At 35.6% G+C, this 425,859-nt stretch carries 363 protein-coding genes, 3 tRNA genes and 1 riboswitch; of the genes, 197 read left to right on the top strand and 169 right to left on the bottom strand.

Going from position 1 to position 425,859, the window contains the following annotated elements; translation table 11 throughout:
• The first annotated feature begins 326 nt into the window (after positions 1-326).
• The gene (locus tag M0051_RS01785) at positions 327-599 is read left to right on the top strand and encodes a hypothetical protein (RefSeq protein ID WP_306739835.1); all 273 of its coding nucleotides are present in this window, start codon (positions 327-329) and stop codon (positions 597-599) included.
• A gap of 538 nt (positions 600-1,137) precedes the next feature.
• Here M0051_RS01785 and M0051_RS01790 read toward each other — a convergent pair.
• Positions 1,138-1,836, bottom strand: coding sequence for a Crp/Fnr family transcriptional regulator (locus M0051_RS01790; protein ID WP_306739836.1), 699 nt, complete (start codon positions 1,834-1,836; stop codon positions 1,138-1,140).
• Positions 1,837-1,969: 133 nt separating this feature from the next.
• Between M0051_RS01790 and M0051_RS01795 the strand changes: the two genes are divergently transcribed.
• Positions 1,970-2,425 (top strand): OsmC family protein, encoded by a 456-nt coding sequence (locus M0051_RS01795; RefSeq protein WP_306739837.1) that lies wholly within the window; start codon positions 1,970-1,972, stop codon positions 2,423-2,425.
• A 36-nt stretch (positions 2,426-2,461) separates the two neighbouring features.
• Here the strand turns inward: M0051_RS01795 and M0051_RS01800 are convergent, their stop codons facing one another.
• The 6 genes from M0051_RS01800 to M0051_RS01825 all read right to left on the bottom strand — a co-directional run bounded on the left by M0051_RS01800 (position 2,462) and on the right by M0051_RS01825 (position 9,763).
• Positions 2,462-3,868: a TlpA disulfide reductase family protein gene (locus M0051_RS01800; protein WP_306739838.1), complete on the bottom strand. Its 1,407-nt coding sequence runs from the start codon at positions 3,866-3,868 to the stop codon at positions 2,462-2,464.
• 21 nt (positions 3,869-3,889) lie between these two features.
• Positions 3,890-5,026, bottom strand: a complete 1,137-nt coding sequence (locus tag M0051_RS01805; RefSeq protein WP_306739839.1) for a serine hydrolase — start codon at positions 5,024-5,026, stop codon at positions 3,890-3,892.
• 3 nt (positions 5,027-5,029) lie between these two features.
• The gene (gene coaD, locus M0051_RS01810) at positions 5,030-5,509 is read right to left on the bottom strand and encodes a pantetheine-phosphate adenylyltransferase (RefSeq protein WP_306739840.1); all 480 of its coding nucleotides are present in this window, start codon (positions 5,507-5,509) and stop codon (positions 5,030-5,032) included.
• 31 nt (positions 5,510-5,540) lie between these two features.
• Positions 5,541-6,344: an ABC transporter substrate-binding protein gene (locus M0051_RS01815; RefSeq protein ID WP_306739841.1), complete on the bottom strand. Its 804-nt coding sequence runs from the start codon at positions 6,342-6,344 to the stop codon at positions 5,541-5,543.
• Positions 6,344-8,566, bottom strand: coding sequence for an amino acid permease (locus tag M0051_RS01820; RefSeq protein WP_306739842.1), 2,223 nt, complete (start codon positions 8,564-8,566; stop codon positions 6,344-6,346). Before M0051_RS01820 ends, M0051_RS01815 begins: the two co-directional genes overlap by 1 nt.
• Positions 8,567-8,632: 66 nt before the next feature.
• A complete protein-coding gene (locus tag M0051_RS01825) occupies positions 8,633-9,763 on the bottom strand; it encodes a DUF4369 domain-containing protein (protein WP_306739843.1) in 1,131 nt (376 codons plus the stop codon).
• A gap of 310 nt (positions 9,764-10,073) precedes the next feature.
• Between M0051_RS01825 and M0051_RS01830 the strand changes: the two genes are divergently transcribed.
• Both M0051_RS01830 and M0051_RS01835 read left to right on the top strand, forming a co-directional pair.
• A complete protein-coding gene (locus M0051_RS01830; RefSeq protein WP_306739844.1) occupies positions 10,074-11,015 on the top strand; it encodes a hypothetical protein in 942 nt (313 codons plus the stop codon).
• Positions 11,016-11,126: 111 nt separating this feature from the next.
• Positions 11,127-12,248 carry a saccharopine dehydrogenase family protein gene (locus M0051_RS01835; RefSeq protein ID WP_306739845.1) on the top strand — a complete coding sequence of 374 codons (1,122 nt, stop codon included), beginning with the start codon at positions 11,127-11,129 and terminating at the stop codon, positions 12,246-12,248.
• A 430-nt stretch (positions 12,249-12,678) separates the two neighbouring features.
• Here M0051_RS01835 and hydF read toward each other — a convergent pair whose 3' ends face one another.
• The 8 genes from hydF to M0051_RS01875 form a co-directional block, all read right to left on the bottom strand.
• A complete protein-coding gene (hydF, locus tag M0051_RS01840; RefSeq protein WP_306739846.1) occupies positions 12,679-13,899 on the bottom strand; it encodes a [FeFe] hydrogenase H-cluster maturation GTPase HydF in 1,221 nt (406 codons plus the stop codon).
• 74 nt (positions 13,900-13,973) lie between these two features.
• The gene (locus M0051_RS01845; RefSeq protein WP_306739847.1) at positions 13,974-15,419 is read right to left on the bottom strand and encodes a lyase family protein; all 1,446 of its coding nucleotides are present in this window, start codon (positions 15,417-15,419) and stop codon (positions 13,974-13,976) included.
• Between the two features lie 2 nt (positions 15,420-15,421).
• Positions 15,422-16,585: a sigma-54 dependent transcriptional regulator gene (locus M0051_RS01850; protein ID WP_306739848.1), complete on the bottom strand. Its 1,164-nt coding sequence runs from the start codon at positions 16,583-16,585 to the stop codon at positions 15,422-15,424.
• A 26-nt stretch (positions 16,586-16,611) separates the two neighbouring features.
• The gene (locus M0051_RS01855; protein WP_306739849.1) at positions 16,612-17,553 is read right to left on the bottom strand and encodes a phosphatase; all 942 of its coding nucleotides are present in this window, start codon (positions 17,551-17,553) and stop codon (positions 16,612-16,614) included.
• Between the two features lie 223 nt (positions 17,554-17,776).
• Complete coding sequence (locus M0051_RS01860; RefSeq protein ID WP_306739850.1) at positions 17,777-19,117, bottom strand: ABC transporter permease; 1,341 nt, start codon at positions 19,115-19,117, stop codon at positions 17,777-17,779.
• Between the two features lie 16 nt (positions 19,118-19,133).
• A complete protein-coding gene (locus tag M0051_RS01865) occupies positions 19,134-20,057 on the bottom strand; it encodes an ABC transporter ATP-binding protein (RefSeq protein ID WP_110361042.1) in 924 nt (307 codons plus the stop codon).
• Between the two features lie 188 nt (positions 20,058-20,245).
• A complete protein-coding gene (gene dnaJ, locus M0051_RS01870) occupies positions 20,246-21,394 on the bottom strand; it encodes a molecular chaperone DnaJ (RefSeq protein WP_306739851.1) in 1,149 nt (382 codons plus the stop codon).
• 32 nt (positions 21,395-21,426) lie between these two features.
• Positions 21,427-22,029 carry a nucleotide exchange factor GrpE gene (locus M0051_RS01875; protein WP_306739853.1) on the bottom strand — a complete coding sequence of 201 codons (603 nt, stop codon included), beginning with the start codon at positions 22,027-22,029 and terminating at the stop codon, positions 21,427-21,429.
• Between the two features lie 443 nt (positions 22,030-22,472).
• On the opposite strand from M0051_RS01875, the gene M0051_RS01880 reads away from it, so the two are divergent.
• Both M0051_RS01880 and M0051_RS01885 read left to right on the top strand, forming a co-directional pair.
• Positions 22,473-22,727, top strand: a complete 255-nt coding sequence (locus M0051_RS01880) for a hypothetical protein (protein ID WP_306739854.1) — start codon at positions 22,473-22,475, stop codon at positions 22,725-22,727.
• Positions 22,720-22,842, top strand: coding sequence for a hypothetical protein (locus tag M0051_RS01885; protein ID WP_306739856.1), 123 nt, complete (start codon positions 22,720-22,722; stop codon positions 22,840-22,842). Before M0051_RS01880 ends, M0051_RS01885 begins: the two co-directional genes overlap by 8 nt.
• A 76-nt stretch (positions 22,843-22,918) precedes the next feature.
• Here M0051_RS01885 and M0051_RS01890 read toward each other — a convergent pair whose 3' ends face one another.
• The 4 genes from M0051_RS01890 to M0051_RS01905 form a co-directional block, all read right to left on the bottom strand.
• On the bottom strand, positions 22,919-23,455 hold the full coding sequence (locus M0051_RS01890; RefSeq protein ID WP_306739857.1) for a TlpA disulfide reductase family protein: 537 nt from the start codon (positions 23,453-23,455) through the stop codon (positions 22,919-22,921).
• Between the two features lie 85 nt (positions 23,456-23,540).
• On the bottom strand, positions 23,541-24,851 hold the full coding sequence (gene murA / locus M0051_RS01895) for a UDP-N-acetylglucosamine 1-carboxyvinyltransferase (RefSeq protein ID WP_306739858.1): 1,311 nt from the start codon (positions 24,849-24,851) through the stop codon (positions 23,541-23,543).
• A 115-nt stretch (positions 24,852-24,966) separates the two neighbouring features.
• The gene (locus M0051_RS01900) at positions 24,967-25,596 is read right to left on the bottom strand and encodes a DUF4290 domain-containing protein (protein WP_306739859.1); all 630 of its coding nucleotides are present in this window, start codon (positions 25,594-25,596) and stop codon (positions 24,967-24,969) included.
• Positions 25,597-25,856: 260 nt separating this feature from the next.
• The gene (locus tag M0051_RS01905) at positions 25,857-28,175 is read right to left on the bottom strand and encodes an ATP-dependent helicase (protein ID WP_306739860.1); all 2,319 of its coding nucleotides are present in this window, start codon (positions 28,173-28,175) and stop codon (positions 25,857-25,859) included.
• 280 nt (positions 28,176-28,455) lie between these two features.
• Here M0051_RS01905 and M0051_RS01910 point away from each other — a divergent pair, with 280 nt between their 5' ends.
• Positions 28,456-29,790: a gliding motility-associated C-terminal domain-containing protein gene (locus M0051_RS01910; protein WP_306739861.1), complete on the top strand. Its 1,335-nt coding sequence runs from the start codon at positions 28,456-28,458 to the stop codon at positions 29,788-29,790.
• 435 nt (positions 29,791-30,225) lie between these two features.
• Here the strand turns inward: M0051_RS01910 and M0051_RS01915 are convergent, their stop codons facing one another.
• Positions 30,226-32,382 carry a translation factor GTPase family protein gene (locus tag M0051_RS01915; protein WP_306739862.1) on the bottom strand — a complete coding sequence of 719 codons (2,157 nt, stop codon included), beginning with the start codon at positions 32,380-32,382 and terminating at the stop codon, positions 30,226-30,228.
• A 409-nt stretch (positions 32,383-32,791) separates the two neighbouring features.
• On the opposite strand from M0051_RS01915, the gene rpsL reads away from it, so the two are divergent.
• The 34 genes from rpsL to eno all read left to right on the top strand — a co-directional run bounded on the left by rpsL (position 32,792) and on the right by eno (position 52,266).
• The gene (gene rpsL, locus M0051_RS01920; RefSeq protein WP_054714004.1) at positions 32,792-33,169 is read left to right on the top strand and encodes a 30S ribosomal protein S12; all 378 of its coding nucleotides are present in this window, start codon (positions 32,792-32,794) and stop codon (positions 33,167-33,169) included.
• A gap of 126 nt (positions 33,170-33,295) precedes the next feature.
• Positions 33,296-33,772, top strand: a complete 477-nt coding sequence (rpsG, locus tag M0051_RS01925; protein ID WP_306739863.1) for a 30S ribosomal protein S7 — start codon at positions 33,296-33,298, stop codon at positions 33,770-33,772.
• Between the two features lie 36 nt (positions 33,773-33,808).
• On the top strand, positions 33,809-35,923 hold the full coding sequence (gene fusA / locus M0051_RS01930) for an elongation factor G (RefSeq protein WP_306739864.1): 2,115 nt from the start codon (positions 33,809-33,811) through the stop codon (positions 35,921-35,923).
• Positions 35,924-35,951: 28 nt separating this feature from the next.
• Complete coding sequence (rpsJ, locus tag M0051_RS01935; protein ID WP_110361030.1) at positions 35,952-36,257, top strand: 30S ribosomal protein S10; 306 nt, start codon at positions 35,952-35,954, stop codon at positions 36,255-36,257.
• A gap of 37 nt (positions 36,258-36,294) precedes the next feature.
• A complete protein-coding gene (gene rplC, locus M0051_RS01940; RefSeq protein WP_306739865.1) occupies positions 36,295-36,912 on the top strand; it encodes a 50S ribosomal protein L3 in 618 nt (205 codons plus the stop codon).
• Positions 36,912-37,544, top strand: a complete 633-nt coding sequence (gene rplD / locus M0051_RS01945) for a 50S ribosomal protein L4 (RefSeq protein WP_306739866.1) — start codon at positions 36,912-36,914, stop codon at positions 37,542-37,544. The genes rplC and rplD overlap by 1 nt, the downstream gene beginning before the upstream one ends.
• Before the next feature lie 10 nt (positions 37,545-37,554).
• On the top strand, positions 37,555-37,845 hold the full coding sequence (gene rplW / locus M0051_RS01950; RefSeq protein WP_120238562.1) for a 50S ribosomal protein L23: 291 nt from the start codon (positions 37,555-37,557) through the stop codon (positions 37,843-37,845).
• Positions 37,846-37,852: 7 nt separating this feature from the next.
• Positions 37,853-38,677, top strand: a complete 825-nt coding sequence (gene rplB, locus M0051_RS01955) for a 50S ribosomal protein L2 (protein WP_110361026.1) — start codon at positions 37,853-37,855, stop codon at positions 38,675-38,677.
• A 19-nt stretch (positions 38,678-38,696) separates the two neighbouring features.
• A complete protein-coding gene (gene rpsS, locus M0051_RS01960) occupies positions 38,697-38,966 on the top strand; it encodes a 30S ribosomal protein S19 (RefSeq protein WP_110361025.1) in 270 nt (89 codons plus the stop codon).
• Positions 38,967-39,003: 37 nt separating this feature from the next.
• The gene (gene rplV, locus M0051_RS01965; RefSeq protein ID WP_110361024.1) at positions 39,004-39,417 is read left to right on the top strand and encodes a 50S ribosomal protein L22; all 414 of its coding nucleotides are present in this window, start codon (positions 39,004-39,006) and stop codon (positions 39,415-39,417) included.
• Between the two features lie 5 nt (positions 39,418-39,422).
• Positions 39,423-40,133: a 30S ribosomal protein S3 gene (rpsC, locus tag M0051_RS01970; protein ID WP_110361023.1), complete on the top strand. Its 711-nt coding sequence runs from the start codon at positions 39,423-39,425 to the stop codon at positions 40,131-40,133.
• A 26-nt stretch (positions 40,134-40,159) separates the two neighbouring features.
• Entirely contained in the window at positions 40,160-40,591 is a 432-nt protein-coding gene (rplP, locus tag M0051_RS01975) for a 50S ribosomal protein L16 (protein WP_110361022.1), read from the top strand.
• Between the two features lie 2 nt (positions 40,592-40,593).
• Positions 40,594-40,791 carry a 50S ribosomal protein L29 gene (gene rpmC / locus M0051_RS01980; RefSeq protein WP_054714037.1) on the top strand — a complete coding sequence of 66 codons (198 nt, stop codon included), beginning with the start codon at positions 40,594-40,596 and terminating at the stop codon, positions 40,789-40,791.
• 4 nt (positions 40,792-40,795) lie between these two features.
• Complete coding sequence (gene rpsQ / locus M0051_RS01985) at positions 40,796-41,053, top strand: 30S ribosomal protein S17 (RefSeq protein WP_369073411.1); 258 nt, start codon at positions 40,796-40,798, stop codon at positions 41,051-41,053.
• Positions 41,054-41,055: 2 nt separating this feature from the next.
• Positions 41,056-41,421, top strand: a complete 366-nt coding sequence (gene rplN / locus M0051_RS01990) for a 50S ribosomal protein L14 (RefSeq protein WP_110361021.1) — start codon at positions 41,056-41,058, stop codon at positions 41,419-41,421.
• Positions 41,422-41,440: 19 nt separating this feature from the next.
• A complete protein-coding gene (gene rplX / locus M0051_RS01995) occupies positions 41,441-41,758 on the top strand; it encodes a 50S ribosomal protein L24 (RefSeq protein ID WP_110361020.1) in 318 nt (105 codons plus the stop codon).
• Positions 41,758-42,312, top strand: a complete 555-nt coding sequence (gene rplE, locus M0051_RS02000; protein ID WP_110361019.1) for a 50S ribosomal protein L5 — start codon at positions 41,758-41,760, stop codon at positions 42,310-42,312. Before rplX ends, rplE begins: the two co-directional genes overlap by 1 nt.
• A 4-nt stretch (positions 42,313-42,316) precedes the next feature.
• The gene (rpsN, locus tag M0051_RS02005) at positions 42,317-42,586 is read left to right on the top strand and encodes a 30S ribosomal protein S14 (RefSeq protein ID WP_110361018.1); all 270 of its coding nucleotides are present in this window, start codon (positions 42,317-42,319) and stop codon (positions 42,584-42,586) included.
• Positions 42,587-42,657: 71 nt separating this feature from the next.
• Positions 42,658-43,053: a 30S ribosomal protein S8 gene (gene rpsH, locus M0051_RS02010; protein ID WP_306739867.1), complete on the top strand. Its 396-nt coding sequence runs from the start codon at positions 42,658-42,660 to the stop codon at positions 43,051-43,053.
• A 16-nt stretch (positions 43,054-43,069) separates the two neighbouring features.
• A complete protein-coding gene (gene rplF / locus M0051_RS02015) occupies positions 43,070-43,624 on the top strand; it encodes a 50S ribosomal protein L6 (protein ID WP_306739868.1) in 555 nt (184 codons plus the stop codon).
• 18 nt (positions 43,625-43,642) lie between these two features.
• Positions 43,643-43,999 (top strand): 50S ribosomal protein L18, encoded by a 357-nt coding sequence (gene rplR / locus M0051_RS02020; RefSeq protein ID WP_171595782.1) that lies wholly within the window; start codon positions 43,643-43,645, stop codon positions 43,997-43,999.
• Between the two features lie 5 nt (positions 44,000-44,004).
• Positions 44,005-44,517 carry a 30S ribosomal protein S5 gene (gene rpsE, locus M0051_RS02025; protein ID WP_054714068.1) on the top strand — a complete coding sequence of 171 codons (513 nt, stop codon included), beginning with the start codon at positions 44,005-44,007 and terminating at the stop codon, positions 44,515-44,517.
• 10 nt (positions 44,518-44,527) lie between these two features.
• Positions 44,528-44,704 carry a 50S ribosomal protein L30 gene (rpmD, locus tag M0051_RS02030; protein WP_054714072.1) on the top strand — a complete coding sequence of 59 codons (177 nt, stop codon included), beginning with the start codon at positions 44,528-44,530 and terminating at the stop codon, positions 44,702-44,704.
• 29 nt (positions 44,705-44,733) lie between these two features.
• Positions 44,734-45,180, top strand: a complete 447-nt coding sequence (gene rplO / locus M0051_RS02035; protein WP_120238568.1) for a 50S ribosomal protein L15 — start codon at positions 44,734-44,736, stop codon at positions 45,178-45,180.
• 8 nt (positions 45,181-45,188) lie between these two features.
• The gene (gene secY, locus M0051_RS02040) at positions 45,189-46,532 is read left to right on the top strand and encodes a preprotein translocase subunit SecY (protein ID WP_110361013.1); all 1,344 of its coding nucleotides are present in this window, start codon (positions 45,189-45,191) and stop codon (positions 46,530-46,532) included.
• A 21-nt stretch (positions 46,533-46,553) separates the two neighbouring features.
• Complete coding sequence (map, locus tag M0051_RS02045; RefSeq protein ID WP_306739869.1) at positions 46,554-47,315, top strand: type I methionyl aminopeptidase; 762 nt, start codon at positions 46,554-46,556, stop codon at positions 47,313-47,315.
• 22 nt (positions 47,316-47,337) lie between these two features.
• Positions 47,338-47,559: a translation initiation factor IF-1 gene (infA, locus tag M0051_RS02050; RefSeq protein WP_054714084.1), complete on the top strand. Its 222-nt coding sequence runs from the start codon at positions 47,338-47,340 to the stop codon at positions 47,557-47,559.
• An 11-nt stretch (positions 47,560-47,570) separates the two neighbouring features.
• The gene (ykgO, locus tag M0051_RS02055; protein ID WP_054714088.1) at positions 47,571-47,687 is read left to right on the top strand and encodes a type B 50S ribosomal protein L36; all 117 of its coding nucleotides are present in this window, start codon (positions 47,571-47,573) and stop codon (positions 47,685-47,687) included.
• A 36-nt stretch (positions 47,688-47,723) separates the two neighbouring features.
• Positions 47,724-48,101, top strand: a complete 378-nt coding sequence (gene rpsM, locus M0051_RS02060) for a 30S ribosomal protein S13 (RefSeq protein ID WP_306739870.1) — start codon at positions 47,724-47,726, stop codon at positions 48,099-48,101.
• Between the two features lie 10 nt (positions 48,102-48,111).
• Positions 48,112-48,501, top strand: coding sequence for a 30S ribosomal protein S11 (gene rpsK / locus M0051_RS02065; protein ID WP_110361010.1), 390 nt, complete (start codon positions 48,112-48,114; stop codon positions 48,499-48,501).
• 143 nt (positions 48,502-48,644) lie between these two features.
• A complete protein-coding gene (gene rpsD / locus M0051_RS02070; RefSeq protein ID WP_110361009.1) occupies positions 48,645-49,253 on the top strand; it encodes a 30S ribosomal protein S4 in 609 nt (202 codons plus the stop codon).
• A gap of 21 nt (positions 49,254-49,274) precedes the next feature.
• Positions 49,275-50,267, top strand: a complete 993-nt coding sequence (locus tag M0051_RS02075) for a DNA-directed RNA polymerase subunit alpha (RefSeq protein ID WP_306739871.1) — start codon at positions 49,275-49,277, stop codon at positions 50,265-50,267.
• A gap of 6 nt (positions 50,268-50,273) precedes the next feature.
• Positions 50,274-50,780 (top strand): 50S ribosomal protein L17, encoded by a 507-nt coding sequence (gene rplQ / locus M0051_RS02080; protein WP_306739872.1) that lies wholly within the window; start codon positions 50,274-50,276, stop codon positions 50,778-50,780.
• Positions 50,781-50,982: 202 nt separating this feature from the next.
• Positions 50,983-52,266 carry a phosphopyruvate hydratase gene (eno, locus tag M0051_RS02085; RefSeq protein WP_306739873.1) on the top strand — a complete coding sequence of 428 codons (1,284 nt, stop codon included), beginning with the start codon at positions 50,983-50,985 and terminating at the stop codon, positions 52,264-52,266.
• A gap of 64 nt (positions 52,267-52,330) precedes the next feature.
• On the opposite strand, the gene M0051_RS02090 is transcribed toward eno, so the two are convergent.
• Positions 52,331-52,837 carry a response regulator gene (locus tag M0051_RS02090; protein ID WP_306739874.1) on the bottom strand — a complete coding sequence of 169 codons (507 nt, stop codon included), beginning with the start codon at positions 52,835-52,837 and terminating at the stop codon, positions 52,331-52,333.
• 219 nt (positions 52,838-53,056) lie between these two features.
• On the opposite strand from M0051_RS02090, the gene ettA reads away from it, so the two are divergent.
• The 4 genes from ettA to hisS all read left to right on the top strand — a co-directional run bounded on the left by ettA (position 53,057) and on the right by hisS (position 57,544).
• Positions 53,057-54,745: an energy-dependent translational throttle protein EttA gene (ettA, locus tag M0051_RS02095; protein WP_306739875.1), complete on the top strand. Its 1,689-nt coding sequence runs from the start codon at positions 53,057-53,059 to the stop codon at positions 54,743-54,745.
• 82 nt (positions 54,746-54,827) lie between these two features.
• Entirely contained in the window at positions 54,828-55,178 is a 351-nt protein-coding gene (locus M0051_RS02100; RefSeq protein ID WP_306739876.1) for a DUF4870 domain-containing protein, read from the top strand.
• A 4-nt stretch (positions 55,179-55,182) separates the two neighbouring features.
• Entirely contained in the window at positions 55,183-55,524 is a 342-nt protein-coding gene (locus M0051_RS02105) for a hypothetical protein (RefSeq protein ID WP_306739877.1), read from the top strand.
• A 658-nt stretch (positions 55,525-56,182) separates the two neighbouring features.
• On the top strand, positions 56,183-57,544 hold the full coding sequence (hisS, locus tag M0051_RS02110; protein WP_306739878.1) for a histidine--tRNA ligase: 1,362 nt from the start codon (positions 56,183-56,185) through the stop codon (positions 57,542-57,544).
• A 57-nt stretch (positions 57,545-57,601) separates the two neighbouring features.
• Here the strand turns inward: hisS and M0051_RS02115 are convergent, their stop codons facing one another.
• From M0051_RS02115 to M0051_RS02135, 5 genes are all read right to left on the bottom strand, one after another.
• On the bottom strand, positions 57,602-58,087 hold the full coding sequence (locus M0051_RS02115) for a hypothetical protein (RefSeq protein ID WP_306739879.1): 486 nt from the start codon (positions 58,085-58,087) through the stop codon (positions 57,602-57,604).
• A gap of 10 nt (positions 58,088-58,097) precedes the next feature.
• Positions 58,098-58,487 (bottom strand): hypothetical protein, encoded by a 390-nt coding sequence (locus M0051_RS02120; RefSeq protein WP_306739880.1) that lies wholly within the window; start codon positions 58,485-58,487, stop codon positions 58,098-58,100.
• 66 nt (positions 58,488-58,553) lie between these two features.
• Positions 58,554-59,108 (bottom strand): RNA polymerase sigma factor, encoded by a 555-nt coding sequence (locus tag M0051_RS02125; RefSeq protein ID WP_306739881.1) that lies wholly within the window; start codon positions 59,106-59,108, stop codon positions 58,554-58,556.
• 162 nt (positions 59,109-59,270) lie between these two features.
• Positions 59,271-61,334 (bottom strand): transketolase, encoded by a 2,064-nt coding sequence (locus M0051_RS02130; protein WP_306739882.1) that lies wholly within the window; start codon positions 61,332-61,334, stop codon positions 59,271-59,273.
• Positions 61,335-61,491: 157 nt separating this feature from the next.
• Positions 61,492-62,868, bottom strand: a complete 1,377-nt coding sequence (locus M0051_RS02135) for a VWA domain-containing protein (RefSeq protein WP_306739883.1) — start codon at positions 62,866-62,868, stop codon at positions 61,492-61,494.
• Between the two features lie 129 nt (positions 62,869-62,997).
• On the opposite strand from M0051_RS02135, the gene M0051_RS02140 reads away from it, so the two are divergent.
• Positions 62,998-63,801 (top strand): DUF4412 domain-containing protein, encoded by an 804-nt coding sequence (locus tag M0051_RS02140; protein ID WP_306739884.1) that lies wholly within the window; start codon positions 62,998-63,000, stop codon positions 63,799-63,801.
• Here M0051_RS02140 and M0051_RS02145 read toward each other — a convergent pair.
• The gene (locus M0051_RS02145) at positions 63,785-64,828 is read right to left on the bottom strand and encodes a transglutaminase domain-containing protein (RefSeq protein WP_306739885.1); all 1,044 of its coding nucleotides are present in this window, start codon (positions 64,826-64,828) and stop codon (positions 63,785-63,787) included. The two genes, M0051_RS02140 and M0051_RS02145, sit on opposite strands and share 17 nt — an antisense overlap.
• Positions 64,829-65,010: 182 nt before the next feature.
• On the opposite strand from M0051_RS02145, the gene ychF reads away from it, so the two are divergent.
• The 4 genes from ychF to M0051_RS02165 all read left to right on the top strand — a co-directional run bounded on the left by ychF (position 65,011) and on the right by M0051_RS02165 (position 68,880).
• A complete protein-coding gene (gene ychF, locus M0051_RS02150; protein ID WP_306739886.1) occupies positions 65,011-66,111 on the top strand; it encodes a redox-regulated ATPase YchF in 1,101 nt (366 codons plus the stop codon).
• 159 nt (positions 66,112-66,270) lie between these two features.
• Positions 66,271-66,648: a fluoride efflux transporter CrcB gene (gene crcB / locus M0051_RS02155; RefSeq protein ID WP_306739887.1), complete on the top strand. Its 378-nt coding sequence runs from the start codon at positions 66,271-66,273 to the stop codon at positions 66,646-66,648.
• Between the two features lie 57 nt (positions 66,649-66,705).
• On the top strand, positions 66,706-67,056 hold the full coding sequence (locus M0051_RS02160; protein ID WP_306739888.1) for a DUF190 domain-containing protein: 351 nt from the start codon (positions 66,706-66,708) through the stop codon (positions 67,054-67,056).
• Positions 67,057-67,254: 198 nt separating this feature from the next.
• Positions 67,255-68,880, top strand: coding sequence for an alkaline phosphatase family protein (locus tag M0051_RS02165; protein WP_306739890.1), 1,626 nt, complete (start codon positions 67,255-67,257; stop codon positions 68,878-68,880).
• A 290-nt stretch (positions 68,881-69,170) separates the two neighbouring features.
• Here the strand turns inward: M0051_RS02165 and M0051_RS02170 are convergent, their stop codons facing one another.
• The 5 genes from M0051_RS02170 to mutY form a co-directional block, all read right to left on the bottom strand.
• The gene (locus M0051_RS02170) at positions 69,171-69,800 is read right to left on the bottom strand and encodes a 4'-phosphopantetheinyl transferase superfamily protein (protein ID WP_306739891.1); all 630 of its coding nucleotides are present in this window, start codon (positions 69,798-69,800) and stop codon (positions 69,171-69,173) included.
• Between the two features lie 13 nt (positions 69,801-69,813).
• Positions 69,814-70,398 carry a gliding motility lipoprotein GldD gene (gene gldD, locus M0051_RS02175; protein WP_306739892.1) on the bottom strand — a complete coding sequence of 195 codons (585 nt, stop codon included), beginning with the start codon at positions 70,396-70,398 and terminating at the stop codon, positions 69,814-69,816.
• A 28-nt stretch (positions 70,399-70,426) separates the two neighbouring features.
• Positions 70,427-71,665: a gliding motility-associated protein GldE gene (gene gldE, locus M0051_RS02180; RefSeq protein ID WP_306739893.1), complete on the bottom strand. Its 1,239-nt coding sequence runs from the start codon at positions 71,663-71,665 to the stop codon at positions 70,427-70,429.
• Between the two features lie 125 nt (positions 71,666-71,790).
• The gene (locus M0051_RS02185; protein ID WP_120238592.1) at positions 71,791-72,216 is read right to left on the bottom strand and encodes a single-stranded DNA-binding protein; all 426 of its coding nucleotides are present in this window, start codon (positions 72,214-72,216) and stop codon (positions 71,791-71,793) included.
• Positions 72,217-72,292: 76 nt separating this feature from the next.
• Positions 72,293-73,342, bottom strand: coding sequence for an A/G-specific adenine glycosylase (gene mutY, locus M0051_RS02190; RefSeq protein WP_306739894.1), 1,050 nt, complete (start codon positions 73,340-73,342; stop codon positions 72,293-72,295).
• A 150-nt stretch (positions 73,343-73,492) separates the two neighbouring features.
• Between mutY and M0051_RS02195 the strand changes: the two genes are divergently transcribed.
• The 4 genes from M0051_RS02195 (at position 73,493) to M0051_RS02210 (ending at position 79,264) form a co-directional block, all read left to right on the top strand.
• Positions 73,493-73,777, top strand: a complete 285-nt coding sequence (locus M0051_RS02195) for an HU family DNA-binding protein (RefSeq protein WP_054714163.1) — start codon at positions 73,493-73,495, stop codon at positions 73,775-73,777.
• A 248-nt stretch (positions 73,778-74,025) separates the two neighbouring features.
• Positions 74,026-75,576: an Rne/Rng family ribonuclease gene (locus M0051_RS02200; protein WP_306739895.1), complete on the top strand. Its 1,551-nt coding sequence runs from the start codon at positions 74,026-74,028 to the stop codon at positions 75,574-75,576.
• Between the two features lie 120 nt (positions 75,577-75,696).
• A complete protein-coding gene (locus M0051_RS02205; protein WP_306739896.1) occupies positions 75,697-77,694 on the top strand; it encodes a cytochrome c biogenesis protein CcdA in 1,998 nt (665 codons plus the stop codon).
• 178 nt (positions 77,695-77,872) lie between these two features.
• The gene (locus M0051_RS02210; RefSeq protein ID WP_306739897.1) at positions 77,873-79,264 is read left to right on the top strand and encodes an NAD(P)/FAD-dependent oxidoreductase; all 1,392 of its coding nucleotides are present in this window, start codon (positions 77,873-77,875) and stop codon (positions 79,262-79,264) included.
• A 154-nt stretch (positions 79,265-79,418) separates the two neighbouring features.
• Here the strand turns inward: M0051_RS02210 and M0051_RS02215 are convergent, their stop codons facing one another.
• The 14 genes from M0051_RS02215 to M0051_RS02280 form a co-directional block, all read right to left on the bottom strand.
• Entirely contained in the window at positions 79,419-79,715 is a 297-nt protein-coding gene (locus tag M0051_RS02215; RefSeq protein ID WP_306739898.1) for a two-CW domain-containing protein, read from the bottom strand.
• A 113-nt stretch (positions 79,716-79,828) separates the two neighbouring features.
• On the bottom strand, positions 79,829-80,788 hold the full coding sequence (locus M0051_RS02220) for a DUF4269 domain-containing protein (RefSeq protein WP_306739900.1): 960 nt from the start codon (positions 80,786-80,788) through the stop codon (positions 79,829-79,831).
• 148 nt (positions 80,789-80,936) lie between these two features.
• Positions 80,937-81,506: a hypothetical protein gene (locus M0051_RS02225; RefSeq protein WP_306739901.1), complete on the bottom strand. Its 570-nt coding sequence runs from the start codon at positions 81,504-81,506 to the stop codon at positions 80,937-80,939.
• A 415-nt stretch (positions 81,507-81,921) separates the two neighbouring features.
• The gene (locus M0051_RS02230) at positions 81,922-82,965 is read right to left on the bottom strand and encodes a hypothetical protein (protein WP_306739902.1); all 1,044 of its coding nucleotides are present in this window, start codon (positions 82,963-82,965) and stop codon (positions 81,922-81,924) included.
• A 48-nt stretch (positions 82,966-83,013) separates the two neighbouring features.
• Positions 83,014-84,537 carry an apolipoprotein N-acyltransferase gene (gene lnt / locus M0051_RS02235; protein ID WP_306739903.1) on the bottom strand — a complete coding sequence of 508 codons (1,524 nt, stop codon included), beginning with the start codon at positions 84,535-84,537 and terminating at the stop codon, positions 83,014-83,016.
• A 2-nt stretch (positions 84,538-84,539) separates the two neighbouring features.
• Complete coding sequence (locus tag M0051_RS02240) at positions 84,540-85,406, bottom strand: DMT family transporter (RefSeq protein WP_306739904.1); 867 nt, start codon at positions 85,404-85,406, stop codon at positions 84,540-84,542.
• A 21-nt stretch (positions 85,407-85,427) separates the two neighbouring features.
• Positions 85,428-85,967: a DUF4924 family protein gene (locus tag M0051_RS02245; RefSeq protein WP_306739905.1), complete on the bottom strand. Its 540-nt coding sequence runs from the start codon at positions 85,965-85,967 to the stop codon at positions 85,428-85,430.
• 70 nt (positions 85,968-86,037) lie between these two features.
• Entirely contained in the window at positions 86,038-86,415 is a 378-nt protein-coding gene (locus M0051_RS02250) for an RNA-binding S4 domain-containing protein (protein WP_306739906.1), read from the bottom strand.
• 10 nt (positions 86,416-86,425) lie between these two features.
• A complete protein-coding gene (gene pth / locus M0051_RS02255; RefSeq protein ID WP_306739907.1) occupies positions 86,426-87,001 on the bottom strand; it encodes an aminoacyl-tRNA hydrolase in 576 nt (191 codons plus the stop codon).
• Between the two features lie 460 nt (positions 87,002-87,461).
• Entirely contained in the window at positions 87,462-88,040 is a 579-nt protein-coding gene (locus M0051_RS02260) for a 50S ribosomal protein L25/general stress protein Ctc (protein ID WP_306739908.1), read from the bottom strand.
• A 116-nt stretch (positions 88,041-88,156) separates the two neighbouring features.
• Positions 88,157-89,077 (bottom strand): ribose-phosphate pyrophosphokinase, encoded by a 921-nt coding sequence (locus M0051_RS02265; protein WP_373568298.1) that lies wholly within the window; start codon positions 89,075-89,077, stop codon positions 88,157-88,159.
• Positions 89,078-89,278: 201 nt separating this feature from the next.
• The gene (gene yihA, locus M0051_RS02270) at positions 89,279-89,881 is read right to left on the bottom strand and encodes a ribosome biogenesis GTP-binding protein YihA/YsxC (protein WP_306739911.1); all 603 of its coding nucleotides are present in this window, start codon (positions 89,879-89,881) and stop codon (positions 89,279-89,281) included.
• Between the two features lie 131 nt (positions 89,882-90,012).
• Positions 90,013-90,993, bottom strand: coding sequence for a type I phosphomannose isomerase catalytic subunit (locus tag M0051_RS02275; protein WP_306739912.1), 981 nt, complete (start codon positions 90,991-90,993; stop codon positions 90,013-90,015).
• 50 nt (positions 90,994-91,043) lie between these two features.
• A complete protein-coding gene (locus tag M0051_RS02280; protein ID WP_306739913.1) occupies positions 91,044-91,346 on the bottom strand; it encodes a Dabb family protein in 303 nt (100 codons plus the stop codon).
• 89 nt (positions 91,347-91,435) lie between these two features.
• On the opposite strand from M0051_RS02280, the gene udk reads away from it, so the two are divergent.
• The 3 genes from udk (at position 91,436) to M0051_RS02295 (ending at position 94,058) form a co-directional block, all read left to right on the top strand.
• On the top strand, positions 91,436-92,053 hold the full coding sequence (gene udk / locus M0051_RS02285) for a uridine kinase (protein ID WP_306739914.1): 618 nt from the start codon (positions 91,436-91,438) through the stop codon (positions 92,051-92,053).
• An 83-nt stretch (positions 92,054-92,136) separates the two neighbouring features.
• Positions 92,137-92,859 (top strand): 3'-5' exonuclease, encoded by a 723-nt coding sequence (locus M0051_RS02290; RefSeq protein ID WP_306739915.1) that lies wholly within the window; start codon positions 92,137-92,139, stop codon positions 92,857-92,859.
• 89 nt (positions 92,860-92,948) lie between these two features.
• A complete protein-coding gene (locus tag M0051_RS02295; RefSeq protein ID WP_306739916.1) occupies positions 92,949-94,058 on the top strand; it encodes a hypothetical protein in 1,110 nt (369 codons plus the stop codon).
• A 155-nt stretch (positions 94,059-94,213) separates the two neighbouring features.
• On the opposite strand, the gene M0051_RS02300 is transcribed toward M0051_RS02295, so the two are convergent.
• Both M0051_RS02300 and M0051_RS02305 read right to left on the bottom strand, forming a co-directional pair.
• Positions 94,214-95,023: an alpha/beta fold hydrolase gene (locus M0051_RS02300; RefSeq protein ID WP_306739917.1), complete on the bottom strand. Its 810-nt coding sequence runs from the start codon at positions 95,021-95,023 to the stop codon at positions 94,214-94,216.
• Between the two features lie 83 nt (positions 95,024-95,106).
• Positions 95,107-95,820, bottom strand: coding sequence for a pyridoxine 5'-phosphate synthase (locus M0051_RS02305; protein ID WP_306739918.1), 714 nt, complete (start codon positions 95,818-95,820; stop codon positions 95,107-95,109).
• A 106-nt stretch (positions 95,821-95,926) separates the two neighbouring features.
• Between M0051_RS02305 and M0051_RS02310 the strand changes: the two genes are divergently transcribed.
• The 8 genes from M0051_RS02310 (at position 95,927) to murI (ending at position 103,820) form a co-directional block, all read left to right on the top strand.
• Entirely contained in the window at positions 95,927-96,592 is a 666-nt protein-coding gene (locus M0051_RS02310; RefSeq protein WP_306739919.1) for a CBS domain-containing protein, read from the top strand.
• Between the two features lie 121 nt (positions 96,593-96,713).
• Positions 96,714-97,598, top strand: a complete 885-nt coding sequence (locus M0051_RS02315) for an NAD kinase (protein WP_306739920.1) — start codon at positions 96,714-96,716, stop codon at positions 97,596-97,598.
• A 208-nt stretch (positions 97,599-97,806) separates the two neighbouring features.
• Positions 97,807-98,472 (top strand): DUF6089 family protein, encoded by a 666-nt coding sequence (locus tag M0051_RS02320; RefSeq protein WP_306739921.1) that lies wholly within the window; start codon positions 97,807-97,809, stop codon positions 98,470-98,472.
• A 3-nt stretch (positions 98,473-98,475) separates the two neighbouring features.
• Entirely contained in the window at positions 98,476-99,222 is a 747-nt protein-coding gene (locus M0051_RS02325; protein WP_306739922.1) for an isoprenyl transferase, read from the top strand.
• 24 nt (positions 99,223-99,246) lie between these two features.
• Entirely contained in the window at positions 99,247-101,760 is a 2,514-nt protein-coding gene (gene bamA, locus M0051_RS02330) for an outer membrane protein assembly factor BamA (protein WP_306739923.1), read from the top strand.
• A 75-nt stretch (positions 101,761-101,835) separates the two neighbouring features.
• A complete protein-coding gene (locus M0051_RS02335; protein WP_306739924.1) occupies positions 101,836-102,357 on the top strand; it encodes an OmpH family outer membrane protein in 522 nt (173 codons plus the stop codon).
• A 29-nt stretch (positions 102,358-102,386) separates the two neighbouring features.
• Positions 102,387-102,902: an OmpH family outer membrane protein gene (locus M0051_RS02340; RefSeq protein WP_306739925.1), complete on the top strand. Its 516-nt coding sequence runs from the start codon at positions 102,387-102,389 to the stop codon at positions 102,900-102,902.
• Between the two features lie 90 nt (positions 102,903-102,992).
• A complete protein-coding gene (murI, locus tag M0051_RS02345) occupies positions 102,993-103,820 on the top strand; it encodes a glutamate racemase (protein ID WP_306739926.1) in 828 nt (275 codons plus the stop codon).
• 49 nt (positions 103,821-103,869) lie between these two features.
• Here murI and M0051_RS02350 read toward each other — a convergent pair whose 3' ends face one another.
• A complete protein-coding gene (locus tag M0051_RS02350) occupies positions 103,870-104,403 on the bottom strand; it encodes a gamma carbonic anhydrase family protein (protein ID WP_306739927.1) in 534 nt (177 codons plus the stop codon).
• 448 nt (positions 104,404-104,851) lie between these two features.
• Here M0051_RS02350 and M0051_RS02355 point away from each other — a divergent pair, with 448 nt between their 5' ends.
• The 6 genes from M0051_RS02355 to M0051_RS02380 all read left to right on the top strand — a co-directional run bounded on the left by M0051_RS02355 (position 104,852) and on the right by M0051_RS02380 (position 117,262).
• Positions 104,852-107,911, top strand: coding sequence for a TonB-dependent receptor (locus tag M0051_RS02355; protein ID WP_306739928.1), 3,060 nt, complete (start codon positions 104,852-104,854; stop codon positions 107,909-107,911).
• 59 nt (positions 107,912-107,970) lie between these two features.
• Positions 107,971-109,416, top strand: coding sequence for a RagB/SusD family nutrient uptake outer membrane protein (locus M0051_RS02360; RefSeq protein ID WP_306739929.1), 1,446 nt, complete (start codon positions 107,971-107,973; stop codon positions 109,414-109,416).
• Positions 109,417-109,918: 502 nt separating this feature from the next.
• On the top strand, positions 109,919-110,662 hold the full coding sequence (locus M0051_RS02365) for a DUF6261 family protein (protein WP_306739930.1): 744 nt from the start codon (positions 109,919-109,921) through the stop codon (positions 110,660-110,662).
• Positions 110,663-111,010: 348 nt separating this feature from the next.
• Positions 111,011-112,855 (top strand): 2-oxoacid:acceptor oxidoreductase subunit alpha, encoded by a 1,845-nt coding sequence (locus tag M0051_RS02370; RefSeq protein ID WP_306739931.1) that lies wholly within the window; start codon positions 111,011-111,013, stop codon positions 112,853-112,855.
• Positions 112,856-112,857: 2 nt separating this feature from the next.
• Complete coding sequence (locus M0051_RS02375) at positions 112,858-113,898, top strand: 2-oxoacid:ferredoxin oxidoreductase subunit beta (protein ID WP_306739932.1); 1,041 nt, start codon at positions 112,858-112,860, stop codon at positions 113,896-113,898.
• A gap of 388 nt (positions 113,899-114,286) precedes the next feature.
• A complete protein-coding gene (locus M0051_RS02380) occupies positions 114,287-117,262 on the top strand; it encodes a PEP/pyruvate-binding domain-containing protein (protein ID WP_306739934.1) in 2,976 nt (991 codons plus the stop codon).
• Between the two features lie 82 nt (positions 117,263-117,344).
• Here M0051_RS02380 and fabD read toward each other — a convergent pair whose 3' ends face one another.
• Positions 117,345-118,235 carry an ACP S-malonyltransferase gene (gene fabD, locus M0051_RS02385; protein WP_306739935.1) on the bottom strand — a complete coding sequence of 297 codons (891 nt, stop codon included), beginning with the start codon at positions 118,233-118,235 and terminating at the stop codon, positions 117,345-117,347.
• Positions 118,236-118,507: 272 nt separating this feature from the next.
• Entirely contained in the window at positions 118,508-119,134 is a 627-nt protein-coding gene (gene folE / locus M0051_RS02390; protein WP_306739936.1) for a GTP cyclohydrolase I FolE, read from the bottom strand.
• Positions 119,135-119,243: 109 nt separating this feature from the next.
• On the opposite strand from folE, the gene M0051_RS02395 reads away from it, so the two are divergent.
• Entirely contained in the window at positions 119,244-119,933 is a 690-nt protein-coding gene (locus M0051_RS02395; RefSeq protein WP_306739937.1) for a hypothetical protein, read from the top strand.
• Here the strand turns inward: M0051_RS02395 and M0051_RS02400 are convergent.
• Positions 119,926-121,230 (bottom strand): MATE family efflux transporter, encoded by a 1,305-nt coding sequence (locus M0051_RS02400; RefSeq protein ID WP_306739938.1) that lies wholly within the window; start codon positions 121,228-121,230, stop codon positions 119,926-119,928. The two genes, M0051_RS02395 and M0051_RS02400, sit on opposite strands and share 8 nt — an antisense overlap.
• Positions 121,231-121,413: 183 nt before the next feature.
• On the opposite strand from M0051_RS02400, the gene M0051_RS02405 reads away from it, so the two are divergent.
• The gene (locus M0051_RS02405) at positions 121,414-122,016 is read left to right on the top strand and encodes a superoxide dismutase (RefSeq protein WP_306739939.1); all 603 of its coding nucleotides are present in this window, start codon (positions 121,414-121,416) and stop codon (positions 122,014-122,016) included.
• Positions 122,017-122,145: 129 nt separating this feature from the next.
• On the top strand, positions 122,146-122,727 hold the full coding sequence (locus M0051_RS02410) for a superoxide dismutase (protein WP_306739940.1): 582 nt from the start codon (positions 122,146-122,148) through the stop codon (positions 122,725-122,727).
• 31 nt (positions 122,728-122,758) lie between these two features.
• Here the strand turns inward: M0051_RS02410 and M0051_RS02415 are convergent, their stop codons facing one another.
• Together M0051_RS02415 and M0051_RS02420 are read right to left on the bottom strand one after the other, a co-directional pair.
• Positions 122,759-123,640 (bottom strand): DUF6268 family outer membrane beta-barrel protein, encoded by an 882-nt coding sequence (locus M0051_RS02415; RefSeq protein WP_306739941.1) that lies wholly within the window; start codon positions 123,638-123,640, stop codon positions 122,759-122,761.
• Positions 123,641-123,681: 41 nt separating this feature from the next.
• Positions 123,682-124,791 carry an adenylate/guanylate cyclase domain-containing protein gene (locus M0051_RS02420; RefSeq protein ID WP_306739942.1) on the bottom strand — a complete coding sequence of 370 codons (1,110 nt, stop codon included), beginning with the start codon at positions 124,789-124,791 and terminating at the stop codon, positions 123,682-123,684.
• A gap of 151 nt (positions 124,792-124,942) precedes the next feature.
• Between M0051_RS02420 and M0051_RS02425 the strand changes: the two genes are divergently transcribed.
• The gene (locus M0051_RS02425) at positions 124,943-125,515 is read left to right on the top strand and encodes a nitroreductase family protein (RefSeq protein ID WP_306739943.1); all 573 of its coding nucleotides are present in this window, start codon (positions 124,943-124,945) and stop codon (positions 125,513-125,515) included.
• Between the two features lie 35 nt (positions 125,516-125,550).
• Entirely contained in the window at positions 125,551-126,264 is a 714-nt protein-coding gene (locus tag M0051_RS02430) for a carboxypeptidase-like regulatory domain-containing protein (RefSeq protein WP_306739945.1), read from the top strand.
• Positions 126,265-126,313: 49 nt separating this feature from the next.
• On the opposite strand, the gene M0051_RS02435 is transcribed toward M0051_RS02430, so the two are convergent.
• Positions 126,314-127,225, bottom strand: a complete 912-nt coding sequence (locus M0051_RS02435) for a proline dehydrogenase family protein (protein WP_306739946.1) — start codon at positions 127,223-127,225, stop codon at positions 126,314-126,316.
• 260 nt (positions 127,226-127,485) lie between these two features.
• Between M0051_RS02435 and M0051_RS02440 the strand changes: the two genes are divergently transcribed.
• Positions 127,486-128,073, top strand: a complete 588-nt coding sequence (locus M0051_RS02440) for an OmpH family outer membrane protein (protein WP_306739947.1) — start codon at positions 127,486-127,488, stop codon at positions 128,071-128,073.
• A 220-nt stretch (positions 128,074-128,293) separates the two neighbouring features.
• Positions 128,294-129,562 (top strand): glycosyltransferase family 2 protein, encoded by a 1,269-nt coding sequence (locus tag M0051_RS02445; RefSeq protein WP_306739949.1) that lies wholly within the window; start codon positions 128,294-128,296, stop codon positions 129,560-129,562.
• Positions 129,563-130,059: 497 nt separating this feature from the next.
• On the opposite strand, the gene M0051_RS02450 is transcribed toward M0051_RS02445, so the two are convergent.
• The 3 genes from M0051_RS02450 to nhaC form a co-directional block, all read right to left on the bottom strand.
• On the bottom strand, positions 130,060-130,365 hold the full coding sequence (locus M0051_RS02450) for a septum formation initiator family protein (protein WP_306739950.1): 306 nt from the start codon (positions 130,363-130,365) through the stop codon (positions 130,060-130,062).
• Between the two features lie 236 nt (positions 130,366-130,601).
• The gene (gene pruA / locus M0051_RS02455; RefSeq protein WP_306739951.1) at positions 130,602-132,233 is read right to left on the bottom strand and encodes an L-glutamate gamma-semialdehyde dehydrogenase; all 1,632 of its coding nucleotides are present in this window, start codon (positions 132,231-132,233) and stop codon (positions 130,602-130,604) included.
• A gap of 251 nt (positions 132,234-132,484) precedes the next feature.
• Entirely contained in the window at positions 132,485-133,924 is a 1,440-nt protein-coding gene (gene nhaC, locus M0051_RS02460) for a Na+/H+ antiporter NhaC (protein ID WP_306739952.1), read from the bottom strand.
• A gap of 234 nt (positions 133,925-134,158) precedes the next feature.
• On the opposite strand from nhaC, the gene M0051_RS02465 reads away from it, so the two are divergent.
• Genes M0051_RS02465 through M0051_RS02475 form a run of 3 tightly spaced genes read left to right on the top strand, consistent with a single transcriptional unit; the run spans position 134,159 to position 136,651 of the window.
• On the top strand, positions 134,159-134,890 hold the full coding sequence (locus tag M0051_RS02465; protein ID WP_306739953.1) for a hypothetical protein: 732 nt from the start codon (positions 134,159-134,161) through the stop codon (positions 134,888-134,890).
• Positions 134,887-135,948 carry a sensor histidine kinase gene (locus M0051_RS02470; protein ID WP_306739954.1) on the top strand — a complete coding sequence of 354 codons (1,062 nt, stop codon included), beginning with the start codon at positions 134,887-134,889 and terminating at the stop codon, positions 135,946-135,948. The genes M0051_RS02465 and M0051_RS02470 overlap by 4 nt, the downstream gene beginning before the upstream one ends.
• A complete protein-coding gene (locus M0051_RS02475; protein ID WP_306739955.1) occupies positions 135,941-136,651 on the top strand; it encodes a LytTR family DNA-binding domain-containing protein in 711 nt (236 codons plus the stop codon). The genes M0051_RS02470 and M0051_RS02475 overlap by 8 nt, the downstream gene beginning before the upstream one ends.
• Before the next feature lie 211 nt (positions 136,652-136,862).
• Here M0051_RS02475 and bioB read toward each other — a convergent pair whose 3' ends face one another.
• The 3 genes from bioB to M0051_RS02490 form a co-directional block, all read right to left on the bottom strand.
• The gene (gene bioB / locus M0051_RS02480) at positions 136,863-137,837 is read right to left on the bottom strand and encodes a biotin synthase BioB (RefSeq protein WP_306739956.1); all 975 of its coding nucleotides are present in this window, start codon (positions 137,835-137,837) and stop codon (positions 136,863-136,865) included.
• A 12-nt stretch (positions 137,838-137,849) separates the two neighbouring features.
• A complete protein-coding gene (locus M0051_RS02485) occupies positions 137,850-138,215 on the bottom strand; it encodes a hypothetical protein (protein WP_306739957.1) in 366 nt (121 codons plus the stop codon).
• Between the two features lie 133 nt (positions 138,216-138,348).
• Positions 138,349-139,638, bottom strand: a complete 1,290-nt coding sequence (locus M0051_RS02490; RefSeq protein WP_306739959.1) for a DUF5103 domain-containing protein — start codon at positions 139,636-139,638, stop codon at positions 138,349-138,351.
• Positions 139,639-139,844: 206 nt separating this feature from the next.
• On the opposite strand from M0051_RS02490, the gene M0051_RS02495 reads away from it, so the two are divergent.
• The 7 genes from M0051_RS02495 to M0051_RS02525 all read left to right on the top strand — a co-directional run bounded on the left by M0051_RS02495 (position 139,845) and on the right by M0051_RS02525 (position 146,953).
• Complete coding sequence (locus tag M0051_RS02495) at positions 139,845-141,200, top strand: Na(+)-translocating NADH-quinone reductase subunit A (protein WP_306739960.1); 1,356 nt, start codon at positions 139,845-139,847, stop codon at positions 141,198-141,200.
• Positions 141,201-141,330: 130 nt separating this feature from the next.
• Entirely contained in the window at positions 141,331-142,509 is a 1,179-nt protein-coding gene (locus M0051_RS02500; protein ID WP_306739961.1) for an NADH:ubiquinone reductase (Na(+)-transporting) subunit B, read from the top strand.
• A 20-nt stretch (positions 142,510-142,529) separates the two neighbouring features.
• Positions 142,530-143,234 carry an NADH:ubiquinone reductase (Na(+)-transporting) subunit C gene (gene nqrC, locus M0051_RS02505; protein ID WP_306739962.1) on the top strand — a complete coding sequence of 235 codons (705 nt, stop codon included), beginning with the start codon at positions 142,530-142,532 and terminating at the stop codon, positions 143,232-143,234.
• Positions 143,235-143,241: 7 nt separating this feature from the next.
• Positions 143,242-143,886 carry an NADH:ubiquinone reductase (Na(+)-transporting) subunit D gene (locus M0051_RS02510; RefSeq protein WP_306739963.1) on the top strand — a complete coding sequence of 215 codons (645 nt, stop codon included), beginning with the start codon at positions 143,242-143,244 and terminating at the stop codon, positions 143,884-143,886.
• A gap of 18 nt (positions 143,887-143,904) precedes the next feature.
• Positions 143,905-144,522: an NADH:ubiquinone reductase (Na(+)-transporting) subunit E gene (nqrE, locus tag M0051_RS02515; RefSeq protein WP_306739964.1), complete on the top strand. Its 618-nt coding sequence runs from the start codon at positions 143,905-143,907 to the stop codon at positions 144,520-144,522.
• 54 nt (positions 144,523-144,576) lie between these two features.
• Complete coding sequence (gene nqrF, locus M0051_RS02520) at positions 144,577-145,836, top strand: NADH:ubiquinone reductase (Na(+)-transporting) subunit F (protein WP_306739965.1); 1,260 nt, start codon at positions 144,577-144,579, stop codon at positions 145,834-145,836.
• 112 nt (positions 145,837-145,948) lie between these two features.
• Positions 145,949-146,953, top strand: coding sequence for an FAD:protein FMN transferase (locus M0051_RS02525; protein ID WP_306739966.1), 1,005 nt, complete (start codon positions 145,949-145,951; stop codon positions 146,951-146,953).
• Positions 146,954-147,087: 134 nt separating this feature from the next.
• On the opposite strand, the gene M0051_RS02530 is transcribed toward M0051_RS02525, so the two are convergent.
• A complete protein-coding gene (locus tag M0051_RS02530; protein WP_306739967.1) occupies positions 147,088-147,249 on the bottom strand; it encodes a hypothetical protein in 162 nt (53 codons plus the stop codon).
• 115 nt (positions 147,250-147,364) lie between these two features.
• Positions 147,365-147,610, bottom strand: a complete 246-nt coding sequence (locus tag M0051_RS02535; protein ID WP_268188575.1) for a hypothetical protein — start codon at positions 147,608-147,610, stop codon at positions 147,365-147,367.
• A gap of 231 nt (positions 147,611-147,841) precedes the next feature.
• Here M0051_RS02535 and M0051_RS02540 point away from each other — a divergent pair, with 231 nt between their 5' ends.
• On the top strand, positions 147,842-150,286 hold the full coding sequence (locus tag M0051_RS02540; RefSeq protein WP_306739968.1) for a thiamine pyrophosphate-dependent enzyme: 2,445 nt from the start codon (positions 147,842-147,844) through the stop codon (positions 150,284-150,286).
• Between the two features lie 736 nt (positions 150,287-151,022).
• Here the strand turns inward: M0051_RS02540 and M0051_RS02545 are convergent.
• Positions 151,023-152,948, bottom strand: a complete 1,926-nt coding sequence (locus M0051_RS02545; protein ID WP_306739969.1) for a Na+/H+ antiporter NhaC family protein — start codon at positions 152,946-152,948, stop codon at positions 151,023-151,025.
• 181 nt (positions 152,949-153,129) lie between these two features.
• Between M0051_RS02545 and M0051_RS02550 the strand changes: the two genes are divergently transcribed.
• On the top strand, positions 153,130-153,693 hold the full coding sequence (locus M0051_RS02550) for a YqgE/AlgH family protein (RefSeq protein ID WP_306739970.1): 564 nt from the start codon (positions 153,130-153,132) through the stop codon (positions 153,691-153,693).
• On the opposite strand, the gene M0051_RS02555 is transcribed toward M0051_RS02550, so the two are convergent.
• From M0051_RS02555 to M0051_RS02590, 8 genes are all read right to left on the bottom strand, one after another.
• A complete protein-coding gene (locus M0051_RS02555; RefSeq protein ID WP_306739971.1) occupies positions 153,690-154,544 on the bottom strand; it encodes an aminotransferase class IV in 855 nt (284 codons plus the stop codon). The two genes, M0051_RS02550 and M0051_RS02555, sit on opposite strands and share 4 nt — an antisense overlap.
• 1 nt (position 154,545) lies before the next feature.
• Positions 154,546-155,043: an HAD family hydrolase gene (locus tag M0051_RS02560; RefSeq protein WP_306739972.1), complete on the bottom strand. Its 498-nt coding sequence runs from the start codon at positions 155,041-155,043 to the stop codon at positions 154,546-154,548.
• Between the two features lie 3 nt (positions 155,044-155,046).
• Entirely contained in the window at positions 155,047-155,652 is a 606-nt protein-coding gene (locus M0051_RS02565) for a rhomboid family intramembrane serine protease (protein WP_306739973.1), read from the bottom strand.
• 11 nt (positions 155,653-155,663) lie between these two features.
• The gene (locus M0051_RS02570) at positions 155,664-157,745 is read right to left on the bottom strand and encodes a carboxypeptidase regulatory-like domain-containing protein (protein ID WP_306739974.1); all 2,082 of its coding nucleotides are present in this window, start codon (positions 157,743-157,745) and stop codon (positions 155,664-155,666) included.
• Positions 157,746-157,750: 5 nt separating this feature from the next.
• On the bottom strand, positions 157,751-158,704 hold the full coding sequence (locus M0051_RS02575) for a type IX secretion system membrane protein PorP/SprF (RefSeq protein ID WP_306739975.1): 954 nt from the start codon (positions 158,702-158,704) through the stop codon (positions 157,751-157,753).
• Between the two features lie 2 nt (positions 158,705-158,706).
• A complete protein-coding gene (locus tag M0051_RS02580) occupies positions 158,707-159,324 on the bottom strand; it encodes a gliding motility-associated C-terminal domain-containing protein (RefSeq protein ID WP_306739976.1) in 618 nt (205 codons plus the stop codon).
• A 104-nt stretch (positions 159,325-159,428) separates the two neighbouring features.
• Entirely contained in the window at positions 159,429-160,430 is a 1,002-nt protein-coding gene (holA, locus tag M0051_RS02585) for a DNA polymerase III subunit delta (RefSeq protein ID WP_306739977.1), read from the bottom strand.
• Positions 160,431-160,439: 9 nt separating this feature from the next.
• On the bottom strand, positions 160,440-161,210 hold the full coding sequence (locus M0051_RS02590; protein WP_306739978.1) for an AMP nucleosidase: 771 nt from the start codon (positions 161,208-161,210) through the stop codon (positions 160,440-160,442).
• Positions 161,211-161,270: 60 nt separating this feature from the next.
• Here M0051_RS02590 and M0051_RS02595 point away from each other — a divergent pair, with 60 nt between their 5' ends.
• Positions 161,271-161,729, top strand: coding sequence for a type I restriction enzyme HsdR N-terminal domain-containing protein (locus M0051_RS02595; protein ID WP_306739979.1), 459 nt, complete (start codon positions 161,271-161,273; stop codon positions 161,727-161,729).
• On the opposite strand, the gene M0051_RS02600 is transcribed toward M0051_RS02595, so the two are convergent.
• The 4 genes from M0051_RS02600 to recR all read right to left on the bottom strand — a co-directional run bounded on the left by M0051_RS02600 (position 161,716) and on the right by recR (position 167,944).
• Positions 161,716-162,252, bottom strand: coding sequence for a GNAT family N-acetyltransferase (locus M0051_RS02600; RefSeq protein WP_306739980.1), 537 nt, complete (start codon positions 162,250-162,252; stop codon positions 161,716-161,718). The two genes, M0051_RS02595 and M0051_RS02600, sit on opposite strands and share 14 nt — an antisense overlap.
• Positions 162,253-162,290: 38 nt before the next feature.
• Positions 162,291-165,398, bottom strand: a complete 3,108-nt coding sequence (locus tag M0051_RS02605; RefSeq protein WP_306739981.1) for a hypothetical protein — start codon at positions 165,396-165,398, stop codon at positions 162,291-162,293.
• 326 nt (positions 165,399-165,724) lie between these two features.
• The gene (locus M0051_RS02610; protein WP_306739982.1) at positions 165,725-167,035 is read right to left on the bottom strand and encodes a dihydrolipoamide acetyltransferase family protein; all 1,311 of its coding nucleotides are present in this window, start codon (positions 167,033-167,035) and stop codon (positions 165,725-165,727) included.
• Positions 167,036-167,323: 288 nt separating this feature from the next.
• Positions 167,324-167,944, bottom strand: coding sequence for a recombination mediator RecR (gene recR, locus M0051_RS02615; RefSeq protein WP_306739983.1), 621 nt, complete (start codon positions 167,942-167,944; stop codon positions 167,324-167,326).
• A 108-nt stretch (positions 167,945-168,052) separates the two neighbouring features.
• Between recR and M0051_RS02620 the strand changes: the two genes are divergently transcribed.
• The 3 genes from M0051_RS02620 to M0051_RS02630 all read left to right on the top strand — a co-directional run bounded on the left by M0051_RS02620 (position 168,053) and on the right by M0051_RS02630 (position 173,299).
• Positions 168,053-169,492 (top strand): sodium:solute symporter, encoded by a 1,440-nt coding sequence (locus M0051_RS02620; RefSeq protein ID WP_306739984.1) that lies wholly within the window; start codon positions 168,053-168,055, stop codon positions 169,490-169,492.
• Positions 169,493-169,700: 208 nt separating this feature from the next.
• Positions 169,701-170,558, top strand: a complete 858-nt coding sequence (locus M0051_RS02625; protein WP_306739985.1) for a ChaN family lipoprotein — start codon at positions 169,701-169,703, stop codon at positions 170,556-170,558.
• A gap of 311 nt (positions 170,559-170,869) precedes the next feature.
• Positions 170,870-173,299: a PAS domain-containing hybrid sensor histidine kinase/response regulator gene (locus M0051_RS02630; RefSeq protein WP_306739986.1), complete on the top strand. Its 2,430-nt coding sequence runs from the start codon at positions 170,870-170,872 to the stop codon at positions 173,297-173,299.
• A 123-nt stretch (positions 173,300-173,422) separates the two neighbouring features.
• Here the strand turns inward: M0051_RS02630 and M0051_RS02635 are convergent, their stop codons facing one another.
• Positions 173,423-174,166: a DUF6261 family protein gene (locus M0051_RS02635; protein WP_306739987.1), complete on the bottom strand. Its 744-nt coding sequence runs from the start codon at positions 174,164-174,166 to the stop codon at positions 173,423-173,425.
• A gap of 871 nt (positions 174,167-175,037) precedes the next feature.
• Here M0051_RS02635 and M0051_RS02640 point away from each other — a divergent pair.
• The 3 genes from M0051_RS02640 (at position 175,038) to M0051_RS02650 (ending at position 177,951) form a co-directional block, all read left to right on the top strand.
• Complete coding sequence (locus tag M0051_RS02640; protein WP_306739988.1) at positions 175,038-175,769, top strand: TlpA disulfide reductase family protein; 732 nt, start codon at positions 175,038-175,040, stop codon at positions 175,767-175,769.
• Between the two features lie 360 nt (positions 175,770-176,129).
• Positions 176,130-176,951: a DUF4412 domain-containing protein gene (locus M0051_RS02645; RefSeq protein ID WP_306739989.1), complete on the top strand. Its 822-nt coding sequence runs from the start codon at positions 176,130-176,132 to the stop codon at positions 176,949-176,951.
• A 166-nt stretch (positions 176,952-177,117) separates the two neighbouring features.
• The gene (locus tag M0051_RS02650; RefSeq protein WP_306739990.1) at positions 177,118-177,951 is read left to right on the top strand and encodes an FKBP-type peptidyl-prolyl cis-trans isomerase; all 834 of its coding nucleotides are present in this window, start codon (positions 177,118-177,120) and stop codon (positions 177,949-177,951) included.
• 67 nt (positions 177,952-178,018) lie between these two features.
• Here the strand turns inward: M0051_RS02650 and ccsA (M0051_RS02655) are convergent, their stop codons facing one another.
• Entirely contained in the window at positions 178,019-181,084 is a 3,066-nt protein-coding gene (gene ccsA, locus M0051_RS02655) for a cytochrome c biogenesis protein (RefSeq protein ID WP_306739991.1), read from the bottom strand.
• A 498-nt stretch (positions 181,085-181,582) separates the two neighbouring features.
• Here ccsA (M0051_RS02655) and M0051_RS02660 point away from each other — a divergent pair, with 498 nt between their 5' ends.
• The 5 genes from M0051_RS02660 to ccsA (M0051_RS02680) all read left to right on the top strand — a co-directional run bounded on the left by M0051_RS02660 (position 181,583) and on the right by ccsA (M0051_RS02680) (position 187,188).
• Positions 181,583-182,842 (top strand): alginate export family protein, encoded by a 1,260-nt coding sequence (locus M0051_RS02660; RefSeq protein WP_306739992.1) that lies wholly within the window; start codon positions 181,583-181,585, stop codon positions 182,840-182,842.
• A gap of 30 nt (positions 182,843-182,872) precedes the next feature.
• The gene (nrfH, locus tag M0051_RS02665; RefSeq protein ID WP_306739993.1) at positions 182,873-183,472 is read left to right on the top strand and encodes a cytochrome c nitrite reductase small subunit; all 600 of its coding nucleotides are present in this window, start codon (positions 182,873-182,875) and stop codon (positions 183,470-183,472) included.
• 18 nt (positions 183,473-183,490) lie between these two features.
• Positions 183,491-185,008, top strand: a complete 1,518-nt coding sequence (gene nrfA / locus M0051_RS02670; RefSeq protein WP_306739994.1) for an ammonia-forming cytochrome c nitrite reductase — start codon at positions 183,491-183,493, stop codon at positions 185,006-185,008.
• Between the two features lie 110 nt (positions 185,009-185,118).
• Positions 185,119-186,360 (top strand): cytochrome c biogenesis protein ResB, encoded by a 1,242-nt coding sequence (locus M0051_RS02675; RefSeq protein ID WP_306739995.1) that lies wholly within the window; start codon positions 185,119-185,121, stop codon positions 186,358-186,360.
• A gap of 42 nt (positions 186,361-186,402) precedes the next feature.
• Positions 186,403-187,188: a cytochrome c biogenesis protein CcsA gene (gene ccsA / locus M0051_RS02680; RefSeq protein WP_306739996.1), complete on the top strand. Its 786-nt coding sequence runs from the start codon at positions 186,403-186,405 to the stop codon at positions 187,186-187,188.
• Between the two features lie 226 nt (positions 187,189-187,414).
• Here the strand turns inward: ccsA (M0051_RS02680) and M0051_RS02685 are convergent, their stop codons facing one another.
• Positions 187,415-187,765: a DUF5684 domain-containing protein gene (locus M0051_RS02685; RefSeq protein WP_306739997.1), complete on the bottom strand. Its 351-nt coding sequence runs from the start codon at positions 187,763-187,765 to the stop codon at positions 187,415-187,417.
• A 282-nt stretch (positions 187,766-188,047) separates the two neighbouring features.
• Entirely contained in the window at positions 188,048-190,681 is a 2,634-nt protein-coding gene (alaS, locus tag M0051_RS02690) for an alanine--tRNA ligase (protein WP_306739998.1), read from the bottom strand.
• A gap of 131 nt (positions 190,682-190,812) precedes the next feature.
• Here alaS and M0051_RS02695 point away from each other — a divergent pair, with 131 nt between their 5' ends.
• The 5 genes from M0051_RS02695 (at position 190,813) to M0051_RS02715 (ending at position 194,621) form a co-directional block, all read left to right on the top strand.
• The gene (locus tag M0051_RS02695) at positions 190,813-191,781 is read left to right on the top strand and encodes a M23 family metallopeptidase (protein ID WP_306739999.1); all 969 of its coding nucleotides are present in this window, start codon (positions 190,813-190,815) and stop codon (positions 191,779-191,781) included.
• A 148-nt stretch (positions 191,782-191,929) separates the two neighbouring features.
• Positions 191,930-192,265 (top strand): MerR family transcriptional regulator, encoded by a 336-nt coding sequence (locus tag M0051_RS02700; RefSeq protein ID WP_306740000.1) that lies wholly within the window; start codon positions 191,930-191,932, stop codon positions 192,263-192,265.
• Between the two features lie 19 nt (positions 192,266-192,284).
• Positions 192,285-193,379 carry a Nif3-like dinuclear metal center hexameric protein gene (locus M0051_RS02705; protein WP_306740001.1) on the top strand — a complete coding sequence of 365 codons (1,095 nt, stop codon included), beginning with the start codon at positions 192,285-192,287 and terminating at the stop codon, positions 193,377-193,379.
• 4 nt (positions 193,380-193,383) lie between these two features.
• Positions 193,384-194,220 (top strand): zinc ribbon domain-containing protein, encoded by an 837-nt coding sequence (locus M0051_RS02710; protein ID WP_120238699.1) that lies wholly within the window; start codon positions 193,384-193,386, stop codon positions 194,218-194,220.
• Between the two features lie 71 nt (positions 194,221-194,291).
• On the top strand, positions 194,292-194,621 hold the full coding sequence (locus M0051_RS02715) for a co-chaperone YbbN (RefSeq protein ID WP_306740002.1): 330 nt from the start codon (positions 194,292-194,294) through the stop codon (positions 194,619-194,621).
• Between the two features lie 46 nt (positions 194,622-194,667).
• Here the strand turns inward: M0051_RS02715 and M0051_RS02720 are convergent, their stop codons facing one another.
• The 4 genes from M0051_RS02720 to porU form a co-directional block, all read right to left on the bottom strand.
• A complete protein-coding gene (locus M0051_RS02720) occupies positions 194,668-195,036 on the bottom strand; it encodes a CoA-binding protein (protein ID WP_306740003.1) in 369 nt (122 codons plus the stop codon).
• Between the two features lie 123 nt (positions 195,037-195,159).
• A complete protein-coding gene (ispF, locus tag M0051_RS02725) occupies positions 195,160-195,636 on the bottom strand; it encodes a 2-C-methyl-D-erythritol 2,4-cyclodiphosphate synthase (protein WP_054714467.1) in 477 nt (158 codons plus the stop codon).
• A complete protein-coding gene (gene porV, locus M0051_RS02730) occupies positions 195,636-196,811 on the bottom strand; it encodes a type IX secretion system outer membrane channel protein PorV (RefSeq protein ID WP_306740004.1) in 1,176 nt (391 codons plus the stop codon). The genes ispF and porV overlap by 1 nt, the downstream gene beginning before the upstream one ends.
• A 59-nt stretch (positions 196,812-196,870) precedes the next feature.
• The gene (porU, locus tag M0051_RS02735) at positions 196,871-200,650 is read right to left on the bottom strand and encodes a type IX secretion system sortase PorU (RefSeq protein ID WP_306740005.1); all 3,780 of its coding nucleotides are present in this window, start codon (positions 200,648-200,650) and stop codon (positions 196,871-196,873) included.
• A gap of 338 nt (positions 200,651-200,988) precedes the next feature.
• On the opposite strand from porU, the gene gldJ reads away from it, so the two are divergent.
• From gldJ to M0051_RS02755, 4 genes are all read left to right on the top strand, one after another.
• Positions 200,989-202,503 carry a gliding motility lipoprotein GldJ gene (gene gldJ / locus M0051_RS02740; RefSeq protein ID WP_306740006.1) on the top strand — a complete coding sequence of 505 codons (1,515 nt, stop codon included), beginning with the start codon at positions 200,989-200,991 and terminating at the stop codon, positions 202,501-202,503.
• 93 nt (positions 202,504-202,596) lie between these two features.
• Positions 202,597-203,886 carry a UDP-N-acetylmuramoyl-tripeptide--D-alanyl-D-alanine ligase gene (gene murF / locus M0051_RS02745; protein ID WP_306740007.1) on the top strand — a complete coding sequence of 430 codons (1,290 nt, stop codon included), beginning with the start codon at positions 202,597-202,599 and terminating at the stop codon, positions 203,884-203,886.
• An 8-nt stretch (positions 203,887-203,894) separates the two neighbouring features.
• Complete coding sequence (sugE, locus tag M0051_RS02750) at positions 203,895-204,215, top strand: quaternary ammonium compound efflux SMR transporter SugE (RefSeq protein WP_120239751.1); 321 nt, start codon at positions 203,895-203,897, stop codon at positions 204,213-204,215.
• A gap of 340 nt (positions 204,216-204,555) precedes the next feature.
• Positions 204,556-204,711 (top strand): hypothetical protein, encoded by a 156-nt coding sequence (locus M0051_RS02755; protein WP_306740008.1) that lies wholly within the window; start codon positions 204,556-204,558, stop codon positions 204,709-204,711.
• A gap of 118 nt (positions 204,712-204,829) precedes the next feature.
• Here M0051_RS02755 and M0051_RS02760 read toward each other — a convergent pair whose 3' ends face one another.
• The 6 genes from M0051_RS02760 to M0051_RS02785 form a co-directional block, all read right to left on the bottom strand.
• Positions 204,830-205,864, bottom strand: coding sequence for a glycosyltransferase family 2 protein (locus M0051_RS02760; protein ID WP_306740009.1), 1,035 nt, complete (start codon positions 205,862-205,864; stop codon positions 204,830-204,832).
• A 91-nt stretch (positions 205,865-205,955) separates the two neighbouring features.
• On the bottom strand, positions 205,956-206,831 hold the full coding sequence (locus M0051_RS02765) for a lysophospholipid acyltransferase family protein (protein WP_306740010.1): 876 nt from the start codon (positions 206,829-206,831) through the stop codon (positions 205,956-205,958).
• Between the two features lie 25 nt (positions 206,832-206,856).
• Positions 206,857-207,657 (bottom strand): inositol monophosphatase family protein, encoded by an 801-nt coding sequence (locus M0051_RS02770; protein ID WP_306740011.1) that lies wholly within the window; start codon positions 207,655-207,657, stop codon positions 206,857-206,859.
• A gap of 219 nt (positions 207,658-207,876) precedes the next feature.
• Positions 207,877-209,208, bottom strand: a complete 1,332-nt coding sequence (mtaB, locus tag M0051_RS02775; protein ID WP_306740012.1) for a tRNA (N(6)-L-threonylcarbamoyladenosine(37)-C(2))-methylthiotransferase MtaB — start codon at positions 209,206-209,208, stop codon at positions 207,877-207,879.
• Positions 209,209-209,343: 135 nt separating this feature from the next.
• Entirely contained in the window at positions 209,344-210,249 is a 906-nt protein-coding gene (locus M0051_RS02780; RefSeq protein ID WP_306740013.1) for a phosphatase, read from the bottom strand.
• Positions 210,250-210,350: 101 nt separating this feature from the next.
• Positions 210,351-211,682: a PhoH family protein gene (locus tag M0051_RS02785; protein ID WP_306740014.1), complete on the bottom strand. Its 1,332-nt coding sequence runs from the start codon at positions 211,680-211,682 to the stop codon at positions 210,351-210,353.
• Positions 211,683-211,951: 269 nt separating this feature from the next.
• Between M0051_RS02785 and M0051_RS02790 the strand changes: the two genes are divergently transcribed.
• The 3 genes from M0051_RS02790 to M0051_RS02800 all read left to right on the top strand — a co-directional run bounded on the left by M0051_RS02790 (position 211,952) and on the right by M0051_RS02800 (position 214,176).
• Entirely contained in the window at positions 211,952-213,238 is a 1,287-nt protein-coding gene (locus tag M0051_RS02790) for a folylpolyglutamate synthase/dihydrofolate synthase family protein (RefSeq protein ID WP_306740015.1), read from the top strand.
• A 59-nt stretch (positions 213,239-213,297) separates the two neighbouring features.
• Positions 213,298-213,372, top strand: a tRNA-Val gene (locus M0051_RS02795).
• Between the two features lie 150 nt (positions 213,373-213,522).
• On the top strand, positions 213,523-214,176 hold the full coding sequence (locus M0051_RS02800; protein WP_306740016.1) for a redox-sensing transcriptional repressor Rex: 654 nt from the start codon (positions 213,523-213,525) through the stop codon (positions 214,174-214,176).
• 77 nt (positions 214,177-214,253) lie between these two features.
• Here M0051_RS02800 and M0051_RS02805 read toward each other — a convergent pair whose 3' ends face one another.
• The 3 genes from M0051_RS02805 to M0051_RS02815 all read right to left on the bottom strand — a co-directional run bounded on the left by M0051_RS02805 (position 214,254) and on the right by M0051_RS02815 (position 217,334).
• Positions 214,254-214,502: a DNA-binding protein gene (locus M0051_RS02805; protein WP_306740017.1), complete on the bottom strand. Its 249-nt coding sequence runs from the start codon at positions 214,500-214,502 to the stop codon at positions 214,254-214,256.
• A 104-nt stretch (positions 214,503-214,606) separates the two neighbouring features.
• Positions 214,607-215,785, bottom strand: coding sequence for a PAS domain-containing sensor histidine kinase (locus tag M0051_RS02810; RefSeq protein ID WP_306740018.1), 1,179 nt, complete (start codon positions 215,783-215,785; stop codon positions 214,607-214,609).
• Between the two features lie 169 nt (positions 215,786-215,954).
• Entirely contained in the window at positions 215,955-217,334 is a 1,380-nt protein-coding gene (locus M0051_RS02815) for a sigma-54 dependent transcriptional regulator (protein WP_306740019.1), read from the bottom strand.
• Positions 217,335-217,583: 249 nt separating this feature from the next.
• On the opposite strand from M0051_RS02815, the gene M0051_RS02820 reads away from it, so the two are divergent.
• The 10 genes from M0051_RS02820 (at position 217,584) to M0051_RS02865 (ending at position 239,497) form a co-directional block, all read left to right on the top strand.
• A complete protein-coding gene (locus M0051_RS02820; RefSeq protein ID WP_306740020.1) occupies positions 217,584-218,834 on the top strand; it encodes an efflux RND transporter periplasmic adaptor subunit in 1,251 nt (416 codons plus the stop codon).
• Positions 218,835-218,838: 4 nt separating this feature from the next.
• On the top strand, positions 218,839-221,187 hold the full coding sequence (locus M0051_RS02825; protein WP_306740021.1) for an ABC transporter permease: 2,349 nt from the start codon (positions 218,839-218,841) through the stop codon (positions 221,185-221,187).
• An 18-nt stretch (positions 221,188-221,205) separates the two neighbouring features.
• A complete protein-coding gene (locus M0051_RS02830) occupies positions 221,206-221,889 on the top strand; it encodes an ABC transporter ATP-binding protein (protein ID WP_306740022.1) in 684 nt (227 codons plus the stop codon).
• A gap of 52 nt (positions 221,890-221,941) precedes the next feature.
• On the top strand, positions 221,942-224,380 hold the full coding sequence (locus M0051_RS02835; RefSeq protein WP_306740023.1) for an ABC transporter permease: 2,439 nt from the start codon (positions 221,942-221,944) through the stop codon (positions 224,378-224,380).
• A gap of 26 nt (positions 224,381-224,406) precedes the next feature.
• On the top strand, positions 224,407-224,697 hold the full coding sequence (locus M0051_RS02840) for a hypothetical protein (protein WP_120238719.1): 291 nt from the start codon (positions 224,407-224,409) through the stop codon (positions 224,695-224,697).
• A gap of 74 nt (positions 224,698-224,771) precedes the next feature.
• Positions 224,772-226,016, top strand: a complete 1,245-nt coding sequence (locus M0051_RS02845) for a hypothetical protein (RefSeq protein ID WP_306740024.1) — start codon at positions 224,772-224,774, stop codon at positions 226,014-226,016.
• Positions 226,017-226,360: 344 nt separating this feature from the next.
• Positions 226,361-235,918 carry a gliding motility-associated C-terminal domain-containing protein gene (locus M0051_RS02850; RefSeq protein WP_306740025.1) on the top strand — a complete coding sequence of 3,186 codons (9,558 nt, stop codon included), beginning with the start codon at positions 226,361-226,363 and terminating at the stop codon, positions 235,916-235,918.
• A gap of 36 nt (positions 235,919-235,954) precedes the next feature.
• Complete coding sequence (locus tag M0051_RS02855) at positions 235,955-237,016, top strand: type IX secretion system membrane protein PorP/SprF (RefSeq protein WP_306740026.1); 1,062 nt, start codon at positions 235,955-235,957, stop codon at positions 237,014-237,016.
• Positions 237,017-237,095: 79 nt separating this feature from the next.
• A complete protein-coding gene (locus tag M0051_RS02860) occupies positions 237,096-238,448 on the top strand; it encodes a hypothetical protein (protein ID WP_306740027.1) in 1,353 nt (450 codons plus the stop codon).
• Positions 238,445-239,497 carry a hypothetical protein gene (locus M0051_RS02865; protein ID WP_306740028.1) on the top strand — a complete coding sequence of 351 codons (1,053 nt, stop codon included), beginning with the start codon at positions 238,445-238,447 and terminating at the stop codon, positions 239,495-239,497. The genes M0051_RS02860 and M0051_RS02865 overlap by 4 nt, the downstream gene beginning before the upstream one ends.
• Positions 239,498-239,689: 192 nt before the next feature.
• On the opposite strand, the gene M0051_RS02870 is transcribed toward M0051_RS02865, so the two are convergent.
• Both M0051_RS02870 and M0051_RS02875 read right to left on the bottom strand, forming a co-directional pair.
• Positions 239,690-241,144, bottom strand: a complete 1,455-nt coding sequence (locus tag M0051_RS02870; RefSeq protein ID WP_306740029.1) for a monomeric [FeFe] hydrogenase — start codon at positions 241,142-241,144, stop codon at positions 239,690-239,692.
• A 134-nt stretch (positions 241,145-241,278) separates the two neighbouring features.
• A complete protein-coding gene (locus M0051_RS02875) occupies positions 241,279-242,700 on the bottom strand; it encodes a CCA tRNA nucleotidyltransferase (protein ID WP_306740030.1) in 1,422 nt (473 codons plus the stop codon).
• Positions 242,701-242,910: 210 nt separating this feature from the next.
• Between M0051_RS02875 and trxA (M0051_RS02880) the strand changes: the two genes are divergently transcribed.
• The 6 genes from trxA (M0051_RS02880) to M0051_RS02905 all read left to right on the top strand — a co-directional run bounded on the left by trxA (M0051_RS02880) (position 242,911) and on the right by M0051_RS02905 (position 249,527).
• Positions 242,911-243,273, top strand: a complete 363-nt coding sequence (gene trxA / locus M0051_RS02880) for a thioredoxin (RefSeq protein WP_054714541.1) — start codon at positions 242,911-242,913, stop codon at positions 243,271-243,273.
• A 186-nt stretch (positions 243,274-243,459) separates the two neighbouring features.
• A complete protein-coding gene (gene trxA, locus M0051_RS02885; protein WP_306740031.1) occupies positions 243,460-243,900 on the top strand; it encodes a thioredoxin in 441 nt (146 codons plus the stop codon).
• Between the two features lie 95 nt (positions 243,901-243,995).
• Positions 243,996-244,113: riboswitch (TPP riboswitch) on the top strand.
• A gap of 64 nt (positions 244,114-244,177) precedes the next feature.
• Entirely contained in the window at positions 244,178-246,643 is a 2,466-nt protein-coding gene (locus tag M0051_RS02890) for a TonB-dependent receptor (RefSeq protein ID WP_306740032.1), read from the top strand.
• A 53-nt stretch (positions 246,644-246,696) separates the two neighbouring features.
• Positions 246,697-247,290: a nicotinamide riboside transporter PnuC gene (gene pnuC, locus M0051_RS02895; RefSeq protein ID WP_306740033.1), complete on the top strand. Its 594-nt coding sequence runs from the start codon at positions 246,697-246,699 to the stop codon at positions 247,288-247,290.
• 40 nt (positions 247,291-247,330) lie between these two features.
• On the top strand, positions 247,331-247,954 hold the full coding sequence (locus M0051_RS02900) for a thiamine diphosphokinase (RefSeq protein ID WP_306740034.1): 624 nt from the start codon (positions 247,331-247,333) through the stop codon (positions 247,952-247,954).
• A 304-nt stretch (positions 247,955-248,258) separates the two neighbouring features.
• Positions 248,259-249,527: a DcaP family trimeric outer membrane transporter gene (locus M0051_RS02905; protein WP_306740035.1), complete on the top strand. Its 1,269-nt coding sequence runs from the start codon at positions 248,259-248,261 to the stop codon at positions 249,525-249,527.
• A 154-nt stretch (positions 249,528-249,681) separates the two neighbouring features.
• Here M0051_RS02905 and M0051_RS02910 read toward each other — a convergent pair whose 3' ends face one another.
• Genes M0051_RS02910 through M0051_RS02930 form a run of 5 tightly spaced genes read right to left on the bottom strand, consistent with a single transcriptional unit; the run spans position 249,682 to position 255,421 of the window.
• Positions 249,682-251,544 (bottom strand): sensor histidine kinase, encoded by a 1,863-nt coding sequence (locus M0051_RS02910; RefSeq protein WP_306740036.1) that lies wholly within the window; start codon positions 251,542-251,544, stop codon positions 249,682-249,684.
• Positions 251,545-251,584: 40 nt separating this feature from the next.
• A complete protein-coding gene (dacB, locus tag M0051_RS02915; RefSeq protein WP_306740037.1) occupies positions 251,585-253,009 on the bottom strand; it encodes a D-alanyl-D-alanine carboxypeptidase/D-alanyl-D-alanine-endopeptidase in 1,425 nt (474 codons plus the stop codon).
• Complete coding sequence (gene xseB / locus M0051_RS02920) at positions 253,002-253,202, bottom strand: exodeoxyribonuclease VII small subunit (protein ID WP_054714562.1); 201 nt, start codon at positions 253,200-253,202, stop codon at positions 253,002-253,004. Before xseB ends, dacB begins: the two co-directional genes overlap by 8 nt.
• A complete protein-coding gene (gene xseA, locus M0051_RS02925) occupies positions 253,203-254,594 on the bottom strand; it encodes an exodeoxyribonuclease VII large subunit (RefSeq protein WP_306740039.1) in 1,392 nt (463 codons plus the stop codon).
• A gap of 17 nt (positions 254,595-254,611) precedes the next feature.
• A complete protein-coding gene (locus M0051_RS02930) occupies positions 254,612-255,421 on the bottom strand; it encodes a toxin-antitoxin system YwqK family antitoxin (RefSeq protein ID WP_306740040.1) in 810 nt (269 codons plus the stop codon).
• A 305-nt stretch (positions 255,422-255,726) separates the two neighbouring features.
• On the opposite strand from M0051_RS02930, the gene M0051_RS02935 reads away from it, so the two are divergent.
• Positions 255,727-256,473 (top strand): hypothetical protein, encoded by a 747-nt coding sequence (locus M0051_RS02935; RefSeq protein WP_306740041.1) that lies wholly within the window; start codon positions 255,727-255,729, stop codon positions 256,471-256,473.
• 89 nt (positions 256,474-256,562) lie between these two features.
• Here M0051_RS02935 and dnaK read toward each other — a convergent pair whose 3' ends face one another.
• A complete protein-coding gene (gene dnaK / locus M0051_RS02940; protein WP_306740042.1) occupies positions 256,563-258,476 on the bottom strand; it encodes a molecular chaperone DnaK in 1,914 nt (637 codons plus the stop codon).
• 426 nt (positions 258,477-258,902) lie between these two features.
• Between dnaK and panB the strand changes: the two genes are divergently transcribed.
• Complete coding sequence (gene panB, locus M0051_RS02945; protein ID WP_306740043.1) at positions 258,903-259,721, top strand: 3-methyl-2-oxobutanoate hydroxymethyltransferase; 819 nt, start codon at positions 258,903-258,905, stop codon at positions 259,719-259,721.
• A gap of 150 nt (positions 259,722-259,871) precedes the next feature.
• Positions 259,872-260,573 (top strand): RluA family pseudouridine synthase, encoded by a 702-nt coding sequence (locus M0051_RS02950; RefSeq protein ID WP_306740044.1) that lies wholly within the window; start codon positions 259,872-259,874, stop codon positions 260,571-260,573.
• 38 nt (positions 260,574-260,611) lie between these two features.
• Here M0051_RS02950 and M0051_RS02955 read toward each other — a convergent pair whose 3' ends face one another.
• Positions 260,612-261,097 carry a cytidine deaminase gene (locus M0051_RS02955; protein WP_306740045.1) on the bottom strand — a complete coding sequence of 162 codons (486 nt, stop codon included), beginning with the start codon at positions 261,095-261,097 and terminating at the stop codon, positions 260,612-260,614.
• A 258-nt stretch (positions 261,098-261,355) separates the two neighbouring features.
• Here M0051_RS02955 and M0051_RS02960 point away from each other — a divergent pair, with 258 nt between their 5' ends.
• On the top strand, positions 261,356-262,291 hold the full coding sequence (locus M0051_RS02960; protein WP_306740046.1) for a glucosaminidase domain-containing protein: 936 nt from the start codon (positions 261,356-261,358) through the stop codon (positions 262,289-262,291).
• Positions 262,292-262,351: 60 nt separating this feature from the next.
• Here M0051_RS02960 and M0051_RS02965 read toward each other — a convergent pair whose 3' ends face one another.
• Entirely contained in the window at positions 262,352-262,801 is a 450-nt protein-coding gene (locus M0051_RS02965) for a hypothetical protein (protein WP_306740047.1), read from the bottom strand.
• Positions 262,802-263,094: 293 nt separating this feature from the next.
• On the opposite strand from M0051_RS02965, the gene M0051_RS02970 reads away from it, so the two are divergent.
• On the top strand, positions 263,095-266,385 hold the full coding sequence (locus M0051_RS02970; RefSeq protein WP_306740048.1) for a hypothetical protein: 3,291 nt from the start codon (positions 263,095-263,097) through the stop codon (positions 266,383-266,385).
• Between the two features lie 195 nt (positions 266,386-266,580).
• Positions 266,581-266,928, top strand: a complete 348-nt coding sequence (locus M0051_RS02975; RefSeq protein ID WP_306740049.1) for a hypothetical protein — start codon at positions 266,581-266,583, stop codon at positions 266,926-266,928.
• 117 nt (positions 266,929-267,045) lie between these two features.
• Here the strand turns inward: M0051_RS02975 and M0051_RS02980 are convergent, their stop codons facing one another.
• Both M0051_RS02980 and M0051_RS02985 read right to left on the bottom strand, forming a co-directional pair.
• Positions 267,046-267,426 (bottom strand): hypothetical protein, encoded by a 381-nt coding sequence (locus M0051_RS02980; protein WP_306740050.1) that lies wholly within the window; start codon positions 267,424-267,426, stop codon positions 267,046-267,048.
• Positions 267,426-267,989 (bottom strand): RNA polymerase sigma factor, encoded by a 564-nt coding sequence (locus M0051_RS02985; RefSeq protein ID WP_306740051.1) that lies wholly within the window; start codon positions 267,987-267,989, stop codon positions 267,426-267,428. The genes M0051_RS02980 and M0051_RS02985 overlap by 1 nt, the downstream gene beginning before the upstream one ends.
• A 662-nt stretch (positions 267,990-268,651) precedes the next feature.
• Here M0051_RS02985 and M0051_RS02990 point away from each other — a divergent pair.
• The gene (locus M0051_RS02990; protein ID WP_306740052.1) at positions 268,652-269,023 is read left to right on the top strand and encodes a hypothetical protein; all 372 of its coding nucleotides are present in this window, start codon (positions 268,652-268,654) and stop codon (positions 269,021-269,023) included.
• A gap of 842 nt (positions 269,024-269,865) precedes the next feature.
• On the top strand, positions 269,866-270,945 hold the full coding sequence (locus M0051_RS02995) for a hypothetical protein (protein ID WP_306740053.1): 1,080 nt from the start codon (positions 269,866-269,868) through the stop codon (positions 270,943-270,945).
• 274 nt (positions 270,946-271,219) lie between these two features.
• Here the strand turns inward: M0051_RS02995 and M0051_RS03000 are convergent, their stop codons facing one another.
• The 9 genes from M0051_RS03000 to M0051_RS03040 all read right to left on the bottom strand — a co-directional run bounded on the left by M0051_RS03000 (position 271,220) and on the right by M0051_RS03040 (position 282,481).
• Positions 271,220-273,004 (bottom strand): acyl-CoA dehydrogenase family protein, encoded by a 1,785-nt coding sequence (locus tag M0051_RS03000; protein ID WP_306740054.1) that lies wholly within the window; start codon positions 273,002-273,004, stop codon positions 271,220-271,222.
• Positions 273,005-273,109: 105 nt separating this feature from the next.
• The gene (locus tag M0051_RS03005; protein WP_306740055.1) at positions 273,110-274,294 is read right to left on the bottom strand and encodes an acetyl-CoA C-acyltransferase; all 1,185 of its coding nucleotides are present in this window, start codon (positions 274,292-274,294) and stop codon (positions 273,110-273,112) included.
• A gap of 103 nt (positions 274,295-274,397) precedes the next feature.
• Complete coding sequence (locus tag M0051_RS03010) at positions 274,398-276,797, bottom strand: 3-hydroxyacyl-CoA dehydrogenase/enoyl-CoA hydratase family protein (RefSeq protein ID WP_306740056.1); 2,400 nt, start codon at positions 276,795-276,797, stop codon at positions 274,398-274,400.
• Positions 276,798-276,829: 32 nt separating this feature from the next.
• Positions 276,830-278,614: a long-chain fatty acid--CoA ligase gene (locus M0051_RS03015; protein ID WP_306740057.1), complete on the bottom strand. Its 1,785-nt coding sequence runs from the start codon at positions 278,612-278,614 to the stop codon at positions 276,830-276,832.
• 286 nt (positions 278,615-278,900) lie between these two features.
• Positions 278,901-279,857 carry a methionyl-tRNA formyltransferase gene (gene fmt / locus M0051_RS03020; RefSeq protein ID WP_306740058.1) on the bottom strand — a complete coding sequence of 319 codons (957 nt, stop codon included), beginning with the start codon at positions 279,855-279,857 and terminating at the stop codon, positions 278,901-278,903.
• A 2-nt stretch (positions 279,858-279,859) separates the two neighbouring features.
• Complete coding sequence (locus tag M0051_RS03025; RefSeq protein ID WP_165836038.1) at positions 279,860-280,027, bottom strand: DUF5522 domain-containing protein; 168 nt, start codon at positions 280,025-280,027, stop codon at positions 279,860-279,862.
• A 1-nt stretch (position 280,028) separates the two neighbouring features.
• A complete protein-coding gene (locus M0051_RS03030; protein ID WP_306740059.1) occupies positions 280,029-280,499 on the bottom strand; it encodes a nuclear transport factor 2 family protein in 471 nt (156 codons plus the stop codon).
• Positions 280,492-281,949 (bottom strand): LptF/LptG family permease, encoded by a 1,458-nt coding sequence (locus tag M0051_RS03035; protein WP_306740060.1) that lies wholly within the window; start codon positions 281,947-281,949, stop codon positions 280,492-280,494. Before M0051_RS03035 ends, M0051_RS03030 begins: the two co-directional genes overlap by 8 nt.
• Before the next feature lie 157 nt (positions 281,950-282,106).
• Positions 282,107-282,481, bottom strand: coding sequence for an START-like domain-containing protein (locus tag M0051_RS03040; protein ID WP_306740061.1), 375 nt, complete (start codon positions 282,479-282,481; stop codon positions 282,107-282,109).
• Between the two features lie 348 nt (positions 282,482-282,829).
• Between M0051_RS03040 and M0051_RS03045 the strand changes: the two genes are divergently transcribed.
• From M0051_RS03045 to tsaA, 5 genes are all read left to right on the top strand, one after another.
• Positions 282,830-282,903 (top strand) — tRNA-Met (locus M0051_RS03045).
• A 358-nt stretch (positions 282,904-283,261) separates the two neighbouring features.
• A tRNA-Met gene (locus M0051_RS03050) sits at positions 283,262-283,335 on the top strand.
• Between the two features lie 172 nt (positions 283,336-283,507).
• Positions 283,508-284,014 (top strand): DUF4494 domain-containing protein, encoded by a 507-nt coding sequence (locus tag M0051_RS03055; protein WP_306740062.1) that lies wholly within the window; start codon positions 283,508-283,510, stop codon positions 284,012-284,014.
• A 295-nt stretch (positions 284,015-284,309) separates the two neighbouring features.
• Positions 284,310-285,716, top strand: a complete 1,407-nt coding sequence (gene aspA, locus M0051_RS03060) for an aspartate ammonia-lyase (RefSeq protein WP_306740063.1) — start codon at positions 284,310-284,312, stop codon at positions 285,714-285,716.
• Positions 285,717-285,952: 236 nt separating this feature from the next.
• A complete protein-coding gene (gene tsaA / locus M0051_RS03065) occupies positions 285,953-286,441 on the top strand; it encodes a tRNA (N6-threonylcarbamoyladenosine(37)-N6)-methyltransferase TrmO (RefSeq protein ID WP_306740064.1) in 489 nt (162 codons plus the stop codon).
• A 168-nt stretch (positions 286,442-286,609) separates the two neighbouring features.
• On the opposite strand, the gene hemH is transcribed toward tsaA, so the two are convergent.
• The 3 genes from hemH to M0051_RS03080 all read right to left on the bottom strand — a co-directional run bounded on the left by hemH (position 286,610) and on the right by M0051_RS03080 (position 288,949).
• On the bottom strand, positions 286,610-287,620 hold the full coding sequence (gene hemH, locus M0051_RS03070; RefSeq protein ID WP_306740066.1) for a ferrochelatase: 1,011 nt from the start codon (positions 287,618-287,620) through the stop codon (positions 286,610-286,612).
• Between the two features lie 89 nt (positions 287,621-287,709).
• Positions 287,710-288,615 carry an oxygen-dependent coproporphyrinogen oxidase gene (gene hemF, locus M0051_RS03075; protein ID WP_306740067.1) on the bottom strand — a complete coding sequence of 302 codons (906 nt, stop codon included), beginning with the start codon at positions 288,613-288,615 and terminating at the stop codon, positions 287,710-287,712.
• 16 nt (positions 288,616-288,631) lie between these two features.
• The gene (locus tag M0051_RS03080) at positions 288,632-288,949 is read right to left on the bottom strand and encodes a DUF6787 family protein (protein WP_306740068.1); all 318 of its coding nucleotides are present in this window, start codon (positions 288,947-288,949) and stop codon (positions 288,632-288,634) included.
• Positions 288,950-289,228: 279 nt separating this feature from the next.
• On the opposite strand from M0051_RS03080, the gene M0051_RS03085 reads away from it, so the two are divergent.
• The gene (locus M0051_RS03085; protein ID WP_306740069.1) at positions 289,229-289,435 is read left to right on the top strand and encodes a hypothetical protein; all 207 of its coding nucleotides are present in this window, start codon (positions 289,229-289,231) and stop codon (positions 289,433-289,435) included.
• 139 nt (positions 289,436-289,574) lie between these two features.
• Here the strand turns inward: M0051_RS03085 and M0051_RS03090 are convergent, their stop codons facing one another.
• Positions 289,575-291,113 (bottom strand): peptide MFS transporter, encoded by a 1,539-nt coding sequence (locus M0051_RS03090; RefSeq protein WP_306740070.1) that lies wholly within the window; start codon positions 291,111-291,113, stop codon positions 289,575-289,577.
• A gap of 311 nt (positions 291,114-291,424) precedes the next feature.
• Here M0051_RS03090 and M0051_RS03095 point away from each other — a divergent pair, with 311 nt between their 5' ends.
• From M0051_RS03095 to M0051_RS03105, 3 genes are all read left to right on the top strand, one after another.
• Complete coding sequence (locus M0051_RS03095; RefSeq protein WP_306740071.1) at positions 291,425-292,936, top strand: NAD(P)H-hydrate dehydratase; 1,512 nt, start codon at positions 291,425-291,427, stop codon at positions 292,934-292,936.
• Between the two features lie 52 nt (positions 292,937-292,988).
• A complete protein-coding gene (locus M0051_RS03100) occupies positions 292,989-294,131 on the top strand; it encodes a DUF4831 family protein (RefSeq protein ID WP_306740072.1) in 1,143 nt (380 codons plus the stop codon).
• A 267-nt stretch (positions 294,132-294,398) separates the two neighbouring features.
• On the top strand, positions 294,399-295,874 hold the full coding sequence (locus M0051_RS03105; RefSeq protein ID WP_306740073.1) for an aminoacyl-histidine dipeptidase: 1,476 nt from the start codon (positions 294,399-294,401) through the stop codon (positions 295,872-295,874).
• 90 nt (positions 295,875-295,964) lie between these two features.
• Here M0051_RS03105 and M0051_RS03110 read toward each other — a convergent pair whose 3' ends face one another.
• The 3 genes from M0051_RS03110 to M0051_RS03120 form a co-directional block, all read right to left on the bottom strand.
• Positions 295,965-296,414 (bottom strand): DUF2062 domain-containing protein, encoded by a 450-nt coding sequence (locus tag M0051_RS03110; RefSeq protein ID WP_306740074.1) that lies wholly within the window; start codon positions 296,412-296,414, stop codon positions 295,965-295,967.
• A 133-nt stretch (positions 296,415-296,547) separates the two neighbouring features.
• Positions 296,548-297,666 (bottom strand): alanine racemase, encoded by a 1,119-nt coding sequence (locus M0051_RS03115; RefSeq protein ID WP_306740075.1) that lies wholly within the window; start codon positions 297,664-297,666, stop codon positions 296,548-296,550.
• Between the two features lie 38 nt (positions 297,667-297,704).
• A complete protein-coding gene (locus M0051_RS03120; protein WP_306740076.1) occupies positions 297,705-299,123 on the bottom strand; it encodes a nicotinate phosphoribosyltransferase in 1,419 nt (472 codons plus the stop codon).
• Positions 299,124-299,391: 268 nt separating this feature from the next.
• Between M0051_RS03120 and M0051_RS03125 the strand changes: the two genes are divergently transcribed.
• The 4 genes from M0051_RS03125 to M0051_RS03140 all read left to right on the top strand — a co-directional run bounded on the left by M0051_RS03125 (position 299,392) and on the right by M0051_RS03140 (position 304,895).
• Positions 299,392-300,777 carry an MFS transporter gene (locus M0051_RS03125; protein WP_306740077.1) on the top strand — a complete coding sequence of 462 codons (1,386 nt, stop codon included), beginning with the start codon at positions 299,392-299,394 and terminating at the stop codon, positions 300,775-300,777.
• 260 nt (positions 300,778-301,037) lie between these two features.
• Complete coding sequence (locus M0051_RS03130) at positions 301,038-302,477, top strand: MFS transporter (protein WP_306740078.1); 1,440 nt, start codon at positions 301,038-301,040, stop codon at positions 302,475-302,477.
• Positions 302,478-302,689: 212 nt separating this feature from the next.
• Positions 302,690-304,054 (top strand): MFS transporter, encoded by a 1,365-nt coding sequence (locus tag M0051_RS03135; protein ID WP_306740079.1) that lies wholly within the window; start codon positions 302,690-302,692, stop codon positions 304,052-304,054.
• Positions 304,055-304,262: 208 nt separating this feature from the next.
• Complete coding sequence (locus M0051_RS03140) at positions 304,263-304,895, top strand: hypothetical protein (RefSeq protein WP_306740081.1); 633 nt, start codon at positions 304,263-304,265, stop codon at positions 304,893-304,895.
• Between the two features lie 114 nt (positions 304,896-305,009).
• Here M0051_RS03140 and M0051_RS03145 read toward each other — a convergent pair whose 3' ends face one another.
• The 6 genes from M0051_RS03145 to M0051_RS03170 form a co-directional block, all read right to left on the bottom strand.
• On the bottom strand, positions 305,010-306,281 hold the full coding sequence (locus M0051_RS03145) for an adenylosuccinate synthase (protein WP_306740083.1): 1,272 nt from the start codon (positions 306,279-306,281) through the stop codon (positions 305,010-305,012).
• A gap of 248 nt (positions 306,282-306,529) precedes the next feature.
• Positions 306,530-306,988: a Fur family transcriptional regulator gene (locus M0051_RS03150; RefSeq protein ID WP_054714678.1), complete on the bottom strand. Its 459-nt coding sequence runs from the start codon at positions 306,986-306,988 to the stop codon at positions 306,530-306,532.
• Between the two features lie 101 nt (positions 306,989-307,089).
• On the bottom strand, positions 307,090-309,351 hold the full coding sequence (locus M0051_RS03155) for a bifunctional (p)ppGpp synthetase/guanosine-3',5'-bis(diphosphate) 3'-pyrophosphohydrolase (RefSeq protein ID WP_306740085.1): 2,262 nt from the start codon (positions 309,349-309,351) through the stop codon (positions 307,090-307,092).
• 195 nt (positions 309,352-309,546) lie between these two features.
• Complete coding sequence (locus M0051_RS03160; protein ID WP_306740086.1) at positions 309,547-310,851, bottom strand: pitrilysin family protein; 1,305 nt, start codon at positions 310,849-310,851, stop codon at positions 309,547-309,549.
• A gap of 2 nt (positions 310,852-310,853) precedes the next feature.
• Positions 310,854-312,092 (bottom strand): pitrilysin family protein, encoded by a 1,239-nt coding sequence (locus M0051_RS03165; RefSeq protein ID WP_306740087.1) that lies wholly within the window; start codon positions 312,090-312,092, stop codon positions 310,854-310,856.
• A complete protein-coding gene (locus M0051_RS03170) occupies positions 312,093-313,040 on the bottom strand; it encodes a nitronate monooxygenase family protein (RefSeq protein WP_306740089.1) in 948 nt (315 codons plus the stop codon).
• Positions 313,041-313,381: 341 nt separating this feature from the next.
• Between M0051_RS03170 and M0051_RS03175 the strand changes: the two genes are divergently transcribed.
• The 4 genes from M0051_RS03175 to M0051_RS03190 all read left to right on the top strand — a co-directional run bounded on the left by M0051_RS03175 (position 313,382) and on the right by M0051_RS03190 (position 320,597).
• A complete protein-coding gene (locus M0051_RS03175) occupies positions 313,382-315,157 on the top strand; it encodes a chloride channel protein (protein WP_306740090.1) in 1,776 nt (591 codons plus the stop codon).
• 343 nt (positions 315,158-315,500) lie between these two features.
• Positions 315,501-317,276: a chloride channel protein gene (locus M0051_RS03180; RefSeq protein ID WP_306740091.1), complete on the top strand. Its 1,776-nt coding sequence runs from the start codon at positions 315,501-315,503 to the stop codon at positions 317,274-317,276.
• Positions 317,277-317,412: 136 nt separating this feature from the next.
• Entirely contained in the window at positions 317,413-318,423 is a 1,011-nt protein-coding gene (hutG, locus tag M0051_RS03185; RefSeq protein WP_306740092.1) for a formimidoylglutamase, read from the top strand.
• 398 nt (positions 318,424-318,821) lie between these two features.
• The gene (locus M0051_RS03190) at positions 318,822-320,597 is read left to right on the top strand and encodes a chloride channel protein (protein WP_306740093.1); all 1,776 of its coding nucleotides are present in this window, start codon (positions 318,822-318,824) and stop codon (positions 320,595-320,597) included.
• Between the two features lie 72 nt (positions 320,598-320,669).
• Here the strand turns inward: M0051_RS03190 and M0051_RS03195 are convergent, their stop codons facing one another.
• Together M0051_RS03195 and M0051_RS03200 are read right to left on the bottom strand one after the other, a co-directional pair.
• Positions 320,670-321,266, bottom strand: a complete 597-nt coding sequence (locus M0051_RS03195; protein WP_306740094.1) for a hypothetical protein — start codon at positions 321,264-321,266, stop codon at positions 320,670-320,672.
• 136 nt (positions 321,267-321,402) lie between these two features.
• Positions 321,403-321,951: a hypothetical protein gene (locus tag M0051_RS03200; RefSeq protein ID WP_306740095.1), complete on the bottom strand. Its 549-nt coding sequence runs from the start codon at positions 321,949-321,951 to the stop codon at positions 321,403-321,405.
• A gap of 246 nt (positions 321,952-322,197) precedes the next feature.
• Here M0051_RS03200 and glyA point away from each other — a divergent pair, with 246 nt between their 5' ends.
• Both glyA and M0051_RS03210 read left to right on the top strand, forming a co-directional pair.
• On the top strand, positions 322,198-323,478 hold the full coding sequence (glyA, locus tag M0051_RS03205) for a serine hydroxymethyltransferase (protein WP_306740096.1): 1,281 nt from the start codon (positions 322,198-322,200) through the stop codon (positions 323,476-323,478).
• Between the two features lie 202 nt (positions 323,479-323,680).
• A complete protein-coding gene (locus tag M0051_RS03210; protein ID WP_306740097.1) occupies positions 323,681-324,451 on the top strand; it encodes a sulfite exporter TauE/SafE family protein in 771 nt (256 codons plus the stop codon).
• Positions 324,452-324,493: 42 nt separating this feature from the next.
• On the opposite strand, the gene M0051_RS03215 is transcribed toward M0051_RS03210, so the two are convergent.
• From M0051_RS03215 to M0051_RS03235, 5 genes are all read right to left on the bottom strand, one after another.
• Positions 324,494-325,438: a cell envelope integrity protein TolA gene (locus tag M0051_RS03215; protein WP_306740098.1), complete on the bottom strand. Its 945-nt coding sequence runs from the start codon at positions 325,436-325,438 to the stop codon at positions 324,494-324,496.
• 2 nt (positions 325,439-325,440) lie between these two features.
• Positions 325,441-325,833, bottom strand: coding sequence for a biopolymer transporter ExbD (locus tag M0051_RS03220; RefSeq protein ID WP_268189746.1), 393 nt, complete (start codon positions 325,831-325,833; stop codon positions 325,441-325,443).
• A 5-nt stretch (positions 325,834-325,838) separates the two neighbouring features.
• Positions 325,839-326,549 (bottom strand): MotA/TolQ/ExbB proton channel family protein, encoded by a 711-nt coding sequence (locus M0051_RS03225; RefSeq protein ID WP_306740099.1) that lies wholly within the window; start codon positions 326,547-326,549, stop codon positions 325,839-325,841.
• A gap of 127 nt (positions 326,550-326,676) precedes the next feature.
• A complete protein-coding gene (gene nhaD, locus M0051_RS03230; RefSeq protein WP_306740100.1) occupies positions 326,677-328,065 on the bottom strand; it encodes a sodium:proton antiporter NhaD in 1,389 nt (462 codons plus the stop codon).
• Between the two features lie 151 nt (positions 328,066-328,216).
• Complete coding sequence (locus tag M0051_RS03235) at positions 328,217-332,629, bottom strand: translocation/assembly module TamB domain-containing protein (protein ID WP_306740101.1); 4,413 nt, start codon at positions 332,627-332,629, stop codon at positions 328,217-328,219.
• Positions 332,630-332,821: 192 nt separating this feature from the next.
• Here M0051_RS03235 and tsaD point away from each other — a divergent pair, with 192 nt between their 5' ends.
• Positions 332,822-333,844 carry a tRNA (adenosine(37)-N6)-threonylcarbamoyltransferase complex transferase subunit TsaD gene (gene tsaD, locus M0051_RS03240; RefSeq protein ID WP_306740102.1) on the top strand — a complete coding sequence of 341 codons (1,023 nt, stop codon included), beginning with the start codon at positions 332,822-332,824 and terminating at the stop codon, positions 333,842-333,844.
• Positions 333,845-333,897: 53 nt separating this feature from the next.
• On the opposite strand, the gene M0051_RS03245 is transcribed toward tsaD, so the two are convergent.
• On the bottom strand, positions 333,898-334,341 hold the full coding sequence (locus M0051_RS03245) for a hypothetical protein (protein WP_306740103.1): 444 nt from the start codon (positions 334,339-334,341) through the stop codon (positions 333,898-333,900).
• Positions 334,342-334,406: 65 nt separating this feature from the next.
• Positions 334,407-334,949: a class IV adenylate cyclase gene (locus M0051_RS03250; RefSeq protein ID WP_306740104.1), complete on the bottom strand. Its 543-nt coding sequence runs from the start codon at positions 334,947-334,949 to the stop codon at positions 334,407-334,409.
• Between the two features lie 43 nt (positions 334,950-334,992).
• Here M0051_RS03250 and M0051_RS03255 point away from each other — a divergent pair, with 43 nt between their 5' ends.
• A complete protein-coding gene (locus M0051_RS03255) occupies positions 334,993-335,127 on the top strand; it encodes a hypothetical protein (protein ID WP_306740105.1) in 135 nt (44 codons plus the stop codon).
• Positions 335,128-335,215: 88 nt separating this feature from the next.
• Here M0051_RS03255 and M0051_RS03260 read toward each other — a convergent pair whose 3' ends face one another.
• The 4 genes from M0051_RS03260 to M0051_RS03275 are packed head-to-tail and all read right to left on the bottom strand — an operon-like array spanning position 335,216 to position 341,988.
• Positions 335,216-335,782 carry a chemotaxis protein CheB gene (locus M0051_RS03260; protein ID WP_306740106.1) on the bottom strand — a complete coding sequence of 189 codons (567 nt, stop codon included), beginning with the start codon at positions 335,780-335,782 and terminating at the stop codon, positions 335,216-335,218.
• Complete coding sequence (locus tag M0051_RS03265) at positions 335,782-336,624, bottom strand: protein-glutamate O-methyltransferase CheR (protein ID WP_306740107.1); 843 nt, start codon at positions 336,622-336,624, stop codon at positions 335,782-335,784. Before M0051_RS03265 ends, M0051_RS03260 begins: the two co-directional genes overlap by 1 nt.
• A gap of 3 nt (positions 336,625-336,627) precedes the next feature.
• Positions 336,628-338,220, bottom strand: coding sequence for a response regulator (locus M0051_RS03270; RefSeq protein ID WP_306740108.1), 1,593 nt, complete (start codon positions 338,218-338,220; stop codon positions 336,628-336,630).
• 18 nt (positions 338,221-338,238) lie between these two features.
• Positions 338,239-341,988: a response regulator gene (locus M0051_RS03275; protein WP_306740109.1), complete on the bottom strand. Its 3,750-nt coding sequence runs from the start codon at positions 341,986-341,988 to the stop codon at positions 338,239-338,241.
• 302 nt (positions 341,989-342,290) lie between these two features.
• Between M0051_RS03275 and M0051_RS03280 the strand changes: the two genes are divergently transcribed.
• The 3 genes from M0051_RS03280 to M0051_RS03290 all read left to right on the top strand — a co-directional run bounded on the left by M0051_RS03280 (position 342,291) and on the right by M0051_RS03290 (position 344,555).
• The gene (locus M0051_RS03280) at positions 342,291-342,818 is read left to right on the top strand and encodes a hypothetical protein (RefSeq protein WP_306740110.1); all 528 of its coding nucleotides are present in this window, start codon (positions 342,291-342,293) and stop codon (positions 342,816-342,818) included.
• Positions 342,802-343,347 carry a PepSY-associated TM helix domain-containing protein gene (locus M0051_RS03285; RefSeq protein ID WP_306740111.1) on the top strand — a complete coding sequence of 182 codons (546 nt, stop codon included), beginning with the start codon at positions 342,802-342,804 and terminating at the stop codon, positions 343,345-343,347. Before M0051_RS03280 ends, M0051_RS03285 begins: the two co-directional genes overlap by 17 nt.
• Before the next feature lie 164 nt (positions 343,348-343,511).
• Positions 343,512-344,555 (top strand): hypothetical protein, encoded by a 1,044-nt coding sequence (locus tag M0051_RS03290; RefSeq protein WP_306740112.1) that lies wholly within the window; start codon positions 343,512-343,514, stop codon positions 344,553-344,555.
• A gap of 380 nt (positions 344,556-344,935) precedes the next feature.
• On the opposite strand, the gene M0051_RS03295 is transcribed toward M0051_RS03290, so the two are convergent.
• Both M0051_RS03295 and M0051_RS03300 read right to left on the bottom strand, forming a co-directional pair.
• Positions 344,936-347,284, bottom strand: a complete 2,349-nt coding sequence (locus M0051_RS03295; protein WP_306740113.1) for an ABC transporter permease — start codon at positions 347,282-347,284, stop codon at positions 344,936-344,938.
• Positions 347,285-347,295: 11 nt separating this feature from the next.
• Complete coding sequence (locus tag M0051_RS03300) at positions 347,296-348,006, bottom strand: ABC transporter ATP-binding protein (protein WP_306740114.1); 711 nt, start codon at positions 348,004-348,006, stop codon at positions 347,296-347,298.
• Between the two features lie 227 nt (positions 348,007-348,233).
• Between M0051_RS03300 and M0051_RS03305 the strand changes: the two genes are divergently transcribed.
• From M0051_RS03305 to M0051_RS03335, 7 genes are all read left to right on the top strand, one after another.
• Positions 348,234-349,610 (top strand): sigma-54 dependent transcriptional regulator, encoded by a 1,377-nt coding sequence (locus tag M0051_RS03305; RefSeq protein ID WP_306740115.1) that lies wholly within the window; start codon positions 348,234-348,236, stop codon positions 349,608-349,610.
• Positions 349,611-349,614: 4 nt separating this feature from the next.
• Positions 349,615-350,958, top strand: coding sequence for a PAS domain-containing sensor histidine kinase (locus M0051_RS03310; protein WP_306740117.1), 1,344 nt, complete (start codon positions 349,615-349,617; stop codon positions 350,956-350,958).
• Positions 350,959-351,040: 82 nt separating this feature from the next.
• On the top strand, positions 351,041-351,616 hold the full coding sequence (locus tag M0051_RS03315; RefSeq protein ID WP_268189725.1) for a TetR/AcrR family transcriptional regulator: 576 nt from the start codon (positions 351,041-351,043) through the stop codon (positions 351,614-351,616).
• A gap of 183 nt (positions 351,617-351,799) precedes the next feature.
• Positions 351,800-352,879 carry an efflux RND transporter periplasmic adaptor subunit gene (locus tag M0051_RS03320; RefSeq protein ID WP_170150579.1) on the top strand — a complete coding sequence of 360 codons (1,080 nt, stop codon included), beginning with the start codon at positions 351,800-351,802 and terminating at the stop codon, positions 352,877-352,879.
• On the top strand, positions 352,876-355,938 hold the full coding sequence (locus tag M0051_RS03325; protein WP_306740118.1) for an efflux RND transporter permease subunit: 3,063 nt from the start codon (positions 352,876-352,878) through the stop codon (positions 355,936-355,938). The genes M0051_RS03320 and M0051_RS03325 overlap by 4 nt, the downstream gene beginning before the upstream one ends.
• A 10-nt stretch (positions 355,939-355,948) precedes the next feature.
• Positions 355,949-357,325 (top strand): TolC family protein, encoded by a 1,377-nt coding sequence (locus M0051_RS03330; protein WP_282014468.1) that lies wholly within the window; start codon positions 355,949-355,951, stop codon positions 357,323-357,325.
• A 245-nt stretch (positions 357,326-357,570) separates the two neighbouring features.
• Entirely contained in the window at positions 357,571-358,671 is a 1,101-nt protein-coding gene (locus tag M0051_RS03335; RefSeq protein ID WP_306740119.1) for an adenylate/guanylate cyclase domain-containing protein, read from the top strand.
• Between the two features lie 25 nt (positions 358,672-358,696).
• Here the strand turns inward: M0051_RS03335 and proC are convergent, their stop codons facing one another.
• The 12 genes from proC to recG form a co-directional block, all read right to left on the bottom strand.
• Positions 358,697-359,566, bottom strand: coding sequence for a pyrroline-5-carboxylate reductase (proC, locus tag M0051_RS03340; protein WP_306740120.1), 870 nt, complete (start codon positions 359,564-359,566; stop codon positions 358,697-358,699).
• A 551-nt stretch (positions 359,567-360,117) separates the two neighbouring features.
• Positions 360,118-362,952: an ATP-binding protein gene (locus M0051_RS03345; protein ID WP_306740121.1), complete on the bottom strand. Its 2,835-nt coding sequence runs from the start codon at positions 362,950-362,952 to the stop codon at positions 360,118-360,120.
• A gap of 205 nt (positions 362,953-363,157) precedes the next feature.
• On the bottom strand, positions 363,158-363,730 hold the full coding sequence (rsxA, locus tag M0051_RS03350; protein ID WP_054714787.1) for an electron transport complex subunit RsxA: 573 nt from the start codon (positions 363,728-363,730) through the stop codon (positions 363,158-363,160).
• Positions 363,731-363,741: 11 nt separating this feature from the next.
• Positions 363,742-364,326, bottom strand: coding sequence for an electron transport complex subunit RsxE (gene rsxE / locus M0051_RS03355; RefSeq protein ID WP_306740123.1), 585 nt, complete (start codon positions 364,324-364,326; stop codon positions 363,742-363,744).
• Positions 364,326-364,934, bottom strand: a complete 609-nt coding sequence (locus tag M0051_RS03360) for an RnfABCDGE type electron transport complex subunit G (protein WP_306740124.1) — start codon at positions 364,932-364,934, stop codon at positions 364,326-364,328. Before M0051_RS03360 ends, rsxE begins: the two co-directional genes overlap by 1 nt.
• A gap of 2 nt (positions 364,935-364,936) precedes the next feature.
• Positions 364,937-365,932: an RnfABCDGE type electron transport complex subunit D gene (locus tag M0051_RS03365; RefSeq protein WP_306740125.1), complete on the bottom strand. Its 996-nt coding sequence runs from the start codon at positions 365,930-365,932 to the stop codon at positions 364,937-364,939.
• Between the two features lie 73 nt (positions 365,933-366,005).
• Complete coding sequence (locus M0051_RS03370) at positions 366,006-366,365, bottom strand: four helix bundle protein (RefSeq protein WP_306740126.1); 360 nt, start codon at positions 366,363-366,365, stop codon at positions 366,006-366,008.
• Positions 366,366-366,419: 54 nt separating this feature from the next.
• A complete protein-coding gene (gene rsxC, locus M0051_RS03375) occupies positions 366,420-367,748 on the bottom strand; it encodes an electron transport complex subunit RsxC (protein ID WP_306740127.1) in 1,329 nt (442 codons plus the stop codon).
• A gap of 15 nt (positions 367,749-367,763) precedes the next feature.
• Positions 367,764-368,714: a Fe-S cluster domain-containing protein gene (locus M0051_RS03380; protein WP_306740128.1), complete on the bottom strand. Its 951-nt coding sequence runs from the start codon at positions 368,712-368,714 to the stop codon at positions 367,764-367,766.
• A gap of 4 nt (positions 368,715-368,718) precedes the next feature.
• Positions 368,719-369,147 (bottom strand): SoxR reducing system RseC family protein, encoded by a 429-nt coding sequence (locus M0051_RS03385; protein WP_110361561.1) that lies wholly within the window; start codon positions 369,145-369,147, stop codon positions 368,719-368,721.
• Positions 369,148-369,954: 807 nt separating this feature from the next.
• A complete protein-coding gene (locus tag M0051_RS03390) occupies positions 369,955-371,340 on the bottom strand; it encodes a hypothetical protein (protein ID WP_306740129.1) in 1,386 nt (461 codons plus the stop codon).
• 151 nt (positions 371,341-371,491) lie between these two features.
• The gene (gene recG, locus M0051_RS03395; RefSeq protein ID WP_306740130.1) at positions 371,492-373,597 is read right to left on the bottom strand and encodes an ATP-dependent DNA helicase RecG; all 2,106 of its coding nucleotides are present in this window, start codon (positions 373,595-373,597) and stop codon (positions 371,492-371,494) included.
• Positions 373,598-373,689: 92 nt separating this feature from the next.
• On the opposite strand from recG, the gene M0051_RS03400 reads away from it, so the two are divergent.
• The 3 genes from M0051_RS03400 to M0051_RS03410 all read left to right on the top strand — a co-directional run bounded on the left by M0051_RS03400 (position 373,690) and on the right by M0051_RS03410 (position 375,356).
• Positions 373,690-374,427: a hypothetical protein gene (locus M0051_RS03400; protein ID WP_306740131.1), complete on the top strand. Its 738-nt coding sequence runs from the start codon at positions 373,690-373,692 to the stop codon at positions 374,425-374,427.
• 89 nt (positions 374,428-374,516) lie between these two features.
• On the top strand, positions 374,517-375,077 hold the full coding sequence (locus tag M0051_RS03405) for a cob(I)yrinic acid a,c-diamide adenosyltransferase (protein WP_306740132.1): 561 nt from the start codon (positions 374,517-374,519) through the stop codon (positions 375,075-375,077).
• A 57-nt stretch (positions 375,078-375,134) separates the two neighbouring features.
• Positions 375,135-375,356 carry a DUF2795 domain-containing protein gene (locus M0051_RS03410; RefSeq protein WP_054714819.1) on the top strand — a complete coding sequence of 74 codons (222 nt, stop codon included), beginning with the start codon at positions 375,135-375,137 and terminating at the stop codon, positions 375,354-375,356.
• Positions 375,357-375,415: 59 nt separating this feature from the next.
• On the opposite strand, the gene M0051_RS03415 is transcribed toward M0051_RS03410, so the two are convergent.
• From M0051_RS03415 to guaB, 6 genes are all read right to left on the bottom strand, one after another.
• Positions 375,416-376,990 (bottom strand): OstA-like protein, encoded by a 1,575-nt coding sequence (locus M0051_RS03415; RefSeq protein ID WP_306740133.1) that lies wholly within the window; start codon positions 376,988-376,990, stop codon positions 375,416-375,418.
• 5 nt (positions 376,991-376,995) lie between these two features.
• Positions 376,996-377,961 (bottom strand): MoxR family ATPase, encoded by a 966-nt coding sequence (locus M0051_RS03420; RefSeq protein ID WP_306740134.1) that lies wholly within the window; start codon positions 377,959-377,961, stop codon positions 376,996-376,998.
• Between the two features lie 79 nt (positions 377,962-378,040).
• A complete protein-coding gene (locus M0051_RS03425) occupies positions 378,041-379,393 on the bottom strand; it encodes a peptidylprolyl isomerase (RefSeq protein WP_306740135.1) in 1,353 nt (450 codons plus the stop codon).
• 10 nt (positions 379,394-379,403) lie between these two features.
• Positions 379,404-380,243, bottom strand: coding sequence for a hypothetical protein (locus M0051_RS03430; RefSeq protein ID WP_306740136.1), 840 nt, complete (start codon positions 380,241-380,243; stop codon positions 379,404-379,406).
• A complete protein-coding gene (locus tag M0051_RS03435) occupies positions 380,236-381,882 on the bottom strand; it encodes a peptidylprolyl isomerase (RefSeq protein WP_306740137.1) in 1,647 nt (548 codons plus the stop codon). Before M0051_RS03435 ends, M0051_RS03430 begins: the two co-directional genes overlap by 8 nt.
• 82 nt (positions 381,883-381,964) lie before the next feature.
• On the bottom strand, positions 381,965-383,434 hold the full coding sequence (gene guaB / locus M0051_RS03440; protein ID WP_306740139.1) for an IMP dehydrogenase: 1,470 nt from the start codon (positions 383,432-383,434) through the stop codon (positions 381,965-381,967).
• Positions 383,435-383,615: 181 nt separating this feature from the next.
• Between guaB and M0051_RS03445 the strand changes: the two genes are divergently transcribed.
• The 8 genes from M0051_RS03445 to M0051_RS03480 all read left to right on the top strand — a co-directional run bounded on the left by M0051_RS03445 (position 383,616) and on the right by M0051_RS03480 (position 393,510).
• Entirely contained in the window at positions 383,616-385,523 is a 1,908-nt protein-coding gene (locus M0051_RS03445; RefSeq protein WP_306740140.1) for an ATP-dependent DNA helicase RecQ, read from the top strand.
• A 131-nt stretch (positions 385,524-385,654) separates the two neighbouring features.
• Positions 385,655-386,284: a DUF5063 domain-containing protein gene (locus M0051_RS03450; protein ID WP_306740141.1), complete on the top strand. Its 630-nt coding sequence runs from the start codon at positions 385,655-385,657 to the stop codon at positions 386,282-386,284.
• Between the two features lie 33 nt (positions 386,285-386,317).
• A complete protein-coding gene (locus M0051_RS03455; protein WP_306740142.1) occupies positions 386,318-386,908 on the top strand; it encodes a 3'-5' exonuclease in 591 nt (196 codons plus the stop codon).
• A gap of 92 nt (positions 386,909-387,000) precedes the next feature.
• The gene (locus M0051_RS03460; RefSeq protein WP_306740143.1) at positions 387,001-388,188 is read left to right on the top strand and encodes a class I SAM-dependent rRNA methyltransferase; all 1,188 of its coding nucleotides are present in this window, start codon (positions 387,001-387,003) and stop codon (positions 388,186-388,188) included.
• A gap of 76 nt (positions 388,189-388,264) precedes the next feature.
• Positions 388,265-389,488 (top strand): DEAD/DEAH box helicase, encoded by a 1,224-nt coding sequence (locus M0051_RS03465; RefSeq protein ID WP_306740144.1) that lies wholly within the window; start codon positions 388,265-388,267, stop codon positions 389,486-389,488.
• A 19-nt stretch (positions 389,489-389,507) separates the two neighbouring features.
• Entirely contained in the window at positions 389,508-390,704 is a 1,197-nt protein-coding gene (locus tag M0051_RS03470; RefSeq protein WP_306740145.1) for an NAD(P)/FAD-dependent oxidoreductase, read from the top strand.
• Positions 390,705-390,831: 127 nt separating this feature from the next.
• Positions 390,832-392,961 (top strand): Tex family protein, encoded by a 2,130-nt coding sequence (locus M0051_RS03475; protein ID WP_306740146.1) that lies wholly within the window; start codon positions 390,832-390,834, stop codon positions 392,959-392,961.
• A gap of 315 nt (positions 392,962-393,276) precedes the next feature.
• On the top strand, positions 393,277-393,510 hold the full coding sequence (locus M0051_RS03480) for a hypothetical protein (RefSeq protein ID WP_306740147.1): 234 nt from the start codon (positions 393,277-393,279) through the stop codon (positions 393,508-393,510).
• 44 nt (positions 393,511-393,554) lie between these two features.
• Here M0051_RS03480 and M0051_RS03485 read toward each other — a convergent pair whose 3' ends face one another.
• The 6 genes from M0051_RS03485 to M0051_RS03510 all read right to left on the bottom strand — a co-directional run bounded on the left by M0051_RS03485 (position 393,555) and on the right by M0051_RS03510 (position 399,514).
• Complete coding sequence (locus M0051_RS03485) at positions 393,555-394,280, bottom strand: head GIN domain-containing protein (RefSeq protein ID WP_306740149.1); 726 nt, start codon at positions 394,278-394,280, stop codon at positions 393,555-393,557.
• A gap of 183 nt (positions 394,281-394,463) precedes the next feature.
• Positions 394,464-395,282, bottom strand: coding sequence for a uroporphyrinogen-III C-methyltransferase (gene cobA, locus M0051_RS03490; protein WP_306740150.1), 819 nt, complete (start codon positions 395,280-395,282; stop codon positions 394,464-394,466).
• Positions 395,283-395,292: 10 nt separating this feature from the next.
• Positions 395,293-396,999 carry an NADPH-dependent assimilatory sulfite reductase hemoprotein subunit gene (locus M0051_RS03495; RefSeq protein ID WP_306740151.1) on the bottom strand — a complete coding sequence of 569 codons (1,707 nt, stop codon included), beginning with the start codon at positions 396,997-396,999 and terminating at the stop codon, positions 395,293-395,295.
• A gap of 16 nt (positions 397,000-397,015) precedes the next feature.
• On the bottom strand, positions 397,016-398,791 hold the full coding sequence (locus tag M0051_RS03500; RefSeq protein ID WP_306740152.1) for an assimilatory sulfite reductase (NADPH) flavoprotein subunit: 1,776 nt from the start codon (positions 398,789-398,791) through the stop codon (positions 397,016-397,018).
• 3 nt (positions 398,792-398,794) lie between these two features.
• Positions 398,795-399,271, bottom strand: coding sequence for a bifunctional precorrin-2 dehydrogenase/sirohydrochlorin ferrochelatase (locus tag M0051_RS03505; protein ID WP_306740154.1), 477 nt, complete (start codon positions 399,269-399,271; stop codon positions 398,795-398,797).
• Positions 399,272-399,283: 12 nt separating this feature from the next.
• Positions 399,284-399,514, bottom strand: a complete 231-nt coding sequence (locus M0051_RS03510) for a DUF2061 domain-containing protein (protein ID WP_306740156.1) — start codon at positions 399,512-399,514, stop codon at positions 399,284-399,286.
• Positions 399,515-400,247: 733 nt separating this feature from the next.
• On the opposite strand from M0051_RS03510, the gene M0051_RS03515 reads away from it, so the two are divergent.
• The 8 genes from M0051_RS03515 (at position 400,248) to M0051_RS03550 (ending at position 405,290) form a co-directional block, all read left to right on the top strand.
• Positions 400,248-400,493: a hypothetical protein gene (locus M0051_RS03515; protein ID WP_306740157.1), complete on the top strand. Its 246-nt coding sequence runs from the start codon at positions 400,248-400,250 to the stop codon at positions 400,491-400,493.
• Between the two features lie 105 nt (positions 400,494-400,598).
• A complete protein-coding gene (locus M0051_RS03520; RefSeq protein WP_306740158.1) occupies positions 400,599-400,853 on the top strand; it encodes a hypothetical protein in 255 nt (84 codons plus the stop codon).
• Positions 400,854-400,864: 11 nt separating this feature from the next.
• Positions 400,865-401,062 (top strand): PspC domain-containing protein, encoded by a 198-nt coding sequence (locus M0051_RS03525; protein ID WP_211334406.1) that lies wholly within the window; start codon positions 400,865-400,867, stop codon positions 401,060-401,062.
• A 270-nt stretch (positions 401,063-401,332) separates the two neighbouring features.
• Complete coding sequence (locus M0051_RS03530; protein ID WP_306740159.1) at positions 401,333-402,049, top strand: hypothetical protein; 717 nt, start codon at positions 401,333-401,335, stop codon at positions 402,047-402,049.
• Positions 402,050-402,145: 96 nt separating this feature from the next.
• Positions 402,146-402,526, top strand: coding sequence for a nucleoside triphosphate pyrophosphohydrolase family protein (locus M0051_RS03535; RefSeq protein WP_306740160.1), 381 nt, complete (start codon positions 402,146-402,148; stop codon positions 402,524-402,526).
• Entirely contained in the window at positions 402,523-403,311 is a 789-nt protein-coding gene (locus M0051_RS03540) for a PhzF family phenazine biosynthesis protein (RefSeq protein ID WP_306740162.1), read from the top strand. Before M0051_RS03535 ends, M0051_RS03540 begins: the two co-directional genes overlap by 4 nt.
• A gap of 84 nt (positions 403,312-403,395) precedes the next feature.
• Positions 403,396-404,721: a hypothetical protein gene (locus M0051_RS03545; RefSeq protein WP_306740163.1), complete on the top strand. Its 1,326-nt coding sequence runs from the start codon at positions 403,396-403,398 to the stop codon at positions 404,719-404,721.
• Between the two features lie 2 nt (positions 404,722-404,723).
• Positions 404,724-405,290, top strand: a complete 567-nt coding sequence (locus tag M0051_RS03550; protein WP_306740164.1) for a pentapeptide repeat-containing protein — start codon at positions 404,724-404,726, stop codon at positions 405,288-405,290.
• A gap of 52 nt (positions 405,291-405,342) precedes the next feature.
• Here M0051_RS03550 and M0051_RS03555 read toward each other — a convergent pair whose 3' ends face one another.
• Positions 405,343-407,013: a sodium:alanine symporter family protein gene (locus M0051_RS03555; protein ID WP_306740165.1), complete on the bottom strand. Its 1,671-nt coding sequence runs from the start codon at positions 407,011-407,013 to the stop codon at positions 405,343-405,345.
• Between the two features lie 258 nt (positions 407,014-407,271).
• Here M0051_RS03555 and M0051_RS03560 point away from each other — a divergent pair, with 258 nt between their 5' ends.
• The 4 genes from M0051_RS03560 to M0051_RS03575 all read left to right on the top strand — a co-directional run bounded on the left by M0051_RS03560 (position 407,272) and on the right by M0051_RS03575 (position 413,998).
• Positions 407,272-409,704: a S9 family peptidase gene (locus M0051_RS03560; RefSeq protein ID WP_306740166.1), complete on the top strand. Its 2,433-nt coding sequence runs from the start codon at positions 407,272-407,274 to the stop codon at positions 409,702-409,704.
• 192 nt (positions 409,705-409,896) lie between these two features.
• Positions 409,897-410,490 carry a hypothetical protein gene (locus M0051_RS03565; protein WP_306740167.1) on the top strand — a complete coding sequence of 198 codons (594 nt, stop codon included), beginning with the start codon at positions 409,897-409,899 and terminating at the stop codon, positions 410,488-410,490.
• 212 nt (positions 410,491-410,702) lie between these two features.
• Complete coding sequence (locus tag M0051_RS03570; protein ID WP_306740169.1) at positions 410,703-411,371, top strand: tetratricopeptide repeat protein; 669 nt, start codon at positions 410,703-410,705, stop codon at positions 411,369-411,371.
• A 119-nt stretch (positions 411,372-411,490) separates the two neighbouring features.
• Positions 411,491-413,998, top strand: a complete 2,508-nt coding sequence (locus tag M0051_RS03575) for an endonuclease MutS2 (protein WP_306740170.1) — start codon at positions 411,491-411,493, stop codon at positions 413,996-413,998.
• 480 nt (positions 413,999-414,478) lie between these two features.
• On the opposite strand, the gene M0051_RS03580 is transcribed toward M0051_RS03575, so the two are convergent.
• Positions 414,479-415,420, bottom strand: coding sequence for a hypothetical protein (locus M0051_RS03580; protein WP_306740171.1), 942 nt, complete (start codon positions 415,418-415,420; stop codon positions 414,479-414,481).
• Positions 415,421-415,569: 149 nt separating this feature from the next.
• A complete protein-coding gene (locus M0051_RS03585) occupies positions 415,570-416,751 on the bottom strand; it encodes a hypothetical protein (RefSeq protein ID WP_306740172.1) in 1,182 nt (393 codons plus the stop codon).
• 231 nt (positions 416,752-416,982) lie between these two features.
• On the opposite strand from M0051_RS03585, the gene recQ reads away from it, so the two are divergent.
• The 5 genes from recQ to M0051_RS03610 all read left to right on the top strand — a co-directional run.
• Positions 416,983-419,097, top strand: coding sequence for a DNA helicase RecQ (gene recQ, locus M0051_RS03590; RefSeq protein WP_306740173.1), 2,115 nt, complete (start codon positions 416,983-416,985; stop codon positions 419,095-419,097).
• A gap of 97 nt (positions 419,098-419,194) precedes the next feature.
• Positions 419,195-421,312, top strand: coding sequence for a S9 family peptidase (locus M0051_RS03595; protein WP_306740174.1), 2,118 nt, complete (start codon positions 419,195-419,197; stop codon positions 421,310-421,312).
• A 93-nt stretch (positions 421,313-421,405) separates the two neighbouring features.
• Complete coding sequence (locus tag M0051_RS03600; RefSeq protein ID WP_306740175.1) at positions 421,406-422,173, top strand: LytTR family DNA-binding domain-containing protein; 768 nt, start codon at positions 421,406-421,408, stop codon at positions 422,171-422,173.
• A gap of 121 nt (positions 422,174-422,294) precedes the next feature.
• Positions 422,295-424,847, top strand: a complete 2,553-nt coding sequence (locus M0051_RS03605; RefSeq protein ID WP_306740176.1) for an NACHT domain-containing NTPase — start codon at positions 422,295-422,297, stop codon at positions 424,845-424,847.
• A gap of 232 nt (positions 424,848-425,079) precedes the next feature.
• Positions 425,080-425,859: hypothetical protein (locus tag M0051_RS03610; RefSeq protein ID WP_306740177.1), on the top strand; the 780-nt coding region annotated here is incomplete at its 3' end.

A 425,859-nucleotide genomic window follows, 5' to 3' on the forward strand; every position in this document is an offset into this window, starting at 1 on the left:
TACATTGGTTTTCCGTTTGATGTGTAACTTACTTCCCGGCTCCAGTGTGGTGTGCCAAGTAGCTTCTCCTGTAATGCATCAAATTGTTCCGGCGTGTTTTTTAAATAATCATACATTAGCTTTACATGCTCATTGTCAGGCTGGATGGTAAAAAACTTATTTTTCCGATTCCCGATCAACAAATGATTCGCTTGCGTCATCTTTACTACACGACCATATAAACAGCAAAGCTGCTGTAATAAATAATACTTTTCTCATAATTTTTTGTGATTTAATTAATATTACATCTCTTTATTCCGGTTATGATTAAAAGGTAACCCATAAGTATGTGTGTTATAAAACATTTTCATTTAAGATTTGCAAATAGTTTGAGGCCATTGCTTATTGCTATTAATAGTGAGAGAGACGAGAATGATAAGCCAAGCAAAGAGATTAGACATCGTGCTTACGCGTATCTTAAAGAGGCAGTTGACCAGATATGTGAATACGGTAAATATGTATTGCGGGAAAACGAAGAAAGATTGGAGAAATACTCCTCGGTATATTTCCGCAAATTAAGAGAAGAGCGAGAGGAGCAAGAAGGAAATATTACAGAATAGTTTAAATGGTGTCTTCTTACAAATAACCTTTTGTACCCCCGGTTGCATGAAAGTGCAGCCGGGTTTTTTGTAATACCATTTGCAGATTGAATAGCACGAGTATTATGCCGATGCATAATTAAAGAACTTTTAGAAATGAAATGTACTAAACATTCTAATTCGTAATCGGTATAAAACCTTCTGAAAGCCCCGCGCAGGCTAGGGAAAAATGCGCAGCGCACCAAAATTTGGCGCAGCGCAGCATAGAAATCCGCAGCGTGGCAACTTTTGACGAAGCGCGGCTTAAAAGTGCGCAGGTTTGGCATATTTTGCCGCAGCGGATCATAAAAACGCGCAGCGCGATGAGAAAAGTGCGCAGCGGAGCATATTTTTGCGCAGCGTGGCTTCAAAATGAGTAGGCATGGCTTCAAAATGTCAATGCTTGGCTTAAAAATTCAAAGATTTGAGAATTTTTTCCGCAGCGGAGCTTATTTTTGAGAAGCATCTTCTAAAAATGCGAAGGCTGATGTGATTTTTGCGCAGCACACCTGAAAATCAACTATCCATTCTTCACGATCAAATCCAATAGATCTGGTTTTAGTATTGATACTTTTTTATCTGCAAGATCAATAATACCATCGTTATGAAACCTGGTGAGTGAATTGATAACACTTTCTTTAGAGCATCCGGCCAATGAGGCAAGTCCTATACGGGTTACTGGTAATGTGAAAGTGGAGCTCGCATAAATATTGCTTAACTCCTGAAGGATTAAAGCCAACGATCCTTCTACATTTTTCCCTGAAATTCGACAAGTTCGATGCAACATTGTACTTGTGCTTAATGACATATGGCGTACGAGTTTAAGGGCAAATTCTCCATTCTCCTTTAACAAGCTTTGGAAAACATCCATATTTATCATTCGAATGCTTGCGTCTTCCAATGCAACGGCTGAAAAATCAAAACTTTTACAAGCAAAGCTGCAGGGTAAGCCTATAAAAGAACCACTTCCCAATAGTCCTACTGTCGAAATTTTTGAATCGTTGCTTACATCTACTTTGGTAATTCCTTTTTCCAAAAAAAGGATGTGTGAAGCTACATATCCTTGTTTGATAATGGTCTCACCTTTGGCAAATTGAAGCAGCGTGGTGGAATTTTCCACCAATATTTTTTGATCAGGAGTTAAAGCATTAAAGCAATCTTTAGCGCTAATTGACTCTTGCTTACATTGTTGCCCTTCGGTTAGAAATTCGATATTCATTTTCTCAAGGAATTTACTGGCTAAAATTGATATTAAATTGCACCAAATATAGTGAAACTATACATGGGCTAATAATTTTCTGTATTGCAGAGATGGGGCATTTTTGAGGAACAATTTAGATAAGTAGAATAAGATGTCAGATTTAAAATTTAGAGTTAATGCTCATAGTGAAAACCCTACCAAAACAGTTGTAAAGGCACGAGGGTTTGAGATTGTTATTGATGAACCGGCAGAATTAGGTGGAACCAATGAGGGAGCCAATCCAGTGGAGTATATCCTGGCAGCTTTTTGTGGATGTATTAATGTAATGGCTCACGTTATTGCCAATGAAATGAATATTAAACTTCGTTCGGTGAAAATTAAAATGGCAGGAGAGTTAAATCCTAATCGATTATTTGGTAAATCTTTTGAAGATCGAGCAGGTTATAAGGCAATAGAGGTGTCAATTGAGCCAGATTGTGATGCTAGTGAAGAAGAGTTGACAAAATGGATGGAAGCAATCGAGGACAGATGCCCGGTCTCAGATAATCTAAGAAATATAACTCCTGTTGAGTTGAAATTAAAAACCAAAAAGTTGGTTAAAGCTTAAAGGATATCGACCACCACTTTTTAAAGCGGTGGTTTTTTAATTCTTTTTTTGTGATTTTCTGGCAGCATCCCTGGCAATTTTAATGAACTCCAAATGGATGTATTCTTTTGGTGCCTGTGCAGGAGCTTTAACAATGTTTCCTTTCGGATCGATTAGTATATAGCTAGGAAAAGCCTTCACTTTGTACTCATGAATTAACTGATGTTGATTACCAATGGGTACAAATTTCCAGCTGTACGTGTTGTTTTTAGAGAATTCCAGCCATTTTTTCACATCCCAATCGCAAACAATGCTTAAGAACTCAATGTGTTGTCCGAATTTTTGCTTAAGTTTCTCAATCTCTTTAAAATCTTGCAAACAAGGGTAAGATTGAGTGTTGCAGAAATTCAGGTAAAGGTATTTTCCTTTAAAATCTGCCAACTGAACTCCGCCAAGATTAAAATCAGGAGCAGGGTAGTTTTTCTGCAGATGAGTAATTTTAGCAATGAAGTTGCGGCAAAGGTTTTTGTTGTAATTGTTGTTCGATGCCTTAATGATATCTTGTAGGATAGAAAGTGTTTTTTCTTTTCCAATAAATTTTCTGGTGTAGGAATCAAATGTGGATGTTGCAATGATCATATCCAGCAATTGAGCATTTGCATAGGCAGGATATTTTTGCATTAATTCCTTGATTTCGGCATAGGTATTTTCCGATTTGTAAGCATTGCCCAATGCCAGGCTTTCTTTCTGCTTAAAATATCCGTTAAAAAAGTTCCCATACTGCTTTTTGTACAGACTCATATAGGCTGGATTATTCAGCTGAATGTTCTGATTCTTGAAAAAATCATTTTCAATTTTTAGGAAATCATTTGGGTTGGATAAGAACTTCAAAAACCCCAATCGATAGCGAAAATATTCGCTAAAAAACTCATTTTTTATGCTGCCAAATTCATGTTTTAGCTGTTCGGAGAATTGAATTCCTTCCGATTTCTCTTTTTTTCTGTAAATCTTGTAAAAGTTCTGATTGATAAAGGAATCCATTTTGTCATCCAGTGTACGAATCATTCTATTCAATTCGTTTGGTTCGGCGTTCGCAATTCCAATCATCAATTCATCGGCTTCGAAAAAAGGATTTAGCTTTTGCGCTGGACTTAACTCTTGTTTGGGAGGCAATCTTAGCTCATATTTTTTACCTGGCTCAACATACAAGAAACCTTTGTACACATCTAAAGGAAGATAAATTAGTTGAGTGTTGTCTACATCAAGCTCGACAGAATATTCGCCATTTTCATCCACTTTAAAATCGGTAATTTTCTCGCTTGTGTAGGTAAATGAATCAGTATGATACATGATACTGATAGTGCTTCCTGCATAAGATTTTGCTGTTCCTGATAGAACTACTTTTTCAGCATTAGCAGCAAAGGAAAACAACAAGAATAAAGTAAGAAAAAACAGATTTTTCATGGTGAAACTTTCAAAGGTTTTCTAATTCAGAATTTTTAAGGCGATGTCGACATACTTTGGTATATCCATTGTAATCTGGCCTTGTTTAATTTCATCTTTGGCTTTACCAAAACGAACCACAACTGCATTTTTTTCTGCAATTGCGTAAATGTATTGTCCTCGATGACCTCGCATGTAAGGAATATGCATACCCTTGTATGGAAGAATCCAGTACTGGTATCCGTAATGATCGAGCGGTGCGGTTTTTTCTTCGTTTAACAAATATGCTGCAGTTGTGGTAGCATCTGTCAGGTATTGCTCAGAAATTAATTGCTTGCCATTCCATGAACCTTTGTTCAATACCAATTGACCAAAACGAGCTGCATCTCGAGCATTGGTATTAAAACAGCAGAACGATTTTTCGTCGCCATCTTTTTTATCCAAACTCCAAAGTGCGGTATTTACTGCATGCATTGGTTTCCACAATGTTCTTTCAGCATATTTCGAAATGGTTTCACCGGTAGCTTCTTCCACAATAAAAGACAACAGCTGTGTGTTTCCACTTTGGTATCTAAAACGAACTCCAGGCTTCTCGATTAACTCCTGATCGGTACTAACTTCTCTTAATTTTTTGCCATAATAGGCTTTGGTGGTAATTGATGTTGGGCTACTGTATGCTTCATCCCAATCTAAACCTGAACTCATGGTAAGCAGGTTTTTAATGGTTATTTTACCACGTTCATCATTGGCAAATTCTTCAAGGTAATTTCCAATAGGCTCATCTACCGATTTAATTTTGCCCTCGTCAATTGCGATACCAATTAACAGACTAACGATACTTTTGGTAGCAGAAAAAATATTGGAATGAGAATCTGCATCATAGCCATCCCAATATTCTTCGTATAATACTTTTCCGTCTTGTATGATCAAATAAGCAACTGTTTCATGATCTTCCAGATATTCACGATCTGAAGTTTCCAATTCATATTTGTTGTATGAATCAGATTCTTTCCATTCTCTGCCATCGGCAACATTGACCTCGGTATTTTCGAAAATCTTATAATCATCGATATTGGCATACCAATAAATAAGACTTGTTCGCAAATAATTAGGTGCTAAAAGCATCCAAAGTGCCGTTAATAAAGCGAGAATTAAAACAGTTTTGCTTATTCTTGACATATCTTATGGATTTAATTTGTATGCATCAGGATCAATTACTTCAGGTAAAAACTGAGAAGCATCGCCACCATGACGAATGATATCGCGAACAATGGTTGAGGTGATCATAGTATGCTCAGGAGTAGTTAAAAGGAAAATTGACTCCAACTCGTAAGCCATCTTTTTATTGATCTGAGCAATTGCACGTTCGTACTCAAAGTCGGCAGCAGTTCTTAAACCTCTTAAAATAAAATGTGCTTTTTTCGATTTGCAATATTCAACGGTAAGTCCTTCGAAAGTTTCTACCTCAATTTTCGGATTGTTTTTAAATGCTTCTTTAATCCATTGAATGCGCTTTTCGATTGGGAAAAACTGTCTCTTTTCTGAGTTATATCCTATTGCAATAATAATTTTATCGAATAGTGGTAATGCCCGGGTCACAATTGATTCGTGTCCGATAGTAAAAGGATCGAATGATCCGGGAAAAATAGCTATGCGTTCCATTTAGTTGTAATTTTTAAAGCAAAAATAGACATTATTCTGCTTTAATTTTTTTAATCAAGTTTATAAAATAATCTGCTGCTTGCAGCATGTGCGATTCATACCATGAGAACATCTCTCCATCTACCAATTCAATTTTAGCATTGGGAAGAATGTCTTTAATTTCTTTGATGTTGGCTTCCTCAAAAGGATATGGTTCCGAAGATAACAGCACCAAATCAGGGTTTAACTCCTTTATTTTTTCAGCACTCAGGTTTGGATACCTTTCTTGTGGATCTGGTAGAATGTTTTCAAATCCACAAATTTCCAGCATCGAATTAATAAACGAGTTTTTGCCAACTCCCATGAAAGGATTTCTCCAAATCAGGTACAAAACTTTTATTGGTTCATCCCTTTTAGGAATTTTAGCAAAACCAGCTCGTATCGTATTTGTGATTTCGAAAGCCTTAGGCTCTGTACCCGTTATTTTTCCTGTGTTTAAAATATTTTGAAGAGCGTCCTCGTAATTTCGAACCTTGCTTACATACACTGGAAAATCTTCCATTAAGGCCTCCACCTGTGCTTTGTTGTTTTCCTCTTCGTTAACAAGAATTAAATCTGGATTTAAGAGATTGATTTTATCCACATACAAGTTTTTAGGACCTCCTATATTAGGCAGCTTTTCAATCTTTCCTTTTGGATACCGACAAAACTTGGTGCGTGAAATTACTTTACCTTCCAATCCCAAATCGAATAGAAATTCAGTTGTTGATGGAACTGCAGGAATGATTCTTTTGGGAGGAAAGGGAATGCTTACCTCTCGACCCAAATCATCGGTAACTTTAATAAAATCAGCCATTACTTAATTTTAATTTCTTTGTAAGAACTCACAAAAAGTATGTTACCCATATCTTCAAAGCCAGTAAACAAATCAACACCTTCTTCAACTACATCTTCATGGTTAAAACCAAGAATACTTAAATCGGCATCCATCGATTTTGACATGATTACTTGTTTCTTGTTGGCGTAGTTTGCATTAATTAACTGAATATTGCTTGGAGATATTGGTAATCGACCAGATTTGATCAAAGCCAATAGTTTTTCTTTCTGGCTTTCCAGCTGGTCGCCTGGATAGATTGCAAAGATCTTAATGGTTCCTTTTTTCCAGTCAGGATGTCCTTGAATGATGTAGGCCAATAGAATCATCAAGTTAGCATTTTCCAAATCGTTGGCGCCAATCCAAACATGAATTTCTTTCTGATATCCAAATCCTTTATAGGATGTATTCAAAATACAAACATCGAAATGGGTTGATTCGAGTAATTTGTAATTGTCAATCACATAATTCAACCTTTCTGATTCTGTTCTCGAAAATTCGAACAGTATGGTGTTATAACCATGTCCTGATATTCCTGACAATTGCATTACCTGGGCAATTGCCGAAGTCATGGATGGAGAAATTATTGTATCGAGATAAACCCGGTTTTTACTTCCCGAAGCCAGGTTAATCAACTTGTTCATTACCTGTTTCGACTCTTCGTTGGTTTCCTCGTTTAAGAATCCTTCCAAGAAATGAATATAGGTTCCAAAACCATATTTGTAAGAAATCCATCTTAACAGATCGAATGCCGATCTCCGTTTAAATGAATCTTGTGAAATGCAAATGGCAAAAGGTCTCCAGCTTAGTTCGCGATCCCCTTTTTCGGCTCGTTGTGCAAAAATTTGCAAGTGGCGACTCAACTGGAATACTACACCACGGAAGAGTTTTGCCAAGCCTCTGTTTTCTTTCGCGGTTACATTTATTCCATAGTAAATACCACCCATTATCATTAATGACAATATGGCATAAGTCATATTCATTTGGAACATGATCCAAACCGAAAGAACTGCTCCCATTAAGGATAAATACCACTTGGAACGGAAGGTTGGACGGTATGAAGGATCGGCCGCAAAATGTTCAAGGAACGAAATGATACAAATTGCCCCATAGGTTACCATGAAGAACATGGAAATAATCTGGGCAACAAAATCAACATCACCAATAAAAACAAAAACGAATGCAATGACAATGGAAATCACTGAAGCATTAATGGGTTCATTATTTTTCTTGCTTTCAGATTTTAACCATTTATTCAATCCCTTTTGAGGGAAAATGTCATCCAAACCAATTGCCTGCAGGGTTCTTGGAGCAACCATGATTGAACCCAATGCTGAAGATAGAGAAGCTGCAGCCAAACCAATTGGAATGATTGGTCCCCAAATGGCAATCTTTCTCATGATTAGCTGATTGCTGGCCAAATCTTCAGGACTGGCAGAAACAGTAAATTTGTAAGCGGCCCAAATGTAGATCACTAATCCACCAATGGTTGCCCAAATGGTTCCTCTTGGTATCGATTTTCTTGGGTTTTTTAAATCACCGGATAAACCTAAACCAGCAGCCAAACCGGTAAATGCCGGGAAGACAATGGTGAATACATAAAAGAAACCCTTTGGATTTTCAATAGTAGCATCCAAAACCATTTCTGTTGGTGCATTTTCTGGTGTTCCTATAAAAAACATGAATAAGGAAAGACCTAAAGTTGCTACCACAACATACAAGGCTTTCATTCCCATGTTCGCTCCACGATAAAGAAATAAGCCAGCCAAAATGGTCATGGTCGGAATACTAATGGCTCTTTTGTCGTAAATTAAAATTCCGTAGTTATCAGCGAGCCATTGAATTGCCGGATCAAAAGCCTCGGCAAAAGCAATAACATAAAAGGCCACCGAAATTGCCTGCGAAAGGTAGAGTGTGATTCCAATTGCAGCACCAATGTTTAATCCAAAAGATCTGGAAATGATATAGTAGGCTCCTCCACCTAACACTTTTTGGTTGGTTGCAATCTCAGCTACAGCCATTGCTGTAGGAATGGTAATTAAATGACCTAAGATAATGATTCCAATTACTCCAATAAATCCAACATTACCAACAGCCCAACCAAAACGAAGGAACAAAATTGCTCCTAAAATGGTTGAAATGGCAGTTAGGAAAACCGGCATGGTGCCAAAATTGGCTTTGTTTTTCAGTAAATTATCGGGCATAGTTAAATTTCTTTAGTCTCTTTTATCAAAGTGCTAAATATAGTTAATCGAAATTGATAATGAATACTACAGGTTTGAAAGATGTTTGGAGATTTGAGATTTTAACAATTCCGTGTTCAGCTCATCTTGGTGATAAATGATTTTACCATTCTTATCAAGTAGGTATGCATTGAATCCTCTATCCAAGTATCGCACAACTTCAACGCTTTGGTTTAGACTTCCAATTTCTATGCAATTTAATTCTGGTCTAGGCTCTGGATGCCAAGCTTTGCTTTTAGTGGTTCCAGGAATTCTTACTCTAGCAAATGATGAATATCGAATAATGTTAACAGCATCTAATGATGGAAAAGTGTTTGTAATATCTTTAATTCCATCATAATATTCTTGAGCTCGATCAGGGAACCAGCATCTCCAAATGTACAACAATATGGGTTTTCCTTTATGTTGTGATAGTTGGTATTCTTTACCGTCCAGGGTTTTAGCCTTAATTTCAGGAAACTGTCCTTTATTTTGAAGTGTTTCAATAATATCAACTCTTTTTTGCAAATTATTAACGTACAAACCATTCGGATTAGCCAGTTTTAAGGTTTTCAATTGCTCTTTTACATACTCCAAACTACGTTTTGAAGCAAAGTATTCCTGATAGATCAGATAGGCAACAACCGGGGAAGATGCATATTTGTAGTAATACTCATCTCTGAATTGATTTAGTCTGGAATATTCCTTCAGGAATTGATTTTTTTTAACCGAATCAGATTGTATTTCCGGAATTTCCAGATTTTCAGCAATTTTTAATTTTTGTTTGTTGTTTTCGGCTAGTTTTGCTTGAAAATCTTCATATCTGTCTTGGGCAGGAGATCCTTTTAGTTTGCCAATCAAAAATTTGTGGTTCATATCTTTTTTGTGAACAAATAGACTCATTTTCGTTGGAGACAGGAATGCCTTGCCAGCTTTTCGGCCTGCTACCTTGAATTCAGCAATAAATGCCTGCTCACAAGCTGCTTCGAATTTAAACTCTCCGTTTTTGGTTTTAACAGAATCAATTAATTCCTTGGTCTCACCATCATACTGGTAGAGGTAAATATATTCTTCCTGTAGCCCACCAATCATTCCTTTAAGGGTGAAGGATTTTTGTTGAGCATGGATAGGAATTATTAAAGTGATAGAAAGCAGAAAAAGACAAATTACTTTGTTCATTGTATTAGTATTAAGGTGTTTGAGATATTCTTTATAATCTAGATCTAATTAAAGTTAGATTTTTTTATGAAAATTTAAAATCAAATATACCAATTTGAATTATGTAACGGCTTACCTGTAATGGAGAATATTCAATTTTGAATGAAATATGTAGTCTAATACTATGGAAATTTAAGATTTAAATAGTGATTGTTTACAGTAAATATTCAAGATTTTTGTTCACCTATTCTAAAATCTTTGTAAATTATTATTGAAAAGTGCTACTGTAAAAGGAGATTAGGTGATGAATACAAGAAGAAATTATTTAAATATGAAGAATGCAATCATGGTTGTTTGTCTTGTAATATTAGTTCTATTGAGCATTTTTTCTCTTGAAATTGCTGAGGCATCCTTTTATTTCGTAGAAATATATTTATCACCCGATGGTTATATACATACCGGATTGTTAGGGTTGAATAATATCATTCAGGCATATTTAAATATTTGTTTTGGTTTGTGGCTTGGTGTTTTTGTATTTATGTATACGAAATTGGGATCCCGGTTAGAATGTATTTTTTTGCCTACAAGGGTAAGGATTTTTTTTCTAGGGGATAATTACGAAAAAAATGTACTCACAAAATACCATCGAAACTTAATAATAGCATCTGCAATTATTGGATTCCCAGTATTAATGATGACACATCTGGAGAAAAGTTATTTGATTAATCTTTTGTTAGATGAAGATGGATTTTTTGAGTATTTTTCTTTTTTTCTACTGTTTTTTTCCGGACTGATTCTTATTCTTGTCTTTTTCTTAAGAAGAATCAAGTACAAGCTTCCTATAGGAGCTACTAATACTCTTTTTGCGGTCTTTTCTGTTTTAATTTTATTTATAGCTTTTGAAGAAATAAGCTGGGGACAGAGGATTTTCAATGTTGAGACTCCAATGGCAATTAAAGAGGTAAATTATCAATCTGAATTGAATTTGCATAACATATTCAATCTATATTTTCCTGTAATTTATCCTTTATCAGCAATTGTATTATTCACATTGTGTTTATTGGGATGGATTCCACGTCGTAGTTATCGAACACCAAGATTTCAACTCATATTTCCATATCCAAGTCTTTTTTCACTTGCTTTTTTTCTCCTAATTTCTTCTATGTTTGGTGGGTTTGAAATTTTTGAAATCTTTTTTTCTCTATTTGCTTTTTTCTATAGCCTTACCTTGTATCTCACATATATTAATAATTTGGATCCTAAATCAGTATGAAAAATGAAATAGACAACAATTATATCATATGATATTGATTTGTTTCCAAGTTTATTAGATGATATTTAATTTTTTAAATAATAGCTTCATTGGTAATTAAATAATCATAGCATGAAAAAAATAACTGTATTAGGAGCTGGATTGGTTGGAAAACTAATTGCTATTGATTTAAGTGAATCTTTTGCTGTAACCACCGTTGATCATGATGCAAAAGTATTGGAACAATTGGCCAGACATTCTAAAATTAAGACCAAGAAAGCCGATTTGTCGGTTGCAGGAACGGTTCGGAAGTTGGTTGCAGATTCTGATTTGGTGGTTGGTGCTGTTCCTGGAAATATGGGGTTTAATGTAGTTCGGGAAGTAATTGAGGCCGGGAAAAATATGGTGGATATTTCCTTTTTCCCTGAAGATCCTTTTGAGTTGGATGGCCTCGCTAAAAATAATGGCTGTTGTATTGTTACGGATTGTGGTGTAGCTCCTGGAATGGGGAATTTGATATTAGGTTACCACAATGAAAAAATGAGGGTGCAAAGCTTTAAATGTCTTGTTGGTGGCTTGCCATTCAAAAGAGAGTGGCCATGGGAGTATCGGGCTGTTTTTTCTCCAATAGATGTGATTGAAGAGTATACCAGACCTGCTAGATACGTTCAAAACGGTGATATTGTTATCCGGGAAGCATTGTCTGATCCGGAATTGATCTACTTTGAAAATATTGGAACATTGGAGGCATGGAATTCTGATGGATTGCGCAGTTTGATTAAAACCATGAATGTTCCCAATATGATTGAAAAAACCTTACGCTATCCAGGAACCATTGAGTATTTAAGGGTATTGAGAGATACCGGTTATTTTTCTCATGAGAAGATAAATATTGATGGTGTGAAAATCAAGCCAATTGATTTGACTTCAAAGTTGCTATTTTCAAAATGGAAATTAAAACCTGATGAGAAAGAGTTTACGGTGATGAGGGTAGAGTTAGAAGGATTTCAAAATGGCTTAAATAAAAGCATTGTATATGATTTGTTCGATCAGTTTGATGAAGAAAAAGGATTTACATCCATGGCGCGAACTACAGGATATACCTGTACTGCAGTTGCCAATATCTTGCTGAAAGGCAAATACTCTCGCAAAGGAATCAATCCTCCTGAACTTCTGGGGAAAGATCCGGCTTGCTTTCATTTTGTTTTTGAGTATTTGAAAGAAAGAGGAGTTGTTTACAAAAAGTCAATATGAATGAATGAGTTTGAATGGCTCCGTTGAAAATTCAGCATTGCACTTTTTTAATTGAACTTTTACTGTAGAATCTTGTGTTTTTAATGTTGTGGGTTGACATTCCAAAGTGAGAAGTTCATGTTTTAACATCGTAAGCTAAGCTTTCAGCGTTGAAACCTGAACTTGTAATGTTGACAGTTGAAGTTTTAACGTTAAAACTTCAACTTTTAATGAAAAATGATGTCCCGTCGAGATAAAATGGTAGCAAAAAACGTTGAAAGCTCAACTTTCAATATCGAAACTTCATGTTTCATCATTAAAACATCAGCTGCCAATGTTGAAACCTCAAGTTTTAACCTTAAAACCTCAGCTTTTAATACTGAAACTTCATGTTAAGACGCAGAAAGCTTAATCTTTAATATTAAAAGTTGATGTTGAAACGGTTCTAATACTACAGATAATCCAATGAAGAATCTTCAATTTTTGCAAATGGAGCAACTGCTCGGTTGTAGATTCCTTGCACATAGGCAATGGCCATACCGTAGTTGGTAACCGGAATTCCGGCATCTATGGCGGGTTGTAATCGATTGCCCAATTGTTTAGGTGTAATCATACATCCACCACACTGAATGAGCAATGCATAATCCGACATTTTGCCAGGAATTTCATCCAAACCTGCAATGACAACAAATTCAAGTTGTTTGCCCGTGTAATTTGAGATCCAGCGAGGAATTTTAACTCTTCCAATATCATCGCAAGAAGTATGGTGAGTACAACTTTCAAGAAGTAGAATTTTGTCTCCATCTTTCAGTTCCGATATTTTTGGCGTTCCCTGAAGGTAAGCAGAAAAATTGCCTTTAAAATGTGCCAGCATAATACTAAAACTGGTCAATGCAATGTCAGATGGGATAGAAGCTCCAGCTTTTAGGAATACCTGGCTATCGGTAACAACCAACTTTGGTTTAATTCCGGTTTTTCGAAGAAATGCATCCACTTCACGTTCTTTCAGTACGATACAGATGGCATCATTGTCCAGAATATCACGAATGGCTTGCACTTGAGGTAGAATCAATCTTCCCTCAGGAGCTTCAATGTCAATAGGAGTGATCAGTAACACAATATCACCATAAGAAATTAAATCGCCAAGCAGAGATGGAGTTGTAAATGCTGACTCGGGAATGGTTTTCTTGATACTTTTTACGATAGGTTCAATGTCACCGTTAAGCGAATTAAAATGCAGAACTTCCTTTGCGCCTGCTTCACTTAGTTTCTCTAAAGTTTCCTGATGCAATAGTTCCAAATCCTCCTTATTGTGGATGGCGATAAAAGGAACATCCTGTTTCTTGAACTTTTCAATCAAGCCTTTTTCAAAATCGCCAAATGTATTTTTGGTAATGACCAAAATGGCCAAATCGATGGTTTTTATGGCCTGGTTGGTTTTAAGGATTCGCTTTTTCCCCAATTCACCAGTATCATCAATCCCAGCTGTATCAATCAAAATAACAGGCCCGAAGCCAGTTATTTCAAAAGATTTTTTAACTGGATCAGTGGTAGTTCCTGCTACATCAGAAACAATGGCAATATCCTGACCAGCAAGGAAGTTGATTAATGTACTTTTCCCGTTATTTCTTCTACCAAAAATTCCAATATGTGGACGACGTTCTCTTCCCATGTTTTTACAGTGATCAGTTATCAGTAAGCTGTTACCAGTTATCAATGAACAGCTAGCAGGTTAACTGCTATTGTCTATTTGTTAATTGTATCAGCAAGTGTGAATCCTAGTTTCAACAATTCTTCAGGTTCAATTAAACTTTTAAGTTTTGAAGGGTCAATTGTATTGATATTCTGATTTGCTTCAATAATCGAGGTGTTTTTACTTTTCATCTCCTTTGCCAGTTTTGCAGCTTCATGATATCCTATGTAAGGAGAAAGAGCTGTGGCTACCGAAGGATTGTAAAGTACATTTTTTTCAGTCATATTCGACTGTATCTCTAGTTCTTTAAATAGATTCTCGGCAAGTGTATTGTTTGCTGCAATCAGCAGTTTGATACTATCCAATAATGCATGACCAATGGAAGGCAAATACGCATTTAGTTCCAAACAGCCTTGTCCCGATAAATTGCTAATCATTACATCGTTGGCATACACTTTATGAGCGGTACTTATTACAAATTCTGGAATGACCGGATTTACTTTACCCGGCATAATGGAACTGCCCACTTGTTTTTGAGGCAAGTGAAGTTCTCGGTTTTGAAAAAGGTCCGATGCTAAAAGGCGAAGATCGGCAACCATTTTTTCCAGGTTTACCGCATGTGCTTTTAATGTTGCATGTACTTCAACAAATCCATCCTGGTTGGCAGTTACATCTGATAAGTTTTCGGAGCGTGTAATAGGTAAGCCAGTTAGCTTTCGCAGATTTGGAACCACTTCCATAATAAAAAATCTCGGGATGGATAAACCTGTTCCTATGGCACCACCACCAAGATTCACCTCCTTAATTCTTTCGAAACACTTGGAAACTCTCCACCAATCTCGTGATAAGGCATTGTTGTATGTGCTGAATAGTTTATCGTATGAGGTTGGCACAGCAGCCTGCATTTGAGTGTATCCAATTCGCAAAACATTTCTGTAATTGCTTTCTGTTTTTTCAACCTGTAAACGCAAATTGTTTATAGACTCTTCCAGTTCCTGAAGCAGACGAATTGCAGCTACTTTTAGTGATGTTGGAATTACATCATTAGTAGATTGGAATACATTGGCATGCTCGAAAGGATCCACTTTATTGTAATTGCCACAATTTTCGCCAGCTTGTAGCAAAGCTCTATTGGCGATAATTTCATTCACATTCATGTTGATGCTGGTGCCAGCACCACCTTGTATGGCGGGCACAATGAAATGATCAAAATGCTTTCCCAGATTTACTTCATCCGCAGCATCATTTAAGTTTTCAATCAGATTTTTATCCAACAGTTGAAAAGGAAATTCCTGATTTGGAAACTTACGATCGATTCCCTTCAGAAAATCAAGGTAAGTTCTATAACAGGCTTGTTTCACTACTCCAACAGCCATATACCATTCTTTATGAAATTGGGTGTTGTCCGGAAAATTCTCCTTCGCACGAAGAGAATGAACTCCCCAAAGTGCATCTTTAGGAATCTCTCTATTACTAATAAAATCTGATTCAATTCTCATGATTAATTTGCTGATTTGGTATATGCATTTACATCCTCAACACTAATGCTATCTTGCCCCAGGATGATTAATCGTTCGATGATGTTTCGAAACTCTCGAATATTTCCGGTGTAATTGATCTTTTTTAGCTCTTCAATTGCAGCTTCATCAATTCCTTTAACAGGCAATCCCATTTCACCACAAATCATATCAATAAAATGATTTGCAAGCAGAGGGATGTCATCAATTCGGTCGTTCAAAGAAGGAACTTCAATCAAAATTACACTTAAGCGATGATACAAATCCTCACGGAAATTATTGTTTTCAATTTCCTCTTGTAAATTTTTATTGGTTGCGGCAATTACACGAACATTTACTTTAATCTCTTTATCGCCACCAACACGGGTAATTCTATTTTCCTGCAAAGCTCTTAGTACTTTTGCTTGCGCAGATAAACTCATATCACCAATTTCATCAAGGAAAAGAGTTCCTCCATCGGCCAATTCGAACTTACCTTTGCGCTGTTTATGTGCCGAAGTAAAAGATCCTTTCTCGTGGCCAAACAATTCACTTTCGATCAGTTCTGAAGGAATTGCAGCACAATTTACTTCGATAAATGGACTTTTACAGCGATTGCTTTGTTCGTGGATACGATGTGCAACCAACTCTTTACCGGTTCCATTAGGTCCGGTGATTAGAACTCTTGCATCGGTTGGGGCTACTTTATCAATCATCTGATTTACATCCTGAATTGCATTAGCCTCACCAATCATTTCATATTTTTTACTGACCTTTCTTTTCAGAACTTTGGTTTCTGTAATCAGCTTCGATTTATCCATCGCATTGCGAATGGTAATCAAAATTCTATTCAGATCAAGAGGCTTTTCAATGAAATCGAATGCTCCTTTCTTAATTGCATCAACAGCAGTATCGATGTTTCCATGGCCCGAAATCATGATGACCGGAGTGTCAATTGCCAATTCCTGAATTTTATCCAGCACTTCAATGCCATCCATCTGTGGCATTTTAATGTCGCACAGAATTACATCAAATTCATCATTTTGTGCCATTTCCAATCCAGCAATACCATCTTCGGCAAGGCTGATGTCGTAGCTTTCATAGCTCAGAATTTCTTTTAGAGTATTTCGAATACTTCTTTCGTCATCAATGATAAGAATTTTAGACATAGCTATTTTTTTAAATTCTACAGCTGTTAATTAATGTTTTTTTCAATGTACTCAAACAAAGCACCTTCTTTTAAAGCATATGATGATTGGTACAATTTACTAAAACCGGCTTCTTTTACCAGATGATTAATAAAAATACTAGCCATCACCATTAACTCAACTCGAACAGGATCCATACCTTTCATACTTTTTCTTTCTTCCAGGCTTGAGTTTAAAAAGATTTGATGCAAACGGAAGAAGTCTTTCAGTTTGATCTCGAATTGAGATTCCGGCAATCCATTTGTTGAATAGCCATCAGACAAAAGGATTTGCTTGAAAGTATCAAATGATCCGGATGAACCGATTAAGGTTTTTACATTGTGAAGATCCAAGGCCTCAAATAAATCAGGCAATTGCTCTTTTAAATATTCATTAACCTTAGTGATATCTCCTTTTGTCATTGGATCCGAAGGCATAAACATTTCAAGCAAACGAGTCATTCCCAGTGGGTAACTTTTTTTCCAAAATACTTTTTCATTGTTGGCAATAATAATTTCATTACTACCACCACCAATATCAAGAATAGCAACAGCTTCATGATTTAACTCAACAGCATTTTTTGTTCCTGAATAGATTAAATCAGCCTCGCGTTCCCCGGAAATGATTTCAATGTTTACCTGATAATTCTCTTCAATTAGTCGGACGAATTCTTCGCCATTCTCTGCAGATCTAATAGCTGAAGTAGCGAATGCAATTTTCTCGTTAGCATTATATTCTTTTGATATGCGATTCATTTCTTCAAATGCATTTTTAGCTCTTTGAATCGCCTCGTCGGTTATTTTATTTTGATTAATTCCGCCCTTGCCAATTTTGGTAGGGTACTTCGAACGGTGTAGGATGTTAGGGTGCTTCCCTTCACTCCACTCTGCAACCAATAAATTAAATGTATTGGTTCCTAAATCAATTACAGAAATCCGTTTCTTTTGCATATATAAAGGTTAAAAAAATAGGTAAACTCGATCGAATCTAGGTTTTAGAAATAGATTCATTATCGAAGATAGTAAAATCTTTGTTTAAGAATAATAACTTTTGTCAATGTCTTGTAAATACTGATGAAAGACATTTTCAAGCCAATCAAAAACTATGCCTAATTTAAGGTTTATGAAAAATGCCTCGAGAAGAGGCATTTTGATATAATTCATAAAACGTTTATTAGTTATGATATCTTAACCACTTCCAAATTTCTTTGTAGGAAACTTTTTTACCATACATCAATATACCTGTTCGATATATTTTGGCTGCTATCCAAGTGATTAATAGGAATGTTCCGATTAATAAAGACATGGAAAGGAGTAATTCCCAAATAGGAACACCAAAAGGAATTCGTACCAACATTACAATTGGTGAGGTAAATGGTATAATAGAACCCCAGAAGGCCAAACTACTTTCAGGATTTTTTGCCACGGCAAAACCAATGTACAAAGCAAGGATCAATGGAATTGTAATTGGAAGCATAAACTGTTGGGTTTCCGTTTCATTGTCAACAGCACTACCCACTGCGGCAAATAGTGCTGAGTACAATAGATATCCACCCAAAAAGAAGAAAATAAATGCACCAATAATACCAGCAACATAGGCAAGATCGAAAGTGCCTAGAATATCCTGAGCAATTTTTAACTGACCTGCATCTAAAGAAGCAGCACCTGCTGGTAGTTCAGCTACCGACTTTGCTTGTTGTAGGGTTTCCATGTCAACGCCTGGTAGAACTAATGCAGAACCAATTGTAATAATGATGCCGGTTAATACAATCCACATAATGAATTGAGTCAATCCAACCATTGCCACGCCAACAATTTTCCCCATCATTAGTTGGAATGGCTTAACTGATGAAATAATTACCTCAACAATACGATTGCTTTTTTCTTCGATTACACCTCTCATTACCTGCACACCATACATGAAAATGAACATGTAAATAATGAAGCTGGCAGCGAAACCAATTCCCATTGCAATTTCGGTAGAACTTTGTTTAATTTCTCCATCTTCTCCGAACTTAATGGTTCGCATAGCAATAGGTGTTTTAGTTGCAGCTAATTTTTCTTCCAAATTGGGCATATTAGCTTCAGCAATAATTTTTGCTCGTTTCAGCTTTTCAATGTGTTGCCTTATTTGACTGCCAACATTTGACTTGACCTCAATAGTTACCTGTTTGTGCGAAAATAATTCAGCGGTCTTTGTTTGTAGAATGTTCTTAGGGATGACCAAAATGGCATAATATCCATTTTTCTCCATACTGCTTTTTACATCCTCAAAAGTGGTGTTTTGTAAGTAGTTGTATGTGGTGAATTCGCTACTTTGAACAGGTTCAACCAATTCCGATTCGTTTAAAACCGCAATGGTTCTTTTTTCAGTATCATCTTTCAACATCATCCAAATCATGAAAGCATAAATTCCGGCAATCAATAATGGAGTAAGAAAGGTAAGAATCAGGAACGACCTTTTCTTTACGCGAGAAAGGTATTCTCTTTGTATAATGATAAATATCTTATTCATTTTATAAATCTTGTGGTTAGATGGTTTTGCTTTCTTTTACTACTCTAATGAAAATATCATTCATGTTAGGAATGATTTCTCGGAATGAAACAATGTTTAAATAGGGAAGTAGCTGTTCTAACAATTCATTAGAAGTAGATCCGTTATTTAGTTTGATCTTAAGCGTATTAAATTCAATTCCCTTTGCCTGATCAATAATTTCAAAATCAGCTTTCAGCACCTGATCCAACTTGTCGAATTCACCTATGTAGTTAATTTCGTAGGTGTTGGTCCTGTATTTCTTCTTGATTTGCTCCACCGGACCATCAAGAATTTTTTCTGATTTGTTGATTAAAGCTATATGATCGCAGATCTCTTCAACCGAACCCATATTGTGAGTTGAAAATATGATGGTAGCTCCCTTATCTCTCAATTCAAGGATTTCTTTTTTCAATAAATTGGCATTAATCGGGTCAAAGCCACTGAAAGGCTCATCAAAAATTAATAATTCAGGCTCATGAAGAATGGTAACAATAAACTGTACCTTTTGAGCCATCCCTTTTGATAGCTCTTCTACCTTTTTATCCCACCAAGGTAAAATGTCAAACTTATCGAACCATGCTTTCAATTTTTTGGTGGCTTCTTTTTGGCTCATGCCCTTTAACTGAGCAAGATAAACAGCTTGCTCGCCAACTTTCATTTTTTTATATAATCCTCTTTCTTCAGGAAGGTAACCAATGCGTTTTACATCTTCAGGTTTTAAAGGCTGGCCATTAAAAAATACCTCTCCAGCATCGGGACCTGTAATTTGGTTGATGATACGAATCAATGTTGTTTTACCAGCTCCATTTGGACCAAGTAAACCAAATATACTGCCTTTCGGAACAGATATACTTACCTTGTTAAGCGCTTTATGTCCAGCATACTGCTTAACAACGTCTTTTGCTTCGAAAAATGTCATGAATTATAGTTTAGGTTTGTGACACTCTATTAAACTAAAATCTAAAATACACAATTTATAATGATGTCTTCATAAAAAATCGATATAAAGAAGATGGTACAAGTTTTAACTAGTTTTTTTATCGATATAAAATTTAGACAAAAAGAAACCCCGACATTTTTGCCGGGGTTGTTTGTTATTTTTTACATCTATTCGAAGAAGTTTCTTACTTTTTTGAAGAAGCTTTTCTCTTGCGATGTTGGTTTTGGCTGGAATGATTCAGAGTTTTGAAGTTTCTCCAAAATCTTCTTCTCTTCCTTGCTCACATTGTTTGGAACCCAAACGTTAATCTTAACCAATAAATCGCCTCTGCCATATCCATTTACATCAGGAAGACCTTTTCCTCTTAAACGTAAAATTTTACCAGGCTGAGTGCCTCCATCAATTTTCACTTTCACCTTGTTTTCAATAGTAGGAATCTCTACTGCCGTTCCTAAAATCGAATCAGGAATACTAATGAACAGGTTGTAAAGTAAGTCATTTTCGTCGCGAATCAACTCCGGATGTTCTTCTTCCTGGATCAGGATTAACAAGTCACCATTAATTCCACCACGACGAGCTGCATTACCTTTTCCGCTAACTGAAAGCTGCATGCCTTCAGCAACACCAGCAGGAATATTTATTGAGATTACCTCCTCGTCACGAACAATTCCTTCACCAGAACAGCTAGTACACTTGTTGGTAATCATTTTACCTTCGCCGTTACATGAAGGACATGTTGATGCGGTTTGCATTTGCCCTAAAATGGTATTCTGTACTCTGGTAACTTGTCCGGAACCATTACAGGTGGAACAAGTTGAGAAAGAAGAACCATCTTTGGCTCCTGAACCGTTACATGAGTTACACTCAACGTATTTTTTAACTTTAATTTTCTTCTCAACTCCTTCGGCAATTTCCTTTAAAGTAAGTTTAACCTTTACTCTAAGGTTGCTACCACGGTTTACTCTGCGCGAACTGCGACCACCGCCACCAAATCCGCCACCAAAGAAAGATCCGCCACCGAAAATATCTCCAAAGTGAGAGAAAATATCTTCCATGTTCATTCCGCCGCCGAAACCACCACCGGTAGCTCCGCCCATTCCGGCATGACCAAATTGATCGTAGCGTTGACGTTTTTCAGGATTACTTAAAACTTCATAAGCTTCGGCAGCTTCCTTGAAATTTTCTTCGGCTTCTTTATCACCCGGATTTTTGTCTGGGTGAAACTGAATTGCTTTTTTGCGATATGCTTTTTTTAATTCGGCTTCCGAGGCAGATTTTGATACCCCTAATACCTCATAATAATCTCTTTTCGACATCTTTTTTCAACTTAGAATTAGGAATCAGAGAATTATTCTCCTACAACAACTTTTGAGAAACGGATTACTTTTTCATTCAAAGTATATCCTTTTTCAACGCAATCAACAACTTTACCTTTCATGTCCTCTGAAGGGGCAGGAATTTTTGTAATTGCTTCGTGAATATCGGTATCAAATTCTTTATTAATAGCTTCAATTTCTTTAACTCCATTTTGCAAAATGAAGTCTTTGAAATTGTTGTAAATTAGATGAACACCTTCTTTTACAGCTTCTACATCTTTTGCTTCGTCAATAGACTGGAGAGCTCTTTCGAAGTTATCCATTACAGGAAGAACATTAACAAGGATTTTTTCGCCTGCCGACTTGGTAAGCTCCATTTTCTCTTTTAAAGTTCTTTTTCTATAGTTATCGAACTCAGCGGATAAACGCATGTACTTGTCGTTGATATCCTGAAGTTTTGCACCAAGCTCTTCTATTTCGTCAGCCTTTTTTTCTTTAGCCGATTTCTTTTTTTCTTTCTTTTCAGCCTTTGGTTCTTCTTTTACCTCTTTCTCCTCAACAGGCTGTTCTACCTTAGTTTCCAAATCCTTTTCTTCCAATTCTTCTTTTTTTGATTTGCTTGTATCTTTTGTCATTTTTCAATGATTTTTAGCGTTCTAAATTCACAAGGCAGTAGTAAACAAATAACCTGCCAATTTGTGCCTTTACGACAAATTGGCACAAAGATAGAATTTGAATCTGTAATAATTTCCTTTTTCATGTCTTTTCATGCAGATAATTATACAATTAGATAATATGTCGCAGTCAATATCTCCACTTTTCTAGAAAAACAGCTTGAAGGAAGCTCATTTTTTTTAGTTGTGACGTTTAAAATTGAATCTATTTTTACCTAATTGGATCAAAATCTTGACTATAGCAGCCAATCCATAAAGGAAGTTTAGTCATAATGAATTTTCATAAAAAATATCTTTTAATTATATTTAGTAGAGTTATTTTGTACTTATAAAAATTAAAATTGATACCAACGATTTTTGCATTCGGTTATACAAAGATGTTGCATACCTTAAGGTTAAAAGGGATGCAAGATCAGGATGCCGTTGATTTTTTTATCAAAACAATTGATGAAATGCTTGTAGAATACCCATATAACCACTTTTCATCAATTTGTGATCTTACCGAATTAATTCTTTCTAGTCCAAAACTTGCCCGACAGGTTAATGAAGCAATCAAAAAAATAAGTAGTTCCCGTAACTATGAGTTCAATGCGGTAATTGTTCAACCTAAATTTTTGCAAATTATTCAAGCCTATATCTTTTCATTATTATATGAATAACACCAATGTGAAAACGAAAGTGTTCAGAGACGTCCCTAATGCCATTGAATGTTTAGATGAGAAAGGATATCAAACTGATGAGTTGAAGGAGTTTTTAATGATTCAATCGAAATAGGTTAAAATACAAGAGATTAAAAAAAGCCGATAATCAATTTGTGATTACCAGCTTTAGTTTGTGTGTTTTTTTGTTATTATTTTTTCATGTATTGATGCAGAAAATTGTCCAAGTTTGCTCCTCTAAGGTTTTTCGCAAGAATAATTCCATTGCCATCAATCAAAAAATTGGCTGGAATTGAATTAATTCCAAACTTGTTTGAAGTAGGAGAATGCCATCCCTTCAATTCACTAACGTGATATTTCCAATTCAATTTATCTTTAGAAATGGCTGCTTTCCAGCTAGCTAATTTTTTATCCAAAGAAAAGCTATAGATTTCGAATCCACTGCCATTTTTAAACTTGGTGTTTTTAAATTGATTGTATGCATTTACAAGAGTTGGATTTTCTGCTCTACATGGAGGACACCACGATGCCCAAAAATCAACCAAAACAACTTTGCCTTTTAAATCACTTAATTTTAAGTCTTTTCCATCAATTGACTTCGCAACTATATCAGGAAGTTTATCTCCAACATTGAAGCCTTCTTTGGCTCCTTTCGATTTGTCGCCTGCATAGGCTGAGACTGAGAATAAAAATGCTAACAGTAGAAATGTATATTTAAACTTTTTCATATGTGTTTTAATTAACTATTAATAATCTTTCTAATTTGTAGAACCAAAATAGGTATATCCAATTATTTAAACTGTTAAGGAATAGTTAATTAACAATTCTTTTGATGTTTGCTCCAATGGCATTCAATCTTAAATCAATGTTTTCGTAACCTCTGTCAATCTGATCGATATTGTGAATAGTACTCTTTCCTTCAGCTGATAAGGCGGCAATTAATAAGGCAACTCCTGCGCGAATATCAGGTGATACCATGGTGGTTGGGCGCAATTGGTTTTCCTGATTTAAACCAATTACAGTGGCACGGTGTGGATCACAAAGAATGATTTGTGCACCCATATCAATTAACTTATCCGTAAAGAACAAACGACTTTCGAACATTTTTTGATGAATCAATACGCTTCCTTTGGCTTGAGTAGCTACGACTAAAAATACACTCAATAAATCTGGGGTTAATCCTGGCCAAGGAGCATCGGCAATGGTTAGAATTGAACCGTCAATAAAGGTTTCTATTTCGTAGTTTTCTTGCTTAGGAATAAATATATCATCGCCTCTAAGCTCCATTTTTATTCCTAGTCGTTTAAAGGCATCAGGAATCATTCCCAACTCTTTATAGGCAACATTTTTAATGGTGATTTCAGATTTTGTCATGGCAGCTAAACCAATAAAACTACCAATTTCAATCATATCTGGTAGAATTTTGTGTTCACAACCTCCTAGTTTTTCAACACCTTCAATTTCAAGTAAGTTTGATCCAACTCCAGTTATTTTTGCTCCCATTGAAATTAACATCCTGCATAATTGCTGAATGTATGGTTCGCAGGCTGCATTGTAAATGGTAGTAGTTCCTTCGGCCAAAACTGCAGCCATAATGATATTGGCTGTTCCGGTTACCGATGCTTCATCAAGAAGCATATAGGTTCCTTTTAGCTTTTTTGCTTCAACTCGATAAAAGTTTTCACCTTGATTAAAATTGAATTCTGCACCCAGTTTTTGAAATCCAATAAAGTGAGTGTCTAATCTTCTTCGACCAATTTTATCACCTCCTGGTCGAGGAATGTATCCTTTTCCAAATCGAGCTAAAAGTGGACCGATAATCATGATGGAACCACGAAGAGAAGATCCTTTTTTAACAAATTCAGGCGAATTTAGATATTCTAAATCTACATTTTCGGCTTTAAAAGAATAGCTGTTCTTTGATTCTTGAGAAACCTGAACTCCTAAATCTGATAAAAGTTCTATTAATTTATTTACATCAAGAATGTTGGGTATGTTATGGATTGTAACTTTTTCGTCGGTTAATAATGTTGCACAAAGAATTTGTAAAGCTTCATTCTTTGCTCCTTGTGGAGTTAGTTCACCTTTTAGTGATTGACCTCCAATTATTTCGAAAGTGCTCATTTGGTCTGTGTTTTGGTGTGAATGATAGCTTAAAGATAACCATAAAAGCGAAGGAAAAAACGGAAATATTAAGCTTGTGAATAAAAAAGCCGGTTAAAAAACCGGCCTTTTGTAATTATCTATTTTTGTTGTGTTTGCGATGATCGTTTCGATGTCCACCACTATGCTTTTTACGCGGCTTATTTTTCTGTGAGAAATCTTTATCTCTGGCTTCGCGTAACTTTAGTTCTTCAGGAATAACCAACTGTCCATTTGAAAGTTCCACAATATCTTGAAAAATTTTATCATCAGGAACACTGTCCTTGTTCCAGTTGATGAAAGATTTTTTCATATGATTTGCAATCATTAAGATCAAAGCATCTTTTTCTTTTTGCTCTTCAATCTCGATTGCCTTGGCAATTAAAGATTCAATTGTTTTACCGTAGTGACGATACTTAATTCGTTCGTTTTTATATGGAACTTTTTCTGGTTTTTCAGACAGTTTCTCTTTAGTGGGAGTTTCAAAAGGAGAATCAATATCCAATTTAAAATCCGACATCAAAGCAAGGTGATCCCAAAGTTTATGTCTGAAATCGCTAACATCTCTTAGGTGTGGATACATGTTACCCATAACAGCGATAATACTTTTGGCTACTTTATTTCTTTCGTCTTTGTCTTCCACAGTAAGAGCAAAGTCAACCATTTTCTGAACGTTTCGCCCATATTCAGGAAGTACAAGGTGTTTCCTGTTCGAATTGTAATCCATTTATTCAGTTGTGTTAATTACGGTAATCAATCTCTATTATATAAAAGGTAAGCTGCGTTGATTCAACACAATACGTACCAAAATAAAATTGAAGTCTGTTTCTTAATAATTCGTAGTGACTAATTCTGATTTGTCGCTTATTTTATTGAAGTAAATAAGAATTTTAAACGATTCGTTTTTGGTAATCGACAAACTTAGAAAGTCTTAGAACTCATTGCAAATGTATATGTTTTCTTTAATCATTACAAATTGTGAGAGAATTATCCTACAATTTTAAGTTTCGCAAATTTAAGTAGCAGTTGCTTTTGTCCAACGGTTTTAAAGAAGACAGTTGCTTTAATATTCGGTTTGCTTCCTTCCAATTGCAACACTTTACCTTTCCCAAATCGTTGGTGTTCAACTACCATTCCAGGTTGAATTGAATCAGGATCCGAAGGCGTAAAGTTTGGATCGACATTTTGATTTCTACTTTGCTTGATACGTGAAACCGGCTGATTTAGTTTAGGTTTAGCCGAAAAACTTCTTTTTTGTTGAAATCTACTTGGTGAATTAGGAACTTCGAATTCGGTGGTGCTTTGGTAATTGTCACGACCATTTCCAGAGAACTCTGGTTCTTGTTCATATGTATACTCCACAAACCTTTCGTCAATTTCTCGAATAAATCTACTTGGTCGGGGATAACTCATATTTCCCCATTTGTATCTCGATTTTGCGAACGAAAGAGTTGCTTTTTTCTCTGCACGAGTTAAGGCAACATAGAATAGTCTTCGTTCTTCCTCAAGTTCTTGTTGTGTGCTTGTTGCCATTTGCGAAGGAAACAATTCCTCTTCCAAGCCTACAATGTACAAATGTTTAAATTCCAATCCTTTTGCTGAGTGAATGGTCATCAAGGTCACCTTATCTCGATCTTCATCTTTTTCGTTATCCTGATCCGTTAGCAAGGCCACATCTTCCAAAAAGTTTGGCAAATGCAATTCGCGCCCTTCTTCCAATGCATTCTGAGTAAATTCCTGGATACCATTCAGTAATTCTTGGATGTTTTCATGTCGTGAAACTCCTTCAGGAGATCGGTCGTTGTACAATTCTTTAATGATTCCGGTTGAGTTAGCTATGTTATTGGCCAAATCGAAAGCGGTTTCGGTTTCCAATTGAGCTTGAAAGCCTTTAATTAGATTGATAAACCTCGCAATTTTTGAGATTGTACCTGCATTTAATCCATAAGGGCGCTCATGTAAACCGCATATAATATCCCACATGCTAACCACATTTTGAGCTGCAGCATCTTGCAGTTTTGCAATGGTGGTGGCACCAATTCCACGTTTCGGATAATTAATTACCCTTTTTATAGCCTCTTCGTCGTGTGGATTTACAGCCATTCTACAATAGGCCAAAAGGTCTTTAATTTCTTTGCGTTGATAGAAAGACAATCCACCATAAATTTTATAAGGAAGATTCAGTTTTCGTAAGGACTCCTCGAAAATTCTCGATTGAGCATTGGTACGATATAGAATTGCAAAATCTTGATAAGCACAATGCGATCGCATTCTGGTTTCGAAAATGTCATTCGTAATCAAGTAACCTTCTTCATGGTCGGTTAAGGCTTTTATAATTCTAATTTTATCACCTTCTTCATTATCCGAAAATGATTCTTTCTGAATCTGACCTTTGTTCTTATGAATAATGCTATTGGCAGCATTTACAATATTCTGAGTAGAACGGTAGTTCTGTTCCAGTTTGTATAGCTGATAATTTGGATAATCGTTTCTAAAGTTCAGAATGTTTTCAATTTTTGCACCACGAAAAGAGTAAATACTTTGAGCATCGTCGCCCACAACACATATATTCTTGTGTTGCTCTGCCAATTTTTTCACGATTAAGTATTGTGCGTAATTGGTATCCTGGTACTCATCTACCAACACGTATTTGAACTTATCTTGATATTTGGCTAATATTTCCGGAAAATCTCTGAATAAGATATTGGTTTGCATAAGCAAATCATCAAAATCCATAGCATTAGCTTGTTTACACCTTTGTGCATACCTACTGTATATTTCTGAGATACGTGGTTTTCTTGCTTCTGCATCAGCTTTTTGAGCTTTCGCATTGTTGGCATAGGCTGCAGCGGTCACCAAATTATTTTTAGCCGATGAAATCCGATTCTGTACTTCGTTAGGTTTATATACTTTATCATCTAGCTGCATTTCTTTGATGATGGCGCGATAAAGATTACGCGAATCCTGCGTGTCGTAAATGGTAAAGTTCGAATCGAAACCTAAATGTTCAGCTTCGTATCTTAAAATTTTAGAAAAAATAGAGTGGAATGTTCCCATCCATAAGCTTTGTGCCTGCTCCTGTCCAACCACATTGGCAATTCTGTCTTTCATTTCGCGAGCTGCCTTGTTGGTAAACGTTAAGGCCAAAATCGAATAAGGACGAACACCCTGATTCAACAAGTGAGCAATTCTGTATGTAAGTACTCTGGTTTTTCCCGATCCGGCACCAGCAATTACAAGCGATGGTCCGGTGTAATTTTCAACAGCTTCTTTCTGAACAGGATTTAACTCATTCAAATATTCCATTCTAACAATTCTTTATCTGTAAATTTTGAGTGTCAAAAATAACACTTGTATATTAATATTGAATTCTTTTTGAGAATTAAGACTTAAGTTATACCAATTATCGAGGAAATACAGTCTTGGTATAATGCCGATAGATATTTAAAACTCAATAATAAACCTAGTGAAATTATAAAGAAATCTTAAATACTTATCGGTATTAATTCATTAATATGGAAAAAACGGCTTAATTTTTTTTAATATTGTAAATCAAGATAAGCTAAATTAAATGTCCCAAATAAAGATGATAATCAAATCCGATTTTAGATATTCCGTTAAGTTTCTTTTTGCTTTTGTTGTAATTTTTTCTGCGATATTAATGGAGAAAGCAAATGCCCAGATATCTGCCGATAAGGCTAGTTACAGAACGCTAACTGAGTATACAAGTACAGCAAACGATTCAATTTTTGTGTTTTGTGATAATATAGGAACTGGCATTGGAGAATTGAGAGCTGATTCTCCGGATGGTACAAATGGTTGGACTTTTGCTTGGACCAAGTGGGATGCAACTGCAAATGATTTTGTAACCAATCTGGTTACGGAAGCAAATCAGAGTTTCTCCATATTGTCAAATCTAACAGATGGAAGATATCGGGTAGTAATGACTAAAAGTGGTGAAACCGATGTTACAAGTATTGCATGGGTTTTAAATAATAGCAATGCAGACCCGGTTCTAACTTTTAGCCGAATGAATTGTGATGGGGTATATTTTGCAGGTTCATTTTCAAAGAAAGATTTGCAATATCAGGATGTTCCAAATGCAAACCAGATAAATGTAAAGGTTGATGATAGAGTGAGATTTTCTCTACAAAGAAATGGAGAGGAGAAGCAAGGGACTCCATTTGTAGCTTATGACGGATCTGAGAAGGACCTTTTCGATAATGAAGCCTATGAAGGAGATGAAACTTACCAGTTGGTTGTAACAGATCAATATGCTTGTGAATTTACATCCAGTTCAATAATATCTAATACCTATGTGGTTAAAGCTGATTTTTCTGTTGCCCCGGATTCTGGTGAAGCTCCACTTGAGGATGTGATATTTACGAATAACTCTATTAATGCTACTGATTATAAATGGTATTTGTATCAGGATTACGACAGATTGCCTGAGGAATTGACAAGTGTTGAAGATAGTTTGTTGACTGATACGATTTTACTAGATAAAGATTTGGCTCCTTATACATATCAATATTCGGGAAAGTATCAGGTTAAACTAATTGTTACATCGGACAAAGGACCTGAGGTTTGTATGGATGAAATGATGCTAAGTACTCCAATTGTGGTAGATACTTCTTTGGTTCAAGTTCCGAATGTATTTACGCCAAATGGCGATGGTAGGAATGACATTTGGAAAGTTAAGACTCAATCCTTGTTTTTGGAAAGCTTTCATGCAATTGTTTTTAACCGATGGGGAAGAGTTGTGTATGAATGGAGAAATCCAGAAGATGGTTGGAATGGAAAAGTAAATGGGAAAATGGCTACACCAGGAACCTATTTTTATGTGATTACGGCTGTAGGAAGAGAAGAACCTCAAAAAAAATATACCAAGAAAGGTTCCTTTATGCTGATAAGGAAATAATAAATATTTGACTTATACTTAAAAATAAAAGTCTAGACTTGTGATGAAAAAGGTCTGGACTTTATTTTTATCAGGTCTTGATGTTTTTCAAAAAAGTCTTTATTTTTTTGCTCTGTATGATTTGGAGTGGGTAGTTTAAAAAGTCATATAGTCTAGAAGTTAAAAGATGCTTTCTGCTTTCTTCGAACGGGATTGGTGAGCATTGAAAGTACAAACCTTCACACTTACCTGTGAAGACCATCTCATATTATTTGGTAAGATTCTGAGCGCAGGTAGGATAATTGTGTTCATTAAATGTACTCACTATATTCCATATAGAAAGATTTTTTTATAAGGTCAAGACCTTTTTTGTTCCAATATTTTATTGGATAATCATTCTCACAAAAAAACCGCCTCGAAAGTGAGACGGTTCTAGGTATATACTTAAAAATACAATTATGCTTCAGCTGTTTCTTCTTCGTAAGCAGCTAGTAATTCTTCCTGAACATCTCCTGGAACTTTTTCGTAACCATCAAATTTCATAGAGAACTGAGCACGACCACCAGTTAATGAACTCAAAGAAGTTGAATAACGGTTCATTTCCTTCAATGGAACTTTAGCAAGAATCTTCTGGAATCCTTTTTCAGCTTCCATACCCATAATCATAGCTCTACGAGTTTGAAGATCACTCATTACATCACCCATTCTGTCTTCAGGAACCAATACTTCTACATCATAAATTGGCTCAAGAATTTTAGGACCAGCATTTTTAAATGCAGTGCTAAATGCGTGGCGACCAGCTAATTTAAACGAAATTTCATTCGAGTCTACTGCGTGCATTTTACCATCGTAAACCACAACACGAATATCACGTGCATATGAACCGGTTAATGGACCTTCATCCATTTTTTCCATTACACCTTTAAGAATAGCAGGCAAGAATCTGGTATCGATAGCACCACCAACAATACAGTTGCAGAAAACTAATTTTCCACCCCAATCTAGTTCATGCTCTTCCGTACCTCTTAAATTTACTTTAAGTTCTTTGCCATTTACATTGTACATTGCTGGATCTGGCATCCCTTCAGTGTAAGGCTCTATAATCATATGAACTTCACCAAACTGTCCAGAACCACCAGATTGTTTCTTGTGTCTGTAATCTGCCTGAGCAAGTTTGGTAATGGTTTCACGATAAGGGATCTTAGGATCAAGGAATTCAATTTCCATCTTATCGTTGTTCAGCAATCTCCACCTTAGAGTATTCATGTGGAATTCACCTTGTCCGTGAAGGATGATTTGTTTTAACTCTTTCGAATACTCAATAATAATGGTAGGATCTTCTTCGTGAATGCGATGTAATAATTCTCCTAATCTTTCTTCATCACCATCTTCCTTAGCTTTAACAGCAGTTCGGTATTTTGGTTCTGGGAATTCAATTTCTTTATATGTGAAATCACAATCTTTACCATTTAAGGTATGATTGTTTTTAGTGTTTTTCAATTTAACGGTTGCTCCGATATCTCCGGCAACAAGTTCAGAAACTCTTTCCCTGTTTCGTCCTGCTACCAAATACAATTGAGATAATCTTTCTTTAGTGCCATTGTTGATGTTGTTTAAATCATCACCTTCCTTAACACTACCAGAAATTACTTTAAAATAACTCACTTCACCAATATGAGGTTCCATTGATGTTTTAAATACAAATAGCGATGTAGGAGCATTAACATCACATTTAGCTTCTCGGCCACTTATAGTTGGAATAGCAGGCATTTCTGTAACGAATGGAACGATATTGCCAATGAATTCCATTAAGCGGCGTACACCCATGTCTTTTTTAGCTGAAATGCAGAATACAGGGAAAAGATCACCAGCGATCATTCCTTTTTTCATTCCTTCACGCATTTCATCTTCAGTAAGAGTTCCCTTATCGAAATACAATTCCATAAGAGCTTCATCATTCTCAGCAGCCGATTCTACCAATTCATTGTGTAGTTCATCAGCCTTTTCTTTTTCCGAATCAGGAATGTCTAGAATTTGTGGCTCTCCACCGTCTGGTCCCCATTGGTACATTTTCATTTTAAGTACATCCACAACCGCGTTAAAGTTTACGCCAACGTTTACGGGATACTGTACAATTGAAACTTTGTTGCCAAAATTAGTCTTTGCTGATTCTATTGATTGTTCAAAATTAGCTTTGTCGTGGTCTAACTGATTCACTACAAAGATTAGAGGCGTATTTAATGCGGCTGCTCTTCTACCAATAATTTCGGTACCAACCTCAACACCATGCTGGGCATTGATAAGCATTAAACCAGTGTCGGTTACATTTAAAGCGGAAATTACACCTCCAGAAAAGTCGTCAGCACCTGGAGTATCAATAAAGTTGATTTTCTTTCCCAACCATTCTGTATACAATATTGTTGAGAATACAGAGTTGCCATATTCGTGTTCTACAGGATTATAATCAGAAACGGTGTTATTATCTTCCACGTTTCCGCGTCTTGTAATAACACCGCCTTCAAACAACATAGATTCGGCAAGGGTAGTTTTACCCGAGCCGGCGTTGCCAATGAGGGCGATGTTCTTAATTTCGTTTGATTGATACACTTTCATAATCGTATTTTTTTGGGTTTATATAAAATAAGTATCAAAAACCGGGAGTTAGGTTAGTGCCCGGCTTTAGGTTTTAAGGCTTACCAAATTAATTAACTTTTTAATAAGATACAATATACATTGTGTCTATTTGTGGAAAATAATTGACATGCAGGAATTTTGGTCGTATTTTTGTCTTTATCCCACGATTTTTCGATGGAGTGTAGGGGTGAGTCGGAACTTATTTAAAATCAGTTGATTTTTTTATTTGATCACTATTTGACTTTTAAAAGGGTTTTCTTACCTTTGTGCGCTGATTTCAAGGGGATTTTTGCAAAAATCAACATAACGATTGTTGTTTTTAGTAAATAAATAATACCTTTGCAAACCAATTTGTTAAAATATATTTAATTAAAAAGTAATTGTTAATATGCCTACAATTCAACAGTTAGTTCGAAAAGGAAGAACCAAGCTTCAAGAGAAGAGCAAGGCTCCAGCGTTGGATTCTTGTCCTCAAAGAAGAGGGGTTTGCGTGCGTGTGTATACCACTACACCTAAGAAGCCTAACTCAGCAATGCGTAAAGTTGCTCGTGTTAGATTGACTAACGGAAAAGAAGTGAATGCTTACATTCCAGGTGAAGGACACAATTTGCAAGAACACTCTATCGTATTGATCAGAGGTGGTCGTGTAAAGGACCTTCCAGGGGTAAGATATCACCTTGTTCGTGGTGCTCTTGATGCTTCAGGGGTAGAAGGTCGTATGCAACGTCGTTCTAAGTATGGTACTAAGAGACCAAAGAAAAAGTAAAATCTAGTTTGTAACTGTAGGAGTTATAGTTTATGTGTTGTTCCCACTTGGTTGAGTAAATAGTCGAGAGATTGTTGAAGACGCACTTGGGCAGCTAACATACGAATAGCTCGTAAACTAAAAGAAATGAGAAAATCAAGACCTAAAAAAAGAATCTTGTTGCCAGATCCAAAATTTAATGATGTTTTGGTTACAAGATTTGTAAATGACTTGATGATGGACGGTAAGAAAAATCTTGCGTTCAAAATTTTCTACGATTCATTAGAGATCGTTAAGTCTAAAACTGAAAAGCTTGAAAAATCTCCACTTGAGATTTGGAAAAAAGCTTTGGAAAACATTACTCCAGCTGTAGAGGTTAAATCTCGCCGTGTAGGTGGTGCTACCTTCCAGGTTCCAATGGAAATTCGTCCAGAAAGAAAAATGTCTATTTCTATTAAGAATATGATTCTTTTTGCTCGTAAGAGATCTGGTAAGTCTATGGCTGAAAAATTGTCTGCAGAAATTATTGCTGCTTTCAATGAAGAAGGTGGAGCTTTCAAGAAGAAGGAAGATACTCACAGAATGGCTGAAGCTAACCGTGCTTTCGCTCACTTTAGATTTTAATAAAATTGTTTAAGCAATTTGTAGAGGACAAAGAAAATGGCTAAGAGAGATTTAAAATTTACCAGAAACATTGGTATCATGGCACACATCGACGCCGGTAAGACAACAACTACCGAGCGTATTTTGTATTATACTGGTGTATCTCACAAAATTGGTGAGGTTCATGATGGTGCTGCTACAATGGACTGGATGGAGCAAGAGCAAGAAAGAGGTATTACAATTACTTCTGCTGCTACTACTTGTTTTTGGAACTACGATAGCAAGAAGTATCAAATTAACATTATTGATACCCCAGGTCACGTTGACTTTACTGTAGAGGTAGAGCGTTCTTTGCGTGTTCTTGATGGTGCTGTTGCATGTTTCTGTGCAGTAGGAGGTGTTGAAGCGCAGTCTGAAACAGTTTGGAGACAAGCTGATAAATACAAAGTGCCTCGTATGGGTTTTGTGAACAAGATGGACCGTTCTGGTGCTGACTTTTTCAAAGCTGTACGTGAGGTAAAAGAAAAATTAGGAGCTAATCCTGTACCTATTCAAATTCCAATCGGATCAGAAGAGAACTTCAAAGGTGTAATCGATTTGATTACAATGAAGGCTATTGTATGGTACGATGATGAAAATGGTACTAACTATACTTTAGAAGAGATTCCAGATCACTTGGTAGCTGATGCTAACGAGTGGAGAGAGAAGCTTGTTGAAGCTGTTGCTGAGCAAGACGAGGAGTTGTTGGAGCGTTTCTTCGAAGATCCAGATTCAATTACTGAAGAGGAGATGTTGGCTGTTATCCGTAAGGCAACTATTGCTATGGATATCGTTCCAATGTTGTGTGGTTCTGCATTTAAGAATAAAGGTGTTCAGCGTTTGTTGGATGCAATTATTACTTATATGCCATCGCCACTTGATATTGATGCAATCGTAGGTACCGTTCCTGGTTCAGACGAGGAGGTTGTTCGTCAGCCAGATGTTGAAGAGCCACTTGCTGCTTTAGCATTTAAAATTGCTACTGACCCATTCGTAGGTCGTTTGGCATTTACTCGTGTATACTCTGGTTTCATTGATGCTGGTTCATACGTGTTCAATACTCGTTCAGGTAATAAAGAACGTATTTCTCGTATTTACCAAATGCACTCAAACAAGCAAAACGCTATCGATCGTGTAGAAGCTGGTGATATTTGTGCTTGTGTTGGTTTTAAAGATGTTCGTACTGGTGATACTCTTTGTCAAAAAGAAAATCCAATCGAGCTAGAATCTATGGATTTCCCAGATCCGGTAATCGGTATCGCTGTTGAGCCATTGACTCAAAAAGATGTTGATAAATTGGGTATGGCTCTTGGTAAATTGGCTGAAGAGGATCCAACATTCCAGGTTAAAACTGACGAAGATTCAGGTCAAACTGTAATCTCAGGTATGGGTGAGCTTCACTTGGATATTATTATCGACCGTTTGAAGCGTGAGTTTAAAGTAGAATGTAACCAAGGTGCACCTCAGGTAGCTTACAAAGAAGCTATTACTGGTACTGTTGAACACCGTGAGGTATTCAAGAAGCAGTCTGGTGGACGTGGTAAGTTTGCTGATATTCAATTCCACATTGGCCCAGCTGATGAAGAATTCGAAGGTGAAGGATTACAATTCATCGATCAAATTAAAGGTGGTAACATTCCTAAGGAATACGTTCCTTCTGTTCAGAAAGGTTTCGAAGAAGCTATGAAGAATGGTGTGTTGGCAGGTTACTCTGTTGATCGTTTGAAAGTTACTTTGTTTGACGGATCTTTCCACCCAGTTGACTCGGATCAATTATCATTTGAGATGGCTGCTAAAATGGGATTCAAGGCTGCATGTGCTAAAGCATCTCCAGTATTACTTGAGCCTGTTATGAAGCTTGAGGTAATTACTCCAGAAGAATACATGGGTGACATCATCGGTGACTTGAATAAGCGTCGTGGTCAGGTTGAAGGAATGGAGTCGAAGCATGGTGCTCGTGTTGTAAATGCTAAAGTACCTTTGGCAGAGCAATTCGGTTATGTTACTGTGTTGAGAACCTTATCTTCAGGTCGTGCAAACTCTTCTATGGAATTCTCTCACTTCGAGGAAGTACCTAAAGGTATCGCTAAAGAAGTTGTTGAGAATGCAAAGGGTAAAGTTGAATTATTATAATTATATCATCGTATAATATCTAAATAAGATGAGCCAAAAAATTAGAATTAAACTGAAATCTTACGATCACAACTTGGTTGACAAGTCGGCTGAGAAAATCGTAAAAACAGTTAAGGCTACAGGTGCGGTTGTTAGTGGTCCAATTCCACTTCCAACTCACAAAAGAATTTTTACTGTTCTTCGTTCTACTTTCGTGAACAAGAAATCAAGAGAACAGTTTCAACTTTCTTCTTTCAAGCGTTTGATTGATATTTACAGTTCTACTGCGAATACAATTGATGCTTTGATGAAGCTAGAGTTGCCTAGCGGTGTAGAAGTTGAAATTAAAGTTTGATAATCTAGTAAGATTTATTTTTAAAAAGTAAAGAGAAATGCCAGGATTAATTGGAAAAAAAATCGGAATGACTTCCGTTTACAGTGCCGAGGGAAAAAATATTCCATGCACTGTCATTGAGGCAGGTCCATGTGTTGTAACTCAGATCAAAACTGTTGAGACTGATGGTTACGAAGCACTTCAGTTGGCTTTTGATGAAAAGAAAGAAAAGCGAACAACTAAGGCGCTAGATGGGCACTTTAAAAAGGCAAACACAACTCCTAAGAAAAAACTAGTGGAGTTTTCAGATTTTGAAAACGAATACCAGTTAGGAGACGTTATCGACGTTGAATTATTCGAAGACACTCCATATGTGGATGTTAGCGGAGTTTCAAAAGGTAAAGGTTTTCAAGGGGTAGTAAAACGTCATGGTTTTGGCGGAGTAGGTGGACAAACACACGGTCAGCATAACCGTTTACGTGCGCCTGGTTCTATTGGTGCTGCATCTTACCCAGCTCGCGTATTTAAAGGCATGAGAATGGCCGGTCGTACGGGTGGGGACAACGTGAAGGTTCAAAACCTTCAGGTACTTAAGGTTATTAAAGAGAATAACCTATTGTTAGTTAAAGGATCTCTTCCAGGGTCTAAAGGTTCATACGTAATTATTGAGAAGTAATGGAATTAGCGATTTTAAACACAGCTGGAGAAGATACTGGTAGAAAAATTGAATTAAATGATTCAGTTTTTGGCATCGAACCAAATGAGCATGCTATTTACCTAGACGTTAAACAATTTTTGGCGAACCAACGTCAGGGAACTCACAAATCGAAAGAAAGAGCTGAGATCTCTGGTAGTACTGCCAAAATAAAGAAACAAAAAGGTACCGGTACTGCACGTGCTGGTAGCATCAAGTCACCTATCTTCAGAGGGGGTGGACGCGTATTCGGTCCTCGTCCAAGAAACTACGGTTTCAAATTGAATAAAAAACTGAAGCAGTTGGCTCGTAAATCTGCTTTAACGATCAAAGCTCAAAACGATGCTTTAATGGTAGTTGAAGACTTCAATTTCGAAGCTCCTAAGACAAAAGAATTTGTTAATATTCAGAATAGCCTAAAAGTAGCTGATAAAAAAGTACTTTTAGTTTTATCTGAAGATAATAAAAACATATATTTGTCTTCTCGTAATTTGAAGAATGTTAACGTTGTTCGTGTTTCGGACCTTGCAACTTACGACATTATGAAAGCTTCAACTTTGGTGTTTGTAGAAAGTTCTGTAAAAGGACTTGATGAAATGTTTAAACTAAACTAAGTTTAAAAAAATGGATATTTTAATTAAGCCAATCGTTACTGAGAAAATGACTGAGCAAAGCGAAAAATTTAATCGCTTTGGTTTTGTTGTTAATCGTAGAGCGACAAAGATCGATATTAAGGCAGCAGTAGAATCAATGTACAATGTTAAAGTGGCATCTGTTAATACCATGAATTATCAGGGTAAAAAGAAAAGCCGTTTTACGAAAGCAGGTGCTATTGAGGGAAGAACTGCGTCTTTTAAAAAGGCGATCGTTACTTTAGTTGAAGGTGATAATATAGATTTTTATAGCAATATTTAATTAGAAAATGGCTGTACGTAAATTAAAACCTGTAACTCCTGGTCAAAGAAATAAGATTCTAAATACCTTTGAGCAGGTAACTACAGACAAACCTGAGAAATCATTGTTAAGACCAATGAAGAAAACCGGTGGTAGAAATAACACTGGTAAGATGACAATGAGATATATAGGTGGTGGTCACAAGAGAAGATATCGAGTTATTGATTTCAAAAGAGACAAGGACAATGTTCCTGCAAAAGTTGTTTCGATTGAGTACGATCCAAACCGTACTGCACGCATCGCATTGCTTGTGTATGCTGACGGTGAGAAACGTTACATCATCGCTCCAAACGGACTTGAGGTAGGACAAACTTTGCTTTCTGGTGAAAAAGTAGCTCCAGAAATCGGAAACTCAATGCCATTATCTGATATCCCATTAGGTACAATAATTCACAATATTGAATTAAGACCCTCTCAAGGTGCTGTGATGGCTCGTAGCGCTGGTGCATATGCTCAACTTGTTTCAAGAGAAGGCAAATATGCAATGATCAAATTACCTTCTGGAGAAGTTAGAATGATCCTAGTAACTTGTAAAGCAACTATCGGAACTGTTTCTAATACTGACCATGCGTTAGAAAGAAGCGGTAAAGCTGGTCGTACTCGTTGGTTAGGAAGAAGACCTCGTGTTCGTGGTGTGGTAATGAATCCAGTTGATCACCCAATGGGTGGTGGTGAAGGTAAATCTTCAGGTGGACATCCACGATCTAGAACCGGTGTATTAGCTAAAGGGTTCAAAACTCGAGCTAAGAAAAACGCTTCTAATAAGTATATTGTAGAAAGAAGGAAAAAGTAATTTGATTAATTAGATTGTTATGAGTCGTTCATTAAAAAAAGGCCCTTTTATCGATTTCAAATTGGAGAAACGAGTATTGGAGCAAAATGAGTCAGGAAAAAAATCTGTGATTAAAACCTGGTCAAGACGTTCTATGATCTCTCCGGATTTCGTAGGTCACACAGTTGCCGTTCACAACGGAAACAAATTCATTCCAGTTTATGTTACTGAAAATATGGTAGGTCATAAATTAGGTGAATTTGCGCCAACTCGTACTTTTAGAGGTCACGCTGACAAGAAGAAAAAATAGCGTGAAGCGTTTTAATTAACATTTTGAATTTGTAAAAATGGGTGCAAGAAAAAGAATAAGAGCAAACCAAATAAAGGAGGAAAAAAAGAGCAAAGCATTTGCTAGCTTGAAAAATGTTCCTACTTCGCCTCGTAAAATGAGACTTGTTGCCGATATGGTAAGAGGTATGGAGGTGAACCGAGCTTTAGATGTACTTCGTTTCAGTCCGAAAGAAGCATCGATTCGCGTAGAGAAACTATTGCTTTCTGCGATTGCCAACTGGCAAGCAAAGAACGAAGGTCAAAGAATTGAGGAAAATGAATTATTCATCAAAGAAATTTGTGTTGATTCAGCAAGAATTCTTAAACGTCTTAGACCAGCTCCACAAGGGAGAGCACATAGAATTAGAAAAAGATCAAATCATGTAACTATATTGTTGGCAAGTAAAACTGCTGAGAATACTAAAGAATAGTTAGAATGGGACAAAAAGTAAATCCAATTGGAAATAGACTAGGAATCATCAGAGGATGGGATTCTAACTGGTTTGGCGGAAAAAACTACGGCGATAAGCTTGTTGAAGATACCAAAATTAGAAAGTACCTAAATGCTCGTTTAGCTAAAGCAAGTATTTCTAAAATCATTATCGAAAGAACTCTTAAATTAATCACTATCACTATCAACACTGCTCGTCCTGGTATCATTATCGGGAAAGGTGGTCAAGAAGTTGACAAGTTGAAAGAAGAGTTAAAGAAGATTACAGACAAAGAAGTACAAATTAATATCTTCGAAATTAAACGTCCAGAAATGGATGCTGTAATCGTTGCTAATAACATCGCTCGTCAGATTGAAGGCCGTATCGCCTACAGAAGAGCAATTAAGATGGCTATTGCTTCTACTATGAGAATGGGTGCTGAAGGAATCAAAATTCAGATTTCTGGTCGTTTGAATGGAGCAGAAATGGCACGTTCTGAAATGTACAAAGAAGGACGTACCCCACTTCATACCTTAAGAGCTGATATCGATTACTGTCAAGCGGAAGCTTTGACTACTTACGGTTTGATCGGTATCAAAGTTTGGATCTGTAAAGGTGAAGTTTACGGTAAACGTGATCTTACTCCTAACGCTGGCATGAAAGATAGCCGTGGTCCAAAAGGAAAAGGTGGTTTTAATAGAAGAAAAAAGAAGTAGTCTTTAAATTTTAAAGAATTAGTACGATGTTACAACCAAAAAGGACAAAATTTAGAAGACAACAAAAGGGAAGAATGAAAGGTAACGCTGGTCGCGGTACTGAATTAGCATTCGGATCTTTTGGGATCAAGTCACTTGAAGAAAAGTGGATTACTGGTCGTCAAATTGAAGCTGCTCGTGTGGCAGTAACCCGATATATGCAGAGACAAGGTCAAATCTGGATTCGTATTTTCCCAGATAAGCCGATCACTAAGAAGCCTGCAGAGGTACGTATGGGTAAGGGTAAGGGTTCTCCAGAAGGATTCGTTGCTCCTGTTTCACCAGGAAGAATGTTATTCGAATGTGAGGGTGTTCCTTACGAAGTAGCTAAAGAGGCATTACGTCTTGCAGCTCAAAAATTACCTGTTACTACAAAGTTTGTCGTAAGACGTGATTATGTTGAAAGTTCAAATGATTAATCATGAAGAATTCAGAAATTAAAGAGTTAACAACACAGGAAATAGTAGAAAAGTTGGATGCTGAAAGAGCATCATTAACTCGCTTCAGACTAAATCACGCTATTTCACCTTTGGAAAATCCTTTGCAAATTAAGGAAACGAGACGCAACATTGCCAAATTGATGACAGAGTTACGTCAGAGACAATTAACTGAAAAGTAAAAAAGTGATGGAAAGAAATCTTAGAAAAGAGCGTATCGGGGTTGTGGTTAGCAACAAAATGGAAAAATCCATTACTGTTGCAGTTCACACAAAGGAAAAACACCCGATTTACGGTAAATTTGTGAACAAAACCAAAAAATTCACTGCTCACGATGAGGAAAACACCTGTAACGAAGGTGATACCGTAAAAATCATGGAAACCCGACCTTTAAGTAAAAATAAGAGTTGGAGATTAGTGGAAATTATTGAAAGAGCTAAGTAATCATGATACAAACAGAAAGTAGACTATTAGTAGCTGATAACAGTGGAGCAAAGGAAGTACTTTGTATCCGCGTGTTAGGCGGTACCAAAAAACGTTATGCTTCAATTGGAGATAAAATTGTGGTTACCGTGAAGAACGCTATCGCCGGTTCCGATATGAAAAAAGGAACAGTAACAAAAGCCGTTGTTGTTCGCACCAAAAAAGAGATTAGAAGACAAGACGGATCTTATATTCGCTTCGATGATAACGCATGTGTTTTATTGAACACTGCTGGTGAAATGAGAGGAACCCGTATTTTTGGACCTGTTGCAAGAGAGTTACGTGACACTGATATGAAGATCGTTTCTTTAGCACCAGAAGTTTTATAATCTTTGTAAACCTAGAACAATGAAGTTACATATTAAAAAGGGTGATACCGTTATTGTAAACGCTGGGGAATCAAAAGGACAGGAAGGTAAAGTATTAGAAGTTCTTGTTGACAAGCAACGTGCGATCGTTGAAGGTGTTAACATGATTTCTAAACACACCAAGCCAAACGCTGAGAATCCTCAAGGTGGTATCGTTAAAAAAGAAGCCTCAATTCACATTTCAAACTTAAATGTGAAAGATCCTTCAACAGGAAAAGCTACCCGTATTGGTAGAAAAGAGGGCGACAACAATAAATTAGTTAGATACTCTAAAAAGTCAGGGGAGGAGATTAAGTAATGAGCTATACACCGACTCTTAAAAAACAGTATGCAGAAGAAATCGTTCCTGCTTTAATGAAGGAATTCGATTACAAAACTGTAATGCAAGCACCTAAATTAACGAAGATAGTAATTAACCAAGGTGTTGGTTCGGCGATTGCTGATAAAAAAATACTTGAATTCTCTGTAAACGAGCTTACTGCAATTACTGGTCAGAAAGCTGTTCAGACCTTGTCTTCTAAAGATATCTCGAACTTTAAGTTACGTAAAGGTATGCCAATTGGTACTACTGTAACTTTACGTCGTGAGCGTATGTACGAATTTCTTGAAAAATTAGTTCGTGTTGCTTTACCACGTATCCGTGACTTTAAAGGTATCAAGAGTAAATTAGACGGTAGAGGTAACTATACTTTAGGTATCGAAGAACAAATCATTTTCCCTGAGATTGTTTTGGATAACGTAAACAAAATCATGGGTATGAACATTACCTTCGTTACTACTGCGAATACCGACGAAGAAGCTTATGCTCTTTTGAGAGAATTTGGATTACCATTTAAAAATCTAAAAAAATAAGACGATGGCTAAAGAATCAATGAAAGCTCGCGAAGTTAAGCGTCAGAAATTAGTTGAAAAATACGCAGCTAAAAGAGCTAAACTTAAAGAGGAAGGCGATTACATCGCTCTTAGTCGTTTGCCAAAAAACTCTTCACCTGTTCGTTTGCACAACAGATGTAAGTTAACCGGTCGTCCGAAAGGTTATATGAGACAATTCGGAGTTAGTCGTATCACTTTCCGTGAAATGGCTTCAGCTGGTTTAATCCCAGGAGTTAAGAAGGCAAGTTGGTAATCAAAATTTGTTTATCAGATTATTGTTAAATATTGTCCCGAGAAATCGGGATCAATTTAATTTTTTATTATATGACAGATCCAATAGCAGATTTTCTTACACGTTTAAGAAATGCGATCATGGCAAACCACAAAGTTGTTGAGGTGCCAGCATCGAACGTGAAAAAAGAAATGACAAAGATTCTTAAGGATAAAGGTTATATCCTTAACTACAAATTTGTAGACGATGGACTTCAAGGAGTAATTAAGATTGCTTTGAAATACCATCCTGAAACCAAAACTCCAGCAATCAAAGATCTTAAGCGTGTGTCAAAACCAGGTTTGAGAAAATATTGTGGAGCTTTAGAATTACCTCGCGTACTTAACGGTTTAGGTATTGCGATTCTTTCTACCTCTCAGGGAGTTATGACTGACAAAGAAGCTCGTCAGAAGCATGTTGGTGGTGAAATATTGTGTTACGTTTATTAATTAAGGAGGATTAGAAATGTCACGAATTGGAAAATTACCTATCAATTTGCCTGCCGGAGTAAGCGTAACGGTAAATAAAGATAATTCAGTAGTTGTTAAAGGACCTAAAGGTGAATTGACACAACAAATTGATACCGAAATCAAAGTTTCTGTTGAAGAAAATAAAGTTGTTCTTGAACGTCCTTCTGATCAGAAGAGACACAAAGCTATGCACGGTTTATACCGTTCATTAGTGAATAACGCGATTATCGGTGTTTCTGAAGGTTATAAAATTGAGCAAGAATTAGTGGGTGTTGGTTACCGTGCAACTTCAAAAGGTCAACTTTTGGAATTGGCTCTTGGTTACTCTCACTTAATCCACATGGAGATTGCTCCTGAGGTTAAAGTAACTGCTGTAACAGAAAAGCGTGCTAACCCAATTATCACTCTTGAGAGTTGCGATAAGCACTTAGTAGGTCAAGTAGCTGCTAAAATCAGATCATTCAGAAAACCTGAACCATATAAAGGTAAAGGTATTAAATTTGTTGGAGAACAGCTTAGAAGAAAAGCTGGTAAATCTGCAGGTAAATAATTTCTAAAACAGTAAATTATGGCTTTAACTAAGCAAGAAAGAAGACTAAGAATTAAAAGAAGAATTCGTAAGTCTGTTTCTGGAACTGCTGAAAGACCAAGAATGTCAGTTTTTCGTTCAAATAAGCAGATTTCAGTACAATTGATCGACGATCTTTCAGGTAAAACTTTAATGGCGACTAGCTCACTAATTAAAGAAATCGCTGAAAAATCAGTAAATAAAATTGAACAAGCTGAACTAGTAGGACAAGCAATTGCTGAAAAAGCAAGCGCTGCAGGTATCACTAGTGTTGTTTTCGATAGAAATGGTTACTTATACCATGGTAGAGTTAAATCATTAGCGGACGCTGCTCGTAAAGGTGGCCTTAAATTTTAATAATTATGGCAGATATCAAAAACGTTAAGACCAGCGACGCAGAATTGAAAGACAGACTGGTTGCTATTAATCGTGTTACTAAAGTAACAAAAGGTGGTAGAACTTTTAGTTTCTCTGCAATTGTTGTTGTAGGAAACGAGAATGGATTAGTAGGATGGGGACTTGGTAAAGCAAACGAGGTTACCACTGCTATTGCAAAAGGAGTAGAAGCTGCTAAGAAAAATTTGATTAAAGTACCTGTTTACAAAGGAACTATTCCTCACGAACAACTATCTAGATATGGTGGAGCACAGGTTTTCATTAAGCCTGCTTCTCACGGTACCGGGGTTAAAGCCGGTGGTGCGATGCGTGCCGTATTAGAGAGTGTTGGGGTAACCGACGTACTTGCTAAATCAAAAGGTTCATCAAACCCTCACAACCTTGTAAAAGCTACTTTCAATGCACTAGCTGAATTGAGAGATGCTCATACAGTTGCTGAGCACAGAGGTGTTTCATTAGATAAAGTGTTTAACGGATAATTTAGGGAAAATGGCTAAGATTAAAATTACTCAAATCAAGAGCAAAATCGGTAGTACCGATCGCCAGAAAAAAACCTTGGAAGCATTAGGTTTGAATAAAATCAATGCTACTGTTGAACATGAAGCTACACCTCAAATTAAAGGTATGGTGGCTAAAGTACAACACTTGGTTTCCGTAGAAGAATAATCATTGTAAATATTTAGTAATAAATAGATATGGACTTAAGTAACTTAAAACCCGCTGCAGGATCGATTAAATCTAACAAGAGAATCGGTCGCGGTCAAGGATCAGGTAGAGGCGGTACCTCAACAAGAGGACATAAAGGTGCGAAGTCAAGATCTGGATACTCTAAAAAAGTTGGTTTCGAAGGGGGTCAAATGCCTTTGCAACGAAGAGTTCCTAAGTTTGGATTTAAGAACATCAACAGAAAAGAATATAAAGCTATTAATGTTGAAGTTTTACAAGCCTTAGCAGAGAAGAATAACATTACAGTTATCGACGTAGAAGTTCTTGTAAATGCTGGTTTAGCATCAAAGAACGATAACGTTAAGATTTTAGGTAATGGTACAATTACTGCTAAGTTAGAAGTAAAAGCTCATGCATTCTCGAAATCTGCTCAAGCAGCGATTGAAGCAGTAGAAGGAACAGTTGTTAAATTGTAAGATTAAATATGAAAGGTTTAATAGAAACATTGAAGAACATCTGGAAGATTGAAGATTTAAGATCTCGTATCTTAACTACAATTGGTCTTCTTTTAGTGTACCGTTTAGGTGCTAAGGTGGTTTTGCCAGGTATTGACCCGGCACATTTGGACGCGTTAAAATCTCAAACAGCGGATGGGGTTTTAGGATTGTTGAACATGTTTTCGGGAGGTGCGTTTGCTAACGCCTCGATATTTGCTCTCGGTATCATGCCATACATTTCTGCCTCTATTGTAATTCAGTTAATGGGAATTGCGGTTCCTTATTTCCAAAGATTACAACGTGAAGGAGAAAGTGGACGTAGAAAAATCAATCAGATCACACGTTACCTAACCGTTATTATCCTTGTTCTTCAAGCACCAGGATATTTATTAAACTTACATACAACATTGCCTGAAGCTGCCTTTATTTTAAAAGGTACATTCTTTACGGTATCTTCTGTGGTAATTCTTGCGGCAGGATCAATGTTCATTATGTGGTTGGGTGAAAAAATTACTGATAAAGGAATCGGTAATGGTATCTCAATTATCATCATGATCGGTATTATTGCAAGATTACCATTCTCGTTCATTGCTGAATTGGGGTCAAGAATTGAAGGACACGGCGGTGGTTTAATCGTTTTGGTTCTTGAAATTGTTGTTCTATTCATCATTTTTGCACTAACAATTTTGTTGGTACAAGGAACAAGAAAGATACCTGTACAATATGCTAAAAGAATTGTAGGTAACAAACAATATGGTGGGGTACGTCAGTATATTCCTTTGAAAGTGAATGCTGCGGGTGTTATGCCAATCATTTTTGCTCAAGCAATTATGTTCTTGCCAATGGCGTTTGTTAACTATGCTAGTTCCGATGCATTAACAGGAGTAGCTGCAGCCTTATCTAACTTTACCGGATTTTGGTACAACGCACTGTTCTTTGTAATGATTGTTTTATTCACATATTTCTATACTGCAATTACAGTAAATCCAACGCAAATGGCTGAGGATATGAAGAAAAATGGTGGTTTTATCCCAGGTATTAAACCAGGAAAGAAAACTATCGACTTCCTTGATACTGTAATGTCACGTATAACTTTACCAGGATCTATCTTCTTAGGTTTAGTAGCAATCTTACCTGCTTTTGCAATGATTGCTGGAGTGAATAACGAGTTTGCACAATTTTATGGTGGTACTTCATTGTTGATTTTGGTTGGTGTAGTACTTGATACACTACAGCAAATTGAGTCTCACTTATTAATGCGTCATTACGACGGATTGATGAAGTCTGGTAGAATAAAAGGTAAAACTCCGGGAGGAGCTGCTGCTTATTAAAATATTTTTGCTTTCTTTGCAGTGATTTTTTATAAGACAGAGGAAGAAATAGACTTAATGTCTAAAAGTAATAATCTGGTGGCTAGGACCTTAGGTGAGATATCTAAGGCCATAGCTCCAGGTATTTCAACCTTAAGCTTAGATAAAATTGCAGAGGAGTACATAAGAGACAATGGTGCAAAGCCTGCGTTTCTTGGTTATGATGGATTCCCAAATACCCTGTGTATTTCAATTAATAATCAGGTAGTTCATGGAGTTCCATCTTCCTATGAGTTGAAAGAAGGCGATATTGTATCCTGTGATTGTGGTGTTTTGTTGAATGGCTTTTATGGCGATTCGGCATACACTTTTTCTGTTGGAACAGTGAAGCCGGAAATTCAACAATTGTTGAGGGTTACCAAAGAAGCTCTTTATAAAGGAATAGAAAAAGCTGTCGAAGGTAATCATCTAAGAGATATCGGTTTTGCCATTCAAAAGCATGCTGAGAAGAATGATTACTCGGTTGTTCGAGAAATGGTGGGGCACGGAATAGGAAAAAGTCTTCATGAAGATCCTCAGGTTCCGAATTATGGACGACAAGGTCGAGGATTAAAATTGAGAGACGGATTAGTACTTGCAATTGAACCCATGATTAATCTTGGTAAAAGAGATATTTATCAGGAAGATGATGGATGGACAATTGTGACGGCCGATGGACAAGCATCCGCACATTTCGAACATACAATAGTTGTTCGTAAGGGAAAGGCTCAAATTCTGTCCGGTTTTGAATTTATTGAAGAATAAACTAATAAAATATAAAGAGCTTATGGCTAAACAGCCTTCAATAGAACAAGACGGTACTATTACCGAAGCATTATCAAATGCTATGTTTCGTGTAGAACTTGAAAACGGTCATGTGATTACAGCGCACATATCCGGTAAAATGAGAATGCACTACATTAAGATCTTACCAGGTGATAAAGTAAAAGTAGAAATGTCACCTTATGATCTTACTAAAGGGCGCATTACTTTTAGATACAAAAATTAAACTCGATAAAAATGAAAGTAAGAGCATCTGTAAAGAAACGTTCTGAAGATTGTAAAATCGTAAGAAGAAAAGGACGTTTGTATGTGATTAATAAAAAGAATCCTAAGTTCAAGCAACGTCAGGGATAATTTGATTAATTTTATAATAAGATAAATATTTAATTTATGGCTAGAATTGTTGGAGTTGATCTGCCTCAAAACAAAAGAGGTGTAATTAGCTTGACTTATATCTTCGGTATCGGTCGTAGTGCTGCTCGTCAAATTTTGGACGAAGCTGGTGTAGCGCATGATACTAAGGTAAAAGACTGGACAGATGATGAATCTGCTAAGATTCGTCAGGCGATTAATGCAAGCTTTAAGGTTGAAGGGGAGTTGCGTTCTTTAACTCAACTGAATATTAAGCGTTTGATGGATATTGGTTGTTATCGTGGTGTTCGTCACCGTATTGGTTTACCATTGCGTGGACAAAAAACCAAAAACAACTCACGTACCAGAAAAGGTAAAAGAAAAACAGTTGCAAACAAAAAGAAAGCGACTAAATAATTGTTAAGTTATGGCAAAGAAGTCAACATCAGTAAAGAAAAAAGTTGTGAAGATTGAGGCTGTAGGACAGGCTCATATCCATTCATCGTTTAACAATATTATTATCTCTTTAACCAATAATAACGGACAAGTTATTTCATGGTCTTCAGCTGGTAAAATGGGCTTTAGAGGTTCTAAAAAGAACACTCCTTACGCTGCTCAGCAAGCTGCAACTGATTGTGGAAAAGTAGCTCACGATTTAGGGTTAAGAAAAGTAAAAGTATTTGTTAAAGGTCCAGGTAACGGACGTGAATCTGCAATTCGTGCAATCAATGCATGTGGAATCGATATTTCTGAAATTGTAGATGTTACTCCACTTCCACACAACGGATGTCGTCCTCCTAAGAGACGTAGAGTTTAATAAGTATAAGGTTTAATAAAAAATGCAAGCTGGGTGATTGGATTATTTTTTTTGAATCCTCTCAAAAAAATCGCGGCACTTTTGTAATTCAAAACCGAGTAAGCAAAGTTTCTATTATTAGAAAAATTTAAATTTTAAATAACATGGCTAGATATATAGGACCAAAGTCAAAAATTGCTAGAAAATTTGGTGAGCCAATTTTTGGACCTGATAAAGCATTTGAAAATAAAAATTACCCTCCAGGACAGCACGGTAACAGCCGTCGAAGAAAAAAGATGTCTGAGTACGGGGTTCAATTGAAAGAAAAGCAAAAAGCGAAATACACTTACGGTGTATTGGAGAAACAATTCTCGAACTTATTTAAAAAGGCCGCAAGAAGTAAGGGTATTACCGGTGAAGTTTTGTTACAACTTCTTGAATGTCGTTTAGATAATGTAGTTTACAGATTAGGTGTTGCTCCAACAAGATCAGCTGCACGTCAGTTGGTTAGCCATAAGCACGTAACAGTAAACGGACAGATCTGTAACATTCCTTCATACTCGGTAAAAACCGGAGATATTATTGGAATTCGTGAAAAATCGAAATCTTTAGAAGTTATTACCGATTCTTTATCAACTGCCAGATATAACCAAGCATCTTGGTTGGAATGGGATCAAACCTCTCTTAGCGGTAAGTTTCTTAACGTACCTGAAAGAACAGAAATTCCTGAAAATATCAAGGAACAGTTAATCGTTGAATTGTATTCTAAGTAATAAATAGTTAATAAGTAATTTATGGCAATTTTAGCTTTCCAAAAACCGGACAAAGTTATCATGCTCGACGCAGACGATAGATTCGGAAAATTCGAATTTCGTCCATTAGAGCCTGGATATGGTATTACAATAGGTAACGCATTAAGAAGAATTCTTCTTTCTTCTCTTGAGGGTTTCGCTATTACAACTATCAAGATTCAGGGAGTTGACCATGAGTTTTCAACTATTCCAGGAGTTATCGAAGATGTAACTGAGATGATCCTGAACTTGAAGCAGGTACGGTTTAAACAAAGAGTTGAGGAAGTGGACAATGAATTGGTAACAGTTACCATTTCAGATCAGGAAACTTTTACAGCAGGCGATATTAACAAGTTCCTTACCGGTTTCGAAGTGTTAAATCCGGAGCTTGTAATTTGCAGAATGGATAGCTCTGCTAAATTGCAGTTAGATTTAACTATTAATAAAGGTCGAGGTTATGTACCTTCTGTTGAGAACAAACCTGTTGATGCTGAATTTGGTGTGATTCCAATTGACTCAATTTACACTCCTATTAAGAATGTAAAATACGAAGTTGAAAACTATCGTGTAGAACAGAAAACTGACTACGAAAAGTTAATTTTCGAAATTACTACTGATGGTTCTATCCACCCTAAAGATGCGTTGAAAGAAGCTGCTAAAATTCTTATTTATCACTTCATGCTATTCTCTGATGAAAAGATCACTCTTGATTCTGATGAGAAATTTGCAAACGAAGAGTTTGATGAAGAAGTATTACACATGCGTCAGTTATTGAAGACCAAATTGGTTGACATGGATCTTTCAGTTCGTGCATTGAACTGTTTGAAAGCTGCCGATGTTGATACTTTAGGAGATTTAGTACAGTACAACAGAAACGATCTTCTTAAATTTAGAAACTTTGGTAAGAAATCTCTAACCGAATTAGATGATCTATTAGTATCATTGAATCTTACTTTCGGTATGGATATTTCTAAGTACAAATTAGATAAGGAATAAGGTAAAATGAGACATAGAAAGAAATTTAATCACTTAGGAAGAAAGACAGCTCATAGAAAAGCTATGCTTGCAAATATGGCTTCTTCCTTGATTTTGCATAAAAGAATCTCAACTACTACTGCTAAAGCTAAAGCTTTAAAAATGTATGTTGAGCCATTGATCACCAAAAGTAAAAATGATACTACTCACTCAAGACGTGTTGTATTTAGCTACTTAAAGCAAAAAGAAGCTGTTACTGAATTGTTCAGAGAAGTATCTCCAAAAATTACTAACAGAAACGGTGGATATACTAGAATTTTAAAAACTGGTAACCGTTTAGGTGATAATGCTGAGATGTGTATTGTAGAATTAGTTGATTTCAACGAAACTTACACAACTGAGAAGAAAGCAGAAGCTAAAAAGTCTACTAGAAGAAGACGTGGTGGAAAATCTACTGCTAAAGCGGAAGAAACTGCTGTTGAAGCTAAGGCTGAAGAGGCTACTGAACCAAAAGAAGAAAAGGGAGAAGAATAGTCTTCCTTTAAATAATACTAAAGGGATAAAGTTTGGCTTTATCCCTTTTTTAATGCCCTAAAAATTTTTGTAACGTTTGCGTAAATTCTTGATGTGTTTTATATGCAAAAAGCATTATAATTTGCTTGAAAATGTCGAAATTTAGGGTTGAAAATTAAGAAGTTAAAATTATTTGCTATTATAATTATTTAATACGTAAGTTATGTCTGAAATTGTAAAGATTCACGGTCGTGAGATTCTAGACTCACGTGGAAACCCAACTATCGAAGTTGAAGTAACATTAGCAAGCGGTGTAATGGGACGCGCAGCTGTTCCATCAGGAGCTTCTACTGGTGAAAATGAAGCATTAGAGCTTCGAGATGGCGATAAAGCTCGTTACTTAGGTAAAGGTGTGCTTAAAGCTGTTGAAAACGTAAATACTGTTATTGCTGAAGCTTTAGTTGGTATGGACGCTACTGATCAGGTTGCTGTTGATACTAAAATGTTAGAGCTTGATGGTACTAAGACTAAGTCGAACTTAGGTGCTAACGCTATGTTAGGTGTTTCTTTGGCAACTGCAAAAGCTGCTGCTGACTACTCAGGTATGCCATTGTACCGTTACATTGGTGGTACTAACGCTAATGTTCTTCCTGTACCAATGATGAACATCATCAACGGTGGTTCTCACTCTGATGCTACTATCGCATTCCAGGAGTTCATGATCCGTCCAGTTGGTGCTCCTTCATTCCGCGAAGCTTTAAGAATGGGTGCTGAAGTATTCCATGCTCTTGCAAAAGTTTTGAAAGGTAAAGGTCTTTCTACTGCAGTAGGTGATGAAGGTGGTTTCGCTCCAATGTTAGGTGGAACTGAAGAGGCTATCGAATGTATCTTAACTGCTATTGAAAACGCAGGTTACAAGCCAGGTCGTAAAGAAGAAGGTGGTGATGTTTCTATCGCTATGGACTGTGCTTCTTCTGAGTTCTACAAAGATGGTGTATATGATTACAGCATTTTTGAGCCAAACGGAGTGAAGAGAAACTCTGAAGAGCAAGCTGCTTACTTAGCTGAATTGATCGAGAAATACCCAATTGATTCTATCGAGGACGGTATGGACGAAGGTGACTGGAACGGATGGGTTGCTTTAAACGCTAAGATCGGTGATAAGTGTCAGTTAGTAGGTGACGATTTATTCGTAACTAACGTTGAGTACTTGTCGAAAGGTATCGAGTTGAAAGCTGCTAACTCAATCTTGATTAAAGTAAACCAAATTGGTACTTTAACTGAGACTTTGAACGCAATTGAAATGGCTCACCGTGCAGGTTATACTTCAGTAACTTCTCACCGTTCAGGTGAAACTGAAGATGCTACTATCGCTGATATCGCAGTAGCAACTAACTCTGGTCAGATCAAAACTGGTTCATTGAGCCGTTCAGATCGTATGGCTAAGTACAACCAATTACTTCGTATCGAAGAAGAATTGGGAGCTAACGCTAAATTCGGATGCTAATCCAATTAAGTATATAAAAAAAGGGATCCGATTGGATCCCTTTTTTTATTCAAATATTTAGAGTTTAAACATACTCTTGAATTAGCTTATAAATGGTTTTGCACTGGAACGGTTTCGATAAATATACATCCATTCCTATTTCTATCGAGATATCTTTATCAGCAGAATAATAATTGGCAGTAAATGCAATTATAGGAGTTGGTCTTTCAACTTCTCGGTCTTCCTCAATTTTTCGAATTCTTAAAGAAGCTTCAATACCGCCCATAATTGGCATCTGTAAATCCATTAGAATAATGTCGTATTCTTTTTTCTGAAACATTTCTACAGCCTGTTTCCCGTTTTCAGCAATATCAACTCTACCTACCTTGTTTTTCAAATATACCTCAAGAGTTTTTCTATTGCTTGGCTGATCTTCAACCAGCAAAACTTTTACATCTTTAATGTCTTTATCTGTTTTGTTAGGATGAGTTTTAACGATTTGAATAGATTCGATACTCTCTTCCCAATATATCTTCCTTTTAGTCTCAATGCCTATTTCTTCAAGCAATGCAGCTAGTCTTTCATTTACCATTTTTTGCATATCATATATCCCAATGATTAATATTTAAAAATAGGAAAATTAATGTACAATTAAAAAATAGTTCTCTTAAATTAATCAACATAAAACACTTTTGTTTTCTGCATTAATTCTTAATGTATTGCATGCTAATCAATTTAAATCATGATGAACTACAAGCAATTTTTCTATTTTTGCATTTATTGAATTAGATAAATTAAAAAACATACGATAATGTCAGACGATAAGAAGATTATATTTTCGATGATGGGGGTAAGTAAAATCTTCCCTCCTCAGAAAAAAGTATTGAATAACATCAACCTATCATTCTTTTATGGTGCAAAAATTGGAATCATTGGTTTGAATGGTTCTGGTAAATCTACACTGCTAAAAATTATTGCCGGATTAGAAAAATCATTCGATGGACATGTGGTTTGGCCAAAGGAACACACCATTGGATATTTGGAGCAGGAACCTCAGTTAGATGACAACAAAACTGTAAAGGAAATTGTTCAGGAAGGTGTGCAGGAAATTGTACAGGTATTAGCTGATTACGAAGCTGTAAACTTAAAGTTCGCAGACCCTGAAGTGTTAGAGGATCCTGATAAGATGCAAGCTGTTATGGACGAGCAAGCTACTCTTCAGGAAAAGATTGACAGATTTGATGCCTGGAATCTGGATACAAAATTGGAAAGAGCAATGGATGCACTTCGTTGTCCTGATGGCGAAGCGCTTGTGAAGCACCTATCGGGAGGTGAACGCAGACGTGTAGCATTGTGTCGTTTATTACTTCAGGAACCGGATATCTTATTGTTGGATGAGCCTACCAACCACTTGGATGCTGAATCGGTACAGTGGTTAGAGCAACACTTGCATCAGTATAGCGGTACTGTAATTTGTATTACTCACGACCGTTACTTTTTGGATAATGTTGCTGGATGGATTCTTGAGTTGGATAGAGGAGAAGGAATTCCTTGGAAAGGAAACTATACTTCTTGGTTGGATCAGAAATCGAAGCGATTGGCCCAGGAAGAAAAAGTAGCAAGTAAAAGAAGAAAAACTCTTGAGAGAGAGCTGGAATGGGTTAATATGGCTCCTAAAGCTCGCCAGGCGAAAAATAAGGCTCGTTTGAAAGCTTACGATACTTTGATGAACCAGGATGTGAAACAAAAGGAAGAGAAACTGGAGATTTTTATTCCGAATGGTCCGCGTTTGGGTAATAAAGTGATTCACGCCAAAGAAGTTTCGAAGGGATTTGAAAACAAATTGTTATTCGAAAATCTGGAATTCGAATTACCTCCAGCAGGAATTGTTGGAGTGATTGGTCCTAACGGTGCGGGTAAAACTACATTGTTTCGCATGATTATGGGATTGGAGCAACCAAACAAAGGAACTTTCGAAGTTGGTGAAACTGTAAAAGTTGGATACGTAGATCAGCAACATGCTGATATCGATCCGGAGAAAACCGTTTACGAAGTAATATCGGGTGGAGGAGACTTGATTTCTGTTGGTGGAAGACAGTTGAATGCACGAGCTTACGTTAGTCGATTCAATTTCTCTGGTGCCGATCAGGAAAAGAAATGTGGTGTGCTTTCAGGTGGGGAAAGAAATCGCTTGCATTTGGCATTAACATTAAAGGAAGAGGCCAATGTGCTATTGCTTGATGAGCCTACCAATGATATCGATGTGAATACACTTCGTGCATTGGAGGAAGGTTTAGAGAGTTTTGCTGGTTGTGCGGTTGTTATTTCTCACGACCGTTGGTTTTTGGATCGTGTAGCAACTCACATTTTGGCATTTGAAGGTAATTCGGAGGTGCACTATTTCGAAGGAAGCTATTCCGATTATGAAATCAATCGCAAAAAACGCTTGGGAGATGAAGGTCCTAAGCGTATCAGATATAAAAAATTAATTGCTGATTAAGCCAAAAGAGGGAAGGTTTTAAAAAGAATCTTCCCTTATTTTTTGTAACTTAAGCTAATATTATTCTTAATTAAAAAATATCATGAGCGAATTTGCAACACCTAGCGATGAAAGAAATTGGGCAATGTTTTGTCATTTAGCAGCATTTGCTGGTTTTATACCTTTGGGAAATATTATTGGTCCAGTTATTTTATGGTCGATGAAAAAGGATTATTCCGAACTAGTTAATAGAGAAGGAAAAAAATCCATTAATTTTCAAATATCCATGAGTATCTACCTTTTTATTTCGGCTTTTTTATTAATTATTGGAATTGGTTTTATATTATTAATGGCGCTAGGACTTCTTAATATTATCTTTGTGGTAATGGCTATTGTAAAAACACTAAATGGTGAAGATTATAAATATCCATTAAGCATAGAATTTATAAAATAAAAAAATGAAATCTTTCTCATTATACAAGACAATCTACTTTTTAGGGGTTGTCTTAATTTTTGTTGGTGGTTACCGATTATTTAAGAACCTTTCCTACGGCGATTGGATGTTTTCAGCAGGTATTCTTTGCTATTCTGGCGTACAGGTATTTCTCTTGTTCTTTAAAGAATTATCAGAATGGAAACTTTTTGAATACCTCAAGCTTACGGTAAATGTATTGTTTCTGATATCAATCATACTATTGCTGATTTTGAATTTACAGGAATGGTACTATCCATTTATATTGGGTTTGTTGATTGATTTTTTCTCCAATATCCTAAAAAGAATAAATAGACGTCCGGCCTAATTAGGATTTAATCCAATCCTGATTCTATTTAAGTATGTTAATCATGTTCAAAGCTTGTTACATCTATTGATAAAGGCTTCTTGTTATGGTAGAAGAATGAGAAACATTCATAGGTAGCTAGCCCATTTATGCGCAAAGATGAGATCCACTCCTAGGTAGATTTGATTCTGATGTAGGTTTATTTGAACCGAACGTACGTTTACTTGACCCAAACGTAGGAAAAGATGAGCTTGACGTGCGTGGGAATCACATTTACCCATTTTTTTGTCTATTTTTGATGGGCTGACATTACATTTTCCCATGAAAATGACAGCTATTTCTATGAAAACATCTCAAAAATTAGGGTAGATATTACATTTACCTGCGTCCAGGTGAGTTTTTCCTGTGTTTGGATCATACTTTTCCATGTTCACTTCAACTTTTTCCATGTTTATGTCATCTAAACCCTAGGTAAGATCACATGTTGTGCTTACTTATTAGAAAGACAATTGCTGGAGAAGAAATTATTCAATAGTATCGAGCAGAGTCTGTTCGATCAATTGTGAATCAGTATTTAATTTTAATACTAATTTAATTTGGATAGTGCTCTAACCATGCTACTATCGAAATAATGTATATTTTTGTAGATCTGATAAAAAACCAAAATAAAGAATAAGAAATGGCTCAAAAACCGTCTATTCCTAAAGGAACGAGAGATTTTTCACCTGTTGAAATGGTGAAGAGAAATTACATTTTCGATACCATTAAAGAGGTTTTTCAATTGTATGGATTTATGCCGATTGAAACTCCATCAATGGAAAATCTTTCAACTCTAATGGGAAAATATGGAGAAGAAGGGGATAAATTACTTTTTAAAGTATTGAATTCGGGTGATTTTATCTCGAAAGTGCGTGATGAACAATTGCAAGAGCGTAATTCGGTTAAGCTAACTACTAAGATTAGTGAAAAAGGTCTGCGTTACGATCTAACCGTACCATTTGCGCGTTACGTTGTGCAGCATCGCAACGATATCAGTTTCCCTTTTAAGAGATACCAAATTCAGCCGGTATGGAGAGCCGATCGTCCACAAAAAGGACGTTACCGTGAATTTTATCAGTGCGATGTTGATGTAATTGGTAGTAATTCACTTTTGAACGAGGTGGAGTTGATCCAAATTGTTGATGAAGTTTATCGCAGATTGCAGCTAAATGTGGTTGTGAAATTAAACAACCGTAAGATTTTAGCAGGTATTGCTGAGATTATTGGTGAGGCTGAAAAAATTATCGATATCACTGTTGCTATCGATAAGCTTGACAAAATTGGTTTGGAGAATGTAAATAAGGAATTGGCAGAAAAAGGAGTATCTGCGAAAGCAATAGAAACTTTGCAACCAATTATTTTGTTATCGGGAACCAATGCCGAAAAAGCAACAAAATTAAAAGAACTTTTAGCTGATTCGGAAGTTGGAATGAAAGGTATTGAGGAATTGGAAACAGTATTCAACTACCTTGATAGCTTAAATGTAGAAACCGAAGTTGAGTTGGATTTAACGCTTGCCAGAGGATTGAACTATTACACCGGAGCTATTTTCGAAGTAAAATCGAAAGACATGGAGTTCGGTAGTATTACTGGTGGTGGTCGTTACGACGATTTAACTGGTATTTTCGGATTAAAAGATGTTTCGGGTGTGGGTATTTCATTTGGTGCCGATCGTATTTACGATGTATTGGAGCAAATGAATAAATTCCCTGAAGAAACTGCAGCAACTACCAAAGTTTTATTCATCAATTTTGGTGAAAAAGAGGAGCTATTCTGCCTACCGATTTTATCAAAATTGAGAGCGAATGGAATTAATGCTGAGATTTATCCGGCATCGCAGAAAATGAAGAAGCAAATGACTTATGCCAACAATAAAAATATCCCTTATGTGATTATGGTAGGAGAGACCGAAATGGAAGAAGGAGTTGTGAGCTTGAAGAATATGGAAACTGGCGATCAGGAAAAATTAACTCCAGAACAATTGATTGAAAAGTTGGCCTAATCTTATAAGGCTAAAAATATATAAGGGCTGTCAGTTGACAGCCCTTTTTTATATTTCTTAATTTCTTTCGCGCCGTCCCATATGACGGCCTTTTTCTTTTATCTTTCGAAGTAACATACTCTGGAATTTTTTCTCGGTATGATAAAGTTCCAAGACCTTTTTTATTGGAAGTATCTTTTTAAACTTCTCATGATATTCCTTAATCAATTGCGCATCTTTAATTCGATATTCGATCATATCATCACTAATTTTAACCAGTTCTTTCTCCTGAAGATTATCCAAACCATTTCTGATTTTGTGAAACAATATTCTTCCTTCCTGTCTAAGTTGTTCTTTTTTACTTTCCAATTCATTGTAAACAGGCCAGAACAATTGTGCTTCCTCAGGAGTTAATTCCAGTCTTTGCGTAATGAATGATACTTTTTGCGCTTGAATTTCCTTGTGCATTCTTCCATGGCCTTCACCTTTTCCTTTACCATGTTGCGCATTAGCTGACAAACAAAATGTCAGTAATATAGATATTGATAGGATTAATCGGTTCATATTTCAATAATTATAAGTTCGCCAATAATTCATCGGTTGCGATATCGTAATCCGAAAGATACTCAATAATTTCATCCGAAGTAGTTTCAGACATGCTGTCAAAGAAGAAATCAGATTCAACATTCTCTGTATTCACTGCACTGCTGTCCTCTATCTGTGAAATTGGTTGATTTTGAAAATCAGTAGGAACTGCAGTGGTCAAAATCAATTTGGCTATAAGCACAAATGCAAGTACACTAGCAGCCATCCACATATATGGTTTCAGAATTTGAATCAAATTCTTTTCCTTTGGATTCTCTTCCTGTTCTATTCTTTCATTAATTCGATCACTTAGGTTCTCGAAATAATTTTCAGGAACTTTAAATGGTTGATCTTTTTTCATATCCGACAGATTATTCATGATTCGTATATTTTTTAGACTGTCAAAATTCAATTTGGTTTAATGGCTATTTCCGCAATGATATTGCTAACATTCAAGCTTTAACAGAGATTCAATTTTCTTTACTGCATGATGATAGGAAGCTTTTAATGCTCCAACCGAAGTTTCAAGAATTTCCGACATATCTTCATACTTCATTTCATCAAAATACTTCATATTAAATACCAGGCGTTGTTTTTCGGGCAGTTGTAATATTGCCTTTTGCAACTCAACTTGTGCCTGACCTCCATCAAAATATTCATCTGCTTCCAAATTTGCAATCAGCATATCTTCCACATCTTTATTGGCAAATGCAATGCTTCTTCGTTGCTTGTCTTTCAGAAATGTTAACGATTCGTTGGTTGCAATTCTGTACATCCAGGTAAAAAGTTTTGCATCGTACCTAAAGTTAAGCAAGCCTTTCCAAATTTTCACGAAAGTGTTCTGCAAAATATCATCTGCATCATCGTGCGACAATACAATTTTCCTGATTTGCCAGTACAATCTTTCCTGATATTTCTTTACCAAAAGGGAAAATGCTTCACTTTGAGTTTTCTTATCCTGAAAAAGTTGTAATATCTCTTCGTCAGTTATTTGATTCATCTATTGTTTAATTAAAGCTATAACCTGATAATGCATGATAAAAGTAGCCATTTGCAACTGTATCACGAAAGGTAAGACCTAATTCTTTTGAAAAGGTTTAAATGATATGGCAAAAAAAATCCGGAATCAATTTGATTCCGGATTCATATCTTGAATTGTGAATTACTTTTGAAGAAGAGCTTCAACCTCTTTCACAACATTTTCAGCAGTGTAACCAAATTTCTCATCAAGAACTCCAGCAGGAGCTGAGTAACCAAAATGATCTAAACCAACAGCTTTACCGTTAGCGCCAACCAATCCTTGAAGAGTAACAGGCAAGCCAGCAGTTAAACCAAGAACTGGAATTCCAGCAGGAATTACTTCGTTTTGATATTCTTCGGATTGTTGTCTGAACAAACCTTCTGAAGGAACTGAAACGATTTGTACTTTCAATCCTTTGTCAGCTTTCAAAATTTCAGCACCAGCAACTAAAGTAGAAACCTCAGAACCACTAGCCAATAGAATAACATCAGGAGTAGATTCTGGTTTTTCAACAATGTAAGCACCTTTTTCGGCAGCCAAAGCTTCCTCGTATCTGTTTCCGCTTGCAGCAGGAAGATCTTTAATGTTCTGACGAGATAAGATCAAAGCAGTTGGAGTTTTTGTGTTCTCCATAGCCATTTTCCAGGCAACGGTAGCTTCATCAACATCAGCAGGACGAAGAGCTAATAAACTCATTTCACCTGAGTGATTTTTCAATTGCTCAAGTAAACGAATTTGAGCTTCTTGCTCGATTGGCTGGTGAGTTGGTCCATCTTCACCTACGCGGAAAGCATCGTGAGTCCAGATGTACTTCACAGGAACTTCCATAAGAGCAGATAAACGAACTGCAGGCTTCATATAATCAGAGAATACGAAGAATGTACCGCAAGCAGCAGTAACACCACCGTGTAATGCAATACCGTTGCAAACTGCAGCCATTGTTAATTCTGCAACACCGGCTTGCAAGAATGCACCAGAGAAATCACCTTTAACAATTGCTTTCGTCTCCTTTAAGAATCCATCAGTTTTATCTGAGTTACTCAAATCGGCAGATGAAACGATCATGTTGTCAACATTTCTTGCCAATTCAGCTAATACAGCAGAAGAAGCAGCACGAGTTGCAGCACCTGATTTCTGTACAATTGCAGCATAATCGATTTCTGGAGCATCACCACTAAAGAATTTTTCCAATTTAGCAGCCAATTCTGGATTTGCTTTTGCCCATTCAGCTTGTTCAGCTTTTTTAGCTGCAGCATATTCTTGTTTCTTTTTAAGAACTTCTTTGTAGTATTCTTCAACTTCAGGGAAAATCTGGAATGGATTCTCTGGATTACCACCTAAGTTTTCGATGGTTTTATCTAGAGAAGCACCAGCAGCACCTAATGGCTGACCGTGAGTTGATACCATATTTTCAAAGCTAGCACCTTCAGCATCAACAGCACCTTTACCCATTAAGGTTTCACCAATAATAAGAGTAGGACGGTCAGTTTCGTTGTTAGCAGCAAGTAAAGCTACGCGAATTTCAGAAGCGTTGTTACCATCAATGGTAATTACGTTCCATCCCCAAGCTTCGTATTTTTTAGCTGTATCTTCGGTTGTAACTTCTTCAACTTTAGTTGAAAGCTGAATGTTGTTAGAATCGTAGAACATGATCAGGTTACTTAAACCTAGAGTTCCTGCAATTCTACCAGCACCTTGTGCAATTTCTTCCTGAATACCACCATCAGAAATGAAAGCATAAGTTTTGTGAGACATCCAATCACCGAATCGAGCCGCTAAGAAACGCTCCGCAATTGCTGCTCCAACAGCCATTGTATGACCTTGTCCTAATGGACCAGAAGTATTTTCAACACCTCTTTCGAAATCTACTTCAGGGTGACCCGGAGTTAGAGAACCCCATTGTCTGAAGTTTTTCAAATCATCCATGCTATAATTTCCTACTAATGCAAGAATAGAATATAACATTGGAGACATATGACCCGGATCTAGGAAAAATCTATCACGATTAATCCATAGTTTATCAGTTGGGTCGAAGTTTAAAAATTCGGAGTAAAGTACGTTTACAAAATCAGCACCGCCCATGGCACCTCCAGGGTGACCAGATTTTGCTTTTTCTACCATAGCAGCTGCCAGAATACGGATATTATCCGATGCCTTGTCAGTTACTGTAAGATCCACTTGGTTGTTCATTTCTTTTAGATCCATTTGAAATTAAATGAGATTTTAATGATAAAAACTTGGTAAGGTTTTATTAATGGGTGCAAAGATATACAAAAATGTTATCCTGCATGAGCGAATCTCATCTAAATAATAGATACTTAGAGAAAAGTAAGATATTTTATAAAACTGTAAATCAATATGTTTAGAATCTTACCGATCTTGATTTTCCCGAAAATATCTCAAAGCTTGTTTTTCTGGAGTTTTGAGATAGTGAAGCATTTTTGTTTCTGTAGATTACATGATAAACACCAGGTTGCAAGGTTAAGGTTTCTCTTAGCTTTTTATCATCAATGTCATAAATCCACTCCAGTTTACCTTCACGTTGTACAAAAAGACTACATGGTCCGCTTGATGGTTTAAAAATGGTAGCCAAACCTGGTTGAGGAATTTTAATATTAGTTGTGGTACTTTGGGAAATCTTTACATTCGGAATTGTAATTCTTGGAAGAGTAAGAATTTCTAAATTATACTTACCTGTTATGTATTTAATTCTTTGATTTACTTTTTGTGTGTTTATAATCTGGGTATCGATTTTAACAAGAGTTTGTAAATCCTTATACATGTTAGTTCGGTTCGATTCAATTTTTAAAAATCCTTGTGGAGCATCAAATCCAATTTTGGTATGTTTTCCTGGTTGAATGATAACACTATCCTTGTGAAGTTCTGGAGTAGTGTGGATGGTAATATTGTAGGTTAAAAGAGGATCAATATATAAAGTATCCGGATTTCCTTTTGTATTAAGAGTGTGCATAAATTGATAGCGCACCTTTCCGGAAACTTTGTTGTAGAAAGTCATCGCAACATCAGTTTCTGTTGGAGAACCATTGGCATCTATCAAATTTACCTGGGCAGATGTTTTATTTAAAACTTGAGACATTACATATTCTAATGTACCGCCAAATTTTTCTTCATGTTCAACTTGTAAATAGTTTCCGATACATTCAAAACTACTTTTGAAATTTACATCTAGTCCAATCCCAATAATAAAAGGTTTTAGAATGATATCCGCTTTTTGCAGTTTGTCCGATACTTCACAAGGATCTCCATCACAAGCTTCTACGCCATCGGTAATTAAAATTACCACATTACGAATTCCACCTTTTGTAACTGGAAAGTCATTGGTAGCCAATTCCAATGAATGAGCAATTGGAGTTGTTCCTTTTGGAATAAGATATCGTAAAGTTTGCCTGATTTTCCCGGCATTATTTGGTAAGAATGGAACTTCAAGCTTGGTGTCATTACAATCCTGAGGTGGAACTGGACTTTGATGACCATATACCCTTAATGCCATTTCAACATTACTTTCGCATTCCAGGCTGTCTACCATTCTGATTAAGAATTTTCGAGCAATATCTATTTTTTTTGATTTTTCCCAATAGCCATTCATGCTTTGCGAGGCATCGAAAATGAAAAGAATTCTTGTTTTTTCTTCAGCTTGGGAAACTTGGTTTTGCGCAAATGATGTACTGGCAAAAATTATAGATAACAGGGCGATGAGAATGTGGGTATATCGTTTCAAAACAAAATATTAATAATTTACTTGACAAAAATACGAAACCATTTAATCAATTAAATATAAAGAAGCAATATTTATCAATATTTATTTTTAAATTTGATAATGTTGTAATTGTACTACTATTAATATCATATGAATAAATTGTTATTGTATACTTTACTTTTTCTTTTTTGTTTGATTGGAGTTGTAATTTTCTTTTCAAGAAACGATGGCTTGATCGTAAAAATGAATATCAATAAGAATGGAACAGAGTTTAGGAATATTTACTATTTGAACAAGGACAAATTTAAAGTTGTTACTGAGAACAATTCAATAATTTTCTCGAAAGGTGAGCTAAGTTTTTTGGATACAAGGAAGAAAAGGTACTGGAGAGGCAGCATTAAGGAATTTAATAAATGTTTATTGGATTTTAAGTTGAATTCTGATATTCATTTGATTGCCAGAAATAATTATTTTGAGAAAAGTTTGACAAAACAAGAATTGAGAAATGTAAAAAAAATTATAGAAGAAATATCTGGCAAACAAAATGAACAGCAAACTTTAAGAGAGATAAAGAAAACGCCTAACTACAGTTCGATTGCTGGATTTGCTTCAAGAAAATACTTAATAAAGCAAAATAATAAAATAGTAGAAGAAGTTTGGATTGCTGAGAACCTAAAGAATTACATTAATTACGATCTGAATTTGGATTTATACAATGATTATATGGCAAGTTTACTGCAACATACAGAATCCAAATTGTATCTGCATTTGGAATCGTTTATGGATCTGATTGAAAATGGTTTTCCAATGAAAATAATAATGTATGGTGGCAACTCCATTACAGAAACCGAAGTGAAACAGTTGATTAAAAAGAAACTTTCAGATTCTATTTTTGAGGTTGATAAAAGGTATGAAAAGGTTGAATTAAGTATCTTAATCAATCCAAAAAGATAAAATTCTCACTTTCTTGATCAATAATCCGCTCTATAATTCTCAAATTATCCATACTCTGTAATCTCATAATTTTGGAAGAGATATCGGTTGAAGCGCTAAATAATTCAATGGCTTTTGTTAGTTTTTTTCTTGCTTTAATAAAGTAATAATATTGTAATGCATCAATATCTCCCTCGTAGTTTAAAATAATTCTTGCAAATCGGTAATATTCCATTGCCAAATTAAATTTATTAGCTGGGTTGACACGATAAATTTCATTTGCAGTTTTTAATCTTCGTTTGGCATTCGTTAGTTTGTTATATTCCAAAATGCTGTCAGTAAAATTATAGTTTTCAGGTGTTTCATTCAAATGTTTGATAATTGCTTCCTCACCAGCATTGAATACCTCCAATGGAACAGGATTTTTTAAAAATTGCCACATTGGTATTAATGGCAAATGTGTATTAATAAATTCTTCCGGAAGTGCCATAAAAAATTCATCGGCCTGGCTTTTTATTCCTGTATGTTCTATAATCGCATTGGCCCAACTTAAATCGAAACACAACCAAACTCCATCAACTTTGGCTACATTCCATGCATGAGTGGCACGATCTTGCAATGCTCCATTTTTAGTAATATACCCACTAATCGAATAGCATTCAATTCCTGACTGATCGCAGAAATATTGAAATAAACGCGAAAATCCTTCGCATACAGCTATTCTTCGTTTTAGAACACAAACTGGAGAGGAGCAATTGTTTGAACCAAAATAGAATAGGACTTGGGGATCATACAATAGCTCAACTTGATTTTTGTATTTGATGTTTTTAATAATCCAGAAATAGAAAGCTCTAACGGCTTCAGTTTGATTTGTGATTGGTTCGACTAAATAGTTGTGAAGGTTTATAATGTTATTGGCGACACTATCAGGCGTTTTTCTAACATGCCTGTCGATTTGACCAAATTTAATATTTCGAGACTCCTGAGCATTTATCGATGCAAGAGAAATAAATGACAGAAGTAATATGACTATTAATTTTCGATTCATAGTTGTGATATAAAACTAGTAAAATATAAGTTAAATAGTTCATATCGTAAGATTCTTTTTAATCGATTAACAATTTTTTAGCAGATAAAAAAGGAAAATTGGCACATCGGAAATTTAAATGTACTTTTGCACAGATTTTTAAAAATAGAATTAAAAGCAAATCAAAATAATATAGAATTGCCATGGCATTACAGTGCGGAATTGTAGGATTACCAAACGTGGGTAAATCGACTTTGTTTAATTGTTTATCGAATGCAAAAGCTCAATCGGCTAACTTTCCATTTTGTACAATTGAACCAAATGTGGGAGTAATTACAGTACCTGATGATAGATTGATTAAACTTTCAGATTTGGTTAATCCTGAAAGAGTGCAGCCAGCAACCGTTGAGATTGTTGACATTGCAGGTTTGGTAAAAGGTGCGAGCAAAGGTGAAGGTTTGGGAAATAAATTCCTTTCCAACATTCGTGAAACTGATGCTATTATTCATGTATTGCGTTGTTTCGATAACGATAATATTACACACGTGGATGGTAATATTGATCCAGTTCGCGATAAAGAAACGATCGACACTGAGTTGCAACTGAAAGATTTGGAAACAGTTGAAGCTCGTCTTCAGAAATCTGCAAAAATTGCTCAAACAGGAAAAGATCCTAAAGCTAAAAAATTAGTTGAGGTTTTAAACCGTTACAAAGAAGCTTTGGAGCAAGGTAAATCGGCAAGAACAGTAGAGTTGACTGAATCGGAAGAAGAAGTAACAAAAGATCTTTACTTGCTTACAACCAAGCCAATTCTTTACGTTTGTAATGTTGATGAGGCTGCGGTAAAAACAGGTAACAAACATGTTGATGCAGTAAAAGAAGCTATAAAAGACGAGAATGCCGAAATTTTGTTGATTGGTGCTGCTATTGAAGCAGATATTTCAGAATTGGAAACTTACGAAGAGAAGCAAATGTTTCTTGAAGATTTAGGTCTTGAAGAACCAGGAGTGAACAAGTTGATTAAGACTGCATACAAATTATTGAACCTGGAAACTTACTTTACCGCAGGGGTAAAAGAAGTTCGAGCATGGACCTATCCGAAAGGTGCAAAAGCTCCACAAGCTGCAGGTGTTATTCATACCGATTTTGAGAAAGGTTTTATTAGAGCTGAGGTAATTAAGTACAGCGATTACGTAGAACTTGGTTCTGAAAATGCTTGTAAAGAAGCAGGAAAAATGAATGTAGAAGGTAAAGAATACATTGTTCAGGATGGTGATATCATGCACTTCCGTTTTAATGTATAATTTACTTCAAACAATATACAAGATGGCCATTCAGTTTTGAGTGGCCATTTTTTTGCATAGTTACGAAGTATAAATAATTTCAAACAATAACAGTATCTTTGCCACGGAAAGTGAATTTATCTGATTCATGGCTAATTATTCATTATTAATTGATTTAAGATGTTACGTACACTATTGCTAATTGGCATGGGAGGGTTTTTGGGAAGTATTTCTCGTTTTTTAGTTGGTCAGGCACTGCACCGATTTTTCGATACCGTTTTTCCTATTGGTACCATGACAATTAACATTGTAGGTAGTTTTATCATCGGAGTTGTATACTCCCTTGCCGAGCGCGATAATTTAATCAGTCCTGAAATCAGGATGTTTCTTGCCGTAGGTTTTTGTGGGGGCTTTACCACATTCTCATCTTTTGCATTCGATAAATTGAATCTTTTAAAAGACAGTGGATTTTTGTATCTTTCTATGTATCTGGGGGGAAGTGTTTTTCTTGGTTTGTTGGCAGTATATTTAGGTACCCAGATTCATAAATTGTTTTAGTTCAGATTTTAGAATGAGATTACCAGTTCTACGATCTGGCATCTCATATCTGAAGCGATGAAACTAAAAGGAAAAGCAAAATTACTTCGAGTATTTATTGGAGAAGCCGATAGGGTTTACCAGCGTCCTTTGTATGAAGCCATTGTTTATGGAGCCAAAAAGTACGGTATGGCTGGTGTTACGGTTCACCGTGGAATCATGTCTTTCGGAGCCAGTTCAAGAATTCACACCTCTAAAATATTTGCACTTGCCGATGATTTGCCTATAATTGTTGAGATTGTTGACTCCACCGAGAAAGTAGAAGGATTTCTTCATATCCTGGAACTGTTAATCGAGAAATCAGGAGGTGGAGGATTGATAACCATGGGGCAGGTTGATGTGATCCGATATCAGGCTCAATCTAAATAATAGTGCAATACTGCACAACAGTTCCATAAATCAGAGTGAATCCATTATATTTGTTGCGGACAATTTTTTGATACCATTTTAGTTGTTAATATACAAATGGAGATCATGCCGATAGATTGCTAATACACGGTTATGAGCTTAGCGAAATAGGTGAGTAGATCTAGCAACTAATGGGTATAACATCAACACTTATTAAGGATGAACAAACGAATCGGATTTATATTACTGATATTTTTTATTGCCAATCTATCATTAGCTCACGCACAACGAACACGCAAAATTCCTTCTGAACAACCTAAACTGGTTGTGGGAATCGTAGTAGATCATTTGCGTCCTGATTATTATTTCCGATTTTCAAACCTGATTGGTGAAAAAGGGTTTAAGCGTTTAATGAATCAGGGAACCTACTGTAAAAATGCGAAGTTTAGCTATTTGTATTCACAAACAGGTCCCGATCATGCAACCATATTTACCGGAACGCCACCATCTTATCATGGAGTAATTTCACATGGTTGGTACGATCGGTTATCAGGTGAATTAAACCTGGCAAAAGATGATGAGGCAGCTAAAATTGTTGGCATTGAAACGGAAGAAAAAGGAAAATCTCCTAAAAACTTATTGGCACCAACCGTTGGCGATGAAATCAAGTTATTCAATCATCACTCCAGGGTAATTGGAGTTGGTTTAAATCCCGAATCTGCATTGTTTTCTGCAGGACATGGAGCCGATGGAGCCTACTGGATGGATGATTTGTCAGGAAAGTTTGTTACATCTTCTCACTATCAGGATACTCTTTACAATTGGGTAAGTGAGTTCAATAATAAGAATTTTGCCGATTTCTATATGGATCGTATCTGGAAGCCATTTGATGGACAGGATAAACCAGGAATTTCAGAAAAAATTTTAGGTAAGGTTGGACTTTCTTCTGATTTCTATTACGATTTGAATAAAGAAAAAAGAACTTACGGATACAAAGCCATCAAGGCAACTCCGTTTGGAAACATGTTGGTAAAAGATTTTGCCATTTCTGCTATAATAAATGAAAATTTAGGGCGCGATGATGATACCGATTTTTTAGCCGTAACTTTTTCATGTTTGGGTTACAAACACAGGGAACTTTCTCCTTTTTCTGCCGAAATGATTGATAACTTTATCAGATTAGATAGAGAAATAGAACACTTTCTGAATTTCCTTGATGAGCAGATTGGCTTGGAAAATGTGCTTGTGTTCCTAACTGCAGATCAATCGGCAAACTACACGCCTGAAAATTTAAAAGCGCAAAATATTCCCAACGGATATTTTAGTTCCTATAACGCAATGGCTTTACTAAAATCATACTTGAATGTTTTGTATGGTAGTGGAGATTGGATTTTGGGATACGATTCACAGCAGGTTTATTTAAATCATCAGTTGATTGAAGATTCGAAACTATCCTTGGAGGAGATGCAGTTAAAAGCTGCCAACTTCTTGATTCAGTTTACTGGTGTGGCCAGTACCATTCCAGCCAGCAGTTTAATTACTGCAAACTATACGCATGGGGTGATGCAGAAAGTGCAGCGTTCGTTCAATCAAAAACGATCAGGTGATGTATTAATTACCCTTGAACCAGGTTGGATGCACAAGACGAAGGATGAGAGAGATGAAATTGCTCAATACAGCTACACCAATCAGGTTCCATTGTTTTGGTATGGATGGAAAATCAAACGCGGTACAGTTTCTCGCACTGTTTATGTAGAAGATATCGTTCCAACAATTTCTAATTTCTTGAATATTTCGATCCCTGCAGGCTGCGATGGTAATCCAATTGAGGAGTTAACACAGTAGGCAGTTATCAGTTGCGATTTGTTCATGCTTAAATAGGCATCAGTCAAAAGTCAATTTTTTGAGCTTTACCTAAACTGGTATTGGTCAACAAGTCATTTTTTTGGGCTTTACCTAAACGGGCATCGGTCAAAATTCAATATTTTGAGCCTTGCCTAAACAGGCATTGGGTTAAAATTCAATTTTTTTGGCATTACCTAAACAGGCATCGTTCAAAAAGTCGATTTTTTAAGCTTTGCCTATACTGACATTGATTAAAATATGCTTCAGGTTTTACCTATTTAGTAATGATTTTATTTTAAAGAATAAACCAGCAAATATTCATCAAACTGGATGTATTGGAAAGTATAAGATTCAGAAAAATCATCACGACAAACTTCCCCTGTGAATGTATCTTGATTGGGTGAAAAAGGATGAATCTTCAACTCATCAATCAAATGCACATCCTTTTTGCCATAGAATTTAATTAGACATTCTTTTGCGCACCAATGTTGGTATAGGTGGAAGGTTCGATTTTGATCTGAAACATTTTCCAGTTCCGATTCTGAAAGAAATCGCTTTGCAATTCGATGAACCCTATCAGATAGATATTCCATATCCAAGGCAGGCGTGGAATGCTTGCATATGAATATGGCAGCAAAGTTTTTGGTATGGCTTACGCTAATATTTAAATCGGAACCAACTAAAATCGGTTTTCCATGTTCGTTGTTTTCAATTCTTAAATCAGAAGAAATGTATTTCTGAACCAGCAATCGGGTAGCCAAATACTCTTTTTTCCTCGATTCGCTGCCAAAGCAATTGAATTTTTCAACTTCTTTATCGCTTAAATCAACTTGATTTTTGAAGTAATCTACCTCTTCATCAATTTTCCAGATGTATAGATTACAATCCTCGCTAATATTTAGGTGTTTAAAAAGAGGCATTCGTTTCAGAAAATTATTTTGTCCACTTTAAGCTTTCAATCAACTTCACCATATCTTTATCGATATACTGAATTACCGGAGCCAAAGAATCTTGGTTTGGATGTTCTTTAAAGTAGAGAGCACCGCGCAAAAAATGCTTGGTACTATCGGTTGCAACAAATTGTACCGATGAGGCAGCATTTCCTTTGATTCGATAAATTAGAGCATAAACGTTTTTATCATGGTTTAGGAATGCTTGCTCACCAATGGCATCAGCTTTAATACTGTGTTTGTATGCCATTTTTCGCGAATCCTCAAGGTACTCATCAACATTTCCATCTACACTTTTATAGCTTAAATGAATGGTAGCCTTGTAATCGGGATACTGAATATTTAACCAATATTTTTCGGCCCCTTTAGTATTGTCTATGCTCACATTGGCAATCGACAATTTATCGAAACTGTATGGGTAATTATTGCTCCAGTTTTCATACTGTTTTTCTGGCAAATCAATACGAAAATAGCCTTTAGGTTTTGGCGTATATTTCTCTTTACAGGATATAAAACCAAGTGTAAGAAAGGCAATAAGAATGTATGAAACGAACTGAGTTAACTTCATTTTGTACTGTATTCAGATGTAATGTATTTTATTTGGCTAATTTCACTTTAGGAGGCAGAAAACGAATTTTCTTGATTCGTCTATTGTCTACTGCTTCTACAATAAATTTGAAATTCTGGTGTGAGAATTCTTCTTTCTTTTGAGGAATTTCACCTTTCATTTCCAGTAGAAGACCCGCCAATGTATCTGCGTCACCTTTAATATCTTCAAATAAATCAGAATCTATTTCAGTTATTTTAAAGAAATCGTTAAGCAGAGTTTTTCCTTCGAACAGGTAAGTGCCATCTTTTTCAAGTGTATAAGTTTCCTTTTCTTCATCCGACTCATCGGTAATGTCTCCAATAATTTCTTCCAGGATATCTTCCATGGTAATAATTCCGGATGTACCCCCATATTCATCAACAACAATGGCCATGTGGTTTTTCTGAGTCTGGAATTCTTCCAACAAATCGTTGATCTTTTTGGTTTCAGGTACATAAAATGGTGGCCTGATTATAGATTGCCAACGAAAAGTGTTTGGTTTATGGTGGTGAGGCAACAGGTCTTTCACATACAAAATACCACGCACGTTATCGAAAGTTCCATCGTACACAGGAATTCTGGAATATCCAGAATCGATTAGAATCGATTTTAGTTTCCCAAAACCAGTTCTTACGTCAATGGCAACAACATCAACACGCGATTTCATAATCTCCACTACATTAATGTTTCCAAAATTTACAATCCCTTCCAGAATTTCCATTTCTTCAGTGATTTCATCCGCAGTCAATTCAAGTGCCTGTGATAAATCACCCATGGAAATATTTTGCCTTTTGGAAATTCGTTTGTTAACAATCGAAGTGGATTTAATTAGAATTACCGACATGGGTCTGAAAATCTTTTCCATATAGAACAAGGGAAAAGCCATGAATTTTGAAAATCTAACTGAAGTTTGCGTGGCGTAAACTTTTGGAATGATTTCACCAAAAAGTAATAACAGGAAAGTAATAATTACCACCTGAACCAAAAATCCAATGGTTGGAGCATTGGAGAAATCTACTATCGAATTGGTAATAAAGCTAGAAAGTATAACAATTCCAACATTTACAAAGTTATTCCCAATCAGAATGGTTGCCAGCAGCTCCTCTGGCATTCTTAAAAGCTTTAATAATCTTCTATTTTTTTGATTTTCTTCAGCTTCGATATCACTAATTTGTTGAGGTGATAGTGAGAACAAAGCAACTTCGGATCCTGAAATCAAAGCGGAGCAAAATAAAAGAAGTACCATTACAAGTAAACTTATAATGGTACCTATATCTAAAGTGTGAAAAACAATATCAGAATTGTTTAAAAATAGTGTTGAAAAACTGTCTGTTTCCAATTTTTTCTCAAGTTAGTTAACACTCTTGTAATTTAGAATGGAAGATCATCAGTTTCTTCCTCAACAGAAGTATCGGCAGCAGCTGTTGGCTGAGTCATTTCAGAACTTGCCTGTGGAGCAGCTTCGTTATCACCTTTTCTACCCAACATTTGCATGTTCGAAGCCATAACTTCTGTGATGTATTTTTTATTTCCATCCTGATCTTCCCAAGATCTGGTTCTTAAGCTACCTTCAATATACAATTGCATACCTTTTTTTACGTAGTTTTCAGCAACTTTTGCCAATCCGCGCCAAAGAACAATGTTATGCCATTCAGTTTGGGTAACTTTTTCACCATTTTTGGTATAAGTTTCGCTTGTCGCCAAAGGAAAATTACAAACACTTACATCATTGTCGAAGTATTTTACTTCAGGATCTTTTCCTACATTTCCTACTAGAATTACTTTGTTTACTGACATATGTTTAAATTTTTAGTTAGCAATAGTTTAAAGTTACAAACTTTTATGTTGTATCATAACATATTTAGGGCTTATTTTAAATAACACATTTTAAAATGTGATTATTAATCAATTTAGGGAAAGGGTATTTTTCCGATTCCTTTTTATTTACAAAAATAAACCTTTTAAAATTTTTGATTTCCTCGGCATCAATATCAATATGGATGAATCTGGTATTGATATTTTGATGCGTTAATTTGTGCACGATATTATCACTAATTGATTGTATTACCAAATTGGAAGAATCAAAAATTTCATTCCATTGGTCCGATTGTAATAATTGTACAGTTGAAAGTTCAGCATTACTTTCGATTAGGGGATATTGATACATGTTTTTCCAAATATCTTTTCCCTCTCTTTTTTCAATGGCAAAACGATCTGAACAAGATAGGAACAAATAGTAGAAATATCGATTCTTCGGCTTAATTTGTTTGCTCTTTACAGGCAATTGATCTACCATGTTAGATTTGTATGCAAAACAATTAGAATGAAGAGGACAAATGCTACAATTGGGTGACTTTGGCGTACATTGTAATGCACCAAATTCAATTATCGCTTGATTGTATACTTCAGGCCTTGCATTTCCCATAGTTTCAGTAGCAACATTTTGAAATAACTTTTTCCCTTCACTGCTATCAATTGGAGTTTCTATGCCAAACAATCTTGAAAGCACTCTATAAACATTACCGTCTATTGCCGCATAAGGTAAATTGAACGCGAAAGATGAGATTGCAGCTGCAGTGTATGTGCCAATACCTTTTAAGGCAAGAATTTCTTTATAAGTACTCGGAAATACACCTTTATATGTGGTATGAATTGTTTTTGCTGCAAAATGTAAGTTCCTGGCTCGTGAATAATATCCTAATCCTTGCCATAAATTTAAAACTTCTTGCTCATCAGCTAATGCTAAATCTGTTACAGTTGGAAACCTTTTTGTAAATTTGTAATAATAGTCAATTGCTGTGACAACTCGGGTTTGTTGTAACATGATTTCAGAAATCCATATTAGATATGGATCCTTCGTATTTCGCCAAGGAAGGTCGCGTTTGTTCTCGCAATACCAGTTTATGATTTGGTTATTAAGCATCTCGAAAAAAAATGTATGATTTAATTTTTTTCAAAAATGCGTAAAAATATTTGTTTTCGATTTCGTTAATAACTGGAAATCTTATATATTTGCAATCTGATTTGAGGAAATGATGTTGTAAATAATTGATAATTAAAGATTTTTTAAGAGATGACTAAAGCAGATATTGTTAACGAGATTTCTAAAAACACAGGAATTGAGAAAATTACAGTTCAAAAAACTGTAGAAGCTTTCATGGATACTATTAAAGGTTCATTGGTAAAAGGAAAGAATGTGTATTTGAGAGGTTTCGGAAGTTTTATCGTTAAGAAAAGAGCAGAGAAAACTGCAAGAAACATTTCTAAAAACACTACAATTATAATCCCTGAACACTTTATTCCAGCTTTCAAGCCTGCGAAAACTTTCGTAAGTAAAGTGAAAACTAACGTAAAGTAGTTTTAGATTTTTAAATTCATTAAATAATTCGAAGTTATGCCTAGCGGAAAGAAAAGAAAAAGACATAAGATGGCTACGCACAAGCGTAAGAAAAGACTAAGAAAAAACCGTCATAAGAAGAAGAAATAATTTTCTTATAGCTTGTTTGTAAGAACAAAATAAATAAACCTAAAGAACTTTTTAGTACTTTAGGTTTATCTATTTGTAAGAACTGATTACCTTTAATAAAAATAAGAAGAATTTAAATAGTGAGTAACGAACTTGTAATTGATGTAAACCCTAATGAAATTGTAATTGCTCTACTTAGCAACAAACAATTGGTTGAGTTAACCAGAGAAAAAAGTAATCTTCAATTTGCGGTAGGAGACATATATTTGGGAAAGGTAAAGAAGATTATGCCTGGGTTAAATGCTGCATTTGTTGATGTTGGGTATGAGAAAGATGCATTTTTGCATTATCTGGACCTTGGACATCAATTTCGTTCACTAAACAAATTCTTACAACAGGCCTTGGCACGAAAAGGTCGTAATCTGTCCATCTCTAAAATGAGATTGGAGCAGGATATCGATAAGAATGGTAAAATGTCCGATGTTCTTAAATCGGGGCAGTACATTCTGGTACAGGTTGCCAAGGAACCAATTTCTACAAAAGGACCGAGACTTTGCTCGGAAATATCCATTGCAGGACGAAATATTGTTCTGATTCCTTTTTCTGATAAAGTTTCTATTTCTCAGAAAATCAAATCAACAGAAGAGAAAAGTCGTTTGCGTCAGCTACTTCAAAGCATAAAGCCTAAAAACTATGGGGTTATTGTTAGAACTGTTGCTGAAGGAAAACGTGTTGCTGAATTGGATCAGGAACTTCGATCTTTGGTGGAAAAATGGGAAGGAAGTTTCCAGCATATTAGAGATATGCAACCTCCTAAACTAGTTTTAGGCGAAATGGACAGAACCACTGCAATTTTGCGTGATATATTGAATTCATCGTTCGAAAATATCTATGTAAATGATGCAAGTGCTGCCAAGGATATTAAAAACTACATAGCAGGTATCGCACCTGAAAAATCAAAAATTGTAAAGCATGTTACAGGTGATATGCCGATTTTTGACCAATTGGGTGTTGATAAGCAAATCAAATCTTCATTCGGGAAAACTGTTTCGTTTAAAAACGGAGCTTACCTTATTATTGAACATACCGAAGCTTTCCATGTTATTGACGTGAATAGTGGAAACCGTTCGAAAGCAGGAAACGATCAGGAAACAAATGCTGTTGAGGTGAACCTTGCTGCAGCAGATGAAATTGCTCGTCAGCTTCGCCTTCGCGATATGGGTGGAATTATAGTTGTCGATTTTATTGATATGCATTCAGCTGAGAATCGCCAAAAGGTTTTCGAACGTATGAAAGAGGTAATGGGACTGGACAGAACCAAACACAATATCTTACCTTTGAGTAAGTTTGGTTTGATGCAGATTACACGTCAGCGTGTTCGCCCTGAAATGAACATTGAGATACAGGAAACTTGTCCTACATGTCTTGGTTCAGGAAAAATATCACCAGCTGTATTATTAACCGATCAGATTGAAGAAAAACTAAAATCAGTTGCTGATAGCGGCGAAAAGAAACTAACACTAAAAGTTCATCCGTTTGTTGCAGCATATATCAATAAAGGATTCTGGAAGACATTACGCCGCGAATGGCAATCGAAGCTTGGGATTAAATTGGCGGTAAAAGAAATTCCTTCATACGATTTATTGGGATTTAAGATTTTCGATGACAATAATCAGGAAATCGAACTATAATCATTCTGTAAATACATATTGCAAAATCCTCTTAAATAACTGTTAAGAGGATAATATGGTTTTGTGTAATTTGCTTATAATGCTAATTTTATATGCATTATAGTAAAAAAACTAAACCATATGAAGCAAAAAATTCTCACCTTACTTCTGGGAATACTCCTTACCGGTTTCTTAAGCACACAAGCACAAATTATAGAAACTGTTTCCTGGGAATTTACTACTGAAAAATTAAGTGACACGGAACTTAATCTTGTCTTTAAAGCACAAATAGATCAGGATTGGCATTTGTATTCACAACATTTCGAAGATGGAGGACCGGTTCGATTGAGCTTTACTTTCGAAGAATCGGATAATTATGAACGCATTGGAGAAGTACAAGAAATTACCAAAGCCAAAAAAACTTTCGACGAAATATTCGAAATGGATATCGAATATTTTGAGCATGAAGCAATCTTAAAGCAAAAAATCAAAGTTTTATCCGATAATGAATTTACTGTTACAGGTGAGATGGAATATCAAACCTGTAGAGAAGGAGAATGTGTGTTGTTTACTCCAGATTTTGAGTTTGTCATAAATGAGGGTAGTACACTATCAAGTCGAGTTGATGGAACACCTGTAAAAGCAGAAAAGGAAAAAATTAATGCAATGAAAAATCCAAGAAAGGAATACGCTTCCTTGTGGTCATTGTTTTTCATTGCTTTTACCTTTGGTTTGATAGCTTTACTTACTCCATGTGTGTTTCCAATGATTCCCATGACGGTTTCGTTTTTTATGCATAGTTCAGAGAACAGAAAGAAAGCCATTTTTAATGCAGTGTTTTATGGAGTTTCGATCATTGGTATTTATACCATTATTGGAACCATTGTAGCCATTACTTTAGGAGCTGATTTTGCCAATTGGTTGAGTACGCATTGGATTCCTAATGTCATCTTCTTTGCTATTTTCTTCATTTTTGCCTTTTCGTTTTTTGGAATGTTCGAAATTACAATACCATCATGGTTGGTAAATAAATCGGTAGCAAAAGAGGACCAGGGAGGATTAGCTGGATCATTCTTTATGGCATTTACACTTGTACTGGTCTCATTTTCTTGTACAGGACCTATTGTAGGTTCTATTTTGGTACAATCGGCCGGAGGAGCAGTTTTGGAGCCGATTGTTGGGATGTTTGGATTTTCCTTGGCATTTGCATTGCCATTTACCTTATTTGCCATTTTCCCTTCATGGCTAAATAATCTCCCAAAATCTGGAGGATGGTTGAATTCGGTTAAGGTGGTTTTAGGCTTTTTAGAACTTGCTTTAGGTCTCAAATTTTTAAGTATTGCCGATCAAACTTACCATTGGGGAATTTTAGATAGAGAAGTTTATTTGGGAATCTGGATTGTAATTTTCACTTTAATGGGATTCTACCTTTTGGGTAAATTAAAATTTAGTCATGATAGTGATTTAAAATACATATCGGTGCCAAGATTAATGTTGGCAATTTGTTCATTTTCATTTGTGGTGTACATGATTCCAGGAATGTTTGGAGCGCCTTTAAAGGCGATTTCAGGTTATTTGCCTCCTCAAACCACACAAGATTTTGATATCTCTGCCATAGTACGTGATCAATCGGGTGCTAGTTTTAAAGATGCCAAAAGTGAGATTTGTGAAACACCCAAATACGCTGATAAATTACACTTGCCACATGGCTTACAAGGTTATTTTGATTTTGATCAAGGATTAGCTTGTGCCAAGGAGCAAAATAAGCCTATTTTCATTGATTTTACGGGACACGGTTGTGTAAACTGTAGAGAAATGGAAGCCAATGTTTGGTCTGATGCCAGAGTGCAAAAAGTGCTTCGAGAGGATTATGTGATTATTGCACTTTACGTGGATGATAAGCAGAAATTGCCAGAAGAAGATTGGGTAACTTCCTCCTATGATGGAAAAGTAAAAAAGACATTGGGTAAGAAATATGCCGATTTTCAGATTACCAGATTCGGTGTAAATGCACAACCTTATTATGTGCTTTTGGATCATGATGAAAATACGCTGGTAGAGCCACGAGCATATGACCTGAATGCAGACAGATTCCTTGAGTTTCTAGAGAATGGAAAAAAAGAGTTTGCTAAAAGATGAAATAAGAATTGAATGAAGAAGAACCGGAGCATCAATATGTTCCGGTTTTTATTTGCCTGGTATTTATACTCATTATAAGTTTAAACCGTTCTCTCATTTAAAAAGAATTCCTATTTTTGAAAGTTTGCCTTTCGAAAAAATGGTAAGCCGCTTTAATCTTTTAAAATTTAAATTACGTATGGAAAAATACGATGTGATTATTGTCGGAGCCGGTCCAGCCGGTATTTTTTGTGCTTACGAATTAGTAAAAAATCGAGACGACTTAAAAATCTTAATCCTTGAAAAGGGAAGAGGAATGGACAAAAGATCTTGTCCGAAACACACCAATGGTGGAACATGTGTGCACTGTAAACCTTGTAGCATTACTACAGGTTGGGCAGGTGCAGGTGCATTCTCTGATGGAAAATTGTCTTTATCGCACGAAGTGGGTGGAACTCTTCCTGATTATTTGGGAGTTGAAGAAACCATTGATCTAATTGCTTATACAGATAAGATTTATCTGGAATTTGGTGCAGCTACTGATATTCATGGTGAGAAATTAACTCCTGCTATGGAGAATATTCGTCGCAAAGCCATTGAATCGAATTTAAAATTGGTTCACTGTCCGGTTCGTCACTTGGGAACCGAAAAAGCACAGGATTTGTACAAGCGTTTGTACGAGTATGTAACATCAAAGGGAGTTGAGGTACAGTTTAATTGTGCTGTGGAAAGCTTAATTCTTGAAGGAGATAAAATCCAAGGAGTTAAGAATGGAAAAGGAAGCTATTATGCCGATTTGGTAATGGTTTCGGTTGGTAGAGAGGGGGCTGATTGGCTGATGAAAGAATGTAGCAAAGAAAGTATTTCTACCGAGGTTGGTGTTGTTGATATAGGTGTTCGTGTTGAATGTAGAAACGAAATCATGCAGGATATTAATGAGAATTTTTACGAGGCTAAGCTAATTCACTACACCCAAACTTTTGATGATAAGGTGAGAACTTTCTGTAGTAATCCAGGTGGATTTGTTTCTTCGGAGTATTACGATGGAGATTTAGCAGTTGTAAACGGACACAGCTACAAAGACCTGAAGAGTGATAATACCAACTTCGCACTATTGGTATCGCAGAAGTTTACCGAACCTTTTAAAGCACCAATTGAATATGGTAAGCACATTGCCAGGTTGGCAAACATGCTAACCAATAACCAAATTTTGGTACAAAGATTTGGCGACTTGGTTCGCGGACGCAGAACGACCTCCAATCGATTGTATCGAAATAATATTATTCCAACTTTGAAAGATGCCGTGCCAGGTGATTTGAGTTTGGTATTGCCACATCGTATCCTAAAGGATATCGAGGAGATGATTTATGCTTTGGATAAAGTAACACCAGGTTTGGCTTCTGATGAAACGTTATTGTATGGGGTGGAAGTAAAATTCTATAGCAATATCACGAAAGTGGACGAAAGCTTCCAATCAACATCGGTGAAGAATCTTTACCTTGGAGGTGATGGGGCTGGTATTACACGCGGTTTAATGCAAGCTTCGGTAAATGGAGTAGTAATTGCAAGAGAGTTGCTTAAACAGCTCTAAATTAAATACAGCATATAACTAACAGCTTGGCTGCTAATGCAGCCAAGCTGTTTTTTCAAGTTTATTTGGATTGGAAAAGATAAGTTGCATATAGTGCTGCAAAGTAATTTCACAAGCTCTGGAAAAATTATACAACAAAACTTAAATATTCCTTTTACTTTTTCACAAGTTCCTTATTTAATAAGATAAAAGCACGACTTTCTTCATTGTCAACCATTTTAAAAAAGCTGCAGTTTATGCATCCTAAAAGCTTTTCTTCAATTTCTCCTTGAATACTTTTATTGCATAATGTGCCTTCAATAGTCCAACAACTTCTTCCAGCGTTAGTGCCATTATTTATACCAGAGTTTGCAATTGATGTACTCGCAGGACAAATACCTAATTCATTGGTATTAACACCTCCAATTTCTCTTCCACACTCAAAATATTCCCAACAATTTAATTTTGCCATCTTCTACTATTCCCCCGATCAAAAATAAATATCCTTGCATTAACTCTAATATCAATTTGATAGAGTATACTTATTTTAGGGTAAAACAATCTCTCGTCTAAGAATTTGAACTTTTACTTCCAAAGTTTTTTGATTTCACCATCACTATAGGATTCAAGCTTCAATAGCTCATAAAAAGGATCACCTTCCAGATTTAGCAGATTAGCAAAAGCGGGTTCAGTTTTAACACCTGTTTCTTTCAATTTTACCACTTCTTTATTAAAATCTTCACCTAAAAGTTTTAAAATGCGATCCTCAATCAACATGTGTCGATAAGAATTCTGCGCTACAACCGGATATGCTGAACCAAAAATTTCGATATCGAAACCTTCGTAATTAAACTTGGCAACTACTACCCAATAACCAGCTTTTTCTTTTTGCTCAATTTTAAAATCTTTTTGTTTTCCGTAAATTGATTCCACAACACGTTCAAAACGGTCAGCATCAAAAAACCTACAGGCAATATCCAAATCACTTTCTTTTACTGATATGCCAATTGGAATAGTACCTGTTAAAGTAGGATTGTATTCTGCCAAAGAATCTAAAATTCCAAGTTTGTTCAGGCAATTATAGGCTTTTATCTGAATTGGTGATCCATCTTTTAAATAATTGATATTTCTCCAATCTTTATTGATGTCGCGAAACTGTTCAGCGAGTATTTGTTTGGTATCCTCAACTTTTGAATACTCGAAATTTTTTACTTGGGAGCAACCTGCTATCATTGCAGAAACCTGTTTTTTATCATTCTTTCGATACAAACAGATAATTGGTTTATTGAATTCGGCTGCGCGACCAATTTCGTAGCCAACTCCAAGCGAAGGAGTGGTTACCTCTGCTACCACCACATCAGCTTCCATTACCCATTTTAAATCTCGGTCGTGAATTTCTTCATCTGATAAATTGGTATCCTGAACTTTAGAGCCAATATGCTCTGTTAGCACATTACCATATTTTTTTAATTCATCGATAATCTGTTTGTAGATTTCAGCGTCCTCTTGTCCGCCTCGGATCGATCCTGAGAAGTATATTTTCATAGTGTGTTTTTGTTGTTCTTGTATTTCTTTCGTGTAATTCTAATATAATTGAAATCTGTATATATTCCAATAGTTCAATATTTCTTAAAGTATAATTTCTGCAGAATAAAGCTCCTTTAAAATGGTTTATCGGGATGAGGTAAGACTCTTACCTCAACTGCCTCTTCACATGTTCGGGAATCAAATTTTGTAATCCTTTGGCTTGTGGCGAATTGATATCGATGTATTTCCAATCGCTGGATTTTTTATTGGCAATGGCAACCATAGATCTATGAGCCTTAATGGTAAATGAATTACTTTCCTCGTTGTACTTCACATTTTCTTTACCAAATTCTTGTTCGAATTTAGGTTGAACCAATGCTGATCCTTGCGACATTAAGCCTGAAAGTCTCACCTTAACGATACCATAGTAATGAATCTTACAATATTTCTCGTTACCCGATTCAACAACATCAGAAATTCTGTTGATGGATTTAAAATCGGTAGTCATTTTAACACCCATATTGTCCATTCCTTGCATGACCATGATCATATTGTCCTTGCTCATCATCTCAAAGATTCGAGGATACATCATTTCAGTTACAACATCCCATTGTTTGTTGTTAAAAGCAGTGGTATAACTGATTAAATCTTTCTCGAAAGTACTCTTTAGGTTTTTCTGTGCAAATGCACTGCTTAAAAGCAGAGATAGTATTGTTATTGCAAATAATCGTTTCATGTTGTTTTGTTTTAATTCGCTTGAATATAATAAAAAGGAGCTTGCTGCAGGACTTAAAAGATGTTAAAAATGATAATTTAGAAGAGAAAAGCATGCCAAAATAGAGAACCAGCTTGAGGATAGATTAGTAGAATTCTCACTCATTATGTAAAAGGATTTACACAAGATTAGAGACTTTCATTTTAGCTACATATCCATTCATTCTTCTTACTTACTCATTCATTCTTGTTACTTTTCCATTCATTCTTCCTACTTACACGTTCATTCTTGCTACTTATTCGTTCATATAAGCTACAAATTGATTCCCTTTTTACGAGTTAAAATGTTTTGTTTAAGGTTTATTGTGTAAATCAGATAGTATAAAAAACGACCAACCCCTATAGGAATTGGTCGTTTGTATTTTAAGTAGAAAGTATTACTCTAATCTCATCTTGCAATTGTTGGCGCGAATATTCAATTTCGAGATTGATTTCTTAGAGCCAACTTTTCCTTTTGCAACGTAAGTGTTTTTATCTGCAGTTTCTTCGTTCTTTAAAGTAAAATCATTCGAGTTGTCGAACTTCACCGACTTGTGATTGATTTCGTAATCGATGTTGCAACCTTCCATAAAGCTTAATCCAATATGGCCATATTTAGAATCTAGCTTAATGAAAGAGAACATGTTGTTAATGTTGAAAACATTGATGTGACCGAATTTTAATTCGTAGTCAATTTCGTCACCCAATTGAGCAATTTCAAATTTGGTAAAGTTCGAAGTACCGTATAGTGTTTCAATCTCTTTTACATCAAATTTATCGCGTGCCGATTTAATGTTTAGGTTGTCGATTACCTGAATGTTGTATTCAGAATCGCGGCTTTCTCCCGAGATTTTATCAGCATTCTCAATTTTAATTTCAGAACCAGTAGCATCCAATTCTGTGATTGCAAGCTGATTGATTTTTGCATTTACATTAGAAAACTTTAAACTGTTGTTGCCATTTAAGCTATTAGCGGTGAAGTTTCCACCATTTTGATCCAAGGTAAACTTGGCATTGTGATCGTCCAGAAATACATCACCATCTTTCTGAATGATTTCAAGATTTACAGAAGCAGGCATTTGCACTGTGTACGAAATTTTAATTTTACCCTTGTTGAACAATGAGTTGGTTAATTTCCTGAGGGAAAAGAAATCTCCCAAAACCGTTTGAGCTACCAACTGCTGACCTCCCTCAGTAAAATCGATATTGATGTTCTCAACCATGGTAGCATTTTTATCTTCTTTTGATCCGTCAACCGCGATTAGAACTTCGAAATGAATTTCATCTTTATCCCAATTCTTAATCTGGACTTTTCCGTAATGGGCATCTATTTTTAGGTTCTCAACAGACTTGAATGTCTTTTCAATTTTCTTGTGTTTTGCTGCGCTAAGCGTCCCGCTCATCATGCAAACCGTAAGTAAGGCAAGTAATAATCGATACATATTGTGTGAAATTTTAGTTTTTTAATAGTTCATTCAAAATTAATGGAATTAAAACTTTCTGCCTGATAATCGATGCGTATAAGTACGAATTTTAACAAAGATTAAGAGAAGAATGGCAAAAAACAGGCAAGTTCGACCAATGTAATCTCCATGCTCAGAATAGAAAGTTTTAGCACTTAATAAACTCAGATTTCCGCTAAGTATTGTTTTGTTCCACCAACTTGTTTTAGCAATTATCGTGCCTTTAGAGTTGATATGAGCAGAAATTCCATTGTTTGCAACGCGAATATAATCGCGACGATTTTCAATGGCTCTAATGCGGCTAAAGTTAAAATGATGCAGATAACCAGGAGTATTTTTCCACCAGCCATCGTTGGTAATCATGCAAATAAATCCAGCTGTTTCAGGAATACGTCTTGCACAGTAGTCACCAAAAATAGATTCGAAACAAACCACAGGCACAATTGCAGTTGAATCGGCCATAAAGTAATCCGTTTCATTTCTACTGCTGTAGGTTCCATTGTAACCACCTAATTCAAGAGAATATTTATCTAAGAATCCCAGGTATTTATCGAAAGGAATTCTCTCAAACATGGGAACCAATTTGGTTTTGTGGTAGAACTGAGGAATAGAATCGCTGATTAAAAGTGCTGAGTTGAATGATTCATCATCAATCTTACTGTGAACTCCAATCAGAAAATTTGTTTTTGGATATTTCTCTTTTAAGTTGACAAGTTGTTGATAATAAACTGAAGAATTGGGCTGCTTTTCATTAATTGCCTGAAGAATTAACGTTTCTGGTCCAAACAGATAATCAGGCTGTAATGCTTTACAAATAGAATCAGTCAATCCAATAAATTTGTTAAAATGGATTGCTTGATTTTCGGGAACAAACTTCTCGGTATAAGGGTCGAGATTGGGTTGAATTAATGCAAATGTTCGATTGTCTGATATGTTTTCAGGATTGATGTCATTTTTAATGGAAGAATATAGAAGAGGGATTCCAAATAAGATCAATAAAATGAATACTTGCGAATAGCGAAAGTCCTTTTCTCGTCGGATGATTTCAAAGATGCAGAAGTTGATGAGGATGATCCACAAACTACCACCTCTGGTACCAGTGTATTCATACCATTGTATCCATGCAGGAGCAGAGGCGAACGCATTGCCCAGGTTTAACCAAGGCCAGGCCAAATCCCACTGTGTATGAAAATATTCAAAACCTAGCCAAATAATCAGAAATGGAATAAGTATTGAAATTCGCATGGTCTGCCTTGCTTTACTGATCAACCAAAATATCAGCGCAAGCAGCATTGAATTTATTAAAATGATGAGAGTAACTCCTAAAATATGTGCTTGTGCCACCCACCAATAAGCCATTGCATTCCAAACTGTAATACTTAGAAATGTGTAGTTGAAAAGTAAATATGGATTGTGATGCTTTTTAAGCCTTTCTTCCAGAAACAGTAATGGAATCCATGCAAATAGTATCAGGAAAAAAAGTGATGGTATACAAAACGGAATTCCAAGAAGAATTCCTGAACTTAAGGCAAGAAGAATGTTTTTATTCACAATTATCGGTGTGTTAGGTTAACTCCCACTAAGATAATGATAATTGATGCGATTTGTGCCAATGAAATTTGATCTCCTCCGATTACAATTCCCCAGAAAATTGCCACTATGGGAATAAGATAGGCAATGGAAGCTGCAAAAACGTGCGACGATTGTTTAATGAGGCGATTGTAAAATATTACTCCTGCAAAAGTTAGTAAGGCCAATAGGGTAAGCATTAAAGCACTGTTGGTAAAATTTTCAGCTGCCAATGGTGCGCTGAGATCTGTAAATGCCAAATAAGAACCTGCCATAGGTCCAACAAAAAGGAATGCCAAAGATGCAATTTCGGTACCTGTAAGTTTTGGTAAGGCAAAGCTTATAATGTTAATACTGGTAGCAACCGAAACCATTGCCATAAAAACATAGAAAATCCCCAGTAAATGGGTTGTTCCATGAGACTCACCGGAAAAGATGATGATTAATGTTCCTGTGAAACCAAGTAAAATACCTCCGATTATTTTTATGTTGGTTTTGTTTTTAAATAATAGGATTGCCATTAACAAAGTGATTGTTGGCAGCATGGCAGTTAGCATACCAGCAATTGAGGAGCTGATTAAGGTTTGAGCTTTGGCAAAAAAGTAGGAGGGACCAATGTTACCAGTCAATCCCGATAATATCAAAGGAATGATATTATCCTTACCAAGCTTTTTAAAATTCTTAAATATTAATGGAAGAAACAGTAAAAAAGACAGGAAAACCTGAAAGGCAGCAACCTGATCGTGGCTAAAACTTTCTAAGGCAATTTCCCTTAAAATATATGGGCTACCCCAAATGAATGATACCAATAAGAGTAAAAGCCAGTTGCTTTTTTTGTTTGATCCTTCCATAAGTATTTAAGAGACTTTATACTATTCCTTTTCTTCTTCGAAAGCTTTGTACTTGGCAGTTAAATCTGAGATTAACTGGCTAAAAGTTGTAACAGCAGCAATCGTTTCTTTCGAGATTTCTTTTTGTTGAAGTTTTAGCATTAAAATGCCATATAAAGCAGTAAGACAAACTTCAATGTCGTTATTTTCTTCTTTTGCTTGAGATTTTTGGCGAAATTCAGCAATGTTACCAGCTGCTTTTTCGAATAATCCAATGTAAGCGGTGTCCTTTTTGTTATTCAAAAGGTGTAAGTGAAAATCGAATAGTTCATTTACATTGTTTTTTAGGATTTGTAAATGTCCACGTTCTTCCACTTTTTCAATTTTCATCATTTCAATCAAGTTTTCGTACCAGGCTCTAATTTCCTGATGCTTTTCATCATCTTGTTTGAACTGAGAAATGATGTTTTTATCAACAGCTTCGATGTCGAATTTATAAGCTCTTAAAATATCTTCAACTTGCCACATGTATAAAATGTACTCGGCCAAGTTCGTTTTTCTTTTTTCCTGTGCTATGATCATGATACGGTTATCAGTTAACAATTAACAGTTATCAGTCAACAGTTATTACTGCTCACTGTTCATTGTATTATTATCCTTTTTTCAATTTATCTATCAATCTTCGTTCTAATTTTGTAGGACGACCTGCTCCTCTTTGGCGTTGTTCGAAACCATAGGTTTTGGTTGCATTTAGCAAATCCAATTGGTCTTGTGCGGTAATGTCCTCTACAAAATCAACTGCCAATTTAGCCGACATTCTTTTGCCAGATATTGCTTTAACACGATAACTTCGAATAATGGGAGGAACGCGAATGTCGATTTTTTCGTTCAATTTTACTTCTCTCGAAGGCTTAATTGTAACACCATCTATGCTTACCTTTCCTTTTTTACAAGCTTCGGCGGCCATACTGCGGGTTTTAAAAATTCGAACTGCCCACATCCATTTGTCAACTCTTACCTTATCGTCCATGTCTTGTAGTCTATTTCCCTTTTTTCTTGGTGTTATATGCCGTCATGGTTCTTTGAATTCCAATTGTACTCATTCCTTTGATCATGTTGATACAGATTTTGTATAGGTCAGGTAGTTTTTCGGATTCTTCTTCGGTCCATTTTCCCAAAACATAGTCTACTTGCTGTCCTTTGTGAAAATCATCGCCAATGCCAAAGCGAAGGCGGGCATAGTTTTGATGGCCTAAAGTTGCATTGATGTGCTTCAACCCATTGTGCCCAGCATCACTACCTTTTGGTCTTAAACGCAAAGTTCCAAATGGCAAGGCAAGATCATCTACCAGGACCATCATGTTTTCAACTGGAATTTTCTCTTTCTGTAACCAGTAATTAACAGCTTTCCCACTGAGATTCATGTAAGTGCTTGGTTTTACAAGAATATAGGTTCTGCCTTTAAATTTATATTCGCACATTGCTCCGTAACGAGCATCTTTAAATTCAATTTTTGCAGTTTCTGCAAGTGCATCCAAAATGCTAAAACCAATATTGTGTCGGGTGTTGTGATATTCTGCACCAATATTTCCTAAACCCACAACCAGATATTTCATTGGATCAAATTTTTTATCCCTATAGGAGGAATTTTTTTTCCTCAATAATTTTTTCAGGAACTGTATCATAACAAATCCAAAGTTAGAATAATTGTTTAAATCTATGGATGTGTTCGATATCAGAATTAAGCTTAAAACCTGAGTTCGATTAAAAATATCCATCACGGAAAGTCAGATTTATTTAAGATTTGCATTAAAAAATCTGAAAGAATATCGGGATATTTTAAAGAGTTTTTAATGTGAAGATTGGATGAAGCTGACTTTTTCAAAGAATTTGACTGCTTTTGGCATAAATTCCCTCAAATCCCCTTGAAATATCTCGATATTCCTTTGAAAATTTGAGAAAATTTCTACTCAAAACCAGTGCAAACTGTGATAATATTTTTAACCAAACTCAGGTTTATAAAAAACCTCCCAAACCTTAAAGGTAGGGAGGTTATATTTTTTATCTGAGAATAAATTATTCTGCAGCAGCAGCCTGAGCAGCAGCACGAGCAGCTCTTGTAAGCTTAACTTGTACAACTACGGCATTTTTAGCATTCAATAATTCTAGGTTATCGAAAGCAAGTTCTCTAATCTGAGTACTCTTACCAAGACCTAAGTCAGTTACATTGATAGGTAAGAATTCAGGAAGATCTTTCATTAAACCTTTAACTTTTAGTTTTCTCAAGTTAACTGCCAATTTACCACCGGCCTGAACACCTTTCGCGAATCCTTCAACCTTAATTGGAATCTGAACTTCGAAAGCTTTGTCTTCGAATACTTCGTAAAAATCAGCGTGGATAGCTTTATCAGTAGTAGCGTGGAATTGAACTTCTCTCAATACTGCTGTTAACTCTTTTCCTTCGATATCGAATTTTACGATGAAAGTTTCTGGAGTGTAAAGCAATTTGTTGATGTCTTTCTCGCTAACTGCAAAGTGGATGTTTTCTTCACCACCGTACAATTCACAAGGAACCATTTCTTCTCTACGTAAAGCTTTAGTCGCTTTTTTTCCTAAGTCAGTTCTTAAAGAACCTTTTAATTCTAATGTTCTCATTTGAAAATAATTATTGTGCTACTCAATACCAATATCGTCACCCGGTAAAAAGGTTCAATTGATATCCCATCACACGTTTATAATAATTTTACCTAAAATCGGCGCAAAGATAATAATTATAAAATAAAATTGGAACTGATTGATTCGCAATTGTAAACATTCAATATTGTTTTTGCGAAAATATCAGCAATACTTAATGATTTAATCTTGCCAGATTCTTCTTTTAATGGAATTGAGTTGGTAAAAATCACCTCTTCCAATGAGGAATTTTCGATTCTTTCGTAAGCAGGACCTGAAAGAACAGCGTGAGAAGCAATTGCTCTAACACTTTTTGCTCCTTTTTCTTTCAACATATCAGCGGCTTTGGTAATTGTTCCTGCTGTATCGATCATATCATCAACAATCACAACATTTTTTCCATTAACTTCACCAATCGCTGTCATTTCACCTACAACATTAGCTTTTTCTCTTCTTTTGTGACAAATCGCCATGTCAGCATGCAAATATTTCGCATACGCATGTGCTCTTTTACTACCACCCATATCAGGAGAAGCAACTACAAGATTATCAAGCTTTAATTCTTCTACATATGGAAGAAGAACTGATGAACCATAAAGGTGATCAACTGGAACATCAAAGAATCCCTGAATTTGATCTGCATGTAAATCCATTGTCATCACACGGTCAACACCTGCAGCCATTAATAGGTTTGCCACCAATTTAGCTCCAATTGCTACTCTTGGGCGATCTTTTCTATCCTGACGAGCAAAACCAAAGTAAGGAATAACTGCACATACTTTGTAAGCCGAAGCTCTTTTTGCAGCATCAATCATCAATAGAAGTTCCATCAAATTATCTGTCGGAGGATAAGTTGACTGAACGATAAAAACATGAGCTCCACGAACTGTTTCTTCGTAAGCAGTTTCAAATTCTCCATCACTGAATCTAATAATGCTAGACTCTCCAACACTTAAACCTGCAGCTTCTGCAATTTTAGCAGCTAGGTGTTCGCTGTTCGAGCCAGCAAAGATTTTAATCGGGGCTTTCATTAAAGTATTATTTGTTTATAAATCAGATATGTTTTATTGTGCAAATTTAAAAATTATTGCTGCAAAAAAATGAATTAAATCCTTTAACAGCAAATATTTTGACCAATTGATTTCTATAGGGTTTACACCTATTTAAAATAAAAAGAAGATATCTTTAGCAGAGATCTTCCTTGAATTTATTTTACGGTATTATTCCCGTGTCATCTTAATTGTTTCTTCGATATAATTTAAAATTTCATCTTTGCCTAAACCATTAGATGATGAACTAATAAAATATGGGGGCATTTCTTCCCATGTTTCAAGCATTACTTTTTTATAAGTTTCAATGCTTTCACCAAGTTTTCGTTTTGTTAGTTTGTCAGCTTTGGTAAAGATGATTGAAAAAGGAATTCCGTTAATACCCAGCCACTCCATAAATTCAGTATCCTTTGACTGAGGCTCATGACGCGAATCAACGAGTACAAAAAGGTTTACCAAATTTGGTCTGCTCTCGATGTATTTAAATATTAATCTTGAGAAACGCTGTTTCGTGTTTTTTGCAACTTTTGCGAATCCGTATCCTGGTAAATCTACCAAATACCACTCCTTATTTATTAAGAAATGATTTACTAACTGTGTTTTACCTGGTTTCGAAGATGTTTTTGCCAGATTTTTATTGTTGGTAATCATATTGATTAATGATGATTTTCCAACATTCGAACGCCCTATAAAGGCATACTCTGGCTTATCTGGCTTGGGACATTTTTTAACATCCGAGTTAGACATTACGAATTCTGCTGCAGTAATATTCATTGGTTCTCCGTTTTCGTGCGCAAAGGTATACAGATTCTTAAATTTTCCGAAATAAATTCATTCTTGTTTCAATAAAATAAAAAACCTCTTCTCCATTTAGCAGAGAAGAGGCCATTTTTATTTAATGAGTTTTACTTGATGTAAACTTCAAGAATTTCAGTTTTTCCCTTAGGGAATAGAATAACATTTTCGAGTGCTGCAGGAATTAAAACAGTTTCACCTTTGGCAACTTCTGTAGTAATTCCATCTTCACTTTCGATGGTAAAATTACCATCCAAACACATGTAAATTACAAATGAGTCTAATTGAGAATAATCTTTTTCGATTTGCTTATCGAACTCAAGTGTGTTGGTTGTAAAGTATGGACAACGCACCAATTCTTGAGTCTTGTTGATTTCTGTTTCGTAATCAGTTCTGTATTTTTTCTCAAAACTATAGTCGATAGCATCAACAGCCAATTCAGTATGCAATTCTCTTGGATTTCCTTGATCATCGGTTCTGTTCCAATCGTACATACGATAGGTAACATCAGAAGTTTGTTGGATTTCGGCCAATAAAATACCTTTTCCAATGGCATGAACTCTACCTGCAGGAATAAAGAAACAACTTCCTTTTTTAACTGGTTCGTTGTTTAGGATTTCCTCCAGTTTGCCTTCTTCCAATTTGGAAACATACTTTGCCTTATCAACTTCCTGGTTGAAACCTACGATTAATTCAGATCCTTTATCGGCTTCAATCACATACCACATTTCGGTTTTTCCAAAGGCATTGTGTCTCTCTTTCGAGAGTTCATCATCTGGGTGCACTTGAATTGATAGTACATCATTGGCATCGATAAATTTAATCAACAATGGAAATTCCATTCCAAATTGGTCATATACTTTATCACCCACCAGGTCGCCCATATAAACTTCAATAAGCTCCTCTAGATTATTGCCTGCAAGATTACCATTGCTCACAACAGAAATATCTCCTTCAACTCCCGATATTTCCCAACTTTCTCCAGCGTTTGGAAGAGGAGAAAAGTCTTTGTTTAAAACTGTTTTTAATTTGCTGCCACCCCAAATTTTATCTTTTAGGATTGGCTGAAATTTTAAAGGATACAAACTCATTTTTGTACAATTAAATAATTTGATTGATGTTTATGTGGCTTTTGGGATTACTAAAATTCGTAATCAATAACTTTTCGGTCAATTGCCATTTCTTTAATCACTTCAGCTGCTTTAACATGGTCTGGATGTTGAGCATATACCGATAAGGCATCCAGATTTTCAATGTCAACATTAACAATAAAATCATATGAAGCATCTGATTTTAATTGATCGAAGCCGATTTGTAGAAATTTGATTTCGGGAATTTTATTCTCTAAACCGTCAAATGCGTTTACTAATTTCTCCTGATAAGCTTTCTCCTTCTCTTCCGACTCGAAAGCCTTGAACTTAAACATTGCAATGTGTTTGATCATTTCAATTCTTTTTTAAATAATTAGTAATTTGCTTGCCGAATTATTGCAAAAGTATCAATTTTGCAGCAAACATCTAAATATCATACAACATGTTGATTATTGGAATTGCAGGAGGTACCGGATCGGGAAAAACTACAGTTGTCAGAAAAATAATAGAGAAACTGCCACAGGGTGAAGTGGCTGTATTGCCACAGGATTCTTACTATAGAGATAATGCTGATATGCCGCTTGAAGAGCGTCAGGAAATAAATTTTGATCATCCACGATCGGTTGAATTTGAGTTGTTGGTGGAGCACATTAAAAAACTTAAGAATGGAGAAGCGATTGATCAACCGATTTATTCTTACCTAACCTGTTTGCGTTCTGATGAAACCATTAAGGTAGAACCTAAAGAAGTGGTGATTGTTGAAGGGATTTTGGCTTTAACACAACCAGAACTTCGTGATTTAATGGATTTGAAAATATTTGTTGATTGCGATGCAGATGATCGATTAAATCGTGTGATCAAAAGAGATATTGTTGAAAGAGGAAGATCGGTAAATAAAGTGTTGGATCGTTATGAAAAAACGGTAAAACCAATGCATTTGCAATTTATTGAACCATCAAAAAGATATGCAGACATTATTGTTCCTCAAGGAGGAAATAATGTAGTTGCCATTAATATTCTTACCCATTTTATTGAGAAGAATTTAATTGTAAAACTATAATTGTTAATAAGATATTTAAAGGAGACTTTGTTTGAGTCTCCTTTTTTTATAACTTTTGACTTTGTTTATGATAAATCATTGCTATGCTTAATAAAATCAAAGCGGACAGTTTGCTTTTTGTTGATATAGAGACTGTTTCAGGAACTGAAGATTTTGAGCAATTATCGCCAAAACTTCAGGATTTATGGGAAAAGAAATCCAACTACTTTAGAAAAGAAGAGGAATCAGCTGCTGATGTTTATCAACGAGCTGGAATATATGCAGAGTTTGGAAAAATTGTATGCATATCAACAGGGATGATCACGTACAAAGAAGGCGGACGCAAATTTGTTGCGAAGTCTTTTTATGGAGATGATGAGCGATTGTTGCTTGAAGAATTTGCAGATATGCTCACTCGATTTTGCAGTAAGCCATACAGAAATCTTTGTGCGCATAATGGGAAAGAATTCGATTTTCCGTATATCGCCCGACGGATGCTCATTAATGGAATAGCCTTGCCAGATATTTTGGATATTGCTGGGAAAAAGCCTTGGGAAGTGCAGTTTATAGACACTATGGAACTGTGGAAATTTGGTGATTACAAACATTATACTTCACTGGCTTTACTTTGCGAGGTATTTAATATTCCTACACCAAAAGATGATATTGATGGGTCGATGGTGGGAGACGTGTATTGGAAAGATGGAGATTTGGAACGAATTGCAATTTATTGTGAGAAGGATATTCTGGCAACTGCCCAACTGTTTTTACGATATCAAGGGGAAGATTTGATTCCGGAAGAAAATTTTGAAAGAGTATTGTTGTAATAATCTTTGTTATTGTACAATAATTTAACTTCTTTCGTGTTTAACAATTCTAAAGAAGTAATAATTTAAACCTGAAAAATATTAATAGAATGAATCATTCAATTTATAAAAAACTATCATTTGCCTTAGCTCTATTGGGGACTCTTTCATTGTGTTCATGTGGTGGAAGTAGTGGTGGCGATGAGGAAGAATTTGAATTCAAACCATCTGACCTGACCAATAAATATTGGTATGCCAACCCTTTTTTATCGGGTGATTACAAGCGTGATGATGCGCTTATTGTTTATAGATTTGAAGGCGGGAATATATTGAAAAAACAAGAGTTTAGTGGACGTCGTGACAAGGTAGTTGGAGAGTGGTCGTTAATAGATAACCAATTGATAATTGAAGATGAATCAATCGCTCCAAATAATCGTCAGGAATGGTTTATTCAATCAAACTCAAAAAGTAATTATTTAAAACTTAACAGTTCAAATGGTTCTAGAGAGTTTTATACGGATATTGATGCGATTAATGATATTACAGCCGATGCCTATGTAGTGAATGAGTTGAGGTTGGTTAATGGATCATATGAATCTGACTATAAAATGGAGTATGCCGTTTATGGTGGTCAATTAAGCCAGGTAAAGGTTTTGCCTGATGAATCAACAAGTTTCGATTTAGAGGCGTTTACAGACTTTAAAGGAGCGACGGTTTATTACCTTAAAGAATCGGATCGTGAAGCTTATATTAAGAATTTTGCGGGAAATCAAACTGTGAAATTTGTGGTTAAGGCTGATGGAGAGAATTATAAATTGGAAGATCAGCTTTACGAATCAGGAATTAAAGCTTTGAATAATTTTTCCACTACAGCAACGCATGCAAGTCAGAGCGGTACTGTAACCATCAACTGGAAAGCAATTGATGAGGATAACATTTACTATTATATTGAAATTTTGGACAAGAATAAAAATGAATACCTGCCAAAATTTAGAAGTACCAGACAAACTGCAAGTGCAGGTGAGGAGAAGGAAATTGTAATAGATGCTTCAACTGCCAATGAATTAGAAGCCTTATCTGAATTGGAAGTAGGAGAAGATTACTACGTTAAAATTTCTGGATTTAAATATGAAGATGATATTCATCCAGATAATAGCTCGAATAAAGAGATAAATATTCAGGCGGTTACCAGATACGTGTTCAAGGCAGGTGTTTGGTAGAATAAAAAAGACTGTAAATATGAAGACTCCGCTATTAGCGGAGTTTTTTATTTTTAGACTCTTATACTTCTTTGACAAATAAATTCTTCCGGCAGCGTACGGGTTTATCGAAAAATAATTGACGTGCCCCAATAACGGAAGAGCTCATCAAAAAATTAATCCAATACAAAATACTCAATTGTTTTCACAAGTAGTTTAGGTTGTTCTGCATGAACCCAGTGACCAGCCTTAGGAATTGAGGTGATCTCGGCATAAGGAAAAATGGTTCGAATCAGCTGATGATCGTCATCGGTAATGTAATTGGAGTTTTCACCTTTTATAAATAGAACAGGAAAACCTGTAATTCCTTTCCCTTTCTGAAACTTCTCCTTATCCATGCCATCCATAATTTGTGGTAAATATTCACTGATGGTTTTGATGTTTAGTTTCCAAACAAATTCTTTGTTATCGTTTCGTTTTAAATTTTTGAGAAGAAATTGTCGTACCCGCTCGCTAGAAATACTTTCAGATAACTTTTGATCGATTTCCGTTCTACTATTATAATTAGATAAATCAAAGTTCAACATTGCCGAAACAATATTTTCATGATCGATTGTTTGTGGAGCGTAATCAGAAATCTTCGTGTAGTTTTTTGGTGCAATATCGGCTACGATTAAATTATTTACCCTTTCAGGATAATCTGCAGCAAAAAACATTACGGTTTTTCCACCCATTGAATGACCAAGAAGGCTTGCCTTTTCAATTTTGTGATCATCCATAAACTCCAGTAAATCTTCTTTAAGATTTTCGTAGGTATGCGAATCGGAATGAGGCGATGCACCATGATTTCTTTGATCTAAAATATATACTTCGAAATTGTCGCTCAATTCTTTGGCAACACTCAACCAGTTATCCGAGGAGCCATATAATCCATGAACAATGATTAATGGATAACCTTTTCCGATTTTTCTATAATTCAACTTCATAAAGTAAAGATATAACAGATCTTTAAATTGCAAAAAGAAAGGGTACCATGTTGGCACCCTTCTAAAAATATATCTTGGAAATATTATTTAAGACATTTTTTATACATCTGTACTGTATTTTCTAATCCAAAGTACAATGCATCAGAAATTAGAGCATGACCAATTGAAACTTCGGCCAAATTTGGAATTTCCTGATAGAAATATTGAAGATTTTCCAAACTTAAATCGTGACCGGCATTAATCTCAAGACCTAACTCGTGAGCTCTTTTTGCTGCAGTTACGAATGGTCGAATAGCTGCTTCTTTATCATCAGGATATTCAGTAGCGTAAGGCTCTGTGTACAATTCAATACGATCGGTTCCTGTAGCTACTGCACCTTCAACATTGTCTAAGTTGGTATCAACAAAAATAGAAGTTCTGATTCCAGCAGCTTTAAATTGAGAAATAATTTCAATTAAAAGATCCTTGTTCTTTACTGTATCCCAACCAGCATTTGAAGTAATGGCTTCTGGAGGATCAGGAACCAAAGTTACTTGCTCTGGTTTTACTTCAAGAACTAAATCGATAAAATCTTGCGAAGGATATCCTTCAATATTAAATTCGGTAGTTACCAATGGTTTTAAATCTCTAACATCTTGATAGCGAATGTGTCTTTCGTCTGGACGTGGATGAACAGTAATTCCTTCAGCACCAAAACGTTCGCAGTTAATTGCTGCTTCGCAAACATTAGGAGTATTGCCGCCGCGGGCATTTCGTAATGTCGCAATTTTGTTTATATTTACACTAAGTCTAGTCATTTTAATAGAATCTTAAATTGATTAAAATGTAAGGTAAGCGCAGTTTAAAAATCGTAACTCATTTACCTATCGGCAAAAATAAAAGTAATTCCTAGAAAAACTATTTATGATCGCAAAAGATTTAATTTCTGATGTAGTTCCTGTTTTAAGGGAAACGGATACTGGTATTCAGGCACTAAACTGGATGGAGATTTTCCGAGTATCTCATTTGCCAATTGTGAAAGGAGATGAGTTTTTGGGCTTAATTTCGGATAATGATATTTACGATCTAAATCAGGCAGAGGAGCCAATAGGAAAACAGAAGCTGTCTTTGTTTAGTCCATATGTAATGGAAAATCACCATATATATGATGTTATTGAAATTATATCTCGACTTAAACTTACCGTAATTCCAGTTTTGGAAGACGAAAAAACGTATGTAGGATTGATTACCCTTAATGATTTAATGCAGTATATCGAAAGGATTTTTTCTGTGAGAGAACCAGGAGGAATTATTGTGTTGGAGCTTAATTCTATTGATTATTCTCTTAGCGAGATTTCAAGAATTGTTGAGAGTAATGATGCTAAAATATTAAGTCTGTATGTAAAATCTGCGACTGATTCCAGGAAAATAGAACTTACCATAAAAATAAATCGTAGCAATTTAACCTCAATAATTCAAACATTTTTGCGTTACGATTATACGATAAAAACTACTTATGTGCGTGAAGATGATATGAAGGATATGTTGGAAGATCGTTACAATTCTTTCATGCGATTTCTGAATATCTGATTAAATCTTTATTGAATTAAGTTTCCCGAACAAGAGAAACTTTTATATTTGCTTTTACAGACATAGAATGCTTTTATGTGTGAAATTGTCTGTGAAAATCAATAAAACAAACACAAATTAGATGAAAATAGCTCTTTTTGGTCGACTTTTTAATGAAAGTTTTACCGATAGCTTTAAACTCATGTTCGACGAGTTTGCCAAACGCAATGTGGAGGTAGACATATACGAACCATTTTACGATTTTTTAATTCGTGAAATCAATTTTAAACCACCTGTTAATGGCTATTATAAGGGGTGTGATGATTTGAATAAAGATGTAGATTTTGTTTTCTCTATTGGAGGAGATGGAACTTTTCTTGAAGCGGTAACGATTGTTCGGGATTCTGGAATTCCAATTGTGGGGATCAACAGTGGAAGACTGGGATTTATGGCAGATATTGCGCAGGATGAAATTCCTCAGGCGTTATCGGACATTTTTGAGAGGAATTATACCATTGAAGAAAGGAGTTTGCTTCAATTGGAAACCTCAAAAAATGGTTTATTTCCTGAATTCAATTATGCACTCAATGAGTTTACTGTGCATAAAACCGATACAGCTTCAATGATTACCATTCATACCTATCTGAATAATGAGTATTTGAACTCTTATTGGGCCGATGGTTTAATTATCGCGACCCCAACAGGTTCGACTGCATACTCATTAAGTGTAGGGGGGCCTATTCTTATACCGAATACCCAGAATTTTATAATTTCTCCGATTTCGCCCCATAACTTAACGGTTCGCCCTATTGTGGTGCCAAATTATCATGAAATTACTCTGAAGGTAGAGGGAAGAAGTGATAGCTATTTAGCTTCCTTGGATTCTCGTTCGTGTACATTTGACTCTTCAATTGAACTTAAAATAAAAAAATCAGATTTTAAAATTAGAGTTTTAAAATTGAAAACTCACAGCTTTTACGGAACCTTGCGCAATAAGCTAATGTGGGGCGTTGATAAACGTAATTAATAATCTAAGTGATACTGTTTTTCATTTTAACAAAATTTAACTCGATAGGCATTATATTTTACCCCTGAAATAAGGATTTTTAAGATTATATGTTACTTTTGTAGCTTGTGAATGAAATTTGGGAGAATAGATCCTGTTTCAATAGGGCATAAAAGCGATATGCGATGCTCTCAAATCAATTTTACAGGTGAAAAACAAACTTGTTTTTATGCGCAGACTGATTTTTGGTATACTTTTTTTTGTCGCTTGTAATTCGGCATTTTCACAAACCAAAGCAGAATTAGGTTTTTTTGGAGGAGCAGCCTATTACATGGGAGATATCAATAAAACCTATCATTTTTATTCAAGTTCTGTTGCTATTGGTGGAATTTATCGGTACAACTTTAATACCAGATATTCTTTAAGAGCAAGTATGTTGTTTTCTGGATTAAAAGGAGAAGATATTGACTTTAAGAATCAATATCAGAGAAATAGAGGTGCTTCTTTTGATACTGATGTGGTTGATTTGTCTTTGCAGGCAGAATTTAATTTTCAACCATTTTGGTCACCGGGAAAATCGAGAACCAAAAAGTTGGTTCCCTATGTGACGGCAGGAGTAGGCTATATAGCACCAAGTAGTACCGAGTCATCCTTTACCATCCCAATGGGGGCAGGGTTTAAATATAACCTGGGAGGAAGATGGACTGCGGCCTTAGAGTGGAGTTTTAGGAAAACATTCACCGATAATTTGGATCACCTGGATGATCCTCATAGTTTAAACAAAAGCAATTTAATGCACAATAACGATTGGGCATCCTTCTTTGGAATCATGTTTAGTTATAAACTATTTCCAGATAATGAAGAATGTCATTCATACGGTCGATTTGTTAAGTAATATATGTCATTCAAAGAAAAGATTATAAAAGAAAAGTTGCCTTCTCATTTGGCAATAATCATGGATGGTAATGGTCGTTGGGCAAAAATGCGTGGCGAACATAGAATTGTAGGTCATCAGAATGGCGTTGAAGCGGTAAGACAAACTGTCGAAGGAGCCGCAGAATTAGGAATTTCTTACCTAACCCTTTATGCATTCTCAACTGAAAATTGGAATCGCCCACAAGATGAAGTTCTTGGTTTGATGTCTTTATTGGTTGAGGCTATTGAGAACGAAACTCCAACTTTAATGAAGAACAATGTTCGATTAAAGGCCATTGGGAATCTTGATAGTTTGCCAGTTGAGGTAAGAGAAAAATTGAATGGTACCATCAATACAACATCGGTAAATACAGGATTGACTTTGGTTTTGGCCTTGAGTTACAGTTCAAGGTGGGAAATTGTGAATGCGGTTAAGTTGATTGCAGATAAAGTGGCTGATGGCCAAATGTCTTCAGAAGATATAAATGATTCAATTTTTGAAAATCACTTGACAACTGCAGGTATTCCTGATCCAGAGTTAATGATCAGAACCAGTGGTGAAACAAGAATTAGTAATTTCTTGTTATGGCAATTGGCTTATGCCGAATTGTATTTTACTGAATTGTTTTGGCCTGATTTTGATAAGGAGGAATTGTACAAAGCTTTGTATAATTATCAAAACAGGGAACGTAGGTTTGGTAAAACAAGTGAACAGTTAACAGATAATTAAGAATTAACCATTATAAGCTAAGTAATGATTAAACGATTAACTTTTATTTTAACCCTTTTTATAAGTTTTACTGCCATAGCGCAGGAAACCGATACGATTTACAATCCAGCTCTTTACTACACTTCCCCTAAAATTTACGAATTGGGTGGGGTCACAGTTTCAGGAGTAAAACACTTGGAAACTAACGTGCTCGTGCAAATATCAGGATTGCGTGTTGGATCTCAGCTAGAAGTGCCAGGAGATAAGGTTACTAAGGCAGTTAATAAGCTGTATAAACAAGGTTTGTTTTCTGATATTCAGATTACAGCAACAAAGTTAATTGATAAGAAGATTTATTTAAATATTCATCTGCAAGAGAGACCTAGATTATCTGAAGTTAATTATAATGGTACCTCGAAAAGTGAGACCAATAAAATTAAGGAAAGGTTGAAGTTGCAGAAAGGAACCCAAGTTACCGATTATATGATCTCAAACATTAATACAATTGTTGGTAACTATTTCAAAGAAAAAGGGTTCTATAATGTAGATGTGAATGTTCTACAGAGAGATGATCCAAATGAAGCAAATAGTGTGATTTTGGATATCAATATGGATAGAAATAATAAGATTAAGATTAAGAATATCTTTATTGAAGGTAATGGTGCTCTTTCTGATAAAAAGGTAAAGAAAGCGATTAAGGGATCTAAAGAAAAGCGATTAAGAAATTTCTTTAAATCATCCAAGTACATTGAAGAAAAATGGTACGAAGATAAGATTGGCTTGATAACAAAATATAATGAAGAAGGTTATAGAGACGCGATTATCATTTCGGATAGTATTGAACAGGTTTCTGATGATAGAGTTAATCTGTATTTAAAGTTAAAAGAAGGAAATCAGTATTTCTTTAATGATATTACCTGGGTTGGGAATACGGTTTATACTAGCTATGATTTGGATAGAGTGCTAAAGGTTAAACAAGGTGATGTATACAACCAAACATACTTAAATGAGCGCTTAAGAGAAGATGATGATGCTGTAAGTAATTTGTATTTGGATAATGGATATCTATTTTTTAATGTAAATCCTGTTGAAAGGGTAATTGGACAAGATTCGATTAATATCGAAATGCGAATGGTTGAAGGGAAACAAGCTACGATTGATCGCGTTAACATTGTAGGTAATACAAAAACTCACGAACATGTTGCTCGAAGAGAGTTGTATACTTACCCTGGAGAATTGTTTAGTAAGTCTGATATTATTCGTTCGGTTCGAGAATTGGCACAGCTTGGTCATTTCGATCCAGAGGCAATTAACCCTGATATAAAACCGCATCCAGAAAGTGGAACGGTTGATATTACATATGAATTGGCCGAAAAAGCGAATGATCAAATTGAGCTTTCAGGAGGTTGGGGAGCTGGTATGATTATCGGTACAGTCGGATTACGATTCTCAAATTTCTCTATTCGTAATATTTTTAACAAAGAAGCTTGGAGTCCCCTCCCTACAGGTGATGGTCAAACATTAAGTATTCGTGCTCAAACAAATGGATCTTATTATAACTCATATAGTTTGTCGTTTACCGAGCCTTGGTTGGGTGGAAAAAAACCTACCTCATTAAGCACTTCAATTTACTATTCGCAGCAGACTGGGTTTAATCGTAATGCATATTACTACTCACAAGGCTCTGATCGATTTGACACAGGACAAAGTCAAAAGATTTTCGGAGCTAGTGTTGGGTTAGCTCGTCGATTAAAATGGCCAGACGACTATTTCTCTTTATACAACGAGGTAAGTTATCAGAATTTTAGACTAAAGAATTGGGCTTATTATTTGATATCGGATGGAACTTCTAACAACTTTAGTTTCACCACTACATTATCAAGAAGCTCTATTGATAATCCATTATACACGCGTAGAGGGTCTTCTTTCTCTTTAAGTTTGAAATTTACACCTCCTTACTCTTTGTTTGAGGATTTAGACTATGAGAGAGCGGATGAAGATGAAAAGTACAAGTGGATTGAATACCACAAATGGGTATTTAAAGGCAAGATGTATAATGGTTTACTTCCTAAAAATGACAAATTAGTGCTTTATACAGGCGCGGAGTTTGGTTATTTAGGATATTACGACAAACACAAGAGATCACCATTCGAAGGTTTCGAAGTTGGGGGTGATGGAATGTCGGGTTATAGTATGTATGGTAGCGATAATATTGGAGTTAGAGGTTATGAAAATGGGTCTCTTACACCAATTAAAAATGATGGTAGACGTTTAGGTGGTAATGTTTACTCTAAGCTTACTGCTGAGGTTAGATACCCATTGTCTTTAAGTCAATCAGCAACCATTTATGCATTGGCATTTGCAGAGGCAGGTAACTCTTGGTATGATTTTGAAGATTTTCAGCCATTCAACTTAAAACGATCTGCTGGTGTTGGATTAAGAATATTCTTGCCAATGTTTGGTCTTTTGGGAATAGATTGGGCTTATGGTTTTGATGAAGCTAATTTACCAGGACAAAACGGTAGTCAGTTCCATTTTGTTATTGGTCAACAATTTTAACATATTTTAAGAATTGAGTATTGACTACTCGTTTAATTTAGCTTAATTTAGAGTTTGTTTGTAAAAGGTTTTAATATGAAAAGAATAATCTTATTGATAATAGTATTAGTAGTTTGTTTAGGAGATGTATACTCTCAACAGCGCTATGGATTTGTCGATACAGAATATATTTTGAATAAGATACCTGATTATAAGAATGCACAGGAGCAATTAGATCAATTTTCCAAAAAATGGCAAAATGAAATTGAAAGTATTGCGACTGAAATTAAAGAATTACATGCAAAGTTTAGAGCAGATGAGGTTTTTCTTTCATCAGAAATGAGAACAAAAAGAGAGAAGGAAATTCATGATAAAGAAGTATTAGCTCAAAAATTGCAGCAAAAATACTTTGGTCGAAATGGAGAGCTCTATAAAAAAAGACAAGAATTAATGAAGCCTATTCAAGACGATATCTATGAGGCAATCAAGGAGATAGCGAAGTCTGGAAGTTATGGTATGATTATTGATCGTGCTAATGGGCCAACAATCATATACAGCAATGCAAAATTTGATTTAAGTGATAAGGTGCTGTATAAATTGGGTATAAGAACTAAATAAATATCAAATAAAAACTAACTGAGTATACTATGAGACAATTTTTAAAAGTAACATTAGTAGCCACTTTCCTTCTTACAGGAGCTAACTTATTTGCACAAACTGTAAAATTAGGACATATTAATTCAAATGAATTATTGTCTATAATGCCAGAAAAAGAGCAAGCTCAAAAGCAAATTCAAGCAAAAGCTGAAGAATACGATAAGCAAATTCAGGACATGAAAGCTGAGTATCAAAAATTAGCTCAAGCATATATTGCAGATAGAGAAACTTTAACTGATGCAGTTAGAGCAATCAAGGAAAAGGAAATTCAAGAACTTCAAAACCGTATGCAAACTTTTGATGGTTTTGCACAACAGGAACTGCAGAAAACGCAGAATGAATTGTTGAAGCCAATTTTTGACAAAGCATCTAAAGCAATTAAAGATGTTGGAGCTGAAAATGGTTTCACTTATATCTTAGATATCAGTACTGGTGTTATCTTGTTTAATTCAGACAATAGTATTGATGTTATGCCATTGGTAAAAGCTAAATTGGGTCTGCAATAGATATTCTTATTAAGATATTATAAATAAAGGTGGTATTTTAATACCACCTTTTTTATTTTTACCAATCGTGAGGTAGTAAAAATTAATTGCATGAATAATAATAAGCAAGCGATAGGTGTTTTTGATTCCGGATATGGAGGTTTAAGTATTTTAAATGAATTTTTAAAAGAATTGCCAGAATATGATTTTATCTACTTGGGAGATAATGCACGAAGTCCTTATGGAACCAGATCGTATGATGTAGTATACGATTATACATTGCAGGCGGTAGAACAGTTGTTCTCTATGGGGTGCGAATTGGTGATATTAGCATGTAATACTGCTTCAGCAAAGGCGCTCCGCACAATTCAACAGAGAGATCTTCCAAAGATTAATCCTAATAAACGTGTGCTAGGTGTTATAAGACCAAGTGTTGAGGAGATTGGATTGTTAACTCAATCGAAGCATGTCGGTGTGTTGGGAACAGTTGGAACTGTACGTTCAAATTCATATCCTCTGGAAATTAAAAAACTGTTCCCGGATATTAAGGTGAATCAAGAAGCTTGTCCAATGTGGGTTCCCTTGGTTGAAAATAATGAGTTTCAATCGGAAGGAGGTCAATTTTTCATTAAAAAGAATATCGAAAATCTTTTAAGAAAAGATCCAGAAATTGATACAATAATTTTAGGTTGTACACATTACCCTTTATTGAGGGAGGAAATCCGAAAATTTCTTCCTGATAATATAAAACTAATTTCCCAAGGAGAAATTGTAGCCAAAAGTTTGAAAGACTACCTTGTGAGACACCCTGAAATGGATATGAGATGTTCTAAAAATTCCGAAAGAGAGTTCTTTACCACGGAATTTGTTGATAGTTTTGAGGAAAAGGCAAGTAGATTTTTAAATCTTACTTTAAAAGCAAGCCATATATCTTATTAAATAAGAATAGCCTTCATGTTTTTGAAGGCTATTTTTTTAATAGTCTCTACTATTTAATTTTTTCTTCATCAGTCTGATACCAGCTTGCGTACATAGCGTAACTATTTGCTATTCTATTAATTTCACCTTCTAGAAGTTCTGGGCTGATCTCTTTTATTTTTTTTGCAGGAGAGCCTGCATAAACGCTACCTGATTCTACGTGAGTTCCTTTTGTTACAACTGATCCTGCAGCGATAATTGAATTACTTTCAATTACTGCGTCATCTAAAACAACGGCTCCCATGCCAATTAGTACATTGTCTTTAATGGTACAGCCATGAACAACTGCATTGTGTGCAATAGAAACATTATTTCCAATATTGGTTGGTGACTTTTTATATGTAGCATGTATGGTAGCATTATCTTGAACATTTACATTGTTGCCAAGCTTAATGTAATGAACATCTCCGCGAAGAACAGCACTATACCAAATACTACAATCGTCTCCCATTTCTACATTTCCTATGATAGCTGCATTTTCAGCTAGGAAGCAGTTTTCACCAAACTTTGGTGATTTTCCGTTTAAATCTCTAATAATAGCCATTCTTATTTAGTTTGATTATAAATACAAAGATAATCAAAATTAGATCTGATACTTAAAGCAAGAGTATGTTGTAAAAAAAGTTATGCAAACGATAACGTTAACTGTATTGAATATCAAACTGCTAGTTTGTTTAGGAATTGTTATCTATTTAGGTGCAAATAGTTGTTGATTGTAAGGTATACGAACTGTTTTTATTTAGATTTAAAAGGTTTACGAAAAAAATGATTTGATATTTTAAGAATTTTTCACACTTTTGGTGACTGAGATTTGATAGGGGTATCAAAAAAATCTCAAAAATGAATTAAAGAAAGTAGTTGTACATCCTTTAGTTCGTTTTTAATAATTCTAAAGGGAAAATATTCTTTCTGAGATCTAAATAGGGTAAAAATTAGATTTTAGACCGTATATATAATTAGATGTTTAATAATTAACCACTAACTAAAAGTTTATGAAAAAAAGTTTAGTTTCGATGCTAATCCTATTTTTTATAGGATTGCAGGGCGTTCTAGCTCAAAGTCGAGAAATTTCAGGGGTGGTAACTGCAGCCGAAGATGGTTTGTCTGTTCCTGGAGTTTCCGTAATTGTAAAAGGTACAACCATCGGTACCACAACCAACTTCGATGGTAAATACTCTTTAAATGTTCCAGAAGGTGAAAATGTATTGGTTTTTTCTTTCGTAGGTATGACTACACAAGAAGTAGCTATTACTGGTTCAACTTTAAATGTAGTAATGGAAAATGAATCCATTGGGGTTGATGAAGTAATGGTTGTTGCTTATGGTACTGCAAAAAAATCTAGTTTTACTGGATCTGCTGCTCAAGTTAAAGCTGATGAATTAGCGAGTAAACCTGTGGTGTCTGTAACTCAGGCAATGGCTGGTATGGCTTCTGGTGTTGAAGTCTCTAGCGGTTCAGGTCAGCCTGGTTCTGCTACTTCGATTCGAATTAGAGGTATTGGTTCTATTAATTCTTCTAATGAACCATTGTATGTTGTTGATGGAGTTGCCTTGACAAATGATAATATCAGCTTGGGATCAAGCTCAAACTTAGGAGCTTTGTCGTCTTTGAATCCAAACGATATCGAAAGTATGACCATTTTGAAGGATGCTGCAGCTGCTGCATTGTATGGTTCTCGTGCTGCTAACGGTGTTGTTTTGATTACTACTAAAAGAGGTAAGGCTGGTAAAACTCAGTTCACAGTTAAATCTGAAATGGGTTTCTCTGATTTCGCAGTTAAAACATTAGAGTTAGCTTCACCAAAAGAAGCTTTTGACTATAAAGTGTTAGGTTACAAAAACTATCTTGTTGAGTATAAAGGTATGTCTGAAGACGCTGCACAAGCTGCTGCAGTAAGTGACATCGGAGGGTACTTTAGCCAATATGATCCCAATAGACCAGATTCTGATTACGACTGGGATGACGCCATGTTCAGAACAGGTACAACTAAGAATGTAGAGTTTTCTGCAGCTGGAGGGAACGAAAAAACAAAATTCTTTGCTTCTTTAAGCTACCTTGAAACTGAAGGTGTAGCTGTAGGTTCTGATTTCAACCGTGCTTCTGGTAGATTGAATTTAGATCACAAAGCCAATGATTTAATTGAATTTGGATTTAGCACTTCATTGTCAAGAATGAAGCAAAATGTAATTCCTACAAACGGATATTACTATGTGAATCCAATGTATGCAACTAGAACTTACTTGAATCAGTTAACTCCAATTAAAAAAGCTGATGGGTCATATGCTGAAGTTGAAGGTGGTAAAAAACCAAACTTGGTAAAGGAAGAAGGTTTAAATGTTAACAGAAATGATATTTGGACTTTGGCAAACCAAGGATATTTGAAGTTAAACTTAATGAAAGGTTTAACTTTCAAATCAACTAACAGTATGGACTTTACTCAGATGTATGGTTCTAAGTACTGGTCACCTAAATCACAGGATGGCGAAAGCTTCAATGGTTATGCTTATGAAATGAATAAGAGAAGACTTAAGCTTTCTACTTCAAATATCGTAAACTATACAACTACGATTAATGAAATTCATAACATTGATTTATTAGTTGGTTACGAAGCAGAAAAACTTCAGGATAAAATGATGTATGCTGAAGGTAAAAACTTCCCTAATGATGTGAAGCAAAGCCTTGACGTTGCAGCTAAGCCTACAGGAGCATATTTTAATGCTGATGGAGATAGAATGCAGTCTGTATTATCAAGGTTCAACTACAATTACGATAACAAATACTATGCTTCGTTTAGTTACAGAACTGATGCTAGTTCTCGTTTAGGTAGCAATAACCGTTGGGGACACTTCTACTCTGTTTCTGGATCTTGGAGGATTTCTTCAGAATCATTCATGGATGATGTAACATTCGTTAATGATTGGAAATTAAGAGCATCTTATGGTGCAAATGGTACATTGCCATCATCATGGACTGGTGCGTATGGATTATATTCGTTTGGTCAAGACTACAACGGAGTTCCAGGTGCAACTTACTCGCAAATTGCTAACCCTGATCTTCAATGGGAAAAGAACAATACTTTTAGTATTGCAACTGAAGCACGTCTTTTCGACTTCCTAAATGTTGAAATTGAATACTACAACAGAAAGACTTCAGACTTGTTACTACAAGTTCCAGTTACCAGAACTTCTGGGTTTGGATACTATTGGGATAATGTAGGTGAAATGACTAATAAAGGTATTGAAGTTAGCATTACTTCTACTAACATTCAGAATGACGATTTCTCATGGACTACAAGATTGAATCTTGCACACAATAAAAACACTATCGATAAATTAGAAGGTGGTGACAATGTAGATACATTCCCATACATACTTAGAGAAGGAGAATCGTTCAACTCTATTTATGTGAGAGATTGGGCAGGTGTAAATCCTACTAATGGTCATGCTCAATGGTATGTTCTTGAAAATGAGAAGAGAGTAGATAATGATAATGATGGAAAGTGGGATGTTACAGAAGTTTCTCGAGATGCAGATAAGAAAATTGTTGGTGATGGTAGTCCTGATCTAACAGGATCGATCAACAACAGCTTGTCTTATAAAAACTTTGACCTATCCTTCTTATTCACTTTCAAGATTGGTGGTGATGCTTATATAGATCCTTATTATTCAGTTTTAGACGATGGAGCTAGCTTGAACAAAGCGGTAACTAAGGCTCAGTTGAAAGATTATTGGACTCCAACGAATACTAATGCGAAATTACCAAAAGTGGTTTATTCAAGTCCTCAAAATTCTTCATACAATTCATCTCGTAGATTAGAAGATGCTTCTTACCTACGCTTGAAGAGTATCAACTTTGGATATAGCCTTCCTACGGATCTAGTTTCTAGAGTAGGTTTGACTAATGTTAGATTGTATGCAAGTGCTACTAACCTATTAACTTTAAGTAAAATTGAAGATTTTGATCCTGAAACAACTTCAAGAGGTACAGTATTGAATAGCTTCGACTTTCCACCAGTGAAGACTGTAACTTTTGGTTTGCAAGTTAAATTTTAAAGGAATTGAGTATAAAAATTCTTAAAAAAGAAATTTTAAATTAACTGAAAAGAAAAGTAATGAAAAAATATATTTTAATGTTAGGAGCACTCCTATCATTAGGCATGGTTTCATGTTCTGAGGATTGGATGGGAGATGTTATTCCTACGGATAAATTAGAAGATAGCCAGGCATTTAATACTGTGAAAGATGGTAGAAATGCGGTTAATGGTGTATTATCACTAATGCAGGATGAAGAGTATTATGGTGCAAATTACATTGTATATGGCGATCTAAAGGCCATTGATGTTCGTTCATCAGTGATCAATAAGCGTGATGACGAAATGTATAGATATACTGAAACAACTGAGGCTGGTAACTCAGGAATGTGGACACAGCCATACAAATGTTTGGTTTCAGTAAACAATGCTCTTGCAAACATAGAAAAGATGGTGCCTGATGGAGATGCAGAGAATGTACAGAAGGCCGAAATTGAAGCTAACTTTTATGCTTTAAGAGGTTTAATTCATTTCGATTTATTAAAAATCTTTGCTAGAATTCCTGCTTCGGTAGATAACCCAACTGCAGAATTGGGTATTGTTCATGCTGATCACGTAATTACAAAAGATGAACAACCTGTTCGTAAAAACCTTGCAGAAGGATATGTGTTTGTAATCAATGATTTGAAAAAAGCTATTGAATTAATGCCTGCATCTGCTTCTACTGAAGGTTGGTTCAACAAAACTGCAGTAAAAGCCCTTTTGGCTAGAGTATACCTATTCAATGGAGATAATCAATTAGCTTATGATTTGGCTAAAGAAGTTATTGCAGATACTAACTACTCATTAGTTCCTTACGGTGATTATCAAGCTAGTTGGACTAATTCTTATAACAATAAAGAAGGAGTTTTTACTTTAATCAACACTGATGACGATAATCCAAGTCGTGAAGGTGTTGGATACTTGTGGAGCAAAACAGGTTATAGCTCAATGATGATTACTAATTCTTTCAAAGATCTATTGTATGCTAATGCAAATGATGATCGTATTAAGGCAATTGAGGAAGATGTGCAAAAGGACGATGAAGGTAACGTAACAGGAACAGATTACCTATGCATTAAGTATCCTGATGAATTCGCAAATAAATTGCATTTGATCCGTTTATCTGAAATGTACTTTATTGCTGCTGAGGCAATTTATAAAGTAAATGCTGGCAACGCTGCAGAAGCTGCTACTTTAATCAATACTGTAATTGAAAGTCGTACTGATGAAGCTGATGTATTAGCGGGCGGCGATATCAACATTGATCGAATTATTACAGAAAAGAGAAAAGAGTTTATTGGAGAAGGACATACTTTCTTTGATTTAATGAGAAATAAGCAGGATGTTGTAAGAATAGGTGATGATCACCTAGTTGTTGCTCCAATGAATATTGCTTATAATGATTTCAAAACCATTCAACCAATTCCAAGACTTGAGTTAAATGTTAATGATAATATTCAGCAAAACCCTGGTTATGCTGAATAAATTAGTAATCTAATAATAGATATTTGAGGCTGCCATTTGGCAGCCTCTTTTTTCATTTCTACTTTGTGTAGTTTTATTCAAATGCACTTCCAAAATATACCAACGAAACAACTCTTACTTGTAATTGCACATACATTATATATCGACAAATACAAGTGGGAAATAAAAGCAAATGTAATTATCGCTACCAAGTAGCAGGTGAATATTTCTGCATTTGCATTTGATATACCCATGAATATTGTGGGGACAACTACACTTGTAATGTAATTAGGAAATGCTTTGGGAATAGAATTGCATATGAAGTGGATTGGTTTAAAGTAATTCATTAATCAATTACAATATACTTTTATAGGATGTGATAGTGATTCAAATATGGTTCAATAGTAAGATGTAAGGATATAACTAACCAGTTAATTGTAAAAAAAAGGTGAGGTGTATTGTTTATTAAAAAATTAAACAATAATTTTAATAGTACCTAATAACTTTTTAAAATCTTATACACATGTTTGAAAAAATAAATTATCGAAACCTTACGAACACGGAAATTTACAACTTTATTAAAATTGTTATTGCAATTGTTTCTGGAGTAGATACTGAGCTTTTAAAACTAAAAGTGTGGCTCGATAAATTAAATGTGCCATTTAAAAAACTAGAAGTATCAATTGGTCTTGACAGGGGGAGTGATAAAACTGAATTGATACGAGAAGCGGATGATGTTCGTGATAATTGCTTTAAAGCTATAAAGGCATATGTTGAGGCCTGCAGACTTAGAAACAATGAGGCCTGGCGAAACGCCGCTGAAGTGTTGTGGAGAATCATTGAAAATCATGGTTTACTGATTCACAACGAAAGCTATTCCAAAGAAACTTCATTACTGGAAAACCTGATTCTTGAATTAGATGAAAATAAAGACGCCAAAGATGCAATTACTATCTTATTGCTAACGGAGTGGCATAACGAGTTAAAAAGTGCGCAACAATCCTTTCTTACTTTATGGAATGAACGTAGAGATGAACGAATTAATAAACCAACAAGTGAGAGTATCGAGGCAAGGAAAGCCATAAAAAAAATCACAGCTTACCTTTTCCAATCTATAGAATTAAATTATATCTCAAGCAATGATGAAACTTATCTTGAATTGATAAATGGTATTAATGATGAAATAAAAAATGCCAATACCATTGCAAAGGCACGAATTACCAGACGAAAGAATAATGAGGAGGTAATTGAGGAATCAGAAGTATAATCATAGATTCATATTAAATAGAAACCGAAATGAGCATTTCTGCTTGTTTCGGTTTTTTGTTGAAATAATTTTAATTCTTACATTTCAAAGTTAAGATTCCTCCTTATTAAGACTTAATCAACTCAAAATCAGACTAATTTATATACATAAGTTAAGTGTAACTTTTTACTATACAAACGTTTGCAAAAAGTAAGCAAAATTTCATATCTTTTCTTGTCTAGAATTGGGGAAACGCTACCTTTACCATGTTAAATAACATGTAAACGAGGGTTTACTTGGTTTAATGAAATTCAACAGCAATAAACTAAAAAACAAAAAAATTTAATCTGAGATTAAATTAAAACAGTCATGAGTCAAAAGACAAAAGTCATTGAAAAGGAAGAAGTTGTAATTAGATTCTCTGGTGATTCCGGAGACGGTATGCAGCTTACAGGAACTCAATTTTCCGATACTTCCGCATTATTTGGGAATGATGTAGCTACTTTCCCGGATTACCCGGCAGAAATTAGAGCTCCACAAGGAACAGTTGGAGGTGTGTCAGGATTCCAATTACACTTTGGACATACCGAGGTACATACACCAGGTGATTATGCCGACGTATTGGTAGCTATGAATCCAGCAGCGCTAAAAGCTAACTTAAAATGGGTGAAAGCTAGTGGAACAATCATCGTGAATGAGGATAGTTTCACAGATCGAAATCTTGAGAAAGCAGGTTACGATTCAGATCCGCTTCAGGATGATAAATTGGCGGATTACAATCTGATTAAGGCTAGAGTCACTTCTTTAACTAAAGAGTGTTTGAAAGATTCAGGACTGGATCAGAAAAGTATTCTTCGAAGCAAAAACATGTTTACTTTGGGTATGGTGTATTGGATGTTTGATCGTCCATTGGCACATACCGAAGAATTTATCGAAAGCAAGTTTAAGAAGCACCCATTGGTGGTTGATGGAAACAAGAAAGTGTTGCGTGCAGGTTATAACTTTGCAAAAACAATTGAGGCATTAGCATACAATTACAGTGTAGCTCCTGCTAAAATTAAGAAAGGAACCTATCGTAACATTACAGGGAACAAAGCAACAGCTTGGGGACTAATTGCAGCAGCAGAGAAAGCTGGATTACCACTATTTTGTGGATCATATCCAATTACTCCTGCAACAGAGATTTTACAAGAATTAGCAGCTCGTAAAGATTTGGGTGTTAAAACATTCCAGGCCGAAGATGAGATTGCTGGTATTTGTACTGCAATTGGAGCCAGTTTCGCAGGTAATTTTGCTGTTACAACAACTTCAGGTCCAGGTTTGGCATTGAAGACAGAAGCTGCTGGTTTAGCGGTTATGACTGAGTTACCATTGGTAATTGTAAACGTTCAGCGTGGAGGTCCTTCAACAGGTTTGCCAACCAAAACTGAGCAATCAGATTTGATGCAAGCGATTCACGGTAGAAGTGGTGAGTGTCCTATGCCTGTTATTGCGGCTAGTACTCCTTCAAACTGTTTTGAGTATGCATATCGAGCAAGTAAAATTGCATTGGAGCACATGACACCAGTTATTCTTTTAACTGATGGTTTCCTTGCAAATGGTGCTGAGCCATGGAGAATACCAAAAATGGCAGATCTTTCACCAATTACTGTTCCTTTGGCAAAAGAAGGCGATGATTACATGCCATATGCCAGAGATGAAGAGAAATTGGCTAGAAAATGGGCTGTTCCAGGAACAAAAGGATTAGAACATAGAATTGGTGGTTTGGAAAAAATGGATGTTACAGGTACTGTATCATACGTGCCGGAAAATCACCAGGTAATGACTGATATCAGATCTGAAAGAGTTAAAAAAGTAGCTAACTTTATTCCAGATCTTCCTGTTAAAGGAGATGAAAATGCAGATGTTTTGGTTGTAGGATGGGGTGGAACATATGGTCACCTTACAACAGCTGTTCGTGAGCTTCAGAAAGAAGACAAGAGCATTGCATTGGCTCACTTTAACTATATTTTACCGTTGCCAAAAAATACAGAAGAGGTATTAAAGCGTTATAAAAAAGTTATCGTTTGTGAGTTGAATGATGGGCAGTTTGCTGAATACCTAAGAAGCAACTTCCAGGATATTAAATTCGAACAATACAATAAGTTGCAAGGTTTACCATTTACTGTAATGGAATTGAAAGAGAAGTTTAATCAATTATTGGAGGAGAAATAATCATGGCAGATACATTATTAAAGCAACCGGCTCCTGAGAAATTGACTCCAAAAGATTTTAAGAGTGATCAGGAAGTAAGATGGTGCCCTGGATGTGGCGACCATGGAGTTTTGAATTCGGTACAGAAAGCAATGGCTTTAATGGGCAAACCAAAAGAAGACTTTGCGGTGATTTCTGGTATTGGATGTTCTTCTCGTTTCCCATATTATATGGATACTTACGGATTCCATTCAATTCATGGTAGAGCAGCAGCTATTGCATCTGGTGCTAAATCGGCAAATCCTGATTTGGAAATCCTTCAGGTTTCTGGTGATGGCGATGCATTGGCAATTGGTGGTAACCACTTTATACATGCTGTACGTAGAAATATAGATATGACCATCTTGTTATTTAATAACGAGATTTATGGTTTGACTAAAGGTCAGTATTCGCCAACATCGAAACAAGGGATGGTAACCAAAACATCTCCATTCGGAACCATTGAGCAACCTTTCCATCCTGCAGAGCTGGCATTGGGAGCTCAATCTAAGTTCTATGCTCGATCAATCGATACCAATATCAAGTTAACTTCTGAAATTCTTTTGGATGCAACAAAGCATAGAGGAACATCAATTGTTGAGGTTCTTCAGAATTGTGTAATCTATAATGATGGAACACATTCTTTGATTACTGATAAGAACACCAAAGAAGAATATCAGTTGATTCTTCGTCATGGCGAAAGAATGATTTTCGGTAAAGAAAAGAACAAAGGATTGGTAATGGGAGGTAATGGTAAACTAGTAGTTGTTACCATTGGCGAACATGGTATTACCGAACAAGATATATTGATTCATGATGCTCATACGCCAGATCCACATATGCACTGGTTATTGTCGAATATGAGTGCACCTGAGTACCCAGTTGCGTTTGGTGTAATTCGTGATGTAGCTGCCCTTTCTTATGAAGAAAAAATGGTACAGCAAATTAAAGATGTTCAGGCGCAATCGTCAATCAAATGTATGGATGACTTATTGAACAGTGGTGATACTTGGGAAGTTGAGTAATTAAAACTTTTCAATTGATATATTATAAAGAGGGAATCGTTGGTTCCCTCTTTTTTTATGCCATATCAGAAATTAAATCACACTTTCTGACCTTACTAGATTCCTTTTAATATTTATTAGTATTGGTTTTTACAATGGTATGATTAAGTACTTAAGCTTCATCTAAATGATATGTAGAACTTCTTAAAGATTTAATCTGATTGATTAAAAAGTAAAACTGCAAATAATTAGTAATTTGTATAGCCTTTTAGCTCCGTTTTATTATAAAAATAATTACCATTGTAGTTTGAAAAATTACTGATATTGAAGTAGTCCAACAGACCATTAAGATTAGTAACTTTGTAATAAAATAGGGAAACAACAACACTAAATAAATTAGTTAAAGAATATGGAAGAAATTTCGATTTCGAAAATTTATAAGCGAAAGAAAAACGACCGTGATATTTTTCAGGAATTGATGCCTTACAAAGTGAAGGAGATTCTGTTGATTGCAACTTATTACGACGCATATACAATTGTTCGTGAAGGACAATTCTCAGATAAAATTGTAGGTGAATATTTACAGTTGAATTTGTATGCAGCGCCGCGTTTTACAAGTGTTGCTACAAATGAAGAAGCACTGGATGCTTTAGAGAATCGCCATTACGATATGGTAATTTTAATGGCTGGTTTGGATAAAGAATCGCCATTAGAGCTAAGTCAGGAAATCAAAAAAGTAGATCCTGAAATTCCTGTTTTGGTTTTGGTGAATAACAATAGTGATTTGGCTTATTTCGATCGTGCAGCTGATAAAATCAAAAACAATATCGACCGCGTATTTGTGTGGAATGGTTCAACTAAGATATTCATGGCGATGACCAAATATATCGAGGATAAAATGAACCTTGAGACGGATACCAAGAGTGGAGATGTTCGTGTAATTCTTTTAGCAGAAGACTCGGTGAAGTATTATTCTAGGTACCTTCCTTTGTTATACACTTCGGTGATGACACAAACCCAAAAGGTAATTTCGGACGAAGGTGATATTGATGAATTGCACAAGATTTTAAAGATGCGTGCTCGTCCGAAAGTAATCTTGGTAAGTACATTCGAAGATGCTGTTGATGTTGTAGATAAGTATCTGGAGAATCTGCTATGTGTAATCTCAGATGTTCGATTTGCACGAGATGGAAAATTGGATGATGATTCGGGTGTTGATTTAATAAAATACGTGCAGGCAAAAAACATGAGAATTCCATGTTTGATGCAATCGCATGATACCGATAATGCAATCAGAGCAATGCAGGTTGATGCTGATTTTATAAACAAAAACAGTGATACTTTAGCATTGGATATTTATAATTTCATTTATACCAAATTGGGATTTGGTGATTTTGTATTCCGTAATCAAAGTGGTACACGTGTTGCAGTTGCAAAATCAATGGAAGAGTTCGAGGAAAAATTAAAGTACATTCCTGATGAATCGCTGCTTTTTCACTCCAAACGAAATGGAATTTCAACTTGGCTAATGGCTCGTGGAGAGATTAACGTGGCCAAGAAGCTAAGAAGATATCAGATTGAAGATTTCAAATCCGTAAAGGATCTAAGAAAATTTTGTTTGGACGTATTCGAAGCTTCAAGAATTAAGCAGCTAAGAGGTAGAATTATTCGATTTAAGCCGAACATTGTAAATTCCAATCATTACATTGTTCGTATGGGTAGAGGTTCCTTAGGAGGAAAAGGTCGTGGTCTTGCGTTCCTGAGTAATTTTATTGAGAACATCTACTTTAAGAAACTGATTAAGGACATCAATATATCGATTCCTAAGACGGCTATTGTTGGGGTTGATGAGTATGATAATTTTATCGAGAAAAATAACCTTTACGATAAAATTTACCTTGATAAGAATTACAAGAAGGTAAAAGAATTATTCCTTAAAGGAGATATTCCGGATAAATTGGGAAAGAAGCTTCGCCAGTATCTCGAAGAGATCAATAAACCAATTGCGGTTCGATCTTCAGGATTATTCGAGGATTCGCTAATGCAACCTTTTGCCGGAGTTTATGCGACTTATTTGTTGCCAAACAATGATCCGGATATCGAAGTGAGATACCAACATCTGGTTACTGCGATTAAATTAATTTATGCCTCAATTTTTACTCCTGAAGCCCAATCGTATTTCAGTGCGGTTGATTACAAGATTGAAGAGGAAAAAATGGCTGTAATCATACAGGAAGTTGTTGGTCAGGAATACAATGGCAAGTTCTATCCTAATATTAGTGGGGTGGCACAATCGTACAACTATTATCCGTTTTCATACATGAAACCAGAAGATGGTTTTTCGGTAATGGCAATCGGATTAGGAAAGTATGTTGTGGGTGGAGAAAAAACTCATCGATTCTGTCCTGAGCATCCTAAGTTGCAGTTGGCTTCAATCGAAGATCAGATTAAAGATTCTCAGAAATACTTCTATGCGATTGATATGCAAAAGGAGAATATTGATTTGATTAACGATGGAGAAGATGCAGTAACTATAAAATATGAGCTGGCACAAGCAGAGAAAGATGGCAATTTATTGCACTGTGCTTCGGTTTATGATTTCCAGAATGACAGGTTAGAACCAGATTTGAATTTACGTGGACCACGAGTGGTTGATTTTGCAAATATCTTAAAATACAATCAGGTACCAGTTGCACATGCCCTAAGTGTATTGTTGAATATCTTCAAACAAGCCATGGGAGCACCTGTAGAAATTGAGTATGCCATTGATTTATCGAAAGGTAAAGACGGAAATCCAACTTTCCACTTGCTCCAGATTAAACCTTTGATCCGTCAGGAAATGAGTGTTGATATTGATATGTCGAAGGTGGATCGCAACAAATTGGTTATGCTTGCCAATAAAGGTATGGGTAATGGAAAAGTAAACCATATCCGCGATGTAATTTATATGGATTTAAGCAAGTTTGACAGAACCAAGACCGAAGAAATGGCTGAGGAAATGGAGCTTTTGAACCAAAAAATGAAAGAGCAAGATCGTCAGTATGTATTGTTTGGTCCGGGGCGCTGGGGAACTCGCGATAAGTTTACAGGAATTCCAGTTCTTTGGTCGCAAATATCAAATGCCAAAGTAATTGTAGAGCAGGGTTTGGAAGATTTTCCATTGGATGCTTCTTTAGGTTCTCATTTCTTCCACAATGTAACATCGATGAATGTGGGTTATTTTTCAATCAAGAATAATTCAGAATTGAATTTTGTGAACATGGAAATGCTGGATAAGCAGGAAAAAATTGAGCAAATTCATTACTTCAAACATGTTCGTTTTAAAGAACCATTGGAGATTTTAATGGACGGCAAAAAACAAACTAGTGTGATTAGTTTTAAATAATAACAGGAGGCTTTAGGCCTCCTGTTTTCGTATAAAAAAAGCTGTCCAATAGGACAGCTTTTTAGTATTATTTAAAGATGGATTATCCTTGGTATGAATCAATACCAGCAGTTTCCATTTTACGATCAACTTTCTTCACCAATCCTTGGATTACTTTACCAGGACCTACTTCAGTAAATGAACTTGCACCATCAGCAATCATATTTACCATTGTTTGAGTAAAACGTACTGGAGCAGTTAACTGAGCAACAAGATTCTTCTTGATTTCAGCTGGATCAGTAACAGGCTTTGCATTTACGTTTTGATATACAGGACAAGCTGGAGTTGAGAAGTTTGTATTTTCGATAGCTTCTTCTAACTCAACACGAGCAGGCTCCATTAATGGAGAGTGGAATGCACCACCAACTTTCAATGGTAAAGCTCTTTTAGCACCAGCTTCTTTTAACTTTTCACAAGCAATTTCGATGCCTTTCATGCTACCAGAAATTACCAACTGACCAGGACAGTTAAAGTTTGCAGGAACAACTACCTCTTCGATTTCTGCACAAACTTTTTCAACAGTTTCATCATCTAAACCGATGATTGCTGCCATTGTTGAAGGTTCCATTTCACAAGCTTTTTGCATAGCCATTGCACGCTGAGACACCAGTTTTAAACCATCTTCGAAAGATAAAGTTCCGTTTGCAACCAATGCTGAGAATTCACCTAATGAGTGACCAGCAACCATTTCTGGTTTGAAATCTTCACCAAGTGTTTTAGCTAAAATTACCGAATGCAAGAAAATTGCAGGCTGAGTAACTTTAGTTTGTCTAAGATCTTCGTCAGTTCCTTCAAACATTAAATCAGTAATGCGGAAACCTAGAATTTCGTTAGCCTTTTCGAAAAGATCCTTAGCAAGTTCCGAATTTTCGTATAGGTCTTTACCCATACCAACAAATTGGGCTCCTTGCCCTGGAAATACATATGCTTTCATCTGTTTATAATTTTGTTTTAAGTTGTCAGATGGAACTTACCATGAGTAAATAATCATTCATATTAATGATTTAATAATTATTTAGTCATGGACGTTTCATACTTTTTTTTCAATTTGTGATGATTATTCGATATCCATACATATAGAATAAAAATCATGGTAAGTTTTGAAATATTCCGGGCACAAATATATTTAATCCGTTCGCAATCTGCAATTTTAGAATTTTATTGCAAACGGATTAATATACTTAATACCGGTAAGGTTGATAAATTTTAGATCGTTTTTGCCGAAATCAATCGAATAAACTCTTCACGAGTTGCAAGATTTTCAAATGCTCCCGTAAAATCGGAAGTAGTTGTAATTGAATTTTGTTTTTGAACACCACGCATCGACATGCACATGTGCTGAGCTTCAATAACCACAGCAACGCCTAAAGGATTAAGGGTATCATTAATACAGTCTTTAATTTGCGTAGTTAAGCGTTCTTGCACTTGTAATCGGCGAGCAAATGCATCTACCACACGAGCTATTTTGCTAAGTCCGGTAATATATCCATTTGGAATGTAGGCTACATGAGCTCTTCCAACAAAAGGTAACATATGGTGTTCACACATCGAATAAACCTCAATGTCTTTTACAATCACCATTTGTTTGTAGTCTTCCTTAAACATCGCCGATCGTAAAATATCTTCTGGTTTAATGTGATATCCCTGCGTTAAGAACTGCATGGCTTTGGCAACACGCAAAGGAGTTTTCTCCAAACCTTCACGTTCTGCATCTTCACCAAGTAATTCTAAAACTTTTTTATAGTGATACATCAGTTCTTCTGTAGTTTCCTGATTGTATTTTTCTATTTTTGTGAATCCTTTATCTTCTTGTCCGTTAATTGAAAATTCCATTCGTCACAGTGTTTTTAAATAAGTCGTTGTATTGCTCTGCAAAATAAGTAATAATTTCACCTAATAAACAAACTTTTAGGTTCTTTGTTTTAGCTAAGTTCTTGCATTTATGGATATTTTAATCATTACAGAGACATTTGATGTGCTCAAAGATTTTATTTCACAACTTGAATTAGAGGAAAATCTGGGGCATAATTATGCTCGTTTCAAGTATCAAAATCAATCTATAGATATACTAATTTCGGGATATGGAGGCAGTATGTCGGCCTATGAGTATACGAAAGCCATAGGTAAAAACAAGTACGATTTGGTTTTGCAATTTGGGCAGTGCTACGCTTTAAAGGATCAGGTTAAAAAAAATCAATTGGTATGTATTATTGATGATTATTTTGGAGATATTGGAATTGGTGAGGAAAGTAATTTTGCTTCTGTTTTTGATTTACAACAACGAAATAAAAACGAAGCTCCATTTAAAAATGAAATATTAGAAAACGATACTTTGATTCCAGAAGTGTTTTCTGATTTTAGAAAGGTGAGTGGAATTACTTGCAATGCCATTCCTACAAAGCTTAACTCTTTAGCTAATGCCTATATCAAGAATTATCCTGATGTAATCAGTAGAGAAGGGGCGAATTTGCTTTATATCTGCCAAAAGGAAAATGTGAAATTAATTCAGCTTTTTTATGTGCTTGAAAATATCGAAAATGCACAATTCAAGATTACCCCTGATGAGCCAATGGTAAAAGTGGTAAGTGAAACAATTGAAGAGGTTTTGAATGAATCGGTAATGCTTAATTAGAGAAATGAACCAAAACGGCTTTTTTGTAATAAATTGCCTGAAAAAGGCCTCTGGTAAACATGAAGCCTAACATAGCAATCCAAAGTCCATGATTTTCTAAAGCACCGTTTAGAAAGTAATAAAGAGGGATAAAAATTAGAATGGTTGCTGCCATCATTGTCTTGCGCATATAACTTGAAGCTGTGGCACCAATAAATATTCCATCCATTAGGAATGATGCAAAACTTAGGAGTGGCAAAAGCACAATCCATTTTAAATAATCTCTAGCAATGTTAATGGTAGACTCAGCATTGGTGAGTATTGACAAGATATCGATGCCAAATAATCCATATGCTATTGTAAATAATACACTAATGCCAATCCCCCATATAAATAACAATCGAATTACTTTAGCCAGATTTTTTGAATTGTTTGCACCAATAAATTTACCTACTAAAGCCTCTGCAGCGAAAGCAAATCCATCCATAAAATAGGAGAAGATGAAAAGGAATTGTAGTAGCAATGAGTTAACTGCTAAAATTTCTTTATTTACACTTGCTGATTCGGTTGTGAAGAAGGTGAAAACAAATATAATACAGAGGGTTCTGATGAAGATATCCTTGTTGACTAGGGAAAAGTGTTTCAATTCTTTAACCTTCATCATACCTTTCGCACTCCAATACTTAAATAAGCGTTTGTAATTTTTTAGAATGAAGAATAATGCTAAAAATAAACTGCAGTATTGAGCAATTAAGGTTCCTAAGGCTACCCCTTTTGCATCTAGCATTAATCCATACACAAAAAATGCCGATAGTGATATGTTAATAATATTCCCCACAATTGCGATTAACATGGGAGTTTTGGCATTCTGCATGCCAATGAACCAGCCGTTTAAAGCATAAAGGCTAATGGTTGCAGGTGCAGCCCAAACTCGTATATAGAAGTATGATTTGGCAATGGTTTCAACTGATTCTTCGCTCTCGATTAACCAAAAGCTAAGCATAGCTATTGGTTTTTGAAGTATTAAAATAAGAATACTCCCAGCTAGAGCAACAGTAAGTGCACGTGATAAGGACAGAATAGATTCGCCCAAATTTCTTGCACCGTAAGCTTGAGCAGTAATTCCTGTAGTTCCCATTCGTAAAAATGCAAAACCCCAGTATAAAAAGTTGAATATTGTACCGCCTAAGGCAATAGCACCTATAAAATCCACTTTGCCTAAGTGACCCATTAGAGCTAAATCAACAAGTCCTAATAAAGGAATGGTGATGTTACTAACAATGTTGGGTACTGCAATATTTAGGATTTTCTTGTTCACGATTCAGCTTTTTATTTACTGCACGAAAGTAGTTAAAAATACAGTACTAAAGGAAAAAACATTTGGTCTCCGAAATAAAAGACAAAAAACTCTTAAAATAATTTGGAATTAATCTGAGTAAAAATTAGATTTGCTACTAGTGACAAATAAACTTATATCAACCATAAGAAAAATACAAAATATATGGCATTTGAGTTACCAAAATTAGCTTATGCATACGATGCATTAGATCCGCATATTGATGCCAGAACAATGGAAATACACCATTCTAAGCATCATGCTGGATATACAAATAATTTAAACGCTGCAATAGCAGGAACCGATTTAGAAGGTAAAAGTATCGAAGATATTCTTGCCAATGTATCAAAACATTCTGTTGCCGTTAGAAATAACGGAGGTGGATTCTATAATCATGATTTGTTTTGGAAAGTGATGTCCCCCAATGGAGGAGGGAAACCAAGTGGTGATTTGCTGACCGCAATCGAAAAAGACTTTGGGTCGTTTGATGCTTTTAAAGAAGAATTTTCAAAAGCAGCGGCAACAAGGTTTGGTTCAGGTTGGGCTTGGTTGGTAAAACAAGCTGATGGTAAGTTAGTAGTTACCTCTACGGCAAATCAGGACAATCCATTAATGGATGTTGCAGATGTCAAAGGAACTCCAATTTTAGGATTGGACGTTTGGGAGCATGCATATTACTTAAAGTTTCAAAATAGAAGACCTGATTACATCTCAGTTTTCTGGGAAGTAATCAATTGGGAGGAAGTGGTTAAACGCTTTCAGGATTAGTTTTGTTTATTGTTTTTTTGATTTTGGGGCCGATTCTTTTTATAAAGGATCGGCCTTTTTGTGTTTTTTTATTGAATTTGTGATTTTTTATTGTGAAATTGAAGGGAAAATCAAAAAAAATATAAAAAAATGGAACACAAACTACCTACTTTACCGTATGAATTAGGCGAATTAGAGCCTTATATTAGTAAGAAAACACTTGAATTTCATTACGGGAAGCACCACCAAGCTTACATTACAAATCTGAATAATTTAATAAAAGAAACTTCTTTTGAGGATGCTAGTCTGGAAGATATTGTAAAGCATTCGGAAGGAGGAATCTTCAATAATGGAGCCCAGGTTTATAACCACACCTTTTATTTTGAAGCATTTAAGCCAAATGGCAGCGCCGAACCAAATGGAAAATTGAAAGCAGCCATTGAAGCTTCATTTGGATCATTTGCTAATTTTAAGTCAGAATTTTCGAAAGCTGGAGCAACTTTGTTTGGCTCAGGATGGGTTTGGTTGGTAGTTGATACTGCTGGCAAATTGGCCATTATGAAGACCAAGAATGCAGGTAATCCGTTGCGTGATGGTTTTAAGCCTATTCTTACTATGGATGTATGGGAACATGCCTATTATTTAGATACTCAGAATGCACGTCCAAAGTACATCGAAAACTTCTGGAATATCATTAATTGGGAACTGGTTGAAAAACGATTCGAAGAATAAATAAAAAAGGGTGATTTCAATCACCCTTTTTTTAAATGCTTACTGAGATACCTGCTTTTATAAACAAATTGTTATCTAAATCAAAATCCGCGATTTTATCACTTCCATCTTTAAATTCGAAGTTTCGATATAGTGTATAACCTGAATTTACGTTTAGACTAATTTTTTTTGATAATTTTTGTTTCAGAAATAAACCTCCTCCAACATTCATAATACTAACATTATCAATTGGGCTTGTTTGATTATTATATACAAGTTTATCTGTTAATGTGAAATTTTCACCAGCAATAAATAGATTTGCTCCTAATGTAGTTTTTTCATTAGCTATATAATTTACATCAAGCATTGGGAAACCGAAATTTACATTCCATTTTTCATTTGGTTTCCAATTTAAACTTACAATTGGAATAGGAGCAGGTACCCCAATGGTATTCGAATAAATTGCTCCTAAATTTAGTATCATGTTCTTTTTTTGATTGATAGGTTTGCTAAATAAAGCCATTCCAAATAAATTTAGTTCATCGAAACCGACCGAGGATTCAAAATTAGAAGAAATATTAGGCTTTATAAAAGCTGTCAGATACCAACCGTTTTTTAATGGGCGTGCATATCCAAATGTATAAGAAATGGTATGAAATTTTTTTAAATCGGTTTCCAATAAAGGAGTAGTTCCATAATCGATATTGACACCTGCATAGTTAAAGGTATGAAAGATTCTTCTTCCTGGAGTTTTTAGCTTTTTATGAATGCTAAATCTAAAGTCATATTTCACAAAAGAGATATCGTTCCCATTATCGGAATCACCTTTGCCAATAAATACGTAATCAGCTCCAAATTTCTCTTGCAGCATTTGGGCTTGAGAGGGAAGTATTATACCCAAAATTATTACTGTTATTAATAAAACTTTTTTCATGCTATGTTTTTATAAAGTGCTTAATAAACAAATATTTAGAGCTAATCTTTGATGGCGTAAATGTCAACTCTTTTCTTTTTTCCCTTTAACTTAATATTATCAATAAAAGAATAATTGAAGGAGTTATAAAGAGCCAGATCCGTAATTATCAATTTTGATGCCAAAAATTCTTCTTTGAATGAATTACATAGTCCCTGAATTCTTGAAGCAGTATTAATTACATCACCATGGTAGGCAATGGAACGCTTTATTACGCCTACTTCAGCGGCCATTAATGTACCACCATTTATACCTGCTTTAAATTGAGGAAGAAAGCCATAAGATTTCATGTAATGATCAGACCTTTTTTGAAGGTACTCCTTAAATCTGAAAAATATTTTGATGCACTTTGCATTTTTAATTCCATCATTATAAGGCCATATAAGTACAACTTCATCTCCAATATACTGGTATATATTTGCATCAAACTCATTAACCGCAAGCGTTAAATCGCTGAAGCAATCTTGAATGAGTTGACTATATTTTACATGTCCCAATTTCTCGGCATAGGTTGTAGATGATTTTAAATCCATAAATAAGAATACCATTTTGACCTCTTTGGGTTGACGGTATTTGCCAAGTAATAAATCAAGAAGAACACCAGGGCCAAATTTTTGATTGATAATCTGAAATAGGATAATAGTAGCACTGACCAAATACGTAAAAGTTACAATTCTGAAAAAATCACTTGATCTCACAAAACTTCTTATTTCCAGCAATGTTTCTCTCGATATTTCACCTTTTAAAATCAATTGGGATGCAATTCCAACTAAGAATATTGTTACTATAGTTAAGATGATATGAATAATACTATAGAAGAAAATAATCTGGCCATATGATCTTTTTCGAAGGCGTTCTTGTTTGCTTTTGATAAAAATATTTAAAATGCCGAATATTCCTCCCAAAAATAAACCTGCTAAAACTAAATTTAGCTTGTTAATTTCTGCAACTGAAATATGCTTCGGAATCTCACCTTCAATTTTTGGATCAAAGCTGGTTAGAATATCCCAAATAAATACAGCGCTTATCCATATCGTAATAATAATAAAGAAGTCTATGATAACTTTACGAGTGTTTTTATTGTATTTCAAAATACTTATTGGATTTTGCATGTCACAATTTAATATTACAAAGAATAAAATTTAAATTGATTTACTTATTTCTTTGATGAAAAGAGAAAAATCAATTAATTTAAGAAGTAGTGGGGTAATTTGTTTGGTAATACAAATAAAGCACATAAATTATAAAATAATAAATTAAGCAATGTTAAAAGATTTAGTTGCCAAAAACAGAAGTTACAGAAGATTTTTTGAAGATGAAAAAATATCTTCAGATCAAATTAAAGAATGGATTAATTTGGCAAGATTAGGAGCATCAGGAAGGAATGCACAAACCATAAAATATAAGATTGTATTATCTGATAAAATGCGTGATATTGTATTTCAACAGCTTGCCTGGGCAGGTTATTTGCAAGATTGGGCCGGACCAGAAAAAGGAGAGAGACCATCGGCTTATGTTGTGATGATTAATGATGAGGAGCTGGGTAAAAATTATTTTAGTGACGATGGAATTGCGGTCCAAAATTTGTTACTTGGAGCAGTTGAAAGTGGTTACGGAGGTTGTATTATTCATGCTTTTAAGAAGAAAGAACTTAGTGAACTGCTAAAAATTGAAGAAGGATTTTCAATTATTCAGGTAGTGGCCTTGGGAAAACCGAAAGAAGAGGTAGTTATTGAAGAAATGAAAGATGGAGATATCAAGTATTGGAGAGATGAAAAGGGAGTTCATCATGTGCCAAAACGTAGTATCGATGAGATAATATTGGAAGAATTGTAATTGTAACTCTGCGGAGTTAATAAAAAGCTGGTAAAATGAGAAGATATGTGATTGGTTGTATTGCTCTTTTTTGTTTTGTTCTTGCAACAGAGAAGCTAAATGCACAGAAGATAAGAACAGATTCATTGTTTTTTACAGGTGCGGTTATGGATCAGGAAGAATTGTCACCATTGCCTTATGCGCACTATAGGGTAAATAATAAAAAAGCGGGTACATCTAATGCTTTTGGCCGCTTCTCATTTTGGGTAAATGCTGGAGATACCATTCAATATTCTTACGTTGGATATCAAAATGTTCAAGTTGTAGTAAGTGATAGTTTAAAGCAAGATTCATATCTTTTTGGGGTATTTATGGCAAAAGATACTGTTTCGTTACAGGAGGTCTTAATCTTACCTCGATTTGGTGATTTTAGAGAAGCCTTTATTAATGCCAAAGTAAATACTCCAGAGTATGTTCGAGCAAAGAACAATGTGAATTCGGCTACTTACGAGGCCTTAACCAAGCGCCCCGATAAAATGGATGCCAAAGCAAATACAGATCTGTTGATAAAGCAGCATGTAATAGATAATGAGCATAAAGCTATGGTTCCTCAGGATATGGTGGCGGGAGTAAGTACACTTCGAACTTTACCCGAAGTGCAACGATTAAAGCGTAAGAAGAACATGAAAATTCCTGATAATTTGGTTACCGATAAAGAAATAACCACCTTGAAACAAATGTATCGATATGGAATTAAAGAAAAGAAATAAAAAAAGCGGTGAAATTTTCACCGCTTTTTTATTCATCTCATTGGGCTTATTAACCCCTATTAAATAATGCCTTTATAATTAAGGAAGCCATTTTTGGGTTTTCTTTTAATCTACGAGTTGAGTATCCAAACCAATCTTTTCCAAACGGCACATAAACTCTCATTGTATGTCCTTTTTCAACAATTGATTTTCTTAGCTCAGGAGTTACTCCATATAACATCTGAAATTCATACTTATCTTTTGGAACATTGTATTTCTCAATTAGCTTGTATGCACCATCAACTAAAGGTTTATCGTGAGTTGCAATTCCTGGGTACACGTCATTTTTAAACATGAAATCCAAACTCTTTAGGAAATGCTCGTTGATTTCTTCGTACTTTTTGTAAGCAATTTCTTCAGGTTCCACATAAATTCCTTTGCACAAACGGTAATTCAATTTTGAAACACCATTTTGCATGTCCATCATGTTGTTCAAATCACCAAGAGTTCTCTTAAGGTAAGCCTGAACTACCAATCCTACATTATGAGGAAACTCTTTCTTTAATCTTCTGAATATGGTTATTTCCTTATCAACACAAGGAGAATCTTCCATATCGATTCTTACAAAATTATTGTATTCAGCAGCTTTTGCTACAACAGTACGGATGTTTTGGTAACAAACTTCCTCGTCAAGCAATAAACCAAAGAAAGTTGGTTTAACCGAATAGTTGCCATCAATCTTGTTGGCTTCAAAGGTTTCAATAATTTCCAGGTAAGCTTCTTTGTTTTCGGTAGCTTCATCAAGGTTTTTAATGAATTCTCCTAATAAGTCAACGGTTACTTTAATTCCTTGATCATTTAATTTCTTCGATTCTCTTACTGCATCTGCGATGGTTTCTCCTGCAATGTATCTTTTAGAGAATATCCAAACCAATTTTTTAGGCATATAGGGTAGGGTTGCCGCTATAAGTTTATTGAACATTGAGTTAAAATTTAAGTGATATACGTTTGATAATTGTAGTTCACAATGTATAGAGTATAAAGTAGAAAAAGAATGATGTTTATCAGCATATCAAAATGTTTGGATGTTTGATGATGATTAATAAGTAGGCGATTTTAAAATTGAATGCCAGGAATTTTTTAGTCTACTTATAAAAGTTATATTTGTTAGGCAAAATCAAAAAATGGGAATGCCAGAATGGTGTTCAAATAAAGCTTAGAAAATTTAAATACTAAATACCTATGAAAAATTTATCTGTTGCATTAAATGCTGTGTTAGTTGTTGCTGTTGCAATTCTTTACTTTGTTCAGTTCTCTGGTAAAGGAGAATCGAAAGATGTGAAAACTGTAGCTGGAGAAGGAGCTGTTGTATACATTAACACGGATTCATTATTGAGCAACTATAACTTTTCACGTGATTTGAATGAGAAGTTTTTGAAGAAACAAGAAGATTCACGTACTGACTTTAACTTTAAAGCTCAGAAATTAGAGAAAGAAGCAGTTGAATTTCAGCGTAAGCTTCAAAATAATGGCTTTTTAACTCGCCAAAGAGCAGAAGAAGCTCAGCAAAAATTAATCGCCAAGCAGCAGAACTTACAGCAATTAGATCGTGAGTTAAGCGCTGAGTTAATGGGCGAACAGCAAGCAAATAGCAAGCGTCTTTTCGATAGTGTTACCAACTATTTGAAAGAGTACAATGCAACTCGTAACTATAGCTTAATTTTAAGTACTACCAAAGGTGGAAATGTATTGTTCTCGCAAAATGGTTTAGATATTACTCAGGAAATTATCGATGGCTTAAATGCAAGATATACTCCTGAAGCAAAATAATTGAAGATTTTAAATTAGTAGAAAGGGCAGATGGCTGATGAGCTATCTGCCCTTTCTTTTACTGTCTGGAAAAGTCAAAAAGTAGAATAGTTGAAAAGTCCATGATTAAGCAAGGAATTTTAATCTTATTCACTCACTATTTAGTATTCTCATTCCTTTCGGTGATTTCCCCTTAATCATGAAGTTTTTTATATTTGCCCTTCGTATCTAAAATAGAAATATGGCTTTTGCTGATAAATACCTGAAAAAACAAAGAATGTACCCAGAGTACATTGCAACACCGGTTGATGAGAATTTGAATATGATTGTAACAATTCCATGTTACAACGAGCCGGACTTGATTCCAAGTTTGGAAGCATTGTGGAATTGCGACAGACCAAATGGAGTAGTTGAAGTAATTGTAATTGTAAATTCAGGGGAACAAACCGAGCAGGAAGCATTGGATCAGAATGCAAAAACCGTTGCTGATGCTACTACCTGGATGGAAGCGCATCAGGATGAGAAACTGAAATTCTACTTAATTCATCAACCTAACCTTAAAAGAAAGTTTGCAGGAGTAGGTTTTGCAAGGAAAATTGCCATGGATGAAGCAGTAACTCGTTTCAATCAAATTGACAAAGCTAATGGAATCATTACCGGTTTTGATGCTGATTCATCTTGTGATGCGAACTATTTGGTAGAAATAGAGAAGCTTTTTAAAAAGTATCCTAAAGCCAATGGCGCAAATATCTTCTATGAGCATCCATTGGAAGGGGAGGAATTCGATCAGCAAATTTATGATGCCATTGCGCAGTACGAATTGTATTTGAGATATTACATGCTTGCCATGCGTTATGCCGGACATCCACATGCTTACCATACGGTTGGTTCTAGTTTTGCTGTGTCGGCAAGTGCTTACATTAAGCAGGGAGGAATGAATCGCCGTCAGGCTGGTGAGGATTTTTATTTCTTGCAGAAAATTATCCCGCTAGGAAAGTTTTACGAGATTAAAACCACACGTGTTATTCCATCACCTAGAGTGTCGGACCGTGTTCCATTTGGAACTGGAAAAGCCGTTTCTACTTTTGTTGATGAGGGAATAATAGATTATCAAACCTATAATTATTCTGCTTTTAAAGAACTAAAAGCTTTTTTTGATAAAGTGGATGATTTCTTCGGGGTGGATTACGATACCTATTTGAATGATTTGTTGGTGCAATTGCCAGGTTCGGTGCGTAGCTATTTAAAAGAGGATAATTTCTTTGAAGCTTTGGATGAAATCAATCAAAACTGTGCATCAATTGATACTTTTAGAAAGAAATTTTTTGGAGCCTTTAATGCTTTTAAGGTATTGAAGTACCTGAATAATGTACACGAGCAATTTATTGATGAGGAAAGTATTGTAGTTTGTGCCAAGCAGTTGTTAAGCGATTTGGGAATTAGTACCAAAGGCATCTATTCAGCCAAAGAGTTATTGGATATTTACAGAAGCTACGAGAAAGAAAATTAGTACAAGTACTATGAAATAATACAAAGAAGAGAGTTTAAAAGCTCTCTTTTTTTGATTCTACAAGTCTAATTCGATTAAATGACGGTATGCTGTACCTTTTGTATTTCATTTTCAAATTGTCTACAAATATATAGGTGCTCCGTACCATAGTAATTTAGTTTGTAATATTGAGAAAAGCAGCAGCGCTGCGTAAGATTTATAGTCTGTTAATTTAGATGTTTTTATAGGTGCAGAGCACCGAAACTTTCATTTCTATTTTAATCATGAATGTTCATGCGTTTTAATTAGTAGAAAAATAGCTTGTTGAAATAAAGAGTTAAGGTTAAAATCAAGAACTTAGTATGCTAAGTGTCGGAAACTTACTCTAGTATCTTTTGGAAACTTACTATAGTCAAAATTGGAAAATACCTATAGTAAATTTTTGAAAAGAAACTTTGGTGTAGATTTTTGAAGGTAGAATTAATTGATTGAAAAGGGGAATTTGGTATTCAGAAGTATTAATCTTTAATAAAAATAAAGATATCCTCATTTTCCTTTTTCATGAGGTATTGCTCACGGGCAAACTTTTCAAGGTTTTCCTTGTTGGTTTTTAGCTCGTGAATTCTTTTTTTGTCTTTCTCTATTTTATCAAGGTAGTAAGCTTTTTCTTTTTCGAGAGCTTCAATTTTAGACTCATATTCTTTTCTTTCCCAAATGGAATGTTGATCGCCAAAGAATAACCATACATAGAATATCAGGAAAGCAATTACATATTTACTTCTGATTATCTGAGGAATGTATTTTTTAGCGAGCTTAAGAATCATAGGTCTGTCTTTCCGGCTAAATTACTAATAAAGTAGAAAAGTAGAAAGGCGAAAAAGTAAAAAAAATTGTGTATCAGTAGAGACCTAGGATTGATACGTCTTTACAGGAATTTATCACAGCCCAAATGTCCCAATAAAAAAAAACGACCGAAGAAACTCCGATCGTTTTCATCCAAAATAAATCATGTCATTGGAAGCTGGAACAAGTCCAGCTCAACTATCCAATATTTTTATTCCTAGTCTTCTTTGAAGTTAGGATACATATAATCTACAGGAGGAACAAATGATTCCTTGATAGTTCTTGGAGAAACCCAACGCAATAGGTTAATCATTGAACCAGCTTTATCATTAGTACCTGATCCTCTACCACCACCAAATGGTTGCTGACCAACAACAGCACCAGTTGGCTTGTCATTGATATAGAAGTTACCAGCAGTGTGAGTTAAACGCTTAACCAGTTTTTCGATTGCATAACGACAACCAGCGAAAATTGCACCAGTTAATGCATAAATAGAAGTTTGATCAAGAATATCTAAAGTTTCGTCTACCTTATCATCTTCGTAAACAAAAATTGTGATAATAGGGCCGAATAACTCTTCTTCCATTGTAATGTAATCAGCTTTCTTAGCTTGGATTACAGTTGGCTTGATAAAGTAACCTACCGACTTATCATACTCACCACCAGCAACGATTTCAGCATCAGGAGATGCCTTAGCATCGTCGATAGCAGAAGCTAACTTGTCGAAAGTAGTTTCATCGATAACCGCATTGTGGAAGTTTGTGAAATCTTCAGTTCCACCAGTCTTGATCTTAGCAAGATCTTCCTGAACCATTTTCAATACTTCATCCCATTTGCTTGCAGGAATATAAGCACGAGAAGCAGCGGAACATTTCTGTCCTTGATATTCGAAAGCACCACGAGTAATACCTGTTGCAACTTCTTTTGCATCAGCAGTTGGGTGCATGAAAATATAATCTTTACCACCAGTTTCACCTACGATACGTGGGTAAGACTTGTATTTGTGGATGTTGTTACCAATCGTTTTCCAAATGTCCTGGAATACACCAGTTGATCCGGTAAAGTGGATACCAGCAAAATCAGGAGAGTTGAAAATTACGTCGGCAGCAGCAGGACCAGAAACGTATACCAAGTTGATAACGCCATCAGGTACACCAGCTTTTTTGAATACTTCCATTAAAACCTGAGCTGAATAAACAGCAGTTTTAGATGGCTTCCAAACTACAGTGTTACCCATCATTGCAGGAGCAGTTGGAAGGTTACCAGCAATAGCAGTAAAGTTGAATGGAGTTAATGCGAAAATAAATCCTTCTAATGGACGTTGCTCAACGCGGTTCCAAACACCTTTCGATGACATTGGCTGTTGTTTGTAAATTTCAGTCATATACTGAACGTTGAAACGCAAGAAATCAGCAATCTCACAAGCAGAGTCGATCTCAGCCTGGAAAGCATTCTTCGATTGTCCCAACATAGTAGCAGCGTTTAATTTCATACGGTAAGGACCTGAAATTAATTCAGCAGCTTTTAAGAAGATAGATGCGCGATGCTCCCAAGCCAGGTTTTCCCATGCTGGTTTAGCAGCTAATGCAGCATCAATAGCCATTTGTACATGCTCCTTTCCACCTTGGTGGTAGTGTCCCAACACATGTTTGTGATCGTGTGGAGGAGTCATTGCAAACAAGTTGCCTGTTCTTACTTCTTCGTTACCGATATACATAGGTACATCAATCACTTCAGAACGCAATTTTTTAAGTGTAGCTTGCAATTCAGCTCTCTCAGGAGTTCCTGGTGCATATGAGAAAATAGGCTCGTTAGTAGCAGCTGGAACGTTGTATATACCTTTTGGCATGATAATAATTGTTTAAGGGTTAATTTTCTTCATTTTTAAGTCTCTCAACAAATCTAAAAAAAAATAAATACCTGATTTATGAGTATTATCATGCTTTAAAAATTACATGAAAACATTCAGTTTAAGATGTTCACAAGAATTTGGGTTTTGATATTAATTCCTAACTTATGATATTAAAAGCCTAACGATTTAATACTCTATGCTTCTGATTATCGAACAGTCTATAAGTTTTGCAGATGACGTAAAATTATTTAGCTTTTAGATATTCTTCTGATTTTTATATTAAGATAGGCCATGGCAATGGTCACAAACGGACTTATAATATTAAAAAAGCAGAAAGGAGCGAAAGCTACTGTGGCTACTCCCAGTGCTCCTGCCTGTGCAGCGCCACAAGTATTCCATGGCACCAATACCGAAGTAACCGTTCCGGAGTCTTCCAATGTTCTACTCAAAACTTCAGGTTTTAAATCCTGATCTTGATATGATTTTGCAAACATTCTTCCTGTTACCACTATAGATATGTACTGATCGGATGCAGTTAGATTTAAGAATCCACAACTAATAGCAGTAGTGGTTACCAGCGAACCTGTTGAGTGAACCGCCTTAAGCATGGTTTCTGTTATCTTCTTTAAGATACCTGCTGTTTCAAGGATACCACTAAATACCATTGCTGTCAATATCAGCCAAATTGTATTTAGCATTCCTTTCATTCCTCCAGTTGATAACAGATCTTGTATGTTTTCGTTATCAACCGGAACACTGATATCTGTAAAGATGGATTTCATAACCACATCGTAGCTTGCTTGCACAAATGAGGTGCTATCCGATAATTGATTGATGATTTGTGGTTGAAAGATAATGGCGAATATTCCTCCTATTAATGTACCGGCAAAAATGGCTGGCAATGCAGGTACCTTTTTGCTGATGATTACAAATAATAATATAGGTACCAAAAACAACCAGGGTGTAATGGTAAAGTTTGCTTTTATGGCAGCTTGAACTTGTTGAATACTTCCCGGATCGATTTCGCCATGTTTGGTGAATCCTATAATAAGGAACATTACCAGTGTTATTAATATTGATGGTACTGTTGTATACATCATGTAACGGATATGAACAAACAAATCTACATTGGCCATGGCCGGAGCCAGGTTGGTAGTATCGGAAAGAGGAGAGACCTTGTCGCCAAAGTATGCTCCCGAAATAATTGCTCCTGCAACCAAAGCAGGATTGATCTTCATGGCATTTCCAATTCCCAGTAGCGCAACTCCAATAGTGGCAATGGTCGACCATGAACTCCCTGATACCACAGAAACAATAGCACATATCACAACCGATAGCATTAAGAATAGTTTTGGATTCAGGAATTCCAAGCCATAATATATCATGGCAGGTACAACACCCGATATCATCCAGGTTCCTGCTAAGGATCCAATCAGCAATAATATCAACATGGAAGGCATTGCCGTACCGATACTTTTTACAAAGCCTTTCTGTAAATCGTCCCAACCTTTACCTTGGCGCAAGGCAATAATGCCTCCAATCGCAGCAGCTATTAATAAAGAAAATTGGTTAGCCCCTTCAATTGCTACATCGCCAAAAACAATGGCGTTGATACTAAGTAATACAATCAATAATAGTATAGGAATTAAAGCTTCCGCAAGCGAAAGAGATTTGTTGGTTTGGGTCATGAGTTGGGTTTTGGGTTAGTAAGAGCTCATGAACTTACAAAAAATCACGCTGAAATAGAATATAAAACAATAACACTTGTTAAATTTATAGTCTGAAACGAAATCGAAATTGTTGTGCTATCTACCGAAATTAGAAAGGCAAACATCGAAAGAATTTTAGATTGAAGTATTGATTCCTTTATTTTGATTGTAGATCATGATCAATAGGACAAATGTTTCACTAAAACAATAATCATGAAAACAGAACAGATTAAAAGAATAAAACTTTTTGGAATTTTTATCATTCTTCTTGTGGCTACACAATCTTGTGTGGTGAGTTCATTGAATCCATTGTATACAAATACAGATAGAATTCATTTGGATGAATTGGATGGAGTATGGGAAGGTGATGAAAAAGATCGATACATTATTAAAACCATTGTAGATTCTTCAGATCTTAAAATAAAAGCGAAGCTTGATACGAGAAGTAGTTTTGGATCTGATGAAATTGACCATGCAAATATCAAAAAGAAGATTAAGGAAATCGAGAAAAAGTTAGATGCAAAAGTTAAGATCCCGAACGTGAATAAGTATTACCAGATAACAATGATCACAGAAAAGGACACAAGTGTGTTTGATGGACGATTATCAAACCTTGGAGGACATTATTTTATGGACTTAATTCCTAACGATAAGCATGTAGAGGATAAAATTTCGGGAAGTTTTATTGCTGGTATGTTAGTAAGAACACATGGCTTTTTTAAAATAGACCTAAGAAATGATGAATTGGTTGTGAATACCATTGAACAAGACGATTTTGAGGATTTGATAGAAAATAAGCGTGTTCGAATAGAGTACGTTGAACGTGATAATGGAGTGATTATTACTGCTAAAACAGAGGAAATTCAAAAGTTCCTGGTGAAATTTGCTGATTCGAAGATGTTTAACGATCCGGATGAGGCTTTGATTTTGAAAAGAATAAAATGATCAATCAAATTAAAAATAAGCTAAGCAAACTAATCCAAAACAGAATGGTGCATCACATTCTGTTTTGGTTGCTTTCATTCTATACACTTCTGCAGTTCTTCGCTTTGAAGGAAGACATATCTAAAATTGATGTGGTTTATACGACATTGTTTCATATCAGCTTGGTATTTGGGGTATATGTAAATGTGCTTTTGTTGATTCCGTATTTGTTAAAGCGAGAGAAGTATGTATTGTATGCCATTTGTTTTGTTGGATTGTGGCTTGCTGTTGCTTATTTAAATGAATTTACCTTCGAATATTTAAGTGATTACATAGCTCCCGATTATTTCTTTATATCCTCTTATGAGATAAATGAACTATTAAAATTCAGTATTGTTTATCTTGGACTAAGCACATTGTTGAAACTTTCGAAATCGTGGTTTAGAGTAATTGAGGCAGAGAAGAAGTTGGTAGAGTTGAAACAAAAACAATCGGAAACCGAATTGTTGGCCTTGAAAACCAATATTCATCCCCATTTCTTATTCAATAACTTGAATTCATTGTACGCTTTGGCCAGAAAGAAATCGGATGAAACACCAAAGTACATTCTTCAGCTATCCGATTTAATGCGTTACATGATTTATGAAAGCAACGATGAGTATGTAGAATTGGAAAAAGAAATCAACTATATCATAAACTACCTGGAATTACAAAAGCTAAGGTGCAAAAATAAGACTCGAATCCAGTACATGATAGAAGGGGAACTTGATTCTCAGAAAATCGCTCCGTTTTTAATGATCCCATTTATTGAGAATAGTTTTAAGCATGGAGGTTTAAATCAGTTGGAACGAGATGTGATTGATTTGAAAATTAGAATTGAAGACGAGCAGTTGGAAATGAATTTGCGAAATTCCATTCCAAAACAATCCTCTAAGGAAATTGATCCAATTGGAGGATTTGGGATTGAAAATGTAAAAAGCCGATTGGATTCACTATACCCAAACAAACATGAGTTAAATTTATCGAAACAAGAAGATGAATTTACAGTAGCCCTTAAAATCGACCTAAACCATGAATAGAATCGCCGATAAAATATACAGCTGCATTATTGTTGAGGATGAGCCTTTATCGCAAGAGATATTGGAATCTTACCTTCAGGATTGTCCTCAGCTAAAGCTAAAAGCCATATGTAATGATGCTTTAGAGGCAAATCAAATCTTACTAAAGGAACCAATAGATTTGCTGTTTTTGGATATTAACATGCCCAAAATGAACGGAATTGAGTGGTTGAAAAGTCTGGAACAATCGCCCAAGGTGATATTTACCACAGCATATCCCGAGTATGCCGTTGAAGGTTTTGATTTGAATGCTTTGGATTATCTTTTAAAACCATTCTCTTTCGAGAGATTTTTACGATCGGTAAATAAATTCCTGTCCTTACAGGAGAAGGTAGGAGAGAAGCAAGAAAATAAAGAAGAGACCATACCGGTAAAATCGAACAAGAAAACTTACCTGCTTAAACCTTCTGAATTGAATTACATTGAATCGGAAGGGGATTATTTAAAGTTGCACAGAAAGGATGATTGCCTGGTAATTCACGATACCTTAAAACATTTCCAGACCAAGTTACCATCAAATGACTTTTTGCGCATTCATCGATCATTTATAATTAATCTTAGAAGGATAGATTATCTGGAAGGAAATCAAGTTTGTATTGGAGGAAGTATGATTCCGGTTGCAAACACCTGTAAAGATGATTTATACAAAGTGATCAATCAGTAAAAAGAACCTTTGGTATTAGAATTATCACCATGGTAATAATTTTAATCAAGCATGGTTAAAATAAAATATGACCATGGTCAAAAATTAATCTTGTGCCTATTACGTAAAAATGAGTACAGTTAGTTTTGGTCAAAACATACCGTATAGGAAACAAAAAGAACCTTACCTCTTGGTAAAGTTCTCCTTTTTTTTAGTTTTCTTGAGAATTGTATTATTCCTCCAAAGTCGTCAATTCGTGATATTTTGTAGGAGTCAATCCCAGTTGTCCCAACAAATGTTCATCTTCATTAATGGTCATGTTATCAACGGTAAGTAGTTTATCTCCAAAGAAAATTGAATTTGCACCAGCAAGGAAACAAAGTGCTTGGCCTTCCTGGCTGTAGTGAGTTCTACCCGCCGCAAAAGCAACTACGGTTTTCGGCATTAAAATACGGGCTGTAGCAATGGCACGAACCATTTCAAAAATTCCTATGGTTTCTTTACCATAGAAAGGTGTTCCTTTTACTGGCACCAGAGAGTTTAAAGGAACATTATACGGGTGTTTTTCCTGGTTTGCTAGAGTGCGAAGCATTTCAATTCGGTCTTCGTCGTTTTCGCCCATTCCAAGAATTCCACCAGAACAGTATTGAATACCTGCTTCCTGTAGGTTAGCAAGGGTTTCCAATCTTTCCGAATAAGTTCTTGTTGTTGTAATATTTGGATAGTGACGCTCAGAAGTATCAATGTTGTGATTCACGGCAGTAATACCAAGCTCCGCCAATTTTTGAGCTTTCTCTTTGTTGATCATACCCATGGTGCAACAAACCTCTAAGCCCATTTTCTTTACTTCGGTAATCATTTCAGCAATTTCATCGAAACGATCGTCGCGATTTCCATCACGACCAGCCGAGCTAAGGCACACGCGCTTTACACCATTTTCTTTGGCGAATTTCGCTTCTTCTAAAACTTGCTCTAAGCTTAATTTCTCTGGCTTTACATGAGTATTGTATCTTGCCGATTGTGCACAGTATTTACAATCTTGCGAACATGCCCCGGTACGAACCGAAATCAAGGTATTCATGTTCATTTTCGATGCATCGTGATATTTTCTGTGGATGTTTGATGCACGATGTACCAAATCAAGCAATGGTAGGTCGTAAATTTCTTTAACTTCTTCGTGTGTCCAGTTGTTTCTAATGTCAGTCATAATAAGATTTTTCTAGTCAATTAAATTTTTAGGATAGGATAAAACTTGAGCAGAAAGAATCTTATTCGACACTATGCCGGACTCTTTCCCATTGGTGATTTTTCTACTTTCGTTTTGTATCACCAGCATTTCGATGATTTCGGATGCTATTAGATCCGGATCATCTTCCTCATTTTTATCCCGTCCGCTTTCTAGTAAAAAACAAAATCCCGAAAAGCCGGATTCTTTCGATGGAACCAATAGGTTGTAACTTGCATTCATGTTGGAAATTTTAATTTCCTGATTCATGCTTGCAAATGCAGCATATGATTTTCTACTCCATCGTCTGAATACCTGCAAATCCGATTTTTGCTTACCGATTTTTTGTACAGACGTCATAATTATTTGTATTAATTTGAAAGCCCCAAGATAATGAATCTTGGTATTTCGGAGTCAAAAGTATTGTTTTTTTTCTTTTTAGAAGTGTTTCTACAACATGTTGGTAGAGACGTTGCATGCAATGTCTTTACAATTAAAATCTCTCAGTAGAATTGATGGTTTTATATCCAATTAGCATATCGTAATTCAATGCAATATCATGATAATAGACATAGATCACATAGTTGTTTTCGGTTTCCCAGTGGTTTCCTTCTATGTAGCCGGTATCAGGGATTTTGGTGTTGTGATCGACTAGTGCAAATTGATAATTGTAATATCCCTGTTTCATGAATATTTTTGAGACGTAAGCTCCCTTGTCGAAATCATAGTGCATTTTGTTCCGTTCGTTGCATTGCCAGTTGTTAAAATTGCCATGCACATAAAAATCACCATGTTTTAAATCATTGTCCATTGGCAATGTAAATGTGATGTAAGCATAATCAGCCTCGGTTTCCGGAATATCACGTTCTTGTACTTCTACAAGGTAATTGCCATTGATATCTTGTTCAAAAATGTATTGTTTAAAATGGCGATTGTTTCCTGGCGACAGTAATACCGAAGTGGTATCGTTCTCGCTTGTAATTTCTCGAATAAATCTGGTTTGATACCTCATACTTTTTAAGTCGAAATTGCGGAACTCATTTCCACCCGGAAATATATTTTCATCTTCGTAATCGAATACCAATTCGTTTTTGCGGATAAAAATTGGTTTCAATCTCTTTTCAGTTCCATCAAGACGATTGTTTTGCGTAAGGATAACATTCAGATCGAGTTGAGGATTGTCGATTTTAAAGTTGGGATGAAAAATACTAAAATCAACTTCCTGATGAGATTCTCTTTTTTCAATTGAAACAGGGTGCTTTACAATTCCTTGGATTTCTACTTTCGAATCCAATACCATAAAGCGTTGTCGAATGACTACTTTTTCAGGATCGAAATCTTCGAATACTTCGATTACGTAATTGCCAGATAATTTTAAGCTGATGTCATTGTTTGGAATTTTCAGACTATAGTGAATGTAGTTCACATTGGTATTGAAAGAATGTTCATAATCTGTAATCTGATTTTCGGCAAAACCATCTAAAAAATCAAATTCGCTTAGTTCTGAATTGTACCAATTTTTATCACAATGTATAATTCTATAAGAATAATCTTGAATATTTTCTTTAATTTCGTCAAAGGAAAAAAGGAGCTGATTATCTCCTTTGAGTTCTATTATCGGTGGGGCAAGTTCCCATCCTCTGGGAAATATTTGAACAGTATGAATGCTACTTTTCTTGATTTCATTGCGATATATTGGATCAAAATTAGATCCAAATACATTGTAAGTTATTGAAATTGAAATCAGATTGAAGATGAATGATATAAGGAAAATTTTACGCATATTGATATGTATATATATTGGTTAAAAATAAACCAAAAACTTAAAAAATAAGAAATTGCTTTATATATTTGTGTGCGAATTTTTTAGATGTATTACAAAACATGTACTCAATCGTTTTAGAACACATGCTCGCACTTGGTTCTATTATGAAATAGAGTATTATTTAGTTATTTTTGACGCAAATTAATAAAATCAAATAGTTTAACATGTCTGAAGTTAAAAAGATCAAAAAAGGCTTAGATATTAAGCTGATAGGAAAGGCTGAAAAAGTACTTGAAAAAGCTGATCGTTCTGAGACATACGCAATTAAACCTACCGATTTTCCTGGATTAACACCAAAATTAAAAGTTAAGGTTGATGCTGAAGTAAAGGCCGGAAGTCCTTTGTTTTTCGATAAGTACAGCCCTGAAATTAATTTTGCTTCTCCAGTTAGTGGTAAGGTAATTGCCGTAAATAGAGGAGAACGAAGAAAGATTTTAGAAGTAGTTGTTCAAGCCGACGCAGAAATCCAATACGAAGAGTTTAAAAAAGCTGATCCGAATGGTCTTTCGCGCGAAGAGGTTAAAGAAGAGTTACTTAAAAGTGGTCTTTGGGCCTTTATTCGTCAACGTCCATATGACGTGATTGCGAATCCAGAGGAAATGCCAAAAGCAATCTTTGTTTCTGCTTTCGATTCAGCACCATTGGCTGCCGATGTTGATTTCCTATTAGAGGGAGAAGCGGAAGCATTCCAAGCAGGTATTGATGCTCTTGCTAAATTAACCGACGGAAAAGTTCATTTGAACATTAATCCAAACTTGAATCAGGCAAAAATGTTTTCAGAAGTTAAGAATGCTACTGTAAACAAATTTGCAGGGGTTCACCCAGCGGGTAATGTAGGTGTACAAATTCACCACATCGACCCTATTAACAAAGGTGAAGTTGCTTGGGTTGTTCGTCCTCAAGAGGTAGTTTTCATTGGTCGTTTGTTCCAGAAAGGTATTTACGATGTAAGTCGTAAAATTGCACTTTGTGGTTCTGAAGTAAAAACACCATGTTATTTCGAAACCATTACTGGGGCTTCAGTTAGAAATATTTTAAAAGGAAAACTGAAAGATGACGAGAAGATTCGCGTAATTTCAGGAAATGTATTAACTGGTAATCATATACCAGAAGATGGGTTCATTGGAATGTATGATTCTCAGATTACAGTTATTCCTGAAGGTGATAAATTTGAGTTCTTAGGATGGGCTATGCCAGGACTAAGTAAATTCTCGATGTCGAAATCCTTCTTCTCTTGGTTGACTCCAAACAAACAATATCGTTTGGATGCTAACTTAAATGGAGAGCACCGTGCTTACGTTGTTTCCGGAGAGTATGAGAAAGTTCTTCCTATGGATGTATTACCTGTTCACCTAATCAAATCCATTTTGGTTGAAGATATTGACCAAATGGAGCAGTTAGGTATTTATGAAGTAGCACCAGAAGATTTCGCTTTATGTGAATTCGTATGCACTTCAAAAATTGATGTTCAGGATATCGTACGTCAGGGAATTGATCTGATGATTAAAGAAATGAGCTAAAAATAGTTAGTACTTAAAGTCCGTGGAGTTTATAAGTACTTAAAGTTAAAATTTACATTTTTTAAATATTGATTTTAAACAACTTTAAATACTCTAAGTACTCGAAGTACTTTAAACTTTAAAAAATACAATGAAAGCACTTAGAAAATTTCTTGATAAAAAGAAACCTTTATTTGAAAAAGGGGGCAAGTTTGCAAAGTTGCAGTCTACTTTCGACGCTTTTGACACTTTCCTATTTGTTCCTGATCATACCTCCAAAACGGGTACACACATCAAGGATGCTATCGATTTGAAGCGTACTATGTCTGTGGTTGTTTTGGCTTTAATTCCTTCCTTGTTGTTCGGTATGTACAACATCGGTTACCAACATTTCTTATCAGTAGGCGAAACTGCTGCATTGATGGATATGTTTGTTTATGGATTAATCAAAGTATTACCAATTGTTGTAGTTTCATACGTAGTTGGTTTGGGTATTGAGTTTGCCTTTGCGCAAATGAGAGGACATGCGGTAAACGAGGGGTTCCTTGTTTCGGGTATGTTAATTCCTTTGGTTATGCCGGTTGAGGCTCCACTTTGGATGGTAGCAGTATCAACTGCTTTTGCAGTTGTTATTGGTAAAGAAGTATTTGGCGGAACCGGAATGAATATCTGGAATCCAGCTTTAATTGCACGTGCATTCTTCTTCTTTGCTTACCCATCAAAAATGTCGGGTGATTCGGTTTGGATCTCTGAAAAAGCAGATACTTTCTCAGGAGCAACTCCTTTGGCTGATGCAGCGGCATTAGTTGATGCGACACCAACTCAAGCTGAAAGCCTTATGTCTGGCGCATTATCTCAAACTTGGGATATGTTTATTGGATTGATCCCAGGATCGATTGGTGAAACATCTACTCTTGCGATATTGATTGGTGCAGTTATTTTGATTGCAACAGGTATCGGTAGCTGGAGAATCATGTTGTCAGTATTCGTTGGAGGTTATGCAATGGGAGCTATCTTCAACTTGATTGGTGCAAACCCATATATGGAATTAATTCCTGCATGGCAGCATTTAATCATGGGTGGATTTGCATTTGGTGCTGTATTCATGGCAACAGATCCTGTTTCAGCAACTCAAACTACACGTGGGAAATACATTTATGGTTTCTTAATTGGATTCCTTGCAGTATTGATTCGTGTATTGAATGCAGGTTTCCCTGAAGCTATGATGTTGGCCATTCTTTTCATGAATACATTTGCGCCACTGATCGACCACTATGTTGTTCAAGGCAATGTGAAGAGAAGATTGAAACGAGTTAAGGTGAAAGCTTAATCAAATAATCAAAGTAAGACATGAATACGAATAGTAATACATATACTTTCCTTTATGCTTCTGTAATGGTACTGATTGTAGCTGCGGTATTATCTTTTACTGCTTTGCAATTAAAACCTCGTCAGAACAAGAACAAGGAAATTGAGAAAAAGCAAGACATCCTTAAAGCTGTGGGTGTTACTTCTACTCCTGCCGATGCTGAAAAGTTGTATGATCAATATATCGTTAAAGCTTTTACTGTTAGTGCAGAAGGTAATGTGAAGTCAGAAGACAAAGAAGAGGCCTTTGAGGTTGATTTGAAAAAAGAAGGTAGTAAAGATCTTAATGAAAGAAATTTACCTGTCTTTGTTTTCAATAAAGAAGGAGTTGGTGAAAAAATGATTTTACCTGTAAGAGGTAAAGGAATGTGGGGACCAATCTGGGGATATATTTCTATGGAAAAAGATGGGAATACCATTTTTGGAGCAACATTCGCTCACAAAGGAGAAACGCCAGGTTTGGGAGCAGAGATTGCAACTCCTGCTTTTCAGGATCAGTTTGTCGGAAAGCAAATTTTCGATAAGAATGGAAAGTTTACTTCCATCATTTTGGTAAAAGGAACAGCTAAGGGTAACCCTCACCAGTTTGATGCAGTATCGGGTGGTACTGTTACATCTAAAGGTTTTGAAGCTATGCTTCTTGATAACCTTGGCAGTTATGAAAAGTTTTTAAAATCTTCAAAATAAGGACGAGATGAGCGATAAAGAACCATTATTCTCGGCTAAAAACCGAAAATTGCTTACCAATCCATTGGGAAGCGATAACCCGATTACCGTGCAGGTTTTGGGTATTTGTTCGGCCTTGGCAGTAACTGCAAAATTGGAACCAGCTATTGTTCTTTCCATTTCAGTTATGGCTGTATTGGCACTTGCTAATGTTATAGTTTCATTACTTAGAAATACAATTCCATCAAGAATTAGAATTATTGTACAATTGGTTGTGGTTGCTGCATTGGTAATCCTTGTTGACCAGATATTGAAGGCATTTGCTTACGACGTTAGTAAACAGCTATCGGTATTCGTTGGTTTGATTATTACCAACTGTATTATTATGGGACGTCTAGAGGCATTTGCTCTTGGTAACAGACCATGGCCAGCTTTCCTTGACGGAATTGGAAATGCTGCTGGTTACGGTCTTATTCTTGTTATCGTTGCCTTTTTCCGTGAATTGTTAGGATCGGGAACCCTTTATGGATTCCATGTGATTCCTCAGGCTGTTTACGATATGGGATATGAAAACAACGGATTAATGATTTTACCTCCAATGGCATTGGTGGTTGTAGGTATCATTATTTGGGTACAAAGATCTAAGGATAAGTCCTTAGTTGAGTCGAACTAATCTAAAGAAAATCGAAACATGGAAAATCTGATTAATATATTTATCAAGTCGATTTTTATCGACAACATGGTATTCGCATTCTTCTTTGGAATGTGTTCATACCTTGCGGTATCAAAAACCGTAAAAACTTCTATGGGATTAGGTTTGGCAGTAGTATTCGTATTGGGTATTACGGTTCCTGTGAACTACTTGCTAGACAAATACATTTTGGCAGAAGGAGCCTTAGTTTGGTTAGATCCTTCTATGGCAGATGTTGATTTAAGCTTCTTAAGCTTTATCATGTTTATTGCTGTTATTGCCTCTATGGTACAGTTGGTGGAGATGATTGTTGAGAAATTTGCACCAACACTTTATTCTTCATTAGGTATTTTCTTGCCATTGATTGCTGTAAACTGTGCAATTTTAGGTGGATCCTTATTTATGCAAGAGAGAGGATACAACTCAATTGCTGAAGTAACATCTTTCGGTTTAGGATCCGGAATTGGATGGTTACTTGCGATTGTAGGTATAGCAGCAATTCGTGAAAAAATCCGTTACTCAAATGTACCAGCTCCACTTAGAGGATTGGGTATTACATTTATTGTAACAGGATTAATGGGAATTGCTTTTATGAGCTTCATGGGTATCAAACTCTAAGCTGATAACAGAATAAAGTAATTTGAATTTTCAAAAAATTTAATCGGAATAGAGATGATATTATTAACAACACAGGGAACAGTAATTGCCACAAGTATAGCCGTATTCTTGCTTGTGATACTGGTACTGGTTTCTATCCTATTGTATGCTAAAAAGAAGCTTACTCCATCAGGAGAGGTTACAATTGATATTAACGACGGAGACCTAAAATTGGTTGTTGAACCAGGAAATACTCTTTTGGGTACCTTAGGAGAAGAAAAAATATTCTTACCATCAGCTTGTGGTGGTGGTGGTACTTGTGCAATGTGTAAGTGTCAGGTGCACGATGGTGCAGGATCAATTCTACCAACTGAAACTGGATATTTTACACGTAAAGAAGCTCAAAACGATTGGCGTTTGGCTTGTCAGGTAAAAGTAAAAGAGGACATGACAATGTCAATTCCTCAGGAAATTATGGGAATTAAGAAATGGGAGTGTGAAGTGGTTTCAAACCACAATGTTGCTACTTTCATTAAAGAGTTTGTTGTAAAGCTTCCTGAAGGTGAAATTCTTGACTTTAAATCAGGTGGATACATTCAGATTGATGTACCTAAGATTGATGTTGATTTCAAGGATATGGATATTGAAGAAGAGTATAGAGCTGACTGGGATCAGTTTAAGATGTTTGATCTTAAGATGAAAAATCCAGAGCCAACTTATCGTGCATACTCAATGGCTAACCACCCTGCAGAGGGTAACATCGTGATGTTGAATATCCGTATTGCTACTCCACCTTGGGACAGAGTGAACAACACTTGGATGAATGTAAATCCAGGTATTTGTTCTTCTTTCATATTCTCTCGTAAACCAGGTGATAAGGTAACTGTATCGGGACCTTATGGTGAATTCTTCATCAAAGAAACCAACAACGAGATGATGTTTATTGGTGGTGGTGCTGGTATGGCTCCTATGCGTTCTCACATCTTCCATTTGTTCCACACGGTGAAAACTGGTCGTAAGGCTACTTTCTGGTATGGAGCTCGTTCATTGAAAGAGGTGTTCTACGCAGATCAATTTGATGCTATCGCTAAAGATTTCCCTAACTTCGAATGGCACTTGGCATTATCTGAGCCGCTACCAGAAGATAACTGGGAAGGACCAACTGGTTTTATTCACCAGGTAATTTACGATAACTACCTAAGCAAACACGAAGAGCCGGAAGATATCGAATACTACTTGTGTGGACCTCCAATGATGAACTCAGCTGTTCAAAACATGCTGTATGAATTAGGAGTACCAGACGAAATGGTTGATTTTGACGATTTCGGATCGTAACAATATAAAGCAAGCCTCGATTTATCGGGGCTTGTTTGTTTTATAGACTCTATGTAATTTCGTGTTTTTAGAATGGTAAATTCTTATCATTCATCAATTATAATTTAATATCATGAACAAGTTTAAGTTTATAAGTCTTTTTGTACTAATTGTTGTATTTGGAGCATGCAAGCAAGAATCAAAGTATCATTTCAATGAGGGGAAAGTGTTTGGAACTTTTTATCACATGGTATATCAATATCCAAATGAAAATGGTTTACAAAAAGAAATACTTGAAAAATTGAAAGAGTTTGATTTCTCTTTATCTACTTACAATCCTGAGTCGGTAATTTCAAAAGTGAATGAGAATGATTCAACAGTTGTTTTGGATGATTATTTCATGACTTGTTTTAAAACCAGTGAGCAGATTGCTAAGGTAACAGATGGTGCTTTCGACTGGACGGTGGCACCATTGGTTAATGCGTGGGGATTTGGGTTTAAAAATAAGCTTGAACCAGAGCAAATCCCAGTTGATAGTTTGTTACAAGTAGTCGGATATCAAAAAGTGAGATTGGAGGCTGGAAAAGTGATTAAAGAAGACCCTAGAATCATGTTTGATGCCAGTGCCATTGCCAAAGGTTATGGTGTTGATATCGTAGCAGACTTTTTGGAATCAAAAGGAATCACCAATTATATGGTTGAAATTGGAGGTGAAATAAGAGTTAAAGGAATCAGTAATAAAAAAAGACCTTGGCGTGTAGGAATCGATAAACCTATTGATGATCCTTCAAGTTTGACCAGACAAATTCAGGATGTATTGGAGTTGAAAAATGGAGCTATGGCTACTTCTGGTAATTACCGTCAGTTCTATGTGAAAGATGGCAAGAAATATGCGCATACAATTGATCCACGATTGGGATACCCGGTACAACACAGCTTACTTTCAGCATCGGTGGTTGCTCCTACTTGTATGAAGGCTGATGCATATGCAACTGCATTTATGGTCTTGGGTTTGGAAAAGAGTGTAGCTATTGTTAAAAATGACCCAGAATTGGATGCCTATTTTATCTATACTGATGAGAAAGGTGATTTAGCCACTTTTACAAGTGAAAAACTTAAGTCACAAATTCTGAAATAAGAATAGCGGTGAAGTAGGATTTTTATACTGAACCAGATCTTCTAAAATAAGTTATCGGTTTTCTGATTAAAGTGTTTGAAAAGTAGTTGTTATGAAATAATACAAACAGAATAAAACGGAAAACCGATAACCAATTAATTCGTTTCACAGGTATCTGCTTCATCATCGTTGCAAGCACAAGAACTGCAACCTCCACCTGTAAACTTGGCATTTTTATCAAACAGGAGTTTAATACCAAATCCAATAAATGCTAAAAAAAGCAAAAATACTGCGAGTAATAATATCTTTAGAAACATAGCTGTTTTGATCTTTACGTTTTATTAAAAGATACGTTTAATGGAATCGTGTTGTTTTGCTAAAATTGAAATTTTAGTCTTTTTTAACTTTTTAGGGTATTAATGCAAAACTGAATTACAAGCTCTCCAGTTCTTTATCAAGAAGAGTTAACTTATTAAATACTTTGGCATTTTTAGCCTTTTCCTGCTCCATTTTGTGTTGTGATGTAGCACAACTAATTCCTCTCTTCTTCAGCTCTTCATTCCTTCCGATATGCAATTCAGGGAATCTACCATTCTTTTTAATCAGAATTGAAATGGCAAATCCAACAAATGCAATTGCCAGAATAACAGTAGTAATAAGTATAAGCTTTATAATCATTTCGATAATTCTTTATAAATTAAAGGCAAAGATATCATTTCAGTATTTCTCGACCAAATTAAACAAGAATAAAAGGTCTGAAATACTTGGAGTAATCTTTCTTATTTAGAATAATTCTTCCTAAATTTGATCTTAGAAAAATCAGAAAAATTCTGTTAAATAAACACACTAACATACTATGGATTCTGAAATAAGGGGGAAATTATTTCGAATTCAGAAAATTGAAATAATATGTCAGAAACAATAAAGGAAAACATGGAAGCAAAAGATGATAATTTATCATACGAAGATTTTACTTCCGAAGTTCTTGAAGATTATCGCATAGCAAATATAAGCCGTCAGTTAAGCATTTTAGGTCGTAAGGAAGTTTTAACCGGGAAGGCCAAATTTGGAATTTTTGGTGACGGAAAAGAGATTGCTCAAATTGCAATGGCAAAATCATTTAAAAAAGGTGATTGGCGATCTGGATATTATAGAGATCAAACTTTTATGTTGGCAGCGGGTATGCTTACACCAGAGGAGTTTTTTGCACAGTTGTTTGGAGAAACCCAGTTGGATAAAAACCCTGCAAATGGTGGGCGTTTAATGAATAACCATTATGCCTCGAGAAGTTTGAATGAAGATGGTTCATGGAAAAATCTTACAGAACAAAAAAACTCATCAGCAGATATTTCGCCAACCGCAGGGCAAATGCCTCGATTACTAGGCTTGGCTTATGCTTCAAAATTATTTAGAGAGAATAAAGAGCTGCATCAGTTTACCAATTTCTCACTTAAAGGAAATGAAGTTGCTTTTGGTACAATTGGAGATTCAAGTACATCCGAAGGACATTTTTGGGAAACCATCAATGCTGCAGGAGTTTTAAAAGTGCCAATGGCAATGAGTGTATGGGATGATGGTTGGGGAATTTCAGTTCCCAATAAATATCAGACTACCAAGCAAAACATATCAGAAGCATTAAAAGGATTTGAGCAAGATGAGAATGGAGATGGATATTTAATATACAAAGCTAAGGGTTGGGATTACCCTGCTTTGTGTAAGATGTATGCTGAAGGAGTAGAGCTTTGTCGTCGTGATCATGTGCCAGTATTGTTTCACGTTTCAGAAATGACGCAGCCTTTAGGACATTCTACATCCGGTTCACACGAAAGATACAAATCGAAGGAACGTTTGGAGTGGGAGGCTGATTTTGATCCAATTAAAAAGATGAGGGAATGGATTCTTTCAATGGAATTGATTGGAAGTGAAAAGTTGCATGAGATTGAAAAAGAGGCTATAGATATAGTAAAGAAAGCCCGTCAAACAGCATGGAAAAGCTTTACAGAACCTATCAAGAAAGAGCGTGATGAATTGATTACGCTTGTAGAAAATGCAGGATGTAATTGTAAGAAGACGGATCGAATTAATAGCATTACTTCGGGATTAAAAAAAGTAATTCATCCTGTTCGTAAGGACAATGTTAGTGCTGCAAAGAAAATCCTTCGACACATCTGTTCAACTTGTGAAAGTTTTAAGCCGCTAAAATCTCAATTACAGGTTTGGTTGAAGAATACCATTGATGAAAATCATGAAAGATACAGCAGTCATTTGTATAGTGAAACAGAGTTAAAAGTTAGCAATATAAAACCGATTGCTCCTGTTTATAGGGAAAATTCTAAAATGGTAAATGGGAGAGAAGTGTTGCGTGATAATTTTGATAAATTATTTACGAAATATCCTTTACTACTAACATTTGGAGAGGATACCGGTTTTATTGGAGGTGTGAACCAAAGTTTAGAAGGAATGCAGGAGAAGTTTGGTGAACTTCGAGTAACTGATACAGGAATTCGTGAAGCTACCATTCTTGGACAAGGAATTGGACTTGCTTTGCGAGGATTAAGACCAATTGCTGAAATTCAGTATTTCGATTATTTGCTCTATGCCCTGCAAACTATGAGTGATGATTTGGCAACCATGCAATACAGAACCAAAGGTGGACAGAAGTCTCCAGTTATCATTCGTACTAGAGGTCATAGGCTGGAAGGAATTTGGCATTCAGGTTCTCCTTTGAGTATGGTGATTAACTCAATTCGCGGCGTTCATGTTTGCGTACCTAGAAATATGACTGTTGCAGCAGGATTGTATAACTCACTTTTAGAATCTGATGAACCAGCTTTGGTGATTGAACCTTTAAACGGATACCGACTAAAAGAAAAAATGCCAGAGAATTTAGGTGAATTTAAAACTCCACTTGGAGTTCCTGAGATTTTAAATGAAGGTAGTGATATTACTTTAGTAACATATGGCTCTTGTGTTAGAATTGCAGAAGACGCAGTGAAGCAGTTAAAAGATTTTGATATTTCGGTAGAATTGATCGATGTTCAAACACTATTGCCTTTTGATGTGAATCAAAGAATTTTAGAATCGGTTAAGAAAACCAATCGAATTGTATTCTTCGATGAGGATGTGCCAGGTGGAGCAACTGCATTTATGATGCAAAAAGTACTGGAAGACCAGAAAGCATATTTCTATTTGGATTCTGAGCCAAGAACCATTACGGCAAAAGATCATCGACCTGCTTACGGAACCGATGGAGATTACTTCTCGAATCCTAATGCGGAAGATGTTTTTGAAGTAATTTATGATATTGTGAGAGAATCGAATCCGAATAAATTTCCTTCAATTTATACAGAATAGAAAGAATATCATATTGATAGTAAATCCACAAATAGAAATATTTGTGGATTTTTTTTACGTTTCGTTTCACCCCTTTTCGGAATTAAACTGTCTTATATATGATTGAGGGAGCTTCTCAGTGGAGTTTTCTCAATTGGCTTTTTAGTGAGTAATAGTTGGATGCAATGTGGTAATTCTTCCAATCGATACAAACAATTAAGCAAAATATACTTGTAAAAGCAATCACTTTAAAAGAAAGTGATTGCTTTTTTTTGGTTTATACACTTATTTAAAAATATAAATTTAAAAAAATGTAATTCTTGTCACCCCTTTTAATTACTTCCTTGTTTTAGTATTGTTCATGACAAGAAATAGGGGTCTTGTTGCGAATAACTTTTTAGTTCGTATGTGCCTTAAGTAAAGTAATGGTAATGATATGATGGGCGCAATTCTAAAGGGCTATATTATATAGCATTTAAACGATCATTCTTAGGGGGAATGATCGTTTTTTTATTTTAAGGAATAAGCTGGAAAATACCTGAAATTTCATCGCAAACGTTAAAGTTTGTTAAAAAAGTAAAGAAATACAGACGAAAAGTAACCCATTTTGATGTTTTAATCGTCTATATAAATGAAAACTTTTAGTTAGTGTTGATTTGATTCATTGTGGTTAGTGGTTAATTGTCGATAAGATAATTTGCAAATCAACATAGGATTTTTGCCCGGCATTGTAGCCCTTTACATGCCGGGTTTTCTTTTACCTCTTTCCAATGAATTTTACAATCAAGAATAGGGTGATAAATCCTAAAGGAATTAGTATCCATGAACTAATTCCATACGCAGCAGGCAATAAGCCAAAAATAATTGCTATAGATCCAACAGTTAAAGCGTAAGGTAGTTGAGTTCTAACGTGCTCAATATGATTACAAGAACTTGCTAAAGAGCTTAAAATAGTAGTATCTGATATTGGTGAGCAGTGGTCACCTAGAACGGAACCAGCTAATATCGCAGAAACTGTAATGTAAAAAATATTCATACTTTCAACATCCCCCATACCAGCCGAGTGGCAAAGAGCCCAGGAGGCAGGAAGAATCAAAGGATAAAGAATAGCCATCGTCCCCCATGATGAACCTGTTGAAAAAGCAATTAAGGCAGATAAAATAAAAGTAAATGTTGGCAAGAATTCAGGTGGAACTTCTGTTGCAATTAAGATTTTCGATATAAAATCTGCTGTATGCAAATCTTTGGTAATGTCAGCTAATGCCCATGCCAATATCAAAATAAGAATTGCCGTTAACATGGTTTTAAAGCCTTTTACCAAAGCATCAATTGTTTTCTTTAAACTTAGTATTCTTTGCCCAATGCTTAATGATGCAGCTATTAAAACGGCTGAAATTGATGACCAAAGCAGAGCTAAATAAGAATCAGATGCTCCAATGATATGTGATAGTTTTGTTCCAAATGAGATCGTAGAATCATCCCAAATATCCCCATTCCAGCCCGTATAAATCAGTCCTGCAAAAGTTCCGAATATTACTACCATTACTGGAATTCCAGCATTGTACCATCTTGTAGGAATTTCAGGCGATATCTCAATGTTTTCGATTTCATCGTTGGAATGCTCATTGATTTCTGAATATTTTGCTTCGGATTTAGCCCTTTGCTCAGCTTTAAACATTGGTCCGAAATCTTTCTTCATTATAACAATCATTAAAATGAAAAATAGAGTGAAGAAAGGGTAAAATCGTGTTGGCAGTGAATTTAAAAATATGCTGTATGGACTTTCATCAATATTGATTTGTACAGTTGCCGATTGAATGTAGCTCAATTCTATTCCAATCCATGTTGTAATCATTGCGATTGAAGCCACGGGGGCAGCGGTTGAATCTACAATGTAGGCTAATTTTTCTCTCGATACTTTTAATTTATCCGTTACTGGTCGCATGGTATTTCCAACTACCAAAGTATTGGCATAATCATCAAAAAATATTAGAACACCCAAAATCCAAGTTACAAATTGTCCGGATCGAGAACTGTTTGCAAAACGTGAAAGTTTATTCACAACACCTTGCATGCCACCATTTTGAGTAATCAGGTTTACCATAGCTCCAATTAGCATAGAAAAAACAATAATTGAGATATGGCCTGTATCAGATAACGATTGGATGATATAAGTATCTGAAATTGCAAAAATTGCTTTAAAACAGGCAGAAAAAAATGAAATATCCTGATATCCGAAAATAATGAGTGTCCCGGAAAATAGCCCTACAAAAAGAGCTGAAAAAACTTCTTTAAACACCAATGCCATTAATATGGCTATAAGTGGAGGCAATATCGACATCCATAAGGGAATGGCTTTGTATTTTACCTTCTGTTCTTGTTGTGAAATGCTTAATTGAACAACATCATTACCTTTAAATACAAATGGAATTTTTATCTGATCATGTTCCGGTTGAATCCAGAATTCGCTTTCATTTATTTTAATCAATACTGAATCTTTTTTCAGATGGCTTTCATTTTTTAAATGAAGAGTAATCTCTGAAGGAATATCAGCAATAATTATTTTTGGTAGCTCAATTGTAAAATCTTCGTGAATAGTTTTCTTTTCTTTATCAGAAGCAACACTTTCAAATGATAACAATAGCAGTAATAAAAGAATTGAGAGGGTAAAATTTTTAATCATTGTTGGTAATTTGGTTAGGCAGTGTTAAATATAATTATTTTACCTGCTTTGTGCTAATGAAATGGAAGTAAGTATTAGGATTTTCGTAAGAGCTTATTCTTTTTTTCTTAGGTAAAATTGGTTAATTTGTATTTGGAAACTTAAAATTAATAGTGTGGAAGGGACTTCGGATTTATTTAGAATGGAAAACAATAATATTAATCCTGAAAAAGGGAAGGTTTTAATTGCGGAACCTTTTTTAGAGGGGAGATATTTTAAACGCTCCATTGTACTCTTGGCTGAATTTAATGAGGAAGGCGCTGTTGGATTTGTTTTGAACAAACCAATTAATATATCGGTAGACGAAGTTTTAGTTAGTATAGCTCATTTTGATGGTGATGTTTTTGTAGGAGGACCAGTAGATACCAATAGGATTTATTACATACATACACTACCTCACCTAATTCCAAACAGCATACATATTTTTGATAATTTGTATTGGGGAGGAGATTTTAGTGTTTTAAAAGATTTAATTGAGCAGAAGAAAGTTCTTCCTCACCAGGTGAGATTTTTTGCAGGGTACTCGGGTTGGAGTGCAGGTCAGCTGAATGAGGAAATAAAGGAAAATTCATGGTTGGTTAGCCAAATTGATGTTAGAAGCATAATGAGCCTTAACAATGATAATTTGTGGGAACAATCATTACGCAAGCTTGGTGGCAGATACCGCATGTGGTCTAATTTTCCAGAAAATCCTAGTATGAATTAATATTTGAAAGCATTTTGATTTAATTCCTCAAGTAAGAGTTTTGCAGTTTTATTGAAATATCTGCGATCTCTAAAAGCCACTACCCATCTAATTCCGCTAATTGCATTACTTAAGAAAATCTCATCTGCTTCAAGCAAATCATTAACCGTAATCATACAATCATCGTAAACGGTCATGTTTAATTTTAGGGCGGTTTCAATTAACTGTTCTCTCATAATTCCACTTACGGCTCCACTTTCGATGGAAGGTGTCATCAGTATATCATTTTTTACAATGAACAAACTAGAGCTGATACTTTCAATAGGATTTCCTCTTTCGTTAAGAATTAAGCAGTCATCCAAATGCATTCTGTTTTTATAATTGCCAGCCATTATAAACAGAAGCGAGTTGCCAGTTTTGAATTGAGAAATGATATCCGATGATTTTCGGCAGTCCTTATAAATATCAATTTTAAGCCCTTTCTTATTGATGACATACTGGTCTTCCTCAAGACGAGATGTTTCAATCAGATAAGATACCGTATTATCAGTTGGAGTATATAATCCACCATCATTTCTAAATACGCTCAAACGGATTCTAGTACCTGCAAAAGACTTGTTTTTATTAATCAAATATGTGATATTGATTTTCAGTTTATCTCTGAAATTTTCGGGAACAATCATCCCTATGGTTTTCATTCCCATGATTAATCGATCCAAATGTTGATCGAAAAATTGAATTTCAGTTCCATTTGAATGAATGGTTTCAAAAAGAGAATCACCATAACGGAATGCACGGTTTTCAGCTCCAAAAACAGGGCTGTCTTTTGGAAATAATTCGCCGTTTAAATTGATATATTCATTATGACTCATACTATAATTCCCCTTTTATAATTTTATCGCAATAAGATTCGATATTTTCATTCGCTTCTACTTTTACTCCTTTTATTCCTGCAGCTTCCGCCGATTGTTTATCACGTAAGCTATCACCAATCATATAAGATTGATCCGGATCAATTTTATAATCCTGAATTGCTTTTTTAATAAAATAAGGGCTAGGCTTTCTGCACTCACAGGCTGCAACACTGTCGTGATGAGGACAAAAGTAAATTTGCTCAATTGTAATATTCTCTTTTTGCAGAATGCTTAAAAGATGATCATGAACTTTATTTACATCATTTTCGGTATAAATTCCTTTTGCTACTCCACCTTGATTGGTAACAATGAATAATTTGTAGCCAGCTTCAGTGAATTTTTTCAGTGATGGAATAATGCCATCGTTAATTACAAAGTCTTCAACACGATAAATGTAATAATGACCTACATCAGAATTGATTACTCCATCGCGGTCAAGAAAAATAGCTTTTTGCATGCTTTAAAAATTGAGAATCTGCTGCAAAAATAAGGAGAATAATTTGGGTTTAATGATTAATGGAAACAGAAATCCGAACAAAGCTCCATAGAAGTGCGCACTATGACCAATATTATCAATATTTTTCTTTCCCATATAGTAGGAATAATATAGATATCCAGCTGCGAAAATAATTCCTGGAATCGGAATAACGAAGAACAAATATATTGGCTGTAATGGTGCAAAAAATATGGTTGCAAAAACTACAGCAGATGTTGCTCCAGAAGCACCAACGGCATTGTAATGGTAGTGTTCCTTGTGTTTTTTTAAATCATATAATGTAGATAAAACTATAGCACCTAAATATAAAGCAATGAAATAAATTACACTTGCAGAACCAAAATTATAGCTAAAGTAATATTCTAGTGCATCACCAAAAAAATACAGCACAATCATATTAACCAACAAATGATCCCAATTAGCGTGTAAAAAACCGTATGTAATGATTCTATACCACTGGTTTCTTTTTGTAATTTGATATGCATTAAACTGATATTTGTATAGCAAATCGTTGTTCTGAAATGCAGCTAGTGAGATCAGTACTGTTATGGCAATTATTATGATGGTCATGTTGTATTTTTCTAAAATGCTTCCAACAGTTTAACTGTTAAAGCGGGTTTGCCAGGATCGTATCCTCCGGCTTTGTATTCAACTCTATTTTTTGTAATTCCTTTCGAAATTACATACTCTGCAGCTTGTGAAGCTCTTTCAAGGCTAACAATTTTATTATCTCTTTTGCCATTGTCAAAATTTGTGAAGCCAATTATTTGAATGGCAATATTCGGATTTACAATCAATAGGTTCGCTAAATTATCAAGCTCAAGTATGGTGTTTTTACCTAGTTCAGCTGAGTTTTGTTCATATTCAACACCAAAGAGTTGCATGTTTTCATTTTTATTGAATTTCTGCAATTCTATTTGCTCAAATTGATCCGATTGATAACGATAATTTGTAATTACTTTTGTGAAATATCCATCTTTTCGAATGATAACATCATACGATTTTGAAGGATCGATATCTTGTGTAAATTCCCCGTAATCATCTGTTTCGCATATACTATTGATTTTATAATTACGATTAATAATTTCTAAGTTGGCTTGTTCCAATGCACGACCAGAAAACTCATCAACCACACTTCCTTTAAACTTTACCCAGGGAGTTGTTTCCATGGATATATTTAGTTGTTTTGGTGTAGCTCCATTCTGAGCAAAATAAAGAATTCTTTTCGTTTTATAGCCTGTTTTACTAACTATTAAACTGTAGTTTTTATTGTTGAAAATGTCAATTTTAAACATTCCATTTTTACTACTTTGTGTCGATTTTTCTCTGGATAAATTATCCATTAGAACAATATTGACACCAGAAATGGACATCTTCGAATATCTATCAACTATTCTTCCGTGTATGGCTGTTATCTTCTCAGGATTTCGAGTAAATGAAAATATATCATCGTTTCCTCTTCGGTTCGATGAAAAATAACCACTTTCTTTTGATCCTTTAAAAATGAATCCAAAATCATCTTTTTCAGAATTGAAAGGAAGACCGAGGTTCACCGGGTAAGTCCAGCTATTCTGTTCAAATGTTGTTTTAAAAATATCCAAACCTCCAAAACCAATGTGTCCATCAGAGGCAAAATAAAGATAGTTGTCATCTGCAATGAAAGGAAACATTTCGTTGCCGGATGTATTAACTGTAGGCCCTAAATTAATTGGTTTACTCCATGAAAATCCAAGTTTTCGACAAACGTAAATATCAGTTCCACCATATCCACCTTTCATATTCGAAATGAAATACAAATACCTTCCATCCGAAGATATACTGGGATGGCCAATGGAATAGGCGCGACCTGAGAAAAGAAACAATTCTGGTTTATCCCAAGATTTTCCATTAAAACGGGATGAATAAATATTCAATTCCGATTTACCTTCGAGGTTTACATTGCCTTTGTTGCGAGTAAAAAATACAAAACGTTCGTTTGGAGTAAAGCAAGCGGGACCTTCGTGATATTTAGAATTAAACGTTTCGCTAAATGGAATTGGATCAACAAAACGATCTCCTATTTGTTCGGTATAGTACAAATCAAGATAATGTTCTCCCGTTCTGCCATCAATTTCTTTTGAGGTTTTGTTATGACGTCCCGAAACGAATACCAAACCATCTTTGTAAAGGGCTGATGCAAAATCTGACTGTGGAGAATTTATATCTATTGGTTTTACAATAAACTGCTGATTGTCTTCTAATTCATTAATTAAATTACAGGATAGAATTAAATTTTGAATCTTTTTATCTCGAGGATTAAGCTTAGCGTATTTTTCAAACCAAACTTTTGCTTCTATATAATTTCTACTTCTTTTTAAATGATGAGCATAGCTAAGAAAATCTTTTGAATTGGCTCTTGGATCAACTACCAATTTTTCTAATAGATAAAGAGCTTCAGTATCTTTATTTATTTCGACATAACATTCAGCCAATTTTCTTTTTACATCAATATCATTTGAATTTTCTAGGTATTTTTCAAAATAATTAATTGCATGGGCAAACTCACTATTCTTAAAATACCGATTGCCTTTTTCAACCAATTGTGATTGTCCAATTGATGGGATACTTCCTAAAGTGATTAGAAAAAAAACTAGTGTGATATTTAATCCAGCTTTACTGTTCATGTTACTTAGAAATATCTTGGTGATGTAATTTTGCTCTTTTTTAAAGATAAATTGTAATTTAATATTATTTCGTGATTTGTAAAGCCTTTTGAACGATATTTTCCAAAATATTTTTCATAAGAATATGAAAATCTTAGTTTCTGACTCAATTGATATCCAATGCTACCAGCCCAGGAATCATCCGTTCTGTATCCTAAACCCAAAGAAATACCAATTTCATGAACCACATCAAAATTTGCCAGGGCCGTTGTTGTGCCTGAATAAGAACCAACGACTAAAACAGATGGTTTAAATGCCAATTCAGGATTTAAAGGAAAGGTAGCACCTCCTCCCAAATAGCACACTGTATTTTTGAATTTAAATTTCATGTTATCCGAAAAACCTTCAGTATCGGGTTGATCGTTAGAAAGCAATCTTGGCGCAGAAAATCCAATATAATATTTTGGTGTGTAATAATAAAAGCCAATTCCAAAATTCGGGACCCATGTTGAAATATCCTGATCAGGAAAAGCAGGATCATCGGGAGATGGGAAATTAGGATCGTAGGTTGTTAATTCTGTCCATTTAATTTGCTTGTTTATAAATCCTGCCTGGATTCCCATTGACAATATTCCCTCAAGGCTAACTTGCAGATGGTAGGCATAATTTAAGAATACGGCATTATCTTTCTGAATTCCGAATCTATTGTTATATACAACAGCTCCTAATCCAAAATTGGTATAGTTTACAGGAGCCTGTATCGATAAAACGGCTGTTTCTGGTGATCCTTCTACATCTACCCATTGATTACGATAGGCAAGTACCGCTTCCATAAAGCGACTACTACCTGCATAAGCAGGATTGTAAAATAATCTGTTATAAGAAAAATTTGAAAACCGGATGTCTTCTTGTGCCCATGATTTAGATATGGGCAATAATAGGAGTCCAATTAAAATTGTAATTTTGTAAAGATGATTCATTATCAGTATTTAACTACAATATAACCACTTTTTACATATTCTTTATCTTTAATTATTAACTTAAAGAAGTAGGTTCCTTTAGGTAATTTATCTCCGGGTCCAAGTTTTACACCAGCATTGTTGTAACCACCATCCCATGCTTCCTGGTTGTTGTAGTTTTTCTTTTCGTAAACTTTGGTTCCCCAACGCGAGAATACAATAAACTCGTTTTCCGGATAATTTTCAATTCCCTTAATGTAAAATTTGTCGTTAATATTGTCGTTATTTGGTGAGAATGACGAAGGGATTAATAACTCAACCTGATTAGGATCAATAACATTGACCATAATAATAGCTTTACTGCAGCGCTTTGCCTGATCACATAATTCGTAATAAATGGTATCTGTGCCAAAACTCATCTCGTATGGATAATAAACCATTAAGGTATTATCTTCGATTAAATAAGCTTTTCCGAACTGGTCGGTCTGGCGAAGTATAGACTTTTCGATCTCTTCCTTAGATGTAAAACTGTCATTTTTTAGGAAGTCGATTTCAATATAAACCACCTCGCTAGCCGAACTTTGGTTTGTAATGGAAACCGTATCGTTTTTGGCAATGGGTGGTTCTCCAGTTTGTCCCATACACAATAAACTTGTGCAGAGAGAAAATCCAAGCAATAGCAGTCGAATGGGTAGATTTATTCTCATATTAGGGTGTTGCGTAAAATTAAATTTTAACGCTGTTGCTAATGGAGAATTTTAAAAATCAATTCTTTTAAAAGATCTCCTTGTTTCGTGCCTGTATCACCAAATCCTTTCGATCTTAAATCATATTCTCGCAACATCTCGATTATCGAAACCAATTTCTTTGGATTGTAATTTCTCGATGCAAGTTTATAATCTTTTACGAAATAAGGATTGATTCGCAAGCTCGAAGCAACAACTTTTTCGTTTGTTTTATTTTTTAAGAAATAATACTTTAAAACTTTGGAGAAATACGAGTGTAGTAAGGCAATGGTTACAACTAGAGGATGATTTTTTTCGTTGGTAGAGAAATAGTTTATGATTTGATTGGCCTTTAAGACATCTTTTTTACCTAATGCATTTTGAAGTTCGAAATTGTTGTAATCTTTTGATATTCCGATGTTTTTCTCGATATCGATCGGTGTGATTGTATCACTATTTGTAATATTTATGGTTAGCTTTTCTATGGCATTGGTAATTTTTCCTAAATCGTTACCTAGGAATTCAGCCAAAAGAAAGGCGGCCTTATTATCAACTTTATATTTTAAGTTTGCTGCATATTTTTTAATCCAATCTGGAATTTGATTGTCGTATATTTTTTTTGATTCAAAAAGAATACCATTTTGAGCTATATCTTTGGTGAAAGCTTTTCGCTTATCCAATGATTTGTATTTGTAATTAATAACCAAAATGGTTGATTGTAAGGGATTTTTTACATACGAAGATAATTGATCTATATTCTTGATATTTTGAGCTTCCCTAACAACTACAACTTGTTTTTCACTCATCATAGGAAATCGTCTGGCAGTTGTAACAATTGTACCTATGTCAGTATCTTTTCCGTAAAGAATAGTTTGATTAAAATCTCTTTCATGCTCAGGTAAAGCATTGTCTATAATATAGTCGGTAATCTTATCAATAAAGAAACTTTCTTCTCCCATTAAAAAGTATACAGGAGCAAATTCTTTTTTCTTAAGGCCTTTAAATATTTCTTCGTATGTCATTATTCAAACTTAAAATCTAAGGTGTTTAACAGATTTGCGATTGTGCATGATCTCTTTTAAAGCTTCAATTCCGATTTCCAAATGATCATTCACATAGCTATCGGTTACCAAAGCATCACTTTTATCTGTTTTAACACCTTCCGAAATCATTGGTTGATCTGATACCAAAAGCAATGCACCAACAGGAATCTCGTTATAGAAACCAACCGTAAAAATGGTAGCTGTTTCCATGTCGATTGCCATAGCACGCGTTTTACTTAGATATTTTTTGAAACGTTCGTCGTACTCCCATACACGTTTGTTTGTTGTAAATACAGTCCCCGTGTAATAATCTTTTTTTCGATCGGATATTACCTGAGAAACAGCCATCTGCAATGAAAATGCAGGCAGGGCTGGTACTTCAGGAGGAAGATAATCGTTTGACGTACCTTCACTTCGAATTGCTGCAATTGGCAGAATTAAATCGCCTAATTTGTTTTTTCTTTTTAAGCCACCACATTTTCCAAGGAAAAGCACACCTTTGGGTTTAATTGCACTTAGTAGATCCAAAACTGTTGCAGCATTCGGACTTCCCATTCCAAAATTTATAATGGTAACACCATCGGCCGATGCATTTGGCATTGCTTTGTCTTCGCCCAAAATTTCACAATTGTGCCATTCAGCAAAAAGTTCCACATAATGGTTGAAGTTTGTAAGCAAAATGTATGGAGTGAATTCTGAAAGTTCACGGCCTGTATATCTTGTAAGCCAGTTTTTTACAATTTCTTCTTTGGTCTTCATAAATGTGTAGCGGTTTTATAAGGAATAATCTTGTAACTTTAGCCGATCAACAGCTTTTTTATGGAAAACTTAAATTTACCAACTTATTCCTTTAAAATAAAATCTGATCTGCAAAGAAAACTAATTTTCGACAGTATTCGAAAGAAGTACGTAGTATTAACTCCGGAAGAATGGGTGAGGCAAAATTTTATTCGATATTTGGTTGAAGAAAAAGATTATCCAGCTTCATTAATTGCGGTTGAAAAAAAAGTTGATGTTAACCTACTGCCACAGCGTAGCGATATTGTTTTATACAACCGAAATGCTAATCCGGTTATGATAGTGGAATGCAAAGCCAGCAAAATAAAAATTACACAGGATGTTTTCAATCAGATTGCTCGTTACAATATGAAACTAAGAGTTCCATTTTTGGTTGTAACCAATGGGTTAAGACATTTTTGTTGTTATATGGATTACGAGAAGAAAAGCTTTAAATTTTTGGAAGACATACCCAATTATCAATCAATTAAAGACTTGTAGCATTGATTTTTTGAAGTAAATACTCATCTAACCAGCCATTGTGCGTTTTTATCCAATCCTTTTTTAAGCCTGCTATTTTGAATCCTTGGTTTTGAAATAGTTTTAAGCTGGCCTCATTTTTTGATGTGATGTTACAGTATAATTGGTGAACTTGCAAAACTGAAAATGCATAATTGCATAAGGTTTCCAAAGCTTCGGTTGCATAACCTTTTTGTTGATGTTCTCTGTTGTTAATAGAGATTCCAATTCCGGCATGTTGATGAAACGGGTCAAAATCAAATAGATCTATTAGTCCAACCGGTTCCTGATCTTCTTTTCTTTCAATAACCAAACGCAACTGCTTGCTCTCGAAAATATCAAGATGACTTGTTTCCAGGTATTGTTTTAAAACAAATAAAGAGAATGGTTTAAGCGTATGACTAACTTCCCAAATTGAGGAATCATTTTCCCAACTGTAAAGCAATTTTAAATCGGTTGGTTCCAGTGCTCGTAAGCGAATGTTATTATTCTCTAGAATTTGCATTTTATAGTGCTTTATGAACTAGTTAAACAAGTCGTACATTAATGTTTGTTATACCATTTAATTTCTCTGGTAAAGGCGTCAAGATATCCTTTTTTGATTACAGAAGAAAGACGATTTTTAGCTTTCGCCTGCGATGAGAATTTTTGAAAAGTATATCTGGACAAACCATCTTTACCATTAAACAAACGCATGTTATCGGTTCCTAAATTATCGAAATAATTTAAAGGGCGTGCATTTTTCAAGGCCATTACCTGTATGGTATAATAATTCTCAGTTTCTAATGAATTGTTGGCAGGCAAGCGTTCACCACGTAAAGATTTTCTAACAAAAGCATCCCAATAGCCATTCTTTAATACTGTACCCAAATTAAGAATTGCATCTGGTTTTGAATTGTAAGAGCCATAGGTATATCGATACAATCCCGTTTTATCAACAAACACACTTACATCACCTAAATCTTTAAAATAGCTTAAAGGCTTAGGATAACGCAGAGCCATTACTTGAATGGTATAAGTGTTGGTACCAGTGTATTGTACACCAGAATATAGTAATTCATCGTTAATAACGGTCCTAATAAAGGCATCCCAATAACCCATTCTTATTAGTCGATTCATAACCTTAACCGCTTTATCGTATGATTTAAATTTACGGTAAGTAAATCGTGTTAAACCATCTTCACCAACATATACTTTTACATTGTCCAGGTTATCGAAAAATTCAGCTTCGATAGGGATTTTAAGTGCCATAATCTGAATGGTGTAATAGATTTCACCTCTCTTTTCCTCTTTGGCTACTTTATCGTTTGTTAAAATTTTAATTGTTGGTGATTTGAATCCTTTTTTGGCAATTACCTTTTGTGCTTTACTGGCCTCTTTGTAATCTTTGAATTTACCGTAGGTGTAATGATATTTATTGTCAGGACCTTTGGTTTCAATCACTCCATCCAACTCTTCGAATAGTTCAGGACGTGGAGAGTTAAAGTTTCCTAAATCCAAAGTAAATGCAAGAGCTCCCGAGTCGATTGCCTTAATATCAGACTTTTTAGAATCAATTGTAGATTCTTTTTGTATTGGCTTTTCTTTCTTGATTATCGGTTTATCCTTAATTTCTTTTTGAATTGCTTGATCAACTTTTGCAAGTTCTGTTACCTTATCCGGAACAGTTACTTTAGCAGTAGTACTTACATTTGGCAATACTTTAGGTGTTACAACACCTTTAGAAGGTATCGCAATATTCGAATCCGTTTTTGTTTTGGTAACAGGATTGTCTTTTCTAACTGTGTTGCTTTCCTTTAGTTTTCCTGTATCATTGATTTGATTTATTCCATTATTATTTTTTGATTTTTGAGTACTGATAATGCTATCTTTTTTAAGCTCTTCTTTTGTTTCAACAACAGGATCAACCTTAGCAATACTAACTTGTTTAACTTCAGGAGTAGCGAATTGTTTATTATCAGGAATTGAATCTTTACTACTTTCCAAAGCGCCAACTTGATTAATCTTACTCTCTTCAAAATCTATTAAATCAATAGTTTGTGGATAATCTGCTTCATCCTTAGTTCTTAGAGTTAATGGTAAAAGAGTAATAACACTATGATTCTCTTTGTTGGCATATTCGAGAGGAATATTCAGAACCGTTCTTAAAGTTCTGTACCCTTCAGCCATAATTTCAATATCGTATTTTTTACCAGCATCTATAATGAATAAAAATTTTCCAGTAGCGGTGTTTGGAGTGTAAATACCAATGGTTTTTCCATTTTTACTTACTGTGATTTTAGCACCCCCAACAGGTTTGCCATTGGTGTTTACAATCTTTCCTTTCAGCACAAAAAGACCAGCTTGATCAGCATCTGGTGTCTTGATCAAGAAAATGTCAGTTCTCCCCAAACTACCAGTACGGTAGGAAGCAAAGTAAGCTCTTTTCCCATCAGGAGTAGGAGTGTAGTAAATATCATCATCAGTTGAGTTGATTGGATATCCAACATTTACAGGAGTAGTCCAACGTCCTTTGATGTTGATACTCTTAAAAATATCCAGACCTCCCATTGTTTTGTGACCAGCTGAACTGAAATATAAAGTTTTTCCATCAGGATGGATAAAAGGAGCGTCGTCGTTGTATTCTGTATTGATAGCGGGACCCAAGTTTTTGGCTTTTCCCCACTTGCCATTTGGAAGCTTGGTTACCGTGTAAATATCCATTCCTCCATATCCTCCAGGTCTATCACTAGAGAAAAATATGGTTCGTCCATCTGCGGAAATAGAGATATGACTTTCCTTGCTTTTAGAGTTAATGTTTGGTCCTAACTTTTTGGCTTCCGACCATTCATTTCCTTTTAATCTACTCACATAGATATCTCCACCTTCCGATTCTTTTCGACTCAAGTATCCTGCTTTATAAATATACAGCTCTTGACCATCAGCCGAAATAGAAATCGACGCATCGTGGTCTATGGTGTTAAGCTTTGGAATTCCAATAGGTTCACTCCATATTCCATTTTCTTTATGCGAGATGTATATATCCTCAAAGTACTGACCATCGATATCAAGTTTACTACCGGTACCATTTCTTCTAGAGGTGAAAATCATAGTACTTTCATCAGCAGTAACACCAGGACTGTGTTCGGCAAATTCGGTATTGATTTTATTCCCTAAGTTGATGATGGATATATTTACTGGTTTTTTTACCAACTCTAAACCATTTTTACACATCTTAATTTCGCGCTGTATTTCGTTGCGAAACTCTGTGTTTTGTGGCGAAATAATTTGCAGTAAGTCATTATAGACTTTTAATCCTTCCCTGAATTGATAATTGGTGTGGTAGGCTTTTGCCAGATTATAATACACATCAATAGCAACATTATTTTTTGAATTGGTGTATTGAATAGATTTTTCGATTAAATCAACCGATTTCGACTTTTCCGAAACAATATTTAGATAGCACAATCCAAGTTTAAAGTTCAAATCGGCATTGCGCGAAGCTTGATCTAATAATTCTTTGTATATGCTGGCAGCTTTAGAATAATTTCCATTTGCAAGGAATTTTTCGGCAACTTGATACTTTCTTCGATCTTTAATTTTTTGCTTTTTAGGGCTGGCATTAAGAGAGTACGGACTACAAATCCCCATGTAAATAGAGAAAATGACCATTAAAATTGTCTTTGCTGTAGAAGACAATTGCAGTTTTAGCTTTGGGCCTGTAGTGGGTTTTATATGTTTTAAACTAATTAACAATAACTAAATATAACTTTTATAAGTTAATAACGCCAGAGAATCTGATAAAAAAGATGTAATTGTTAATAAAAACTTCCTTTCTATCAGGTTGATTCGCCTTTCTGATAAATGTAATTATATAATTCTGCAATAAATAGACAAAATAAATAAAAATGTAACATTATTTAAGCATATCTATTTATAAAACACAAAAAAAGCCGAAGAATAAAATTCAACGGCTCAAATTTATGCTAAAAAGGCAACTATATATTTCTATCGGTGTCGAAATTCTCAAGGTATTCAGCCACTCGTTTAAGGAACATTCCACCAAGAGCTCCATCAACAACTCTGTGATCGTAAGACAGAGAAAGAACCATAATGTTTCTGATTCCAATGGTATCGCCCTGAGGGGTTTCAATAACGGCTGGCTTCTTTTTAATGGCACCAACTGCTAGAATTGCCACTTCTGGCTGATTGATGATTGGAGTACCAGTTGTACTGCCAAATGCGCCCAGGTTTGTAATGGTGAAAGTGCTTCCTTGAATTTCATCTGGTTGCAATTTGTTTGCTCTGGCGCGATCAGCCAAACTATTAACTTGTTTGGTAATTCCAACAAGGTTTTTCTCATCAGCTGATTTTATGACTGGAACAATTAAATTCCCGCTAGGCAAAGCTGTTGCCATTCCGATGTTAATGAATTTTTTACGGATAATCTTGTCACCATCAACAGAAACATTAACCATTGGATAATCTTTCAATGCTTTTGTAACGGCTTCCACAAAAATAGGAGTGAAGGTTAATTTTTGACCTTCTTTTTGCAGGAATTCGTTCTTTACTTTATTTCTCCATTGCACCAGACCTGTAACATCAACATCAATGAATGAAGTTACGTGAGGCGAAACCTGTTTCGATTGAACCATGTACTGTGCGATAAGTTTACGCATTCTGTCCATCTCAATGATTTCAACATTATCTCCATTGTAAGATTGATGTGAAACCGGAGCAGGCGCAGGCGTAGCACTAACCGGAGCAACTATTGGTTCTGCAATTACAGGATGTGATTTTTTATTTTCGATGAATTGAAGAATATCTTTTTTGGTAATACGCTTGTTTTCACCTGAACCTTGAATTTGATTTAGTTCTTGTAAGCTAATGTTTTCTTCCTGTGCAATTTTACGAACCAAAGGAGAGATAAACGAACCATTCTCAGTCTTACTTGCTAGTTTAGGTTCAGCTTCAACAGTAGTTTCTTCTTTTGGTAATTCAAATACTATTTCTTTTTCCACCTTTACAGGTTCAGAGCTTTTAAGTTCTTCATCACCTAACTCTTCGCCATCAGGAACTATAATGGCTACCACATCGCCTACTTGGGCAATATCACCTTCTGCGAATAAGAATTTTGCAATTTTTCCCGATTGAGGAGCTGGAATTTCCGAGTCAACTTTGTCGGTAGCGATTTCAATAATCGACTCTTCTTCTTCAACAAGGTCTCCTTCTTTTTTTAGAAATTGTGTAATGGTTGCTTCTGTGATTCCTTCCCCCATTGCTGGAATCAATATTTCAATTTTAGCCATGTGTGATTGTTTTTTTGATACCCATTAAGTTAGGCAATCCCGATGAATATTTAAATAGAAATCGGGCATAGTGTTTAATTGATTGTGTTTATTTAGTCTAAATACTATGCGAATTTAATAAAATTGAAGAAAAAGACAAACGTATCCGAAGATACAATTTATCGATAAGGAGATAGATAGAAGCTAAAGTCTCAAGTTACAAACTCAAAGTATAAAGTATAGAATATAAAGAGGGGCAGATGTTTGTGATCAATGCACATCCTCCCGAATTTTGTAACTGCTAACCATTTACAAATTTTGATTAAAAGGAGTACGGTGTAGAATCGATCTTCCCAGGGTAATTTCATCGGTATATTCCAGTTCATCGCCAATGGATACCCCTCGCGCAATAGTTGTGATGTTTACATCAAATTGATTTAGTTTTTTGTATAGGTAGAAGTTGGTAGTATCGCCTTCCATGGTTGTGCTTAAGGCAAGAATTACCTCTTTCATTTTGCCTTCATTGGCTTTTGCAATTAAAGGATCAATTTGCAAATCGCTGGGACCGATTCCATCCATAGGAGATATGATTCCACCCAAAACATGATAAATTCCATTGTATTGCTGAGTGCGTTCTATCGACATTACATCGCGAATGCTTTCAACCACACAAATAATTTCATGGTCGCGCTTTGGATTCGAACAGATATCACACACATCTGTATCAGAAATGTTATAGCAAGATTTACAGTGCTTGATTTCATCGCGAAGTTGAGTAATTGAAGAACCAAAACGATGCACATCTTCCTTGGGCTGATTTAGCAAATGCAAAACCAGGCGTAATGCAGTTTTTCTTCCAATACCTGGAAGTTTAGAAAATTCGGCAACTGCATTTTCCAATAGTTTCGATGGGAAATTGGTATAGCTCATTTTGTCTTCAATTCTTAAGTTTAGCTCAAAAGTAATAAAAAACCTGTCAGGTTTCTGAAAGCTGATAGCTTTGATTATTTTTGATCTTCATTCTTAAAAAGATCAACTGTGACACCAATTACGATACTATCTGTTGTTGTTGGGTATTTTGCCCTTCTTTTATTGATATCTTATTTTACTGGTCGAAAGGCCGATAATAAAGGTTTTTTTGTAGGAAACAAACAATCGCCGTGGTATGTGGTAGCCTTTGGTATGGTTGGAGCATCCTTATCGGGAGTTACTTTTATATCGGTGCCGGGTTGGGTAAAATCCATCGACTTTACCTATATGCAAATGGTGTTGGGGTATATGTTGGGATACATTGTTGTGGCCAATATTCTTTTGCCACTATATTACAAATTGAATCTGACTTCAATCTACACTTATCTGGATGGCCGATTTGGTAAGGCTTCCTATAAAACAGGAGCCTCTTTTTTCTTGTTATCGAGAACCATTGGTGCATCCTTCCGCTTGTTTTTAATGGCCAATGTTTTGCAGATAACGGTATTCGATGCCTGGGGTGTTCCTTTTGCAGTTACCGTAGTAATTACCATTCTATTGATTTGGCTGTACACATTTAAGGGAGGAATTAAAACCATTGTGTGGACCGATACCTTGCAAACCTTATTTATGCTGCTTGCGGTTGGAGTGAGTATTTTCTTGATCATGGATAAACTGAACCTGAATATTTCGGGATTAACTAACATGATTAGCGAAAGCGAATATTCGCAAGTATTTGTATTTGATGATTGGCATAGCAAACAAAATTTCTTCAAGCAGTTTTTTACCGGAGCTTTTATTACGATTGTAATGACAGGTTTGGATCAGGATATGATGCAGAAAAATTTAAGTTGTAAAAATCTGAGCGAAGCCAAAAAGAACATGTATTGGTATGGATTTGCTTTTATTCCTGCCAATTTGTTGTTTCTTATTTTGGGTGCCTTGCTTTTGATTTTTGCTCAACACGAAGGAATTGCAATTCCCGAACGAGGCGATGATTTGTTCCCACTGTTGGCAACACAACATCTTGGTCCGGTGGTTAGCCTTTTCTTTTTAGTAGGATTAATGGCTGCAGCCTATTCGAGTGCCGACTCGGCTTTAACTTCACTTACCACTTCATTCACGGTTGATATTTTAGATGCAGATGAGAGTGATGAGGCGAAAACAAGAAAACTTCGACGCCAGTCGCATATCCTGTTTTCTGCATTGTTGCTATTGGTAATCATGATATTTAGGGCAATAAACGACGATTCGGTAATTGCTGCCATTTTTACTGTTGCTGGTTATACTTACGGTCCGCTTTTGGGGCTTTATGCCTTTGGTTTGTTTACCAAGCTGCAAGTAAAAGACAAATTGGTTCCGTTAATCGCCATTCTTTCTCCTGTTATTTGCTATATCCTTAAAGACAATTCGGTAGATTGGTTTGGAATTACCATTGGATTTGAATTGTTGATGATTAATGGAGCATTGACATTTATAGGTTTATGGTTGATTCGCAGGAAGCAATAATTTTAGTTTTACCACAAAGGAAAACGAAGGATATCACGAAGTAGCACAAAGGTGTTTTGATGTTAATTTCGTGGTATAGTAAAGACAGCATTAATGCTGTCTCTAACATGTATTGGATATGGTTTGTGATCTGAATTGCCCTGAGTTTTAACTCAGGGCAATTCAATGAAGTTTTCTTATCTTAGATAGCAACTCTAAAACCTCACACATGAAAAAGCTTATCTTTTTGGCTTTTGTTTTAATGGCCTTTAGCAATGGAAATCCTACCTATCGACTATTTAAAGAGAATGGCAAACCCATTCGATATCAGAAAATGATAAAACAAATTGCTGATGCGGATATCGTGTTGTTTGGAGAGTTGCATAATAATCCCATTTCGCATTGGTTGGAATTGCAAGTGACCAAAGATCTGTATCAACGAAAAGGAGAAAAACTGGTGTTGGGAGCCGAGATGTTCGAGGCCGATAACCAGGAATATGTGAGCAAGTATGTAAAAGGGGAGATGGATGAGGAGAGTTTTATGGATACCACACGCCTGTGGAAAAATTACAAAACCGATTACAAACCATTGCTTGATTTTGCCAAAAACAAGCATTTGCATTTTGTAGCCAGCAACATTCCACGCCGATATGCATCTGTGGTTTTTAGAGGTGGTTTTGAAGCCCTGGAGCAACTAAACGATCAGGAAAAAAGCTGGATTGCTCCACTGCCTGTGAAATACGATGCCGAATTACCAGGCTATAAAGCCATGAAAAAAATGGGCATGCACATGAGCGCTGAAAAACTGGACAATTTTCCCAAGGCCCAAGCCATAAAAGATGCTACCATGGCACATTTTATATTGGAGAACTGGAGCAAAGGACAGCAGTTTATCCATTACAATGGAGCATATCATTCAAACAACTACGAGGGCATTATCTGGTATTTAAAACAAGCCAATCCCGATTTAAAAATTGTTAGCATTTACACTACAACAGCCGAAGAGATCCGCAAAATGAATCCAAAATTAAAAGAGAAAAATACTTATTGTATAGTTGTTCGTGAGGATATGACAAAAACATATTGAGCAGATTAAGAATAGAGGTTGTGTGTAATGTTCATATAATCAGATGGTATGCGAGGGTGTAAAGTGTGCATTCGTTGAATGTATTTATATCGAAAAATCAGTAATATTACATTTTAATTAAAGGTATGTGTCTGTAAGTATGAATTTTATACCTGAAATATGTCCCAGAAACGAAAAATTATTATTATATTAATAATTCGATAAAAATTAGCTACCGATCCATACCCTTCTAATGTTAGTGACTCAACACGCTTGTGTTGATAATCTTTGTGGAAACAATATCTATAATAACAGACACTATACTTAAGGACATGTTTGTAAAAGCTGATAAAAAGCAACTAAGAATACTAGATCCTAATTTAATTGATGCATATAAAAGGTTAGAGGAGAGTGAAGAGAGATTTCAACTCGCAATGAAGGTCTCTAATGATGGTTTGTTTGACTGGAATCTTAAAACCAATTCGATTTATTACTCTCCGGGATGGAAAAGAATGTTGGGATATGAAGACTGTGAGCTTCCCAATGATTTTTCTGTTTGGGAAAAATTAATTGAACCTGAAGCAGTAAAGAGAGTCTATAAGTTGCAAAAAAAGTTGATAAACAAAGAGACTGATCGCTTTGTTACAGAGTTTAAAATGAAGCACAAAGATGGATATTGGGTAGATATTCTTTCGCGAGCCGAGGCCGTTTTTGATAAGCATGGAGTGGCGATTAGAATTGTAGGAACGCATGTTGACGTAACGGAGCAAAATAAAGTTAAAGCGAAATTAATCGACAGCAAGAATTATTTATCTGCAGTGTTTAATCATACTCAGGATATTCAAATTTTATCTGAATATGTAAGTCACAGGAGGTTTAAAATCGTAGCGGTAAACAAATCCTTCCTAACAAAATTAAAACAATTTGGAATTGATTTGTCGGAACAAGATTTTCTAGGTAAGGATTTAAAAAAATTGGTACTCGATATCCTTTGTCTTGATGAAAAGATTTGCAATTACATACTGAACAACTATCAGAAAGTAATTGAGACCGACAAAAAAATATCACATACCGAAAAGATTATTCTTAACAATTCCCCATACTATTCGGAAACAATATACATTCCCATTCACAATTCGGAAGATGGAACAAAACTGGTTCTGTACAATTCCAGTGATATCACAAAAGAAAAAGTATCATTAAAAAAGTTGAGATGTAGTGAGGAGCGTTTTGCCTTGGCAGTAAAAGGATCTCATGATGCCATTTGGGATTGGAGTGATTTGGATAGCGATTTGTATTGGTGGTCCGATAGATTTTATGAGATATTGGGATATCAACCTGGTGAAGTTGAGGCTAGAATTTCAAACTGGATAAAGTGGATGCATCCCGAAGATTCGGGGAAGGTGTTGGAAGCACTTGCCAATCACTTCGAAAAGAATGATGCTTACGAGGTAGAATTTCGGATGAAGAAAAAGAATGGGGAGTATGTTTGGTTGTTTGCCCGAGGGGAATCGGTGCGAGATGAAGATGGTAAGCCAGTGCGTATGGCAGGATCGGTTTCTGATATCACCGATAGGAAACGTACAGAAGATGAATTAATAAAAGCTAAAAACCAGGCCGAAGAGAGTGATCGGTTAAAATCAGCCTTTTTGGCCAACATGAGTCATGAAATACGAACACCGATGAACGGTATTTTAGGCTTTGCAGAATTGCTTAAAACTCCTAAAATAAAAAGTGTAAAGAAAGAAAAATACATCGATATTATCGGAAAAAGTGGTAAGCGAATGCTAAATATCATTAATGATATTATCGATATTTCTAAAATAGAATCGGGGTCGATGGAATTGAAATTGAGTGATTCGAATGTAAATGAACAAGTGGAATACATCTATACTTTTTATAAACGCGAAGTGGAAGAGAAGGGCTTAATGCTGCAGTTTCATAATGGATTGCCTTGGGACGAGGCCTTGGTTACAACCGATCGCGAAAAGCTATTTGCCATTTTAACAAACTTGGTTAAGAATGCAATTAAATGTACCAAAAAGGGCATTATTGAATTTGGGTATCTGAAGAAGAACAATGATCTGGAATTTTTTGTAAGAGACACGGGGCATGGGGTTCCAAAGCATCGAATGGGGGCAATTTTCGATCGTTTTGTTCAAGCCGAAAATATTGAGGAAATCGATAGACAAGGAGTTGGTTTGGGATTATCTATCACCAAATCGTATATAGATATGCTGGGAGGTAAAATATGGCTGGAAAGCGAAGAGGATTTTGGTTCTACCTTTTATTTTACCATTCCATATCAAATATTATCGGAAGAAGAAAAGTTGAAAAAAACAGGTAAGAATGGTGAAGATTATAATGAACTGTTGGAATTGGAATTGAATGTTATAATCGCCGAAGATGATGCCGTTTCGAGTGCCTTACTTGCACATTTTATGGAAAAATACAGTAGCGAAATCAGAAAAGTAAACACGGGAGTAGAAGTGGTTGAAGTTTGCAAAAATGTTTCAGACATTGATTTGATATTAATGGATATGAGAATGCCCAAACTTAACGGCTACGAGGCTACCAGAAACATCAGAAAGTTTAATAAAGATGTGGTGATTATTGCTCAAACCGCTTATGGCTTATCAGGCGATAGGGAGAAAGCCATCGATTCGGGATGCAACGATTACCTTGCCAAACCCATTGGTAAAAACGCATTGGTTTCATTATTGCATAAGTATTTTGGGAATGGGCGAAGCAAGAAAAGCTGATTGTATGACTACTGCCGCTTTGCGATAGCCTGTGGATATACTGAAAATACTAATTTCTGCACAAAAAAAAAAGGAGCAAACCCGAAGGTTTGCTCATGTGTGTTAATTGTTATTTAACCACTACTATTGGGGTATTGTAGCTTCTTCAATATCTTTTTGGTTGCGTGTTTTTCGGGCACGCACCTTACTATTCGTTTCTTCAATACGTTCACAAATTATTTTAAAACTGGCAGCATACTTTTCAGGAAGTGCTGCGGCTGCACTTTCCAGATGAGGAATAAGTTTTTCGTTTATAATTTCGCGAACTTTATTTTTCTGGATTGATGGAGCGATGTAATCAAGTTTGCTGGCCTTGTTTTCACTTAACTTTTTGAAAGCATCGGTAAGTGCATTGGTTGATGTCTCAAACTTTACAACTCTATCGGATACACTCAGCAGCTTGTCAACTTTAGGTTTAAATGTTTCGTTGTTTAGATTTTGCAGCAAAGCTTTACTCATAGAAATTTGCATTTCGTAGTTCAGCTTGTTCAATTGCAGGTTGTGCGATTTAATTAACTCATAAACCTTTTCGGCACATTTGGCAATTTCTTCATCGGGCATGTACATGTTGGCTTTAACAAATTGCTTTAAACACATAAAATCATCATCAGCAATTTTGTCTTCCTTACGCACGTTTTCAGCAAGAATGTCGCCATGCACATGGGCAATAGACTGACTTAACAATTCATTTTCCTGCTTCAACTCATTCAGAATCATACTAAGGATAAAGTCTGCAGACCAATCGCCTTTTTCCAATTCCGAACTTGCGACACTTGCAATGGTATTAATCTCTTTGCTGTCGCAATAATAAAAAACACTTTCTGCCATTTCTTTTGTTTTTTGGGTTAAAGAAACAAACATCAAATTTGGTTAGTAAGCTTGTTTCCGAAAACATAAGTTATATATCATTTTTTTTAGTCGAAAACGAAGGTATAAAATAAAAACTGAACAATAACAAAAAGTTAGTGCTTAATTTATGATTTGTATTAAAATGGAATTTGGCAAACTTGACAGGTGTTTCTGTGAAAAATATTCATTAACTTAGTAGGTTCTATATTATTTGTAAGGTTAAGTACATGATAAGGTATTGCAAAAAGCCAACGATACTGGGTTAAGCCCGATTGTTAAGATCTATCTATTGCAAAACTGCAAATAAAATACTTCAATACTTCTTTTTATTGAAAAACACGCATTGCAAATGATGCAACAACTGCTTTGCTACAAATACAGCCATTGAAACACATGAAAAAGGCATATTTGTACAAAAATGGCCTTTGCATGACTTGAAAAGCCCTTGTTGATGACAAAAACAAGGATTTCAATCGAATAAACTGCCATATTCGCGCAAAAATGGCCATTTATTTACTTTCAAAGCTTCTATTTGTACAAATAGTTGCATTGCAAAAGAAGAAACGCTCGTATTTGTACAAAAACGGCAATTTCTTCACTTTCTACGCTCGTTTTTGTACCATTATGACCATTGCAGTACTTGCAATGCCAAATGCGTTGGCAATATCTTCGTTGCAAGGATTTCAATGCCATATTTGTTGCTCGTATTTCTGATTTCTTTATTTAGATGTTAATAATAGTGGTCAAATAATTGTTTTGAATCAAAATATTTAGCTGAAGAGCAAAAAATAACTGATTAAGTGATTATAATTTTGTAGGTTTGGTGTGATGTATTAAAAATATTTAACTTATGAAATTACAATATGTATTAAAACAATTACTTGCCATTTTATTTGTGGCATCTAGCTTAAGCTCTTTTGCACAGGATAAAGTTTATCGGGATGCCGATGGAAATTGGATCAGCCATGAAGAATTCGATTCCTATATTTATTGGGGTAAATATCTTAGTCCGATACCAAGTTTTCATGATAATAAAAAGGCATTTAAAAAGTTTTTTAGAAACTATAAGAAAAATAAATCAGAGGGCATACAGCTCCTAAAAGCTGATGAAGATGTACTTCAGCTTAAGATGGAAGAGTCCTTAAAGCGTTTAAAAGTTGAGAATAACTTGGGTAAAGAACTGCCAAATTTTATTGCCACCGACCTGGAAGGTAATACATACAACATTTCAGAATTGAAAGGTAAAGTGCTTGTGTTTAATTATTGGTATACTGGTTGTTTGCCATGTCTTACGGAGGTGCCGGCTTTAAACAGACTGGTTAAAAAATATCAGGACAATAAGGATGTCGTATTTATTTCATTTGCTCCCGATAGTTTGGACGAGCTTAAGGAACATTTAAAAGAGGCCTCATTTTTGTATCCTACAGTGCAGTTTTCTAAAGAATTGCGTTCATTGATGAAGTTAAATGCTTACCCAACAAATGTTGTTATAGACAGAGATGGGAAATATGTTTTTCAGACTAATGGAGTAGGCTTTGGCTGTGTTAGTTTTATTGATAAAGCGATTCAAAAAGCCTTATAGCTTATTCTTAGGGTATTATAATAGTAGTTCGTTGTGATTAAATATCTAGATAGTCCTTATTTGCAATCCCTTTAGAATACGATTTGAGGTGCAAAAATTTAAAATATCGACCTGTCAGGTTTTCAAAACCTGACAGGTCTTTTTTTTTGCCTTCAGGTTGGCAGCATTCCAAAAGCCCATCCTCCTTTACTTGACTTGCATCTACATATTCCTTAATTTTATTCTCATGCCATTTTTACTATGAAAATAGTGTGTTGGTATATTCCCAAAACACAACCTCTCTTTGGCTTTATCGAAGCATTGAATTTCGGATGAAGCGTATGCAACACTAAAAACTTTAAAGCTTGAAAAACGAAAAAGATGAAACGTAAAAATTTGCTGGTAGCCTTGTTGTTTACCGCATTATTTGTGATGGTTTGTTATCAGCCATTATCGGCAGGATGGATTATTAAGTCGAAAACTACGGGTGAGTATGAGAGTAGTTGGAACGAGATGTATTTACAGAACAATGTATTTAAAATGCTTGATGAGGGGCACATTTTCATTATAAATGGAAATACGCGCGATCTTACCTTTGTAAATGTGCAAGAGAATACCTATTGGAAAGGAAACCTGGACGATTTCAAAAACAAAATGAAAGAGTTTTTTGGCAAGGCAATGGATCAGTATTCTGCGCAAATGGAGGAGGCAATGAAAAACCTTACGCCCGAACAACGTGCCATGATGGAACAAATGGGGGCGAATAATCCAATGCTTAACAAGATGCAAGGCACAAAAGCAAAACCTCCCGTGGTAGATATTGTGTCAACTGGCGAAGTGATGACGATTGCCAAAAGATCGGCCAAAAAATACATTATAAAATCGGATGGAAAGAAGATGGAAGAGGTTTGGCTGGCAGAAAATATGATTTCGAGCAAGGATTGGAATCCGGAGATTTTTAGGGATTTGGCCGAAAGTATGCGCATGGGAATGGCTTCGTCGGATTACGAAGATACCGATGAGTATTGGAGCTTGCACAAGAAAGGGATTCCATTAAAAACGGTTTATTTTCAAGAGGATTATACGGTTGTTGATGAGGTGGTGGAATTAACGGAGAAAAATCTTCCAGCCTCTACCTTTGCGCCACCATCGAATTGCAGAGAGGTAAGTTTAGAGCATATTTTTCAGAATATGGAAGAGTAGGGATCAAAAGGGAAGAAATTTTGCAATTGATTAGCTCTTGGAGGCATTTTATACCATTTTTAATTAAACCTTATTAGTTATTGGTATTTATCGCTCAAAAGAGCTTTTTTATTTTGTAAGTGCTGTATTTCATTATATTTGTCGCTCTAACACAAAATCAACTAAAATGAAGTACAATTTACTTGCCTTGATATTGGCATTTGTGATAAGCTCATGTTCGAGCGATGGAGAGAAAGACTACAGAGAAGAAAACGATGCGGAGATTGCCGCTTATCTAATTGAAAACAATTTGAATGCAACGCGATCTGAATCGGGTTTGTATTACGTAATTGAGGATGAGGGTGCAGGTAGAAACATTAGCATGATTTCGGATGTAACGCTAACTTACAAAGGTTACACTACAAACGGAGAAGTGTTTGATACAACTGGCGATAATTTGGCTTCGTTCAATCTGCAAAATGTAATTAGAGGATTTGCTGAAGGCTTGTCTTATATTAACGAAGGAGGTAAAGCTACCTTATTGATTCCTGCACATTTGGGTTATGGCAGTAAGGATCATGGTAACATATCGGCAGGATCGGTTCTTATTTTCGAAGTAGAGGTGTACTCACCTGAGATGATTGCTGAGAAAAACGATACTGACATTCAGGCTTACATCGAAAATAAAGGCTTGGATGCTACAAAAACAGAATCGGGCCTATACTATACCATGGACGTGGTTGGAACAGGAGCGCAGCCAACTGAAGAATCGAAAGTGAAAGTTGTGTACAAAGGCAGCTTTTTAAATGGAACAAAATTCGATGAAAGTAGTTCGGTAGGTGTTGATATTGATTTAAGCCAGGTAATTGAAGGATGGAAAGAAGGAATTCCGTTATTTAAAGAAGGTGGAAAGGGGAAGTTGATTATTCCAGCACACTTGGGATATGGCAGTTACAATTACAGCGGTATGCCTGGGGGTTCGGTTTTGGTTTTCGAGATTGAGCTATTAAAAGTAAATTAAGCTTAAGTGCTTTAAGAGAATATAAAGAAAGAGGCTGTTCCTTTTAGGAGACAGCCTCTTTTGTTTTTTAAGCCTCTTCGGTTTCAGGCTCGTGATTGTATTTTTTGTAATTAAAGTATGCTATTAAACTAAGAGCAAATAGAATTGCTACTGAGTAATATACCCAAACTGGTATTGGTACAGGATCACCTTTTGCATAGGAATGAAGTCCGGCAAGGTAATAGTTTACTCCAAAGTAAGTCATCAAGATTGATGAGTAGGACCATATCGATACCAAATTGAAAGTATAAATTGACTTTAATCCAGGAATGAAACGCATGTGCAATACAAAGCTATAAACCAAGATACTAACCAGTGCCCAGGTTTCTTTTGGATCCCATCCCCAGTAGCGTCCCCATGATTCGTTGGCCCAAACTCCGCCAAGGAAAGTACCAACGGTAAGGAAATACAAACCAATGGTCATGGTCATTTCGCTAATGCGACTCAAATCAACAACATTTTCAGCAATAACATCTTTGTTTTTGTTGTTCTGAAGAATATACAGCGTCAGGTTGATCATTCCCAATATTGCACCTAAGGCCAAAAATGCATAACTCGAAGTAATAACAGCAACATGAATGGTCAACCAGTAAGATTTCAACACAGGAACCAGGTTGGTTACTTCAGGATTCATCCAGCTAAGGTGCGCTACAAATAAGAACAGGCCAGCCAATACTGCAGTTGCGGCCAAAGCCAATTTCGATTTTTTTGCAAATATAAATCCGGCCAACAAACATCCCCAGGCAATAAAGGTCATGGTTTCAAAACCATTACTCCAAGGAGCACGTCCGGCAACGTACCAACGAGCTGCCAATCCGGTTGTGTGCAGAAGAAATCCAATTCCTAAAATTACCATAGCTATTCCTACTACCCATTTTATTGGAAAATTAGGACGTAGGATATGCGTTACCAGAAAAATAATCAAGAAGAACCCAATTGTTAAATAGTAAGGGAACAAGCGCTTAAAAATATTAAGGTTGTTGTATAGGATTTCTACCTTTTGTTTTGATTCCGATGGCATCACTTCACTTCCAAATTTCTTCTGAAATTTTTTAATACCATCAATATAAGTGTCTGCGGCTTTTGTATTTCCAGAGTTTAAAGCCTGACTCATCAATACAACCGACTTTTTAATGAACAAGGAGTCATCGGTAGCTGCAGTTACCTTTGATGTTGGGTTATACCATGAACCCATTTTATCGTTGGGATTAGGAAAGATTTTCAAGAACTCACCAGTGAATACCATGTAGGAAATGTTTATGCGTTCGTCAACTGCCATAATCTCTTTGTCGTAAGAAGAACGATGAGCAGGTTTTTTAGAGTAAGCATCCTGAACCTTTTTACTTAGCTTGTACTGGCCCATTTCATTTACGAAATCTTTAAAAGCGCCGTATTTACCTTTAATGCCAAGTTCATTTGCCAATTCCGAATTGCCAACTTTAATCATGTTAACAGTTTGCCACTCTTGTGGATTAACAATCATACTCAGGAAGATCTGCTCGGCAGGATAACCTTTGAACTTTCCTTTTTTGGTTACTTTTCGAACCACTTCACTGGCAAGAGTGTTTACAGGTTCAAACCTTCCACCATTATCCTGAATTATGACTTCGCCAAAACTTTTTGCTTGCTCTATTGGTACAACTTTTAAGTCTTGAGCATTTGCGCTAAAGCTATTTCCAACTAAAACAAAAGCCAAAATGGCAATAAGCTTCATCTTTCTCGATTGGCGACCTAAAATTTTGAATCTACTATGAGGATTAATCAAGGACCAGGCCATTCCTACCATTAATAGGAAATATCCAAAATAAGTAATTGTCATTCCCCATCGATCATGATTTACAGAAAGTATGGTTCCGAGCTCATCGGTATCATAAGAGGCCTGGAAGAATCTGTAGCCTTCGTAATTTAGTATGTTGTTCATATAAATTCGGTAATCTTTTTTAATGCCTTTGGTTTCATCAACAAGAGTTACTTCGCTAGCAAAAGAAGAAGGACTGTTAGAACCTGGGTATCTTTCCAGTTGAAAATCGTTAAGCTTTAAAGAGAATGGTAGTTCCAGTATTTTTGAGCCATAGGCAATGGAGATATTCACATCGCCAACCGAGGTCAATTCTGCTTTGCCTAAATAATCTTTTTTACCTTTTACAATTAGTTCCTTCTGATAATCTCCATTTTTAACATCGAATACCATGAGAGTAGGAGCATTCTTGTCCTGACCTTGAACGTACTTAAATTTGGCAGCAGGATAGAAGTTTTTAATTACAAGTTTTGTACCGCCAACGTCATATAATTTTCTTGGTGAAACAACGTGCCATTGTTTAGCAGCCATCGGAGTGGCATCGCCACCCATCATGCTTAACTCCTGCATTGGCATCGGGCTCATCATTCTTAAACTATCTGTGTAATTAAAAACAATAGCATTAGGATGAGGATTGCTTCCAAAAGCTAACAAGTTGCTATCAACCATTTTTTGTGAGTTGTACTCCAAAGTAAAGTTTTGCATTCCACTCATTCCGGAACTACCTACAGCAACCATTTCCATCACTGGGGCACCGCTCATATCTTGAACTAGAGTAGTTTGAGCATTAGGAATAAATGTTTTTAATTTAATATCAACTCTACTGCCATCAACGGAAATTCTCTCATTAAAGTCATCTGATTTAACGGAAGAAAGATTGAACTTCTCACTTACCTCAGATGTTTTGCCATTCTTTTCCAATTTTACATCAATGTATGAATCCATTGTGGTAATTTGGTTGGTAGCGTGTCCTTCTCGAATGTGCATGTTTCCTTCGAATCCTACGTAGCGAGTAAATGCAGAACCTACAATTATTACAATGAAAGAAGCATGGAAAATAAAAATAGACCATTTCTCGCGCTTGTATAACTTATATCTAAGAATATTGGCTATCAAGTTAAGCGTAAGTAACAAAAGTAAAAGCTCGAACCAGAGAGCATCATAAACCATTGCTCGAGCTGCCGGAGTTCCAAAATCATTTTCTATGAACGTTGCTGTTCCAATCGAAAATGCAAACAGGATAATGAGTACGCCCATCATCTGCATAGAGAATAGAAAATTCAAAAGTTTCTTCATCTGATTCAATATAGTTTTAAAAAGTACGCTAGTACTACTGGTTAGTTTAGAATGTTAGTGTAAATAAATTGGATTTCAAGATACGCTTTTCTTTATAAATTAAAAATCGACGCATATCGGTCGATACGATGAAAAATCTATGTTTTTATGTCAATGAAAATGCGTAACTTATTGCTTTCTAGATGATAATCGAAGAGGATGGGATTGTGTCATAAGTTATATGATCTTTTTTGCGTTTAAAATTAAAAATGAGGAGTTCTGATTCTATTCTTATTAAGATTAAAAATAAATTAAGATGCGAAAGTGTTTTGTTTCTTTTAGTCAAAATCATCTGAGAGTCAAGAATGAAAATAGGATAAAAAGGTATTAAAATTTAAATATAATAAATTTAAATAATCCATTTATCTTGAAATGATTTAATAATTCAATTAGTATTGTAACATATTATATAATTACTGAATTGAATTAGAGATTTTTAATTTAAAATCTAACCAAACTATGAAAAAACTATTTCGCCTATTGCTAGTCCTTTTTCTAGGACTGGTGCCATCATTAGTAATGGCTCAGCTTACCTTTACCGGAGAAATCAGACCACGTACAGAGTATCGTCATGGTTTAAAATCACTTTTTAACTCTTCTGATGATGCTGCTTTTGCAACATCGCAACGTACACGTTTAAATTTAGGATATGCAGAAGAAACATTCCGTGTTGGATTGTCGGTTCAGGATATCCGCACATGGGGGGATGTTGCTCAATTAAACTTGTCTGATAAGAATCAATTAATGCTTCATGAAGCATGGGGAGAAATTATTTTTAATGAAAACTTCTCTTTAAAGGTTGGTCGTCAGGAATTGGTATATGATGACTCACGAATTTTGGGTAATGTAGGTTGGGCTCAACAAGCCAGAAGTCATGACCTGGCATTGCTTAAGTTCAAAACCGATGAAAATGGTAAATTTCATGTTGGTTTTGCGGTAAACAATGATGCAGAATTCCTTGCAAGACAACTGTATACAACCAATTACAAAAGCATGCAGTTTGCATGGTACAACAGAAAATCGGAACAATTTGATTTTAGCTTGTTGTTTATGAATGTTGGACTGGAAAGAGATGCTGATCCTTCAGGAGCCGTAGATAGGGATACAAGATATAGCCAAACTTTTGGTACCCATATGAACTATCGTCCTGGAAAAATTTCTTTCACAGGTTCGTTATATGCTCAAACAGGTAAAGATGCCGGGGATAATGATTTAAGCGCATACATGTTCAATTTAGGTATGAAATTCCCTGTTGCAGATAATTGGAAAGGTAATGTAGGTATCGAAATGTTATCAGGAACCGATGATACAGAATTGGAAGATAACAACTCATTTACTCCACTTTTTGGTACAAACCATAAATTTAATGGTCATATGGATTACTTCTATGTTGGTAATCATGTTGGTGATGTTGGTTTAACTGATATTTATGGTGGATTAAATCATTCAAAGGGCCAGTGGTCATTTGCAACTGCAATTCATTTGTTTTCAACTGCTGCTGATCTTTATTCAGGTACAGAAAAACAAGATAAATATTTAGGAACTGAGGTTGATTTATCTGTAGGATATAATTACTCAAAGAGCGTTTTGATTAAAGCTGGTTACTCGCACATGTTTGCAACGGATTCGATGGAAGCATTAAAAGGGGGTGACAAAGATGAAACTCAAAACTGGGCTTGGGTAATGCTTGTATTTAAACCAAATTTCTTGAAAAAATAAGGCAAACTCAATACATCTAAACTTTTGCTAATGGTAAGATTATTTAAATTTTTAACACCACCTCCAAAATGGAAACTTCCGGTTTATGTAATACTGGGGATATTCTTTGGCTTAGGGTGCTATGTGCTTTATCTTTCTAAAGCAGCATCTTATCTGTCCGATGCTCCCGAGACTTGCGTAAACTGTCATGTTATGGCTCCACAATATGCTACATGGAACCACAGCTCGCACCGAGAAGTTGCCACGTGTAACGATTGCCATGTTCCTCACAATAATGTCTTTAATAAGTACTATTTTAAAGCCAAGGACGGATTGCGTCATGCAAGTATGTTCGCATTGAGAATGGAACCAGAGGTAATTTTTATACTTGATGAGGGGAAGGAAGTAGTTCATAACAACTGCATCCGTTGTCATAGTCAACAGCTGACTGATCCGAAACTGGCAGCTCAAGTGCCAAACCATGCCCACAATACTCAAGATAGGGTTTGTTGGGAATGTCACCGGGAAGTACCACATGGAAGAGTGAATAGCTTATCTAGTGTTCCACATGCCAGGGTGCCACTTCCTGAAAGTCCAGTGCCAGACTGGTTAAAAGAATATATGAAAGAAACTGAATTAGAAAACGAATAAAACTTAAACTAATATACTATGAAACCAATACAAGAATCTGTAGGCAAAAAACCAATGTTGGGATGGTTGATCTTCCTGGTCACTTTGGTTGTTGTATTCCTACTTGGATTGTTAGCTTCATCTATCATGGAAAGAAGGGCAGAATCTGTTTATGCCTATACTCCACAAGTGGAGCACGGACAGTGGGAACCAAGAAATGAAGTTTGGGGCGAAAATTTCCCAAGACAATTCCAATCGTACTACAAAACTGCTGATACCATTTTCCGAAGCAAGTATAACGGCGGTGCAATGATTGATATGCTTGAGGTTGACCCTCGATTGGTTGTACTTTGGGCTGGTTATGGATTTGCAAAAGACTATAATCAAGGTCGTGGGCATTACTATGCTGTAGAAGATATCCGCAATACATTGCGTACAGGTGGACCAAAGAACGAAAAGGATGGTCCAATGCCTAACACTTGTTGGACTTGTAAATCTCCAGATGTTCCTCGATTGATGAATGAGGTTGGAGTTGCAGAATTTTACAAAGGAAAATGGGCAGGCAAGGGGCACGAAGTAGTTAATCCTATTGGTTGTGCTGACTGTCATGATGCAGAAACTATGAATTTGCGTATTTCCCGTCCGGCTTTGATTGAAGCTTTCGAAAGAATGGGGAAAGATATCAATAAAGCATCTCATCAGGAAATGCGTTCATTGGTATGTGCTCAATGTCATGTGGAGTACTATTTCAACAAAAAGCGTCCTGGTGCAGAAGGCGTTCCTTACTTAACTTTCCCATGGGATAAAGGTATGGATGTTGAGGCTATGGAAGAATATTACGATGAAATTGAATTTAAAGACTGGACTCATGCATTAAGTAAGGCACCTATGTTGAAGGCGCAGCATCCAGGTTACGAGGTATACTTAAAAGGTATTCATGCTGATCGTGGTGTTTCTTGTGCTGATTGTCATATGCCTTACAAATCAGAAGGTGGACAGAAATTTACAGATCACCATATTCAATCTCCTCTGAATAACGTTGCTAACTCGTGTCAGGTTTGTCACCGTCAGGAGACTGATAAGTTGATTAAGAATGTATATACTCGTCAGGATCAGATAATCGAAAACCGTGATAAACTTGAAGAATTGTTAGTACGTGCTCATGTCGAAGCTAAAAAAGCTTGGGATCTTGGTGCTACTGAAGAAGAAATGAAACCAGTATTGAAGATGATTCGTCACGCACAATGGCGTTGGGATTATGCAGCTGCTTCTCACGGAGGATCATTCCACGCTCCAACTGAAATAGGTCGTGTTATTACAACTGGAGTAGAGCGTGCACAAGAAGCTCGTATTGCTTTGGTTCGAATTTTCCACAAATATGGATTTGAAGGTGAAGTTCCTTATCCAGATATCGCGACTAAGGCTAAAGCTCAGGAGTTTATCGGCCTTCCAGTTGAGAAGTTGAAGAAAGAAAAAGAAGAGTTTAAGAATGGATTCATGAAGGAATGGGATAAGAAAGCAAAAAAACGTGAAGCTACTTACCAAGTAAAAATGTAATTGCATACCGTTCAAATATAAGGTTCAAGTGCCGTCCATTTTTTGGACGGCATTTTTATAAGATTCAAAAAATGTTACGATCTTAACGAATCTTGTTTAAAAATTGAGATATGAGTAAACCCACTAAACCATTATGGCAAACCCCTTGGGGATATGCCGAAAGCTTTGTAATTGCATTCGGATTACTATTAATTGGATTTCTATTGGAATTTACAATTCAATCCAATTCAGGAGTATCTATCAAGTATCCAATGAATTTAATTTTAGGAGCAATCTTTATAACGTTTATATTGGTGTTTTATCGATTGATTCGCAAATCAAATCTGTACCATTTTTTATCGGGAGTTCCTGCCTCGGTGGGTGCAATTGCTGTTTTAACTCTTTTGGTTATAATTATGGGTATTACTCCTCAGGTTTCGATGCAAGAAGAGAATCTGATTACACGCTTGAGTTTAAATCAGCTTACCACCTCTTGGCCGTTTCTGTTCATCAACCTATACCTGTTGGTTGTTTTGGCATTGGTAATTGTACGTAAGAGTTTTCCTTTTAGATTAAAGAACTGGGGCTTTGTATGCAGCCATTTGGGTTTATGGATAACCATTTTTGCAGCTGGATTAGGTTCAGGCGATCTAATGCGATTAAAAATGGATTTGTATACAAATAAAACAGAATGGAAGGCTTACGATAATAATGGGAACTATTACGAATTGCCGCTTGCCATTAAATTGAACGATTTCTTGATTGAAGAGTTTAATCCGAAGCTGGCAGTGGTTGAAAATGAATCGGGGAAACTTTATGAAGCAACAAAACCTTCAATGATTATGATTGAAGATGAGTTGGAGTGTACGCTTCATGATTGGAATATTAAAATTGATGATTTTCTTGTGTCATCAGGAAGGGTAGGTGAGAAGTATCATCAGATGTATGATTTTGGAGCAGCTCCGGCAGCTAAAGTTAGTGTGGCTGTAAATTCATCAGATACACTTTCTGGCTGGATTTCTTGTGGAAGTTTTAACCGTCCTCATGAGTCGCTAAAACTTGACGATAATTACTCGTTGTTGATGACAGTACCGGAACCTAAAAAGTTCTCTTCTAAAGTCACCATTTTTACTCCTGATGGACAAAAGGAAGAGCAGGTTCTTGAAGTGAATAAACCACAAAGCGTAAACGGATGGAAAATATACCAGCTGAGTTACGATGAAAAAATGGGAAAATACTCTAATCTAAGTGTAGTAGAAGTAGTAAAAGATCCTTGGCAAGTTTATGTATATATCGGCATTTTCATGATGATGATCGGAGCCATTTACATGTTTTGGAGAGGAAATAAAGTAACGATTAGCAGTGAGCAGTAATATTGCTGATAACTGTTTACTGATAACTGTAAACTGAATAAGATGATTTGGAACTATTTTTTAATGGCAGCGGGTGTGAGTTCTGCAAGTTGGATTTTATCGGCATTAATTCCTAAAAAAGATTTTATCAGGAATTTATTGGTGCTAATAGGTATTCTTAGCATGGCTGTTTATATTGGATTTTTATGGAATAGTCTTGAACGTCCTCCTTTAAGAACTCTTGGAGAAACAAGGTTGTGGTATTCATTGTTTATATCAATTATTGGATTGATTACCTACTATCGTTGGAGATATCTTTGGATGCTTTACTATTGCCTGTTTATGTCGCTCTTGTTTTTGTTTATCAATTACATGCATCCCGAGAATTTTTCAAAAACCTTGATGCCAGCCTTGCAGAGTCCTTGGTTTGTTCCGCATGTAGTTGTGTACATCATTTCCTATGCATTTTTGGCAGCTTCTTCTCTTGTAGCCATTTATGGTTTGTATCAAGTAAAAAGAGAACGGTTCGACGAAAAATATATGCTTGTAGCAGATAATTTGGTTTATCTTGGCTTCGCATTCTTAACCTTTGGACTACTTTTTGGCGCTTTATGGGCCAAAGAGGCCTGGGGGCATTATTGGACCTGGGATCCGAAAGAAACCTGGGCATTCATCACCTGGATGGGATATTTGGTATACATCCATCGCCGATATCAGAAACCAAGAAAGTATGTTTCGGCTTTATGGATTTTAGCGTTGGCATTTGTAATTCTTTTGGTGTGTTGGTTCGGAGTAAACTACTTGCCATCAGCTCAATTTAGCGTACATACCTATAGCATGCAACCTTAAAGTTAATAAGAGACCATTGGTTGGTGGGAGACCATCGTAGCTACTAGTGGGACATCACCATAGGTACTAATGGCAGGTCGCCATAAGTACTAACGAGAGACTACCATAAGTACTAGTGAAAGGGTGCCACGAAGATGAGTATAAAAGTAAATTTGTATTAGAGATTGTACAAGATATAAAAATGCCAGTTCGAAAGAACTGGCATTTTGTATTATAAATAGCTTGCTTATTCTTGCTTAAGACCTGCAGGCCCCAGGTAAGTTGCATCTCCTAATCCTAGAATTGGGTAGAAAATAAATGGTAAGAAAATTAATCCAAAGGTAAAACCTGTACCTTTTCCAAAACTTTTAGATAAAAGATGGATCATTCTAATGGCAATTATAATATTCACTATTGGAACAAAAAACAATAGTAATAACCACCACCATGGTTTTTCAATGATTTTTAGCCATACTATTGTACTGTAAATTGGAATAATGCAAGCCCAACCAGGTTGGTTTGCCTTTTCATAGGTTTTCCATGCTGATACAATCATTAATACAATCAACCCTAAATAAAAAAGTAATCCTATTGTCATTCTTTTAATTCTATTATTCTCCTACTCGTATGGCTTTTCGGATGCGCCCCGTTTATGGTTTCTGGACTCCATTTATCAAGTAGGCGCGAATGTAACAAATTAAATTATTATGCTTTCTTATTTCATGTGTGCTTTTTGCTTCAGAAGTATTGAATTTATTGATGGTTGAATCAATTAAATCTATCAAAGATTAAGAGGATAGGTTTTTCAATAAAAACGCCGGTTCATACGAACCGGCGTTTTTTATGCTTGTAGCTGTAAGCTGATTGCTGACAGCTATTATTATCCTTCAATTTTGTGAAGTACCATTTTCTTGGCTTTTTCGATAGCTTGTTCTAATCCTTTAGGATCTTTACCTCCAGCTGAGGCAAAGAATGGTTGTCCGCCACCACCACCTTTGATTTCTTTGGCAGCTTCACGAACAATATTTCCTGCATGCAAGTCATATTCTTTCACAAGGTTGTCAGAGAACATGATGGTTAGGTTTGCTTTTCCACCCAAATCGGCACCTGTGATGAATACCAAATTATCAACTTCACCTTTTAATTGGAAAGCGATGTCTTTTAAATCAGCAGCACTTCCAACAGTTAATGGTTCAGTAATGAAATTTACATCTTTGGTTACAGATATGTTCCCTTTAAGGTCATTCTTCATCACCTTTAATCGATCCTTCATAAAACCATCCAAATCCTTTTTCAAACCTGAATTTTCAGACATCAAATCTTCAATGTTTTTAAGAAGGTTTTGGCTCGATTTAAATATTTTTTCAATATTTCTTAGAGTATTCAGCTTGTCGTTGATGTATTGTTCTGCTTTATCAGCGGTAATGGCTTCAATTCTTCGAACACCAGCAGAGATAGCTCCTTCAGAAATGATTTTGAACAAACCAATCTGACCTGTTGCTTCTACGTGAGTACCACCACATAGCTCAACAGAGTCATCAAATTTTACAACACGAACCAAATCGCCATATTTCTCACCAAACAATGCCATTGCACCCATATTTACAGCTTCAGCCATTGGGATGTGATTCTTGATTTCAACAGCAATATTCTCTCTGATTTTCTTGTTTACGATTGCTTCAACTTTCGCAATTTCTTCTTCACTTACTTTTTGGAAGTGTGAGAAGTCGAAACGCAAGTGATCAGGATTTACCAAAGAGCCTTTCTGTTCAACGTGATCGCCTAAAACTTCGCGTAATGCATGATGCATCAAGTGAGTTGCGGTGTGGTTGTTTGCAGTAAGATTTCTTTTGCTTCCACTTACAACTGCTTTAAAAGTTGCAGTTGGATCAGTTGGCAATTCCTTAGCAAAATGAACAATCAAACCATGTTCTTTCTTGGTATCGATAATGGAAATTTTCTGACCATTTGCTTCAATGTAACCAGTATCTCCAACCTGTCCACCACTTTCACCATAGAAAGGAGTGATGTTGAATACCATTTGGAAAGAATCTTTTCCTTTGCTAGTGATTTTTCTGTAGCGAGTAATTCTTACATCTGTGCTTAGGTAATCGTAACCAACGAATTCCTCAACATCATCTTTTAAAAGCTCAACCCAGTCGCCAGTATCAACCGAAGTTGCCGAACGAGATCTGTTTTTCTGAGCTTCCATTTCAATATTAAACTCCTTGCGATTTACAACCAAATCTTGCTCTTTCAGAATCAATTCGGTCAAATCCAATGGGAATCCGTAAGTATCATATAATTCAAAAGCTAACTTACCAGGAACAACCTTAAAATCGTCAGCTTTGGTTTTTTCAATAATTTGATCTAGCAATTTAATACCATTCTCAAGAGTTCTTAAGAATGAGTTTTCTTCTTCCTTAACTACTTTTTCAATCAAAGTTTGTTGTTTTATCAACTCAGGGAAGTGTTGTCCCATTACTTCAATCAAAACAGGAATCAATCGATACATGAATGGATCCTTGAATCCAAGGAAGGTATATCCGTAACGAACTGCTCTACGAAGAATACGACGAATTACATATCCAGCCTTGTTGTTTGATGGTAATTGTCCATCAGTAATCGCAAATGCGATTGTTCTGATATGGTCGGCAATCACGCGAAGAGCAATGTCAATTTCTTCATCTTTTCCATATTCTTTACCACCCATTTTAGCAATGGTCTGAATAATTGGTTGGAAAACATCGGTATCGTAATTCGAAGTTTTTCCCTGCATTGCCATACACAAACGCTCAAACCCCATTCCTGTATCAACATGCTGATGAGGAAGAGACTCTAGAGAACCATCCGCCTTACGGTTGAATTGCATAAATACAAGGTTCCAAATCTCAATTACTTGTGGGTGATCCATATTTACAAGATCTCTACCTGAAGTAATTTTTCTTTCTTCATCACTTCTTAAGTCGATGTGAATTTCAGAACAAGGGCCACAAGGACCTTGATCACCCATTTCCCAGAAGTTATCTTTTTTATTACCGTTGATAATATGATCTTCTGGAAGGTATTTCATCCAATATCCTGCAGCTTCATCATCACGATTCAACTTATCGTCGGCACTACCTTCAAAAACAGACGCGTATAAACGATCCGTTGGCAATTTATAAACTTCAGTTAAAAGTTCCCATGCCCAATCAATGGCTTCCTTTTTAAAATAATCGCCAAACGACCAGTTTCCTAACATCTCAAACATGGTGTGATGATAAGTGTCGTGTCCTACTTCTTCGAGGTCGTTGTGTTTTCCTGAAACACGAAGACATTTCTGAGAGTTGGCAGTTCTGTTATATTTTACTGGTGAGTTACCAAGAAAGATATCCTTAAACTGATTCATACCTGCATTGGTAAACATCAATGTAGGATCATCTTTAATTACCATCGGTGCCGATGAGACTATTTTATGTTGCTTTGAATTAAAAAAATCCAAAAATGCTTGTCTGATTTCGCTTGAATTCATGAGTCTATTATGTTTTAAATAGATGAGATTTCGTTACTTAGCTTGCAAAGTTAGATTAATTCCTTAATTTTGTTGACTTAAATGAGCAAAAATTTAGACTTTTTCTGCAAAAATTAACCTAAAAGTATTAGATGGCGAAAACAAAGTATCAGTTTAACCCTGAGTCTGTTAGCTACGAAAAGGTAGAAATTAATTTTAAGACACGCTTAGTCAATGTTCTTAAGCATATGGCTTCCAGTTCGGTACTAGCTATTTTTATGGTTGTAGTATTGTTCTATTTCTTCGGTTCACCCAAGGAAAGATCATTGGAAAGAGAAAATCAGAGATTAATAAATCAATACAGTTTATTAAATACAAAGCTACAACAAGTTCAAACTGTTCTGAGTGATTTGGAGCAAAGGGATGATAATATTTACCGTGTTATTTTCGAAGCAGAGCCGATTCATTCAAATATCCGTAGAGCTGGTTTTGGTGGTGTAAATCGCTATAAGCATTTAGAAAGTATGGATAATGCTGAGCTTGTAATTTCAACCACCAAGAAGTTAGATCAGGTTGCAAAATCACTGTATGTTCAAACCAAATCTTACGATGATGTTGAAGAAATGGTAAAGAACAAATTTAAAATGCTTTCTGCAATTCCTGCAATTATGCCGCTTGCAATAAAAGATTTTGGACGTATTTCTGCAGGTTATGGTTGGAGGATTCACCCAATTTATAAAACTCGTAAATTTCATGATGGAATGGATTTTACTGGAAAGATTGGGACTCCAATATATGCTACTGGGGATGGAGTAGTAAAAATAGCCAGAAAAGAGAGAGGATATGGTAAGAAAATCGTGATTGATCATGGTTATGGCTATACAACCATTTATGCCCACTTGGATAATTACAGGGTAAGAAAAGGACAAAAGGTAAAGCGTGGAGAAATTATAGGGGAACTTGGAAATACAGGTATTTCAACAGGACCTCACCTGCATTATGAAGTAAGAAAGGGAAGAAAAACATTAAATCCGATTAACTACTATTTTAATGACCTTACAGCAGAAGAATATGATCAAATGGTTGCATATGCTGAAAACACTGGTCAAACAATGGATTAATTCTACCGATAAAAATTATGAGAACATAAAAAGTGGCACGGAAAAATTTATTCCGTGCCATTTTATTTATTACTTTAGTTAATAAATTATTCCCATGTACTTAGCTTTACCCTGATTAAAAAAGGGGTAAGATTTAAAATTAATCGACGTGCCTTACAAAGAGAAGAAAATAGAAAAGCTTTATTATTCAATTGGTGAAGTTGCTGATATGTTTAAGGTAAATACCTCCTTAATCAGATATTGGGAAAAGGAATTTGATATTATTAAACCAAAGAAAAATAAGAAGGGCAATCGATTTTTCACTCAAGGCGATATTGAGAATTTTCATTTGATTTTCCATTTGGTAAAAGAGCGAGGAATGACTTTGAAGGGAGCCAAGCAAAAACTCAAAGAGAACAAAGAGGATACGGAGAATAATTTTACTGTTGTTTCGCGCTTGCAAGAGATCAAAGATCTGTTGTTGGAAATCAAAGAGGCATTATAATCACTAAAACTTATTAGAATTGAAAGTACGGGATATTATTTCGTCTATAGAAGAGGTGGCGCCATTATCGTATCAGGAATCGTATGATAATGCCGGACTTATTGTGGGAGAATATAATCAGGAGGTTAATGGTATTTTAATCTGTCTTGATGTAATTGAAAGCGTTGTTGAGGAAGCGATTCAAAAAGGAGCGAATCTAATTATTGCTCACCATCCGATTGTATTTAAAGGCTTAAAAAGATTCAATGGGTCGAACTATGTTGAGCGAACTGTAATGATGGCCATTAAGAATAACATTGCCATTTATGCAGCACATACCAATATCGATTCGGTTCGTGGTGGAGTAAGCGAGAGAATTTGCGATTTAATAGGTTTGCAAAACAAGAAGGTCTTGTCTCCAATTAATGGTGACCTTAAGAAATTAGTAACTTTTGTTCCTAATGATCATGCGCAAAAGGTGAGAGAAGCTCTTTTTAGTGCTGGAGGTGGCAGTATTGGCAATTACGATTCGTGCAGTTTTAATGTGGAAGGAGAAGGAACTTTTCGAGGTGGAGAAGAAACAAATCCTTATGTAGGAGAAAAAGAGAAACTACATTTCGAGAAGGAAGTAAGGGTTGAAACCATTTTTCCTAAGCATTTAAAAGGAAAAGTAGTAGGAGCAATGCTAAATGCTCACCCTTATGAAGAGGTTGCCTATGATATTTACTCTTTAGACAATAACAATCCACAAGTGGGATTAGGTATGATAGGAGAGTTGGAAAGTGAAGAAGACACGATCGATTTTTTGAGAAGAATTAAAGAAATATTCGGTTGTGGTTGTATAAAATATACCAATATTAATAAGGAAAAGATTAAAAAAGTAGCTGTTTGCGGTGGAAGCGGAAGTTTTTTATTGAGAAATGCCATATCAGCTAAAGCCGATATATTTATTACCGGAGACTTTAAATATCACGAGTTTTTTGATGCTGAGAACAAATTAATAATTGCCGATATTGGACATTATGAAAGTGAACAGTTTACTCGAGATATTTTTTATGAGATAGTTACAAAAAAATTACCTAACTTTGCGGTTCATATTTCTGAGATAAATTCGAATCCAATAAATTATTTGTAAACATATGACAACACAAGATCCAAAAGCTTCAGATTTTAAGGATATTTCAGTTGAAGAAAAATTACGTACGTTGTACGAAATGCAATCTGTTGATTCTGAGGTAGACCAAATTAGAACGCTAAGAGGGGAGCTTCCTTTGGAAGTGCAGGACTTGGAAGATGAGATTGCCGGACTTGATACCAGAATCGAAAATCTAAATAACGAGGTAAAAGAACTTGTCGATACGATTGCTAAGAAAAAGCAAGAGATTAAAGAAGCTGGTTTGTTAATTAAAAAGTACGAAGCTCAGCAGATGAATGTTCGCAATAACCGTGAGTTTGATTCTATTTCTAAGGAAATCGAATTTCAAAACCTGGAAATTGAACTATGCGAAAAGCGTATCAAGGAGTTTACTGCGGAAATGGGTAACAAAAAAGCTTTAATCGAAAATTCAGAAGCTATTTTTGCTGAGAAGAAAGCTGATTTGGAATCTAAAAAAGGCGAGTTGGATGAGATCGTTTCTGAAACTCAAAAAGAGGAAGAAAAGTTGATGGATAAGTCTGAATCTTTCAAAACTAAAATTGAAGAGAGACTTTTAACAGCATATTCAAGAATTCGCTCGAACGCAAGAAACGGATTAGCAGTTGTTACTGTTGAGCGTGATGCATGTGGAGGTTGTTTTAACAAGATTCCACCACAGCGTCAAATGGACATCCGTTCTCGTAAAAAGATTATCGTTTGTGAATATTGCGGACGTATTTTGGTTGACCGTTACATTTGCGATTACGATCACAGTCTTGAGGAAGCTGATAAAGCTGCAGCTGCTGCTAAGCCTAAAAGAAGAACTCGTAAAAAAGAATAGTACGATTTTGAAAAATATAGAAACGGTTATCTTTACGAAGGTAACCGTTTTTTATTATACCATATTGCAATATGAATATATCGGATTATAAAGAATTGCAGAGCTTGAAGGATAAGCGAGAATCGTTTTATATTTATTTTTCAGCTCCCAATTGTGGTGTTTGCGAGGTATTAAAGCCTAAATTGGAAGAGTTGTTTAAGAATGATTTTGACAAATTAAAAGCATATCATGTAGATACTGCAATGCAGCCAGATATTGCTGCCCAGGAAGGTTTGTATACAAACCCTTCTCTACTTGTTTTTATGGATGGGCAGGAAGTTTTAAGAAGAAGCAGAGCAATTGGCTTGGATGAGGTCTATGACTCTTTAAATCGATATTATAAGATGTTTTTCCAGGAATAAAAAATGCCAGTAACTCAATTACTGGCATTTCTTTTAATCTCTTGTTCTAATATACTCCCGTATTCAACATCACTAGTGGACATGCTTCTTCGGTTTGGATACCATGAGCATTTGCTTTTTTATAAAAATTCGGGTTTTCAGTTCCTGGAGGAAATAGAATTCGTTCCGGTTTTAATCCAATGATATAATCATGGTAAGACTCCAGGTTTTTAGGAGAAAGATAAATTGCTACTGTTTGAACTTTAGTCTCACATGGCTTTCCTGTTTGGATTTCTACGTCAGAAATCATTCCTTCCTTGTTGCCTATTGCAACTGTTTCAATATAGTGCTTCCGAAGAAGTTTTACACATTTATTTGAGTATCGATCTTCATTTGTACTCGCACCGATTACGAGTGTTTTTCCTGTATTTTGCATCGTAAAGTATTTATATATCTATATGTAATAAATATAGTGAAATAGCTGATACATTTTGTGAATATGAAAATAAAAAAGCCTTTTACAATATTGTAAAAGGCTTTAGAAATAATATTTAGAGCACTATTTCTCAATTAAAACAGTTGCATAGGCTGATATACCTTCCTGTTTTCCAACAAAACCTAGTTTCTCGGTTGTTGTGGCTTTAATTGCCAAATCATCTAAATCAATTCCCATTACTTTAGCAAGTGTTTCCTGCATTTCAGGAATTAATGGTTTGATTTTGGGTTTTTGTAATGCAATTGTAGAGTCGATATTTCCTATCGAATAACCTTTTTCGGCTATTATTTCAACAGTTTTTTTAAGTAATATTTTGCTATCAATTCCTTTAAAATCGTTCGAAGTATCCGGGAAATGATAACCAATATCTCTCATGTTAGCAGCTCCTAGAAGAGCGTCGCATATCGCATGAATTAAAACATCACCATCAGAATGAGCTACACAACCTTTGTTGTGCTCAATTTTAATTCCTCCCAACCAAAACTCTTCTCCTTCGGCTAATTGATGCACATCGTAGCCAAATCCAACTCTAATCTTCATTATTTAATAATTTTATCAAGATTAGCAGTTAAGGAAAATCTTAAAGTATTTTTAAGAGGGTTGTTTTGTGTTGTTGGAATTAGGTAAGAAAAATCAAGATCGAACATGTTTAATTTTACTCCTAAACCAGCAGTAAAATACTTGCGATTTCCTTTATCTTCATGTTCATAGTAATATCCACCTCTTAATGCAAATTGTTCTTGATACCAATATTCAAGCCCAAGTGACCATGCAATTTCCTTAAATTCTTCGCCCATTCCACCTGGAGCATCTGAGAAAGAACTAAAAATTCCACTTACAACTGATTTATCTGAGGTTTCACTTCCAACAATAACACCACCATTGTCATCTTCACCTAATGATCCGCTATTCGGAGTTGGAACCAAAAGTTTGTTCATATCTGCAGCAATGGTAAGTGAGTTGTATCTGTCCAATTCCATTTTTAATGCAGTACCCAATTTCAAATTGGTAGGAATAAATTCCTTTTCATCATCGTTGGTATAGCTGATTTTTGAACCGATGTTTGAGATGTTTAGCCCCCAAGACCACACCATGTCTCTTCTATTTCTTCTGAATTCATGCTGATAATAAATAGAAACATCAGCTGCAAAAGCATTTCCTGCTTGAGTTTCTATGCCAGCTACGTATTGAGATTGGGTTAAATCTGATCTAATGTATCTGAAAGCAATACCTCCTGAAAATTCATCACTCAGTCTTCTTGAGTATGCAATATCAAATGCCCATTCGTTTGGGTTTTGTGCAACCGGAATGTCTTCAGCTCTTTCCAAAAAAGCAATTTCACCTAACGAGAAGTAACGAAGCGAAGCGCCAATAACTTGATTCTTGTCCAATCGATAATATCCGGTAAGGTAAGAAATGCTCATATCATCAACCAAATCTCTCAGCCAAGGAGTATACGATGCAGAAACACCATAATTTCCATCAATCATGGCAAATTTTGCAGGATTCCAATGCATAGAATTTACATCAGGAGATGTTGCAACACCAGCATCACCCATTGCACCAGCTCTCGAATTTGGAGTAATGGTTAAAAAAGAAACCGCAGTTGAAATGTAGTTTGCACCAGAAGTTGAAGTCTGGGCAGAAACCTTACCAATGCCTGAAACAATTAAAAGACATAGTACGATTGTGATTAAAGTTAGTTTTTTAGTCATAATAAAAATATATAATAGTCTGCAAATATAAATCAATTAACTAGTTTTGTGGAGTTTTATTATTTCAGGATCACTAATTTTTGAAATTTATTTATAGTTTTTCCATTATCAGCTCGAACTTTTACACGATAAAAGTAAACACCACGACCAATGGAATTTCCAAAATCATCTTTTCCATCCCATTGAATAGGCCCAACTCTGTTGCCAGATGAATTAGTGGTAGTTTCTATTGTTTTAATTAATTTACCTGATACTGTCAGGATTTGAATGAGAACATCCAATTCGCTCGAAGATTGATTGTGTTCAAAATAAAAGCCTGTATTTGTAGTAAATGGATTAGGATAATTTAGCACATGTTTGATCACCAAATCAGCTGTTTCGGCAACAACAAAGTCTAAACTGGCAATCGATGAGTTATTCACATTATCCCATACTTTTAGTTGTATTTCATGTTCTCCGGTTTCCAATTCACTAAGCTGGTAACTTACTTTTCCTTTTTTGTAATTGTCAAGGTCAGCTTCGTAGAAATCATTTAGTTCTATAGGACTTTCAGATTTTTGATCCAGTATTGCTATTAAATCATGACCAATGGAGTTACCAACGGTATTGATGCCACTTGCATCTTGAACGATAGCCAATAAAAGGGGATTTTCATTGGTCATTCCCCCAGGGGTAAATTGTTCATCATTCATGTACAATTCTATTTCCGGACCAATTTTATCATCGCTGGCACTTGGATTTGTTCCCCCAACAATAATTGAATTGGTAAAACCTGCAGCATCGGTACCCTTACTTGATGCATAATATGAGATTTTACCTTTACCATATTGATAGTTTATATCTTTTGGAACAAAGAATGAAAAATTGAAAATACCATTTTTAATACTTGCCTTTCCCTTGTATAATATGCTGGTTTGGCTGGTGTACTCAAATGGATCTCCATCATTTCCTCTAGTTGATTTATTGATGGCTTTGTCGTAAATGGTTGGATAAATAATACCATTAAAACTACTTAGGTCGGATCCTGATCCTGAAATAATTTTACCTGACATTTTAATCTCACTAAGAGCTTTTAATGTATCTACAGGTTGTGATATTAACACATCATTTAAGTGTGTACTTATGGCATTGTGTTCCGGATAGTTTAAGCGAAGAGCTGGATCGCCCAAAAGAGTGAAATTTCGTTTGTTGATTCCCGAGGAGGTTGCATTTTTAGTCAATCTCATGATATCACCCAAACGATAAAACTTACCATCTGAGGTCCGTTCAAATGCATAATTGTAGAAATTTTGATTCAGAGTAAAATTTGGAGATGAAAAAACAAGTCGGGTTGTCGTGAATAGTCCAATTCCACCTCCATTATCACGAAGTAGAATGATTTCTCCTGCCGACAATTTTTTGTAGTTGTCGAATCGACTAAACTCACAAGTTGCAGTCATGAAGAGTGGCAGTTTAACAGAGTTTTGCCAGGAGTAAATATCATCAGTCATAAGAATGTGCTCATGAGCAAGACCATTTTCATTACCATGGCCTGTGTAATTCATGATTAATGATCCTTTGTTTATACTTTCGTTGATTTCCGTATTTACACCAGGATATCGCTGACCAGCCGAACTTGTGATTTGTTCAAAATCATCTAAAAATATTCTTTGAGCTCTGTATTGAGGATAATTGTTTTCAATTTGAATGGCTAGCCTGTTGGCATCTCGCATGTGAGTATTGTTATCTTCATCATCACCAATAAAACAAATCATAGTTTGCCAATCTCCTTTTTCTGCAGAATTGTAATTTAGAATTTTATTGACAACGATTTGAGCCTCCTCTGAAGTATTAACAGGGAACCTTCCTATTCCAATATCAACTAGTCCTGTTGCTTCCCCTTCTTCGTCATCCAAAAGTCCAAAATAATCATCGGTTACGAAGGATTGAGTTGGACTAAGAGAGTTTTCGGATTGGTAGGTCAATATTTTATTCGTGTTACTTTCTCTGTCTGATTGGTTATCGAAAGAACCATCTCCGAATAATAACAAGTACTTGATCATGTCTGATTCGCCGGTTGAACGATCGTAGAACATTTTAACAAAATTTCGAATGGCTGAAACATCGGGTGTACCTGAAGAAAATTCATTGAAAATTACATTTTGATCTACAACGGTAACATGTAAATTATCATTGTTTCGGTGGTAAGTAGCAATTTGTTCGGCATGAGATAAAAATTGTTTTGCAGAAACAATTAGCATGTCGGTTTGTGGCAAGGCATGTAAGTTTTGATTTTGTAGGTTGCCAATCACTTTTGGTTCAGGAAAATTACCTTCAGGATTGAAAACAACAAACTCTTTTAAGCTGCTGGTTGATGTGTTAAAACTACCTGTAGTTCCATTTAAGATAAGTGGAATTTGTTTTACCGCATTTTGATTGCTAACATCCCAAACGCTTGTTGAGGCCGAACAGTTTTGAATTTGAAAACGAGAAATGTTACCCGTTGCTACAGATTCAATATCTCTAAATAAGGTTTGCGAACCGTTGAGAGATAGATTGCAGCGAGCATTTACCCTTAAGTAATCTAACCAACCAAGGGATGATGCAGAACTTTTTTCATATTCCAATTTAATATCAAGCTTGCTGTTTGTAGGAGTAAAACTGGTAAATGTCTTTTCTTTCAATCTGGCATAAGTAGCCGTATAGCTACCAGTATTAACTGCTGAAAAATTAATTGTTCCAATATTGTTGGAACCAGAACTCAGTTTTAAACTGGTTTCTGAGGATGATCTTGCAGCAAAACGAGCTGTAACTATTGCACTGGAAGTGTTTAGTATGTTGGAGAAATTAAAACTGTAATCGAATTCTGTTGTTACGTCGAATTCCTGTCCCAACCATAACCTGCCACTTTCCAATAAATTGGTTTCATCAATGTCGATTACTCGATAGTCATTAAAAGAATTAACTGTGTTTGTGAAATTTGATTCTGAGTTTTGTTGTTGTATGATTTGTGCACTTCCTTGATCTGAGCTCAAAAAGTAATATGCATTATTGGAGTACAAATGATTTTCATGAACGAACTCTGATTTTTCTTCGTTGTATCTCCAATTTCTTAGTCCTTTGGCATAAAATAACAGGAAATCACCATCATTAAAAATTCCATCGCCGCCAGTGTTAAAATAGACAGGAACTACAGGAAGGTCATCTTTTACCAATTCTGAATTCATTTTGGGAAGCATTCCACCACCATAACCATAAATACGAACATTTGCCGGATTCGAAATTCCCATATCAATTAATTGCTGATAGGTAATTTTGTGAATGGCAGTTGTGTCAACTGAAATTTTCACCCATTTGCCACTGCTTAAAACAGAATTGCTAGCATAGTTATTTACTGATTTTACACTTCTTTGTTGACTGATCTTTTTGAACCGTAGTTTAAAACTGACTAGTTTTTCAATGGTACCATTTGTTGGATTTTTTCTAATTGGAATAAATTGCACCTTTTGATATTGAATTTTTCTGATTGAAACAGGCTCAGTGTCAGGTATTATTTCTGAAGAAAAAGATTTATTTCGTAAAATTTGCTGTTCGATGGAACTTAACGGTTCAAAATGCGTATCCAATAACTCAACTGAGAAAATTTCTCGGTTTGAACCTGTTCTTTGTAAGTGATAAAATTCAGGTAACCAGTTGTTCGTCAGATCAAGTGAAGCGCTATTAAAGGTTATGGTTCTAATGCTTTCTCCATCAGGAGATGAAATGTAAGTATCAGACCAATCTAGTTTGAAAGTATCGGAAGTTTGGGAAAAACTCACTTTTCCAATCAATAAAATTAGAACAATTATGAGATAGCGCATTTTTTGGTTTTAAGTATCGTTATTGAAAACAGAATTAACGCAAAATAAATAAAACTTTACACATTGACGAGCAAACTGTTTATGATATCTGAAACTTGGTGTTTTTGCTAATTGCTAAAGATATTTTATTAAAAATGATTTAGCTCACAGAATTAAGAGAAAATCATGACTTAAATTTAGCTCAGAGAATCAGGTAGATGAGTAAAGATTAGGTTTTTCTGTTGAAAAATGTTAAATATTTAATAGAAAAACTAAAATCATATACAATAAAATTATAGCACTTTTAGTTATATTTGTTGAGTTAAGTATTTTTGAAGATAAACTACATTCAATCTATTATGAAACTAAATTATAGCATAGTTATTGCTGTTTTTGCTGCTGGATTAATGATCTTCCCATCTTGTTCGAAGGTTAAGAATCTGGTAGGTAAGGGAGAAAAATCAAAAACCACGGGATGGGCATATAATGATCCTGACAATGGTGGTTTTGAATATCATAGCGGTTACGAACAGGCTACAGGTCCTGGACTAAAATTTGTCGAGGGTGGTACTTTTACGATGGGAAGAACCCAACAAGATGTAATGTACGATTGGAATAATGTACCTAGAAGAGTTACTGTTCCTTCTTTCTATATCGATGAAACAGAAGTTCGTAATGTTGATTATCTTGAATACTTACATTGGACCAAGAGAGTTTACGTTTCTTATCCTGAAGTTTATAAGAAAGCCTTGCCAGACACTTTGGTGTGGCGCGATGAGTTGGCTTACAACGAACCATACGTAAATAATTACCTACGTCATCCTGCTTATGCTGAATATCCAGTTGTTGGTGTATCTTGGGAGCAAGCTGTTGACTACTGCGAGTGGCGTACTGATCGTGTAAATGAACAAATTCTGATTGATAAGGGTATTTTAAATCCGGATCCAGCACAGAGAGATGAAAATAACTTTAATACAGAAGCATATTTAGCTGGACAGTATGAAGGTTCAGTAAACAAGAACTTGCCTGATTTAGATCCAGATAACGAAGAAAGACAAGTTCGTTGGACTGATGGTATTTTACTTCCTAAATACCGCCTGCCATCAGAAGCGGAATGGGAATATGCTGCAACGGCATTGATTGGAAACTCGGAAGAGGAAAGAATTACGGATAAAAGAATTTTCCCATGGGATGGTCACTGGGTGAGAAACGAGAACAAAAAAGTTCGTGGTAAGATGATGGCCAACTTTGCTCGCGGGCGAGGTGACTATATGGGTACTGCTGGTGCTTTGAATGATGCTGGTGACATAACAGCACCTGTAAATTCTTTCTGGCCAAACGACTATGGTTTGTATTGTATGGCTGGTAATGTTAGCGAATGGGTTGCTGATGTTTATCGTCCAATGTCGCCAGAAGATATTGCAGAATTTAATCCATATCGTGGTAACGTATTTAAAACAAAAGTACGCGACGAAGAAGGAAATATTGCTGAGAAAGATAGTTTAGGACGCATTCGTTACAGATTACAAAAAGATGAGGAATTGGTAGGACGTGAAAACTATAAGACTGCCGATAACCGTAACTATCGTGATGGTGATGTATCTTCAAGTATTGTTTCTGATTACGAATGGAACAATCCAGAGCATCAAACGCAAGGCTCAAGTCGCATGTATGTTCAAGGTAGAGGACAAGATGGTAGCGATTTTAGCTCTATGGTAACTGATAACTCTAGAGTATATAAGGGTGGTTCTTGGAAAGACAGAGCTTTCTGGTTGGCTCCAAGTGCTCGCAGATTCTTGGATCAGAAAGAAGCAAGAGATGATATTGGTTTCCGTTGTGCGATGACTCGCGTAGGTAGACCTACTAGAAAATAGAGAAGTAGTTTTCGAAATAAAACAAAACCCCATCCTATAAAAGGATGGGGTTTTTTATTAATTTCGTCATTCAAATATTACGAGACAATTCCAATGGAAAATTCTAAACTATACAGCTTATTTAAACAGTATCCAATTGTTGTTACTGATACAAGAAAGATTGTTCCCAATTCGATTTTCTTTGCATTGAAAGGGGCAAATTTTAACGGAAACAAGTTTGCCGAATCAGCAATTGAAAAAGGGTGTAAATATGCTGTGGTTGATGAAAAAGAATTTGCAGTAAATGATTCTTGTATTTTGGTTGATGATGTTTTGACTGAATTGCAGGATTTAGCCAGAGAGCACCGCAAGAATTTAGGAATTCCGATTTTGGCCATTACAGGTACCAATGGAAAAACTACAACCAAAGAATTGGTTAATGCTGTATTGAGCATGAAATACAAAACTTTTGCGACTCAAGGCAACTTTAACAATCATATAGGCGTGCCTTTAACATTGCTATCAATGACCGAGGAAACAGAATTTGGAGTTGTTGAGATGGGAGCAAATCACCCAGGAGAGATAAAGTTTTTGTGTGAGATAGCAGAGCCAAATTTTGGAATCATTACCAATGTTGGAAAAGCGCATTTGGAAGGTTTTGGTTCGTTCGAAGGGGTTAAGAAAACAAAGAAAGAACTGTATGATTACTTGCAGGGTAGAGGCAAGGTATTTGTGAATTGTGAGAATGATCATTTAATGGGAATGTTGAATGATCAGGAAATATATAGCTATGGCAATAGCGAAGAGGCCGATAGCAAAGCCAAGTTCCTACAAGCTGCACCTTATTTGGTATTGGAATTAAGATCGCCGAAAATTGGCAAGCTTTACATTAAAACCAAATTGATTGGTGGCTACAATTTCGAGAATGCATTGGCAGCCGTTACGGTAGGACGATATTTCGACATCAAGGAATCGGATATTAAAGTGGCCTTGGAGAACTACGAACCAAGCAATAATCGTTCGCAACTGAAGAAGACAGAAAAGAATGTTTTGTTTTTGGATGCATACAATGCCAACCCAACAAGTATGGGAGTTGCAGTGAACAATTTTGCCGATTTGCCAATGAAAAACAAGTTGGTGATTTTGGGAGACATGTTGGAATTGGGAGAAGATTCGGAAAAAGAGCATCAGCAATTAATTGATTTGTTGCAGAAGAGAGCTTTGGAGAATGTGTACCTGGTTGGCGATATTTTCTCGAAGGTGAATACCGAAAATCAGTTTAAAACATTTCTGTCGGCAGATGAGGTTGCTGCCATTCTGGAGAAAGAAGAGGTTAAGAACCATTACATCCTGATAAAGGGATCGAGAGGAATTCAGTTAGAGAAGTTGGTTGAAAAATTATAGAAATGGGAATAGCTTGGATTTATTTAATTGTAGCGGGATTATTTGAGGCCGTTTGGGCCATTGGATTAAAATATGCACAAGGATTCACGAAACTGTGGCCAAGTGTAATCACCATTGTAGCTATGGGCATTAGTTTGTACTTTTTAGCTTTGGCCATTAAAAATTTACCAGTTGGTACGGCCTATGCGGTTTGGACCGGGATAGGAGCTTTATCAACTGCAGTACTGGGAATCGTTTTGTTTGGAGAGCCTGTTCATTTCTCTCGTATATTCTTTATGCTCCTTTTGCTGGTTGCCATTATTGGATTGAAGTTTACGGCTACAACTTGATTTAATGAATAAAAGTTTAAACGCAAAGACTCCAAGACACAAAATAATAATCTTCAACCATTACAGATTATAAAATTTCGCGTCTTAGTGCCTTAATGTTTCAATCCTGTTATCTTTTGTACCTACCTGGTTGAGACACTTGTTCTTTTAAAGATACTTTGTTTGTAATGTATTGCAATACATGCTTATAGTGTTGCTGTAGTGACTTTATGTATTATTATGTACCCCATCTGGAAAGCTTCAACCGAGCGGCGGAAAACCTCAACCGAGTGGCGGAAGATTGCAACCGAGTGGCGGAAGATTGCAACCGAGCGGCGGAAAACCTCGACCGAGCGGCGGAATGCTTCAACCGAGCACCGGAAGATTAAAACCGAGCAGTGGAAAACTTCAACCTGAAGATGGAAAATTGCAACCGTTTGGCAAAAAGCTGCAACACGATGAAGGAAGATTACAACCGAGTGATGGAAGATTACAAATAGGCAGCGGATTATTGTAACACATCAGTTCTAAAGCTTAACCAGTGGTTTGGGTATGGCAAAATTCTCTCTGACTGTCATAGCCAAGCATACGAGCATTAAAAATTATCAGGAAATTAAAGCAAGCAGATTGAATTGCTATGCATTAAGTTGCTGTTCAATCTCAGAATACTTTTTCTTCGATCTGAGAAAGTAATCGAAAATGATGCTATTGCAGTAAATTTCTTTGTGATGATTCTTACTTACAAGAGGCAGTAACTCTTTACGCTTTTTACGGAATTGGCCAATCATGCCATAGAATGACATGTGTGCTTTAAATACGGCTGCAAAGTTGGCAAATTCGCCACCCAGCAAGAATTTAAAAGCAGCAACACCATCTAACACCATACGGTAAAAGAATGTGGATATGAAATTATTGGATGGCAGGTTTTTGTACAACATCAACAGGTTGTTGCGGAAATTTAGAAACAACTTTCGCGAACTGTGGTTGGGAAGGGTTGCTCCGCCAACATGGTAAACCGTCGAGCTGGTGTCGCAAATGATTCTGTGGCCCTGGTTTTTAATACGCCAGCACAAGTCGATTTCTTCCATGTGCGCAAAGAAATCTCCATCTAAACCACCTGTATTCTTGTAGATATCGGCCCTGATAAACAAGGCAGCACCGCTGGCCCACAGCACATCAATGTTGTTATTGTATTGGGAAGTGTCTTCCTCTATGGTATCAAGAATTCTACCTCGGCAAAATGGATATCCCAAATAATCGATAAAACCTCCTGCAGCACCGGCATACTCAAAACCCGACTTGTTGTGATAAGCTTTAATTTTTGGTTGAGCAGCAGCAATATCAGCATTGTTCTCAAACTGCTGGTAAATGGAATCTAACCAGTTTTCGCTTACCTCTACATCCGAGTTTAGCAGAACAAAGTATTCATGATCGAGTTGAGCCAAAGCTCTGTTGTATCCTTCTGCAAAACCATAGTTTTTATCCAATTGAATCAATCTGATATCAGGATATTCCTGCTCAAGAAATGCAATGGAATCGTCAGTAGAGGCGTTATCAGCCACAATTACTTCGGCCCATTCTCTTTTAGAGTGGCCTACAACTGAAGGAAGGAACTGTTTCAAAAGTTCTTTGCCATTCCAATTTAGTATTACAATTCCAATTCTATTCATTTCTTTTAAAAATATCTATAAATCAGTAACTCTATTGTTTTGTTGACTGACTACTATTAACTGATCATTGTTTACTGATTACTGCTCCCTGTTAACTGTCTTTCTTGTGCTTCCAACGCTTGTGCGACCACAACCAGTATGCAGGATTCTCCTGAATGATTTCTTCTAAAACCCGAGTGTGTTTTTCTGTAATTTCATTGTCTTTAGCCTCTTTAGGGTTATCGAACAATGGGATGAAATCAACCTCGTAATATCCTCGTTTTACCTTTTGCATATTACAAAATACAACAGCCTGATCCAATTTCTTGGCAATACGCTCGGTCCCTTGCAAAATCGGTGTATCCTGATTTAAAAATTTGGTCCAGTAATGAATGCTATTTTTGTTGGGAGTTTGATCGCCAAGAAAAACAGTAACGGTAAATTCTTTTTCGCTTCTATACCTTAGCATGGTTCGCAAGGTATCATCTTTCGGAAGCGTTTTGGCGCCAAATCGTTCTCTTAATTGAATGTATAATTTATCGAAAACCTTATTGTGAAGAGGTTTGTAAATCGGAAGCAAATTAACATCTTTCCAAGCTGGAAAGGAAGTCATCCATTCCCAATTACCATAGTGACCAAGAATAGCCATTACGCTTTTGCCAGATTCTTTGTACTGATTGAAAAAATCAGGTTGTAGGAACTTACATCTTTTTTTAATTTCCTTCTCGCTTATGGTCCATAGTTTAATGGTTTCAATGAAGCTATCGCAGAAATGCGAGAAGAATTCTCTTCCTATTTTTCTAATCTCCTTATCAGATTTCTCGGGAAAGGCATTCTTTAAATTCGTATGAACAACCTGCTTGCGATACCCCACAACATGGTACACAATAAAGAAAATAATATCAGAAAAGATATAGAGTACTGGCAATGGCAAATAACTTAATAGCTTTATAAAACCATATGCGATATAGGAAAAAAACTTAGTCATGTTATCAGATCAATAAAAAAGAGAATTATTTGAGCATGTACTTTTGCACCACCGATTTAAATTCTTCCTGAACCAAACCGTTTGATGCAATGATTTCTTTTCCGAAGATGTAATCATCGCCTCCTTTAAAGTCGCAAACCGCTCCACCAGCTTGTTTCACAAGGAAAGAACCAGCTGCAACATCCCAGGCCTGAAGGCTGTATTCGTAAAAAGCTTCGAATCTACCGCAGGCAACATAGGCCAAATCGGTAGCCGCAGAACCAGGACGACGAACACCATGAGAATTCAGGATGAAATACTCCAATGTTGCCATGAAGTTCTTAAGCAAATCGTAATCGTAGTAAGGAAAACCTGTAGCAATTAAGGACGCATCAACCGTTTTTGCCTTAGAAACATGAATTGCATTGCCATTTAGAAAAGCACCATCGGCACCTTTCCACGAGTAAAAGCATTCGTCAAGGCTAATTTCGTAAACCACACCCAAAACAATCTCATCGTTTTCCTGCAAGGCAATGCTTACAGCAAAAGGAGAGAATCCATGAATGTAATTGGTTGTTCCGTCAAGCGGATCGATAATCCAATTGTAACGATCGGCACGATAGGTTTCCGTTCCTTCTTCGGCAATAAAACCAGCTTCGGGAAGAATCTTCTTCAATTCGGTAACAATTAACTCTTCGGCTGTTTTGTCGACGTAGGTAACAAAATCGTGCATGCCTTTGGTTTCAACAACATCGGCTTTAATTTTATTCTGTTGCTCTTTTATAAAAGCACCAGCTTTTTTAGCGATTTCGTTGGTTTTTAAACACAAATCTTCCAATTGGTTCATGATAAATGCGATTGGTAGTGATTTAAAATTGATAATTTACCTCAAAGCTAATATCATTTATCCAGATATTCGAATCAAGACTTAAAATCTTTGTAGTGGAACATATGATAGTGCCTAAAATACTTAAAGTTGATATTGCCAAGTGCTTTACAATTAAAAGACGGATTGTTACAAGCTTAAATACTATTAACTTAAAGTACTTTCAACTTTTAATTCCTATTAAATAATCGGTCTAAAACTAAACTCTGCCTCATTTAACAATTTAGCATCAACATGAGCTTTTTCGTTAATGTTTACAAGCTGAACTTTTGCCAACTGATTACTCAGATTTTGGTTGTAAGGAATTTCTACCTTGATGTAATTTTCGGTGAATCCGTACATTTTACCATTGTCGTTGTATCCTTCAAACAAAACTTCAAGTTTTTCGTTCAGGTGTTCCTGATAAAAAGCTCTTAGTTTTTTATCGGATAAGATCTGGAACATTTTAGCACGACGTTTTCTCTCTTCAACAGGCACCGATTCTTTAATTTCAAGCGCCTTTGTACCTTGTCTTTCCGAGTAAGGAAATACATGAAGTTGACTAATTGGCAATTCGTTGATGAATTTATAAGCATCGTTGAAATCTTCTTCGCTTTCGCCACGGCTACCAGCAATCACATCAACACCAATAAAAGCATCGGGAAGCAATGATTTGATTTTCTCGATACGTTGAGCGAACAACTCTCTGTCGTATCTTCTCTTCATCAACTTCAGAACCTTGTTCGATCCTGCTTGTAATGGAATGTGGAAGTGATTTACAAATTTTTTCGAACCGGCAACGAAATCAATAATGTCATTGCTCAACAAGTTCGGTTCTATGGATGAAATTCTGAAACGTTCAATGCCTTCTACTTTTTCCAACTCTTTAATCAGATCCAAGAATGTCTCATTGGTACTTTTACCAAAATCACCAATGTTAACACCTGTAAGTATAATTTCTTTTGCACCTTCGGCAGCAACCTTTTCGGCTTGCTTTACCGTGTCGGCAATGCTGTTGTTTCTGCTACGTCCTCTTGCATAAGGAATGGTACAGTAAGTACAGAAGTAATTGCAACCATCCTGAATTTTTAGGAAGCATCTGGTTCTGTCGCCCATCGAGTAGGATGAGTGAAAATCTTTTACCGATTCTACCTCGCAAGGCTGTAGGTCTCCAGTTCCTTTCTTCTCAAGGTGATCGATATACTTATGAATATTGAATTTTTCGTTCGCACCTAAAACCAAATCAACACCTGGAATCTCAAGAATTTCCTTTGGTTTTAGTTGAGCGTAACAACCAATAACCGCAACAAATGCATTTGGATTGGTTTTAATTACTTTCTTAATGGCTTGTCGACATTTTTTATCGGCCTGATCGGTTACCGAACAAGTATTGATTACATAGATATCAGCTTTTTCTGTCATCTTCACCGTTTCGAAGCCCATGTCCTTAAATGATCTACCTATGGTCGAAGTTTCCGAAAAATTCAATTTGCATCCTAATGTATAAAATGCAACAGTTTTACCTTGCAACATATTCTTTCCCTCTGCTGATTATTAAATTATTGCGATAAAAAAAGAACTGAAACAATTAGAATTGAATCAGTTCTATATTATTACAAATAAAATAGTTTGCAAATTTATAAAAAGAATTAGGTTTTAAGGTAATTCTTAACTAATAAGAAGCCGGTTCGACTTATATTCTTTGTAAAGTTGATGAACAATACCATCTGAAACACCAATTTTAGGTACATGAATTGTTTCGGCTTTTGCCCATTCCATTACGCTTAAGAAGATTGTTGCAGCAGGAATAATTACATCAGCCCTGTCGGGATTCATATTGTAATTAATCATTAACTCTTCGTGCGAGTATTGTTTTAAATCGTAGAAGATGCCTTTCAATTCCTTATAGCTGATATGCTTCTCTTTTCTTGGTGTAGCAAGTTTTACTAAGCGGTTGATATTACCTCCGGAACCAATAATCTCGATATTTTCACAGTTTGGGCAAATGTCTAACAAGCATTCTTTAATTCGGATAAACTCACCTTTTGGTACACAATCTTTAAGGATTTTAATGGTTCCAACATTAAAGGAAGCCGAGAAGGTGCAAATGCCTTTCGAGAATAAAGTGATTTCGGTACTGCCACCACCAACATCAACATACAGGTAATCTTTATCAGGCTCTAAAGTATCTGCAATTTTATTGTCGAAGATGATACTGGCTTCTTCCTTACCATCAATTATATCAATTTTAATATCTGATTCGTCTTCAATTCGTTTAATGATTTCAGGTCCGTTAGCGGCTTCACGCATGGCTGAAGTGGCACATGCACGATAATTAACAACTTCATGCACTTCCATCAAATGACGAAAAGCTTTCATCGATTTAATCAATTTCTCACCTTTTATCGGAGATATAAATTTATCTATGAAAGTATCGGTTCCCAAACGAATAGGAACCCTGATTAATGATGATTTCTTAAAATGCGTATTTTCGCCTTCCTCAAACACATTCATAAACAGTAATCGGATGGCATTCGATCCGATGTCTATGGCAGCAAATTTCATTATTTTCATACGCGGTGGATTTGATTTTAATTTTGGTTAAAAGCTTCAAATCATCTCATGCTTTCTCTAATCAATTTAAAAGATTTTTGGCAGTAATGCAACTGTTATACTTACAGTAAGTTACTTGCTAATTCAGCCAAGTGACTTCTTTCACCTTTCAATAAGTTTACATGAGCAAAAATATCTTGACCTTTCATCCTGTCTGATAAGTATGCCAAGCCATTTGATTTTTTATCCAAATATGGTGAATCAATCTGCTCAATATCGCCAGTGAAAATCATTTTGGTTCCTTCGCCAGCTCTGGTAATTACCGTTTTTATTTCATGTGGAGTCAGATTTTGTGCTTCATCAACAATGAAATAAGTGTTTGACAAACTTCTACCTCGAATATAGGCCAATGGTGTAATTTGTAGCTTTTCTTCTTTCAGAAGTTCGTCTATTTTAAGATATTCCTTACTGTGAAGATTAAACTTATGCTTGATTACACTTAAGTTATCAAACAATGGTTGCATGTAAGGACCAATTTTTTCTTTTGCATCGCCGGGAAGATATCCTAAATCTTTATTTGCCAGGGCAACAATTGGTCTTGCCAAAAATATCTGATCGTACATATCGTGTTGAGCAAGAGCCGAGGCCAAGGCCAAAAGGGTTTTACCGGTACCTGCTTTACCAGTTAAGGCCACTAAGGTAATTTTAGGATCTAATAGGGCATTCATCGAAAAGGTTTGTTCTGCATTTCGCGGATAAATGCCATAAGCGTTAGGCTTTTCAACTCGAGTAACTATCTTTTCAACCGGATCGTAATGTGCCAGAGCACTAGAAGAATTTCCTTTCAAAATAAAGTACTCATGACCTGATTTAAGCAAGTCAACTCCAAATTCTTCCTCGGGAATGCCTTCGTGACTTTTGTAGAGAGATGAAATTTTCTCATCATCAAAATTTTCAAGAGTCGTAATGCCAAGATTCATTACATCATCTAAATCTTGAACCTGGTCGTTTTTGTAATCTTCAGCAAGTATACCTAGCGACTTGGCTTTCATTCTAAGATTAATGTCCTTCGTTACAAGGATTACTTTTTTGCGCTTGTATTGTTTAAAAATGTGTTCAGCTATTGCTAAGATTCTGTGATCTGGAATATTTTCATGAAACGATGCTTTCATTGTAGGAGAGAATTCCTTCCCTGTTTCAATAAAAAGTGTTCCTAAACCTTTGCCAAGCTTAGCACCATCTTTAAAAAGGTTATCGCCCGAAATTCTATCAAGTTCTCTTGTGAATTCTCTGGCATGAAAATTTATCTGATCATTTCCTTTTTTAAATTTATCCAACTCTTCGAGAACCGTAATTGGAATAACAACATCGTTCTCTTCAAAATTATAAATTGAATTAAAGTCGTGCAGGATAACGTTTGTATCCAAAACGAAAATCTTTTTGAGTTTTGCCATATTGGGTGTTGTTAGAGGTTAATTTCGACCATTCGATGTAGTCGAGTTACAATTGCGATTTAAAAACTGTTTCAACTTAAATTGGTTAGACTTCGGTTTCTGGTTATAAATCAGCGTGTAAGGTTTTTTTTCTTTTGAAATATTCAAATATTACAGTCTTTAATACTTTTAATTTAGCAAAAAATATAGGAAAATCATGCTATGAAATATTTTTTTAAGAATTTTTACTCTTCTTTGCAAAAGATTTAAAATCAGTAAAGATTTTTAAAATGACTTATCAGGAAACACTAGACTATATGTTCACTCAGCTACCTATGTACCAGCGTACAGGGAAAGCTGCTTATAAAGCTAATCTGGATAATACATTGGCTTTAGATGCATACTTTAATCATCCACATAAAAAATTTAAGACTGTTCATGTTGCAGGAACAAATGGAAAAGGATCTGTATCTCATTCTATTGCATCGGTATTGCAAAAGTCAGGTTTAAAGGTTGGTTTGTATACATCACCACACTTGCGTGATTTTAGAGAGAGAATCAAGATTAATGGCCAAATGATTTCAGAATCTGCAGTAGTGGATTTTATTGCTAACCATAAGGATAAGTTCGAAGAGTTAAAGCCATCATTTTTTGAAATGACGGTTGCATTAGCTTTTAAATATTTTGCATTAGAAGAAGTTGACATTGCTGTTATTGAGGTTGGCTTGGGAGGAAGACTAGACTCTACCAATATTATTTCTCCGATGGTTTCGGTTATCACCAATATTAGTAAGGATCATACCAATCTATTAGGAAATGATATTTGTGACATTGCTAAAGAAAAGGCTGGCATCATTAAAGCTGGAGTACCTGTGGTGATAGGAGAGCGACAGGACTTTGTTGAAGATGTTTTTAAAGATATTGCACGGGAAAGGGAATCAAAAATTCTTTTTGTTGAGGATATTTATGAGTTTAGAAACGCTAAAATTACTGCTGGTAAGCAAGAGATAAGTTTCTTTTCTGTGAAACAGGAAGAAGAGGTTCGGATTGAATGTGATTTACTTGGAAAATATCAGCAGAAAAATATCAGAACTGCCATTTGTGCATTGGAGCAACTAAATAATCAAGGTATTCCTATTTCTGATGAGAATATTTATTCAGGACTTTCACAAATAGTAAAGGAAACAGGATTATTAGGGCGTTGGCAAGTTTTGCAGGAAAATCCAAAGGTAATTTGTGATACAGGTCATAATGCAGCTGGAATTAGAGAAATAATTGAGCAAATTAGCATGACTGATTACAGAAAATTAAATGTTGTTTTTGGCTTGGTAGATGATAAAAATACTGATGAAGTATTAAGCTTAATGCCTAAAGAAGCACATTATTATTTTACTCGTGCAAATATTCCAAGAGCATTAAATGAGAAGAAACTTCAGGAGCTTGCAAGGGCTTATGATTTAAGGGGAGAAACCTACTCTACAGTAGCTGAGGCATTGAATGTAGCGAAGTTAAATTCTGAAAAAGAAGATATGATTTTTGTTGGAGGTAGCACATTTGTTGTCGCGGAGGTTGTATAAACAAAAGCAAAAAAAATATTGCATCATAAAAATTTCTGTTTATATTTGCACCCGCAGAGGGGCGATTAGCTCAGTTGGTTCAGAGCACTTGGTTTACACCCAAGGGGTCATAAGTTCGAATCTTATATCGCCCACATTTTATTTGTTTAGTTGTAAAAACTAGCAAGTTATCCCCGGCGCCAAAAAATCATTTTTTTAGTAATACGTAAAAAAATCAATAAGGAAATTTTTCTTTAATAAAAACTTCTTTATTTTTGTCTTGATTTTGGTATAAGAAATTCACTATGGTTCAATATTCTAAAAAATTTCAGGCGGTTCCAGAACCAACTATTAGACGTATGCCTTCATATTTAGCATTTGCAGAAGGTTTGTTGCGTAAAGGTCAGCAATTTGTGTCATCAACTCAAATTGCAAATTATATGAACATAGACCCTACGCAGGTCACAAAAGATTTATCTTACACTACAATAGTTGGTAAAACCAGAGTTGGATACGAGGTGAAAGCGATTGTAGATGTTTTATCGGAATTTCTTGGTTTTTCGGTAATGGATAATGCATTCCTTGTAGGTGCAGGTTCGCTGGGATCAGCTTTACTACACGATAGTGGATTAAATCATTTTGGATTAAAAATTGAGGCTGCTTTTGATATAAATCCAGCGACTATAGGTCGAAAGATTAATGATGTTGAGGTTTTTCATATTGATCAGTTTAGAGATTTAGCACAAGAATTGAATGTGATCATGGGGATTATAACTGTTCCTGCTGAAAATGCACAAACTGTAGCTGACCTGATGGTAGCGTGGGGAATTAAAGCAATTTGGAACTTTACTCCGGCAAGAATTAAGGTGCCTGATGATATCATTGTTCAGAATACAACCTTGTATTCGAACCTTGCAATTATTTTTAACAAACTACACCAGGAAAAGAGAGAAGAATAAATATCGGTGATATAATAAAAAAGGGTTTTGATGATATTCAAAACCCTTTTTTATTTATTTGATGTCAAATTCCCTTATTAGGCATTCTCCAAAATACGGAAAGCGTGATCTAAAATTGTAGTATCATCGAGTTCAACAATCCCTCCATTCGGGCCTTGTTCAACATGGATTCCAGTACTTTTACCTTCATCAAAATTTGTTCCACCAAAATAATTTCTAACTGTTTCTACGTTTAATTGTAAATCTTTCGCAATCCTTTGCATGCTGCCATCTGGCAAACGATCCTTAATTTGTCTTAGCTCATTAAATGTGATTGTCTTAGTCATATGCTGTATATTTTATTAAGGGTTAGAAATATATTTGCCCTTTAAATTTAATGAAAGAATTTCTTAAATTAAAATTATTAGAATGTTAATTCTTACAGCATTAATTAAAAAGTTAAGGTAAAACTGGTTCGTTCGTCAGGCACAGAATGGGCTGTAATGGTACCTCCATGCAGACGTAAGATTTGTTTTGAAAGACTCAATCCAATTCCTGAGCCTTTCGGTTTTGTTGTAAAGAACGGAATAAAGACTTTGTCCAAAACTTCTTTAATAATTCCTTGTCCATTGTCATTAACCTGAATTGAAATTCTGCCTCTGGTATTCATATAGGCCTTTAATTCAATTCTAGGATTTTCGGTATGTTCAACTGCATGAATCGAGTTTTTAATCAAGTTGATTAATACTTGTTCAATTAATTGCTCATCGGCCGAAAGTTCTATGGATTCTGGATTAATGCTTATTTCACATTCAATACCATTTCGCTTGATTTCTTCCTCCATTAATCGATGAATGTTATCGAATAACTTTTGAACCTGGAAAATGCTAAAATTAGGCTTAGGAATTTTCGTAAGATTACGATAGGTATCTACAAAATGAAGAAGTCCTGAACTTCTTTTGTGAATGGTCTCCAAAGCCATTTTTACTTCGTTAAGCGTTTCCAAATCCTGCTCTTCGAAACGATTTGTATTGTTTTCACCAAAATCATCAAGAATGGTGGTTAGGGTTGTAGATAAAGATGAAATTGGGGTTATTGAATTCATGATCTCATGTGTCAGTACTCGGATTAGTTTTTGCCAAGATTCTATTTCTTGCTCCTCCAATTCGTACTGAATATTCTTTATAGAAACCAAAATTACCTGACGATTATTGATCTTAAATTCGGTTGCGTAAACAGCTAATTGTAAAATGTCGTCGTTATCATTAACCTTTATCAGTGTGTTTTCACCATGCTTTAAGCTTAGTAAGGAATCTACTAAATCAGGACTAAAAGTTTTTAAATCCTGAATCATTTTAAGATTACTAATCTGAAACAGTTTTTTAGAGGCATTGTTAATCATCTCCACCTTTCCATCGCGATGAAAAGCTATTAAACTAATACCAATGTGTTGAATAACGGTTTGCAGGTAAAAGTAATGTTCCTCTTTTTCAGCCCTTATTTTTTGAAAATCAGTTATTACCGCATTAAATGACTCTTGTAGTTTATCAAAAGAACTGCCTAATCCTTGTACTTGAAAATTTCGGGTAAAATCTGAATATCGAATAGATTCCAGAAAATTTTTAAGCAAACGGTTAGTTTTCTCAACGTACCTAATTATCTCGTAAACTTGATAAATTATGGCAATAAAAGTCAAGCTCGCCGTAAAGTATAAACTTTTTTGGGCGACTAGATAAAATAGCAGGAATATCGTTGCTGATAGAACGATAATCCTGATAATAAAGTTAATTCGGAAGCTTTTATAAACCATATTTTTCTAATCTTCGGTATAGAGAGGTTCTTGTTAAACCAAGTTCGCCTGCTGCTTTAGATATGTTTCCTTTATTTGTTTTTAACACTTTTTGAATGATATTTTTCTCTACCTCTTCGAGATTGTAGGAATCAAATTCAACATCATCTTGCTGGCTTCTATCCATACTTATCTGAAAGTCGGATGGTTCCAGGTTTTTATCATCAGCCATAATAACGGCTCTTTCCATTTGGTGCTGAAGCTCACGAACATTACCTGGCCAACCGTAATCGTATAGTTTATTGATACAAGCTTTTGATAAAGGACTTATTCTCTTCTTGTACTTCTTCGAATAGATTTCAAGGAAATGATTTGCCAGTAAAGGAATGTCTTCATAACGCTCACGAAGTGGTGGAAGATCGATTTCTACTGTATTTATTCTATAAAGTAAATCTTGTCGATACTTCTCTTCTGATGCCATTTGTTTTAAAGGCATATTGGTAGCACAAATCAAGCGAATGTCGATTGGAATTGGTTTGTTCGATCCAACTCTAATCACCTCTCTTCTTTCTAAAACCGTAAGAAGTTTAGCTTGCATTGGCAAACTTAAGTTACCAATCTCATCAAGGAAAAGTGTACCTCCCGAAGCAATTTCAAATCTTCCAGGTCTATCAGCTCTGGCATCGGTAAAAGCTCCTTTAACATGACCGAAAAGTTCGCTTTCAAACAAGTTTTCATTAATCGATCCAAGATCCACACTAACGAATACTTCATCTTTTCGACTCGAGTTTCTGTGAAGAGCTCTTGCAACCAATTCTTTTCCAGTTCCATTTTCACCCAAAATCAATACGTTGGCATCGGTTTTTGAGACCTTGGTAATGGTTTGGAATACCTGTTGCATTTCAGGAGATGTACCAATAAAATCGTTAAATGGCTGATCGAGAACAGCATTTAATTCTTTTTGTTTTGTTTTAAGTTCGCTAACCTCTTCTTTGGATTTGCGCAACTTAATGGCTGAAGATATGGTAGCTAGCAATTTTTCATTTTGCCAAGGTTTAAGAATAAAGTCTGTAGCTCCGGCCTTTATTGCTTTTACTGATTTTTCAATATCTCCGTAGGCAGTAATGAACAAGACTACTGCTCTTGGATCGATTTCAAGTATTTTGTTTAGCCAATGATAACCTTCCTGACCACTAATTGCATCTTTTGTGAAGTTCATGTCTAAAAGAATAACATCGTATTCTTCTTGCTTCATAAGTTTAGGGATCATTTCAGGATCGGATTCAGTATGTATTAATTCTACATGCTGCTTTAAAAGTAGTTTAAGTGAAAACAATATATCCTCATTGTCATCAATGGCCAATATTTTTCCGCTTTTTTGCACTGTCATAATATCTATTAATTTGTAGGTTCTATATATTTTGTTTAAATCTGGACTCAAGTTATTACTAAAATTTCAGAAATAAAAAAATGCTGTACGTAATCGAACAGTTTGTGTATTAATTTCGTTCAAACTTTGGACATGTTTTCGGTAGTAATTTGTTTTAAGTTATTGTGATTCAGTTTTAAATTGTGTTTGGCATGAAAGTGGTTATTATTAGGGCGTGTTTGAAAAAGGTATATAACAAGTCAAAAAAATATGGATAGAATTATTGAGAAGAAACCATGGTATCTTCGTAAGAAAAATTGGTACCTGGCTATCGGCGTAATTGCCATTATTATTCTCTACTCAGCATTTTTAGGAACATCAGGATTAAGTTTTAGAGTAGATGAAGAAACACTTTCAATTGCTGATGTTAAAAACGATTATTTTCAGGAGTACATTTCCAGAACTGGTACAGTAAATCCAATAACAACGGTTTATCTGGATGCAATTGAAGGAGGTCGGGTAGAAGAGATTTTACTGGAAGAAGGTAGCATGGTGAGAAAAGGAGATGTTATTCTTCGTCTTAGCAATTCGGAATTGAATTTGCAGATCCTGAATTCGGAAGCGGCTTTTACTGAGCAGGTTAATAGATTAAGAGATACTCGTCTGAGTATGGAACAAGATCGATTAAATATTAAGCGCAACTTGCTGGATATTGATTTGAATTTAACGAAGAGCAAAAGACAATATACTCGAAACAAAACTTTTTTTGAGAAAGATCTAATTGCACAAGAAGAATTTGAGGCATCAAGAGATGATTATTTTTATCACAAAAAAGTACGAGATTTACTATTGGAGCGTCAAAAGACTGATTCGCTTTCCAGAACCATTCAAATTGAAAGGCTGGAATCGAACTTGAAAAAGATGGAAGATAACCTGGATTTGGTACGAGAAAAGTTGCAAAATTTGAATGTAAAAGCACCTGTTAGTGGTCAGTTAGGAGCATTAAATGCTGAACTTGGAGAATCTAAATCAAAAGGACAGAGGCTTGGACAGGTAAATGTGCTTGATAATTACAAGATAAATGCAATGGTTGATGAACTTTATATTGCTAGATTAAATAAAGGATTAAATGCTAGTTTTAAATTTAATGGCAAAGAATATCAATTGATCGTATCGAAAGTGTATCCTGAGGTTAGAAATGGACAATTTGAAATTGATTTAAAATTTGCTAGCGAATTGCCTAATGGAATTAGAACTGGTCAAACTTTCAGAACAAAAATAGAATTAGGAGAACCAAGAGAAGCGCTTTTGATACCAAGAGGAGGATTTTTTCAAAGCACTGGTGGACAATGGATATTTGTCGTAGACCCATCGGGAGAATTTGCCGTAAGAAGAGAGATTAAGTTAGGAAATCAGAATCCGAGATATTATGAGGTTTTAGAAGGCTTGGAGCCAGGTGAAAAGGTAATAACAAATAGTTATGAACTTTATGGTGAATCTGAGAAATTACTTTTAAAGTAAACTGATGATTAAAATTTTACTCAATACTGTTGTTCGTAATTTGTACAAGCAAAAAGTGTATTCTATAGTTAATATTTTAGGGTTAGCTACAGGAGTTACTTGTACTCTTTTGATACTAATTTGGGTAAATTATGAGCTTAGTTTTGACAACTACCATAAGGATATTGAAAGGATTTATACGGTTTATGAAAATCAAAAGTACGCGGATGGAGATGTTTTTTCAGTGTATTCTACTCCAAGTCCTCTAGCAGCATCATTCAAGGAAGAATATCCTGAGGTTGAATATGCCTCGAGGTTGGTAAGTACATGGGGACAATTGGTTTTGTCTGCTAATGGAAAAACCTTTGTCGAAACTGGTGGAAAAATTGTTGATCCGGATTTCTTTAAAATATTCTCTATACCTGTTTTGTATGGTGATTATATTAGTCCTTTGTCGAATGAAAGTACAATTGTTTTAAGCCGAAGATTATCTGAAAAACTTTTTGGGGACATTGATCCCATAGGATTAAGTATTGAGATCAATTCAAACTATCAATTTATAGTTGGTGCAGTAGTAGAAAATGCACCTGAAAATTCTTCAATACATTACGATTTTTTTCTTCCATTCAAATTTTTTAAAGAATATTGGGAGTATGATTTAAGTGATTGGGAAGCAAACTCATTTCATACATTCATAAAGTTAAAAGATGGGGCCAATAGTGAATATTTGGCTGAAAATATAAAGCATCATGTGCGTCAGAGAATTCCATATTCTAACGTAGAGTTGGATTTGCAAGCATTTGAGAAATATCATTTGTATTCGATTAGCAAAAACAAAGCTGGTCCAATTTGGTATGTTCAGGTGTTTTTATTGGTTGCAGTACTAATACTTTTGATAGCTTGTTTTAATTATATGAATTTGGCTACTGCTCGTTCTGAGAGAAGAGCAAGAGAAGTTGCAATTCGAAAAGTAGTGGGAGCTCAAAGACGCGGATTGGTTGGTCTGTTTTTAACCGAGTCGATAGTTTTTACAACCATCGCACTAGGATTGGGCATAGTGCTCGTAGAGTTATTATTGCCTGTTTTTAGTGATCTTACCAATAGAACGTTGACATTAAATCTAGGAAATCTGAAGTTTTTAATCGCAGTAGTTTTAATAGTTCTAAGCACTGGGGTTTTATCTGGGAGTTATCCAGCACTTTTCCTTTCATCCTTTTTACCAATTCTGGTGATAAGAGGTGTGTTTAGGCAAGATTCAGCCATGCTGCGAAAGGTGTTGGTAATTATCCAATTTACCATGTCAATTGCTCTTTTTATATGCACTTGTGTGATATATAAGCAACTTAATTTTTTACAAGATTCAGATGTTGGTTATAATAAAGACAATATAGTGTATATTGAAATGCTGGATGACTTTTATGAAGAATATTCAGAGCTAAAAGGGGAGTTATTGAAAATCCCAGGAGTTCATTGGGTAACAGCAGCCAACCAAATGCCAGTGAATTTTAGAAATTCGACATGGGATGTAAATTGGCCCAATAAATTGGAGGATTCAGAGGATGTTCTGTTTCAACTATCCTTTGTCGATTTTGATTTCATAGAAACATTTGAAATGGATGTGATACAAGGACGTGGTTTTTCCAAACAGTTTGGAGAAGACACCTTGAAATTCATAATAAATGAGTCTGCGGCCGAAAAGATGGGTATGGTTTACACTATCGGCGAAAAAATAAGTCTTTGGAATTATACTGGAGAGGTAATTGGGATAGTAAAGGATTTTAATTTTAATAGTTTACAGGTTGGCGTTGATCCTTTGATAATGATGAGGAATCCAAGTTCTTTTAAATATATAGGAATTAGGGTTGGTGAAGATAAAGATCCAATAATCAATAGAATAAGAAAAGTTTGGAATCAGAAGTTTTCGCATATTCCATTCAATTATAGATTATTAGAAGAAGATTTTGATTATTTCTATCAAGCGGAATCAAGAATGGGGAAATTGTTTGCCTCATTTACTGCAATTGCATTTATTATTTCTAGTCTTGGATTATTTGGTCTGGTTTCATTTATCACCGAAAATAAAGCCAAAGAGGTGGCATTACGAAAAGTATTTGGAGCTAATGTTGACAATGTATTCAGGTTGCTGTATAAAGAAATTTTAAGGTGGATTGTTTTATCAATTGCTATTGCGTGGATCATATCATTTTTTGCCATGGAATGGTGGTTAAATGGATTTGCCTACAGAATTGAAATTGGGATTGGAATATTTGTTCTAGCAGCGGTTCTGTCGCTTTTAATAGCATTTTTAACCATTTACAGGCAGATATCATGTTTGGTTAAAATTGCTCCTGCACACGTTTTGAAATACGAATAAATTATAAATAAAAAGGCTATGATTAAAACTAAAAATTTAATAAAAATTTTTCGAACAGATGAGGTGGAAACCACAGCTCTTAATAATGTAAATTTAGAGATTAGTGAAGGTGAATTTGTTGCCATTATGGGACCTTCGGGATGTGGAAAATCTACGTTATTAAATATTATTGGTTTGCTGGATAATCCAAGTCAAGGAGAGTTGCATTTTAATGGATATCAGGTAGAAAATTATACAGAGCGTCAAAGAACTAACTTAAGAAAGGAAAATATTGGTTTTGTATTTCAAAGCTTTAACCTAATTGATGAGTTAACTGTCTTTGAAAACGTAGAATTGCCTTTGCTTTATATGAAAGTGTCAGGTTCTGAAAGAAAAAGACGAGTGAATGAGGCATTGGAAAGAATGAATATTGCTCATAGAGCAAAACATTTTCCTCAGCAGTTATCTGGAGGTCAGCAACAAAGAGTAGCAATAGCAAGGGCTGTAATTTCAAACCCTAAATTAATACTTGCCGATGAACCTACTGGTAATCTGGATTCGGCAAACGGAGAAGAGGTTATGAACCTGTTAACTCAACTAAACGAGGAAGGAACGACCATTATCATGGTTACTCACTCACCATCGGATGCAGATAGAAGTCATAGAATAATTCAATTGTTTGATGGTCATATAGTGACAGAAAATATGAGACAAAAATTATAAACCCCCAAGGCTATAAAACCCCACATCTACTTGTTTCATTAATAGAATTGCTATGCTTAAAAATTTCTTAATCACTATTATTCGAAATTTTAATCGAAATAAGTTTTATACAGTCCTAAATGTAATTGGATTGTCTGTGGGATTGATATGTGCAATTCTTATTGTGCTATTTATACAAGAGGAATTATCCTACGATAAGTACAATGTGAATCATAAGAGAATTGTAAGACTGGGATCTGATTTTACACTTAATGGCAAACGTGACAGGGTTGCTACATCACCCATGCCTTTTGGGCCAACTTTCAAACAAGAATTTCCAGAAGTAGAGGATTTTGTTAGAATTCATGGATCCGGGCGACAGCAATTCCGATACGAAGACACAGAATTTTATGAAGAAAGAATTGCGTACATTGATTCAAGCGTCTTTAAGGTTTTTAGCTATAATTTAATTCAAGGTAATCCTGATAAGGCACTAACTGAGCCATACACCATTGTTTTAAATGAAACTTTGGCCAAGAAGTATTTTGGTGATGAGGACCCAATAGGAAAAGTTTTAATTGTTGGAGAGAATAGCTCTTATACTGTTACGGGTGTAATGGAAGATGTTCCGAGAAACAGTCACTTTAAATTTCGTGGATTTTACTCTATGAAAACTCTTGAATCTATTCGTGGCGCAGAGGAATTTAATAGTACTGAACCAATTACATTTTGGAGTTTTAGTAATTACACTTTCTTATTGTTGAAAGAGAATACAAATATAGATGCACTACAATCTAAATTTCCTCTGTATTACAATAAGTATATGAAAGCATTGGGCGATCAATTGGGGGTAGAATACAAGCTAATTGTTCAAAAACTTGCAGATATTCACTTAAAGTCAGACCTAGAATGGGATGCGCCAACAGGAAATATTAAATACATATTTATATTATCAGCCATAGCCTTTTTTATTTTATCGATTGCAGGGATCAATTATATGAATATGGCAACAGCTCGTTCATCAAAACGAGCAAGGGAAGTTGGTGTCAGAAAAGTTGTAGGTGCCCATCGTGATACTTTAATTCGACAGTTTTTGATGGAGAGTTTATCGCTGACAATTTTGGCATTGATGATTGCATTAATTGTTGTTGAGTTAATATTGCCACTATTTAATTCTCTGGTAGATAAAGATTTATCACTTTCTATTAGTGAATCTCCTGAGATATTGGTGTTTAGTGTAGTATTGGCGTTAGTATTGGGAATCGTTTCTGGTAGTTATCCTGCTTTTTATCTTTCATCTTTTCGTCCGGCTACCATATTAAAAGGTTCTACCATAAAAGGAAAAGCTGGAGGATTACTTCGAAAGCTTTTGGTCATTTCACAGTTTACAGTTTCAGCCATAATGATAAGTGGAACTATAGTTGTTGGAGTGCAGCTAAACTATATGAATAATAAAGATATGGGGTTTAGTAAAGAGGATGTATTGGTTAGTATTGTTAGAGATTCACTAATGCGCACCAAAATTGAACCTTTAAAGGATGAATTGCGGAAAAGTCCAAATATAAACTCGATAGCAACTTCAAATACGCTCATAGGATTTGATGGTTCAAAAACTGTGCATCTATATGAGGGAGAAGAAGGAATGGAGCAATATGCACTTAATTTTAGTGTAATTGATTTCGATTACCTGGATATGATGCAAATGAAGATCATGCAAGGTAGGAAATTTAACAGGAAAATTGCTTCGGATACCAGTAGTGCATTTATTGTAAATCAATCGGCTGCAAGAAAGTTTAATTGGAACGAAAAAGCGGTTGGTAAAAAATTACAATTGGGTGTTGAATTGGAAGGTGAAGAAGATGATGATGGTATAATGAAAGGAGAGGTGGTTGGTGTAGTTGCAGACTTTCACTATCGACCTTTGCGTGAAAATATAGAGCCAATCAATTTTTTGGTAAGTGAAAATCCTCGTCATCGCAGAGTTTTGTACGTAAAACTAAATCAGGAAAATAGAGAGGAGAGCATAAAATATATTGAAAGCGTTTGGAATAAATTTAGTCCAAACATGGCCTTTAATTATTTCTTTTTGGATGATAGGTTAAGAGAGAATTATGATTCTGAAGTAAGATTAACCTGGATATTTTCCATCTTTTCGCTGTTGAGTATTTTAATTGCATCGCTTGGATTGTTTGGACTGTCTTCGTTTATGGCAGAACAAAGAACCAAAGAACTTGGTATTCGAAAAGTTCTTGGAGCCTCTGTAAAACAATTGGTCAATCTTTTAACAAAGGAGTTTGTGCGTTTAATCTTTATCGCAAATGTTCTTGCCATTCCGATTACATATTGGGCCATGAATTCTTGGCTAAACGATTTTTCATATCGTATTCAAATTAGTTGGTGGATATTTCTTCTTACACTAATTGTATCCTTGGTGATCGGTGTATTTACTGTTTCGTGGCAATCGTACAGAGCTGCTTCTGCCGATCCGGTAAATGCAATTAAATATGAATAACTATAATTAACCTAAAACCTAATAAGATGAGAGAAATATGTGTGCCAATTCCATTTACCGATGATGAACAGGTAGCCGAAGTTGAAGTAAAATTCGCTAATCGAAAAATAAGTGTTCAATACCGACTGGAATCTTTTGTTTGGGATGTAAGTGAAGACCCGGATTTTAACCCCGAAGATGGTATAACAGAGGATTTGATGAAAATCTATAAGCTTAAAAAATTAATAGCCGAATATGATTCTTCATGGGAGTTGATACAGATATTTACACCTGCCGAAAATTCGAAATACATTCAGGTTCTGTTCCGAAAAAAATAAATTTACTTTGCAGCTGTAACTAATGTGTAGGTTGTGCGTCTTACAATCGATTCAGAACAATAAAAGCTGCGAATATGGAATATCTAAGTAAGATTGTATTATTTTTTTCTTTGTTTTTTACAATTCTATTGAGTGCTTTGGGAATTAAGGCACAAAATTATCGTTGTTATTTATATGGCTCTATAACTACTGTTGATGGAGATGTTTATGAGGGCCCGATTAGATGGAATGACGAAGAAGTATTTTTAACGGATGTTTTTAATTCTGAAAAAATAGAAAATCCATATTTGAAATATGTCAAGGAAGAAAAAAAGAGAGTAGTTGAATATAAGCGTAGAAAAAGAACTTCATGGTATAGAGTAGAATATGGTGATGGACAATCTTATAGTGCTTTTAATCGAAAATTTGAATGTCGATTTGGAGATATCAATTCCATTTCGGTAACCGGAAGAGAATCAGTTAATCTGGAACTTAAAACAGGAAAATTCATAAACCTGTCAGGTGGATCTAATGATGTTGGTAATCAGGTTTGGATAATGGATCACGAGCTTGGCTTGCTTAAGATTGATTGGAACAGAATTGATGTGGTGAACTTTTTCACTCCGGAGAAGCAAGCTATTGAAAACTTTGGCGAACCAATCTATGGTAAAATCACAACTACAATTGGTGAATTTACTGGCTTTATTCAATGGGACCATGATGAAAGATTACTGGGAGATAAATTGGATGGAGTAAGTCGTGATGGTGATATGGATATTCCATTTACTAAAATCAGTAAAATACAAAAAGAGGAGAATGGTTCAAGAATTACCTTAATGTCGGGGCGTAATTTGTTGCTAAAATCTTCTAATGACGTTTCGAGAAATAACCGAGGTATAATTGTGACTATACCAAATGTTGGACGAATTGACTTTACCTGGAAACACTTTTTATCTCTTGATTTATTACCACTCCCGAAAACTACGAAGAGTTGTTTTTCTGAATTTAATGATTCGGAAAGATTATACGGAAAGATAACTAATAAGGAGGGAGAAACTTTTGAGGGGGTGATAGTTTATGACTTGGATGAGGCAATGGACTCGGAAATTTTAAATGGTTTTAATAATGAACTGGGATTTTCGGTGCCGTTTAGAAATGTAAGAAAAATTACACCTAAAGCTTATAATTATTGTTTGGTAGAATTAAAAAGCGGACAAAATCTCTTCTTAGGTGACCAAACTGATGTTTCAGGTAAGAATGCAGGAATATTGATATTTACAGGAAATAATGATTATAAGATTTTTGATTGGGAAGAGATTCGTGAAATTATATTCATGTAAATTGTTTAAAGCAATGAGTTGAATAAAAAAAATATAATCGTCTGGAACTGTTGAAAAACCTGATCGTTTGAAAGAATGATCAGGTTTTTTTATAATCTTTTGATTTAATACAAATTATAACGTGTTTAATATTAATAAAACAAAAAACTATTTCTAACTTGGACGAACAAAGTGCAAGTTGATCAGGAAATAATCCTGGGGTAATAATTAATATGTTGAAATTTTTCCCCAAATTTGAAACTTATTTGTTTTTCTCTCGTCAAAGCAAGAAGTTCTTTTATAAAAAGAATTAATGATTTTATCTAACCTGTTGGTGAGTTTGACTGATTAGAAATCTGTTTGTTATGAAAAGGTATGGTATACGTTTATTACTGTTAATATTATTACATACTGTTTATGTTACTGCTGAAGCGCGTGATTTTTACTGGATTGGTGGCTCTGGGAACTTTAATGATATTCAGCATTGGAGTGATCAGCCAGGAGGGAAAGTAAATCCTGATGCTTTATTGCCGGACAAGGATGACAATGTTTACTTCGACGAATTTTCATTCCCAGATCCAGGTGCAGAGGTTACGATTACAAGTGTTGCCCGATGTGCGAATATGCATTGGGGGAATGTGAAGAACATGCCAACATTTAAAACCGATGACAATCCGGCTCACTATCTGGTAATATATGGAGGTGTCACTTTTAGCAATCAAATGGTAATCGATCTTGATCGACCATTATATTTTCGTGCTAATACATTAGGTAATATTGTTGATTTTGGAGGGAATACATTCGATGGAGATCTAATTTTTGAAAACAATGGTGGATGGAGAATCACCAATGAACTAAATATTTTAGATAATGATATCCAATTCAATCAGGGAACTTTAAGCATTGAAGCAGAAGTAAATTGTGGAAGAATTATTTCAAATACTACCATTTCGAGAGAAGTGTACTTGAATTCTGCTACCATAAACTTGAATAAGCCAGGAGAATCTGTTTTTACCTTTCAGACAGAAAATCTTAGTGTTAACGCAGGTAATTCCACAATTAATGTTTTATCAGATAACTCGAGTATTGAAGTATCGGGTAGTAAAATGATAGATTTTTACAATTTGATATTCTCTGGAAATTCGGGAGCTGTTCTTAATACGAGTTTGCGCGCCAATTTTAACAAACTAACATTCCAAAAAGATGGTAGTTTAAGTGGGGCAAATGATTTTCAGGAATTAGAATTTACCGAGGGCTATTCTTATATCATTGATAAAGATGTTCAAAATGTTCATGTCCTGTTTACTGCAATAGGGCAATGTCATGCGTTTATAAATATTACAGGAGGTGCTACAGGCGGATTTATTTCAGCCGATGGTGTAGCTTTAGATTACCTAAAAGTTAGGAATGTAACTGCAACAGGTAAAGCGGCTCTTTTTAATGCAACCAATTCCTATGATTTGGGAGCAACTTTGGGATGGAATTTTGGTGCTCCTTCTTCTGATGACTATACTTGGAACGGAGATGGAGGAGATAACAATTGGGGGAATCATGAGAACTGGGATAAAGATTGTGTTCCATCCAGAAATAATAATGCCATTATCCCTAACGGATTTACAGTGAATGTTAACGTTCCTGCAGAATGTAAGGATCTTGAGATTCAAGGTACATCTACATTTGAGGGGAATCAAAATTTGGAAATATATGCATCCTTAAAGGCTACAAATGCAATCTGGGATTTTGATGGGCAAACCACATTGAAAGGTGGAGGTACGATATCTTTAAATGATGCAATGTCGGGAGCTATGTTGGTTGACGGCAAAGCTAATACTTATACTTTAGTTACTGCATTGAATGTTGAAAACGAATTACATTTGATTTCGGGAACATTAAATGCAGCTAATTTCACAATTGATGTAAACCGATTTGTTTCGAAATCTTCAGAGCCAAGGACATTAAACATTGCGAATGCAAAATTTGATGTCAATACAGGAGTTTTAAAAGCCTGGCATGTTGAGGGGACAGGTTTTTCCTTTTTAGGAACCGGATCAGAAATAACTCTTTACCAAAGTGGAGCTGAATTTTATAATAACAATACCGATGGAATTACTTATGAGAAAGTTCAGTTTCATCCTCAAGATAACCAGGTATACCTAACCAATGAGAATGCAAAGGATTATCCTACTTTCAAAGAATTAATTTTTAATGGAAGTGCAAAGTTTTCTGGAAACCATCAATTCGAGAGTGTTACCTTGGCTGCAGGAAAAGAATATCTATTTCAGCCAGGAAGTACTCAAAGATTACTTACTAAAGATGGATTTGTTGCATCAGGTACATGTGCAGATAATATTTCTTTGAGAGGGGATGGAGGTGTTGCATCTATCGAGAGTGATGTGAATACTTCAAATGTTGAATGGGTTAGAGTAGAAGATCTAACTATAACAGGTAATGTAGTTCCAAATGAAGGTGGTTTAAATGCTAGTAAATCTATTGGAGTTTCCAATTATGATGGGTGGAATTTTATAGATGATCTGACTGGTGGAGATGTTTATTGGACAGGTAATGTTGATGACAATTGGTTCGAAGCTGGTAACTGGGATACAGGTTGTATTCCTACAAGAAAAGACAATGTGTTTTTTGAAGATGTTAAAGTTACGGGTAGCTCGGCAGTAAATATTTCGCTTAGAGGGCAGGTTGCTGAGTGTAACAACATGACCTGGAGTACTGCAACCAATATGACTTTTTCAGGAGATCAACCAATCAATATATTCGGAAGTCTTGATATGTCAGGCATGGCAGCAGGAAAGAATTCATTTTCAGGAGAAATGAATTTTAAGGCTGAAAAAGATCCACAAACTATTGATATTGGGGTAGTAGAATTAATTAGTGATCTTAATTTTGCTGGAAATGAACAGGAAGATGGCAGTTGGAAAGCTGGTTCTTGGAGTATCACTTCAAATCTTATTACCACAGGTAAGATTGATTTGAAATATGGTGATTTATCTACCAATGGAAATGAAATAGAAAGCAAGGAATTTTATTCTAACTATGGTATAGATAATATACGTTCATTGAACTTGGCTTCCACAATCCTTAAAGTTGAGAAATTTGAAGTTTCTGCAGAAGCACTTACGCTAACTTCTGGTACTTCGGAAATTCAAATGACAAAAGCAGGAGAGTTCATAGTTTCTGCAGGCGATGAGGATTTGGCATTTTATAACCTGACTTTTGAAGAATCAACCGGAAATGCATATGTAGATATTTTTGCTGATGATGTAAGTTTTAATGAAATGGTATTTAATGGGAATACTTATTTCAGAAAACCTACTCCTTCAAAAATGAGTTTTTCGGCCAAAAGTATTCAAATGGCCGTAGGAAAAACCTATGTGTTTGAAAGCAGACAGGAGTTTGAATTCGAAAATATAATTGCCAATGGAGCCTGTGAAGGAACAATCGATATTTCAGGTTCTGATTCTGATGCTGCTATATTTAAAGCTAAAACAGGAGTAAAAGAAATTGAAGTAAATTCGGTTAATTTATTAAACGTCCATGCAGATCCGGAAAATGTATTTATTGCAAAATCATCATTGGATTTAGGTAATACAACCGGTTGGAAATTTAAAGACGAACCAAAGGGTAAAGATTTATATTGGATAAATGGAGAAGGAGATTGGGATGATCCAAATCATTGGGCAACTTCTTCAGGAGCTAAAGATACTGGTGGGGTTCCAGATGGATGTGTGCCAACTGCCAAGGACAATGTTTTTTTCGATGTAAATTCATTCACAGGATTTGATCAGAATGTAAGAACGGGTTCAGGTGATATACGTTGTAGAACAATGGATTGGACAGGTTCTGAAACAGCACGACCTAATTTAATTATGGGAGATACCGATATTTCGGGTGTTTACATTTATGGTTCTTTCATTCTTAATAATACATTGGAAATTGACTTGTCACCAATGGTTAACTTCTATTTTAGAGCAACAGAAGCACAAACCATTAATACATTTGGTTATGTATTTCCGAACGTGGTTGAATTCGATGGAAAGGATGGAGAATGGACCATGAACTCTAATTTTCAGACAGAAGGAGACTTATTTATTCGTCATGGCAAGTTAATTGCGAATGGAAATTTAGTTGAATGTAAAAGTTTAACTTCTATTGAAACTCCTGCAGGCATAAACTCGAGAGGATTAGATATTAAAAATTCAAACTTGATAATAAATGGTAGCGAAGATGTTTCGGGACGTTCGATTTATATCAATTTTGCAGAAGAGGCCTTTGAACAAGGATTTGAGTTTCTTACAGAAAATAGTACCATAAGATTAAAAGATAATGCCGATGTTATTTTACTAGGATCTACTTTAAATAGTGTATCATTTAATGAAATAATATTTGAAAAAGGAGGAGAATTGAATGGTGGATTCTCAGGCTTGGAAGTATATGCATCACATTTATTATTCCAAGGAGATGGTATAATAAAAGGAAAGAAAAATTCATTCGGAACTCTTGAATTGGAAAGAGGCTTTGAATACAAATTAGAAAAAGGCAGAACCATTACAACCGATCAATTGCTTGTTGAAGGTAGCTGTTTTGCTCCAATATACTTACACTCTACTAAGGAAGGTGCAGGAAATGAAACGTTTATAGTTTCCAAGAGTGATGTAAATGGTAATTTCCTTGAATTAAAAGATATTCATGCTGATGTTTCAGGTGGCATAAAATACAATGCAAGCAACTCTTTCGATTTGGGAAATACAAATGGTTGGACCGTTGATGGAGCGATTGCTCCTATAGCTTTGTACTGGACTGGTAATGGTGCAGATGATAATTGGAATAATCATGAAAATTGGAGTAGAGCAATTGATGGTAGTGAAGAAGGTTGTGTACCAACAATTAATGACGATGTGTTTTTTACATCTAACTCATTCTTTGGTAGTAAGCTGGTAGAATTAACGACTGATGCCAAATGTCATAGTATGACATGGAATGATGATATTGATCCGGATGCTAGTTTTTCTGTTACAGCAAAATTGCAAATGGCTGGTTCCATGGACCTGGCCAATAGCATGACTTTGGATATGCAGGGAACTTTCGAATTTATTGGTGATGGATTAACAGATATTAAGAATGTTGATTTTGCTAATAAAAACCTGGATGGAGATATCCGATTTGTAGGAAAGGATCAAAAGTGGAATTGGCAAACTGGTTTTATTACTTCTGGAAATTTGGAAATTGATGAAGGTTCCGTTTCTACTCAAGGTTTTGGTTTTACCGTGAATCAGTTCAAGTCATTGTCATTACACGATTCTGATGCAGTTCGTTCATTCGATATGACAAATTCAATAGTTAAAGTAACTTCCAATAATATTACAAGTTGGAGTATGATAATGAATACTACTGGAGGTTTAACTTTCACAAGTACAGATTCATACATTACTTTTGAAAATGGAGGAGGTATTTATTGTGAAACCGATGGTGAAGTTCGTTTCGGATTTGTGGATTTTGTTGATAATGGTGTTATTAATATTACAAGTGGAGCAGATACAGAAAAAGGATATTTTGGTTCTGTAAGATTTATGGAAGAAGGAAAGATTTTTGGAAACACTGAATTTCTAAATCTTGAATTTACATTGGGTTACGAGAACAATACCATTGAGTCAGGAAAAACAGTAACTGTTGTGAACGATTTAAAAATGGAAGGTGTTCGTTGTTCATACGTTTTTCTAAAAGCAAGTACACCTGGAGTACGTGCAACACTTCACAAAACAGCAGATACTTTCGATAAAATTTACAATGCATTTTTTACTGATATTCAAGGAACTACAGGTTCCGGTGCCATTGATCATCCAGTTAAATACCATTATGATGGAGATAATTCTACTGGTTTTGTTTTATGGAATGATCCTAGTGGTGAAGACAATCCTCCTTCATTTGAGGAAAGTTTTGATAAACCAAGAGAAGAGTGGTGTAGTGATGTTGCTGTGCTAGATCATGTTAAAGGATTCCCGATTAATAGTTCAACTACTTTTCAATGGTATTACAGTGTTGATGGAACAGCTGGTACTTATACCGAAATAGATGGAGAAACCAACGCGGTAATTGAAGTTGATAAAAATGGGTTCTATAAAGTTGAAGTTCGATATGGAAAAAATACTGTAGCTGATGATGGAACTGATTGTAAAATTGAATCAACAATAGAAGTTGCATTGGGTGAAGTTTCTACAGTTTCATTAGAAATTACTGCCAACAATGTAAAATGTTTCGGACAGAGTAATGGACAAATAATTGCAACAGTTAAAAAGAATGCAACTGGAAATTATCCTGATTATACATTTTTCTGGAAATCGGAATCTGGCGAAGATGTAGATTCTGCTGATGACAAACCAAATTGGACAAGTACAGCTTTTGGTCTTAAACCAGGAAAATATTACGTAACTGTTGCTGATGGTAAAAAATGTGAGTTCGATGCTGAAGTTAATGTTTTTGATGCTTATGAATTATTAATAGATAATATCGATACCAAAGATCTCACTTGTTACACAGTTCACGAAGGAGAGATTTCGATTGATGCTTCGGGAGGAACAGGAAGCTTATCCTATTATTTGGATAACAATTTGCAAGCAAGTGAAAATATTACCGGATTAGCATCTGGTGATTACAAAGTTTTTGTTCAGGATGGAAATGATTGTAAAACTACCGAAGAAGATGTAAGTATAAATTCAAATCCAGAATTGATTGTTGATTTGAATGGTTCGGATCTCAAATGTTTCGGAGATAAAAATGGTGAATTTACTCCAACTGTAACTGGTGGAGTAACAGATTATTCCTACGATTGGACTGGACCTGATGGATACTCTTCTACAGATTCTAATATTTCTGGATTAGCTGGAGGTTTGTATAAATTGACCATTACAGATAAGGTTGGATGTACAACATATAAGGAGCATGAACTGAATGAGCCAACGGAACTAATTGCAGGAGAGTTAGTTGTGGATGATGCCAACTGCCATGGAGAGAAGTCGGGTGAAATATTTGTAGTGGGAGGACAGGGTACTCCTGATTACCGCTATTTCCTTGATGGTGTGGAAGAAAGCACCGGAATGTTCAAAAGTTTAGCCCCTGAGAATTACGTATTACGTATCGTTGATGCCCATGGGTGTATATTCGAGAAAGAAATCACTGTAAAGGAACCAAACAAAATTGGATTTGTAATTGCCGACATCGTTTTACCTTCTTGTGAAAAATCGGAAGACGGAATTATTCATGTTACGCCTTATGGTGGAAATGATGGTTACAATTATACATGGACTGGTTCGAATGACTACAAATCGTATGAGCAGAATATTGAAAACCTGATTTCGGGAAAATATGCATTGCAAATTACGGATAAGAAAAATTGTTCAAAAACGGACACCGTCAAATTAGATCTTGGTCTCAGTCTTCAGCTCGGTGTTGTAGTTGAACAACATGTAGAAAAAGCTGGAACAAATCAGGGAGTTTTGGCATTGGAATTATTTGAAGGTACCATGCCGTACACTTTTACAGTTAGTGGACCAAGTGGAACATTTAGCAGTCCTGATAATTTTGATGAAAATAATTATTTGATTGAAAATCTGGCGGCAGGTGTTTATAAAGTTGTTGCCACTGATGCATCATCTTGTACTACAGTTGAAAAGTCGGTGATTATTGAAGGTCCCGGACAAGTATTTGCATATATTGATCAAGTAAAACCAATAGGTTGTATTGGTTCTTCAGATGGAGAGCTGGAAGCAGTTGTTGGTGGAGGATCAGGAACTTACACATACTCATGGACAGGTCCATCTGGTTATTCGGGAAGTGGAAAGAATATATCTAACTTAGAACCAGGAACTTATTCGCTTAGCGTGAGTGATGGAGGAAATACGGCAAATGCCACATTTGACCTGTTACCTGCTGATCCTATTATTGTTAGTGTTAAAAATTTTAAAAATGTTAGTTGTTACCAAGCGGCTGATGGAGAAATTGAATTATTGGTAGATACTGGTGGAGCTGATTATACAGTTGAGTGGACCAATGATCTTGGTAAAGGATTTTTATCTTCGGCTAAGAAGATAATGAATTTGGAACCAGGTATGTATACCTATAAGGTTACTACTGCAAAAGGTTGTAATGTTACAGGTAATCAACAAATTACAGAGCCAGTAGATTTAAATCTAACTGCGAGTAATACAGATATTAGTATTGAAGGAGAACGCGATGGGCTTGTTTCTGCAAATTTTGGAGGAGGAACTGCACCATATACAGTTTTGATTTCTGGACCGAAAGGTTATTCTCATGCCGAGCTTGACAATACATCAGGAACGGTTTCGGTCAATGGACTGGAAATGGGAGTTTACGAAGTTGCAGTTATTGATGCCAATGGTTGTAGAATTGAGGATGTTACAAAGGTACATGAACCTACAAAATTACTACTTTATACTACTTCGGTAACACACATTACTTGTCCCGGAGGTACGGAAGGGGCTGTTAATCTTGCGGTTGAGGGAGCTAGTGATCCTGCAAATCTTACATTTTCATGGTCTGGCGACAATCATTTTAGAAGTACCGATAAGGATATAAGTAATTTAAATGCAGGTACTTATAAAGTAACGGTGCATGATTCAGGTGGTGATCCTGGATATGAAGAGCAAAGTTTGGTAATTGTTGTAAAAGAGCCTGATTTGCTTGAGGTTGAGATAAATACTAGGAATGTCTCATGTCCTGGAATGACCGACGGTTATATAAACATTCAGGCTAAAGGGGGAACTCCTGGCTATGAGTATAACTGGACAGGAGCCGGTGTTGAGGTAAATAATGAAGATCAGGAATCATTGGTAGCAGGAATATATACTGTAAGTATCACTGATATAAATGGTTGTAGGTTGGAAGATGTGCCAATTGAAATTACAGAACCAGAAAAATTGATGGTTTCGATTGGGGGAAGTAAGGATCCTACCTGTTATGGGTTGGAAAATGGCTGGATTCAATTAGATATCAGTAATGGAACAGAACCGTATATTATTGACTGGAATAACTATGGTAGTGTAACCCAGCGAATTGAGGAATTAACTAGAGGAGTGTATGACTATACGGTTATTGATGATAATGGCTGTAGTGATAGTGGTTCGTTTACTTTAAACCAACCAGATACTTTAATTGCTGAGATTAATGATTTTACGGATGTTCTTTGTCATGGAGATGGAACGGGTAGAGCATTGGTTGAGATCAGCGGAGGAACTCCGGATTATAAAATTCTTTGGTCTGATGGACAGGATACTGCAGAGGCAACTGATCTTAAACTCGGGAAATATGAAGTGTCGGTGGTTGATGCTCAGGGTTGTACAGATATGTCTGAAGTAGAAATATTTGAGCCTGAACCATTGGTTGCGGAAATTGAAGTAATTAGGCCAACTACTTATGATGCAATGGATGGGGCCATTGGGGTAAATATTACTGGCGGTGTTAAAGATTATTCATACGGTTGGCTCAAGGATGATTTATCCTTAGGATTTACATCTGAAACAATTGAAGATATTGACAGAGGTGTATATACGTTGGAATTGAAGGATGCCAATAATTGTCCATTAGACACGACAATTGTTGTTGAATATTTATTTGAACGCAGAATTCGAATACCAAAGGCATTCACGCCAAATTCAGACGGTTACAATGATTATTGGGACATAGAAAGAATTGAATTTATCCAAAATTTGAAGATTGTTATTTATGATCGTTGGGGTAAGCCTGTATATAAATTTGCTGGTACTGGTAACGAATATAAAGGGGAGCCGTGGAAAGGCAATGATGGCAATATAAAACTGCCAATTGGATCGTATTATTACGCGGTGGAGGTTGAGGATGAAAAGCCAATGATGGGTACCGTAACCATTCTGAGATAGTAAAATAGAACTTTAAAACCTGACCATTATAATCTAATGAGAAGAACATTAATTTTATTAGGTATTCTCTTGCTTGGAATTTTTCAAGTTAAAGCGCAACAATTGCCTCTTTACAGTCAGTATGTAGAGAATGGATTCTTGCTAAATCCTGCTATGGCAGGGAGTAGGATGTATTCGCCATTGCGACTAAGTTTGAGGCAGCAATGGGCTGGTGTTGAAGGAGCTCCTGAAACACAGGCCTTAAGTTTTAACAAGAATTTAGGTGACAAATGTACTACCTGTAATGTAATGGGTAATCCGCTGGCACGCAGAAATAAACAGCGTGGTGTTGGTGTTGGAGGCTACTTTTTTAATGACAAATATGGAGCTGTTTCTCGCACTGGAGTAGAACTTTCATATGCTTACCATTTGCAATTAAACAGGCGTCGATATGGCAAAGCTGGAACTAAACTTTCCTTTGGGTTGGGAGGTGTATTCTACCAATATAAATTCGATGGACGCGATATACCGGTAAATGATCCGCTTTACACTGGATCCGATATGGTAACCTATGTGCCCGATGCTAACTTTGGGGTATATTTGTATAATGATGATTATTTTATCGGTTTTTCCGCTGCTCATTTATTCGAATCTTCGGTAAAGCTTGGCGACAACATTTACACCGATAATATCATGATGCGTCATTTTTATGGTACTGCAGGTTATACTTTTCATTTAATGGATTTGGTGGATCTGGAGCCATCTGTGATTGTGAGAAAAACCATGAATTCAGATATGTATTACGATGCAACATTGAAATTATACATCAATCATTTCTGGATGGCAGCATCATACCGATCAAACGATCAAATTGTGGGTATGGTTGGAGTAAGTTACAATCAGTATTATATCGGATATTCTTACGATCATTACACCAATAACTTAATCGCTGATAGTAGCGATGGTACTCATGAAATCACCTTGGGAATCAATTTTGATATTCCGAATAAGATGAAGCGTGAGAGTAGAATGCGTGAAAGAAGGGCGGCCGATAGAAACTTTAGTAAAACCAAAACACAACGTCATAAAAGAAAAAGTAAAAACTATATTTTCTTTTAGGCTAAAAAGAATTTTAAATCCGGTAGCATACATAACTACCGGATTTTTTTTATCTTCAAAATTCCTAAACATTAATTTTATGCGCAATATTTTATATCTGCTATTCTGTTTAAGCTGTGTATTGGCAACTTATTCTTGTGATAATGACGATGGATTAAATACTGATCCTAATTTTCGAGTAAGTTTTTCAGTGGATACACTAAAATTTGATACACTTTTTACAGGACTTATATCAACTACTAAGCAGTTTAAGGTATATAACAAATCATCAAAAAAAATCAATCTGCAAGAGATCTATCTGCAAGATGAGAATTCACCATATCGACTTAATGTAAATGGAACAGCTGAAGAAAGGTTTGAAAATGTAGAAATAGGAGCGAATGACAGTCTTTTCGTATTTGTGGAGGTTGATTTAAGGCCAAAAGATACTGATGAAGCAGTTTTGCTTGAAGATATTTTGGTGTTTAATGTAAATAACAACCTTCAAGGGGTAATTTTAAGCACTTGGAGCCAAGATGTAGTCTTAGTTGAGGAAGATGTAGTCGATTCGCAAAATTGGACAGGAAAACGGCCTTATTTGCTTAATAAGCAAATTTCAATTTTCGAGAATGCTGAGCTTATCCTGGAGGAAGGAACGACTGTATATTTTGGAAAGAATGGAGGATTAGATATACATGGGACTATAAAAGCAGAAGGGAGCTTTGAAAAACCTGTTTATTTTGGCAGTTCGCGATTAGAGGAATTGTATAAAAATGTACCTGGTCAATGGAACGGAATTCATATTCATGAAAGTAGCAAATCAAATCGATTGAGTCATTTTATTCTGGAAGATGGTATTAATGGAATTCAATATACTGGGAATAATGGGGATTTACAGTTGGCATATGGAATAATCAGAAATTTTACAGAAAATGGAATTGCCATTACAAATGCTAATCTGCAAGCGCACGATTTGTTGTTGGTAAATTGTGGAGACGAATGTTTAAAAGTTGAGGATGGTGAGCTTAATTTATTTCAATCGACTTTATACAATGCTTGGAATTTTGATATAAGAACTGTGCCGAATGTTCAGATTGCAAATTCTTCGACATATAATTCTAATATTGCTAATTGCATTATATGGGGAACTCACAGCGACGAATTTGTTGTTAGTAATACATCTGGACTAAAAGTAGAAAATACGCTCTTAAAACTAAGTAAATCGCTTCAGGATGAATATGCCTCGATTTTCTCAGACTGCATTTTCAATGAGAATCCTGAATTCACGTCTATTGAAGAAAAAAATTATACGCTTAGTGAAACCTCTCCATGTATAAATACAGGGAAGCTTGAGATTGGAATAGAATATCCTAATGACCTTCTGAATAACTCGAGGACTGCTGATTCAACTCCAGATATGGGGGCTTTTGAGTTTAAGGATAGTCAGGAATGAAACGAATATACCTTACCATTTTTTTGTTCCTAATTGGTTTTTATGTCTCTGCACAATCTATATTAGAAGGAAGGGAAGAGAACAAGCGCGGTGATTTTAGAGCAATGTTTTACAATGTAGAAAATTGTTTCGATTGTTTTGATGATAGCTTAAAGCTGGACAATGAATTTTTATCCACTGGAGTAAGGAATTGGAGTTGGGAAAAGTACCAAAAGAAAGTCAATAAAATATCTAAAATAATAATGGCTGCAGGTGGATGGGAGTTTCCTGACATTATAGGCTTGTGCGAAATTGAAAATCGTTTTGTACTTGATGGTATTTTTAAATTCGGTCATTTGGGTAAAATAGGTTACCAAATCATTCATAGAGAATCGCCTGATAGAAGAGGGATCGATGTTGCTTTGATGTATCAACCTGAAGTATTTAAACCAATAGATACTTCCTTTATCCAATTAATTTACAATGGAGAAAAGGTATCTACTACCCGCGAGATTTTATATGTGAAAGCAAAGTTGCACTCCAGTGACACATTACATGTGTTTGTAAATCATTGGCCCTCGCGTTGGGGTGGACAGCTTGAATCGGAGCAAAAGCGTATTTCTGCTGCAAAATTGGTAAGGCAAAAAGTAGATTCAATTTATTTGCAATCGCCAAAGGCAAATGTCCTTATTATGGGAGATTTTAATGATTATCCGGAGAATGAATCCATATGTAAAACTTTGGGAGCTACGGAAATTGCCGACGAAATTAAAGATCAGCAATTGTATAATTTAGCCAGCGTTTTTGTGAAAAATGGAAGTATTGGCAGTCATAAGTACCAAGGGAAGTGGGGAATGCTCGATCAGTTTATTGTTTCGGGATCATTAATGAATAAATCTGCCGTTTTGTACTGCAACAAAGATGGAATGAGTGTGTTTGCACCCGATTTTTTATTGGAAAAAGATGAAACTCATTTCGGATTAAAACCTTACCGAACATTTGTGGGGTACAAGTACCATGGAGGTTTTAGCGATCATCTTCCCGTTATTCTTGATCTCTGGAGGAGGTGATGTTAATTACTTGTAATTTAGCAGTTTATATATTTGCGTAAGAGGCTCTACTCAAGCTTAAATAATCACTTTAAAAATCCTGGTGCAGTGATGCTTGGTTTCTAGTCCGGAATTGTATGTTTTCCACACTAGATAATGTATGTTTCCAGTGCGGTAATCGATCATTACCGCACTGGAAATTTTTTATAGATATTAATCTTCTAAACTTTCAATTAAAGCAGCAAGATTTTTCTCGTAAAGTTTGCTTCCTGTTTTAGGATCAAAATTGGAACTTGGTCCGGCAATACAGCCGCCTTCGCAAGCCATTACTTCTACAAAATTCCCGCTGGTTTTACCCGTTTTACCAAAAGCCTTTAGCATTTTAATCTTTTTCTTATCTAAACCATTTACAATTACAGGTTTGATATTCACGTAAGGCTTAACTTCTAGAACCGATTGTGCAACACCTCCGCTGGCTGCATAAGCTCTCCCATGATTCAAAATGCTTTTATCCAAAAGTAGAGGTTCTTCTTTACTAATTTCAATATTCCAACCATGAAATAGAGCTGAAAGTTCTTCAAATGTCATTACGTAATCAACATTTGGATCTTTCATTCCTTCACGACGCTTGGCAATACATGGACCTATAAATACGATCTTTGCATTAGGATATTTTTCTCTTACAATTTCAGCTGCATAGTACATCGGACTCTTGGTTTCCGAAACATATTTTTGAATTTCAGGAATGTGCTTTTCTGTAGCAGAAACATATGCAGGACAACAAGAAGTAGTCATAAACGGAGCTTTGTTTTCCAAACGTTCCAATAACTCATCAGCTTCTTTTTCTGTTGTTACATTTGCACCTTTTGCAACTTCAATTACATCACAAAAGCCTAATTGTTTTATAGCACCTAATACGGTATCTGTGGTCGATTTGAATTGACCAATAACTGCAGGGGCAACAATTGCAATGGTTTCAGTCTCTTCATCTTTGATCGATTTCATTACATCCACAATTTGTGAATTCTCCATAATTGATCCGAATGGACATGCAGTGATGCATTTACCACAATCAATACATTTGTCTTCATCGATTTGTTCGATACCATACTCATCTTTGGAAATTGCACCTACAGGACAAGCATTTTCGCATGGAACAGGCATGAATATAATGGAGTGATAAGGACACACGTTCATACAAATACCGCAGTTGATACAAGTTTTAGGATCGATTTGTGCCTGACCATTAGCGTTCCAGCTAATTGCATTTTTCGGACAGTTCATCATGCAAGGATGTGCAACACAACCTTTACAAAGGTTGGTAACGATGTATGAGTTTTTTACACATGAAGTACAAGCTTCATCAACAACGGTAAGAATTTTGTTGATAGGATTTTTTCTTTCTAGTGCTTCCTCGGCATATTCTGCCAGTGTTTTCAACTCATCTCGATCATCTTCCAAATCAAATCCCAAAAGAGGAATTAATTTTTCTTTAATGATAACACGCTCTTTAAAAACACAACATCTATCAAGATCTTGTTTTCTTCGAGGTGCCATTTCTAAAGGGATTCGATCTAATCCTTCATTAAATTTTCCTTCATTAAAAAGTTCTGCCATTTTCGATAACAGATCTCTTCTGATAATCATTGTATTATCAACGTAGGCCATTGGGTGTATAATTATAAATAGTGAGATTGCTTAATTGCCGCAAAAGTAGATATTATGTCGAGTATATCAACTGCTGCTTAACAAATTGAAATAGGTTATATAACAGAAAAAAAAAGTCCGGAAATATTTCCGAACTAATTATTCTTTTTTTTGCCAACTGGTTCAAGCCCCAGTTCTTTTCCTTTTTTAATCATGTAGTCATAGGCTGCTTCTCTTTCATTGGGAATAATTCCATCAAGAATTGCATCCTTTATGGCTACTTTTATATCGCCAATGGTTTTGCATGGTGACAAATTAAATGTATCGATAATCTCTTGTCCATCAATCGGAGGTTGGAAGTTGCGTATTGCATCTTTTTCTTCAACCTCTTTTAGTTTTTTGCGAACCAGCTGGAAATTGTCAAGGAATCGTTTTACCTTTTCTTCATTTTTAGATGTGATATCAGCTTCGCATAATTTCATTAGGTCATCAATGTCATCACCAGCATCAAAAAGTAATCTTCGAACAGCAGAATCGGTTACTACCTCTTGAGCCAATACAATTGGTCTCATGTGCAGTAATACCATCTTCTGAACAAATTTCATCTTTTCATTTAAGGGCAATTTCATATTCTTAAAAATGCGAGGAACCATTTTTTCCCCAACAAAATTGTGAGCATGGAAAGTCCAACCGATTCCTTTCACAAATTTTTTGGTATTTGGTTTGGCAATATCGTGTAGCAGTGCGGACCATCGAAGCCATAAATTATCGGAGTGAGGCACCAATTGATCTAAAACCTCAAGAGTATGATAGAAATTGTCTTTATGGCTAATTCCGTTTCTTGTTTCTCTTCCTTTCAATCTTTGAAACTCTGGAAAAATAATTTTCAACAAGCCACATTCTTCAAGCAATTTAAAACCAATTGATGGTTTAGCTGACATTACAATTTTATTTAGTTCCTCTATAATGCGCTCTTTAGAGATGATGTGAATGCGATCCTTGTTTTCTTTAATAGCTTCGAAAGTAATATCGGAAATTTTAAAGTTTAGCTGAGTTGCAAAACGAATAGCACGCATCATTCTTAAAGGATCATCCGAGAAGGTAATCATGGGATCCATTGGTGTTTTAATGATTTTACTATTCAAATCATCAATGCCTCCAAAAGGATCCAAAAGTTCTCCAAAATTGTCTTTGTGTAGACTTAATGCTAGCGCATTAATGGTAAAATCTCTTCTTTTCTGGTCATCCTCTAAACTGCCATTTTCAACAATTGGCTTTCTAGAGTCTCTGTTGTATGATTCTTTTCTGGCACCTACGAATTCTATTTCAAGGTCTTTGAATTTTAGCATTGCAGTACCAAAGTTCTTAAAGACAGATACCTTAGGATTACCAGCTCTGTCTGCAACTTTTTGGGCCAATTCAATACCACTGCCAATTACAACTACATCAATATCTTTTGAACTGCGTTTTAAAAATATATCTCTAACAAAGCCTCCAATTACATAGCTTTCGAGATTTTCTTCAGTTACAATTTCTGATATGATTGAAAATATAGGATGTTTTAAATGTTCTTTCACTTATTTATTAGTCATATAGCCTGTAATCAGGCTGTTACTACTATTTTGTCGATACATGATATACCGACTGTTTAATTTCCTGACAAAATTACAATTAATTAAGTGGATTATGAAAATTCAGAGAAAAATAGGCTTTGGTATGTTAATTGTTTGATAAAAATATATAGATTTGTATATATTTATAGTAGTAAATTAAATTAGGCGTTAGTTATGGTAGAACATTTAACGAAAGAATCGTTCAAAGAAAAAGTATTTGATTTCGAAAAAAATAAAGATTGGAAATTCGAAGGTAACAAACCATGTTTGGTAGATTTTTATGCAGATTGGTGTGGACCATGTAAAATGGTAGCTCCTATTCTTGATGAGTTGAAGGCAGAATATGGCGAGGCTTTGGATATTTATAAAATAGATACTGAGAAGGAACAAGAATTATCAGCAATGTTCGGAATTCAAAGTATTCCATCATTGTTGTTTATTCCTAAGGATGGTCAACCACAAATGGCACAGGGGGCCTTATCAAAAGAAAATTTTAAACAAGCCTTTGCAGAAGTTTTAAAGGTTGAGGCAAAATAATTGCGATCACAATAAATGAATAACCTATTAAAAATCAGTCGTAAATAGATATCTGCGTTGATTACTGAAAAGTTAAAGAGTTATTAACGGTCGTTGGCAGACACAATAAAAAGCAAATCATTATTAGTTTTAGAGCGATAATGAATTAAAAATGAAACGGTGTTTGCACCTGAAAAGAAAAAGAAAATGAAGAAGTTTTTAATAATAATGTTGGTTGCTTTTATGGGAGTCCATAGTTATGCGCAATCGAATTCTGATGCTAAAATTATCCATTTAGATGATGATAGTTTTAAAGAAATGGTATTTGATTACGAAAAAGGTGGTGATTGGAAATTTGAGGGGAATAAGCCTGTAATTGTTGATTTCTATGCAGATTGGTGTGGGCCTTGCAAAAGAATTGCTCCAGTACTAAAGGAATTGCAAAAGGAATATGGCGATGCCATTCAGATTTATAAAGTAGACACTGATAAGGCTCAAAAAGTATCAGCTGCATTTGGAATCAGAAGTATACCATCTTTGCTGTTTGTGCCTATGGAAGGCAAACCAACAATGGCTCAAGGAGCTTTGCCTAAGGCCACATTTGTAAAAGCAATTAATGACGTTTTGGGAGTGAAAGCCCCAAATTGATTATAGGTTAGAGTAGTTATAATAGTTTAGGTTTTAGAAGTCGGCTTTTTGCCGACTTTTTTGTTTTTGCTAGTTTTCAGACTATCTTTGCGCCAAATCACAGTGGGGTGCCTAATTTTAACTGGCTGAGATCATACCCTTATATCAATTGTTACTATTGATATCGAACCTGATCCGGATAATGCCGGCGTAGGAAAATTGCGAGCTAACTTTTCGCCAACCTGATCTTATAAATACCTCATTGCAATATTTTATTAACGTTTTAATTTATTACACAATGTTTAAGCAAATGAACTCTGTCTTGCGCAGAGCAACTCTGTTAATTGTATTGCAATTTGTATGCTTTATCGGTTTTTCACAATTAAATGTAAATGGAAAAGTTACCGATAAAAGCGGAAATGCACTTCCTGGTGCAGCAATTGCAGTAAAAGGAACTTATTTGGGAACTGTTACCAATTCATATGGTGAATATCAGTTTACAAATTTAAAAGCTGGAGAATACCAATTTGTGATCTCTTTTTTGGGTTATGAAACAAAGGAAAGTTCTGTAAAGCTTACTGAATCAAAGAATTTAGATTTTAAATTAAATCCAACTGCCATAATGGCCGAAGAGGTGCTGGTTGCAGCAACAAGAGCAGGAAACAAAGCTCCTGTAGCAGTAACCAATTTGGGTGGAGAAGAGGTTAGAAAGCAAAATACAGGTCAGGATATTCCATACCAGTTAAGCTTGACTCCTTCTTTGGTAGAATCATCGGAAGCTGGTAATGGTGTTGGTTATTCAGCATTACGCATTCGTGGTACGGATGCTTCTCGTATTAATGTTACCATAAATGGTGTGCCATTGAATGACTCAGAATCGCAAGGTGTATTTTGGGTAAACATGCCAGATTTTGCTTCATCGGTTGATAACATTCAAATTCAACGTGGAGTTGGAACATCTACCAATGGTGCTGCAGCTTTTGGAGCTACTATTAACTTTCAAACAGAAACTGTAAATGCAGATCCTTATGCTGAAGTTCAAAGTGTAGCTGGATCGTTCAATACTTTCCGTAATACTTTTAAAGCTGGAACAGGCTTAATCAATGGAAAATTTAGTTTTGATGCTCGTTACTCAAAGTTAAAGTCTGACGGATATGTTGACCGTGCATTTTCTGATCATGAATCATTTTTTGCCAGTGGTACTTATTACACAGAAAGAAGCATGTTGAAATTCAACATCATTTCGGGTGATCAAAAAACGGGTATTAGCTGGTGGGGGAACCCTACTATTAATAATCCTGATGAAAGTGTTGTTGAGGATAGAAGATACAATCCTGCAGGAGAGTATATTGACGAAAATGGTGTTACAAGGTATTACGACAATCAGACTGATAATTACAAGCAAACGCATTATCAGTTGTTCTACTCACAAGAGTTGACTTCCAATCTGAATTTGAATGCAGCTCTTCACTATACAAAAGGAAAAGGATTCTATGAGCAGTTTCAAGATGATGATAATGATTATCATACTACCGATTACAAGTCTTATGGGTTAACAAATCCTACTGTTGATGGAAAGGAAGTTACCAAAACTGATTTAACTCGTCAAAAGTGGTTGAAGAACGATTTTTACGGATTTACATATTCGTTAAATTATAAAAAGAACAGAATTGATGCATCATTTGGTGGTGCCTGGAATCGTTATGACGGAGATCATTTTGGAAATATTCTTTGGGCTCAAAACGGTGGGGTTCCTAATGGTCATCAATGGTATTTGAATACTGGAGAGAAGACCGATTACAATGTTTTTGCCAAGATGAATGTTGAATTGAGCGACAAATTAAATGCGTATGGAGATGTTCAGTATCGTCATATTTCTTACGATATGGATGGTACGGATGATGATCTTTTGCCATTGGTTCAGGAGCATAAATTTGATTTCTTCAATCCTAAAGTGGGATTGTATTATACCCTTAACGATAGAAACTCAGCTTATGCATCATTTGGTGTAGCTCATCGTGAGCCAACTCGTGCAAACTTTAAAGATGCCAAAGGCGATCCAAGTTCATATCCTGTTGATGAGTCATTATTTGATTATGAATTGGGTTATAACTATAAATCTGCGAAAGCAACTTTTGGTGTAAATCTTTACTACATGTACTATCGCGATCAGTTGGTACCAACAGGAGAGAAAAATAGCGTTGGCTATGATATCATGACAAATGTAGATAAGAGTTACCGAACAGGTATTGAATTGATTTGGGGTGTACAGATTTTTCCAACATTAAAATGGGATGCTAACCTTACTTTAAGTCGCAACAGAATTAAAGACTTTGTAGAGTATTCAACTTACTACGATGAAAATTGGAACAAAGAATATAAAGGGAAAGAGTTAGGAGATACAGACATTAGCTACTCACCGGAAACAGTTGGAAGCAGCATTTTAACCTGGACTCCTTCAAAAGGTTTTGATGTAAGTTTTGTTAGCAAGTATGTAGGGGAACAGTATTTTGATAATACTGCTAGTGCAGATCGAAAGTTGGATGATTACAATGTTCACAACTTAAGATTGAACTACAGTATCAAACCAAGTTGGATGAAAGAAATTGTTTTCCAATTAAGCATTAACAATGTATTTGATACCAAGTATGAAAACAATGCATATGGTGGAAACTGGTATGAGCAAGGTGTTGAAAAAACATGGAGATACTATTATCCACAGGCAGGAACAAATGTTCTGGCAGGTGTAACATTACGATTCTAAAATATAATTTTGTAGAGGCGCACGACTGTGCGTCTCTATCTAATGATTAATATATGAACTGGATAACTGACAATATTGTTGAAATCATAGGAACCATATTAGGATTATTATTTCTGTACCTGGAAATCAAACAGAACAAATGGTTGTGGCCTGTAGGTTTGCTTACTTCTGTAATGTATATCTATGTGTTTTTTGTGGCCAAGCTGTATGCTGATATGTCACTTCAGTTCTATTACGTTTTTATCAGTATTTATGGATGGATTTTATGGGCAAGGGGGAAACAGCAAGAAAAAGAACTGCCTGTCATCCGTTTAAACATGAATTTATTTCTAAAACTATTAGTGACCAGCATTGCAATTTATGCCTTAATTGCTTTCATTTTAGTCAACTTTACCGACGGTTCGATTCCATACTGGGATGCATTTACCACGGCATTGAGTATTGTTGCTACATGGATGTTGGCTCGCAAGATACTGGAACAATGGTTGGTTTGGATTGTTGTAAACTCGGTTTCTTTAGGCTTATATATTTATAAAGATTTGAATTTTACTGCAATACTTTTCTTTTTCTATACTACCATGGCTGTTGTTGGCTACCTGCAATGGAAAAAAGACATGCTTCGTTCTCAGGCTATTTCAGGTAAATAATTAAATTTACAGGCTCAAATTTTATCATCACTGATCGAGAATGCAAAAGAAAGCTGTAATATTAGCAAACGGAGCCTTTCCAACTCACGAAATCCCATTAAAGGAGCTAAAAGAATCAAAACATATCATTTGTTGCGACGGTGCAATTAACAATTTGGAAAAAGCAGGATTAGAACCTTTTGCCATTATTGGTGATTTGGATTCTTTAGATTCAGAATTGAAATGGAAGTATAAGGAGATTATACATCACTTTTCAAATCAAGATACCAATGATTTAACCAAGGCGGTTGAATGGTGTATAGCAAATAAGTATAACGAAATAGCTATAGTTGGAGCAACGGGTAAGCGCGATGATCACATGATTGGTAATGTGTTTCTATTGCCGCAATATGCCAAAAAAGTAAAAGTTAAAATGCTAACCAGTTATGGCGTATTTACGCCAATAGTTCGCTCAAAGAATTTTGATAGTTTTACCAGACAACAAGTTTCCATTTTCTCACCAAACCGAGATACACTAATTACCACAGCAAACTTGCGATATGCTTTAACTAATCAGAAATTGGAAATGATGTGGCAAGGTACCTTAAATGAATCGATGGGTGATAGTTTCAGAATTGAATTTGAAGGAGGGCCATTGATTGTATTTCAAGAATACGAGCAGTAATTGCTAAACCCCTTTCACTTATCCAATAAGCAATCCCGCTTATTACTGCAAAGTGACATTACTTTCCCTTAAGTGATTAATGTTTCTACCGCTCGGTATAAACACCTTCTACCGTACGGTATAAAATCCTTCTACCGCCTGTAGAAGAAGTCTTGTTTCAAGTGTATTTTTGAGTGCTTATTAGGGGGAAGCTTGGTGCCCTTCTTGAATTGATCAATATTTAAGTCTTTCCTATTCAAGTTTTTTGCTTGCTATGAAAAAATCATGATTATATTTGCAGCCGAATTAAAACCTAACAAAATCGATGAAAAAATTAAAAACTCTGTTATTGCTTTTTGTTTCATTCATAAGCATTTCAGGTCTTAACGCACAAAAAAAAGAACTGCCAGTTTCGGTGAAATTTGGTGGATATGTACACACTCTATTCACTTACGATACCCGTCAAATGGTTGCTGCACGCGAAGGTCATATTCTACTGTATCCTAAAAATGAGATTTTAGATGCTGCAGGCGAAGATATTAATGAAGGTGGTGTGTACAATATGGCGGTAATTCAATCGAGAATGAATGCCAAGATTACTGGTCCTGAAATTTTGGGTGCAAAAACCAACGGAATGATTGAAGCTGAGTTTATTGGAAACGGTGAATCGGATACCAATGGTTTACGTGTGCGTCATGCATTTGTAAATTTGGATTGGGGCAATACTTCTCTTTTAATCGGACAGACATGGTCTCCATTGTTTGTTGCTGAAGTTTTCCCATTTACGGTAGGTGCCAATGCAGGTTTGCCATTCAAGCCATTTGCTCGTAATCCGCAAGTGAGATTAACTCATAAAACAGGCAATTGGAAACTGTTGGCAGCAATTGCAACAGAAAGAGATTATACAAGTACTGGTCCTGATGGATCTTCTAACAAATATTTAAGAAATGCCGGGATGCCAATTGTTCAAGGACAGGCGCATTATTACTTAGGGAAGAAAAAACACCTGTTTGGTGTAAGTGGTGAATACAAGAATCTTAAACCATCATTGATGAGTACAACTGGTTCTAAAGAAAATGGAGATTATCAGGAATGGAAAAATGATGAAACCATTTCATCATGGGCAATTATGGGATATTTCAAATTGAATTTCAATCCGGTTACTTTTAAGGCTCAAACCACTTATGGTACCAACCTTACTGATGTGTTAATGTTGGGCGGATATGCTGTGAAGGATTTGAATCCTGTAACCAACGAAGCATCATACACAGGCATTAAAGTAATTGGGTCGTGGGCTGAGTTTTCTTACAAGAAAAATGATTGGGAATATGCCTTCCTTGCTGGATATTCTAAAAATTACGGTGCCCAGGATGATATTGCCTCGACAGATTTGGTTTATGCAAGAAGCAAAGACATTGGAGAGTTGTACCGTTTGGCACCACGTGTTTGTAAAAAATACAAGAACTTAAAGTTCGAATTTGAAGCGGAGTATACTGCTGCTGCATATGGTAAACTTGCAGAAAAAGCTAAGGTTGAAGATACCAAGTGGATAGGTGGTACGAGATATTCATTAGGAGTATATTACTTTTTTTAATTATAAATGATGAATTATGAGTTATGAATGTAAATAAAACCAAGACTCTGTATGATGTATTGTGGATAAGTTTTTCAAATAACGATCGATTTAGTTACCCACTAAATTTCATATAGCACCAAAATTCATAACTCATAATTTCTAATTCATAATTTTATAGCGGGATAGTGAAGTAAAATATGGTTCCTTCCTGTGGTTTCGATTTCATCCAAATTTGACCTCCTAGCATTTCTATTAAGCTTTTACTAATTGCCAGGCCCAAACCTGTACCTCCATATTGTCTTGAGTTTGCATCCAATTCGGCCTGACGGAATCTGTCAAAAATAATGGCTTGTTTTTCTTCCGGAATACCAATTCCAGTATCTCTTACAAAGAATTCAATATACTTTCCTTTAACTGTATAGCCAACTTCAATTTCTCCAGTTTGGGTAAATTTGATCGAATTCTCAATAAGGTTGGTAAATACTTGTTGCAATCGAACGGAATCGGTTGTAACCTCTTGAACTGGATTATCTCCGGGGGTGCTTACAATAAAGTTGAGCTTGTGATTTTCCTTATGCTCTTTAATTGTTTCATAATCATATTTTACCGAATCGAATAACTTGGAGATATTACATCTGTCCAAAACAACCTTTAATTGATTGGTTTCAATTTTTGAGATATCAAGAATGTCGCTAATTAATCTTAATAATCCATTGGTGTTTTTCTGGATAATTGAAATAAACTTCTTTCTTTTTGCCTCTGTTACATTATCACCTGAAAGTAGCTCTGTAAATCCCAATATGGCATTCATAGGTGTGCGTATTTCATGTGACATATTGGCCAGGAAAGCTGATTTTAATCGGCTTGATTCTTCTGCAACCTCTATCGCTTTTTGGAGTTTTACGTTGGTTGCAGTAATTTCCTGCATATGTACTTTTTCTTTCTGTTCTCTTAATTTTCTCAGGTGAATATTAATCATCATTACGATGATAATAATGGTTAAAAGGATCAAAATGGTTAAAGCGAGTATAAATATTTCCTTGTTTTCTTTAATCAGACTGTAGGGTTCATTAATTAGCTTGGAATTTTTAGGCAAATCCTTAATCTTGATATTAAAATTTACCAATTCATTATAATCGAACACATACTGGTATTCAGATTTCATTGGGGGAATAACATCAATAGGAGTGCCGGATAATACTTTTTTAGCCATTTGGGCAGTTTGCTTGCCGTGAGTTCTTCCTGTCATTAAAGATCCACCTATGGCACCATGGTTAAGATAAAAATCCCAAACACAGTAAATTGGAACTTTACAATAGGGTTTACATTCAGAAAACCCCTTTTCGTAAGTGTAATAATTGCCGTCAATATCTCTATTATATAACAAGTAAAGAACAACATCATTAGAATGTAATTTTGAAAGTTGAATTTTTAATTCTTGTAAACTTTTGGTTTTCAAAACTTCAAATCTAACAGGTTTGCCCATTTCCTGAATTTGTTCATCTAGTATAGTAATCAAGTTTTTTCCTGTGGTACTATAATCCGTTACAACTACTATTTTAGAATAGGTTGGATGGTGCTTTTCAATTAAATCAATTGTGGCACATACATTAAAATTTTCAAATACACCTGTATATCCTTTAGGAGGATCAACAAAAGAGTTTAAACCAGAAAAAACGACAGGAACTTTACCGAAAACTTCATCACGATTTTTGATTAAAAAGTCGTAGGCATTGTTGTCAGTAGAAATAATTAAATCAAATTTTTGACCCTTAGACTTGTACTGATAATGCGCTTTTAAGTGTTCCAGATACTCTTCAGAGAAATATCTTTTTGAATCCATATACTCGATATGAAGTGTCGTATTTGGATCTTGCAGAAGTTCTCTTTTTATACTATTTAGGGTAGAATCAGTCCAGCTAAGACCATTGTGGTAGGAGTTTAAAATTAATATGTGTTTGTTTACAGATGAATAGGCACTTAAACTACATAGTATAAGCAGCGAAAGTATTATTGACTTAATACTAATTCTCATAAGAAAGATTGAATTGATTTGTATCGTTAACCAATTCAATTTAATAATTATAAGTATGAATTAAAAGCTTTAGCAATTTATTATTGAGTTCCTTAGATGAGCAATGATGATTATTAATTAAAATACATACAATGTAAGTTTTGCCTTCTGAGTTTTTTAAATAGCCACAAAAAGTTCTTACACCTGTCATCGATCCAGTTTTGGCCTTCCAATTGTTTACAAGTTCACTGCCTTTCCCAAAATATTTTAAAGTACCCGATTTGCCAGCAACAGGAAGTGATGATAAGAAAGCATCATAATTTTTGCTGTGATACATGTCAGTCAGGATTTGACTAAAAAACTCAGCAGAAATGGCATTAAAATGCGATAAACCACTACCATCGAGTAAATTTTGGTATTTGGTTTCAATACCTTTTGCTTTCCAAAACTCATTGATGGTATTCGTTCCCGTTTTCCAATCGGCTTTTTCATTTTTCTTTTGTGCAATTTCAAAAAGTAATTGATCGGCAAAAAGGTTAACGCTTTTCTGGTTGGTCCAGTACACGATTTCTTTTAGTTTGGGAGATGGGATTTCGAATAACTTTTTGCGATTGGTTCGAGGCTTGATTTTTTGATTCAGAACTCGAATGTTATTATTCTTTAATTCTGATTTAAGATCATCAAGTAAGGCAAATTCTGGGTGAAGAAAAGCTCCTTTTACCTTAAATTCATTTCGATTCTGAGGTATGCTGCCTTCTATTCTTCGTAAATTACTTGTGTTACCACCAAAAATATATGCCAAATCGCGATTGATTTCTGAGCTTAGAACCTGATTGTCGAATTCCAAACCTGTATTGTGTGGAACCGTTTTCCAAATTTTGGTTTTGTTTCCAGCTTTACCCGATTTAAAATAAAGGGTGTACATGTTATCTCGATAGTTGATGGCATTGGGAACAGCACCATAATAATTGCCAATATCTTCCCATATCCAGGTTCTTGGAATGGATGGTTTGAAATATGAATTATCTACCAGAATATTACCATTGATAGTACTGATATTTAATTTTTTTAGTTTTGATGCAATTCTGTTGGCAATGTTTTGTTGAGATTCAAAATATTTCGATTCCAACGTAGGATCACCTCCTCCTGTAATAATTAGGTTCCCTTTTAGCTTTCTATTTTCAATATTCCCATCAGTTTCGATAAGCGTTTTAAACTGATAATCTCCACCTAAAATTTCCAAAGCACTAGCCGTGGTAACTAATTTTTGACTCGAAGCTGGTGTTAAAGCCAATTTCGAGTTGTGTTGAGCTAATATTTTACCCTTTTCAACATCTTTAATAATAATGCCAATCCCAGCCGAATAAAAGCAGGAATCAGCGGTGAATTCATCTACAAATTGTTGAATTTTATTGTTTGTAGTTTTTTGGGAAGTGCATGAAAATCCCCAAACTACAAATGCAAAAAGGAGTAAAATTTTATTCATCGATCTCTTTTAAAATTTTTTCAACTTCTTTTTCTGTACTATTTAATTTTGCCTTACAAATCACCAATAATTCTGAAACTCGTTTTACCTTTTCGGATAAATCATCAACATCTAGTTCTTCATTTTCAATCAACATGATTGTCTCTTCGATTTCGGCAATTGCTTCGCTGTAACTGATCTTTTTCTTAGCCATTTATTTGTATTTTTTAGGATTTACTTTTTGAATTTCACTCTCAACCAGACCATCTTTAAATCTGGTTTCAATTTTATCGTTCTTAGATAATGATGAAATATCTTTCACTATTTTTCCATCCTTTAAAGTTAGTGTATATCCTTTTTGTAAGATATTTTCAGGGTTTAGATATTTTACACTTTGCTCGTGTAGTGATAATTTATGCTTTTGATTTTCGAGTAATCTACCAACTCGAATGCCAATTTTACTTTGCAGGTGTTCAGCATGACTCTTTTCATTACTTAATCGATGTTCTAAGCCTAATTTCAATTTGGTTTTAAAACTCTGCAAGTTAAAAGAGTGTGATTTTGTTAATTGTTTTGCCGAATGAATTAGTTTTTCATTCGCCAGCAAAAGCTGATTTGATTTTCGTTCCAATATGTTTTTAACCAATGGCGAAAACTTGTTGGATAGATAATGCAAATTCTCCGAAGCCTCAAGCAGAATCTCATTTATTCCATTATAAAATTCTTCCTGCAAACTTTCATGATAAGCTTGTTTCTCGTCGAAACAGTCAATCAGGTATTCGGCAGCTGCAGTTGGAGTTTTAACACGGACATTGGCTACAATATCAACAATGGTTTCATCTCTTTCGTGTCCGATCCCTGACATTACAGGAAGTGGAAACTGGGCAATATTAAAAGCCAACCAGTAGCTATCGAAACAATTCAAGTCGGCAGTTGAACCACCGCCACGAATAATGACAACAACATCAAATACATCCTCATACTCATTAATTCGATCTAGTGCCTCAATAATAGATTCTTCGGCCTGATTCCCTTGCATGATGGCAGGAAACAGTTTGTAGTGAAATTTGTATCCGGAAACATTGTTTTCCAATTGGTTTGTGAAATCTTCGTAACCAGCTGCCGTAGGAGAGGAGATAAGTGCAATACATTTTGGAATTTCCGGGAAATCAATCTCTTTGTTCATTTCCAAAACCCCTTCTTCTTCCAATCTGTTCAGGATCTCTTTTCTTCTTTTGGCAATATCTCCCAGTGTATAACTAGGATCGATGTCTTTAATGTTTAAGGTGTAGCCGTAAATTTCCTGAAATTCTATCCCAACATTAATTAAAACCTTAATTCCAGCTGAAAATCTTTGACCAGTGCTGGTTTCAAAATAAGGTTTTAACATCCTAAATGTATAGGCCCATATAGTTGCTCTGGCTTTGGCAATAATTTGATCTGTATCATCATCCTTTTCGACCAACTCCAAATAACAATGACCATTCTGATTGTAGCGGACTTCGCTAATTTCTGCAACAATCCACAAATCAGAATCAAAAGAGTTTTTTAAAACTCCTTTAATCTGATTATTTAATTGAAATAAACTTATTCCTTTGTTTGTCATGGTTTCCTTTCGGGAGTTTATCGTCTCATCTGAGAGCGTAAGAATGAATCAGGATCGTTTAGGTAATTTTCTGGATCACTTTTGATTAGTTTCTCCTTCTGAGCTTCCATTTGCTCCAGTTTTTTCATTTGCTGTTTATCAAGCTCATCCTGATTCAAAGCCACACCATTTTTGTATTCAATGGTAAAAAGCAAATCTCCTTTCTCAGAATAATGATTCCAATTACCGGACTTTTTATTATTGAGATAATCTCCTCCAAATTCGATGATGCCATTAGGATAATATGCCTGAAAATAACCATTTAGTTTACCCTCTTGGTACTTCGCTTCAATATAGGGGGTACCATCTTCAAAAAAGCGCTTCCAAATGCCATGTTTTTTTCCGTTAAGGAAAGGAATAGATTCTGAAATTTTGCCATTTTTAAAACGGTATTCACTAAGTCCATTTTTAATGCCATTTTGGAATGTTTCACTTGCTCGAACATTTCCTTTTTTATCGAAATAGTTCCAAATGCTATCCTTCTGCGATTTTATAAAATTTCCCTTGGCAACAAGTTGAGCAGATTCATTGTAAAGTTCTGCTTTTGCTTTAATCCCATTTTTAGAAAAAATTAATACAGCTTTTAAGTTACCATTGGTATGAAAGCGTTCCATTCGTCCACTGGGCTTGTTGTCGAGAAAATAGCCTTTGTATTTGATTTTTCCATTTGGGTATTTTTTAATCCAAACCCCTTGTTTTAAACCATTTTTGTCTGTTTTGTTGATTTCTTGAGCAGGTGAAAATATTGGTGCTATAATCAAGAGTAGAATAAATAAGTATTTTATCATTTTGTTCAGTTTTTATCTTCTGGGCAATTTTGTTATTACCATATAAGCTAGCTAACACAAAACTAATAAAACTATAATAGCGATAAAAAAATCTTGGGCTTTTCCCATAAAAACCAATAGGTTCGAATCGTTAATAATAGAAATATGTTGTACATCATTTGTAAAATTTTTTGGATGGTGTTGATATTTCGTATTTTATGAATCGAATTAAATGTATTTTCCTCTAATTATGTATTGTTTTATGTGGTGATGAGACAATTGAAGTGATAAAATACATTTTTCAGATTTGATTTCATAAAGACTGAATGAATTATGGAATCAAAAATGGTGGAAACAATAACAAAAGCATAACTAATAAAATTGGTGGTATGGAGACAATGGATTTTCCTTTTAATTTCGATGAAATGCCAATAGCGGCAAAATTCATCTCCGACAGTTTCTCTAGAGATATTGAGGACTTTCAAAGAGTTTATCCTGTATTTGATGATGTGTTTAAAGCACGTTTTGCTGAGCAAATCAGAAAAGCAAAAGATATTGTTTGTTGTGGCCCTGAAGGGGTGAAAATTCAGAATATTAGGATTGGAGTATTTAGAAAAATAGAAAGTTTAAATACTTTAATTTTGGAGACACAAGATTATTTTCCAATCTCAAGAATAAAGCAGTATGATTATATTGTAGAGATTGTGGAAAAAAAGAATTTAAGCTCAATACTGTCGATTGTACCAAACCTTTTGCAGCAGCTTGAGGCAAATATGCCAACACAAAACGAAGATGTGGCTCAATCTATAATAGATGGAATTCGTTCAATTTATCAGGTTCTGAAGTTAGATCGTATAGAACTAAATCGTCTACTTAATTCACGTGGATTGTTGAAGGAAGAAGTTTTCCGTTGTTTAAATCATCTTTGGGCAACGATGCAGGATGTTATGGAGATTGGGCAAAGCTTATATCGAAAGGATGATCCAATGAAATGTGTTGAGTATGAATTGAATTATATCAAGATGAAAGTGAAGACTTTTTGGATGCACTCAGTACCAGATACAGTAGATTAGTACAACTGCTAAACTTAAAATTTAAATTACCAGCATAAAAAAATGGCGATCGAAACTCGATCGCCATTTTTTATATATCTGAAGTCAAATTATTTTACTTCTTCAAAGTCAACGTCAGTTACTTCATCATCAGATTTAGCTTGACCTCCAGCTTGACCTCCTTGTGCACCAGCATCAGGGCCTGGTTGGCCACCTTGCTGTTGTTGTGCATTGTACATCTCTTGAGATGCAGCTTGGAATACATTGTTCAACTCATCGATAGCAGCATTACAAGCGTCAACATCCTGAGCTTTGTGTGCTTCTTTCAATTTGTTCAATGCATCTTCGATTGGCTGTTTCTTATCAGCTGGCAATTTATCACCGATTTCTTTCAACTGCTTTTCAGTCTGGAAAATCATACCGTCAGCTTTGTTCAAAGTATCGATTCTTTCTTTTGCTTTGTTATCAGCTTCTTCGTTCGCCTTAGCTTCTTCTCTCATTCTGTTGATTTCGTCATCAGACAATCCTGAAGATGCCTCGATACGAATATTTTGCTCTTTACCAGTTCCTTTATCTTTAGCAGATACATTCAAGATACCATTAGCATCGATATCGAAAGTTACTTCGATTTGTGGAATACCACGTGGTGCTGGTGGAATACTATCTAAGTGGAAACGACCGATTGTCTTGTTACCTTGAGCCATTGGTCTCTCACCTTGAAGAATGTGAATCTCTACAGAAGGCTGGTTGTCAGCTGCAGTTGTAAATGTTTCAGTCTTCTTGGTTGGGATTGTAGTGTTCGCCTCAATCAATTTAGTCATTACACCACCCATAGTTTCAATACCTAATGAAAGAGGAGTAACATCCAAAAGAAGAACATCTTTTACTTCACCAGTTAATACACCACCCTGAATTGCAGCTCCTACAGCTACTACTTCATCAGGGTTTACTCCTTTTGATGGAGCTTTACCGAAGAATTCCTGTACTTTATTTTGAATGGCAGGGATACGAGTAGAACCACCAACCAAGATAACTTCGTCAATTTCAGAAGCAGATACACCAGCATCTTTCAACGCAACTCTACATGGCTCGATTACAGCTTGAATTAAGCTATCAGCCAATTGCTCGAATTGTGCACGAGAAAGAGTTTTAACCAAGTGCTTTGGAATACCATTCACTGGCATAATGTATGGCAAGTTGATTTCAGTGCTAGTTGAGCTAGACAATTCAACTTTAGCTTTCTCAGCAGCTTCTTTTAAACGCTGAAGAGCCATAGGATCCTGACGCAAGTCAATGCCTTCTTCTTTATTGAATTCATCAGCCAACCAGTCTATAATTACCTGGTCGAAATCATCACCACCAAGGTGAGTATCACCATTAGTTGATTTCACTTCGAATACACCATCACCTAATTCAAGAACTGAAATATCGAAAGTACCACCACCAAGGTCGAATACTGCGATTTTCATATCCTGATCTTTCTTATCAAGACCATATGCCAAAGAAGCAGCTGTTGGCTCATTGATGATACGCTTAACAGTTAAACCAGCAATTTCACCAGCTTCTTTGGTTGCTTGACGCTGTGCATCGTTAAAGTAAGCAGGAACTGTAATTACAGCTTCAGTTACTTCTTGTCCAAGATAATCCTCAGCAGTTTTCTTCATTTTCTGAAGAGTCATAGCTGAAATTTCTTGTGGAGAATATTTTCTATCATCGATTTCAACACGTGGAGTGTTGTTGTCGCCTTTTAAAACTTTATATGGAACACGTCCGATTTCCTTACCTACTTTATCGTAAGTTTCACCCATGAATCTCTTAATAGAGAAAATTGTTTTAGATGGGTTTGTGATAGCCTGACGTTTTGCAGGATCACCTACTTTTCTTTCACCACCTTCAACAAAAGCTACAATAGATGGAGTTGTTCTTTTTCCTTCACTGTTAGGAATTACTACAGGCTCGTTACCTTCCATTACGGATACACAAGAGTTGGTAGTTCCTAAGTCGATTCCAATAATTTTACCCATTTTAAGTATTTATTTAATGTTCTTATTTTTTTCTAATACACTCGCGGATCATTTTTAAATCCGATAGGGAATAATCAAAGCCTGTGCCATTCCAAAAATTATAGTTTCGAATGTAAAACTGGCACAGATTGTAAAAATATCAGCAAAAATCATGACAGTTTTACTGACAGAAAGACAGAATCTGTAATGATTAATTATAAATGATGCATTATTCATGGAACATTCATTCAGCTTTTTATTCATTGTGCGCACTCACTTTATATCTCATTAAAGCAACTCTTCATTAACTTTTTTCTTTTAGCTTGATACTTTATCCTTTTTTATACCTTTGCAGTCTTATACCATTGAAAAAATGTTGATGGTATGAATTAAAACAGAATTGGGATAATTGCACCTTACTTATCTATTGTCCAAAAATTTAAGATCATGTCAATTCATAAAGAATCGGTAAAGAGAGTGACAACACATGTACTCTCAGAAATGAAATTGAAGGGAGAAAAAATCTCCATGCTAACTTCTTACGACTACTCTATGGCTACTATAGTTGATAGGGCAGGTATAGACGTAATATTGGTTGGCGATTCGGCATCTAATGTTATGGCAGGACATGAAACCACATTGCCTATTACTTTAGATCAGATGATTTATCATGGTGCGTCGGTTGTTCGTGCTGTACAAAGAGCTTTGGTGGTAGTTGATTTGCCTTTTGGTACTTATCAAGGAAACTCGAAAGAAGCGTTGAATTCTTCCATTCGTATCATGAAAGAGGCAAGTGCTGATGCTGTGAAATTGGAAGGTGGTAGTGAGGTATTGGAATCAGTTAACCGAATTCTATCCGCTGGTATTCCTGTAATGGGGCATTTGGGATTAACGCCACAATCCATTCATAAGTTTGGTACCTATGCGGTTCGTGCCAAAGAGGAGGAAGAAGCGAAAAAACTGCTTGAAGATGCCAAACTATTGGAGGAAGCAGGATGCTTTGCAATTGTTTTGGAGAAAGTGCCTGCAACATTGGCAAAAAAAGTTGCCGAAAGTGTATCTATTCCTATTATTGGAATTGGTGCTGGTAATGGAGTTGACGGGCAGGTATTGGTTATTCATGATATGTTGGGAATTACTCAAGAGTTTTCTCCACGTTTCTTAAGAAGGTATCATAACTTGTTTGCTGAAATTAAGGGGGCAGTTGAAACCTATATTGGAGATGTGAAATCGATAGATTTCCCTAATGAAAGAGAGCAATATTAGTGTCCCGATAGCTATCGGGAGAGTGAATGTGTTAATTAGTGAATGTGTACTTTGAATTAAATTTTAGCTTATTTAAAATAAGCTGGATTGGAATAATTAAAGGTCTGTTTCATTAATAATTCATCATTTATAATTTATAATTGAATTAAGGTGGCAAGAGAAAGACTAGAAGTATTATATGAGGACAATCACATTATTGCGATTAACAAGCGATGTGGTGATATTGTGCAAGGAGATCAGACTGGTGATGAACCTTTGAGCGAGAAGGTAAAAAAATACATCAAAAAAAAATATAACAAACCAGGAGATGTTTACCTTGGTGTACCTCATAGAATTGACAGACCGGTTAGTGGGGTTGTTATTTTTGCTAAAACCAGCAAAGCCTTAACACGTTTGAATAAAATGTTTCAGCAAAAGGCTGATCAAATCGATAAGATTTACTGGGCAGTAGTTCAAAATTGTCCGAGAGTGGAAGAGGAAACATTAAAGCATTACTTACTAAGAAATCAGGAAAAAAATCGTACCAACGTATTCGATAAAGAAAAGAAAGGTGCGAAAGAGGCAATTCTTGAATACAAATTGTTAACTCGCTCTCAGAAGTATTTCTTGTTGGAGGTAAAACTTCATACAGGTCGTCATCATCAAATTAGAGCTCAGCTTTCAAAAGTTGGCATGCCAATTCGTGGTGATTTAAAATATGGTGCCCCTCGTTCTAAAAATGGAGGAGGAATTGGACTTCATGCCAGGGAAATTGGTTTTATGCATCCAGTAAAGCAAGAGCCAATTAGAATAAAAGCTCCAGTTCCACAGGATGACAATTTGTGGAAGGAATTACAAAAATTAGCAGAATAAATAATAAAAAAAACGGAAGCCAATGGCTTCCGTTTTTTTTATTCAGTCAACATATCCTTATCAAAGAAAAGCGGCAACAATTGCTTAATGCTTTCCACAATTCTAATTTTGTTTTCGCCACAAAGAATTACTCTAATTGGCTGATTGTATCTGTCTTCGGTTTCTAATAAAACTTGACGACACGAGCCACATGGAGGAACCGGAGTTTCCAGAAAACTGCCATTTGTTCTTGAGGTAATGGCAATTGCTTTAACAGGCACATCGGGATATTTGGCATTGGCATAAAAAACCGCTACACGTTCTGCACATAAGCCCGATGGATAAGCAGAGTTTTCCTGATTGTTACCTTGAACCATTTCACCATTATCCAACAATAAAGCTGCACCAACATTAAATTTTGAATAAGGAGCATAAGAGCGATGTGCCGCATCTTTGGCTTGTTTTACCAATGCTTGATCTTCTTTTGAAAGTTCGTCTATCGAATCGTATTCGTAAACTGTTGTTATAATTTGTGTTTTCTTCATTTTATAGCCATTAGTAAGCAGTATTAAGTAATTGGTTATATACTAACTACTCGTACTCATAAATATACAATAGTTTCGATAATATTTACTAAAACATCATCGTTAGCTTATCAACGGAATATCTTGTGAATAAAAATTGATACAGAAATATCAATGGATAACAGGATTGTTATATTTTTATGGTTGTTTTTGAAATCGGAACGAAGATATACATAAATTTTGATTTCTCATTTATTATCGCTTTCACTTTAAATTTTTATGAAGAAAATTATCCTATACACACTGCTTGTACTTGCCACATGTTCAAGCGTATTCGCAAAAAATTATACCAGAAAAGAATACATTCAAAAATATAAGGATTTGGCCATTCGAGAGATGGAACGCACAGGTATTCCTGCCAGTATCACAATGGCTCAGGGAATATTAGAGTCGCAAAATGGAAATTCTGATTTGGCTCGCAAGGCCAATAATCACTTCGGTATTAAGTGTCACGATTGGGTTGGCCCGAGTATGAAATTCGATGATGACAAAAAAAATGAATGCTTTAGAAAATATACCAACCCATACGATTCTTATAAAGATCATTCAAAGTTTTTGACAACTCGTTCTCGCTATGCCTTTTTGTTTAAATACCGATCAAATGATTACAAACGTTGGGCTCATGGATTAAAAAAAGCAGGTTATGCTACCGATCCCAAGTATGCACACAAACTGATAAATATTATCGAAGCTGAATACCTGTATAAATTGGATAGAAAAGGCGCCGGTAAAGATTTTATTGTAACCAAACCTGATGATACAGAATTGGCGGATATTGATGGTGATATAAGCATTGATCCGTTTGGAGCCCGATTGGAAATTGCCAATGGTATTCATTATATCGTAACTAAAAAAGGTGATACTTTCTACAGCATTGAAAAGAACCTGGGGGTAGAGCGCAAAAAGTTACTTCGCTATAACGACCTTCCTAGAAATTACATCTTACAGGTTGATCAAAGGTTATATTTGCATAATAAGCGAAATAAAGCTGCCCGAGGCTATAATTTCCACCGTGTAAAAGAAGGTGAATCATTGTATGATATTTCGCAGCAGTACGGAGTGAAATTGAAAAGACTTTGCAAGTACAATGGAGTGAAGAAAAACTACAAAGTACAGACAGGTGAGCGTATTTGGTTGCGTAAAAAGAAAAGATAGTCAATAACAAAAAGTAATAGGTGTAAAATCCGGTTCCTAAGAACCGGATTTTTTGTACAGTTATTTTTTCGAATAGATCAAACTTCCACCAATAGTGAGTGCAGCCGATATAATCATGATGTTTTTGATTACATATTGGCCTTCGAGAGTTGGAAGTAAAATGTTTCCTCCTTGAAATGTAACTTCTGGAAGCATAAACAGAGGCATAAATGTTCCTGTCATTTGAAGGAATAATAAGCCAATAGCTATGCGTGTACTTTTTTTGAACAAGAAGAATACTCCAATCAATACTTCCCACCATCCAATAATATCGACCCAGGTTTCAGCATCAAATAATGGCATCCAGCTAACGGTTGATTTTACCAAAGGTATGGCAGCTGATAGGCCAATTGGCTTTAGTATACCAAACCAAATAAAAATCACAGCAAATGATATTCGAATGGCAGGTATCGATAATCTTTGCATGTACTTGGCAATTTTACGATCCAGTTCTTTAAATTCTATATTCATAATCATCTTAGTTTTTAAGTTACGCGATGGTCTGATATTATCCTCTTCGGAAATAAAAGACTTGTTTGTCTTAAATATATGCTTTTTTCTATTTCTAATTTATGTTGGAGAGCAGATGAGGTGGAAGAGGAGCCTTATCTCAAACTAAAGAGGTGATTGGTGAATTAAATTAATGAGTTCAGGTTAGGAAATGATCTGAGAATCATATAAATTCAACAGTCATAATAAAACACACAAGTTGTAGTGACTATCTTCAACCAAATAGCACTTCAACTCATCCTAAAACCAATCATATGAATACTTTTACAAGCAGTCTGAAACGAATGTTTGTAGTTTTGGCATTAATAGGCCTTATTCTACCTGCACATTCTGTTTTGGCAAAGAAAAAAACAAAAGAACCAACAAAAGATTCCTTAATCAATTCAAGTTTAGTTAGCGGATTAAAATTTAGAGGAATAGGTCCTGCTACCACTTCAGGGCGAATTTCTGATTTTGCAGTCAATCCGAATAATCATAGTGAGTACTATGTGGCGGTTTCGAGTGGTAATATTTTTAAAACCATTAACAATGGGACTACCTGGAAACCAGTTTTCGATAAGTATGGATCATACTCCATTGGAGTAGTAACAATGGATCTGAATAACAGCAATGTGGTTTGGGCTGGTACAGGAGAGAACAATCATCAGCGAGCTTTGGGCTATGGTGATGGCGTATACAAAACCATGGATGGCGGCAAGAGCTGGAAAAATATGGGTTTGAAAGATTCACGTCATATTGGTGGCATCGTAATCGATCCACGTAATTCTGATATTGTATTTGTCGCTGCCGAAGGTTCGGTTTGGGGACCTGGAGGTGATCGTGGTTTGTATAAGACCATCAATGGTGGTAAGAACTGGAAAAAAGTTCTTAATATCAGTGAGAACACTGGGGTAAACAATGTAATCATCGATCCGGTTGAACCTGATGTGATGTACGCAACATCAGAACAGAGACGTCGTCATGTTCATGCAAAAATTAATGGTGGACCAGAATCAGCCATATACAAATCAACAGATGGAGGAGAAAATTGGCGCAAACTAAAGTCGGGCTTACCTTCGGGACATGTTGGAGGAATGGGAATTGCCGTGTCTCCGGTAAATCACAACTATGTTTATGCTATTATTGAGGCTGCTACAGGAAGTGGTTTCTATCGCTCTACAGATAGAGGTGAATCATGGTCTAAAATGAGTGATCATGCAAGTAGTGGTCAATATTACAATGAAATTTACTGCGATCCAGTTGATGTTGACAAAGTATATTCCGTTGAAACCTTTAGTCATTTTACTGAAGATGGAGGTAAGACCTGGAAACGACTAGGTTTGAAAAATCGCCATGTTGACGATCATGCGCTTTGGATTGATCCTTGCGATACCAAACATTTCATGATTGGTGGAGATGGAGGTATCTACGAAAGTTTTGATGCGGGTGCAACTTACGTATTCAAATCGAATTTATCGGTAACTCAGTTTTACAGAGTTCAAGTAGATAACGCGCTTCCTTTTTACAATGTATATGGTGGAACTCAAGACAATAATACACTTGGAGGGCCATCTCAAAATATTAGCCGAAGAGGTGTAACAAATGACGAGTGGGAACCAATTCTTGGAGGAGATGGTTTTTGGGCTCAAATCGATCCAAAAGATTCGAATATTGTTTATTGTGAATATCAGTATGGAAATTCATATCGATACGATAAACAGAGTGGAGAAAAAATCAATATTAAACCTCGTGAAAGAAAAGGAGAGAAGGCATACAAATGGAATTGGAATGCTCCTATGATACTATCGACACACAAACATACTCGATTGTATGTTGCTGCCAATAAAGTATTCCGCAGCGATGATCGTGGAAATTCGTGGGAAGTGATCAGTGATGATTTAACAACAGGAAAAGATCGAGATTCGTTTAAGGTAATGGGAAAATATTGGAGTGCCGATGCTGTGAAGAAACATGTTTCTACCTCGCAGTTTGGAACCATTGTTTCTTTGGCAGAATCTCCAATAAATGAAAATTTATTGTATGTAGGAACCGATGACGGATTAATTCAGGTAAGTGAGCAAGGTGGAAATACATGGATGAAACATGCAACATTCCCGGGAATTCCTCAATACACTTACGTGAGTGATATAATGCCTTCGAAACATGATGAGAATGTTGTTTATGCATCTTTTGATAACAGAAAGAGAGATGATTTTAAGCCATACATTTTAAAGAGTACTGATAAGGGGAAAACCTGGACCAATATTGCTGGTAATTTGCCAAAAAATGGAACGGTACATACCATCGAGCAAGATTTTGAAGATCCGAATTTACTGTTTGTGGGAACTGAGTTTGGAATCTTTTTTACCAAAAACAATGGAAAGAATTGGATACAGCTAAAAGCTGGAATTCCAACCATTGCGGTGCGCGATTTAACCATTCAGGAACGCGAGTGCGATTTGGTGGCGGCAAGCTTTGGTCGTGGCTTTTTTATTTTAGATGATTATTCTCCTTTGAGATCAGTAGATGTAGAGTTGATTGAAAAAGAAGCTGAATTATTCCCTATAAAAGATGCGTTAATGTACATTCAGAAAGGTGGAAAAGGAAGCATGGGACATACTTATTTTACTGCTCCTAATCCTGCCTTTGGAGCTACATTTACCTACTACTTAAAGGAAGTACCAAAAACAGCAAAGCAAGCTCGTCAGAAGAAAGAGAAAGAATTGCTTAAGAATGGGGAGTACATTCCGCAACCAAGTTGGAAAGAGTTGGAAGATGAGAAGAAAGAAGTAGCTCCATATTTGATGTTTACAATAAAAGATGCAGATGGAGAAGAGATTCGTAAGATTACAACAAATGCTAAAAAAGGAATTAATCGTGTGAATTGGGACTTAAAATTCCCTTCAGTTTCACCAGTGAAAAACAAGGAGTTTAAGCCTACAAAAAAAGCCAGATCGGGCATGTTTGTGATGCCAGGCAACTATCAGCTTGAAATGGGAATGGTAACCAATGGGAAATATGAAATGTTGGCAGAAGGCATAAAATTTAAAGCAGTTACTTTAAACAATAGAACATTGCCTGCCGAAAACCGAAAAGAATTGGTGCAATTTCAGCAAAAAGTGGCACGTATGTTAAAGGCAATTCAGGGAAGTATGCAAATGGTAGAATCTTATAAAGCCAAAATAGCTGCCATAAAAACTGCACTGGTACAAACTCCGGGAATTGATGCGAATGTATCTGAGAAAGTTGAGGAATTATCAATCGAGTTAAATGAGATTGAATTCTTGTTTGAAGGTGTTCCGGCAAGAGCAAGTTGGGAGGAAATCCCTCCGGCACAGATTCCAATTTCGAATAGAATAAACAACATTGTTGGTACACACTGGGCAAGTACTTCGGGAGTTACAAAAACTCAGAAAGATCAGTTTGAGATATTGAAAGAAGAGTTCCCAACTGCATTGAAGAGATTGCAGAATTTGGCTGGTGATATGAAGTGGGTAGAAGTAGAATTAGAAAAGCAAGATGCTCCTTGGACACCAGGTCGAATTCCTACTTATACAGTAGAGTAAAAATTGAAAAAAGATTATAACAATTGAAAAACAGTTGTTTTAGATTAGATACAAGGCATTGCCTTGTATCTTTTTTATAGCATATTTTTTTGTGTAAAATCAAATTAAAAGGTGTGATTTTTGGCATTGTTTTGGTGGTAACATCAACTCTAAGAAATCAATAGTAAACTAATCTATAATCAATACAATTGAATCATGAAAAAAATAATCTTCTATTGTTTGGGAGTGGTATTGATGGCATCATGCCAGATGACACAAACCATTGTTACTCCACCTGCCAATGTAAATGTCCCGAAAAATGCATTTTTTATTTCTCAATCGGGAACCGAAAATACAATAATGCAGACCATTATCGATTTGGAAAATAACGAAATGGTAGTACTTACCTACAATTATGCAAATATTGCAAATGTAACACGAACTGGAATATATTTAAATCCTGATGATTATCGAAATATGAAAATTGTGGGAACCGACGCACCATATTCCAAGGGGGAAGAGGAAAAGAAACCTCCTCACCCAAATGATTTTAAAGAGAAATAGAAGTTAAAGCAATAGAAAAAGGGATAATTCATGATGAATTATCCCTTTTTATTTTGGTTAAAGACAAGGCATCGCCTTGTCTCTAATATTTTATCCAATGATTTCACAAACTTAAAGTCATTCTCCAAGTTGATCTTTGGTTCTGCTTAAAAGGAAAGAATCCGCCAATTGTATAGCTGTAATAATAAACAATACAAAGGCAATTGGATATTTAAATTGAGTGACGAAATCAAGAAGAATGCTTGCCTCTTTCAATTCAAAATAGAACAAGAATGCAACAGTAAAAGCCATAATCACAAATAAGCCAAGTGTCATCATCAGGTGACGCAATAAGGCCTCTCTAATCGATTTTCGCTTCTCCACTTTTTCCACCACATTATCAGCAAAATCAACTGGAATATTTAGCTCGAAATCATCCTCCAAAATTTCTTTCAGCAATTGATCCACATTTTGGAATTCGTCCTCGGTATGTTTTCCCCTGTAGCTATGCATATTCATTAGTATTTAATTTGTACCAACTCACTTTTCTCTATCAATTCTTTCAACATTTTCCTTGCCCTGAAAATGTAATTTTTTACCGTTCCAACAGGTAAACCTGTAATTTCAACAATTTCCTTATAGCCCATCTCTTCCAGATGATACAAACTTAAAACAGTTTTGTACTGCGTGGGCAATTTATCAATCATTTTTCGAAGGTGAAATTTTAATTCATTCGATTCTGCAATTTTTTGCGGATGTTCCTCCGTTATCATGTCGGAATGTAAAAATTCACGTTCATTGTCATCAATATCAGTATCGGGCTTTCGTTTTTTTAAATGATTAATGGTAACCCGATAAGCAATGGTTGCAATCCATGTTGAAAGCTTCGAATCACCTCTAAATTCTGGCAATTTCTGATGCACCTTAATAAATACCTCCTGGCAGATATCCTCCAAATCTTCCTGCTGGTTAAGCATGCGTGCCGCAACATGAAATACAAGGCGCTCGTATTGCTTTACCAAAAACCGAAAGGCCTGTGGACTGCCGTTATTTATCTGATTTATCAGCTCTGTTTCCTTCATCTTCTGTTGCAGTAGACAGGCAAGGTAAGAAATAGGTTGCAGAAAATTTAAATATTTTTTTGAGAGCTCTTTCCGATGCTACTTTTTAAATGAATACCTTTTTATTGGTATTTTGAAGAGTCGGCATTAATGCCGACTCTGTTAAATCTGTTACTACCTCATCCTATCCTTCTTCTGCAGGAAATAGAATAAATTTTCAATTATAGCAGTAGATTAATGTTTGCAGAATTGAGGGTGTCCAAAAAGTAAGTTCAATCGAATATAATGTCATGTTGAATGAAGTGAAACATCTGTTTATCAAAGGGACAGATTCTTCGCTAAACTCAGAATGACAATAATATTGAACTTTTTGGACATCCTCCTAGGGGATGAGGTGAAATTACCTATGCTTTTTACACATCTTTCAAAATGCATTTTCGTGCTCCGAATTGAGTTCGGGGTACGAATTGTTTATTAAGTGCATCAAAATCACACTTAAGATTTTCCTAATAAAATATTGGGAATCCGAACTCAAGTCGGAGTCCCAAAGAGAACACTGCTTTGAGAAAGCTTCATGGAAGGATGAGGTAAAATATTTCAAAAAAAATAAACCAAGCTGCAACCTTTTTAAAACCACCATGGTCTACTAGGCAAAACAGATTGAAAAACTTAAAATTTGAAATATGAATATTGGTGAATTATTAATGGCTGCAGTGGTGTTTTTCTCAATCATCACATTTGTGAAAATATTGTCTTCACATTTTCTAAAAAGAAAAATTATTAAAACTGGTCATTTCGATCGAGCAGAGATTCTGGATCAAAACGCTGAGATAGAAGTGAAGAAGCAAGTGCAATACGATCAGTATCCTGCATTAAAATGGGGATTGGTAGCATTTTTTGGTGGACTTGGATTCATCGTATTGGAACTGTTGGGAACTCAATATCCACAATTTACCGAGTATCGCAGTGCAATGCCTTATGGAATCTTCTTTGTATTCACTTCACTAGGTTTCTTGTTGTACTATGTGGTCATGAGCAAAAAAGCGAAAGAATAAAATAAATACACCCCAATAAAGAGAGGCTGTTCAATTCATTTTGAGCAGCCTTGTTTTTTCCGAAAGTTTTGAAATGTATGAATAGTGAAAAAGTAGAAAAGTTGTAAAAACTCAAAGCTAATTTAAGCACTAGTGAGTAATTCTTTTTCCGCATTCGCACAATAACCAGATTTCACAGTTAGGATAAGATTTTATTTTTGTTGGAGGTTTTTATTTATAACATTTAGTAAAATAAAAACCGCTGTAGCCCAGTATTTACCGATCCGAGTTAATAAAGTTACCGTCTTGTTACCAAAATACCCGTCTGAGTTACCAGAATATCCATCCGAGTCAACTCAACACCCGTCTGAGTTACAGATATTGGCGTCCGAGTTAAGGAAATACCCATGCGAGTTACCAATATTGGCATCTGAGTAAGCCAAATACCCTTGCGAGTCATGAATCTTACCATCCGAGTTGGACAAGGCCATAAAAACATTGACTCGGAAAGCAAAACTGATGACTTAAACAGGAGGAATACCAACTCGCATTGCAATTTGAATGACTTTGTTAATGAATTTGCTTACTCAAACAGATGGTACATAAGCAAAGACCTGAAAATGGTACACCTTTATAGAAGGAAGCAAATCAAAAAGAAAACAGTTGAAAACTGTTGCCAAAATATCTTAGCATAAGATATTTATTTATTGGATTATTGTTTAAATTCACATGCCTAAAACATCTAAAATTATCAGCTTACACAAACATATTGGGTTTGTAAGCTGATAAAACTAGGAAATAAAAGAAAAATAAGGATAAGTTTTTAAGCTTATAAATAAGTTAGGCGCAATTAAATGAGAGAAATGGAAACTTATATATGTTTTTATACAACAAAACCTTTTTGGACAGGAGAAAAACCAGATATTGAATCTCTTATCTCAAATGCAGATGCCTTTACAAAATCTTTATCCGAAAAGACAATTGAATATGAAAATGATTCAATTTATTTAGCTTTTTGTAAAGACGGTCTAGTTATGACAAGAATTAAGGAGTTGGAGTCAAGAAGAGATGAGTTTAAAGCTCAGAATGGGAAAGAAGAACCAATTCCTCCTGCAATTCAATTTACTTCTGAATACTTAAATTATTTGAATGCAATTCAAGTTATATTATCTTCTTCTCTTTTGAAGGTTGATAACTTTGCATATTTTAAGAACTCAAGTATCAGGTCGGGTGAGGCATTTACCATGAGTTTTAAAGATGGTAAATTTAATTCTAGTGGAGTTCCAGATAATTTAACTGAATCTTTTTACAGTGGACGATATCTTTCGCAATATAATCGAAACTACCCAATTCAAATAGATAAAAGAATCACATTCAGACGTGCTATTAAAGAAGAAGTATTTCGGACATGCTATGATGATTTAAATCTAATTATTGATGATACTGAAGCAATTCAAATGCTTAGTCAAGTAAACAGTGCATTAAGTGAGTATCACAATTTGAATTTTAGACAGTCACTTGTACAATCATGGTTTGTAATTGAATATTATATCAATAAAAAATGGATTGAGTTTTTATATTCGAAACAAGCTAAAATTGATACAGATAAAAACAGAATAGATAGTACAAGAAGAGATTTTCTGACAGGACGCGATATGACTTCTTCAATATTGTCAAATATTCTTGAATTGAATGACTTAATAGACTACGACATTTTTGAAAAAATTAATACGGTAAGAGGAAAAAGAAATGTAGCTGTTCATAATTTAGATTTAATAGAAAGACTTGCTGACAAGATGAAATCGAAACCAGGAAAGAAAAAAGATAAAAGAATAAGTACAGACGATTGTTGGGATGCATTTCTAGTTATAAAAGATTTTTTTAAGACTGAATATAACTTGGATTTAAAAATGAGTGGAGGATTTTCTTATTCTACCTTATAATAAAAGCGCCTAACACACGCTATATACCATAGGCTGGTACTAGGTTTCCGAATGTTTTGTGCTTTTACTGAGCAACGGCAAGGTAGCCATTTTAGAATAGTTATAGTTAAATGTAATCCTAAAGTCGCTACCTTGTCTTTTTATAAAAATTAAAACATAAATCAACTAAGGCGCCTACGTTACATAGCGCCATCCGTTGAATTTTCTTAAAGGAATTTATCAAAAAAACGCCTCCCACAACAGGAGGCGCTTCGCATACTAAGCCAATCTTTAACTAAAAACAATATTTATTCTCCTCGATTAATTTCCTGGCAATCATTCGGCGTTCTTCTTTGCTGTTTAGGCCACTGTGTTTGGTAAAGCGTTTCAATCCCAAAAGCATCATGCGCAGTTCGTCGCCCGATGAAATGCTATTGGCAGCATCTTTTGCATTTTTATGAATGCGGTCGGCGGCATCGTAAAAGAAGACCTTACACATGGCAATTTGTTCCTTGCAGGCTTCTTCTCCTTTGGTTTCTACCAACTTTTTAACGCGTAGCAATAAAGATTCTGCCTGATAGCAATCGGCAATGATATCTGAGATGTTCATTAGGATTTCCTGCTCCTTACTTAGCTTTTGCATGAACTTTTGAGCAGCAGCACCAGCAACCAGTAAAGCTGCTTTTTTAAAGCCTTCTACCAATTTGCTTTCAGCAGCCAATAGGCTGGTATCTTCTTCTCCAAAATCAGGAATAGACATTAACTCCTTGGCCACCGATTGAGAAGCAGCCAATAATGGCAATTCATTTTTAAAGGCCTTGCGCAAAAGGTAATCTACTACCAACATTCGGTTGATTTCGTTGGTTCCCTCAAAAATTCTGTTGATACGAGCATCGCGATAGGCACGTTCCATTGGAGCTTCGGCTGAGTATCCCATACCTCCATAAATCTGCACACCTTCATCCACCACATACTCCAAAGCTTCGGATGCAGCAACCTTTAAAATGGCAGCTTCGGCAGCAAATTCCTTCTGTGCCTGTACAGATGCTTGCTCCTTGCTCATTCCTTCTTCAATCAAATGATGCTTGGTGTTCTGAATATCGTTGCTGCAACGATAAATGGCAGATTCAATAGCATAGGTTCGAATGGTTTGCTCAGCAATTTTATACTGGATAGCCCCAAAATTAGCAATCTCGGTGCCAAACTGAATGCGTTCGTTGGCATAGTTAATGGAATTGGAGATTACCTTTTTTCCAGCACCTAAAACGGCAGCAGCCAATTTAATTCTTCCATTGTTCAGAATGTTCAAGGCCATCTTAAAACCGTCACCTCTTTCTCCAAGCAAGTTTTCAATAGGAATTTCACAATTTTCGAAGAACATCATGCAGGTTGAAGAACCTTTGATACCCATTTTCTTTTCTTCCTGTCCTAAACTGATTCCTGGAAAGTCTTTTTCAACAATGAAAGCACTTAAGTTTTTGTCATCATCAATCTTGGCAAATACTGTGTAAATATCGGCAAAGCCACCATTGGTAATCCACATTTTTTGTCCATTCAAAATGTATTTCGAACCATCCTCCGAAAGTTTTGCCTTACTCTTTCCTGAATTGGCATCGGATCCTGCACCTGGTTCCGTCAAGCAATAGGCTCCTTTGTATTCGCCACTGGCAAGCATTGGCAAATACTTTTCTTTTTGCTCTTGTGTCCCATAATAGAGGATAGGAAGTGTTCCAATTCCCACATGAGCCGCATAAGCCACAGCAAAAGAGCTGTAGGTTCCCATTACCTCAGTACTCAGCATGGAAGTATTCATATCCTGACCAAATCCACCGTACTCTTCGGGAATTGCAATTCCAAGTAGACCCAATTCACCTGCTTTATCAAGTAAATCGGTCATTAAACCTTCTTCCTGTTTATCAATTCTGTCCTGCATTGGAAATATTTCTTTCTCTTGAAAATCTCTGCAGGTTTCCATGATCATTTTCTGTTCCTCGGAAATTTCCTCAGGAATAAAAATATCTTGTGGCATGGTTTCCTTTACCAGAAACTGACCGCCTTTTACAGTTTTTATCTTTTCCATGTTTGTTAATGTTTAATGATTAGAGATTAATGATAAATGCTTAGTGTTTAATGATTATTGTCTAATGATTGGTGTATAGAATCATTTATAATTAAACCTTAATCATTAACCATTATTCATTAGTTCAAAAATACCGGCCGCACCTTGTCCCGATCCTACGCACATGGTAACCATGCCATATTTTTGTTTTCTTTTCTTCATTTCGTGTAAGAGTTGAACCGAAAGCTTTGTTCCAGTACAACCCAATGGATGTCCTAAAGCAATTGCTCCACCATTTACATTGGTGATTTCAGGGTTCATATCCAACTCTCTCATCACAGATAGAGCTTGAACAGCGAATGCTTCGTTCAATTCGATTTGCTCGATTTGGTTCATTTTCATTCCTGATCTCTTCAATACCTTCGGAATGGCTTCAACAGGTCCAATACCCATGTGTTTTGGCTCCACACCAGCCACTGCATAAGAAACAAAACGGGCAATGGGTTCTACATTTAATTGTTTCAGCATCTTTTCGGATACCACCAAAACAAATGCGGCACCATCGGAAGTTTGCGAAGAATTACCAGCTGTAACCGTACCATTTTGATCGAATACTGGTCTTAATTTCGACAAGCCTTCTATACTGGTATCAGCTCTTGGGCCTTCATCCGTGGCAACAATATGTTCTTTGGTTTCAGCTTTCTCCTGGTTATTTACAAAAGTCTCCAATACTGTAATGGGAACAATTTCATCTACAAAACGGTTCGCAGCTATTGCCTCTAAAGCTTTTCTATGCGAATGAAATGCAAATTCATCCTGAGCATCTCTTGAGATTTTATACTTTTTCTGTAGAGCTTCTGCTGTAATTCCCATGTTCCAATAGTAATCGGGATTCGACTTGGCTATTCCCAGATTGGGAACCAGTCGCCAACCGCCCATAGGCATGAGAGACATCATCTCTACGCCACCGGCAAGAATGCAATCGGCCAAACCTGCTTCTATTTTCGATGCAGCAATTGCAATTGTTTCCAGACCAGAAGAACAGTATCGATTCACAGTCATCCCAGGAACCTGAATATTATCCAATCCCATTAAAGAAATCATCCTACCGATATTCAATCCTTGTTCAGCTTCGGGAGTTGCATTTCCTACAATTACATCGTCAACCATCACAGGATCCAAACTTGGCGTTTTTCCCATAATGTGTTGTACCACTTTTGCGGCCATATCATCAGGCCTGATGAGGCGAAGCTTTCCCTTTTTTGCTTTGCCTACTGCGGTTCTATATGCGGCTACTATATATGCGTTCATGTTAATGTTTAATTATAAATGGTTAATGTTTAGTTATTACCTACTAGCTTATGCAATTGTGTACAATGTCATTAATCATTAAACACTAATCATTATTAATTGACTAGTTTCTAAGGATTTTTCCTTTTTGCAAAAGACTCTGCATTCGTTCCAGTGTTTTCTTTTGTTGACAGAGTCGTACAAAAGCAATTCGTTCCAGATCGAGTAAATATTTTTCCGAAACTTTGGTGGGTTCACTTAGTTCACCTCCACTTAGCACTTTTCCAAGCTCTATGGACAAATGTTTATCGTATTCGGATATGTAATTTCCTACTTCCATTCCATCAGCACCCGAATAAACCAAAGCCAAACCTTCGCTTCCCAAAACAGTAATGTCTTTGGTTGGTAGAGGAGGAGTGTAGCCTTTCTCAAGCATTAGCAAAGCTGCTTTTTTTGCATAAGTCAACTGATGTTTTTTGCTAATGATCACTTCATCCACATCCTTTCGGAGATATCCCAAATCGAATGCTTCGTAGGCCGACATCGATACCTTTGCCTGACCAATACTCAAGAATTTATCTCGGAAGCGGTTGGTTCTGATATCATCCTGGGCAATTTCCCTGGACAATCGGTAAGCAAATTCTTTGGTTCCTCCACCAGCAGGAATCACTCCAACACCCAATTCAACCAATCCCATGTAGGTTTCGGTGTGAGCAATTACCTTGTCGGTGTGCATGCAAAGTTCGCATCCTCCTCCCAGAGTCATTCCATGTGGAGCTGCAATAACCGGAATCGATGCGTACTTTAGTTTCAGCATGGTGTTTTGGAAAGTGCGAACAACCATGTCTAACTCATCGAATTCCTGTTCAACAGCAAGCATAAATACCAGTCCTATATTGGCTCCGGCCGAGAAGTTTTCTCCTTCGTTAGAGATTACCAAAGCCCGATAATCGCTTTCTGCCAACTCAATCGCTTTGTTAATTCCTTGTATGATTTCACTGCCAATGGTATTCATTTTGGTGTGGAATTCCAGATTGATGATTCCATCTCCAAGATCAATGATGCTGGCTCCTTCGTTACTCCAAATGGTTTTGGATGAACGAATGTTATTAAGAAGAACCAGATTTTCAGTTCCAGGAATGGTTTGATGAGCATTGGTATTTACATCATAGTACTGTTTCATACCATCTTTTAACTGATAGAAACTAAGATCTTCCTGAACCATATTGTAAACCCAGTTGGCAGCCTTAAAGCCCATTTCTTCCATCATGCTTAAAGTCTTTTTCACACCTAAACTTTCCCAAATCTCGAATGGTCCCATTTCCCAGGCAAAACCAGAGCAGATGGCTTCGTCAATTTTGTACAGGTCATCGGTAATTTCAGGCATTCGATTCGAAACATAGGCAAATAAGCCAAAGAACAACTTCTGATAGAACTGATTTACTTTGCTGTTTCCTTTTAAGAGAACTTTAAAGCGATTATTGAGATGAGGTACAGCCTTTGCGGCTTCAAATTCACCAAACTTTACCCTTTGCTTTTCTTGATATTCGAAACTTTCCAGATTCAAGCTTAAAATCTCACTCTTTCCTTCAGATTTAATCTTTTTATAAAAGCCCTGACCTGTTTTTGCTCCCAACCATTGGTTTCCCATCATGTGTTGAATGAATTCCGGAATCTGGAAAACATCTTTGGCTTCATCATCTTGCAGAGCTTTTTGAAGATTTTGTGCTACAAATACCAAGGTATCCAGACCAACTACATCGCAAGTACGGAAGGTTGCCGATTTGGGTCTTCCAATAATTGGTCCAGTCAACTTATCTATTTCTTCCACTGAGAATCCAAACTCATCAATCAAATGAAAGACGGACATCATGGAATAAACCCCAACTCGGTTGGCAATAAAAGCAGGAGTATCCTTACAACTAACCACCGATTTGCCTAAAAATCTTTCTCCAAAATCAGTCAAAAAATCCAATACTTCCTGATTTGTGCTAGGGGAAGGAATGATTTCTAACAATTTCAAATACCTAGGAGGATTAAAGAAGTGAGTGCCACAAAAATGAGTGGCAAAATCTTCTGATCTTCCTTGAATCAGCATCTGAATAGGAATACCTGATGTATTTGTGGTAATCAGGGAACCAGGTTTACGATGCTCTTCAATTTTGTTATAAAGCTCTTGTTTGATTTTTAGATTTTCGATAATGGCTTCTATTATCCAGTCGCATTCAGCTATTTTATGAAGATCATCTTCGAAATTACCCGTTGTAATTCTGCTGGCATAAGCTTTTAAATACAATGGAGCAGGTTTTAGTTTTGTAGCCTTTAGAAAAAGATCGTTTACAATTTTATTTCGCACTTTAGGATGCTCAAGTGACAATCCAGCCTTTTGTTCTTTTTCATTAAGCTCTTTTGCAGGCATATCTAATAGCAATACCTCCATGCCTATATTGGCAAAATGACATGCAATTTGAGCGCCCATGACTCCTGCACCCAAAACTGCAATTTTTCTAATTTTTCGAGTCATATTTTTATTTGTTATAGTGTGTGATTACTTATTTAAAGTTCTTCTTCGTAGGCGTATATATCTCGAATTAAATCGTCGTATTTATCCTTTAAAACTTTTCTTTTGAGTTTTAGGGTTGGTGATAATTCTCCAGATTCAGGAGTCCAAACATCAGAAACCAGTCGACAGGTTTTAATCTTCTTTGGGCGATCGAGATTTACATTGGTTTTCTCAACTTCTTTCCAGATTCGCATTTGAATACGCTCGTTTTTAATGATCTCTTCCGGACTGATAAAATCCAATTTCTTTCTTTTGCAGTATTCTTTTAGGAATTCAAAGTCCGGGGAAATTAATACAGAAGGAAAGCGTCTGAATTCACCAATTACAATTGCCTGATCGATAAAAGGAGATTCTTTTAATTTGTTTTCAATTACCTGTGGAGCAATATAAATGCCACCGGAAGTTTTGAAGATTTCCTTCTTACGATCGGTAATTTTGAGGAATCGATCTTCTACAATGCAACCAATATCACCCGTATGAAACCAACCATCTTTGTCGATAACCTCATTGGTTAGTTCAGGATTTTTGTAATATCCCAGCATGATATTCGGTCCTCGGGCTAGAATTTCTCCATCTTCTGCAATTTTAACTTCCACGCCTTCTAGAACGGGGCCAACTGTTCCAAATTTGATGTCAGGATAAGCATTTTGATTTGCTGCGATGATGGGGGAGGTTTCGGTCAAACCATAACCTTCTTGAACAGGAATACCAGCAGCCCAAAATAGACGCTCTAATCTAACTTGAAGAGCAGCTCCACCCGAACACATAAACATGATGTTACCACCAAGAGCTTCCTGCCATTTGCTAAAAATTAGCTTTCTGGCAATTTTTAATTTGAATTCGTACCACCAGCCATTTTCCCCGTTCAGTTCATATTTTTGACCAAGGTTTACTGCCCATAAAAACAAGGATTTCTTTATGGCAGGCAGACTTTTTCCTTTTGCCATGATCTTGTCATATACTTTTTCCAGCAATCGGGGAACGGTGGCAAACCCATGAGGTTTAATTTCTCGCAAATTATCGCCAATGGTTTCCATACTTTCAGCATAATAGATACTAATTCCCTTGTACTGATACTGATAGTTAACCATTCGCTCGTAAACATGGTTGATTGGTAAAAAACTCAAACACTTGTGACTTGAATTTAAAATTAAACGTGCAGCCGAAGCCAGCACATTACTTGTGAAGTTTTTGTGCGATAACATTACACCTTTAGGGTTGCCTGTTGTTCCCGATGTATATATAATGGTAACCAAATCTTGTGGTTTGATTGATTCTTTAATAGACTTTAATTCATTTTTATATTTGTCATTAAGAGCTTTGCCTATATCAAGTAATCGTACCCAATGAGTCACAGCTTTTATCTTATCGAAAGAATAAACCTCTTTTATTGAAGGATGATCGTTTAATAGTGGTTCTATTTTGCAATACAACTCTTCGCTTGATAAAAAAATGATACTAGGCTCACAATGACGAATGATAAAATCATAACTTTTTGCGCTAATTGTCGGATAAAGAGGAACATGAATCACTCCAATTTGTGCCAAGGCCATATCAACAAAATTCCATTCGGGTCTGTTGTTCGAAATGGTGATAACTCGGTCTCCTTTTTTAAGACCACTATCCAGCAAAGCGTAACTAATTAAATCTGAATATTTCAGATATTGTTCTGTGGAATAGGTAACCCACTTGCCATCTTCTTTCTTTGCGAAAGCATCTGTTTTATCAGGATAATTCTCCCGATAATTATCGAGTAAATCAAAAATGCGCGTAACCATAATTAAAGATTTAGATATGTAAGGCATTACAGCATTTCAAAATGGTGTTTAATCATTTTGATGCGCAGAAACTTAATCTCTAATTGTTAGAGGTGAGAGGTTTAGTGTTGATTTAAGTTTTGTGTAAGAAGTTGTATTGGGAATTAGTTTCGGAGATTTTCCGAAATCTTTTTACACTTACATAAAATTTACAAAAAGGAATTTGAAAATAAAAGAATAATTGGTAAGAATTCTTTTTTATTTGGTAAGCGAAAAAAAAGGAAGCTTTTGGGCTTCCTTTGAAATTTTATAAGTGATAGTTGGATATTTGCTGAAATCCGCGAAGAAAATCTTCGACTTTCATTCTTTTCTTGCCTGCTTGTTGCAGCACTGTAATAGATAGAAAGCCGCCTTCTACAGCCACTTTTAAATAAGTTTTACCATCGGTGTGCAAACTTCCTATTTCTTTGTCGTGATTTTCAATTGTTTTTTCGGTTGCGAAAACTTTAAGACCGATCTTTTTTCCTTCTTCATTTGGAATCAATTCCGTCCATGATGCTGGGTACGGACTTAATCCACGAATTAAATTATGAATTGAATTGATATTCTTGGTCCAATCAATCTTACAATCCTCTTTAAAGATTTTGGGAGCAGATTTTAATTCATTAGCAGCAATGCTTTCCTGAGGGATTTGTGGGTAGTCATTGGCTTGAATTGCTTTTACTGTCTTAACTACCAAATCAGCACCAATATTCATCAATTTATCGTGAATGATCTCAGCATTGTCATTTTCACCAATCTCAGTTTTTTCTTGAAATATGATGTTACCTGTATCAATTTCGTGCTTTAAAAGAAATGTAGATACACCAGTTTCTTTATCACCATTGATGATTGCCCAGTTAATAGGTGCAGCACCACGATATTGAGGAAGTAGGGAAGCATGAAGATTCAGGGTTCCATATTTTGGCATGTTCCAAACTACCTCAGGTAACATTTTAAAAGCAACCACAACCTGCAAATCAGCTTCCAATGATTTAAGTTCTGCAAGAAATTCTTCATTTCTGAATTTTTCAGGCTGTAAAATTTTCAATCCTTTTTCGGCAGCATACTTTTTAACTGCTGCTTCTTGTATTTTTTGACCTCTACCTGCAGGTTTATCGGGATTGGTAATTACACCAACTACATTAACCCCTGCATTTAAAAGAGCTTCAAGAGGAGCCACCGCAAAATCGGGTGTTCCCATATATACTACACGTAAACTCATAGTTATTCCTTTAAGTTCCTGTTTCCTTTATTGTGTTTTGGAAAATAAGGGCAATGTTTGCATCCATTGCCACAGCAATATCCTCTTTCGGTAAGATATTTTTTTGTCATGATTCTATATCCATCAGGATGCATATAGTAATCGATATCTGGTTTTAAATCGTCAAACATATTAGTCTTGTTTAATTTTTAAAAACTCTTTTATGCTTTCGTTTTTAATGGTAACCGAAAGATGGTAGTGAGATATTTTGTATTCGTTGTTTTCAATTACCAGTACGCCAGAAGCTCTGCAAACCCCCATCCATGTATTTAAAAGTTCATCGAACCAAATGGTTTTCTTGTCTTCCGAAGTATAAATTTTTCTATCAAAAGCCTTAAAATCCCAGGTTGTTCCCTTGGCAAAATAGGGCTTGCAAAAATTGTGGAATTCTTGTCTGGTCCATCTTTCCGATGGATCGGTTCCAATGTAGGTTGCATTTTCAGTCATCAAGCCAAAATACTTTTCTAAATCAGCATCTGCGGCAGCCTTATGCCAATCATCAAGAAGCTGATTGACTTCTTTTTCGGAGTATTCTACTTGTTTTGTACAAGCAGAAAATAATCCTAAAACTGCAATTAGAATTATGAATATAGATTTATGCATTTTTCTTTTTGAAAAATTTAACGGGGTTAATCTTTTTAAAGAAATCAATATAATTCTCGATGTTGAAAACAGCAGAATCGGTAGTTGCTTTGTAGGTTAATACAATTCCCAATGGTAGAATTATCAGTGATGAAATCCACATCCCGATAGCTGGAGGAAGAACCAATTCTTTGGCAAATCGTTCACCAGTCATGGAAATGATGTAATAAAAAATAAAGAATAACACAGATACAATTACTGGCATTCCCAAGCCTCCTTTACGGATGATTGCACCAAGAGGAGCTCCAATAAAGAAGAATATCAAACAAGCAAAAGGAAGTGTGAATTTTCGATGCCACTCATTGGAGAATTTTTTAATCCATTTTTCTTGTCCCAATAGCTCTCCTTCTTTTCGAGAGATAGTTTCTCTGGTTTTTCTAGCGAAACTAAGAGCTGAACTTACTGAGGTTAACTGTTTTGTGATTGTAGTAGATTTAAATAAAGAATCAACATTTAGTGTTTTTGCTGAAAGGTTTTGCGATTTTACAGAATCTTTTCGCATCGATTTTGATTCTTTCTTAAAGTAATGTCTTGCTAGCAATCCTGTAACAAGTCTCTTTTTTTCATTTTGCAATTTACCTTGTAAGGAATCTTCAGAATGGACCAACTGTTTTAGGTTTAGCATTCTGTAGTTCTTGCTATATCTATCCTCGTTACCTCTTTTTAATTCAGTGCTTCTAAGAGGAACGTTTGTTTTATATTCCTGAAATTTAATTCTTCTGGAAGGATGTTTTTTATCTCTTCTCGATTTGGTTTTTACCTCCTGATACATATTGCCACTATACAAAGTAAGAGCCATATTCTTCTTATCAGGAGAAGTAACCATGGTGCCGGAATCAGCAACTGTTACATTGGTATTTCCTATTCCATCGCGATGATCGTAAATCAAAATTTTATGCATCATCCCTGTTTCCTTATCAATTTTATCAACCTTAATGCTAAAATTTGGAAGGTCATTTGTGAAAATACCTTCTTTCAGGATTAGTTCTGGCTTTTGGTTTTTAATATCGATTAATAATGATGTAGTTTTTAAGGATGCAACTGGCATTACATAGTTGGCAAAGAAAAAAGCACTAATACTAATTATCACCACAAGAGTGGTAAGTGGCTGCATGATTCGCTGCAAGGAAATTCCTGCAGCTTTCATGGCTGTTAATTCATAATTCTCTCCCATATTCCCAAAGGTCATAATGGAAGCCAAAAGAATAGCCAAAGGCAGTGCCATTGGAACTAAAGTAGCAGAAACGTAAAACAAAAATTCAGCAATTACTGTCCATTCTAACCCTTTTCCGACAAGTTCATCGATATATCGCCAAAGGAATTGCATGAGAAGAACAAACATGCAGATAAAGAAAGTAAAGGCCAATGGCCCAAGAAAACTTTTAAGAATAAATGAATGTAAACGTTTCATTCTAAAATATTTTAATTGAAGCGAGATCTGAATTTTATTGTAATGATATCGCATTTCTACCTAAAAAATAAGACCAATAACTTGTAGAAACTGGTCTTACATAGCTTACAAAAATAAGCTAATTATTTAGGATTTGGTGTTATGATTTGTTAAAAAATCATATTCCCAAAACATGTTTTAATTCGGCGATTTGAGTATCCCAAAGTTCAATGCTTTCGTCTATTTCATCTTCATCAGCAAAATCGGTAATGATAAGAGATAGATCATTGGTAAGGGCATCAATTTCTATTTTAAATTCGAAATAGCTTTCTTCATCTTCACTATCCAGCCAGTGGAAGCGAATTAAACGATTGTCTTTCTTGGTAATTAATTCTGCTTGCTGTTCCGATCCATCCCAAATGAAAGTATAAACTTTACCTTTTTGATTTACATCATCAGCAAACCATTCTGATAATCCACTTGCATTACTTAGTCGATCGAAAATCACTTTTTGCGAAGCTTGAAGTACATATTCCAGTTCAAATTGTTTCATCTGTTGGGGCATAAATGTTTTGATAATAAAATAAGGGAATTAAGTTTGTCTTGATAAATTTTTCCCCCAGTATTAAAATACTGCACTAAAAAGGTGAAATGTAAGTTAATACTTAAATTTCGCGCAAGATACTTAAGAATTTTCTAATAATAAAAACTGATTCTTAAATCTTTAGGTTTTCTCATATTGTTAATTCTTAAATATGCTTATTTTACATGCACCATATAAGTTAAGAAAATTTTACAAATCGATAAATTAAATCATTTACAATTCAAGAGTTGAAAAAAATGAGAAATGATTTTTTTTTAATGAAAAAGGATTCTATATTTGCACCGCGTTAGAAAAAACGGCGAGGTAGCTCAGTTGGTTAGAGCGCATGATTCATAATCATGAGGTCGGCGGTTCAAACCCGCCTCTCGCTACTACAAGGGAAACAATGAAAATTGTTTCCCTTTTTTCTTGCCTTAAAATTTCTTTACCTACAATTGTATCGAAAGATCAATAGTCTATGCTTTTTTGAAAATTCAATAGAAAGGATGCAAATCTGACTCAATGTTTGCAATAAAAACGGCAAAAGAGAAGGCACTTTTTCGTAAATATATCCTCCAAGCATAAGTGAAATGTAATGTTGTAAAAAAAATCAATATTTTTTTCAACTTGTAACATTTCTGTAAAACAGATAGTTTAAGGAATTGCGTTATTTCTTTGTAAAGATTTTTAGAAAAAAGATTTTTTTTAGAAATAAAATGCCTTTATATTTGCACCGCAATCAAGCAAAACGGCGAGGTAGCTCAGTTGGTTAGAGCGCATGATTCATAATCATGAGGTCGGCGGTTCAAACCCGCCTCTCGCTACAAAAAGGATGACTTTAGGTCATCCTTTTTTGTTTTATATATCTCCATTTTTTATAAGAGTTGATTTTAATAGAGATCAATTCTTTTATCTTTGTTATCCGTTAAAATAAAATATCAATGTTAAAAGCAACCAGAGCTATGTGGTGCTTTTAGAACTAAATAATGTAATCGTATGAACAATTGGTTTGAGTGTAAAGTGAAGTATGTTAAGGTGGATGAAGTATCAGGAAAAGAGAAAAAAGTATCGGAGCCATATTTGGTGGATGCAATGTCTTTTACCGAAGCTGAGGCCAGAATTCACAAAGAGCTGGAGCAAATGATTAGTGGGGAATTTAATGTAACCAATATCAGCAAATCAAACATTACGGAATTGTATCCTAATGACAATGGTGACCGTTGGTTTAAAGCTAAAGTTGCATTTATTGATGTGGACGAAGCATCTGGTAAAGAAAAGAAGAGCAATAATTATATGCTTGCCCAAGCAAATAATGTGAAACAAGCATATGAATTCCTTGAAGAATGTTTGAGTGACATGCTAGTACCTTATGAGATCCCGGCAATATCTGAAAGTCCGATTATGGATATCTTCCCATTTTTTAGTGATGAAGTGAATGAAGAAATTCCAGAGAACTTGAAACCAGTTTCGGAAATTGAGCCGAATGATAACGAATTTGAATAGATCAGAAATTTCTGATCTGTTTTTTTTCGAAAACGATTGTTTTCTGTTGAAAAACATACGCTAAGCTCTTTGTTACTGTAAAATTAATACGATGTAATAATCAGTAAATCAATTTAAAAGTGGGTTTGTGAATTGATGATTTGATTTTTTGTGTTTTTCGTGGTGAAATTTCTTTTCTCTACTACATTTGTCAGCATAAACAAACAACAAAAAACAGACTTGAATAAGTTTTGACTTTTAAGATGAGGGGATCTATATGAAGTCAGATTTATTGGTTTAAACGTATAATCACACCATGAAAACAAGAACTGAACACGACTTAATTGGCTACAAAGAGGTGCCAGCTGATGCATATTATGGCATTCAAACTTTAAGAGCAGTTGAAAATTTTGACATTTGCGGTGTTAAATTAAGTGCATATCCAAACTTTATTAAAGGTTTGGCAATGGTAAAATGGGCAGCAGCTAAAGCGAACAACGATCTTAACCTACTAACTGACGATGTAACTGAAGCGATCACCAAGGCTTGTGAAGAGCTTATTGATGGAAAACACCATGATCATTTTCCTGTTGATATGATTCAGGGAGGTGCTGGAACATCTACCAATATGAATGCCAACGAGGTGATTGCCAACAGAGCATTGGAAATTCTTGGATATCAAAAAGGTGAATACGAACACTGTCATCCAAACAACCACATTAACTTATCTCAGTCAACAAATGATGCATATCCAACTGCAATAAAAATTGCATTAATGTATATGAATGAGAATTTGGTGGCAGGCTTAAAATCATTGATTACTGCATTTAGAGCTAAAGGGGAAGAGTTCAAGGATGTATTAAAAATGGGTAGAACTCAGCTGCAAGATGCTGTGCCTATGACATTGGGACAAGAATTTGAAGCTTGGGCTGTAAACCTTGAAGAGGAAATTGAAAGGTTGAACCAAAATGCAAAACTGTTCCTTGAGGTAAATATGGGAGCAACTGCTATTGGTACAGGAATTAACTCAGAGCCTGGTTACTCAGAAAAATGTGTTGCACACCTTAACGAAATTACAAAACTTCCAATTGTATTGGCTGGTAACTTAATCGAAGCTACTCCTGATACTGGTTCGTATGTAATGTACTCATCAGCAGTGAAGCGTTTGGCTGTTAAGCTTTCTAAAATCTGTAACGACTTAAGATTGTTATCTTCAGGGCCTCGTTGTGGATTGAACGAAATCAACTTGCCAAAAATGCAACCAGGATCTTCTATTATGCCAGGTAAGGTAAACCCAGTAATTCCAGAGGTTGTAAACCAAGTTGCATACAAAGTAATTGGTAACGATTTAACTGTAACATTTGCTGCTGAAGCAGGTCAGTTGGAATTGAATGTAATGGAACCAGTTTTGGTTCGTGCTATTTTTGAATCAATGGAAATGTTGGAGAATGGAATGGCAACATTAAAAGAAAGATGTATTGAAGGAATTACAGCAAATGTTGAGCACTGTAAAGAAATGGTTCTAAACAGTATTGGTATTGTAACTGCTGTTAATCCAACATTAGGATATGAAGCTTCTTCGCGAATTGCTAAAAGAGCATTGGCAGAAAACAGAAGTGTTTACGATTTAATTCTTGAAGAAGGATTATTGACTAAGGAGAAGCTAGACGAAATTCTTTCTCCGGAAAGAATGATTAAGCCTCAGAAGTTTGTTGAAGCTTAATTATTAGAAGTGAAACCAATTTTTGGTTGAACTTTGTTTCTTAAAACAACAATCCAATTTAAATTGGAAAATACTCTATCATTGAGTTCTTGGCGCATTAAAGAGGTTGATTCGATTTTCGTTTCAACCTCTTTTATTTAAATGAAAGTCCGGAACAGTCAAACAGTCGCACAGTCCAAGAGTGAGGATATAAATAAAGAATTGTTACATTTATCTGATCACAAAAAAGGAAATACATGAACGAAATAATCTTTCAATCAATCGGACTTATTCATACACCTCACAAAACGCGAGAAAATATGCCCATTCAGCCTCTAAGTGCAAGAGGTGTAAAAGCAAGAGTGGAGTTAAACCCTGAATTGCGCGATGGATTAAGGGATTTGGAGTCTTTTTCTCATGTGATTCTGATCTATCATCTGCATAAATCGGAAGGTTTTGATTTAGATGTAATGCCCTTTATGGATGATAAAACTCATGGCTTGTTTGCAACCAGAGCACCCCGAAGGCCCAATGCTATAGGAATGTCAACCGTTAAGCTTCATTCCATAGAAGGAAACATTCTACATGTTGAGGATCTCGATATCTTGGATGGAACTCCTTTGTTGGATATCAAACCTTTCTTTTCGAAGTTTGATAATCGTCCCGATGCTATATCCGGTTGGTTAGACGAAAAATGGAAAGAAGAGAATAGGGGCATTAAATCAGATAAACGATTTAATTCATAGTAGTAAACGAAGAGTAAGTGAACTTTTTTACTCAAACTGTTTGAGCGCTACTACCCAAGTTGTTTGAGCAGTAGTTTACAGTTTACTTGAGCAATATACTCAAGATGTTTGAGTAGTGCTTCCCCAATTGCTTGAGCAGTCTACTCAAGTTGCTTGAGTGGCTGTGGATTAATTAATGACTAAATCCTTCAGAGTAGCAATCCATTTTGGATGATCATTTAAGCTCTCTACCAATACCAGTTCTTTACCACCATTTTCTTCAAATAGTTCGCGGTATTCTATGCCAATTTCCACTGTTGTTTCAAGGCAATCTGCTACAAATGCAGGACTAAATACCATTAGTTTTTTAGAGCCTTTCTGGGCTTGTTCAATTACCACCTTATCCGAAAAAGGTTCCAGCCAGTTTTTGTCCAATCTCGACTGAAAGGCAACCGTATATTTCTCTTTAGGGATATTTAATTTTTCAGCCAGCAGTTTACTGGTTTCGTAGCAAGTAGCACGATAGCAAAAGTAATCAGTATCTGGTCGGAATTGTTTGTCGCAATCACAATTCTTACAATTCTTTTGTGGATGTACCTTGTTTACTTGTCGCAAAGGCAAGCCATGATAGGAGAAAATAAAGTGATCAAAATCGTTTAAATCATGTTTATTTGCGTTATCTACTATTGTATTTAGATATCCTTCATGATCGAAAAACTGATTCACCAATTTTATTTCGGGTATTACCTCCCAGCTTCTGATAATCTCCATCGCCTTTTCGAAAGTAGAGCCTGTAGTTGAGGAGGCATATTGTGGATACATAGGGAGAATGATCAATTTGTCGGGCATATCCAATCTAATCTTCTCTAAAACTTTCTTCATAGAAGGTTCCTGATACCTCATGGCCAATTCCACCTTAAAATTCTCATCAAGTTCTTGCTGAAGCAGGTCTTTTACTTTTTCACCATAAATCATCAATGGAGAACCATCTTTGGTCCACAATTGCTTGTATATTTTCGATGATCCTTTGGCTCTGAACGGTACAATAATCAGGTTTACCAATATTTTTCGAAGCAACCAAGGGATATCAATTACCCTTCTGTCGTTCAAAAATTCGAATAAGTAGGTACGAACATCAGATACATTTGGACTTTTTGGAGTTCCCAAGTTTAGAAGCAGGACAGTAGTTTTCTTTGACATAGTGCGTTAGTAACAACAATTAAAAAAGGAAATGCATTTTACATTTCCCTTCTGAAATTAATATTTTATTTCAACAATTGTATAACAATTTAAAAAGTTAATGGTTCAAGCCAATTAATATCTTTTTTTAAAAGCTGTAAGGTTTGTGCCTCTTTCGATCCTTCTTTCACTTCGTATTGATAGGTCCATTTTACTTCTGGCGGCATACTGACCAAAATTGATTCGGTTCTGCCATTGGTATCCAATCCAAATTTTGTTCCCTTATCCAATACCAGGTTGAACTCAACATATCTTCCACGACGATGCAATTGCCAGTCTTTTTCCTGCTCGCTGTACAATTTAGATGCATTGCTTCGCATGATTTCGCAATAGGTAGGAGCGAAAAGTTCACCTACATCCAGAACAAAAGCAAACAGCTGTTCTTTTGTCATTCCCGAGGAATCGTTCAGATGATCGAAGAAAATGCCTCCAACACCACGTGTTTCATTTCTGAAAGGCAAATAGAAATATTCATCGGCCCAAGGTTTAAATTTGTTGTAAAACTCAGGATTGTGTTTGTCGCAAACTTCCTTCAATTTCAAATGAAATTCTTTTGCCTGATTTTTATCTACATAAATTGGAGTGAGATCGATTCCTCCTCCAAACCAATAGCTGCCATCACTTAGCTCAAAATAGCGAACATTCATATGTATAATGGGCACATGAGGGTTTTCGGGATGCATGATTAAGGAAACACCTGTCGCAAAAAAATCATCAGCCTCAAGCTTTAATTTGTTCTTTATTTTCTCAGGTAACTCTCCATGAACAGCAGAAAACTGAACCCCACCTTTCTCTATGATATTTCCATTTTTAATTACACGGCTTCTTCCACCTCCACCAGCTTCACGTTTCCAAATGTCTTCATGAAATTGAGCACCACCATCGCAATTTTCCAATACTTTGGTAATTTTATTTTGTAGCTTTTTAAATTCTTCGGCTATATATTCTTTCTGCATATTGTATTCTGTTTGTTTAGTATGATTTTGTTGCAGCCTTGTTGCTTTTCCTTTGAAACCGACTCAACATTCTCTTTTCAAAATTCCAAAAGAAACGGAATTGTCCGAATAGCGTTCCCACAATCAAAAGTAGAACCTGGTAAGTTGGTGTGATGATAAGAATGCTAAGAAGAATTCTTAGTAAAATATTTGTGTCAGCATCTATTGAGAAGTATTCAAATATTGGGTTACGAATCATTACAGATAAACTACCTGTAATCGAGAATACAATTAGAATGATAACCAGTTGTAGGTTTGAATTGATTTCCCAGCGTTTTTTTAGTTTGTCGAACATCTAGAAGTATTATTTAGATTAGTTTTAGATAAAACAAATATAATATAAAATACCTTTAGGTCTGAAATAGCATTTAAGAAATCTGTTTGATTTTATTGATATGATGATTTAAATAAGAACTTTTAATTTTTTTCAAAAAAATATTCAAGAGTCCAAGTTTATTGGACTGCTCACGCATAACTTTATACTGGATTTAAAATTCGGCCGATTTTAAATATGAGAGATATTAATGAAGCAACCTTAGTTGCTTTAAATTTTTAATTGTTAAAATTTAATATTATGAATTTTGAAAAAATTGGTGTTGAAGAATTAGAACAGAATGAATTATCATTAGTTTCAGGTGGTGAAGCGTGGTATAATAAAATGATGAGAGGTTTTAGAGCTGGAACAAGAGATACAGAGGTGTCTTCAGAGGATATGGATGGTTTTGGTTGGTACTCTTTTGGATATGGATTAGGTGTATCATCGAGAGAGCAAGTTCATTAGTCAATTCATTTTCTTTCAAATTAATAAAAGAAGAGTGTGTTCTGTTATTTGACACACTAGTTCTAAATTATTCATTTTCACAAAAAACCACCTCAGAATTTTCTGAGGTGGTTCATTTTATAATATATTTTGGATCTGCTTACTTAGCAACTCTTTCTAGCCACTTAAGCATGAAGATAATCGTGAACATAGAGATTACACATGCGGTTACAAACACTGCCCATGTCATCCAGATTGGAATGTGTTCATATAAAATTGCACCAATAAATAACAATCCGTTACCAAAAGCAGTAGCACCTAACCAACCACCTTGCATAATACCTTGCAGGTGAGGAGGAGCAACTTTAGATACAAATGAAATACCCATTGGGCTAATGAATAACTCAGCTACCGTTAAGATAAAATAAGTAAGGATAAGCATCATTGGACCTACTTTGTCAGCTTCAGCTAGTGGAGTACCACCTAATGAAGAAGAGATTTCATTAAACAATGGTAAACCGAAAGATCCTAATGTCATTACAACAAAACCAAGAGCTGCGATAAACATACCAATCGCAATCTTCTTTGGAGTAGAAGGTTCTTTACCACGAGCATTTAACCATCCAAAAATTGCAACAACAATTGGAGTTAAGAATACTACGAAGAATGGGTTAGCAGATTGGAAGATCTCAACAGCGAAATCCCATCCGAACAAACTCAATCTAGTATAATCTTTACCAAACATTGTAAGTGTTAATCCATTTTGGTGGAATGAGAACCAGAAGAAGATAACCACAGCAAATACAGCTAATAAAGCGTAAATACGTTGCTTGATTTCCTTAGGATCCATGTCAATAACAGGAGCTTCTGCTTTTCCATTTTCTTTAACATCTTCTTTGCTACCAGCAGGATTTGGGAACGTTTTCTTTCTAGCAATAAAAATAGCTGTAGAAATCAACATTGCTACAATTGCAATACCAAATGCGTAATGGAAACCTTCGTTAAATACATTCAAATAACTATTTGAAAATGCTTGAAGATTTTCAATAGTTCCACTTGTTGAAGCAGCTTCAGCACTTGATTGGAATTTAGCAATGTTCTCGTTAGTCATTGTACCAGCCAGGTAAGTATGACACTGCTCAGGAAGAGTAGCATCATAAAAGAATCCATGCTTTTCAAGCCACCATTTTCTGATACCAGGAGCTACAAGAGGAGCAAAAATACCACCAACGTTGATAAACATATAGAAAAGAGAGAAACCAGAATCACGTTTTTCCCTGTACTGAGGATTATCATACATTTGACCAACTAATGCCTGTAGGTTACCTTTAAATAAACCATTACCAAAGGCAATAATAAATAAACCTACAATTGAAATTGTCAAATAAACTGGCACACTCGAAACAGGAGTTGGAGTAGGAATAGCTAGAATTAAATAACCTCCTCCCATAAGGATTAGACCAGTTAAAATAGTTCCTTTATAGTTTCTTAATTTATCGGCAATAATACCACCTGCTAAAGCAAGGATATAAATTGAAAAATAAAAGCCCGAATAAATATAGCCAGCACTTGTACCATTCAAACCAAATTTTGCTTGTAAGAAAAGTACAAGAATAGCCATCATGGTGTAAAAACCGAAGCGTTCGCCCATGTTAGCCAATGACGCCGGAATTAGTCCTTTAGGATGTCCTTTAAACATAAATGTTAGTTTTAATTTATAATAGTTTCGTTTCAGTTATGAAAGTGACAAATATATAGAAAAAATCAGAAGTCCATAATGATTTGTAAGCGTTTCGATCGAATTTAAATCGTTTTCGTAAGAAGTGGCGAATTTCAAAAGTTTAGTATCTTTGATAGGAAAGCCCATTTTGCTGTGTGTTTGGCACTTTTGCGAGTGTTTTTAGATATGTGATACTTGTTGGTAACATGTTATTAAAAAGCAATCCTAATAAGAGAGTTCGCATACAATATCAATTACAAATTTACGTCTAAATAGAAACTGATAGAACCATGAAAATATTTCCCGCCTCTAAGATTGCAGAGATTGATTCTTATACCATCGAAAATGAACCAATTGAATCTTTAGATTTAATGGAGAGAGCTTCGAGTAAATTATTTAAGAAAATTATGAAGAGATTCCCTGCTCCCAGGAATTGTAAAGTTTTTGTAGGACCGGGAAATAATGGAGGCGATGGTTTGGCTGTAGCCAGAATGTTAGCTGAGAAGAACTATGCTGTTGAGGTTTTTATCATCAAAATCTCAAATCAGCTTTCGAAAGATGCGGAGGTAAATCTGCAGCGCTTGAAATTGATTAAAAGCGTTGATATTTATGAATTAACTTCGATTGATGCAATGCCTTGGCTTTTTCCGGATGATATTGTGATTGATGCAATTTTTGGTTCAGGACTTTCAAGACCCATTGAAGGTTTGGTTTTTGAGGTGATAAAAGCAATTAATGCAAGTGAGGCGAGTGTTATGGCTGTTGACATTCCTTCGGGATTAATGGGGGAAGACAATTCAAAGAACAATTATAAAGGAATTGTAAAGGCCGATTTGACTTTAAGTTTTCAATTTCCAAAATTGGCTTTTTTGTTTCCGGAAAATGCAGAATATGTAGGAGAGTGGGAAGTTTTACCTATTGGCTTACATCCTGAAATTATTAAGCAAGAGCAAACTCCTTATAAAATGTTGAATCGGGAGTTTGTAAAATCCCTATTAATGCCTCGAAAAAAGTTTGATCACAAAGGCACATACGGGCATGGTTTATTAATTAGTGGCAGCTATGGGAAAATGGGAGCGGCGATTTTGGCCTCTCGCGCTTGCTTGCGCTCTGGGATTGGTTTACTAACTTCGCACATACCAAGGTTAGGCTATGAAATTATGCAGACTGCGGTTCCTGAGGCAATGGTGAGTATTGATCGTTCGGATATCATTTTTACGGAATTTCCGGATTTAAGTCAATTTAAAGCGGTAGCAATAGGTCCAGGTATCGATAAAAAGCAAAATTCTTATTGCGGCATGATCAATTTATTGAAAGAAATAAAAACACCTATGGTGATTGATGCTGATGCCATTAATATTTTAGGAGAGCATCCTGAGTTGAAGAAAGAGTTGCCAATGGGCACTGTGTTTACGCCACATCCAAAGGAATTTGAGCGATTGGTTGGAGAATCAGAAGATAGTTTTACACGTAATAACATGCAACGTGAGTTTGCAAGGGAGCATGGTGTAACTCTTGTATTAAAAGGAGCTTATACAGCAATTGCTTGCCCTGAAGGAAGTGTTTATTTCAATCCAACAGGAAATCCTGGTATGGCAACTGCAGGAAGTGGAGATGTGCTTACAGGAATAATATTATCTTTGCTTTCGCAAGGATATTCTTCGAAAGTGGCGACAATTATTGGAGTATATCTTCATGGTTTGGCAGGCGATTTGGCAGCAGAGAAGCTAGGATATGAAGCTTTAACAGCTAGTGATATTATTGATTTTTTGCCAAAGGCATGGTTAAGATTGAAAAAATAGGGAATTGTAGAGGTGTATCATAATACATTTCTACTTAAAACGATAAAATAAAATGAACAGAAACATTTTTAAATTACTAGTAGCAATTTTGATTGTTGGTGGAACAATTGGAAATGTAAACGCACAAAAGCGCAGAACTCTTGAAACTCCAAACACGGTTATTTATGCTTTACCACAAACAGTATTAAAAGTTGATGTGGTGGCTGAAAAAACGATCATGAAAAAAGGACCTTTTGCCGACTATGCAAAAAAATACCTTGGTATTTCTGATGTTGTAACCAATGATGGTGTAGAGTGGAAATTGAAATCGATAGAGTTAAATGGAGTAGGAGAGGTTGATCCTGATCAGTACTATAAAATAACTACTTCGGTTGATTATGAACCAAGTTTAATTTCTTTAACTCCTGAAGGTTTGATTCGTGGATTTAACGTGAAGAATTCTTCCTTTGAAAATGTAGAAAAAGAGATTATTTCTCTTACTTCTGATGAAGTAAAGATGGAGTACGGAAAATTCTCGATTGACCCGATCGTTAAGTATAGAGAAGATACTACATACCAAGTTGTTGAAACTGATACAGCATTTATTAAAGTGCCAGTATTGGAAAAGCAAGCTCTAAGTAAGTCGTTGGAGGAAAAGGCAGAAGAAGCTGCTCATCAAATATTCAAATTAAGAAAAAGAAGATTTAAGATTTTAACAGCAAATTTTGAAGTTTTGCCTCCTGATGGAAAAGCTTATGAAGTGTTGGTAAAAGAATTGGCAAAATTGGAAGAAGATTACATCTCGATGTTTGTTGGTAAAAAGGTAAGCATTCAGAAAGTTTATCAGTTTTCATATGCACCAAAGCAAGGAGAAAAAGGTGGCGTTATTTTCCGTATGTCACCACAAATGGGACCTGTTGGAGTAAACGATTTAGGCGGTCGCCCAATTCGAGTGGATTTTAAAAATTTAAATGTTACCAACCAGTTGGCAATATTGCCAAGTGCAGGAGTTAACCCACAAACTCAAATTGCATATAGAATACCAGGTATGGCCGATGTGTCCATTTCAAATGGCAAAAGTGTTTTACTAAAGAAACGCATGCCAATTGCCCAGTTTGGTAAAATTGCAAAAATGCCTACAGAAGTTCTTTTAAATGAGAATTATAGTATAGAATTCTATCCGGATTTAGGTTCGATAAAAGAGATGATGAAATAAACTACCGTTATCAGTGAGATTTTGATTTGATTCGGATCTTCGCTTAAAATATAAAAAAGTCCTTTTCTTGCAGAGAGGGGCTTTTTTGTTTTATCAGGTATGATAGCTCCTTACAAACTTCAAAAAATAGATTTTCTTGCACTGTCGGATTCTTAAAAAAACTTAATTCCTTATCACTTTTGCAATAAGTCTTTTTGCCTTTCTCAAAAAATATTACCTTTAGTGCTCTTAAATAATAAACACAAAATTTAACGGAGGAAATATATAATGAGCAAAGAAATTTTAAGCCTCGAGCCTAAAGCAATCTGGGAAAATTTTTATTCTTTAACTCAGATTCCACGTCCATCTAAACATGAAGATGCGATTCAGGATTTTATGATGAAGTTTGGTCAGGACTTAGGTCTTGAAACCATTAAGGATGCAGTTGGTAATATCATTATCAAGAAGCCAGCTACTCCAGGTTACGAAGATCGTCAAGGTGTTGTATTGCAAGGTCACTTGGATATGGTTCCACAGAAAAATGCAGATACAGTTCACGATTTTGAAAAAGATCCGATTTCTGCAATCATCGATGGTGAGTGGGTTACTGCTGATGGTACTACTTTAGGTGCTGATAACGGTATGGGTGTTGCAGCTGCAATGGCTGTTCTACAGGCTACAGATATTGAGCACGGTCCGGTTGAGGCTTTGTTTACTGCTGACGAAGAAACAGGCATGACTGGTGCTTTCGGTCTTCAGAATGATGTTTTAGATGGTGATATCCTTTTAAATATGGATTCGGAAGATGAAGGTGAACTTTACGTTGGTTGTGCTGGTGGTATCGATGCAAATGTTAGCATGAAGTACAAAGAAGAGAAATTGGAAAAAGGACATGTTGCTTACAAACTTTATATGAAAGGTTTGAAAGGTGGTCACTCAGGAATGGAAATTATTCTTGGTCGTGGTAACTCTAACAAGTTATTGTTCCGCTTCATGAAATATGCTACTAAAAACTTTAAGCTAAAATTGGCTTCAGTTGATGGTGGTTCTCTTCGTAACGCAATTCCACGTGAGTCTTTCGCAGTAGTTGCTGTACCTGAAAAATATAATGAGAATTTCTTAGCTGCAATTGCTGAATTCGAAGCTACTTACAAAGCAGAATTATCAGCTGTTGAACCAGATTTGGCATTCTTTGCTGAAGCAACTGATGTACCTAAGAAAGTATTCAAGAAAAAATCACAGAAGAATTTAATTAACGCTATTTATGCTTGTCCTAATGGTGTTATTCGCATGAGTGATGATATGCCAGGATTGGTTGAAACTTCATTAAATCTTGCACGCGTTTTCAGCGAAAATGGTGTAATTACAATTCAAGCTTTGATTCGTTCATCGGTAAATTCAGCTAAGGAAGATTTAGCTCAAATGGTTGCTTCTACTTTCGAAATGGTTGGTGGAAAAGTGAAATTGGAAGGTGAATATCCAGGGTGGAAGCCAAATATGGATTCTCCTATCTTGAAAACCATGCAAACTGTTTACAACGATAAGTATGGTAAAATTCCTGAAATTAAAGCAATTCACGCTGGTTTAGAGTGTGGTTTGTTAGGAGCTGTTTATCCAAAATGGGATATGATTTCATTCGGACCAACTATCCGTTTCCCTCACTCTCCGGATGAGAAAGTGAAGATTGATACTGTAGCTAAATTCTATGATTTCTTAATTGAAACATTGAAGAATGTTCCGGTAAAAGAAGCTGTTGAAGCATAATTTAATGCTATCAGATATAGGAAAGGACGTACATTGTACGTCCTTTTTTTGCATCTAGATTTTATTGTATTTCTTGTACAGAAGTAGTCTTTATCTAAATCTCTTTAGAAGAAAAAATATCACCAGATAAAAAAGACTACCCACGATACTGGCAACTATTAAAGATCCAAGAGCAAACTGCAAATAGTTTTCTCCCAGTGTTTTTAAATTCATTAGATCTGGAACCTCAGTTTGAAAATGCCCTGTGAGTACAAAAGCTCCGGTCTGATAACCAGCAATAAGAATTAAAGGAATTATTGGTGGAATACTACTAATGTTCACCGTTACCAAAACCAGAACTTTGTTAAGGCGTAGCAAAACAGCCAGCGATAACGCCAATGCAGTCTGAAATCCCCAGGTTGGAGAAAAAGCAATAAAGGCTCCCAACGCTAACGAAAGAGCAATTACTGAATTAGAATTGTTGGCTGCTGTAATTTCTGCGACAATAGCTTTTTTAATTCTCGATGGTCTAAATTTTTCTATATATGCTTGATAATTCATATCTGTCCAACTTCTCTTACCCAAGTAACAAATCGGAAATAAAAATGTTCGGTAAATCTATTACGATATTACTCAAATTAGAAATGGTTGATTTTAATCAATCATTAAAAGTTTATTTCGTATTGATAACTGTTCACTGTTTGCTATTCATGGTAGTAATCCAATTTCCCTCAGTTGTCAGATAATCTTTCATTAAATTAACAGTCATGCATGAATGCACAGGTAATATTCCAATAAGGTCTCCTATTGTAAACTGATCAAACAAATCATCGCTACAGCGAATGATTCCATGCTCTTGCGAAATGCTTGCCAGGAATCCACCACCAAGAATTTCACTCCAGCCATTCTCAGTTATTCGTACCAAACTACCGAATAACTTTGTCCCTTCATCATCGGCCTCAATAAATTCTTTGGAGAAGTGAACACCACCACCATGAATCACCAATTCGTTTCTGTCGATATTACGTGCAATTACAGGGCAAGCCATTGCTACGGCAATTTCGTTTTCGTCGCAAGATCCCAGTATATATTGCATGATGTCATAGAAAACAAAATTACCTGGTCGAAGCTCATCAATACCATAGAATTCCTCGCTTATACTGCATGCGGGAGTATCGCCAAGAGAAACTTCAATGTTTGGAATTTCTTTGCGGAATACATCCTTTAACTCGTTTAAATCCAGAAGGGTTTTGCTGTGGTTCTTGTGAATGTCATTTTGATCTTTTGCATTGTAATTATGTCCTGAATGCGCTAGAAATCCTCTGCAGTTCAATTTTTCCGTATCCTTCATCAGATCAATTAGAATTCTGAATGATCCTATTGCTTCAGAAGGCAAACCACATCTATGATAACCGGTATCTACCTTTATAAAAGTGCCTACAGGATGTTTCAATTCCGATTCTAAAAAGAGAATTGCTTCTCTAGATTCAACAACCAAATTCAATTGAATTTTGGAAGCCAAATCATTAATCAAATCAATTTCACGTACGTTAACAGGAATGGCCACAGTAATATCCTGCCAGCCATGATCAGCGAAATATGCTGCCATATCCATTGACGAAACGGCAATGCTTTCAATACCTTTTTCTTTGAACCAATTTCCCACTTCAGCAGATTGATGCGTTTTAAAGTGCGGACGCAATCGTGCATTTGCTCTCTGTGCCCTTGCTATCATGGCTTCAATATTGCTCATGCATTTTTGCTTATCTAACAATAAGGTTGGGCGAATTATTTTTGAGTCTAAATTATTCATCAGGTCTTTGTCTATTGAAAGTAATACTTGCGTAAAATCTATTTAATTTTTGCTCTGATATTTTTAAGCATACTATCTCTCAGGTCAAGCAAATTTTCAGATATTCCAACCTTATAAATATGCGGGCTGATAAAGCGCTTGTGCTCGTCAGGCAATTGATTAAATCTCTGCTTTAGGTATGTATTGATTTCGCTTGGAGTTTTCTCTTCGATAAGAATTTCACCCTTTTCCATTACTTTTTGAGTTAACTCTTCGGCTGTATAGTTGCTTACCTCAGTATTTTTGTCTCTATGGAATGGATGGTAAATTTTGTCTGCATTTTCTTCATTAGCAAGTAAAATTCCATCTCTGAAAAACTTCCCATCCTTATCGAAATATCTCATCAATTTCTTTTTTCCCGGAATTGTAATTTTTTCAACATTCTCTGATATTTTCAAACGAGGATTTCCATTGTTTTCAACCAGTTTATACACGCCATCCAAAGCGCCTGTATCCTTTCCTGTTACCAATTCGGTTCCAATGCCATAACCATCGATTCTTGCCCCTTGTTCGTTCAAACTTTTAATAACGTATTCGTTTAACTGATTTGAAGCAAATATCTGTACATAGTCTAAGCCTTCATCATCAAGCATTTTTCTGGCCATTTTACTCAAATAGGCCAAATCACCACTGTCTAATCGAATGCCAATTAGTTTATTTCCTTTCTCTTCTAATTCCTTTGCTACAATGATTGCATTCGGAATACCCGATTTTAATGTATTGTAGGTGTCTACAAGAAGAACAGTACTTGTTGGATTTATCTCTGCATATTTTCTAAAAGCTTCCAATTCATCATCAAAACTTTGTACCCACGCATGAGCTTGAGTGCCTGATACTGGAATATTGTAATTGAATCCACTGTATACATTGGATGTGGAATCTGCACCTCCTATTACTGCAGCTCGGGAAGCATGAACACCTCCTAAACCTTGAGCTCTTCTCAAACCAAAATCAGCAAAAGCTTTTTCTCCAATTACATTTCTAATGCGACATGCCTTGGTTGCAATAAGCGATTGGAAATTCAAATAGTTTAGTAGAAGGGTTTCAATTAACTGAGCTTCAATAATATTTCCTTCTACACGAACGATTGGTTCATTGGGAAATACAATTTCACCTTCGCGAACACTATAAATGGTGGCATTGAATTTAAAATCCTTCAAATAATTTAAAAACTCTTCTCGTAAACCAGATTTTCTTAAAAACGCTATGTTTTTATCATCATACTTGAAGTTTTGCAATATTTTTAAAAGATCGTAAAGGCCGGCAAAAACAAGGTATCCACCTTTATATGGATTCGTTCGGTAATAGTAATCAAAAACGGTTTGTTCTTGTTCTTTACCGCTTAAGTAATAGCCTTGTGCCATGGTTAGCTCATAATAATCAGTATATAAGCCAGCATTTCCTGTTAATGTATTCATCTGCTTATGATTTTTTCCAATTTTTCAGAAAGAAGCTGCAAGATCAAAATAATCATTATAGTATGTGTTTAATAATTACTTTAACGATGCTTGTTTCGCTGGATTTATTTAAATAAAAATCAACTCAAAGATAGGGAATATCTGCCGTACAAACTCGAAATGTGGAATCAATATAGATAAGTTAAATATGTTTGAGGTCATTTGTTACTATCTGTATTAATCCTAAATTAGCGGCCTTTAAAAAATTAAACAACAAAAACTTATAAAAATGGTAATGACTGCGCAATTAAAAGAATCTATTAGAGATTCTAAATCGGCCAGATGGTTTGTTTTGATTACAGTGTCGTTCTTGATGCTTACAGGATATTTCTTTACAGATATCATGTCACCTTTACAAGGAATGTTGAGAGATCAAATGGGTTGGTCGAATTCGGCTTACGGTACATTTGCAGGATCTTATTCAGCTTTAAATGTATTCTGTTTGATGCTTATTTTTGGAGGTATCATTCTTGATAAAGCAGGTATTCGCTTTACAGGAACCTTCTTTGTTGGGGTTATGATTCTTGGAGCATTTTTAAACTATTATGCAATGACTGATACTTTCAATAATGGAGGTCTTGGATATGCATTTCTAGATTCATTTTTGACAAAATACCCACCTTCACTAAAGATGGCTATGATCGGATATTCATTGTTTGGAGTAGGAGTTGAAATTGCTGGGATCACTGTTTCTCGTATCATTGTAAAATGGTTCAAAGGAAAAGAAATGGCATTAGCGATGGGATTAGAAATGGCTTGTGCTCGTGGTGGTATGTTAATTGCATTCTCTGCTTCTCCATGGATGACTGGTGCTGATAAAATCATTACACGTCCATTGGCATTTGGAGTAATTCTTTTAATTATTGGTTTGTTGGCATTTTTCGTGCATAACATGATGGACAAGAAGTTAGATGCTGAGGTTGCTGCTGATGATTCAGTTGAATCTTCTGAAGATGAATTTAAAGTGTCTGATGTATTCTTATTGTTCAAGAATCCTGGATTTATTTTGATTGCACTACTTTGCGTATTGTTCTATTCGGCAATTTTCCCATTTACAAAATTTGCTCCAGATTTGATGGTGCAGAAGTATGGTTTTGCTGAAGAACTTTCGGGTATGATTGTTGGACTTCTTCCTATTGGAACCATGGTGTTGACTCCTGTGTTTGGTGCATATATGGATAAAAAAGGAAAGTCAGCAAGTATCATGATGTTAGGATCATTATTATTGATTTTCTCTCATGTTATTTTTGCTTACCTACCAGGAAACACTGCTTTTGCATTTGTTGCAATGATTGTTTTGGGATTTGCGTTTTCATTTGTTCCTGCTGCAATGTGGCCATCAGTACCAAAAATTATTCCTGAAAGTCGTTTAGGTTCTGCTTATGCAATGATCTTCATGATTCAGAATGTTGGTTTAATGTTATTCCCAATGTTGTTAGGTTATGTATTGGATCAATCAAATCAAGGATTAGTTGAAGGAGAAGCTCTTAACTATACAGATTCAATGACCTTAATGGTAGGATGTGGTATCGCAGCTCTTATTGTTGCTTTCTTCCTGCGTTCAATCGACACCAAGAAAGGATATGGTCTTGATCTTCCAAATATTCAGAAATAATTTGTATCATTTCTGATTAAATTATAAAGATTGGAATAATCCCGATGGATATTTAATTCCTAGTTACAAATGCATTGCAATTACAGGGTATTTGATATCTTTCGGAACTAATCAAACATATTATGAAAGTCGCCTTATGGGCGACTTTTTTTGTGCCTCATGTTCTATCATGAATTCAGTCATTTGTTTTTTAAGTCATTAATCTTAATTTAGTGGGCTCCTAAAATGATTAATAAAAGTTTAACCCTAAAATTTTAATAATGACAGACGCTATTAAAAAGACGTTGAGAGATAATGCAGGTGCCCGTTGGTTTGTGTTAATTCTCGTTTCGGTAACTATGCTTATTGCATATACCTTTATGGAGGTACTTTCTCCTCTTCAAACACTAATTCAAAGTACTTACGGATGGAGTGGAACTGATTGGGGAATAGTTACTGGTGCACAGGGATATCTGAATGTATTTGCTTTCATGCTGATATTTGCTGGTATTGTGCTGGATAAAATGGGTATCAAGTTTACTGCAGTAGGATCTGGTTTGGTAATGATTCTAGGTGCTGCTATTAAGTACTATGCCTTTGCTCATAATTTTGAAATGGGTGCTACCATCATAGGAATCGATGCCAGAGTATTTACTTCAGCTGCTGGTTTTGCTGTATTCTGTGTGGGTGCCGAAGGTGCTGGTATCACCGTATCAAGAATCATTGTAAAATGGTTTAAAGGAAAAGAGATGGCTTTGGCTATGGGTACCGAAATGGCATTGGCTCGTTTAGGTTCATTCCTGGCTTTATTTGGATCTCCACGTTTGGCAGATGCTTTTAGTATTCCTACAGCTGTTTTGGTAGGTACTTTGGCTCTTTGTATTGCATTAATTCTATTCATTGTTTATTGTGTAATGGATGTGAAATTAGACAAGCAAATAGAGGATGAGGCTGAGGAAGAAGAACCATTTAAAATTGCAGATCTTGGATTAATTATCAAGAGTAAAGGGTTCTGGTATATTGCTATCCTTTGTTTGTTATTCTATTCGGCAGTATTCCCATTCTATAAATTTTCATCAGGTTTGATGGTAAACAAGTTTGGTATTGATCCTTCAACAGCAGGTGATATTCCATCGATCTTGCCATTTGGTACAATCCTGTTAACACCGCTTTTCGGTTTTATTTACGATAAGTTAGGTAAGGGTGCTTCTATTATGATTTTGGGAGCAGTATTATTGGTAATTGTTCATACCATCTTCTATTTACCAGCGCTTACTGCAACTTGGGTTGCTATTGCAGCTGTAATTCTTTTAGGTATTGCATTTTCTTTGGTTCCTTCGGCAATGTGGCCATCGGTTCCAAAAATTATTCCAGATAAACAGTTGGGATCGGCTTACGCTTTAATTTTCTATGTACAGAACATTGGTCTAATGTTGGTTCCAATTCTTTTAGGTGTAGTTTTGGATAAGACTAACCCTGGTGTAAACGAGAAGGTTGAAACTGCTATTGCAAACTTCAGGGCCGAAGGTGTACCGGCTAACGAAATATCAGCTAAAGTGCAAGGATTAAGAGAAATTGGAGAGATTCCAATGTTCGATTATTCTTCAACTTGGCTAATTTTTGTGGGATTAACAATTCTTGCTACCGTTTTTGGTTTCCTATTGAAAGCGGAAGACAAGAAGCAAGGTTACGGTCTTGAATTGCCAAATATTCAAAAATAATTGAACTAAGATATTGTTTTAAAACCGCCTTGAAAACTATGTTTGAGGCGGTTTTCTTTTTATACATTATTGTGATTTTTAGAATAGAAACTGCACTAGCCTAATACCTCAATCCAGGGTATTCTAATACCTTAATCTAAGTTAGACTATTTATTATGCCATATGAAAAAGCTTTTGTATTTTCGGTGCTTCTTATAACTAACACTAAACTAATGAATACAGAAGCTTTAAAAACCTCCTTGCGAGATAATCCTTTTACTCGTTGGGCAATGTTGCTTACAGTCGGATTTGTTCTGGCAGCAAATTATTATTTCTACGACGCTTTATCACCATTAAAATCAACCTTAACCAGAGAGCTTGGATTCACCAGTACCGATTTTGGTTTGTTTGTCTCAGTGTATTCTGTACCCAATGTTTTTTTGTTAATGGCAGTTCTGGGGGGAGTAATTCTTGATAAGCTGGGTATTCGAAGAACAGGATTCATGTTTATCGCATTTATGGCATTAGGAGCTTTGCTTACCGCTTATGGAGCCAGTGATATGTACCGGAATGAAGGTTTAGGCTACGCTTTCATGTCATCTTTCATGCCAGGATATTCACCAGAATTGAAGATGATGCTTTTGGGCAGATTCCTATTTGGTTTAGGAGCGGAAACCAGTATTGTTGTAATTAGTAAAATCATTGTAAAATGGTTCAAAGGAAAAGAACTTGCTTTGGCATTTGGTGTAAAACTAGGTTTGGCAAGAACAGGTTCTATGTTAGCATTAATGTTATCACCTAGGTTAATTAATGCTGAAGCTGGGTGGACAGTGGCAACATGGTTTGCAGCTTTCTTTGTAACTACTGCGCTTCTTGTATTTTTGATTTATATGATGTTCGACTTGAAGTTGGATAAGCAAGTTGAGAAAAGTACACTTGAATCTAAATCAGATCCATTTAAGTTTTCAGATCTTGGAAAGTTGATTACAAATCGATCGTTTATTTTTGTTACTCTTTTGTGTTTGACCTTTTATTCAGCAGTGTTTCCATTTTTTGCATTTTCGGCAGATTTCTTTAAAAACAAGTTTGGTTTAACTGAAATCCAAAGTGGTGATATTGCAGCTATGATGCCATTGGGAACCATGTTGTTTACTCCGATTTTTGGATTCTTTGTTGATAAGTATGGGAAAGCAGCATCCTTGATGATATATGGGTCATTAATATTAACTATTGTACATCTTACTTTTGCTTTTACCACTGTTACTCCATATGTTATGATGGTAGTTTTAGGCTTAGCATTCTCATTAGTGCCGGCAGCAATGTGGCCTTCTGTTGCTAAAATGATTGATGAAAAGAGAATTGGATCAGCATATGGCTTCATGTTCTCAGTACAGAATTTAGGTCTTTGGGCTTTCCCAATTTTAGCAGGAATGATTTTGGATGGTACTAATCCCGTAGGGACGGAAAGTTTAGATTATACTTATACAATGATCATGTTTTCTGGTCTGGGGATTGTTGGATTTATCTTTGCCTTGTTGTTAAAGAGAGAGGATAAAGTATCAGGATACGGTTTAGAGTTGCCTTCGAATAGTAAATAGAGATATTTCAATATAGAAAACGAAGCTGTCAATTACTTGACAGCTTTTTTTAGTGCTTTAAACTTAGAGTTTTGAATAGAATATGAAAAGAAAGTCATATTTTCTGAGTAGGGTAATATTCTATTTTGTCGTTTTATAAGTAGACAAAGTTTAAAACTGCTCGCAACCCTTTTGTTAAAGATGCATCTGTAAAATAAAAATCTGCCTTATGAAAGTACAACTCATTTATGCTGGGATAACATTGTTCTTATTTGTTTCATGTTCTACTGTATCGAATACAGCAAGAATAAATAATACCCAAGGAATTGACCAAAATGCCAATAATCAGATTAGCATGCAGTTTTTAGGAAATGACAATTGCTGCGTTGAAATGAATAATTGCGAAGGAGTTTGGAATCGAGAAGATAAAACAATCTACCTGACAGGTTTAATTGCAGACAGTGATTGTATGGATACTGCAGAAGAAATTAGTATTGGTGTGCAAGGAGTAGACTTGAATAATATTAAGTTTCCCCATGTGGTTTGTGGTGAATTTGATGAATCGGGTTATGTATCCTGGTATAATGAGCAGGAAGTACAAAGAGAAAGAAATTTTTGCAATAAGACAGGAGTTTGTGAATATCAGGGCAATGTAAAAAAAGATAAAATTAAACTCACACTAACTGGATTCAAAAACAATGTATTATACGGAAATTTTGAGGGGAGAATTTTTTTAAAGGGGACTGGTAAGTTGAAATTTGTGAAAACAAGTGAATACAAGGATATCAGTAATGGAACCTTTAGTGTAAACCTAACAAAAGAGCAGTTTAAAAAGCGAACCAATTATTTGGTAAATAAGTAGATCAGAATTCGAATCACCCCGGATTTATTATTGAATCGATTTGTTGAATAATTCCAGCTTGTACGCAAAAAAAAATCTCGCCTAAAGCGAGATTTTTTGCGATATATGTTGATCTTAGTCAATCATTCTGTCTATAGTTTGTGCTCGGTTAGGACCTACCGAAACAACTTTTACAGGAACTCCTGTTTCTTTCTCAATGAAATCAATATACGCATTAAATTCTTCTGGGAATTCATTCTCATGAGTCATTGAAGTCATATCAGTTTTCCAGCCTTTAAATTCAGTGTAAACTGGTTCGATATCTTCAGTCATTTCGTAAGGAACATGTGCAACTTCCTGACCATTTACTTTGTATGAAGTACAGATTTTAACGCTTTCAAAATCATCCATAACATCTGATTTCATCATGGTTAATTCAGTAACTCCATTAATCATGATAGAATACTTCAGCGATACTAAATCTAACCAACCACAACGTCTTGGACGACCTGTAGTAGAACCGTACTCGTTACCATTGTCTCTTAATTTTTGTCCATCTTCGTCGAACAATTCAGTTGGGAATGGTCCCATACCTACACGAGTACAATAAGCTTTAAAAATACCGATAACATTACCAATTCTGTTAGGAGCAACACCTAAACCAGTACAAGCACCAGCACATACAGTGTTTGAAGATGTTACGAATGGATACGAACCAAAGTCAATATCCAATAGAGTACCTTGAGCGCCTTCAGCAAGAATTGATTTGTTCTCTTTTAATGCATCGTTTAGGAATTGTTCGCTATCGATGTGTTGGAATTCGCTAAGAACTTTAATTCCTTCGAACCATTCAGCTTCGTACTCAGCAATATCATAGTCGAACTCGTAGAATTTATCAAGCATCTGACGGTGCTTAGCTACTAAAAGTTCGTATTTTTCTTTAAAGTTACTGTTAATATCACCAACTCTTAAACCGTTTCTACCAGTTTTGTCCATATAAGTTGGGCCAATACCTTTAAGAGTAGAACCAATTTTCGATTTTCCTTTTGCAGCTTCCGAAGCAGCATCAAGAATTCTGTGAGATGGTAAAATTAAATGTGCTTTCTTCGAAATGAATAATGATTTAGACAAATCAATACCCAATCCTTTAATTCCTTCAATCTCTTTTTTAAAGATTACAGGATCAATAACAACACCATTCCCAATTACATTGATTTTATCATCACGGAAAATTCCAGAAGGTATAGTGTGTAAAACGTGTTTTATCTCGTTAAATTCTAAGGTATGTCCTGCATTTGGTCCACCCTGAAAACGGGTGATTAAATCGTACTTTGGGGTCAGTACATCCACAACTTTTCCTTTACCTTCATCTCCCCACTGGAGGCCTAAAAGCACATCAACTTTCATCTTGTCTAATAATTTGATTTTAAATCTTATAATCTAATTTACCGGACCGAATTGTTATTTTTTACGGATTTATAAAACGGCTCGGATTTGATGTTAAATCTTGAAGGATGGTCACAAGTTTTAACAGTCAAAGGTAGTAATTATTTTGATATGGCTTTGAAGAAAATTCAGCTTGTTGATAAAATGTGCAGACACAAAAAAACCTCTTGTATTAAGAGGTTTTTAGAGAAATATGATTGTTGATAAATCTAGTTGTTTTCTAGTTTTCTACATTCCTGACAAGTTCCGTAGATGTACAATGAGTGGTGTGAAACCTTGAAGTCCATATCATCAGAAACGTTTCTTCTTACATCATCAAGTCTTGTATCACAGAATTCCAATACTTTTCCACAACGAGTGCAAATTAAATGATCGTGCTTATTGCTATCATAAGCCTTTTCAAATTGAGCAATATTTTTACCAAATTGATGCTTAATTACCAACTTGCAATCTAGAAGCAAATCGATAGTATTATAAAGAGTTGCTCTACTTACACGATAATTTTTGTTTTTCATAAATATGTAAAGAGACTCAATGTCGAAATGCCCTTCTCGAGAGTATATTTCATCTAAAATAGCATATCTTTCAGGGGTTTTTCGATGTCCCTTTTTCTGAAGATATTCAGTAAACATCTTCTTAACAATTTCTTTGGTGTCCTCGTTGCTCATATCTTAAAAATAACCTAAGTGTTATCTAATCTAATTTAAAATAATGGCTCTAAAATAGTGATTTTTTTTAGAAATAAAACCTTATTTAGAATAAATTTTATCTAGGAATATTCTTCGATGTTTTCTATACGTTTCACGTTATCAAGGCCTTTGATCTTAATAAGTTTCACGATAAGATTGTTAAGGTCTTCCGTATTGTGTACGTACAGGTGGATCAGGCCTTCGAAAACTCCATCGTGACTTTCGAAGTGAAGTGATCTCATATTTACGTCATGATCTTTGGAGATAATATTGGTTACCTCGTTCACAATTCCAATCTTATCTATGCCTGAAAGCTCAATAACGGCAAGGAAAGACATTAACCTATGACTGGTCCAGTCTGCAGCTAAGATGCGATCTCCCTGACTCGACATTAGTTTTAAGGCATTCGGACATTTTCGCTTGTGAATGGTTACATTGTTGGCCATATCTAAATAACCAAGAACCTCGTCACCAGGAATAGGCTTACAGCAAGTAGCAATTTTGTAAGACTCATTGGCAGCCATTTCACTTAGCATGAAAGTTTTTTTCTTATCAATGGTTGGCTTCTCGTCTTCAATTGTTTTTTCTACAGCATTTTCTTCCTCTTTTGTTTCTTCCTTGTCGCGATCTCCAAAAAAGTTAAGTCGCCAATATTTAATAAACTTGCTGCGCGACTTTCTGCGAACAATAGCTTCTATTTCGTTAATATCGATTTTTCCCATACCAACTTTATAGAATAGCTCTTCCTTACCAGATAGCTTATAATGTTCGAGCATTTTGCGTAAGGCTTTCGCATTTAGCTGAAGTCCAACCTCTAAAAGTTGATCTTCCACCATTCTGGCACCTTTGCTGGTATATTCTTTCCTTTCTTTTTTAAAGGCAGCTTTTATTTTCGATTTGGCTTTTGCTGTAACAACAAACTCAGTCCATTCATGTTTTGGTGATTGCTTTTCAGAAGTAAGGATTTCTACCTGATCACCACTTTTTAAAACGTGGCTAAGAGGAACCAATCGGTGGTTTACCTTTGCACCAATGCATTGGTTGCCAATATCGGTATGGATTTCGTAGGCAAAATCAAGGGTAGTAGCATTTTTAGGTAAAGTTTTAATATGTCCTTTAGGTGTGAAAACCTGAATCTCCTGAGAGAACAGATTCAGTTTAAATTCATCTAAAAATGCCATTGCATCGGCTTCCGGATTATCGAGAATTTCTCTTACATCCTTTAGCCATTTATCAAGTTCCGAATCGCCTGAGCCGTTGGTATTGTATTTAGAATGAACTGCAAATCCTTTTTCTGCAATATCGTCCATTCGTTCTGTTCTAATCTGAAATTCAACCCAATTTCCTTGAGGTCCCATTGCTGTGACATGCAATGCTTCGTAGCCATTTGCTTTAGGAGTACTAACCCAATCTCTAATACGTTCCGGTTTTGGTTTATAGATATCCGTAATTAGAGAGTAAATATTCCAGCACTGATTTTTTTCAGGAATGTCTTCTTCTGGTTTAAAAACAACACGAACCGAAACCAAATCATAAATTTCCTCTACGCTAACATTCTGAGTTTGCATTTTGTTCCAGATGGAATAAATGGATCGTGGGCGATTTTTTATGGAGCAACGGATGTTATTGTCTTTAAGTTTTACCTCAATGGGGGCAATTATTTGCTCAATAAGTTTAGCTTGCTTGGCTTCCTGCTCTTTTATTTTTTCATCAATTAAGTTGTAATCATCCGGATGCTCATATTTTAAACTTAGGTTCTCAAGCTCTGTTTTTATTGTATATAAGCCCATGCGGTAAGCCAATGGAGCAAAAAGAAAAAGAGTTTCACCAGCAATCTTCATTTGTTTTCGCAATGGCATGGAATTTAAGGTTCGCATGTTGTGCAGGCGATCTGCCATTTTTATCAGAATTACACGTAAATCATCTGATAAGGTGAGAAGCATTTTTCTGAAATTTTCTGCTTGCATCGATGTTTTCTGATCGAAAACACCTTTGATTTTGGTTAATCCATCAACGATTTGAGATACTTTTTCACCAAATAGATTTTCAATATCCTCAACGGTATAATCTGTGTCTTCAACCACATCGTGAAGTAAAGCTGCAACAATTGATTTTGTGCCAAGTCCCATTTCTTTGGCAGCAATATGAGCAACTTCAATTGGATGTAATATATATGGTTCTCCTGATTTTCTTCGCACACCTCTATGAGCTTTCCAGGCAAATTGGAAAGCTTTCTCAATCATCTTACGACTCTCTTCTGTACGACTTCTTTTGCAGTCTTTTAAAAGAGCTTCATAAGCATCAAGTACTAATTGTTTATCTTTTTCGGTTTCAACGTTCATAAATAAACTTGAGTTCTCTTCTTTGTTAATTTTAGTTGTAATCTCTAAATGTAGCGAAATCTAACTATTTTTTAATGCTTTGGGAAGCTTAAAATTGTACTATTTTCTATACAAATCGTCTTTAAAATGAATTTTAAGCAAGATTGCTGATAATTTATCCTATGATTTAATCGGTTTGTTAAAAACTAAGCGTTTTTAGATTGAATTTCTGCAATTATCTGGACCACAAACTACTAATTTAAGATCTTCTTCTTGAAAATAGGTATTTGCCAGAGTTTTGATTTTTTCAGCGTCAACCGTTTTTAATTCTTTTATAAAGTTTTGATAGTAAGAGTTATCTAAGCCAAAAGGTAAGTTGCCTTTCAAGCTTTCAGAAAGAGCAAAAGGGCTATCCAGATTACGTAGCATTTCACCAGAAATGTAATTTTTAACCAAATTCAATTCTTCATCAGATACCAATTCCTCTCTTAATCTTTTAATTTCTTTGTGAATCTCATCAATTGCAGCTTTGCAAACATCACTTCCTACTTCGGTTACAATTACAAAGTGCCCTCCTTTTAAATGAGAGATAATAATGGAATTAATTCCATAAGTATAGCCTTTATCTTCACGAATGTTTTGCATCAGGCGTGAACCAAAATATCCTCCAAGAATTAAATTGAAAAGATGCAGTGTAGTGTAATCTTTATGCGTTTTGTTGAAAATAGGTCGACCTATGCGAATGCAAGCCTGAACGGCATCATCCTTACATACAAAGCTTTTGTTCTCCTCTGATAATTGGATTTCGTGTTTTGCATCAATTAAATTTTCCTTTTTTTGCCAAGCTTTCTTGCCAAACAGCTCTTCCAGTTTATCGATAACTGATTGATCAACTTTACCCGCAATGATAATTTTACAGTTATCCGGAATGTAATGCGTTTTGTAGAATTCCTTAACGGTATTGATATCTAATTTATCGAACTCTGATTCATCAAAAATATTCGAGTAAGGATGTTTTTTTCCATAGATTAAACTACTGAACTCATCTTTTGCAAGAACATTTGTTTTTTGATGCTCAATCTGAAATCGTTGTTTCTTATTCAAAAGAATGGTTTCAAATTCCTTTTGTGGGAATATGGAATCTTTAATCAGGTTTTCGGTTATCTCCAGAGTTTCCGTAAGGTATTTGTTCAAGGTGTATAAACAAACACTTGAGTCATGTTTGGCAGCTGAAAAACCAATGTAGGCTCCATAAAAATCGAACTTTTCTGCAATTTCTGCTGCATTGTATTTGTTAGTTCCCTCGTTAAGCATACTGTTGGTCATACTTGCCACGAGCGGTGAGTGTTGATACCATATTCCGGCATCAAAAATGAATTCTATTTTTAATACTTCCTGACTTCCTCCGTTAATAACATGTACCGGAATATCATTGCTCAGGGTATATTTTTTATCTCCAAGAATCTCTATACTATCAACAGTTTTAAACTCAGGAGCAGTATTTCTATATAATTTTTCCATTCCTATTTTTTTGCGTGATAATATAAAATAGAACAATTCTCTTTTCTAAAAAGTTTTGCTGACGTGTTTAATATATCATCAATGCTTACTTTACGATATTTCTCTACCTCGGTGTTGATCTCATTCGCATCGCCAAGTAGTTCGTGTGTGGCAAGATTCATAGCTTTGTTTAAGTAGCTGATTTCTGAAAATACCAGGCTCGATTCAATCTTGTTTTTAACCTTTTGCAATTCGTAATCAGTAACCTTTTCAGTAGCAATTTTATTTAGTTCTTCCCAAATAGCAGCTTCGGCTTCTTCAAACGAAACTCCTTCGCTTAATTTGCCAGTTACCAAAAATAGGCCAGGTTCAAAATCACCAGTAAGGTATGCATCAATTGAAGAGAATAAGTTTCTTTCCTTTATCAGCTTTTGAAAAATTCTTGATGATTGCCCATTGGATAAAACATCAGAAACCAAATCGGTAGAGTAAAACTCATCATCGGTTCTTTTGCCCATGTGGAAAGCCATATAAATGGCATCGAACGGAACACTACGCTCTAAATGTAAAGTTCTCAATTCGGTTTGTACTGGCTCTTCAGGTAGGTTTCGTTCAGCAATTTCCCGACGCTCAATTGGTCCGAACCATTTTTTTGCCAAGCGTTTTACATTCTCCGTTTCTACATTACCCGACACTACAAGAATTGCATTGTTTGGCGCATAGTGCTTAAAGAAAAATGCTTTGACTTCATCCAGTTGAACAGTTTCAATCTGCTCAATTGATTTTCCAATTGTTGACCATTGATATGGATGCTTTTTATATGCTAGCGGGCGCAAATGCAACCATACATCACCGTAAGGTTGGTTAAAATATCTTTGTTTAAACTCCTCAATTACAACATTTCTTTGTACTTCCAAGCTTTTCTCACTGAAAGCCAAACTCAGCATTCTGTCTGATTCTAACCAAAATGCAGTTTCCAGATTATCTTTAGGAACTGTAAGATAGTAGTTGGTTATATCGTTACTTGTCCATGCATTGTTGTCTCCGCCAACTAACTGCAAAGGCTCATCGTAATTGGGGATGTTTACAGATCCACCAAACATCAAATGCTCAAATAAATGAGCAAAACCTGTGCGTTCAGGATTTTCATCTTTTGAACCAATATTGTATAAAAGGTTAACAGCAGCCATCGGAGTGGTTTCATCCCGATGAACAATTACTCTTAATCCATTTTCAAGTGTAAATTTATCGAATTCTATCATTTAGATATTGAATTTGGCCAAGCCAGTTAATGCTTCCTTGTATTCGGATTTTATCTCACTCACAATTTCTTCCACCGATTGGATTTTGGAAATCAAGGCCGAAACTTGTCCTATTTCCAGTTCACCTTCTTCCAGGTTTCCTTCGAACATGCCTTTTTTAGCACGTCCTTTTCCTAAAAGTGCTCTCATTTCTTCTTGCGATGCGCCTCTGCATTCAGCATCATTCACCTGCTCAAAGAATTGATTTTTAACCAAGCGGGTAGGAGCCAGTTTTTTCAAGGCTAATTTTGTTCCACCTTCGCTCAATTCAATTACGGATTTTTTAAAATCAATATGTGCCGAAGATTCCTCGGATACTGCAAATCGAGTTCCCACTTGAACTCCATCGGCACCTAGAACCATTGCTGCCAACATACTTTGTCCCGAACCAATTCCACCAGCCGCTATCACAGGAAGAGTAGTAGCTTTTCTAACCGAAGGGATCAGTGCCATAGTTGTAGTTTCCTCTCTGCCATTATGTCCTCCAGCTTCAAATCCTTCCGCTACAATGGCATCAACTCCAGCGTCTTCACATTTTTTAGCAAAGAATGCACTTGATACAACATGAACAACTGTAATTCCATGCTCTTTTAAAAAAGGTGTCCATTTTTTAGGACTTCCAGCCGATGTGAAAACAATTTTCACTTCTTCTTCAATAATAATGTTCATGATTTTATCCATTTCAGGATAAAGCAATGGAACATTAACACCAAATGGTTTAGAAGTGGCAGCTTTTGCTTTTTGAATGTGCTCTTTGAAAGTTTCAGGGTGCATCGATCCTGCACCAATTAAACCAAGGCCTCCAGCATTGCTAACTGCAGAAGCCAATTTCCAACCCGAACACCACACCATTCCTCCTTGCACAAGAGGGAAATCTATTCCAAAAAGAGATTTAATTCTATTTGTCATTATATTTTAGTCTATTAGTATACAAGCAAAAAAGACACAAGAGCATTGTATTTTTCTTGTGCCTTATTAGATGAATTGTTTGATTGCAAATTTAGAAAAATTCTTGATAAGAATAAGATCTTGAAGTATGATTTTAAGCATATCAGTATTGGTTATGAAGCTTTTTATGCATTTATTCTTTAGACTAATTATAGATATTGATTTCTGATTAAATATTAGTTCGATTTGTGCAAAGGTTCTTGTTTCTTCCAATCAATATTACTTTTTTTATGCTCGAAAACATTTAGGAGGATTAACGATTATCAATCAAGTAGTTTTGCTTGGTTTTATAAATTTATCGAGTGAAGAAAAAATCATTATTAGGACGTTTTTTAGTTTGGCGCTTAAAGCATGTTAGCGATCGTCAATTTATTTCTTTTATGGCGGTGCTTATTGGCATAACATCTGGTATTGCAGCTGTAATTATTAAAAACTCGGTACATTTTATCAGTGAGTTGCTCCAAAATAATTCGTCAGATCAGTATCAGAATATCCTTTATGTAATTTATCCTACTATTGGTATTACGGTTGCCGTTTTATTCATCAAGTTTGTGATTCGACGTCCGGTTCGACACGGAATTCCAAATGTTCTATACAGCATTTCAAAGACCAATGGGCAAATTAATCGTCACAATATGTTTTCATCCATTGTTACTTCAGCATTTACCGTAGGATTTGGTGGATCTGTTGGACTAGAAGGACCAACTGTTGCAACAGGTGCAGCATTAGGCTCGAATATTGGCAGATTATTTCACCTAAACTATAAGCAAATTACTTTGTTGTTGGGATGTGCTTGTGCTGGAGCAATGGCTGCTATTTTTAAAGCTCCAATTGCTGCAATAGTTTTTGCGATGGAAGTTATCATGTTGGATCTTACCATGTGGTCTTTGGTACCACTTTTATTAGCTTCAGCTTCGGCAGTATTAACATCTTATTTCTTTTTGGGAATGGATGTTTTATATCCATTCGAAGTTGAAAATGGTTTTGAAATGAGGGATTTGCCTTATTATATTTTGTTGGGTGTTTTTACGGGCTTGGTTGCTACTTATTTTACAAAATCATACATGTTTATTCATGGTGTTTTTGAAAAAATAGATAATGTTTATAAAAAGTTATTGTTCGGAGCATTGTTTCTTGGGGTAATTATTTTCTTTTTTCCATCATTGTTCGGAGAAGGGTATCATGCAATAAATGCATGTCTTTCGGGCGATTATTCATATCTCTACAACAACTCATTTTTCTATGCCTTGCAAGATAACTTTTGGGTGTTTGTTGCTTTAATGGCAATGGTCATATTCTTTAAGGTTATTGCAGCTTCAATCACCTTTGGAGCTGGTGGAGTAGGTGGTATTTTTGCACCAACTTTGTTTATGGGCGTAAACTCGGGAGTTCTGTTCGCAAAAGTTGTTGGCTATTTTGGCTTAAGAGATTTGCCAGTAAATAACTTTGCCTTGATAGGAATGGCAGGTATGATTGCCGGTGTATTGCATGCTCCATTAACAGGGCTTTTCTTGATTGCAGATATTTCTGGAGGTTATCAGCTCTTTGTTCCCTTAATGATTACAGCTACCATTTCTTATGCAACGGTTAAAACTTTTGAGCCTCATTCGGTTTATACCATTCAGCTAGCCAAGAGAAAAGAATTAATGACTCATGATAAGGACAAGAATGTACTTTCCCTTATGCGAGTTACCAAACTGATTGAGAAGAATTTTAGTACCGTCAATTCCGCAGCTACTCTTGGTGATTTGGTTAAAATTATAGCAAAAGCACAACGTAACATCTTTATTGTAATTGATGATGAAAACAATTTCGAGGGAATTGTAAAAATGGACGACATTCGTGAAATCATGTTCCAACCAGAGAAATATGATAGTGTTTTTGTTCGAGATTTAATGGTTGTTCCGCAAGTAGTAATTCAGCATGATGAATCAATGGCTGATGTTGCCAGAAAATATCAATATTCCGATAAGTTTAATTTGGTGGTTTTAAAAGATGGCAAGTACTGTGGTTGTGTATCTCGTGCTCAAATATTTTCAACTTACCGTCGAATGTTGAAGCACTTCTCAGAAGATTAGGTAATAGAGAATATAAAAATGATTCAAAATTTATTAGAAAATAAGCAGTGGATTTCTTGCTTATTACTCTATTTCAGTTGGTTATATGTTTTTGTGAAAACTTTTTAAAAAATCTTGTGAAAAGGGTTTATCCTTCTCAATTATCTATTACTTTTGCAGTCACTTTTTCAGATTTGTTAATACAAATGATTTGTATAACAGATAAGAGAATCAGATGAGTACGTCTTTTATTGTGAGTTGCTAAACTTTTTTATGTATTCATCTCAAAGGCCGCCTGACTTACGCAGCCATCCGACCTTTTTTAATTTATGTAAGTTGAATAAGATAATCTTGATACGGAGCAATGAAGAATAAGAGTTTGCTTTCTCGATTTTTAATTTGGAGAGTAAAAAACATTAAGGAGCGACAGTTCGTTTTAATTTTGAGTTTTTTGGTTGGAGTAGTGAGTGGTTTGGCTGCCCTTGTACTCAAAAATACAATCCATTTTACACACCATTTTCTAACTCATCGTTTGCATGTAGAATCTGCCAACTTGTTGTATTTGGCATACCCTGCTGTTGGTATATTGTTAACTGTACTGTTTGTAAAGTTCTTTGTGAAGGATAACATTGGCCACGGGGTATCAAGGATATTATATGCCATTTCGAAAAAGAATTCACTAATAAAATCACATAACAACTATTCCTCTGTACTGGCAAGTACATTAACCATTGGTTTTGGTGGATCGGTGGGAGCAGAGGCTCCGGTAGTATTAACTGGTGCATCAATTGGATCGAATCTTGGAAGAATGTTCCACATGAACCAGAAAATTATTACGCTAATGGTTGGATGTGGTGCAGCAGGAGCGATTGGAGGAATCTTTAAAGCGCCAATGGCCGGAATGGTATTTACATTGGAAGTTTTGATGCTGGATTTGACCATGGCATCCTTAATACCGCTACTCATTTCATCAATTACAGGGGCTAGTATTGCTTATTTCTTTATGGGAAAAGGTGTTTTACTTTCCTATGATGTAACAGAGCCGTTCATAATTGGTAACTTCCCATATTACATTCTTTTAGGAGTGTTTGCAGGCCTTGTTTCGCTTTATTTCACTCGATTTTCAATGTATTTGGAAGGTCAGTTTGATAAAATTACCAATTGTTACCGAAAAATGATGGTTGGAGGTATTTTACTGGGAATCTTGATTTTCTTGTTTCCTCCATTGTATGGTGAAGGTTATACTACCATCCAGGCTTTGTTAGATGGAAATCATACCCATTTGGTAAACAATAGTATCTTCTATTTTTTAAAAGATAACTATTGGTTGTTGTTGGGGTATGTTGTATTGATTTTAGGATTTAAAGTGATCGCATCAACAGTTACCACAGGTAGTGGCGGTGTTGGAGGAATATTTGCCCCTTCGTTGTTTCTTGGTGGAGTTTCAGGTTTTTTTGTAGCTCGATTCATTAACGGTTTCAATTTTATCAAATTATCAGAAAGTAATTTCACTTTAATTGGAATGGCAGGAATGATGGCTGGTGTTATGCATGCTCCCTTAACTGCAATATTCCTGATTGTTGAAATTACAGGAGGATATGAATTGTTTATCCCAATCATGATTACAGCAACAATTGCTTACTTGACCATCATGTATTTCGAACCACATTCAATCTACACCAAACGTTTGGCCAGACGAGGTGAATTGATTACTCATAATAAGGATAAAGCTGTTCTTACCTTAATGAAGTTGGGTAAGGTAATTGAGACTGACTTGAAAAAGGTAAGTCCTGATGCCACGTTGGGGGAGTTGGTGAAAATTATTTCGCACTCGCAGCGAAATATTTTTCCTGTGGTAGATGAAGATGATAAGCTATTGGGAATTGTTCTTTTGGACGATATTCGACATATCATGTTTAATCCAGAGATGTACGATGAAACCTATGTAAGAAACTTAATGATAATGCCACCTGCAATACTGGATGCCAATGCTCCAATGGAGAAAGTGATGAGGAGATTTGAAGAAACAGGAGCATGGAATCTACCGGTTACGCAGGATGAAAAATATTTGGGATTTGTATCCAAAGCTAAAATCTTCAATGTTTACCGAAGAGTTTTGGTACACTTTTCAGATGAATAGTAGTTTTATTTTAGATTAGTTTAGGTTAGATGAAAGCTTGCTCGATTATGAGCAAGCTTTTTTCTTGATTTTGATGCTTGGGATTTGATTGTTGGACTTTGATATTACTTACCTTTGCACCAATAAACTATTAATCATGAACAACAAACATTATAAAACCATCGATCCAAATATTTGGAAGGGAAGGATAGATGATGAGGAGGATTACGATGCTTTTCGTTGGCATCAAATTGTAAAACCCATAGACTTATTTAATTCGTATGAGAGAACTTTAAATGGCTTTGGTTTATTGGGTTTTTGTTGCGACAAAGGAGTGCAAAGAAACCTTGGTAGAAAAGGAACTTCAAAAGCTCCCAACAGTATCCGAAAAGAAATGGCAAATCTACCTTGTTCTTTTCCACAGGGCACTAATATTTACGATTGTGGGAATATTGTAAGCAATGGAGTCGAATTGGAAGAGGTACAAAGTATATTATCCGAGGCTGTCTACAGAATCTTAAAAATGGGACTGTTTCCATTGATTTTAGGTGGAGGACACGAAATTGCCTATGGCCATTATTTGGGAATTGAAAGATATTTGGCAGAGCAAGAGAATCAGGAGTTAGGAATATTCAATTTGGATGCTCATTTCGATATGCGTCCATACCAAAAGGGTGCAAGTTCGGGAACCATGTTTGCACAGATTGCTGATCGCTGTAAAGAGAATGGAAAAGATTTTCGTTACATGGTTGCCGGGATCCAACAATATGGGAATACGGTTAGTTTGTTTAAAAAAGCTGATGATTTAGGAGTAAAATACCTAATGGCCAAAGACATTTCCAATGACAGCATGTTTGCGGTAGGACAAGATATTGTTCGATTTACCAAGAAGCAAAGAAAAATTTACATGACACTTTGTTCGGATGTAATATCATCGGCCTATGCACCGGGAGTAAGTGCACCACAGCCTTTTGGATTACATCCCGAAATTATTGTGAAACTCATTAAAACTGTTATTCAATCAGGAAAGGTAATTAGTTTCGATATTGCTGAAGTATCGCCTCGATTTGATGAGGACAATCGTACCTCGAAATTGGCTGCAATTATCATTTTTGCAGTTATCAACTCGGTGGTTGAGTTTGGTTCTGCTTCGGATTGTATTTGTTAAGAATTAGAAGAGGCTAGTTTTTAAAATAGCCTCTTATTTTTTAATATTAAGTAATTATCATTTGATAAAAGCAAAATGATATTTTGATGCATTATCATTTAATGAAAGCTTAAAAGCTTGTCTTTTTACTCTTTCATCGTTTAATGGAAGCTCGAAAGATTGTCCTTTTGTTCTTTCATCATTTAATGAAAGCCCGAAAGATTGACCTTTTGTTCTTTCATCATTTAATGAAGGAAATGTTATTGTAAGGCGCAACTTTGAAATAAGTAAACCTGATATAGAATCACTGTAGTTACTAGTAAAAATGTAACAGTTCAAAATTTTAGGAGGATTTCTTATCTCTCTTTCATATTACCACTCAAATGGTTAAATTAGGAGCTATAACCCAATTTAACCCTATGGCACGAACCACCCGCTGGCGCCGATTTTTAATCTGGCGACTAAGACATATCAACAATCAAAACTTCATGTTAATATTAAGTGTTTTTGTTGGAGTTGCCTCAGGCATGACTGCTTTGATATTGAAAACGGCAGTTTATCGTGGAAGAGAGTTTTTGTTGGAAGGGATTGATTGGGCCTATCAGAATTACTTGTTTTTCCTTTATCCTATGATTGGTGTGGGCTTGACATTGTTATTTAAAAAATTCATTATTCGAGATTTTGTCAAGCACAATATTACAGCTTTACTACAAGCCATATCAAAGCGAAATAGTATTGTAAAGTTCCATAAAACTTATTCTTCTGTCATTGGGTCTATTATAACTGCTGGTTTTGGGGGGAGTATCGGGCTGGAGTCGCCCATCATTTCGTCGGGAGCGGCAATTGGTTCCAATATGGCTCGTAATTTTCATTTGAATTATAAAGAAATAACGGTAATGCTGGCTTGTGGAGCTTCGGGTGCCATTGCGGCAATTTTTAATACGCCCATTGCAGCCATTGTGTTTGCGTTGGAGGTTTTGCTTATCGATTTGTCACGTTTTTCTCTCATTCCTTTGTTGATGGCATCGGTGAGTGGAGCCATTACTACCAAGCTGTTTTTGGATGAGGATATTTTAATCGAGTTTGCCATTACTCATCCTTTTGAGTCTAGCGATATTCCTTTTTTTATTCTGTTAGGGATTCTTTCCGGTTTGATATCGGTTTATTTTACTCGTGTATATCTATGGATTGAAAATAAATTCGAGAATATTAAAAAGCTAAGGAATCGCATGCTTATTGGTGGATTCATTCTGGGAGTGCTGATTTTTTATTTTCCAGCCTTGTATGGTGAGGGTTACAATATGGTAAAGGCACTGATAGGTGGTCGTTTGGATGAAGTATTTCAATCCAGCCTATTCGAGAATTATACTCAGGTATGGTATATGGTTGTAATATTTATTGGCGGCATGGTATTTCTGAAAGTAGTAGCAACATCTATTACTTTGGGAGCAGGAGGAATAGGTGGAATTTTTGCGCCATCCGCTTTTACGGGGGCTATGCTGGGATTCCTATTTGTATACATTTACAATCACTTTAATTTAGGACCTCCCTTGGCTGAAAGTAATTTTACTCTTGTTGGTATGGCCAGTGTATTGGGGGGCGTGTTGCATGCTCCTTTAACAGGAATTTTCCTGATTGCAGAGATTACCAGTGGTTACGAGTTGATTGTGCCTCTGATGTTGTCTACTACTATATCGTTTATTACGGTAAAGAGCTTGCAAAAAGAATCGATTGTTACAACTCAATTGGCCAAAAGAGGAGAGTTGATTACTCACAACAAGGATAGGGCAGTGCTTACTTTTATGCAGTTATCGAAAGTAATAGAGAAGGATTTGAAAAGCATAAACGAGGATGCTACACTCGAGGATTTAATCCAGGTGATATCAAAATCGAAAAGGAATATATATCCGGTGCTAACCGAAGAAGGTTATTTAATTGGTGTTGTGTTATTGGATGATGTACGAGAAATCATGTTTGATAAAGAGATGTATGATACACCCATAAGTAATGTAATGATTATGCCACCTGCCTCCATTTCTTACAAAGATCCTATGGAGATGGTTTTAAAGAAATTTACAGAAACAGGAGCGTGGAATTTGCCTGTAATTGATGAAGGAAAATACATAGGTTTTGTATCCAAGTCGAAGTTGTTCTCGGCTTATCGTCAGCATTTGGTTAAGATTACGGCGGATTAGTAGTATATAAAAAAGCCTGACAAAATGAATTGTCAGGCTGTGTTTGAAAGGTATTAATAAATATGGATAGCATTACAAATCTATTGCCTTGTTATGCATTCCATTGTGTTTGCGATAAATTGAATCTCTTTTCTGATAGTATTCTCTTCTTTGTTCCAGAAAATCATTTCTTAACGAATCCAGTTCTCTTTGCATTTTACTATTGTATTCTTGTCTGAATTGTCTTCTGTTTTTCATCATCTCTTCCAGTTCTTTAAAAAAGTCATTTCGACTCGAATCAGCTTGATGAAAGTTTCTGCGAAACATCTTTGAATCGAAGAAATCATCGTTAAAAAAATCGTCAGAAAAGAATGGATGTTTGTTATTTTTTTGTCTCAAGCTATCCGGACCAAAGAAACGACTCAGTTGTTCTTGCATTCTTTTTTGCATTCTACTCATATCCATTTTGTTAAAAAATGCAGAGTCATTAAAGAAATGGTGCGTACTATCTGAAGACCAAGTATTAACATAGGTTGAATCATAACGAATAAGGTTTCCATCTTCGTCGTATTCTTTGTTTACTTTAATGTCTTTTTTAGGTAGGTTTTTGTTTTCAGTATTTTGTCCAAAGGCCGTAAAAGTAAGTAGCAAAATACCAATTGAAAATAAAATTTTGTTTATGCTCTTCATAATTAAAAGGACTAATGGTTTTGCCCAATAAAATTACAAAACATCTGTATTTGCTGCGAGTTAAAATATTTTAAAAAGTATTAAAAAAGCTGCCTCAAATGAGACAGCTTCTAAAGATTATTAGAATTTAAAAGAACTATTTCATGTGTTTTAAATTGACTGCATACATGATAACAAACAGGGCTGTTATAATAGCGCCTATCATTGTCATTCCCATCATGGCATTAAAATCGATTAATGCAAGAGGAACTAACAACCAAAATACATTTGCAAAAGTATAAAGGTAAAATCCATTCTTTTTTAGCTTGAACATCATGAATACACCTAGTAAACTAAGAATGGCAAACAAGCAATTAGCACCTGTAATCATTTCCAGGTTTTTCGAAAGAGCTTCTAATTGAATCAGGCTGTTTTCAGTCATGCTGTAAAAGAAACCTGATTCTACTCCAGCTTCTTCAAGTTGTTCAAGACCTTTAGTAGCTTGTTCTACTTTTTGAGGATAAGTACTCTCGAAAGTAAAATAAGTATAAAGAGAATTGATAAGGCCCAAACCACCACTACCAATAAAGCTGATAAGTACAAAAAATATTATTCTGTTATTAGATTTTGTAGGTTTCTTCCCCGTTGAGTATATGCTTTTACATGATATCTGAGAACAATGCTGTGATTGATACAAATTTATCATTGTTTTCGCTGTATGTTCTAGAAATGTTCATTTACAATTTAAATAAGCACAAAATAATTTTTTTAATATCCCGATTTGTCTAATTTTGAACCTGCACTTTAAGGAGAGGATAAATGATATGAATCTTGCGGTGCATCATCTTTTCAAGGGGGAACAAAATTCGGTAAACATGGGATTTTCGACCCTTTAAAACACTAACAAAACATTAAATTAATCCGATTAAAATCGGGGAAAAGACAAACAACAATGGAAAGAGATAGACAAATTTTCGACCTAATTGATCAAGAATACCTACGTCAGAAAAATGGTATTGAGTTGATTGCTTCTGAAAACTTTGTGAGCCAGCAAGTAATGGACGCAATGGGATCGTGCCTTACTAACAAATACGCTGAAGGTTATCCAGGAAAGCGTTACTACGGTGGTTGTCAGATTGTAGATCAAACTGAACAATTGGCAATTGACAGAGCATGTGAACTTTTCGGTGCTGAGTATGCTAACGTTCAGCCTCACTCAGGTGCTCAAGCTAATGCTGCTGTATTTTATGCATGTATGAAACCAGGTGATACATTTCTAGGTTTAGATTTGGCTCATGGTGGTCACTTATCTCACGGTTCTCCTGTAAACTTATCAGGTAACCTATACAATCCAATAGCTTACCACGTAAAAGAAGATACCGGAATGGTTGATTACGACGAGGTAGAAAAATTGGCTTTAGAGCACAATCCTAAGATGATTGTTGCTGGTGCGTCTGCTTATTCTCGTGACTGGGACTTCCCACGTTTGAGAGAGATTGCAGATAAAGTTGGTGCAATTTTGATGGCTGATATCGCTCACCCTGCAGGTTTAATTGCTAAAGGATTGTTGAGCAACCCTGTTCCTCACTGTCACGTTTGTACAACTACTACTCACAAAACACTTCGTGGACCTCGTGGTGGTTTGATTATCGTAGGAAAAGATTTCCCAAATCCATTTGGAGCTAAAACTCCAAAAGGAGAGACCAAGATGATGTCTGCAGTATTGGATTTCGCAGTATTCCCAGGACAGCAAGGTGGTCCATTGGAGCACGTAATCGCTGCTAAAGCTGTAGCTTTCGGTGAAGCTTTAACTGATTCTTACAAGGAGTATGCTATCCAAATGCAAAAGAATGCTAAAGTAATGGCAGAAGAATTTGTAAAATTAGGATACAAGGTAATCTCTGGTGGTACTGATAACCACTCTATGTTGATCGACCTTCGTTCGAAGTTCCCTGAAATTACAGGTAAGAAAGTTGAAAATGTATTGGTACAAGCTGATATCACAATCAACAAGAACATGGTTCCATTCGATTCACGTTCTCCTTTCTCAACTTCAGGTTTACGTGTTGGTACTCCAGCAATTACAACTCGTGGTTTAAAAGAGGAGCACATGCCAGTAATCGTTCAAATGATTGATGAGGTGATCTCTAACATTGATAATGAAGAAGTAATTGCTTCAGTGCGTACTCGCGTAAACGAAATGATGTGTGAGCGTCCAATGTTTGCTTGGTAGTAAGATTATACCAAAAATATATGGAGGGAAGGACTAAGGTTCTTCCCTTTTTTTTGTATTCTAAACTGCTGTAGAATTATATCAATTGTGGCATACTCTGTAAAAAGAAATCCTAACTCATTCACCTACTATTTGTTTCATTTTGTTTTAGAGCATATCCTATCTCGATAATTAACTGTAGTTTAGTGCAAAATTATTTATTATGGAATGGTATTATTATTTATTGGTTGTTCTTGTAGGAGTTTTTGCAGGATTTTTAAATACTTTGGCAGGTAGCGGATCGATTATAAGTTTGGCTATGTTGATGTTTATGGGATTACCGGCTAATGTTGCCAATGGAACCAATAGAATTGCCATTCTGATGCAGAATATTGTTGGCGTAAGTAGTTTCAAGAAGCAGAAGGTATTTACTTTTAAGGAAGGAATATGGTTGGCTATGCCAGCAATTATAGGTTCAGTAATAGGAGCCAGTTTAGCAGTTGAAATCAATGAAGAAATGATGGAGAAAACCATTGGTGGTTTATTGGTATTTCTCTTTTTTATTGTCCTTTATAAACCTGATGCTTGGGTTAAAGGTCAGGCAGGATTGGTTCGTTCTAAGCCAAGTGTCTGGCAAATTATAATCTTCTTTTTTATTGGATTATATGGAGGGTTTATTCAAGCAGGAGTAGGTTTTTTCCTATTGGCAGGCTTGGTATTGGGAGCAGGATTCGATCTGGTAAAAGCAAATGCCATTAAAGTATTTATTGTTCTTCTTTATACTCCTTTTGCCATAGGTGTGTTTGTTATGAATGGACAAATCGATTATAAGATTGGCTTTATCTTAGCTGCAGGTAATATGATTGGTGCATATATAGCGGCTAATTTTGCAGTAAGTTGGGGAGCCAAATTTGTTCGATATATTTTATTAGGTGTTATTATCTTCGCTTCCCTTAAGTTTTTGGGTGTGTACGAGATGATTGGATTGATTTAACAGCTATCAGCTATCAGTTGTGCAAAGTAATAAAGCGCACACTTAATTCAATTGGAAATGATAAGTTATGGTTCCCTTCTGGTATGCAGGAGCACTGTTATCAGAATTGAATTTGGCCTTTAGAGCAGCTTTTTTCGCAGCTTCGAATAGGGTAGCGTTACTAGTGGTTGAACCAGGCCTTCCTGGAAGTGCACTAACAACTTTTCCGTTCTTGTCTACAGTAATCTCTACAACAACTTTTCCACCCTCTTGCAGGTTGGTTTGAGGTTTTGGTATTGATAATGAATTACGTCCTTGCAAATCGTATGAAACGCCTTTGCTTCCCAGGCCTGTTCCACTGTAATTGTCAGAATCGGGCGATCCTGTAGGTTTCCCCTGATTCCCACTTCCAGATGTTACACCTTGAGATGAATTGGAAGAAGTTCCCTGACCAAAAACATTTTTAGCTCGATTGTTAATGGCATCAATTTTTGCCTGACGTTCGGCAGCTTCACGTTTTTTTCTTTCAATTTCTTCCTGGCGTTTTCTTTCCGCTTCAGCTTCTTGTTGTTTACGGATTTCTTCCTGTCTTTTTTTCTCGGCTTCTATTTTAGCTAATCTATCTCTTTCAGCTTTTGCCTTTCTTGCTTTTTCGTCAGCTGCTTTTTTCTTTGCAATTTCTTCAGCTGATGGCAACTCAGGAGCATCCTCAGTATCCTGAGTCAATACTTTTTCTTGAGCGGAGCTAGGCTCTGGTTCTGTTTTTGCAGATGCTGATTTAGGTACTGTGACAGGATTGGCAGCAGCAACTTTTTTCTGAGCTTTAGAAGGTGCAAGAGCTCTACTTCCTACACCTTGGTTCGAGTTTCCAAAATTCACGAGAATCCCTTCTTCTTCAGGAAGTGGGAGGGGAGTTCGAAACCCCAGAAAATACAATAACACGATTAATCCAATGTGGAAAAACAGTGTGCCAGCAAATCCTATTCTCTTGTTTTTGGATTCTTCCATATCTATTTCGCTCGTGTTGCCAATATCAATTTGTACTTATTGTCCTTCGCAATATTCATCACTTTTACCACCTGTTCCATTGGAACCGATTTATCTACGTGAAGTGATATAGTTGGATCTTCCTCTCTCGCCAGTTTTCTTTGCAATTTGTATTCCAATTGTGAAAAAGGTACAGGAGTTGTTTCAAGATAAAAGTTGAAATTTTTATCAATCGAAACTGTAGTTATTGGCTTAGCAGCAGTTTGGTTACTGCTTTTAGGTAACAGCAATTTTAATGCATTCGGACTAATTAATGTTGATGTTACCATGAAGAAAATTAGTAACAAAAACACAATATCAGTCATGGAAGACATGCTGAAAGCTGCACTTACTTTATTTCTTGTTTTTAGAGCCATACTTTTTACTTGATTGGTTCATTCAGTAAATCCATGAATTCTGTAGTTGTAGCTTCCATGTTGAAAACCACCTTTTCAACCTTGGCCACCAAAATATTGTAGGCAAAGTAGGCAATAATACCAACTGTAAGACCTGCAACAGTAGTTACCATAGCTTGGTAAATACCGCTCGATAGCAAACCAACATCAATATTGTTCCCTGCATTCGACATGTCGTAAAATGCCTGAATCATACCCATTACGGTTCCAAGGAATCCAATCATAGGTGCAGCACCGGCAACTGTTGCCAAAGTAGGTAGGTTTTTCTCTAGTTTTGATACTTCAAGATTACCAATATTTTCGATTGCTGCGTTTACATCGTTTAATGGACGACCAATACGTTTAATTCCTTTCGAAATCATTCTAGATACAGGAGTATCTTTGCTTTGACATAAGGATAAAGCTGAATCGATTTTCCCTTCATGAATGTAATCGCGGATTCGATTCATAAAGTTTGAATCTTCTTTTGTTGCTTTTCGGATCGCAAAATATCGTTCTAAGAAAATGTACATTGCAATTACCGATAGGGCAAAAATTGGAATCATGATCCAGCCACCTTTAAAGGCCAAATCAACAAAATTCAGAGTTATTTCTGTTGCTTCGGCTCCTTGTTCTTCAATTGGTAGTTCATTTTGAGCCATTTCTTGTACACCTGCAATAAGTGATAGATAATTCATATGCTATGTTTTCTAGTTTAATCTGATACATAAAAAAACGAGATATAATACGGAATATTATATCTCGCTAAATTAATATTATTGATTTTATTCCCCTATAGAAATTGAGGGAAATTGAATCTTTATTCTAATGCAATAGAATTGCTTGTAAATAGTACACTCCAGCACCAGCTAAATAGCCGATGAATGCAAGAAGTGTAATCTTCTTTAAGTACCAGATAAAATCGATTTTTTCCATACCCATTGCAGCAACACCAGCAGCAGATCCAATGATCAACATAGATCCACCTGTACCAGCACAATATGCAAGGAATTCCCAGAATAAACCATCTTGAACGAAGTTTGCAGCATAACCAACAGCTTCTGCGCCTTCGATAGGATACATTCCCATTGCAGCAGCAACCAATGGTACGTTATCCACAATTGATGAAAGAACACCAATAATAAGGTTGATGATATAGATATCGTGAACATTCTTATCCAGCCATGATGCTAAAATATCGAGGTGACCTGCAGATTGTAGACTTGATACGGCAGTAAGTATACCTAGAAAGAACAATACAGTAGGAACGTCAACTTTTTTCAAAATTCCGGTAACATTTAAACGGCTTTTGAATTCATGTTCTTTGTTACGGTGCATAATTTCAGTAACAACCCACATTAAACCTAAACCGAATAACATTCCCAAGTATGGAGGCAAATGAGTAACTGTTTTAAATACAGGAACAAAAAGTAACGATGCAACACCTAAACAAAGAATGGATACTCTTTCCTTATGGCTTGTATACTCTTGCTCCTCACCTTCAGAAAGTGCAGGACGAGTAACATTTCCTTTCAGGTATGTACTTACAATAATCAATGGAACAAGCATTGTAAATAAACTAGGAACAATTACACGAGTAATGATATTGATTGTTGTAACCTGACCACCAATCCAAAGCATAATGGTAGTTACGTCACCAATTGGAGACCATGCACCACCGGCATTTGCAGCCAATACAACCATTGAAGCAAAGAACCAACGATCTTTTTGGTCGTCAATTAATTTACGGATTAATGCTACAATAACAATTGTAGTAGTTAAGTTATCAAGAGCAGCAGACATGAAGAAAGTTAAAACACTTAATACCCAAAGCAATTTTACTTTGTTGGTAGTTTTAATCTTGTCGGTAATGATTTTAAAGCCTTGGTGTTGGTCTACGATTTCGACAATTGTCATGGCTCCCAAAAGGAAGAAGAGAATTGTGGAAATTTCAGACAGATGGTGAAGAACTTCATGATGAGTTATGAAGTCTAGCATTCCATGTGCATTATCCATTCCTGGATTATGCGCTACGTATTCATTCCAAGCTCTACTTACTCCCGATGAAAGGATATCAACTCCGCCAAATACGTAAATAGTCCAAGTTAACACCCCGATTAAAAGTGCGGATGCTGCTTTGTCAATTTTTAGTGGATGTTCAAGGGCAATTGCTGTATAACCCAGAACAAATACCACAACCATTAATACAAACATAATAATTGATTATTTTAGGTGATTTAAATTTTTTAGATACTTAAACTGCTAATATACTAATATTTGTTTTCCAAAATCAGTTAGCAATTAAAGAAAAAAATCGAGAATTATTAATGCTGCAGAACATTGAGGGAGTGAATTTAAAGCAGTTCTATTCTGCTTTATCCTTTTTATTGTCCTTGTTTTTATTGCCTCTTAAAAAGCTCATGTATTTTTTGAATAGCCCAGAGAATGTATTAAAATCCTCTTTGTAAAAAATACCTATTCCTTGTGTATTTCTAGACTCCTCGTAGACCAAATATTCATTTGATCGCGTGAATGCTTTTAACTGTAATTTTCCTTTTTTATCCAGTTTAATATTCACATCCACATCACCAACAATATCATTGGCTCTTTCTTGGCTGTTACTAGTACCAACATTACCGTTGATGGTTACCTTATCGTCGAAAACCTGGGTTGATAGAGCGACTTGAATTTCATCGCTGGTAAGATTATCGCCTGGACGATAACTTACACCAATATCAAAATCGTTGCTAATTTGGCTTAGCCAATTGGATAGTTGGTTGGATAGTAACTCACTGGTAGTAACACCAACGGCATAACTCGAGTTTTTGTTTTCGAAATCGGGATCAGTTGATCGAAGATATTCAGGTGTGTAAAATCTATTTAAAACCAAAAGAGATAGAATTTGTTTATTAGTCTCATCTTCTGTAGAAAACAAGCCTTCAAGAATACTCTGTGTTTGCTGATCTAAAGTAGGAAATGCAATGTTAAATTTGATGATTGGATTTTCAAGGTTTTGGCTAAGGTTCATGTTACATTGAACTGGAATCTTTCTGTTGATGTCTATGTAAGGCGTATTCAACAGCAGGTCGTACAAGGTTGTTTTAACGTTGTAAACTGCATCGATATTAACAGTAGCGTTGTAAGGATCGCCCGCCCATTTTATATTTCCACCATTTGAAAGGTCGAACTTTTTGTTAATTACATTCTGCAAGGTGAAAAGGTAACTACCTTTTTGAATGGTGTAGTCACCAAAGATCTTAAATTCCCCTTTGGTATCGATTTCTAGTTTTAGATTTCCATTTCCTTTGGCTTTAAGAACATCACCAATCTGTGAATCAAAAATAATTTGAATGTCAGTTTCAGGAGTAATTTCAAGGTCGCAATTCATACGAATTCCGGATAAATCAATTTTGTATTCCTCTTCTTCAGTATTTGGATCTGTTCTGTTGGTATTTATAAAAGTGATAAAATTACTTTCCTGAATGTCGCCATTATTGTTTATGGGAACATAAACCCTTGTGTTTTTATCCGTTTTTGCTCTAATTTCTATTTCCAGATCATCAATTGGCCCAAATAGGTGTGTGATACCTGTTACATATGCTTCGCCATAAAACAATTCATTATCGGATTCTTTTGTGTCCAGAACATTAAAGTTTACAGTATTTACTGAAAGATCTAGTTGAAAATTATTGAATTGCTCATGTGTAATTGCTCCAAATAGTAAAGCAGATTGATCATTTTGATCGTTAATTGTGAAATTATCGAATCGGAGTTCGCCAGGCATTATGCTAATGCTATCATTACAGTGATATGTAGTTTTTAGTGCATTTACAGTAAATTCGGCTTCATCAAATTTCAATTTCCCAACTGGCTTTAAATCATCAGTACGACCTTCGATATGTACATTCCCTGATGTGTTACCTTTGATATTAGAGATGTTTTCCTGAAGATAAGGATTTAACAGTTCCATTCTCATTTTATCGATATTGATATCCATATTTAAAGAATCAGAATCTGGGAAATATCCTCCAGTTATCTCTAACTCTTTACGCGATGAGAAATCTGTAAATGATGAAAAACTTAACTTCTTTTGATATTTATCCCAATCACTAATAAGGAATAAATTGCCTAGAGTATCCTGATTAAGGATTAAATCCTCAATCATTACGTTTGAATTGGATAGCCTGTCACCATAGAAGTCCGAAACCTGAATATATCCTTTAACAGTACCATTGATTCCAATATTTTGTTTTCGCGTTAAGTCATTTAAATTCTTCAGACTAATGTTTTGAATTCTGAAGTTTATACTGTCATTGGGATTGTTTGAGATTTTGCCATCTAAACCAAAGAATTGATTCTCGCGAGAAATTTTAAAATTATCAATTTCATAACTGGTACTATCGATAACAATTCGAGATTCGGGAATAGACCATATGCTATCAGCCATAATAATTGTGCTTGGCAGCAAGCTAATATCCCATTTTACATTTTCTGATTTTTTTGACTTCTCAACTTCGCCTTCTGCTGATAAAAATCCACTATATGTAACTTTATCCCAATTGTTCCAAAGTACATCGAGTTTGATTTTATTTTTTTCAGCAATTAATTTTTGAGACAGGTTGTACAACCCAAAACTATCAGAGAATTTAAGCTTATTGGTTCTTCCTTTTAAGGTAAGTTTATCACTATTGGTACTTAAGTCAACTTTTAATTCATCAAAAGATTTTCCTTCTACTACTAGTTTTGGAGTTTCAAAATGAAGGTTCAATTTACGATCCACAGCAATTATTTCACCTTCCAAATTGGTTTCTGGTGCAATGCTAAAATTAGGGAACAACACCGAAGTAATTGGTTCTGTATCCTTAAGTTTTAATTGAAACTTAAAATTATTGGTGCTATCTATTTTTTCGTATTCTTTATCAGGAGCATAGGCAGGCAAATAGTAATAGGCAAGGTTGGCAATGGAGGATATTAATTTACCAACTTCATAATTTCCTTCAACTTTAGCATCCGAAACATCCGAATTTAAGATCATTCTTTTGAATTCCGGAGACGTAAAAGAGTTAATGGTAAATTTATTCAAAAGGAATTCGCCTAAGCTATTCTTATAACTGGTGTTGTTAATTTCAATAATACCATTGGCATTATCAAAACTACTACCAGTAAAGTTTGCATTAACAGACAAGCTAAGTTCCGCTTTCTGATCGCTTGTGTTTAAATGTAATGGAAATAGTTTTGCATGAGTTAGGTGAGAACTAAAGTTCATTGTTGGAATCTCTTGAGAGAAATCCACCTTACCAGCAAAATCAAAACCTATGTTAGGGTCTTCAATCGAAACTTTACCATCAAATTGTGATTCCGAGAAGAAACCGTTCAGTGTTAAGTTTTTGTATTCGTAATCGTAAAAGTCAACTTCACTAATGTTTCCTTTCATGATTCCTTGGGTGGTTTCAGGTGAAGTGAAGCCACTAATTGAAACATTTAGTGAGATTTTACCCACTTTTTCCTGCCCGATTAATCCGCCCAGGTTAAAATTTTCTGTTCTTAAATCACCATTAAAATCCAGCTTGTTATTTCCTTGATTTGGTTTAAACAGAATGTCGGTTTTCAAATCTCCCAATTCGGTATTGAAATTTCCATAGAACACAAAATCATTGATGAAACCATTAAATTTTCCTTTGTATTGTATCAATCCAAGATTGTTAAAATAATCTGGCAATTTAAAATGTTCTTTTGAATAGCCAGGAATATAAACCTTTTCAATATCTGAGATACTAGTGGTTAACTCTTTAAAATCGGCTTCAAGGTAGGTGTCACTCAGGTATGGCAATCCATTCATATAAAACCTTCCCTTCAAAGCAGTGTTGTTGCCATATGCAATATCAATATCTCGTCCTCTTAGGTCAAAAATAGTACCATACAGTTTCCCTGATAAATAACCTGTTTCTCTAAAACCCAACAGTTTTTCATTGAAATAAGCCAGATCTAAAAAGCTTATTCTTGAAGATTTAAGCAGGAAATCGAGTTGCATTTTTTTTGTGAACTTAGCCCAATATTTTTTGTGTGGTTCATAATTGAAATAAAGATGTTCTGCTACTAATTTACTATGTTCTGAAATAATGTTCACATCAGACAATCCCCATTGATGGCTGGTAAACCAATTGTTGGCTTTAAAATCTTTTAATACAAACCCTGATTTTTCTTTACAGCTAAGATGTTGTAGAAAAAACCCAACGGAATCGCCTACTACTTTTATGTTTCTGGCCTGAATGTTTAGGTCAGTAACAAAAATGTCATCATAGTTCATTCCAAAGTCTTGCGGCACGTAATCAATGGTTTTATACCCAAAACTCGAGTTTTCCATATCAACATTTGCCACTGATATTTCCCATGATTTTTGATCTGTCCCCTCAAGCTTGGAAGAATTGCCACTTGATAAGGAATCTATAAATACTTCGATATTTAAGTTCCGTTCTTCATCTTCGTAAAGGTTGAAGAAGGTTTTAGAAAGGGTAAGTTTATTAATGTAAATCTCTTTTTTGCCAAAACTAAACGAATCAATCTTGGCTTTTAAGTTGTCAATGTAAATTAAGGTATCCTGTCTGTAATCCTCAATATACAATCCTTTTAAAACAATACTTTTAAAGGGAGAGATGTTTACTCCTTTAATGCTAATTGGCGTGCGAGTTTGTTCCGACAAATAATTTGCAATTTTCCTGCTTACATGAGTTTGAACTGTACTGCTTAGGAAAAGCAAATACATGATGCAGGGAATCATAATGATAACTGCTACAGTCCAAATTGATATTTTGAAAAATTTTTTAATAATTTTGCCGTTTTGTGAGTTGCACAAAATTAGGTAAAAAGAAGAAAAAAGTAACAACATTAAAGGGTGATTGGGAGCTTTTTTGATTTTTTTAACTATTGGTAGGATAAATCAATTTAATTGCCCGACATAATAAATAAAAAGATGAGTATAACTATTCTTGGAATTGAATCATCATGCGATGATACTTCCGCATCGATATTAAAGGATGGAATTATTTATTCCAACATTATAGCCAACCAAACGGTACATATGGATTATGGTGGGGTAGTGCCAGAATTGGCTTCGCGTGCTCATCAGCAAAACATTATACCTGTTGTGCATCAAGCTATGGAGAAAGCAGGGGTTACTGCCGATGAAATTGATGCAGTGGCTTTTACAAGAGGACCAGGTTTGTTAGGCTCGTTAATGGTGGGTACATCATTTGCAAAAGGATTTGCAATGGCAAAAAATATTCCTTTGATTGAGGTGAATCACTTGCAAGCTCATATTTTGGCTCATTTTATAGATGATTTAAAAAATACTTACGATCATCCAGAATTTCCATTTTTGGCTTTGCTAGTTTCTGGTGGTAATTCGCAAATCATTGTTGTAAAGGATCATTTGGAAATGGAAGTAATTGGTGAAACCATTGATGATGCAGCAGGAGAGGCTTTTGATAAGTGTGCAAAGGTTATGGGATTGCCTTATCCTGGAGGTCCGATTATTGATAGAAATGCGAAACAGGGAAATCCACATGCATTTGAATTTAGCAGACCAAAAATTCAAGGATTGGATTACAGTTTTAGTGGTTTGAAAACTTCTTTTCTATACTTCATTCGAGATAAAGTGAAAGAAAATCCAAACTTTGTTCAGGAAAATATGAATGATTTGTGTGCATCTTTGCAGTATACGATTGTAGATATTTTAATGAACAAGGTTAAAAGAGCAGCTCGCGAAACGGGAATTAAGCAGGTTGCCATTGCTGGTGGAGTTTCGGCGAACTCAGGGTTACAAAATGCACTACACGAAGCTGCTGAAAAATTTAACTGGAAGGTTTATGTTCCTCAGTTGGGTTACTCTTTGGATAATGCGGCCATGATTGCTATAACAGGTTACTTTAAATATTTAAAGAAAGAGTTTGTGGGGCAGGAAACGGCTCCATTTGCCAGAATGACAATTAAATAATCATACAGATCATTTGACATAATATAAAACGGAAGCTTTTTAGCTTCCGTTTTTTATTCGGTAATGTTTAAATAGTTTTTCAGAACTGATATAGAATGATCATTAAAGTGGACTAAATCAAGAATTAATACCTCCTTGTTTTTGAGCTTTAGTTTCATTTTGTGATTTTCTATTTTAATATCATTGATATCTTTCAGGTATACCTTTATTTCTTTCGAGTGCCATCCTGTTTTGTACTTTAGTTTTCTAGAATTGATGGTAAGGTATTCTTTAGGGTACAAAAACTTACATCCCCAAAGCAAACCAACAAAATAAACAGCCACAGTACCAAGAGCAAAGGTTAGATAGTTGCCATGTGGTAGAAAATTAAAATACCTGTTAAAAACATACAGCAATATTGCCGAAACCATAAAAGCAATCGCTAAAGCCAACTGTTTTCCTCTGGCTTCATTGTTATTGATTTTGTGGTCTCTGATGTCGAATTCGAATTGGAGCATTTTTAGTTTCTTAAGAGTCTTCCCCTAAAGTTACTAAATAACCAAGTTTTAATAAATAAAAAATTTCATTCCTCAATTAAAATCTGGTTGAATAAACTGTTTTGTTCCAATAAATCGCTATACGATTGAGAAATCAAATCCTTGGCATTTATTTCCAGTAATTTGATATAGAAATTGCATTGTTCCTGTAGCTTTGCCTTCGGGATATTTCCATTCATATCAATGGCTTCAATTTCTACAAATTTACCAAGTCCTTTTACATCATCAATATGAAATTTTACATTCTCGATAAAATAGATTTCTCTTTTTTTATCTACTACGCACCTACTTCCCATCGCTTTTTCAAGTATCTCTTTTAAAGTAGAATCAGTTTTGGTTTGGTACAAGTTCACCCTACTTTCTCTTGAACCCTTTGTGTCTTCACGAAAATAGTGAATCAGGTTGTTTTCAATTTTTCCTTCACGCAATTTTAAACGTCCCGATTTGGCATGAAAATAGGTGTCAATTTGATGATCAACTCCTTTAAAATCGGCGTTATTCGATTTTAAAATTTCACGAACTCTATCTTGGTTTTTACAGTGGGCTTTAATTTCTACAGTTACTGGCATCTTTTCGTATTTTGCTTTTAATATGTCCGAAATATCGTAAAAAATGATCTTAATTGAAGAATTTAGCTTGGTAAAAGAGAATGAAAAGAAATCGGTAATGCGATTGTTTTTATGCGAAACAGCTTTTATGATGATTCTATATCGTTCTACTTCAGTGGAAAGGTGCAGAATGTTTTAGCTTGGGCAATTTTTCTTAACAGAATTGCCTTTCAAAAAGTTTTTGTATTGATTTACTCTGGTGGAAAGAAGTATGAGTTTTCAGCTTATTAGTCTTGTGCCGATAACTCAATAAGCTTGTTACTAATTTCATTAAGCTCAAGCACAAAATCAACATCACATTTTGTTAAAGCGGCTTTGGGCATGATTGAAGCAACCGCATTTTCAGGATTTTCAACAAGGGTAGTTCCTCCGTAATCTTTAATGGCTTTAAGGCCATAGGCACCATCTTGATTAAGACCAGTTAATATTACACCAACCAATCTATTTTTATAAGTCCAGGCTGCTGATTCAAAAAGCACGTCGATTGAAGGGCGAGAGTGATGTACTTTTGGATCGGCCGAAAATGATATCGTTTCATCATTCTCAACCATCATGTGGTAATTGGGAGGGGCAAAATATACATAGCCTTTCTTGATTTCATCTTTTTCCTCGGCTTCTTTAATACAGAGTTGGCTTGTGCTGTTTAAATATTGAACAAACGAATCATTATTATTGTCGCCAATATGCAGTACTACAAGAATTGGGAGTTTAAAATCGGCAGGCAATGCAGGAATAATTGTTTTCAAAGCTTCCAAGCCTCCAAATGATGTTCCAATGACCAATGCTTTATTCATCAACCAATTTTCTTTTTAAAGATTTTTTGCTTGGAATCAATATCTACAAAGCTGTGCTCGTGTTGTGTAAATCGAAGCGATTCTTTCGATCCCAAACAAAGGTGACCACTATGAACCAAACTTTCATGAAATAGGTTTATTACTTTATTCTGTAGCTCCCGGTTAAAGTAAATCAGTACATTACGACATAAAATCAAATTTACCTCGGCAAATACATGATCGGTAACCAAATTATGGTCGGCAAAAACCACTTGCTTTGAAAGTGCCTGGTCAAACTTTATAGAACCATATTTTAAGGTGTAGTAATCGGATAGTTTTTCTTTGCCACCAGATTTAATATAGTTGCGCTGAAATTTATCCAATTCCTGGGTTTTATAAATTCCATGCTTGGCAATTTCAAGCACTTTACGATTGAAGTCAGTAGCATAAACCTGACATCTGTCCAATAAACCCTCTTCTTTTAACAGAATGGCAAGCGAGTATACCTCTTCGCCTGTTGAGCAACCAGCATGCCATATTTTAATAAAAGGATAGGTTTTAAGAGTTGGTACTACATTTTCTCGAAAGGACTTGTAAAAATCCGGATCGCGAAACATTTCAGTTACATTAATCGACAAGTCTTCCAATAAATCGATAAAAAAAGCTTTATCACGAAGCACTTTTTCTTGCATTTGTGAAATGGATGTAAAGTGACCAACAGACATTCTGTGCAATAATCGGCGCTTTACATGCGCTTTAGAATAATCCCTAAAGTCGTAGCTGTATTTTTGAAACACAGCTTCTAGAAACAGGGGAATTTCTATATCGATATTATCAATTACCAAAGACTTGTTCTGCTCCATTCTTTAGGCTATGCTTTTGGTAATTTGGCTTAGAATTTTTCTTAATGCTTCCTCTTTGAATGGTTTACTAATAAAATCATTCATTCCAGCATCCAAACAAGTTTGTTTGTCTTCCACAAAAGCATTTGCCGTTAATGCAATAATAAAAGCCTTGTCTATTTCAGGATGATCAGCTTCATAGCTTCTTATTTTTTGCGTAGCATTTAGGCCGTCTAAAACAGGCATTTGCATGTCCATTAGAATTACCTGATAGTTATTTTCTTTTTGCATCTCGAATGCTTCCAGGCCATTTTTTGCTACATCGCACTGTAGGCCCATATGGCGCAAAGTAAGAACTGCTACTTTCTGGTTAATAGGGTTGTCTTCTGCTACAAGAATTGATAATTGTCTTGGAATATCCACGTTTTCATTAATAAACATATCTGCCTCCTTGTCTTTGTATCCAAATTTTAGTTCAAACATAAACTCCGATCCAACACCTGGTTCGCTTTCCAAATTGATTTTACCTCCCATTAGGTTGGTTAAATTCTTTGAAATAGCTAAGCCAAGACCAGTGCCTCCATATTGTCGGGTTGTTGAACTATCTGATTGAGTAAATTCGTTAAATAGTTTTTTCTGTGCGTCTTTCGAAATGCCTATTCCGGTATCTTTTATAGTAAAAAACAAAGATACATATTGATTGTTTTTTTCGAGACATTTTACTGATATTAATACTGAGCCTTTATGTGTAAATTTAATCGCATTATTTGCGAGGTTCATTAATATTTGATTGAGTCTAAATGAATCTCCTAATAAATTCTTGGGTATGTCCTTGTCGACTTCAATGTTAAATACTATTCCTTTTTCAATTGCCTTAAAATTAAGTAAGTGGTAGATTGTGTCCGTTAGTTGATTTATATCGAATACAATATTCTCAATTTCGATTTGTCCGGCTTCAATTTTCGAATAATCCAGAATGTCATTAATGATCTGCAATAGGTTTTCGCCCGATGTAGTCATTACCTTCAACATGTCTTTTTGTTCGTCGTTCAACTCAGAATCCAATAGGAGTCTCGATAAACCCAGCATACCATTCATTGGTGAGCGAATTTCGTGAGACATATTGGCTAAAAACATCGATTTAGCACTTGTTGCCTCCTCGGCTTTTTGTTTTTCAATAATTAATTCTTCATTTTTTCTTTCCAGGTATTCTAAAAGTGTATCAAGCTCTTTTCTCTGTCTATACAGATCAAGAAATACCTTTACTTTTCCTTGCAGTATTTCAGGAATAATAGGCTTTGGAATAAAATCAACAGCACCAGTTTCAATTCCTTTGATAATGTGCAAATCGCTTTGATGTATGGCTGAAACAAAAATAACAGGTAGGTATTTCGTTTTCTTACGCTGACGCATAAATTCAAGTGTTTCGTACCCATCCATACCTGGCATTTGAACATCTAGAATGGCCATTGCGAATTCTTCTTTGAGAGTTTGTTTTAAGGCATCTTCTCCTGATTCAGCTCTCACAAAATTAACGTCAAAATCGCTTAAAACCCTTTCTAAACTTACCAGGTTTTCAATTTTATCATCTACGATTAATATTTTGTCCTTTTTCATTGGTTTCTAAAATCTTTTCTAATTATAAAGCCAAATTTTCAACATCGAGAACAATTTGTTTTCGTCTATAGGTTTCGATAAATAGTCATTTGCTCCTGAGGTAATGGCTTTCTGATAATCATCTTTCATGGCCTTGGCCGTTAAGCAGATGATTGGGACGTCTTTAATTCCAGGAGTTTTTCTAATAATATTCATAGCTTCATAGCCATCCATTTCTGGCATCATGATATCCATCAAGACCAAATCTATATTCTTGTTTTCTTTCAATACATCAATGGCAATTTTACCATTTTCAGCTTCGAGCACGTCCATTTCTTTCTCTTCAAGAATCTTGCCTAAAGCAAAAATATTTCTGATTTCATCATCAACAACCAGTACTTTTTTTCCTTTAAAAATGGAATCATCAATTTCGGTAACCTTTACTTTCGGGTTTTCAGGAGCTGTTGTTGCAACCTGGTGCAAGAACAAACTAACTTCATCCATTAGGCGTTCATCCGATTTTAATCCTTTTAAGATTATCGAATTGGTGTATTTGCTTAATTCACGGTGTTCGTCACGACTTAATTCTTTGCCGGTATAAATTATTGTATTCGGAATCTTGACTTTTTTTTCTGTAAGTTTTGCCAAAAGTTCATTTCCGGTAATATCTGGTAAGCCTAAATCCAATACAATGCAATCGTACTTTTGAGTCGAAATCAATTGCAGAGCTTCTTTTCCTGTGTTGGTTTCTTCAATTTGAACATTGGTTGGTGTAAGAATGCTCTTAATCAATTGTCGGGTTACATCATCGTCCTCAATTACCAAAATTTTTTGCGATTCGGTAAAAAGTTGAGTTTTCATTTTATCGATTGCCTGGGTAATATTTGTTGCATTAACAGTAGGTAAATCATTGATATTTCTTTCAAGAATTCCTTCTACCGGATTTATAATATGCATTGGAAGTTTTGAAGCATAAGCATGCAATCTTAGTGGATCGAGCACAGCTTCTCCTTTTTCCATAAGCAGGTCTAAACCAACAATAACTGCCGATGGCTGATGTGATTCTATGAGCTGTATTGCATCGGGAATATTGGCAGCTACCAAAGCATGAAAGCTATTGTTATGAATTTGATAATATAAATTTGTAGCTTCTTCCTTATTTGGATGGATAAGTACAACACTTGAACCATTTTGAGGCACATCTCTGTCATCGTCAATAAACTTAGGAAGTACAACTGCTTGGTTAGCATTATCTATTTTTATTTCTTCTTCCTTTTTAGTCGGATTGTTCTTGATTGATGTTTTAGTTGATTGCTTTACTGGAACAAAAAGAGTAAAGCTTGATCCTTTATTCACTTCACTTTCTAAGTGTATTTCACCACCAAGCATTCTTGCCAGTTCTTTCGAGATAGAAAGACCTAATCCTGTTCCACCATATTTTCTGGAAGTACTGCCATCAGCTTGTTGAAATGCTTCAAATATTGCTTCTTTTTTCTCTGGAGGAATACCTACACCTGTATCTGTCACGCAAATTGAACAAACTTCTGTCGATTTAAGATCATTTCTCCATAATTTAGAATCACCATTTACGCGTTGCATTGATACTCGAATAGAGCCTTTTGAGGTGAATTTAAAGGCATTGGATAACAGGTTTTTGATGATTTGACTCAATCTAAGTTGATCGGTTTCAATTGTATTAGGAAAATCATCAGAAACATCAACATGAAAATCGATTCCTTTCTTTTCTGCTTGATGTTTAAAATCCATTAAAATTTCACTCTTTACATCCAAAGGACTTACCTGTGCCATTTCAATGGTCATTTTTCCAGCTTCGATTTTTGACAAGTCTAGAATTTCATTGATCAATTGAAGCAAGTCTTTTCCACTTTTATTGATAATTTTTGCAGATTCAATATCTTCTGGCGTAAGATTTCCATTTTTGTTTTTTACCAACATTCCCGATAAAATAAGCAAGCTATTAAGCGGTGTGCGCAATTCATGCGACATATTGGCCAGAAAATCTGATTTGTATTGACTTGCTTGCTCAAGTTCACGAGCTTTTGTTTCCAGTTTTTCGTGAGCATGGGAAAGCCCTGAATTTTTTTGTTCAATTTCTTCTTTTTGAATCTCAAGTTGATTGGTTCTTTCTTCAAGCTCTTCGTTGGCAACTCTTAATTCTTCTTGTTGAACTTGTAGTTTCTTTTCGTTCTCGGTTAAGATACTTGTTTGTTCGGCAAGCTCTTCATTTGCAACACGAAGTTCTTCTTGCTGAACTTGAAGTTCGCTAGCTTGCTCTTGCGTTGTTTTTAATAATGTTTCAAGCTTTACACGTGCAAGAGTAGAAGCGATTTTAACTGTAATACTATCTGCTACAGCTTTTATAAAATCAATTTCCGGATTGGTAATGGTTTTACTTGCCGCCAGCTCCATAACTCCCCAAAGCACATTATTATAGACTAAAGGTACTAGAACAATATTGGTTGGTATCATTTCTCCGGTTCCGGAGAAAATTGAAAAATAATCAGCAGGAACATCTTTTATATGACCAAACTTATGTGTTTTGGCAGTTTGTCCTACTAAACCATGTCCAAGCCTAATATTTTTGTATTGATTTTTATCAGGAATCCCAACAGAAGCGGATAGGCTTAAGACTTCTTGCTCTTCAGAGTACACATAAATTGCACCTAATTCAGCCTTTAAGAAATCTGTCATATAATGTAATGCTTTATCTGCTACTTCATTTAAATTATGATCGCCTTGTAGCTCCTTATTTAAGTTGTTCACACCTGACCTGAACCATAAAGCTGCGTCATTTTGAGCTTTAGAATGTTTTAAAGTATTTACCATCTGGTTTAATGAAATCGATAATTCATCCTCATTTGATTTAGGAATTAAGCTGATTCCGAGGTCTCCGTTCGCTACTTTTTTAGTGTGGGCAACAACATTTTGAAAATCCGTTTGAATACTTTTAAAAGATTTGGCCAGTGCACCAATTTCATCTTGAGTTACAATACTTAACGGTTGGCGATAGTTTCCTTTTGCTATTTGGTGGAAATTATCAACCATTTCTTTTACAGGCATTGTGATTGATCTGGAAATGTAACGCGATAAGATCAGAAATAAAATACCTATTGATATAGAGATAATTAGCATTGCCCAAATTAGTGCTGAATTTATTTTATGGGATAAGAAATTAACTTCAAGACTAATATCGGAATAATGATTTTGAATAAACTCTAAATTTGATTGTAAACGGGTTATATCTAGTTTTTTATCACTTTTTAGGAGTTGATTTTTAATTTGTTCAGTTAGCTCTATAGTTTTTAGTGAGTGAATTCTTGAATTGTTCAACTCTTGGTTGTTGAGCATGTTTAATAATCTAAATCGAGATACAAAAAGAGTTGCATTTTCATATTCATGGTTGTATACTTCAGGAAATCTTTGGAACAAATAGCTTGCAATTTCATCATTGGTCTTACTAGCATAATCATCTTGTAATCTTAAAAAGTCTGATACAAGTTGGTTAGAACGATCAATATAAAAAGCAGATAGCTCTCTGTATTTAGTTTCTTTGGTAAGTTGATATTGGTAAAAATTATCAATACCATTTTGCAATAAACTTTCATGCTCGCGCAAGCCATTAATTATGATGTTCAGTGTACTGCTGGTTTTAAAGAAAAAGTTTGAGGTTAAGCTTAGTACCAGAATACTTAATAAAGTTAAAATCGTTAAAAGTAGAAGTTTGGATTTTATACTCCAATCCCTAAACTTTCTGATGATAAAATGCATAATATCTTTGTGTATTTGAGTTTTAAGTGTTAAAAAGAGATTTGATTTTTTTAATCTCGGTGATGTTACGATTTTTCTAGTGAATGGTTACTTTTTTAGTGTGAATAAATGATATTTTTCCGTAAATTTTAATGCAAGGTTAAAAATGTCTTTTTCATTTGGTTAGAATTATAGAAATTATACAAAAGCCGACAAGTATTTTGTTAATAAAATGTTATTAGGTTTGGATAATGAATAGATATGCAATAGGTTTGTTAAAAACAAACAAAATCAAACAACTAAATTAATCCTTAATCCAAAAAATGATGAAATACTTAAGTTTATTGGCAATATGTCTTATGATGTTGTCATGTAATTCAGTTCAAAAGGAAAAGACTGAAAAGAAAGAAGTTGCTCAAATCAAACAAGCTGCTTTAACAATTGAGCAAGTGATGCAAACTGCTGCCGATAATGTTGGCAAGGAAGTTTACTTTCAAGGTACCGTAAATCACGTTTGCGCTCACTCAGGCAAGCGTTGTATTCTAAAAACTGCCGATGGCAAGTTATCTATTAGAGTTGAAGCAACTGGTAAATTGGAAGGGTTTACAAAAGAACTTGCCGGAAACGACCTTACTGTAACAGGAACTTTACGAGAAAAGAGATTGGATACTGACTATATCGACAAATGGGAAGCTGATGTGAAAGCAAAACATGTTGATGAGGAAAAAGGAGAACACTGCAGCTCTGAAATGGCTAACATAAAAGAGATGCGTGACTGGATGAAAGAAAATAACAAAGATTATTATGCAATCTACTATGTAGACGGAACAGCTTATGAAATTGTGGAGTAAGAAATTTTGGAGAAAATGGCTTAGATTGATTCATCGTGATTTGGGCTATTTTTTTGTAGGGATAACTATTATTTATGCGGTTTCGGGAATCATTTTGAATCATAAAAAAAATGGAGAAGATCCGGCATACCGTACCATCAAGCAGAATTATAAACTGGAAGCCAATTTAAGTCCGGATCGACTAAAAACTTATTGGGGGAATAATTTCGTGGATTATCAATTGAATAGAATTATTCCTAATTCCGAAAATTACGATGTTTATTTAAAGGGTGGTTTAGGTAAATACGACCCTATGAGTGGAGAATTGGAATTTGAGGTGTATGAGAAAAAGCAGTGGGTTTATTTTATGAATAAACTTCATTACAATAGCAAAAAGGGTTGGACTCTTATGGCTGATATTTTTGCTGTTGCCATGCTTTTATTTGCACTCTCGGGCATGTTTATGGTCCCGGGTAAAAAAGGTATTACAGGAAGAGGGAAGTGGTTAATGGCCATAGGTATTATCCTCCCTTTCCTATTTTTCCTATAAAAATGAGGTGCTGAGAAATCAGCACCTTTTTTTATGCAAATTCATAAATTGTCAGGAAGATTCCTTTGGAATGATAATTGATCAAAGAAGGCGAAAACAATTAATGACTATTTTATCAATCAAAATAATCCGTTAAATTGTCAAGCCTTAAAAACATTAGTACCATGAATAAAATACTACTAGCCCTAATTTTAGTTCTGATGCAGTTTAGTTCAATGAGTCAGAATAAAGAATTGAAAAAATTGTATTCGAAAGGGAAATACGATCAGTTAATAGAGAAAGCTCAAACCTTATTGATTGAGAATGATTCTGATCCTGATTTAAACTCGATTTTAGGAAGAGCTTATACCAATTCAAAGCAGTTTACCAAGGCCATTCCATATCTTGAGAAATCGATGTTAAGCGATTCTGCCAGCGAAGAAATTAAGGCTCTTAGTAAGGCTTATTTGGCCAAATGCTATTTTGTAACTGGCGATAAACAAAAAGCGATTACTTATCTAAAAGAATGTCAGAATGTCAGAACTTCCAAGGAGGCAAGTAAATATGCATACCGTTACCTAAATTTGTTTCAAACAGGAGTTTATTATCAAACTTGGGAAGTTGTGGAATCCGAAAAAATAAGATTTCATTTTCAGGATAGGCAAAAATTACAAAATGCCGATACTTATATGGAGCGCCTAAAAGTAAATTATAATAGGATGGCATCATTTTATGGAATTGATACTCCGAAAAAAGTAGATGTATTTGTTTGGCATGATAGGGATGAGGCCTTTCGTAAGTTTAATCGACCTTTAGGATTTTCTAATTCAGATCTATGTATTGTGAATGTTTGGGATCAGCAAGAAAAGGATCACGAATTGTGCCATATGCTAACCAAAATGGTATTAAAACCAAAATCTAAAAGCATGTTATTGGATAAAGGTTTGGCTGTGTATTTCGATACCATGGATAAAAATCTTTTTGCAATTGCAAGAAAACGAGTGCCAAAAGAGAAATTTTCACTTCTTGAATTGTGGGAACAACCTACCAGGTACGAGCGCGACTTAAGTTATCCGGTTGGAGCTGCTTTTATTGAATTCTTGTTGAATAAAGCAGGAAAAACCAAGCTGAAAAAACTTTTGGAAAATCAAACCATAAAGAATGGGAGAGAGGTTTATCCTGATTTCGAGAAGTTGGTAAATACTTTTGAGGCAATGTTAATGAGATAAATTAAAAACGATAGAAAAATACCCTTTGCATGCTTGCAAAGGGTATTTTTTCACAAAAGAATATACTTCTCACTCATGCGAAGCATTTTTTATTTCTGTAGAATATATTTCTCATATATGCAAACTATGTTTTATTATAAAAAAATATGCATTGCAGACTTGCAAAGCATATTCTACTACAAAATAATATACTTCACATGCTTGCAAAGTGTGCTCTACCGGAATTGAATGTACTTTACACGCTTACGAAGCTTATTTCACTACAGAAAAAAGTGCTTTGCAAGCTTGTAATCTATATTTTTTCATTTTAGCACAGAAAAAACCGTTCTGATTATTAAAATCAAAACGGTTTGGTGTGTTTGTAAAGGTATTGGGTTAAATTACTCGTATTTTAAACTTACAACAGGATTCTTTGTTGCAGATTTCCAGGATTGATATGCTACGGTTATGGTTGATATGAATAGCAGCAGTATAAACACGGCAATAAACAACCAGAATGGGAAATCAATTCTAAAAGGATAATTGTGGAACCACTCTTCCATAGCAAAATAAGTTATTGGCCAGGAAATTATCGAGGCAATTAGAATCCATTTGCTAAAATCTTTACTAAAAATAAGAATCAGTTGCTTTATTGAAGCACCCAGAACCTTACGAACACCAATTTCTTTAGTTCGTTCCTCCGCATTAAATGAAGCCAAACCAAATAATCCAAGACAGGAAACAATGATTGCCAATATCGATGCGTACAATAAAGTGCTAATTGTGGCTCTTTGACCTTCATACAAATTGTCGTAATGGTCATCAAGGAAATTGTAAATCAATGGAAATTCTGGATTGTATTTACTGCAGATTTTCTGAATTTCCTGAACTGCTTTTGTTGCATTTCCTTCAACGTAACGAACAAATAAGAATCTTGGATCGTCGCATAAACGAAGTAAAAAAGGTTGTAACTTGCGAGTGTTTGGCGTACAATGGTAATCCTTAACAACACCAATAATTCTTAAATCTTCGTTATTCCCTGTGTGAATCATTTTATCAATTACTGATTCATCCGAAATCATTTTGGCAAATTTCTCATTGATGATTACACAACTCGAATCTGCAGCAGGATTATCAACATTAAATGGTCTTCCTGAGTGAAATTTTACTTTGAAAACATCAAAGAATTCTGCATCTACATAAGGATAAGTTATCAAAGGTTTGAATTCAGGATCTTTACCTTCCCAATCTTCACCCCATCCATTTGAAAAAACAGAGTATGGAATATGTGAGCTGTAGGATACATTCTCGACAAATGTATTTCTCATTAATTCACTTTTTATTGTCTCTATCTTTTTTTGCATCTGTTGATTAATATTAACCGAGATGACATTGTCCTTATTCAAGCCAATATCCATATTGGCAAGGTAATTGGTTTGTAATACAATCGTTAATGTGCAAATAAGTAAGGAAGAGGCTAATAAAAACTGCATTACAACCAAAATTCTTCTAAAGCGATTGCTTCCTTTTCCTCCTGAGAATGTACCTTTTAATACCATAATTGGATTAAAGGAGGATAAATAAAAAGCAGGATAAGCTCCAGCTACTAGTCCTGTTACCAAGGTAACTCCTACAATAATCAACCAAAATTCCACTGATGAATAATCAAGAATAAGGTGTCTGTTCATTAAAGAATTGAATTGTGGTAAGAAAAGGTGTGCCAGAATGATTGCGAAATTTGCCGATATGATTGTAATTAGTAATGATTCCCCAATAAACTGCTTGATCAATTGTGGATAAGTAGCTCCAATTGCTTTCTTTAGACCAATTTCTTTGGCTCTTTTAGCTGCACGCGCAGTAGAAAGATTCATAAAATTGAAACAAGCAATAATCAGGATAAAAATGGCAATCATAAAAAACATCTTAACCTGGGTAATTTTGGTTGGAGAACCATCAAGATAGTACAGGTGTCTTTTAAGCAATGGAAATAAGAAGGCATATTTTTCACTTTCCTTATCAACATGATCGATATAAAATTGATCTAATTTTTCGTTTAGTGCGCCAATATCCGTTCCTTCAGCAATTTTTGCATATCCAAAATAATTGTGCGAACCCCAATTTTCAGACCAAGGATTTGCCTTTCTCATCAATTCAAATGGCATTAACAACTCAAACTTTATTGATGAATTACTAGGGATATCCTTAACAACTGCAGTAACTGTAAGCGGTTGTCTATTGTCAATGTTTACTGTTTTACCAATTGGGTTTTCATTCCCAAATATTCGTTTTGCTGATTTTTCAGTTAGAACCAAAGAATTAATATCATTCAAACAGGTTTCCATATTTCCTTGTAGTACAGGAAAATTGAAAATTTTGAAAAAATCGGGATCAGCACCTTTAATGCTTTCATATTGCTTTTTACCATTGTATTCAAGAAGTAAATTTTCGCCCCAAGCATTAAAATGTGTTGCATATTTTATTTCTGGGTATTTTTCTTTTAGGGCATCAATTAATGGGGTTGGTAAATTTGGCATTGCATTTCGTTTTCCATTCCAGGTCTGATAGTTTCCTACCTGGTACACGCGTTCAGCATCATTATGGAATGTGTCGTAATTCATTTCATGATCTACCCAAAGCAATAGCAATATGGTACATGCCATACCAATAGCCAAACCTACGATGTTGATAAAACTGTATCCTTTATTTCGGATCAAATTTCGATATGCAATTTTAAGATTGTTAATAATCATGCTTGATTGGTTTAAAGGATTTCAGTTTGAACTGCTTTATTAACTTGTTGTTTGTGATTTTCGCTAACAATATGGCCGTCGAATAGTTGAACGGTTCTGCTTGCTCTTTCAGCATCGCTACTCGAGTGAGTAACCATTACAATTGTGGTGCCTTCCTGATTTAATTCAGAAAGCAAGTCCATTACTTCTCTACCATTTGCTGAATCAAGATTTCCGGTTGGCTCATCGGCTAAAATTAGATTTGGATTCGAAACTACCGCTCTTGCAATTGCCACTCTTTGTTGTTGTCCACCCGATAATTGTTGTGGAAAATGTTTACTCCTATGATCAAGTTGTACCCGCTTTAGTACTTCTGCAACTTTTCTTTTTCGTTCCGATACTGGTACTTTTTGATATACCAAAGGCAATTCAACATTTTCATAAACACTAAGTTCATCAATCAAATTAAAACTTTGGAAAACAAAACCTATATTTGATTTTCTCAATTGAGTTCTTTGTTTTTCAGTATAATGTGCAACTTCATTTTCTAGAAATCTAAAATTGCCTGTTGAAGGATTATCGAGCAAACCAATAATGTTTAGTAAGGTTGATTTTCCACAACCCGAAGGTCCCATAATGGCAACAAATTCGCCTTTCTTTATGTGTAGATTAATATTTGATAAAGCTAAAGTTTCTACTTCTTCAGTTCTGAAAACTTTACTTAAATTGGATGTTTGTATCATGATTGTCTTTTTTTATTAAGTTCGATGTTCTTAACGCTATACTTGTGCCAAAAATCGTAACTTAAAGAAAAAGAGAGTGTAAGATGCTTTATGGTGTTTGAGTTGAATTTAAACTGTTTCAAAATCATCCATTTGTTGTACCAAAATGGAACAATGCTTTATCTGAATATAATGTTTTGTATTATTTTTATGCGTCATGAATGATACGAATATTATAATTATTCCTAATGAAGAAATATGGTAAACTGTTAATAGTTGATGACAATAAAAGTGTATTAAGCTCATTAAAACTCTTTTTAAAGCATCATTTTGAATTGTTGGATACTTGTTCTAATCCCAACCAGATACCAGGTTTGGTTACAAAAGACAAGTATGATGTAGTGTTGTTGGATATGAATTTTTCTGCCGGAGTGAATTCTGGGAATGAAGGATTGTACTGGCTGCGTGAAATCTTAAAGCTCGATACTTCATTGGTAGTAATCTTATTTACAGCATATGGCGATGTTAATTTAGCAGTTAATGCCATGAAAGAAGGAGCAACAGATTTTATCTTAAAACCTTGGGATAATAAAAAATTGTTGGCAACACTTCAAAGTGGTGTTGAGTTACACAGAACTAGAGTGCAAGTAGAAAAATTAGAGCAACAAAAAAACTATCTGCAAAAAGATTTGAATCAACAGTTTGTAAATATTATTGGAGAATCGGATGCCATTAAGGAGGTTTTAAGTACGGTTAAAAAAGTTGCTGCTACAGATGCAAATATTTTAATACTTGGTGAAAATGGAACTGGAAAAGAGTTAATCGCCAGAGAAATTCACCAATTGTCAAGCAGAAAAAAGAATATCTTCTTGGGTGTTGATTTAGGCGCTTTAAGCGATAATTTATTTGAAAGTGAATTGTTTGGACATGTTAAAGGATCGTTTACCGATGCGAAAGAGGATAGGATTGGAAGGTTTCAGGCAGCCAATAAGGGAACAATTTTCCTGGATGAAATTGGAAATTTATCCATGCCAATGCAAGCCAAGCTTTTATCGATTTTGCAGAATAGAGTGGTTACACCAATTGGTTCAAATCAACAAGATGAAATAGATGTAAGACTAATATGTGCTACAAACGCAAATATTCAGAAATTGATATCGACAGATCGTTTTAGAGAAGATTTGTTATATAGAATCAATACCATCACTATTGAGTTACCGCCTTTGCGTGAAAGGGACAATGATGTATTGATAATTGGAGAGTATTTTTTGAAGCAATTTGCGCAAAAGTATGGGAAAAAGTTACCTGTAATTCACCCGGAGGCTAAGGAAAAGCTTGTTAGCTACTCATGGCCTGGGAATATACGAGAATTGCGTCATTGTATGGAACGAGCCATTATTTTAACTGATTCTGAAGTTTTACAATCTAAAGATTTTCATTTGGAACAAAAGGATTCCCATGTTAGTTTTGGTTCAAAACCGATGAGTTTGGAAGAGGGAGAACGAGTTATTATCGAGAATTCATTAAAAAGAAATCGTGGTAATATTAGTCAAGTAGCGAAGGAGTTAAATGTTGGTCGCCAAACCCTATATCGCAAAATTGAGAAGTATAACATTTTACACTAGCCAAATGATTTATCGTCGACTTTATATTGTTGTAATTGTAAGAGTATTAGGGATATTGGTAAGTAGTTTAGTGTTGGCATTTGTCTGGTATGAATATCGTGATATTGTATTGTTGATTAATTTGCTAGCATTACTAATTGTGCAGGTTGTATTATTTATTCGGCGCTTGAATAAAGTTAATCGCGACTTGGAACATTTTTTTAGTACGGTTCGAAATAGCGATACAAGTGTGAAGTTTAGCTCGAATCGAACAAAGGAATATCAGAACTTATACAAACAATTTGATCTAATCAATAAGGATATACTTGGGATAAAAATTAAGAATCAAAATCAAGATCAGTATTTTAAGGTTTTGGTAGAACATGTTGCCATAGGATTAATTTCTATCGATTCCAATGGAAAAGTATTGCTTTTTAATAAGGCTGCACAAGATATTTTCAATAGAATTCATTTGTACAGACTTGAAGATTTGGATAGGATTCAAGAAGGATTAAGCGATGTGATTCATGAAATTGAACCTGCGCAAAAAAGGCTAATTTCTCTTCATAGAAATAATGAATTGGTTCAACTTGCTATAAAAGCAAGCAAATTAAAGTTGAGTAGACAAGAGATAAAACTGGTTTCCTTTCAGAATATTCAGCAGGAACTTGATGAAAAAGAATTGGATGCATGGCAGAAGCTGATAAGAGTTCTTACACACGAAATTATGAATTCGTTGAGTCCAATAAATTCATCAATTGGAACCATATCCGAGATTTTTAGAAATAGAAAACAAGAGGGCGGACAAATTAACCAAGAAGAAAGTGAAGATGTTGTAACGGGGCTCGAAATAATAGAGGAGAGAACTATTGGTATGGTTGATTTTGTGAGTCGTTTTCGGGATTTAACTCTTCTTCCATCACCTAAATTTAAACAGGTTAATTTAGTTGATCGTGTAAATCAAATACTCAAACTGTTGAAGGAGAATTTACAATTGGAGAACATTCAAGTAAATTTGGTTCATCCAAAGAATGGTGTTGAAGTTAATGCAGATCCTGCAATGCTCGATCAAATATTATTAAATCTCATCAACAACTCAATTCATGCATTAAGAGCTTGTGACAACAAACAAATTGAGATTCGGGTAAGTGAATCAAAAGAGCCAAGTATAGATATAGAAGATAATGGATGTGGTATATCTGAAGAAAATAGAGAAGAAATTTTCACGCCATTTTTTACAACCAAGGAGAATGGATCGGGTGTTGGTTTAAGTTTATCACGTCAATTAATGAAATTACATAAAGGATCATTAACCTTTACTTCTCAGCAAGGAAGTCCCACAATATTTAAGATTCAATTTAACTCATAAATAGTGTTAAAAAATCTAAAAATAAATTTGAAAATCAAAATAACACCTATATTTGTACTGGGAATACCAAAAGAGTTCAATTATGGCAAAAACAGATAAGATAGAAATTAAGGAGAGAGTGACAAATGTTGCCTATGAGATGATAATGAAGTTTGGACTTCGTGGTTTAAATATGGTTGAACTGGCTAGGGAGTCTGGTTTGGCAAAAGCTACACTATACAAAATCATTGGAACTAAGGAGGATTTAATCAGGCAAATTGCCTTTCGAATATTCGAAGTGAATTTTATTAAAATGCTTGAGCCTTTTAGATTAATTGATGATCCATCAAAGGCTACCCAAGAATTTCTTGATAATTATTTTGATTATGCAATTCAGGCGCAGAAGATTTTAGTTCAACAGATTTATAGAGAATATCCTTTGATTGAAAAAGAGGTGGATCAGGAATTTAAAGTGGAGACAGAGTTTGTGATTCAACGTTATAAACAATGGCAGAGCGAAGGGCTAATAAGGCAAGATATTAATGTTGATTATTGTATTGATGCATTGCAACATTTAAATGAGTTTTATGTGGTAGAAAATTATTCGGAAGAAGAGACAATTGCAAGGCTTCGAGCATCATTTACATGTGTTTTAAGAGGCATGGGTATCGAAATTTAGATAAATTTAATTTATAGTTTAAGGAGTATTGTTTTATGCTTCTTATTTTTGTGATAAAAATGAACTAAGTGAACTTTAAAAGTTCAAAAAAGTAATTTGAATGATGTTGGAGTAAAAATGCTCCATATATTTTTTGTATAAAAATGAACTCTATGAACAATGTGAGTTCAAAAGGTGGTAAAAATGAAAGTAATAAAAATTTCTAATGTCTTAATTCTGCTGTTTGTTATTTCGGCAGGTCTTTTTTCGTGTAAAGACAAAAAAGAGAGTAAGAAAGAGCTTATTCAGCCTGTGAAGATTTACAAGGTGAATGCAAACGGAGATGAGCAGAATAAGAAAGTTTTTACGGGTTTTGTGAAGGAATCCAGAGAAGTACGATTGGCTTTTCAGGTACCGGGACCTTTGGTTAAATTGAATGTTGATCAAGGCCAATTTGTTAAAAAAGGAGAAGTTATTGCAGAACTTGATAAGAGAGATTTCATGGTAAAGCTGGAATCTGCCAATGCAAATTATGAAAATGCTAAGCTACAAGCAGAACGTTATGCTGCTTTGTATGAAAAAAAGAGCACTTCGAAAAGTGTTTATGACCAGATGCAAGCAGCTTATAAGTTAGCTAAAGCACAAAAAGAGGCAGCAGAAAATGCTTTAAGAGATACTAAAATTTATGCCCCTTTTACAGGTTACATACAAGGAATGTTTGTGGAAAACTTTGAGAAAATAGGAGCAGGACAGCCTATTGTTTCAATTTTAGATTTAAATAATCTGGAAATTACAGTTGCCTTGAGTGAGAATGATTTCTTGATGCGTAACTCATTTGATTCCTTCACATGTAAGTTTGAAAACTTTAAGAATACTGATTTTGATTTGAGTTTAATTGACATTGAAAGAAAGCCTAATGGTGATAACTTCTTTAAAATGAGATTAAAACTTGATGTTAATAAAAAGCAAGTTGTTCCGGGAATGGTGGCTAGTGTGACAGTTTTTATGAAAGCTGACGGAGAAGAAAACTATAAAGTTCCGGTAGAATCAGTATTTAGTGATAAAGGCAAATCTTACGTTTGGATTTTTGATAACACAAAAAAATGTGTACAGCAAAGAGAAGTTAAAATGTTAGGTTTTGATTCTAATGGAATGGTGAATTTAAGCAGGGGAATTTCCAATGGCGAAATGATTGTTGCAGCAGGAGTTCATTCTTTACGCGAAGGTCAAAAAGTGAAAATATTGGTAAGGAAGTCTAATACCAATGTAGGAGGTCAATTATGAATTTTACAGAAGCAGTATTAAATCAGCGAAAAGTATTGCTGTTTGTACTAATCGCTTTGACTATAGGTGGGGTTTTTTCATTTTTTAAGATGGGAAAACTTGAAGATGCTGAAATTAGTGTAAAATCTGCATTGGTAATCACTAAGTACCCGGGTGCATCGCCGCATGAGGTCGAACTTCGAGTAACTGATGTTTTGGAAACCGCTATACAGGCAATGGATAATATCGATGATATCGAATCACGATCTATGGCAGGATATTCCGAAATTACAGTGAATATTAAAAAATCGGTTAAAAGTAAGGAGTTACCACAATTGTGGGATGTACTTAGAAGAAAGGTTAATGATATCACACCTGCTTTACCACAGGGAGCTTCAAAGCCAATGGTTGTAGATGATTTTGGTGATGTATATGGGATATTCCTTGCATTAAGTGGTGATGGTTATTCGGGAGAAGAGTTGCAAGATTATGCCAGATACATGAAAAGAGAATTGCTCTTGGTTGAAGGTGTAAAAAGAATTAATCTTTTTGGGGAACAGGAAACCTGCATTAATATTGAGCTTTCACAAGAGAAAATGGCATACCTGGGAATACATCCTGCTAATGTTATTCAAATCTTGAATCAGCAGAATGGTATGGTAAATCCGGGTAGCTTGAAAGTTGGTGGAGATAGAATTCGAATTGCATCAGATGGAAGCTTTCATGAATTGGATGATTTAAAGAATATTTTGATTTCGGCAAACGATAAAAATCCAATTTTCTTAAAAGATATTGCCCAGGTAAAAGAAGATTATGTGCGACCATTTACAAGAAAAATGAAGTACAATCAAGTTCCTGCAATCGGACTTACCATTGCCATGGAAAAAGGTGGCAATGTGATTGAATTAGGTGAAAGAGTTCAGCAACGAATTGATGAATTAAAATCGAACGTTCCTGTTGGTATCAACATCAATCGTGTTTTTTATCAGCCAGAGCGAGTAAGTGTAGCCATTGAGCAATTCATGATAAATCTGATTGAATCAGTTTTAATTGTAGTATTTGTTTTGTTATTGGCAATGGGATTTCGAACCGGACTTTTAATAGGAAGTGGTTTGATATTTACCATTTTAGGAACATTCATTATCATGTTAAGCGTCGACATTACACTACAACGTGTAAGTCTGGCAGCCATAATCATTGCTATGGGTATGCTGGTGGATAATGCAATTGTAATTGCCGATGGAATTTTGGTGGACTTGAAAAAAGGCTTGAAACGAGATGAGGCTATGAGCAGAACATCCAAACAGACGGCAATGCCTTTGTTAGGAGCTACGGTTGTTGCGATTCTTGCATTTTTGCCTATTTACCTTTCACCAGATAGTACAGGTGAGTTTTGTGCAAGTTTGTTTCAGGTAGTTGGCATCTCATTATTTCTAAGTTGGATTTTAGCATTAACACAAACCCCATATTTTTGTGATCTTTTTTTAAGAGGCAAAAAATATGAGAAGCAAGAAGGTGAAGAAGCACAAACGGATCCTTATGACGGGAAATTTTATCAGAAGTTTCGTCACTTTGTAAAATATTCTCTTCGACACAAAACGATGATTTTGGCTGTTACAGTCTTGATGTTCTTTTCGGCTGTGTTTGTATTTAAGTATGTGAAGCAATTGTTTATGCCTAATCTTGAATACAATCAATTTATCGTTGAATATTGGTTGCCCGAAGGTTCGGATATTGAAACAGTAGAGAGTGATCTAAATGATCTGGAAACTTACTTGTTAAAGCAGGAGGATGTTCTTAATGTTACTACCAGTTTGGGTTCAACACCTGCTCGTTACACTTTGGTTCGACCGTTCAATAATAGTCATGCAAATTATGGGGAGTTGATAATCGATACTAAGGATTATGAAACCACAGTTCGATTTGGTGCTGATTTACAGGAGTTTTTAGATGAGAATTATTCATGGGCGAGAGCTAGGGTAAGATATTATTCTCCTATTTCAACAGAGTCGATGATAGAGGCTAAATTTTCAGGACCAGATCCAAAAGTCCTACGAGAATTGTCAGAAAAGGCGGAGAGAATCATGAAGGACGAACCAATTGCGGTGAAGGTAACCAACAATTGGAAGAATCAGGTTAAGGTTTGGAACCCTCGTTTTTCTCAGGCACAATCACGAATTACCGGAATCAACCGTTCCGATGTTTCTAATGCTTTGGCTTGTGCTACCGATGGATTGGCCATTGGAGTATTCAGAAAAGCAGATGATATATTACCTATCTATTTAAAGACAACAGTTGAAAAAGATAAGTATGTTGAATCTCTTGAAAATACACCGGTTTGGGGAGCTAAACCTCAAAGTATTCCATTGCGACAGGTAGTGTCTGATATTGAAATTGAGTTTGAAAATCCGGTAATCAAAAGATACGATCGACGTAGAGCAATAAAAGCCCAGTGCGATCCGGCACCAGGATACAATGCCCCTGATGTTTTTAATAAAGTTCAAGAGAAAATTGAGGCAATACCACTGCCTGAAGGTTATGATTTAGAATGGTTGGGAGAGCATAAAAACAGTGCTGATGCGAATGAAAATATAGCGAAGTTTTTACCATTGGCATTTTTATTAATGGTCATCATTATCATGATGTTGTTTAACAACTTCCGTCAGCCAATTATCATTTTAACAATTCTACCACTGGCATTTATCGGAGTTAGTTACGGTCTGTGGTTAACTGGCAAGCCATTTGGATTTATGGCTGTATTGGGAACCCTTGGACTAATGGGTATGATGATTAAAAATGCAGTGGTTCTGCTCGATCAGATAAATTTGGATATAAGTGAAGGGAAAGATGTATTAGTAGCAATTATCGACTCTGCAGTATCCAGAATGCGTCCGGTAATTATGGCATCATTCACAACAATTTTAGGTATGATTCCTTTAATTCCAGATGAACTGTTTGGAGGAATGGCTGTTGCGATTATGTTCGGATTGTTAATAGGATCAATTATTACATTAATTATTGTTCCAGTATTGTATGCGGTATTCTATCGTGTAAATACTAAAGAAGTTATGGATTTATAATACACTTTTTATGAAATTATTAAAATTCAAAATATATACTATTCTTGCTGTTTCCCTGATATCATATCAAGGAATTGGGCAGGAGAAATTATCTCTTCAGGAAAGTAGAAAGTTGGCATTGGAATATAACCAGAGAATAAAAATTGCAGAAGAGTTAATTTCAGAAAGTCAATCGAATGTAAAGTTTGCATATACGCATTTCCTGCCTAACCTTAGCGCAGAAGGAAGCTATAGTTATTTACATGATATTGATGATATTTCTTTTCCGGGATTTTTTCTGCCAACCGCCAGTAGTTTGGATGAAGCAAAATTGGGAAACTTTACAGGTACAAGTGATGTTTACTTTCCCGGTTTAAATCTTGAAATGGGAAATATTGATTACTATTCTGCAAATTTGATTTTAAGTCAACCTATATATGCAGGAGGTAAAGTTAGAAGCAATTACAATATGGCCAAGTTAGGAGCCGATTTATCGGTATTCAATCGAAAACTGGAAGCTTCTGATGTTATTCTTGAAACCGATAAGGCATATTGGAATCTTGTGTCGGTAAGAGAAAGAGTTAAAGTGGCTGAAAAGTATGTTGAAATGTTGAATCAGTTGGTAACTGATTTGAAGAATGCTTTTGACTTAGAATTGACTACAAAAAATGAATTGCTAAAGGCCCAAGTGCAGTTAAATCAGGCAAAACTTGATTTGTTCAGAATTAAAAATGCTCATGTGCTTTCTCAAATGGCATTGTGCCAGGTAATTGGTAGAGATTTAAAAAGCGAAATATCAGCTTCTGACACAATTATTTTAGTTGAGAATAAACATGTCGAAACTAATTTTATTCAGAAGGCAATGCAACAAAGACCAGAAATTTTGATGCTTGGAAAGCAGGTGGAAATAGATAGGCAAGAAGAAAAAAGTACACTTGCCGATTATTTGCCACAGTTGGGTGTAGGAGCTTCTTATGGTTATACAAGTAAAATCGAAAATTTGATGGATTCACGCCAAAACTTATCTGTTCAGGCAAGTTTAAAGGTTCCTATTTTTCACTGGAATGAAAGAAAGCATAGGGTTGCAGCAAAGAAATATCAGACAAAACAACGTGAGCTGCAATTAGACAGAACTAAGGATTTGGTTAGCCTTGAAGTGCAGCAGGCATATTTCAACTTGCAAGAAGCATACGAGCAAAACAAATTGGCTCGAATATCAATGAATCAGGCCGAAGAGAATGTTTCCATAACCAGGAATAGTTTTTACGAAGGTTTGGCCAATGCCACTGAAATGCTCGATGCGCAAGCATTTTGGCAACAGGCACATACCGAATTAATTGATGCAAAAATCAATTTTAAGCTAAAAGAATCGGGTTTCCTAAAAGCAATAGGAGAATTAGCAGAGTAAAATAGTGGGAAGAGAGAGGCATGAATTACATATGGGATGTTGTTGATTGGTGGTTCTTTCAACCTTGTAATTCATCCTCTCTTGTTTTAATAAGTACGAAGATATGAAAGATAGAGATTTGCTTTATGAAGAGGCGATAAGAAGTTTAAAAAATCCCTCAAAAACCAATATGCAAATTATAAAAACACACTTGTTTTGTTTAAAAGTAAATAACGATTACGTGATCAATACCAAAGAACAAATAAATGATTTGGTATCTTTCATCAATTGCAATCATGGAAAATAAGTTATCGCGACATATTTATAAGTCTATAACTTATTTTGGAGCTATTATTCTTACTTGGATTCTGGCGTGTTTCTTTTTAACTACTTTTCAGGTTAATGAAAACAATACCATGTCAATTTCAAGGATGGCTGACTTAAACAATTCATTTTGGTCTGGTTTGCTGGCCGGTATTATTTGGGGAGTCATTTTTAAGATATCACAGTATATTAGGAAATTTCTTTCTCGTTTCTCATTAACGATTTTACTTTCCGTTTCGGTCAATGTATTAAGTGCCTATTTATTGATCTATTCGATCTATCACTTAAGTGATATTTTTATGTTTGAAGATTTTCCAAATAGTTTTCAACAGCTATTAGATCTTTATAATTCACAGATATTTTATTCCATTTTAGCTTATTTCTTTATTGTGGGATCTTTAATCGAGATTTTTTTCGAAATAGACAAGCGCTTAGGAAAAGGAGTACTTTTAAAGTTCTTGTTGGGGAGATATTATAAACCAAAGGAAGAGGACAGAGTGTTTTTGTTTATGGATTTAAAATCATCAACCTATTATGCTGAGCAATTGGGGCACTTTAAGTACAGCAGGTTGATTCAGGATTGTTTTAAAGATATCTCTTCTGCCATTGAGAAAAATAAGGCTCAAATTTATCAGTTTGTTGGCGATGAAGTGGTACTGACCTGGAAACTGAAGGATGGATTGAAAAACAACAGGTGCCTGCAAGTGTTCTTTGATTTTATGGAAGAACTGCATAAGAAAAGAGACTATTATCAAAAGGAATATGGAATTATACCAGTCTTTAAAGCTGGAGTGCACTCAGGTAAGGTTATGGTTGCAGAAGTAGGGGAGTTAAAATCAGAAATCGCCTATCATGGTGATGCCATTAATACAGCATCGCGTATTCAATGCTTATGCAACTCTTATCAATCAAAGCTTTTGGTATCGGGTAACCTGATTAAAGAGTTGAAAGAGAACCAATATTTTGATACTGATTACGAGCCTTTGGGAACAGTACTATTAAATGGGAAACAGCTCACTACCGCGCTCTATAAAATATGCTAGGTAATGAGCTGTAATTATTGAGTTTTTATGATTCTGTTTCTAAGATCTTTTTGTGACCACTAACCACTCCTTGAACAAGAGAAGAACTAAATCCTTCATGCTCCATTTTATTTAGTGATTTAATGGTTACTCCAAGTGGAGTCGTTACCTTGTCGATTTCTGGTTCGGGGTGAGTTCCATTTTCAATAATCAATTTTGAAGCACCTTTCATGATTTGTGCTGCCACTTCTAATGATTGCTTTGAAGACAGACCAATCTCAATCCCTCCTTGCGAAGCAGCTCTCATAAATCTTAACGCAAAGGCAATACCACAAGAAGCCAAAACTGTTGCAGCTGGCATTTGCGATTCCGGGATAATCATGGTTGCTCCAAGTTGATCGAAAATTTCAACAACTTCATCTTTGTGCTCCAAGCCCTTTTCGTTAAAAGACAATGCAGTCATTGATTCCTGAATGGCGATTGCTGTATTTGGCATAGCTCTAATTACAGGTACATCTACTAAAATATCTTCAAGATCTTGAATTTTAATTCCTGAGATAACCGAAATTAAAACTTGTTTACCTTTTTGTAAAGGTTCCTTAATCTCGTTTAGAAGTATTCTTGCCACAGTTGGTTTTACTGCAACTATAACAATTTGCGAATTGTTAATTGCCTCAAGATTATTGGTTGTAATATTCACACCTATTTCATCTTTTAGGTGTTGAATTAAATGCAATTCAAGATTGGTAACTGTAATTTGTTCAGGTTTTAATAAACCGCTTTGAACTAATCCTTTTGCAATAGAGGATCCCAAATTTCCTCCTCCAATAATTGTAATGTTCTTTGAGTTCATTTTTAAGGTGTGTTTGTAAATATCGTTTAAAATTGCGGCAGCAAAACTAATGAAGATTGCCATTTAAATGACTAACTATTTGTAGTGATTTTTGTGTTATTCAACTAGTCTGGAAAATGATTTTCGAAAGCATACCAGTGTTGTGGAGTTGTGGTCAGTATATCAGATATAAATGGGGTAGAATTATTTTAAGAATACAATTGAGAATTTATGGGTATACCCTTAAACTTTGTGCGTGGTTAATTACTGAGACAAAGAGTGTCTGTACTCTTAACCTAAGAGTGCATAGTGGTTGAACCTAAGTAAACAAATTTGTTGAGGTTCAAAGTGCATGCAGTTGTACCCTCAAAGTGTATACAGTTGTACTCTCAAAGTGCATGCAGTTGTACCCTCAAAGTGTAAAGGATTGTATTGAAATTCGGAATAAATTACAATAATCTATCAAAAATATATTTAATAAAATCTCCTTCTTATTGAAAAGATAAGTGAATAGTCTCGTTGATGACGAACGCATCGTTACAATGCTAATTAAAACGACGTTGTAATAGTAGTTAAAACATGATTACATAGAAATTGCTTGCCAAGAAGGGGTGGTATTTCAGGAATTTAATGAATTACACATTGATTCTTTTTTTCTTTTTGAAGTATTTGTTAATGGTTTCGAGTAGTTTCTTTTCGTCAAATGGCTTTGCAATAAAGTCATCGCAACCTGCTTCAATACTCTTGTTTTTATCTTCTCTGAAAGCATTTGCCGTTTGCGCTATAATTGGAAGATTATCACGCATTTTCTTAATTGATTGTGTAGCTTCCAAACCATTGATATCTGGCAAACGCAGATCCATTAAAACCAAGTTAATGGTTGGGTTTCGCAAGCTTAATTCGATTGCTTTGTTTCCTGATATGGTATGCAGAATCTTTACTTTTGTGGGCTTTAAAGCTGCTTCGATGTACTTGTAGTTGGTTTCGTCATCCTCTACCACCAAAATCAGCTTATCGTCCCATTTGTAATCCTTTTTCTTAGGAGTTTTTTTAACTGGCAAATTATCGGTATCTAAAGGCTTATAAGGAATGGTAAAGAAGAAGGTTGTTCCTTTATCCTCAACCGTAGCCATTCTTATTTTTCCTCCCATTAATTCTACGAAACCTTTAGAAATGGCCAAGCCAAGACCTGTTCCACCATATTTACGTGTGAAGGATTCCTCAACCTGACGGAAACGCTCAAAAATAATGTCTTGCTTTTCCTTTTGAATGCCAATACCTGTATCCTTTACATAGAACTCCAGGAAGTTGTCCTTTAAAAGCTTATAACCAAACTCAATAGATCCTGAAGAGGTGAATTTAAATGCATTGTTTAGAAGGTTAGCAAGAACTTGTCTCAGTTTTCTTTCCTCGGCTACAACCAGAGTTTTTTCGTTTGGCAATGATTTAATAACTCTAAATTCAATCTCATCATCAGCAATATTCTCTTTGCTGAATTGCATATGCAAATCGTCTAAAATAGAATTAATAGAGCATTGGGTTTCCTTAATAATGGTTTGTCCGGCATCCAGCTTCGAAATATCAAGAATATCATTAATAATCTTCAATAGCTGATTAGAACTCTTGTAAATGATATCCACATATACATTTTGTTGTTCGTCAGTTTTTCCAGGTTTTCTAAGCATATCTGCAAATCCAATAATTCCATTCATTGGGGTTCTGATTTCGTGCGACATGTTAGCAAGGAATGCAGATTTTAAACGATCACTTTCTTCAGCTTTTTCCTTCGCTTTTACCAACTCACTTTGCGAATTAATAATGGGAGTAATATCATTAATGATGATCATGGAAGAGGTATCGAAAGGAACCATGAAAAATTCACAATGCCTTTGCTCTCCATTTTTCGTACTTATATAGAATTCTTGCTTTTCGATATCCGTATTGTTCTGCTTTGCTTTTTCTGTAGCTTTTGCCCAAGATTCAATAACAGTTTTTCTGTATTCTTCATCAGGATAACACTTTGCATACCACTCTTCAGAAGTGCGAATATCATTTAAGTAATAGCCAAACTGCTCAATAAATTTATCATTCAAGAATTCGAGGTCGTTATTTTCATCAGTAATTACAATAGGAAGAGGTGACTTGTGAATCATCTTCTTCAATCTGCGTTCGCTCGAAATAATTGCCTGTTGAGCATTCTTTCTTTCGGTGATATCACGCGCAGTGGAAAGAATTACATGCTTTCCTTGTAAGGTTACCAGTTGATTCACTGTTTCCATAGGTGTTTTTTTACCATACTTGGAAATAAACATTTGCTCGCTGGTAAATTGCTTTTCGCGAGTTAAACGTTTTATCGAATCAACAATGTAATCATTGTCTAAATCTTCAATGAAATCGTGAAGTGAAAGTTGTAGCAATTCCTCACGAGAATACCCCAGCAATATACAGGCTGTATCATTTGCTTCGATCAACTTAGAAGAACCATTACCTAAATATTCGTTTACCAAAATGATATCAGTACTACCATTAATTAGGTTTCTATACTTTTCTTCGCTCGTTGCAAGGGCAGTTGTTCTTTCTTTAACCCTTTCTTCAAGCTTTTCATTAAATGATCTTAATTGTTCTGAATAATCGTGAATTTCCTGGTATTGCTCGCGAATGGTTTGTTCTCCTTTCTCGCGCTCCAATATTTCATTCTGAAGTTTGGTATAGGTTTCGGTTAATTCGGTGATAGAATGGTTTAATAAACTTTCCTCGCTAATCCTTTTTACAGAACCATGACCTTGTCCTTGGTAAATGGCTTGAGCTTGGTAAATAAAGTTCTTAATTGGTTGGGAGATGCTGTCAGAAATTACATAGGTGATTGCGATACAGAGAAGAACAATTATTACCGATATAATCGTAAACCAAAACAGTGTGGCGTTGTGCATTTCCGATGCTTCTTTATAACTGGTATCCGCTTTGTTTTCAGCAAAATCAGTCATCACCTTTGTTTTTTCTTTAAGCTTGTTCAAATGGTTTGCTGCCATGCCATCAACCATTTTCTTTGCTGTAAGTTCTTTGCCACTAACTTTTAAGTCGATAATTTGGTTTCTGATATCCTCCCAATCCATAAAGGCACGATGGGCTTCGCCAACATCTCTACCATTGCCTAAGAAATTATTGTATACAACATCAAACTCAGCTTCTACTTTTAAGTGATAAAGGTTAATGGTGTCAATTGCCTGATCGAACTCCTCTTGTGTATTTGCAAGTAAGATGTCCTTCATTGCACTTTCCATGATTTGAATGTGCGTATTGATATCTCGAATACTATTGCTTACTGTATAGGCGTGAGTATAAATGAATTCCGATTCTGTACGCAGTTTTTTTACCTGGAAAATAGAGAGGACGAAGAATGATACCGTAAACAGTAGAATAAGTCCGAATCCGGCAAGCACTCTAGTACGAAATTTTAACCTATTAAGCATTTAGCTTCGCCTGTATTTAATGTGTAATTAGAGGTTGATTATGGTCACATTTGAGCGACTTTCATTCCTAAGTTAGTTATTCTTATGGATTTACACAATATTTTTGACAAAGGTGCTATAATTACTTACGTAGAGAGAAATTTATTCAACAAAAAAGGCAGCTCAAAATGAGCTGCCTATGAAATATAATCAATTGTATTTTGATTTATACGATTCCAGAGAATCCCATAAAGGCCATTGCCAATAATCCAGCTACAATTAGTGCAGCAGGAGTTCCTTTTATGCCTTTAGGTAATTCAACAAGGTCTAAGTGTTCTCTTAATCCAGCAAATAATACCAATGCCAAACCAAAACCAATTGCCGATGCTCCTGAGAAAACCACAGCTTCAAGCAGATTGTAGTCTTTCTGAATGGTCATGATAGCCACACCTAAAATAGCACAGTTGGTAGTGATAAGAGGCAAGAATACACCTAATGCCTGATATAATGCAGGACTTACCTTTTTCAAAATAATCTCAACCAATTGTACAAGGGATGCAATAACCAAAATGAAAGAAATGGTTTGCATGAATCCAATTCCGTATGGATTAAGAATATAGTGTTGTATTAAATAAGTTACGATAGTTGCCAGAATCATTACAAAAGTAACCGCTCCGGTCATACCTACCGCTGTAGATACTTTCTTCGATACTCCAAGGAAAGGACAAATTCCAAGGAATTGCATCAATACTACGTTGTTTACGAATATTGCTGATATTATAATTACAATAAATTCCATGATGATTCTCCTTATACTTTTCTTACTCGGTTAATAAATGCAATTAAGTATCCTAATGCGATAAAAGCACCAGGTGCCAATACGAATACTAACATTCCATAGGTTTCGTTGAACAATGTTACTCCAAACATTTTTCCCGAACCAAAAAATTCACGAATTGCACCCAGCATGGTTAATGCCATAGCAAAACCCAATCCCATACTAACACCATCGATAATAGAAGGAACCATTTTGTTCTTTGATGCAAAAGCCTCAGCACGACCTAGTACCACGCAGTTTACTACAATCAATGGAATAAATACACCCAATTGTTCGTGTAAAGCAGGTACGTATCCAGCCATTAATAAATCCACCATGGTTACGAAAGATGCAATAATTACAATGAAAGATGGAATTTTCACTTTGTCAGGAATAAATGAACTTACTAATGAGATAACCAAATTCGACATGATTAATACGAAAGTGGTAGCCAAGCCCATTCCTAAACCATTAGTTGCTGATGATGTAACCCCCAATGTAGGACACATACCCAATAACAATGCAAAAACGGCATTTTCCTTAAAAAAGCCTCTTAAAAAGATGTCTTTATTTGTCATTACTTGGTTCCTCCTTCCATTTGTTTGTTGTACTCATTGTATGCAGTTTGAACAGCATCTAGGAAAGCTCTGGAGCTGATTGTTGCTGCAGTAATTGCATCAATATCCCCACCGTCTTTGCTAACAGTTAGGTTTGCTGTTCCAGGATTTTTGCCCAAAATGCTACACTTGGCTTTAGCCGGATCTGTAGTTTTAAACCAAGGCTCCATTTTGGTACCCAATCCAGGTGTTTCTTTGTGTTCCAAAACTGAATAGTTGTTAATTGTTCCATCGGGTTTGAAACCAACCATAATCCAAATGTATCCAGAGAATCCGTTTGTTGTAAATGTTTTTACGGCAGTACCTACTAATTCATCTCCTTTTTTGGCAGGATAGAATTCCAAAAGATCACCTGTAGGCATCTCAACCGAATACATTTCCTCACTTGGATTATTATCAAATTCAGGAACAACTTCCTTAATGGCTTTTAATTTTTTAGCCAACTTAGCAGCAGCGATAGGTTCTTTGGTTAACTCGTAAAGTCCACCTAATGCAGCTGAGGCAACTAGTGTTACAATGAATAACACTAGAACCATATTTATAAATGTAGATTCTTTTTTACCAGCCATGATTATTTCCTTTTTTCGCCGAAACGCTTAGGTTTAACATATACGTTAATTAGTGGCACAAATGCATTCATAATAAGAATAGCAAATGAAACTCCTTCAGGATATGCTCCAAATACACGGATCACTACAGTAAGGACACCGATTCCCACACCGTAGATGATCATCCCTTTGTTGGACATTGGAGAAGTAACATAGTCGGTTGCCATGAAAATAGCACCTAATAATAAACCTCCAGTCAAAATATGGAATACAGGTCCTGCATAAGCTTCAGGATCTACCATGTGAAGAATTCCTGTTAAGATCGCAACAGAACCAATTACAGCAACAGGAATGTGCCATGTAATGATCTTACGGATCAACATATAAATTAATCCAAGAACTAAGGCAGCTCCAGCAATTTCACCCATCGAACCTCCCATGTTTCCAAGGAACATGTCCATGTTTGAAGGAATCTTGTCCATTAATGACGAAAGAGATTGACCGCTTTTCAATCCTTCCTTAATTATGGCAAGAGGAGTAGCTCCGGTTTCCACATCAATATATCCACTGGTTAAACCTTTCGACACCGGCCAACTGGTCATCTGAACAGGGAAGGAAATCAATAGGAATACACGACCAACCAATGCAGGGTTAAATACGTTGTTTCCTAATCCTCCAAATGTCATCTTACCAATACCTATTGCAACCAACGCACCAATCATGATGATCCAGATTGGAAGGTTGGATGGTACGTTAAAGGCTAGAAGGATACCAGTAATAAGGGCTGAACCATCATTAATGCTAACCTCAGTCTTAAGAATGTATTTTTGAATTAAGAATTCGAATAAGTAACATGATGCTACGGCGGTTAGGGTTACAACTAGTGCACCTAATCCAAAGTAAAAGAACGAAAATAGCAGCGCCGGAAGCATCGCAAATACCACACCATACATATTTTTCTGTATGGAATCTCCACTATGAACATGCGGAGATGGTGCGACAAGTACTTTGGTGTTCATATCTATTTGTTAATTAGTTAATTTTATTTTTTTTCTTAATGTGTACTTAAAGTGCCTAAAGTACTTCGAATACTTAGAGTTTTAGTTTATTACTGATAGATGTAAATAAAGCAACAAGTTCATTAGCTTCCTTTAAAATGATGTCGATTTTATTTTCTGCTAACCAATTCATTTCATTTATTAATTCAAGCCAATATATGGTTTCACTTGCTTCACTTTCGCAAATTTTAATTTTGTTCTTAAAATCAGCTTTACTTCTCGATCTATTAGCTTCTCGGTAATTGGCTCCAACACTTGTTCCCGATTTGGTAATTTGATTCTTGATCACTTTACTTTCAGGTATATTGGGAAGAGAAACAGATAATTTGATAATAGAAAGAGCAAATTGCTTAGTTCTCTTTTCTAATTGATTTCCAAATTCTTTATTATCCATTTCTTTTCACTTTAAGTATTTTAGGCAATCCAAGTACTCTAAGTACTGATAACTTTATTTTCTTGCACGCATAATCTGGCCTACTTTACCTTTTCCTAATCGGATGTAATCCAATAAAGGACGGTTAGCAGGACATGTGAAACTACAAGAACCACATTCGATACAATCCATTACTGCATCTTTTTCTAAGCGCTCGTAATCTTTCTTATCGGCACATACCATTAGCAAGTATGGTTCAAGTCCCATTGGACAAACAGAAACACACTTACCACAACGGATACAAGCTTTGGTAGCTTTACGTGCAGTTTCTTCTCTTGGAAGAAGCAATAACCCAGAACTACCTTTTGTTAAAGGCACATCAATACTTGATAATGCTTTACCCATCATTGGACCACCACCAACAATTTTACCAGTATCTTCAGGCATTCCACCTGCAGCTTCGATAATATCTTTAACAGGCGTACCGATACGGAACAGCCAGTTCGATGGATTCTTCAAAGACTTTCCTGTAATGGTAGCAACGCGTTCAATTAATGGTTTGTTTTTCTGAACTGCTTCGTAAACAGCGAATGCTGTTCCAACGTTTTGAACTACCGCACCTACCTCAATAGGAAGAGCTCCTGATGGAACTTCGCGCTTAATGGTTGCAGCGATTAATTGCTTCTCACCACCTTGAGGGTATTGTGTTTTTAATGGACAGATTTCAATGCCTTGATAGTTTGCAGCAAGCTTCGTAAGGTGAGCAATTGCATCAGGCTTGTTATTCTCAATACCGATAATTGCTTTGTTTACCTCAAGCGCTTTCATCAAGATTTGAGTACCAACCAATACTTCATCACCTTTTTCTAACATGATTCTATGGTCAGAAGTCAAATAAGGCTCACACTCAACTGCATTAATGATTAAAACCTCTGCAGTTTTGCCTGGAGGAACTGAAAGTTTAACATGAGCAGGGAAAGTAGCACCACCCAAACCAACGATACCCGCATCGCCAACTCGTTTGATGATTTCCTCTTTGCTTGCGCTAATTTCTTTTACCAATTCTTCACTTCGATCGATATGCTCTAACCATTCATCACCATCAACTTTGATGATAACCGATGTTCTTCGGAAACCACTAGCATCCATGATATCGTCTACCTTGAATACTGTTCCTGAAACAGATGAGTGAATGTTTGCCGATACAAATCCTGAAGATTTAGCAATTAGTTGTCCTACTTTTACTTCGTCGCCTTTTTTAACGATTGGTGTAGCAGGAGCACCAATATGTTGTGAAATTGGAATGCTAACCATTTGGGGTATTGGCAATGCCTGGATTGCGCTTTCAGCAGATAGTTTGTTTTCTGCTGGATGAATACCTCCTATAGAAAATGTTTTTAACACTGATTATCCTCCTATTTATTTGTTATCAGATGTTTCTTCTTTCGAATCGTTTGCTTTTGGCTCAGCTTTAGGAGCATCTTTAACTTCCGCCTTAGCAGCTGCAGGTTTTACTGTTTTAGCATCAGGTTTTGCAGCAGGCTTCTCTTTACGAGGAGGGAAGTTTAATTCATGTATTGCATTAGTAGGACAAACTACTACACATTTTCTACACAATTTACATTTGTTGTAGTCGATGTAAGCAAGGTTGTTTTCCACTGTAATTGCATCGAAAGGACATTCTTTCTCGCACTTGCGGCAACCAATACATGCAACATTACAAGCTTTTTTGGCAACAGCACCTTTGTCCTTGTTTACACAAGACACAAAAATACGACGGCTCTTTGGTCCTTTTTTGCGAAGCTCAATAATGTTATTAGGACAAGCTTTAACACAAGCACCACAAGAAACACAATTGTCTTCAATGATAACTGGAAGACCTGTTTCTTCGTCCATGTACATTGCATCAAAATTACAAGCTTCAACACATTCGCCTAAACCTAGACATCCGTACTGACAACCAGTTTCGCCACTGTAAAGTGATGCAGCAATGGAACAAGAAGCTGCTCCATCATACTGATTTGTTTTCGGACGGTTTTCGCAAGTCCCGTTACAACGTACAACAGCAACAGTTGGGTCTGCTGCTTTAACTTCGTGTCCTAAAAGGGCACCTACATGTGACATTACTGCTGCTCCACCAACAGGGCAGTTGAAGTTTGAGATGTCGTCGGCTTTTACCAATGCTTCGGCAAAACCCCTACAACCCGGATAACCACAACCCCCGCAGTTTGCTGCAGGCAATGCTTCTTCAACCTCGTCAATTCGAGGATCTTCGTACACTTTGAATTTTTGGGCTACAAAATACAGGATAATCGCTGCAGTAACACCAATAGCACACAAAGCCAGAATAGTGATAGCTATAATGCTCATAGAATTAAATGTTTACGATTTTTTCTATTGTAAATGAAAACGTTTTCTTTAAACGTCCTTTAAAAAAGGACAATATGATATAATAAGGTGGTAAAACTGCCAATGATAGTAAACCACTTATTAGTTCGTCGTTAGTAATTGATGTTGCTATAAAAAGAACAAGTAACACAAGAACAAATGGGAGTACATAAGCCAACATTAAAGCAAACCAGCCTAAGGATTCGCGGTAAGTTAATTTGACTTTTTCTCCAACAGAATACTTGTTGCTAAAATCAATAACATCAATTGATTTTTCCTTCATGTCAGACATTGTACATGCTCCTTTAGCATGACAACCTGCACAAGCCGAAACATTAACAATTCCGACTGTAATCTTACCATCCTTTATTTCCAGGATAGTCCCCTCATGATCAATTTGTTTGGGAGTACTCATGATTTAGCCCCTTTTTATTTAGTGTATGTGTTTGTTAGCTGTATATCAGCACCTTTAAATAGGTATGTTATTTAACACATGGCAACAAAATTAACACTTTAGGTCACATTCCATCCTGAAAAAGTCTATTTATAGCGTGTTTAAATAGAGGGACTTCCTTGCTTTTGTAATGTAGAGATTACAATTTTTCATGTATCTATATTGAATACAGTTAGTTTGAGCTATTCAAGAAAAAAATCGCTAATATCTGTGTTTTCTGCAAACGAGATAATTTAGATTGCTTTTAGATAATGGATGCTGGATTGAAGGCTCTGGAACAACGAGAGTCGAGAAATGTGAATTTTTATGCAGAATTAAATTGAACCACAAAGAGACTTTCTCCTTTTTGAAATCCTAATTTTAATAAGAGTGTGTAAAATGTAAAGCATTAAAAATCAAACTTTACATGTGATTATTGTAAAAGAGGCTGTATTTATTGATGTGTAGTATGTGTATTTTACAGTATGTACCTGGTTCCCCAACCAGGTAAAGTAGGTTGGTAGACGTACTGGAGTAGGTTACTTAAATGAGTAAAGTAGGTTGGTGGACCTACTAGAGCAGGTTATTTAAATATGTAAGGTAGGTTATTAGACGTACTTGAGTAGGTTGTCCAAGTGGGTAAAGTAGCTTAGTAGACGTACTAGAGTAGGTTATCTAAATAGATAAAGTAGGTTGTTTGTAAGCTATTGCAGCTCCGGTAGCTTTATAAAAAATGCCCAACGTATTAAAATACATTGGGCAAATATCGTATGTGTATATTTTTCTTGCTTAGAATTGGAAACGCAATGCAATATATGGCATCACCGAATTGTCAGCCTTAAAGCTTCCATCATCTTGCTTGTTCCAAGTCCAGCGGTAGTCTATACCAGTGGCAATAATAGGGCTAATCTTATAGGCAAAACGCATCAAAGCTAATGAATTTTCGTCGAAGGTTAGAGCGTCACCCATGTCAACAAGATTTGCTTTGGTGTAATACCCTTCAATAATAATTTTATCGAACAGGTCTTTGGTTCTCACGTTCAACTGCATGGTTGCAGGGGTTGCTTCGCTTACATTGTCGGGCAATAAAAGGTTACCGCCTACCAAAATTTTATCCAATATTGAAGCAGTGATAGACCCGTAAATTCCCTGCTTGTTTTTCGCATCACCTAAAGCCAGAATCTTGGCATCTTTATTAATTTCATAGTGTGCGTCGAAGAATTGAGGTAGATAGTTGTCGGTATACCAAAGGCGTTCCAGTCTTGCGTTTAATCGGAATAAGTTTCCAATCACGTTCATATTGGCATTCAACCCTAAGCCCATTCCTTTACCTGCACCATATCCTTCGGTAGGAGGAATTGCTTGATGGTAGGTTGCCAAAGAATCTGATTTTATCTTGCTTAATCTGCTGAAATGTGCATATCCCGTAAGGTTGATAAACTTAGAGTTGATGAAAGTAATTCCCATATCTAAACCATAAGCTTTCATGCCGTCTGATAGGAATTCATTTTTGCCAGTGTCTGCGCCAAAGCGATCTGTTTGATCTTTGTCGGAGATGTAAGAGAAACCGAAATCAAGGGTTTTCAAAACTGGAATTCCACTTGCTCCAAAAGGGCGAACATAGGGACGAACGGCAAACAAATTGAATGATTCGGTATTGAAATCGCTATACATTCCCTCTATACCGAATACTTTTTTGATGAGGATGTCGTAGCTTACACCCACCCTACGTTTTTCGTAACTAGGAGAGTTGTTGTAATTGTTCAGTAAACTCCCGTATCCAAGCGATTCGCCACGAAGTTGACCTACCTTGAAGAAAAGGGGATCTCTTTTTTTACGGCCATAGCGAACGTAGCTAATCAGGCGAAGAACACCAGTTCCGTTCTTGAACTCATCGCTATAGAAATCACCGGTTTCCAGATTGAAATAAACAGGCACATCGAAGCCAACACCCACTTTGCCTAGGCTTAGCTCAGGCTGAAAACGAACACCGGCATAGTTGTCGCCACCAATGCGGGCAAAAGCAAAGGCTCCGCTAAACATACTGATAGAGTCAGGAGCGCTCAGGTTTTCGAATGAATTGTCTAAGCCATAGAAAACATTGTCATCCTGGGCATAAATACTTCCTTGGAAAAGGAATAGAGATAGTACAGATAGTAGTAGAAATTGTTTCATAAATTGTAACAGATTGGTTAATGTGTGTATACCGAAATAGGGATGTATTACCCTATTTCGGTGTCTAAAGATAGGTTTTTAATTACGAATTAATACTTTCGTTTAATTGATTCGTTTTTAATTATTAAGAAAAAAGGCCATAAACGTTCTCTTAGCTAATAACGCTCCAGTTGACTTTAGTCTTGCTAAGTCTTTTTACTTGCTTGGCCAAAGTGAAGTTTTCTTCTTTTTCCAGAAGCGGATCATCGTCTAAAATTTCCTGTGCAACATCTCGTGCATATTGTAATAACTGACCATCTTTACCAAGATGAGCAATTTTTAAATCATAGGAAATGCCACTTTGCTGTGTTCCTTCAATATCTCCAGGACCTCTCAGCTTTAAATCTACTTCGGCGATTTCGAAACCATCGTTGGTACGAACCATGGTTTCAATGCGTTTTCTCGATTCATTGGAAATCTTGTAGGATGACATTAGGATACAGTATGATTGTTCGGCACCACGACCAACACGACCACGCAACTGGTGCAATTGCGATAAACCAAACCTTTCGGTACTTTCAATAACCATTACCGATGCATTAGGTACATTAACACCAACCTCGATTACGGTAGTTGCCACCATGATTTTGGTTTCACCTTGTGCAAACCGTTGCATTTCAGCATCTTTTTCGGCTGGTTTCATCTTACCATGAACCATGCTTATGCCATATTTTTCAGGAGGGAAAAAACTGGCTACACTTTCATATCCTTCTTCCAGATTTTTATAATCCATTTTTTCCGATTCTTTAATCATCGGATATACCAAATAGATTTGTCTTCCCAAATCGATCTGTTTTTTCATGAATTGATAAACCTGTCGTCTTTTGTTCTCAAAATAGTGAACCGTTTGAATGGGTTTTCTACCAGGAGGCAATTCATCAATTACTGAAACTTCCAGGTCGCCATATAATGTCATGGCTAAAGTTCTTGGAATGGGAGTTGCTGTCATTACCAGTACATGAGGAGGAATGTTATTCTTTTTCCATAATCTGGCACGCTGTGCCACACCAAACCTGTGTTGTTCATCGATAATTACCAAGCCGAGGTTATTAAACTGTACAACATCTTCGAGCAGGGCGTGTGTCCCAATCAGAATTTGTAATTCACCACTTTTGAGGTCTTCATGAATTCTGCGCCTGTCCTTTTGTTTTGTAGATCCAGTAAGCAAAGCAACATTCACATCAATTCCTTCCAGAAATTCTGAAATGCTTTCCATATGCTGTGTTGCCAAAATTTCGGTAGGAGCCATTAGGCATGCCTGACAATCATTATCAAGAGCCATAAGCATGCACATCAGCCCAACCATGGTTTTACCACTACCTACATCTCCTTGTAGCAGGCGATTCATTTGTTTACCAGAACCAACATCTTTACGGATTTCTTTAATTACTCTCTTTTGCGCATTAGTTAATTCGAAAGGCAAATTGTTTTGGTAAAAAGTATTAAAGTATTCTCCTATTTTTGAAAACGGATGTCCTTTGTATAGGATTTTCCGTTTCATTTTCATTTTAAGGATGTTGAGTTGAATGTAGAATAGCTCTTCAAACTTTAAGCGATATTGAGCTTTTTTGAGAATCTCGGTATTTTGTGGGAAATGAATCTGCAGCAATGCTTCGTGCAAATTGATCAACCCCAACCTTTTGATCAGTGGAGCAGGTAAAGTTTCCGGTATTTTCCCATTTACTGATTTGAGTGCATTTTCTTGCAGTTTCTGAATTGCTCGTGAATTCAGAAAGCCATTCTTCATTTTTTCAGTAGTCAGGTAAAAAGATTGAAGCGAAGCATTAATCTTTCCATTGCTTTTGTTTGCTTCTTCTATTTCAGGATGAACAACATTAATCTTTCTGTTGAATTCAGAAGGTTTTCCAAAAACAATGTAATCGGTATTTGGCTTTAGGTTGCCTTTAATGTATTTAATGCCCTTAAACCAGACCAATTCCATGGTGTCTTCACCATCGGTAAAATAAGCAACCAAACGTTGTTGACGCTTTTCGCCTAAAGTTTCGATGCCTGTAATTTGTCCTCTTACTTGAATGTAAGGTAGTTTTGAGTTGATCTCCCTAATTGAATAGAATTTTGTTCTATCGATGTATTTGTACGGAAAATGATACAACAAATCCTCGTAACTATAAATCGATAATTCTTGATTCAAAATGGAAGCTCTCTTAGGGCCAACTCCAGCTAAAAATTTTATATCCAGACCAGCTAATTCAGACATTTAAATATTGAAAATTGAAAAAATCTAATAATTTTAATTGTTGAGAAAATCAAATGTACAATTTAATTCGCCAAATATACTTAAACGCTAGCATGAGTGGAATTCGTTATCAACTAAAAAAAAGATTAATTCGTTTAAAAAATTATCGCCGAAATGGATTTGGAGAACATTCGCCAATTGCAATTGATTTGATAACTAATGTATTTGGAGCTAAACTTCATTATTATGCTTTTCGTGACCTTCAACAAACCAGAGAATTGGCGATAAAGCTGCTTAGATCATCTTGTAAATCATCAGCCCTTAGTGCTAATCGTGCAGATTATCTAAAGGAGGAAATCGTAAACTTAAAAAGAGGAAAGGATGTGGATCGTTTAATTTTTCGCTTGATGAATTATTATCAAGTAAAAAAGCCATTGTTTATAGGGAATGGATTTGGGTATACGAAAGCATATATGGCAAAGGTTGATTCAAGAATTAAACTTTATTGTATTGGAGATTGCCTTAAAAATGGAGAGATAAATGATAAAATATTCAAAAGGCAACTTAATATTGAGAATATTGAACTTTTACATTTTGAGGAGTTAAAAGATCTTGATTTTGTGGTAATATCTAATTTGGCAAATAATGCAGACATTGAGATGTTTAAAAAGCAGTATAAACAATTTTTGAGCAGAACTTGTGTACTTGTTTTTCAGAATATGAATAGAAATCCTGTTTTATTGGAAGCTTGGAAAAATCTAAACCAAGGTAGTAAATTTGATTTTTCTCTGAATATACATTCTGTTGGAATTTTAATTTCTTTGCGGGATGAGAAAAAAATAAATTCTTAGAATCGTTCTAAATAATAAAAAATTTTATCTTTGTTAAAGCTGCAGATATTTACTGCCAAACATGTAAATATTAGCTTAAAAATATAACAATGGATAAATTTAAAGTATATACAAAAACAGGAGATAAGGGAACTACCGGACTTATTGGTGGAACTCGCGTTCCTAAATATCATTTGAGATTAGAAGCTTATGGGACAGTAGATGAATTGAATTCATACATCGGTTTAATTCGATCTCACAAAATAGAAGAAAAAACTCTGGAAGTTCTAAATATAGTACAGAATAAGTTGTTTTTGATTGGTTCTCGTTTGGCTACGGATGATGAGAAGTCAGACTTAAAACAAAAGCTAAATCTGAGTGAGGATGATATTTTATTATTGGAATCGGAGATGGACCGAATGGATGAGGAACTTCCAGAATTGAATAATTTTGTACTACCTGGAGGAAGCCCATTGAATGGATTTTGTCATGTTGCAAGAACCGTTTGTCGCAGGGCAGAGAGAAGAGCCAATCAATTGTCAATGGAAATTGACATAAATCCCTTATTGTTGAAGTACTTAAACCGATTATCGGACTACTTATTTGTGTTATCACGCAAGGTTTTAAAGGATGTTGGGGCTGATGAAATAAAATGGGAGCCTGACTTGTAAATTCGGAAAAAAAAATTATATTCGCAGAATAAAGGAACCTAAAAATATTTTGAACTTATGTATTGGACACTTGAATTAGCAACAAAACTTGAAGATGCCCCATGGCCGGCTTCCAAGGATGAGTTGATTGACTACGCAATTCGCTCTGGTGCGCCGCTAGAGGTAATTGAAAATTTGCAGGAAATCGAGGAAGAGGGAGAGATTTTTGAGAGTATTGAGGATATTTGGCCTGATTACCCTAGCAAAGGAGATTTTTTATTCAACGAAGATGAATACTAAAAAATAAAAAACGAGGTTTTGTTTCAAAACCTCGTTTTTTATTTCCTGTCTAAATCTACTCATAAATCCGAAGATTCAGCTTTTAATATACTTTTAGCTGTATGCGGAAGTGTATCTCTCCAAATAAATATATCTTCTTTCGACTTTGGCTGAATGCCATCGAACCAACGGAAATTTTTCAGGAATAACATTTCTTGTTCCACTTCAAACAATGGATACATGTTGCCATCAGGTTTTTTAATAAAGATGATCTGATCAATTTTATTATCCTTTATCAGAATGGTGATATCGCTACTCTTTGCAAGGTTCATGCCTAATATTACTCCTTTGTCTTTTGGGTAATATAAGGTTTCTCCATTTCCATCAATATCTAATTTGTAAATCTTATTGTCCTTAACATGACCGAGCATGTTCTTTCCTTTGATCTGGTTGTAAAAAGTGCTATCTTCTTTTGCCGTTAGGAAAGAAGAACCTCTAAAGTGAAGGTATTTGAGTTTCTGATTTTGAGTTTCTATACCAATAGTATCAGCAACCATCTGATTACCCTGTGCCCATAAAACCGGATCATTAAACAACCTTATGGTAGAATCTTGCATGGTATATACCAGAGAATCACATTTACCTTGCAAATCAGGTCTGAAAAACTTCACATGATGAAAGGCCTTTATTAACTCAAAATCTGCGCTATCTTTTGATATTGTAAGGGTATCTGCATGTAGAAATAGTGAATCCTGTTCCGCAACTTGAATGAATACTGCAGAATCTGTCATTAATGCCTCTTCGGTATTCTTAAAAGTTTCTAAAAAGTGTCCTTGTAAAATAATGTTATTAACAGTATCTCGAAGTTCTACATTATCGAATATTCTAGCGGTTTCATTGTTTTTATCCAGGTAAATACTATCACCTTTAATTTGATATGCTTTACTATTAAGAGTTGTGTTTTTAAAAAATTGCGATATTCCAGTAGTTGTATTGTACCATCCATCTTCCGAATAAAGTGTTTCAGTTTCATTCTCGATGGTAGTTGGTCCTAAAATAAAAGCAGTTTTACTAAGCGTGTTGTATTTTAGTGTGTCTGATTTTAAAGTATAATCATTGCTTAAAACTTCTACGCTATCTTTAAAGAACAATAAATCCTGTCGCGTGTAATATCTTCCAATGCTGCTGGTAAGCGTATTATTTGTGTCAACAATTTTACCGCCATTAAAATAGTAACCAACACTTTCATTCATATCAAAATCAAGAAATTCTGTGGTAACGGTAACTGTTTTATTTTTAAGCTTTACATTGTTACGCATTTCAGCCAGTTTGGTGTTTCCGTAGTACTTTAATACATCACCATAAATGTGAACCGTATCTGAGCTAATAATGTGAACATTACCATATGCAACAATTCTGTTGTCACCTCTGAATTGATATACGCTATCGCAGTACATCTTAATGTTTTCGTGGGTTATAAATACATTGCCATTGAAAACAGTAAGTTGCGATTCTGATTTTAATTCGGCTCTGATATCATCTGAGTTTTTAATTTCAATTAATGATTTTTTCTGAGCTTCCAGTGTAAATGAGAAAAGGCAGAATATTCCTACGAATAGAATAATCGATTTATATTTTGTAATGATGCAAGGCATTCCTTTTATTTTAATAATTCTTTTATAATATCTTCAACACTAATTCCTTCAGCTTCGGCCTTGTAGTTTTTCATGATTCTATGTCTTAATATAGGGACTGCAACTTCCTTTACATCTTCTATGTCCGGCGAATATTTTCCGGAAAGAAGAGCGTGTGCTTTGGCTCCAATAACCAAATATTGCGATGCTCTTGGTCCAGCTCCCCAATTGATATACTCATTTGCCATAGGATGCGAGAACTCGGTATTAGGCCTCGATTTTGCCGCCAAGTTTACAGCATATTCCAATACATTTCGATTAATTGGTACTTTTTGTATCAATTTTTGATAGTAAGAAATCTTTTCACCCGAAATAATCTTGTTCAATGCAATTTCCTTGCCACATGTAGTATTTTCAACAATCGAAATTTCATCTTCTAATTTTGGGTAATCCAAATAAATGCTAAACATGAAACGGTCTAATTGAGCTTCAGGAAGAGGGTAGGTACCTTCTTGTTCGATTGGATTTTGGGTGGCCAATACAAAAAAAGGTTTTTCAATTTGGTAATTTTTACCATTTACCGTTACCATTTTTTCTTGCATCGCCTCCAATAAAGCCGATTGAGTTTTTGGAGGTGTACGATTGATCTCATCAGCAAGAATGATATTAGCAAACAAAGGACCTTTTATGAAATTAAATCTACGCTCATTATTTAATATTTCAGTTCCAATAATATCAGAAGGCATTAGGTCGGGAGTAAACTGTACTCTTTGGTATTTTAAGTCTAAAACCTGCGCAATTGTGTTTACAAGTAAAGTTTTAGCAAGTCCAGGAACACCAACTAGTAAACAGTGTCCATTACTAAAAATCGAAATCAATACTTTTTTAATGATTTCATCCTGACCATAAATTTTTTTACCAATTTCCTCAAGTAGCTTTTTGTAATCGGCATGTAGTGAATTAGCAGCTTCAACTTCTGATTTAAAATTCATAAGGATTTAGTATTTGGATTTCCTTGAAAAAATCAGACACAGCAAAAAGGCTGTGTCTGACTAAATATTTTAAGCTTAATTATTTTTGCCAGCCTTCGAATCTGAATTTTGCATTCTTGTATGAATCATCAATGTGAACGTAAGTGCCAGATTGCTTCTCTTTGATCCATTTATCTAGAATATCTTGCTGCTTTTGATTGGTCAACATATTCTCAAAAATACTCCAATCATCGGATAGGTTTGCTGTGTGAGATTTGGTTTCTGATTTTATCTTGATGATTTTGTAAGCATCCTTTCCTCCGGAAACATCTAAAAACGGCTCAGAAATTTCATTGATTTTTAAGCTGTTAATTTGTTGAGCAATGGCAGGAGGCAAATTGTCTTTTTCAAATCTAGATGAACCAGTATATGGATTAACAATCAAACCTCCATTATTTCTGGTATCCTTATCAGCTGAGAAATAAAATGCAGCTTCATCAAATTTCAACTTCTCATTTCTAATTAAATCTGCAATACTATCTAAACGTGCAGTAGCTTCTTTTCTTTTTTCTTCTTCAATTTTAGGTTTAAGAAGAATGTGGCGTACATTAATTCTTTCACCTTTTCTGTCAATAAATTGAATGATGTGAAATCCATACTCAGTTTCTACAATTTTAGAAACTTTATCTGTTTTTAGGTTGAAAGCTACGTTTGCAAACTCTGGAACTAAACTAGATCTTGGTGTATAGCCTAATTCACCACCTTGACGAGCACTTCCCGGGTCTTCAGAATAAAGAACCGCCAATGTAGAAAAGCTCTCACCCTTATGTACTCTGTCTCTAAATTCTCTTAATCTGTTTCTGATACGGTCTTTCTCGTCATCGGTAACTTTTGGATATCTTACAATTTGTTGTACCTCAAGTTTACCAGGAATTGTAGGCAAGCTGTCCTTGTTTAAATTATTGTAGAAATCACGAACTTCAGCAGGGGTAATGTGAATGTCTTTTGTGATTTCTGCCTGCATTTTCTCTTTAATGCGTTCATTTCTGGTAGGTTCTCGCAAATCATTTTTCATTTCAAGAATTGATTTACCAAAATATTGTTCCAATTTTTCTTTGGAACCTATTCTTTGAATGTACATTTCCATTTTACGAGAAAGATCATCTTCAACTTCTTGTTCGGTTACCTCAATGCTATCAATCGCAGCTTGGGCAATCATAAGTTTTTGAATCAATAGATCTTCAAAAATTTCGGTTTTCAAGTCAACACTACCTGATGTATATCCTTGAGCCTTAAGACTGATAAATCTTTGCTCAACATCCGATTTTAATACAACCTGATTACCAACCACGGCAATAATTTTATCTACCACATTGTCTTGAGCATTAAGAGTAAGAATACTCAGTAACAACAGTGTTAACACCGTGCAAGTTTTTCTAAAAATGTAACGCATATTTTATGGTTTAATAAATTTTGAATTTATTTTTCGATTCCGCATCTCTGTAGATGTTTTCTTCGAGGTTTTTAATGAATTCTATTTTTCGTTTATTGATGATTATTTTTCTAATGTCATCTCTCACAAAATCAAGAGGTGCAATATTATTCTTGAACTCAACATTTTTAATGGCTACAAAATATCTATAGGTTGAGTCCTCTGTTTCAATGTGTTTTCTGCTTTTTAATAGTTTATCTTCATCACTAAAATTGAAAGGGATTCTATTTAATAGTTCTTTCGCATTAACCCATTGCCCGCTAAAATTATCAAATTTTGTGGCATTCTGAAAACAGTAGTCTTCCAATTCGTCCCAATCTTCTTCTTTTTCTAATTTATAGAGCTTTTTAATTTTTTTATAATCAGGAACAGGTTTTGAAATTTGAATATATAATGCTTTGATAATGTTTCTGTTCAATATGAAATTGCCAGAGTTTTGACGATAATAATTGTCAATTTCAAAGTTTGTAACAATGGTATCAAGTTTTTGCTCTAAAAGTTGTTGCTGATACTTATGAATAATTAAAGAGGAACGATAATCCTCAACCATTTTGCTAACATCCTTATCTTCTTCCGAAAGGTTAAGTTCTGCTTTTGAAATGATCAACTGTTTTTTTATCCATTGGTGAATGTAGTTATCGGCAATTAGTATACTATCTTCTTTAGTGCTTCCGTTGGGAACGATTGCCGCTACTTCGCTCATGTATAAAAAGTTTTGATTTACTTTAGCAACCGCCTTGTCTTCTTCCTGATTGTAATTACAAGCAAGCATGCTTGCAAGCAAAATTATTGTAAGTATGTATTTATTCATTCTTAATTGTTCGCAAATTTGTTAAAGCTGAATGGTTGATTTCTACAGAGTATTTTTTTCGAAGTTCTTTCGACCATTTTTCCTCAAGCCAAGCTCTGTAATCTTCCAATATAATATCTTTAACTGATTTATAATCAACATCTGTTTTGTATTTGTGTTGATTGTTATTGTAATATTCTTTTATTTTTTCTTTCTCTGTTGTATTATCCCAAATTGTTTTTTTAGTAATAAAATAAACTAAAACTCCATTTTCATATTCATCCAGTAATGTCTTAAGCTTAGGATGTTTTTCTACAAGTTTCTTTTTATGGTATGCTAAGATACAAGTGTTTGAGAAATTAACATATAATCTATTGATATAATCTTCAAAATTTTCATAAATATCTTTTGAAGCTTGTTTACTTAAGAATTCAGCAAACTTTTCCTGAGAGTAATCATTATTTTCGATAGAGAATAAAGTTTCCCATAGTTCTGCATAAGCATAATCTAGAATAGAGTAAAAATTCGATAGTAGCTGCTTATTTTCTTTGAACTGATATCTTTCCTTCAGATTTTGTATTAATTTTCTTTCTGAAATTCTTGAACGACTGTCTTCTGCCAAAAGTGTTATTAAATCATCCTTGCATTGCTCAAGAGTATTGTATTCCTTTTTATCTAAAAGTTGGATAATATGGTATCCAAAATCGGTTCTGATTGGTTGTGAAAAATCTCCTTTCTTTTTTAATTCAAAAGCAGTTTTTTCAATTAAAGGATGAGTTTCAAATAGTCCAAACCAAGGCAAGATGCCGTTGTTTTTTACAGAACTAGCATCGTCTGAATATTTCTGAATTAACGCAGAAATATCAGCACCTGATTGAAGAAGTTGATAAATAGAATCGGCTTTTGTTTTGATTTTACCTTTTTCATTTTTCTTTTTAAACTCAATCATAAGATGCCTGATTCTTACCTTCCCCGGATTTTTAATCTTGTCAATGGTTTGTACAATATGATATCCATAAGGAGAGCGAACGGGTTTAGAATACTCTCCTTTGGCTGTGTTGTAGGCAGCAGTTTCGAAGGTATAGTCCATGTCGAAAGCAGTAATGTATCCTATTTCACCATTGTTTTTTCGAGCCGACAAATCATCTGAGAATTGGTTGGCAAGTTTTGAAAACTTCTTCCCCTGATTTAACAATGTATAGATTCTGATAGCTTCCTGATAAGCTTCAAGTGTATCTTTCGGGGTAGCTCTACCTTCAATCTTAACTAAAATATGACGAGGCTTTACGAAATATTGAATTCTTTCGAAGGTTTCTTCAAGAAGATTTTGATTGATCTTTACAGGATACAAATAAGCGTTGAATGCTTTATTGTGATAAGTTTCGATTTCCTGAATAACTTCAGGCAAAGTGTCAAATTGATACTTTTTAGCTTCAGTGACTTTTAGATGAAAATCGATATATAAATCTAAAGATTCTTTTAGAGAAAGCGGATTGTTGTTCTGATCACGAAGTTTCTTGCTTTCGAAAAGTTCTACAAATTTGCCAGAAGGGTAAGCTGTATCATCAATGCTAAAAAGGGTATCTGTTGAATTGTATTGCCCGTAACTTGCCAACGAGCAATATAAAACTGTAATCAGATATAATAAACCCTTCCTCATTCAGTAATTATATGGTAAATATTCTAAAAAAAGAAAACGGTAACCCGTACCATAACGGGTTACCGAAATATATGCGATAAAATTATCTGCTATAGTTAGGAGCTTCACGAGTAATCGCAACATCATGCGGATGACTTTCTGCCATACCCGAAGCTGTAATTTTAACAAATTTGGCATTGTGCAATTCTTCGATACTTGCAGAACCACAATATCCCATACCTGCACGTAAACCACCAATTAATTGATAGATTACTTCATAAAGAGTTCCTTTATAAGGAACACGTGCAACAATTCCTTCAGGAACCAATTTCTTGATATCATCTTCAGCATCCTGAAAGTAACGATCTTTTGAACCGTGTTGCATTGCTTCAACAGAACCCATTCCACGATACGATTTAAATTTACGACCGTTGTAAATGATGGTTTCTCCCGGAGATTCTTCAACACCAGCAAGAAGTGATCCAGCCATAATACAATCTGCACCAGCAGCAATTGCTTTTACAATGTCACCAGAGTAACGCAATCCACCATCAGCAATTACAGGAACACCAGTTCCCTTAAGGGCTCTTGATACTTCGTAAATAGCACTTAACTGTGGAACACCAACACCAGCAATAACACGTGTTGTACAAATAGAACCAGGACCGATTCCAACTTTAACAGCATCAGCACCAGCGTCAACTAGCATTTTTGCAGCCTCAGGAGTAGCAATATTACCAACGATAAATTGCATGTCAGGAAACTTCTTCTTCGCAATTTTTAATACCTCAATAACACCTTTTGAGTGACCATGAGCGGTATCAATAATAATAGCATCGGCATTTGCTTGAACCAAAGCTTCGATTCTATCCAATGTATCACCAGTAACACCAACAGCAGCAGCTACGCGCAAACGTCCTTTTTCATCTTTACAAGCCAATGGCTTATCTTTTGCTTTGGTAATATCCTTGTAGGTTACCAAACCAATTAGTTTGTTTTTTGAGTCAACAACTGGTAGTTTTTCAATTTTGTGAGCTTGAAGAATTTCAGCTGCTTTTTCCAAATCAGTAGAATCGGAAGTGGTAACAATGTTTTCACTTGTCATTACTTCTGATATTGGACGATCCATATCCAATTCGAAACGTAAATCACGGTTGGTAACAATACCTAAAAGTGATTTATCTGTGTCAACAACAGGAATACCACCAATTTTAAATTCCTTCATTAATGCCAAAGCATCTTTTACAGTTTTGTAAGGAGGAATTGTAATTGGGTCATAAATCATCCCGTTTTCAGCTCTTTTTACAGTTAATACCTGCTTTGCCTGAGCTTCGATACTCATGTTCTTGTGAATTACACCAATCCCACCTTCACGAGCAATAGCAATTGCCAAAGCAGATTCGGTAACAGTATCCATCGCAGCAGACACCATTGGAGCATTAAGAGTAATGTTACGGGAGAACTTAGTTTTTAAACTTACGTCTCTAGGAAGTACTTCAGAATAAGCAGGAACCAAGAGAACATCATCAAACGTTAGACCGTCAGAAATAATTTTATCAGATACGAATGACATTATGCAATAATTTTAGATTTAAATTGCATGCGAAAATACAAAAAAATAGCGGAATAGAACTTGATTACAAATACTAAAAATTGTTAATTGATTAATTCCACCCAAAAGTTAGTATTTTTAAACTGTTTTATTGTTAGAAAAAGTGAATAAAAAGACCATAAATAAACTGGAAAATAAATAAATGGATCGATTTAAGGATGTTCTAAAAAAATATTGGGGATATGGTACATTTCGTCCTTTACAGGATGAAATTATTAAATCGGTTTCAGAAGGAAAAGATACTTTGGGCTTAATGCCAACCGGAGGAGGTAAATCTTTAACTTTTCAGGTTCCTACTATGGCAATGGATGGTATCTGTTTGGTAGTTTCGCCTTTGGTTGCCTTAATGAAAGACCAGGTTCAAAATTTAAGAGAGAAGGGAATTAAGGCTGAATTGTTATACTCCGGGCTTTCACGACATGAAATTGAAAATATTCTGAATAAGTGTTTGTTCGGGAATGTGAAGTTTTTATACATATCTCCAGAGAGAATAAGTTCAGATATATTTAGGAAGAAGGCTGTGCAAATGAATGTTTGCCTAATTGCTGTGGACGAATCGCATTGTATTTCGCAGTGGGGGTATGATTTTCGTCCTTCCTATCTGAAAATAATTTCGCTTCGTGAACTTTTACCTGATGTTCCGGTTTTGGCATTAACCGCTACGGCAACAAAAGATGTAGTTTCTGATATTCAGGAAAAGCTTGGATTTCCTGAGAAGAACGTATATCGAAAAAGTTTTGAACGTAAAAATTTGGTGTACCTGGTCAGAGAAACTGAGGACAAGCCAAAATATCTGCTCAAGATCCTAAACAAGCAAAAAGGAAGTTCGGTTGTTTATGTGAGAAGTAGGAAAAAGTGCAAGGAGTTGGCCGAGTTCCTAAAGAATAATAGGGTAAAAGCAGAATTCTATCATGCAGGATTGCCGAACGAAGTGAAAGATTTTCGTCAGGAACGATGGCGAAAAGGAATTGTGCAGGTTATGGTAGCAACCAATGCTTTTGGTATGGGAATCGACAAGTCGGATGTACGCACCGTGGTACACATGGATTTGCCGGATACATTGGAAGCTTACTTTCAGGAGGCAGGAAGAGCAGGAAGAGATGGCAAAAGAGCTTATGCTGTAATGTTGTATTCAAATCCCGATAAGGTACAGTTGCTGAAAAGAATAAAAACATCATTTCCGGAAAAGGATATGATTGTTAGAGTTTATGAGGCATTGGGGAACTTTTTACAAGTTGCTGAAGGAGCTGGAAAGGATGCGGTATTCGACTTTGACTTGGGACAGTTTTGTCAGAATTTTAAGTTTAATGTTCTGCAGGCTTTTAGTGCATTGAAGATTTTACAACGAGCTGGATACATTGAATTAACAGATGATTTGGAACATGAGTCTAGAATCCATTTTGCAGTGCAACGCGACGATCTGTATAAGTTCCAGGTTGCCAATAAAGATTTTGATGCCTTTATAAAAATACTTTTACGATCGTATACTGGTTTGTTTACCGATTACGTTCCTATTAATATTGATACTTTATCAAAAAGAATTAAAGCCGAAAAAGAATTAATAATTGAATACCTAAAAGAATTATCCAAGTACGGTATTATAAAATATATTCCAAGAAAGAAAACACCTTTTATATTATATACTCAGGAGCGATTGCCTATCAGCTTTATTAAATTGAGTAAAGAGGTTTATCAGGAAAGAAAGGAAAATTTAGAAAGTAAAATTCAATCGGTGATTGATTATGCAGAATCTGAAAATATATGTCGATCGAAATTCTTATTGGAATATTTCGGACAAAAATATGCTCCCGATTGTGGAGTGTGCGATATCTGTAAAAGCAAAGAGGAGAAAGTGTTGAGCGAAGAAGAGTTCAAAGAAATTTATTATGCGATCTTGAATTTAATTGAAAATGATTTTTTAAGTATTGATGAACTTGTGGATCGTTTAGATTACAAGGATGATAAGATTTTAGAAGTAATTCAGCATCTAAAAGACAACGAAGAAGTAGATTGCCAAAGTGGTAATCGAATAAAATACATTCCAATTTAGTTTGTAATTTAACCAATAATATAAGGGGATAGAACAGGCCTGTTTGTCAAATCTTATGTGCAGACTGGAAACTAAGGATTTATTATTCGTAAAATCTTGTTATTTTTGCAAGGTTGTAGGAAAAAATAGAGATGAAAGATCAATTTGAACACGTAGTATATTCTAAAAATGTTATTGAATTTGTAACGGTAGCAAACGAATTTTGTTTGTTATTGGAATCAAGTTCAAAAGTTTCGAAAGTTGAGTTTGTGGAAACAGCTCAAAAATTATTGCCATTGCTTTATTTAAAAGCATGCATGTTGCCGAAAAATGAAAATGAATTAGAGGAAGAGGTTGAAAAGTTTGTTACTGAATCTGATTGGGAATTCATTCACTCATCGGTAAAAAGTAAAATGGGTGCTCACGACGAGTTTTTAGAAGTGTTCGAGAACGACATGGAATACAGCGATACACCATTGGTTGCTTCTGTTTCTGAAAATTTTGCCGATATTTATCAGGATCTTAAAGATTTTATTACTTCATATAAGATTGGAACTGTTGAGGTAATGAATGATGCACTTTGGGATTTAAATAACCATTTTTACGAATATTGGGGTCAAAAACTGGTTAATTCGCTAAGAGCAATGCACAAGTTGGCCGCCGATAAAATTAATTTAGATGATGAAGCAGAATTAGATGCTGATTCAAACATCGATAATATAGACATGACTGGATCTATTTTCTCGCAACGTCAGAGAGAATGGGACGAAGACAATGAATAAGGAAAACAAATTTCCGGAGTAAAAGAGTAGTAAATGTTGCCATTTCAAAAATCAATTACAAGCGAAGAAGCAAACAAAATGCCGTTAAAGGCTTTCGAAGGAGATATCATACTTGTTGATGAGTATAAAGATCTGTACGAAGCTGTTCAATACCTGAATAAGTATTCTATTTTGGGTTTTGATACGGAAACCCGACCGTCGTTTAAAAAAGGAAAAGTAAACGATGTTGCTTTGCTACAATTGGCAGCTAACTCTAAAACATTCTTGTTTAGGATCAATAAAATAGGACTTCCCGAGGAAATTATTGATTTGCTTAAGAATCCAAATATTGTGAAAGTGGGTGCAGCAATAAAAGACGATATCAGAGGCTTGCAAAAGTTGAACGACTTTGATGCCAATGGATTTTTGGAGCTGCAGGACTATGTTTCGAATTTTGGAATTGAAAGCTTTTCTCTGAAAAAACTCTCTGCTATTGTATTGAATTTTAGAATCTCAAAAAGACAACAAGTATCCAATTGGGAGGCGGAAACATTGAGTCCGGGTCAGTTAAGATATGCTGCAACAGATGCATGGGTATCTTTAAAGATTTTTGAAAGATTGAAAGCTACAGAGCAAGAATTGTAAGACTCTCACAAAATACCTTGACTGCTTATAGTCAATTAACAACGAATACCTTAAAATCAATATTCGTTAATCAGTAAAAAACACATTTCTAAATGATAGATTATCCAAAAGTATACCTGAGAAAAGGAAAGGAACATTCTGTAAAACGCTTCCATCCATGGATTTTTTCAGGAGCGGTAAGTAAAGTAGATGAAGGCTTACAAGAAGGCGATTTGGTCTCCGTTTATAATGATCAAAATGAATTTTTAGCCATTGGACATATTTCAATTGGTTCCATTGTAGTTCGCATTTTAAGCTTCGAAGAGAGAGAAATTAACCTGGACTTTTGGGTAGAGAAAATTCGTTCTGCTTGTCAAATGAGAAAAGCTGTGGACCTTTATGGACGTGAAGACAATAATGTATTCAGATTGGTTCATGGTGAAGGTGACGGCTTGCCAGGTTTGATTATTGATTTTTATGCTGGAACAGCAGTAATTCAGTGCCATTCGGTTGGAATGTATTTGCACCGTGAAGAAATAACTGAAGCATTACAAACAGTGTTTGGCGATGATTTGGTGGCTGTTTTCGATAAATCGGAAGGAACCATTCCTTTTAAATCAGGAATTGAGCCAAAGAATGGATATTTGTTTGGCGAAACAGATTCGTTTACTGCACTGGAGAATGGATTGAAATTTAAAGTGGATTGGTTAAAAGGCCAGAAAACAGGATTCTTTATAGATCAGCGTGAGAACAGAAGCCTATTGGAACAATATTCAAAAGGACGATCAGTACTAAATATGTTTTGCTATACAGGTGGATTCTCTTTCTATGCCATGCGCGGTGGTGCAGAATTGGTTCATTCAGTTGACAGTTCTTCTCGAGCAATTGATATTACAAAAGAAAATGTTGAGCTAAACTTTCCGGGCGATAAGCGCCACGAGGCATTTGCTGAGGATGCATTTAAATTTTTAGATCAATCATCTCAAAAATATGATTTAATTGTACTTGACCCACCTGCATTTGCAAAGCACAAGAAAGTGTTGGACAATGCTTTGAAAGGATACAAGAGATTAAATAAAAAAGGATTTGAACAGATTAAGCCCGGAGGAATATTATTCACTTTTTCATGTTCGCAGGCAGTTAGCAAAGAAGATTTCAGAAAAGCAGTGTTTGTAGCTGCAGCTAATGCAGGTAGAACCGTTCGTGTGCTACATCAATTGACACAGCCTGCCGATCATCCGGTAAATATTTATCATCCTGAAGGAGAATACCTGAAAGGTTTGGTTTTGTATGTTGAATAGACATTTTTTTGTATCTTCAATATGGTTTAAAATGAGAGTAAAACTCTCTTCATATTAATTACTAAATAGAAACTAGTTGAAATTTTCTGAATTTGATTTTTCTCCTGAGATAATGGAAGGACTTGAGGCCATGGGCTTCGAGACACCTTCTCCGGTTCAGGAGTTATCTATCCCTAAGATTATAGAAAAAAAAGATATGATCGTTTGTGCCCAAACGGGTACAGGTAAAACGGCAGCATATCTTCTTCCGGTAATGGACCAAATCCAAAAGAATCAAATTGAGGGCTTTAGTACCTTGATTTTGGTTCCAACACGCGAGCTAGCCATGCAAATCGATCAGCAAATGGAAGGATTTGGATACTTTGTTTCCATTACTTCATTGTCTGTTTATGGAGGTGGTGATTCATCGGTTTGGGATCAGCAGAAGAAGGGCCTGATGGAAGGAGCAGATGTAGTAATTGCTACTCCTGGTAGAATGATTTCGCACCTGAATTTAGGTTACGTAGATACTTCAAAATTGAAACATTTGATTTTGGATGAGGCCGACAGAATGTTGGATATGGGTTTCTTCGAGGACTTAATGCAAATTGTGAGTTATCTTCCGAAAGATAGACAAAACCTGATGTTTTCGGCTACAATGCCTCCAAAAATCAGAGAGTTGGCAGAGGAAATTTTGGTTGAACCGGAAAGCATCAATATTGCAATTTCGAAGCCTGCAGAGGGAGTTTTACAAGCTGCCTATATGCTTTACGAAGACCAGAAAATTCCTTTGATCAATCATTTGTTGGAAGGAAAAGACCTGAAAAGCGTAATTATTTTCTCATCCACGAAAGTGAATGTAAAGGCCATTACTAAAGACCTTAAAAAGCATAAATTTAAAGCAGCTGGTATACAATCTGATTTGGAACAGAGTGAGCGAGAAGAAGTGCTGCGTGAGTTCAAAAATAGGAAACATCAAATATTAGTTGCTACAGACATTATTGCCAGGGGAATTGATATCGATTCAATCGATTTGGTAATCAACTTTGATGTTCCAAACGATGCTGAAGATTACGTGCACAGAGTGGGACGTACGGCACGTGCAGAATCGGAAGGTGTTGCCTTAACTTTTATTACTGAAAAGGATCAGGGCGACTTCAAAAAAATTGAAGATCTGATTGAGGCGGATGTATTTAAAATTCCGGTTCCTGCTGAATTGGGAGAAGCACCTGAGTACAACCCTCGAACCAAAACCAAACCCAAAGGTAAGCGCAAGTTCTTTAAACGAAAAAATACAAAGAGAACAAACAATAAAAAGTAATAACCCTAACCAAACTAAAATGACCCAAGCTGAATCTTACGACATGATTGTGATCGGCGCTGGAATAAGTGGATTAAGCCTCGCAAATCATATTGCCCGATCGGGAAAAAAAGTACTAGTTGTTGATGCTGCCGATAAGGTAGGCGGATGTTTAAATACTTATTACAAAGATGATTTCTGGGTGGAGATGGGAGCGCATACCTTTTATGCGACCTACACCAATCTAATCGATTTGATTCAGAAAAATGAGTTGGAACAGGACATTGTAGCTCGCGAGAAAGTTGGTATGAAAGTGTTTACCGATAAGCATGAGAAAATCATGTCGGGGGTAAATAAATTTGAGTTAATACGATCGGTTCCCAATTTGTTTTTCTCGAAACGAGATGGAAAAACCGTTAAGGAATACTTTGGAAAAATTGTAGGTCGAAAGAACTACAACAATGTTTTCACACGCATGTTTAGTGCGGTAATTGTGCAGAATGCCGATAATTTTTCTGCAGAATATTTTCTAAAGCGACGCAAAACCAAAAGCAAGGAACATCCTAAGAGTTTTATTCTTAAAAAAGGGATGTCGAGCTTTATGGAAGCTCTTGCTGCGCATGAGAATATCAAGATTCAGCTCAATACAAAAATCAGTCAGATTACTAAAAATCAGGAAGGATTTGAGGTAAAGTCAGAAGCAGGCGATGTGTTTACTTCCAAAGATATGGCACTGGCAATTTCTCCTAAGTTTGCTTCGGAACTGTGCAAAGACTTGAATGCTGATTTATCTGATGTTTTAGCAGATTATCCGATTCAAAATATTGAGTCGAAAGCTGTTGTTTTGCCTAAAGAAAAGTTGAATTTCGATCCTGTAAGCTTTATTATTCCACTGCAAGGACCTTGCTTTTCAATGGTTACGCGCGATGTAATGACTCATGACAATATGAGAGGATTTGCATTCCATTTTGAAGAAAATCATATTGGCAAAGAGGAGCAGGAAAAATTCATGGCTGAATTGCTTTGTCTTGATTCTTTGGATGCAGAAACTGTGGAGGCCAAGCACAAGTTACCACTGATCAAGATTGGCCATACCGAAAGAATGGCAAAGATTAAGCTCTTGGCCGAAGAAACAGGAATTTACATTACCGGAAACTACTTTAACGGTCTTTCTTTAGAGGATTGTGTAGAACGATCGAAGCAAGAATTTGAGCGTTACGTTGGGAATTATAAATGATGAGGCTTGAGACTCTCATTTCAAGTGAGATTCTCAATAGTAATTAGAATCGAAGTCTTCCCAAAACCAATAGGAAAATATTGGTAATCCGAACTGAAGTCGGAATACCAAAATATCAGATTGAAGAATGAAAAAATACATAGATCAAATATCGAAAAGCTTGCAATTGCAGGCTTTTCAGGTTGAAAATACCATGCAATTGCTTGGCGAGGGAGCCACATTGCCATTTATTGCTCGTTATCGTAAAGAGATGACAGGCAGCTTGGACGAAGTTCAGATTGCCAATGTAAAGGAGGAATTGTCTCGATTAACAGAGCTTGACAAGAGAAGAGAAAGCATTATAGAGGCCATTGACAAACAAGAAAAGCTGACTGACGAACTTCGGGCCAGAATTGAAGCTTGCACGGAACTGAATCAGTTGGAAGACTTGTATTTGCCGTACAAACAAAAGCGCAAAACAAGAGCAGTAAAGGCCAGAGAAAAAGGATTGGAACCTCTGGCTAAGATCCTGATGAAGCAGCTAGAACGCGATGTGGAATCCAGAGCAAGTCAGTTTGTAAACGATGAGGTTGCCGATGAGATGGAAGCATTGCAAGGAGCGCGTGATATTATTGCAGAATGGGTAAACGAGAATGAAATTTCTCGTAACTCAGTTCGTAGTATTTTCCAACGTCAGGCGGTTATTCGTTCAAAGGTAATTAAAGGAAAAGAGGAAGAAGGAGAAAAGTTCAAAGATTACTTTCAGTCGGAAGAGCCATTGAAAAGATGTGCGTCGCATCGAATGTTGGCATTGAGAAGAGGAGAGGCAGAAGGCGTATTACGCCTGGAAATAGCGCCCAACGAAGAAGATGTATTGGACAGATTGAACAGAATCTTTGTAAAAGGAAATAACGAAGCTTCCGATCATGTTGAGGTGGCAGTAAAGGATGCCTATAAAAGATTATTGAGCTCTTCGATTGAAACAGAGTTTGCCAAAGCATCGAAGGAAGAGGCGGACAAAGAAGCCATTCGTGTATTTTCTGAAAATTTAAGACAGCTATTGTTGGCATCGCCGTTGGGACAGAAGCGTGTTTTGGCTATTGATCCAGGTTACAGAACAGGTTGTAAGGTAGTTTGTTTGGATGCTCAAGGTAATCTTTTGCACAACGAAACCATTTATCCACATGCACCGCAAAATCAGGGAAAAATGGCAGCCAAAAAGCTGACCAATATGGTAGAAACCTACAATATACAAGCAATTGCGATAGGTAATGGAACTGCAAGTCGAGAAACAGAAAGATTTGTAACCAACCTTCATTACGATAGAAAAGTTCAGGTTTTTGTAGTAAGTGAAGCAGGGGCATCAATCTATTCAGCTTCGAAAGTGGCTCGTGAAGAATTCCCACAGTATGATGTTACAGTTCGTGGAGCAGTATCCATTGGTAGACGCTTGATGGATCCTTTGGCAGAACTGGTAAAGATCGATGCCAAATCGATTGGGGTAGGCCAATACCAGCACGATGTAGATCAAAACTTATTAAAACAGAGTTTGGATCAGGTGGTGGAATCATGTGTGAACAAGGTAGGTGTGAATTTGAATACAGCCAGTAAACATTTGTTGACCTACGTATCTGGTTTGGGACCACAATTGGCTCAGAACATTGTGGATTATCGTGCTGAGAACGGAGCTTTTTCATCCCGCAAGGAGATTATGAAAGTGAAACGAATGGGAGCAAAGGCATTCGAACAATGTGCTGGTTTCCTACGAATTCCAAATTCCGAAAATCCTTTGGACAATTCGGCGGTTCACCCGGAATCATATGGCATTGTAAAGCAAATGGCAAAGGATGCCAATTGTGCCGTTGCCGATTTGATTGCCGATCAAAATCTGCGCAAGCAAATCGATTTGAACAAATATGTGAGCAATGAAGTAGGTTTGCCAACATTGAAGGACATTATGGAAGAGCTTGAAAAGCCGGGACGCGATCCGCGAACTGCCATTAAAGTTTTTCAGTTTAAAGAGGGAATTTACAAAATAGACCAGCTTGAAGTTGGAATGGAAATGCCAGGTATTGTTACCAACATCACCAATTTTGGTGCCTTTGTTGATGTGGGTGTGAAGCAGGACGGTTTGGTACACATTTCGCAATTGGCCAATCGATTTGTATCCGATCCGGCCGATGTGGTTCAGCTTCATCAGCATGTAAATGTAAAGGTAATTGAGGTTGATGTGGCCAGAAAGCGCATTCAATTATCAATGAAAGATTGTGAGCAATAGTTCTAGGGAGTAGAAAAGAGCTATTATATACTTGCTATCCACAACAGGTATGAGATAATGGATGTTATAAGCTTGCTCCCCACGGGAGGAAGAAAATAATGGTATGTTATAAGCTTGCTCCCCATGGGAGGAAGAAAATAATGGTACGTTATAAGCTTGCTCCGCATGGGAGGAAGAAAATAATGGTACGTTATAAGTTTGCTCCGCATGGGAGGGAGAAAATAATGGTATATTGTATTTTTGCTGTTTATGACGACATACTTTTTTGCTTTGTTTTAACTATTTTTGAAACCCGATAACGAAAAATAAAAGACTATGGATTTTAACGATCAGGATGTAATTATAGAATGCCCGACTTGTAAAAAGGAAATGATTGTAAAGATATTAGAGATCACCAATCATCATACGGTAAGTTGTCCGGAGTGTGGAGCTAAGGTTGATTTATCGGCAAACGATCCATCGGCAAAATTGGGAATTCCTAAAAACTATAAGCCTTTTGAAGGTTTGGATGAATACCTGAAAGAAGTAGAAGCGAAAAGAAATAAGTAGAGACGCAAAACATTGCGTCTCTTTTTTATTGATATATTTTTTTACTATCGTCTGTTAACATCTCCACCGCTGGAGCTGCTCACATTTACTTTTGTTGGTTCGCCATAGTAATTTACATCGCCACCAGAACTTGCTGATGCTTCGATGGATTCACTTGCATAAACCGTAACATCACCACCGCTTGAAGCTTTTGCTCTACAAACTTTAGCTTTTAAATCAGCTGCTCTTAAATCGCTACCGCTGCTTGCTTTTCCATAAAAAGAATTTGCAGTACCCGAAAGGTTAGCATCAGCACCAGAGCTTACAGAACAGGTAAGATCATCTGCCTGAAGTTCAAGGTCTGCATCAGCACCAGAGCTCACTGAAATGTCAAGGTTTTCGAACTTAAGCAAGTGGCTCGATTCAAGATCGGAACCGCTCGAAACGCTAATTTCATTCACATTCACAAAGGTCACATAAACATTAAGTTTCTTGGCTCTGCGAATAGGATCTTCAGTTTTAATAACCAGCTTGTCACCTTTTATACGGGTAACAATCAAATCAAGAAGGTTTTCATCTGCCTCAACAGTTACCGATTCTTTATCACCCTGTCTTAGGTAAACATCAATGCCACTACCAGACGAAATTGCAGAAAAAGAACCAATTTCTCTATCCTGTTTTTTTACATTTCCATTGCCTTTTTCTCCCCAGAATTGTGCGTTTACGGTCGACGAAAATACCATAGTTAACGCAATTAGTGTAAGGGACATTTTTTTCAATAATTTTTTCATGCGTATAAGATTTTAATGAAATAGTTTATTCCAGGTTTCTAATCATATTATATGACGCCAAGTGTTGGCTTCAAGTTACAGGTGAATTGAATAAAATGGTTTGTTTATGAAGCTTCGGCCTATAAATGATCTGATGTAAAGACGATAAGCTTAAGTTTATAGTTGCATGAAAATTTTTTTGAATTAAAATAAATTCAGGAATGGCTGTGCTAATAATTTTCTCACACGGCTTTTCAGTGATTTCTTGTCTATCCTTTGGGAGATTCTTTTTCCTGGCACTTTTGTATGATTTCCAAGTATGATAACAGCTGGTGAAGCAGGTAGATCTGATGGATCAAGTTTACTAAAAAACTTGGTGTTTCCACTTAAAATATCACTATCTGCATAACTTACCTTGGAAATCACATTGATGTTGGTTTCTTTCGAAAGCTTTTGGTTGAGCTCATACGCCATCTCGCTTAAGCGTTCCAATCCCATATAAATAACAACCGTATCGTTATTTTCTATTTCCCTGATAATACCATCTAAAGCGCTTTTCTCTCCTCCAACTTTAATGGCCGAATGAAAGTGAATGCCTGATGATTTTCCTCTTTCAGTTAATGGAACCCAAAATTCATTTGCGGCAGCCATGCCAGCACTAATTCCTGGTATCAATTCAAACTCTAAATCCGATTCCAATAAAAACCTGATTTCTTCCACGCCTCGGCCATAAACCATCGGATCGCCTGACTTTAGTCTTACAACTTGATAACCCAAGCTGTAATACATGATCATTTGATTGTGGATGTTTTGTTGCCTTTCCATAGGATTTATCCCATCACCCGAACGTTTCCCTACCTCTATAACAATCGTTTTTTCAGGAAACAGACTGCGAACATCATCCGTAATTAGAGCATCGGTAAGGATTACATCTGCCGATTCCAAAGCTCTTAAAGCTCTTATGGTAAGAAGATCGGAGGCGCCGGGTCCGGCACCTACAATCCATATTTTTCCTTGACTCATTGCATAAAGTTTAGTGTTTAAAATCTTTAGGATTTACGATTTCCTTTACGTATTGCTTTCGGATAACAAAATCCCCAAAAGGTTCTCCTTCCGTTCTGTTTTGAGAATAATCTTGCAGTATGGGGCGAAGCTCTTGAAGAATTTCCTCTTCGTTTACATTTTCGTGATACAGATTATTTAGTCTTGTTCCGTTAAAGTTTCCTCCCAGGTAAAGATTATACCTGCCCGGACCTTTTCCAATAAATCCTATTTCTGCTACATAGGGTCTTCCACAGCCATTGGCACAACCAGTCATTCGAATCACAATTTCATCTTTAAATAAGCCAAAATCGCTTAAGCTACTCTCAATTTTATCGATTAAACCCGGCAAATACCTTTCGGCCTCGGCAAAAGCCAAACTACATGTGTTCAAAGCCACACAGGCAATGGAGTTCGATCTTGTTCCCGATATTGTACTCGGAAGTGAATCGTACTTCTTCAGGATGTCATTGATCTTGTTCTTGTCTTCGCTCTTAATTTTTCCAAGAATCAGGTTCTGATTCCCTGAAAGACGAAAATCTGAAATATTCAACTCAGCAATTTCCCGCAAAGCAGTTTTTGTCTTTACGCTTTCAACATCTTTTACTCTACCACCTTCAATAAATAATCCAAGATACCAGTCGCCATTCACACTTTGATGCCATCCAAACTTATCGCCATTTCTGATTAAGGCATACTCTCGTGCAGCTTCCAGTTTGTAAGCTAACTTTTCGTGCAGCAGTTCCTTAAATTTATCTATGCCCAATCGGTCGATGGTATATTTTAAACGTGCATTTTTTCTGATCTTTCTATTTCCTTGTTCTTTTTGAACCAGCACAATTTTTTCGGCTACATCTACCGTATTTTCCGCTTTTACAAAGCCCAATATAGTTCCCAGTCGGGGATAGGTTTCAGCATCGCCAAAAGTAGTTCCCATTCCACCTCCTGCAACAACATTAAACCCTTCCAGCACACCATTGTTTTCTATGGCTATAAAGCCGATGTCCTGTGTAAATACATCCGTATCGTTAAAAGGAGGAATGGTAAACCCAATCTTGAATTTACGTGGCAAATAAACCGGGCCATACAAAGGTTCAACTTCTCCCTGCGATCCTTCGGCTACCTTTTTCTGATCCAACCAAATTTCGTAATAGGCAGGCGTACGCGGTGTAAGATGATCGCTTACTTTGTTTGCATAATCCTGAACCTGATCGAACACATTGGAACCATAGGGATGAGGACTGGCCATTACATTTCGGTTTACATCACCACAGGCTGCAATGGTATCCAATAGTGCCTTGTTTATGGATTGAATACTTGGTTTCAGATTTCCCTTTAAAACACCATGAAACTGAAAGGCTTGTCGGGTAGTTAGTTTTAGTGTGCCGTTGGCGTATTCATCTGCAATTTGATCCATTTGCAACCACTGATCGGCATTCACCAATCCACCTGGCACCCTTACTCTGATAAGGAAAGAGTAGTCAGGTTCCAGTTTGGTCTTTTTTCTTTCCCTTTCGGTATCTCTGTCGAATTGCTGGTAAATGCCATGAAACTTCGATACTTGTCGATCGTCTACTGCAATTGATCCTGTTATGGGATCGGCAAGACTTTCAGCCAATGTTCCTCGCAAATAATTGCTATTGGTTTTAATTTTTTCAACTTCGGACAATTCAGCCCAATTTATATTTTGATCTGACATGATTTTGCTTTTTTTTCTAGTAAACATCAAGAAGTAAACGTCTCTCTTTCTTTAATTTTTTCAGATATTCATCTGCTTTTTCTGCTGTTATTCCACCTTCGCTGGTAATGATTTCTTTTAAAGTTTCCTGCACATCTTTTGCCATGTAGTTCTTATCACCACAGATGTAAAAGTGAGCGCCGTTTTCTAACCATTTAAACACCTCAGATGCTTTCTGTTTGAGTTTATGCTGTACATACTCTTTCTCATTCTGATCGCGAGAAAAGGCAACATCCAATTTGTTTAGAATTCCCTTTTGCAAATATTTTTGCCACTCTACCTGGTACAAAAAATCTTCTTTGAAACGCTGGTTTCCGAAAAATAGCCAACTGTTCGTTTGCTTGTTGTTCTGCTCAATTTCCTGTAGGAAACTTCGGTATGGAGCCACTCCAGTACCTACTCCAACCATAATCAAAGGCTTATCTGTTTCTTTTGGCAATCGGAAAGATTCATTCTTCTCTATAAAAATTGGGATGTGATCGCCGACATTTATTTGATCTGAAATGTAAGTGGAACATGCGCCATTTCGATCTCTTTTCTTGTGCTTGTACCTAAGAGAAGCAACTGTGATATGAACCTCTTCGGGATTTTGAGTAGGACCAGAAGAGATAGAGTAGAGGCGAGCATACAAAACTCTTAGAATTCCAATAAACTCATCCGCTTGAATTTCTCCAGGGAAATCTTCCAATAAGTCGATCGCATCTGCTCCATAAAGATATTGATCCAGAGCCTCTTCATTTTCCAGCAAAGTAGCGAGCTCTTTGTTTTTTACGATCTCGTTGTACTTCTCCAAAACCTCGCGATTTAAAACTGTTATTTCAAGCTTGTGCTGCAATGCTCTAAATAAACTTACATCCTTACCTCCAACTTGAACCATTCGTTCAGGATCATCGGCAAAATGATTGATGATCAAATCGACCAAATCAACCGGATTGCTAGGTAGAACTCCAATACTGTCACCAGCTTGGTATTCTATATCTGAATCTTCCAGCGATATTTCAACATGGTAAATCTCTTTCTCCGATTGTTCCGTTGTAATTCTAACTTTATCAAGAACTTCAGCATAGAACGGATTGGTTCGATTGAATTTCTTCTTTTTTGCAGGAGAATTTTCGACAGAAACAGTTGGATTTGATGCTGGCTGAAATTTATGTAGCTCACCCGCAACGGAATCAATCCAACTGTTGGCTATTTCTTCATATGCAACATCTGCTTTCTGAATTGGTACGATTTCTTCTGCACCTAACTTTTTGAATGCTTCACTAAAGTCCACACCAGTTTGGCAAAATTTCTTGTAGGATTTGTCGCCTAAAGCCAGCACCGAGTATTTTGTTCCTTCCAGCTTTGGAGCTCTGTTGCCTAACACATACTCATGAAATTCTTCTGCCTGAATAGGAGGCTCACCTTCACCATGGGTACTTACAATCAGAAACAGGTACTGTTCTTTCTTCAAATCATTTTTCTTGTATTCATCTAAAGATTTAAGCGAAGGTGAAAAGCCCAACGAACTTACTCTATCGTATAAGTCCAGAGCAATATCTTTGCTGTGTCCGGTGTGAGTACCATACAGAATGGTAATTTTTTCTGATGATTTTGTGAGTGCCGTTTCAGGAGTGTTTGCACTGCTTGTGTCACCGTTAATCAGTCCAGAGATGTAACCGTTCAACCAAACCAACTGTTCTTTGTTTAGTTCTTTTACCAGCTCATTAATTTTGGTAAGCTGTTCGTTATTTATTTGATATTGATTTATCATGATTTAGTTTGCAATTAAGAGTTTTTGAAGTCTGTAGTTTTCGAAGTAATCTTTTAGCTGATTTCTAATTTTGATGGATTTAAATACATCTTCACCATTAGAACTTACAGCAATACTGATATTGTCTTGTTTATAGATTGCAGGTGATACAAATTCACAAAAATCAGGTTGATCGTGAACATTCAGTAGCACATTGGCTTCTCTACAATCGCGAATTAACTGTCGCACAAAAGCAGGATCCTCAACACAACTATAAATCAAGTAGTAGTTTTTTAGCACATTCTTATCGTACTGTTGTTCGTGATACTTGATTCCTGTATTCTTAATCCAGCTAATGACATTGGGAGCCAGAACTTCTACCAAATCAGTACTTCGCTGTAAAATCTTTAATTTCTTATAGGCGTCTTCGCCACCACCAATTATTAGTATTTTTTTGTTAGTAATATCTATTGCTATGGGTAAAAATTGTTTCTTCGACATGATACTTTGGTTTTAAATGTGATAATCAATTGGGTGCTTATCTTCCTTTCCAAACTTTATTTTGTTCCAGGTTCTTTCGTGTAGAAAATAGAGTCCCATTTTCGTGAATAATTCAACGCCACCAATCGACATAGCCCAAGTGATATCTCCAATCACCAACCATGAAATCAGTATAGTATCAATTGTTCCAATAGTTCTCCACGAAATGGTTTTTGCAATACTTCTGTAAGTTTTTTCTTTCATTTTTTTTAGCTTACTCATAAAAAAAAGAGCCTTCCTGGTTCGCAGAAAGGCTCGGTATGCTAGTTCACTTATATACATAACGAAATCTGCTAAGGTGGATACCATAACATACACATACAACAGCACATCATTTGATATGAGATATGATTGCGATATGATTTTTCGTTTTGCATTGGTGTTACAATTGATGAATAAATTTTCTATTTTGATTATAGGTAAATCCATAAAAAAAGCCTTTCTGCTATTGCAAAAAGGCTAATGTTGTTATTTCTGTCCTACTATTTAAAATTTAAACAACTCCTTCTTGCAGTTCAATACAATCCATACACATACAACAACAAGCTGTACCTGCAAAAGAAGAAATGATTGTATTTCCAAGAATGTTATTCATTGTTTTGTTTAAATAGGATATAATGATCTTTATTTCGGGTACAATTTTAGGAATTCATTTTGAATATTACAAACCGCTGATGTAAAAATATTTTCAAAATTGAATATATCCATTGCTGTGAAATCGTTTTCGTTTACTTAGACTGAAACCAAAAATAAATAAGCGTATTACCTGAAAATACTAGTCTTTTAGAGGGCTAATAGTGGATGCAAAAATGTAATATTACAGGAGATGATTTTTAATTGGAAAAAAGTTAAAGAATTTAATAAAGAAGACTTCACAATTAATTTTCATCCTCTAAGTTGAATTAAATTAAAATTGCCAGAGTATAATTTTTATATAATGACAAAGAAAATTAGAATTGTAAATTTTAAGAAGCTGGATCCTGAATTAATGAATTTGGTTCAGAATTTTTATCCTTACGGATTTGAAGATGATATAAAATCTTATCAATTGGGTCCGGATAAGAGCTTTTATGCTTTCCCCATAAGTACCGAAGAGTACAATATCTTGGTAAAAGTAGATGTTGACTATGACTTTGACTTAGATATGGAAGAAGAGGAAAGTGGTCAAGAGGCTGATCTGTAAGAAGACATTACAAGAGTTATAAAAATTATGGGATGTTCACTTCATTTTTGTTGCTTGGAATTCAATCTCTTCCTATATTTACAGCACATTTAATAATTAAATACTATGCTACCAAAGTTTTTATTAGCAGACAATTCGCAGGAGTTACCAGATACTCTATTCATCGTTCACACACGTTCACCTAAGTGTATTATCGAATGTGATGTAGAAGATTTTAATTCTAACCAGACCATTTACTGGATGGATAAAACACCGGAAGATCAGAATATGATTGAAGATTTGTTGGATGAGGCTGAAACCTTCTACAATGATGAGTTAGAAAACCAAGAGGATCTTTACGACGAAGAATTTGACGATTAATTAAGAAAAGAATGAGTAAAAAACTACAGCGATCATCTAATAAAATGATTGCAGGTGTTTGTGCGGGTATTGCTGAATACCTGGGCTTAGACGTAACACTTGTGAGGGTTTTATATGTGCTAATTTCTATTTTTAGTGCAGGATTTCCAGGACTATTGATCTATGTTATACTTTGGTTTGTAATGCCCGATTATTACGAAGTGTTATAAAGTTATTTACTAAAAAATATAATGGGAAAGCAATTGCTTTCCTTTTTTGTACCCCAACTTTTCTGCATTTTATGTTTTGTGTTAAAGAACAGTGAAAAATTCTGAAAAAAGACCACATTTGTCATGATTTCGAATATTCTAATCTTCTATTTTTGCTGCGATTTTTAGAGATGGATAAATCATGTACCTAACCGCGGTGATAAATAGCTGCTTAAGTCTGAAATATCCTTTCTTTTTAAAACAAACACAAACACTTAAAGATTCTAATAGATGAACCTAAAAAAACTGATCCCTTTAATTGGGTTGGTATGCATTTGTTTGGGAGTTAATGCAGAAAAACTTCCATCAAAAACCAAAGTTAATCGAAGTATTGACTTTGTTAGTAAACACTTATGGAGAGGTAGTCATAGTGGTACAGCACCTACTATTGAGCCAACGCTGGAGATTCAAACCGGTCGTTTTACATTTGGTGCATGGGGAGCTTATGCAACTGATGATAGCTACCAGGAGGTTGACTTGTATGTTTCATATAACACTCCTCTTTTTCAATTTAGTGTTTACGATTTTTATTGTCCACGTCCTAATTTCGAAAAATCAAAATTCTTTGATTTCGATAGTGAAAACTCTGTTCATTTGTTCGATGCTACAGTAAAGTATAAGGGTTGTGCAAAATTTCCTGTATCTATAATGGGATCTGTTCTTTTCTATGGAGAGTTTGATAAGGATGAAAATGGAGATCAGAATTACTCTACTTATTTTGAGTTAGGGTATTCGAACTTTATTGGTGGCAAGAAATTCTCTTATGCATTAGGTTTTTCTCCATTTGAAGGAATGTATGATGATAAATTTAATGTGGTAAACATGAATGTTACCATGTATGATGAAATCAAATTGACTGATAAATTTTCATTGCCTATTCGTGGTGGATTAACCCTGAATCCAGCAACAGAAAAGTTATTTTTGACTTTCGCAGTTACATTGAAATAAAATCAGGTTTGATAATATTTGCAAGGCTTCCTTTTGGGGAAGCCTTTTTTGTTTTAGAATAATTGGTGATATTTAGAAATTGTAAACAGAATTTGAATGAAAGCATTAGATAAAGTACAGGAGTTTCACAATGCCTTCGGGGTTAATGTGGAAGAACAACCTAATATTCCAAGTCTTGAACGCTGCGAGTTACGACAAAATATCATTCAGGAAGAAGTTGATGAATTGAAAGCAGCTTGGGAATCGGGTAATATTGTTGAAGTTGCCGATGCATTGGCGGATATTCATTATGTAGTTATGGGAACGGTTTTGGAGTTTGGACTTCAGGACAAATACGCTGAGATTTTTTCAGAGGTTCACCGCAGTAACATGAGCAAGTTAGACGAGAATGGAAAACCTTTATACAGAGAAGATGGTAAGGTGATAAAATCGAATTTGTATACAAAACCCGATATCAAGAAAATTATAAACAAATGAACTTGAAAAAATATCACATAGATGCTTTTACAGATAAGCTATTTGGAGGGAATCCAGCATGCGTAGTTCCCTTGGAAGAATGGCTTTCAGACGATCTGTTATTGAATATTACAAAAGAAAACAATCTCGCAGAAACCGCCTTTTTTGTACTTGAAGCTGATCGTTTTCATATTCGTTGGTTTACTCCTGAATTAGAAATGGACTTGTGCGGACATGCAACTTTGGCTACAGCACATGTCATTCGTAAACATCTGAATTACCATGAGGATAAAATTCGATTTACATCAGCTAGTGGAGATTTAGAAGTAGCTTTCGAAGGCGATAGGTATGTTCTTGATTTTCCATCTAGAATGCCTGTACCAGCCTCTTTGCCATCTATTATTGAAGATAGTTTGAATATTAAACCACTAGAGGTATTTCAGGCTAGAGATTACGTATTACTGTATGAAAATGAAGATGATATTATCGCTTTGAAACCAGACGAGAATAAGTTAAAAGGTATCGATTTGGGGCATGGAGGAATTGTTTGTACCGCACTTGGACGAGAGGTTGATTTTGTTTCTCGATTTTTTACTCCAGGAGCAAGTATTTTCGAGGACCCGGTTACTGGATCGGCGCATTGTTCACTAATTCCGTTTTGGAGTGAGAAACTTGGTAAGAATGAATTATTGGCCAATCAATTGTCAGATAGAAAAGGTGTGCTGTACTGTTCAAATAGTGATGATCGAGTCAAAATAGCTGGTCATGCAGTAAGTTATAGTGTTGGAGAAATCTATTTAGATTAATTTAGAAATGTTAAATAAACTAAAATGACCTTAGAAAACTAATTTTAAGGTCGTTTCTGTTTATAATAATATGTAGATTTGATTATGATAGAATTCAAGACAGATCCGCAAACAGTTAATGATTTAAATTTATTACCGAAACATCATGGAGATATCTCCATTCTAAATTTATTCAATTCAACAAAAACAAAAGGTGGTTATAATGCTCTGATTCATTTAATGGAAACACCATCAAATGAAATTGATATTATCAATAATAGAGTTAAGACAATTAAATTTGTGGGCAAACTCAATGAACAAATTATCGCATGTTTAAATGACAATGTGCTCGATATTTTAGAGTATTATTTGAATCAAAATACGGTGCCCCTTCGCGATAATTTTATTGATGCATTGAGTGACAGAATAACTTATTTCTTTAGACCTAATAATGATTACTTTATTGTTTCCAGAGCATTGGAGTACATTGGGAAACAAATTTCAAATTTACATGTACTTGTTGAACAATCGGGAGCTGAACTACCTGAGTTTTTTGAGGAATTAAAGGCTGATATTCACGAGTTAAGAAAGGATGAAAACTTGAATGGATTGCTAAACCCTAAAAAAAAGAAAATTTCCTTTAGGCAGATGAATCGATTTGATTCTTTGATTAGAAAGAATTATATAGAATTGCTGCAAAGAATAATAAAGAGAACCTATTTGCTTGATGCTTATTTGTCTGTTTCTAATTTTTACACGAAGAGTAGTTTCCATTTTCCAGAAATGAAAAACTCTGATGTTCCGGAATTTAACGCAAAAGATATATTTCACCCTTTTGTAGAAGAGCCTGTTCCTTGTAGTTTCGAATTGGGAAGTAATAACAACCTTTGTTTTTTAACCGGAGCCAATATGGCAGGAAAATCTACATTTTTAAAAGCGGTTTCCTTATCAGTTTATTTGGCACACATTGGTTTTCCTGTTCCAGCTAAAAGTTGTAAGCTGTCTGTCTTCAATGGGTTGTTTACTACCATTAATTTGTCAGATGACATTCAATTGGGCTATAGTCATTATTATAGTGAGGTGAGGCGAATTAAGGAAACAGCCTTGAATTTGAAATCTCACAAAAAGTTATTTGTTATCTTCGATGAATTATTCAGAGGAACTAATGTAAAGGATGCTTACGATGCCAGCCTATTGATTACAAAAGGCTTTCTGAAATCGAAAGGATCCTTATTTATAATTTCGAGTCATATCTCCGAAGTGGGAGATCAATTATTGGAAGGAAGTTTAGCTGATTTAAAATATTTTGACTCTCGATTGGAAGGAGATATTCCTATTAATACCTATCAACTTGTAGAGGGAATATCAAGCGAACGTCATGGATTGGCAATTGTAAAGCGAGAAGGAATTGTAGAACTTTTAGAAGCGTAAGAATGGATTATATTGAAGAAGAAATTTTTGAAAACCAGGATTTTTTGACTGCAAATTTACCAAAGGCTGAATATGACAATTGCCGCTTTGTAAATTGCACATTTGCCAATTCTGATTTATCGAATGTTATTTTTTTTGAGTGTGAATTTGATTCCTGTGATTTGAGCAATGTTAAAGTGAATAATACTGCCTTTCGAGACGTTCAATTTAAATCATGTAAAATGTTAGGCATTGCATTTCAGGATTGCAACAAGCTATTGCTTTCTTTTGCTTTTACCGATTGTATGCTAAACCTTTCTTCATTTTATCAGCTAAAACTAAAAGCCATTCAATTTGTAAACTGTCAGTTACATGAAGTGGATTTTGCAGAAGCAGATCTAAACCAATCTTCATTTGCAAATTGCGATTTGGCAGGTGCTGTATTTGATTATACCAATTTGGAGAAAGCAGATTTAAGTTTGGCAAGCAATTATTCCATTCATCCCGAGTCGAATAAAATTAAGAAAGCTAAATTTTCAGTCCAAGGTCTGGCAGGATTGTTACAGCAATATGATATTGTAATAAAATAAACAAGAGGCTATCTCTTTTGAGACAGCCTCTTTCATTTAGCTTGAAATAATTTTATACTTCCGATGGATGTTCTTTTTTGAACTTATCCCAATATGTATTTAATGTTGATTTCATATCCTTGTGTAGCATTAGAATCCCGATAAGGTTAGGCAAAGCCATTAGAACGATGGTAATACCAGAGATTGTCCAAATGATTGTAGTATCAGCAAAGGATGCAATAAAAAATCCAATACAATAAATGATGCGATAAGGAAGCACACCTTTAACCCCAAATAAATAGGTAACCGAACGTCCTCCGTAATAGGCCCATGCAATTGCAGTTGAAAATGCAAACAAAAGCAGGCCAATGGAAACAATCCATTTTCCCCAATCGCCCAATAAGCTTCGAGTAAATGCCTCGGCAGTTAATGGTGCCGAATGTACCAGCGAGTTTCCTCTAAATGTTACACCATTTTCTGATGAATATTTTCCATTAGAAATTACCACTTTACCATTGTATAAATTGTTTTCAGAATCGTAAACTTTGACTTCTTCAGCTACAGAGCGAGCATTAATAATGCATAGCTCATTTTTGATTTCACCGTTTTCAACAATCAAATCACCTGTAAATACGGGTAAGTCTGAAGTTCCACCTAAATAGTGATATAGTTTTTCGCGATCTTCTTCATTCGTGTCATCGTATTGATCTGCCATTACCACCATGTCAGTTGACTGGAATTGATTAGGTAATTTCTCTGTCCATACACCTGACGATAGAATCACCAATCCGGTAAGGGTACAAATTACGATGGTATCGATAAATGGCTCAAGAATGGCCACCATCCCTTCCGAAACAGGTTCTTCGGTTCTTGCAGCAGCATGGGCAATTGGCGCTGATCCCTGGCCAGCTTCATTACTAAACAAACCACGGTTTACACCTTTGGTTAGTGCATAAGAAAATCCTGCACCCAAGAAACCACCAACAGCAGCTGTTCCCGTAAATACATTTGTAAATATTGATAGGAAAGAAGGAATAATGTTTTCGTAATTGTAAAAGATTACTGCCAGTGCACCTACAAAATAAATAATGGCCATTGTAGGAACCAGCTTTTCTGTAACCTTGGCAATACGTTTAATTCCACCTAAAATTACAAAAGCAAGTAATACTGAAAGAATTCCTCCAACCAACATCTTATTAAAGCCAAATGTTGCAAACATGGAGTTGGAAATGGAGTTAATTTGAGGTAAACTACCTGTACCAAATGATGAGAAAATGGTCATAGCAGCAAAGAAACCTGCTAACCAACGCATGTTCAGTTTGTTTTTCATGTAGTACATCGGTCCGCCTGAAATAAACCCTTTTTCATCTGTTTCGCGATATTTATGAGAGAGTGTTACCTCTACAAATTTAGTTGTCATTCCTAAGAAGGCTGTCACCAGCATCCAAAATAAAGCTGCCGGACCTCCTAAGTAAATTGCCAAAGCTACACCTGCAATATTTCCGGTTCCAACGGTTCCCGAAAGTGCAGTTGTTAATGCCTGGAAATGCGACGCATCACCTTTTTCGCCAGGTTTGTCATACTTTCCAGTAACAACTTTTAAGGCATGTTTAAAAAATCGAAATTGGGGAAACTTTAAATAGATGGTATAGAACAAGCCTGTTCCGATTAATAAAATTGGAAACCATTTGCTTCCTCCTAAAAATCCTTCAATTAAAGTTAGAAAATCATTAAGGTTATGCATAAATACAGGTTAAATTGGTAATGGGTTAATAGAATCTTTTTTAGAAAGCCATCTAAGATAAGAGTTTATTTTGAATTGCCATATTTATGAAATTGGAACGAATATATAGCAGATACATAAGTTAATCGTCCGTGATCATAATTTTGTCGAAAAGAAATTGAATTCAGCATCTAAATCCATAAATTTAATCTTTGATTTTTTTCCTTACATGAACCAACCGTCCTTTATGGACTTTTAACTATATCAAAACAACAAATAATGAAAAGATTAATTTACGTATTGATATTTTTTGTAGCGCTTAATGCCAGTGCTCAAAACAATATCGATTTTCAAAAGCCTCCAAAAGAGATTTTGGAATTGGCTGATGTGGAGAGAGCTCCATCGGTAATTTTGGATAACCAAAAAGAAAATATGATTCTATTGTATAGAAGTGCATACAAAACAATAGAGGAATTATCGCAGGAAGAAATGCGTTTGGGAGGATTAAGAATTGATCCTAAAACCAACATTGGTAGTAGAACCAGCTATAGTAATAATATTAAATTGAGAAAGCTAAAGTCTAAATCAGATGAAGCTATTCAGGTAAAAGGTTTGCCAAAAAATCCAAGGTTTAGCAATTTTATTTTTTCTCCTGATCAATCAAAATTGGCTTTTACAAATACAAGCAGCGAAGGTGTAGCAGTTTGGATTTTGGATGTTGCAACAGCATCGGCAGCACAAATAACAGAACCAAAGGTTAATGCCAATTTGAAAGATCCAATCAACTGGTTTAAAAATGGTGAAGCGGTTCTTGTAAAATTTGTTCCAGAAAATAAAAAGGAATTAATTAATGCCAAAAGTTCTGTTCCAACAGGTCCTACCATTTCTGAAAACGCAGGTAAAAAAGCGCAAAACAGAACGTATCAGGATTTGTTGAAAAACAAAAATGATGAGTACAATTTTGAGCAATTGGCACTTTCTGAATTGTACAAGGTTAAAATGGATGGAAGCATTGAAAAGTGGTTACCATCAGCAATGTACAAAGGTGTTAATTTTTCTCCTGATGGAAATTACGTTATGATTTCGGTGGTTGAAAAGCCTTTTTCTTACTTGGTTCCATATTACAGATTTCCTTCAAAAACCACAGTATATACTAAGGATGCAAAGAAAGTAGAAGATGTTTTGACAGTTCCTTTGATTGAAGATCTTCCTCAAGGATTTATGGCAGTTCGTAAAGGAAGAAGAAATGTTAGCTGGCGTTCAGATGTACCTTCATCTTTAATTTATGTGGAGGCATTGGATGAAGGTGATCCAGAGAATAAAGTGGATTATCGCGATGAAGTTTTTCAGCTAGAAGCTCCTTTCAAAGGCAATGGGAAAAGTATTTTGAAAACCATAAATCGTTTCGCAGGAATTGAATGGGGGAATGAAAACATTGCAATTGCGTATGATTATTGGTGGAATACCAGAAATACAAAAACTTATACATTTAATCCTTCTGACGCTTCAGTTGCTCCAACAAAAATTAGCGATAGAAATTACCAGGACAGGTATAGTGATCCGGGAAGCTTTGTGTCTGCCAGAAACCAATATGGTAAATATACATTAGCCTTGGATGGCGATAATGCTTTCCTTTTGGGAGACGGATATTCTAAAGAAGGACAATTCCCATTTTTGGACAAGTTCAACTTAAAGACTCAAAAAACACAAAGATTATATCAGTCAAAATACACCGATAAAGTTGAAGATTTAAGAAATTTTGATGTTAAGAAAAAGGAGCTTTTGGTTAGAATTGAATCTAACTCTGAATATCCTAATTACTTTTTCAGAAAACTAAAAGGAAATAAGTTAAAGCAGCTTACATCTTTTGACAATCCATTTAAGAGCATTGAAGGGGTTTATAAGGAAGTAATCAAATACAAAAGAGAAGATGGAGTAGAGCTTTCGGGTACTCTATATCTGCCAGTGGGATACGATATGGAGAAAAAAGAAAAAGTTCCAATGATTTTGTGGGCATACCCAACCGAATACAAGGATAAAGCAAGTGCAGGACAAACCACTGCAAATTCGAATGAATTTACCTACTTGTATTGGGCATCGCCACTTTTCTGGTTGACCAGAGGGTATGCTATTTTGGATGATGCAGCTTTCCCAATTGTTGGTGAAGGAGATGAAGAACCAAATGATACTTTCCGTACTCAGTTAGTTGCTAATGCAAAAGCGGCTATCGATGCTGTTGATGAAATGGGTTATATAGATAGAAACCGAGTAGCTTGTGGCGGTCATAGTTATGGTGCATTTATGGTTGCTAATTTGTTAACCCATTCAGATTTATTTGCAGCAGGTATTGCTCGCAGTGGAGCTTACAACAGAACGCTTACACCTTTTGGTTTCCAAAGCGAAGAAAGAAACTACTGGGAAGCACCTAATGTGTATTATACCATGTCTCCATTTATGCATGCCGAAAAAATGAACAACGCATTGTTGCTAATTCATGGTGAAGCAGATAACAATTCGGGAACTTATCCGATGCAAAGCGAGCGTTATTTTAATGCTTTAAAAGGATTAGGAGCCACAGTTCGTTTGGTGATGCTACCAAAAGAGAGTCACTCATATCGCTCTAAAGAGAATATTATGCACATGCTTTGGGAACAAGATCAATGGCTTGAAAAGCATGTTAAAAATCGTAAAAAAGAAATTGCTGAAAAGTAATTAATAAAAGATGCATTAGTAAAAGCTCACACAATTTAGTGTGGGCTTTTTTATTATCATTTAATAAGATTTATAATAAATACACTTCAAAAATTTTTAATATCATAAATAATAAATATATTTATTGCACATAATTCTAAAGGAGAGAAAGCTGAAAATCTTAAGAGTAGGCAAAACTTAAACTTTTAACACATGAAAAAAATATTTTTATTAATGACAATCTTGTCAGTTTCCTTGTTGACTTTTGGACAAGAAAAGGAAAGACTCAAAGAAGTTGGTCTTGTTTTTAGTGATCTTGATGAATTTGGTTTTGTATATAAAATTGGGCATGAAAAATCAATGTGGAGGTTCAATGTCATTTCACTAAACAATTCAAAAAGTGATGTAGAGCGAGAAGGAGAAATGGATAAAGAGTATAAAAATACGGGCTTTAATTTTAGTTTAGGGAAAGAGTATTACAGTCCATTATCTTCTAAATTTCAATTTAAGTATGGTTGGGATGTTTTTTATGGCTTTAGTAAGTATAAGGAAGAAGATGTTGTAAACAACTTATGGGCTAGTGGAAACAAGGTGGAAAATAAAAGTAAATACTATGGAGTGAAGCTTGTTTTAGGAGTGAATTACCCAATTAATGATCATATTGTCTTGGGAGCTGAAGTTACACCGGCATATAGTTGGGATAAGTCAAAAGGTGAGGTTAATGATAAAAAAGTTTACGAAAACAAAGGACATAGCTGGGGATTTTCAAATAATAATGCCAGAATATCACTTGCATATAGATTTTAAAAGCTGGTAATATTCTAACAGCTATATTAATTGTCTGATCGTTACGATACTTATAAATGGAATAGTTCTTTTAATGAACTGTTCCTTTCTTAATTATTTATCAATCGTTTATTAATAGTGAAACAAGACAATTTTAGTTGGGATTTTTATTAATACAGATAAAGAGGAAGCTGAAAATCTAAAGAGTAAGCAAGGATATTAACAATTAATTCATGAGATTAATTTTAACAGCAATTTGTATCGTAATTATTACTAGCATCACTTTTGCTCAGAAAAGAGATATTACTGGAGCAGAAAGAAATTTAGCGATTGATACTGGAAATAAAGCCATTGAGAAAATTCAAAATCAGGAGTATAAAGAAGCTTTTCCGTTAATAAAGCAGACCATCCAATTAGATTCTACAATTAGAAAACCTTACTTGTATCTATATACGATAGCATCAAAGTGTGAAGAATACAGAGATTCTTCATTGTTCATACTCAATAAAGCTATTTCATTGTTTCAAGAAGATGATGAGATTTGTTACTACATAGGAGAAATTTATAGAATGAAAGGTGAATTGAATAGAGCATTTGTAGAGTATAGTAAGGCAATTGACTACAGTAAAAAAAACGGTGAAGAATTGTATTTGGTTCCACATTACTATTTCAACAGAGCTAGCATTAGTCTTCAGAAAAAAAGATTGTCTTCTGCAGCCATCGATTATTCTTATGCAATAAAATTAAAGCCAGGATATACTGCTGCCTATGTAAACAGAGGCATTTGCTGGTTTCAAATGGGTAGAAAAGAAGATGCATGTACAGACTGGAAATCGGGTATGGACTTAGGTTCGGATTATGCCAAAGAGTGTTGGGAAAAGAATTGTGAAGAAAAGGAATAGAATTAATATACTGAACAGATAAAGGGAGAGTCATTATTATGGCTTCTCCCTTTCTTTTTTGCCTATCCATCACTTTTGTTAATTTTGCAAGAAATAAAATAAAGACAGAAAGATAGCGCGTGATATATCCGGAAAATTTTGAGACAAAACTTAGGTTCGATAAAGTAAGAGAACTGGTTAAGAAACAATGTTTAAGTTCCTTGGGAAGAGATTTGGTTGATGAGGTTCGATTTTCAAATTCATACAAGAATGTGAATAGAATGGTGAATGAAACCCACGAATTTAAAACCATTTGCTTAGAGGAGGAGAATTTCCCTTTGGGATACTTTATTGATGTTCGTGGCAGTTTAGAGAAAGTTCGAATTGAGGGAACTTATCTTGAACTGGAAGAACTGTACAATTTAAAGCGATCCTTGGAATCTATTTCTTCAATCTTACGATTCTTTCAAAAAAAGGAGGAGGATGAATATCCATACCTTATGAAATTGACAGGGAATGTGAAAATGTACCCTTATATTTTCGATAGGATTAATGGAATTATCACGAAAAATGGGAGGATAAAGGATAATGCATCTCCTGAATTGCAACATATCAGAAGCTCTTTAATTCAAAAGCAATCTACCATCTCAAAGCGAATGCAGTCTATGTTGCGTGCGGCTCAGAAAGAAGGTTGGGTTGATCAGGATGTAGCCCTTTCTGTGCGCGATGGACGTATCGTTATTCCAATTCCTTCGGCCTACAAAAGAAAGATAAAAGGGATTGTTCACGACGAATCGTCAACTGGTAAAACTTCTTATATCGAGCCATCGGAGATTGTTGAAACCAACAATGAAATTAGGGAGTTGGAGTATGCAGAACGTCGCGAAATCATTAGAATATTACAAGAGTTTACAGCGCAACTTCGCCCGTATATCGATGATATGTTTTTGGCCTATGAATTCATGGCTAAAATCGACTTTATTCGTGCTAAGGCCATGTTTGCCATTCAGGTTAAAGCTTTATTGCCTAAAATGGTTAAAACGCCAACATTGTTGTGGGAAAAGGCAACGCATCCATTGTTGTTTTTAACCTTACAAAACGAAGGGCGAAAAGTTGTTCCATTGAGCCTTCAGATATCTAATGAACAGAGAATTATTCTAATATCAGGACCAAATGCCGGTGGTAAATCGGTTTGTTTGCAAACAGTAGGCTTGTTGCAATACATGTTCCAGTGCGGATTTTTGGTGCCGATGGAAGAGGAGTCGAAGATTGGGATTTTCGATAAAATTTTCATTGATATAGGGGATGAGCAATCCATAGAGAATGATTTGAGTACCTATAGTTCACACTTGATGAACATGAAGCACTTCCTGCGTTACTCTGATACAGATACCTTGGTTTTGATTGATGAGTTTGGAACGGGAACTGAGCCTGCACTAGGGGGAGCCATTGCTGAATCGATTTTAGATAAGCTGAACAGGAAAAAAGTTTGTGGGGTAATTACAACTCACTATTCAGGATTGAAACACTTTGCATCGGAAGCAGAAGGAATAGAAAATGGTGCCATGCTATACGATTCGCACCAAATGCGACCATTGTTCCAATTGCAGGTTGGAAAACCTGGTTCTTCTTTTGCTTTTGAGATTGCAAGAAAAATTGGCTTGCCAGAGGAAATTCTAAAGGATGCAACTGAGAAGGTTGGTGAAGATCATATCAATTTCGACAAGCACTTGCGTGATATTGTTCGCGACAAGCGTTACTGGGAAAGCAAGCGTGATAAAATCCGTCGTAACGAGAAAAAGTTGAATCAATTGGTTGAGCAATACGATAAGGAGTTGAAAGATGCGAGTAAGCTTCGTAAAGATATTATCGAGAAAGCGCAGCAAGAGGCTAAGGATTTATTGCAGAGTGCGAATAAGACCATAGAAAAGACGATTCGCGAAATAAAAGAGAGTAAGGCCGAGAAGGAAAAAACCAAGAAGGCAAGAAAACAGTTCGAAGAAACGAAGGTACAGTTAACTCAAGCTGAATTAGAGGAAGAGGAGAGAATTAATCGCAAAATTCAGAAACTGAAAAATCGCGAAAAACGAAAAGGTCAAAAAGGACAAGCAACAGAATCGATAGAAAAAGGATCAGCTTCGAAACCAATTACCAAAGCCAAGAAACAATTCAATCCTGATGTGATTGAGAAAGGTGATATGGTGAAGTTGGATAATCAGAATACCGTTGGAGAAGTAATTGAGATTAACGACAAAACCGCGGTGGTTGCTTTCGGAAGTATTTTAACTTCGGTAAAAGCCAAGCGCCTGTCGAAAGTTTCCAAGTCGCAGCTGAAAAAGCAGGAGAAAACCTACAATCAAACTTCGGCTTTGGTTCAGGAACGCATATCCAAAAGAAAATTGAGTTTCCGTCAGGATATTGATGTAAGAGGAATGCGTGGCGATGAGGCTTTACAAATTATTATGGATCATGTGGATGAAGCCATTATGCTGGACATTAAGGAATTTAGAATTCTGCATGGAACAGGACATGGAATTCTGCGTCAATTGATTCGAGATTATTTGCAAACTGTTGATTTGGTTCGTCATTTTAGAGACGAGAGAATTCAAATGGGAGGATCGGGAATTACTGTGGTTACAATGGAGTAGGAGTGTGTTCTAAATTGGCCTTCTGAAAGCATTTAATTTTGAAAATATGAGTGTGAAACTCAGATTTGGCTGAAGTACAAGGAAAAATGTGCTTTAGAAATTCAGATCTTGATGTTGACAAGAAAAAAAGCAGTGAGAACATGGGTGGAACAAAACATTTGCTTGAAAAAGTGAGTGTGAAACTCAGATCTGGAGACTTTACAATGAAAAATGTATTCAGAAATTCGGAGAAGTGAAATTTTCAACAAAAATTGCTTTGCGATACTCAGATTTCTGAAAAAACACTTGTAAATCGTCTCAGAAACTCAGATTTCAGAAAAAAACAATGTAATTTCCTTTCAGAAAGTCAGCGAAGGGCTATTTTCAATATTAGAACCTTTCAGAAACTCAGATTTGGAAAAATACAAATTAAAAATGTTTTGAAAAATAAGTAAGTGCCATCTCCATTGAGGTGGCACTTACAGTTATATATTTTACGATCTATTTTAAGCCTTCATTAATGGCTTTCGCATAGGAGCTGGATTTGCCATAGGCCGCACACTTTTGAATGTCATCGTACAACCAAATAAATCCACCATCGATATTCTCTTTTTCGCTTGTAATTTTTTCACCAATCGTAGCTGGATTATCTCCATTTTGGCAGTTTTCACCATTTCGGCACCAAAGTCCATATGATACTTTTAGCTTTCCAAAGTACTGGTTCCATTCAGCAGGTTTATTTTTTGATCCACCAGCATAACATTGCAGGTAAACACGGTCGATGGTTCCAGGTTTTTTGGCTTCAACTTGTTCGTAAACCGATTTCCAATATTCAGTTTCGTTGTATGGGCACAAGCCAACTTTTAATCCCATATCAGCCAACATTAATGTAAACTCAACGGTTGAAGCAACATCAAAAGTAACTTCATCATCGTAGTTAATCGCTGTAGCACCAGTTATATCTTGTAATTTCTGTATGGCCTTATATAGTTTTGTGTCTGGTCCGGTACCATCTTTGGCTATTAAATCTTTAATCACTTGCCACGATTTGGCTCCCCAGGCACCAATTCCCAATTCAACTCTATCAACCGACGTTGGAGCTGTAGTCAACTGTTCCAATCTCGATTTCCATTCAGGATCTCCTATAAATTCACCATCCGAATTAATAATGGGAGTATCGTTGTAATTCATGCTTCCATCTTCTTTGATGTGGATGGTCCATAAAATTACGGTGGAGAAACCTGATGATTTTAAATCGTTGATTACTTCCATACCACCTGTATAAAATGGTCCTCCACCAAAAATAGCTGAATATTTCCCTGTAGGTGCAGTTGGTACTTCTTCTTTTTTTACATCAGTATTGCTATCTGATTTGTCGCAAGAATTACATGAGGCAAGACCTATTAAAATTAGAATGTAGAATAACTTTTTTAGAATTGTCATTTGAAATGTATTTAATGATTGATGCTCAAAACTAAAGTTAAGGAGTTAATGGAAGAGTTAATTCTTACTTAATCCCTAATAATTACCATTAATGTATAAAAAATGCCACCCCTAACGAGATGGCATAACTATTTAGGTATGATAATATTTTAATAAATCACCATACTTACCAGAACATATAGGTAGTGGGCAAAGGTACCCGCTAAAATACCTCCTATGGTATGAGAAAGTAAGGCTTTAGAAGTTAATTCACGATAATTTAAGGTATCCAACATTGCTGTGTGCGTACTTAAATAACCACTCCAACACATACCCATTGCAGTAAATACAGCTACTACGTTACCATCAATAATTCCTTTTGCCAAGAATGCTTTTACCAATGATAAAGCAGCACCAACAGCACCTAAGGATGTAACTGGGAAGGCAATCAACTCAGGAAATTTAAATCCGAATAAGCCTTCGAATAACCACCAAACATATCCAGCCAATTTAGGCAGTAATGGTACACCTTCGTATGCTAATCCTTGGTATCCCATTGTTGGATCTTTAGGTCCGAATGTTAGCATCATTACCATGGTTGAAATGATCAAAACTCCAGGAATAATTGCCAAACCAAGATCAACACCTGATTTACCACCATCCAAAATCGAGTTCAGGAATCTTAAGAAAACACTACCTTCCGATTTAAAGCTGATTTTCTCGGTTGCACCTTCAAAATCATTGTCGGTACGCACAGGAATTTTTCCTCTGATTAATCTTTGCATTAACCTGGTTGAAACAACAGCTCCAAATAGAGCTCCAACTAAACCAATTAATGCTGGAATAAACATGTTTTCATCGTTACCAGGAATTTTAAGAGTTGACATGAAGGTAATCACGATCAAACCCATACCGAAAGCTGTACCAAAGTTGGTTAATGATACCAACTGGTAGTTTTTGAAATACTTGCTGAAGTTTTTGTCGTTTGCCAAGCTGATGATAGCTGGGTTATCCGATAAAAAGGTAAGAACTCCTGCCAATGCTCCAACTCCAGGTAAATTGAATAATGGTTTCATCAAAGGAGCAAGCATTTTCTCCAATAATCTTACTACACCAAATTCGATTAATAGTTTTCCTAAAGCGCCGGAAAGCACTGTAATTCCCATAATGTAGAATACAGTATTCATTAGCAAATCCCATGCTGTTTGCATGATTGTATTCAGCATATTGGAAACACCCATTGTATGGCCAATGTATCCAAAAATTCCGAAAAATGTCAGAAGAAACATTACGGCCTCATACCTTCGTTTCTTTAAAAAATCTGTCTCTTTGATAGATTTAATTGCGTTCATAGTTTAGGTTGTATGTTTGAGTTTGTTATTTGCTGCAAATGTATATTATTAAGACAGTTTTTTTATATGATCTTTATCAGGTTTTTAGGAGCTTTAATATGTTGCAAAATCATGCTGATTTTAGTTATATTTTAAGTTGATAGAACAGTTCAAATTAAGGCTTGTTGATAAATTCTTCTTTATTCTTCAACTGATTTGTACTAGCTTTGTCATCCCAATTAAAATTACGGCATGTCAGCAGCATCAAACGCATTAAAAAAATATTTCGGATACGATAAATTTCGTCCATTGCAAGAGAAGGTAATCAATTCTGTTTTGCAAGGGAACGATGCTTTGGTGATTATGCCAACAGGGGGTGGAAAGTCAATTTGCTATCAGATTCCTGCCATTATCATGGAGGGAGTCACCATTGTGGTTTCACCTCTGATTGCTTTAATGAAAGATCAGGTTGAAGGATTACGTTCAAATGGTGTTTCTGCAGATTATCTGAATAGTTCGCAAACTACTAATCAGCAGGCAGAAATCATAGAAAATTTAGTAGCAGGGAAAATAAAATTGCTTTATGTATCTCCGGAAAAACTGGTGAGCCAGGATTTCTATTATTTGATGTTACAGCTTAAAGTAAATTTGTTTGCTGTTGATGAGGCTCACTGTATTTCGGTTTGGGGACATGATTTTCGTCCCGAGTATACAAAAATGGCCTATCTGAAAAAACAATTTCCCCATGTGCCCATTGTTGCTCTTACAGCTACAGCAGATAACTTGACGCAGAAGGATATTGTTTCGCAATTGAACCTATCAGATCCTGAACGATTTATTTCCTCTTTTGACAGACCAAATTTGAGTTTAACAGTTGCTCCAGGGCGAGATAAGTTCAAATCTATATTGGGGTTTCTTCGTCAGCGGCCACATCAATCAGGTATTGTTTATTGCCTAAGCAGGAAAGCTACGGAAGGCTTGGCCGAAAAATTGCGAAATGCAGGCGTAAATGCAGCTTATTATCATGCAGGGCTGTCAGCAGATGAGCGTGCCAAACGACAGGAGGATTTTATTAATGATGAAGTGCCTATTATTTGTGCGACCATAGCATTTGGGATGGGAATCGATAAATCAAATGTTCGTTGGGTAATTCATTATAATTTGCCTCGAAATATAGAGTCCTACTATCAGGAAATTGGTCGTGCTGGACGTGATGGATTAAAAGCAGATACACTTCTATTCTATAGCTTTTCGGATGTAATTGTGCATCGTAAGTTTATAGATGAATCGAAGCTTAAAGAGGTTTCGCATGCCAAATTGGAACGTATTCAGCAGTTTTGCGATGCTCAAATCTGTCGACGAAAAATTCTGTTGAGTTATTTTGGAGAGCACTTGGAAGAGGACTGTGGCAATTGCGATGTTTGTAAAAATCCACCTCAATTGTTTGATGGAACCATAATTGCGCAAAAGGCCTTTTCAGCAGTAGTTCGTTTAAAAGAGCAAGTTGCAGCAGGCACTTTAATTGATGTTTTGAGAGGTTCTTCACGTCAGGATATTATTAGCAAAGGATATAATCAGATCAAAACCTATGGAGCAGGAAAAGACATTGCACATCAGGATTGGCAGCAATATCTACTACAACTATTAAATCTTGGATATATAACTGTTGCTTATGATCGTGGCAATGCTTTGCGATTAACAGAGCAAGCGAAAGAAGTACTTTTTGGAGAGAGAGTGGTGAAATTGGTTCATTTGGCTTCAATGAAATCGGAACCTATGATTAAACCAATTGAGAAAAAGACAAGCAAGCAGATTGATCGGGAAGGTTTATTTGAGGCTCTTCGTAAACTGCGATTACAAATTTCTAGGGATGAGAATATTCCGCCATATTTGATTTTCTCGGATGCCACATTGCACGAAATGACTCAGGATAAGCCAACCAGCGAATTCGAGATGAAATTGATTTCGGGAGTTGGAGTTCGTAAATATCAGCTTTATGGAGAGTTGTTTATTAATGAAATTTTAAATTTTCAGCAGACCAAGAATCGTGAAGCCAAAAAAAGCGGAGAATCATTTTACAAAACCTACGAATATTACAAGCAAGGTTTTTCGGTGGATGAAATTGCAAGTATCCGAAAAGTAAATCCGGTTACGATATACTCTCATTTGGCCTCTTTGTATGAAAAGGGAGCTGATATCGATTTGTATGAATTCTTCAGTTCACGTGAATTGGAACAAATTGAAAATGCATTTCGTTCACTAAATTATACCGAAAATATCAAGGAATTGTACATGTATATGGGCGAGGAAATAGAGTATTACAAAATACGATTGGCCATTTCATATCTCAAAGTAACTTCTTCATAATCTTGTGTTATTAGAAAATAATTATTGATCATTGAAATGTTTTTGTTAAATTTAGGGTTCAGTCTAATTAACCTGTACCTTTAAATTTTAACTAAACATGAAAACAAGATCAATTTTAAGCATTGCTATAATGGCTATGTTTATGTCGGCATGCAACCAGAAAGTTAATTTGCCAGATCCTCCGGTTGCTCAAAAAATCCCTAAAGAACTAAAAATTCACGACCATACCAGAATCGATAATTATTACTGGTTAAACCAGCGTGAAGATTCGGCAGTTATCAATTACTTGACTGCGGAAAACAATTATACTGATGCAGTGATGAAACATACGGAAGAGTTTCAAACGAAACTTTTCGATGAAATGGTAGCTCGCATTAAAAAGACGGATGAATCAGTTCCTGCAAAATCAAACGGATATTACTACTATAGCAGAACCGAAGGTGATGCAGAGTATCCTTTGTATTGCAGAAAGGAAGGAGAATTAGATACTGAGGAGCAAATCATGTTAAATGTACCAGAAATGGCTAAAGGATATAGCTATTATAGTATTGGTAGTTATTCGGTAAGCGAGGATAATAAAATTTTAGCCTATTCAGAAGATACTTTAAGCCGAAGAAAATACACAATAAAGTTTAAGAGCTTGGTGGATGATAAAGTTTATAACGATGAAATTGCAAATACAACAGGTGGAATCACCTGGGCTAGCGATAATAAAACCGTTTTTTATACGGTTAAACACCCTGAAACACTCTTGCCATATAAAGTTTACAAACATGTATTGGGAACTTCGTCGAAGAAAGATGAATTGGTTTATGAAGAGAAGGATAATACTTTCTATACTTTTTGCTATAAAACCAAATCAAGAAAATATATCATGATTGGAGTAAGTAGTACCGTCTCTTCAGAATACAGATATATTGATGCAAGTAAACCAAATAGTGAATTTAAGGTAATTCAGCCTCGAGAAAGAGATTTGGAATATGGAATTGCTCATTATAAAGATCATTTTTATATCAGAACGAATTACCAGGCGAAGAATTTCCGTATGATGAAAACTCCTGTAAATAAAACAACAAAGGAGAATTGGATTGAAATGATTCCAAATAGAGATGATGTTTTCCTAAGTAACTTTGAAATTTTCCAAAACTACCTTGTGGTTGGTGAACGTAAGAATGGATTAAACCAATTGCGTATACATAATTGGGAAACCGGTGAGGAACACTATCTTGATTTTGGTGAGGAAACCTACAATGCTTGGATTTCTGCTAATCCGGAATTTGAATCAGATGTATTGCGTTATGGATATACCTCACTAACTACGCCTAGTTCCACCATAGATTACAATATGGGAACTAAAGAGAAAACAATTATGAAACAACAAGAGGTTCTTGGAGGTTTTAATAAAGATAACTATGAAGCAAAACGCTTATGGGCAACCGCAGAAGATGGAACAAAGGTGCCAATTTCTTTGGTGTATCGAAAAGACAAGTTTCAAAAAGGGAAGAATCCACTTTGGTTGTCCGCTTATGGTTCCTATGGATCAAGTTCGGATGTTTACTTCAGTTCGGTTCGCTTAAGTCTGCTGGACAGAGGTTTTGTGGTTGCAACGGCTCATGTTCGTGGCGGTCAAGAAATGGGACGATACTGGTATGAAGATGGTAAGCTATTGAAAAAGAAAAATACATTTACCGATTTTAATTCTTGTGCAGAGCATATGGTTGCAGAAGGATATGCAGCAAAAGATAAAGTATTTGCCTGGGGAGGAAGTGCTGGAGGTTTGCTGATGGGTGCAATTGTGAATATGAAACCAGAATTGTATAGAGGCGTAATAGCTGCTGTTCCATTTGTTGATGTAGTAACTACCATGTTGGATGAATCTATTCCTCTAACTACAGGAGAATTCGATGAATGGGGAAATCCTAAGAATAAAGAATATTACGATTACATGCTATCCTATTCGCCTTACGATAATGTAAAGGCACAAAAATATCCTGCTTTGTTGGTAACAACCGGCTTGCATGATTCGCAAGTGCAGTATTGGGAACCAGCCAAATGGGTAGCTAAACTTCGAGATATGAAAACTGATGATAATCTATTGTTGCTAAAAACCAATATGGACTTCGGACATGGAGGAGCGTCGGGTAGATTTGAAAGATTAAAAGAAGTAGCTCTAGAATACGCTTTTGTTTTAGATCAGATAGGAATTAATGAATAAAAAAAACAAGAATGTTAATGAAAGGCGCTCGTTTCGGGCGCTTTTTTTGTATATTTAAAATTCGATTCTGACTATAAAAAAACAATTACGCTTATGATTCGAACCTTAATTATTGATGATGAGATGAAGAGTCAGGCAACTCTTCATAAATTGCTTGAAAAATATTGCACTGGGATTGAAATTGTTGGGTTTGCACATAATGTAAAATCAGGAGTTGAATCAATAGATGAATTGAATCCAGATTTGGTTTTTTTGGATATCTCTATGCCCGATGGGGATGGATTTGAAGTGTTACAAAAGGTCAAAAGTCGTGATTTCGAAGTAGTATTCACAACCGCTTTTAATGATTATGCAATAAAAGCTTTTCAATTTTCGGCTTTACACTATCTATTAAAACCAATTAATTACATAGAATTACAAGCTGCGGTTGAACGCTATAAGGAAAATCATAAAGATTTGGATTTGAATGAAAAGATTCAGGTATTGTTTGATAGTTTGAATAATCAGAATAAAAAGATTGTATTGCCAACTTCTAATGGCTTAAAAGTAGTTGAGATCGAAAAAATTGTTTATTGCAGAGCCGATGGTAGTTATACTCATTTTTATTTTTTAGATGAGGAATCGATTATGGTTTCAAAAGCATTATCTAATTTCGAAGAATTACTTCCTTCAGATATTTTTTGTAGAGTACACAACAAGCATTTAATCAACTTAAATTTTGTTGACCATTACGTAAAAGGAAGAGGAGGAAAAGTGGTGCTCGAAAATAAAGAGGAAATTGAGATATCGGAAGGCAGAAAAGCTGAGTTCCTAAAAAGATTAAAGAATATAGCAGATTTTTTACCTGATTCTAAAAAATAGAGATACGCATTCACAAACTCAAATTACGTATTCGGAAATTCGTATGACGTAGTGGCGAATTATACATTGAAAAGGCTTTTTTTCTTCTGTATTTTCACTGTGAAATTGAAGAACCACTACTATGATTGAACAGCTAAAATCTGAAATTCTAAAAAAATTTGGTGAAGATTTGGTTTATACCAAAGATTGCAAATTTTTAGCAGATACAATTTGTGAAGAAACAGGTAGCAGAATCAGTACTACTACAATTAGAAGATTATTCGGTTTTTTAAAAAGCACTACTACACCTGCAAAGTACACACTAAATATTTTATCTAGTTATCTAGGTTACCAAAGTTGGGAGCATTTCTGTAACTTTTGGGAATATCAACCTAAAGAAGAAGTTGCACCAAAAGAAAACTGGTCCGATTTTTATAACAAAGCAATTTCTTTTAGCAAGGATACATACAAATACATCTCTGGTCAATCGGGAATTCCTTTTAAAGCGGTAACTCCGAGAAAAGAAGCAGAGCAGAGAATAGAAAAGTTTTTGAAATCAGCCAATAGTGCCTTGGCATTTATCGCTCCAGGTGGGTTCGGAAAGTCAACCATGATTGCCAAGTGGTTTGAAAGAAAATGGCTTAATAAGAAAAACGATGATGTAATCCTGTTTTTGAATGCATCCATGATGATCAGCTTTTTGAATGCAGATTTTAAACTGGAAGATTGGTTGCAGGATCAGCTTAAGTTTACCCAGAAGGATTCTCTAAAATATTTTCTTGAACATCCGGAAGCTTGCGAGAGTAGAATTATTTTTGTGATTGACGCATTGGATGAAATTACGTATGATAATTTCAAGTTGGAGAGGGTATTCTTGCAGCTCAAGCAGTTTATTTTAAATTTTAAGGATTCTGGTAAAGTTAAGCTGATTTTGACATCAAGAAATACAACATGGCAAAAATTTGCAATGCCATTTGTTTTTCAATCAAACGCTTTAAAGGATTGCTGGTATGATTTAAATGATGAATCGGAAAAAATAAATGAGGCAAACATACCACCTTTAAGTCATAAAGAGATACAAAGAGTTTTTGAAAAGACTTTAAATCTTCAATATGCACCGAATGTTAGCGTTGATGATTTAACATACCTACAAAAAAAGGTGATTTCTAATCCATTTTTTCTTGAATTGTTTATCAAACTATTTTCACCCAACAACATTCATAAACTAAATAAAGGATATGAATTGATGCGTGAGTACATCAAAAATAAGGTTTATTACTCTCGCTATTCGGAAGAAAAAATTGATATTTTGTTTTCTATTCTTGATTTAATAAATCATGGTAAGGAAGGAACTTCAGCAAAAAAACTAGAACTTAGAGAAAGATATCCAATTCATTTAAAAACAGCAGGAGATTACTATGCTGCCTATCAGGAACTATTATCTTTTGGAATTATCACAGAATACATCTCTACCAATAAAAAGAACAACTATTGCAAATATGTAAAGATTACCAATGAGGTGCTATTTGAAACATTAATTGGCATAAGTCTTATTGAGAAGAATGGAGAATTGAACTTTGAACTTATTAAAAAAGTTGATAAAGATTATCATGGTTACGAGTTGAAAAACAGATTGATTTCTTATTTGTTGGAATCCGCATTTTTGAGTGGTAAACATATGGAATTAAAAAATCTGTTTGAGCTAAGTGATGATACCATTTCTGCTCCATGTGTATTAGAAACCATCTTTAACTCTTCAATTTATACGGAGAAATACAAGTACGAATTAATTCAACATTTAGCTGAAAATAAGAAGTCAGAGAAAATATTTTCCAAAGCATTTTCTGATACTTTAAATATTAAAGATCAATCGAAGGAAGTTTTGGAAATTTTTGCAAAAAATGGTGCTACAAAAAATTTAAGAATTAGATCTCTGAGTTTGTTGTTGATGTCTGCAATATTTAGTTATGAATCAGATAAAGCAACGGCTTATTACAATGAATTGGCACAGGAAGAAGCAGATACAAGCTGTTCAGGTTTTACAATTGCAATACGATTAGCAGCAGTTTTAATGTACAACCATTTTATCGGTAATAAAACCGATGACATTGAGCTTCTAAAGTTATTCTACTATAGAGAAATGGCTTATTTAAAATATGCAGAAGTAAATAGTGCAATTGACGGAGAGTTTGAATTAATTCTGTGTATGGCATTAACATATATGGAATCATACCATAAGGTTTTGCAGTTGGTTGATGATGCAGAACATTTGTATAAAAATGAAGGAGATAAAACTTGGTCTTCGAATTATAAGCTGTTACAATGTTATAAGATTTTTGCACAGTATTCATTGGGAATGACTATGAACAAAGAACAAATTGACTATTTGTTAGACAGTAAAAGTGAAGTTAACTCATCTCAAAATTACTACCTTCAAATATATTATAATTCATTTTTGAGTACCTGTTATCGGGAAAAGAACAAAGTTCAAAAAGTTGAGGAATTTTTTAACAAGGCAATTGAGTTAAGCGAATTTGCAAAATTTCATTCATGTACAGCAAGTCTTTACAGAAAAATGGCACGTTTTTACAATGGCATAACTGAAAAGACCAAAGAACAAATTTGTATCTCAGAAGAAACACGTTTATTAAAAAAATATGCTTCTAGCTATACCTTTGAAGCATTATTAGTATAATACTTTTCACAAATTCACTTTGATTTTAAAGCTGTTTGTTTAGGCAAACAGCTTTATTTTGTTTATTATATTTCAATTCCGCTTCAAAATTATAACTTTACGATTATTGTGATTTAGGAAAGGTTACCTAATGAATAAATGGGAACTACTTTTAAATCAGGAATAATAAGTACATGAATAAAACGTTGAAAACATGAATTAGTTTTAACGTATTCTTAAATGATCCACGAATATGAATTTTTCTCGATATAATCTGCAGTTTATAAATAAATTGTGTGCTGTCATTTTTCTGGTTTTCTTTCATTTTTCTATTTCTGCACAAGAGAAATATTCAGTAACCGGAAAGGTGAAAATTGAAAATGGGAGTATTGATAATACATTTTTGACAATTTATAAAAATGCAAATAAATTAGAGGCTAAATCCATTCCCAACAATGGTAAATTCAATTATGAAATGGATTTTGGACATGATTATATGTTCGAATTCTCGAAGGAAGGTTTTGTAACCAAGAGAGTTAGTATTTCAACATTTGTTCCCGAAGACGTATTGAGCAGAGATAGTCAGTTTCCTCCATTTAAATTTTCGGTATCACTCTTTCCTGCATACGAAGGTCTTGATTTGTCTATATTTAATCAACCCATGGGAATGATCATGTATGACAAAGAATTGGATGATTTCGATTATGATAGGGATTACGATTCTCAGATCCGTGATGCAATACGAAAAGCTGAGGAGGAAGCAAGAAGACGAGCTGCAGAATTGGAAGCACAGCGTTTGGCAAAAGAAAAAGCATATAAGGCAGCCATTCAAAAGGGTGATATTAATTTTAGGGGAAAGAAATATGAAGAAGCCAAAATGGCTTACAATGAAGCTTTAGCTGTTAAGGCACAAGAACAATATCCAAAGTCACAGATTACAAAGATTGATGATTTGTTGGCAGAACAGCAAAGACAAGCTGATGAAGCAGCGCGCCTGGCAGCAGAGAAGAAAGCTCTGGATGAGAAATATGCA

The sequence above is a fragment of the Marinifilum sp. D714 genome (assembly GCF_030851345.1).
In the GTDB taxonomy this organism is placed as follows: Bacteria; Bacteroidota; Bacteroidia; order Bacteroidales; family Marinifilaceae; genus Marinifilum.

What these genes read in the sequence shown, in the direction of transcription:
- M0051_RS01785 (WP_306739835.1), top strand. Translation starts at nt 327, where the DNA reads ATGTGTGTTATAAAACATTTTCATTTAAGATTTGCAAATAGTTTGAGG.
- M0051_RS01790 (WP_306739836.1), bottom strand. Translation starts at nt 1,836, where the DNA reads ATGAATATCGAATTTCTAACCGAAGGGCAACAATGTAAGCAAGAGTCA.
- M0051_RS01795 (WP_306739837.1), top strand. Translation starts at nt 1,970, where the DNA reads ATGTCAGATTTAAAATTTAGAGTTAATGCTCATAGTGAAAACCCTACC.
- M0051_RS01800 (WP_306739838.1), bottom strand. Translation starts at nt 3,868, where the DNA reads ATGAAAAATCTGTTTTTTCTTACTTTATTCTTGTTGTTTTCCTTTGCT.
- M0051_RS01805 (WP_306739839.1), bottom strand. Translation starts at nt 5,026, where the DNA reads ATGTCAAGAATAAGCAAAACTGTTTTAATTCTCGCTTTATTAACGGCA.
- coaD (WP_306739840.1), bottom strand. Translation starts at nt 5,509, where the DNA reads ATGGAACGCATAGCTATTTTTCCCGGATCATTCGATCCTTTTACTATC.
- M0051_RS01815 (WP_306739841.1), bottom strand. Translation starts at nt 6,344, where the DNA reads ATGGCTGATTTTATTAAAGTTACCGATGATTTGGGTCGAGAGGTAAGC.
- M0051_RS01820 (WP_306739842.1), bottom strand. Translation starts at nt 8,566, where the DNA reads ATGCCCGATAATTTACTGAAAAACAAAGCCAATTTTGGCACCATGCCG.
- M0051_RS01825 (WP_306739843.1), bottom strand. Translation starts at nt 9,763, where the DNA reads ATGAACAAAGTAATTTGTCTTTTTCTGCTTTCTATCACTTTAATAATT.
- M0051_RS01830 (WP_306739844.1), top strand. Translation starts at nt 10,074, where the DNA reads ATGAAGAATGCAATCATGGTTGTTTGTCTTGTAATATTAGTTCTATTG.
- M0051_RS01835 (WP_306739845.1), top strand. Translation starts at nt 11,127, where the DNA reads ATGAAAAAAATAACTGTATTAGGAGCTGGATTGGTTGGAAAACTAATT.
- hydF (WP_306739846.1), bottom strand. Translation starts at nt 13,899, where the DNA reads ATGGGAAGAGAACGTCGTCCACATATTGGAATTTTTGGTAGAAGAAAT.
- M0051_RS01845 (WP_306739847.1), bottom strand. Translation starts at nt 15,419, where the DNA reads ATGAGAATTGAATCAGATTTTATTAGTAATAGAGAGATTCCTAAAGAT.
- M0051_RS01850 (WP_306739848.1), bottom strand. Translation starts at nt 16,585, where the DNA reads ATGTCTAAAATTCTTATCATTGATGACGAAAGAAGTATTCGAAATACT.
- M0051_RS01855 (WP_306739849.1), bottom strand. Translation starts at nt 17,553, where the DNA reads ATGCAAAAGAAACGGATTTCTGTAATTGATTTAGGAACCAATACATTT.
- M0051_RS01860 (WP_306739850.1), bottom strand. Translation starts at nt 19,117, where the DNA reads ATGAATAAGATATTTATCATTATACAAAGAGAATACCTTTCTCGCGTA.
- M0051_RS01865 (WP_110361042.1), bottom strand. Translation starts at nt 20,057, where the DNA reads ATGACATTTTTCGAAGCAAAAGACGTTGTTAAGCAGTATGCTGGACAT.
- dnaJ (WP_306739851.1), bottom strand. Translation starts at nt 21,394, where the DNA reads ATGTCGAAAAGAGATTATTATGAGGTATTAGGGGTATCAAAATCTGCC.
- M0051_RS01875 (WP_306739853.1), bottom strand. Translation starts at nt 22,029, where the DNA reads ATGACAAAAGATACAAGCAAATCAAAAAAAGAAGAATTGGAAGAAAAG.
- M0051_RS01880 (WP_306739854.1), top strand. Translation starts at nt 22,473, where the DNA reads ATGCAAGATCAGGATGCCGTTGATTTTTTTATCAAAACAATTGATGAA.
- M0051_RS01885 (WP_306739856.1), top strand. Translation starts at nt 22,720, where the DNA reads ATGAATAACACCAATGTGAAAACGAAAGTGTTCAGAGACGTCCCTAAT.
- M0051_RS01890 (WP_306739857.1), bottom strand. Translation starts at nt 23,455, where the DNA reads ATGAAAAAGTTTAAATATACATTTCTACTGTTAGCATTTTTATTCTCA.
- murA (WP_306739858.1), bottom strand. Translation starts at nt 24,851, where the DNA reads ATGAGCACTTTCGAAATAATTGGAGGTCAATCACTAAAAGGTGAACTA.
- M0051_RS01900 (WP_306739859.1), bottom strand. Translation starts at nt 25,596, where the DNA reads ATGGATTACAATTCGAACAGGAAACACCTTGTACTTCCTGAATATGGG.
- M0051_RS01905 (WP_306739860.1), bottom strand. Translation starts at nt 28,175, where the DNA reads ATGGAATATTTGAATGAGTTAAATCCTGTTCAGAAAGAAGCTGTTGAA.
- M0051_RS01910 (WP_306739861.1), top strand. Translation starts at nt 28,456, where the DNA reads ATGATAATCAAATCCGATTTTAGATATTCCGTTAAGTTTCTTTTTGCT.
- M0051_RS01915 (WP_306739862.1), bottom strand. Translation starts at nt 32,382, where the DNA reads ATGAAAGTGTATCAATCAAACGAAATTAAGAACATCGCCCTCATTGGC.
- rpsL (WP_054714004.1), top strand. Translation starts at nt 32,792, where the DNA reads ATGCCTACAATTCAACAGTTAGTTCGAAAAGGAAGAACCAAGCTTCAA.
- rpsG (WP_306739863.1), top strand. Translation starts at nt 33,296, where the DNA reads ATGAGAAAATCAAGACCTAAAAAAAGAATCTTGTTGCCAGATCCAAAA.
- fusA (WP_306739864.1), top strand. Translation starts at nt 33,809, where the DNA reads ATGGCTAAGAGAGATTTAAAATTTACCAGAAACATTGGTATCATGGCA.
- rpsJ (WP_110361030.1), top strand. Translation starts at nt 35,952, where the DNA reads ATGAGCCAAAAAATTAGAATTAAACTGAAATCTTACGATCACAACTTG.
- rplC (WP_306739865.1), top strand. Translation starts at nt 36,295, where the DNA reads ATGCCAGGATTAATTGGAAAAAAAATCGGAATGACTTCCGTTTACAGT.
- rplD (WP_306739866.1), top strand. Translation starts at nt 36,912, where the DNA reads ATGGAATTAGCGATTTTAAACACAGCTGGAGAAGATACTGGTAGAAAA.
- rplW (WP_120238562.1), top strand. Translation starts at nt 37,555, where the DNA reads ATGGATATTTTAATTAAGCCAATCGTTACTGAGAAAATGACTGAGCAA.
- rplB (WP_110361026.1), top strand. Translation starts at nt 37,853, where the DNA reads ATGGCTGTACGTAAATTAAAACCTGTAACTCCTGGTCAAAGAAATAAG.
- rpsS (WP_110361025.1), top strand. Translation starts at nt 38,697, where the DNA reads ATGAGTCGTTCATTAAAAAAAGGCCCTTTTATCGATTTCAAATTGGAG.
- rplV (WP_110361024.1), top strand. Translation starts at nt 39,004, where the DNA reads ATGGGTGCAAGAAAAAGAATAAGAGCAAACCAAATAAAGGAGGAAAAA.
- rpsC (WP_110361023.1), top strand. Translation starts at nt 39,423, where the DNA reads ATGGGACAAAAAGTAAATCCAATTGGAAATAGACTAGGAATCATCAGA.
- rplP (WP_110361022.1), top strand. Translation starts at nt 40,160, where the DNA reads ATGTTACAACCAAAAAGGACAAAATTTAGAAGACAACAAAAGGGAAGA.
- rpmC (WP_054714037.1), top strand. Translation starts at nt 40,594, where the DNA reads ATGAAGAATTCAGAAATTAAAGAGTTAACAACACAGGAAATAGTAGAA.
- rplN (WP_110361021.1), top strand. Translation starts at nt 41,056, where the DNA reads ATGATACAAACAGAAAGTAGACTATTAGTAGCTGATAACAGTGGAGCA.
- rplX (WP_110361020.1), top strand. Translation starts at nt 41,441, where the DNA reads ATGAAGTTACATATTAAAAAGGGTGATACCGTTATTGTAAACGCTGGG.
- rplE (WP_110361019.1), top strand. Translation starts at nt 41,758, where the DNA reads ATGAGCTATACACCGACTCTTAAAAAACAGTATGCAGAAGAAATCGTT.
- rpsN (WP_110361018.1), top strand. Translation starts at nt 42,317, where the DNA reads ATGGCTAAAGAATCAATGAAAGCTCGCGAAGTTAAGCGTCAGAAATTA.
- rpsH (WP_306739867.1), top strand. Translation starts at nt 42,658, where the DNA reads ATGACAGATCCAATAGCAGATTTTCTTACACGTTTAAGAAATGCGATC.
- rplF (WP_306739868.1), top strand. Translation starts at nt 43,070, where the DNA reads ATGTCACGAATTGGAAAATTACCTATCAATTTGCCTGCCGGAGTAAGC.
- rplR (WP_171595782.1), top strand. Translation starts at nt 43,643, where the DNA reads ATGGCTTTAACTAAGCAAGAAAGAAGACTAAGAATTAAAAGAAGAATT.
- rpsE (WP_054714068.1), top strand. Translation starts at nt 44,005, where the DNA reads ATGGCAGATATCAAAAACGTTAAGACCAGCGACGCAGAATTGAAAGAC.
- rpmD (WP_054714072.1), top strand. Translation starts at nt 44,528, where the DNA reads ATGGCTAAGATTAAAATTACTCAAATCAAGAGCAAAATCGGTAGTACC.
- rplO (WP_120238568.1), top strand. Translation starts at nt 44,734, where the DNA reads ATGGACTTAAGTAACTTAAAACCCGCTGCAGGATCGATTAAATCTAAC.
- secY (WP_110361013.1), top strand. Translation starts at nt 45,189, where the DNA reads ATGAAAGGTTTAATAGAAACATTGAAGAACATCTGGAAGATTGAAGAT.
- infA (WP_054714084.1), top strand. Translation starts at nt 47,338, where the DNA reads ATGGCTAAACAGCCTTCAATAGAACAAGACGGTACTATTACCGAAGCA.
- ykgO (WP_054714088.1), top strand. Translation starts at nt 47,571, where the DNA reads ATGAAAGTAAGAGCATCTGTAAAGAAACGTTCTGAAGATTGTAAAATC.
- rpsM (WP_306739870.1), top strand. Translation starts at nt 47,724, where the DNA reads ATGGCTAGAATTGTTGGAGTTGATCTGCCTCAAAACAAAAGAGGTGTA.
- rpsK (WP_110361010.1), top strand. Translation starts at nt 48,112, where the DNA reads ATGGCAAAGAAGTCAACATCAGTAAAGAAAAAAGTTGTGAAGATTGAG.
- rpsD (WP_110361009.1), top strand. Translation starts at nt 48,645, where the DNA reads ATGGCTAGATATATAGGACCAAAGTCAAAAATTGCTAGAAAATTTGGT.
- M0051_RS02075 (WP_306739871.1), top strand. Translation starts at nt 49,275, where the DNA reads ATGGCAATTTTAGCTTTCCAAAAACCGGACAAAGTTATCATGCTCGAC.
- rplQ (WP_306739872.1), top strand. Translation starts at nt 50,274, where the DNA reads ATGAGACATAGAAAGAAATTTAATCACTTAGGAAGAAAGACAGCTCAT.
- eno (WP_306739873.1), top strand. Translation starts at nt 50,983, where the DNA reads ATGTCTGAAATTGTAAAGATTCACGGTCGTGAGATTCTAGACTCACGT.
- M0051_RS02090 (WP_306739874.1), bottom strand. Translation starts at nt 52,837, where the DNA reads ATGGTAAATGAAAGACTAGCTGCATTGCTTGAAGAAATAGGCATTGAG.
- ettA (WP_306739875.1), top strand. Translation starts at nt 53,057, where the DNA reads ATGTCAGACGATAAGAAGATTATATTTTCGATGATGGGGGTAAGTAAA.
- M0051_RS02100 (WP_306739876.1), top strand. Translation starts at nt 54,828, where the DNA reads ATGAGCGAATTTGCAACACCTAGCGATGAAAGAAATTGGGCAATGTTT.
- M0051_RS02105 (WP_306739877.1), top strand. Translation starts at nt 55,183, where the DNA reads ATGAAATCTTTCTCATTATACAAGACAATCTACTTTTTAGGGGTTGTC.
- hisS (WP_306739878.1), top strand. Translation starts at nt 56,183, where the DNA reads ATGGCTCAAAAACCGTCTATTCCTAAAGGAACGAGAGATTTTTCACCT.
- M0051_RS02115 (WP_306739879.1), bottom strand. Translation starts at nt 58,087, where the DNA reads ATGAACCGATTAATCCTATCAATATCTATATTACTGACATTTTGTTTG.
- M0051_RS02120 (WP_306739880.1), bottom strand. Translation starts at nt 58,487, where the DNA reads ATGAATAATCTGTCGGATATGAAAAAAGATCAACCATTTAAAGTTCCT.
- M0051_RS02125 (WP_306739881.1), bottom strand. Translation starts at nt 59,108, where the DNA reads ATGAATCAAATAACTGACGAAGAGATATTACAACTTTTTCAGGATAAG.
- M0051_RS02130 (WP_306739882.1), bottom strand. Translation starts at nt 61,334, where the DNA reads ATGGATCTAAAAGAAATGAACAACCAAGTGGATCTTACAGTAACTGAC.
- M0051_RS02140 (WP_306739884.1), top strand. Translation starts at nt 62,998, where the DNA reads ATGAATAAATTGTTATTGTATACTTTACTTTTTCTTTTTTGTTTGATT.
- M0051_RS02145 (WP_306739885.1), bottom strand. Translation starts at nt 64,828, where the DNA reads ATGAATCGAAAATTAATAGTCATATTACTTCTGTCATTTATTTCTCTT.
- ychF (WP_306739886.1), top strand. Translation starts at nt 65,011, where the DNA reads ATGGCATTACAGTGCGGAATTGTAGGATTACCAAACGTGGGTAAATCG.
- crcB (WP_306739887.1), top strand. Translation starts at nt 66,271, where the DNA reads ATGTTACGTACACTATTGCTAATTGGCATGGGAGGGTTTTTGGGAAGT.
- M0051_RS02160 (WP_306739888.1), top strand. Translation starts at nt 66,706, where the DNA reads ATGAAACTAAAAGGAAAAGCAAAATTACTTCGAGTATTTATTGGAGAA.
- M0051_RS02165 (WP_306739890.1), top strand. Translation starts at nt 67,255, where the DNA reads ATGAACAAACGAATCGGATTTATATTACTGATATTTTTTATTGCCAAT.
- M0051_RS02170 (WP_306739891.1), bottom strand. Translation starts at nt 69,800, where the DNA reads ATGCCTCTTTTTAAACACCTAAATATTAGCGAGGATTGTAATCTATAC.
- gldD (WP_306739892.1), bottom strand. Translation starts at nt 70,398, where the DNA reads ATGAAGTTAACTCAGTTCGTTTCATACATTCTTATTGCCTTTCTTACA.
- gldE (WP_306739893.1), bottom strand. Translation starts at nt 71,665, where the DNA reads ATGGTACTTCTTTTATTTTGCTCCGCTTTGATTTCAGGATCCGAAGTT.
- M0051_RS02185 (WP_120238592.1), bottom strand. Translation starts at nt 72,216, where the DNA reads ATGTCAGTAAACAAAGTAATTCTAGTAGGAAATGTAGGAAAAGATCCT.
- mutY (WP_306739894.1), bottom strand. Translation starts at nt 73,342, where the DNA reads ATGCTTAATAACCAAATCATAAACTGGTATTGCGAGAACAAACGCGAC.
- M0051_RS02195 (WP_054714163.1), top strand. Translation starts at nt 73,493, where the DNA reads ATGACTAAAGCAGATATTGTTAACGAGATTTCTAAAAACACAGGAATT.
- M0051_RS02205 (WP_306739896.1), top strand. Translation starts at nt 75,697, where the DNA reads ATGAAGCAAAAAATTCTCACCTTACTTCTGGGAATACTCCTTACCGGT.
- M0051_RS02210 (WP_306739897.1), top strand. Translation starts at nt 77,873, where the DNA reads ATGGAAAAATACGATGTGATTATTGTCGGAGCCGGTCCAGCCGGTATT.
- M0051_RS02215 (WP_306739898.1), bottom strand. Translation starts at nt 79,715, where the DNA reads ATGGCAAAATTAAATTGTTGGGAATATTTTGAGTGTGGAAGAGAAATT.
- M0051_RS02220 (WP_306739900.1), bottom strand. Translation starts at nt 80,788, where the DNA reads ATGAAAATATACTTCTCAGGATCGATCCGAGGCGGACAAGAGGACGCT.
- M0051_RS02225 (WP_306739901.1), bottom strand. Translation starts at nt 81,506, where the DNA reads ATGAAACGATTATTTGCAATAACAATACTATCTCTGCTTTTAAGCAGT.
- M0051_RS02230 (WP_306739902.1), bottom strand. Translation starts at nt 82,965, where the DNA reads ATGTATCGATTATTACTTGCCTTACTTACGGTTTGCATGATGAGCGGG.
- M0051_RS02240 (WP_306739904.1), bottom strand. Translation starts at nt 85,406, where the DNA reads ATGGAAGGATCAAACAAAAAAAGCAACTGGCTTTTACTCTTATTGGTA.
- M0051_RS02245 (WP_306739905.1), bottom strand. Translation starts at nt 85,967, where the DNA reads ATGATCATAGCACAGGAAAAAAGAAAAACGAACTTGGCCGAGTACATT.
- M0051_RS02250 (WP_306739906.1), bottom strand. Translation starts at nt 86,415, where the DNA reads ATGGACGATAAGGTAAGAGTTGACAAATGGATGTGGGCAGTTCGAATT.
- pth (WP_306739907.1), bottom strand. Translation starts at nt 87,001, where the DNA reads ATGAAATATCTGGTTGTGGGTTTAGGAAATATTGGTGCAGAATATCAC.
- M0051_RS02260 (WP_306739908.1), bottom strand. Translation starts at nt 88,040, where the DNA reads ATGAGAACATTAGAATTAAAAGGTTCTTTAAGAACTGACTTAGGAAAA.
- yihA (WP_306739911.1), bottom strand. Translation starts at nt 89,881, where the DNA reads ATGAATATTACTGCAGCAGAATTCGTAATGTCTAACTCGGATGTTAAA.
- M0051_RS02275 (WP_306739912.1), bottom strand. Translation starts at nt 90,993, where the DNA reads ATGAGTTTGTATCCTTTAAAATTTCAGCCAATCCTAAAAGATAAAATT.
- M0051_RS02280 (WP_306739913.1), bottom strand. Translation starts at nt 91,346, where the DNA reads ATGATCAAACACATTGCAATGTTTAAGTTCAAGGCTTTCGAGTCGGAA.
- udk (WP_306739914.1), top strand. Translation starts at nt 91,436, where the DNA reads ATGTTGATTATTGGAATTGCAGGAGGTACCGGATCGGGAAAAACTACA.
- M0051_RS02290 (WP_306739915.1), top strand. Translation starts at nt 92,137, where the DNA reads ATGCTTAATAAAATCAAAGCGGACAGTTTGCTTTTTGTTGATATAGAG.
- M0051_RS02295 (WP_306739916.1), top strand. Translation starts at nt 92,949, where the DNA reads ATGAATCATTCAATTTATAAAAAACTATCATTTGCCTTAGCTCTATTG.
- M0051_RS02300 (WP_306739917.1), bottom strand. Translation starts at nt 95,023, where the DNA reads ATGAAGTTGAATTATAGAAAAATCGGAAAAGGTTATCCATTAATCATT.
- M0051_RS02305 (WP_306739918.1), bottom strand. Translation starts at nt 95,820, where the DNA reads ATGACTAGACTTAGTGTAAATATAAACAAAATTGCGACATTACGAAAT.
- M0051_RS02310 (WP_306739919.1), top strand. Translation starts at nt 95,927, where the DNA reads ATGATCGCAAAAGATTTAATTTCTGATGTAGTTCCTGTTTTAAGGGAA.
- M0051_RS02315 (WP_306739920.1), top strand. Translation starts at nt 96,714, where the DNA reads ATGAAAATAGCTCTTTTTGGTCGACTTTTTAATGAAAGTTTTACCGAT.
- M0051_RS02320 (WP_306739921.1), top strand. Translation starts at nt 97,807, where the DNA reads ATGCGCAGACTGATTTTTGGTATACTTTTTTTTGTCGCTTGTAATTCG.
- M0051_RS02325 (WP_306739922.1), top strand. Translation starts at nt 98,476, where the DNA reads ATGTCATTCAAAGAAAAGATTATAAAAGAAAAGTTGCCTTCTCATTTG.
- bamA (WP_306739923.1), top strand. Translation starts at nt 99,247, where the DNA reads ATGATTAAACGATTAACTTTTATTTTAACCCTTTTTATAAGTTTTACT.
- M0051_RS02335 (WP_306739924.1), top strand. Translation starts at nt 101,836, where the DNA reads ATGAAAAGAATAATCTTATTGATAATAGTATTAGTAGTTTGTTTAGGA.
- M0051_RS02340 (WP_306739925.1), top strand. Translation starts at nt 102,387, where the DNA reads ATGAGACAATTTTTAAAAGTAACATTAGTAGCCACTTTCCTTCTTACA.
- murI (WP_306739926.1), top strand. Translation starts at nt 102,993, where the DNA reads ATGAATAATAATAAGCAAGCGATAGGTGTTTTTGATTCCGGATATGGA.
- M0051_RS02350 (WP_306739927.1), bottom strand. Translation starts at nt 104,403, where the DNA reads ATGGCTATTATTAGAGATTTAAACGGAAAATCACCAAAGTTTGGTGAA.
- M0051_RS02355 (WP_306739928.1), top strand. Translation starts at nt 104,852, where the DNA reads ATGAAAAAAAGTTTAGTTTCGATGCTAATCCTATTTTTTATAGGATTG.
- M0051_RS02360 (WP_306739929.1), top strand. Translation starts at nt 107,971, where the DNA reads ATGAAAAAATATATTTTAATGTTAGGAGCACTCCTATCATTAGGCATG.
- M0051_RS02365 (WP_306739930.1), top strand. Translation starts at nt 109,919, where the DNA reads ATGTTTGAAAAAATAAATTATCGAAACCTTACGAACACGGAAATTTAC.
- M0051_RS02370 (WP_306739931.1), top strand. Translation starts at nt 111,011, where the DNA reads ATGAGTCAAAAGACAAAAGTCATTGAAAAGGAAGAAGTTGTAATTAGA.
- M0051_RS02375 (WP_306739932.1), top strand. Translation starts at nt 112,858, where the DNA reads ATGGCAGATACATTATTAAAGCAACCGGCTCCTGAGAAATTGACTCCA.
- M0051_RS02380 (WP_306739934.1), top strand. Translation starts at nt 114,287, where the DNA reads ATGGAAGAAATTTCGATTTCGAAAATTTATAAGCGAAAGAAAAACGAC.
- fabD (WP_306739935.1), bottom strand. Translation starts at nt 118,235, where the DNA reads ATGAAAGCATATGTATTTCCAGGGCAAGGAGCCCAATTTGTTGGTATG.
- folE (WP_306739936.1), bottom strand. Translation starts at nt 119,134, where the DNA reads ATGGAATTTTCAATTAACGGACAAGAAGATAAAGGATTCACAAAAATA.
- M0051_RS02395 (WP_306739937.1), top strand. Translation starts at nt 119,244, where the DNA reads ATGGATATTTTAATCATTACAGAGACATTTGATGTGCTCAAAGATTTT.
- M0051_RS02405 (WP_306739939.1), top strand. Translation starts at nt 121,414, where the DNA reads ATGGCATTTGAGTTACCAAAATTAGCTTATGCATACGATGCATTAGAT.
- M0051_RS02410 (WP_306739940.1), top strand. Translation starts at nt 122,146, where the DNA reads ATGGAACACAAACTACCTACTTTACCGTATGAATTAGGCGAATTAGAG.
- M0051_RS02415 (WP_306739941.1), bottom strand. Translation starts at nt 123,640, where the DNA reads ATGAAAAAAGTTTTATTAATAACAGTAATAATTTTGGGTATAATACTT.
- M0051_RS02420 (WP_306739942.1), bottom strand. Translation starts at nt 124,791, where the DNA reads ATGCAAAATCCAATAAGTATTTTGAAATACAATAAAAACACTCGTAAA.
- M0051_RS02425 (WP_306739943.1), top strand. Translation starts at nt 124,943, where the DNA reads ATGTTAAAAGATTTAGTTGCCAAAAACAGAAGTTACAGAAGATTTTTT.
- M0051_RS02430 (WP_306739945.1), top strand. Translation starts at nt 125,551, where the DNA reads ATGAGAAGATATGTGATTGGTTGTATTGCTCTTTTTTGTTTTGTTCTT.
- M0051_RS02435 (WP_306739946.1), bottom strand. Translation starts at nt 127,225, where the DNA reads ATGTTCAATAAACTTATAGCGGCAACCCTACCCTATATGCCTAAAAAA.
- M0051_RS02440 (WP_306739947.1), top strand. Translation starts at nt 127,486, where the DNA reads ATGAAAAATTTATCTGTTGCATTAAATGCTGTGTTAGTTGTTGCTGTT.
- M0051_RS02445 (WP_306739949.1), top strand. Translation starts at nt 128,294, where the DNA reads ATGGCTTTTGCTGATAAATACCTGAAAAAACAAAGAATGTACCCAGAG.
- M0051_RS02450 (WP_306739950.1), bottom strand. Translation starts at nt 130,365, where the DNA reads ATGATTCTTAAGCTCGCTAAAAAATACATTCCTCAGATAATCAGAAGT.
- pruA (WP_306739951.1), bottom strand. Translation starts at nt 132,233, where the DNA reads ATGCCAAAAGGTATATACAACGTTCCAGCTGCTACTAACGAGCCTATT.
- nhaC (WP_306739952.1), bottom strand. Translation starts at nt 133,924, where the DNA reads ATGACCCAAACCAACAAATCTCTTTCGCTTGCGGAAGCTTTAATTCCT.
- M0051_RS02465 (WP_306739953.1), top strand. Translation starts at nt 134,159, where the DNA reads ATGAAAACAGAACAGATTAAAAGAATAAAACTTTTTGGAATTTTTATC.
- M0051_RS02470 (WP_306739954.1), top strand. Translation starts at nt 134,887, where the DNA reads ATGATCAATCAAATTAAAAATAAGCTAAGCAAACTAATCCAAAACAGA.
- M0051_RS02475 (WP_306739955.1), top strand. Translation starts at nt 135,941, where the DNA reads ATGAATAGAATCGCCGATAAAATATACAGCTGCATTATTGTTGAGGAT.
- bioB (WP_306739956.1), bottom strand. Translation starts at nt 137,837, where the DNA reads ATGACTGACATTAGAAACAACTGGACACACGAAGAAGTTAAAGAAATT.
- M0051_RS02485 (WP_306739957.1), bottom strand. Translation starts at nt 138,215, where the DNA reads ATGACGTCTGTACAAAAAATCGGTAAGCAAAAATCGGATTTGCAGGTA.
- M0051_RS02490 (WP_306739959.1), bottom strand. Translation starts at nt 139,638, where the DNA reads ATGCGTAAAATTTTCCTTATATCATTCATCTTCAATCTGATTTCAATT.
- M0051_RS02495 (WP_306739960.1), top strand. Translation starts at nt 139,845, where the DNA reads ATGTCTGAAGTTAAAAAGATCAAAAAAGGCTTAGATATTAAGCTGATA.
- M0051_RS02500 (WP_306739961.1), top strand. Translation starts at nt 141,331, where the DNA reads ATGAAAGCACTTAGAAAATTTCTTGATAAAAAGAAACCTTTATTTGAA.
- nqrC (WP_306739962.1), top strand. Translation starts at nt 142,530, where the DNA reads ATGAATACGAATAGTAATACATATACTTTCCTTTATGCTTCTGTAATG.
- M0051_RS02510 (WP_306739963.1), top strand. Translation starts at nt 143,242, where the DNA reads ATGAGCGATAAAGAACCATTATTCTCGGCTAAAAACCGAAAATTGCTT.
- nqrE (WP_306739964.1), top strand. Translation starts at nt 143,905, where the DNA reads ATGGAAAATCTGATTAATATATTTATCAAGTCGATTTTTATCGACAAC.
- nqrF (WP_306739965.1), top strand. Translation starts at nt 144,577, where the DNA reads ATGATATTATTAACAACACAGGGAACAGTAATTGCCACAAGTATAGCC.
- M0051_RS02525 (WP_306739966.1), top strand. Translation starts at nt 145,949, where the DNA reads ATGAACAAGTTTAAGTTTATAAGTCTTTTTGTACTAATTGTTGTATTT.
- M0051_RS02530 (WP_306739967.1), bottom strand. Translation starts at nt 147,249, where the DNA reads ATGTTTCTAAAGATATTATTACTCGCAGTATTTTTGCTTTTTTTAGCA.
- M0051_RS02535 (WP_268188575.1), bottom strand. Translation starts at nt 147,610, where the DNA reads ATGATTATAAAGCTTATACTTATTACTACTGTTATTCTGGCAATTGCA.
- M0051_RS02540 (WP_306739968.1), top strand. Translation starts at nt 147,842, where the DNA reads ATGTCAGAAACAATAAAGGAAAACATGGAAGCAAAAGATGATAATTTA.
- M0051_RS02545 (WP_306739969.1), bottom strand. Translation starts at nt 152,948, where the DNA reads ATGATTAAAAATTTTACCCTCTCAATTCTTTTATTACTGCTATTGTTA.
- M0051_RS02550 (WP_306739970.1), top strand. Translation starts at nt 153,130, where the DNA reads ATGGAAAACAATAATATTAATCCTGAAAAAGGGAAGGTTTTAATTGCG.
- M0051_RS02555 (WP_306739971.1), bottom strand. Translation starts at nt 154,544, where the DNA reads ATGAGTCATAATGAATATATCAATTTAAACGGCGAATTATTTCCAAAA.
- M0051_RS02560 (WP_306739972.1), bottom strand. Translation starts at nt 155,043, where the DNA reads ATGCAAAAAGCTATTTTTCTTGACCGCGATGGAGTAATCAATTCTGAT.
- M0051_RS02565 (WP_306739973.1), bottom strand. Translation starts at nt 155,652, where the DNA reads ATGACCATCATAATAATTGCCATAACAGTACTGATCTCACTAGCTGCA.
- M0051_RS02570 (WP_306739974.1), bottom strand. Translation starts at nt 157,745, where the DNA reads ATGAACAGTAAAGCTGGATTAAATATCACACTAGTTTTTTTTCTAATC.
- M0051_RS02575 (WP_306739975.1), bottom strand. Translation starts at nt 158,704, where the DNA reads ATGAATCATCTTTACAAAATTACAATTTTAATTGGACTCCTATTATTG.
- M0051_RS02580 (WP_306739976.1), bottom strand. Translation starts at nt 159,324, where the DNA reads ATGGGACAAACTGGAGAACCACCCATTGCCAAAAACGATACGGTTTCC.
- holA (WP_306739977.1), bottom strand. Translation starts at nt 160,430, where the DNA reads ATGACATACGAAGAAATATTTAAAGGCCTTAAGAAAAAAGAATTTGCT.
- M0051_RS02590 (WP_306739978.1), bottom strand. Translation starts at nt 161,210, where the DNA reads ATGAAGACCAAAGAAGAAATTGTAAAAAACTGGCTTACAAGATATACA.
- M0051_RS02595 (WP_306739979.1), top strand. Translation starts at nt 161,271, where the DNA reads ATGGAAAACTTAAATTTACCAACTTATTCCTTTAAAATAAAATCTGAT.
- M0051_RS02600 (WP_306739980.1), bottom strand. Translation starts at nt 162,252, where the DNA reads ATGCAAATTCTAGAGAATAATAACATTCGCTTACGAGCACTGGAACCA.
- M0051_RS02605 (WP_306739981.1), bottom strand. Translation starts at nt 165,398, where the DNA reads ATGGTCATTTTCTCTATTTACATGGGGATTTGTAGTCCGTACTCTCTT.
- M0051_RS02610 (WP_306739982.1), bottom strand. Translation starts at nt 167,035, where the DNA reads ATGGCTAAAATTGAAATATTGATTCCAGCAATGGGGGAAGGAATCACA.
- recR (WP_306739983.1), bottom strand. Translation starts at nt 167,944, where the DNA reads ATGAGCTATACCAATTTCCCATCGAAACTATTGGAAAATGCAGTTGCC.
- M0051_RS02625 (WP_306739985.1), top strand. Translation starts at nt 169,701, where the DNA reads ATGAAAAAGCTTATCTTTTTGGCTTTTGTTTTAATGGCCTTTAGCAAT.
- M0051_RS02630 (WP_306739986.1), top strand. Translation starts at nt 170,870, where the DNA reads ATGTTTGTAAAAGCTGATAAAAAGCAACTAAGAATACTAGATCCTAAT.
- M0051_RS02635 (WP_306739987.1), bottom strand. Translation starts at nt 174,166, where the DNA reads ATGGCAGAAAGTGTTTTTTATTATTGCGACAGCAAAGAGATTAATACC.
- M0051_RS02640 (WP_306739988.1), top strand. Translation starts at nt 175,038, where the DNA reads ATGAAATTACAATATGTATTAAAACAATTACTTGCCATTTTATTTGTG.
- M0051_RS02645 (WP_306739989.1), top strand. Translation starts at nt 176,130, where the DNA reads ATGAAACGTAAAAATTTGCTGGTAGCCTTGTTGTTTACCGCATTATTT.
- M0051_RS02650 (WP_306739990.1), top strand. Translation starts at nt 177,118, where the DNA reads ATGAAGTACAATTTACTTGCCTTGATATTGGCATTTGTGATAAGCTCA.
- ccsA (WP_306739991.1), bottom strand. Translation starts at nt 181,084, where the DNA reads ATGAAGAAACTTTTGAATTTTCTATTCTCTATGCAGATGATGGGCGTA.
- M0051_RS02660 (WP_306739992.1), top strand. Translation starts at nt 181,583, where the DNA reads ATGAAAAAACTATTTCGCCTATTGCTAGTCCTTTTTCTAGGACTGGTG.
- nrfH (WP_306739993.1), top strand. Translation starts at nt 182,873, where the DNA reads ATGGTAAGATTATTTAAATTTTTAACACCACCTCCAAAATGGAAACTT.
- nrfA (WP_306739994.1), top strand. Translation starts at nt 183,491, where the DNA reads ATGAAACCAATACAAGAATCTGTAGGCAAAAAACCAATGTTGGGATGG.
- M0051_RS02675 (WP_306739995.1), top strand. Translation starts at nt 185,119, where the DNA reads ATGAGTAAACCCACTAAACCATTATGGCAAACCCCTTGGGGATATGCC.
- ccsA (WP_306739996.1), top strand. Translation starts at nt 186,403, where the DNA reads ATGATTTGGAACTATTTTTTAATGGCAGCGGGTGTGAGTTCTGCAAGT.
- M0051_RS02685 (WP_306739997.1), bottom strand. Translation starts at nt 187,765, where the DNA reads ATGACAATAGGATTACTTTTTTATTTAGGGTTGATTGTATTAATGATT.
- alaS (WP_306739998.1), bottom strand. Translation starts at nt 190,681, where the DNA reads ATGAATTCAAGCGAAATCAGACAAGCATTTTTGGATTTTTTTAATTCA.
- M0051_RS02695 (WP_306739999.1), top strand. Translation starts at nt 190,813, where the DNA reads ATGGCGAAAACAAAGTATCAGTTTAACCCTGAGTCTGTTAGCTACGAA.
- M0051_RS02710 (WP_120238699.1), top strand. Translation starts at nt 193,384, where the DNA reads ATGACAACACAAGATCCAAAAGCTTCAGATTTTAAGGATATTTCAGTT.
- M0051_RS02715 (WP_306740002.1), top strand. Translation starts at nt 194,292, where the DNA reads ATGAATATATCGGATTATAAAGAATTGCAGAGCTTGAAGGATAAGCGA.
- M0051_RS02720 (WP_306740003.1), bottom strand. Translation starts at nt 195,036, where the DNA reads ATGCAAAATACAGGAAAAACACTCGTAATCGGTGCGAGTACAAATGAA.
- ispF (WP_054714467.1), bottom strand. Translation starts at nt 195,636, where the DNA reads ATGAAGATTAGAGTTGGATTTGGCTACGATGTGCATCAATTAGCCGAA.
- porV (WP_306740004.1), bottom strand. Translation starts at nt 196,811, where the DNA reads ATGACTAAAAAACTAACTTTAATCACAATCGTACTATGTCTTTTAATT.
- porU (WP_306740005.1), bottom strand. Translation starts at nt 200,650, where the DNA reads ATGCGCTATCTCATAATTGTTCTAATTTTATTGATTGGAAAAGTGAGT.
- gldJ (WP_306740006.1), top strand. Translation starts at nt 200,989, where the DNA reads ATGAAACTAAATTATAGCATAGTTATTGCTGTTTTTGCTGCTGGATTA.
- murF (WP_306740007.1), top strand. Translation starts at nt 202,597, where the DNA reads ATGGAAAATTCTAAACTATACAGCTTATTTAAACAGTATCCAATTGTT.
- M0051_RS02755 (WP_306740008.1), top strand. Translation starts at nt 204,556, where the DNA reads ATGCTTCAACCGAGCACCGGAAGATTAAAACCGAGCAGTGGAAAACTT.
- M0051_RS02760 (WP_306740009.1), bottom strand. Translation starts at nt 205,864, where the DNA reads ATGAATAGAATTGGAATTGTAATACTAAATTGGAATGGCAAAGAACTT.
- M0051_RS02765 (WP_306740010.1), bottom strand. Translation starts at nt 206,831, where the DNA reads ATGACTAAGTTTTTTTCCTATATCGCATATGGTTTTATAAAGCTATTA.
- M0051_RS02770 (WP_306740011.1), bottom strand. Translation starts at nt 207,657, where the DNA reads ATGAACCAATTGGAAGATTTGTGTTTAAAAACCAACGAAATCGCTAAA.
- mtaB (WP_306740012.1), bottom strand. Translation starts at nt 209,208, where the DNA reads ATGTTGCAAGGTAAAACTGTTGCATTTTATACATTAGGATGCAAATTG.
- M0051_RS02780 (WP_306740013.1), bottom strand. Translation starts at nt 210,249, where the DNA reads ATGAAAATAATGAAATTTGCTGCCATAGACATCGGATCGAATGCCATC.
- M0051_RS02785 (WP_306740014.1), bottom strand. Translation starts at nt 211,682, where the DNA reads ATGGCAAAACTCAAAAAGATTTTCGTTTTGGATACAAACGTTATCCTG.
- M0051_RS02790 (WP_306740015.1), top strand. Translation starts at nt 211,952, where the DNA reads ATGACTTATCAGGAAACACTAGACTATATGTTCACTCAGCTACCTATG.
- M0051_RS02800 (WP_306740016.1), top strand. Translation starts at nt 213,523, where the DNA reads ATGGTTCAATATTCTAAAAAATTTCAGGCGGTTCCAGAACCAACTATT.
- M0051_RS02805 (WP_306740017.1), bottom strand. Translation starts at nt 214,502, where the DNA reads ATGACTAAGACAATCACATTTAATGAGCTAAGACAAATTAAGGATCGT.
- M0051_RS02815 (WP_306740019.1), bottom strand. Translation starts at nt 217,334, where the DNA reads ATGACAGTGCAAAAAAGCGGAAAAATATTGGCCATTGATGACAATGAG.
- M0051_RS02820 (WP_306740020.1), top strand. Translation starts at nt 217,584, where the DNA reads ATGGATAGAATTATTGAGAAGAAACCATGGTATCTTCGTAAGAAAAAT.
- M0051_RS02825 (WP_306740021.1), top strand. Translation starts at nt 218,839, where the DNA reads ATGATTAAAATTTTACTCAATACTGTTGTTCGTAATTTGTACAAGCAA.
- M0051_RS02830 (WP_306740022.1), top strand. Translation starts at nt 221,206, where the DNA reads ATGATTAAAACTAAAAATTTAATAAAAATTTTTCGAACAGATGAGGTG.
- M0051_RS02835 (WP_306740023.1), top strand. Translation starts at nt 221,942, where the DNA reads ATGCTTAAAAATTTCTTAATCACTATTATTCGAAATTTTAATCGAAAT.
- M0051_RS02840 (WP_120238719.1), top strand. Translation starts at nt 224,407, where the DNA reads ATGAGAGAAATATGTGTGCCAATTCCATTTACCGATGATGAACAGGTA.
- M0051_RS02845 (WP_306740024.1), top strand. Translation starts at nt 224,772, where the DNA reads ATGGAATATCTAAGTAAGATTGTATTATTTTTTTCTTTGTTTTTTACA.
- M0051_RS02850 (WP_306740025.1), top strand. Translation starts at nt 226,361, where the DNA reads ATGAAAAGGTATGGTATACGTTTATTACTGTTAATATTATTACATACT.
- M0051_RS02855 (WP_306740026.1), top strand. Translation starts at nt 235,955, where the DNA reads ATGAGAAGAACATTAATTTTATTAGGTATTCTCTTGCTTGGAATTTTT.
- M0051_RS02860 (WP_306740027.1), top strand. Translation starts at nt 237,096, where the DNA reads ATGCGCAATATTTTATATCTGCTATTCTGTTTAAGCTGTGTATTGGCA.
- M0051_RS02865 (WP_306740028.1), top strand. Translation starts at nt 238,445, where the DNA reads ATGAAACGAATATACCTTACCATTTTTTTGTTCCTAATTGGTTTTTAT.
- M0051_RS02870 (WP_306740029.1), bottom strand. Translation starts at nt 241,144, where the DNA reads ATGGCCTACGTTGATAATACAATGATTATCAGAAGAGATCTGTTATCG.
- trxA (WP_054714541.1), top strand. Translation starts at nt 242,911, where the DNA reads ATGGTAGAACATTTAACGAAAGAATCGTTCAAAGAAAAAGTATTTGAT.
- trxA (WP_306740031.1), top strand. Translation starts at nt 243,460, where the DNA reads ATGAAGAAGTTTTTAATAATAATGTTGGTTGCTTTTATGGGAGTCCAT.
- M0051_RS02890 (WP_306740032.1), top strand. Translation starts at nt 244,178, where the DNA reads ATGTTTAAGCAAATGAACTCTGTCTTGCGCAGAGCAACTCTGTTAATT.
- pnuC (WP_306740033.1), top strand. Translation starts at nt 246,697, where the DNA reads ATGAACTGGATAACTGACAATATTGTTGAAATCATAGGAACCATATTA.
- M0051_RS02900 (WP_306740034.1), top strand. Translation starts at nt 247,331, where the DNA reads ATGCAAAAGAAAGCTGTAATATTAGCAAACGGAGCCTTTCCAACTCAC.
- M0051_RS02905 (WP_306740035.1), top strand. Translation starts at nt 248,259, where the DNA reads ATGAAAAAATTAAAAACTCTGTTATTGCTTTTTGTTTCATTCATAAGC.
- M0051_RS02910 (WP_306740036.1), bottom strand. Translation starts at nt 251,544, where the DNA reads ATGAGAATTAGTATTAAGTCAATAATACTTTCGCTGCTTATACTATGT.
- dacB (WP_306740037.1), bottom strand. Translation starts at nt 253,009, where the DNA reads ATGAATAAAATTTTACTCCTTTTTGCATTTGTAGTTTGGGGATTTTCA.
- xseB (WP_054714562.1), bottom strand. Translation starts at nt 253,202, where the DNA reads ATGGCTAAGAAAAAGATCAGTTACAGCGAAGCAATTGCCGAAATCGAA.
- xseA (WP_306740039.1), bottom strand. Translation starts at nt 254,594, where the DNA reads ATGACAAACAAAGGAATAAGTTTATTTCAATTAAATAATCAGATTAAA.
- M0051_RS02930 (WP_306740040.1), bottom strand. Translation starts at nt 255,421, where the DNA reads ATGATAAAATACTTATTTATTCTACTCTTGATTATAGCACCAATATTT.
- M0051_RS02935 (WP_306740041.1), top strand. Translation starts at nt 255,727, where the DNA reads ATGAATTATGGAATCAAAAATGGTGGAAACAATAACAAAAGCATAACT.
- dnaK (WP_306740042.1), bottom strand. Translation starts at nt 258,476, where the DNA reads ATGGGTAAAATTATTGGAATCGACTTAGGAACTACCAACTCTTGTGTA.
- panB (WP_306740043.1), top strand. Translation starts at nt 258,903, where the DNA reads ATGTCAATTCATAAAGAATCGGTAAAGAGAGTGACAACACATGTACTC.
- M0051_RS02955 (WP_306740045.1), bottom strand. Translation starts at nt 261,097, where the DNA reads ATGAAGAAAACACAAATTATAACAACAGTTTACGAATACGATTCGATA.
- M0051_RS02960 (WP_306740046.1), top strand. Translation starts at nt 261,356, where the DNA reads ATGAAGAAAATTATCCTATACACACTGCTTGTACTTGCCACATGTTCA.
- M0051_RS02965 (WP_306740047.1), bottom strand. Translation starts at nt 262,801, where the DNA reads ATGAATATAGAATTTAAAGAACTGGATCGTAAAATTGCCAAGTACATG.
- M0051_RS02970 (WP_306740048.1), top strand. Translation starts at nt 263,095, where the DNA reads ATGAATACTTTTACAAGCAGTCTGAAACGAATGTTTGTAGTTTTGGCA.
- M0051_RS02975 (WP_306740049.1), top strand. Translation starts at nt 266,581, where the DNA reads ATGAAAAAAATAATCTTCTATTGTTTGGGAGTGGTATTGATGGCATCA.
- M0051_RS02980 (WP_306740050.1), bottom strand. Translation starts at nt 267,426, where the DNA reads ATGAATATGCATAGCTACAGGGGAAAACATACCGAGGACGAATTCCAA.
- M0051_RS02985 (WP_306740051.1), bottom strand. Translation starts at nt 267,989, where the DNA reads ATGAAGGAAACAGAGCTGATAAATCAGATAAATAACGGCAGTCCACAG.
- M0051_RS02990 (WP_306740052.1), top strand. Translation starts at nt 268,652, where the DNA reads ATGAATATTGGTGAATTATTAATGGCTGCAGTGGTGTTTTTCTCAATC.
- M0051_RS02995 (WP_306740053.1), top strand. Translation starts at nt 269,866, where the DNA reads ATGGAAACTTATATATGTTTTTATACAACAAAACCTTTTTGGACAGGA.
- M0051_RS03000 (WP_306740054.1), bottom strand. Translation starts at nt 273,004, where the DNA reads ATGGAAAAGATAAAAACTGTAAAAGGCGGTCAGTTTCTGGTAAAGGAA.
- M0051_RS03005 (WP_306740055.1), bottom strand. Translation starts at nt 274,294, where the DNA reads ATGAACGCATATATAGTAGCCGCATATAGAACCGCAGTAGGCAAAGCA.
- M0051_RS03010 (WP_306740056.1), bottom strand. Translation starts at nt 276,797, where the DNA reads ATGACTCGAAAAATTAGAAAAATTGCAGTTTTGGGTGCAGGAGTCATG.
- M0051_RS03015 (WP_306740057.1), bottom strand. Translation starts at nt 278,614, where the DNA reads ATGGTTACGCGCATTTTTGATTTACTCGATAATTATCGGGAGAATTAT.
- fmt (WP_306740058.1), bottom strand. Translation starts at nt 279,857, where the DNA reads ATGAGTTTACGTGTAGTATATATGGGAACACCCGATTTTGCGGTGGCT.
- M0051_RS03025 (WP_165836038.1), bottom strand. Translation starts at nt 280,027, where the DNA reads ATGTTTGACGATTTAAAACCAGATATCGATTACTATATGCATCCTGAT.
- M0051_RS03030 (WP_306740059.1), bottom strand. Translation starts at nt 280,499, where the DNA reads ATGCATAAATCTATATTCATAATTCTAATTGCAGTTTTAGGATTATTT.
- M0051_RS03035 (WP_306740060.1), bottom strand. Translation starts at nt 281,949, where the DNA reads ATGAAACGTTTACATTCATTTATTCTTAAAAGTTTTCTTGGGCCATTG.
- M0051_RS03040 (WP_306740061.1), bottom strand. Translation starts at nt 282,481, where the DNA reads ATGAAACAATTTGAACTGGAATATGTACTTCAAGCTTCGCAAAAAGTG.
- M0051_RS03055 (WP_306740062.1), top strand. Translation starts at nt 283,508, where the DNA reads ATGAACAATTGGTTTGAGTGTAAAGTGAAGTATGTTAAGGTGGATGAA.
- aspA (WP_306740063.1), top strand. Translation starts at nt 284,310, where the DNA reads ATGAAAACAAGAACTGAACACGACTTAATTGGCTACAAAGAGGTGCCA.
- tsaA (WP_306740064.1), top strand. Translation starts at nt 285,953, where the DNA reads ATGAACGAAATAATCTTTCAATCAATCGGACTTATTCATACACCTCAC.
- hemH (WP_306740066.1), bottom strand. Translation starts at nt 287,620, where the DNA reads ATGTCAAAGAAAACTACTGTCCTGCTTCTAAACTTGGGAACTCCAAAA.
- hemF (WP_306740067.1), bottom strand. Translation starts at nt 288,615, where the DNA reads ATGCAGAAAGAATATATAGCCGAAGAATTTAAAAAGCTACAAAATAAA.
- M0051_RS03080 (WP_306740068.1), bottom strand. Translation starts at nt 288,949, where the DNA reads ATGTTCGACAAACTAAAAAAACGCTGGGAAATCAATTCAAACCTACAA.
- M0051_RS03085 (WP_306740069.1), top strand. Translation starts at nt 289,229, where the DNA reads ATGAATTTTGAAAAAATTGGTGTTGAAGAATTAGAACAGAATGAATTA.
- M0051_RS03090 (WP_306740070.1), bottom strand. Translation starts at nt 291,113, where the DNA reads ATGTTTAAAGGACATCCTAAAGGACTAATTCCGGCGTCATTGGCTAAC.
- M0051_RS03095 (WP_306740071.1), top strand. Translation starts at nt 291,425, where the DNA reads ATGAAAATATTTCCCGCCTCTAAGATTGCAGAGATTGATTCTTATACC.
- M0051_RS03100 (WP_306740072.1), top strand. Translation starts at nt 292,989, where the DNA reads ATGAACAGAAACATTTTTAAATTACTAGTAGCAATTTTGATTGTTGGT.
- M0051_RS03105 (WP_306740073.1), top strand. Translation starts at nt 294,399, where the DNA reads ATGAGCAAAGAAATTTTAAGCCTCGAGCCTAAAGCAATCTGGGAAAAT.
- M0051_RS03110 (WP_306740074.1), bottom strand. Translation starts at nt 296,414, where the DNA reads ATGAATTATCAAGCATATATAGAAAAATTTAGACCATCGAGAATTAAA.
- M0051_RS03115 (WP_306740075.1), bottom strand. Translation starts at nt 297,666, where the DNA reads ATGAATAATTTAGACTCAAAAATAATTCGCCCAACCTTATTGTTAGAT.
- M0051_RS03120 (WP_306740076.1), bottom strand. Translation starts at nt 299,123, where the DNA reads ATGAATACATTAACAGGAAATGCTGGCTTATATACTGATTATTATGAG.
- M0051_RS03125 (WP_306740077.1), top strand. Translation starts at nt 299,392, where the DNA reads ATGGTAATGACTGCGCAATTAAAAGAATCTATTAGAGATTCTAAATCG.
- M0051_RS03130 (WP_306740078.1), top strand. Translation starts at nt 301,038, where the DNA reads ATGACAGACGCTATTAAAAAGACGTTGAGAGATAATGCAGGTGCCCGT.
- M0051_RS03135 (WP_306740079.1), top strand. Translation starts at nt 302,690, where the DNA reads ATGAATACAGAAGCTTTAAAAACCTCCTTGCGAGATAATCCTTTTACT.
- M0051_RS03140 (WP_306740081.1), top strand. Translation starts at nt 304,263, where the DNA reads ATGAAAGTACAACTCATTTATGCTGGGATAACATTGTTCTTATTTGTT.
- M0051_RS03145 (WP_306740083.1), bottom strand. Translation starts at nt 306,281, where the DNA reads ATGAAAGTTGATGTGCTTTTAGGCCTCCAGTGGGGAGATGAAGGTAAA.
- M0051_RS03150 (WP_054714678.1), bottom strand. Translation starts at nt 306,988, where the DNA reads ATGAGCAACGAGGACACCAAAGAAATTGTTAAGAAGATGTTTACTGAA.
- M0051_RS03155 (WP_306740085.1), bottom strand. Translation starts at nt 309,351, where the DNA reads ATGAACGTTGAAACCGAAAAAGATAAACAATTAGTACTTGATGCTTAT.
- M0051_RS03160 (WP_306740086.1), bottom strand. Translation starts at nt 310,851, where the DNA reads ATGGAAAAATTATATAGAAATACTGCTCCTGAGTTTAAAACTGTTGAT.
- M0051_RS03165 (WP_306740087.1), bottom strand. Translation starts at nt 312,092, where the DNA reads ATGATAGAATTCGATAAATTTACACTTGAAAATGGATTAAGAGTAATT.
- M0051_RS03170 (WP_306740089.1), bottom strand. Translation starts at nt 313,040, where the DNA reads ATGACAAATAGAATTAAATCTCTTTTTGGAATAGATTTCCCTCTTGTG.
- M0051_RS03180 (WP_306740091.1), top strand. Translation starts at nt 315,501, where the DNA reads ATGAAGAATAAGAGTTTGCTTTCTCGATTTTTAATTTGGAGAGTAAAA.
- hutG (WP_306740092.1), top strand. Translation starts at nt 317,413, where the DNA reads ATGAACAACAAACATTATAAAACCATCGATCCAAATATTTGGAAGGGA.
- M0051_RS03190 (WP_306740093.1), top strand. Translation starts at nt 318,822, where the DNA reads ATGGCACGAACCACCCGCTGGCGCCGATTTTTAATCTGGCGACTAAGA.
- M0051_RS03195 (WP_306740094.1), bottom strand. Translation starts at nt 321,266, where the DNA reads ATGAAGAGCATAAACAAAATTTTATTTTCAATTGGTATTTTGCTACTT.
- M0051_RS03200 (WP_306740095.1), bottom strand. Translation starts at nt 321,951, where the DNA reads ATGATAAATTTGTATCAATCACAGCATTGTTCTCAGATATCATGTAAA.
- glyA (WP_306740096.1), top strand. Translation starts at nt 322,198, where the DNA reads ATGGAAAGAGATAGACAAATTTTCGACCTAATTGATCAAGAATACCTA.
- M0051_RS03210 (WP_306740097.1), top strand. Translation starts at nt 323,681, where the DNA reads ATGGAATGGTATTATTATTTATTGGTTGTTCTTGTAGGAGTTTTTGCA.
- M0051_RS03215 (WP_306740098.1), bottom strand. Translation starts at nt 325,438, where the DNA reads ATGGAAGAATCCAAAAACAAGAGAATAGGATTTGCTGGCACACTGTTT.
- M0051_RS03220 (WP_268189746.1), bottom strand. Translation starts at nt 325,833, where the DNA reads ATGGCTCTAAAAACAAGAAATAAAGTAAGTGCAGCTTTCAGCATGTCT.
- M0051_RS03225 (WP_306740099.1), bottom strand. Translation starts at nt 326,549, where the DNA reads ATGAATTATCTATCACTTATTGCAGGTGTACAAGAAATGGCTCAAAAT.
- nhaD (WP_306740100.1), bottom strand. Translation starts at nt 328,065, where the DNA reads ATGTTTGTATTAATGGTTGTGGTATTTGTTCTGGGTTATACAGCAATT.
- M0051_RS03235 (WP_306740101.1), bottom strand. Translation starts at nt 332,629, where the DNA reads ATGATTCCCTGCATCATGTATTTGCTTTTCCTAAGCAGTACAGTTCAA.
- tsaD (WP_306740102.1), top strand. Translation starts at nt 332,822, where the DNA reads ATGAGTATAACTATTCTTGGAATTGAATCATCATGCGATGATACTTCC.
- M0051_RS03245 (WP_306740103.1), bottom strand. Translation starts at nt 334,341, where the DNA reads ATGCTCCAATTCGAATTCGACATCAGAGACCACAAAATCAATAACAAT.
- M0051_RS03250 (WP_306740104.1), bottom strand. Translation starts at nt 334,949, where the DNA reads ATGCCAGTAACTGTAGAAATTAAAGCCCACTGTAAAAACCAAGATAGA.
- M0051_RS03255 (WP_306740105.1), top strand. Translation starts at nt 334,993, where the DNA reads ATGATCTTAATTGAAGAATTTAGCTTGGTAAAAGAGAATGAAAAGAAA.
- M0051_RS03260 (WP_306740106.1), bottom strand. Translation starts at nt 335,782, where the DNA reads ATGAATAAAGCATTGGTCATTGGAACATCATTTGGAGGCTTGGAAGCT.
- M0051_RS03265 (WP_306740107.1), bottom strand. Translation starts at nt 336,624, where the DNA reads ATGGAGCAGAACAAGTCTTTGGTAATTGATAATATCGATATAGAAATT.
- M0051_RS03270 (WP_306740108.1), bottom strand. Translation starts at nt 338,220, where the DNA reads ATGAAAAAGGACAAAATATTAATCGTAGATGATAAAATTGAAAACCTG.
- M0051_RS03275 (WP_306740109.1), bottom strand. Translation starts at nt 341,988, where the DNA reads ATGCATTTTATCATCAGAAAGTTTAGGGATTGGAGTATAAAATCCAAA.
- M0051_RS03280 (WP_306740110.1), top strand. Translation starts at nt 342,291, where the DNA reads ATGATGAAATACTTAAGTTTATTGGCAATATGTCTTATGATGTTGTCA.
- M0051_RS03285 (WP_306740111.1), top strand. Translation starts at nt 342,802, where the DNA reads ATGAAATTGTGGAGTAAGAAATTTTGGAGAAAATGGCTTAGATTGATT.
- M0051_RS03290 (WP_306740112.1), top strand. Translation starts at nt 343,512, where the DNA reads ATGAATAAAATACTACTAGCCCTAATTTTAGTTCTGATGCAGTTTAGT.
- M0051_RS03295 (WP_306740113.1), bottom strand. Translation starts at nt 347,284, where the DNA reads ATGATTATTAACAATCTTAAAATTGCATATCGAAATTTGATCCGAAAT.
- M0051_RS03300 (WP_306740114.1), bottom strand. Translation starts at nt 348,006, where the DNA reads ATGATACAAACATCCAATTTAAGTAAAGTTTTCAGAACTGAAGAAGTA.
- M0051_RS03305 (WP_306740115.1), top strand. Translation starts at nt 348,234, where the DNA reads ATGAAGAAATATGGTAAACTGTTAATAGTTGATGACAATAAAAGTGTA.
- M0051_RS03310 (WP_306740117.1), top strand. Translation starts at nt 349,615, where the DNA reads ATGATTTATCGTCGACTTTATATTGTTGTAATTGTAAGAGTATTAGGG.
- M0051_RS03315 (WP_268189725.1), top strand. Translation starts at nt 351,041, where the DNA reads ATGGCAAAAACAGATAAGATAGAAATTAAGGAGAGAGTGACAAATGTT.
- M0051_RS03320 (WP_170150579.1), top strand. Translation starts at nt 351,800, where the DNA reads ATGAAAGTAATAAAAATTTCTAATGTCTTAATTCTGCTGTTTGTTATT.
- M0051_RS03325 (WP_306740118.1), top strand. Translation starts at nt 352,876, where the DNA reads ATGAATTTTACAGAAGCAGTATTAAATCAGCGAAAAGTATTGCTGTTT.
- M0051_RS03330 (WP_282014468.1), top strand. Translation starts at nt 355,949, where the DNA reads ATGAAATTATTAAAATTCAAAATATATACTATTCTTGCTGTTTCCCTG.
- M0051_RS03335 (WP_306740119.1), top strand. Translation starts at nt 357,571, where the DNA reads ATGATTTGGTATCTTTCATCAATTGCAATCATGGAAAATAAGTTATCG.
- proC (WP_306740120.1), bottom strand. Translation starts at nt 359,566, where the DNA reads ATGGCAATCTTCATTAGTTTTGCTGCCGCAATTTTAAACGATATTTAC.
- M0051_RS03345 (WP_306740121.1), bottom strand. Translation starts at nt 362,952, where the DNA reads ATGCTTAATAGGTTAAAATTTCGTACTAGAGTGCTTGCCGGATTCGGA.
- rsxA (WP_054714787.1), bottom strand. Translation starts at nt 363,730, where the DNA reads ATGGAATTTATTGTAATTATAATATCAGCAATATTCGTAAACAACGTA.
- rsxE (WP_306740123.1), bottom strand. Translation starts at nt 364,326, where the DNA reads ATGACAAATAAAGACATCTTTTTAAGAGGCTTTTTTAAGGAAAATGCC.
- M0051_RS03360 (WP_306740124.1), bottom strand. Translation starts at nt 364,934, where the DNA reads ATGGCTGGTAAAAAAGAATCTACATTTATAAATATGGTTCTAGTGTTA.
- M0051_RS03365 (WP_306740125.1), bottom strand. Translation starts at nt 365,932, where the DNA reads ATGAACACCAAAGTACTTGTCGCACCATCTCCGCATGTTCATAGTGGA.
- M0051_RS03370 (WP_306740126.1), bottom strand. Translation starts at nt 366,365, where the DNA reads ATGGATAATAAAGAATTTGGAAATCAATTAGAAAAGAGAACTAAGCAA.
- M0051_RS03380 (WP_306740128.1), bottom strand. Translation starts at nt 368,714, where the DNA reads ATGAGCATTATAGCTATCACTATTCTGGCTTTGTGTGCTATTGGTGTT.
- M0051_RS03385 (WP_110361561.1), bottom strand. Translation starts at nt 369,147, where the DNA reads ATGAGTACTCCCAAACAAATTGATCATGAGGGGACTATCCTGGAAATA.
- M0051_RS03390 (WP_306740129.1), bottom strand. Translation starts at nt 371,340, where the DNA reads ATGAAACAATTTCTACTACTATCTGTACTATCTCTATTCCTTTTCCAA.
- recG (WP_306740130.1), bottom strand. Translation starts at nt 373,597, where the DNA reads ATGTCTGAATTAGCTGGTCTGGATATAAAATTTTTAGCTGGAGTTGGC.
- M0051_RS03400 (WP_306740131.1), top strand. Translation starts at nt 373,690, where the DNA reads ATGAGTGGAATTCGTTATCAACTAAAAAAAAGATTAATTCGTTTAAAA.
- M0051_RS03405 (WP_306740132.1), top strand. Translation starts at nt 374,517, where the DNA reads ATGGATAAATTTAAAGTATATACAAAAACAGGAGATAAGGGAACTACC.
- M0051_RS03410 (WP_054714819.1), top strand. Translation starts at nt 375,135, where the DNA reads ATGTATTGGACACTTGAATTAGCAACAAAACTTGAAGATGCCCCATGG.
- M0051_RS03415 (WP_306740133.1), bottom strand. Translation starts at nt 376,990, where the DNA reads ATGCCTTGCATCATTACAAAATATAAATCGATTATTCTATTCGTAGGA.
- M0051_RS03420 (WP_306740134.1), bottom strand. Translation starts at nt 377,961, where the DNA reads ATGAATTTTAAATCAGAAGTTGAAGCTGCTAATTCACTACATGCCGAT.
- M0051_RS03425 (WP_306740135.1), bottom strand. Translation starts at nt 379,393, where the DNA reads ATGCGTTACATTTTTAGAAAAACTTGCACGGTGTTAACACTGTTGTTA.
- M0051_RS03430 (WP_306740136.1), bottom strand. Translation starts at nt 380,243, where the DNA reads ATGAATAAATACATACTTACAATAATTTTGCTTGCAAGCATGCTTGCT.
- M0051_RS03435 (WP_306740137.1), bottom strand. Translation starts at nt 381,882, where the DNA reads ATGAGGAAGGGTTTATTATATCTGATTACAGTTTTATATTGCTCGTTG.
- guaB (WP_306740139.1), bottom strand. Translation starts at nt 383,434, where the DNA reads ATGTCATTCGTATCTGATAAAATTATTTCTGACGGTCTAACGTTTGAT.
- M0051_RS03445 (WP_306740140.1), top strand. Translation starts at nt 383,616, where the DNA reads ATGGATCGATTTAAGGATGTTCTAAAAAAATATTGGGGATATGGTACA.
- M0051_RS03450 (WP_306740141.1), top strand. Translation starts at nt 385,655, where the DNA reads ATGAAAGATCAATTTGAACACGTAGTATATTCTAAAAATGTTATTGAA.
- M0051_RS03455 (WP_306740142.1), top strand. Translation starts at nt 386,318, where the DNA reads ATGTTGCCATTTCAAAAATCAATTACAAGCGAAGAAGCAAACAAAATG.
- M0051_RS03460 (WP_306740143.1), top strand. Translation starts at nt 387,001, where the DNA reads ATGATAGATTATCCAAAAGTATACCTGAGAAAAGGAAAGGAACATTCT.
- M0051_RS03470 (WP_306740145.1), top strand. Translation starts at nt 389,508, where the DNA reads ATGACCCAAGCTGAATCTTACGACATGATTGTGATCGGCGCTGGAATA.
- M0051_RS03475 (WP_306740146.1), top strand. Translation starts at nt 390,832, where the DNA reads ATGAAAAAATACATAGATCAAATATCGAAAAGCTTGCAATTGCAGGCT.
- M0051_RS03480 (WP_306740147.1), top strand. Translation starts at nt 393,277, where the DNA reads ATGGATTTTAACGATCAGGATGTAATTATAGAATGCCCGACTTGTAAA.
- M0051_RS03485 (WP_306740149.1), bottom strand. Translation starts at nt 394,280, where the DNA reads ATGAAAAAATTATTGAAAAAAATGTCCCTTACACTAATTGCGTTAACT.
- cobA (WP_306740150.1), bottom strand. Translation starts at nt 395,282, where the DNA reads ATGAGTCAAGGAAAAATATGGATTGTAGGTGCCGGACCCGGCGCCTCC.
- M0051_RS03495 (WP_306740151.1), bottom strand. Translation starts at nt 396,999, where the DNA reads ATGTCAGATCAAAATATAAATTGGGCTGAATTGTCCGAAGTTGAAAAA.
- M0051_RS03500 (WP_306740152.1), bottom strand. Translation starts at nt 398,791, where the DNA reads ATGATAAATCAATATCAAATAAATAACGAACAGCTTACCAAAATTAAT.
- M0051_RS03505 (WP_306740154.1), bottom strand. Translation starts at nt 399,271, where the DNA reads ATGTCGAAGAAACAATTTTTACCCATAGCAATAGATATTACTAACAAA.
- M0051_RS03510 (WP_306740156.1), bottom strand. Translation starts at nt 399,514, where the DNA reads ATGAAAGAAAAAACTTACAGAAGTATTGCAAAAACCATTTCGTGGAGA.
- M0051_RS03515 (WP_306740157.1), top strand. Translation starts at nt 400,248, where the DNA reads ATGACAAAGAAAATTAGAATTGTAAATTTTAAGAAGCTGGATCCTGAA.
- M0051_RS03520 (WP_306740158.1), top strand. Translation starts at nt 400,599, where the DNA reads ATGCTACCAAAGTTTTTATTAGCAGACAATTCGCAGGAGTTACCAGAT.
- M0051_RS03525 (WP_211334406.1), top strand. Translation starts at nt 400,865, where the DNA reads ATGAGTAAAAAACTACAGCGATCATCTAATAAAATGATTGCAGGTGTT.
- M0051_RS03530 (WP_306740159.1), top strand. Translation starts at nt 401,333, where the DNA reads ATGAACCTAAAAAAACTGATCCCTTTAATTGGGTTGGTATGCATTTGT.
- M0051_RS03535 (WP_306740160.1), top strand. Translation starts at nt 402,146, where the DNA reads ATGAAAGCATTAGATAAAGTACAGGAGTTTCACAATGCCTTCGGGGTT.
- M0051_RS03540 (WP_306740162.1), top strand. Translation starts at nt 402,523, where the DNA reads ATGAACTTGAAAAAATATCACATAGATGCTTTTACAGATAAGCTATTT.
- M0051_RS03545 (WP_306740163.1), top strand. Translation starts at nt 403,396, where the DNA reads ATGATAGAATTCAAGACAGATCCGCAAACAGTTAATGATTTAAATTTA.
- M0051_RS03550 (WP_306740164.1), top strand. Translation starts at nt 404,724, where the DNA reads ATGGATTATATTGAAGAAGAAATTTTTGAAAACCAGGATTTTTTGACT.
- M0051_RS03555 (WP_306740165.1), bottom strand. Translation starts at nt 407,013, where the DNA reads ATGCATAACCTTAATGATTTTCTAACTTTAATTGAAGGATTTTTAGGA.
- M0051_RS03560 (WP_306740166.1), top strand. Translation starts at nt 407,272, where the DNA reads ATGAAAAGATTAATTTACGTATTGATATTTTTTGTAGCGCTTAATGCC.
- M0051_RS03565 (WP_306740167.1), top strand. Translation starts at nt 409,897, where the DNA reads ATGAAAAAAATATTTTTATTAATGACAATCTTGTCAGTTTCCTTGTTG.
- M0051_RS03570 (WP_306740169.1), top strand. Translation starts at nt 410,703, where the DNA reads ATGAGATTAATTTTAACAGCAATTTGTATCGTAATTATTACTAGCATC.
- M0051_RS03580 (WP_306740171.1), bottom strand. Translation starts at nt 415,420, where the DNA reads ATGACAATTCTAAAAAAGTTATTCTACATTCTAATTTTAATAGGTCTT.
- M0051_RS03585 (WP_306740172.1), bottom strand. Translation starts at nt 416,751, where the DNA reads ATGAACGCAATTAAATCTATCAAAGAGACAGATTTTTTAAAGAAACGA.
- recQ (WP_306740173.1), top strand. Translation starts at nt 416,983, where the DNA reads ATGTCAGCAGCATCAAACGCATTAAAAAAATATTTCGGATACGATAAA.
- M0051_RS03595 (WP_306740174.1), top strand. Translation starts at nt 419,195, where the DNA reads ATGAAAACAAGATCAATTTTAAGCATTGCTATAATGGCTATGTTTATG.
- M0051_RS03600 (WP_306740175.1), top strand. Translation starts at nt 421,406, where the DNA reads ATGATTCGAACCTTAATTATTGATGATGAGATGAAGAGTCAGGCAACT.
- M0051_RS03605 (WP_306740176.1), top strand. Translation starts at nt 422,295, where the DNA reads ATGATTGAACAGCTAAAATCTGAAATTCTAAAAAAATTTGGTGAAGAT.